We start from the raw sequence: 458595 nt of genomic DNA, 5'->3' as shown, positions 1-458595 counted from the left end.
AGATGCTGGTTGCCCTGCGTCATCTGCTCGGTGTCGACGGCGACCCCACCGGAGGTCATACGGGCTCGGCCGCCGCTGTAGAAGTTCACGCTCGGTCCACCGACTCCGACGTTGCCGACGAGGCGTGACGACAGCGCACGGCTGCTGAACACCAACACCGCATCGGCGTTCTGACCGGCCGGCACGTCGAGTTCGTGGCCACCGTCGGTCTGGCCCACGTACTCGAAGTCGATTCCGCTCGCCTGCTCGATCTTGGCGATCCCCTGGTTCATGTAGAAGATCTGCTCGGGCGTGGCCAGCGCACTGTTGACGAGATAGCGGATCGGACGGCACGGATCCCACCGGATCACCCCATAGCCCGGCTGCTCGATCAGGAGGCTGAACGCCCCGCTCGTCGGCGACGTCGCAGGCGGTTGCGTCGTCGACGGCGCCACGACGGTGTCGGGCGTGGCCCCGGGTGTCGACGTCGGCGGCGGCTCGGTGGGCGGTGCGGTCGCCGGGTCGTCGATCCAGCCCGACAGGTCGACGACGAGATCGGTCTCGGCCGACGTGTAGATGCACGCCGTGCCTCCTCCGCCCAGCTTGACGAGCACCGAGTTGGCACGCACCTCACCGGCGACGAAGTTGAGGCTCGCCGCGTTGGGACGCTCGGTGCCGCACGGGTAGATCGTGACGAAGCCACGCGTCGACGGGCCGATCGCCGTGACGTTGATGAACGCCGCGTCGATCCCGTCGGGGACGAACCACCGGCCGCCGATCTGGAGCTGCGTGGTCGTCCCGCCGAAGCGACGTCCGAGACGCCAGCTCTGCCCGTCGATGGTCGAGTTGCTCCTCGTGAACCGGCTCTCGAGCAGTCGGATCGGCTCGGCCGCCACCGGGTCACGATCGTCGGGCACGTACGCCGTCACGTCGACGACGAGCTCGATCGACGCCTTCGAGTAGACGCACACTCGCCCGGTGTCGTCGAGCGTCGCGAGCGCTCCGTTGCCGACCACCCCGCCAGCCGAGTAGTTGAGGTTGGCGGCGAGCGGCACGTCGTCGTCGCACGAGAACACGGTGACCCACCCGTTGGCTTGCGCGCCGACGGCGGTGACGTTGAGCATCACCGACGCCGCGTCGGCGGGCACGCCACCGCGTCCGGCCACGTCGATCGGCGTCACCGAGTCGACGTCGACCGGACCGCCACCGAGGAACAGGTCGTCGACGGTCGTGCCGGTGTCACGCGAGTCGAAGAGACGGGCGGGCGTGAGCGCCACCGGCGAGCCGTCGTCGGGCACGCTGCCCGTCACGTCGGCGACCAGGTGGGTCGTGGCCGACGAGAAGATGCACACGGAGCCGTCACCCGACAGCCGGGCGAGCGTGGCGTTCGCGGTGACGCTGCCGCCCTCGTAGTTGAGGCTCGCCGCCGTCGGCTGGTCGCCGTCGCACGGGAAGATCGTCAGGTAGCCGCGCCGCTCCGGGCTGATCGCCACGACGTTGAGGAAGGCGGCGCCGGCATCGGCCGGCACCTCGGCCCGTCCGGCCACGCGCACGCTCAGGGTCTCGCCCGCCTCGATGCGTCCTTCCCCCGCCGACTCGCCGTCGATCGTCGACTCGCCCGGCCGTGTGTCGAGCAGGCGCGTCGGTTCGGTCGCCACGATCTCGCCGGTCGCCGAACGGGCGCGAGGCGCATCGGGCGCGAGCGAGAGGACGAGCATCGCCGAAGCGAGGAAGCCCGCCACGGCCACCAGCGCGACGAATCGGCGTGCTCCTCCCTCGGCGATGGCATCGGACGGGTCGTGCGAGGTCACCGAACGAGTATTGCCCATCCACCGACCCCGCCAGACCGCGGCGCCGACGTTGCTCAGTTGAGGACGGGCACCGACTTCATCGCTTCGGCGATCGCATCGTCGGGCAGTTCGTAGTCGACCATGTCGCCGTGGAGGTACTTCTCGTAGCTCGCCAGGTCGAGGTGGCCGTGGCCGCACAGCGCGGTGAGGATGACCTTCTCCTCACCCGACTCCTTGCACGCCAACGCTTCACGAACGGCCGCGGCGATGGCGTGTGTCGGCTCGGGCGCCGGCACGATCCCCTCGGTCTTGGCGAAGTCGATCGCAGCGGCGAAGCACTCGCGCTGCGGGATGGCGATCGCCTCGACGAGACCTTCGTTGTAGACGTGCGAGACGAGCGGCGCCATGCCGTGATAGCGGAGCCCGCCGGCGTGGATCGGTTCGGGCACGAAGCTGTGACCGAGCGTGTGCATCTTCATCAGCGGGGTCATGCCGGCGCTGTCGCCGAAGTCGTAGCGGTACTCGCCCTTCGTGAGCGTCGGGCACGCTGCCGGCTCGACGCAACGGATGATCGGATCCATCTTGCCGGCCAGCTTCTCGCGCAGGAACGGGAACGCGAGCCCACCGAAGTTCGACCCGCCGCCGGTGCAACCCACCAGCACGTCGGGTGTCTCGTCGACCTTGGCGAGTTGCAGCAGTGCTTCTTCGCCGATGATCGTCTGGTGCATCAGCACGTGGTTGAGCACCGAGCCGAGCGCGTACCGAGCGTTGGGATCGGCCACACACATGGCGACCGCTTCGGAGATCGCGATGCCGAGCGAACCGGTGTGGTCGGGGTTCTCGGCGAGCAGCGCTCGACCGAACTCGGTGAGCTCGGACGGCGACGAGTGCAGCGTGGCGCCCCAGATCTCCATCATCGTCTTGCGGTACGGCTTCTGCTTGTACGACGCCGCCACCTGCCAGATCTCACACTCCATGCCGTACTGCGCCGTGGCGAACGCCAGCGCGCTGCCCCACTGCCCGGCACCGGTCTCGGTGGTGAGCTTCGTGATGCCCTCCTGGTGGTTGTAGTACGCCTGGGGCACCGAGGTGTTGGGCTTGTGCGACCCGGCCGGGCTCACACCCTCGTACTTGTAGTAGATGCGCGCCGGGGTGTCGAGCATCTCCTCGAGGCGCTTGGCGCGGAACAGCGGGCTCGGCCGCCACAGCTTGTACACGTCGAGCACGCCGCCCGGAATGTCGACGTACCGCTCGGTGGTGACCTCCTGCTCGATGAGCGCCATCGGGAACAGCGGCGCGAAGTCGTCGGGGCCGGCCGGCTCGTGGGTTCCGGGGTGCAGCGCCGGGGGCGGAGGCGTGGGGAGATCGGCGACGACGTTGTACCACTGCGTCGGCATCTCGGATTCGTCGAGGTGGATCTTCTTGGGAGTGTCGTGGCCAGCCATGTTGCGAAACAGTAGTCAGGTAGATTTCTGCCAGGAACTCATGGGACTCTTTCGAAAGAAGAACAACGACGCCGAACACCTGCGGATGATGCAGGAGCAGTTGGTGACCATGCGCGAGCGCCTCGACCAGGCCGACGCGGCCAAGTCGCAACTCGAAGAGCGAGTCGTGCATCTCGACGCCGAGAACCAGCGCCTCTCCACCCAGGTGGGTGACGTCGAGGTGCAGGTCGTCACCGTGCAGGGTCAGGTGGGTGCGGTCGAGGGCCGCGTCGGCGAGGTCGCCAGCGCCGTCGGGTCGATGGCGTCGAAGGTCGGAACGGTCGAGTCGAACGTCGGCGACGTGGTCAGCAAGGTCGGCAGCGTCGAGGCCCGAGTCGGCGAAGTCGACGGCAAAGTCAGCGCCGTCGAAACCAAAGTCGGCCAAGTCGAAGGACGAGTCGGCGACGTCGACGGCAAAGTCAGCGCCGTCGAAACCAAAGTCGGCCAAGTCGAAGGACGAGTCGGCGACGTCGACGGCAAGATCGGCGCCGTCGAAGGGATCGCCACCGCCGCGTCCGCGTCTGCGGCGAAGCCCGTCGGCGACCCGCGCGTCGACGACGTCGAGCGACGCCTCGCCGAACAGGTCGCCGCGCTCGCGGCAACGGTCGAAGAACAGCGGCTCCACCTCGCCGACCTCGCCCTCGTGGCGAAAGACACGGCTGAGAAGGCCGCAGCGATCGAGTCGGCCGACACCGATCACACACCCCCGCGCGCCGTCGACGACGAGCTCCGCCTCCAGATCGGCCAGATCGCCGAGAAGATGAGCGCCCTCGACGTTCGCGTCACGCAGATCTCCGTCGAGCTCGCCAATCAGCTCACCGAGCTGAGCAGCGACCTCGACGCCGTCAACGAGCGCGGCGGCGACACCGCCGCCATCGAGCAGCGCCTCGACGAGATCACCTCGGGCCAGACACGGCTCGCCAACGAGCAGGCCCGCTACGAGATCCAGTTCCGCAACGATCTCGCCGAGCTCGTCGAACGGCTTCGCCGCCCCGGCACCGCCTGACGCTTCGGCGGAGCGCGGCGCCCCTGTTCACCGGCACGATGCGGTGCCCGATCGGTTCGGGCGCAGCGCGTCAGCCGTCGGTGTCGTCGGACGACGATTCGTCGCCGTCGTCCGTAGCCGGCTCGTCGTCTCCGGCTTCGTCGCCCTCGGATGATTCGTCACCGTCGTCGGTCGACTCGGGTTCGGGTTCGGGAGCGATGCCGAGCAGTTCGATGGCCTGCGCCAGGGTGGCATTCGCCTCGTCGACCTTGTCTTGGTACGCCCCGAGGTCGCCCGACGCCAGTGCCGCGTCGGCCTCGATCAGCAGGTCGTTGACGGCGAGCAACAGCTCGTCGGACGTGCGGTCGACGGGAGTGGCATCGGGATCGTCGGGATCGGTCGGCTCGGCCGCCGGGTCGTCGGGATCGATCTCGGCGATCTCGTCGAGTTCACCGTCGAACCCGGGGAACAGCTCGGTGAGCGCCTCGGTGATCGTCTGGGCCAGCACGGCCTGACCGTCGTGCGACACGATGACCGCACGGAACTCGGTGGTCTGGCTGACCCGGCTCCCGGTCTGGCTCTGCGTGACGTAGTACGGGCGGATGTAGATGAGTCCATCGGCGACGGGCACGACCTGGAGGTCGCCGAACACGACGCCGGTGCCACCGTCGTTGTCTCGCGAGATGCGCAGCGAGATCAGCTCGGTCGACTCGGCGTCGGACGCGACGCGCAGCGGGCCGTCGGGCAACTGGTTCTCGTCGCCCGGCTGCACCACGTAGGTGGTGAGCTGACCGTAGGTGTCGGGGTCGCTCGACGCCGTCATGTACGCCTGGAGCTGGGTACGCGAGTTGTCGGTCGAGAACTCGACGAACGGCCGGAACAGCACGAACTCCTCGTCGAGCGGCTCATCGGGCAAGCTCGTGTCGAAGTACGTGTAGTACGGCGAGAAGCGAGGCGTGTTGGCCTCGACGGCGAACGTGTTGCGCGAGGCCGAACCAGCCGTGGTCGACTCGGTGGCCGTGCCGGTCGTGGTCGCCGCGGTCGGCGTGCCCGGAGGAGCCTGGGCGATCGACCACGCACCCGTGCGGTCGAAGAACAACTCGGGGTCGATCCGGTACTTCGAGTAGCGCTCGGTCTGCACACGGAAGAGATCTTCCGGGTAGCGGAGATGCTCGCGCAGCTCGTCGGGCATCTCGGCGAAGTCGGTGAACAGATCCGGGAAGGCACTGCGCCAGGCCCGCAGGATCGGATCTTCTTCGTCGACCGCGTAGAAGGTGGTGTCGCCGCTGTAGCCGTCGACGACGACCTTCACGCTGTTGCGGATGTAGTTGTCGCTCGAGCTGAGACCCGACGAGCTCGAACGGCTCACGTCGCCGACGCTCTCGGAGTACGGGTACCGGCTCGTGGTGGTGTACGCATCGACCACCCAGTTGACCCGGCCGTTCAACGCGACCGGGTAGGGGTCGGCGTCGTACGACAGGAACGGAGCGAGCTTCTCGAGGCGATCGTTGATGCCGCGCACCCACAGCATCGTGGAGTCGCTCTGGATCGCGCCCGACAGCAGCAGGTTGTAGTCGAGGAAGGCCAGCGAGAACGCCGCCTTGCGCACGAACGACGACATCGGCACGCCGAGCTCGCCTTCGTACTGGTGCGGTTCCTCGCACTCGCGTTCGTTCGACTCGGTGTTGGCGATGGCGTAGCCGGTGAGCGACGGGCTGAAGTAGAGCTCGGGACGTTCGAGTTCGACCGTCTGGTACACGGGCCGCTGGCCGCGTGCGGTGACCGCGTTGGCCGGCGCCATGACCATGCCGCAGCCACGCGTGTTGAGCAGGTGGAGACCCTGCCAGCTTCGGTTGGGGATGCCGGCGAGGTCGAGTTCGAGCGCACCGACGAAGACCTGTTCGTCTTTGCCGTCGAGCGACTGGCGGTCGACGTCGAGGTCGTTGATGGTGAGCTCCGACACGTCGCCACGGTCGAACACGAACCGGTCGAGCATGGCTGTCGGGTTGAGCAGGCGCACGTTGTCGATCGCTTCGAGGTCGGACTCGACCTCGGCAGCGGTCAGGTCGTCGTCGAACTCGATCGGGCGAACGTCGACCTCGGTGAGGTCGTACGCCTCGCGTGTGGCTCGGACGTTGCGTTCGATGTATTCCGACTCACGACTCTCCTGATCGGGGTTGACGATCAGGCCCTGCACGACGGCCGGGTAGATCACACCGCCGACGATCGACACGACCAGCCACAGCGCCGAGGCGATGACCGGGAGCCGGAACGAGCCGGTCTTGGCCACCGAGAAGTACAGCACCGCCGTGAGCCCGGCGATGAGGATGAGCAACATGATCGCGGGTATCTGCGCGTTGACGACCGAATAGGTCGCGCCCTGCACGATGCCGGTCTGCGCGTTGGTGAGCTCGTAGCGGTCGAGCCAGTAGTCGGCCGCTTTGAGCACGGCGAGCAGCGCGAGGAGCACCGCCACGTGGGTCTTGGTGGCCTGGCGGATGACCGGCACCGGCGACACGAACACGACGCCGCCGTTGAGCACGTGCGCTGCGATCGTGAGCAGGAGCACGACGATGACCGCGGCGAACATCCAGTCGAACACGAACGACAGGAACGGCAACTGGAAGACGTAGAAACCGACGTCGTTGCCGAACTGCGCGTCGGCCACTCCGAAGCTCTTCGAGTTGCGGAACAGCAGCCACTGCTGCCATCGGGCGATCGCCGGGATCGCCAACATGATCGCGAACAGCAGCGCGACGAGGTAGCGCAGCAGCCGCAGCCGGCGGCCGAACAGGTCGTGGAATCGCTCGACGTACGGGTGCACCTCGGCCGGGAACGTCTCGGGTGCGACGCGGTCGGCGACGAACAGGTTCAGCCCGGCGAGCACCGCGAAGATCGCGAAGAACCCCAGGAAGAGCGTGACTTTTGCTCCGATCACGCCCCAGAAGATGTCGCCGCGATCGAGCGCGTCGTGCCAGAGGTAATCGACGTAGAAACGCGCGATGGCGCGACCGAAGATCAGTACGAAGAGGAAGAGTCCACCGAGAACGATGAGAACACCACGGCCGCTGACACGGCGGCGTGGCGCATCGACCGGGAGGTCAGAAGAGCGCCGCATCGACGCTGAGCCTAGGGGGCGGCCGGGAGCAACATGCAGCGGCAGCCCGGATGAGCCGGTGCGAAGGTGTGTCCGGTCGGGAACGGATCACCGGCGGCGACCGCTCCTTCGAGCGCGTTGTCGTCGCAATCGGGGCACGCGGTGAAGCGCTGATCGGTCGTCCACCGGGTCGGGGTTCCGGGTTCGGTCGCTGCGAACACGCCACGTCCGTGCGCGGCGCGCATCACGTCGTCGAGGGTCTCGTCGATGTGTTGCGTCTTCCACTCGCGGTAGACGGCACGCACCTTCTGGGTGATCGCGGCGTTGTCGCCGTCGCCCTCGCTGATGCAGCGTTCGAGTCGGTCGCGCAGCGGACCGACCAGACGCTCGTCGAGCATGGTGCCGGCGTGGTCGATCGCCTCGTTGGCGTCGGCCTTCTTGAGCTTCTTGGTCGATTCGGGGGCGGCGATCTGCGCGCCGGCGTTGGCGGCACAGAGCAGATCGTCGACGAGTGCCGTGCGGTAGCGAGCGGCGTGCTCGCGGACGGGCGGGACGATGGCGTCGAGGTCGGCGACCGCATCGTTGCGCCGGAGCCCGTCGAGCACTTCGTTCTGTTCGTCGGCGAGGACGCGCTTGAGCTTCTTGGCACTGGCGACGATCAGCGGCGTGAGGTCGGCGTCGCGCTGTTCGAACGGTGACGCCTCGACCGCCAGGTCGTCGGCGTCTTCGTCGTCAGCATCCTGCTCGTCGGCGCTCGCGGAGTCGACGGCGGGTTCGGTGTCGGTGTCGGTGTCGGCGGGGGCGTCGTCGCTGATCGTTGCTTCGGTCGACTCGTCGGGCTCGGCGTCGACGTGATCGTCGCGGTTCGTCGTGCCGCCACGAAGCCGGGCGAACAGGTCGACGACCACGTGATCGTCGGCATCGTCGGCATCGTCGTCGGCCGACGCATCGCCCGATGCGTCGTCGGCCGCATCAGCGGCGGGATCGTCTGCGGCGGGCTGCACCTCGGCGTCGGTGTCGAGAGTGTCGTCGGCGGGGTCGAGGTCGAGGTCGGCGGCGGCCTCGTCGTCGTGCGCCTGGGTGTCGTCGGCGGCGGTGTCGACATCGACGGCTTCGTCGTCCGCGGTGACCACGTCGGCCGCTTCCTCGACCACCGTCTCCGGTTCGGCACTGGCGTCGGTGTGCTCGAGATCGTCGTCGTCGCTGTCGTCTGCTTCGGCGACGAGGGAGATCACCGTCTCGGTGTCCGGCTCGGTGTCGACCTCCGACTCGATGGCCGTGTCAGGCGCTGCCTCGGCGTCAGGCGCGGCCTCGATCTCGGTGTCGTCGGCGTCGTGCGTTGCGTCGTCGGCGACCGGCATGGCGGCGGCGGCGGTGGCGGCGCGGTCGGCGGCGGCGATCGCCTCGGCTTCGGCGTCGTCGCGGGGCGTGTCGTTGCGAGCGACCATCACGGGCACGGGTCCGGTGGTCGGCTGCAGGTTGACGTACTCGTCGGGCTCGCCGAGCGGTTGCATCTCGGCCACCACCTCGACCGCGACGAGGCGGGCTCGTTCGAACGATTCCATCAGGCGATCGCGCCCGTGGATGAGCTGCTCGATCTGCTCGCGGGCGAGTTCGCGTCGGCGGGCGAGTTCGCTCAGCACGCGCTCGCGATAGGCGCGAGCCTCGTTGACCATCTCGCGGCCCTGCTGCTTGGCCATCGACAGTTCGGCTTCGGCGTCGTTGGCCGCATCGGCACGCCGACGTGACGCCTCGATCTCGGCTTCTTCACGACGTCGGGCCGCTTCGTCGCTGGCTTCGGTCAGCAGGCGGGCGGCGGCCTGCTCGGCCTTCTCGCGGATCTCGACCGCACTCTGGCGGGCCGCGTTGAGCACGCGTGCGGTCTCTTCGCCGAGCAGCCGGGTCAGCGCTTCGTCGTCGAGTTGCGACGCGTCGACCACCGGCGCGGCCTGCGCGTTGCGCAGCTCGCGTTCGAGGAAGCGCTCGCGCTCGTGGAGTCGACCGAGTTCGGTCGACACCATCCGCAGGAAGTCGCGGACTTCATCTTGATCGAACCCACGCCGCCCGGTCGAGAACGTTGCATCGGCGACCTGGGCCGGCGACGCCGGGTCAGGACGGGAAAACGACATGGCCATTCACGCAACGCTACGCGTCCCAGACGCTGAGATGGTGGAGGCCCACCTGGTTATTTCCATCCCGGATGGAAATAGCCAGGTCGGGGTCGTCGGGTCAGGCGGCGTCGTCGGCGTTGACCGGCACGACCGGGTCGCCGCCCAGGAAACGCAAGGCGATCAGGGCTTCGTTGACGTTCGCGACCGGAATCAGCACGACGTCGTCGTCACCCGCAGCGTTCAGGCACTCCCAGCGGCAGATCTCGCCGGGTTCTTCGCCCTCGAAGGGCTCGCCGAGTTCGAACTGCGACGCCGGAATGAGGAACACGTCGACGCCGTGCTGCTTGACGGCGCTCACCTTCTGCTCGAGGCCACCGATCGCGCCGACGTTGCCCTCGAGATCGATGGTGCCCGTGACGGCGATGTCGCGTCCGCCGGTGAGGTCGCCTTCGGTGAGTTCGTCGATCAACGCCAGCGTGAACGCGAGTCCGGCCGACGGGCCACCGATGGCGCCAGAGTCGATCGACACGTCGAATGGCAGATCGACCGATGCGGTGTCGAACGGGACGAACCCGACGATCGTGCGATCGGGCTCCTCGATCGCCGTCGACAGTTCGACCGTGACGTCGAGTTCGCCCACATCGGGTCGACTGATCTTCAGGTCGACCATGTCGCCCGGCGAACGACCGTCGAGCTCCTCCGACAGATCGGCGAGTGTGCCGATCGGAACGCCGTCGACCTCGAGGATCGTGTCGGCCGGGTCGAGTTGTTCGTCGGACGGGAACGGCTCCTCGCAGTCGCCGTTCTCGGCCGTGACGCGACACAGGATGTCTTGGATGATGACCTCGCCCGGCTCGACCGTCGGTTCGTAGCCGGCCGTGAGCAGCGCCACGTACTGCGCTTCCTCGGTTGCGGTCCGCATCTGCTGCAAGCTCACCTGGCGACTCTGGGTCGGGGTGAGATTGCCGTACTTGCCTTCTTCGGTGAGCGGGTCGACGACGGGTTCGTTCGCGCCGATCAGCCAGCTCAGCAACGACTGTGTGGGAGCGCTCACCGTGACGAAGAAGAAGTCGCCGTTCGTGTCGTAGACCTCGACGTCGTCGGGCAGGTCGTTGTAGACCACCCGATCGTTGACCGACTCGGCCGAGGCCGGCACTCGGGCGTACGGGGCCGCCTGCTGCACTCCGAGTCGAGGGTTGTCGGCCTTGGCGAACAGCTCGGCGGGGATCAGCACGCTCACGGCGATCGCCGCCATCAGCAGCATCGCCAGCGCTGCGGAAATCACCGCCCACCACCGCTGACGGGGTGCGGTGAGTACGATGGGGGTTGTCGTGTCAGTCACGGATCTCACTACTCAAGCCGGTTGGATGGCGGCCCTGGCCATAGCGGCGCTCGTGTTCGCGGGCTGGCGCAAGAATGCCAGAGCGGTGCCCCGAACGCCACGCGCCGAGCCGAAAGTTCTTCGACCGCGCGTGCCCATCGGCATCGCCGAGGCGACCGTGCCGCTCTACAAACGGCCCAACATCTTCCGTCGTATCTGGGCGGCGGCGGCGAGTCTCGGCATCGCGGTCGTGATGGGAGCGGTGTTCGCGATCATCGTGGCGTTCAGCGCCGCGTACATCGTCATCACACTCACCGATCTCCTCAAGTCGTGATCACCCGACGCGAGGTGGCGATCGCCGGGCACAGCGGCGACGTCGACACCGCTCGGCTCGGCCTCGCCTCGACCGACCCGGCCGTGCGCGCCACGGCGCTCGGTGCGCTCGAACGACTCGGCCGGCTCGGCGACGACGAGGTGGCGACGGCCCTCGCCGACGACGAACCGTCGGTGCGCCGGCGCGCTGCCGAAGTCGCCGCCACGCATCCCGACGTCGACCTGGTCGGTGCCCTGCACGACGTCGACCCACGGGTGGTCGAGGTCGCGGCGTGGGCGTGTGGCGAACACGAATCGAAACGCGACGAGATCGTGGTGCGGTTGATCGACCTCGCGGTCAACGCCGACGATCCGCTCGTGAGAGAGTCGTCCGTCGCCGCGCTCGGAGCCATCGGCGACGAGCGCGCGGTGCCGACGATCATCGCCGCCACCACCGACAAGCCGGCCGTGCGCCGACGTGCCGTGCTCGCCCTCGCCCCGTTCGACGGTGACGAGGTCGAGGCAGCCATCGACCGGGCTCTCGAGGATCGCGACTGGCAGGTCCGCCAGGCAGCCGAGGACCTGCGTCGCGCCACGGCCGACGTCGACGACGATCACGACCATGACGATCAGGACGATGACGATCAGGACCAGGACGATCAGGACTGAAACGCGAGCGGTGACGACGGCGTCACCGAACGGCGATGCTGTGCTCGGCGTCAGAAGTCGAAGCGGTACAGGTTCGTCTCGCGGATCTTGAACCCGATTCGCTGATAGAGCCGGTTGGCGGCCTCGCGCGACGGGCGGCTCGTCAGGCTGACGTTCTTCGCGCCACGCTCGCGTGCCACGTCGAGCGCGGCCTCGTTGAGCCGGCGACCGATGCCGTGCCCGCGAGCCGCATCGTCGACCACGACGTCTTCGATCCACGCCTTGATCCCGGTCGGGATGCGGTAGAACGCCAGCGTCAGGCTGCCGACGATCGCCCCGTCGACACGAGCGATGAACACCACGGTGTCGGTTCCCTCGACCAGTTCGGCGAGCGCCTCGCGGCTGGGAGGCGGCGACGACGACGAGAGCTGCGGGATCAGGTGCTCGAACGCCGCGACCAACTCGTCGTCGGCGACCTCGGCGATCTCGATCGAACTCGACACGGACGGCGTTTCCTGATCACTCACCCGCTCAACGATACGTCGTGGCCACGCGATCATCGTCGACCGGTAGCGTGTCGTTCGTGGGAACCGAACACGTTCGCTGGCTTGCGGAGCCATCGCTCGACCGCCCGGTGGTGGTCGCAGCCTTCACCGGATGGAACGACGCCGGTGATGCCGCTTCGTCTGCGCTGACGACGATGGTCGAATCGTGGGGCGCCGAAGCGCTCGCCGAGATCGATCCCGAGGCGTTCACCGACTTCGCCACGGTCCGCCCGCAGATCAAGCTCGACGCCGAGAACAAGCGCTCGATCGTGTGGCCCACGGTCGGCGTGTGGTCGGCGTCGCTTCCCGGCACCGACGTGATCCTGGTGCTCGGCCCCGAGCCCGCGCTCCGCTGGCGCTTGTTCAGCGAGCAGATCGTCGGCATCGCCGAACGCTTCGGTGCCACCATGTCGATCTCGCTCGGCGCGCTCCTCGCCGACGTGCCGCACTCGCGTCCCGTGCAACTCATCGGCAACGCCACCGACAACGGGCTGGTCGAACGCTTCGAACTCGAGCGGTCGCAGTACGAAGGCCCCACCGGCATCGTCGGTGTGCTCCAAGACGCGCTCAGCACCGCCGGGCTTCCCACGGCCTCGCTGTGGGCAGCGGTGCCCGGCTACGCCTCGCAGGTGCCGTCGCCCAAGGCCGCCATGGCACTCGTGGATCGGGCCTGCTCGATGATCGGTACGCCCGCACCGCTCTCCCGGCTCGCCTCCGGCGCCGCCGAGTACGAGGCTCGCGTCGCCGCGCTCATCGGCGAAGACGACGACATGGCCGAGTACCTTCACCGACTCGAACAGATGGCCGACGAGCAGGCATCGCCCGCCGACGACCTCACCACTGCCGACCCCGTCGACCCCGAACAGTTGATGGACGAAGTCGAGCAGTTCCTCCGCGACCAGGACTGAGCGCGACCGCCGGCGACCGCCCGGCGGCGTCAGGTGTCGTCGGTGCGCCAGATGGCGTCGCGGACCGGATCGAACGTGGCGGGCGCCTGCTCGCCGTCGATCGCAGCGAACGCCATCGAACCCCACCAGGCCGCGCCGGCCGTCGCCTCGGGCAACTCGTCACGCGAGAACCAGCCGACGTCACCGGTCTCGAGCGGATGCGGGTTGAGTTCTCCACCCGTCGCTGTGCAGTGGAACAGCAGCATGTACATGCCGAAGCGGCTGAATCCCATGCGCTGGCCGTCGACCACGCCGAGCAAGCGACTGACGTCGCACTCGATGCCGGTCTCTTCGCTCACTTCCTTGACCGCTACCTCCGACGGCGAATAGCCGATGTCGGCCCACCCGGTCGGGTACAGCCAGATGCCGGAGTCCTTGCGCTGCACGAGGAGGATTTCGCTGTTCTCGTTGCCGACGATCGCCCCGATCGCCACCTTCGGCGTGACGTACCCGGGTACGCCCTCGCCGATCGACTCCATCCATTCCTGGACGAAGTGGTCGACCTCGCGCTCGACTTCGACCTCGTCGGCCGCGGCACGAGCCGCCGCCTTGATGTCGCCGGCGACGTGCAACACCTCTTCGTACCGTTCGCGCTCGTACAGGCTCTCGGTGAAGGCCATCCCCGTTCGGGCGATCCCCGCGAGGGTTTCGCTCCAGCGAGCCAGGTCTCGTGCGTCAGCGGTCACCCCATCAACTTACGCGACCTCGGCGCGACTGCGGCGCTCAGGGACGGAGGATCGCCGCCGCACGCTCGATGTCGTCGGCCGAGTTGTAGACGTGCGGTGAAATGCGCAGGCCCGTCGACCGCGCGTCGACGCGGACACCGCTGGCGCGCAGCGCGGCGAGCGCGTCCTCGATCGGTGTATCCGGGTCGACGACGACGGTGCCGCTACGGCGGTCGGCGTCGAGCGGGCTCACGACCATCGACCCGCAGCGTTCGATCAACCGATCGGTGAGCTCGAGGTTGTGCGACCGAATCGTGTCGACGCCGATGCCGGCGATCACGTCGATCGATCGGCGGGCGACCGCAAACGGCAGGACGCTCGGCGTGCCGCCCCAGAACCGCAGGGCGTCGTCGGCGTAGCGGAACCGATGGATGTCGAACTCGAACGGGTCGGCGTGTGAGAACCACCCGACGTCGGTGGGTGCGCACCGGTCGAGCACGTCGGGCGCCACCCACATCCACCCGGCACCCGGTCCGCCGCAGAGCCACTTCACGCACGAGCCGACGAGGAAGTCGGCGTTCCAGGCCACGACGTCGATCGGGATCACCCCGACCGATTGAGCGACGTCGACGACCGACAGCGCGCCGCTCTGGCGGGCCAGCGCGGCGACGTCGACCACCGGGACGAGCTGGCCCGTGTTGGAATGCACCTGGGTGATCAGCACGACGTCGACGTCGTCACCCACGTGACCGGCCCAGGCCGACACGTCAGTCACGTCGACGCTCGACGGGATGTAGCGCACCTCGTAGCCGGCGTGCTCGCACACGAAACCCAGCGACGGGAATGCCTCTTCGGTGAGCAACACGACCGGGGTCCGACCGGCCGGGCGCACCGCCTGCAGGATCTTCGTGAACCCGCTCGACACGTTCTGCTGCGGACAGTACGACGCGGCGTCACCACCGAGCAGACCGGCCAACGACCCTCTGAACTCGTCGATCAACTGCAACCACGTCGGCCACGCGGCTTCCGGGTCGGTCGCCCACGTGTCGAAGTAGTCGGTGCCGAGCTGCTCGTGAGCTCCGGCGAGCGGCAGGCCGACCGAGTGGCTGAGCAGGTACGTCCCCGGCGGCGAGGCGAACAGGTCGGCGGCGCTCACGGTGCGGCGATCAACGAGCGGAGCTCGACGAGATCGTCGTGCCGAGTCGGAATGTCGTCGCGCGGGGCGGCGAGCCGGCGATCGCGCAGCCCTTCGAGCGCTCGCAGGAGCACGTCGAGCGGCGGCCCGCTCGCGGTGATGCCCTCCAAGAACTCGGGCGGGATCCCCGTCGACGGCGCCGTGATGAAGCGCGCGACCAACTCGTCGTGGTGGTGCGCGGCGGCCGCGCCGTGGGCCGCACACACCTCGAGGTACGCCTGCGCGTTCTCGCGGAACCAGGCCTCACCGGCGTGTTCGCGCTGTTCGAGCAGACTGTCGAGCAGGTTCGGGTGGCGGAACGAGTCGTGCAGCCGTCGCTGCTCGTCGGGGGTCAGATACGGGATCTTCTCGATGACGATCTGGGTGTACTGCGCCTCGGTCGGCAAGCACAGGCCGAGCAACATGTCGACCTGGTTGAACGCGGCGAAGTCGCCGGCATTGGCCCCGCGGTACTCCTGCGAACCGACGCGGTACGGCTTGTAGTACGGGCGCACGCAGAAGAAGAACTCGTCGACGTCGAGCCGGTCGGCGAGTTCGGTGTTGAGCCGGAGCACGTCGTCGAGCGCGTTGCGGGCATCGACGAGGAGGTCGTTGGCCGCCGGATGCGACAGCCCCATGGGATGGATCCGGCCGAGCGCGTCGGCGGCACGCATGTAGGCGAGCGCCGACCGGGTGTTGTAGTCGAGGAAGATCTTCTCGGCGGGCCGCCAGGTGAACGTGCGGTAGCGCCCGTTGATCGACCGGTTGTAGGTCTCCATGTGGCTGCTGACGAACCGCGGCACGGTGCCGAGCGACGCACCGAGGTGCATCGCCAGCGCCGACGCTTCCGCCAGCGGCGAGGTGCGCTCACGCGACGGCTCGGTGATGTCGTGCCGGCGACATGCCGCCATGTAGTAGCCGACGTTGCCGAGCAGTTCGAACGCTCGATCGAACCCTTCGTCGGTGTTGCCTTCCTCGAGCAGGTCGACGATGAGCTCACGACCTTCGTCGACGAGCACCTGTTTGAGATCGTCGCCGACTCCCGCCACCTGCGACCGGTTCTCCTGCGCTTCGTACAGATCTTCGAGTTCGGAGTTGAGGTCGATGAACCGGTTGCGGATCCAGTCGTCGAACGCTGCGACCCGCGGCGTCGTGGCCGAGTGTGGTTGTCGATTCGCCATGTGTCGGTGGCCTCTCTCGTGTTGCGTCGGCCGTCGCTGTCCGACGACGTCGATTGTAGGTGAGAATAGATTCTCACGTCATGTCGACTGTATCGTGACCGCCGTGTCGAGCGATGCACCCACCGATCTCACCGGACTCGCCGGTCGGGCCACCTCGACGCGCGCCGACACGCGCGAGACCCATCAGCGGCTCATCGATGCCGTGCAGGCGTGGGTCGCCACGCACGGCGCGCCACCCGAGCGCCTCGCCGACATCGCCGCGATGGCCGACGTCTCGACCGCCACCGCGTACCGACACTTCGCCAGCCACGACGACGCGATCCAGGCGTTCGTGCTGCAGTTGCCGATCCGCGCCGTCGAACGCTTCACCGAATCGGGTGGCACCACCGACGACCCGGTCGAATCGTTCGCCCGCTGGAACCGCGCGTGGGTCGATGCCTGCGTCGAACACGGCGAACTCGCCGTCCATCTGCGCTCCCCGATCGGGTTCCTGCAACGACGCGACGAGCACGACCCGGTCATCGAGTACGCGTGTGCGCAGATCGAACCGCTGCTCGAACAACTCGACGGCGACACCACGATGATGCTGTTCATGTGGAACGTCACCAGCGATCCGCGCGAGGTACTCGACCTCCAACGCCTCGGATGGTCGCCCGACGCGATCGCCGACTTCGTCACCCGCGCCGTGTTGGCAACGCCACCGGCGACCGGCGCGCCGACCGCCTGACGCCGCTACGACACGGCGTGCAGGAGCGCCTTCTGGATCTCCTTGCGGTGCGACGTGCGCGTCACCAGACCACCGGCGCGTGTACGGACGTAGAACGTGTCGACCACTTCCATGCCGATCGTCTGGACCGTGGCGTGGCGGATGTCGAGCCCCACCTCGTTGAGCGCCTTGGTGATGCGATGCAGGATCCCGATCTTGCTGACCGCCTGCACCTCGATGACCGTCGCATTGCTCGAGCCGCCCTCGATGAACTTCACCCTCGGCGGCCCCGGCGCGTCGGCCTGTGTGCGACGGCGCCGACGGTAGGTCTTGGCCCGCTCGACGAGCCGCGCTTCGATCGCCAGCTCGTAGTTCATGCCCTTGCGCAGGTCGGCCTTGAGCGAGCGCCACTTGATCTCGGCCTTCGGCGCGACGACCCGGAACTGTGAGGCCGCCATGCCCTGCTCGTCGGAGTAGGCACGAGCGGTGACGACGTCGAGCCCGTGCAGCGACAGCACACCGGCGACCTGGCTGAACGTACCCGTCGAGTCGGGGCTGATGATCGTGATGAGATCGCCGTCGCGAGAGATGTCGACCTCGCCCTTGGCCATGACGGCGAGCGTCGCCTCGTCGGGAAACAACCGCCAGGTGACCTCCGACGCTCGACCGCCGCCGAGCACGTGCTTCGTCCTCGACACCAGTTCGTCGACGAGCTCTTCCTTCCACGACCCCCACGCCGACGGACCGGTCGCCTTGGAGTCGGCCTCGGTGAGCGCGTCGAGCAATTCGAGCTTCTCGACCGAACCGACGAGGCCGGCCACCAGGTCGATGGTCGCTTCGTCGGTGAGATCGCGACGCATCGCCACGTCGGGGAGCAGCAGGTGATGCTCGACCATGGTCACGAGCGCATCGGTGTCGTGGCCGTTGAAGCCGATCCGCGGTGCGATGTCACGCACCATGTCCATGCCGACCTCGGTGTGATCGCCCGGGTAGCCCTTGCCGATGTCGTGGAACAGCGCGCCGACGACGAGCAGATCGGGACGACCGACGCGGTCGACCAACTCGGCGGCGTTGGCGGCGGCTTCCCACAGGTGACGGTCGACCGTGAAGCGGTGGTAGGCGTTGCGCTGCGGTTTCGACCGAACGGGTTCCCACTCGGGCAGGAACCGCGACAGCAGCTCGAACTGGTCGAGTGACTCGAGTACTCGGATCGCACGGTGCCCTTCGAGGAGGAGTGCCACCAACTCGTTTCGTGCGCCGATCGGCCAGATCGACGGCCACGGCTCCACTTCGTCGCGGAGGCGTTCGAGCGTCGACCGCGCGATGCGACACTCGGTCCGAGCGGCCGCCACAGCGGCTTTGAGCGCCAGCGTGGGGTCGGCAACCGGGTCGGCGCCCTCGGTCAGATGGATCTCGCCGTTCTGCAGCGCGATGCCCGACGCGATCTGCCGATCGGGAACCTGATCACGTTCGACGGCCCGGTTCCAGTTCTCGTCGCACAGCCACGAGACCGTTCGACCGGCCGCTGCGACGTCGGCCATCATCGCGTCGGCGTCGAGCCACCCACCGCACTTGGCGATCTCGTCCTGGTCTTCGAGTCGCATCACCTCGCCGGGTCTGCCGGTGGCCTGATGCAGTGCCACGCGAGCCCGCTGCAACATGTCGTAACACTCGTCGAGCGCGACGAGGTCTTCCTCGATCACCTCGAGACCGCTCGCGCGAGCCCACCACACGGTCTGCACGTCGCGCAGCCCGCCGTGGCCGGCCTTCAGGTCGGGTTCGAGCCGGTACGCCACGTCGGCGGCGTTGGCCTGGCGTTCGCGCATGCGGCCGCGGAGTACGCCGAGATAGGTCGACCGATTCGACGCCCACGACTTCATGCCGCGTTCGATCACTTCGGTGGCGATGTCGACGTCACCTGCGAGCGGTCGTGCCGTGAGCAACGCCGTTGCCGAGTCGAGGTCGCCGTCGATCAGGTCGAGTTGCTCGTCGACGCGCCGGACGGCGTGACCGAGCTTGACCCCGGCGTCCCACAGCGGATACCAGATCGCGCTCGCGATCGGCTCGATCTCGTTCGACACCTTGCGGGCCTTGCAGTCGTGCACGAGCAGCAGGTCGAGATCGCTGTACGGCGCGAGCTCACCTCGCCCATAACCGCCCACCGCGAGCAGTGCGACGCGGTGCTTCGTCGGATGCGCGGCAATGGCTGCATCGAACAGTTCGACGACCCACTCGTCGGTGATCCTCGACAGTGCCCGGCAGTAGTCGAGCCCCTGGTTCGGCGCTTTGGGTCGGCCGGAGTCGGCCGCCGCGACCAGCTGGTCGGCGCGGCCGTCGGGCGTCACGACGCCAGATCGACGGAGAGCGCGAGGACGGCGATGCGCACGCCGTCCTTCTCGGAAGTCGCTCGAATGGGGAGGGTGCCGTCGGCGGTGTCGATCACCAGATCATAGGCGTCGATGTCGACACCGAGATTGTTGTCGTACGACGGATCTCGTTCACCGCTGATCGTGCTGTCGAACACAGCGTCTCCGCCGAGCGGTTCGCCGCCGACGGTGAAGGCTTCGGGTCGGAAACCACGCTCGCCTTCGAAAGCGACGATCGAGAGGTGCGCGTCGGCGCCAGCGACCACCGGGACCGGAAGGTCGACGTCGTACTCGAAGCGAGGCTGAGGGGCGACCCACTCGAACGGACGGGTCACCACACGGTGGCGGCGGGGCTCGGCGTCGTTGTCGTACACGACCACCAGCGACCAGGCGGCGTACGAGCCCTGCACTTCGACCGATTGCACGTTGCCGATGAGGTAGCTGCCCGTGCCGCCCGCAGCGACGATGTCGGTGACGTCGGCAGAACCGAGGTACTGCGTGGCATCGATGTCGCCGAGACTCAGACGGTCGGCGACGACCTGCGTCACCTCGCCGTTCGGGGCCAACACGGTCACCAACTCGTTGCTGCCGTCGTCGGGAATCGACTGCTGGCGCTCTTCGAGGTCGCCCGACCAGTACAGGTGCGCCGACACGATCGACGATGCGTCGGGCAGGTCGAGCACGGCGCTCGACGAGTTGACGATGCCGTACTGCGGTGCGGGGCCGATGAACTCCATCGGCACGTCCCAACGGTTGACGAACTCACCGGCTCCGGCGCGCACGTCGGCGCAGTCGATGCCGAGCTCGGCAGCCGCCGTGTCGTCGCACGTCATCAGCGAGTTGCCGATGGTGACGACGCCACCGGTGCCGACGGAGGAGTGGACGAGGTCGCTCGTCGCGACGATCGCCGCTTCGAGCGGTTCGGTGACGAGGTCACCTTCGACGACGAGGCGACCGACGGTGCTGCTCTCGAGACGGAGACGAAGCGCGAAGTCGAGCGTGGCGCCCGCCTCGACCGAGAAGGTGCAGAACGGCGAGTCACCTTCCGGATCGGTGCACGCCGCATCGCCCGCTGCCAACGCTTCGAGGGAGACCCCGTTGGGGAGGAGCAGTTCGACAGTGGCGTCGGCTGCCGCCGCGCCGGAGTTGGTGACCGCCACGTCGATCGTGCCCGTACCGCCGGCGTAGATCGGGGCAGGCGACGACACGGCGAGCGTGAGATCGGGAACAGCCTGTCGGAGTCCGATGGCGCGGATCCCGTCGGTGACGACGAGTTCGACCGCGCTCCTCGGGCCGGACGGCTGCGGCCGGAGGTCGAGACCTTCGGTCGTGGTGGGAGCGGGTTCGGTCGTGGCGACCGTCGGGTCGGGCTCGTCGGCAACGGTGGTGACCGGCACCTGCGACGCCGGGGTGTCGTCGCCGCCGGCGGTGATGAGGGTGCCGTCGTTGTCGAAGGGTTGGCGGACGAGGTAGGCGGCGCCGGCCAGTGCGATCACGATGCCGGCGATCGCGCCGAACGTGGCGAACCGACGGAAACGATCGGAACGCGCGGCGAGCAGCCCGGCGCTTCCGAACGAGCGACTCGTGGTTCCGAGCGCTTGACGTTGTGCTTCGACACTCAAACCGGTGACTCCTGGAGCGATGGCAGACGGGACGAACGATCCGAGCGACGCGATGACCTCGACGAGCCGACGGCTGTCGTCGGGGGTGTGTCGTCGCGCCGCGGGTGGGGCGAACGGTGACGCTTCGGCGTTCGCGGCGTTGTGCGCGGCAGGCGCAGCGTTCAGCGCGCTCGACTCGGCGACGGACGCCTCACCCTCGAGGTGCCGTTCGACGAGGCGCTGGTCGTGCGGTGGCAGCGTGCCGCGGACGTACCCGCCGAGCAGCGAGACGATGCGCTCACACTCCGGAGGGAGCGGTCCGACACCGATGTACTCGATCAGAAAGGCGTCGACCAGACCGCGCTCGGCGGTGTTGACGAGTTCGGTGACGTCGTTGGTCGTGCGGCCGACGAGCGGCGAGATCTCGGCCGCCGTGAGCTGTTCGACATGGCTGTGCCAGAGCACGGTCTGCCACGGTTCGGGCAGCAGCGCGAAGGCCGTGGCGATGAGTTCGTCGTCGGTCACGTCGAAGGGGTCGCTGCGTTCCTGCTCGTGCTCGCCGTCGGCACGGGGCGTCGGCCCGTACGTGCCTCCCGACAGCGCGGCCAGCGCTCGTGGGCGGAAGGCCCGGATCGCCGGATCGCCCTCGTGCGTGTCGTCTTCGTTCTCGATCGTGTCGCGCAGATTGGCGAGCCGCTTGGCCAGCGCCTTGCGTTCCTTGCGCGATCGCAGCATCGAGCGCACCGAGGTCTCGTGGCGCCCCATCAACTCGTTCCAAGCCGCGTCGCTCCCACTTCTGACGGCGCCGACCAGTTGCCGGTCGCTGGGGAGAATGGGTGCGGGGTTCATGGGTTCTCTGCGATTCGTTCGTGCGGCCGGACCACAGGACCGGTCACCATGACAGCGCGGTTTGACGCCTGCTCAGGGTTCATCGGACGAATCAGACACTTTCTTGAATGTGATGTTATGACCCCTGGATTCACTGGATTCCGCGGCCGCTGTACCGTACGGACCATGGCTGTTCGTACGCGATTCACCCGTTGTCGTGCGGTGACCATCTCGATGGCGGCCACCGTTGCGTTCGCGGCCTGTTCCGGCGACCCCGACACCGCTCCCGAGTCGACGGTCGCCACCACCACAACGCTCCCGCCGGAGCCTCGTGAATCCGACGGAAAGCTCGTCATCGGCGCACTGCTTCCCGTGGGCGACACGCTGATCGGCACGTCGTTGACCTCCGCGGTCACCGCCGCCCAGCAAGCGATCAACGACGCAGGAGGCGTGCTCGGGCACGACGTCGAGGTCATCATCGTCGACGAGGGCAACACCACGGCAACCGCGTCGGCGGCCACGGTGTCGCTGATCGACGACGGCGTCGACGCCATCATCGGCCCGTCGTCGTCGCTCGCCGCCATCGGCGCGCTCGACGATGCCGTCGCCGCCGAAGTCCTCACCTGCTCGCCCACGGCAACGGCCATCTCGCTCGACGACTTCCCCGACGACCGACTCTTCTTCCGGACGATCGCGAGCGACTCGCTCCAGGCGATCGCGATCGCCGAAGAGGCCGAGCAGACCGGTGCCCGCAACATCGCGATCGTGCACGTCGACGACGCGTACGGTCGGCCGTACGCCAACGCCGTCGCCGAGGCGCTCGAAGGGCGTCCGCTCACCCTGTCCGACACGATCTCCATCCCGGTCAATGCCGAGACGTTCGATTCGGCGGCCATCGACCTGGTCGAGAGCGACGCCACCGTGGCCATCGTGCTCGGTGCGGCTCGCGACAGCGCCCGCTTTCTCGACGCGCTCGGGCAGCAGTCGTTCGGCGGGCTGTCGCACGTCATCCTCAACGACCCGATCCGTGACCCGGCAGCCGAACCGGTGATCGAAGCGCTTCCCGCCTCGCTGCGGACCCGCGTGTCGGGCGTCGCTCCTCAGATCACCGTGTCGGGATCCGATCCCACGCTCGCCGCACCGTTCGGTCCGCAGGTGACCGACTGCATGAACCTGATCGCGCTCTCCGCCGTGCAGGCGGGCTCCGACTCCCCGACCGAAATCGCCAGCTACATGGCTCCCGTGTCGTCGGGCGGCTTGCGTTGCCGTTCGTTCGCGGCGTGTGCCGAAGAGGTCGCCGACGATCGGCAGATCGACTACAACGGACCGACGGGTGTCACCGAACTCAATCGCGAAGGCGAGATGACCGAAGCCGTCTTCGAGACGTTCCGGTTCGAACCCGACGGCACCGACGTGCTGGTTCGCAGCTTCACCGTGCGCCGCTGACACCCGCCGCTGGTCGCGATCGTGTTCGACCTCCCGTCGGCGCTCGGTCAGAGAATGTTGTCGACGTAGTCGAGGTAGCCGACGTAGAACGCGCCGAACTCGCCGTAGAGCGCGGAGCCCTCGTCGAATCGCATCGTGTAGACGACCTTCTTGATGACGTCGGGGCTCTTGGCGAACAGCGTCACACCCCACTCGAAGTCGTCGAGACCGGTCGAACCGGAGATGACCTGCGCGACCTGACCGGCGAACGTGCGCCCGCTCTTGCCGTGCTCCATCATCATCTCCTGACGACGGTCGTACGGCGTGGCGAACCAGTTGGCGTGCGCCTCGCGCTTCTTGCTCATCGGGTAGAAGCAGAACGCATTGAGGCCTTCGGGCGGGATGACCGGGTGGAGGCGGCCGCGCAGCATCTCCTCCGGCATGCCCTTGGCGTACTCGCTGACCTCGGTGACCGACACGTAGCTGTCGCCGACGTCGAGGCCCGCTCGCTGCAGCGCGGACTGGAAGCGCCGCAGGGTGCGCCAGTCGGCGCACAGCGCCATGAAGCAGATGTCGGCCTTGTGGCCGAGCATCGCGGCCGTGATGACCTGGCAGTCGTCGGCTTCGGCTGCTTCGATCGCTGCGGCGACCGCTCCCTTGTCGGTCGACGGAGTCCGTCGAGCAAGGAGGTGCAACACCGTCAGTCCGTCATCCATCAGCATGACCTCAAGGCTAACGATCACCCACCCACCTCCGACTCCCCGCCCCATCCCCGGCTTTGCCCCTCAGATCCGTCACCGATGACCGATTCCCGGAGCAAAACCCGACACCGCCGGCTTTGCCCCTCAGATCCGTCACCCATGACCGATTCCCGGGGCAAAACCCAACACCGCGGGCTCTCTCCCGGAGCAGAACCCAGCAGTCGGTCGGCTTTGCCCCTCGGATCCGTCACCCATGACCGATCCCCGGTGCAAAACCCAACACCGCTGGCTTTGCCCCTCAGATCCGTCACCGATGACGGATTCCCGGGGCAGAACCCGGGTGGGTGGGGTTGCCGGTGGGTGTGACCGGCCGGGGCGACGTCAGCTCGGTGCGGTGCGCGGGTGCTCGGGGGCGTAGACGTTGAACTCGTCGCCGCGGACGAAGCCGGCGAGGACGAGATTGGCGCGCCGAGCGGCGTCGACGGCGAGGGCGGTCGGTGCGCTCACCGCGACCAGCGTGTGGAATCCGGCAGCCCACGCCTTCTGCACCATCTCGATGCTCGCCCGACCGCTCACGAAGAGCCCGAGATCGTGCGCCGGTACCCGTGCCGGACGGTCGAGCAACAGCGCACCGATGACCTTGTCGACCGCGTTGTGCCGACCGACGTCTTCCCGGGTGACGACCACCGTCCCGTCGGCGTCGAACGCCGCCGCAGCGTGCACCGCTCCCGTCGTGGCGAACAGCCCCTGACCGCCGAGGACCACGTCGGGAATCGCAGCGATGAGGTCGAGGTCGAGCGGCTCGATGCGCTGCTCGAGCGGGTCGAGGCGCTCGCAGAGCTCGTCGAGCTGTTCGCTGCCGCACCATCCACAACTCGACGACACGTTGCCGAGCCGGGGCGTCGGCGCTGGGGCACGCCCGTCCGTCTCGACGGTCACCACGTTGAACTCGGTGTCGGTCGCCGAGCCGTCGGCGCAGTAGCGCACACCGACGATCGGCACGTCGCCGAGCAGCCCTTCGGTGAGGCAGAACCCGGCGGCCAACTCGTAGTCGTGACCGGGCGTGCGCATGGTGGTCGACACCAGCGTGCCGTCGAGCTGGATCGACATGGGCTCTTCGACGATCAGGTCGTCGGGGCGCCGCGAGGTGACCCGCTCACCGGCACCGCCGGCGACGCGGGTGACGATCAGTCGTTCCGAACGACGACGATCCATGTCAGCTCGCCACCCCGATGCGGTGTCGCCGCATCCAGGCGATCAGGCGGTTGGCGAACAGGTCGGCCGACCCCACGTTGAGCCCGAGGTAGAACGACGGCTCGATCAGCTCGAGTTCCATCACGACGAAGGGCTCGTCGGCCGTCGGGTCGGAAGCGGGAGCGACATCGACGCGGGCGAACGCGATGCGGTCGAACTGTTGGACGGCGCGGGTCTCGAGCACGGCATCGGCCAGCGCACGCTCGCGCTCGTCGGGTTCGCGCACCGTGATGTCTTCCTTGGCGAAGAGGTCTCCCTCCTGCTCGACATCGGTGGTGGTGAGGATCGCGCCCTTCCGGAAGACGTGGCTGAGTTCGAGACCGTCGCCGGCAGCCGCAGGAACGAAACAGAATGCCGACTCGCCGAGTTCGTCGAGCCGGTCGAGGTACGGCTGCACCATCGCCGTGCGGCCCTGCGCGTGCAGCTCGGCGACGTGCGCAGCCACTTCGTCGGGCTCGCACCGGCGAGCCCCACTTGAGCCGGCACCGACGGTCGGCTTGACGACGTGTAGTCGGTCGACGACCGGCGCCGGTTCACCTGGCGCGACGAACGTGGTGGGGACGATCGGGATGCCTTCGGTTGCGAGTTCGGCCAGGTATCGCTTGTCGGTGCTCCAACGCACGGCGGCGGCGCCGTTGATCAACTCGGTCACGTTGCTCACGCGGTCGACCCAGTCGAGGAACTCGTCGAGCCGTTCGGTGTAGTCCCACGTCGATCGAATGACGACCGCGTCGAAGGCCGACCACTCGACCTCCGGGTCGTCCCACGACACGATGCGCACCGCGTCGTCGCCGAGGCGGGCGCGGCACGCCGCGTCGAACGGTGACAGGTCAGGGTCGAGTGGCGCCGCCACGTCGGCGGTCACGAGTCCGAGCATCACGCCAGCCTAGGAACCGGCAGGCACCCGGGCCACCGCGCCGCGAGCGGTCGGTCGCCAACGTCTCGAGGTGACCACTCCGTTCGCGAGCAGGGTTCGCTGCACCATCGCTCCTCGGTCATCACCGTCGGGACGAAGCCGACGAGTACGGTTGCGACATGGCCGACGACGCTGCTTCGTTCCCCCCGCCGACCGGTGCCTCCGGTACGACCCCTGCGCCGGCCGGGCTGTCGCGCAACGTCGTCACCGAACTGGTCGGCACCTTGGTGCTGATGCTCGCCGGGCCGGGGCTCATCGTGCTCTCGAACGGCCAGGCGAGTGACCTCGCTGTCGCCCTGTCGTTCGGAGCGGGCCTCGCCGTGGCGATCGGCGTGATCGGCGCCGTCGCCAACCCGGCATTCACGCTGGCGCTCCTCGTCGTGCGCGAGATCTCGATCCGCGACGCGGTCGGCGACTGGATCGGTCAGATCGCCGGCGGCATCCTCGGCGCCGCGGTCGTGTGGGGGATCAACGACCAGACGCGGTCGAGCCTCGGCGCCAACGGCTGGGACCGCAGCGGTTTCCGCGAGCTCGGATCGGTCATGGCTGCCGAACTCGTCTTCACGATCATCGTGGTCGTCGTGTTGCTCTCGTCGATCAGCCAGGGCTTGTCGAAGGCGTCGATCGCAGCGTTCACCGGGCTCGCGTACGCGATCGGCCACCTGGTGCTCGGCGGGATCGACGGCGGCGGAATGAACCCGGCTCGCTCGCTCGGCTCGGCGATCTTCTCCGACAACGACCCCAATGCGCTCGGTCAGGTCTGGGTGTTCATCGTCGTCCCGCTGGTCGCTGCGGTCGCCGCGGTGTTCGTGTGGCTGATGATCGACGACGCCGAGATCGACGACACGATCTTCGACGACACGTTCGTCGACGACCTCCAGAACGCTGCGACCGGCGACACCGACTGAGCAACCTGGTCATTTCGATCCCGGAGGGAAATCGCCAAGTTGGTTACATCGCTCCCGGAGCGCCGTCATCAACTTCGCTTCGATGGCACGGCTGACCTGCTGGTTCGCGAATGGCTCGGTTCCTGCTGAAGCGGGCGTCGGCGCCCGAGTTGGTTACATCGCTCCGGGAGCGCCGTAATCAACTTGGCGGAGTTCTGGCCGACGGCGTCACCCAGGGCGGCGGGCGGTGACGTCACACGTGTGTGACCACCATGACTGAGACTCTCGAATCGGCGTACCGACAACACGCCGACGAGCTCATCAGGTTTGCGACCACCATGGTCGGCCCGAACGATGCTTCCGACGTCGTCACCGACGCCATGGTCGCCGCGTTCGCCCGCAACGACGACCTCTCCCACGTCGCCAACACCCGGGCCTACCTGTTTCGAGCCGTCCACAACCGCATCGTCGACGTGTCGAGGTCGCGGTCTCGACGTGAGCGCCGCGAAGCCCGCTACGAGCTGTCTCGGCGCCCAGCGACCGCCCCGCCCGACTCGTCGCTCGACGCCCGAGCCGCGCTGGTCGAACTCAGCGAGCAGCAACGCGCCGCGACGTTCATGGCCTACTGGTGCGACATGTCACCCGCCGAGATCGCCGCGGCGCTCGACGTGACCGAAGGAACCATCCGCAAACAACTCTCCAGAGCCCGCGCCCGACTGAGGGAGGTCCTCGATGTCTGATCCCCGCAACCCCATCGACCCCGGCAACCTCGGCAACTCGTCCGGCGACCCGATCGACGCACGTCTGCGCCAACTCGTCGCCGACGCTTCCGCCGACGCTCCGCCCGCTCCCGATCCCGCCACGTTCGTCCCCGGCACGCCCGGCGCCGTGCGCTCGCTCGACACCGCTCGACAGCGCCGACGCCGCTGGCTGACCGGCGGAGCGATCGGCCTCACCGCGGCCGCCGCAGCGGTCACGTTCCTCGTCTTCGACAACGAACCGACCGACACCCTGGTCCCCGCCACGGTGCCGATCACCGAACCGCTGCTCGTTCCCGAGACGACCGTTCCGGGGCCCACCGACAGCACGGTGCCCGAGCTCGCTCCCACAACGGCACCGGAGCAACAGCCGTCCGACACCGACGACACACAGCCGGAGCCGACAGCCGCACCCTCGACGACCGACGAGCCCGCCGACGCCGATGGGGAGCCGACCAGAGTCGCGATCACACCGACGGCCACCAGCCGCGAGGTGTACGACTTCGACTTCGCCACGACGACCGACGTCGGCGAAGTTCTGCACACGGCTCGGTACCGAACGAGCGACCGGCAACACGCGGTCTACATCCGTTCGACCGCTGGGGAGGGAGAACCGGAGGGCGATCCGGCCCTGGCGACGCTTCCGAGCGGCCGAGCGGTGTACGACGCCAACAGCAGCGAAGGTTGTTCCGACCTGACGTGTGCCGTCTGGGTGCCCTGGGACGAGTCCACCACCGTCTCGATCCAGTGGATGGCGCGACCAGGTTCGGACGAGTCGACTGCCGATCCGGACGAGCTCCTGGCTCGCCTCGTCGACGTCGCCGGACAGCTCGTCGACGGCGCCGAGCGCGTGCCGTTCTTCCGACCAGCGGTCACCACCGGCGGCCCGACCATCTCGAGCGACGGCATCATCGTGGCCGATGCGAGCGGCATCGTCGCCCGAGACAGCTGGGATGGCGAGCGCCAGCTCACGACTCAACCCGCCGGCTCGGCGGTCGGCCTGCCCGATGGCAGAGTCATCGCCACCACCGGCACCGGCCGCGGCCTTCCCGGCGAGCTTCGCATCCTTGATCCGCGCGCCGAGTCCGATGCCGAGCTCGACCAACTGTGGGTCGACGGTGTTCCCGACGACGGGTCGGCACGCATCGTGCTGATGGACGCTGCCACCGTCGACGGCGTCTCGACGATCCTGTACCAGGTGGTGACCGGCTCGTGCAGCGGTGGCCAGGATGGCACGTTCGAGTGCGACGGCGTCCTCGAAGTCGCCACGATCCCCGCCATCGACGCCGAGCTCGCCGTTGACCGCCGTGTCGTCCGCGACCTCGGCAGCGTGTGGGAGAAGAGCATCGCTGTCGACCTCAACGACGGGCAGTCACTGCCCGACATCAGCGGCGTCGTCTACGATTTGGTGATCGCGACGCCGTACTTCGACTCGCTGGAGGACGACTGGATCGATCTGTCATCCAGCTACGAGGCTGCCTACAGCGAGGCGACCGTGCACATCGGGATGCGCGACGGCTACCTGGTCGACTACATCGACGAGCCCGACTTCGACCAGCCCGACAACCCGATGGTCCGCATCAGCGACCGAGTCGGCGACGCCGAGACCGACTTCTCGATCGACGGTCTGCTGCCGATCACCGGCTTCACCGAGGAGCCAGGTCCCGTGCTCGACCTCGTGTCGAACATCTGGCGTGGCTCCACGTTCGGCGCCGAGGGGACGGTGTGGATCGAGACCTACGAGAACGCCGAACCGAGCGATGATCCCGAACTGCGGGTGACGACGCTGTTCATCGAGGTCGACCTCGACGGCAACGAGGTGAGCCGCATCGCCACCGGCCAGAACGCCGACTTCCCCGCGGCACTCACCACCACCAACTCCTGACCAACCTGGTTACATCCATCCCGGATGGAAATAACCAGGTTCAAAGTTGATTACATCGCTCCGGGAGCCGCGTCACCAACTTGGAGGGGCCGAATCGAACCGAATCAGCCGCCGGCGACGGCGGGGATGATGGAGACGGTGATGTTGTCACCGACCTGGGTGTCGAGGCCGTCGAGGTAACGAACGTCGTCGTCGTCGACGAAGATGTTGACGAACTTGCGCAGGCTGCCGTCGTCGTCGAGCAGGCGCTCACCGAGGCCGGGGTGCGCCGCTTCGAGGGCGGCGATCACGTCGTTGAGGGAGCCGGGCTCGACGGAGACCTGCTTCTCGCCGCCGGTGAGGGGACGCATGGTGGTGGGGATTCGAACGGTCGCAGCCATGATCGGCAATCTAGCGCCAATCCCTACCAATTCGGTCGGGATTCAAGCGTGACGTTCGCTTCGTCGGCCTCGTACAGTTCGGGCGGTGAAGCGCGCCGGGCAGATCAAGCGGGTTCTCGCCGCTCCCGACAAGTTCAAGGGCACGGCCACGGCGGCCGAGGTGGCCGCAGCGATCGGTCACGCCTGCTGGGAGGTCGGCATCGACGTTGTCGAGTTGCCGATGGCCGACGGGGGCGACGGCATCCTCGACGTGCTGGGAGGCGCCAACCGCACCACGAAGGTGACCGGCCCACTCGGCGACATCGTCGACGCCGAGTGGCGGATGCGCGGCGAGACCGCGGTCATCGAGATGGCGAGGGCCAGCGGCCTCGTGCTCGCCGGCGGCGCGGAAGGCAACGATCCGCTCGGAGCCACCACCACCGGCACCGGCGAGCTGATCGACCATGCGCTCGACTCGGGTGCCAAGCGGATCATCGTCGGACTCGGCGGATCGGCCACGACCGACGGCGGCTTCGGCGCCATCCGGGCGATCACCGCGATCGCCCGCATCAAGCAGGTGGAGTTGCTCGTCGCGTGCGACGTCACCACCAGGTTCACCGATGCTGCGGCGGTGTTCGGGCCCCAGAAAGGAGCGACACCGGCTCAGGTGAAGCTGCTCGAACGACGCCTCGACCGCCTCGTGCAGATGTTCGCCGACGACTTCGACATCGACGTCACCGAGATCGACGGCGGCGGGGCCGCAGGCGGACTCGGAGGCGCGCTCGCCGCGCTCGGTGGACGCCTCGTGCCAGGCGTCGAGCTGATCGGCGAGGAGGTCGGCCTGTTCGATCTGCTCGAAGACGGCGATCCGCCCGACCTCATCATCACCGGCGAAGGCCGACTCGACCGGACGAGTCTCGCCGGCAAGGTCGTCGGCGAGCTCTTGACGCTCGGTGAGGAACATGGGATCCCGGTCGCGGTCATCGCCGGGGAGATCGACGACGACGTCGCCGACGAGATCTCGGAGCGAGCTGACGTGGTGTCGCTCACGGAACTGGTCGGCCGCGAGGCCGCGTTCGCCGAGCCGAAACGACACATCGAGACTGCAGCGCGCCACCTGCTCGAGGCGCACCTCACCCGTAGCTGACCAACCTGGTTATTTCCATCCGAGATGGAAATAACCAGGTTCGACTATTCGTCGGTGGTTGCTTCGTCGGTTGCCGCATCGTCGGTGGTCGCGGCGTCGTCGGTGGCAGCGTCGTCGGAGCCGGCGACCGTGGGCGCTTCGGCCGTAGCGGTGGCTGCTTCGTCGGCGGTCACGGCGAGTTCGGCGACCGTCTTGCCGGCCTCGTTGTTGCCGAGCAGCACGAGCACCGACGCATCGCCGAGGTCACCCGACTCGGTGGGAGCGGGCGACACGACCGTGAGCACGGCGACGCCGCCGAGGTCACGGGCGACGGAGTTGGCGACGTCGATCGAGGCGGCGACGGCCGGGTCGTAGTAGACGATCGTGTCGTCGATGTTGGGGCCGGTCGCGTCGACCGGCGTGCCCATCGTGTAGCCCTCGAGCTCGAGCGACTTCGTCATGGCGCCGGCCGAACCGCCGACCGTGTTGGCGTTGGCGACGGCAACGGTGGCCCCGTCGGTGACCTTGGCGATCGTGGTGGGCGGCGGAACGGTCGGAACCGTGGTCGGCTCGGCGACGTCGTCACCCGGAACGGTCGTGTCGGCACCGTCGATCGGCGTGGTCGGCAGGCCGTCGTCGGCCGAGCCGGATCCACCGTCGTCGGTGATGTTGCGCAGAATCAGAAAGCCGGCGACGACGGCGATCACAGCGAGCACGATGCTCAACGTCGAGCCGACCGGCGAACCGCCCACACCCTGTCGAGGAACCCGGCGGGATGCGACCGCAGCGGCGGCCATCGACTCTTCGTTACTCATGCGTGCTGCCCTTCTCCTGTTCCGGACGAGACCGCAGCCTCGTCCAGACGCAACTTGCGAGCCCGCAGACGGAGCCGCTTCAGACGACGCACGACGAGGGGGTCGTGATCGAGCGCAGCGGGGTCTTCGAGCACCGTGGTCAATTCAGCATGATATTCGTCCGGCGAGCATTGGAAGCGCGCGCGGATCACATGGTCACGAGGATCGTCGTTCGTCCACCATGAGCGTTCGAAATCGAGCATGGCGGCATGGCGTTCGCTGAGCATTACCTGACAGGTTGGCCTGTCGGCGCGCCAAATTACAAGCATCGGAGTAAATCTCTCGGCAGAAAAATCCCGCGGACGCAGGCGTGGGATCGGCCGCCGCCCTCCACGCATAGGCTGCGGGGCGTGTCACGGCCCTTTTTCATCGGTGTTGCAGGCGGCAGTAGTTCCGGCAAGACGACGATTTCCGCCCGCCTCGTCGAGCTCACGGGCGAAGACCATCTGTCGCGGATCGAGCTCGATTCGTACTACCTCGACCGGACCGACGAGCCGCTCGAACAGCGGCGGCTTGCAAATTACGACCACCCCGACGCGTTCGACTGGGCGTTGCTCAACGACCATCTCGCGGCGCTGGCCAACGGCGCGAGCGTGCAGGTGCCGATCTACGACTACGCCGATCACAACCGGTCGGGCGAGACACGCACGGTCACACCGAACCGCATCGTGGTGGTCGACGGCATCCTCGTGCTCTACGACCGAGCGCTGCGCGACCGGTTCGATCTGAAGATCTTCGTCGACACCGCGGCCGACGTGCGGCTGATCCGACGTCTCGAACGTGACGTCGCCGAGCGCGGCCGGACCGTCGAGAGCGTCATCGAGCAGTACCTCACCACGGTCAAGCCGGCCCACGAACGGTTCATCGAGCCGAGCAAGCGATACGCCGACGTCATCATCCCCGAGGGCGGCCTCAACCGACCGGCGATCGACGTGCTGCTCGCCCGCGTCCGCGAAGTGGCAACGACACCGAACGACGGCTGAACGCCGGAACCGAGCTCCCGCCGGACTGGTCCGGAGGCGAACGCAACGAGACGGCGGAGTGGCGCCGAGTACGGCGACGTCAGGCCGGAGCGGCCTGGGCAGCGTGCAGGCGCAAGCGGATGAGGTGCTCGACCAGCGCGATGAGCGAATGCTTGACCGACTGGCGATCGCGAGCGTCGACCGTGACGATCGGGACCTTCGGGTCGAGCGCCAGCGCGTCGCGGATCTGCTCGCTGGTTCCCGTCGGGGAGTGTGCGAACTGGTTCGTCGCGACGATGAACGGAATGTTCTTGCTCTCGAAGTAGTCGATCGCGGCGTACCCGTCGGCGAGCCGAGCGGTGTCGATCAGCACCACGGCACCGAGGGCGCCCATGGCGACCTGGTCCCACATGAACGCGAAGCGGTCCTGGCCGGGCGTACCGAACAGATAGATCACGATGTCGTCGCTGACCGCGATGCGGCCGAAGTCCATCGCAACGGTCGTCGACGTCTTCTTGTCGACTCGGCTGGCGTCGTCGTGCTTCTCGGCGGCGGCGGTCATCGACGCTTCGGTGCGCAACGGTTGGATCTCCGACACGGCGCCGACGAAGGTGGTCTTGCCGACACCGAAGCCACCTGCGATGACGATCTTCGCCGACTGTGTCGCAGAGGTCGACGACACGTGAACGTCGGGGGTGTTTGTCTGAGTGGGGTTCATGGGTTCTTCCTGACCGGTCACAGCAGTTGGAGGGCCGAGCGGATCTTCTCGAGCAGGTCGGTGTCGGCGTCGTCGATCGAGCTTCCGGCACTGAGCGTGCCGGCGTCGACCATCTCGCTGACGAGAACGACCGCAGCGCGAAGGGGAATCGTGAGGTGCGCCGAGATCTCGGCGATCGAGAGGGGTCCGGACAGGATCTGCACGATCCGCCGATGGTCGACTTGGAGTCCGGCGACCGATGACTTCACCATCGCCGTCACGTTCACGACCGTCTCGATCGCGAGTTCAGGGACCGACGCACGGGTACGACCGCGGGTCAGCATGAACCCGCGCACGACGTCACCACCGATGATGGCGTCGTCTTCGTCGGGTGCGTCGAGGTGGCTCACAACCGGAGCGAGCCCTTCAGGCGGTCGACCACAGCCGGCGACAGCGACGGGCCGAGTTGCTTGGCGAGGCGGGTCATCTCGTAGCCGATCAGGCCGAGGTCGGCCTGTCGGCGAGCGACCACACCGAGGCTCGCGGTGTTCGAGATGCGGCTGAGCAGCACCCAGCCGTCGCTGGCCTCGATGATCTGTCGCGTCACTGCGCCGAGACCGAAGAGGTCGACGGAGCTGTCGCTCAGACTGGCGAGTCCCGAAGCGATCGCGGCGAACGTGTCGTGACGGGCCGAGTCGAAGCCGGCCGATGCGGCGAGGTGCATGCCGTCGGCCGAGACGGTCTGAGCGAACAGCACGCCATCGGTGTCGTCGACGAACCGGTTGAGCACGAAGTCGAGGTCGAGCGACTCGGTCGCGCCTGCCTGTGTGTTGGCTGGTTGAACGGTCATGAGTTCATGTCTCCAATTTCGCGGTCAGCTCGCGTGGTCCCTTGTTGGAATCCGGAGAGGTCGAAGCGGACCTGGTCTTCGTCTCCGAGGTCGGTGACCGGTGATGCCGGTCGAGGTGTTGGTGGAGCGGGTGTGTCGGAACCGCCGAGCGCCATCGTTCCGGAGATCGAGGCGAACAGGTCGGTGGCGGGGAGCTGCGCTCCGGGCGTGCGGCGCTGCGTGCCGAACACGCTGATCGCGTCGTTGACCGCCTCGTCGGCTGCTCGATTGAGCTCCGAGGTCGCATCGTTGGACGGCTGCAGCGGTGTGGTCGGTGCGGCGGGGATGGCGGTTTCGGGTGGTGTCGTTCCTCCGAGCGGCATCGTCGACGGCGTGGCAGCGACCGGGGTCGCCGACGCTCCGTTGGCCGATGATGCCGTCGCGTTGCTGGCGGCAGGACGACGTTCGTTCGACAGAGGATCCACCTCGAGTGGTGATGGCCACTCGAAGGAGGCAGGGTTCGGTTCGGCGGTCGTGGGCGCCGGCTGAGCGGCCGCGGGAGCGGCAGCCGGAGCCGGGCGAGGGTCGCTCGGAATCGGTGCAGCGGCCGGTGCCGCGGCCGGTGCAGCGACGTCGGGCGTGCGACGGCGAGGCGCCTGTTCTGCGAGGGTCATCGCCACAGGGCTCGGCTCCTGCGGAACGGCACGCTCGACGGGAGCCACTGGCGCTCGCACCTCGTCGTGTTCGGGGCGCGTGCCGACCGGGCCGGCGACGACGCTGTCGACGTCGAACGAGGCGGCCAGCGACTCGAGCGTGGCGGTGTCGTCGGGCGATTCTGCGACCGGGCTGGACGCAGCCGCCACGGCGTCGGGTTCGGCGACGCTGAGCGCTGCGAGTGGATCGGCGACGACGTCGGGCTGGGCGTCGGCGGTCGACTGCACCTGCTGCTGCGGCAGGAGCACACGAGCGGTGAGGCCGCCCGCCGCTCCTTCGACGAGCTCGACCTTGATGCCGTGACGTGCGGCGAGCCGGCCGACCACGTAGTGACCGAGGAACTCGGAGGGCGTTTCGTCCTCACCGGCGGCTTGCGTGATCTGGTGGTTGGCCTCGACGAGGCGCTCGGGCGACATGCCGACGCCGTGGTCGGTGACGGCGATGAGCAGTCCGCTCGAGATCTGTCGGGCGACGAGCTCGACCGGTGCGGTCGGGGGCGAGAACGACAGCGCGTTCTCGACGATCTCGGCGAGGAGGTGCGTGAGGTCGGCGACGATGGCACCGTCGATCTCGATGCCGTCGGCGACGTCGATCTGGACCCGCTCGTAGTTCTCGACTTCGGCGAGGGACGCACGAGCGATGTCGTACATGGCGACGGGGCGGTCCCAGCGACGGGACTGTCCGGCACCGGCGAGCACGAGCAGCGATTCGGCGTTGCGACGCATGCGGGTCGCCACGTGGTCGATCTCGTACAGCGAGGCGAGCTTGTCGGGGTCCTGTTCGTGCTGTTCGAGCACGGTGAGCCCCTTGAGGAGACGGTTGACCAGGCGCTGGTTGCGGCGGCCGAGGTTGACGAACATGTCGGCGACGACACGACGCGAGTTGGCCTGTTCGGCAGCGAGTTCGACGGCGGTGCGGTGCATCCCGTTGAACGCGTTGACCAGGTCGCCGATCTCGTCGTTCGACTCGGCTTTGATCTCCTCGATCTCGGGCAGGTCCTCGATCTCCCCTCGACGCATCTGGGCGACGACCTCGGGAAGCTCGATCAGCGAGATCTGCTGCGCCTGCTCGGTGAGGCGTTCGATCGGCGCCTTGATGGCTCGGTAGAGGACTCGCAGCAACATGCCGACGAGGACCAGGAGCCAGAAGCCGATGAGGGCCGACACGATGAGGTCGCGGTTGGCGCGGAACACCGAGTCGCTCGACCGGGAGTCGAGTTCGTTGATCGTCGAGCTGGCGACGCCCGACAGGGCGACGTCGAGACGGGAAGCGGCGACCTGCAGTTGTTCGCTGTCGACGTCGGGGGTCTGTCCGATCGGCGTGGCGTCGACGATGCTGCGGAATGATTCGTACTGGTTGATGCTCGCCCCGGTGAGCACCGGTTCGGCGGCTTCGGCGAGGTTGGCCGAACCGAGATCGCTCATCAGCTGACGGCTCTGGTCGGTGGCCCCGATCGACACGCCGACGAGTTCGGTGACCGATGCGTCGACGAGGTTGCCCGGCAGCGAGCTGACTCGGAGGAGCGTCGAGAGCTCACGGCTGAGGTCGGCTCGGTAGCGCTGGACGAGGAAGTAGTCGTCGAGGAGTTCGGCGGTGGCCGAGGCGGAGAGCGAGGCGTCGAAGTCGAAGTCGGCGAGGATCTCGGACGGGAGCGAGCTCATCGCGGTCAGGGCGGGGATCATCTCGCCGGTCGACGTGAGGTCGCCGGAGCGGAGTTCACTCTGTGCGGTCAGGCGGATCTCGAACGGACGATCGCCGATGAGCGCTCGCAGTTCGAGGAGTTCGGCATAGCGGGCTTCGACGGCTTCGAGCGTGGTGGGGCGCAGACCGAGTTCGTCGGAGCGGAGGAGGATCACGATCGCGTCGGTCTCGGCGCGGGCGGCGGCGAGGTCGGAGTCGGTGGCGTCGCGGTCGATGATGACGAGGTTCTCGACGCTGATGGCATCGGAGAACGACGCGACGGCGACGAAGTGGTCGACTTCATCCTGTTGCTGAGATGCAACCGACCGCTGTTCGGTGGCGGACCTGACGTTGACGGCGAGGTAGCCGGCGACCACGAGCATGGGAAGCACCAGCGCGGCGACCAGTTTCAATCTGAGCGGTATCGATCGGAGTGACAACGGACTGCCTCCTCGGCGTGAGATTCGCCACGACCGTCATGTCGCAGCGAAATGTCCACAAGGTCCGTCGGATGAATTTGCCGATTCCTTGATTGTGACGTTGGTCACATCCACCGATCGGATGGTCGTGCGCCCCACCCGCCGGAGGAGCGCTGACCGTCGACGACTGGCCGACGAACGTCTACGACAGGCGAGTGATCGTGACGAAGCCGAACCGGCCTTCGTCGTCGGCTCGGGCGAACTCGGTGTCGACGGGACCACTGATCGGCTGTGCCGGGTCGGTGTCGGTGTTCGAGTGAACGAAACCTGGAGCGCTGTCGGTTCCGGCGTCGTACGCCTCGAGGTCGGCAGACACGACCGACTCCCACACACCGTCGACGAACACCGGCAGCGAGTTGACGCCGACGAACCAGTCGGGGCTGGGGGCGAGCATGGTCACCAACGACACGCGGCTCACGTCTTGGCGCAACTCCACGTCGAACGACCTCGACCCGGCGCCGTAGATGCTCGAACCGACGTCGACGGTGGCAACGTTCGCGTTCGCCTGCATCTCGCCGACGAGTGCGCTGGTCGATCCGGTCTCGGCCATCGCCTCGACGCCGGGCGAGGCGAGCGCGCCGAGGCGGAACATGTCGTCGGCCGCGCGGTGTGTGGCGACGACGGGTGGCGACACGTGCGGGCTGCGGCCAACCGGCGGGATCGTGGCCGGGTGGGTCTGCGGCGACCACTCGATGCTGAGCGTGATGCGGTAGCGAGCGGTGAGCGGTTGCGGCTCGACCGGGTCGTCGCCGACCTGGAAGGCCTCGCCGCGAACTGCGGGCGACGACGCCACCGCGCCTCCGTCGATGGCGGTCGGCGCGGCGCTGACCGCGGTCGACACCAGGACGGCGAGCGCGAGCCCGGTCAGCATGCTCGTCCGCCCCATCACCCGACCGATACTACGAAGCGTCGGCGGTGCGGGCCGAGGAACGGCGATGAACAATCCGCGAACGGGCTCGCCGCTACATGTAACGCGGGTGCTCGACGAGCGACGAGTAGATCACCTTCACCTGCGTGTAGTGCTCGATGGCGTTGGCCCCGTTCTCGCGACCCACGCCCGACTGCTTGTAGCCACCGAACGGAAGCGACGCGGGCAGCGTGCCGTAGTCGTTGATCCACACCGAACCGGCTTGCAGCGCGTTGGCGACTCGGTTCGCTCGCGCGAAGTCGGAGGAGAACACCGCTCCCGAGAGCCCGTACGGCGTGTTGTTCGCGCGGGCGAGGACCTCGTCTTCGGTGTCGAAGGGCAGCACCGCCATCAGCGGGCCGAAGACCTCGTCGGTCACGAACTCCATGTCGTCGGTCGCGTCGGCGAACACCGCCGGGGTGACGTAGTTGCCGTCGGCGAGTGCCGGGTCGTCGGGCACGTCCCCGCCGACGACGTGGCGAGCACCCGACGCCTTCGCCGACGTCATGTAGTGCATCACCTTCCGGTGGTGTTCGGCGCTCACCAGCGGTCCGATCATCGTGTCGGGCTCGAACGGGTCGCCCACCTTCAGCGCGGCCACGCGCTCGGCGATCGGCTCGAGGAACGACTCGTACACGCCGCGCTGCACGAACACCCTGGTGCCGTTCGAGCAGACCTGCCCGGTCGAGTAGAAGTTGTTGGTGAGCGCAGCGTTGCGAGCGCTGTCGATGTCGGCGTCGTCGAACACGATGATCGGCGACTTGCCGCCGAGTTCGAGGGTGACCTTCTTCAAGGTCTGTGCCGCGTTGGCCATGACGACCTTCCCCGTGCCGACCTCTCCGGTGAGCGACACCTTGGCGATGCCCGGATGCTCGACCAACGCCTGCCCCACTCGCGCGTCGCCGTGTACGACGTTGAAGACACCGGCGGGCACGCCCGCTTCGAGGTAGATCTCGGCGAGTCTCGTGGCCGACAGCGGCGTCACCTCGGCCGGTTTGAAGATCATCGAGTTGCCGCACGCCAACGCCAGACCCGACTTCCACATCGCGATCTGGATGGGATAGTTCCAGGCGCCGATGCCGAGACACACGCCGAGCGGCTCACGCTTCATGCGTGCGAAGCCGTGTCCGGGAAAGTCGATCGTCTCGCCGTGCAGCGTCTGCGCGATGCCGGCGTAGAACTCGATGACGTCGGCGCCGGTCACGACGTCTTCGGTCGTCGTCTCGGCGACCGGCTTGCCGGTGTCGAGCGTGTCGAGGTAGGCGAGTTCGTCGTTGCGCTCGCGCAGGATCGCGACGGCGCGCAGCAGCACGCGTTGGCGTTCGAGCGCCGGCATCGCCGACCACTCGTGGAAGCCGGCGGTGGCGCTCTCGACCGCCAACTCGATCTCGCGCTCGCCGGCCTGCTCGACGTCGCAGATCTTTCGGTTGGTGCCGGGGTACACCGCGTCGAAGCACTCGCCCGACGTCGACTCGACGTACCGCCCGCCGATGAACGATCGCTGTGTCGGCAGGGTGGTGTTCGCATCGACGAGACTCATGCGCGGCACGCTACTTGCGAGAATCCGACCGGCGATCCGGCGCGGTGTCACGGGCGACGGCCGCCCTTTGGCTCGGTGGTTGACAACATGTCGTCAAGATGCGCGCCGTTCGCACCGATGCATCAGCAATGGCTTCCCTGTCGATCGATGCGCCGCTGAGTCGGGCTGAGCTCATCGCGCACCTTCGGCAGTTCTTGATCGTCATCGATCCGTTCGGTCAGATTCTCCAGATCGAGACCGGCTTCGACGACCTGCTGGGCTATTCGATCGACAGCTTCGTCGACAAGAACGCGATCGACTACGTCGCACCCAGCCAGGCCGACGAGATCGCCGCGCACTTCGTGGCGGGCGGCGAGCACCTGATCCGTGGCGAACACGACATGTTCGAGATCGAACTGGTCAGGCGCGGCGGCGCGACCGAGATGATGGACTGCCTCGCCACGCGAGTGCACCGCGACCACGACGGCAATCTCTGGATGCTCGCGCTCACGCCCCACTCGGTGCGCGCCCCTGAGCAGTCGCTGATCGACGACCATGTCAACGGCGCGTCGGCGCGAGAGATGGCCCAACGATTCGCCCAACTGCGATCGCTGGTAGCCGACGGCGGTGTCTGGATCGAGACGTTCGTGCTCGACGAGCGCGTCGACGGTCTGTTCACCTCGGTCGCATCCGGCCGCGCCGACTCCGCGCTGGTGAGCACGTTCGCCGACCTCGTCGACGCACCCACAGCGCGTTGGAATCAACCGATCGGTGACGAGCGAGTGAGCGGAGCGCTCGACCTACTCCCCGGCGAACTCGCCGATGCCGCAGAGCGTCACGGCGTGCAGTCGGTGTCGCTCGGCGTCGCGTCGTCGACCGGCGAACCCGAGTTGGGCATCGTCGGCTTCGGGAGCCATCCCAAAGCGTTCGACGGGTACGTCGGTCGCATGGAAGCGCGGTCGCTCGGCCTGCTCACATCGGCGCTGAGCCGTGAACGCGACGAACGACTCCTCCGCGATGCCGCCGAACGCGATGCACTGACCGGTCTCTCGAACCGGACCACGTTCGACAGTTCGCTGCAATCCGACGACCACGCCGCGGTGCTCTACGTCGACATCGACAACTTCAAGCTGGTCAACGACACGTTCGGTCATGCCGCCGGTGATGCCGTGCTGATCGAGTTGTCACGGCGCATGCTCGCGGTGTGTCGACCGAACGACGTCGTGGCGCGGATCGGCGGCGACGAGTTCGCGGTGTTGCTGCACGACGTCGACCTCGCAATGGCCGAGAAGATCGCCCGTCGATTGGTGGCCAGCGTCGCCGAGCCGATGCCGCCTGAGATCGGACCCGAGGTCGTCACGGTGAGCGCAGGGCTCGCGTACGCCACCGACGACCTGATGCACGACGCCGACATGGCGATGCTCCGATGCAAGCGGCGCGGCCGCAACGGTCTCATCGTGTCGACGCTCCGCTGAGCCCGGCCGATCGGTCGAGACGCGAGCGCGTCGAGGTCCGTGACTATTCGAACTCCGGGAGCAGATCGAGGAGATCGAGGTCGGCGATCGTGGTCGCCGAACGACGGATCATCTCGGTCATCCAGGCTCGACCGCGCTCGTTGCTCGCGTCGAGGGTTCCGGCGATCACGACGACGAGCGTCCAGAGCGCGAGCACCGATCGGCGATAGTCCTCCCACGCCAGCTCCGCCGAGTAGTTCTCGACGCCGCCTTCGACGAGGGTGCGATGCCAGATGCCGACGAGCTCGCGCTCGTGCTCGCGGCGCAGGTCGGTCGGCATGCTCTGGCTGAGCAGGTAGGCGACGTCGCGAGCCCCTTTGGAACGCAGGCAACCCTGCCAATCGATCACCACCATCTCGTCGTGGTCGGGCGACTGCCCGAAGAAGAGGTTGTCCATGCGGAAGTCGCCGTGGACGATCGTGCTCGGTGCGGTCACCAGCCATCGCTGCATCGCCGGCACCACCGCGAGGAATCGATCCCGCACGGCGAGCATGTGGTCGGGCACAGCGTCGCCGAACACCTCGACCATCGGGTCCCAGCCAGCGAGCGACCCGTCACGGAGCGCGTCGCCGTGCGTCGAGGGTGTCTCGTAGGGCACGAAGTCGAGTTCGGGTCGGTCGACGTCGTCCCAGAACGGGGCGTGCAACCTGCCCAGCGTGACGACCGCTGCCTCGGCGTCGGCGCGGTCGCAGCCGACGACCTGGTCGCCGAGGCGATAGTCGGAGAGGTCTTCGAGGACGAGCACGAAGTCTTCGGGCGTGTCGACCTGGGCGAGCAACACCCGCGGCGTTCCGGCCGACGTCTCGTTCGCGATGTGTTGGTAGAAGAGCACCTCGCGTCGGTAGATGTCGAACGCGAGCGCCACGGCCCGGTTGGCGTCGTTGACCGCCGGGAGTTTGATCACCACGGTGGCCGGGCCGTCGCCGTCACTGTAGGTGAGGTCGACGAGTTCGAGGGTGGCCATCATGCCGACGCCCTCACCCATCGGTCGCCGGTCGAACGACTCGACGGTCGCCTCGATCCCCGCATTGTGGATGATCTGGTTCAGCCAGTCAACCGTGAGGTCGTCGTGGTGTCGGGGCATGGGGATCGTGGTCATCGTGTCGCTCCTCGGACGTGCGGGTGGGTGGATCGGTTGTCGGATCGGGTGGTGGGTAGTCGGCGGCAGATGGCTGGTTGCGGCGTCTGTGGCGGTCAGCTCGAGAGCATCCCGCCGTCGACGGAGAGGGCGTGGCCGGTGGTGAACGACGACGAGTCGGAGCAGAGCCAGAGTGCCGCGTCGGCGATCTCCGACGGTTGGCCAAAGCGGCCGAGTCTGCTCAGTCGTCCGGCGACGTCGTCGGCGTTGCGGCCGCGACGTTCCATCGCGCTGCGCAGCATGGGGGTGTCGATCGCGCCGGGGCAGATGGCGTTGACGCGGATGCCGTGAGCGGCATAGTCCATCGCGGCGCTCCGGGTGAGGCCCAGCACGGCGTGCTTGCTCGCGGTGTACGCGGGCTGATCGTGCTGCGGCCGAAAGGAGTTCGTCGACGCGATGTTGACGATCGATCCGGTCCCGGCGTCGAGCATGGCGGCGATCTCCGCCTTCATCGACAAGAACGTGCCGCGCACGTTGACCGACATCATGCGGTCGAAGTCGTCGACGGTGCACTCGGCGAGCGGCACGGTCTCGAACTCGATCGCCGCGGCGTTGACGGCGCAGTCGAGCGACCCGTGCAGCGACACCGCGCGCTCGACCACGTCGGCCATGTGCTCGGCGTTCGCGACGTCGCCGCTGACGAAGACGACCGAGCCGCTGGAGTCGGCGACCGCAGCGAGGAGGTCGTCGGCTCCGTCGTCGCGCAGGTCGGTGGCCACCACGTGGGCACCGGCACCGGCGAGCGCTGCGACGATCGCTCGCCCCATTCCCCCGGTGGCGCCGGTGACGACAGCGGTGCGGCCGGTGAGGTCGTCGCTGCTCATGCCGGCACCTCGCTCGACACGCGTCGTGCCGCGTGCCGGCCTGCGGCGAACCCGAAGACCATTCCTGGCCCCAGCGTCCCGCCAGCGCCTCCGTAGGTCATCCCCATCGCGGAGGCCATCACGTTGCCGGCGGCGTAGAGACCCTCGATCACGTTGCCGTCGACGTCGAGCACCTGGGCGTCGCCCGTCGTGCGCGGTCCGCCCTTGGTGCCGAGTGCGCCGGGCCGAACCTGCACGGCATAGAACGGGCCGGTGTCGATCGGGCCGAGCGTGGCCGCCGGCGTGCGTGTTCCGTCACCCCAGTGGGTGTCGTTGATGCTGCGGCCTCGGCCGAAGTCTGGGTCGTCGAGGTCGGCGACCTGCGCGTTCCATCGCTCCACCGTCTCGACCAATTGGGCTCCGTCGATGCCGAGATCGTCGGCGAGTTCGGGGAGCGAGTCGGCGGCGTGCAGCCAGTCGGGCACCGGGCCCTCGCCTCGATATCGGGCGAGGCCCGACTTCACGAGGTACGGCTGGTCGAAGAGCAACCACGAGGGCATGTTCTCGTAGGTGAAGCTTCCGGCGTCGAGCCGATGGAACGCTGCGCCGAACGCGTTGTAGTTGGCCGCTTCGTTCGCGAAACGCTTGCCCGCCGCGTTGACCATGATGCTGCGCGGCTGCACTCGCTCTCGGTTGATCATCCACGGGATCTCGTCACCGTCATCGTTGGTCACGTCGATCACCGGCACCCACCAGGCCTCCTGCATGTTGCCGAGCGCCGCGCCGATCCGCATCGACATCGTGAGCCCATCGCCGGTGTTCGTCTCGATCGATGCGGGGCGCTCCATCGGCCCACGGATGAAGTCGCGCACCATGGCCGGGTTCCACTCGAACCCGCCGGTCGCCAGGATCACGCCGCCCGAGGCCTCGATGGTGACGTCGCCGTCGGCCGTGTCGAAGCGCACGCCGGCGACTCGACCATCGATCACATCGAACCCGGCCGCTCGGTGGCCGGTGTGCAGCTCCACACCGTGGTCGAGGCACGCTTTGAGCAGCCGACCGATGAGCGCTTGACCGCACCCTCGGAGATCGGCCGCCTTGCGCTCGTCGAGCACGCCCGGAGCGATCGACGTGTGGGCGCCTCGGCCGAGCGTCGTCTCGTTCATCAGCAGATGAGCGCTCATCTGGCGGCTCTGCGACACGCGGTGCTGCCACTCGCCGAGTTCGCCGAAGGCGAAGAGCGGGCACTCCAGCGATCGCCCACCCTCACGACATGCGCCGGGATGCTCGGGGTGATAGTCGGGAAAGCTCTCGACGATTTCGAACACGACCGGCGTGTGGTCTTCGAACCAACGCAGCATCTCGGGCCCGGTGTCGACGTAGGCCTCCGCCAACTCGGGAACGATGCGGTCGTGTGACAACGAATCGAGGTAGCGGAGGGCCTCGGCTCGGGCATCGGGCGCACCTGCGGCGTCCATGTGGTGGTTGCACGGGATCCAGATCATCCCGCCCGACATGGCCGACGTGCCGCCCACCACGTCGGCTTTCTCGAACACACCGACGCGCTCCGCCCCGTGCCCACGGGCCGCGACCGCGGCGGCGAGCGCTGCGGCACCCGAACCGAGCACGACCACGTCGTACCCCCCGACCTGCTCCTGCGACCTGCTGACATCGCTGCTCATTGCTCTCCCCTTCCATCCCATCGCACCATGTTGTGCAACCCCTGTTGCATAACGTACCGTCGCACACATCCACGAGTCGAAGCGGAGCGAGGTGAACCCGGTATGCCGAAAGTCGTCGACCACGATGCTCGTCGTCGCGAGGTCACGGCGGTCGCTGCCGAACTGATCGCGACCGAGGGTCGCTCGGCGCTCACGGTCCGCAATGTCGCCACTCGCGCCGGCTACTCGACCAAGGTCGTCTCCCACTACTTCGCCGACATCGGCGACCTGCTGCACGAGACCTACGACTACGCCGCTGGCCGCGCCCGAGCGCGGATCAAGACCGTGCTCGATCGTGACCCGGCCGACATCCGAGGACTCATCGAGGCGGTTCTGCCGCTCGACGCGGTGCGCCGCGACGACTGGCGCATCTGGTTCGCGTTCTGGAGCGAAGCCCTCGCCTCCCCAGCGCTTGCGAAGGACCAACGTCGGCGAGCTCGCGCCGAGACGAAGCGGATCGTCACCTGTCTCCAGCGGATGCGCGACGACGGAGCCCTCCCCACCGGCGTCGACATCGAACGTGCCGCCGACCGTCTCTCGGCACTCGTACCGGGCATCGCCGCGGAGGCGGTCTTCGACCCGTCGCGGTGGACCGCGACGCGTCAACGTCGCGTCCTGACCGACGCGCTCGTCTCCCTCGGCATCCGCCTCGACTGACTCACGCACCGAGCCTTCGGAGCATCTCCCGGATGCCCATGGCGGGCGGACAACTCGGCGGTGTCCCGGCCCGTCCGTCACCGAGCGAGCGGGGCCAGGAGGAGCGAACGACAGCGAAAACCCTGGTCAGAGGCCATGACACTGCCTTGAGAAACTCAAGAAGGTCGGCGTCGCGCCGATAGGTGTCCATGGAATCAGTCACCGACGTGCTTCGATCTCGCGTCACCATTGCGGTGATCGCAGCGCTCGCGGCGGTCGCGATCATCACGCTGGTCGTGACGAGCGTCGGCTCGGAGACGACCTCCTCGGCAGACGCGGGACGGCCAGCCAGCGGCGCCGAATCACCCGGTTCCAGCGACCCTGCCGGTGACGAGGGCGTGGCCGAGTGCGCCGATGTCGACGCCGCCGTCGACGTGTTCTCGGAGTTCGGAGACGGCGACACTCCGCTCGACGACGGCATCGCCGCCCTCGAGCGGATCCGCGAGGGGCGCGACGACCTCGACGCCGAACTGACGATCCTCATCGACTCGTACTCCGCCATCGCCGACGGCGACCTCACCGCACTCGGCGAATCGGATCGGGTCGAAGCCATCGCGGACGCCGCCGAGCGAGTGACCTCCGAGCTCAGCGACCACTGCCCCGACGCACTCGACACGCTGACGAGCAACTGATGCGAGATCCCGACCATCGGTCGCGCACGAGCGTGTTGCGCCTCGCGACGATCACGCTCGCTGCGGCCGTCGCCGTCGCTGGGCTCCCCTCGGGAATCGCAGTGGCACAAGACACCGTCGACGACCGGCATTCCCCGATTCCCGACGTCGCCACGGAGGGCCTGGCCGTGACCGCCGAGGCTCGCACCGGCCTGCACGCGGGCGGCGCCGCAGTCGTCGCCGGCGCGGTGTTCGACACCGACGGAGCCGCCGTGGCTGCGCCGATCGTCGTCGCCGTCGACTCCGACACGGAGGGTGTCGCCATCGACCGGCTCGACGCGACGGCCGGCGCTCCCGCCGACGCTGCGTGGGAATGTGATGTCGCTGCATCGACCTGCACGCTCGTCTCGACCGAGACGGCCGAACCGATGTCGCTCGCCGCCGACCAGTTCGCACCCTGGCGCCTCGTGCTCGACGTGGACGTCGACACCGACACCGACGTGACGGCGTCGTCACTCGAGATCTCGACGTCAGCCGGCACCGGATCGACCGCCGCGTCGACCAGCACCACGATCGAGTTCCTCGACACCGCCGCGCTGCCGATCTTCGCCACGCTGGAGACGCCGAGCACGATCACCGCGGATCGGTCGGTCACGGCGACAGCAGCACTCACGTACGTCGGCCGCGGCAGCGGCACGGCACCGGACCTCGTGGCCATCGACGGACTGCTTCCCCCGACGGTCACCGACTGGTCGTCGGCCGGCGACGACTGGCGCTGCCTCGATGACTCCAGCGGTCCGACGTGCACGTGGAACGGTGAGGCACCCGAGGTCGGTGCCGACCTACCACCGCTCACGCTCACGGGCGTGCTCGATCCTGCCGTCGCCGCCGACTCGACCGTCGAGTGGTCGAGCACCGTCACCCCGGCAGGGCACGACCCCATCGTCGACGATCACGTCGCCACCATCGCTCCGCCTTCTGCGCCGTCGGCGACGCTGTCGGCGCACGTCGTGCATTCGGTCGTCGTGGTCGCTCCCGCCAGCATCGACCTCGACGTCGACGTCACCGCGTTCGATCTCGATGCGGAGACACTCACGGTGTCTGCGTCGCTCCCCGTTGGCTTGACGCTCGATGCCAACCGCGCGACCACCCCGTGGTTGTGCGGAGCGGTCGCTGGCGAAGCCATCTGCACGATCGCTGCCGGCCAGTTCGACTCGGCAGACGGCGGAGCACGCGCAAGCACGCTGCGCCTTCCGCTCGCCATCGCCGACGACACCACGACGGGTCTCACCACGATCGACCTCTCCCTCGACGTCCCCGGTGAACTCGACTCCCACCTGCACGACAACGCGACAGCGGTCACGCTCGCCGTGGCCGAGAGCGAGCAGCCGATGCTCGAGGTGCTCCCGTCGGTCATCCTCCCCGACGGCACGGTCGAGGTCGTCGTCGACGGAAGCAGCCCGCTGATCCGGTCGGGCGAGTCGATCGCCCTGACCGCTCACAACCGCGGCAGCGTCGACATCGCCCCCGGCACCGACGTGCGACTCGATGTCACGACCCCGGCGTCGCTCGACATCACCTGGTCGGACGAGCACTGGACGTGCGAGTCGGCTCCGATCGGCACCCCACCGTTCGTGCTCGGCATCGAGACCACCTGCACGCAGACCACCGCCGCCGGTGTCGGCCCCGACGGACGATTGCCAGCGCTGGTCGGGCACGTCGATGACGTGCGACGAAACGAACGGCTCGGAGCATGGCCAGCCCGAGCAGGTCTGGTCGACGCATCGGGCGCCATGCGAGACGAATCGTCCCTCCCGTCGTCGGTGCGCGTGACGATCGAACGAACGACACCCCGGCTGTCGCTGTCGGCCGACCCGGCCCGGCTGCGCGCCGGCGGTGGTACGACGCTCGCCCTGCACGTCGAGAACCACGGCGACGCCAGCGCCAACGACGTCGGTGTCGTGGTGTCGCTCGGCCGAGGCCTGCATCTCGCGGGGACGTCGAGCACGTGTGCGCCGCTCCGTCTCGTGGAGTCCGGGCCGCTCGCCAGCGTCGTCGATGCGTCGGTCGTCGAGTGCACGTTCGCCGACTCGATCGAGGCAGGCTCGACGGCCACCGTCCACCTCGACGTCGAGGCCGACGACCACGCGACGAGCGATCATCGCGCCGACGCCATCGTGCGATCTCCCGACACCGACGGCGCCGAACCCGTTCCGGTCACCATCGACATCCGCCCGCCATTGACCGCCGTCGCCGAGGCGATTCCCGCCGTGGCCGGACCCGCGCACGCTTCCATCACGCTCGACGCCCGAGCCAGCGAGGGCGGCACCGCGTCGTATTCGTGGCGCCAGGTCGACCTCGACGGTTCGGCCATCGTCGAGGACTCGGTCGAATGGATCGGCTCGCCGGTCGGACGCGTCGTCCAGTTCCAACGACCGACTGTCGACAGTGACACCACGCTGCGGTTCGAACTCTCCGTGAACGACGGTGCCGAGACAGCGATCGACCTCATCGACGTGGTGATCGACGCTCGCGACGAAGCCGACTTCGTCGAGACCGGCGAGCCGACCGACGGGACGGAGACCCGCACCATCCCCGCCGAGTCGGCGGCCGAGACGACCACGTCCGAACTCTCCGAACCCTCCGACGGCGGGTCGGCGTCCGGAACCGCCAAGGCGTCGACCGATGACCATCGGGGCGAGCGCGACGACCTCACGCAGATGACGAACGTCGACTCGGCGCTGCCGAGCACGCTCGACGTCGTCAACGGCGTGTACGAGGCCCACGAGCGAATCGATCACGGGAGCGGGTCCTTCTCCCTCGGTGGCGTCATCGTTCTCTATGACCCGGCCGACGCCGACGCCGCCGCAGAGTTCGGCCGGGAACTGCCGTATGCGACGAGCCGGAGTCGTCTCGAACGAGCCGGCCAGGTGCGCTGGTCGGCCGGCGGGACCTGGCTCACCACCGATTTCGACGGCTTCTTCGCGTGCGACGCTCCGAGTGTCGGATGTGTCGAACAGACCGAGATCGCCGCGTCGCCGCCTGACGATCGGTACCCCTATCTCATCGTGCCCGACGACATCGCCCCGGGCAAGATTCTCGAGGCCCGCTTCTCGTCCCACGACGGGGCGACGCTGCACGGTGAGTACATCGTGCGCATCGCCGTGATGGATCGCGTGCCGTTCCCTTCCGCGTCGGAACCCCCGACGATCACCGGTGATGCGACCGAACTCGGAGAGAGCGTGTCGGTACACGAAGGCGGCTGGTTGCTCGAGACCGACCCCACGACGTTCTCCTACCAGTGGCAGGTGTGCACCGACGAGGTCGACCTCGCGACGTGCTCTGACATCTCCGGTGCTCGGAGCAAGCAGTTCACACCGACCGCCGATCACGCGGGCGCTTGGCTTCGAGCCAGGGTCTCGGCCACCAACTCGGTCGGCACCTCGATTCCGCTCCACGACCCCACGACGGCTGCCGTCCCCGCGTTCTCGACGCCGGTCCTCGAACTGGCGCCGTCGACGCTGACGGCCCCGATCGCCGGGGAGTCGACGTCGGTCGTGCTCGGCACGTACGCACCGAGCGATGCCACGATCACCGCGTACCAGTGGCGGGTGTGTTCACCGGAAGGCAGTTCGTGCTTCGACGTCGGCGGCGCAACGCGCCCGACGTTCGCACCACACGTGTCGTACACCGGCAACCAGATCGGTGCGGAGATCACCGTCGAGGTCCCAGCCGGGTCGATCAACGTGTTCACCGAGCTCGCCACCGTCGTCGGAGCCCCCGTCGCCAACACCGTCCCGCCGTCGGTCGTCGCACCGGCGACGACCTCAGAGGCACAGCGCTACACCGCCACCCTCGGCACCTGGACCGGCGCGAGCCCGTCGGTCACGGTCGAGTACGAGTTCCGCCGATGCGCCGGCGCGGCCACCCCGATCGAGTCGTGCACCATTGTCCAGGAGGCTGGTGCGTCGTCGAGCTACGACGTGGTCACCGCCGACATCGGCACGCATCTCGCCGTCGTGGTGACGATGTGGAACGAACTCGGCCCCGTCACGTCGGCGGCGGGCCGAACCGTCGATCCCGTCGCCGCACCCGACCCCGTGGCCATCGCAACGCCCGCCATCAGCGTCGCGTCGCCCACCGCCGGAGCCACGGCCACCGTCACCTCGACGGGCGCATGGAACTGGGCAGGCGCCACGTTCGCCACGCAGTGGCAACGCTGCTCGTCCCCCGCGAGCGGCTGTGTCGATCTGCCGGGCCAGACCGCCGACGACTACGACCTCGCGCTCGCCGACGACGGCTCGTACCTCCGCGCCGAGATCTCGACCACGAACCAGTGGGGCCGAGCGGCCGCATCGAGGTCGAGCACCGTCGGCCCGGTCAGCATCGACGTCCCGATCAACCTCTCGGAGCCCTCGCTGCAACTCCCCGTCGGTGCGACCGGCCCACACGAGGGCATGACCCTGTCGGCCGTCGCCGGCACGTGGACCTCACCGCCGACCGACCCCCTCGTGACCGAGCGCACCTACGACTGGCAGCGCTGCGACGGCGATGGGTGCACCACGGTGGCCACCGGGCCGACCTACACGATCACCGACGCGATCGTCGGCGACCGAATCAGAATCGTCGAGCACGTCGCGACCGGGCTCGGCGTCGCCGAGTCAGCCGCATCGGTCGAGAGCAGCGCGGTCGTCGACGGGGCCCCGAGCCTCGCGACGGCGCCGACACTGTCGTCGACGCCACTGGCGACTCGCCAGCTCTCGGTCGACCCCGGCACCTGGACGACCTGGACCGCCGACACCCCTGCGTTCTCGTACCAGTGGCGCTCGTGCACCGCCGACCTCGCCGACTGCGTCGACCGGTCGAGCGGCACGTCCTACACGCCACCCGTCGCCGAGCTGGGCCGCCGCCTCGTCGTCGCCGTGACCGCGAGCAACGCGTACGGAGCCACGACCGAACTCACCGCTGCCTCCGATCCCGTCGCACTCGGATCGGGTCCGACCGTGAGCACCGACGCTCCCGGCGGCGCCATCGGCGCGATCGGCGGCGAACGGGTGACGATCATCGGTTCGGCGAGCGGCACCGGGGCGCTCACCACCACGTGGACCCAGCTGAGCGGCACGTCGGTGATCGACGGACCGATCTCCGGCGACGAACTCGACTTCGTCGCCCCCGACGGCATCACCGAATCGCTGACGTTCGCCTACCGCGCCACGCAACCCGACGAACAGTTCTCCGAGGCCATCGTCCGCGTCGACGTCGTCGTCGCCGCAGCGGTCACCATCACCGCACCCGACGGCCCGCTCGTCGGCGGCGAACCGGCGACCGTCGTCGCCTCCGGAGTCGGCCCCGCCCCGCACACCTTCCTCTGGACCCAGACCGGTGGCACCGAGGTGCTCACGTCGACCGTGGCCGGACCCCGACTCGACATCACCCCACCCCCGACCGGTGCAGACACACTGCAGTTCCGCGTCGACTTGGTGACCGGCGACGGCCAGACCGCCTCGGCATCCGTCGACATCGACTACACCCCGCCAGCGGTGGCCGGTACCGACGTCGACGGCGGCTACCTCAGCGTCGGCGGCGGCGAGACGATCACGATCACCGGCACCGGCACGGGTCACGACGGCGTGACGCTGCAATGGACGCAGATCGACGGGTCCGATGTCGTGGCCGAACCGGTCGACGACCCCGTCCTCACGTTCACCACCCCGCCGCTCGGACGCGGCACGCTCACCTTCCGACTGGTCGTCACCGCCGGTGACGGCCGGACCGACAGCGCCGACGTCGTGGTCGACTACGCGCAACCCGCCGGCCTCGACGTGATCGCCCCGACCGACGTCGTCGTCGGTGGAACGTCGGTGACGCTCGATGCCCGAGCACGCGGCATCGCACCGTTCACCTACGACTGGCAGCAGACCGCCGGACCGGCCGTCGACATCGACGACGCGACGGTCGCCGACCTCGTCGTCGCCACTCCGATCACCGGCGCCGACACGCTCGAGTTCGCGCTCACGATCGAGACCGCCGACGGTCAGACCGCCAGCGCGACGACACGCATCGACTACACCGAACCGGCACGCGTCGTGAGTGTCGACGCCTCCGACAGCGACGTGCTGACCGGCACGACCATTCGGCTCTCCGGCACCGGCACCGCCCTCGCTCCGTCCACGTCCCACTGGTCACAGACCGCCGGCACCCCCGTGCTCGACGGCGTGGTCGACGGAGGCGCCGTCGACGTCACGGTGCCCGACTCCGGCAGCGGCACCCTCGTGTTCGAATTCGAGGTTCGCGGCGCGAACGAACTCACCGCCACCGACATCGTCGTGGTCACCTACGACGAACCGCCGCCCACGCCCGCACCGGCCGGTCTCTGCGACGTCGTCGCGGCCGCCCGCGCTCCGGGGAGCACCGCTCGCCTCGGTGACGACATCACGATCCGTTTCGCATCGGTCGCACTCAACGCTCGCGCCTGCACGGGCGACACGACGGCGACGTTCACCGGCGCCGAGATCGTCATCGGAGACGCGTTCATCGTCTCCGACGCCTCCGGGTCGTTCGACCGGTCGAGCTTCCGACTCACGTCGGGCACGCTGCGTGTCGACGACGAGGTCTTCGGCGATCATCGCTTCGACCTCGTCGGCGACGGGCTCTCGGTCGACTTCGGCGACGACACGTTCGCTGCCGACGCATCGTTCGTCTCTCCGGGATTGGCGCTGCTCGACGCACCCGCCGGCTGGTCGGCTGCGACGCGACTCGACTTCACGTCCGACGACGGGGTCGCCACGGTCGCCATCGACGCCGTGGCACTGCCCGGCTCGGGGGCGTCGACCGGCACCGAGAACGGCCTGCCCGTCGTCGCCGACGGAGCACCAGCGGTGACCCTCTCCGGGTCTTGGACGACCGGAGGACGGCTCGACCTCGATGCGCGCATCGACGGTCTCGTCGACCTCGGCACCGGCCCGATCGCGCTCACCGGGTCCGTCGGGCGCGCGGCCGGCGACCTCCCGCTCTCGGTCGAGATCGGCGCCGAACACCCCGGCCGGATCGCGATCGCCGACGGCGTCGAACTCAGTGGCATCGTGCTCGCCTGGAGCGACGGCACGGTCAGCGGATCGGGCCTGGTCCACCTCGCCGGATCCACGACCATGGCCGTCTCGATGTCGATCTCCAGCGCCGACAACTGGAGCGTCGCCATCGCCGGCGATCCGACCGCCGGACCGTGGCAGCTCGTCACCGGGCTGAGCATCGACCCGTCGCTCACGTCCGGGTCGATCGAGCGCAGCGGATCCACCACGGCCGTCACCGTCACGCTCGGCGCCGATCACTGGAACGCCGTCGACGGCGTCACCATCAGCGACCTCGACCTCACCGCATCGGCAGCATGCGTCGACGGCTCCTCCTGTGCGCTCGCGTTCGCCGTTCGAGCCGGACTCGGCATCGACCTCGACGGCGTCGCGATCGGCGGCGTGGTCGACGGCCGGATCGAGCTCGCGACCGGTGCCTACGACCTGACCGTGTCGTCGCTCACCCCCTTCTCGCCGTTCGACGGCGTGTCGGCCACCGACATCTCCGCCACGATCGAACGCGACGAGAGCGGCGCCACATCGGTTGCCCTCGACGGGAGCGCGTCGATCGCAGGGACGGCCGGCCGACTCGTGCTCGACATCGAACCGCGCGGCTGGGTCGCCCGGCTGACCTTCGACGAACTCACGCCGTTCACCGGCGCACCGACGTTCAGCGATGCCAGCGTCCTGTACGCCTCCGGCAACCGGACGCTCGTGATCGACGGCGAAGCCGTGAGCGTCTCGGCTCGCACGGTGACCGCCGCCGGTTCGACCACGCCACCGGCATGGCTCACCGACCTGTTCGGCATCCCCGCCACACAGGTCCATGCGAGTGGCAGCATCGACCTCTCCACCAGCGAGTTCGATCTCGCGCTGCGCGTCGCCTCGCTCGGCGGAGCAGAACTCGTCGACGTCGCCGGCGTCTCGATCGCCGTCGACGAACTCGACCTGCACCTCCGCGGTCGCGGCACGCGCGTCGCTTCCGACTTCACGGCGGCCGCCCGTCTGCGGCTTCCCGGCGTCGCCGGATCGTCGCCGACCGAGGTCGACGTGATCCTGTCGGCCGGGATGAACCCCACGACGGGCACGCTCGCACTGTCGGCGTCGCTCGCTCCCGGCCAGCGATGGGATGACGTGCTCGGCGTGTCGGGCCTCGACGTGACCGGCCTCGCCGTGTCGACCGACATCAACGTCCGGAGTGGCGGGAGTCCGGTGATCGGACTCGCCGGAACCGCGAGCCTTCCCGGGTTCATCGCCGATCCGCTCGGCATCGCTCCGGGTACGCCGGTGACGCTTGCCGCACGCCTCGGCGGCCCGAACGGCTGCTTCGCCTTCGAGATCGGTGACGGCGACTCGCTCGCCATCGACGTGCTGAACGCCGGTGTGATCGAAGCCGACTACGCAAGCCTCGTCATCGCTCCCGACGGTTGCACCATCGGTGTGTACGACTACCCGACTGGCATCACCGTCGGCTTCGACGGCGACGTGCTCTCGGTGCCCGCCGTCGTGAACGTGAGCGTCCAGCCACAGACCTCGGCGATGTCGGCCGACATCGAACTCGGCCGTATCGGGCTCGGTGGGCTCACCATCGACGGCGTCGACGTGCAGTTCGACATGTCGCCCACGTCGCAACAGATCGCGTTCGGCGGCGAGGTGACGGTCTTCGGTGCCACCGCCCGCGTCGAGGGCGAAGTGATTCGCTCCGCCACCACGACGAGCACCCGCTTCACCGGTTCGTTCCCCGGCCCCTCGCTCGGCGGCTTCGGACTCGATGATCTCGACGTCGAGTTCGAGTCGTCGCCGCAGACCGGCGAGCTGTCGGCCACCGGAACGACTGCCATCGACCTGCTCGGCAACACCGTCGACATCGATCTCGACTTCGGTGTCCGCAACGGGCGCGTCACCGAGGCGACCGGGACGGGCAGCGTCGACATCGACCTCGCAGCCGTGTCACTCGCAGGTGACGTCACGGTCGACATGGAGAGCGGCTACTTCCCGAAGATTCGCTTCGACGGGTCGCTGGAAGCGCTCGGCCTCGATCTCGGTTCGGCCACCGGCCAGGTCGAGCCCGACGGGTTGCACGTCGCCGCCCGCCTCGGCATCGACGGGCTGGTCGACGCTCGTGTCACCGGCATGATCGCCTACGGCTTCGACCCGAGCGCGACCCCGAGCGTGCAGGCGGGCAGTTCCGACGTCGCAGACACCGACGTCGAGCCCGGCGATTTCAGGTTCAGCGCCGTCGGTGCGGTGATCGGGCTCGCCGGATTCGACATGCAGAGCCGTATCGACATCTCGTCGATCCGCGGGAACACCAACGCCTCGATCGATGGTTCGATCCACCTCGGCCTCGGGAACACCGACGCCTTCGTCACCCTCGCTGGCGAGTTCGACACCGGCGGTCGGCTCGAACTGAACGGAACCGGCACGGTACGTCTCGCCGGGTTCTCGCTCGCCGACGCGCAGTTCAGCGCCACTCGCGACCCGCTCGGCACCGACGAACTCGCCATGACCGGGACCTTCGACGTGCCCGGCTTCAGCGACATCGCACTGTCGGGAGCGTTCCAACGTTCACCCGAGTACGGCACGTTGTTCCAGCTCGCAGGCGACGCCGACGTCGAGATCGGCGGGTTCGAACTCTCCGACGGGTCGTTCGTGCTCTATCGCGAAGCCGCCGAGCCCGGCACCGCCGCCTCGACGCCCGAGTCGATCCGTGCCCGGGTGGCCGGCGAGCGACCCCTCGTCGCCGACGGGTGCTCCGACGCCGCCTGCGCCGTCACCGCCGGCCTGGTCGGCACCGCTCGATTCTCGGCGCCCTCGATCGGTGGCATCGACGTGACCGTGGCGGTGGCCGCCGACGGCTCGATGTCGTTCGACGCTCGTACCCGCCTCGGTGGGCCGGCCGGCGAGCTCATCGGCTCACCCGATGTCACGCTGCACTTCCGGTCGAACTCCGACGGTGATGCGCAGGTCGAGTTCAACGCCGTCGTCGACGGCGCCTTCGGCATCCCGGCGAACTACTCGGTGTCGGGCACGCTGCACGACGACGGTCGCTACGCCTACCAGGGCGCCGGGTCGATCGAGATCAGCAGCCCCACGATCGACATCGGCCTGATTCGCTTCCGCGGCCATGCGGCCGGCGACTTCGACGTCACCGCGCACGGCAACGGGGCGGGGGCACCGACGGTCGACGGGAGCATCGCTGTGATCGCAGAGGTGCAGGAGAAGCACGTCAAGACCAACCTTCGTTGGTCGGGCTGGAGCAAGATCTTCGGAGTTCGCCTCGCCGGCAGCGTGTCGCCGCTCGACCTCAGCGTGCGGATCGACGTGAGCGGATTCGGCACCATCACCCTGCCGTTCAGATTCTGACGCGGTCGGCTCCCCCTCCGCGTGGGTGGCCATCGACGAGCGCCTGCGCGACGCGCACCGTGAGCTCCCTTCGACCCGAAGGGCTTCGCCACCGATCGTTATGGTCACGACGGAGGCAGTCGAAGGAGCGTCACATGGGACTTTCAGAGCAGTTCAGACTCGACGGACAGGTCGCGGTCGTCACCGGCGGTGGACGCGGGATCGGGCGTGGCATCGCGATCGGGCTCGCCGAGTGCGGTGCCGACGTGGTCGTCGTCGCCCGCCGCCAGGCCGACGTCGATGCTGTCGCCGAAGAGATCCGCGCACTCGGTCGGCGGTCGTTCGGCATCTCGGCCGACGTGATGGACTGGGAGTCGATCCCGGCCGCGCTCGACCGCGTCGTCGACGAACTCGGTCGGCTCGACATCATGGTCAACAACGCCGGCGGCACGCTCGACAACAAGATGTACGCGCTGCCCGACATCTCGCTCGAGAAGTTCGACGAGCAACTCCACCTCAACATGAAGACCAAGTGGTGGGGTGCGCAGCAGGCCGCCGCTCGGATGGACGACGGTGGTCGCATCATCAACATCATCTCGATCGCGGCGCACAAGCCGTCGCCCGGCTTCGGCGTTTACTCGGCCGCCAACATGGGGATGATCTCGATGACGCGGACCCTCGCCGTCGAGCTCGCCCCCAAGCGCATCACGGTCAACTGCATCGCCCCCGGCGTGATCGTCACCGACATGTTCCGCGACACGATGGGCATCAGCGACGAAGACGCACGAGCGCGATTCGAACAGCTCATTCCGCTCGGACGCACCGGCGAACCCGCCGACTGCGCTGCCGCCGCGGCGTTCTTCGCGTCACCCGCCGCCAACTGGATCACCGGCCAGTTCATCGACGTCGCCGGCGGCCAACCGACCTGACGTCGCTCGGCGCGACCACCGACCGGGCAGCACGGCGCCGCGTCGTGGTAAACCAGCCGTCGTGGTCGAGCGTGAGGAGTTGCCGTCGGCGGTTCGCCACGGCCCACTGGGGTCGGTCGGCACGATCTACGAGCTCCCGGACGGACGGCGGTGCATCGTGACGTTCGCGAACCGCGGCACCGATGCGCTCACCCCGGTCCGCAACGATCGCGGCGAACTGTGGATCGGTCATCTCCTGCCCGGCGACGTCGAGCCGGCCCACTTCGACGACTGGGAGCGAGCGTGGGTGCCCGCCGAACTCCTGCGACCCGTCGGCGAACTGACCTGACGACGTCTCTACCGCCGTTGTCGGCGTACGGGTGACCGCTCGCGAACTCGTGTGTGGCCCCGACACCCCGGTCTCTGTTTCACGAGAAGGGCTGACGAGCGAGCTGCGCCCATGACGGGGAATCGATCATCGAAGTTGCCGCCGCAACAACGGATCAGCCGAGCAGATCGAGCGTGGCCTCGTCGCGGATCCCATCGAAGTGCCGGTCGAGCACGGCCGGAAACGAGTGATCGTCTGGGTCAGCCGCCTCGAACAGGGTCATCGACGACCTGAGTTTGATGGTGTCGATCGTGCCGAATGCTGCGTTGATTCGTCCGACTTCGATGGCCGCCGCTGCACCTGCACACTCACGCAGGCGCGGCCCGAGAACAGGATGATCCAGGTACGAGCGGGCCTCCTCGATGCCGGAGATTCCGTAGAACTTGGCCGTCGCGCTGTGCCCCAGCGCCTCGAGCTGGGGAAACACGAACCACATCCAATGCGTGACCTTCTTGCCGTTCCGAACTTCGGCCAGCGCTTGGTCGTACATGTTGTCGAGGTTCTGAGCCTCGACGAAACGTGTGAGATTCACGAGCGCCCACCCCGAGTTCGCATACGGGAAACCTAGACCCCCGCATCCGGCCGGCAGATCACCGAGGCCTACCTCGGCAAAGCCGACCCCGATGGCACGACGGCCTGGTCGCGGAGACGGCTGCGATGCGATGCAAGATCGATCGTTGGAGCCGGGTGCGAGAGTCGAACTCGCGACCACATGATTACAAGTCAAGTGCTCTACCAACTGAGCTAACCCGGCGAGAGCGGCAAGGTTAGCGGCGTCTGGCGAAGCGACTCAGGTGCTCCGAACTCAGGTGGTTGGGATGACGTCTTCCCAGCGGACGTACCGAAGGCGCACGATGATGCGCCATTCGAGGCTGGTCGGCGCCCACTTGTCGGGATACGCCGACTTCGACGCGTCGAAACCGACGGTGCACGCCACGATCGCCAACGTCTCTTCGTTGTTGCGGAACTGGGTGGACGCGAGGATCTCGTCGGGATCCTTCGAGGTCACCACCCGGTCGAAGTACTCGTAGGTGTACTTGCGCTGGTCGCCGGTGAACAGTGCGACCTGGTCGCCCGGCACCATCGTGTGGATCTGACGCAGCGGCCCCTGTGCTTCGGTCCGGTGTGCGAACGTCGCAATGGCGTGCCCTTGACCGACGAGGCCGGTTCCGGTCCAGTGCCAGAAGTGCCCCGTGTCGACGACCGGCTCCGACTCGCCCGACAACACGTTGCGACCGAGGTTGAGGCGCGGCACGTTGATGTAATAGGGCGTCGGCGCGGCCGGCGGATCGGGGTCGGCAGGCGGGAAGTCGAGGTCGGGCTGGCTCGGACCGGCCGACGTGGCCTTGTACCAGCCCACCACGTCGCAGATCACGTCGCCGCCGGCCGACGAGTAGCACTCGACGCCCTTCGTGCTCACCGCGGTGATCGCATGGTTCGACAGCGTCTGATTCGGTCCGGTGACGTTGAGGTTCGAGACCTCCTCACGGCGCATCTGCGCACCGAGCAGCGTGAAGTAGCCGCGACCCATGGTGCGGGTGACCGCGAGGTTCATCGCGATCGCGCTGGCCTGCGACGCGTACTCAGCCGGAAGCGTGAACGCACGCGTCCACTTCGGCCACAGTCGCTTCTTGCCACCGTCGCCACGCCGAGTGTCGAGCAGGCGAGCCGGCTCGATCGGCACGAACTGGCCGGTCGTGGAACGTGACGCGCTCTCGCCCGTCATGAATCCGGCGACGTCGACGATGACGTGCGCGCCCGACTGCAGATACAGGTTGAAACCGAGTCGACCGTTCTCGACACCGAGCTTGACCATGGTGCCGATACCGCGGGTGGCGTCCTGCGCGACGTTGAGCGTCGAGGTGCCGGGATTCTCGGTACCGAACGGGTAGGCCGCGATGAACCCACGGTTCGCCTGCGTTGCCGTGATGTTGGCCGACACGGCTTGCGCATCGGCGTCGATGATGCCCTGGTCGCGCAGCGACGACAGGTCGACACGCACGACGGCGTCGGCCCCTGGCTTCGACGTGTTGCGCGTGTCGAGCGCACGCTTCGGCGTGGGCAGCAGCTTGTAGCGACCGGCACGAACCGGATCGCCGCCGGTCGGCACGTACACCCCGACGAGGTCGAGCACGATGTCGCTGTTCTGGTTCGACAGCACGTCGACGGCACCGCCGGTGCCGAGCTTGACCGTGACGAGGTTCGGCGACACGTCGCCGTTGCCGCTCATGTTGAGGTTGGCCGTGCCGGGCCACGCCGTGCCCGTCGGATATGCCGAGAGGTAGTTGCCCGCCGCCGACCGGTTGATGCCGACCAGCGTGAACACGGCCGCCGACGCGTCGGCGGGCACCGGATCATCAGACCCGGTGATGTCACGCCCCGTCACCTGCACGCGGATGACCTTGCTGTCGACGCGGGTGTAGCCGAAGTCGCCCATCTGCGGACGGGTGTCGACCAGACGTGTGGGGGTGACCACCTGGAACGAACTGAAGTCGGGGGTCGCAGCAGCGGAGGTACGCGGCAGCAGTGCAGCGCCAGCAACGGCACCCGTCGCTCCGGCGATGAACGTGCGGCGTCCGAGCGGGGTCGTCAACGCCCCACGGCCGTCGGCGGATTGGTCAGCCATAAGGCCCGTCATGTTACGACTCGCTACGCCGGACCCGGGTGATTTGGTAGGTCGAAAGTGCCGCAGCGGCCGAAACATTCAGGGAACTGACCCCGCCGAGCATCGGAATCGACACGATCGAGTCGCAGCGCTCGCGAACGAGACGCGACAGTCCGGCACCCTCGGCACCGAGCACGAGACAGATCGGCTCGCGAGCGAGATCGGTGAGTTCGAACAGGTCGTGATCGGCACCGTCGTCGAGCCCGACGATCCAGATGCCGTGCTCCTTCAGCTGCTTGAGCGTGGCCGGGAGACCGGGGATGAGCGCGATAGGCATGTGCTCGACCGCTCCAGCCGACGCCTTGGCCACCGTGGGCGTGACGTGCACGGCGCGGTGACGCGGGACGAGCAGCCCCGACACGCCGGCACCGTCGCAACTGCGGATGATGGCTCCGAGGTTGCCCGGGTCGGTCACGCCGTCGACGGCGACGAGGAACGGCGGAGCACCGTCACGACCGTGGCGCATCAGGTCGCCGAGTTTCGCTTCCGGGATGTCGGCGGCGAACGCGATGACGCCCTGCGGCGCATCGGTGCGCGCTTCGCGCTCGACCTTCGCCTTCGCGACGTACGCCACGGGGACGCGCTGCGCGCCGGCGATCATCACGATGTCTTCGACGCCGCTGTCGCCTTCGAGTTCGGCGCTGATCCAGATCTCGTGGACCTTGCGGCGCTCCCCCATCAGGAGTTCGCGGGTCGCCTGGCGGCCTTCGATCTGTCGGCCGCCCAACGACTTGGGTCCGCCCACCTTGTTGCCGCCGCCGCTCGACGGGCCGCGGGAATCACGAGGGCCACGGTTCGGGCCGCCCGACTTGGAACCGCCTCGCTTCGATCCGCCCGGCTTCGAGCCGGGGCGCGGCCGACCGCCACCTCGACCGCTCGCTCCACGTCCACCTGGCTTGTTCATTCGTCGTCATCCGTTTCGTTCGAGACCGCCGTGTCCGGCGCGCTGCGCACGAGCAGCGCGGTGGCGAAACACGCGATGCCCTCTGTGCGGCCGATGGCACCCAGTTGCTCGGCACGATTGCCTTTGATCGTCACGGGAGCACCGACCACGTCAGTCAATCGCTGTTGCATCTCGTTACGGCGCGGCGCCAACTTCGGACGCTCACACACCACGGCGCAGTCGATGTTGGCCACGTCCCACCCGTCGGCGGTGATCAGACCCACGACGTGCTCGAGCAGACGGATCGAATCGGCTCCTGACCACTCGGGGTCGGTGTCGGGGAAGTGCATGCCGATGTCGCCGAGACCGACAGCGCCGAGCAGCGCATCGGCGCAGGCGTGCGAGATCACGTCGGCGTCGCTGTGCCCCACGAGGCCCCGTTCACCGTCGAACACCGATCCAGCCAACACCAGCACGCGGCTCGGGTCGTCGCTGAATCGATGGATGTCGAAACCCTGCCCGACCCGGAGATCGTTCGCCGAGAAACTCACGACGACCTCCGACCGAGCTGATCACGAGTCCAGTCGAGATCGTCGGGCGTGGTGATCTTGCGGTTGGTCGCCTCTCCGTCGACGACCACGACACGCCCACCGACCGACTCGATCAGCGCGGCGTCGTCGGTCGCTTCGCCTCCCGAGGCGTGCGCCGCCTGGAGTCGATCGGCACGGAATGCTTGCGGCGTCTGCACGGCCACCAGTGTGCTCCGATCGGGCGTGTCGACGACGACACCACGTGCGCCCTCGATGTCACCGGGCGCCAGACCCGCGGCGTCGATCACCTTGATCGTGTCGGCCAGCGGCACACCCGGCACCGCCGCGTCGGCTCCGGCGAGCACGGCGTCGATCACGCGCTCGAACAGTTCGAGCGACGCGAGCGGACGGGCCGCGTCGTGCACACACACCACGTCGACATCGGCCGGAAGCGCTGCCAGCCCGGCCCTGACCGATTCGCTGCGCGTGGCGCCACCGGCCACGCCACCTTCACGCGCGACGTCGTCGGCCGGCACGACGAGCACCACGCCGTCGCTCGCGGCGTCGGCCGTTCGCCGTGCGTGATCGATCACGCGCAGATCGTCGAGTTTCTCGTACTGCTTCGGTCGTCCGAAGCGTTGACCACTGCCTCCACCGACGATGATCGTCCACACTTTGGTCTTGGCACGCGGCACGAGCCCGGAGGGTAGTACCGTGACGAGCGTCATGGCCCATGAAGAGATCCTCGCCCGAACCGACTTCTTCGCCGATGCCGATCCTGATGCACTCAGGGCCGTATCGGCTGCAGGTCATGAACGACACCTGATTCGAGGTGACGTCCTCTTCAACGAGGGCGACCCACCGGCGGCGCTGTACCTCGTGCTGCGGGGTCGTCTGGCCATCGCCATCGCCAACCCGATCGACCGGCGCGAGAGCGTCGTCGCCCTCATGGAACCCGACGACCTGTTCGGCGAGATGGGCATGCTCGACGACGGACCGCGCTCGGCGATGGCCCGTGCGCTCGAACCGACGACGGTGCTCGAGATCCCGTTCGAGCCGGTGCTCTCGATGTTCGACCAGTACCCGAAGCTGCTCTGGAACGTCACCCGGCTGCTCGCGCAGCGCATCCGCGTCACCGACGAAGCACTCGCCGACTCGGTGTTCCTCGACGTCACCGGCCGCACGGCGAAGCGTCTGCTCGAACTCGCCGACGGCGCCGATCAGTTCACGCTGCCGGTCACGCAGGAAGAACTCGCCGGCATGGTCGGCGCGTCACGCGAGCGCGTCAACAAGGCGATCGCCAGCTTCATCCGACTCGGATGGCTCGAGCAGCAGGACCGCACCTACAAGATCACCCAGCGCGACCGCCTCGAACTCCGCGCCCGCTGACCCGCTTGTTTCCCCTGGACCGGGACGAAAAGAAACAAGCGCTTGTTTCCCTCGGACCGGGACAAAAAGAAACAAGCTGTCCAGCGGTCGCACTGACGGAGCGGCGCCTCAGACGTCGCGGCGGTTGTTGATCACCACCGCCACGGCGACGAGCACCGCCACCACCACAGCGAAGAACAACCCTCCGCCCACGCGCCCGTTGACCAGGTCGTCGGGTTCGGCGACGGCGAGGGCGAACGCCGACTGGTACGGCAGGTAGCGAACCGGGTCGTCGACGCCGGCGATGCTCAGCACACCGCCGAGCACCGTCTCGATCAGCAGCGGCCACAGGATCGCGATCGACACGGCGGCCGGCGAGTTGCGCAGCAGCAGACCGAGCCCGTAGCCGAACATCGCCAGGATGCCGAACAGGAACGGGGTACCGACCAGCACGGCGAGGCTGCCGTCGTCACCCGAGATGCCGATGTCGCCGTCGCGCATGTTGAGGATGACCATGCCGACGAGGTACGAGGCCCAGACGACGATCACACCGATCAGGACGCCGGTGACGAGCAGCAGGATGGCCTTGGCGCCCCACACCTTCGTCCGGTCGGGCGTGGCCGCCAGCGTCGGTCGAATGGTGCCGTGCGCGAACTCCGACGTGATGGCGAGCGCCGACACGACGCTCACGAGCAGCCCGGCGACGATCGACGTGCCGCCCACGAGGTTGGCGAGGTCGGCGGCGCTGAAGAAGCGCGGCGACCCGGTCAAGACCCCGACCAGGACGGTGATGACGAAGACGAAGCCGCCCGCGATGCACCACAGGATGATGTGGAGCGGCACGGTGCGGAGCTTGATCCACTCGGAACGCAGCAGGTTGTTCACGACACGCCTCCGTCGAACGATCCGGTCTGCGGCGGACCGGGCGGCATCCCCGGTGGCGGTCCGCCGGGTGTCGGCATCCCCGACGGCGGGGCGGTCGGCGGCGCGGCGGGCGGCATCGACTGGACCTCGGGCACACCCGACCGGTACTCCTGAACGCCGGCCGTCGCTCGCAGGAACGCGTCTTCGAGCGAGTCGCGACGCACGACGAGTTCGTGCAGCACCACCCCGTTCGCCGCGGCGAGTGCGCCGACCTGCTCGATCGAGATGTTGGTGAGCGCGGCACCCGCAGCAGGGGCCGCCGGGTCGACGGGCCGGGCGCGAGCGCCATCGGCCTGGACGAGGTCGACGAGCTGCGCGAGTTGCGGACTCCGCACCTGCACCCAGGCGTCGGAGTGGCGCTCGACGAACTGGTCGACCGGACCCTGTTCGACGAGGCGACCCTGCCCGATGACGACGAGTTCATTGGCGATGAGCGCCATCTCGGAGAGGAGGTGGCTGCTCACGAGCACGGCGCGCCCTTCGGACGCGAGGTGCCGCAGCACATCACGGATCCAGCGGATGCCCTCCGGGTCGAGTCCGTTGGCGGGCTCGTCCAGGATGATCGTGTGCGGGTCGCCGAGGAGTACCCCCGCGAGGCCGAGGCGCTGGCGCATGCCGAGCGAGAACCCTTTGACCGGTCGACCGGCGGCGTCGGACAGACCGACCGTGTCGATCACCTCGTCGACGCGCTCGATGCCGATCCCGTTGGACGTCGCCATCCACCGCAGGTGATCACGGCCGCTGCGCGCCGGATGGACGTAGCCGGCGTCGAGCAGCACGCCGACCTCGTGCAGCGGGTTGGTGAGCTCGGTGTAGAGCTTGCCGGCGAAGCGGGCTTCACCCGACTGGGGCTGGTCGAGCCCGAGCATGCAGCGCATGGTGGTGCTCTTGCCGGAACCGTTCGGACCGAGGAAGCCGGTGACGCGACCGTCGTGGACGTCGAAGCTCAGGTCGCTCACCGCCGTGACGTCGCCGAACCGTTTGGTGATGTTTCTGACCTCGATCACGAGGCGACACTACGCCTCGGGCCGTGCGAAATGTTGCACATTCATATTGACGATCATCGATACGATTGGTAACGTATCGAACATCATCGATGGCTCACTCGAGCATCGAACCACGATCAGCCCGCCTGATCCGACACTGGAGACATCATGCGCCTACAACTCGCCCTCAACGTCAGCGACATCGACGAAGCGATCGACTTCTACTCGAAGATGTTCGACGCCTCGCCATACAAGACCAAGCCCGGCTACGCGAACTTCGCCATCGAGAACCCGCCGTTGAAGCTGGTGCTGTTCGAGACGGCCGACGGAGCCGACGTCGCCGACGGTGCGTTCATGCACCTCAACCACCTCGGCGTCGAGACCGAGACCGCCGACGAAGTCGTGGCCGCGGAAGCACGCATCTCGAGCGCCGGCATCGAGACCACCGGCGTCGAAGATGCCGTGTGCTGCTTCGCCGACAAGACCGAGACCTGGATGGAGTCGCCCGAGGGCGCTCGCTGGGAGTGGTACGTGAAGACGGGCGACAACGACCAACTCGAACACGAAGCCGTCGCCACCTCCTGCTGCTGACCGGCCTGCTCCCGGCGGCCACGAACGCCGCGCAGACCCTCACGACCCGTGCGGCTCGGAGTCGTCTCCGAGCCGCACCCAGATTTTCCTGAGTCGATGGTTGTCAACTTTCTGATGATGTGCTTATCATTGTTTTCACGTCGAGGCCATCAGGTTCCGACGACACAGACAGTACGACCCACGTGACAAAGGAGATGCAATGCTTGTCATGAACAGCCCATTCCGTGAGCTCGATTCGCTCTTCGACCAGTTGTCCGGGCGTGCAACCGCCAGCTCTGGCAACCCGATCCCGATGGACGCCTACCGGCGTGATTCCGACATCTGGGTCCACCTCGACCTCCCCGGCGTCGCCGCCGACAGCCTCGACGTCTCGGTCGAGCGCAACGTGTTGACCGTCACCGGCGAACGCAACTGGCAGCGCAACGACGACGACCAGCTGTACTTGGCCGAGCGTCGCCGCGGCACGTTCCGACGCCAGGTCACCCTCGGCGACGGACTCGACGCCGATGCGATCGAAGCCGACTACACCGACGGCGTCCTCACGCTTCGGATCCCGGTCGCCGAACAGGCCCAGCCGAAAAAGATCAGCATCAACAGCGCCTCCCCCAAGGCGTCTGCGATCGAAGCGAGCTCCACCTGACCCCTCGTTCGCTCATCCCCCTCTGAGCGAACACTCGACGACGCCCGGTCGTGCCGTGAGGCTCGACCGGGCGTTGCCGCGTCCGGGGAAACACTGGGCCCCGTCTCAGGGGCTTGCGTCGATCAGAACGTGAGTCGGACGAACGATCCGTCCGACATCGAGATCAACACGATGTCGTTGTTGACCACGACCTCGTTGGGATAGAGCACGTCGGACCATCCGGCGTCGTTGGGCTCCGGGGTGCCGAGATCGAGTCGTTGGTTGATCCACTCCTCACCGTTCGTCGCCAACACGTTGAGCTCCGGCTGCACGTACTCCATGTCGGCCGGCATCTCCTCGTAGGTGACCACGGTCGGCGGCGACACGTCGTCGGCCGACGTCTCCATCGTCTCCAACCGCTCGGCGGTGAACACGGTGAGCACATCGCCGGTCTCGGGCGACACGATCTCGACGGTGTCACCGACCTCGACGAGGTACTCGAACTCGGAGGGGCCGGCGTCGACGGTCTCCGACACGACGACGTCGCCGGTGAGGATGTCGGTCACCGTGTACGACTGCGTCAGGCTGTCGAACATCCCGTCGAGGACGTAGTCGTCGTTGCGCACCGACACCTCGAACGGCTCCATCTCGATGGGCTCAACGACGTCGTCGTACTGGTAGTTCTCGATCGAGTAGAGGACGCCACCGGCCGATCCGTCACTCCACGGCGAGAACCCGTCGGGAACCGACGGCTCGTCGACCGGCGACCACGTGAGCGTCGTCAGGTCGAGTCGGTGCACGTCGGTCGAGCCGTCCTCCTGCTGGAAGAAGCCGATCAGACCGTCGGGAACGGAGATGACCGTGCTGATCCAACCGAATGCGTCGGGCCGATCGATCTCGGTCCACGTCACCCCGTCGGTGGAGTGGCGGAGCACCTCGCCTTGCCGAATGAAGCCACCGTCGAAGCCGGTGATCGAGCCGTAGACGAGTCCGCTGATCGGGGTCGCCGTTGCATCGCCGCCCCACGGAGCCGACCAACTGGTTGCTCGCTGGTTGCCGCCATCGAAATGCGTGTCGATGCCGGGCGGCACCTCGGTGAACCCGAGCTCGCTCCACGAGAAGCGACGCTGCTCGCTCCCTCCGGTCTCGTCGTAGACGTCGATGACGAGACCGTCGGCGTCGTGGTAGATCCCCCAGCCGTACTGGCTGTCCATGAAGGAGCGATCGAAGTCGTCGGGAAGCAGCGCGTCGTAGTCGGCCTCCTGGTAACTCTCGATCGTCGCCACCCACCGGTCGTCGTTGACGCCGACGCTGCTGAGGTAGGTGTTCTCGTAGATGTAGTCGGGAAGCTCGGCGTCGTTCGTTGCGATTTCGGTGCGCTGCACCGACCAGGTCTCGAGATCGGTCGTGGTCTGCACGACGATGGCTGCAGCGCGCGGTGCGTGCTGCAACGGGGTGGATGTGGTGGTGGGGTCGAATGGCTCGTACTCCAGCGAGACCACGGCCAGCCGGTCGCCGGTGCTGAACACGCGCCGGTCGCCGTACTCGTCGAACGAGATGTCGAGGGCGATGTCGGTCCAGGTGATGCCGTCGTCCGACACCCGAGCGAAGGGCTCGGGCGGAGCCATCGGGACGGAGTAGATCGCTTCCGACACCTCCGGGTTGTTCAACACGACATCGGAGACCACGTCGTACAGTCCCGCTTCCTGCAGCATCGCAATGGCTTCGTTGATCGTCGGCGGCAGCCCGCCCGCGTCTTCGAAGAACTGGACGACCTCGGGCGGGAACGCCTCGTTGATCTCGTCGGGGAGTTCGGTCGGCAACGCCTGCTCGGCCTGGGTCTGACCGATGACGAGGAAGCCGTCTTTCCACGGGACCATCTGCTGATAGCTGCCCGCCACGAAGCTCTCGGCGGGAGCGATCGTCTCGGCGATGGCGGTGCCGGCCGAACCGACCTCGACGACCGGAGCGGTGACGGGTGCGGTGCTGTCGACCGGTGCGGTCACGGCAGGAGCGTCGTCGGCTTCACCGGTGGTGACGACCGGGTCGGTCGCGGGCGCCGACACGATCCGCTCATCGCCGTTCCCGTCGTCGCTCACGACGTTGGCCACCACGACGCCTCCGACCACGAGGGTGGCTGCCGCTGCGGTGCCGACGAGCGCGTTGCGACGCCGCCGGCGACGATGCACCGTGGCGCGAACCTCGCCGAGCGGGTCACTGAGCGACCCGATGTCGACGTTCTCGGCGGCGCCGAACACCGCGGCGCGAACATTGTCGGCGGCGTCGGGAGTGGTGTGTGCTTCGGGTTCGTTGCTCATCGTGATGTCCTTCTGAGATGACGGCGTTGTGGAGACGCTGGGGTCGGGTGTGAGATGGGTCTGGTCAGCGGTGCGAGTCGCTGCCGAGCGACGTGGCGAGTTCGTCGATCGCTCGGCTCAGCCGACTCTTGACCGTGCCGGGTTTGATGTCGAGGGCGGTGGCGATCTGTGCTTCCGACCAGTCGAGGTAGTAGCGGGCGACCACGACGGCGCGATGGTCGACCGAGAGTCGGGCGAGTGCCGGTGCGAGGCCGGGTTCGTGATCGCCGAACTCGGTGACCGCGCCGTCGAGCACCGATGCCGGACGGGCGACTTCGCGTCGTGACTTGCGGCGACGGGAACGAGCCCAGTTGAGGCCGACGCGGTAGATCCAGCCGGCGGGGTTGGCGTACTGCTGCACACGATTCCACCGCTGCAACGCTTTGGCGAAACCCTCCGACGCGGCATCGCGACCCAAGTGGTCGTCGCCGAGCGACACGGCGAGCGCACGGGCGATGCGTTCGTAGTGGTCGGCGAAGAACCCGTCGAACGTGAGCGCAACCGTGTCGAACGCTGAGGCGTCGGCGCTCGTTGCCGGCGCGGCCGACGACGATGACGATGCTGACGACGGTGCGGGAAGCTCGGACTCGGCCACGATCACACCCTCAAACGCACGAGACAGCTGGTTGGTTCCGACATTTCTCAACAATGTCAGTTCTGGGGAGTCAGCGCGCTGGCGAACCTGCTCCTTCGAGCGCGATCTGGATCTGTCGGAGCGGTCCGCCGTCGACGATCCAGCCGAGCCCGGGACGTGCAGCCACGAGCGGTCGCCGTGGGAGGTCGACGCCGAACACGTCACCATCGGCTCCCGTGCGGTTCGCCATGACGATGCCACAGCGGGCCTTGGCCACCTCTCGGGTCCAGTGGCCGTAGCCCGAGCGCACCGCGTCGGCCCGCGCTCCGACGATCAGGTCGACGCCGGGATGATCGCCGCGGGCAACGGCAGCGAGCGTCCCCCGAGCATCGTCGTCGACTCGGTGCGCGTCGTCGACCACCACGAGCAACCGTTCGTGTTCGGTCGCGGCATCCACCAACTCGGCGGCGGCGGCGACGGACGTCCGCCGATCGATTCGCAGCACGGCAAGCGGGTGCGCTGCCGTCCACGCCGCCACACATCGCTCGACCGTGGTGGTGACGCCGGTGCGCGCTGCTCCCACGACCAAGACGGGGTCGCCGTGCGGCACCGTCGGCCCGTCGGGAAACAGCGAGTCACCTCCGATCCCGATCGTCAACCTCACGCCCGACCCGTCGACGGCGCTCGTCCAACCACTCGACGCCGTGACGACGTCGGGCAACGTGCCGACCGCGGGTGGGCCCGACCCGTCTGCGTCGCGCGATGCGATCTCGGCGAGGCCGGCGGCGCCCACCGCCACCTGTGCTTCGAGGCCGCTCGACGCGATGCGCAAGCGGCCGGGTCGGCCGTCGCCCACCGGAAGCCGCACGCCGAGCGAGCGGGCGTCGGCAGGGTCGTCGAGATGGAAGACCCAGCGGTCGGCGACCGGCAGGGCCGCGGCGGCCGGCGTCGACCCGTCGGCCACGATCGCGACGACGCCGACGCCCAGGCCATCGTGTACGACGCGGCCGACGAGATCGTTGAGTTCGGTCCGCTCGACGTGCGACACCGCGGTCCGCAGCGCCGACCATCCGTCGATCATGACGACCACCGATGCCGGGTCGGCGTCGCGCGCTCCGCCCGACAAGCGTGCGTCGATCAGTTCGACCAGCCGAGCGAACAGCCGATGCAGCCGCTCGTGTTCGGTGATTCGCACCACCCCACCGCAGTGTGCGAGCGCGGCGAGCGCACCGAGACCGTCGTCGCCGCGCGCGTCGACGACGTACAGGTGCAGTTCGTCGGGACGATGCGTTCGACACACCGATGCCGCGAGCGAGATGAGCGTCGACGTCGTGCCCGAACCGAGGGCGCCGATCAACGCGAGGCTCCCGTCAACAGGCGTCCACCCGAGCACGCGCCGGGCCTGTTCGGCGGGGTCGTCCACCTGACCGATTCCACCGGCGAACGACCGGTCGGGAACCAAGGGGAACGGCAGCGGTTCGAGCCAAGGACGGTGCGGCTCGGCCAGGCCCGCCGATTCAGCGGCTGCCGCGATGCAGTTCGCCACCGTGTCGAGTTCGGTCGGCAACTCCTCGTCGGTGCCGTGTCCGACGGCGTGCTCGGCAACCACCGATGCGGTGTCGCATGCGCTGCGATCGGGCGCGCCGCTGCGACGCGTCGACGCAGCGATCGACAGCCCGCCGGAGGGTGCCGTCACGATCGGCCCGGTACATCGAGCCGACTGGAACACCACGAGTTCGTCGGGGCCGAGGCTAAGCGCCGACCGCCCGGGTACGCCCCGCGGGAAGCTCGCCGGCAGCGGATCGCCCACCACGTCGACGGCGTCCGCCCGATCGTGCAATCGGAGGGCGAGCCGAAGGTTCGTGTTGGCTCGGATGTCGTCGTTCACCACGCCTGCCGGGCGCTGCGTCGCCAGCAACAGGTGCACGCCGAGGCTGCGCCCGCGCTGCGCGATGTCGACCAGCGCCGCGAGGAAGTCGGGGAGCTCCTTGGCGAGTGCGGCGAACTCGTCGATCACCACCACGAGGCGAGCGATCGGTTCCACGTCGCCACGCGAGCGGTAGTCGGCCAGGTCGCTCGCCCCCACCCTGCGCAGCATCCGCTCGCGACGGTGCAGCTCGGCGCCGAGGCTCACCAGCGCTCGTTCCGCGAGCCCGTCGTCGAGGTCGGTCACCAATCCGACGGTGTGCGGCAGGTCGACACAGGCGTCGAAGGTCGAGCCGCCCTTGTAGTCGACGAGGACGACGTTGAGATGGACGGGGCTGACGTGCAACGCCAGGCCGAGCACGAGGCTGCGCAACAGTTCGCTCTTGCCCGATCCCGTGGTGCCCGCGACGAGACCGTGCGGCCCGTCGCGAACGAGATCGATCTCGACGAGGCCGTCGCTTGACCACCCGATCGGTGTTCGCGGTGCCGGGTCGTGGCCACCCGCAGCCCACCGGGCGAGCACGTCGTCGACGCTCGACGCGCCGGACGCGACGGACGCGACGGACGCGACGGACGCGACGGCCGAGGCTGCCACGTCGGCGAACGACACGGCACCGGGAACCCCCGAGACGTCGGCGTCGTCGTCTTCGGGATCGACGAGACACGCGAGTCGTCGCGCGACTCGATCGGCGAGGTCCGCGGTGATGCCGCAGACGCGCACGTCGACCGCGTCGTCGGATGCCGGCGTCTCGCCGACCAGGTGCGCCCGACCGGTGGCGCCGAGCCGGACGACGCGCCGGCAGATGGCCGGCACGGTCGCCTCGGTGTCGACGACCACGAGCGAAGCAGCGCCCGTCGCGGCGAGCATGCGACGCAGCGGCCCGGTTCGTGTGGTGAAGGCGGTCGGTTCATCGGTGACGACGAGCGTTCGGCGTCGCCCATCGATCGACGCCAGTTCGCCGGCGAGCTGTTCACGGTCGTCGGCACGGACGACCGCGCGACCGGCCGCCACCGCGTGCGGTAGCCAGTTGGTCCACGCCCACTCGTCGGGTGCCGAGGTCACGACGACGAGCCGCCAGTCGGCAGGCCCGACCAACGTCGCCAGCTGTGCGATCAGTGACCGCGCCGCGGCGCGACCCGAGTCAAGCGACCCGTGCAGCGCGATCACGTCACCGTCGCCGATCGACAGCGGGATCGACATGTGGGTGAGGTGACTCGCGGCATCGACAGCGGCACCGAGTTCGGGGTCGTTGCCGACGTCGTCGACCGGTGGCCGCCAGCGAGCCGTTCCGATGCCGATGGTCGCGGCCAGGCTCGGCGCTCCGTCGGCGGCGTCCGGCTCGCCCGAACCCGACCCGTCGCTGGTCTGCCGCACCGGAGGCAGCCGCGTCGACCAGACGTCGCCGCTCACGCCGAGCGCGAGGTCGAGCACCTCGTCCACACGTCGATGGCGGCGCTCGTGAACGACCCGGCGTGCCGCCACCAGCTCGTCGAGGGCAGTTCGAAACCGCTCGATGTCGCGCCGATGGTCGTTGCGCACGCCGCGTCGCTGTCGCGCCGCGACCGCGGCACCCACGCACCAGGTCGACAGTGCGGCGATCGCTCCGACGCCCGCGAAGACGAGAAACATCGGGTTGTTCATCACCGAGGCGATGACGATCGCTCCGAGCGCCGCAACGGCTGCGCCGACGAGCGAGGTCAGCGCCGGTCCCGGCCGCTCGTCACCGCGCTGCGGCGGGGTGATCGGCGCGCGGTTCCAGGTCGGAGCGTCGACGGGGGCACGCCACACCATCCGGCGCCACGGATCGGTCACGTGCGGAGCGATCGATCCACCGTGCTGACGAGATTCACCGAGCGATGGTCGTCGACCCAGCCGGAACTCGACGACCGACGCGCCGAGGATCACCCGGCAGCCGTTGCGCGAGATCACGGCACGAGCGGCCGGCTCGCCGTCGATCAAGGCGGGCACCGCCCCGGCCAGTTGTGTGAACGTCACGTTCGCATCGGCGTCGACGTCGATCAACGCGTGATGAGCTTCGAGCGCCGGGTCCGCGATCGCGAGGTCGGCATGCCGTGCGCGTCCGACGACGTGGCGTCCGACGGGGAGTTCGTGCCACGTCGAACACGCGGGCCCGGCGATGACCGCCACTTCCACCGAGCGGCGGGTCGACGCTTCCGGCTGTTCACCCTCGGTCGCGTTCGACGACGACACCTCGACCCCGTCGTCGACGCTCGCGGGTCTCTCCCGCGTTGATCCGGCTGCGGTGAGGTGCACGCCTCTCCGGATGGCGTCGGTGCGAGCGACGGGGCACGCCTGGTCGAGGTCGGTGCCGTCGACGCCCAGCGCGGGCACTCGAAGCGACGCGGCCAGCGACGCGACCGTGGTGTCACCGTCGAGGTGCGAGATCGTGACGAGGTCACCCGTCGGGCTGACCACGTCGAGCGGAGGGAGTTGTTTCTCGGCCACGACAGGTCAGTGGGTCACGAACCGGGCGAACCGGAAACGATTTTTCTGCGCAACGACGAAAAAGGGGCGCTGACCTGGTGCTGTGAAGCTCCGAGTCGCCCCTGTGAGGGGCTGAGAGCGGGCGGTGAGCCCACGGCTGAGCCGGTCGGTGAGCGGAGCGGTGATGGCGAATCGCGACGGTGCCTCCATGAGCAACTCCGCATCGTCCTGTACCCATCAGACCCGCCCGCCGAGGTCGCCACGGCACGCCTCGTCTGTCGTCAAGCGATCACGTCAACTCGACGCACTCGATGCCGACTGGCACCGAGCCAACCGGCGCCCCGCCAGTCTCCGCCGGGCACGTACCTGGCCCGATCTGGTCGACGACCAACGCGCCGCCAGCGCACTCGCCCAAGCGCTGCGAACCGCGAGCGATCTCGATGATCTGGTCGCCGCAACCGATCGACGCGGTCGCGCACGTGCTGGTCGGCGCCCCGAGCACGTCGCCGATCCCGACGAGGTGCTCGGTGCCCTCGTCACCGCGGCGCGCGCCGACGAACTGGCCGCACGGGTCGTGCTCCAACGCATTCTCCCCGGGGTCATCGCGTCGGCTCGGCGATTCCGGCGGACGACCTACAACGACGACTACACCGACATCGCGATCGGCGCGGCCTGGCTGGTGATCCGCTCGTTCGACATCGAGACACGGCGCCACAACGTCGCCGCCTCACTCGTGTCCGACGCCGTCTGGGCCGGGTTCCGCCGTGCGACCCGACGCAAGGCGTTCACCGAGATCCCGACGCCGAACGGCGTCTTCATGCGCAAGGCGGCGACCCCCGATCCGGTCCACCCGATCAGCGCGCTCGCCGAGACGGTACGCGCCGCAGCGCGGGCCGGCATCGCCGACGACGAACTCGAGGTGATCCGACAGCTCGCTCGCACCGGCTCGCCAGGACTGCTCGCACAGGAACAGCGAGTGACCCCGCGCACGATTCGCAACCGCCGCGACCGGGCCACCGCATCGATCCGCGCGGCGCTCGGACCCGACTGGTTCGAGTGGGACCATCAGCTGACCGTCGCGGCGTGAGTCAGTCGCGTTGCGTCCGACCGTTGAGGAAGTCGATCGACCGGACGACGTTGGCGGCCACGAATCGTTCGAGCTTCGGTGACGCGAGGAACCTGGCCGTCGCATCGAGCGGGAGCGTGGTGTCTCGTCGGCGGGCTTCGAGCGCCGCCGCACGTGACGTCTTGACGGCATGGGCGTGGACGATGAACGCCGTCGTCCCGTCGAGGTGTGCACGTCGTTGGAGTTCGTCGCCGTAGGCCACGACGTCGGCGGCGAGCGGCTCGACCTGTTCCGGCTCGCCCACGCTCGTGTGCCACTCGTGTCGTCCGGTCCAGTGCGCCTGGAACGCCGTGAACATCGCCAGTCGCAGCAGGTCGCCCGCCCGACGTCCGTCGTCGTGCGCCGCGAGCCACCGCACGGCATTCGGATAGGTGAGGCCGTGGGTGATGTCGAGCCAGCCGAAGTCGTCACCGAAGTCGAACTCGCCATCGAAGTCGTACCGGAGCATGCGCTCGCTGACGGCATCGACGACTGCATCGAGGAGACCGTCGATGCCTGCACCGTCACGCACGGCACGCACCGCCGCGGCAACCGGCGCGGTGCGGTCGGAGCCGAGGAGCGCCGACCGCAAGGTCCCGTCGTCGGTCCAGTCAGGCGTCGCGGCGTTGGCCGCCTCGGCGGCCAGCGCGTCGAGATCGAGTTCGGCGAGCGCCCGCATGAACGGCTTCATGTACGGCAACGTGTCTTCGCGCGTGCCGTAGACGATCGCAGGAGTGAGGTGCCCGAGCACCGCGTCGGCGTGCTCCCACCCGACCATCTCGAGGAGTTCGAAGGCCTTCTGCGAATAGATCGCGCCGTGGCCGTACGACAGGTGGTGATCCGACACGGCACCGCTGAACCAGTCGACGAGGTCGGCTGGTCCGTCGCCGCGAGCGACCGCCGCTCGAACGATCGCCTGCGCCGCGTCGAGGTCTTCTCGTTCGACGGCGGCACGGAACCCCTCGTGATGCACGACGCTCGCGTCGTTCGTCGGGTCGGGAAGCTCCCGAACTCGTCGATCCCGCGCGGTCTCGGCGATGCCGGCAACGCCCTGCACGAGGGGAAGCGCCCGCTCGTCACCGTCGTACAGATCGACCATGGCGAGGCAGTCGGTCGCCGAGGCGAGCGCGTGGTCCCACCCGTACTCGGCGCGCGGGAGGCCGTGTTCCGCCGCGTCCCACATGATCTCCGCAGGCTCGGCTCCCGCTTTGAGGAGGCGGACGGTGTCGCGAGCGATCTGACCGACGTAGTGCTTCTCGGTACCGCGCCGCAGACTCGCCATCAGCTGTGGCCGGAGCGATTGCGGGTCGGGCCGATTGAGCGTGACCCGGATCTCGCCGTTGGGGTCGACGTCGACGTCGTGCACGCGGACCGCTTCCTCGCCGAGCACGCAGGTCCCGTCGGTGACCTTGAACTTCCAGTTGTGCCACGCACACGTGAGCACGTCGCCGTCGAGGTTGCCCTGCGTGAGCCCGTAGCCCTCGTGCGGGCAGGCGTGGTCGAGCGCGTGGACTCCGGAGCTGGTGCGCACGAGGCACACGCGATGGCCGTCGACCTTGAGCATCTTCATCGACCCGTCGGCGAGGTCGGCGAGATCGGCCACGGGAGCCTGCCGAGCCTCGGCTTCCGGCTCGGCGTCGGTCGCGGTGATGTTCGGTGTTGCGGCATTGGGTGTTGCGGTCATGTCGGCACACCGTAAGACTTCAACAATGGTTGAAGTCAAGGGTCGATCCACACGGGCCGAAAGGTCGCGGCTGCTCGCCATCGGCGAGGTCGCCCAGCGAGCCGGCCTCGCCACGTCGGCGATCCGCTTCTACGAGGCGAATGGTCTCATCACGTCGGATCGCAACGAGTCGGGACACCGCCGCTATCGCGCCGACGTGCTCCGCCGCGTCAGCTTCATCAAGGTGGCCCAGCGGATCGGGCTGTCGCTGAGCGAGATCGAGCGGTCGCTGGCCACCCTCCCAGAAGGTCGCACGCCCACGAAACGCGACTGGGCGAAGTTCGCCACGAGTTGGCGCCCGCTGCTCGACGAACGGATCGCACTCCTCGAGTCGATGCGCGACAAGCTCGACGGGTGCATCGGCTGCGGCTGCCTCAGCCTCGATGCGTGTGCGCTCTACAACCCCGTCGACACCGCGGCCCAACACGGCAGCGGCCCGCGCTGGCTGCTCGGCGACACGCCGCCCTGATCGCGTTGTCGCACTCGTCCCGCAAGCGGTTCCCTCCGAACCGAACTGGCTTCGGCGGGTGTGTTCAGGAGGTCGGCGTGAACGTGACGTGGAGTTCTTCGAGCGCTCGGAGCACGTAGTTGGGCGCGATGCGGAAGTCGTTGGCGCCCTCCACGAAGGCGACGTCGTCGACGCGGTCGACCAGCGCGCGGAACGCGTGGATGATCTCCCGTCGGGCGAGCGGCGCTCCGAGACAGAAGTGGGTGCCGAACCCGAAGCCCACGTGCTGCTTGTAGTCGGGTCGGTCGAGGTCGAAACGATCGGCGTCGGTGAACACGTCGGCATCGCGGTTCGCCGATCCCCAGCGCATCGCGACCATCGAGCCGGCCGGAATCGTCGTGCCCGACACCTCGACATCGCGCGTCGTGTAGCGGAACAGCGTCTGGACCGGGCCTTCGAGCCGGATCGCCTCCTCGGCGAGTACGGGGAGGTAGCGCTCGGGGTCGGACTTGAGCTTCGCCCACTGCTCGGGATGCTCGACGAGCAGCTTCAGGCCCTGACTGATCGCGTTGGTCGTGGTCTCCGAACCGCCGACGAACGTGTCGGCCATCATCTCGGCGTGGAGTTCTTCGTCGGTGAGCGTGCGCCCCCACTCCGGGATGACGGTGTTGACCAGATCCGACAGCAGCGTCTCGTCGGGCTGCTCGCGCAGGCGCTCGAAGATCGGCTGGAAGTAGTGCTGCGCCTCGATCTCCATCTCGGTCGACCAGACCACTTCGTCGTGCGTTTGCATCATCCCCAGACGCTGCACCCACGCATCGGTCCACGCCTTGATGCGCCAGATGTCGTCGGGGTTCGCTCCCATCTGGATACCGATGACGAGAAGCGGGAGCGGCACCGCCATCCGCTTCACCCAGTCGCAGTCACCGGTCTCGACCGCAGCGGCGATGCAATCGCTCATCAGATCGTCGGCGATCTCGATGATCTGCGGTTCGAGCGCAGTGATCCGGGATTGGCGGAATGCGTGGCTGAACAGCGCGCGCATCTCCTTGTGCTCGGGGTCGTTGCGGCCGGCGAGCGTGCGCCCCGGAACCCAGCCCTTGTCTTCGTACATCTGGCGCGTCAGGGCGGCGTTGGGGTCGACGCGCCCGCGCGGCTTGACCGACGAGAACACCTCGACGTCGCGGGCCGCTCGCTTCACGTCCTCGTAGCGCGTGAGCGTCCACATCTTGGTGCGCGGGTCCTGCCAGACCGGCGCGTCCTCGCGCAGGGTCCGGTATGCATGGTACGGGCAGTCGTTGGTGGCGGGGTCGAAGAAGTCGACCTCGTCGACGGAGTCGAGCGGCTCGATCATCGCAACGCTCCGCGTCGGGTCAGCGCTCGGGTTCGGGTGATGTGATCGGAGCCCCTCATGGGCCGATGGTAGGACGATGAACCCGCCCGCGGGCGAGACGGAGCAACGTCGTTTCAGGCCCGGTTCGACGCGCGACGACGCCGCGTTCGGCGGCAGGTCAGCGGGGGTCGAGGTCGGCTTCGGGCGTGATCAGCGCGAGGCGGATCTGGCCGCGGAGGTACCGCTCGAGCTCTTCGCGGGTGTGTCCACGATCGTGCATCACGTATTCGAGCGACTGGAACTGGAGTGTCTGGTCGATCGAGGTGAGGCGCAGTTCGCGCTCGCGGGGCGAGAACGCGTCGAGCTCGTTGGCGAAGCGGACGTTGATCTGCTCGCGGAGCAGCTCACGCGCCTGGTACAGCTCGTTGGCCACGAAGGGCTCACTGTTCGAGCGCAGCAGTGCGGTGCGCAGCACTTCGGCGATCTGCATGTATACCTCCGACCGGGCGTCGACCACGGCATCGATGCGGTGGTCGAGCGGATCGTTGGCCTTGTACGGACCCGACGCCTCGACGAGCAGCGGACGAATCCACTGCATCGCCCGGTCGGCGGCCGCCGCCATCATGTCGGTGCGATCTTCGAAGTAGCGATACACCGAGCGATACGACACGCCCGCCTTGTCGGCGATGTCGTCGACCGACGGGTCGTTCTCACCGTTCATGATGAGGTCGATGAATGCGTCGATCACCGCTTCGCGGTTCCGTTCACGTCGCGCCGAGCGCCCGTCGGCAACTTGTGAGGTCTGCGAAGAGGCCATGTTCGTCAGTCTAGGTGACAAACTCTGGAGCGCATGACGGACGAGCTGCAGAATGACATGTAATCGCAACATCTCCGCGAGTCGGGCACATCGACTGCTGTGACCGGGCAGATCCGCGCATACGCTCTGGGCCGCACCACGCCTCTCTAGCTCAATGGTAGAGCAGTGGACTTTTAATCCATTGGTTCAGGGTTCGAGCCCCTGGGGAGGCACCACCCACGAGCACCGTGTCCCAGCGATCGCCGGCGCCTCGGCCCGTCCGTCGCTCCCGTCCGTCGCTGGCACATCTCGACGTTCGCCGAGTTCGCGCGATGTTCGTCGCCCGGCGAGGTCACTCACAGCGTTCGAGCGCATAGGGTCGCTCGAATGATTTCGACGAGACGTGCACGGCGTCCGGTTGTGGTCGTGGCGCTCGGCGTCTCGATGATCCTGGCGAGTCTCGGCGCGACCGGGGCGACGACAACGTCGATCGCCGGGGCCGACGACACCATCCCCACGCCCGTGTTGTCGGAGTCGTCTGCATCGTCCGACATCGGCTCCGACCACCTCACCGCCGGGGCCTCGGCATTCGTCCCGATCGAGCCGATCCGCGCACTCGACACCCGAAGCGATCCGGCCTACGGCAAGGTCTACCGCGGGTCGTCGATCTCGCTCGACCCGGTCACGACGACCGGAGTGGCAAGCGCCGCCGGCGTTTCACCCGACGACATCACCGCCGTCGTCGTCAACACGACCGTGATCAACGCGGGCAGCAACGGCTACGCCACGATGTGGCCGACCGGCTCGCCTCGCCTCACGACCGCCACCAACAACACCCAGTTCCCGGGCCACACGATCGGCAACCTCGTCATCGCCCCACTCGGACTCGAACGCAAGATCTCGTTCTACGCCTCGACCGACGCCGACGTGACCGTCGACGTGTTCGGCGTGTTCGTCCGATCGGGCGCAACCGAGTCCGGACGATTCGTCGCACTCGGCCCGGTGCGCCACACCGACACCCGCAACGGCGAGCCGATGGCCGCCGAGGAGACCCGCACGTTCGACCTCACCACCGCTGGTGTGCCGGCCGAGGCGTCCGGCGTGGTCATGAACGTCACCGCCGTCCAGGCGAACGGGCGCGGGTTCTACACGGTGTGGCAGTCGGGCACGAGCCGTCCCGACACGGCCAACGTCAACGTGCTGGGCGTCGGGTACAACGCCGGCAACCAGGTGATCTCCGGACTCACCGACGGCAAGGTCGACATCTACACCAACGTCGGCAGCGACCTCACCATCGACATCACCGGCTACTTCACCGGCGCCGACGACGACAGCACCACCGACGGTCTGTTCGTTCCGTTCACCCCCACGCGATTCCTCGACACGCGCGACGACAACGGACAGGGCGACGGCGAGCCACTCGAATCCGATGAGTTGTTCACGCTCACGTTGGCAGGATTCGCCGAGGTTCCCGACGAGGGAGCCAAGGCGATCGCGCTCAACATCACCGGTCACCAGTCGTCGAGCCGCGGCTTCATCAAGGCCTATCCCAGCGGTGCGGCCGAGCCGACGACCTCGTCGTTGAACTTCACCACGAGCGGCCAGACGGTGCCCAACCACGCGATCACCACGATCGACGAGGCGACCGGAGCGATCGATCTCCTGCCGAGCACCCGCACGCACGTCATCGTCGACGCCACCGGCTACTTCCTCGACGACGAGGCGACGCCGCCGGCCGGGTTCGGCATCGACAAGACGATCGAGCCGAGCACGTTCGTCCCCGAACCGCTCGGCGCGCAACCGCCGAACGAGCCGTACGACTTCCTCTTCGACCGCCAGACCTACAGCGCCACCGGCGTGCGGCCGAACCCGACGAAGGCCGTGGCGTACCGAGCGTGCGACCCGATCCGGTACGCGCTCAACATCGACATCGCCGACGACGACGCGATCGCCGACCTGTTCACGTCGATCGAAGAGGTCGAGCGCTACAGCGGCGTCGACTTCCAGTACGCCGGTGTCACGTCAGCCGGGATGAACCTGGCCGACGATCTGCTCCAACCCGAACAGCCCGACCCCACTCCCGACCTGCCGTACAAGTATCTGCCGCCGGGGGCCGACGTCGTCATCGGGTACAGCACCCCTGCCGACACGCCCCGGAGCAGCAACGGGGTGATCGGTGTCGCCGGTGGTCTCGGCACGCCCGACGGGCTCATGTTCCGTGGCTTCGCGGTGGTCTACCTGGGCAGCCTGCGGTCGTCGGCCGAGCGCATCGCCACGGCCACGCACGAGATCGGGCACCTCATGGGGCTCGGCCACGTCAGCGATTTCGACCAGTACGGCGCGCCGAGCAATGCGTTCCAAGGCCTCGACCCGAACGCCGGCAACTGGGATTCCGCCACGCTCAAGGAGCAGTTGATGTACCCCGAGCTCACGGCGAACACGACGTTCTCCGACGGCGACAAGCAGGGTCTGTGGCAGCTGTACGGAACGCAGGCGCCCTGTTCGGGAAGCTCGTTCACCGACGGGTCGGCCACCGACATCGACTGGTCACAGGTGTCGATCGCCAAAGCACACTGATCGCGGGCCGGCGCCGGTGGCGGCGGTGGTGACGGTCAGTGGGAGCCTGCCGACGCTCGGCTCGCGAGCGTGCGGGCGAGCGAGACGTCGAAGAAGTCGTGGTCGGCGCTGATCTTGCCACCGTCGAACGTGTGCAACGTCCATCCGGGGACGGCACCGTGCTCGAATCGATACCACCACTGCGACCAGCCGACCGTGGAGTCGCCGGCCGTGTCGACGAGTTCGAAGCGCGCGCCTGCCGATGGGATCTTCTGCTCCATGTGGGCGAGGAAGGCGGTGATCTCGTCGATGCCGTGCATCTCGCCATTGACCTGGTCGGTGAACACGGCGTCGTCGGTGAAGAGGGCAGCCAGCTCGGTGTAGCGCTGCGTCGTCTGGATCTGCCAGAACTGCCGCATCAGGTCTGCGCCGGAGCCGCCGCGGTTCGTGTCGGCTGCCGAGAGCCCGATCGACGACGCGTGGTCGGGAACCTTCGCGTCGGCGCCCCGAAGTGCGCGGTAGGCATCGGCGTCGAGGTAGTCGGCCACGAAGGTGACCTTGCCGTGGCGGAGTCGGTAGAGGCTCTGGCCCGGCACGGCGACCGGTTCACCGTCGGCGTTCGGAGCGACCATGTCCCATTTCGCCCAACCGCAGTTGGTGTCGGCTTCGGTGTGCCAACTCGCGAACGTGGCCCCCGATCCGGGCACCACCTCCTCCATGTGTTCCATGAAGGTGCGGATGGCGGCCTTGCCGCGCTGCGCGCCGAAGAACGGGTCGTAGTAGACGGCGCCGTCGGCGAACAGATCGACGAGGCGCGTGTACCGCTGGTCGTCTTCGACGTTCCCGAACTGTTGGACGATCTCGTACGCAGGACCTGGCATGCCCCCGACAGTACGTCCACCCCCGCGCCCCATCCCCACCGGACCCCCACGCGACCACAACGAGCCAGGCCAAAAATCACCCTCACGCGACCACATCGAGCCTGGGCAGAAATCACCCCACACGACCACATCGAGCCTGGGCAAAAATCACCCCCACGCGTACACATCGAGCCTGGCCAAAAATCACCCCCACGCGACCACTTTGAGCCTGGGCAGAAATCACCGTGGCGGCGCTCGGGGCCGGCGGGGGTGATGTGGGACGCTGGGGAGATGGCCGACATCGAGACGATCACCGATTCGAGCGCGGCGCTCGAGCGTTGCGGCGACCTGTTTCGCGCCGATCCGATCGGCTGCAATCGAGTCGCCACCAGCCTGTACCCGGGTCGCGGCGTCGAACTGCTGCGCGTGTCGGACGGGGCCGACACGATCGGCGCTGCGGTCTCGGGACCAGCCGGCTACACCCTCACTCCGCTTCGCGGCGACGCAGTCGAGCTGCTCGCCGCTGCCATCCCGACCGACACCGATCAGCGGTTGCGTCTCGTCGGCGTCCCCGGCGACGTGGCGGCGATCGCCGGACGCTGGTCGGAACGATGCGACGGGGCGATCGACACCGGCCGACTCTTCCGGTGGTATCGACTCGACGAGATCCAACCGCGCCGCAAACGCGGCGGAGCGATGCAGATCGCCGGGCGCGACCGAATCGATGCGGCGGCAAGGTGGCTCGTCGACCATGCGGACGAGATCGGCGTGCCACGGACGGTCGACGACGCGACCGCGCAGGTCACCGACGCGATCAACGAAGGACGCCTGATCGAGTGGGCCGTGAAGGGAGACGTGGTCAGCCAGTTGATCGTGTCACCGGCGCGGCTCGGCGTCGCACGAATCAACGCGGTGTACACCCCTCCTGCCCTGCGCAAGGAGGGCTACTCCGGGACGCTCGCGGTCGCTGTCGCTGCACAGCAGATCGCTCGGCAGAAGGTCGACGACGTGGTGGTCGACATCCCCGCGGCCGACGGTGTGCTCAACCGGATGTACCGCGGCCTCGGCTTCGTGTCGACGTTCGAGACGCTCGCCGTCTGGCTGGTGCCGAAGCGCCGCTGAGCCACGATCGGCCCGCTCGGAAGCGGGCGGCACTCGGCGCCGATGTAGTTTCGTGCGCAATGACCACCGTCGAATCTCCGTCCAATCCCGGCTCGATCCTCGGCACACGCGTCCAGCGCACCGAAGACCCCGGGCTCCTCGTCGGCGCGCGCCAGTACCTCGCTGACCTTCCGCTCCACGATCGGCTCTTCGCGTCGTTCGTCGGCTCCGACGTCGCCCACGGCGTGATCAACTCGATCGACGTCGACGATGCCAAGTCGATGCCTGGCGTCGTCGACGTCGTCACCGCGGCCGATTTGGGCGTCGCTCCGCACCACGGCTTCGCGCCGGTGCACCCCGATTTCATCCGGCCACCGTTGGCCGACGGACGGGTCCGTTTCGTCGGCGAGCCGATCGCCATCGTGCTCGCCGAGACGCAGGCCCAGGCGGCCGATGCGGGCCAGGCGGTGTGGGCCGACATCGAACCGCTCGACGCCGTCGTCGAGATGGAGCAGGCACTCGCCGACACCGACACGCTCCTGTTCCCGGAGCATGGTTCGAACGAGGCGATGCTCGTCACGAGTGACACCGCGGTCGACTTCACGGCTGATCGTGTCGTGCGCGGTCGATACGTCAACCAGCGGGTGGCCGTTGCGCCGATGGAGCCGAACTGCGCCGCGGCAGAGTGGGATGCCGAGAACGAGAAGCTCACGCTGTGGGTCGCCAATCAGATGCCGCACGTCGTGCGCGCCCAGTTGTGTGCCGCGCTCGGGCTCGACGAATCGAACGTCCGTGTCGTCACCCCGCAGGTCGGCGGCGGGTTCGGCGGCAAGGCCGGTCTCGCGTTCGAATACTCGGTCGTGGCGAAGTGCGCGATGCGCACCGGCCGCCCGGTCGTGTGGGTCCCGCCGCGCAGCGAAGACATGAAGTCGCTACTCCACGGACGCGGTCAGATCCAGTACGCCGAACTCGGCATCGACGACGACGGTCGATTCCGCCAACTCCGCGTGCGACTCGTCAACGACGCCGGGGCGTATCCCAACGTCGGTGCGCACCTTCCGGGTTTGACGAAGAACATGGCGCAGGGCACCTACGGCTTCGACGAGATCCAGTTCGACATCGCCGTCGGCGTCACCAACACGACGCCGATGGGCGCGTACCGCGGCGCCGGCCGACCCGAGGCCACGGCGATGTTGGAGCGACTCGTCGACCAGGCCGCGCTCGAGATGGGGATCGATCCGATCGAGATCCGTCGCCGCAACCTGCTGCCGCCCGACGTGTTCCCGTACGACACGCTGATGGGCCCGCAGTACGACTCGGGCCGCTATCAGAACGCTCTCGATCGCGCCGTCGAAGTGTCGGGATACGAGGAGTTGCGAGCGGATCAGGCGGCGCGCCGCGAGCGGGGCGACACCAAGCTGCTCGGCATCGGCGTCGCGTCGTACGTCGAGGTCACGTCGGGGTCTGGTGGCACCGAGTTCGGTGCGGTCGAAGTCCACGACGACGGCACGGCCACGATGTACGCCGGCACCCAATCACACGGCCAAGGCCATCAGACTGCGTATGCGATGTTGGTGTCCGACCAGACCGGTATCCCCGTCGACAAGATCACGTTGGTCGACGGCGACACCGACCGCATCCGTACGGGCGGTGGCACCGGCGGGTCACGATCGCTGCAGCTCGGTGGATCGGCCGTGCACAAGGCGACCGAGGTGATGGTCGATCAGGCGCGCGCACTGGCCGCGCGCATGCTCGAAGCCGACGAGGCCGACATCGTCGTCGACACGGCGGCCGGAACCATCGGCGTGGCCGGGGTGCCGGCACAGGCGCTCACGTGGCCCGATCTCGCGACGAAGGCGTCGGAGGAGGGCGAGCCGTTGGCCGGCGAATTCGACTTCAAGCAGGAGAACGGCACGTTCCCGTTCGGTACCCACATCGCCGTGGTGGAGGTCGATCGAGACACCGGCCGGGTCACGATGCTGCGTCACGTCGCGGTCGACGACGCCGGCAACGTGCTGAACCCGCTCATCGTCGAAGGGCAGCAGCACGGTGGCATCGCGGCCGGTATCGGCCAGGCGCTGCTCGAGGAGATCAGGTACGACGAGGACGGCAACCCGGTCACGTCGAACTTCGCCGAGTACGCGGTGCCGTCGGCGGCGGAACTGCCGTCGTTCGAGACGTACAGCACGGAGACGCCGACGTATCTGAACCCGCTCGGGGCGAAGGGCATCGGCGAGGCAGCCACGATCGGTTCGACGCCAGCGGTGCAGAACGCGGTGGTCGACGCGCTCTCCCACCTCGGCGTGCGCCACGTCGATCTGCCCTGCACGGCGGAACGCGTGTGGCAGACCATCCGTCAGGCCGAGGCCGGCACGCTCCCCGATCCGTGGCGCGACCCGCCGCCGATCTTCACCCGCATGCGCGCCGACAGCGCTGCGTCGAGCGAACCCGGCGACGAACCCGACGAAGTCGTCATCTGACGAGTCTCCCTACGTAGGGAACCCCCTCCCGCGACCACATCGAGCCTGGCCAAAAATCACCCCCACGCGACGACATCTGGCCTGGGCACAAATCACCCTCACGCGACCACATCTGGCCTGGGCAAATATCACCCTCACGCCAACACTTCGGGTTTTGCCCCGGCAAACCGTCACCCCTGACGCATCGAAGGGGCAAAACCGGTTCACGCGCGCCACGCGACGACATCTGGCCTGGGCAGAAATCACCCTCACGCGACGACATCTGGCCTGGGCGGAGATCATCCTCGGCGGTGGGTGGTCAGGGGCGGCTTGCGGGCGTTCGTACAGTGGCGGGTATGGCGACTGCTGCGACCGACCCGCTGACCGCGATTCGTGAGATCTGTCTCGCGCTCCCCGAGACCAGCGAGCGGTTGAGCCACGGTTCGCCGACGTTCTTCATCCAGGAGAAGAAGACGTTCTGCACGTTTCACAACGACCATCACGACGACGGTCGAGTGGCGGTCTGGTGTCCGGCACCTCCCGGCGCGCAGGAACAGATGGTCGAGGCCGAACCCGAACGATTCTTCCGGCCGCCCTACGTCGGTCATCGCGGGTGGATCGGGGTTCGGCTCGATGTCGACCCCGACTGGGACGAGATGGCCGGCATCATCGACGAGGCGTTTCGGTTGGTCGCGCCCAAGACCGTGCTGAAACTGCTCGACGACTGATCCACTGCACGATGCTCCCTTCGCCAACGACCGGCGAGAGGATGGGCGCGTGAACGACACGGCGGCCCGCGATCCTCATGCGACGGAGTTCCCTCCGGGGTTCTTCTCGCGTCAGGACGAATCCGACGACAGCGCCTTCTATTCGTTCGATCGCTTCGTCACCCACATCGACGACGGCGCGATCGAGGCGGTCGGCGAGCTGTACGACGAACTCGGCCTGACCGGCGACGTGCTCGACATCTGTTCGTCGTGGATCTCACACTTCTCGACCAGACCGGCTCGGCTCACGATCACCGGCATGAACGCCGCCGAGTTGGCCGCCAACGAGATGGCCGACGACTGGACGGTCGGTGATCTCAACGTCGACCCGGCGCTCCCGTACCCCAGCGGGAAGTTCGACGCGGTGACCTGTTGCGTCTCGGTCGACTACCTGACCCGCCCACTGGACGTGTTCACCGAGGTCGCCCGCGTGCTTCGACCCGGCGGCGTGTTCGCCTGCACCTTCTCGAACCGCTGCTTTCCGACCAAGGCGATCCGCGGTTGGCTCGCGAACGACGAGCGCGGCCGCTGCGCGATCGTTGCCCGCTACTTCGAACTGACGGCGGGGTTCGGTGATCCGACGATCGCCCATCGCAACCCCGGCGCACCCACCGACCCCCTCTACGCCGTCTGGGCCCGCACCGCGTCAGTCGGCGCCTGACGCTCGCACGGTCGATCTCCGGCGCGACGGGTCGGCGCAGGCAGCGTCAGGCCGTGTCGATCCAATCGGGGGTCGGCCGGTCGATCGTGTAGACGGAGTCGCGGCGCTTGGCGACGATGCCGGTCTCGGCATCGATCGCGCCGTACGCCTCGTCGACGCTGAGGCTCGGACTGGTGCGCCAGCCAGGGCCGTCCAGGCGGAGATCGTCGAGTTGGCGACGGCGCAGCTCCCACGGGAGGTCGGTGATCGGTCGTCCCTCGATCCAGAGGATGTCGAACGCCATGAACACGACGGGCGCGGTCTTGGCGGCATTGCGTGCACCGCTGTCGCTCGTGATGTTCAGCCGTCGTGTGAGGCCTGCACGATCGTGGAGCACGGTGCCGGTCGTCGGGTCGACGGGCACGATCATTCCGTCGAGGATCACCTCGCGGTGGCCGAGCGCTCGACCGATCCGGCGGATCTCGGGGAAGTGGATCGAGATGTCGGCGGCGTCGGCACCGGTGATCAACACACGGCCCGTGTCGTCGGTGACGATGGCCCGGATGCCGTTCCAACGAGTCTCGTACGACCAGTCGCTCGGCGAGTCGACGGGCATCTCGCCCGGGGTCGCGATCATCGGCCGAACACCGATCGGCACCGGCTTGCGGTGTTCGTCGTCGGGTGGGTCCATCCGGTGGATCAACCAGTCGCGTGAGCCGCGCATCGAGAACAGCGAATACTTGCCGGAGACGCGGCGGCCGTGGAGTGTGACGACCAGCTTCACCGGCGCGCCGGTGGGGTCGTCCTTCGACGGTTCGATCTTGTGGAGTTCGTAGGTGCCGGTGTCCCACTGCGTGCTGCGGCCGGCGCCGAACCGACCGTCGAAGTCGTCGCCCTCGCGGTCGAGGAAGTCGAGCGAGTGATCCTCGGTCTGCACCGCGAGCCGATTCTCCTTCGGGTTCCACGGCACACCTCGCGGGAGCGCCCACGACAGCAGGACTCCCTCGTGCTCGAGTCGCAGGTCCCAGTGAAGGCGCGTCGCATCGTGCTGTTGGATCACGAATCGCCGCGCCTCCTCCACTCCGCCAGTCTGGCCGACACTCAGCGCCGGGCCTCCGGCGACGGCTTTCCCGGCGCCCTGCGACGGCTTTCCCGGCGCCGGGCGGCGGCGCGTCAGGCGCCGAGTGAGCGGTGGCGTACGGTGGTCGACGTGGACGACCTCGATCTGCGCGCGGTGATCTACCGTCGGTTCGCCTCGACGGGGATGGCGCCGACGCGCGGTGAGTTGGTCGAGCGGATCGGTGATCCCGACGTTGCCGACCGACAACTGCGGCGGCTGCACGATGCGCACGTGATCGTGCTCGACGACCGACCGGAGCGGGCGGGCGAGATTCGCATGGCCCTCCCGTTCTCCGCCGTGCCCACCGAGCATCGGGTGCGCTCGGGCGATCGATCGTGGTGGGCGAACTGCGCGTGGGACTCGCTCGCGATCGCTGCGGCGATCGACGACGACGTGCACATCGAGTCGGTCTGGGCCGATAGCGGCGAGCCGCTGGAGTTCGACGTCGTCGACGACGTCCTCGGTCTCACGGAGGGTCACGTGCACTTCGAGATCGAGGCCCGACACTGGTGGCGCGACATCGTTCGAACTTGACGCACCATCACGTTCCTTCGGTCGAAGGACGTCGGGCCCGCCGTTGGAGACAGTGTTCCGATGAGCGCGATGTGGCCGCTCACGCAGGGGTGGTACGGCGATCGGTTGGCCGAACCGTTCGTCGCCAAGTCGCTCGACGAGTTGCAGGCGCTGCTCACGTCGGCGGGCCTCACCTCGCCGTTCTGGCAACTCCGAGGCGACGACGCCCCGAGCGTGTGATCGGCGGGTGGGCCGTCGTCAGTTGCGGCCGAGCATCCCCTCGCCGACCATGATCGTGGCGGCTTCACGGACGTAGCGCGGGCCGAGATGTGTTCGAATCACCTGCACGGCGTCGTCGGCCGCTCCGACCCCGGCGCGCTGGAGTTCGTCGAGGTCGAGGAACGACGCTTCGATCGCCCGTCCGAGTTCGGTGTGCGCGGCGACGACGTCGTCGCGGTCGGACGGTGCCGGAAGATCGCTCCACGAGCCGAACGTCTGCGCCCGTTCGCGCACCCGATCGGCCGCCGGGCCCGCAGCGTCGCCGAGCGCTGCGGCAGCATCGCGAAGCGTGCGGATCATGTCGTTGTGCTCGTCGACGAGCGAGGCGTCGAACACCGGAAGCGTCTGGCGGAGGCCTTGCAGCAGTGATTGGATCATCTGCGCGCTGGCGTGGGCCTTGGGGTTGTCGAGCGCCGGAATGATCTCGTCGTCGATGGTCATGATGACGCCTTCGAGAATCGAATCGATGGACGGTGACGTGTTCATGCGGGCACTCCCGGGTAGCCGAGCAGACGGCCGATCCCGGGCAACGCCGGGGCGCTCGACTGGATCATGTAGAGATGCACGAGTTCGCGGCTCTCGCCGTCGACCCGGCGCTTGATCGCTTCGTTGACCGGCACCGCGATGTTGGCGCTGCCGAACAGGATGAAGTAGCCGATCTCGGCTTCGGTGATCTCGTAGCCGGTGAGCTTGTTGTAGTAGGCGAGGAACCCGCCTTCATCGGCCGGGTGCGACATGATGTTCGTGTTCGACAGCGTGTCCATCATCGCCATCCATCCGAGATCTTCTCGCGGATCGCCGATTCGGGCGTTCTCCCAGTCGATGAGCGCCGTGACCTTGCCGTCGGCGTACAGGAAGTTGGCCGGGTTGAAGTCGCCGTGGACGACCGAGAGCGGTAGCGGCCTCGGTTTGGTTCGTCGCAGTGTGAGGAATGCGTCGAGGAGGATGCACAGCATCGGGTCGCGGTTGAGGCCGTGGTAGCTCGACAGGTAGTACTCGAAGGTGGAGTCCATGTAGGAGTCCCAGTCGGTGACGTCGATGCCGACGCCACGAGGATCGTCGAGGACGCCGGCAGGGTCGAGGGTCGCGATGTCGCTCTGGTGCAGTTCGACGAGTGATTCGCACAGATGGCGCACCACGTCGTCGACCTGGTCACTGTCGGGTCCGTCGTGGAAGAGATCGGACGTGTGTGAGTTGCCGTCGGCTCGGCGGATGATCATGGCCGGCTCACCGAACACGTCGGGGTCCATCTCGTGGCCGAGGCTCTGGGTGACGGGCACGTTGGTGTTGAGCCGGATCGTCTCGATCAGGTCGTGTTCGACGGCCCGACTCGTGTGGAGGATGGCGACGGAGGCGGGCGGATCCTTGCGGAGAATGAGTGGGTGCCGCTCCTCCGCGCCGGCGGTGTGGATGATCGCGTCGAAGCAATAGGTCTCACGCGAGAATCCGCCCGGAATCGGCCCGAAGTCGACGACGTCGACCTGTTCCGCGTCGGGATGCAACGCCGTCACCATCGCTGCCGCCTGCTCGTCGAGTCTCGCCCCCATGTGACAACCGTAACACCCCCGGACGCTTTGTCTCAGAGACAAACCGTCCGCCCTTCGTCGGAGGGGAACTCTCCCCATTCCGGATTCTCGGCGTCTCCCTCAGTGTGGTGTTCATCACCTCGAGCAACCGGTTCGGGGAACTTCGAAAGGGAATCCGATGAACGACTTCACCACCACCAGCAACCAGAACCACCTCGCCGACAACACCGGCCGCAACATTGCGATCGGCGCCACCACCGCCGCCTTCGTCGCTCTGATCGGCATCGGCTCGGCCGTCGCCCTCGGTGGCAGCAGCAGCGCAGCCTCGGCCGATGTCACCCCGGCCGTCGAAGCTCCGGCGGTGGCCGCACCGGTCGACGCCGCGTCGCCGGTGGTCGCCGAGGCTCCCGCCTCCGACTCCTCGGCCAGCGAGGTTGTGGTGATCGATCCGATCGTGACCCTCGAGGCCGCCCCCGTCGAGATCGATCCGGCGTTGGTCGACACGACCGCCCCTCCCGCCGCCGAGGCGCCGGCACCGGCCGCCGCTCCGACGCAGGTCGACAGCGGACCCTGCCCCACGTACAACGCCACGAACAACCTGCCGCTCCAACTGTGCGACAAGGGCGACTGGGTCTCCGATCTGCAACGCCTGCTGACCCCGTTCGCCGACGTCTCGACCGACGGCTACTTCGGTCCGCAGACCCTGGAGGCCGTGAAGTACATGCAGGGCGTGTGGGGCTTCGAGCAGAACGGCCTCGTCACGCAGGAACTGCTGGACGTCATCGCGAAGATCGATCCGAGCTGCAACGCCGATGGCTCGATGTGCGACGCCGCCGACTGGCACGGCGACGGTGCCGACAACGCCTACGACCCCGTGCTCGACGTCAACGGCGACGGCTGGGTCAGCGACTACGAGCGTGACTTCCCGTTCGACGCCTATTGCGACCACGTCCTGACCGTGGCGAACAGCTCGGCCGGCCAGATCGAGTTCAGCGTGCAGGACATCGACGACTGCATCTCCTGGTTCAGCCACTTCGACGACTGACCCCGCCCCGCCGCCACCAACCGGACGGTTTGTCTCTGAGACAAACCGTCCGGTTTTGCGCGTCCGGGGTCAGGAGCGGATGGTGCGGGCGAGTTCGGCGATGTCGCCGGGGCTGATCTGGCAGCAGCCGCCGATGAGGCGAGCTCCCGCGGCGATCCATTCGGGGACGAGGTCGAGCGAGTACGAGTCGGCTCCGGTCCAGCTGTTGGTGGCGGGATCCCATCGTTCGCCGCGGTTCGGGTACGCGACACCCGGCAGACCGGTCGCTACGACCACCGCGTGGATCGCCGCCAGCACGTCCTCTGGCGCCGAGCAGTTGACACCCGCTGCGACGATCGACGAACTTCCGGCGAGGGTTGCGAACGCCTCGTCGAGCGGCTGACCGGCGCGAGTGCGGCCGTCGGCCACCGTGTACGAGAACCACGCGGGCAGGCCGACCTCGTCGAGGAGCGGGACGAGGACCTCGGCTTCGCGGACGTCGGGGATCGTCTCGACGGCGAAGAGATCCGGTTCGGCCGAGGCAAGCAGCTCGAGGCGCGGCAGGTGGAAGTCACGCAACTCTCCGGCGGAGAGGCCGTAGTCCCCGCGGTACTCGGAGCCGTCGGCGAGCACCGCCCCGTACGGGCCGACCGACGCAGCGACGAGCAGCGGGCGCTCTCCCGGAGTGATCTGGTCTCGGGCCTCCTTGGCAAGCTCGACGCTCGACGCGATGAGCCGCTCGGCCTCCGCTCGTTCGATACCCGCCGCCACGAAGCCGGACACACTCGCCTGATAGCTGGCGGTGATGGCGACGTCGGCACCGGCTTCGAAGTAGGCGGCGTGGGCGGCGACGATCGCCGCGGGGTCGTGACGGAGCAGCCGGGCAGTCCACAGATCGTCGCTCAGGTCGGCGCCACCGACTTCGAGTGCGGTCGAGAGACCGCCATCGAGCACGACGACCGACCCGTCGAAGCTGATCACGTCGGATGTTGCCGATGCAGACTCACGCATCCCCACAGCCTCGCCGACCGACCCAACGATCCCACCGGACGGTTTGTCTCTGAGACAAAGCGTCCGGTTCGCCTGGGTCGCGCTGGCGCTCGACGAGGCCGGGTTCCTCGCGTTCGCGACCGATCATCGCGGCCACGGTCGCACAGGTCAGGACGGACCGACGCGCTCGGTGACTTCGGAGACGCTGGTTTCCGGCGGATTGGTCGCCGACGTGGCGTAGTCCGGCGAAGCGATCGCCGTCGCTCACGAGGGGTTGCCGCTGTTGCTGTTCGGCCAGTCGATGGGATCGTTCGCAGCGCAGGCGGTCATCACCCAGCACTCGCCTTTGTACACGGGCGTGGTGCTGTCGGGATCGACGGTGCTCGACGGTGACGGTGTACCCCGATGCCCGTCACGAGATCCTCAACGAGACCAACCGCGACGAGGTGACCGCCGATCTCGTCGCGTGGCTCATCGGCCACACCCCCGCCTGACGCGAACCGGACACCTTGTCTCAGAGACAAGGTGTCCGGGTAGCGGTCGACCGTCGGGCCGACGGAGGGTTCGGGGTGGTCAGTGGCTGTAGATGTACGAGATCACGGTCTCCATGGCCTGGTCCATGATGCCGGTGGGGTACATCCCCCAGGCGCTCTGCATGCCCTGCAGCGCCAGGTAGGTGTCTTCACCGAAGTAACCGTCGACCGTGTGCGGCGTGCCGTTCCACTGCAGGTCGTGCTGCAGTTGAACGACGAGTTCGCCCTTCGAGCAGGGGAACAACGGCAGCTCCGTGGCCTCGATGTATTCGACGCACGGGAAGTCGGGGCTCGATGCGGGGATCAACTGGTTGACCGCCTCGCCGTTCGTCGGGGCGTAGCTGTCGTCGAACTCGGCGTCGGCGACGTCGTTGGCCGGCGTGGGGTCGACGGGATCGACGGCCGGAGCTTCTTCCACGATCGGCATCGGCGCCGGCGTCTGCTCGACGGCTGGGGCTTCCTCGACGGCCGGGACTTCCTCGACGGCCGACGCTTCCTCGATGGTCGGGGCTTCCTCGACCGCCGGGGCCTGCTCGATGGCCGGCGTCTGCTCAGCGGCTGGGGCCTGCTCGGCGACGGCTGGAACGGCGGGGATCTGGGACTCGGTTGCGGTGGAGCTCTGGGCGCCGCCGCAGGCGGTGAGGGCGACGGCGACGGCAGCGATGCTTCCGGCGAGACGAGCCTTCTTGGTGATGATGTTCTTGGCGGTGGTGTTCTGGTTGATGGTGTTGAGCTTGTTCATTGGATTCCCTTTCGAGGTGCCCCGGACCGGATGTCCGAGGTGTTGAGAACCACAATGAACGACCCCGTCGAATCCCGGAATGGGGAGACTTCCCCTCCCCGCTCCCCTCCGCATTTCACGATCCGGACGGTGCTTCGAACCCGGACGGTTTGTCTCTGAGACAAAGCGTCCGGGTGGGTCAGAGGATGGCGTTGGGGCACTCGATGACGAACTCCGCGGTCGCTCGAGTGTCATCGCCGTTCCGGAAGAACGTGCCGCCGGTCGACGTGATGACGTTGCCGTCGATGGTGACGGTCGGCTTGTTCTGTTGCATCGGGTCGCCGTCGAACCATTGCACTCCCTCAGGCGTGAGGATTTGGATGCGAATGTTGTCGGGCTCGCCAGTGACGAAGATGCGGAAGTTGTCGGGGCCGACGGTGCCGATGTCGATCGTGCCGCCCTGGTTGAAGCAGACCGCCGAGTCGATCGGGTGCTCGCCACCGTCGAAGGTGAGGGTGCCGCCGCCCCCTGCGCCGGTTGCCTGGTTCATGGCATCGGCGAAGTCTTCGAGGTCGTCCTCGAAGCTCTCGTCGGTGTCGCCAGCATCGGCGAAGTCACCGATGCTCGGCCCGTCGTCGCCGCCGCACGCTGCGATTCCCAGGCCGCAGGCTGCGATCGCAGCCACGACTCGTGTCGTCCTCATGGTGGATCTCCTCTGCGCTCGTTGGTGTGTCGCCAACGCTAGATCCGTCGCCAGCCGCGATGAGGCGGATTTGGATGGTCGAGCGGTCGGCGAGGGAGTGATAACTGTCGTTCTGCACTCACGTTTCCCCAACTCTGAGGCACCCCTGTCGTACACTTGTTCGTATGACAGGTTCGTTGATCGCCGGGTGTGTGGAGGAGCTCGACCGGCTCGCCGACCCCACACCCGCGGTCACCGCCGCAACGCGTGGGATGCGCCGCCAGCGCGCCGAGCAGCTCGACGAAGTCCACGCCATCGTCCAGCGCGGCGAGTTCTACACACTCGGCTACCGCTCCGCCACCGACTGGCTCTACCAGACCACCGGCGAAGGAATCGGCCACTGCAAGGTGACGTTGCAGTTGGCTGAACGCATCCAACACATGCCACTCATCAAGACGGCGTTTGCCGCCGGCCGGATTCCCGAAACCAACCTGCGCTCCTTGGCCGACGCCTGGACCCTCGATGTCGCCGACGTGTTCGAACGCGACGAGGCGATGCTGCGGTCATGGGCAGTCGACCTGCCGCACAAAGACTTCCGCTTCGTGCTCGACACCTGGCGCATGCGCGCCGACCCCGACCGAGAAGACAAGACCGCACAAGAACAGTTCGACTCACGCGCTCTGCACCTGTCGAGCCTGCTCGACGGGATGGGACGCCTCGACGGCACCCTCGACCCCGAAGCACTCGCCTTGGTTCGCGAAGCGATTCGCGCGTTGTCGCAGCCGTCGGACGGTGAGACGCGCACGGCGAGCCAACGCCGCGCCGACGCACTCACCGAGATGGCGAGGATCGCACTCGCGAACCTCGAGATCGTTCCCGGCAAGAAGCGACGCAAGCCCAAAGTGATCGCCACCATCGACTACGACGACCTCGCCAACGGCATGGGTGGCGGGGTGATCGACACCGACCACGACACCACCGTCGTCCCCGCCGAAACGATCCGACGGATGGCATGCGACTGCAACGTCCACCGCTACATCACCAACCCATTGGGCACCGTCATCGACTACGGACGCTCCCAACGAGTCGTCACCGACCCACTGTTCGACACCCTGCTCATCCGTGACCACGGATGCCGCTGGCCCGGCTGCTCCATCCCCGCCGGATCGTGCGACGCCCACCACGCACAGCACTGGCTCGACGGCGGTGAAACGAAGCCCGACAACCTGGTATTGCTCTGCTGGTTCCACCACCACCTGCTCCACGAGCAGCACTGGAGTATCGAGCCCCTCGGGGCCGGACACTTCACCTTGAACTCACCACACGGCACGTCGCAGATGCTGCGTCCGCCCGTGGTCGGCCTCGCCCCGCCGACTCGAGCACCGCTGCCCACACAACCGCAGCTCCCCCTGCCCGGCGACGCGAGTTGAGCTCAGATGACCTCACTTCACCCTGCCCACACAGCGAGCCGGTCCTGATCGTCTTGCCCCACCTCCGACGCAACCAGCGTCGCCGGAAGCGCAGCCCCGGTGGCCCAACGCCGCGGGTCGAGTTCGACAGACGTCCCCGCGATCCACCCGTGCGACAGCTGCCCGGTTCAGCCCCGTTTTCCTGGCGCCCGCTCCACCCGCAAGCCCTCGATCGGCCAGCGGCGCGCTACACGGTGACGCGGACGGCAGGATGAGGCGATGACGGCTGCTGCCACCGAGACCTCCACGCTGCGCGACGTGTTGCGGTGGCTCCTGGGCGGCGTGCTGCTCGCCGCAGGCGTCAGCCATCTGACGACGCAGCGGGACGAGTTCCAGGCTCAGGTGCCGGACTGGTTTCCCGTCGGCGACGACCTGGTCGTGATCGTTTCCGGCGTGGTCGAGATCAGTCTCGGGCTCGCGCTGATCGCGCTCCCCCGACACCGGGCGATCGTCGGCACCATCGCCGCCGCCTTCTTCGTCGTCATCTTCCCGGGCAACATCGCGCAATGGGTCGAGGGCACCGATGCGTTCGGTCTCGACACCGACACCAAGCGATTCGCCCGGCTGTTCTTCCAGCCGGTGTTGGTGGCGTGGGCCCTGTTCTCGACCGGCGCGTGGACTTACCTCAGGCGAGTTGCTGCTCGATAGCTGCGCGCAAGACGTGTTCGGGCTGTGCTCCCACGACCCGATCGATCACGTCGCCGTCACGGACGAACAGGAGCATCGGAATGCTCGACGCCGAATAGCGCTGCGCCGTCATCGGTGATTGGTCGACGTCGACCTTCACGACCTTGAGGGCGCCGGCGAAGTCCTTCGACAGCTTCTCGAGGATCGGAGCGACCATCTTGCACGGCCCGCACCAGGGCGCCCAGAGGTCGACGAGCACCAGACGCGACGTGTCGATGGCAGCGGAGAAGTCACCGTCGGTGGCGTCGACGAGCCAGGGCAGATCGGCATGGCACTTGGCGCACGTCGGCTTCCCCGACGAACTCGACGGCACCCGGTTCTTCGCGTGGCACGAGGGACAGGACACGATGTTTCCGGCCATGCACTCAGTGTACGAACGCTCAGACTTCGTCGGCGCGCTCGACGAAGGCGCAGAGGGAGCCGATGAGTTTCATGTCGTCGACCGACTTCGCTCGCGTCGACAGCAGTGACTCGGTGCACACCAGGTAGGCCAAGCAGCGGGCTCGGCTGATGGCGACGTTGAGTCGGTTGCGCGAGAACAGGAAGTCGGCGGCGCGAGACATCTGATCGGACGACGACGTCGCCATCGAGAAGAACACGACGGCCGCCTCGCGGCCCTGGAACTTGTCGACGGTGCCGACGTCGACCTTCGCCAGGCGCTTGTGACTGGAGAACACCTCGTCGATCAGATGCACCTGATCGTTGTAGGGCGCGACGACCATGAAGTCCTTCGGCCGGAGCTTCTCGACGTTGCCGTACTGATCGGTCCACGGCGTGTTCATCAGCCACCGGATCTTCTCGGCGATCAACTGCGCCTCGACCTCCGAGGAGGTGGAGCAGCCATTGTGCGTCGCTCGCAACCAGCGCAGACCGGTGCCGCCGATCTCGGTCGACTGTGCGTCGCACGACGGGTCGACGCCGAGCCGCCCCTCGTAGGTGATGTCGGAGATGAAGCCGCTCACGTCGGAGTGCATCCGCCACGTCGTGTCGAGGAACACGCCGCGGTCGGGTCCGATCGTGGCCTCGCCGTCGAGCAGGTGTGAGAGCGCGCTGGCTCCCGATCCGTTGGGATGCGTCGCCTGCGACACCTGCGGGAGCTGCTGGGGGTCGCCGAGCAGGATCACGCTCGACGCCGAGATCGCCGCCGCCATCGTGTCGGCGAGACCGAGCTGGCCGGCCTCGTCGACCACGAGCACGTCGACCGGTGCATTGCGCATCGCCGTGCTCGCGAAGAGCCACGAGGTGCCGCCGATGATGTCGTACGGACCGTCGGCCACCGATGCGTTGTCGTTGACGTACGAGATCGACTCGACGTGCCCACCGTTGTTCTTGTGCACGGCGCGCAGCCCGTCGAGGTCACCTTCTTCGACGAAGTGTTCGACCACGGCACGCATCAGGTTCTCGATCGCGAGGTGGCTCATCGCCGTCACACCGACGCGCTTGCCACTCTTGACCAGCGCTCGAATCAGCCGGGCGCCCGTGTAGGTCTTGCCGGTTCCGGGCGGCCCCTGCACCGGCACCACCGACACGTCGAGATGCTGCGCCCACTGCGAGATGTCGGCGACATCGGGTGCGAACACGCCCGACGCCGGACCGTGCCCTGCGGTGAACCGCGGCGGTTCGCGGCGCAGCAACGCGTGCGCCGGGGAGTTCGCTGCGCCGGCCAGCATCTGGTCACCGAGGGTCTCCAACGCGTCGAGCTTGGCGCCCTCGTTGAACCACACCCAGTGCACGAGGCTCGTCGGCATCGCACCCGACTCCTGGTGGTCACGCGTCCAGGTCAGGCGCAACTCGCGTGCGTCGTGGTCGATCGCCTCGACCTTGTAGAAGACCCATTCCTGCTCGCTCAGCGCGACGATGAGGTCGGAGCCGCGTCCGATGTCGAGGTCGATCGGCTGCTCCGGGAAGGTGAACACCGCCGCAGGCCACTTACGCTTCTTGCCGCGCGCGTTGAACTGATCTTCGAGCTCTTGGAACTCGAGGTCGACGATCGCGCTGGGCGCCTCGCGACGGTCGGCCACATCGGCGACGGCGAGGCGGTAGACGTCGGCGGCGACGGCCCGCCGCTCACGACGCCAGTAGCCGAGCAGGTCGCCCATGAGATGTTCGGGGGTGCCGGGGCCGAACGCGTGAAGCGCCTCGATCCGCTGGTCGCGTTCCTCGTCGTGCTCGATCACGTCGAGCACGGCCGGGCGCCATGCCGCGTCGGCGGGGCGTTGCGCCACCAGCCAGTCGCGCACGTCGCGGGTGGCGCGCACGTCGTCTTCGTTGTAGTCGGCGATGCGGCGAAGCGTCTCGGGGTCGGCGTCGGTCATCCACCGCTCGTACTCGACGACGGCGCCAGCGCCCTGGTCGATGTCGTGCCCGCGCTCGTATTCGGTGAGCAGTTCGACGTGCTTGAGCCCGTACGACTCGGCGCCGAGCATGATCGATCCGGTCACGATCGGGAACAGGTCGACGAACGCGCCGGTCGCGATGAGTTGTTCGAGCACGAGTTCGCGGACGCCGTGGTCGGTCGTGAGGCGCTGCAGTGAGGTGCGCTCGGTGTGGTTGTAGTGGTACACGTGCATGCCCGGGTACTCGGCTCGGCGGGCGACGATGTGATCGATCAGGGCTGCGGTGGCGGCCGCCTCTTCGTCACGGTCGTGCGCCCAGAACTCGACGAACTCCCAGTCTTCGGGATCGGACGACACGCGCTGGATCAGCCCGAAGAGGAAGAACAGTCCCTCCTCCGGTGACCAGAACGGGTGGCCTTCGAAGTCGAGGAAGATGTCGCCCTCGTCGGGCTCGGGCAGTTCGGCCCAGCCCGATGCGTCGACGAGGGGTTCGAAGACGGGCCGCCCACCCTCGGCACCGCGCGACTCGATCTGGAGTCGGGCCTGGTCGGCGAGCTTGGCGAAGCGATCGGGGTCGACGTCGGCGGGGGCTCGGGTCGCGTTCGCGAGTGCGGCCATCGTGTCGATGTCGGACGCGGCCAGGGCGTCGCGGTCGGCGCGTCGAGCCCCTGCGACGAAGACCAACGAGTCGGCGGCGCGCCACTCGTCGTTGCACACCTGGTGGAATTCGCAGAAATCGCAGTGGCTGCACTTCTCGGCGACCGTCTTCGACGGCTTCTCCAGCGCCCGCCACAGCGCGCCGCGGATGCGGCGCCAGTACGGGTCGACTTCGGCCAGTCGAATCGTCTCGAGGACGCCCGACCCGAGTTCGAGATGGATGTGTTCGCCGCGTGCTCCGGTGAGCGCTTCGACCGCGTCGGCGTAGAAGCAGAGTTGCAGCACATGGCCGGGCTTGGCTTCGGCGCGGGCCAGTTTCGCGTCGACCGCTTCGTAGTGGTCATCGACGCGGATGAGGAAGTCGGCGACGCCACGCACACCGTCGTGGACGAGCGGCATCTGGTAGATGACGTCCCAGCCGTCGGCCATCGGGTTGCCGACGCGGGCCACCCACGCCTCGAAGCTCTCGCCGCGTTCCTGCTCGGGGACTCGGAAGATCGACTTGCCGGCGGCTTCGTAGCGGGCCAGCACGGCGTCTTCGTGCGCCTGGCCTTTGGCCATGAGCATGTTGGCCATCTCGCCGAGGCCGCCACGTTCGAACGTCAACTCGCCCGACTCGACGAGTCGGTGCAACGTGAACGTGTGCGTGCACTCCAGCCATGCAGAGATCTTGGATGGGGAGATGAGGGCGACCACGACACCCAGTGTGCTCAGCGAAATCGCGTTCCGTCGGATCGCGCCGACCGCGCCGAGGTCAGCGGTGGAACTCGACGGCCAGGGCGACCGGCCCGTCGACGACGAGGTGGTGCGGGCGAGCCGGCGGAATCACCTGTGACTCGCCGGCCGACACAGTGCGCACCGCGTCGGGATCATCGTCGAACACGAACCCGACCGACCCCGACGCCACGACGAGGCGACCCCACACGCCGTCGGCGACGAGGTGTGCTTTGCGCAGCGCCGCAGGCACCGTCGTCTCGTCGAACGTCGGCGTCGTTCGTTGCAGGGTCAATCCCTCGGGAAGTTCCATCAGCGCGATGCTCGCACGAATCGTGCGGCGGCAGCAGTGATCGCTGCTGCGGCAAGGCCGACAGCGGCGACCGCAGCGATGTGCTTGGCGACGTCGCCGGACTGCATGCGTTGCTGGTCGCGGTGGAGGATGCGACCGGCCGAGTTCTGGCTGAGGATCGAACCGGCCGACCCGATCGACAGGATCGAGCCAGCGGACCCGATCGACAGGATCGAACCGGTCGAGGCGATCGACAGGATGGAGCCGGTCGAGGCGATGGATGAGATCGACCCGACCGATGCGACCGACATGATCGAGAACGCTGACGCCGTCGAGCGCAGGCTGTTGAACGACATCGCATCATCTTCGCACCCTGGGTGGCAGTGCGTCACGGAGCGTCGACTTCTCGCCTCAAGAGCGGCGGCCGCCGTGCCGATACCGACATCATGGACTCCGAGCCCAGCGGGCATCAGCTTCTGCAGGAGCGGCTCGGTCGCCGCAACGTCGCCATGCAGGTGGTCCGCATGTTCGTCGGGTTGACCGCCGCGTTCGTCGTGGCCCGCAGCCTCGTCGAGCTGTTCTTCGACACCGGCGCGAACTCGAACGGGCGGCTCGCTGCCGAGCTGTCGATCCACCTCGTGCTCTCCCTCGGTGCGCTGACCGTGTCGTCGGTGATCCCGATCCGCAACCGCAACCTGGAGATCGCCGAGATCATCGCCAGCCACCAGCGGCACCTCCAAGCGCACGCCAAGTCGCAGGGTTTCCACCGCGACGTACAGCAGGCCTTCGACATGGCCGAGACGGAAGACGGGCTGTTCGAGATCGCCGGCGACGCGTTGGCGGTCGCTCATGCTGGACCGTCGGAGATCCTCGTGGCCGATTCGAGTCAGTCGCACATCGACCGCAGCACGGTCGGCAACGGGCACGACGCTCCTGGGTGTGGTGTGTCGACTCCCGGCTCGTGCCCGGCGGTGCAACGCGGGCAGACGCTCGACTTCGACGACCCGAACGGTCTGGCCGCGTGTCCGCGGCTGCGCGAGCGGAGCCTTCCCGACGGGGTACGTGCGACGTGCATTCCGATCGCCGTGCTCGGGGCTCCCGCCGCCGTGCTCCACGCGCTGCAGGAGACGCCGGTCGACGACCGTGACCTGAAGATCGCCAAGACCCAACTCGAGGATGCTGCGGTCACGTTCGGGGCCCGGCTCGGAATGATCCGAGCGATGCGGCAGTCGCAGTTGCAGGCCGACACCGATCCGCTCACCGGGCTGCTCAACCGGCGAGCGACCGAGAATCTGGTGCGGGGCCTGCGCCGCGACGACACACCCTTTGCCGTCGCCATGGCCGACCTCGACCACTTCAAGCAGCTGAACGACACCTACGGCCACGACACGGGCGACCGAGCCCTGCGACTGTTCGCGCGTGTGCTGCAGAACACGGTTCGCGAGAGCGACATCGTGTGCCGTCACGGCGGCGAGGAGTTCGTCATCATCCTTCCGGGTGCCACCGTGATCACCGCCGCTCCGGTGCTGCATCGACTTCGCGAGCGGTTGGCCGACGCGCTCGGCACGGCCACCGTCCCGTCGTTCACGACCAGCCTGGGGCTCGCCGATTCGACGACGAGTCACGACTTCCAAGAGATCCTCGATGCCGCCGATCAAGCGCTGATGCGGGCAAAGGCCGAAGGACGCGACCGCCTTGTGGTCGGCGACTCCGCCGCCTACGACACGGCGCCGCTCACCTGAAGCGTCGTCGGGCTTGACACCTGACACGCTCTCCACTTATATACAACCATATGGTTGTAGGTACTGAACTGTCCGACGAGGAGGTCGACCGCGTCTTCCGGGCGCTGGCCGATCGGACGCGGCGCGACATCGTTCGCCGCACCCTCCTCGGCGAGGCCTCGGTGAGCGAGCTCGCCGGCGACTACGACATGAGCTTCGCCGCCGTGCAGAAGCACGTCGGGGTACTCGCCGAGGCCGGCCTCGTCACCAAGCACCCGAACGGGCGCGAACGAATCGTGCGCGCCGCGCCCGACCAGATCGCCCGCGCCCGCCGTCTCCTCACCGAACTCGAACAGCTGTGGCACGCACGCTTCAGCCAACTCGACGCCGTGCTCGCCGAGCCCGACGCCTGACTCAGAAAGAACCCGACATGCCCATCACCTCTGTCACGTCCGACCCCGACGCGCTGACCATGACTCTCGTCGGCGACTACGCCTGCTCGGTCGAACGACTCTGGAACGCGTGGGTCGATCCGCGCCAGATCGAGAAGTTCTGGGGGCCGCCCGAGTGGCCCGCCACGTTCACGCGCCACGACATGGTCGTCGGCGGCCGCTCCGACTACTTCATGACCGGACCCGACGGCGAGACGTCGAGCGGGTACTGGGTGGTCGAGGCGATCGAGCCACAGCGTCGCCTCGTCACGCGCGACGGGTTCACCGGTGACGATGGCGAAGCCAACGATGACATGCCGTCGATGACCATGGAGATGACGTTCGAGAGCACGCCCGACGGCTCGCGCTTCACGTCGGTCACCACGTTCCCGAGCGTCGACGCGATGGAGCAGCTCGTGGCGATGGGCATGGTCGAGGGAGCGACGGCTGCGTTCGGTCAGATGGACGCCGTGCTCGCCGACCTCGCTTCGTTCGCCGCCGGCTCGCTCGATCTCACCGAACTCGACGACACCCGAGTGCGTGCGAGTCGGGTCATTCGCGGCACGGTCGAGCAGGTGTGGCAGGCGCACCACGACGCGGCGCTGATCCGTCAGTGGATGCTCGGCCCCGATGGTTGGACGATGCCGGTGTGCGAGCCGGCGGTCGAGGTCGGCGACTCCTATCGCTATGGCTGGGAGTCGGACGACGGCGAGAACGCCTTCGGATTCGAAGGGACACTGCTCGAGGCCGACCCGCCGCAGCGATCGGTCACCACCGAGCGCATGGCCGGCACCGACGGGCCCTCGACGCGCAATGAGATGACACTGCACCCTGTCGACGGCGGCACGTTGCTCACCGTGGTCATCACGTACCCGACGAAGGAGCTGCGCGATCAGATCCTCGCCACCGGGATGGCCGACGGGATCGAGACGTCGTACGCACGCCTCGAAGCGATCATCGCTCCCTGATACTCTTGGCGTCGGCGAGATGCTTCGCCAGACCTTCGCACCGGCGCTCGCACCACCGGCTCATGGAGGCAAAGGGCACCTCGAGTGCTCGGCATCGGGTCGACCATCTGATCGGTCGCGCCGAGTGGCTGGGACGTGCGAGGTCCGCTGCGGCGGCGCGCTGAAAGCAGACATCATGACCTCCAACGCCTCCTTCAAGAAGCGCATCCGCGCTCGTATGGCCAAGACCGGCGAGCGCTACGGCGCGGCCCGGCGCGTCCTCATCGAGCAGGCCGCATCGTCCGGCTCCCGCAAGCGGGTGTGGGTGACGCCACCCGAGCAGTCCGGCGAGTCGGTGCGGGAGCACACCGGCAAGGGCTGGGACGAGTGGTGCGATCTGATCGAATCGTGGCCCGAAGCCGACCAGGGTCACGCCGCTGTCGCCGCCCGCGTGCTGGCGGAGTTCGACGTGACCGGGTGGTGGGGGCAGGGCATCACCGTCGGCTGGGAACGCATCACGGGCCGGCGACTCGTCAACCAGATGGCGGACGGCACGTTCACCGCAGCGGTGTCACGGACCATCACCATCGACGCCGATGCGTTGCGAGCCATGCTCTACGACGATGCCGATCGCGCCGATCTGTTCGGCGGCATGGCGTCGGAGATGCGGTCACGACCCGGCGTGAAGATGCCTCGCATCCGGCTCGACGTCGGCACCGTCGGCATCGCCATCGAGGAGAAGGCCAACGGCCGAGCCACCGTCACCGTGTCACACGAGAAGCTCACCGAGCCAGCCGACGTCGATCAGTGGAAGCCCTTCTGGACCGAATGGCTCGAAGCCCTCGACGACGGCTGACCGAGCGTCCCCTCCCGCGAGTATTCGAGCGCACCGCTCGCGAGACCCATCTAGGGTTTGCGCGATGCGCCGTTCACATCGAGGTCCAGCCGTCGTGGTGTCGCTTACCCTCGCCCTCGTGGCGTGCGGTGGGAGTGATTCCGAAACGGAACCAGCAGATCCGGAAATGGAGGCGTCGGCCGAGCCGGTAGAAGCGGAACCAGAGGCCGAAGACAGCGGGGCCGGGGACGCCAATCTCGGAACCGCCACGATCACCGTCGAGCCGGAGGGCCGGACCTTCGACGTCACCGGTGAGTGCGAGCTGGCTCGGATGGGCTTCGAAGAAGGCGCTGTCGATGACGCTGCGTCTCCGGGTGTGTCGGTGTCGATCGCCTTCGACAACGCGACCACCGAACCCGAGGCCCAGTTTCCGTTCAACATGACCGCGGTGACCTCGGTGACCGACGACGGTACGTTCCCGGTGCGCAGTCGCGGTGGCCTCGACAACACGTCGGTGATGTTCACCGGCGTCGGGTCGGCCGAGGTGATCGAAGCGGACGGCGTGTACGGCATCGTGCGCTTCGTACTCACCCTCACGCAGGATGGGCCGATCACCGATCGCACCGGCCCTCCGGTGTTCGACGACCAGCCTGCCGAGCGCACCATCACCGGCGACATCCCCTGCACCATCGGCATCCGCTGAGCAGCGGTTCGGCTACAGCAGGGAGCCGACGACGTCGACGACGATGTGGCTGCTGATCGGACCGGTCCGGATTCTGATCTTGCCGTCTTGCATCGCGGTGATGACGTTGTTGCCGACGTCTTGGCCGGGTTCGGTCGAGTTGACCGACGCGTTGCCGGGCCACTCGATGCCGTCGCGGAACACCGCGAGGTAGCCGCGACCAGTGACCTGCACGGCGGTCACGTTGATCACGGCCGCGGTTGCTGCCGCCTCGACGTACGACGACAGGTCGACGACCACTTCCGCGTTCGGCCCGATCTTGCCGGTCGTGCGGGTGTCGAGCGCTCTGGGGTCGGCACCCGTGTAGGGCACGTACGCGGGCGTCGGCTCGGCGGCCATCGCGGCCGGAGGCGCGTATCCGACGGTCATGCCGTACACGGAGTCACCGACGCTGCAGAAGGCGCGGACCGTGTAGGTGCCATCGTGCTCGAGAAGCGCGTCGACATCGAGAGTCTGCGTCTTGGCGCCACCGCCTCCATCGAGGGTGGTGGGGGTGGTCACGTTCGCGATGGTCCCGGTGAGCGTTCGGCGCGCGATCGAGATGACCGGCGTGCCCTGGTAGCCGATGTTGAGCTGCCTGACCGACGATCCGATCGGAATCGTGAGCGGCGCATCGAGGTAGTTCGGTGCCGGCTGTGGCTGCATGCCGGTGAGCTCCTGATACAGCCGATAGGTGGTCGATGCGGTGTCAGCGACGTGGAACGCGAAGGCGTCGAGGGTGATGTACGACAATCCGTCGACCGGCGGCGAGACCGCGTGGTGCAGTGCGGCCGGGCCGGCGCTGACGGCCTCGCCGCGGGCCAGCGCAGCCAGGCTCGCGCCGCTCAACACCGCCGCCGCGCCGAGCACCGATCGCCTGGAGAGCCCCGCGTTCGATGCGGAGTCTGGCAGCGGCACCTCGTGGTTGTTCTTCGCATCGTTCGTCATGCAACGCTCCTTCTCACTCGGGATATCGGACGCGCGCGAACGTACACCTCTCACGATGACCCGATCTCCGATATTCGCGTGCCGCCATCTCTGGCATGGCACGACGCGCGGACGACTCCGGCACCTCGTTTGACGAGCTGCGCACCTCCCTCTGCGACCTCCCCACCACCCTCGACGACGCACAGATCTCCGACGGCCACGATCTGCACGTTCACTCGCGCCGTGCGGCCCGGGTCGCGGTCTCCACCCCGCCCCGAGATCAGAAGCGCCTGACATCATGGTTGACGATCGAACACCTGTTCGATACAATGTCATCATGACTCCGATCACCATCGGGAGGCGGGCGGCCGGTGTGGCTGCGGTGCTCGCTGATGCGAATGCCGAGCGCGAGCACGTCGCTTCGGCGTTGATCGATGTGCGTTCGATTCGGGCGTGGGCCGATGCACAGGAAGCCGGCTTGATCGCCCAGCTGTCACGGGTCGATTCGTTTCCCGAGGCGACCATTGCCGACACCAATCGCTGCTCGGTCGGTGCGGCCACCAAGACCAAAGAGCGATCCGACACCTTGGCCGCCACGCCCACGCTCGCCGATGCGCTCGCCGAGGGTGCGATCACCGCCGGTCACGTCGATGCGGTGACGCGTGGGTCGAAGCGGCTTGACGACGAGCAGCGCGCCGAGTTCTTGGACCGTGCTGATCAGCTCGCGGGTGTTGCCGAGCACGGCACGATCGAGCAGTTCGGCAAGCGGCTCGACCTGGAGATCAAGAAGCTGCAGTCCGACGACGGCGACGACCGGCTCACCCGCCAGAAGAAGAACACTCGACTGTCGACATGGATCGACCTCGACGGCATGTGGAACATCCGCGGCAAGTTCGACCCCGTCACCGGACTCCGCCTCGCCAACAAACTCGACGCTGCCACCCAATCCTTGTTCGCTGAGCGGGTGCCAGAGCACTGCCCGACCGACCCGGTCGAGAAGAACAAGTTCCTCGCCGCCCACGCACTCGCACACCTCGTCGACGGCAAGGCCGGCCACGCCGCGAGCGGCCGGCCCGAGTTCGTTGCGGTCATCGACGCCGATGCGCCTCCGTCCGCTGCCGGGCCTGCGGTCGAGTTCAACATCCCCGTCGAACTCCCAGCACGGGTGCTTGCCGACCTCGCCGCGAGCGCCGATGTGATCGGCATCGTCGTTCGCAACGGCGTTGTGCTCCACGCGCCAGGCAATCTGAATCTCGGTCGTTCGACTCGGCTCGCGAACCGGGCGCAGCGTCGAGCGCTACGAGCCCTGTACGGGTCGTGTGCCATTCCCGGCTGCACCACCAACTACGACCGCTGCAAACTCCACCACGTCGTGTGGTGGCGCAACGGGGGCCGCACCGATCTCGACAACTTGCTTCCCGTGTGCGCTGTGCACCACACCAAGATCCACAACGACGACTGGATCATCGAACTCGGACCGAACCGCGAGCTCACACTCACCCTCCCCGACGGTCGCATCCGCTGCACCGGCCCGCCAGGCCGACAAACCGCCGCCTGATCCGCAGCGGGTCGGGCACGCCAGCCACCCCCATTCAAGTGACGTCACACACGTGCCGAAACACTGCGAGTGGCACAGTTCCGTCCGTCTCTCGATGAGCTCAATCATCTCGTCACGCCGCTGAACGACGGCGAACGTGAGACCGCGCGGGCGCTCGAGACGCTCGATGACGGTTGGACCGTCTACATCCAACCGCGTGTCGGCCCCGACCTTCCCGACTTCATCGCCGTCCACGACCGCTTCGGTGTGTGCGCGATCGAGGTCAAGGACTGGCGTCCGACGTTGTACCGACAACGAGACGACGGCGTCATCGAACACCGATCCCACGCCGGTGGCTGGACCGCGTGCGCGGAGCAGCCGCGGTATCAGGCATACCGCTACCGCACCAGCATCTTCGACAACCACTTCGCCACCCCCGACCAAGGGCAACACCCGACCGAGGCCGTGCGGGCCGTCGTCGTCTTTCCGCAGATGTCGAACGAGCAAGCACGCAAGCTCGTCGAACAGCCGTCGGTGACCGACGACGAGCACGGTGTCGCCGTGTGGGGCGGCGACGGTCTTCGCCAATCGATCGACCGGATCGTCCGTGGTCGCGGATGCACCACTCCCGTGTCGTCGTCATTGGCCCGATTGCGGCGCAGCCTGGCAGAGTCGTCGATCCTGACCGAACTTCGCCAACCAGCGCGACTCTCGCCGGACGCGGCCAACATCGAGCGCAACCCGTCCAACGCGCGAATCCGCCGGGTGCGAGGAGCGGCTGGATCGGGCAAGTCGTTCGGGCTCGCGGCGCGAGCGGCACGGCTCGCAGCCGACGGCAAGCAGGTCCTCGTGCTCAGCTTCAACGTCACGCTCACCAACTACCTCCGGACACTGGTCAACGCTCGCTGCCGGGAGTACGGAGCGAACCCGACACGGGTCACCTGCGTGAGCTTCCATTCGCTTTGTCGACGCATCGTCGACGATGCGGAGCGCACCGGTGTGCTGACGATGCGCCACCCCGACGTGGAGTGGTTCGACGAGATCGTCCTCCGCGCTCGCGAGGCGTGCGAACTCGGACACGCTCCTCGCTTCGACGCGGTACTCATCGACGAAGGCCAGGATTTCACGCTCGACTGGTGGAACCTCCTTCGTGAGCACGTCGTCGTCGACGACGGCGAGATGCTGCTCGTCGCCGACCCCACACAAGACGTGTACGAGAAGCGGTCGTGGACCGACGAGGATCAGATGCTCGGTGCTGGGTTCTCGGGACGCTGGACCAAGCTGTCCGGGTCGTACCGCATGCCCAGCGACCTCACCCCGATCGCCAACGCCTTCGCTGAGCGGTTCCTCCCAGGCGAGAAGCTCTCGGGAACGTGTCCCGAGGAAGACGTGGCCGACGAAGGCACCTCGCACTCACGATCGATTCGCCGCTGGCGCAACATCGACCGCCCGAGTGATCTCGGGACGGAGGTCGGCCGTGAGGTCATTCGACTCCTCGAAACGAACAAAGGGCTCGTTCTCTCCGACATCGCGTTCCTGCTCGAGAGCCATGACGACGGAATCCGTGCGGTCCACGAGATCGAGGCTGCCGGCTACCGGGTGAATCACGCCTTCGGCCGGACCAAGGCTGAGCGCGGGCGTCGGAAGCATCGCTTCTGGCCTGATGCCGATGGCATCAAAGGCTGCACGATCCACAGCTTCAAGGGCTGGGAGACCCCGACCCTCGTCATGGGCATCGGTGTGTCCATCGGCGCTCGCCGACTCGCCTACGTGTCGATGACCAGAGCCAAAGGCAACTGGACCGGGGCCCACTCGTACGTCTCGGTGGTCAACGCCGACCTCGGCATCGCGCCGTTCCAGTCGACCTTCGAGAAATGGGCGGCCCCTGTCGTCACCAGGCTCGAAGCACCGGCGATCGCCTGACGGCGAGACCGGCCGGTCAGTTGGCGAGTTCGGTGACGGTCTGGGTGGCGTCGATGAGCCAACCCGGAACCAGGCCGACCACGATCGTGAAGATCGCGGCGGAGCCGATCGCCAACGCGGCGCTGAGCGGAACGCTGACCGTCGGCGCATCCTCGTCGGCGTCGTGCAGCCACATGCTGATCATGATCCGCAGGTAGAGGAAGGCGGCGATGACCGCACTGACCATCGCGATGATCGCGATGGCGTAGCTGCGCTCTTCGACCGCTGCCTGGATCACACCGAACTTCGCCACGAAGCCCGACGTGAACGGCACACCCGCCTGCGCGAGCAGGAACACGGTGAAGGCGATCGCCAGCGTCGGGCGCCGCTTGGCGAGGCCCTTGAACGAGGAGAGCGACGAATCGTTGCCGTTCTGCATCGTGATGACGGTGACCACGCCGAACGAACCGATGACGAGCACCGAGTAGAGCAGCAGGTACAGCGCCACCTCGGGCAGCCCTGCACCGGGGTTCGACTCGCCGGCGGTGTGCGCAGCGGCTTCGACACCGACGAGCAGGAAACCGGCATGCGACACCGACGAGTAGGCGAGCATGCGCTTGACGTTGTCTTGGACGACAGCGAGCACCGAACCGATGACCAGCGACAGGACGGCGAGCACCCAGATGATCGGGCGCCAGTCGTCTCGGTAGAACGGCAGCGCCACGATCAGCACACGGATGATCGCACCGAACGCTGCGGTCTTGCCGACCGACGCCATGAACGCCGTCACCTGGGTCGGAGCGCCCTGGTAGACGTCGGGCGTCCACACGTGGAACGGAGCGGCCGCGACCTTGAAGCCGAGGCCGACCATCATCAACGCGACGCCAGCGAGGGCCAGCGCGTCGTTGTTCTCGTCGAAGCCGAGCGACAGGGCCTGCACCATCTCGTTGATGTTGGTGGAGCCGACGGCGCCGTAGACGAGCGCGATGCCGTAGAGGAAGAACGCCGACGCGAAGCCACCGAGGATGAAGTACTTGAGACCCGACTCGGCGGACTCGTCGGAGCGACGGTTCGACGCAGCGAGCACGTACAGCGCCAGCGACAACGTCTCGAGTCCGAGGAACAGGACGATGAGATCGTTGGCCGACGCCATGACGATGCCACCGACGGCGGCGACGAGATAGAGCGCGTAGACCTCGGGCCCGTCGTTTGGCGTGTTGCGGATCGCGTTGTCGGTGAGCATCGACACCAACACGACGGCGACGGCGATCGTGATGGTCGAGATCATCGCGAACGTGTCGAAGGCGATGGCACCGGCGACGAGCGTCGAGGTGCCCTCGTCGCTGATGTCGTCCCAGTTGACCATCGCCAACACGGCAGCGGCGCCGGCGATCGTGGCCGATGCTGCGGCGTACAGACCCTTGGGCCACTGCGGGGTGAGCGCCCCGGCGACCATGAGCACCAGTGCTCCGGCGACCATGACGATCATCGGGGACAGCGCGAACCAACCGACTTCGGGATGCACGATCTGCTCAGCTTGTGCGAGCACGGAAGTCATGAAGTTCATTCGCCGTGCTCCTCTCCCTCGTCGTGGCTTTCGTCTTCGTCACCGTGGTCGTCTCCGTGGTCATCGCCGTGCTCGGCTTCGAACTCGCCGCGCTGGGTACCGATGTCGGGTTGCGTCAGGCTGCTGTTCTCCTCGACGTGCGTGACGAGCACCTCGACCGACGGCTCGATGCGATCGAGCAACGGCTTGGGATAGACGCCCGTGAACACGATGGCGGCGATGAACGGCAGCAACACCATCGCTTCCTTGGCCCGCAGTTCGGGGAACGTCTTGTTGTCGTCGTCGGCCTCGCCGTGGAACACACGCTGGTACGCCCACAGCAGGTAGAGCGCCGCCAGGATCACACCGGCGGTCGCCACGACCGTCCACCAACGGGCGGACTGGAACGAGCCGAGCAGGATGAGGTACTCGCCGATGAAGCCGTTGAGACCCGGCACACCGATCGAGCTGAGCATGACGATCATGAAGCCGGCTGCGAAGATCGGCGCGACCGACTGGATGCCGCCGAGCTCGGCGATCTGACGGGTCTTGCGACGCTCGTAGATCCACCCGACGAACAGGAACAGCGCGCCGGTCGACACGCCGTGGTTGATCATCTGCAGCACCGAGCCGCTGATGGCCTGCGACGTGAAGGCGAACGTGCCGAGCACGATGAACCCGAGGTGTGCCACCGACGAGTAGGCGACCAGCCGCTTGAGGTCCTTCTGCATCGTGGCGGCGATGGCGCCGTAGATGATGCCGATGACCGCAAGCGTCAGCCAGAGCGAACGACTCCACACCGCCGCTTCGGGGAACAGGTAGAGGCCGAAGCGCAGGAACCCGTACGTACCGAGCTTGAGCATCACGCCGGCCAGGACGACGGAACCGGCCGTGGGGGCCTGCGTGTGCGCGTCGGGCAGCCAGGTGTGCAACGGGAAGATCGGGACCTTCACCGCGAAGGCGATGGCGAAGCCGAAGAACAGCCAGCGCCCGGTCGACGCAGCGAAGTTCGCGCCTTCGGCGATCTCGACGAGGTCGAAGGTGACCTTGCCCAGATCGTCACGAGCGAGCATCGCCGTGGCGATGAGGCCGACCATCATGAAGGCCGAACCGAGGAACGTGTAGAGGTAGAACTTCGTCGCCGCGTACTCGCGGTTCTCGTAGCCCCAGCCACCGATGAGGAAGTACATCGGGACGAGCACGATCTCGAAGAACAGGAAGAACAAGAAGAGGTCGAGCGACAGGAACGAGCCCATCACGCCCGCCTCGAGCATGAGCAGCCACGCCAGGTACGGCTTCTCGTCGTGGTGCGGGTCGATGCCCACGATCACGAGCGGGAACAGCACACCGGTGAGCACCACCAGGAACAGCGAGATGCCGTCGACGCCGAGGTGCCAGCCGATACCCCACTGCTCGATCCACGTGTGTTGCGACACGAACTGGAAGCCGGACTCGTCGGTCGAGAACTCCTTGAGCATCCAGATGCTCAACGCACCCGTCATGACCGACGTGAGCAACGCGATCAACTTCGCGTAGTCGGGGCGCGACTTCTGCGTGAACAGAATGCCGACCGTGCCGAGCATCGGCAGGAAGATCAGCGCCGACAGGAGTGGGAACGCGCCAGCCGAGTGGCCGGCGGCTTCAGCTGCAATCACAGAATTCCTCGAATCACGACGAACCAACCGAGGAGCAGCACGACGCCGATCCCGATCACGCCGGCGTACTGCCGGACGTAGCCGGTCTGGGCCTTGCGAGCCTGACCAGCGGTTTCACGAACCAATGTGGCGACACCGTTGACGGCGCCGTCGACGAGCTTGCCGTCGCCGTCGGCGACCGCCTGGAAGCCGGCGCGTCCGGGCTTGCCCATGAACCACGCGATGGCGTCGTCGTAGCCCCAACCGCGAGCCAGCAGGTCGGGCTCGATCGCCTTGAGGCGGCGCTTCTGATAGACGAGCCAACCCAGGAAGATGCCGCCGAGCGCACACGCCACGGCGATCGCGATGAGCAGCACCTTGTTGTCGTACGCCCACGTGTCGGTGATGATCGCTTCACCGATGCCACGCTCTTCGGCGCCTTCGCCGAACTCGACCAGCGGGTGCAGCCAGTCGAGCAGCTTGTGCTGCGCGTTCTTCGGGATGATGCCGAGCGACGGGAGCTGGATGATGCCGCCCACGATGGCGAGTCCGGCCAGCACGACGAGCGGCAACAGCATGAACGGCGGCGACTCGTGCGGCTTGAACTCACCGTGAGCGCCGTGCGTCTCGACCGGTGCGGGCTCGGTGGCCTCGTCGGTCTCGTCACCGGTGTCGGCGGTGTCGAGTTCGGCAGCTTCGGCTTCGTTGGCGTGGCTGCCCCACTTCTGCTCACCGAAGAAGGTCATGATGACCTGACGGGTCATGTAGAACGCGGTGAGGATCGCCGTGATGATGCCGAGGACGTAGAGCACCGGGCTCTCGGCGAGGGCGAACAGCAGGATCTCGTCTTTCGACCAGAAGCCGGCGAACGGCGGCACTCCGGCGATCGCGAGCCAGCCGATGATGAACGTGCCCGCCGTGATCGGCATGAACTTGAGCAGCTTGCCCATCTTGCGCATGTCTTGCTCGTCGTGCATCCCGTGGATGACCGAACCCGAGCCGAGGAACAGCAGCGCCTTGAAGAAGGCGTGCGTGATCATGTGGAAGATGGCGGCGACGTACGCGCCCGTACCGACGGCGAGGAACATGTAGCCGAGTTGCGACACCGTCGAGTAGGCCAACACCTTCTTGATGTCGTTCTGCGCGAGCGCGATCGACGCGGCGAACAGTGCGGTCAGTGCACCGACCCACGCGATGAGCATCGGCACCCAGTCGGCGGCAGCGCCGAGCACCGGGTTGATGCGCACCATGAGGAACACACCGGCGGTGACCATGGTGGCCGCGTGGATGAGCGCCGAGACCGGGGTGGGTCCGGCCATGGCGTCGGGGAGCCACACGTAGAGCGGGAGCTGCGCCGACTTGCCGACGGCTCCGAGGAACAGCAGTGCGGCGATGCCGGTGGCGGTCGCCTGCGTGAGCGTGCCGGCGAGCGCCGAGTCGTTGATGACTGCGTAATCGATCGAGCCGACCGCACCGAACGCGAGGAACATCGCCAGCATCACGCCGAAGTCACCGATGCGGTTGGTGACGAACGCCTTCTTGCCGGCGGTGGCGTTGGCATCCTTCGTGTGCCAGAACGAGATGAGGAAGTACGAGCACGTGCCGACGCCTTCCCAACCGAGGAAGGTGACGAGCAGGTTCGACCCGAGCACCAGCAACGTCATCGACAGGATGAACAGGTTGAGGTACAGGAAGAACTTCGAGAACTTCGGGTCACCGTGCATGTACCCGATCGAGTACAGGTGGATCAGCGCACCGATGCCGGTGACGAACAGGCACATGGTGATCGACAGTGGGTCGACCAGGAACGCCATGTCGATCTGCAGGTCGCCGACGGGCACCCACGAGAACAACGTCTCGGTGTGCGACCGCTCCTCGGCCGACATGCCGAGCAGGTCGAAGAAGATCGCGACGGCGACCACGAAGCTGGCGGCCACCATGGTGGTGGCGAGCAGACCGGCCTTCGGTTCACCGAGCTTGCGTCCACCGACCAGGATGAGCAGGAAGCCCAACAGCGGGAACGCGGGAATGAGCCACACGAGTTCTGTCATGGTCAGCCCTTCAGTTCCGCGAGGTCGTCAGCGTTGGCGCCGGGTCGGCGTCGGAGGATCGAAACGAGGATGCCGAGCCCGACCACCACTTCGGCGGCGGCGACGACGAGCACGAAGAACACCGCCGTCTGGCCGTTGATGTCACGGACGACGTCGTTGCCGACGAACTTCGTCGCCACGGCGACGAACGTGAGGTTGGCGGCGTTGAGCATCAACTCGATGCACATGAACATCACGAGCGGGTTGCGACGGACGAGGAGCCCGAACGCGCCGATCGAGAACAGCAGTGCCGAGACGATCAGGTACCAGGACGGTTCGATGGCAGCGATCATTTGCTGTTCTCCATCTCCATGCCTCGTGGCCACTTGCGGGTGAGCAGCACCGTGCCGGCGACGGCGACGATGAGCAGCACCGACGTGAGTTCGAAGGCGAAGACGTGGTCGTTGTAGAGGTTCTGTCCGAGGCGCTGGATGTTGGAGTCGCCGTTGAACGCGTCGTCGGTGAGCAGTTCGCGTCCGGGCGGCGCCACGTTGTTCTCGGTCAGTGCGCCACCGGCCTTGGCGACGGCAGCGACGATCAGCCCGAACAGGCCGACGGCCATGACTCCGGCGAGCGGGCGCTGGATCTTGATCGGTTCGACCGACAGATCGGCCGATTTGTCGACGCCGAGCAGCATGATGACGAACAGGAACAGCACGACGATCGCGCCGGCGTAGACGATGACCTGCACGGCGGCGAGGAAGTGCGCTTCCTGGGCGACGAAGTGCACGGCGACACCGAAGAGTGTGAGCACCATGCCGAGTGCAGCGTGCACCGGGTTCTTGAAGAGGATCACGCCGAGCGCACCGCCGAGCATCATGAGCGATGCGGCGAAGAAGACGATGTACTCGATGATCGTGGCGTCGGTGGCGGCGATCATCGTTTCACGACTTTCACGCCGGTGACCGATGCGTCACGCTCGGCCTGCTTCGGTTCGGGCGCACGGGTGCCGTGTCCGAGTTCGTTGCTCCAGCCGACTTCGCCTTCGAACGTGGCGTCGCCCGACGGTGACGTGGCGCGCATCCAGCCCGACGTGAGCACGTCGTCGCCTTCACGCCAGTCTTCCCACGGCAGCTTCTGGGGCATGCCGGTGTCGTCGACGACGAGTTCGGACTTGGTGTAGATCGCGTCCTGCCGGTTGGTGAAGCTGAACTCGAACAGCTTCGATTCGGTGATCGCCTCGGTCGGGCACGCCTCGACACACAGGTCGCAGTGGATGCAACGGAGGTAGTTGATCTCGTAGACGTAGCCGAAGCGTTCGCCCGGCGACGTGGGGTTGACCGGGTCGTTGTCGGCACCGCGCACGTGGATGCAGTTGGCCGGGCAGACACCTGCACACAGCTCACACCCGATGCACTTCTCCATGCCGTCCTCGTACCGGTTGAGGACGTGACGCCCGTGCAGCCGCTCGGGCTTGGGGATCTTCGTGTCGCCCTGCACCTCTTTGGCGTCGGTGCCCTTCTTCTTCGCGCGGCGACCGCCCGAGTACTCGGTGGTCACCTGCTTGCCGCCGAACAGACGATGCTGACGCATCGTGATGGCGAATCCTTCGAAGTAGCCCATCAGACGGGAGCTCCTGTCGTGTCGGCGAGTCGATTCTTGCGGCTGACCTTGAGCGCCAGCATGAAGAGGCTGATCGCCACGGCTCCGACGGCGACGCAGATCGCGGTGACCCGCACGCTGTCGCTCGAGCTTCCTTCAGGCGAGAACTCGCGGAGTGCGGCGAGCAGCAGGAACCAACCGAGTGAGATCGGGATCATGACCTTCCAGCCCAGATCCATCAACTGGTCGTAGCGGAGGCGAGGAAGCGTCGCACGGAACCAGACGAACATGTAGAGGAAGAGGAACAGCTTGAGGACGAACCACAGCGTGCCGCCCACGGCGCCGGCGAACCCGAACAGGTTGAAGTCGCCGAGCATGACCGGCTGCGGTCCGCCGAGGAACAGCGTGACGACGATGCCCGACATCGTGATGACGTTCATGAACTCCGCGAGGAAGAACAGGGCGAAGCCGATGCCGCCGTACTCGGTGTTGAAGCCCGACACGAGTTCTTGCTCGGCTTCGACGAGGTCGAAGGGCGGGCGGTTGAGTTCGGCGGTGACCGCGATGACGAAGATGACGAACGGGACGATGCCGGTGGCGACGATGTTCCAGTCGGCGAGGCTGTTCTGCGAACCGACGATGCTCGCCGTGCTCAGGCTGCCACTCGAGAGCAGCACGGCGGCGAGGCTCAGGCCGAGCGCCGCTTCGTACGAGATCATCTGGGCCGAACCGCGAACGGCGCCGAGCAGTGGGTACTTCGAGCCCGACGCCCAACCGGCGAGGATGACGCCGTAGACCGCGATCGACGAGCACATCAGCACCAGCAGGATGCCGAGCTGCGGGTCGGCCAACTGCACTCGCGTCACTTCACCGAAGATCGTGATCGTGCCGTCTTTGCCGTCGGAGAAGTCGCCGCCGAGCGGCAGCACGGCCCACACCAGGAACGCGGGCACGAACATCAGGTACGGCGCGAGCTTGTAGAGGAACGGGTCGGACTTCGACGGGCGGAACGTCTCTTTGAAGAACGACTTGATGCCGTCGGCGAGGGTCTGGAGCAGACCGAACGGACCGGCCTTGTTCGGGCCGATGCGGTTCTGCATGCCCGACACGACCTTGCGCTCGAACCACACCATGAACATCGTGCCGAGCAGTCCGACGACGAAGATGACGAGCACCTTCACCAGGACGATCAGCAGCGGCGTCCAGAGCAGCTCGCCTTCGAGAATGGGGTCAATCGCGAACATGGCTCACACCACCTCGATCTGGACGTCGACGACGGCGGCACTGGAGTCGATGATGTCTTCGACGTTGCCGCCGCCCTGATTGAACGGAGCCCACACGACGCCTCGGGCGATCGCGGGGTTGGCCACGACGGGCAACACGGCGGTCGCCTTGGGGCCGATGAGCTTGACGTCGCCACCTTCGGCGACGCCGAGCTGGTCGAGGTCGAGCGGGTGCACGTGAGCGGCTGCGCCCGGAGCGAGCTTGGCGAGCGAGTGCGACATCGCCGTGCCGATCGCCCGGTCGTACAGCTTGCGGCTGACCACGAGGCGGTAGTCGAAGCTGTTGCGCTTGAGCGCCGTGGCGCTCACGGCGGGCAGCTCGGCCGACTGCACCTCGGTCAACACGCCTTCGGTACCGGCAGCGGCGGCGCCGGCGATGGCGCCGAAGCCCGGCACGGTCTCGGCGATGGCGGCGGTGATGTCGTCGACCGTGACGACGTCGGTGATGTCACCGTCGACGTCGAGCATGCTCGCCAACTCGGAGGCGATCATCCAGTCGGGGCGGGCGGTTCCGGTCGTGGTGACCTTGGCTGCGAGCGAGGTGACCCGACCTTCGATGTTGGTCGTCGTGCCCGCCTTCTCGCCGTAGGCCGCGGCGGCCAGGACGACGTCGGCCAGCTTGCTCGACTCGGTCGGGTGCGTGTCGATCGACACCACCCGACGTGCGCCGGCGAGGGCTCGACGAGCCAGATCGGCATCGGGGCAGTCGTTGAGCGGGTCGGCACCGAGCAGGATCAGCAGTTCGAGCTTGCCGTCGGCGGCAGCGCGGAGCGTGGCGAGGCCGTCGTGGTCGCCGTCGGCCGGTGCCATACCGACCGACAGGGCTCCGACGACGTTGCCGCGGCGCAGCGCCGGCAGCACCTTGGCGTCGGGCACACCGGCGAGCAGTGTCGACAGTGCGGCGACCGTGGCGTCGGCCGATTCGGCGAGGTTGGGGCGACCGGCCACGACGACGACGTCGCCGCTGGCGATCTGCGCCTGCACGTCGGCGTCGGCGAGCAGTTCGGAGATCGACTCCGACTGGAGGCCGGGCTGATGGCGAACGCTCTTCCAGGCGTAGCGCGTGAGGCCGGTGTCGACCGCGGCGATCTCGATCAGCTTCGAGCGCTTCTCCTGCACGGCGTCGCGGAGACGCAGGTACAGGACCGGCAGTTCTTCCTTGATGTCGGGTCCGAGCACGATGATCGTGGACGCGTTGGCGGCCTCGTCGATCGTGGCGCGATTCAGGCCGAGCACTTCGACCGGGAGTCCGTCGCCGAGCTGGGCGTCGCGGTGGGTCACACCGAGCGCATCGGCGAGCTGTGACCAGGCGAACGCATCTTCGTTGGTGCCACGGGCGCCACCGAGGATGCCGATGCTCGATGGTCCGCCGGCGCTGAGCGCGGTCTGGATGATCTCGACGGTCGTGGCCATCGCAGCGTTCCACGACGTTGCGACCTGTCCGGCCTCGGTGTTGACCATCGGCTCGGCGAGGCGGTGCTCGGAGTTGACGGCCTCGAAGTCGAAGCGACCCCGGTCGCACAACCAGCCGTGGTTGACCGAATCGGAATCGACACCCTGGTAGCGGAGCAGCTCGTCACGGCTCGACTGGACGACGGTGCGGCAGCCGACCGAGCACGTGGTGCAGGTCGACTCGTTCTGGTCGAGGTCCCACGGGCGGGCCTTGAAGCGGTACGGCTCGGCGGTGAGCGCACCGACCGGGCAGATCTGCACGGTGTTGCCCGAGAAGTACGAGGCGAACGGCTCGTCGGGGAAGGTCATCACCTGCGTCTCGTTGCCGCGCTGGGTGAAGTGGATCAGCTTGTCGCCGGCCACCTCGTCGGCGAAACGGGTGCAGCGGTCGCAGAGGATGCAGCGCTCACGGTCGAGCAGCACGAGATCGGAGATGGCGATCGGCTTCTCGTAGTGACGCTTTTCTTCGACGTAGCGCGACTCGCCCGGACCGTGGCTGAAGGCCTGGTCTTGCAGCGGGCATTCGCCACCCTTGTCGCAGACCGGGCAGTCGAGCGGGTGGTTGGCGAGCAGCAGTTCGAGCATGCCCTCCTGGGCGCGCTTCGTGGTGTCGGACTCGGTGTCGATCACCATGTCGGGCGACACCGAGATCATGCACGACGGCTGCAGCTGCATGCCGCGGCCGGTGTCGACCTCGACGAGGCACTGGCGGCACATGCCGACCGACTTCATCCGCGGGTGGTAGCAGAAGTGCGGGATGTAGGTGTCGTGACGCTCGGCGGCGGCGATGACGAGCTCGCCCTTGCGAGCGTCGATCTGGCGTCCGTTGAGGGTGACCTGCACGACGTTGGGGTCGGGCTCGGGTTCTTCCTCGACGGCCTCGACCTCGTCGTCGACGGCGACGTCGCTGGCCTGCTCGGCGTGAGCGGCCTCGTCGTTGGTCGCGTCGGTTGCGTCGTCGGCGGTGTCCGCGGTCGTTTCGTCGTTGCTCATGATGCGGCCGTCACTGGGATCGAGATGCGCTTGGGTGATTCGGTGACCTTGGCGTCGAACTCGTCACGGAACAGCGTGAGTGCCGAGTGCAACGGAGCATACGCAGAGGGGCCGACGAAACAGATGGTGGTCATCTTGTACGGGAACGGCGTGGCTTCCAAACCGAGACGCTCGCTCGCGGCGTGAGGCATGTCACCCGGACAGATCGACTCGCCGACCTGGAACATCTGGTCGAGGTCGGCGGTGGTGCCGTGGCCCGAACACACGCGTTCGAGCATGCGCAGGAGCCAGGTGCCGCCTTCACGGCACGGCACGCACTTGCCGCACGACTCGTGGGCGTAGAAGCGGGTGAGCGTGAGCGCCGCTTCGGGGATGTCGGTGGTCTCGTCCATCACCATCACGGCGCCGGATCCGAGCATCGAGCCGGCCTGACCGGCTTCGCGTCCTTCGAACGGGATGTCGAGCTGATCGGGCAGGAACCACGGGGCCGAACCGCCGCCGGGCACGAAGGCCTTGAGCTCGTTGTCGTCACGGATGCCCTGGCAGAACTCGTCGCCGTAGATGATGTCGCGGAACGTCGTGGAGCCGTTGATGATCTCGTAGACCCCCGGGCGCTTGACGTGCCCGGAAATGGCGATCATGCGGGTGCCGGGCGAGGTCTCGGTGCCGATCGCCGTGTAGGCGGCCGACCCGTTGGCGGCGATGAACGGCAGGTTGGCCAACGTCTCGACGTTGTTCACGATGGTCGGCTGTCCGTAGAGGCCGACCGCGGCCGGGAAGTACGGCGGCTTGAGTCGCGGCATGCCCCGCTCGCCTTCGAGCGATTCGATCAGCGCGGTCTCTTCACCGACCACGTAGGCGCCGGCACCCCAGTGGAGGATGATGTCGACGCTGAAGTCGGAACCGAGGATGTTCTTGCCGATGTAGCCGGCGTCGTAGGCGTCGTTGAGCGCCGCAGCGATGCGCTCGTGCGCCAGCGCCATCTCGCCGCGCACGTACAGGAAGCACTGCGAGAGCCCTGCCGCGTAGCAGGCGATGAGGCAGCCTTCGATCAACTGGTGCGGATCGCGCTCCATGAGCAGGCGGTCTTTGTAGGTGCCGGGCTCGGACTCGTCGCCGTTGACGACGAGGTAGCGCGGCCACACGCCCTGCGGGGTGAAGCCCCACTTGACGCCGGCCGGGAACCCCGCGCCACCGCGACCGAGCAGCGTCGAGGCCTTGACCTCACCGCTCATCTCGTCGGGGGTCTTGGCGAGGGCCGCCTTGAGTCCTTCGTAGCCGCCGGTCGCCAGGTAACGCTCGAGGGTGTAGCTGTCTTCGTACTCGAATCGCGAGGTGACGATCTTCGGACGATCACCTTCGTAGAAACCGGGCGTGTAGTCACGCGTGATGGCGGTGCTCATGAGTTGCTGCCGTCCTTCTCGTCGCCGACGCTGACGCTGATCCATGCGGGATGCTCGGTGACGTCTTCGGGCGCCACGGCGCCGACCATGTTCGGGTGCGTGCGCTGGCGGTTGCGACCGAGCGTGCCGTGCGGCGGGATCTCGTCGTCGAGCTTGCCGGAGCGCAGATCGTCGATCATCTGATCGAAGTCGGCGGTCGTGACGCGGTAGCGGTGGCGGTAGTTGACCTGCAGTGTCGGCGCCTCGGTGCAGGCGGCCTGACACTCGGCGTGCTCGAGCGTGAACATGCCGTCGTCGGTGGTGGAGCCGCCCTTGATGCCGAGCTTCTCTTCGGCGTGGTGCATCAGCGCACCGGCGCCGAGCAGCGCGCACGACATGGTCTGGCACACGTTGATGACGTACTTGCCGACCGGCTCGAACTTGAACATCTCGTAGAACGTCGCGGTGCCGAGCACTTCGGCCGGCGTGATGTCGAGGAGTTCGGCGATGTGGCGCATCGCGTCGTCGGTGACGTATCCGTTCTGCTCCTGAGAGAGGTGCAGCAGCGGAATCAACGCCGACTTGGTGCGGGGGTAGCGAGCGATGATCTCGCGAGCGAGCGCGACGTTGGAATCAGTGAGACGAGACATTGGTTAGCGATCTACTCCACCCAGAACGGGGTCGACACTGGAAATGACGGCGACGGCGTCGGCGACGAGGCCGCCGCGCATCATGTGCGGCAGACATTGGATGTTGGTGAACGACGCGTCGCGCATGTGCATGCGGTACGGAGTCGGCGAGCCGTCGCTGGCGATGTAGCAACCGAGTTCGCCACGCGGGCTCTCGATGCCGACGTACACCTCACCCTCGGGCACCTTGAAGCCCTCGGTGAAGATCTTGAAGTGGTGGATCAACGCCTCCATCGACTCGTCGATGCGAGCACGCGGCGGCGGGGTGACCTTCTTGTCCTGGATGCGGTAGTCGCCTTCGGGCATGAGGTCGATGATCTGCTGCACGAGCTTCATCGACTCGCGGATCTCGGCGAGGCGGATCGCGTAACGGTCGAACGCGTCGCCGTACGAGCCGACGATGACGTCGAAGTCGAGCTTGTCGTACTCGAGGTACGGCATGTCACGGCGCAGGTCCCATTCGACGCCCGTGGAGCGGACGATCGGCCCGGTGGCACCGAGGGCGAGCGCTTCGCTCGGCGTGATCACACCGACACCCTGCAGACGCTCGCGCCAGATCGGCTGGCCGGTCATCAAGATGTCGTACTCGTCGAGCCGCGGCGGGAGCATGTCGAGCAGGTTCTGCACGCCGTCTCGCCAGCCGGCCGGAAGGTCGGCAGCCACACCGCCGGGGCGGATGTAGTTGTGGTTCATGCGGAGGCCGGTGACCTCCTGGAAGAACCGAAGCACTTCTTCGCGCTCACGCCAGCCGTAGATCATCATCGACACGGCACCGAGGTCCATGCCGTTGGTGGCCATGAACAGCAGGTGGCTGGCGATGCGGTTCATCTCGACCATGAGCATGCGGATCCAGGTGGCACGCTCGGGGATGTCGCCGGTGATGCCGAGCAGTTGCTCGGTCGCCATCGAGAAGGCGAGCTCGTTGTTGAACGGGCTCAGGTAGTCCATGCGGGTGACGTTGGTGCCGCCCTGCATGTAGGTGAGCGACTCGGCGGTCTTCTCCATGCCGGTGTGGAGGTACCCGATGATCGGCTTGCAGCGCAGCACCTGCTCACCCTGCAACTCGAGCATGAGTCGGAGCACGCCGTGCGTCGACGGGTGCTGCGGGCCCATGTTGATGATCATCGTCTGATCGTCTTCGGGGTCGTCGGGGAGGTCGCCGAGCTGTGCCGCTTCGGCCTCCGACATGCGCAACACCGAGCCGACCTCGCGCATCAGCTCCTTGGCCTTCGTCTCCGAACGCGGCTTGAGGAGCTGGTTCCCCTCGTGCGTGTTGGGGATGAAGACGGCGTAGTTCTCGTCGGCCAGGTGTTCTTCGGTGGTGGCCATCAGTTGCTCGTCTCCTTGAACTGCACCGGGATGCGACCGATCGCGTAGTCCTTGCGCAGCGGGTGACCGATCCAGTCTTCGGGCATCAGGATGCGCGTGAGGTCGGGATGGTCGGTGAACTCGATGCCGAACATGTCGTAGGTCTCGCGTTCGGGCGCTTCGGTGCCGGGGTGGAGGTCGAACAGCGACGCCACGACGGGGTCGGACTCGGGCACCTGAACGCGGACACGCGTGCGACGGCGGTTGCCGATGTCGAGCAGATTGACCACGACTTCGAACCGCTCGGGGGCGACGCCGTCGGGCAGCGGTCGGTCGAGGTGATGGAGGTAGTCGACGCCGCACAGGTCGACGCAGATGGTGTACCCGTCGTCGGCGAGCGCTTTGACCAGGTCGAGGTACTGCTCACGAGTGGGGTGGATGACTTCTTGTCCGCACGAGTCGGAGACCGCGCAGCCGTGGAGTTCGGTGACCGTGTCGCTCATGACGACGCCTTCGCACCGAGCAGGACCGGCGTGGCACCGGCGGTGATCTCCTCGACGTGGATGTTGGCACCGCCGCCGTTGGCGGCACGACGCTTCATGATCTCCTGGGTCTCGATCAGGCCGTGGAGCTGCTCGATCGCGTGGATGAGCGTCTCGGGCGTGGGCGGGCAGCCCGGCGCGTACACGTCGACCGGCACGACCTGGTCGACGCCCTGGACGATCGCGTAGTTGTTGAACATGCCGCCGGAGCTGGCGCACACGCCCATCGAGATGACCCACTTGGGTTCCATCATCTGGTCGTAGACCTGGCGAAGGACGGGTGCCATCTTCTGGCTGACGCGGCCGGCGACGATCATGATGTCGGCCTGACGCGGGCTGGCGCGGAACACTTCCATGCCGAAGCGGGAGATGTCGTAGTGCGCACCACCGGTCGCCATCATCTCGATGGCGCAGCAGGCCAGGCCGAACGAAGCGGGCCACGAGGAACGCGATCGCGCCCAGTTCACGAGGTCTTCGAGCTTGCCGGTGATGACGTTGTGCGTCAGCCCGCCCATCCCGTCGTCGAGCACATCGTTGACGATGCCCATGTGGGGTTTCTCCTTATGCGGCGGGTGCAGTTGATTCGTGGTCGGGTGACTCGTCGAGTCGTCCCTCGGTGCCGACCCGACGCACGGTCGAGGTCAGCGTTCGTTCCGGGGTCACCATCTTCGCTTCGGCGGACAGGCTGCGGTACTTCTGCAGCGGGCCCCAGTCGAGGCCGCCACGGGCGACTTCGTAGACGAAGGTGAGGAAGAAGATCACCGAGAAGATCAGGACCGCCCAGAACCCGTAGTACCCGAGCTCACCGCGTGACACGGCGTACGGGTAGACGAAGATGATCTCGATGTCGAACATGATGAACAGCATCGCGACGATGTAGAAGCTGACCGGGAACCGCTCTGGCGGTTCGCGCGTCGGCACGATGCCGCACTCGTACGGCGCCTCTTTGGCTGCCGACGGACGACTCGGCCCGAGGAGCTTCGACGCCAGGAAGCTCAAGACACCGAAGACGATGCCCAGCGCCATCAAGACGACGATCGGAAGATACTGACCCATCACGAACCAACCTAGGCGGTTGCGACGGCCTTCGCGTTTGCCAGATTCTCGTTGAGGATGCGCTCACGGCGGTGCAGGAGGTAACAGAGCGAGAGGAAGATCGCTCCACCGCCGATGGTGAGCACCACGGCCGGCTGGCGACGGGCGCCGAGGTCACGGACCATGTACACGTACTGGCGCTGACGGGTGTCGTCGATGGTCGGCGAGACCGGTGCACGGCCGTCTTCGACGCGGACCTGCACGTACGGCGCAGCTTCGACGACGACGTAGTGCGGCTCGTGCCAGAAGGCGAAGAAGTCGAGTTCGTCACGGCCGGCGATGCGCGGGTAGCGCTCGCCGCCGATGTCGAAGATGTCGGTGATGGCGTACTCGCCGGTGGCGAAGGCACCCGACTCTTCGAGGTAGACCGACGCCGACGCCTGCGCCTGACCGAACGCCGGCGACGCCGGGTCGAGCAGGACGTAGCCCTCGTCGAGGAGCACGTCGCTGACGAGTGCGGCTTCCTCGACGAACGTGGCGTCGTCGGGGACGGCCAGCGGCTCTTCGAGGATGCCGGCCGAGCGCAACGCTTCGGTGTCTTGGAGCACGGTCTGCCCGGGCACGGGCTGCCATGACGGGTCGGGGCCACGCAGGCCGATGCCGTAGATCCACCAGGTGGCGCCCATGAGCATCATCCAGCCGGCGAGGCCGGTGATGGCGACGAGGAACGCCAGGCGTGAGCCCATGTTCGTCGCCATGATCATGTAGATGGAGCCCATCAGGATCACCACGGAGATGATGACGGTGAGCAGTCCGCGAAGTTCCGGCTCCCAGCCGATTGCCAACAAGTTCATTTCAGATCACAGACTCCGTACGTATTCGACCACGGCGCGAATTTGCTCGTCGGTGAGCACTGATCCGAACCCGGGCATGCGGCCACTGCCTTGGGCGCTGAGACCATACAGCTTGCCGAACTCCGAACCATTCTTGATGAAGGCGACCATGTCGTCTTCGGTGGCGAAGTGACTGTTCGTCGCACCGCCGGTCAGGTTCCAACCATAGGCACCCTGTCCGGGAATACCCGGATCGTCGTAGCTCCACCCGATGGTGTGGCAGCGTGCGCAGCTGTACGCACCGGAGCCGAGCTCGAGGTTGAAGATGGCTTCGCCTTCGGAGACGCCGTCTTCGGCCATGGCCTGCTCGATCGCCGTCTGGATCTTCTCGGCTTCGCTGTCGGGCAGCACGCCCGAGGCGCAGAGCTGCTCGTCGAAGTACTCGTCGCCGCCGAGCTCGTCGTCGAGGCAACCCTGACGCGGGATCTGGATGCTCTTGAGGTACTCGATGAGCGTCTCGATCTGCTGGGTGGTCATCGGGCCACCGCCGATGGTGCCCCACGGCGACATCGGTGAGAACGGACGGCCGTAGTTGAGGATGAACTCGACTTCGGATTCGTCGAACTTGTAGAAGACCGTGTTGAGTGCGGGGGCCTTCCAGTTGACGGCCTCGACCGCATTGGTCACCGGGTCGGTGACGGTGAAGGGCGCGGCGCCGCCTTCGGCCGACATGCCGCCGTGGCAGCCGGCGCAGTTGAAGCCACCGTCAGCGGTGGGTTCGAACAGCTCCGAACCCCAGCTGGCGAATCGCTTGTCCCAGCCCTCTTGCGCTCCGGCCTGACGGCTCGGCTCGAGGATCCAGTAGAAGGGCAGACCGATCGTGACCACGACGAGGAGCAGCACACCGAGGAGCTGCATCCGCTCGAGGCGCGGGCCTTCGAGTTCTTCGTCGTCGAAGTACTGCTTGCGGTTGGGTGCCAGCTCGATCTCGGAGCCGACCTCGGCGCGACCCCCGACGACGTTGAACGCCGCGTAGACGATGAAACCGATGAGGATGATGACGAACGCCAGGCCGGCGATCGACGTGGTGGTGAGGCCGACCATCAGTGATCCCCACCACCGGTGCAGTGCGGACCTTCGGCTTCTTGACCGGTCGTGTTGACACCGATCGCGGGACCGGGCACCACGGTGCTCGTGTCGATCACTACTTCACCACTTCCAGAGATGGTCGTCGGGTGGCGGTCCATACCGCGTGGTGCGGGGCCCGCCTTCTTCTCGCCGACGCGGTTGTACTGCGAACCGTGGCACTGGCACTCGAACCACTGGCTCGTCGCGCACTCGGGCACACGGCAGCCGAGGTGCGGGCACTTCTGGCTGAGCACGACGATGCCGTTCTCCATCGCTTCGAGGAGGTTGGTCGGGTAGACGGTGCGAGCGATCGGGAGCGCTTCGGACGGGTACTCGGTGACCCACGAACGAGCCTCGGGTGCGTAGAAGAACCCGCCGCCCTGCTTGATGCCGTCTTTGATGGTGTCGAGCTTGCCGATCGGGACCGAGCCGCCGAAGCCGCCGCTGCCCGACGGCCACAGGAAGCCGACGAACGCCGCCGCTGCGAAGGCGCCGAGGCTGGCGGTCATGAGGGTGACGGTCGCCCGGTTGAAGAACTGGCGACGCGACACACCGATGACCTCGGGGTCGGGCGCCGTCCACGGAACGAGGGCGGCATCGTCGTCGATGGTGGCGAGGGCCGTGCCGGCGCCGCGAGCGGCTTCACCTTCGGCTTCGGCCACGGCGGCGGTGCGTGCGCCGTCAGCGGTTGCTGCGGCTTCGAAGGCGCGTGCGTCCTTGCGGCTCGCTTTGTCGCGGCTCTTGGTCTCGCCGGACAACGCGCCGGCACCGCGCACGTCGCTCCGTCGGGCGAGCGTCAGGAAGCTGACGGCGCCCAACACCACGACGGCGGCGATGGCGATTGCTATGACTGCTGCGGTACTCATGGGGGTAGTTCCTTTGCTGTCTTTCCTAGAGCTCGAAGAACAAGCCGTCGACCCACGGCAGGACGAAGTTGAAGCCGGGGCCACGGAAGAACGAGCCGATGATGACCAGCACGGCCCAGAACATGATGTGGACGGTCATGATCGAGGTGGCGAACTTGCGGTCTTCGGGCTTGTTCGACGGGTTGCGGTCGAGGTACGGCGTGAGGATCAGTGCGATCATGCCGACACCCGGCAGGGTCACGCCGGCGATCATCGGGTGGAAGTAGACCAACAGCTCCTGGAGGCCGAGGAAGTACCACGGGGCCTTCGACGGGTTCGGGGTCTGGTTGGTGTTGGCGAGTTCGAGCAGCGGAGCGTGCACGAAGATCGAGAAGATGAACGTGAACGCCGTCATCGCCAGTGCGGCGACGAACTCGGCGGCGAGGAGGTGCGGCCAGGTGTGGACCTTGTCGACCGGCGTCGCCTTGACGTCTTGGATCGTGCCCGACTTGACGACGGTGAGCAGGCGCTGGGTGTGGCCTCCGGGGCCCGCACCGATCGGCACGCCACCACCGGCAGGGCCGGCGGCCACGACGGCGCCGACCTTCTCGGCCACGGCGACCGCGCCGCCACCCTCTGCGGGGGCGTCGTCGGACTTGGCCTTGGCGGCCTGGCTCCGCTTCAGGAGGTGCTCGGGAATGCGCGAGTCACCGGCGGGCGCGGCGGCCTCGGCTGCGGGTTCTTCGGCCGGTTCGGCCTTTGCCTTGTCACGAGCGGCAGCCGCTCGCTTCAGCAGGTGTTCTGGGATTTCAGTCATCGGACGTTGCCCTCACACTTCCTTGCACTCATGATTCGTCTCCAGTCAAGCATCCGGATCACAACGGACCCGAAATACCACCGTCTTTACGCACCCGCCAGAAGTGGATCGCCATGAAGATGACGATCACGAACGGCAGGAACAAGACGTGGAGTACGTACCATCTCAACAGCGTTTCGGAGCCGATTTCGGCACCGCCCAGCAAGACGAATCTGACCTCACTACCGAACACCGGTGTGTAGCCCATCATGTTGGTACCCACCGTGACGGCCCACAGTGCCAACTGGTCCCACGGGAGCAGGTAGCCGGTGAACGACAGCAGCAGGGTGAGCATCAGCAGGATCACGCCGATCACCCAGTTGAACTCACGCGGCGGCTTGTAGGCGCCGTGGTAGAAGACTCGAGCCATGTGCAAGAACACGGCGAGCACCATGAGGTGTGCGCCCCACCTGTGCATGTTTCTGACCAGGAGGCCGAAGGTGACCGAGGTCTGCAGGTTGTTGATGTCGTTCCAGGCCGCCGTGGTCTCGGGACGGTAGAAGAACATCAAGAAGATGCCGGTGACCGTGAGCAGGATGAACAGGAAGAAGCTCAGGCCGCCGAGGCACAGCGTGTAGCTGACCTTGACCGCGTGACGCTTCACCTTGACCGGGTGCAAGTGGTACAGCACCGAGTTCATGATGACGTAGCTGCGGTTACGCGGGCTGTCGGTGTAGCCCTTGCGGAAGATCGAGCCGGGGCGGAAGATCGAGCTCCACGCCTGGCTGCCCTGGGTCGCATCGACGACGTCGTTGATGCGGTCCTTCACTGTCGGGCGGGGTTTGTCGTCAATAATCTTTGCCATCTCAGAGCCTCATGCCGTAGCCGTAGCCGTGGTTGTTGGTACGCGTGTGGGAGTCGCCGACGGCGGTTGCCGTGCCGGCCTTCCCGAGAATGATGACGCCCGTCGGGCATCGGTCGACACAGAGCGCGCAGCGCGTGCAGATGTCGTCGTCGATCGTGAACATGAACGCATCGGACGGGTCGGTGCCCGGCTGTTCGGTGCCGATGGCGTCGTCGATCGCGTCGAGCGACACCATGTGGATGCACTTCCACGGGCAGATGTCGACACAGCCTTCGCAGCTGATGCACTCCGACTGGTCGATGTGGATGAACTGCTTGGGCTTGACCGCCTTGGTGAGGTAGTCCGCGTCGACCTCGACCAACGTGTAGTCGTCGGTGTACGGCATCAACGGAGGATTGGCGTCGGTCTTCGCCATGATCAGCGTTCTCCGGCGGCACGGAGCCGCATCGTCGGACAGGTCATCGAGCTCATGCCTTCTTCACCAGCGGGCGACCGTAGGTGGAGGTCGGCAGTTCCTTCGTGGCGTTCTGGCCACGCTTCTGCCACCAGATGGCGAGGAAGATGTGGAGGCCGAACATGAAGGCGTGCAGCAGCACGACGACCGTGTCACGAACGGCTTCGTACTGGAGGGTGAGCGGCAGCCAGCCACCTTCGGCTTCGGCCTTCAAGATGCCGCCAGGACCGTAGATCAGCTTGTCTTTCGACCAACCGAGGTTCTTGTCGGCGTGGTCGATGAACTGGTGCGGCATGATGCCGTACGAGAGGAAGAGGACACCGAAGATGTAGGTGGCGCCGAGCATCGCTTCACCCCAGGTGAACGGCGTACCGATCGGGCGGCGCTTACCGTACGGGATGAGTGCGAGTGACAGCAGAACGGATGCCAGAAACGAGGCGATGAACGCCTGGTTGAAACCAGGCCACTCGAGGACGTCGATGGCGATCATGTTCGTGCGGGGCTCTCTCAGTTCGTTCGGGTAGTGCTCGTGAATTCGTACACAAGCCTAGTTGAGGCGAGGCAGATGTTTGAAGTCTGGCAGAGAGCCTCGCAACGCGCGCCAGGTTGTGCACAAGTTCTCTCCGATATCGCCCGCGTCACACTGAAAGTCGCGGATGAAATTCATGATCGGCGCTCCGGCCACCTATCCTCGCGGACGTGACTGAGATCCCCGAGCATCTGCTGAAGCGGTCGCGCGAACGGCGCGCCGCGATCGGCCAAGGCGGAGACGGCGGCGCGGATGCCGCTGCTTCGTCCGACGGAGCGTCGTCTTCCGCTCCTGCCAAGGCTGCCTCGACGGCACCGGCAGCAGCGCCCGCCTCGACCGGCCCGGCGGCCCGCACCGCAGCCGCGGCACCCGAGGCACCGAAGCCGCCGAAGCCCGACCCGGCCTACGTGGTCGCCGCCAAGCAGCGCCGCAAGGTGCCGTGGTGGGCCATGGCCACGCTGTCGCTCATGCCCGTGTGGGGCTTCATGTACGTGCGCGCGCTCACCGAGTCGACCGCGGTCGAAGAGGGCCCGATCGGCATCGGCGCCGAGATGTACGGCAACTGCTCGAGCTGCCACGGCGGCGCGGGTGGCGGTGGCCTCGGCTACGCCTTCACCGGCGGCGAAGTGCTCGAGACCTTCCCGAACATCGAAGACCAGATCCGCTACGTCTACTACGGCACCGAGGGCTACAACCTCGAAGGCATCGAGATCTACGGCAACCCCGACCGCGAAGGCGGGCCTCACATCACGGGCGCCCGCAACGTCATGCCGGCCTTCGGTGGTCAGCTCACCGGTTATGAGATCCTCGGCGTGGTCTGCCACGAGCGCTACACGCTCGGCGGCGCCGACGCCGACAGCGACGAGTACGCCGCCGAGTTCGCCGAATGGTGCTCGGCCGAATCGCCGGTCTTCCACGCCCTCGAAGACGGCGAGTTCGACCTCACCGACGACGAAGTCGAGCCGTTCGTCAACGCCGAAGGCGAGACGTTCGAGATCACCCCGATCGGCTCCGCGCCCGTTCCCGGCACCCCCTGACCCGCATCGGGCGCACACCGCCACGACCAGCGGATAGTTTCTCGACGTGAGCAACGCCACGTCGACCGACGTCCTCGTCGTCGGTGGGGGCCCCGCAGGCGCCTCGACAGCGATCCGGCTCGCCCGAGCCGGCCACTCGGTCACCCTCGTCGAGCGACGCACCGGCCGATCCCCGTTCACGCGTGGCGATCTCCTCGACCCGGCGACGGTTCGCGAGCTCGCGCACCTCGACATCGCCACCGACGGGCTCGCGACCCACGAACTCTTCGGCACGCGCCTGTGGTCGTCCGACCGGTCGGTGCCGATCCGATGGCCCGACGGTGCGTCCGGTCTGTCGATCCGTCGCTCCGACCTGAATCGCGCGCTGCTCGACACGTGCAGCGACGCCGGGGTCGACGTCGTGATCGGCCAGGAGGCCGTCGCTCCGATCGTCGAGCGCGGCTTCGTGCGTGGCGCCACGGTCGCCGACACCGCGACCGACGCGTCGCTCTCGGTGCAACCGTCGCGCGAGATCGGTTGCCGGTTCCTCGTGGTCGCCGACGGGGCCAACAGCCGATTCGGTCGCGGCCTCGGCACCAACCGTGACCGCAACTGGCCGTACGCCATCTCGGCGAGCGTCTACTTCGAGAGCCGTCGGAGCGCCGATCGGTGGGTCGACATCGTGCTCGGCCCGCGCGACCGCAACGACAATCCGGTCACCGGTCACGGATGGGTCACCCCGGTCGCCGACGGCACGGTCAACGTCGGCGTCACGATGGTGTCGAGCTACCGCGACGTGCTCGGTGTCAACACGCTCAAACTGCTCGACACGGTCATCGACGACGTGGCTGCCCGCTGGCACATCGATCCGTCGGCGCGTCTGACCGATCCGGTGCGCCGGCGTACTCCGGTGGGCGGTTCGGTGCGCCCGATCATGGGTCCGACCTTCCTCGTCGCGGGTGACGCGGCAGGCATGGCCAACCCGTTCAACGGACACGGGATCGGCGCGGCGCTGATGACCGGTCGCATCGCGGCCGACGTGCTCGACGAGGCACTGTCGGTGGGCAACTCCACCACGCTGCAGCGCTACCCGGCGCTCCTCGACGACGAGATCGGCACGTACCACAAGGTCGGCCGGCTCAGCGCTCGATTCCTCGGCCGGCCGCGACTGCTGAAGTTCGCGCTGCGCAGCGGGATCCGCAGCGAGGAAGCGATGGGCGCAGCGATGCGCATCGCCACCAACGAGTTGCGGTCCGACGACGCCGGTGGGGCCGAGCGCGCCTACCGCTTGGCCCAGGTCGTCTCACGCTTCGCGCCGTCCTGGTAGCGGCGACGAACGCCCGACGGGCCGTCTGAGCGGCTATCTGGCGTCGAGCACCGCGACGAGCAGGATGAACACGACGATGCCGACCATCAGCAGCGTCGCCTGGAGATGCGGGTGTGTCGGACCGTCGGTCGCCGCCTGGTTCGAACGGCCCTGGCGGTCGTCGTCGGAATTCATTAGTCTCACACTATGCGACTTGAGATCACACAGCGAGCCGATCTCGCGGTCCGAGCGTTGGTCGTGCTGCACCGGGCACCGACACGATTGAAGAGCGTCGACCTCGCCGCCGCGTTGGGCACCACCGCCGGTTTCGTCCCCCAGGTGATGGGCCCGCTCGTGCGCGAAGGCTGGGTGCGATCGGTTCCGGGCCCCACCGGCGGCTACGAACCGGTGCGTGACATCGACGCGCTCAACGTCCTCGACGTGGTCGAGGCGGTCGACGGCCCCACCGACTCCGGGCGATGCGTCGTCGCCGATCGCCCTTGCGCCGCAACCGAACCCTGCGCCCTCCACGTCGCCTGGGGGCGTGCACGGCGCGAACTGGTGACCTCGCTGAAGACGATGTCGGTGGGCGCACTGGCGGTCACGACGTGATCGTGCGCCCGCTCACCGACGCCGAGCTGGCCGGGCGGACCGACCTGCAGCATCGCGACGACATCGAACGACTCGTCGTCGAGTTCTACCGCTATGCCGCGATGGACGAACTCCTCGGCCCCGTCTTCGCCGCGGCTCACGTCGACTGGCCCGAACACATCGCGACGCTCACCGACTTCTGGTCGTGGCAACTGCTCGGCGAGCGCGGGTACCAGGGCAATCCGCTACGAGCTCACGAGCCGTCGCACGAGCGCACGCCGTTCACCGACGCGCACTTCGAACGATGGCTCGATCTGTTCACGTCGACCATCGACGAACAGTTCGTCGGGCCGACTGCCGAGATGGCCAAGGTGCGAGCGAGGAAGATGGCGTTCGCGATGCGGCGACTGCTCACCGGGCGTCACGGTGACCACGACGAGCCGACCGAGCCGATCTGGCCGACCACTCGGGCGGGCAGCGGGTGATGCGAGGCGTGGGCGGTCAGTTGTTGTTGCGAACGGCGCGACCGAGTCGCGGTGCTCGCAACGTCACGACCGACAACGCGAGGATCACGGGGTAGATCTCGAGTCGCCCGAGCAACATCTGCACCATCGCGATCGCTCGACCCAGCGACGGGATGGCGGTGAAGTCACCGGTGTGATCGAGGTCGCCGAGGCCGGGGCCGACGTTGCCGAGTGCCGTCGCCGACGCCGAGAACGCGGTGATCAGGTCGGGCCCCGTCGCCGCGATGAAGAACGAGCCGCCGCCGAAGATCACGAGTGTGAGCAACAGGAAGCCGACGACCTTGCCGGCGACGTCGTCGGAGAGCATGCCGCTGCCGACACGGATGGGGCGCACCAACTTGGGGTGCAGGTGCTTGAGCGCTTCGCGGTGGGCGAAGCTCGCAACGGCCATGACGCGCACGATCTTGATGCCGCCGGCCGTCGACCCGGCCATGGCGCCGATGGGCAGTGCGATCAGCAACAGCGACTGCGCCGTCTCGCTCCACAGGCCGTACTCGGTCGTGACGTAACCGGTCGTGGTGACCGTCGACAGCGTCGTGAACAGCGAGTCGCGGAACCCGGCCGATTGGCCGCCTCCGTTCCCCGAGGTGACGAACGCCCACAGCGTGATCGCGAGCGCGAACAGGGCGTAGACCCGGAATTCGGTCGACATCAGCAGTGGCTTCGGGTTACGCCTGATCGCTCGCCAGTAGAGCGTGAAACTGCCGCCGGCGAAGAACATGCCGAAGATCGCCAACCACTGGATGACGTCGGACTCGAAGTGTCCCATCGACGCCTGGTACGGCGAGAATCCGCCAGTCGAGACCGTGGTGAAGCTGTGGCTCACACCGTCGTAGATGCTCATGCCCGCCAGGCAGTACAGCGCCGCGAGTACCGCCGTGAAGCCGAGGTAGACCGCCCACAGGCGTCGCGCCGTCTCGCGAACCCGAGGCGTCAACCGCTCGCCGGTGGGGCCGGGGGCTTCGGCTTCGAGGAGGTTCATCCCGCCCGAGCCGACGGTCGGGAGCACGGCGACGACGAGCACGATGACGCCCATGCCACCCATCCACTGTGTGGTCGAGCGCCAGAACAGCAGTCCCTTCGACGTGGCCTCGATGTCGGACGTGACCGTGGCGCCGGTCGTGGTGAACCCCGAGATCGACTCGAACAACGCGTCGTCGACGCGCCCGAAGTGACCGGTGAGGACGTACGGGATCGCTCCGAGCACGGCGATCACCACCCACGTGACCGTGACCGCGGTGAACACGTCGAGCACGCGGATCTGCTTCGGCGTGATCGTCGATCGCCACGCCACCGCGCCGACGATCGCCATGACCAGGCCGGTGACGAGCAACACGACGATGTCGGGGCCACCGTCGACGACGTCGACGAGTCCCGCGAGGAAGATGCCCAGACCGACCACCGCGGTGCTGAGGCCGACGATGTGACCGGTCAGCGTCGGTCGACGGTCTTCGCGGAGCAGACGTTCGCCGCGACGGCCGAGCAACGACGTGCGCGGGTTCGTCAACGCGTGCGGGTCGAACGAACTGAGATTGTGTCCTCCGCCGTGTGCCGGCCCGTCGGACGCGGCGCCTCTCACGCCGAGAACGCCTTGAGCAACGCCGGGATCGAATCAGGTCGGGCGAACACGACGACGTTGTCGCCGGCGTGGAGCGTGGTGGCACCGCGGACGATCGCGCCAGGAGAACCCGGACGGATCACCGCGCCGAGCACGATCGAGTGCGGGAGGTGCAGGTCGGCGACTCGTACCCCGTCGGCCGGAGCGCCTTCTTCGAGCAGGAACTCGTCGACCTCGATGTCGCTCTCGAGGAACGTCGCCACCGACGCCGTGCCGCCGCGCACGTGGCGCAGCACCGCGTTGGCCGACGCGGTACGCGGGCTCAACGCCGCGTCGATGCCGAACTGTCGCACGATCGGCAGGAGCGCGAGTCGGTGCAACACGGCGACCGTGAACGTGTGCTGCTCGGTGGCGGCGAACGCGCACGCGAGGACGTTGGCGGCGTCGTCACCGGTGGCGGCGATGACGAGGTCCATCCGGGTGATCGATTCCTCGTTGAGCAGGTCGACGTCTTCGATGTCGCCGTTGACGATCGTGACGTAGGGCAGCTTCTCGCTGAGGAACTTCGCGCGGCTCAGGTCCTGCTCGATCAGCACGACCTCGGCGCCTTCGTCGGTCAGTCGCTCGGCCACACGCGACCCGACCGCGCCGCCGCCGAGGATCATCACGCGCTTCGGTGTGCGGTGCGCCGCGCCGAGCAACTCGAGGATCTCCTGACGAGCCGACCGAGACGTGAGCACGCGCACGTGGTCACCGACTTCGAGGCGCTGGTCGCCGCGCGGGATCACGGTCTCGCCGTTGCGCGTCAGCGCGCCGAACAGAAAGCGCCAGTCGGGCTCGTAGATCGCACCGATCTCGGCGAGCGTCGACCCGGCGAGCGTCGACCCCTCGGCGATGACCGCGCCGATCACGAGCAGGTCGCCGTCGGACATGCGGTAGACCTCGTCGGCACCCGAGACGTGGACGAGTTCCATGATCTCGTCGGCGGTGTCGGCATCGGGGTCGATGATCAGGTCGGTCTGCATCGCGTCGCGAAGCGCCTTGCCGGCGGGGCCGCGCAACTCCTCGGTCTGGATGCGGGCGACCGTCTGGGCGACTCCGGCTTCCTTCGCGAGCAACGAGGCGATCAGGTTGACCTCGTCGTTCTGCGTCACACCGGCGAGCAGGTCGGCCTTGTCGACACGGGCGGCTTCGAGCGTCGAGGGCACCGTGGCGCTGCCGACGACCACCTGGACGTCGAGCTCACCGGCGATCTGGGCGGCGATGACTTCGTTCTGTTCGACGACGACGACGTCGTTGCCTTCGGCACCGAGACGTTGTGCGAGGTAGCGGCCGACTTCGCCGGCGCCCACGATGATGACGTGCATTGTGGCAAGTGTTGCCGATCGGACGCCCACTTACGCCCATCGTCGACAAATGGTGTCGGACGACGGAGACCGAAGTCAGCGCAAGCGACCCGCGAGCGGCCGAACGGACTCGCCGATCAGCGGGCGACGCTGGCCAACAGGGCCGCCGGGGCGTCGGCGAGCGCCGTCGTCGCCGGTGACTCCGGGAACGACGAACATGCTTCGACCGCCCGGGCCACGTACTCGCCGGCGGTGTCGATGGCCGAGGCGACGCCGGCGTTCGACCGCACGATCGACAGCGCCTTGTCCTGCTGGGCGGCGTCGAGCGGTGCGCCGAGCAGTTCGAGCAGTTCGGCCGACGCCGGTGTGTCGAGCGCCAGGGTGCGCAGCACCGGGAGCGTGTAGACGCCTTCGACCATGTCGTGGCCGGCCGGCTTGCCCAACTCCTCGTCGGTGGCCGTGGCGTCGAGGATGTCGTCGACGATCTGGAACACCATGCCGTAGGCGTTGCCGTACTCGGTGAGCGCGTCGATGGTCGCCTGGTCGTGTCCGGCGACGATGCCGCCGATGCGTGCCGCCGTGCCGTACAGCGACGCCGTCTTGCCGTGGATCGACGCGTAGTAGCTGTCTTCGGTGCGGCTGGTGTCGTAGGTGTGTCGAAGTTCTTCGATCTGCCCTTCGCAGAGCCACCCGATGGTGCGGGCGAGCAGCCCGGCCACTTCGGTACCGAGCGACGCCGCGATCTCGGAGGCCCGAGACAGCAGGAAGTCGCCGGCGAGGATGGCCTGCAGGTTGCCCCACTTGGCGTTGACGGTCTCGACGCCTCGACGGGTGTCGGCTTCGTCCATCACGTCGTCGTGATAGAGCGACCCGAGGTGGACGAGCTCGCACGAGACGCCGCCGCGCACGACGTCGTCGGACGCGTCGCCACCGGCGATCTGCGCGGCGACGGTCGACAGCACCGGCCGCAGACGTTTGCCACCGGCGACGATGAGATGCGACGCGATCTCGGTGAGATACGCATCGGGGGTCACCACCGCGGCGTGCATCGCTGCTTCGATCCGCTTCCGGTCGTCGTCGCTCGTCGACATTCCGAACAGCGGAGACGTCTGCGCGTTCGACGTCACGTTCTCCAGGGCCACACCGCAAGGCTAGGCCGCGATCGGGCGAGGGGCATCACACAGCTCGCCGCCGCCCGAAACGTCGCCCTTCGCAAGTGGCCGGATCGGCACTAGGTTCTCGAAGCGTGACAGTCGAGCAGAACCAGCCCGAGCCCGCCGAGGCCCGGGCAGAGCAGCAGGCCGAGCCGTCGACGGCCGAATCAGCCGAACATCACGAGCAGATCGAGGCCGCGCAGCAGGACGAGGTGCCCGTGGCGGCACCGGCCGACGACATCGACCTCGATGCGATGACCGCCGACCTCGACGGGGTCGACGCCGCACTCGTCCGCCTGGCCGACGGCACCTACTGGACCGACGAGGTGACCGGCGAGCCGATCCCGCCCGAGGTCCTCGCCGCCGACCCGATCGCCCGGCGCAGCTGATGCAGAAGAAGGCCGTCGCCTCGCTCGCGTCGATCGTGGCGCTGGCGGCCGGTCTCGCGACCGCCGCGCAGAAGGCGGGCAAGAAGGCCAGCGACGGCGTGGTCGGATCGCCGGTCGCGAGCCGTTTCTCCCGGTCGGCCAAGGTGTGGAAGCTGTCGGCGCGCAACTCGGCGCGTTTCGCCGTGTCTCGCGTTCGCGGCATCGGCAGCGCCGAGGCCCGCCGCGCCGAACTCGACGAACAGTTCGCCATCAAGACCGCCGCCGACGTCGCCAAAGAACTCGGCGAGATGAAGGGCGTGCTGATGAAGGCCGGCCAGCTCATCAGCTTCATCTTCGAAGCACTTCCCGACGAGGCACAAGATGCGCTGGCCACGTTGCAGGCCGATGCCGCACCGATGGCCCCCACGCTCGCCGCCGGCGTCGTCCGAGACGACCTCGGCAAGCCCCCGGAGAAGATCTTCCTCGACTGGACCGACATGCCGGTGGCCGCTGCGTCGATCGGGCAGGTCCACCGCGCGGTCACGCCCGACGGCCGCGACGTCGCGGTGAAGGTGCAGTACCCCGGCGTCCACGAGGCGATCGAGAGCGACCTCGACGCCGCCGAGGTGATGTACGCGATGTTCTCGTCGATGATGCTCAAGGGTCTCGACGCCAAGGGACTCGTCGACGAGTTGCGGTCACGCATGCGCGAAGAACTCGACTACCGGCTCGAAGCGAGCAACGTCGCGGAGTTCGAGCAACGCTTCGCCGGTCACCCGTGGGTGCGGATCCCGAAGCTGGTTCCCGACTACTCGACCGAACACCTCCTCACCACCGAGTGGATCGACGGCATGACCTTCGACCAACTGCGACGCCAGGAGTCGACCGAGACGAAGCAGCGGGCTGCCGAAGTGCTGTGGCGCTTCTCGCAGAACGCCATCCACCGCTACGGCATCTTCAACGGTGACCCGCATCCCGGCAACTACAAGTTCCACCACGACGGCAGCGTGTCGTTCCTCGACTACGGCCTCGTCAAGCGTTGGTCGCCGGGCGAATGGGAGACCCTCAAACCGGCGATGGACGCGATCATCGTCGACCGCGACCCCGAGTTGCTCGTGCGACGCATGGAGTCGTCGGGGTTCCTGCGTTCGGGGCACGGCCTCGACGCCGGTCTGGTCTACGACTACGTGTCGAGCCCGTACGTGCCGTACCTCACCGACGAGTTCACGTTCACACGCGAGTGGATGCGCGACACGCTCGCCACGATCCTCGACGTGCAGGGGCCGCACGCTCCCGTGATCGAGCAGCTCAACATGCCACCGAGCTTCGTGATCCTCGACCGTGTGATCTGGGGTGTCAGCGCGATTCTCGGCAAGCTCGAAGCTCACGGACCCTGGCGAGCGATGCTGCTCGAGTACACCAACGACGGCGAACCCGCGACCGAACTGGGTGCCACCGAGGCCGCCTGGACACGCAGCCGCAGCAGCCACTGACATCGACCATCGGTGCACGTCGATGATCACGGCATTGGGCCCGACGCTCCGAGGCGGTGTGTCGTAGTGTCGGCACACGTGCCAGAGCCTCCGAGCGGGTGCACGATGGGCGACGAGCGATGACACACGGGTTTCGATTCGAACCGACGGCGGTACGACACGGCGACGTGATCGATCGCGCGCGGATCGTCCGTCTGCTCAACCAGCGTTTCGACCATCGGGTCACGACCGTCATCGCCGAAGCCGGGTTCGGCAAGAGCACGGCGCTGGCCCTGGCCGCCGAGAACAATCGCCTCGACCCGGTCGGCCGCGACGTCTGGCTCGCCGCCGACCGTGACGACGGCCGACCCGATCACTTCGTCGGCGGCCTGGCGACGGCCCTCGGCATCGACCAGTCGACCGTCGACGACGGTCGGCTCGAACGGATCATCGACGCCATCTGGTCGCAGGCCCCGACCGACGTGGCGATCGTGATCGACGACGCGCATCGTCTCGACGGCACCGCGTCGATGCAGGTGCTCGCAGAACTGCTCTCGCGGCTGCCGGCCAACGGTCACCTGGTGCTCGCCGGGCGCAGCACTCCCGACATCCCGCTGGCCCGCCTCCGAGCCCATGGTGAGCTCCTCGAGATCGACGAACGCAACCTCGAGTTCGACGACGACGAACTCGCCCGGCTCCGACAACTGCGCCGACAGCACGACGCGATGTCGCTGCCACGGCACGCGGCGACCGCCGACCTGCGCCTCGCCGCCGGGCTCGACGCAGGAGCCGCGTTCCTCTGGGAAGAGATCCTGGCGTCGTACGACACCGATCGACTCACCGCGCTGCGCCGCGTCGCGGTGCTCGACGAACTCGACGACGAACTCGTCGACGCCATCACCGATGGCGCATTCGACTGCACGACCCTGCTCGCCGGAACCCCACTCGTCGAACGCAGCGACGACGGCACCCACCGACTCCACGACATCTTGCGCGAAGCCCTCATCGCTCGGCTCGAACCCGGCGAGCGACGCAAGACGCTGGCCATCGCCGCCGACACCGAGCGACGACGCGAACGATTCCCGCGGGCGGTCGAACTGTACGACGAGTCGGGCGACCCGATCGGCGCGCTCGAGACGGCTCGGGCGTTCGCGCTCGCACCGACGATGCTCCAGACGCTCGATGCGGTGCACACGACTCGGCGCATCGCCCGCGGCATCGACCCGGACGCAGCCGTGTGCAAGGTGCTCGACGCCATCAGCCGATTCGCCGGCCTCGAAGGGCAGCTCGCGGCGATGTTTCTCGAAGCCGGCGCGGCAGCCCGCGCCGATGGCGACGACGAACTCGAGGCACTGGCGATGTACCGGGCGGCGCAGACCCAGCTCCTGCACCACGCCGACGACTACTGGGCGACGTACGACCGCATCGTCGAGCTCGCCGAGCACAACGAGTTCGCGGCCGGTGTCGAGGCCTACCTGTCGTCGATCCACCATCAGCTCGACGGTGATGCCGACGCCGCACTCGCCGCACTCGACCGCATCCACGGTCTCGGCCGCTCGACCGAACTCGTCGCCAGGGCGGAGCGGCTCTACGACCTCGCCCGCCCCGAACTCGTCGCCGTGGGCCTCACCTCCGACGACGTCGCGCACCTCACACCGGGTGCCACGGCGTTCATCGGCATCTCGATCTGGATTCGCGGCGATTCGTCACCCGACGCGTCGGCGGCCGCCGTCAGTGACTCGATCGAGCGAACGCTGCGTCAGGGTTTCACGCACCCCGCCGTGAGCACCCTCGGCACCGGCGCGCTCATCGCGCTCGCCGCCGGGCACGACGACGTCGCCCGCCGCTACGCGGAACACGCGGCCGATCTCGCCCGCAGCGGCGTCGGCCAGTCCATCCTCGAGGTGGTGATCGTCGCTCGCGCTGCGGTCGCCGCCGTGCTCGACGGCGATGCTGCCGCGTCAGCGATCCTCGCCGAGCACCAGCCCCACCCGCAGTACGTCGACGAGCACAACAACTGGCCGAGTCGGGCACACCTCGCCGCGCTCACGATGGTCTACGTCTGCCAGCCGTCGCTGCGCCCGATGCTCGATCGAGTCGACCTGGGTTCGGCCGGCTCAGCAGCGGTGGCGGCGGGCCGAGCGGTGATCGCGATGCGCGAGCACGACGACGCCGCTCCGGCAGCCGATCTGCCGTGGCATCAGGTCGACCTGCTGCGTGCCAACGTGCTCCCCACGCATCTCGCCGAACTCGCGTGCGCGGCGATGAGCGTCGGCAGCGAGGCCGCGGCCGACGTGCTCCATGCCCTCCCACACGAGCGACGCCTCCTGCAGCGCGTCGTCGAGGTGTCGGGGCGATCGGCAGCGCGCGTCGCCGCCGATGTGCTCGGCGACATCCCACAGGCCGAACCGTTCCGACTCGACATCACGACGCTGGGTCCGGTCGAACTCCATCGAGACGGGCAACCGGTCACGGCGCCCGAGATCGTGAAACGGCCGAAGGTCCGCGAACTGCTCGGACTGCTCGCCGAGCGCCGACGCGTCGATCGGCGCGAGATCATCGACCTGCTGTGGCCCGAGCACGACGACGAACGTGCGCTGGCGAGTCTGCGAACCACGCTGTCGACGCTCAACAATGCACTCGAGCCCGACCGGGTCAAGGGCACGTCTGCATTCCACCTCGCGATCGATGGCGAGTCGGTCGCACTCGACGATCGCGTCGGGCACGACGTCGTCGAGTTCGAACGTCTCGTCGAGGCGGCCCGAGCCGATGACCGGTCGGGCCTGCCGGCGCGTGCCCTCGACACGTACGTCGCCGCGATCGAGATCTACCGGGGCGACTACCTCGCCGGCTTCGACGTGAGCTGGGTGGTGCTGACGCGCCTCCGACTCCGGTCGCTCGCCGTCACCACCCTGTGCCGCATCGCGGAACTCGTCGCCGCACGCGGCGAACCCGAACAGGCAGCTCGCTGGGCGGGGCAGGCGCGAGAGATCGACCCGCTCAACGAACGCGCCGGCCGGCAGTTCGTCGCGGCGCTCGAAGCGAGCGGCGACCGGTCGGCTGCACGCACCGCCATGCGCTCGCTCGTCGACACGCTGGACGATGCCGACATCGTTCCCGACGCGGCGACGGTCAGACTCGCCGCACGTCTGGGCTGACCATGGATCCGACGCAGCCGAGCCGACGCATGCATCTGATCGAGCGGCCGCGGATCGAGCGGCGACTCGCCCTGCGCTTCGAGCACCGGGTCACGACCATGATCGCGCCGGCGGGAGCGGGGAAGACCTCGGCGATCGCGCTCGCGATCGAGAACAACCGTCTCGATCCGCGCGGCCGCGACCTGTACGTGCCGCTCAGCACCGCGATCGAGGACCCCGTCGATCTCCACACCGCCGTACTCCGACAGGCGGGCAGCGAACCCGTCGGCGGCGAGACGCTCGATCGACTTCGCCGGAGTCTCGTCGACCTCGTGTGGGCGGCGGCTCCCGACGAACTGGCGGTCACGCTCGACGACGCCCACCTGCTCGGATCCGCCGCGGTCGGTGAGCTCGCCTGGCTCACCGCCGAACTCCCGTCCAACGGTCATCTGGTGTTGCTCTCTCGCCACGAGGTCGCCGTGCCGCTCGCCCGGCTGCGAGCGCACCGCAACGTCCTCGCCATCGACGACGCCGAACTCGATCTCGACGACGACGAACTCACCGAACTGCGCGCCGCCCGGCAGACGCTCGACGACGGCGCCGACGACATCGAACTGCCGCGTCACGCTGCCACCGCCGATCTGCGTCTGGCGGCGGGTTCGTCGGCCAGCGCCGACTTCCTGCACGAGGAGGTGCTGACCGGCATCGACGCCGACCGGCTCGGTGCGCTGCGTCGACTCGCCGTGCTCGACGACGACTTCGACGACGACTTCGTCGAGTTGTTCACCGACCATCGCTTCGGCGCCGACGAACTCCTGCGCGGGCTCCCCCTCGTCGAACGACGGACCGACGGCACCTACCGGCTGCACGCGCTGCTGCGCGACGCGCTCGCCCGCGACCATCCCGCCGCCGATCGACGCAAGGCCGCCTCGCTCGCGGCCGACCTGCGGTACGAGCGTGGCCTCCACGTCGCCGCCATTCGTCTGCACCTCGTCGCCAACGACGAGATCGGGGCGCGCGAAGTCGCCCGCGGATTCATCAACTCGCCGACGGTCAGCCAGACCTCACCCGCCATCGCCGAGGTCACCCGGCTCGTCGAACAGATCGACCGCGACGGTCCGCTGCTCGAGATCCTGCGCGTCGCCCGACGACACAACGGGCTCGAACCCGCGATGGTCGACGACATGCGCGCCGCCGCAGCGTCGGCACGACGGCACGGCGACGCCGAACTCGAAGCCCTGGCCCTGCACCGTGCGTTCCAGGCCCAGTTCGCCGACCTCGACGGCGATGCGGTCGAGGGCGAGCACCTCGACCGGCTGGTCGAACTCGCCGAGGTCGTGCCGTTCGCCCGAGGAGCGCTCGCCCACGTCCGTTCGCAGCTCGCCCAGCACGTCGGCGACGTCGACACCGCGATGCGCGAACTCGCCGACTACGAACTGCTCGGCCCGGCAGGGCACATCGTGTCGATGAGCCAGCGCCTCATCGACCTGGGCCACCCGGAGCGGGTGGGCGAAGGACTCACACCGAGCCAGCTCGCCGACCTGCCCGAGGGGTACGAGGTGTTCGTCGCCTACGCGATGTGGCTGCGCGGTGAGGAGAGCCCCGAGTTCGCCCACGAGTTCGTCGAGGCGATGCTCGTCGAGATGGAGGCGCGCGGCGTCCGAGAGGGTGTCATCGCGATGCTCTCGGTGGCCACGTCGATCGCCCTGGCCGCCGGTGACGACGCCGCCGCCCGTCGTCGGTCGGAACTGGCCAACAGTCTGATCGGACCGAGTGAAGACCGCGGGTCGGAGGTGTTCGGCGACATCGCCGCTGCCTCGGTCGCGGCGGTCGTCGAATCCGACGAGCGGGCGGCCGAGATGCTCGCTGCGTCGGTGGCGACGACGCGCTCGCCGGTGTGGCCATCGCGAGCGCAGCTGCTCGCCCTGCCCCTCGCCTACGCGCTCCAACCCGGCTTCCGCCCGACTCTCGACCGCATGCGGGTGGGCCGGTCGCTGACGATCGCGCTCGATGCCGGGCGCGCGCTGGTGGCGCTGCGCGACGGCGACGCGACCCTCGCCGCACGTCTGCCCTGGTCGAAGATGAACGTGTTGCGCGTCCACGTGCTCCCGCACCACCTCGTCGAGCTGGCCTGCGCCGCGATCCACGAAGGCACCGACGCAGCAACCGACGCGCTCGCGGCCATTCCGAACCTCGACCGCAACCTCGGTCGGGTCGTCGCCGAGGGCCGGTCGGTCGCCAGCGAGCAGGCGGCCGAGCTGCTCGGCCAGCGTCGCCCGGAGGCACCGCACACCGTCGAGCTCCGTCTGCTCGGTCCGGTCACGCTGATGCGCAACGGCGTCGAGGTCGTCGATGCCGACTGGGTCCGACGCGTGCGCGTCCGCGAACTCCTCGCGCTCCTCGCCGAGCGCCGCCGTCTCACCCGACACGAACTCCTCGGCGCGATGTGGGGCGACCACGACGACGACCACAAGGCCGACACCAATCTCCGCACGACGATGTCACGGCTCCAACGCGTGCTCGAGCCGGAGCGCGGTTCGAACGAGCCGTATTTCCTGCGCTCCGTCGGCGACCTCGTCACGTTGCACGGCGACGTCGCCACCGACGTCGACGAGTTCGAACGGCTGATCGGGGAGGCGCGGCGTGCCGACGACGCCGGCACGCCGGCTCGGGCCCTCGACCGCTACCGCGCCGCGCTCGACCTGTACCGCGGCGACTACGTGCACGGGTTCGACGTCGGCTGGGCCGTGTTGACCCGGACTCGGCTTCGCGCCCTCGCCGTCAACGCGATGTGCCGCGTCGGTGAACTCGTGGCGGCGCGCGGCGAGCCCGAAGAAGCCGCTCGATGGGCGCAACGAGCACTCGACGCCGACGAGCTGAGCGAGCGAGCGGCGATGCTCTTCGTCGCCGCGCTCGGCGCGAGCGGTGACCGTGCCGCAGCCGCCCGGTCGGTCGGGTTGATGACGCAACGCTTCGCCGACCACGGCATCGACATCGGTCGCGACGCACACCGCGTCTTCGATCGCTGGCGATGAGAACAACGTTCTGGTCCGCACCCCCCTGTCCAGAACGACCTACTGTTGCCACCGATGGCTGACGACACGACCTCATCGACCGCGACCGAATCGACGGCGCGACCTCCGTTCGCACCGTGGGATCGGCGCGACCTGCCCGGCTCGTTCGACGTCGCCGAGACCGCCCGACGAGTCGGCAACTACAAGTGGACCGAGATGAAGCTGTTCGAGGCGCTCGGTGGCTGGGTCGCCACCGTCCCCGAACTCGACGTCAAGATGCGGCTCGGCACCCACTGCTACCACCACGCCTGGCACGCCGAGTTGTGGCACAAGCGGCTCCCCGAACTGCGCGAGATGAAGCCCGAGCGGCTCACCGTTCCGGCCAACGAGGCCATGGAGCGCTTCATCGCGGCCATGACCGAACCCGAGGCGCCCGAGCTCACGATCGAGAAGCTCGTCGGTGTCTACCGCGTGCTCATCCCGCGGTTCATCGCCGCGTACACGTACCACCTGAACAACACGAGCCAGATCACCGATGCGCCGACGATCCGGTCGCTCAGGCACGCACTCGACGACGAGTACGCCGACTGGTGCGACGGCGAACTGATGCTGCAGTCGCTGATCACCACACCCGAGCACGTCGAACGCGCCACCCGGCACCAAGCCGCGCTCGAAGCGATCATGGTCGAAGCGGGCGGCATCACCGGGCCGGGCAGCATCGGCTGATCGACAGCGATCCCGACTTGGGTTAGCGTTTCGACACAACGAGTTGTGAGGGGAACAACATGCGTCAGTTCTTGCCAGTCGAAGACCTCGCTCGCGACGAGCGCTTCGTGCAGACCAACATGGCGGCGCGTCTCGCCGACAAGCGATCGGCGATCCCGGTCGCCGACAAGGGCGACGCGCCGGCCCGCAAGTCGTCGAAGAGCCGCGGTTCGAACAACCGCCTCACGCCCGATCGCCATGACGCGTCCGACGCAGCACGAGGCCTGATGCACGGCATCATGGTCGGCGAGATCCAAGCGCTCGAAGGGGCAGGGCGGACCGCTCACGACTTCGAAGCCGGCGATGGCTCGGGCGACACGATCCCCTTCGAGCTCAAGCTCGACATGGCCCGCCAGGCCTGGGACGAAGCCCGCCACGTCGAGATCAGCGCAAAGCTGAGCGACTGGATGGGCACCGAACTCGGCGAGTTCCAAGAGAACACCGTGCTCTTCGAAGCGGCCTGCTCCAACGATCCGGTGTTGCGACTCGCCGGAGTCAACCGGGCGCTCGAAGGTCTCGCCATCGACGTCTTCACGCAGATGAAGGAGTTCGGCCAACTCGCCGACGACCCGTTCCTCGAGTTCTGCGAAGACTGGATGCTCGCCGACGAGGTGACCCACGTGAAGATGGGCTCCGACTGGTTGCGCAAGGTCACCGAGAACGACCCCGACCGGCGCACCAAGGCGCTCGAGTTCCAGCAGGTGGTCGACAAGCTGTTCAGCTTCGGCGGCGCCCGCAGCGACAGCGACGAATCGTCGTTCCAACTCGCTCGCCGTTTCCGCGAACTCGCCGGATTCACCGACGACGAGGTGGCGACCATCGCCGAGATGGATCTCATGGCACTCGAAGAACGCAAGGCCGCGGTGCGCGCGATGCAGGAGACCGCGAGCCTCGACAGCACGCCGGCGTGAGCCCCACGCGATGACCACCGCCAACGCCGCCGCGAAGATCGCGGTCACCCCCGAGGTCTTCTCGTTCGTCGACTACGACCCCGCCGAGATCGCCGCCGTGCTGAGAGACGTCGCCGAGCGTCTCGGCGTCGCCAACCCGATCCGCCTCGCCGTCGACGAGTCGACCCCGCTCGCCAAGATGTCGGCGATGCTCCTCGACGAACACGGCGAACACGTCGTAGGCCCGGCGTCGTCCGATGCCGTGGTCAGCATCCGGGCGCAGAGCGGTGCACTCGAGAACACGAAGCGCCTCACCACGTTCAGTCCCGATCGGGCGGCGCAGTCACTCGGTCGGATGCTGCTGCGCGCCCGCGATCGCATGCGCGCCGACTTCGCCGACACCCCGGCCGACGCCGAGCTCAGCCTGTCGGAGAACGCGTCGTGGGACGCCTACTGCGCAGGGCGACTCGAACGGGTCGGGATCTCGGTCAACCAGCAACGGTTCCGGTACAACTTCCGCAACCGCTTCGGGTTCACCGACGAGGTCGACGCCATGTTCGACCAACTGTGGGCCGCCGACGATCTCGGCTGGTCCGACCTGCCCCGCCGCTGACCAGGGCAAACACCCGACGGCCACGTCGGGCCTCGAATATCCGTCGCGAGCCCCTTCACAAACGCGCGAACCTGGTGTCCCAGCTACAAGGAGGCACCTCATGTCCATCATCGAAGACTCGTCCAGCCCGACGAGCGATGCCGAGACCCGCATCGCCCAGTTGGAAGCAACGGTCGAGCGACTCGCCCGACAACTCGAATCGCACGACACTGCGGCTCGAGAAGCAGAGCCCGTCGACGTCGACGTTCCACACGGCTCACGTCGCAATCTGTTCAAGCTCGCCGCCGGCGCCGCTGCAGGCGGCACCGCGTTGGCGCTCGCCAAGTCCGGCGGCCCCGTGGCCGCCGCCGACACCGACGCCATCACCGCCGGCGAACAGACCAACTCGGGCGACAGCGGCACCAAGACCACCGTGCTCGCATATCAGAACACGAGTCCGCCGGCGTACAGCTTCCTGACGTTCGACTACAACGCGAACATCTTCACGGTCCGCGACAACTCCGAGGGTTTCGTGATCGTCGGAGCCGACAATTCGTCGGGCTATCCAGCGGCGGTCGGCGGATATGCGAACTCGACGGTCGCCAACGGCCTGTACGGGTACACCAAGAACTCCGGGTTCGGTGTGGTCGGATACGGCGGCGGGAGCGGCTCGGCCGGCATCCTCGCCCGGGGTGCCCGAGCGAACCTCGAGTTCTACAACGACGGCGATGCACCGAGCGCACGCACCGACATCCACACCCGCGGTGAACTCGTCTGCGACGACAACGGCGATCTCTGGTACTGCGTCGAGTCGGGCACACCGGGCAGTTGGCGCAAGATCGCCGGCGCTGGCACCGCTGGCGGATTCCACCCCGCCACACCGTTCCGTGTCTACGACAGCCGCGAAGAGGGCAGCGGCGGAATCGCCGGAAGTTCCGACGTGACGTTGTCGGTCAAAGACGGCCGCGACCCCGAGTCGTACGCGGTCACCATCCCCGACGCCGTGCCGGAGGGCGCCACGGCGATCTCCGCGAACATCGTCGCGATCAACGCCGTGGGCAACGGCTTCGCCACGGTCAACCCCGGTGGCGACACGTCGGTCGGCGCCGCCGCACTCAACTGGAAGGAAGGGCAGACGATCGGCAACGCCGGCATCTTCAAGATCAACGACACCCGCGATCTGACGGTGCTGGTTCGCGGCATCACCAACATCGACTTCACCGTCGACATCACCGGCTACTGGCTCTGAACCCCACACCGGACGGTTTGTCTCAGAGACAAACCGTCCGGTCGGTCAGCGCAACGCCCGAAGCGGATGATCGGGGCTCAGGCGCAGCAGCCGACGCCGATCCCAGATCAGCCGACCGTCACGCACCAGTCGATTGACGGCGATGGTCGCATGCGGAAGGCCGACGACCTCCTCGATCTCGGCGAGCGAAGCTGACCAGGCGCTGCCCACCGTCAACTCGACGATCACCGCCAAGCCGTCGTCGCTGTCGGCGTCAACCTCACCTGCGAGCAGATCCCACGCGGTGGCGAACCACGCCATTCGTTGCACTCCGACCTCCGCACCGTCGATCGACGTGCGAACCGCGAACTCGATGAATGGCGACGTGTCGACCCGTCGACCGTCATAGCCGGGTAGCGACGGAGCTTGACTCGCCTTCAAAGCGCGGACGTACGGTACGCGCCGCATGGCCCATTGCTCCACCGTGCCCCAGTCGAAGCCCAGTTCCTCGTCGGAACTGGCGAGGAGTTGGAAGACCAGACGCGCCGTGCGCCCGTTGCCATCGACGAAGGGATGGACCGCGAGCAGCGTCGCGCACGCCCATCCGGCTCGAACGATCGCCGGAACCTCGTCGACGTTGGCCACGTCGACCAAGGCGCTCACCAACGCTTCGCACTCGTGAGCCGGCGGTGGAAGGAACGCCGACTGCGTGGGGTCGAACCCCGCCTCGACGAGACGAGGCAACCCGGGATTCGTTTCGGAGCCCCCCGGATTGCGACTCTCCGCGAGCGCGTGGAGAACGTATGGAGTGTCGGTGCCGAGCACGCTGGTGACGTGACCGCGACGATGCATCTCGACCCGAGCGTCGACATGTCGCAAAGCGGTCAGACATCCATCGAGCCTCCCCGTGAACTTGTCGTGCAGATGGCGTCGATGCGGGGGGATGAGCAACGGTCGATCATCGAGGAACAGGTTGCCGATCGACTCGACCAGGCGCCGACGCGACCACCAGCGGTACACCGCGCTGGCCGCATCTGGAAGCGCTCCCAAGGCGTCTCTCGCTTCCACGCGCACGCCTCGATGCTGCTCGAGAAGACCGTCGTCCGTCGGGGGAACGAGCGGGACGACAGACATCACTCCACGACCGCCGGGCTGCTGGGGTCGTCAACGACCTCCTGGATCATCAGTGCGGTCTCGAAACCGAGGAGGCCTTCGACCGCTTCCGGCGGCACGAACCGCCGTCCGGGTTCGGCGCCGTGGGTGGGGATGCCCAGCTCGGTGAGCCGATCGACGATGCCGTTCGGATCCGCCCCACCAACGACCAGCTGGCTCAGCCGAGGCGTTCGGTCGGCGAGAATGTCGTCGCCGTCTTCGTCGGGTTGCAGCAGCGTGATCGCGACGTCGCCTGCGTCGAAAACGACCGCTCGGCCGCGAGCGTCACGAGCAGGCCCGTCATAGGCAACCTCCCAGCCGAACGACTCGGTGAACACGTCGATGACGGAATCAATTCGTCGCACGATGAGTTCGAGGCCAACTAGCTTCGGTTGTTGTTCCACGGCCTCTGGTCGTAGCACATCCAGCACACCCGAAATCGACTCGCCCAGAAGGGGACCACCATGACCGATCAACTCGACCACATCGAACACGGGGACGAAACAAGTGAGGTCGTCGAGCCGGCCGTCGCCTCCACGTCGCGGCGGAACTTCGTGTCGAAGGGTGCGATCGCTGCAGCGGTCGGCGCGGCGGCCGGCATCGCGATGAGCCAGCGGGCCAGCGCCGCCAATGGTAGTGACCTGAACCTCGGCGACCTCGACAGCCCCGACACGATCGCCAACAACGTCGCGTCCAACACGACCGGGATCAGCGGCGGGTCGACGTTCTATGTTCGCAGCGGCAACAGCGCCGGCGACGCCTCCATCTACGGCTACTCCGACGCCAGCACACGAGCAACGATGTACGGCGTTCGCGGCGAGTTCGTTCACGGCACCACGAGCTCTCCCGACAGCGCCGGCGTCTACGGCGTCACCGGTGCTGTCAACGCGGCGGGTGTGTACGGCCATCACGACAGCGCCACGCAGACGGGTCCCGGCGTGCGCGGATATTCGGAACTTGGCAACGGTGTCCAGGGCGTCAGCGCGGACGGCTCCGGTGTCTACGGCGAAGCAACCGCGACCAACGTCGGCGGTATCGGAGTGTACGGCGAGGCGCTCTCGAGTTCGTCCGGCGTCGGTGTCTACGGCAAGACCACCGGCACGCAGAGCCGCGGCGTGTACGGCGTGGCCGACGGAACGAATTCCTCCGGCACCGAGGGCGTCGCTTCGGCGCGTGGGTCGGTCGGCATCCGCGGTGCGTTCAACGCGAACCTCGGCAGCGACACCGGCGACGGCGTCTACGGCACCTCCGATGCGGGCGACGGCGTCGTCGGCGGCGGCTCCCGATACGACCTCTACGCAGCCGGCACCGGTATCGCCAACCTCACCGCAGCGTCACCCGCGATCGGAGCCACCTCGACCGGCGCGGCAGGATCCATCGCTCGCAACGCCGACGGCACGCTGTGGTACTGCTACGAGGCCAACAAGTGGCGCAAGATCGCCGGTGGCGAAACGGGTGGCGCCTTCCACCCGGTCACCCCGTTCCGCGTCTACGACAGCCGCAAGGAAGCCGACGGCAAGTTCACCGGCGGCTCCAACCGGACCATCTCGGTGGCCGATTCGAAGGACGTCGACACGTACGCCGTCGTCACCGCCGACGCCGTCCCGGCCGGCGCGACCGCCGTCGTCGGCAACGTCGTCGCGATCGGCACGAGCGACACCGGCTTCCTCTCGATCAACCCGGGTGGCACCACCGCGATCACCGCGGCCACCGTCAACTGGGCAGCCGGCATGAACATCGGCAACGCCGGTACGTTCACGCTCAACTCGAGTCGTGAACTCGAAGCGGTCTTCGGTCCGGGCAACGGCGCCCACATGACCATCGACATCACCGGCTACTACCTCTGATCCCGCGGCACCGGACGGTTTGTCTCTGAGACAAACCGTCCGGTGCGCGACGATGGGGTGATGAGCGCCCCTGCCTCCCGTCGACGTGTCCGTACTTCCAGCGAGTTCGGCGGGATCGACATCGAGTTGACCGACGCCGGACCGGCCGACGGCCCGGTCGTCGTATTGGCGCACGGCTTCCCCGAGTCGTCGTACTCATGGCGCCACCAGATCGAGCCCCTCGCCGCCGCGGGATACCGCGTGCTCGTCCCCGACCAGCGCGGCTACGGGTTCTCGTCGACACCACGCGACGTCGACGCCTATCGCTCCGATCGGCTCTGCGCCGACCTGGTGGCACTGATCGACGACGTCGGCGCCGACGACGCGCTCTACGTCGGCCACGACTGGGGAGCGCTCCTCGGCTGGGACATCGCCCGATTCCACCCCGACCGGATCCGCGGCCTCGTCAACGTGAGCGTGCCGTACACACCGTGGCCGATGCCGCCGACCGCACTGTTCGAGGCGACCTACGGCGACCGGTTCTTCTACATGCTCTACTTCCAACCCGTCGGGCCGGCCGAGGCCGAGTTCGACGCCGACCCGCGCGAGAGCATGCGCAAGTGGCTGTGGATCGGCAGCGCCGAGGGGTACCGCACGCCGCCCGACGTGGCCGACATCGTGCCCGCCGACGGCAACGGGTTCTTCGACGCTGCCACCGCCGACGGCCCCGCCCCCGACGGCATCCCGCCGTGGATGACCGAGGCCGATCTCGATCGCTACACCGAACAGTTCACGAACTCCGGCTTCTTCGGTCCGGTCAGCTGGTACCGCAACCTCGACGCCGACCACGAACTCACCAAGGATCTGCCCGCGCCGGCGATGCCGACCGCGTTCATCGGCGGTGACCGTGACATGGTGATCGCACACCGCATGGAGTACGTCGACTCGATGCAGACCACGCTCCCCGACTTCCGCGGCTCGACGATCATCGCCGACGCCGGACACTGGACGCAGCAGGAGAAGCCGAGCGAGTTCAACGAAGCGCTGCTCGCCGCGCTGCGCACCGTCGACGACTGACGCCCGACCGACGCGTCAGTTGCGCGGCTTCACCTCGGCGAGCGGCCGACAGCACGGCCGCTTCCACCCCATTCCCTCGACCTTGCCCTTCGGCGGCCAGTAGTCGTCGCGGCTGTACGCCCACCACTCGAACGGGTTGATGAAGTACGCCGACGACTCGACCACCTTCGTGAAGCGGTCGCGTCGCCGAGCGACCAACCAGATGACCATCCCGGCCCCACCCCCGGCGATCATCCAGCCGACATAGAGCACCGGGAAGAACGGCCCGAACCAGCGGGCCTGCCAGCAGTGCACGTCTTCGTGGTCGGTGATGAGGCGAGTGCGGCGCTCGCGCTCGATGTCACCGGCACCGCCGATGACGTTGCCGAGCGTGATCGCGAAGCCCTTGCGCGGCATGAAACCGCGCCGGTAGACGTGACGGTTCTGTCGCTCCGAGAGTTCGGCGGCGTACCCCGAGTTGGGCATCGCCATGCCGACCGCGTTGGCGAACAGCCCCGCGGTGGTCATGGTGAGGCCCCACGTCGAATCGAGGGTGAACGCAACGAGCCCGCGGCTGCAACTCCACTCGTAGACGCCGCGCCAACCCGAGATCGCGCCGTTGAGCGCGCCGACCGCGGCCAACGGAACGGTGAGCCCGACGAGCGAGCCGGCGCCAGCGGCCATCGCTCCCCCGAGCGCGGCGACGCCGACTGCTTCGAACAGTCGGCGTCGTTTCATTCGAGGGGATGTGAGTTCGGGTGTCGAGGGCGTCAGCGCTGCTGCAGCTTGGCGAGCAGACGCAGGATCTCGAGGTAGAGCCACACGATGGTGACCACGAGGCCGAGTGCGGCGACCCACTCGTAGGCCTTGGGGAAGCGCTGGGCGACACCCCGTTCGATCAGGTCGAAGTCGAGCGCCAGGTTGAACGCCGCGAGACCGCAGACGAAGACCGAGAACAAGATGCCGAGCGGGCTCGCGCTCCGGAGGAAGGCGACGTCACCACCGAAGAGGTTGATGATGAACGACACCAGGTAGAGGAGCATGATGCCCATCGTTGCGCCGATGACGATCTTGCGGAACCGCTCGGTGACCTTGATGATGCCCGTTGCGTAGAGCAGCAGCATCGAGGCGACGACGGCGACGGTGGCCCCAGCGGCCTGCAGCACGATCCCGTCGTAGAACGTCTCGTAACCGTGCGAGATGGCGCCGACGGCGAAGCCGTACGCGAGGGCGTAGACCGGACCGAGGAACTTGGCCCACATCGGCTTGAACGACGACGCGATGACGGCGACGAAACCGACGACGATGCCGATCGTGGCGATGGCCGGGAACTGGTAGGTCTCCTGACCGTTCTCGAGCGTGGGGCCCGACGAGGCCATCCAGCCGAATGCGGCGGAGATGAGGAGGAGGATGAACAGCGACGCCGTGGCGGTGATGGTGCCGTTGAGCGTCATCACCTCCTTGTTCCAGGAGCTGACGGGTCCGTCGTTGATCGGCGCACCTGCGGGGGCGCCGGGGTCGGTGATGATGGAGGAGCCCATCGCTGGGGCGGCCCAGCCGGCGCGGTCTTCGTTCATCCGCTTTTCGTTGAACAGTGGATTCGACATACTCCTCTGAACGCTACCGCACCCACGTTTGTTCCGGGGCTCTCCGGGCGGTGTTCGCCACGCGCTGCGGTCAGCGCAGGTCGTGGGCCGACGTGCCGTCCCACAGGTCGATGTCGGGTGCCGAGCTGAGCACGCCGACGCAGCTCTGTGCCATCTCGACCATGAGTGGCGAGTCGAAGTGCGCTCGCTGCGCGTCGGCGTCGTCCCACTTCTGGATCACGAGATGTCGACCGGGTGTGGTGACGCTCGAACACAGATCGACGTTGCGGCACCCGTCGACCATGCGGGTGAGCACGACGTACTTCGAGAGGATCGCGAGCAACGCAGCATCGTCGACAGCATCGAAGCGCATCGTGACCACCGCCAGTTCGATCTCGCCGTTCGCGTCGATCGCCGGATCGGTCATGCGTTCCCCCTGTTCAGCGCTCACTTCCGACCTATCTTCCCCGTCGATACTGCCATCTGTATTTGTGATACCAAACTCTCCGTCATCTCAACCAGCGATACAGGCCGCACCGTCTGCGTTCGCGAGTTGGTCGGTTGTGATGGCTCGGTATCGTGACGCTCGTCTCCCGGTGTGCGGCACCAGAGCCGATCACTGACGGGGCGCTCATAGCTTCGCTGACATCATCGCATCTTCGCAAACTGCGCAGGATGATGATCAGCCCGAATCGAAGGAGTTGCCGGTGGCCAAAGATCGAGTCGAGCGGGACGACGAGGACCTCGTCCGCCTGTACCTCACCGACATCGGGCAGTACACGCTGCTCACCAAAGACGACGAGGTTCGACTCGCCAAGGCCATCGAGGCCGGAAACGAAGCCATCGAAGCGCTCGACGCCGGTGGCAAAGAGGTCTCGGCGGCCAAGAAGCGTGAGCTTCGCCGCACGGCTCGCAAGGGCGAAGAGGCCGAGCGCCAGTTCGTCCAGTCGAACCTCCGCCTGGTGGTGTCGATCGCCAAGAAGTATCAGGCGTCCGGCCTCCCGCTGCTCGACCTGATCCAGGAGGGCAACCTCGGTCTCATGCACGCCGTCGAGAAGTTCGACTGGCGCAAGGGCTTCAAGTTCTCCACCTACGCCACCTGGTGGATCCGCCAGGCGATCACACGAGGCATCGCCAACACCGGTCGCACGATCCGCCTCCCGGTGCACGCCGGCGACACGCTCGCCCGTCTGCAGAAGGCGCGGTCACGCCTCGAGCTCAAGTACGGCCGCCCCGCCACGCTCTCCGAGCTGGCGAAGGAAGTCGAGATGCCCGAAGACAAGGTGACCGAAGCACTGCGCTTCGCCGCCGAGCCGCTCTCGCTGTCGGAGCCGCTGCGTGAAGACGGCGATGCCGAACTCGGCGACGTCGTCGAAGACCGCTCGGCCGAGTCACCGTTCGAGGTCGCCGCCACCGCGCTGCTCCCCGAAGAGATCTCCCGTCTGCTCGCACCGCTCGACGAGCGCGAGCGTGAGATCCTCAAGCTTCGCTTCGGCCTCGACCGCGGTGAGCCACGGACCCTCGAAGAAGTGGGCGACCACTTCAGCCTGACCCGTGAGCGCATTCGTCAGATCGAAGCTCGCGCCATGAGCAAACTGCGCCACCCGTCGAGCGACACCGGCGCACGCGACCTGCTCGCCGTCTGATCGGGAGCGGCGCACGCCGCACTCAAGTCTCGGCCCCGTCTGGCCGATCATTCACTGATGATCACGGTACGACGCGCCACGCTCGACGACTTCGACGTCATGGCCGCTGCGTACACGGCTGCCTGGCGTGAAGGCTTTCGCCACATGTTTGCAGCCGACGTGTTCGCCGACGACCGCTTCGACGCCGAACGGCGCGAAGAGTGTCGGGCCTCCACCCTGCAAGATCACATCGACACCTACGTCGCCGAGAACGAGTCCCGTGTTGCTGGGTTCGTCACGGCGTCGAAGCGTGGCCGCATCGTCGAAGTCGACGATGTCTGGGTGCATCCGCACTCGTGGGGCTGCGGCGCCGCCTCGGCGCTGATCTCGCGGGTCGAAGACGACCTGCGAGCCGTCGGCGGCCGAATGCTGACGACCTGGGTGCCCGAAGACAGCCCCGTGGGGCGCAGGTTCTTCGAGAAGATCGGTTGGCGTCCGACCGGCAACATCGAGTTGCTGGCCGTGTACCCGCAGAACCCGAACCGCATCTTCGAGTACAGCCGCACGCTCGCCTGAGCCGCGGCCACCTCCCGCTTCCCCAAGGCTCCTCGCAGCCACCTCCGCACTGCCCCGCCTCGGATCTGGCGCGCCTCGACCGAGGAGCCCCGCCTCGACCACCTCGCCCGGAACGCGAAACGTCCGCTCGCTCCCCGACGAATCGGGAAGACGAGCGGACGCTTCGGTCGACGAGGTGATCGTCAGTCGATGGCGATGAGTTCCACCACCAGCGACGAGTCGATGACTCCGAGGCCGACGCCGAGGACGCTCGACAACACGATCTCCAGCGTGTCGCCGGCTTCAGCGTGGACCAGTTCGGTCGTCGAGGACGTCCCGAGCGCCTCCAGGTCGACGAGACGACCCGGTGCCTCCACTCCGTCCACTTCGATGGCGACGGAGCCGGCGACAGCCAGCCCGGCGGTCACGTCGTACGACACCTTGTAGGTGCCGGCCGTGTTGAACACGAACGTGTCGTCGTCGACTCGGCTGATCGCCGACCCGACGCTGACGCCGTCGGTTTCGAAGTCGATGGCCGTGCTGCCCAACACGGCGACCGAGATGCTCACGCCGTTCGAGTAGGCGCTGAACGCCGAGTCGGTGAGTGCCGTCGGCATGCCGGTCAGCGGCTGGCCAGCGGGCCAGGTGCCGCCCGACTTCGGGCCGTACATGGTCAGCGTGTTGGTGTCGATGTACATGTCGCCATCGGAGCCGTCGCCGGCCGTGGGCGGCACGACACCGTTGAGCATGATCGAACCGTTCAGATCGGCGCCCGGTGTGGGCCATGCTCCGCCGGCCTTCGGGCCGTAGAGCATGAGTCCGACGGTGTCGATGTACATGTCGCCGTCGCTGCCGTCACCGGCGGTCGGCGGAACCACACCGCTCAACATGATCGAACCGTTGAGATCCGTTCCGGGCATGGGCCAGGCGCCGCCGGCCTTCGGGCCGTACATCTTCAGACCCACGGCGTCGATGTACATGTCGCCGTCGCTGCCGTCACCGGCCGTCGGCGGAACGACGCCGCTCAGGAGCACCGAGCCGTTGAGGTCGGTGCCCGCCGGCCACACGCCGCCGACCTTCGGGCCGTAGATCATGAGGTTGGTCGTGTCGATGTAGACGTCGCCGTCGTTGCCGTCGGCGTCGTCGGGCGGAACCGTGCCAGTCAGGAATCCGGCGCCCGGATCGAGGTCGGTTCCTGCGGGCCAGGCACCGCTGGCCTTCGGGCCGTAGAGCATGAGTCCGACGGTGTCGATGTAGTGATCGCCGTCGTTGCCGACGCCGGCCGTCGGGGGCACGACGCCGCTCAGGAACGCACCGTCGCTGCTGCCGCCGAGTCCCCCACCGAGGGAGATGCCGGCCGGCCAGACGCCGGAGTCCTTCGGGCCGTACATCTTCGAACCGAGCGTGTCGATGTACATGTCACCGTCGCTGCCGATCGCGGGCGTCGGGGGAAGTGCACCGGTGATGAACTCAGCACCGCCGTCGCCGAGCGGCGAACCTGTCGGCCAGACACCGGCGGCCTTCGGGCCGTAGATCATCGACGCAACCGTGTCGATGTAGTGATCGCCGTTTTCACCGACACCAGCCGTCGGTGGAACGAGACCGGTGATGAACTCCGAACCGACACCGAGATCGACGGCCGGCGACCAGGCGCCACCCGTCTTCGGGCCGTACAGCATGAGCGAGTTCTCGTCGAGGTACATGTCGCCGTCGCTGCCGTCACCGGCGCCGGGCGCACCTTCGCCGACCAGGAAGTCGGATCCGGTGATGAGCGACACCGGGCTGCCCCAACTGCCGGCCGTCTTGGGGCCGTAGAGGTCGAGGCCGACGGTGTCGATGTAGTGATCGCCGTCGTCGCCGAGCGTCGCCAGCGGTGCGGTCGCACCCGTGAGCAGCTCAGCGGTTCCGGGAAGTGCGAGGTCGACGGCCGGAGCCCACGCGCCGCCCGCCTTCGGGCCGTACAGCATGAGCGAGTTCTCGTCGAGGTACATGTCGCCGTCGCTGCCGTCACCGGCGGTCGGCGCACCGGCGCCGACGAGGAAGTCGGTGCCGGTTCCGTCGGGACCGACAGCGACAGGCGCGCCCCAGCCGGATGCCGTCTTGGGGCCGTACACGGCAGGTGCTGCGAGGTCGAGGTACATGTCTTCGATGTCACCTTCACCGATCGACGGGGCACCGTTGCCCGACAGGAGGGCAGGAGCCTTGGCGGCGCTCGGCGGCGTAGGGTCGTCACCGGCGATCGGGTCACCCCATTCGCCGCCGGTCTTGGGGCCGTACATGTCGCCGGTGTCTTCGTCGATGTAGAAGTCACCGTCGTCGCCGACGCCAGGTCCGGGCAGCCCCTGATCCGACCAGAGGGCGCCACCAGCGGCGTCGATGTCGTCGAGTTCGCTGAGCGGCACGTAGTAGCCGGCGACGTCGAGCACGATGTGAGCGTTGCCGCGTTCGTTGTAGACGTCGATCGATCCACTCTCGGCGAGCTTGGCGATCACGAAGTTGGGAGAGGCGACGCCAGGCGACGCGTTGTTCACGGCCGTGTACGGACGCGGGTCGCCCGTGGGCCAGATCGTCATGAAGCTCGGCATCGTCGTCTGTGCGGTGAACGTCGTGTTCAGCGCGACACTCGTCGCAGCAGCCGGGATCCCGCCGACGCCGACCACGTTGACGGTGACCGACTCACCAGGCCCGAGCGGACCAGCGGCCGAGACACCGACCCCTTCACGGGTGTCGAGCAGCCGAACCGGCGAGATGCCGATGAACACTTCGGCCTCGTCGGCCGACGGGCCGCCAGCTTCACCGAGCGAAGCCGCCGACGCCGAGGTGACGAACGCCGACGTGTCGATCGACGACGCGCTGATCGACGTCACGCCGGACAATGCCAGCGCCGACATCGACGCCACTGCGCCGATTGCGAACCTTCTGGCTCGTGATCCTCGGTGACCGGCCAGATCTTCATGAATCGCTGGTACTCGCATGTGAGGTACTCCCATGATTGCGGTGGTGGCTGAGTGTGGAGGTGACAAGCGCCTCACCTCTTGTATCGACCACCCTCTGTGACACTTGAGTCCGAGAGTCCGAGGGTTGACGAAATCATGCAAGTACCGGATCGACCGCCACCCACCGCGCAAACTGGTGCGCCGACCACGAACCACGGCAGGAGGTCACCCGGAGCGGCCGTGGCCTCCAATTTTCTTCCAGAATCTCACGCTCTGGGGAATTGCGGCCACTCCGAGCGAGAACAAGAGGTGCGAAGCGAGTGACACTTGTCGGATCGAAGACGATTTCAGCGCCCAGCTCACACTCACGCTACGTGGCAGCCGGAGCATCGGCGAGGCCACGAAATTCGTCGCGACGCACCGAAAAACACAGCCGCCGACGACATCACCAGGCGGTGAGGTCGTCGGCGGCTGCTCGACGGTTCGTCGGAAGGCGCTCAGCGCGCAGGATCAGGCCGGGCCGGAGAACGCCCCGTCCTTGACGGCGCTCGTGTTGGTCAGGAATGCCACCTTCGGGTCGTACTCCTTGGCCTTGTCTTCGCCGTCGCCGACCTCCTTGCGACCGACGACCATCCAGTGGACCTCGTCGGGGCCGTCGGCGAGACGGAGCGTGCGCTGACTCGCGTACATGTCGGCCAGCGGCGTCCACTGCGACACGCCGGTGGCCCCGTGCATCTGGATCGCCTGGTCGATGATCTCGCAGACGCGGATCGGGACCATGGCCTTGACGGCGCTGACCCAGACGCGTGCTTCGGCGTTGCCGAGCGTGTCCATCGCCTTGGCGGCGGTGAGCACCATGCGGCGCATCGACTCGATCTCGATACGAGCCTTGGCGATCATCTCGGTGTTGCCACCGAGCTTGGCGAGCGGCTTGCCGAAGGCGTCACGGCTCATACCGCGCGACACCATCAGCTCGAGCGCCTTCTCGGCCTGACCGATCGAGCGCATGCAGTGATGGATACGACCCGGGCCGAGGCGCACCTGGCTGATCTCGAAGCCACGGCCTTCGCCCAGCAGCACGTTCTCGTACGGCACACGGACATCGGTGAACTTGATGTGCATGTGGCCGTGGGGAGCGTCGTCCTTGCCGAACACGTGCATGGGGCCGAGGATCTCGACGCCGGGAGCATCGATCGGGACGAGGATCTGCGACTGACGCTGATGCGGCGGGCCGTCGGGGCTCGTCTGCACCATGGTGATCATGATCTTGCAGCGCGGGTCGCCGGCGCCCGAGATGTAGTACTTCTCGCCGTTGATGACCCATTCGTCACCGTCACGGACGGCCTGACAGGCGACGTTCTTGGCGTCGGACGAAGCGACATCGGGCTCGGTCATGGCGTACGCCGAGCGGATCTCGCCGCGGAGCAACGGGTCGAGCCATTCGCGCTTCTGTGCCTCGGTGCCGACACGCTCGAGCACTTCCATGTTGCCGGTGTCGGGGGCGGCGCAGTTCATCGACTCGGAGGCGAGCGGGTTCTTGCCGAGCTCGATGGCGATGTAGGCGTAGTCGAGGTTGGAGAGGCCCTCACCGGTCTCGGCGTCGGGCAGGAAGAAGTTCCACAGCCCGTTCTCCTTGGCCTTGTCCTTGACCGCTTCGAGGAGTTCGAGCTGACCCGGTGCGTACGACCAGCGGTCGGTGCGGTTCTCGCCGAGGCGGAAGAACTCCTCGGACATCGGCGCCACTTCGTCGGCGATGAACGCCTTGACCTTCTCGTAGAGAGGGCGCACGCCCTCCGACATACGCAAGTCGTACATGTCGACGGTGGATTCGAGTGCTGCCATGGGCTTCTCCAAGTTTCGAGATCGGTGGACTGTCGCGAACCTAGTGACCGGACCGGTTCGCGTTGGTATCGACGTCCGAGGAACCGGTCACACGATCAGCCGTTCACTCGGGTTCGGGCTCCGCCTCGGGCGCTACGAAACTCTGGCCCCATCGTTCGATCTCGTCGAGGTCGCTGCTCCTGGGCGCGATGATCAACATGACGTCGCCGGCCTCGATCGTGGTGTCGCCGTGAGCGACCACCGTCGCGTCGTTGCGGTGGATCACTGCGATGCGCGCCCCGGCGGGCGGCGGCGACACGCGAAGCGTGGTCGACGGAACGTTCGCATCGTCGGGAATCCTGATCTCGACGAGGTCGGCGTCGTGCGCGTCGACCGGGATGATCTCGCTGCGCAGCCGGACACGCTCGTCACCCACGACCCCGAGACGGCGGGCGAGCGCCCCCACCGTGGGTGCCTGGAGAGCGACCGAGAGGATGACGACCACGAACGCGACGTTGAAGATGACCGCACCGTCGGGGTGTCCGGCGGTGAACGGAATCGTGGCGAGCACGACCGGCACGGCACCGCGGAGCCCAGCCCACGACACCACCGCCATCCGACGCAGCGGCATGCGCCATGGCAGCAGCACGAGGGCGACCGCGATGGGCCGGGCGAGCAGGATCAACGTCGCGGCGGCCACGATCGCGACGCCGAGGTGGTCGGTGAGCTGGCTGGGGAACACCAGCGTGCCGAGCATCAGGAACAGCACGCCCTGCATCGTCGCCGCGAGACCTTCGTGGAAGTACAGCACGCCGCGACTCGCCCGCCTCGACCCGGTGAGCACGACGCCGGTCAGGTAGACGGCCAGGAATCCGGAGCCGCCGACGGCTGCCGCTGCCCCGTACGAGATGCCGGCGATCGCGAGGGTGACGACCCCGACCGACACGGCTGCGGTCCCGCTCACTCGATCGACCATCCAGCGTCCGAGCCGACCGACGAGCAGCCCCGCAATCACACCGGCGCCGAGTTGCACGCCGAGGAACCACACCCAGTCGGTCACGCCGGGGTCGGCTCGCCAGGTCTCGAGCACACCGATGGTGAGCAGCACGGCCACCGGGTCGTTCATCCCCGACTCGAGTTGGAGCAGTTGCTGGGTCCGCGTCGGAAGCGATTCGGATCGGAGCGCGGCGAACACCGCTGCAGCGTCGGTCGAGGCGACGACCGAACCGAGCAGGAAGGCGGTCGTGGGTTCGAGATCCATCACGAGCCACGCGACCAACGCCACGACCGTTGCCGTGATCGCGACGCCGACGCTGGCGAGCGCGGCAGCGGGCGCGCCGACGGAACGAAACGCTCCGGGGTCGGTGCCGAGTCCGCCTTCGAACAGGATGACGACGAGCGCCACCACGGCGATGTTCTGCGCGAGTGCTGCGTTGTCGAAGCGGACGAGTGCGAGGCCGTCGTCGGCGACGAGCATGCCGAGTCCGAGGAACAGCAAGAGGCTCGGGATGCGCAGGCGGGACGTGAAGCCGCTCGCCACGACGCCGACGAGCAGCAGTACACCGGCGAGCAACACGCCCGTGTCGACCGAGAACCCGGCGTTCATCCTGACCCCGCCCGCATGCGGAGCCCGGAACGCCGCCGGACCTCACGAGGAAACCAGCGAGCAGACGACCACATCGACACCTCTCTATCGTGACATTTCAGCGACAGCGCGACGATGCCCGGGCCGCTCGGGCCCGGGCATCGCTCACGTCTGATCAGGTCGGCTCAGTTGCCCATGTTCGGATGGGCACCCGGTGCGTAGTAGCCGGTCACGTCGATGATGACGTGGGCCGCTCCACCCTGGTCGCCGCCCCAGACCTTGATCTGCTGACTGCCGTCGACGGGCACCGTGGCGCTGTTCGACAGCGCCTGGCCCACACCGAAGTTCAGCACAGCGGTGTTGAACTCGGTGGCGTCACCAGCGGTGACCGACACGAAGTTCGGGCCGGTGGTGCCCGCGACCGCGATGTTGTAGGTGATGGCCGTCGCGTCGGCGGGGACCGCGTCGACGAGGCCGGGGATGGCCACGCCGTCGAGGTCGTAGCCGTCGCTGACGTCGATGACCTTCGAGTCGTTCGGGATGAGCAGGCTGAACTCGTCGTACGTGTCGATGCGGCTGTCGAACACACGCATCGGCTCGATCGGGAAGTACGCCTCACCGGCGTCCTCGGCGAGCGGCACCTGGTACTCGATCTCGACGCCACAGAGCAACTGATCGGCCAGCGCCGCGTTGTCCATCGCCACCTGCACGGTGTGGAAGTTGTGGTCGGTTCCGAGGACCATGCCGCCCGTGTTGTACGAGCCGGTGACCTCGTCGAGGTTGTCGTCGCTCATGAATGCGACCGCATCGCCAGCCGACACGCCCGACGTCGAGAACGACGTGACGGTCGCGGAGCTCAGTCCGGCGGTCGGAGCCAGGAACGGGCCGAGGGTGGCGGTGGTGCGGTGCAGACTGATGACGATGTCGTCAGCGCTGTTGTCGTCGCCGTAGAACTCGACGCGCTTGATGCGGGCACCGTCGGGAAGCTCGACCGGAGCGTAGAGACGGGTCAGTGTTCCGGTCGACGCCGCGCTCGGGCTCAGACATCCGTGGGGGCCCACGTCGACGCGGTCGTCGGTGTTGTCGAGCGGGTCACCCTGCATGGCGGTGAACCCACGGGCGTGGATGAACTTGGTGAGGATCGTCGGGTCGTAGTTGGCGGAGCTCGTGGTGACGAGCGAGTCACCGTCGCCCGACGTGAGCGCCGGCCCGTCGGCGGGCTCGGGCACGACCGGTTCACCGGGAGGCGGCGACGTGTCGGGCGCTTCGCCCGAGATGCCGGCGAAGGTCTGTGCGCCGAAACCGATCGTGGCGGCGAGACCGAGCCCGACGGCGACGCGGGCTCCGTTGCGGAGTGAGCGTCGGTGGCCGGCGGCGTTGCCACCGCAGTGCTGGTCGCTCGTGTTCTGTTCGTTGGTGTGGCGGATGGTGGTCATCTGGGTTCCTCTCGTTCGGCACCCACGGTGAGTGCTCGCCGTACAAGAGGACCGACCTCGCCGTTCCTTTCACTTTTTGCGCGACATTCTTTCCACGCCCGATCCGTGTGCCTCGCGAGGTCGAGCACCTGTGTCGATGCTCGACCTCGCAGCCACGAACACGGTGCTACCCGGCGGCGACCGAGTGAAGACCGATCATGTTGCCTTCGGTGTCGGTGACGATCGAGACGAACCCGTGCTCGCCGATCGAGAACTTCGGCCGCACGATGGTTCCGCCGGCGGCCGGCACCCGCTCGGCTTCCACGGCGCAGTCGTCGCAGGAGAAGTAGACCATCGACCCGCCCGGGCCGGGCTGGGCGTAGTCGAGCTTCACGAGGGCACCGCCGGCGCCGTGCGACGTGAAGTCGTCTTCGAAGGCCCGCATCTGAGCGCTCGGGTCGTTCGGGTCACCCATGGGTGAGAGCTTGGTGTCGAGCACCGTCTCGTAGAAGGCCTGTGCCCGCTCCATGTCCTCGACGTAGATGTCGAACCATCCAACTTTGCGCATGATCGTGTCCTTTCGTGGTTGCGAAGACCGTGTGTCTTCGAAGACCACTCAAGTCGACCGAGAGCGAGAAGGATTGTAGATATCAGACATCGAACGTCTTGTTGAACTGACCGGGGGTGTAGCCCGTCAGTTTCCGGAACGAATGGGTGAAGTGCGATTGATCGGCGAACAGCAACAGGTAGTCGTTGCGGAACGAGTGCTGCACCCGCAGCACCTTCCACAGGTCGTGCGGTGTGAAGCCGGTGGTCGACTTCAACGCGCGCTGGAGTTGGCGCGGCGACAGTGCCGCCACCTCGGCCATGTCGGCGACGCTGTAGATCTGGTCGAGGTTGTCGAGGATCGCGGCGGTCACCGGGTTGGGTTCGACGAGCCCTGCTTCCCGCAGCGTCACGACGAAGTCGGAGAACACGGCGACCTTGCCGTCGAGGTCGTGTTCGGCAGCCGCCACACACACGTCGACGAGCGGCAGGTCGCCCTCGTACGGTTCGCCGACGTAGTGGTCGACCGATGCGTCGGGGTCGCCACGCCACACGCCGGGGAAGAACTGGATCCCCGCGAAGTGGAACGACCTGCCGAGATCGAGCGAGGTGTGCGTGGTCTGCAACTGGGTCACCCCGGCGATGCGGGTGTCGTGCTGGTCGAACAGCAGGTTGACGCAGGCGTCGGGCACGGCGTGCAGCGTGAAGTCCTCGTCGAGATCGGTGAGGGTGCGCATCTCCCAGAAGCAGTGCACGAGCTCACCGAGCTCGGCGGGTGGACGCACCTCGGTGTAGACGACCGACTCGACGTTCTTCGCAACGCCGTCTTTGACCGGGTCGTACATGCGATCCGGAGCGTAGGCGAGCGCCCTCTCGGTTGCTGAGAAGCTCGGAGGAAGCTCACACCGATTTCACAAGTTCGACGACTTGGCTGGCCAACAGATCTTCCACTCTCCACCTCCCACTCCCCCGATCGGAACTCGACATGATCAAGCAGCGCATCAGCAACCACCCGGCCATCCGTCGGGGCCTCACCGCATCCGTCGTCGCCCTGAGCTTGACGCTCACCGCGTGCGCCGGGTCCGACGCCGCCGACGCGGACTCGACCGCCGTCGTCACCGACGCGACGCCATCGGCCGAGGAGACCGACGAGGTCGCCACCTCGGTCGACGAGACGACGTCCACCACCGACGCGACCGGAGATGACTTGGCGACCGTCGAGCCAGCAGCGGTCGGCGGCCTCCCCGTCTTGGACGACACGCACGCCGACGACAACGACGGCGAGTACGACTCGGCCGACGCCATCTCGATCACCCTCGCCGACGGTGCCACCGCAGTGTCGGGCGACGGTGCAACGGTGAGCGGCGACGTCGTCACCATCACCGACGCCGGCACCTACGTCGTGTCGGGCGAACTCTCCGACGGTCAGATCGTTGTCGACAGCGCAGACGACGGCAAGGTCCGCCTCGTGCTCGACGGCGCCGACATCGCATCGTCGACCACATCACCGATCGTGTTCGCCCAGGCCGACGAAGCGGTCGTGGTGCTCGCCGACGGTTCGGTCAACACCCTCGCCGACGCCGCAGCATCGGGTGACGACGACGACCTCGAGGACGCACCGAACGCCACGCTGTTCTCCGACGACGATCTGACGATCGTCGGGTCGGGCACGCTGAACGTGACGGGGGCGAGCAACGACGCCATCACCAGCATGGATGGCCTCGTCATCCTGTCCGGCACGATCAACGTCGACGCGGTCGACGACGGCATCCGCGGTAAGGACTACGTCTACGTCGCCGGTGGCACCATCGACATCGTCGCCGGCGGTGACGGGATCAAGTCCGACAACGACACCGCCGACGAGTTCGGCTGGGTGCAGGTCGAGGCGGGCACCATCACCGTGTCGGCCGGGGCTCAGGGGCTCGACGGCTACGGCGCCGTCACGGTCATCGGCGGCGACGTCGACGTGATCGAGTCGAACGAAGGCCTGCAAGCGATGGTGATCACCATGGCGGGCGGCAGTGTCGACGTCGTCGCCTCCGACGACGGCCTCAACGCCACCGCCCACACCGCCGACGGCGGCGCCGAGGCCGTGGAAGAAGGCGTCGCCTTCACGATGACCGGCGGCACCATGACCGTGGCTGCCGGGTCGGACGGCCTCGACTCCAACGGCGTGGCCACGATCACGGGCGGCACGCTCGCCATCGCCACGGGCGCCAGCTCCAACGGTGGCAACGGTGCGCTCGACGTGAACGGCACGTTCTCTGCGCCGGGCATCGTCACGGTCGATGCGAGCGCCATCGCCGCCGGCGACACGATCTCGATCGTCGGAGCCAACGGCACCACCGTCGCCGACTTCGTGGCCACGACCACGGCCACCTCGCTCACCGTCACCGCTTCCGAGGTGGTGCCGGGCGAGACCTACACCGTGCTCGCCGACTCGGACGAGATCGGCACCGCGACCGCCACGGAGGCAAGCGAGTCCGTCGCCGTCGGGCGCGGTGGTGGGGGCGGCGGCCGCGACCGCGGTGCCGCACCCGACCAGTGACCGGCTCACCCGCCGACGACGAACAGGAAGCTCGGGGAGTGAGCAGCGCCGTCGAGTTCCTCGATCTCGACGACGTCGTCGGGTTGGCCATCAGGCTGCTCGGCGATCCGCCTCCGATCCGCGAGATCGGACTGGTCGGCGCCGCTGTCGCCCGCCCCCCACGGCGTCGCGATCTCGAAGGCCAGCAACGACCACGTCTACGACCTCGTGATCGGCGTAGCCGCGGGCGCCACGGCCCTCAACGCGATCGCCAGCCGACTCCGCCAACTCGGCGAGTAGGTCGGCACGTACCCGGACCACATCATGACTGGATGACGGCGACCTCTCCTGTGGGCCCGGCGCACTGTTCGGCTCGGCCGATGACGGCATCGCTCGTGGTGAAGGCCGACAACTGGCTCGGGGCGTGGTACCCGCCGCCCCTGCCGTCGATGGTCGACCCGACCGGGATGGTCGACCCGTCGGGCAGCAGGACCGCGACCTCGTCGGCGAGCCATCGAGTTCCGTACTCCCAGAGCACGACCGAGCGAAACTCGTCGCTCCCGACGTAGAGACAGTCGCCTTCCTGCATCAGCAGGCCCTCGATCAGCGCCGCCTCACTCTCCCGCTCTCCGTCGGGCCGCTCGCTCCAGTACACGAGTGGACCCTCGACGCCACCGGCCGCGTCGAGCGACGAGGCCACGAACCCATCGGTCGGGTCGGGGCAAGACGATCGGGACTCGAAGGACGGGATCACGATCGTGCTGTCAGGACCGGGGAAATCGACGTTCACATCGCTCCACCCGTTCGCTTTTGCAAGTTCACCGATGCTGATGCAGAAGGTCTCGGCGATGAGCACCGCGTAGTCACCCTCCTCGATCGAGTACCGAAGACATACTTCCGGTGCCGCACAGGTGGCGTCGGGGCGATCGACCTCCGCCGGGTCTGTGTTCTCGCTCGGCGCGTGGGTGAAGACCGCCTCTCCGCGGGCGAGAAACTCGATCCATTTGCTGCTCGACGTGTTCGCGTCGAGCGGAGCGGTGACGACGATCGTTCGACCGACGGCCTCGACGTCGATCGACTGGTAGAAGGTGGCGGGCGCCAGCGCATCCCGTGCCGATGGCTGGTGCCAAGCACGTTCGACACTGTCGCTCATCGCTGTTGCCGCCTCTGGGTCATCGAACACGTACGTGATCACCGTGCTGAGATCACCTGCGCCGTCGACGGTCGTGCCCACAGCGATCACCGAGAACGGCTCGGAGATCGGTATCGGCTCGGGTACGGCGGATGCGTCGATCCTCGCCGCCACCGAGAAATCCACGACGTAGGCCTGGACTTCGATGAGCGAGAACTCGTCGAGCGCTTCGGCCGCGGCTCGCATGCGGGGATCGTCGATCAGGCGATCGCCGCCACGCTGCCATGCCTCGATGTCAGCCGTCGACGAACTGATCGCCACACGATCGGTCGTCACCGCTGCTCGAACAGGCTGGCCGAACGGACGGATCACGCTCATGTCGTCGACGCTTCGGGAATCATCCTCGCCCGATCCGTAGCTGAGCAGTCCACCGCCGACCGTTCGCAGCCAGGCCGCAGGCGATTCCGTGTCGCTGACATGCTCCCAGTTGGCGTGTGCTCGCGCGAGTGTCTCCTGAGCAAGATCGTTCGCGACCTCGCCGCTACTCGTCAGCGCGATACCGAGCGCGACCAGTCGCGGGTACTGCTCCTTGAACAGCACCTCGAAGTCGGTGTCGGTCGCCACGGTCACATCATCATTGACGCAGCCGGCCCCTCACGGGTTTACCTGGTGCGGAACTTCGTTGGGGCGACCGGGTCGTCGACGAACAAGCCCGTGACAACGATGTTGGCGGAGGTGGACGGGAATCGAACCCGCCGGATGGGGATCGCCCATCCCAACCGCTTTGAAGGCGGCGGAGCCCACCAGGTACCCAGACACCTCCCGGTAGTGCAGGCCTGACGCTACCGGCCGCGCGGCGGTCGAACGCGACTCAGCCGGTGATGAGGTCGACCACGGCAGTCAGGTCGTCGGCCTGGGTCTGCAGGTCGAGGAAACCGGCGAAGGCGCCGGGGTGATCGCCGTCGGCGGCGAGTCTGAGCGCCTCGGATGCACTCGCTGCGAAGTCGCGGAGCGTCACCAGCCCCGGGTCGGTCGCGTCGGCACCGACCGCTGCGACCAGTTCGTCGGAGACCTCGCGAACGCCTGGCGACGCCGGTGCGGCCGACAGATCATCGAGGTGATCGACCGCCTGCTCGCCGAACACTTCGAGCTGGGCCGACCAATCGGCGACCAAGGCACCGTGCTCGCTCGCGAAGGCAGTGAGTTCGTCGGTTGCCTCGATCACGACCGCAGCAACGGTGGTCGTCGTCTCGGGCACGGTCGTCGCCGGCGTGGTCGTGGGCGCCGCCGTCTCGACCGTGGAGGCCACGGGAGCGTCGGCCGAGGCCGAGTCGTCGTCGCCTCGTCCGCACGCGGTCACGCCGAGCAGGCACACGGCGGCGAGGGCACCGGCACCGAGGCGCGGCAGGGAAGTGAGAGCGTTGGGCATGAGTCGTTCCGTTCGAGGGTTCGCCTCTTCATCGGAGCAACGGGCACCGACCTGAAGCGTTCGGCACCACCGATTCGTCGAACACCGCCGCATCGCCCACCGCGACTGGCAGCATCGAGAGTCATGAGCGACCACGCAGCACCGATCAGCGACGAGGCGCGCCGGCTCATCGACGAGTTCGGACTGGAGCCGCATCCGGAAGGCGGCTGGTATCGACAGACGTTCGCCGACGAGGCGACCGACGGCACGCTGCGATCGACCGCGATCTACTACCTCCTGAACGCAGGCGAACGATCTCGGTGGCATCGAGTGCTCCACGCCTCGGAGGTGTGGCACCACTACGCCGGCGACGCGCTGCGACTCCGCATCTCACCCGATGGCGAGTCGGTGACCGAGCACCTGTTGGGCGTCGCCGTCGACCGCGGCGAGCGGCCCCAAGTGGTCGTTCCGACCGGCGAATGGCAGTCGGCAGAACCCACGGGATCGTGGACGCTCGTCGGCTGCACGGTCGCGCCCGGATTCCGATTCGACCAGTTCGAACTCGCTCCGCCCGGATGGGAACCCGGCACCGGCTGAACCGCTCCGGCACGTCGTTCGCGAACCTCGCTACACCACTCGTCGAGCGGGTGACGAGATGTGCCACAAATCCGGGAAAGAGACGCATGTCATCTGCCGGATGAGGCCTTCGGGTTCGTATGGTGAACGTGATCCAAAAACCCCGAACACGCAGGAGTTACAACATGTCCACTTCCCTGATCAACACCGAGGTCAAGCCCTTCTCGGCCACCGCGTTCCACAACGGTGAATTCGTCGACGTCTCCGACGCAGACCTGCGCGACAAGTGGTCGATCGTGTTCTTCTACCCCGCCGACTTCACGTTCGTCTGCCCGACCGAACTCGGCGACCTCGCCGACAACTACGAAGAGTTCCAGAAGCTCGGCGTCGAGGTGTACGCCGTGTCGACCGACAAGCACTTCACGCACAAGGCGTGGCACGACGCCAGCGAGACGATCAACAAGATCACCTACCCCATGATCGGCGACCCGACCGGCGTCATCACCCGCAACTTCGAAGTCATGATCGAAGAAGACGGCCTCGCCGAGCGCGGCACCTTCGTCATCGACCCCGACGGCAAGATCCAGGTCATCGAGATCAACGCCGGCAACATCGGCCGCTCGGCCACCGAACTGCTCCGCAAGGTCAAGGCCGCCCAGTACGTCCGCGCCAACCCGAACGAAGTGTGCCCGGCCAAGTGGGAAGAGGGCGAAGCAACCCTCGCTCCGTCGCTCGACCTCGTCGGCAAGATCTGATCCGACTCCACCGTCATTTCTTGTACACCCTCCATCATCACGGAGAACTGAACAGATGATTCTCGACGCTCAACTCACCGAGGCGCTCCGCGCCCATCTTCCCAAGATCGTCCAGCCGATCGAGCTGGTGGCTTCGCTCGACGACAGCGCGACCAGCACGAAGATCACCGAGCTCCTCGGTGAGTTGGACGTCTTGTCCTCCGACATCAACACCCGGACCGATGGCGACGACGAACGTCGCCCGTCGTTCCGCATCACCCGCGTCGACGACCCGGCCGTGTCGGTCACCTTCGGTGGTGTCCCGCTCGGCCACGAGTTCACCTCGCTCGTCCTCGCACTCCTCCAGGTGGGCGGCCACCCCTCCACCGCCGACCCCGAGCTGCTCGACCAGATCCGCAACATTGAGGGCACCCACCGCTTCGAGACGTTCTTCTCGCAGAGCTGCCAGAACTGCCCCGACGTGGTGCAGGCGCTCAACCTGATGAGCATCCTCAACCCCAACATCGAGCACGTCGCCATCGACGGTGCCGCGTTCCAAGACGAAGTCGAGGCGCGCGAAGTCATGGCCGTGCCCACCGTCTTCCGCAACGGTGAGAGCTTCGGACAGGGCCGCATGACCCTCGAAGAACTCGTCGCCATGCTCGACTCCGGCAGCGCCGACCGTGCGGTCGAGAAGATCAACGAACTCGACCCGTTCGACGTGCTCATCGTCGGCGGTGGCCCGGCCGGATCATCGGCGGCCGTGTATGCGGCTCGCAAGGGTCTGCGCACCGGCGTCGTCGCCGAGCGCTTCGGCGGTCAGCTCCTCGACACGATGGGCATCGAGAACCTCATCTCCAACCCGTACACCGAAGGTCCGAAGCTCGCCGCCGAACTCGAATCCAACGTCCGCGACCACGACGTCGAGGTCATCACCGCGCAGCGCGCCGAGCGCCTCGAAGCCGCCGACAGCGCTGGCGGCCTCCACACGATCGCCCTCGAGAGCGGCGCCGCGCTGCAGTCGCGTTCGATCATCCTCGCCACCGGTGCCCGGTGGCGCAAGATCGACGTGCCCGGCGAGGCCGAGTACGCGAACCGCGGCGTGGCCTACTGCCCGCACTGCGACGGCCCCCTCTACAAGGGCAAGCGCACGGCCGTGATCGGCGGCGGCAACTCGGGTGTCGAGGCCGCCATCGACCTGGCCGGCATCGTCGACCACGTCACGTTGATCGAGTTCGATCACCAGCTGCGCGCCGACGAAGTGCTGCAGGCCAAACTTCGCAGCCTCCCCAACGTCACGATCATCACCAGCGCGATGACGACCGAGGTCGTCGGCGACGGCAAGAAGGTCACCTCGCTGGTCTACCGCGACCGCAACGACGACTCCGAGCACACCGTCGAACTCGAAGGCATCTTCGTGCAGATCGGTCTGCTGCCCAACACCGAGTGGCTCGACGGCACGATCGCGTTGTCGAAGCACAACGAGATCGAGATCGACAGCCACGGCGCCACGTCGATTCCCGGTGTGTTCGCCGCCGGCGACTGCACCACGGTGCCGTTCAAGCAGATCGTGGTGTCGATGGGTGCCGGTTCCACAGCGATGCTGTCGGCGTTCGACCACCTGATCCGCACGTCCGACGCCTCGGTTCCGGCCTGATGCCGCGGCGTTCCGACGCCGCCTCGCTCCAGACATCTCACACCTGACCGTCGCCGCGCGCGTGTTGGCGTTCTGACGCACGTCGGTACCTTGCCCGTACCGACTCCCTCCCCGTGACCTTTCACATCAAGGGGAGACACCATGCTCACGATGTTCCACGCCGTCAAGGGCGGGAGCGGCACCACGGTCACCACGGCGCTCACCGCGCTGGCGCACCGGGGGCCGACACTGCTCGTCGACCTCGACGACGAACTCCCGGCCGCGCTCGGCGTCGGTGGCACCGATCGGCCCGGTGTCGTCGACTGGCTCGGGAGCGACGCGCCGCTCGATCATCTGTCCGACCTGATGGTCGAGGTCAACACATCCACCTCGATGCTGACGACGCGTCTCGACGCCGGCGCCGCTGGTTCGGCCGCGGCACGGCTCGAGGCATCGACGACGCGCTGGATGCAACTCTCGTCGTGGTGCCGATCGTGGGCGACTCGATCGGGTGGTCGGGTGTTCGTCGACGCCGGCACGCAACCGTTGCCGCAGGAGTTCGTGGCGGCGTGCGATCAACGACTGCTGGTGACGAGGTCGTGCTATCTCGCGCTGCGTGAGGCGTCACGCCGATCGCTGTCGTCGACGGGCGTCGTGGTCGTACGCGAGCCGGGGCGCACGCTCACCGATCACGACATCGCCACCTCGGTCGGTGCGCCCGTGTCGGCATCGCTCACCTGGGAACCCGCGATCGCCCGCTCGGTCGATGCCGGCCTCCTCACCTCTCGCCGCGTCGGCCGCTCCACGTCGCGCGAGTTGCGGCGACTCCTCCGCTCACACGTCCTCGCCGAGTCGATCGCCGCCTGATCGCATGGTCGACGCTCAGATCGTGCACGCCGTGTGCCGCGCCGTCGCCGACGAACACGGCGACATCGACGAGTTGATCGATGCCGAACTGCGGCGGCTCGCGCCGCTGGCCACCGCACTCGAACGACGACGCATCCACGCCGAGGCCACCGCCCGCCTGACCGGGCTGAGCGAACTCGAGGCGCTCGTCGCCGATCCGACCATCGACGAGATCCTGGTCAACGACCACGCCATCTGGGTCGACCGCAACGGCGAGCTCACGCGCGCCGGGTCGCTCACCACCACCAGCACCGAGCAGGTGATCGAACGGATCCTGGCACCGATCGGCCGACGCGTCGATCGCACGAGCCCGATCATCGACGCTCGCCTGCCGAGCGGTGCCCGGGTGTGCGCCGTCGTGCCCCCGATCTCGATGAACGGCCCGACGTTGTCGATCCGCCGATTCGCATCGACCGCTCGACGGCTCGACGAGTTCACCGACCCCGTCGGCCGAGCACTCTGCGTCGAACTGGTGCAGGCCGGCTGCAACGTCGTGGTGTCGGGAGCCACCTCGTCGGGCAAGACCTCACTGCTCGCCGCGATGATCGCCGAGGTCGACGACGCCGAACGAATCATCGTGCTGGAAGACACCAGCGAACTGCCGTGCGAGGCACCACACCTGGTGCGGATGGAAGCCCGGCCGTCGTCGGCCGAGGGCCTGCCGGCAGTGCCGCTCGAGCAGTTGGTACGGACCGCGCTGCGCCTGCGGCCCGACCGGCTGGTGGTCGGTGAAGTGCGCGGTGACGAGGTGCTGGCGCTCACGCAGGCCCTCAACACGGGGCACGACGGATCGTTCTCCACGTGCCACGCCAACGGTCCGCTCGATGCGCTGCTCCGGCTCGAATCGTTGGTGCTGGCGGCGGCGCCGCAGTGGCCACTGCCAGCGGTGCGCCAGCAGCTGGCCCGCTCGATCGACGTCATCGTCCATGTCGCCCGACGTGGTTCGCAGCGACGCATCGTCTCGATCGCCGAGGCGCAGGTGCCCGACGACGAGTCGAGGCGACCGTCGCTACGCGAGCTCGCCACCATCACCTCTGCCGACCGGCTCGAACTCGTCGGTCGGCTCCAGCGTCGGCGGCGGACGTGATCGCGCTGCTCGCTCCGGTCGCGTCGGCGGGCGTGATCGTCGTGATGGCCAGTTGGTGGCACTCGCGGCAGCCCGCGCGTGAGCTCTGCACTCCCGGCCAGGCACCACCGGCGGAGCATGCCGGTTGGAGGCAACGACTCGCTCGTCGGTCGATGACGGTCGGGGCGTGGTGGCAACGTCGTCGCGTCGAGCGTCAGCGGATCGGCCCGTCCGACGTGGCGGCGTGGGTCGACGACCTCACTCGCTCGGTGCGGCGCGGCATCACGCTCAGGCAGACCATCATCGACACTCGGCCCGATCACGACGGGCTCGCCGCGTCGACCGAGCCGCTCCGACATCGCGTGCAGCGCGGTGCCGACGTGGCCGCCGCCAGCAGCGAGTGGGGATCTGAACTCACGGCCGACCATCGCGTCGAACGACATCTGCGCTCGACGGCGTCGGTGCTGTCGATCTCGTCGTCGGTCGGCGGCGGTGCAGCGGCACCGCTCGATCGGCTCGCTGCAGCGCTACGCCAGACCGCAGCCGACGAGTCGGAGCGGGGTGCTCAGAGCGCGCAAGCACTGATCTCGGCACGTGTGCTCACCTGTGTTCCCGTCGCCATGCTCGCGCTGTTGCTCGCGCTCGACGACGACGTTCGCTCGGTGGTCCGGTCGCCCCCTGGCGCAGCGGTCGTCGCGTGCGGCCTGGCTCTCAACGTGCTCGGCGGCTGGTGGATGCGTCGGATCATCACGAGTGGTGGCCGATGATGTTCGTCCCTGAGCTCAGCGCGATGGCCGGCGTGCTCGTCGGTGGGTGGATGCTGCGCTGTCGAATCAGCGCGCGTCGAGTCGTCGCCACCTCGGTCGGTGACGCTCGGCCGGCGGTGCACGAGCGCCAGATGACGCGTCGACAGCGTCGGGTGCTCGCCGGCGTCGGTCTGCTCGCCGCTGCGCTGGTCGACCCGATCATCCCGGTCGCGATCGGCCTCGGCCTCGTCGTCGCACCACCGATCCGACGGGCGCTGCACGATCGGCGGCAACGCGTGCTGATCGCCGCCGCCGTGCCCGATGCGATCGAACTCCTGATCTTGATGATCCATGCGGGGCTCACCCCGCATCAGGCCGTGCGCGCATCGTCGGCGCAGTCGCCGCAACCGATTCGGCCGGGTTTCGCCGAAGTCGTGCGGCGACTCGATCGAGGCCAGCCGCTCGCCGACGCGTTGCGCGGATTGCCCGACGTGTTGGGCTCGGCGCTCGACCCCATCGCCGACACGCTCGCCATCGCCGAGCGCTACGGCACCCCGATCGGCGATGCGCTCGTCCAGCTGGCGGGCGAGGTCCGACAGCAGCGGCGCCGTCTGGCCGAGGCCGACGCCCGCAAGCTGCCCGTGCGGCTCTCGTTTCCGTTGGTGTTCTGCACCCTTCCGTCGTTCGTGCTCGTGGCGATCGCTCCTGCGGTGATCGCCGCCCTTTCGTCGCTCGGTGACACCACCTGGTGACCGCCCGTCCTCTCTCGATCCGTCTGGAGCACTCATGCCGTTCATCACCTTTCATCCGTTCAGCGCGCTGCTGACCGTGGCCGTCCTCGCCCACCGCTGGGCGTTCGACCTCGGCGACCGTCTCGCCAATCGAGTCGAGCGACTCGTCGCCCGGTGTCGAGACGATCGCGGCCAGGCGACGACCGAGTACGCCCTCGTACTCTTGGCCGCCGCGCTCGTCGCGTTGCTCGTCGTCGCCTGGGCGACGGCCGGCGGTGGCGCAGCCAGGGTCAGTCGCCTGTTCAACCGCGTGATCGACGCCGTCATCGACCGCGTCTGATGACCGCCGCCGATGCTCCCACCGCGGGCCGCTTCGACGCCCGCGTCGAGAACGGCCAGGCTGCGGTGGAGTTCGCGGTGGCGTTGCCGCTGATCGTGGTGGTGTTGCTGGCGATCACGCAGGTGGGGGTGTCGGTGCGCAACGAGGTTGCCGTCGAGTTGGCTGCCCGTGAGGGCGCTCGCGCCGCGGCTGTGTCCGGCGACCCCGCCGGCGCGGCCGCGGCTGCGGCGAGGCGAGCGGTGTCGTTGCCGATCGAGGTGTCGACGGCGTCAGGCGGCGGTCGCGTGTCGGTCACGGTCACCTACGTCGACCCGACCGACATCGCGATCATCGGTGCCGCCATCGGTCCGATCACGCATCGGGCCACCGCCACGATGGCCGTCGAGCCACCGTGAGCGGGAAGTGTGTTCGGCCGGAGTGGCCGAACAGTCAGTTGGCGCCGACGGGTGGACCCTGCACCTGGCAGGCGTAGTCGGCACCGTGGCGCATCAGCTTCTCGATGTCGGGCGCCGACGGTTCCGGGAGGCCGTCGTGGAGTGCAGGTTCGCCGGCAGCGATGTGGAAGCCTTCGAACCCCCCGGGTGTGTTGATCTCCAGCAGTTTGCTGTCGGCCTCGACGCGGAAGGCATGTGGCACCCCTCGGGGAAGGAAGACGCCCTCACCTGCGTCGACGACCTTTTCGACCCGATCCCCCATGGGGTCCAGCCACGCGGTGATCGTTCCCTCGAGCACGAAGAGGGTCTGGTCTTCGCGTTCGTGCACATGCACGGGCGTGCCGTAGCCCGCCCGATGCGTCTGCTTGCAGACCGACAGCGACCCGTCGGTGTCTGCGGCCGACACCAGCACTTCCATCAGGAAGCTGTCGAACCAGAACTTCTTGCCGGTGGGGTTCTCCGTGATTGTCATGAGCTCCTCTTTCATCTCGCGGTTCTTCGTCTGACCGTTCTTCGTGAGACAGATGTATCACGAGCGCCACCCCCATTGCAAGACATTTGTCTCACGATGAGATAGGGTTCGCACGATGGCGATTCGATCGAACCAGAAGGCGCGCACTCGGCAAGCGTTGCTCGATGGGGCGGCTCGGGTGCTCGCCGACGGCACTGCAGAACCGTCGATGGATCAGATCGCCGAGGCGGCGCAGGTCAGCAGGGCGACGGCCTACCGGTACTTCGACTCGTCCAGCGAGGTCGTGTGGGAGGTGATGTCCGACCGTGCGATCGCTGACGTCGACGCAGTGATGGCGGCAGCCGGCAACGACATCACCGACCGAGTGCTGGCCGCGGAGGAAGCCATCAACGGATACTTGTTCGACGACCCCGACGGCGCTCGCGCCTTCGAACGGGCGGCTCTCGATCGCAGCCTCAGAGGCATGGCCCAAGACACCGATCGTGCCGCGCGCCGCCTCGGCTACATCGATGCTGCGCTCGAACCGATCGCAGACCGACTCTCGCACAGCGAACGCCGAAGCGTTCGCCACGCCCTCGCACTCGCAATGGGTTCGCAAGCGGTGCCTGCGATGCTCGACACGTGCCGACTCGACGTGGACGAGGCCCGTTCCGCCACCCGATTCGCCTGTCGCACCATCGCCACCGAGGCCAGCCGATTGGCCCGAGCCGGCGCTTCGGTGACCTCGTAGGCCCCGGCGGTTTCAGCGAACCCTCGCCGATCTCAGATCTGCAGGCCGGTGGTCGCGCCACCGTCGACGAGATAGTTCGCTCCGGTGACGAAGCTGGCGCGATCGCTGACGAGAAACGCAACGACGTTGGCGACCTCCTCCGGTGTACCCAGCCGCCGGAACGGGTTCTGCTTGACGGTCGACTCCCAGAGCTTGCCGCCCTCTTCGCGCGCCTTGTCCCATGTTCCACCGGGGAAGATGATGTCGCCGGGCGAGACCACGTTCACTCGGATACCGCGCCGAGCCACTTCGAGTGCGAGTGACTTCACCATGCTGACGGTCGCGGCCTTCACCGCCGCGTAGGCAGGAATGCGTGGCGCTCCGGTGTTGGCGGCGCGAGACCCGATGCAGACGATGTTCGCGCCCTCGTGGTCGCCCATCCTCCCGAGCGCTGCTCGGAGCAGCTCGTCGGTGCGAACCAGATCGACGTTGACCGATGCGGTCCAATCGGTGCCTGCCATCGCGGACACGTTCGACACGACGATGTCGAGTCCGCCCAGCTGATCGGCTGCCCACTCCACGAGCGCAGATGGCTCACCCTCGACAGCCATGTCGGTGGGGCGGTGATGCACTTCCCCCGACGCTGACAACTCGCCGGCTGCTGCGGCGAGACCGTCGGCGTCGCGTGCACAGATGGCGACCTTTGCTCCCTCGGTCAACAGCGTCTGAGCCATCGAGCGACCGATGCCCTTGCTGCCGCCCGTGACGAGAACGCGCTTGTCGGTGAGATCGAGATCCATCGGCTCACTGTAGGAGGACACTCCCACCCGGCTTCCGATCGCTGGCGGCGACGAGGCCTGCCGGCCGACCGTCTCGTCGACCGGCCAGAGGGCGGTCACGCCGCTCCTGACGGATCCGGAGATCGAGTTGGCATGCCGGCGGCAGCCGCGAGACGATCATCGGGTGAAGACGGTGTGGGTGCTCGGCGATCAGCTCAACCGCCGGATCGGTGCGCTCGCCGACGCCGACCCCAGCACGCACCGGGTGCTGCTCGTCGAGTCGTTCGCCAAGCTCCGATCGAAGCGCTGGCACCGACAGCGTGCGCACTTCGTCATCGCCTCGATGCGACGATTCGCCGACGAACTCCGCAGCGCCGGTTTCGAGGTCGACCTCCGCCGGTCCGACTCGTTGCAGCAGGGCCTCGACGAGCACGTCGACCAGTTCGGCCCCGACGAGGTGATCGCCACCGAGCCGGCCAGTTGGGACGGACTCGGCCTGCTCCAACGCAACGACGTCACCATCGTGCGCTCCAACCAGTTCCTGTGCCACTACGACGAGTTCGCCGACTGGGCCGACGGCAAGCAGCGTTTCAAGATGGAGGACTTCTACCGTTGGCAGCGCCGCCGTCTCGGCTACCTGATGGACGGTGACGAACCGGTCGGCGGACGATGGAACTTCGACGACGAGAACCGCGAGCCACCACCCAGCGCACCGGACGATCCGTGGGCATCGCCGCAGACATCGGAGTTGGGAGACGCCGACCGCCAAGTGCTCGACGATCTCGACGAGCACGGCGTCGACACCTGGGGCCGCGACCCCGACGGCACCTGGGCCACCTCGCGGCGCGCGGCGCTCAGCCGCCTTCGCCACTTCGTCGACGAGGTGCTGCCCCAGTTCGGGCCGCATGAAGATGCCATGGTCGAACGGTCGTGGCACCTCGCCCACTCGGTGCTCTCGCCGTACATGAACATCGGTCTGCTGCTGCCCGGCGAGGTGTGCGACGCCGTCCAGGAGGCGTTCGATCGTGGCGACGTCCCGATCGCGTCCGCCGAGGGCTTCATCCGGCAGGTCATCGGCTGGCGCGAGTACGTGTGGGGGGTCTACTGGCTGTGGATGCCCGACTACCGGTCGCGCAACGCGCTCGGCGCCGACCGGCCGGTGCCACCGGCGTTCACCGGAGCGGCCACCACCGACATGAACTGCGTACGGCACTGCATCGACGGCGTCGAGCAGCGGGCGTACAACCACCACATCCAACGACTGATGGTCCTCGGCAATCTCTCGATGCTGCACGGCGTCGACCCCTGGGCGCTCACCGACTGGATGTGGTCGCACTTCATCGACGGCGCCGAGTGGGTGATGCTGCCCAATGTGATCGGCATGAGCCAGTGGGCCGACGGCGGGAGGATGGCGACCAAGCCGTACGCGGCGGGCGGCAACTACATCGACAAGATGAGCGACTACTGCGGCCCGTGTCGGTACGACCGCAAACAGCGAGTCGGCGACGATGCCTGTCCGTTCACGACGCTCTACTGGGACTTCCTGGCACGCCACCACGACCTCTTGGTGAAGAACCCGCGGATCGCCCGGCAGGTGCGAGCGTCGGAGCGCTTGTCCGACCTGCCGGCGGTTCGTGAACGAGCGGTCGAGGTGCGACGGTTGCTCGACGACGGCAAGCTCTGACGATGAACGCAGCCGACGACCAGCCACTGTTCCACGCAGCGATGCCCGACGACTGGGCTACCGCGTTCGAGACCGGCGAGTACACGATGTCGACTCGCGGCCAGACGCTGGCCGAGGTCGGCTTCATCCACCTGTCGACCCGCGAGCAGGTCGAAGGCACGGCGAACCGCTTCTACGCCGACGTCGACCAACTCGTGCTGCTCACGATCGACCCACTGAAAGTGCCGTCGGAGATCAAGTGGGAGGCTCCAGCGCCGGGCGTCGACACGCTCTTCCCGCACATCTACGGCCCGCTGCCGATCAGCGCCGTCATCACCACCAACTACTGGCTTCGTTCGATCGACGCCGACGGAGCCGGCTGGCGCCTCGACGACCTCGCCTGACCGTCGCCGACGCGTCGCACGCGCCTCGACGAGGCGTCACCAGAACATCGTGCCGGCGGCGCCCTTGAAGGGGCCGGTGACGTTGCCGGTGATCCAACCGCCGTAGAAGTTGCCGTCGTTCGGTTCGACCCGCTCGTCGTCGACCCAGCACTCGTCGAGCGCCTGTGCGTAGAACGCCCAGTGGCCACGGATGGCCGCGAACGCAGGCGTCGGGTCACGGTAGGTCCACGCCGATTCCTTCGCCGTGAAGCGTCCGGCGACCACGTCGGCGTAGGTCGCCACGCCCTTCCACTCGCACGCCGATTGCCGACCGACCGGCTCGAGGTGCGACATCGTCACGAACTCGGGGGCCACGTAGTAGGCCGGCGCCTGGCTCGTTTCGAGGACGCGCATCGCGTACGGCGCATCGACGATCATCGCGCCGCCGTGAGCGACGCGGATACGCCAGTCGACACGCTCGACCGATGGGGGCCGAGGAAAGTCCCAGACCGATTCGACCGGCTTGCCGTTGGGTGCCAGCGCGCCGCGGCCACCCGCTTGCTCCAACTCCTTCTCGCCCCGTCGCTCCACGTCAGAAACCGTAGATGTCACCGAGGCGGGTGTGGCTTCAGGCCCGGAAGTCAGTCACGCATTCCGTCGTACTCCGACGCCTCGGGCGGGCGGGTCTTGCCACCGACTCGTCGATCGGCTGCCTTCTCGCGAGCGCGCTGCTCCTCTTCGAGCGCCGCCTCCTCCTCGATCAGTTTCTCGAGCGCATCGAGGCGGACCGGGTCGAGGTCACCCGACGCGATGGCTGCCTGCACCGCGCAGCCGGGTTCTTGATCGTGCTTGCAGTCACGGAAGCGACAGCCATCCATCAGGTCGAACACATCGGCGAACGCTCGCTCGATGCCGTCGCCCGACAGCCACAGGCTGACCGCTCGGACGCCCGGCGTGTCGATCACCCACCCTTCACCGTCGAGCGCGACCAACTCGGCCGCGACCGTGGTGTGGCGACCGCGCTGGTCGCCGTCGCGCACCGCCGAGGTGGCGAGCAGTTCGCTGCCGACGAGCCCATTGACCAACGTCGACTTGCCGACACCGCTCGCGCCGAGAAACGCGAGGGTCCGGTTGCCGTCGGCGTAGCTCCGCACGGCGTCGATGCCCTCGCCCGAGATGCCGCTCGCCAGGAGCACCGGCACCCCCAACGCCACCTCGGCCAACGCCGCCCGAGCGGGTTCGGGATCGTCGACGAGGTCGGTCTTGGTGAGGATCACGACCGGCTCGGCACCGGAGTCGAACGCCAGCACCAACTCGCGTTCGAGCCGCCGTGGGCTCGGCGGCGAGCCGAGCGCGTGCACGAGGAAGACGACGTCGATGTTGGCGGCGAGCGTGTGCGACACGGCGCGCATGCCGTCGAACGAGGCCCGCCGCGTGAACGCCGAGGTGCGTTCGAGCACGTGCTCGACACGTTCGCCGTCGTCACTCGGGATGATCCAGTCGCCGACCGCGACATCGGCGCCGATGTTGCGGAGTCGCACCGGCTCGGCGGTTCCGAGCGCCTGTTCGAGCGAACGGGCCGCGGTGCTCCACCCGCGATCGAGACGGGTGACCCGTGCGGGCTCACCCGGCTCTCCGAGTTCGTGCCATGCCGAGGCGAACGCGTCCGACCAGCCCAGCCGATCGAGCGATGTCGGTGTTTCGGTCACGACGCGACCGTAGCGCTGCGGTCTGATCCGTACCCCACGACCACCGCCTCGTCGGTGGAGGTCTCGAGTCGGGCAACGACGCCATCGCCGAGCGCGACCGGTGCCGAACCCGGCAGCGACCAGATCTCATTGCCGTCGAGGTCGATTGCGGCCACCCGATTCCCGTCGCCGGAGGTGCGTCGTGTCAGTACGCCGTTGCCTGCGAATTCGAGGCTGTCGAGCACGCCGGGGGTCATGGTGAGCACCGTGACCGTCGCACCGGTTCGGCCGTCGACGAGCGCCTGCGTCGCCCCGCCGTTCTGCGACGCGAGGATCAGGGTTCCGCGTTCGGTCTGCACGGTCCGGGAAACGATGCCGTCGCGCTGCCACGCCGGGCGGATCTCGTCGCCGTCGAGTTCGGCGCCGGTCATCTGCCCCGACCCCGACACGATCATCGTCGGTCCGATCATCGGCGCGATGTTCGCGATCACCCCCGGCAGGCGAGCGACTCCTGGTTCGGCGCCGAATCGCTCGGCGAGGTCGAACGCACCGACGAACGATCCGTTGGGGTCGATCCCGACAAAGACCCCGCCTGGTCGCCCGTTCTGCCTGTTGGCGACGATCACGACCTTGCCGTCGACCACCGAGACGAGGTCGCCCGGGTCGGCCGCGGCCACGCTGGCGAGTCGCATCGGACCGAACTCCTCCGACAGGTCGTACACCGCGATCGCGTCGTCGACATCGACGTAGTAGGTGCCGAGGTGGTCGGTGCCGATGATCTCGCCGTCGAGTCGTCCGACCTCGACTCCGGTCTCGGGGTCGAACAGCAGCGTCGGGTTGGTCGCGACGGTCGGGCGACGCGCGAGGAACGGCGTGCCGCGCAGCAGTTCGAATCCCGACGACCCGCCGTGGGCCTCGAGTTGCTCGTTGCTTTCGATCATCGTCCAGCGCTCTACCCCGGTGTCGAGGTCGAAGCCGACGACCGGACGCGTGGCGAGCAACGATCCGACCAGCAGCGTCGAATCGGTCGCGCCGATGACATCGAACGATTCGTGGCCGAGGGACAGCTCGATCGTCCACTGCTCTTCCCCGTTCGAGGCATCGAGCAGCGAGAGCGTGCTGCGCTCGGTGCCGAGCGCAGCACCAGCGATGACCGCCACGTATCGAGAATCGATCACCTCGACCTGGGCAGCCGTTCCCGCCGGCCGATCGGCGTCGCCGTCGACCGTGTCGATCCGATATCGCCACAGTTCGTCGACCCGTTCGGGAAGACGGCGCGGCTCGGCACCGGCGAACGGTTCTCCTGTCGGCGCCACCACATCGAGCGGCGACGGCAGCGCAGCCGCGACCACAGGGTCGAGTTCGTCCGGTTCATCGACCGGTGGTGCCAACGGTGACGGATCGGTCGTCGGGCTCACCGCTGTCGGCGACGGCGCCGCGACCTCGGCATCGTCGCCGCTGCGAATCCACACGGCGACCGCTGCCACGGCGATCACCGTCAACAACGCGCCGCCCATCGCAACTCGCCGCCTCCTGCCGGTGCGCTGCTGCGCCGACGAGGCAGGTGACGCCGATCTCCCTGCTGACTCCGGCCGCCCTGCCGACTCCGACGGAGACGGTTCGATCTCGACCGGCCCCGGCGACGTGGGAGCGGGACCGTCGTAGCCACGCTTCCAGATCGCGTCGGGGTCGGAGGGCACGATTCGCGACCCTAGGCGGACGCTGTGTCGACCGTCTCGCGGGCCTATGACATGTGGAAACGTGCGCGATCCGGCACACTCTGCTCAGGACCAACACATCTCGAGGCCCGCCGGTGACACCCCGTCGGGCGCCCCAGAGCACCTGCACACGAACTTCAGACCACCCTCCCACCACCCGCACACCATCTTCGGACCACCCAGCGAAAGACACAGATGTCAAAGCCACTCGTCGTCGTCGAGTCGCCTGCCAAGGCGAAAACCCTCTCGAAGTTTCTCGGCAGTGACTACGACGTGCGCGCCTCGGTGGGGCACGTGGCCGACCTGCCGTCGAAGGGTCTGAACATCGACACCGAGAACGGCTTCAAGCCCACCTACGAGCTCACCGAACGCGGCAAGACCGTCGTCAAAGAACTCAAAGCGGCGCTCAAAGACGCTTCGGAGCTCTATCTCGCAACCGATGAAGACCGCGAGGGGGAGGCCATCTCGTGGCACCTGCTCGAGTACCTGAAGCCGAAGGTCCCGGTGAAGCGGATGGTGTTCCACGAGATCACCAAAGCCGCGATCGACCACGCCGTCGACAACCCGCGCGGCATCGACTACGGCATGGTCGACGCCGCCGAGACCCGCCGCATCCTCGACCGCCTGTACGGGTACGAGGTGTCGCCGGTGCTGTGGCGTCGCGTCAACCGCGGCCTCTCGGCCGGCCGCGTGCAGAGCCCGACCGTCCGACTCATCGTCGAACGCGAGCGCGAGCGCATCGCCTACATCACCGCCGACTACTGGGACATCGACGTCGTCACCGCGACCGACCCCGAGTTCGACGCGAAGCTCCACGCCGTCGCCGGAGCGCGAGTCGCGGGCGGCAAAGACTTCGACAATCGCGGCAACGTCAGCGACAAGGTCACCGCGCTCGACGAAGCTCGTGCGACCGGCCTGGCCGAGAGCCTCGCCGAGTCCGACTTCACCGTGAAGTCGGTCGAAGACAAGCCGTACAAGTCGTCGCCGAAGGCCCCGTTCATGACCTCGACGCTGCAACAGGAAGGCGGCCGCAAACTGCGTCTGTCGTCGTCGCAGGTGATGCGTGTCGCTCAGGGCCTGTACGAGCGTGGGTTCATCACCTACATGCGTACCGACGACGTCATCCTCTCCGACGAAGCCATGGCGGCGACGCGTGACGCGGTCACCAAGGAGTACGGATCGAAGTACCTCAACGCCGCGCCGAAGCAGTACAAGAAGAAGTCGAAGGGCCAAGACGCTCACGAAGCGATCCGCCCGACCACGCCGTACCGCTCGCCCGACGCCGTGTCGGCCGAGCTCAACAGCCAGGAACTCTCGCTCTACCGCCTCATCTGGCAGCGCACCCTCGCGTCGCAGATGGCCGACGCCACCGGCGTCACGGTCAGCGTCCGGCTCACCGCCCCCGCCACCGACCGCACCACCGGCGAGATCGTCGAGTGCGAGTTCTCGGCATCGGGCACCACGATCACGTTCCCCGGCTACCGCGCCGTGTACGTGGCGTCGAAGGAAGAGCGCGGCGACGACGCAGCCGACAAGGAAGCGCTGCTTCCCGAACTCAAGGTCGGCGACATCGTCCCCGTCGCCTCGGTCACACCCAACGGCCACACGACCACACCGCCCGCCCGGTTCACCGAAGCCTCGCTGGTGAAGCGGCTCGAAGAACTCGAGATCGGCCGCCCGTCCACCTGGGCCTCGATCATCCAGACGGTGCAAGACCGTGGCTACGTGTGGAAGAAGGGCCAAGCGCTCGTTCCGACCTGGACCGCGTTCGCCGTCATCCGCCTGCTCGAGGAGCACTTCGACGCGCTCGTCGACTACGACTTCACCGCGTCGACCGAGAACGACCTCGACGCCATCTCGCGAGGCGAGCGGCAGAAAGATCAGTGGCTCACGCGGTTCTACTTCGGCCAGACCGACGACCACGATGTTCCGGCGATCACGGCCGAAGCGGGTTCGGCCGACGACGCGCTGCTCGGCCTCAAGCGCCTGGTCGAAGAGAACCTCGACCACATCGACGCCGCCGAGATCAACACGTTCCCGCTCGGCAACGACGAGAACGGCGAACTCATCGTCGTCAAGCCGGGCCGCTACGGCCCCTATGTCAAGCGCGGCGAAGACACCGCCGGCCTGCCCGACAACCTCCCGCCCGACGAGCTCACGGTCGCCAAGGCCATCGAACTGTTGGCCGCACCCAAGGGCGACGAGCCGATCGGCGAACTCGACGGCCTGCCCGTCTACGCGAAGAACGGCCGCTACGGCCCGTACGTCCAGTGGGGCGACCACGACAACCCGCCTCCCGGGCTCGAGAAGCCGAAGATGTCGAGTCTCTTCAGCAACATGACGCTCGAAGAGATCACGCTCGAGCAGGCCGAGAAGCTCATCTCGCTGCCGCGCCACCTCGGCGACGACCCGGAGGACGGCACACCCATCTACGCGAACAACGGCCGCTACGGACCGTACGTGCAGAAGGAAAAGGACTACCGCAACATCGACTCCGAAGACCAGATCTTCGAGATCACGCTCGAACAGGCGCTCAAGATCTACAGCGAGCCCAAGGTGTACAAGCGGGGCAACCGCAACATGGCCGCGAAGGGCCCGCTGAAGGAGTTCGGCACCGACCCGGTCAGCGAGAAGAACGTCACCGCCAAGGACGGACGATTCGGCGTGTACGTCACCGACGGCGAGACCAACGCGTCGCTCGGCAAGGGCGACCGTCTCGAGGAGATCACTCCCGAGCGTGCCTTCGAACTGCTCGCGATCCGGCGTGAGGCGATCATCGCCAAGGGCGGCACCCCGGGCAAGAAGGCCAAGGCCACGAAGAAGAAGGCAGCTGCCAAGAAGAAGGCTGCGGCCAAGAAGTCCGCCGCCAAGAAGAAGGCTGCGAAGAAGAAGGCCCCGGCGAAGAAGAAGGCGGCAGCGAAGAAGTCCGCCGCCAAGAAATCGACTGCCGGAGGCGACGACGGGGTCGTTGTCGTCGACCTCAACGACTGATCGCTCCGGTGCGTCGCAGCGCGCACCCTTGGGCCGTAGCGACTTGTCTCTAGACTCGCCCACGATGACCGGACCTCGATACATCGCCTTCGAGGGCGCGGAAGGGTGTGGCAAGTCGACGCAGGCTGCGCGATATGCGTCGGCGATCGATGCCGTGCTCACGCGAGAGACCGGCGGGACCGACATCGGTGCACGGCTCCGCGAGATCCTGCACGACACGTCGATCCACGACATGGCGCCTCGCGCCGAGGCGCTGATCGCCGCTGCCGACCGGGCACAGCACCTCGACCAGGTCGTGCGGCCCGCGCTCGACGCCGGGCGCACCGTGGTCAGCGACCGTTCGGTCTACTCGACGCTGGCCTACCAGGGCTACGGGCGACGCCTCGACGTCGACCAACTCCGGCAGATCAACGACTGGGCGACCGGTGGGCTGTGGCCCGACCTGGTGGTGTTCATCGACACGCCCGACGACGTGATCGCCGAACGCATGTCGACTCGCAACCTCGACCGATTCGAAGCCGCCGGCGACGACTTCCACGATCGCGTCATCGACGGGTTCCGCACGATGGCGGCCGCCGACCCCGACCGCTGGATCAGCGTCCAAGCGGTCGGCTCGATCGCACAGGTCGCCCAATCGATCTACGACTCCATCGCCGAGTGGAGCGAACGATGAACGACGTCGACGCCGGCGACATGCTCGACCCCGACGCCGGGATCGACGTGTCGACGCCGAGCAGCCAGCCCGGCACGATCTGGAACGACGTCGTCGGCCAGAGCCACGCCATCGGGCAGCTCCGGGCCGCACTCGACCGCGGCGCCGCGCACGCCTACCTCTTCGTCGGCCCGGCCGGCTGCACCAAGTTCGAAGCCGCTCGGGCGTTCGCTGGGCGCATCATCTCGGGCAGCGAAGACCGCGACCAGCGCGATGCCCGCCTCGCGCTCGAAGGCGTGCACCCCGACATCACGGAAGTGCAGCGAAGCGGCGCGTCGATCTCGTTCGACCAGGCTCGCGAGATCGTCCGCGTCGCGGCGATGGCCCCGTCCGAGAGCAGCCGCAAGGTCTTGATCCTCGACGAGTTCCACCTGCTCAATCCGACGGGTGCCGGGCTCATGCTCAAGACGATCGAGGAGCCGCCCGACTCCACGACGTTCATCATCCTCTGCGAGTTCGTCCCGCACGACCTGATCACGATCTCGTCGCGCTGCACCCGGGTCGACTTCCGGGCGATCAGCGCCGACGTCATCGCCGCCCGCCTGCTCACCGAAGGCATCGGCCCCGTCGAGGCCCAGGCCGCATCGAAGGCCTCGCTCGGCGACCTCGACCGAGCACGGCTCCTGGCGACCGACCCCACCCTCGCCGAGCGCCGCAAACTGTTCCTGAGCATCGCCGGGCAACTCGACGGCAGCGGCACGGTGGCGATGCGACTCGCCGGCGAACTCCTCGCCGCGATCGACGCCTCGGCCGACGCGATCAAGGCGCGCCACGAGAACGAAATCGCCGAACTCGACGCTCGCATCAAGGAGTTCGGCGAGCGCGGCAGCGGCAAGAAGCAACTCGAAGACCGCCACAAGCGCGAAGTGCGGCGAGCGCGCACCGACGAACTCCGCGCCGGCCTCACCACCATGGCCCAGACCTACCGAGACAGCCTCACGCAGGGCACCGCCCGCAACATCGATGCCGCGGCGGGAGCCGTTCACGCGATCCACGACGCGCTCGAATCACTCGAACGCAACCCGAACGAGAAGCTGCTCCTCGAGAACCTGCTCTGGTCGCTCCCGTCCGCGGTCTGACCGACCGTGGGGGTGCCTGCTTCCCCACGAACACACCCACTCACACGATCGCCGGGCGAGCGCCGATCCTCTTCGATGGAGACCATGAGTCTCCGATCGCCCCGCACCACCTGCCCGCACCGCACCACGCTCCGTCGGCGAGCGACGTCGGTGTACCTCGCTCTCGCCACGGCACTCGCCGGCATCGTCGTGGCGGTGCAGCCCGCAGCCGACGTCGCCGAGGCGGCCGCCGACGACTTCACCGCCATCACGCCGGCTCGCATGCTCGACACCCGAGACGGCACCGGCGGACGGATGGGAGCGCTGCGCGACGACGAGACCATCACCCTCGACCTCGCCGGCGAGGGTGACATCCCGAACAACGCGACAGCGGTCGTGATCAACATCACGTCGACCAAGGCCACCCTTCCGGGCTACGTCACCGCATGGCCGACCGGCGAACCCCGGCCGCTCACCGCCAGCCTCAACCTCGACCCCGGCCAGGACACGCCGAACCTCGTCATCATCGGACTCGGCAACGGGTCGATCAACCTGTACAACAGCGCCGGGTCCACCCACCTCGTCGGCGACGTGACCGGCTACTTCACCGGCTCGAGCGAACTCACCCCGACTGCTCCCGCTCGCCTCCTCGACACCAGAGACGGCACGGGCGGCACCGACGGCCCGGTGAACGGCGACTCGACCATCACCCTGCAGGTGACCGGGACCGCCGGCGTCCCGACCACCGCCTCGGCCGTCGTCGTCAACGTGACGTCGATCCAGGCGACCGCACCGGCGTACGTGACCGTGTTCCCGACCGGGTCGGAACGTCCCCTCGCCGCCACGCTCAACACCGAACCCGGCCAGAACACCCCCAACCTGGCGATCGCCCGACTCGGCACCGACGGTCAGATCGACATGTACGTCAGCGCCGGACAGACGCACCTCACCGCCGACGTGATGGGCTACTTCGAGAACTCCAGCGAGTTCGTCCCTGCCAGCCCACACCGCGTGCTCGACACGAGGGAGGGGCTCGGCGCCGACCCCGAACCGCTCGGTGCCGACGCCAAGATCGACGTGCAGATCGCCGGCGTCGGACCGATCCCCGCCAACGCGTCGTCGGTCGTCGTCAACATCACCTCGATCGCCTCGACCGAACCGTCGTACCTCTCCGCCTGGCCGACCGGCACGACACGACCCCTCGCTGCGTCGCTCAACACCGAACCGGGCCAGAACACCCCGAACCTCGCCGTGCTCAAGCTCGGCGACGACGGCAAGCTCACCATCTACAACCGCCGGGGGACCACGCACCTGACCGCCGATGTCGCCGGCTGGTATCTCTCCGAGCCGCCTGCCCCTCGAATCATGGACCTGACCGACCGGAATCGGGTCACCCTCAGCGGAACCGGCCACGTCGAAGACAACGGCCTCACGAGCGGAGGCTCGTACACGTGGAACACCGACACGCGCCGACTCCAAGTCGACGCCGGCGCCTCGGCGTTCGCGACCGCCCAGGACTTCCGGGCCTGGGCGAAACTCCGCGCCGACTTCTACCCGTACACCGCCAACGGCGACTTCTCGATCGACCTCGACTGGTGGGGCACGATGACATCGTTCGTGGGCGCCTCCGCCTCGGCAGAGATGTACCTCGCCGTCCGCCTCATCCCGCTCAGCGGATCGTCGGCCAACACGACCATCTGGGAGCACGTGTTCGCCGACGACGGCATCGGCTCGGGCCTCAAGGCGTTGGAAGTCCTGAAGATCGCCGGCGACGACCAACGAACCTTCACCCTCCCCACCCTCGACACCGACACCTACTACCGGATGGAGGTCGAACTCCGATGCCGTGTCCGCGTCGTGTTCAGCGTCGGCGCCACGGCATGCGACGCACGAGGCGGCGACCGCGACGCACGCGTCGACAGCTGGTCGATCTCGTTCACCGAGTGACGCGCGCCGCCCGGTGACCGCAGCGGCAGGATCAGCGGCGACGTCGGAGGCACCCGGATCGCGGTCTAACCTTGACCGCATGACCGATCTCGTCGCTGCGGAACCTGCGGTACTCCCGAAGGCCAACGACGCGTGCTGGTGCGGGAGCGGCCGCAAGTACAAGCGCTGCCACCGCAAGCTCGAAGGCCGCGTGCTGCAGGGTGTCGTCTCACCCATGCGCTCCGTACCCGACCACATCGCACGGCCGCCGTACGCCGACACCGGCGAGTACGAGCCCTGGCAGGAAGACCGCGTCAAGAGCCCCGAGATCATCGAGGCGATGCGCCACTCCGGCAAGATCGCCTCCACGGTGCTCGCCGAAGCCGGCGCCATGGTCGCCCCCGGTGTCACCACCGAAGAGATCGACATCTTCGTCCACGAACGCTTCATCGAACTCGGCGCCTACCCGTCGACGATCAACTACCACGGCTACCCAAAGGCCTGCTGCACGTCGATCAACGAAGTCATCTGCCACGGCATCCCCGACTCGCGCCCACTGCAAGACGGCGACATCTGCAACATCGACGTGACCGGATGGATCGGCGGCGTCCACGGCGACACCAACGCCACGTTCTACGTCGGCGACGTCGACCCCGAGAGCAAGCAACTGGTCGAGGTGACCGAAGGCGCCATGTGGAAGGGCATCGAGGCTGCCCGCGCCGGACGCCCGCTCTCCGACATCGGTCGCGCGATCGAAGACCACGTGAAGCCCTACCGCTACGGCGTCGTCAAAGCCTTCGTCGGCCACGGCATCGGCGAACAGTTCCACACCGACATCCAGGTGCTGCACTACTACGACAGCCGATCCAGCGTCATCATGCGTCCCGGCATGACCTTCACGATCGAACCGATGATCACCCTCGGCACGATCAACTTCAAGATCTGGGACGACGACTGGACCGCCGTCACCTCCGACGGCCGCCGCACGGCACAGTTCGAGCACACTCTCCTCGTCACCGACGACGAACCCGAGGTGCTCACCGGTGGCGAAGGCGCCGTCAGCCCCGTCGCCCCCTGGAAACGCTGAGAACGGCTACTCGGCGACGAGTTCTTTGATGTAGGCGACGATGTCGAGCGCCTGCTCTTCACTCAGCCCGTTCTCGGGCATGTTGACCGCATAACCCGGCACCTCCTCGGCAGCCGGGTCGAGGATGGCCCGCAGCAGATACGCGTCGTCGGCGGTCACCGTGGTGCCGTCGTCGAGTTCGACCTCCGAACCGGCGAGACCGATCCACGTGGGGCCGACCCCGCCACGGCCATCGGACCCGTGGCACGACGCACAGCCGTTGCTCGCCGCGATCTCCTTGCCCTTGGCAGCCTGCTCCGACAGGCCACTGTCGCCGTCACCACCGCACGCTGCGGCTCCCACAGCGATTGCCACCGTGAGGAGCGTCGAGAGCGAATACCGGGCAACACGCTGACTCATCATCACCCTCAGTCTCGCAGCGACCGATCAGCTCACAACGGCAACGGACCGACGTCTCACCTCGACCGTTCGTCGATCCGCTGCACGATCGGCAGCCACCAGGCGTCGAGTTCGGCCGCCTCCTCGGCGCCGACGCCGTACGCCTCGCCGATCAGACGCCCGCACGCCACGACATCGCCGGCGCGAAGTGCTGCGACGGCGGCGTCGAGACCACCCGATGGCCACGGCAGCGCCGCGAGCATCACCGGCCCCACGCGAATCGTGTTGGCCGACAGACCCGAACCGCCACGCTCGTGCCACGCCCACGCCGACGCCGCCGGCGACGTCAACACCGCGGCGATCTGCCACGCCGTCTCGGCATCGGCGTGCTCCGGATACACCGACACGACCGGCACCCCCGGCAACCACGCACCCTCGGCATCGCACACCGCCTCGATGATCGGCGTCTGATTCGCCACCAACACCTTCGGCACCAACCGACGGCTCGCCCACCGCTGCATCCTCTCGTCGAGCGCGCTCACGTCGATCCGCGGCGCGTCGAAGCGCTGCTTCGCGAAACGAACCGGCCGCTCGCCCCACAGCGAGCGACCCGGGTCGATCAGGCCGCTCGTGACGAGCGGCGGTCCCGACTCGTGATCACCGACCGCCGGGATCATGCCGTAGTACTCGTCACGGAAGTTGGCGTTCAGCCAGGCGCGATCACCCAGCGTCTCGACCGACACCGACATCGCATCAGGCACCGGGGGCACACCGGCACGCGCCGTCACCACGTGCGACCACGACGAGCCGGCCCGCTCGTCCGGACGACCGAACTCGAACGCCAACGCGCACGTCAACACCTGCGCTTCGAAATCGCGCTCCCCCGTCCACGACGACCAGAACATCGACGCACGCGCATCGACCCGCTCACGCACCGGCTTCGCATCACGAGCCGACAGGATCGACTGCGGGAGCACATACGCCAACCGCCCACCATCCGGGCGAACGATCGCCGCACCGAGCGCGACGAACTCCACCGCAGCGTCGGCATACGGTCCACCGCCGTGACGACTCGCCTGACCGCGCGTCGTCGACGACGCCATCTGCGACAGGTAGGGCGGATTGCCGATCACCAAGTCGAACGGCCCGAGACCAGCCGGGCCACGATCACCCAACGCGTCGGCGTGCACCAAGCGCGCATCGCCCCCGAGCACACGCCGCGCCTCCTCGATCGCACCCTCGTCGCTGTCGACACCGACGAGCTCCGACCGGCCACCCAACGCCTCGACGCGAGCAGCCGCAGCCGCCAAGAACCGACCGTCGCCACACGCTGGATCGACCACACGAACCGAACGCTCCGCGCATCCGTCGACGAATGCTCGATCGACCACCGCATCGACCACGAGCTCGACGAGCGCATCCGGGGTGTACCACGCACCACGACGCTTCTGCTCGCTGATCGCCACGATCGGACCCTACGTGGCGGCTCCCCGCAGCGGAACCCGGACCGGACACATGTCTCACCGACGCCCGCGAATCGGGCCGAGCCAGCCCTGCCGTCTAGCGTCGCCACCGTGAACGGCGCTGCCAAGGGTGAGACCTCGCGCTACCTCATCTTCGATCGTGACGACTGGGCGGTCCTGCGCGCAGCGACACCGATGACGCTGCGCGAACCCGAACTCCAACGGCTCCGCGGCATCAACGTGCAGATCGACATGGACGAGGTCGCTGCCATCTATCTGCCACTCAGCCGACTGCTGAACCTGTACGTCAGCGCCACCCAAGACCTCCACAAGGTGACCGCCACCTTCCTCGGTGCCATGGCTCCCAAGGTGCCGTACGTGATCGGCATCGCCGGATCGGTCGCCGTCGGCAAGAGCACCTTCGCCCGCATCCTCCAAGCGCTGCTCGCCAACTGGCCCGACCACCCCAAGGTCGACCTCATCACGACCGACGGGTTCCTCCACCCCAACTCGGTGCTCGAAGAACGCGGCCTCATGCACCGCAAGGGCTTCCCCGAGTCGTACGACACTCGTGAGCTCATCCGCGTGCTCCGCGAGATCAAGAGCGGCAGCGCACGCGTCGAAGCACCCGTCTACAGCCACATCGTCTACGACATCGTCGAGGGCGAATCCGTCGTCATCGAACAACCCGACATCGTCATCCTCGAAGGCCTCAACGTCCTCCAGACCGGCCCCTCCACCGGCACCGACGGCGCCAACGAATTCGTCAGCGACTTCTTCGACTTCTCGATCTACATCGACGCCGACGAGACCGACATCGAAGACTGGTACATCCAGCGCTTCCTCTCGCTCCGCGAATCGGTGTTCCAAGACCCCAACAGCTTCTTCCGCTTCTACGCCGACCTCTCCGACGACGAAGCCGTCGAGACCGCACGCGGCATCTGGAACAGCATCAACGGCAAGAACCTCGTCGAGAACATCGCCCCCACCCGCGACCGCGCCTCACTCGTCGTCCGCAAGAACGCCGACCACCGCATCGACCGAGTCCAACTCCGCCGGCTGTGATGCTCGTCGGTGCCCGCCAGGGCATCCGACAACACGCCACTGCTGCGAGCACCGACACCAGCCTTGCTCGCTGGCGCTCACTGCGCCGGTCCGTGATGCTCGTCGGCGCCCGCCAGCGCATCCGACCGTGATGCTCGTCGGCGCCCGCCAGGGCATCCGACAACACGCCACTGCTGCGAGCACCGACACCAGCCTTGCTCGCTGGCGCTCACTGCGCCGGTCCGTGATGCTCGTCGGCGCCTGCCAGCGCATCCGACCGTGATGCTCGTCGGCGCCTGCCAGCGCATCCGACATCACGCCACTGCAGCGAGCACCGACACCAGCCTTGCTCGCTGGCGCTCACTGCGCCGGTCGCAACACTCGTCAGCCGCAACACCCCCGAGCGTCACCCCCGGCGAGCGGAACCGAGTCGATCATCTCGCCGGCTACGCCGTGGCCGTGAGGTGAGCGGACGCTTTGCGGCGGCTCTCCTCGACCTGAGCGAACGGGGTCGAATGGGTGTTCTCGGTCTCGATGGCCTTGAGTGTCGGGAGCACCTCTTCGGAGAAGAGGGTCATGCTGTCCTTCGCCCACTCGACGGGCATCATGCCGTAGCTCATCTGGCAGATCAGCTCACCGAATCCCGTGGCCTCCTGGGCGCTCTGCAGTGTCTCGAGCACCTCCTCGGGCGTCCCGAACGCACCGACGTTGAGCGAAGCGGAGCGGATGGCTTCGACGGTCGCTTCGAGCTCCGCGCCTTCCTTGCCTTCGAGCAGCGCTCGTATCGACGGCTGGTTGAACAGGCCGTAGTGCCAGATGCTGGTGTCGTAGGTCATCTTGACCCACTCGCGAGCCTGCTCGACCTTCTCCTTGTCACGCGAGACGAAGATCGGCCCGGCAACGGTGCCGACCACCTCGTCCCAACCGTGCGACCGGCGGACCGCGTTGAACTCGTCGGTGGACGTCTTCACGCCGTTCCAGTTGCTGAAGTTGTTGAAAAGTGGAGCACAACCGGATTGGGCGGCCAGGTCGCGCGTCTCGGGGCTGCTCCACGCCATCAGCATGTTGCGGGTGAGGTCGGCGGTGTAGGGCTGCGGACGGATCGATGTCTCGGGGATCTGGTAGTGCTGTCCGTCGTAGGAGAAGAACTCGCGACTGAGCGCCAGACGGAGGATTTCGAGGATCTCGAGCATGCGTTCGCGGGACTCCGCGTAGTCGGTACGGAACGCGGCGAACTCCTGTGGTGCCGCACCGCGGCCCACGCCGATCGACAACTCGCGTCCGGCGAGCATGTTGTCGAGCATCGAGATCTCACCGGCGAGGCGGATGGGGTCGTTCCAGGGCAGCACCATCACCATCGAGCCGAAGCCGATCCGACTGGTGCGCCCGGCCATGTAGGAGAAGATCTGGGCTGGCGTGACCGTCATCCCGTACGGACTGCAGTGGTGCTCGATCGTCCAGAGCTTGTCGAAGCCGAGCGGTTCGACGAGGTCGCACAGGGCGAACTCGTCCTGGAGGCAGTCGAAGTCGGAGCGTGGCATCGGCTGGTCTTTCACGCCGGCCATCGCTCGCTCCTGCATGTCGGCCATGTTCTGGAACCAGATCGTCACTCCGACCTTCATCGTGCTGTCTCCTCTGTCGTGTGATGCGTCGCGTGGTGCATCCAGTCGTGCGCCGACGGGTTCGTCGGCTCGTCACGATGACCACCTTGCATGAAGTTGGCAGTCATGTCAAGATGGCAGTCATGCCACACAGCAGCCCGTACCGTCGGAATCCGAGCGGGGCCCACGGAGACAGGGCGCGCCGATGAGCGACCTCGCCACACGGATCGCCGACCTGCGTGCCGCCGACGAGCCGGGGCCGGCGAAGCGTCGCAAGAACGCTCAGCGTCGCCGCATCTTCGCTGCGGCCGTCGAGTTGTACGAAGAGAACGGCGGCGAGGACGGCGGTCTCGACAAGACGACGGTGGAAGCCATCGCCGAGCGCTCCGACATCTCGGTGCGCACGTTCTTCCGCTACTTCGAGACCAAGGCCGACGCGATCTATGTCGACCTCCCGTCGTCGATGGACGACCACGTCGCCCTCACTCGACTGCTCCTCGACGATCTCGAACCGGCCGATGCGATCCTCGCTGCCTCGATCGTCCAGATGACCGACATGACGAACGACCCCGATGATGTCGCTCGCATGCGACGCTCACTGAAGTCGAAGCACTTCGTCGAGCGCAGCGGCGCATTCCACAACCGGTGGCGCAACGAGTTGACCCGCACCATCCTCCCGTTCGTGCCCGACCAACCCGATCGGTTCGTCGTCGCACGCGCCATCGTGACGTCGTGCCTCGACGTACGCGACTCGGCACTCTCAGCATGGGCGGCAGGCGGGGGTGACGCCGACCTCGTCGAGACGCTCGATCGAACGATCGCCATCTGGAAGCGGGTGTGGTCCGACGAGGTCCCGACGCAGGTCGCCGACGGCTACGACCGGCGAGAGTCATGACAGGAGCGACCATGGCGGCGCAGACAGCACTCGTCGTCGGCGGGGCCACCGGCATCGGGGCCGAGGCAGTTCGGCAGATGGCGGCATCGGGTCGTCGCGTGGTGATCGTCGACATCAACGACGATGCCGGCGGTCTGCTCGCCGACGAGGTGGGTGGAGCGTTCTTCCACGGCGACGTCTCCGACGACGCGAGCCTCGGCAACGCAATCAGCCAGAGCGTCGACGAGGTCGGTGTCGCCGACTACGCGCTCCTCAACTCGGGGGTGATGACCGCACCGGGCGACGCTCCGTTCATGGCGGTCCACGAGGCGCCGCTCGAGGCGTACCGTCGGGTCATGTCGGTCAACGTCGACGGCGTCTTCCACGGGCTCCGGCACCTACTCCCGCTCATGACGGAGCGCGGCGGAGCGATCACCGTCACCGCGTCTCGAGCGGGGCTGGTGCCGACTGCGGCCGATTCGATCTACGCCGCCAGCAAGGCCGCTGCGATCCACCTCGTCCGCAGCACTGCACAGGGCATGCGCGGGAAGCAGCTCCGGATCAACGCGCTCTGTCCGGCAACAGTCGACACGACACTGATCGCCGACGTCGTCCGACAGGCCGGCATCCCGCTGATCACCGCTGCCGACATGGCGAGCGAAGCGGTCGACTTGATGCTGACCGGCGCCAACGGTGAGATCAGAGTGAGACTCCACGACAAGCCGGCCTTCACCATCGGCGAGTTCGATGCGAACGTCGAGTACCGGGCAGCTCCCCAAGGGCGGTGACCACCATGGCCTTCGAGTTCGACCCCACACAGCGCTACGACATGCCCGTGGTCTTCGGCCCATCGCTCCTCCCCGACGTGACCGTCATGGAGGACCTGCGCAACATCTCCGTGCCGTTCCTCACCGAGCGGGCCGCGATCGAGCCGTTCCTCCCTCGGTTCTTCGAGGTCGAGGGCGATCCGGTCGTGACCGTCTCGAGTTCACACAACGGCGGAGTCGACTGGCTCGGCGGCCGCCAGTACAACGTGGTGCGCGTCCAGGTGAACGTTCGCCATCGATCGTCGAGCGGCGGCCACGATCCTGATCACGATGTGGTCGGCCCGTACAGCCTGGTGATCTGGGAATCCGACCCGAGGCCCGTGATCGCCGGCCGCGAACTCCAGGGCTACGCCAAGATCGTCGGCGAGATCCCCGACCACGAACGCTCCGATGGCCGCGCCGCCTTCGAATGCAGCGAGTACGGCACGCGACTGGTGCGCGGCGAGGTCGACGGCCTCTCACCGCTCGACGAGTCAGTACTCGCCTCGCTCAGCGGTGAGCGAGAACAGGTCGCGCTCGGCTGGAAGTACATCCCGAATCCCGAAGGTGGCGCCGACGCCGACTACCCGACCAAGCTGCTGTCGACCGTCGCGGTGTCCGAGGCGTGGACGGGCCAGGGAACGATCAGCTTCGACGCTCCCACCTGGCAGCAAGCACCGAGCTCCGCGCACATCATCGAGGCGCTCAGGGCGCTCCCGGTACTCGAATATCGCACCGCGACCGTCGTCCATTCACGCGTGACGCTGCCTCGGAATGCCGTGATCCGACTGGAGCCGCCGACATGAGTGGCGACACCCCGACCGTCGCCCCGATCGACTTTGCGGGACTCGGCCTGTCCGAGCCGTCACCGCTCGTCGGAGCGATCCTCGGCGCGATCCGGGCCGCGCCGACCATGAACCGGATCGGTGTCGACGGCTCCCGGGAAGCGGCCGCGAATCGAGCGACCGTCCCCGAGCGAGAAGAGATGTGGCGGGTGGCTCAGCACCGCATCGGCCCAGACGACGCCGAATTCGATGTTCGCGTCTACCGGGCCAGCAACGAGCCAGGCCAACCGATCGTCGTCTACTTCCACGCGGGCGGTTGGATCCTCGGCGACCTCGAACATTCCGATCACCTCTGCCGCCGCATGGCCGATCAGACGGGCGCCGTGGTCGTCAACGTCGACTACCGACTCGCTCCCGAGGCACCCTTTCCGGCCGCCTTCGACGACTGCGTCGCCGCGGTCCGGTGGGCACGAACCCACGCCGACGACATCGGAGGCGACCGCACGCGGATCGCTCTCGCCGGTGAGAGCTCGGGTGGCGGTCTCGCGGCGGCAGTGGCAGCGAGCGCCGGCGACGACGCGGGTCTGCAGTTCCTCCTCCTCCTCGAACCCGCGCTCGACATCAACATGTCGACACCGTCGTGGCAGTCGCTCGGCGGCCTGCTGCCGCCGGCTCGCGAACAGATGGAATGGATGTGGCACCAGTACGCGCCCGACGAGGCGACGCACACCGATCCCCGTCTCACCCCCGCATCGGCCGACTCGGTACCGACCGCTCACCCCGCCACCCTGATTCTTGCCGCCGAGTACGACCCGCTCCGCGACGAGGCGATGCGGTACGCGGAGATGCTCGCTCGGTCGGGAGTGACGGTCGACGCGCGGCTCGAACAGGGGCTGCCGCACGCGTTCTGCAACATGGGCGGCATCCTCCCCGAAGGTCTCCAGGCGTTCGACCGCGCCGTCGCCGAGATGAATCGCCACCTTCGTGCCGGGCCTGCGTCACGGTCGTGAGCGAGCCATCGTGAACGACTACCAGCACATCTCGAACCTCATCGGGCGCTACGGCCAGATCGTCGACGAGTGGCCCCGGCAACCCGATGCGTACGCCGACCTCTTCACCGACGATGCCGAGTTCACCGACAACGGCGTGACCATTCGCTCGCGGGCGAAACTGCACCGGTTGATGTCACTCGCCGAGGAACACACCCGCGACCAACCGATGCTGGCCGGCACACGCCACCTCATGCTCAACCCGGTGATCGAGGTCGACGGGGCGAAGGGCAACGGCTCGGTCGACCTGCTGGTGATCGAGTTGTCGGCCGATCACGGCTGGCGCATCCGAGGAAGCGGTCGCTATCACGACCAGTACGCACGCGACGTCGACGGCACCTGGCGTTTCCGGTCCCGCCGACTCCAATGGTTCAAGGACGGCGGCCCCGACCCGCGTTCGCCGGGGCTGGGCGATGCCTATGCCGCGGTCTTCCAGTCGGTCATGAACGAGAGCGAGTTGCAATGACAGCACCATCATCCGACCAGCCGGCAACCGACCAACCGGGCGACGCCGGCGAGACCAGCGCCGACGACCCGACCCGAGGCCGCGACCTGTCGTGGTTCTTCCGACACGTCGAGCTGTACATGACCGACCCGGTCGCCGCGCACGACTGGAATGCGTCCGAGAACTCCAGCGCCAGTGCGGAGGGTCTCCATTCGACGCTGCTGCTCGTCACGACAGGGCGAACCTCCGGTGAGCCGCGGGTGGCTCCGCTGCTGTACCAGCCCTGCGGCGACGGCTACCTCGTGGTGGCCAGCAAGGGCGGAACACCCGACCATCCGCAGTGGTACAAGAACCTCCTGGCCGACCCTCACTGCGAGGTGATCGCCGGAACCTTCAACTGTCGAGCCGTCGCCGTGACCGTGGAGGGCGACGAACGCGAGCTCCGGTGGGAACAGATGGTCCGGTTCTGGCCCGACTACGAGACCTACCAGGCTCGCACCGAGCGCCAGATCCCCATCGTGAAGCTTGTGGTCGAGTCGGTGTCGCTCCGGGAGCAGCCGCCCGCTCCGGGCGATGGCGTTTCGGACGACGGCGGGTCAGAGGCCGAGCCACTTGGGAACGTGTGAGATCGAATCGAGTTCGTCGACCTCCACGGTCAGATCGTCGACCCGTTCCAGATCCCAGGTGATGTGATACGGGACGTGCACCGCGTCGCCGCCGATGGCCATCACCGGAAGCACGTCGCTCTTCACCGAGTTGCCGATCATCAAGAACCGATCGGCCGACACACCGAGCCGAGCGAGCACCCGCTCGTACGTCGACGGGTCCTTCTCGAGCACGATCTCGACATCGGCGAAATGATGCTCGAGCCCCGAGGTGGTGACCTTGCGGGTCTGATGGACGAGGTCGCCCTTGGTGATCAACGCCAGGCGAACGTGCGCGCCGACCTGCTCCAACACCTCGGGGACGTCGTCGAGCAGGTGCACCCGGTCGACGAGCATGTCGGCCCCGAGATCGACGACCTGACGGATCACGTCGGTCGGCACGTCACCGTCGGTCATCGAGATCGCCGCTCGAACCATCGACAGCGTGAACGCCTTGACGCCGTACCCCTGCGACGCGATGTCGAGCCGCTCCACGGCGTGCAGTGCATCGAGCACGTCGACGCCGACCGGAGCGAACGGCGACACCAGTTCGGCGAAGCGAGCCTCGGCCGCCTGGAACTGGTCTTCGCTCTGCCACAGCGTGTCGTCGGCGTCGAAGGCGATGACGTCGTACCGATCGATGCGGCGACTCACTTGTGCACCGCGTTGAGGTAGTTGTAGACGGTGATGCGGCTCACGCCCATCGCATCGGCCACGTCTTCGACCGACCGACGCAGCACGAACGCACCCCGCTCCTCCAGCAGACGGATCGCCCGCTGCTTCTGTGCTCGCGGCAGCAGCGGCAGCGACTGACCGAGCTCGGCCTCGACCGAGGCGATCAACCGATCGAGCGCTCCGTGCAACGGCGCCAACCGAACGGCACCGATCACGTCGCCCTCCCACACCAGCGGCACGTCGGCCGACTCGGCCGCATCGGACGGCACGATCTGGCCGCCGACGGCATCGACGAGTGGCCGGACCGCATCCACGAGTGGATGTGAACGTCTCGGGGATGCAGGCGGCACGACACAATCCTATGAGACGGCCCGGGCCGCGCAGGCACTCCGTCGTGGGAGCCCTGCGCGACGCGGCAGCCGCAGCGGTCAACCGAGCGCGATGCGCGCGCCCTCTGCCCGTCGCTCGCAGTCGGTGCCGGCGACCTCGAACGCCTCGTTGAGTTTCACCAGCGCGCTCTTGAAGTTGCCCGACCACTCCTGTGTGAACTTCTCCTTCGCGGGACCGGTCCAGGCGATCGAACCCAACGGATTGTCGACCGACGTGATGATCGTGTTGACCGCCTCGATCTGCGCCTTGAGCGTGCCGCCCAGGCTGGCGAGTTCGTCGGGCGTGACTGCGTGTGTTCCAGACATGTGATGTCTCCTCGTGGTTCATCGTGTGATGTCGGCGGCCACCGGATGGTCGCCGCCAGCCACTCAGTGGGTGCCGAACCCGGCGAAAGGGAAACCGACGCCAACTACTGTGCGACCAACCCACCGCACCGCTACCCGCACGACACCTCGAGAAATTCTGTCCGGCCTGTCCGATTCGTCCGGTCTCGTTCGTCGAACCCACGAGATCGGCCATCAGGGCCGACCGACACAAGGAGACACATCATGAAGTACATGCTCATTCTGGTCAGCGACCCCGCCGACGAACCCGCACCCGACAGCTCCGAGTTCGGTCCGTACATGCAGGAGTGGTTCGAGTACAGCACCGCGCTCAACGAGATCGGCGCGATGGTGAGCGGCGAGGCACTGCAAGGCACCGAGACCGCCACCACCGTCTCGATGCGCGACGGCGAGCGGATCGTGACCGACGGTCCGTTCATCGAGACGAAGGAAGTCATCGGCGGCTACTACGTCATCGACGTCGCCAACCTCGACGAGGCGATCGACTGGGCCGCCAAGATCCCCAACGCCACCTTCGGGCGCGTCGAAGTCCGGCCGGTGATGGAGTTCGACGGCTGACGCGATGCCCGGTCGAACCGTCCTCGTGACGCGATGAACGACTCCGCCACCCACCCCGAGGTCACCGCGATCTTCGAACGAGAATGGACGCGGCTCGTCGCCGTCCTCGTTCGAGATCTACGTGATCTCGGGGCAGCGGAGGACGCGGCCCAGGAAGCGTTCATCGAAGCGTCACGGCGGTGGCCGACCGACGGTGTGCCCGACCGACCGGCCGCATGGCTGCTCACCACTGCCCGACGACGAGCGATCGACGGCATCCGCCGGACGAAGCGACTCGACGAACTCCTCCCGCTCGTCGGACGGCCCGACGCGACCGATGGCTCGACCGGTGAGCTCGATGCGGCACTCGACGACCAACTCGCACTGCTGGTCGGGTGCTGCCACCCCGCACTCGCGCACGAGGCACAGATCGCTCTCACGCTGCGGATCGTCGCCGGTCTGTCGACCGCCCAGATCGCGAACGCGTTCCTCACCAGCGAGGCGACCATGACCCGGCGCATCACCCGAGCGAAGGACAAAGTGCGTCTCGCCGGCATCCCGTTCGAACCGCCGACGCTCGACACGCTCGCGCAACGACTGCCGGCCGTGTGTGCGGTGATCCACTCGATCTTCACCGAAGGGCACACCAGTGCCACCTCGGCGGAGCTGGTGCGAGGCGACCTCTGCGACGAGGCCATCTGGCTGGGTGAGCTCCTCCACCGACTCGTTCCTTCCGACCCGGAGGTCGATGGACTGCTGTCGCTGATGCTGTTGATCGACGCTCGACGAGAAGCTCGAGTCGACGCAGACGGACGGCCGGTCCTCCTGCGTGACCAAGACCGGGCGCGCTGGGATCGAAACCGGATCGATCGGGGGCTCGCCGCACTGGCCCGCGCCCACGCCGCACAACGGGGCGGGCCGTTCCAGTTCCACGCCGCGATCGCCGGACACCATGCCACCGCGCCGACGTTCGACGACACCGATTGGCGAGGCATCGTCCGGCTGTACGACGTGTTGATGCGTCGTCAGCCCACGGCGCTGCTCGCGCTCAACCGATCGATCGCCGTTGCCGAAGCCGACGGGCCCGACGTCGGTCTCTTCGCACTCGACGCCATCCTGCTCGCCGACGACCTCGACGGCGACCTGAGTGACTACCACTACTTCCACGCCGCTCGCGGCGAACTGCTGACGCGGTTGGGGCGCGACGACGAGGCCGTCGAAGCGATCGAACGAGCCATCGCCTGCTGCGACAACGACGCGCAACGCCTCGACCTCGAACGACGCCGCCGACGACTCGCCCACCCAGACCGCCCCCGTCATCCGGTGTCAGACACCCGATGACGAGCCCGTCAATTGGTGTCAGACACCGATTGACGGGCTCGGAGTCAGCGGCCGTCGAAGTCGTCGGCGGCCAGCCGCAGCCGGAGCGTGACCAACTCGAACGGACGGATCGTGGTCGACACGATGCCGTCGAGACACTCTTCGCCGCGCTGCGGCGCCTCCATGAGGTCGCACCGCGACGCCGCCGCAATCCGCCGGCGGCAGCGAACGCTGATGGTCGCTCGATCCCCGACCGCCTCGTGGAATCGGACGACGAGATCACCCGACCCGTCGTCGGCGAGCTTGACCGCGTCGACCTCGATGCTCGACGTACCCGGCTGCGACGACACGATCGCCACGACAGGCTCGTCGGACGCCCCATTCGCCGTGTGCGGCGATCCACCCGCGAGCACTCGCAACGGTTGGTTCAGCTGCGCGGCCGCGGCACGTACCGCAGCGAGGTCTCCGTCGTGTGCGAGCACCGCCAGCGTCACGCGGTGGCGACCGTGGTCGGCATCGGGGTCGGGGTACCTGGCCGCACGAGCCAAGCTGACCCGGATCGCCTCGTCGAACACCGCGTGGCCGTATCGCCCGTCGTTGAGCACGGCGGCACCGAACGACGGCTCGCTCAGACTGACGAAGCGGTGAGCGCACACCTCGAACTTGGCGGCGTCCCACGGCGACGACGGGTGCGTCGGCCTCTCGACCACACCGAACTGCACGTCACACGACGCTGTGTCGGCACGAACGTCGAGCGGGAACGCCATCGACAGCAGGTGTTCGTCATGATGCCAGTCGAGGTCGACATGGACGAGCAGTTGTCGCGCTCCCGCCTGCAACTCGTAGGTGACGACCGCGGTCGACGAACCGAAACGGCGCGTCACCGACACCCGACCGACCAGCGGTCCCTCCGCCTCGACGGCGATGATCCCACCGCCGACCGGCCGGGCGTTCGCACGCGTCCACGATTCGAGGTCCCAGGCGTCGTACTCGACCGGTTGGTCACGCCCGAGTTCGAGCACGGCAGCCATCCGACCGTCGGGCACGAGTTCTCGCCGCGCCGCGAGGTCGATGATCGACGAGATGTCGCCGTTGCGGTTCCAACGGACGGCGAGGTGACCGTTGGTCATCGCCGTGTCCGACACCACGACCCGATCCTCCGCCGGGAGCGGTTCGAGCGCCGCCACCCCGAGCGCCGGCGCGCCGGCCCGCACCGCCACCGACCCATCACCCAGCTCCTGCCCCAACCTGGTTACATCGCTCCCGGAGCGATGTAACCAGGTTGGGACGGTGACGATGCCGTCGAATGCGACGTCGGCGGGGTTGGCCACCGACAGTTCGGCGGGAGCGAGTTCGGCGAGCATCGCGTCGATTCGTTCGTTCAGGTCGGCTTCGACTCGCTCGAACACCTCCTCCGCGTCTCGATGCACCCACGCGATCGAGGAGCCCGGGAGAATGTCGTGGAACTGCTGAGTGAGCACTTCTTTCCACAGCTCGTCGACGTCGGCCGAACGCCCGAGCGAGGCCGCCCACAGCTCGGCCTCGACCAGCAACCGCTCGCAACGTCGGTTGCCCAGCTTCGTGCGCAACTGGCTGGTCAACGTGCCCCGGTGCATCTCGAAGTAGAGCTCGCCGCGCCACACCGGCACCGGTGCGCCGTACGTCGCCTCGCGCTCGATCGCGTCGAAGACATCGCTGGGGGTGCCGAATTCGAGCGTCGCCTTCGGGTCGACCGTGCCGATCCGATGCCCACGTTCGAGCATCTCGCGCGTCGGGCCACCACCACCGTCGCCGTGGCCGAACGGCACCAGCGACACCGCACTCCACGCGTGATCCTGGAACCGCTCGATCGAGTGCGCGACCTCGCCGGGGGTGATCTCGGCGTTGTAGGTGTCGACCGGCGGAAAGTGAGTGAGTACCCGCGAACCGTCGAGTCCCTCCCACCAGAACGTGTGATGCGGGAAGCGGTTCTGCTTGTTCCACGACAGCTTCTGCGTGACGAACCGATGCATGCCACCTGCGGCGAACAACTGCGGAAGTCCTGCCGGGTACCCGAACACGTCGGGGATCCAGACCTCGGTCGACGGGGCGCCGAACTTCTCGGTGAAGTAGCGCTGACCGAACACGATCTGACGGGCGAGGCTCTCGCCCGACGGCAGGTTCATGTCGGCCTCGACCCACATGCCTCCGACCGGATTCCACTGGCCGCGCTCGACGCGCTCGCGGATCTGTTCGAACAGGTCGGGGTGGCGCTCTTCGATCCAGGCGTACTGCTGCGCCTGCGAACAGCTGAACACGAACGACGGATCGTCGTCCATCAACGCCACTGCAGAGGCGAACGTGCGGGTGCACTTGCGAATCGTCTCGCGGATCGGCCACAGCCACGCCGTGTCGATGTGCGCGTGCCCCGTCGCGACGATCCGGTGTCGTTGCGGTAGATCGAGCGGTTCGAGATGCGGTGCGACGGCGCGACGACCGGCCGCGATGTCGGGCAGCGCGTCGAGCGCCTGCACGATGGCCTGGCGCAGACGAGCGCGTCGCGGATCGCCGAGCGCGAGTGAGCGCATCGTGCCGTCGAGCACGTCGAGATCATGAGCGAGCGCTTCGGTCTCGACGTCGAGCAACACCAGGTCAGCGGTGCGGAATCGATAGAGCGGTTCGGTCCCGGCGGTCTCGGGGAGCCCCTGGGCCGAGGGAGCGAACTGCGGAAACGTCGGGTTCGACGCGGCCTCGACGAGCAGCGTCAGGTGCTCGCCGGGGTCGTCGATCCGGTAGTTGGTGCGACGAGGATGGATGCCCTGGAGCGGCCGCATCGAACCGTCGGCACGACGCTCGACGACGAGCCCTTCCGCCTGGAAGCCGGCGGGCGAACGCGTGAAACCGAGGTCGATCACCGCCTCGATTCGAGTGCCACGACGACCGAGCCATCCGCCCGGGATGTCGCCGGAGGCTTCGAACCACGTCGTGGTCCACGGCAGACCCCAGTCGGTTCCGACCGCGAACTCGGCGAGATCGTCGGGATCGCTTCCGGCTGCGACCGACAGCGCTCGGCGGTCGACGTGGACCAGCGGGAGCAACCGTTCCCAGAGCTCGCGTTCGATCCGCCGCTCGATCAACTCCCGGTCGTCATGCACGACCGAACCTTAAGCGAGCGCGCCGCTCACACGGGCCTCGCCGAGCGTCGGTCTGACGTCAGCGAACGGTGACCGCCTGGGCTTCGAGGCCCTTCTTGCCTTGGCCGACCACGTACGACACGCGAGCCTTCTCGTTGAGCGTCTTGAAGCCTTCGGTCTCGATGCTCGAGAAGTGAACGAAGAGTTCGTCGCCACCCGAGTCGCGGGTGATGAAGCCATAGCCACGGGACGCGTTGAAGAACTTCACCGTGCCGAGTTCGTGCCCGTCGGGGACCGGCCCGGTGTTCTCGGGAACACGGTCTCGCTTCGGGGCCCGCTCGGTGCGCGGCTCCTCGGTGCGAACGGCGTCGACCACGTCGACCGGCGCATCGTCGGAGGCGGAGCCTTCGAGCAGCAGTGCCACTTCCAACTCGTCGAGGTCGGGCGGGGTCACCTCGACCTGGATGCCCACGTCGCGCTGGAGCTTCTTGACGTCTTTCATCATCGACGGGTCGACGAGCGACACGACGATGCCGGTCGCCCCGGCGCGAGCCGTACGACCGGAACGGTGGTGGTACGTGGCGCCATCGGCCGGCGGGTCGTAGTGAACGACTGCCGACACGCCGTTGACGTGGATGCCGCGGGCGGCGACGTCGGTGGCGATGAGAGCGTCGGCACTGCCGTCTTTGAACGCGGCGAGCGCACGGTCACGCTGACCCTGGCTTCGGCCGCCGTGGATCGGCTGCGCGGTGACCCCGAGCTTGCCGAGCTGCTTGGCGAGGCGGTCGGCGCCGTGGCGGGTACGGGTGAACACGATGGTCGAGCCGCACCGCTCGATGACGCCGGCGGTGTTCTGGTTGCGCTCGGCGCGATCCATCTTCCAGAAGACGTGGTGGGCGGCGTGGATGTCGGGGCCCTTGGGCCCGACCTCGTGGCGCACCGGATCGTGCTGGAAGTCGCGGATGAGCTTGGCGACGGGGCCGTCGAGCGTGGCCGAGAACAGCAGCACCTGACGGTCGTTGGCGGTCTGCTCGACGATACGACGCACCGCCGGGAGGAAGCCCATGTCGGCCATCTGGTCGGCTTCGTCGATGACCAGCGTGGTCACGTCGCGCAGGTCGATCGCCCGCATCTGGATGAGGTCTTCGAGGCGGCCGGGGCACGCGACGACGAGTTCGGTGCCACGATCCAACGCCTTGCGCTGGTTGCCGTAGCCGACGCCACCGTAGATGGACGTGGCATGGTGGCCGACGGCCTTCGTGAACGGGTTGAGTTCGGCCATGATCTGTTCGGCCAGCTCACGGGTCGGAGCGAGCACGAGAGCGACCGGGCGCTTCGGCTTGGCGTCGACGAGCTTGGCGACGACGGGGAGCCCGAAGCCGAGGGTCTTGCCCGAGCCGGTCGGTGCACGGCCGGCGATGTCGCGGCCGTCGAGAGCGTCAGGGATGACCGCAGCCTGGATGGCGAACGGGGTGGACATGTTCTTGCGTTCGAGCACGTCGACGATCTTCCGGGGAAGACCGAGGTCGGCGAACGTGGTGTCGACAGACGCGTCGCGCGCGCCAGCATCAATGGTGGTCATGAGGGGGTACTTTCAGTTTCTGCTACAAACAGCGCTGAGGCCGGAGCAGATTCCCGAACAGCGCCCATCAGGCAAACACGCCTGACGAACCACTGACCGTAACGCGGTGGCCACGAAAACCGACGTAACGCGCGTCACCACGCGTTCAGAGCACTCGCTCGCCGGCCGGCGTCAGGCGGTGGGGGCGGTGCCGTCGGGGTGGAGCATGTCCATCACCGCATCGAGGTTCGGACCGCGCCGGAGGTGATGTCCGCCGTCGACCGACATGCACGTGCCGGTGACCCACGCGCTCTCGGGGCCGGCCAGGAAGCGCACCGCCGCGCCGATCTCTTCGGGCAGCCCGGCTCGGCCGAGCGGCATCTGCGCCAGGTAGTCGTCGACGATGGCCGGCACCTGCATCATCCCCTCGGTCGCGTCGGTCGGAACGAGGCCGGGACGCACGGCGTTGGCACGAATGCGCGACGGGCCGAGTTCGTCGGCGACCTGTTTGACCAGCATCTCGAGACCCGCCTTCGACACCGTGTACGGCGTCATGAACCGGTGCGTCTCGACACCGGCGATCGACGACACCGCCACGATCGACCCGCCGCCGGCAGCCACGAGATGCGGCACGGCCTCGCGCATGGTGATGAACGCGCCGGTCAGGTTCGTGTTGATGACGCCGTTCCACTCCTCGGTCGACGTGAGGTGAAACGGCGATGCCGACCCGTACCCGGCGTTGGCCACCACGATCGAGAACCTCCCCATCTCGGCGGCGTGCTCGCATGCAGCGGCGACGCTCGCCTCGTCGGTGACGTCGCAGGCGACCGTCGCCACCTCGGCGTCGGGCAACTCGGCCACCAGCCGTTCGGCCGCTGCCTCCAATCGCTCGGTGTTGCGGGCGGCCAACACCACCGCGGCACCGTCGGCCGCCAGCGCACGCGCGCATCCCAGTCCGATGCCGGTGCCGCCACCGGTGATGAGAGCGACCTGGCCAGCGAGCGTCGAGTTCGTCATGCCCCGAGTGTCGCGCTCCGCAACGGCCCCCGCCGACCCGATGCGTCATTCGGTGTCAGACACCGGATGACGAGGGTCGTTTCGACGGAGTGCTGCGCGATGCGACACGATGAGGTGATGACGGCTGCGACACCTCTCGATGGCATACGTGTTCTCGATCTGACCCGCGTGCTGTCGGGGCCGCACGCGACACGGATGCTCAGCGACATGGGGGCCGACGTCATCAAGCTCGAACCGCCCGACGGCGACCTCACCCGCTACTCGTTCCCGCGCCGGAACGGCGTCGCCACGTACTTCGCGCAGCAGAACGTCGGCAAGGCGAACCTCAGCATCGACCTGTCGACGGAGCGTGGCGCCGAACTCGTGCGCAGCCTCTGCGACGAGGTCGACGTGGTGGTCGAGAACTATCGACCGGGCGTGATGGAGCGACTCGGCCTCGGCCCCGCCGCGCTGCTCGAACGCAACCCGCGCCTGATCGTGGCGTCGATCTCGGGCTACGGCCAGGACGGGCCGTGGGTCGGTCGGCGCGCCTATGCCCCGGTCGTCGAAGCCGAGTCGGGCCTCATCGCATCGCAGGGCAACGCCCGCGGCGGGCAGCTCACCAAAGACCCGCACAGCCACGCCGACGTGTACACGGCCGTCGAAGCGGGGGCCGCGATCCTCGCGGCGCTGTTCCATCGCGAGCGCACCGGTCGCGGTCAGCTCATCGACGTGTCGATGGCCGAGACGATGCTCTACGTCAACGAGCATCTGCACAACGATCTCTGGGAGGGCGAGCCCGACCCGCAGTGGATCCGATCGTTCCGACCCGGCGACTACCTCGTCATGAAGGTGGCGAACGGCGAGTCGCTCATCGTCGCCGGTCACCCCGCCGAGCGCGGCACCTTCGAGTTGTTCCTGTCGGCGATGGAGCGACCCGACCTCGCCGACGACCCACGCTTCGCCGACGTCGCGGCGCGGCTCGAGCACTACGACGACCTGTGCGAGCTCATCCGAGCCTTTGCCCTCACCGTCCCCGACCCCGACGAGTTCGAGCGGATCTGCGCCGCCAACCGACTGGCCGTCGGCAGGGTCCGAGAGCCGGGCGACCTCGCCCGAACCGACTGGGCCGAGGCTCGCGGGGCAACGGTCGAGGTCGACGACCGCGCCGGTGGCACGATCACCGTGCCCAACTCGCCGTGGCGTTTCTCCGACGGCCCGGGGGTCGGCGTGGCGGGCGTGCCGAAGTTCCGCGGCGAAGACAACCGCACGGTGCTCGGTGATCTCCTCGGGTTGAGCACCGACGACCTCGACGCGCTCGAAGCCGACGGCGTGTTGTCGAGCCGAGTTCCGAACTGAGTCGTCGTGGCCCTGCGTTTCCCGGTCAGCCCCATGAAGGCCACCCTCGGGACGCTGCCGGCCTCCGACGACGGGTGGGCCTACGAGATCAAGTGGGACGGACACCGGACGCTCGCGCACATCGACGGCTCGTCGGTGCGGCTCCAGACCACGTCGGGCAAGATCAGCAGTGAGCGGTGGCCGGAGGTGCTCGACATCGCCGGCGCCGTCAACGCCGACACGGCGATCCTCGACGGCGAGATGTTGGTGATCGGCGACGACGGCCTCCCGAGCTTCGATCTCGTGCAGGCGCGCGACGCCTCACGCCACCCGGCGATGTTCCACGCGTTCGACGTGCTCTCGATCAACGGCACCGACACGGTCGACCTGCCGTACACGTCGCGCCGCGACCTGCTGATGCAACTCGTGGAGCCAGGCGACCACTGGGCCGTTCCCGCGCACCATCTGACCGGCGGCAAGGCGCTCCTCGATGCCACGGCAGAACAGGGCCTCGAAGGGCTCATCGCGAAACGGGTCGATTCGGTGTATCGGCCCGGCGCGCGGTCGAAGGACTGGCTGAAGCTGAAGAACCGGGTGCGGGTCGAGGTCGTGATCGGCGGCTTCACCGCCGGCACCGGCAACCGTTCGTCCACGTTCGGAGCGCTCCTCGTCGGCGTCGTCGAACCCGACGCCACTTCCGGCGCAGACGACCGTCTTCGGTTCGCTGGGGGCGTGGGCACCGGCTTCACCCACGACGTGCTCGAGTCGCTTCGCACCCGGCTCGCCGCCCTGGAGACCGAGCAGTGCCCGTTCGACCCCGCGCCTCCTCGACCCATCGCGCGCACCGCGACCTGGGTCGCTCCCGAGCTGCGGGCGATCGTCGACATCGCCGAGTTCACCAACGACGGACACGTGCGTCACGCGAGCTTCGTCGGCCTTGTCGACGACTGACGCGTCGGTCAGGATGAGTGCCGGATGATCTCTCGACACGACGCGGAACAACTCGATGCTCACGATCCGCTCGCCCGCTGGCGTGACGAGTTCGTCATCGCCGACCCCGACCTCGTGTACCTCGACGGCAACTCGCTCGGCATGACGCCGCGGCGCACGGTCGACGCCCTCCGCGACGTGGTCGAACAGCAGTGGGCCGGCGACCTGATCACGTCGTGGTGGGAGCACGGCTGGCTCGACCTGCCGCTCACGGTCGGCGACGAACTCGCTCCGCTGCTCGGTGCCCGGCCCGGCGAAGTGGCGGTGCACGACTCGACCACGGTGTGTCTGTTCCAGTTGGTCAACGTGGCCATCGAACTCAGCCGCCAGCGATCCGGTGGCTCCCACGACGCTGTGGTCGTGGCCGTCGAAGCGACGGAGTTCCCGACCGACCGATACGTCATCGACGGGATCGCTCGGCTGCGTTCCGACAGGCCAGCGGCCGTCGAGGTCCGTCACGGGCTCGACGATCTGAGTGGTGTCGACGTGGTGGTTCGATCGCACGTCGACTACCGGACAGCTGCGGTCGCTCCGCTCGCCATCGAGACGCGGCGAGCGGCCGACGCCGGAGCGATCACCGTGTGGGATCTCTCGCACGCGGCCGGCGTCGTCGACCTCGATCTCACCGGATCCGGTGTCGAGCTGGCGGCCGGCTGCACGTACAAGTTCCTCAACGGTGGGCCCGGATCACCCGCTTTCACCTACGTCCGTCGGGAGATCCAGCCTGACGTGACACAGCCGATCTGGGGTTGGTTCGGCCAGACCGACCAGTTCGCGATGGACAATCCGTTCGAACCGAAGCCCGGCATCGGCCGGATGCTCAACGGCACACCCGGCATCCTCGGCCTCGTCGCCGCTCGCTCGGGCATCTCGGTCAGCGCCGAGGCCGGCATCGAGGCGATCGCCCGCAAGGCCGCGGAGCTCGCGAACTTCGCGATCGACCTCACCGAGCAGCTCGGGTTGATCTGCACCACCGCCCGCCCACCGGTGTCGAGCGGTGGGCACGTCTCGATCACGCACCCGGACGCCGCTGCGTTGCAGTCAGCGATGGCCGAGCGGCGAGTGGTGGTCGACAAGCGCGACCCCGACGTGCTCCGATTCGGACTCTCGCCGCTCACGACCCGGTTCGTCGACGTCCACGACGGCCTCACGCTGCTCGCCGAACTCGCCTGACCAGGCAGCGCGGGCCGCCGCCGAGCTGTTGGTCAGCTGTTATCGGGGCAGGCGTACGTTGACCGCATGTCTTCGCCACGACGTTCATTCCGTCGACTCGCCGCCGCGTTCGCCATCACCGTCACCGGTGTCACCATCGGAGCGGTCACCCCGAGTTCGCCCGTTGCCGCCGACGGCACCTTCGAAGCGCTCGCATCGCCGCAGCGCATCGCCGACACCCGGCCCACCGGGGAGACCGCCGACGGCGACGACCAGAAGAGCGGGCCGGTCAGCGGAGGCGACACCCTGGAACTGCAGGTGGCCGGCCGAGCGGGCATCCCCGCCGATGCCGACACCGCCGTCTTGAACGTCACCGTCGCCAACACGACGAGCCGCGGCTACCTGACGATCTATCCGTGCGACCAGGATCAGCCGAACGCCGCCAACCTCAACTACGCGCAGGGCCAGGTGATCGCCAACGCCGTGTTCGCCAAGCTCGACCCGAGCGGCAAGACGTGCATCTTCACGTCGTCGACCACCAACATCATCGTCGACGCCACCGGATCGCTACCGAGCGGCTCGTTCGAAGCGCTCGACTCGCCACAGCGCATCGTCGACACCCGCAGCACCGGCGACACCGTCGACGGCCAACTCGAGAAGGGCGGCAAGAACACCGAGGGCACCGCCCTCGAAGTCCAGGTCGCGGGTCGCGCCGGCATCGACGCCGATGCCACCACCGCCGTGCTGAACGTGACCGTCATCGGGCCTGCCCGACGGGGGTACGTCACCGTGTACCCGTGCGATCAACCGCAGCCGCTGTCGGCCAACCTCAACTACAGCGCCGGCGACGTCGTGGCCAACAGCGTGATCGCCAAGCTCGACGGCGACGGCACGACCTGCGTGTTCACCTCGGCCACGACCGACGTGGTGGTCGACGTGTCGGGCAGCCTGCCGACCGACACGTACGCACCGCTCGACGCACCGCAGCGCATCACCGACACCCGCGGCAGCGGGGAGACCGCCGACGGCATCGTCGAGAAGATCGGCTACCGACGCGCCGGCACCACCCTGCAGTTGCCGGTCGGTGGGCGGGTCGACATCCCCGCCGACGCCAGCGCCGTGATCTTGAACGTCACCGCCGTGGGCACCGACGAGAACGGCTACGTCACCGCCCACCCCCGCAACTCCGACCGACCGAACGCGGCGAACCTCAACTACTCCGCCGGGCAGGTCATCGCCAACACCGTCGTCGCCAAACTCGGCGGCAACGGCATGGTGTGCATGTTCGCGTCGTCCGACGTCGAGATGATCGTCGACGTCGCCGGCTACCTGATCGGCGACGCACCGGCCGACACCGGCGAGCGGTGCCCGCTCGAGTTCGTCGCCCGGGATCACTACGACGACCACTACCCCGTCGGCCCGTACCAGATGCCGCCCGGCCGCTACATCAAGCAGGAGTTCGACGACGGCTTCTGCGACATCGATCGACGCGACGATGACGAGGAGTTCAAACTGAACGGCTACGTGTCGACCTTCCACGGCGCCCAACTGATCATCGAGGTCGCACCCACCGACGACACGGTCGAGATCGAATACTCGGCGTGCGGAACCGTGACGCCGTACGAGGCCCCCGATCCGCTGCCGTCGTCGTTCCCGTCGACGTTCGACGAGGGGTTCTACGTCGTCGGTGACCACATCGCCCCGGGCACGTACACGACGACGGTGCCGTTCGGCGAGATCTGTGTGGCGTCGCGACTCAACAGTTTCGCCGGATTCGTCGGCGGATTCGACTGGTCGCCGATGGAAACCATCCGAATCGACAGTCGCTACGACCCACTACCGCTCGCGATCACGATCCAATCAGGAGACGTCGGCGCCCGCTTCGGTGGCATCTGCGAGTGGACGCGGGGCTGACGGTCGGACTGGCCCGTCGAGCTGGCATGCTGATGGCATGAGCGTCGTCAAGATCAATGCCATCACGATTCCCGAGGGCATGGGCCCGCAGCTCGAAGGGCGATTCGCCGGTCGAGCCAAGATGGTCGAGCAGTTCGAGGGATTCGAAGACTTCCAGCTGCTGCGCCCGACCGAGGGCGAAGACCGCTACTTCGTCTACACGCGCTGGGCGTCGGAAGCCGACTTCCAGGCGTGGGTCGACAGCCAGGACTTCGCCAAGGGTCACGGCTCCGGCCAGGCCGACGGCAACACCGACGGCGACGGCGAGCAGGCTCGCAAGCCGGTCGCACAGGGCGCCGATCTCATGTCGTTCGACGTCGTCGAACACGTCGTCAAGGGCGCCTGATCGCACTCCGCTGAGTCGGCACCCCAGCGCAGGCGCGAAACCCGTGCCTGGGGTGCCGTCGGCCTGCCGATAACCTCTCGTACCCGTGACACTGATCGTTCAGAAGTACGGCGGCACCTCGGTGGCCGATCCCGATCGCATCCACGCGGTCGCCGACAACGTGGCGATCACCAAGAAGCGCGGCAACGACGTCATCGTCGTCGTGTCGGCGATGGGCAAGGCCACCGACAACCTGATCAGCCTCGCCGATCAGGTCGCCAAGAAGCAGTCGGGCCGCGAGATGGACATGCTGCTCACCACCGGCGAACGCCAGACCGCAGCGCTGCTCACCATGGCCCTCGCCGATCGCGGCATCGACGCGATCAGCTACACCGGCAGCCAGGTCGGCATCATCACCGACACCGCGCACCGCAAGGCCAAGATCATCGAGGTCAAGGGCGATCGTGTCCGCAACTCGCTCGCCGAGGGCAAGGTCTGCGTGATCGCCGGATTCCAAGGCGTCAGCACCGACAAGGAAGTCACCACGATGGGTCGTGGTGCCTCCGACCTCACCGCCTCGGCGCTCGCACAGGCGATGGGTGCCGATTCGTGCGAGATCTACACCGATGTCACGGGCGTGTTCACCGCCGACCCGCGCATCGTGCCGCAAGCTCGCAAGCTCGCCAAGGTCCACTTCGACGAGATGCTCGAGATGGCCGGCGCCGGTTCGAAGGTGCTGGCGATGCGTTCGGTCGAGTTTGCTCGCAATCATGATGTCCCCCTCCACGTGCGTTCGGCTTTCACCTGGGAGCCCGGCACGCTGGTCAGCAACGAGGAGCCCTCTGTGGAAGATCCGATCATCTCCGGCGTCGTCACCGACATGACCGAAGCCAAGGTCACCGTGCTCGGCGTGCCCGACAAGCCGGGCATCTCCGCGGCGCTGTTCGAGCCGCTCGCCGCGGCGAACGTCAACGTCGACATGATCGTGCAGAACACGTCGACCGAGGGCCGCACCGACATCAGCTTCACCATGCCGATGGCCGACCTCGACGAGGCGACGTCGATCGTCCAGCAGGTGGCTGCCGAGATCGGCGCCGAAACGGTCACCCACGACAACGACATCGCGAAGCTGTCGCTGGTGGGTGCCGGCATGAAGTCGTCGCCGGGCATCGCCGCCAAGATGTTCCGCGTCCTCGCCGACGAAGACGTCAACATCCAGATGATCTCCACGTCGACCATCCGCGTGTCGATCATCATCCCGGCCGGCGACATGGAGCGTGCCGCACGCGCGCTGCACACCGCGTTCGATCTCGACTCGGGCGCCGACTACAGCGCTCCGCTCCCCACCCGCAAGTAGCCGCGCCAACCCCGTCATCCGGTGTCTGACACCAGATGACGGGTGCTGAGGGGCGGCATCGCGGCTGGTCAGCCGTCGATCCCCGACCGCGATCTGCACGTCGGCAGCACGTCGGCCAAGCTCGAAGCATGGAACTGCTTCGGCCGACCATCGCCCTCATCACCACGCTTTCGCTCGCCGCGTGCGCGGGCAGCGACGGCGCTGGGCCCGACGGAACCTCGGACGCCGGCCCCTCGACGGACGCACCCGCAACGACCACCGAAACGACCGACGCCGCCTCGACGACGACTGCACCGACGACACCGGCGACGACGGATCCGGCCACGACGATTCCGCCGACGACCGTCGTCGAGACCACCACCTCTGTCGCCGCCACGACGACACCGGCACCGAGTTCGACGACTCCCGACGACGGCGGCGAACGCTTCGACCTCGACGCCCCGGTGCCGCCGGGTGAACTGGTCGTCGCGCCGAACGACGTCGTGGCGCTCCAGACCGACGGCGATCTGGTCCATCTCCCCGGCGCACTCGGCGTCGACGGCGCCGGCGGCCCCGTCCTCCTCGTCGACAACCCAGACCCACGGGAGCCGGTCGACGAGGGCACCGGCCCGAACTACATCTCCGACGTCGCCGGAGTCGTCGATGGTTCCCTCGTCTACGCCGACTGCTGCGAACCGGTGAGCGGCAACGTCTTCGCCCTCGCTGCACCGCTCGACTCGCGGCTGTTCGCCGTCGGCAGTGCACCGACGTTGAGCCCGAGCGGCGCCCGATGGGCCACTGCCAACTTCATGGCACTCACCGTCGTCGACACGACCAGCGGCGAGGGAACCGGGGTCCTGCTGAATCAGCAGCCCGGCGCCGAGATCCGCAGCATCATCGACCTCGACTGGGCAGACGACGACACCCTGGTCGCTGTCGTCGCCGCCGGCGACGACCCGACGTCGTTCAGGACCGAACTCGAACTGTTCGACGCGGCAACGCTGCGGTCGACGCTGACGGCGGAAGTCTCCGATCTGTCCGACCTCGACTCGACCCGGTTCGCGGGGACGACGTCCGATGGGATGATCGCCATCCACGTCACCGGTCCCGATCTCTCGGTCGTGCGGATGTTCGACCCGGTCACGCTCGAGGAAGACCCTGCTGCCGCCCTGGATTTTCCTCCGACGGTGACCGATGTCGAAGTCGACTCGAATGATCGCGGCATGCTGTGGATCGACGGCACGACGCTGTTCCATCTGCCGAGCGGGACCTTCGAGGCCCGCCCGCTCGCCGACGACATCCGCCATGCCTGGTTCGTCGACACCGTCTCCGCATCCGGTGTCTGACACCGTTTGACACGACGGTCCCGTCATCCGGTGTCTGACACCAGATGACGGCGCTGGGTCAGGTGTCGGTGCCGAGCGATCCGCCGTAGATCTGCCAGGCCAGCACCGACTTCGCGACGAGACTCAGCACGAGATACGCCTTCTCGCCGTAGATGTAGTCGCGCCACTTGCCGACGCCCTTGTACTGCAGCCACTGGTTGAGCGCGAAGCTGAAGAAGAAGACGAGTTCGGCGACGACGATGCCGTAGACGAAGCCGGGCACGGTGTCGGCCGTGACGACGTTGAACCAGATCGCGACCCACGGCGCGGTGCCGGCGACGCAACCGAACCAGAACGGCAGCATCGTGGTCTCAGTGCGTCCCGGAGGGTTGAAGCGCTCCTGCAGCCAGCCGAACAGGATCATCGACACGTTCGTGCCGGCGATGGCGAACAAGGCCGTGACCTCGGTGATCCCCGAGTACGCCGAGATCAGCAGGATCATGATCGTCGCGCTGACCGAGTACTCGATCCAACGGAACCGGTTGATCCCGTTTCGCAGGTCGGACTCGTAGGCCGAGCGAGCCACCGTGGCCGTGATCAGGTGATCGATCGCGGCGAGCGCGAGGAAGATCGCGATCGCTGCTCCGATGCGGACATCGACGAGTGTTTCTGCGTCGGGGACGCGACTTCCCGGAGGGCCGGTGGGTGGCGCGGTGGTCACCGCGATGACGAAGTCGCTCGCCATCACCAGAATCAAGACCGCCTGGACGCCGTGCAGGACGGTGAGGCCGAGATTCCAGAGTCGGAGGTTCTTTGCTCGTGCTTCGTCGAGTTCGATCACGTTCTACATGTACCCCGAATTCGCCGTGCCACTCTCACGATGCTCGACACTTCTCGCGGAAACAACGGTCACGCCCCCGTCATCCGGTGTCTGACACCAGATGACCGGTTGTGGGGTTCAGCGTTCGACGGCGGAGACGTCGAGGGTGAGTTGGTTGCCATCGACCGATCCGACCGCGACGGCGATCGTCGAGTTGAGATGCGCGAGTTCTTCGTTGGCGGTTTCGAAGACCAGCAGTTCCATCGGTCCGGCCTCGTTGCCGCGGCCGACGGCGCGGTAGCTCACGACCTCTTTGCCGGTGCCGATGCGGCCGCGGATGTCGAGCTGCTGGATGCCGTTGCCGTCGATGGTGACGTAGTCGACCCCTTCGACGGGCCGTTCGCCGTCCCAGTGCGACGACGTCGCCACGCCGCTGAACGGAACGTCGATGCGCAGGCCGGTTCCGACCTTGCCGATCGGGGTGAAGTCGAGGGTGACGACGATGGTGCAGAGGCTGGTGAGTGTGGGCATTGAGGTCTCCGGTTCGTGATGTTGGACAGATGTGAGCTGGGTGGTGGTGACGCTCAGCGCGTCACCAGACGGCGGCTTCGTCGAGGACGATCACCTTGCGAAGCCCGGTGAGGAAGTCGTCGAATCCCACGCTGCGTTCGGTGCGCGAGGCGACGTCGGGCACGGCAGGCCAGGCGACTTCGAGGTTCCAGTCGGCGAGGTCGGCGCGCACCGCGAGCTCCCAGCGTTCGGCGAGCTCCGCCGACGAGGCGGTGGCGACACCGTCGGCGAGTGCGGCCGGCTCCCCGTCGACGGGTTGCCACTGTCGGATCGCCAGGGGCAGGAGCCGATCGATCGAGTCGAGGATCTGGCGTGGCCGGTCCGGTGCGATTCGTGACATGAACTGCGCGGCGTGCGCGAGATGAAACGACTCTTCGCGAAGCGCTCGTGCCGCGAGCGACGCCACAGCCTGGTCGCTCGAGTCGAGCAGGGCCTCCCACCGAAGCGACTCGGCGCGGTCGTAGAGCCAGTGGCGTACGAGCGAGTCGCTCCACGCGCCGCACTCGACCTCGGCGAGTTGGCAACTGCGGAACTCCTTTGCGTCTCGCATGATCGCGAAGGCATCGAGTTCGTCGCGCGAACGGCCGGCATCGTCGAGCAGGATCTCGTAGAGCGCGATGGCGTGACCGAGCTCGTCCTGCGCGATCGAACAGAAGGCGAGGTCCTCTTCGAGAAACGGCCCGAGACCGATCCACGACGTGTGCCGAGCTCCGATCATGTGCTCGTCGTCGGCCAGGGCCAGCAGGAACTCGCGTGAACCGTCGGACAGGGTCATGAGCTCGCTCGGTTCTCTCGGCGACGGGCGGCCACAGCGGTGCCGTCGTTGTGGCGATGTGGTTTGTCGGCGGTGAGCGCCAGGTGGTCGGGGTCGCCGACCAGCACGTCGTTGCGATCGACGAGCCACATCTCGGCACCTTCACCCCGACGGCTGTGCGTCTCTCGGGCAAGCATCAACGCCATGTCGGGGTCGGGGGCATCGAGCGTCCCGGCGTGCCGGAACTCGTCTTTGCCCGGCTTCTTCAAGAACACCTCGTACGTGTTCACGCCCCACCTCCCCGAACCTGGTTATTTCCATCCGGGATGGAAATAACCAGGTTGGTGGTGCGCATGACTTCGACGGGGTTGCGGCAGGTGTTGCACCAGGCGATCGAGCGGCAGCGGGTGGGGCCGGCCATCGACTGATCGGTGACCGCGTCGCTGCCGCAGACCGGGCAGCGGAGGCCACCGTCTTTGCGGCGCAGCGTGACGGTGTACTCGTCGGACAGGCGCCGGGCTGCAGCGCTCGACATGCGATCGGTCGACCACACCGGGCCGGGAAGCCATGCGACCACGCACTCGGCGATGCCGGTGACGGCTTCGACCGATGCCGCCACGTCGGCGGCGATCATGTGCAGCGCCGGGCAACCCGAGAAGGTCGGGATCAGGCCGACGGTCGCTCGCGAGCCGACGACGTCGAGCGATTCGAGGAGACCCAGGTCGACGATGGAGACATCGGGATACTCCGGATCGTCGACCGCGGCGACCGCCTCACGAACAGCGTCGAGCATCGACACGGAGGCGACCGCGCTCGGGATGACAGTGCTCATCCGAGGGCCTCGCGCACCCAGGCGGTGTCGGCCCAGTTGTCGGCTGCCGTCTTGATGCGGCGAGCCGAGTCGGGGCCACCATTGCGCATGGTCGCCTTCAACGGCTCCCAGTCGATCGTGCTCGTGACCCACCGACCGGCGGCATCCTGATGGAGCTCGTCGTCGGGGATGCGGAACCCGTAGCTCTGCAGCAGCGGCACGTACTTCTGCACGTAGGCGTCGCGCAGCACTTCGTTGCGCTGCGACTTGATCTTCCAACGGATCAACGGGTCGGCGTCGCCCGGAGGAGAGTCGGGGCCGAACAACTGCACCGCCGGCCACCACCAGCGATCGAGCGCAGCCTGGAACATCTCGTGCTGCGTCGGCGTGCCCGTGGCCAGGCGCAGCAGCATCTCTTCGCCGTGCCGCATGTGAAAGCCCTCTTCGGCGACGATGCGCTTGAGCACTCGCTTGTACGGCCCGTAGGTGCACTCGGCGAAGACGGCTCGTTGACTCGCGAACGCTGCCGCGTCGACGAGGTAGGCGATCGCCACCTGATCGGCCCAGGTGACGGCTTGGTAGTGGAAGACGTTGTGGAAACGGGAGCGCCCGTCGAACAGCTGCTCGAGCATCTCGGTTCGCGTCTTCACGCCCATGTCGGCGGCGACCATGTAGAGCAGATGCGCGTGGCCGATCTCGTCCTGCGTCTTGGCGAGAAAGATCTGTTTGAGCCGCAGGCCCGGCGCGTGGGGGATCCAGTCGCGTTCGGTGAGCCCACCCATCAACTCGGAGTTGGCGTGGAACTCGATGAAGCGGAAGACCTCGTTGCGGTACTCGTCGGGCATCTCGTCGGAGGGTTCGACGATGCCGCCGTCGTCGATGAACGACTGGAAGTCATCGAGGTCGGACCAGGTTCGCCCGCCTGTCGGAGGAGCGGCCAGCGTTCTCATGGGTCCATCGTCGCGCGACGGCCCGAGATCGTCAAGGCCTTAACTATCTCGCTGACCGTTGCCGGTAGGCGTCGCCGGTCACGTGGCGAGGAGCTTGCGCAGCGTCGCCGTGAACTGCGCCAACTCGTCGGCCGACAACGTCGAGAACAGCTCGCGCTCGCGCAGGTTCTGCTGCTGATACGCCGAGGCGAGCACGGCGCGGCCCGCATCGGTCGGCTCGACGCTGATCAGTCGCCGGTCGTCGGTCCGGCGCGTTCGGGTGACGAAGCCGTCACGTTCGAGCGTGGCGACCACGCCCGACACCGCAGCGCGCGACACGCCGGACAGGTGAGCGATCTGCCGCGGCTCCAACGACTCGAAGACCCATACGGTGAACAGCACACGAAAGCCGGCGGTCGACAGCCCGGCGGGCCGATGGACCGTGTTCTCGAGGTCGCTGATGAGGCGCGCCGACGCCCGAAACAGATCGAACATCGCGGCGAACGTCGTGACGTCGATGTCGTCGCCGAGGTCGGACACACGAGCCGCGGCACGTGCCTCGAAGTCGTCGGCGCCGGGGGCGCCAGAGTCGGAGCCGGTCACGTCAGCTCGCCGGGTCGGACACGGCCACCGCGCCGCCGACGGTCAGGGTCTGCCCGCGGACCAAGGCGATGGTCTCGCCGAGATCGTTGACGACCATCACGTCGTGGATCGAACTCTTGCTGCGCTGGCTGATCCGTGTGCTCGTCGCCGTGAGGGTCTGGCCGACCAGGGCCGAGTTGATCCAGTCGATCTGCGCCGTGGTCGAGAACGCTCGCTGATCGCCGGCGTTCGACGCGTGCGCCATCGCCGTGTCGGCGAGCGTGAACAGCAGGCCGCCGTGACAGACCCCGAGACCGTTGCACATCTCGTCGGTCACCACCATCGACACCGTGGCCGAACCGTCGTCGACCGCGTCGATCGACATCGCCATGCCCTGCGCCACTCGGTCCTGCGCATGCATGCTCGCCGACACGTCGTGAGGTGATCGGGTACTCATCGTTCAGACGTTAACGAACCGACGGAGCTGCGCTTGCGGACGGTGCCCCGACCTAGCGTGTCGCGATGCCTGACTTCGCGAAGCAGAAACTCCGGAGCCGTTTCGAAGCCAAGCTGCTCGACGCCGGCGCCGCCGACGGTCATGCCGCGTTCGGGGAACGCAAGTCCGACGTCATCGGAACGATGAGCGGCACGATCGTCGAACTCGGCCCCGGAACCGGTGCGAACATGCGCTACTACCAGCCAGGTGTGAAGGTCATCGCGATCGAGCCGAACCCCCACATGCACGAGCGGTTGCGGGCGCAAGCCGAACGGCACGGCGTCGATCTCGAGATCCGCAGCTTGCGAGGCGAGTCGGTCGACGTGGCCGACGGTGCGGCCGACGGCGTGGTCGGCACGTTGCTGCTGTGCGGTGTCGACGATCCGGCCGCGGTCGTCGAGGAGGCGCACCGGATGCTCACGCCGGGCGGCGTGTACTTCTTCATCGAGCACGTCCGCTCGCCCGAGGGTTCGCGCACTCGACGGCTGCAGCAGGTGCTCCGACGTCCGCACCGTTGGATGTTCAACGGCTGCCGCATCGACCAGACGACCGCCGATCTGCTCCGCGCCGGGCCGTTCGCCTCGGTCGAGCTCGACGAGATCGATCGGGGACGCTCCGCCGCGTGGGTGCGTCACCAGATCATCGGCACGGCGACCAAAGCGTCGTAGAGGGCCGGCTCCCGTGAACGCGACGGCGCCCGCACTCGGATCCTGACCACCTCGCGGTGCGGATCCGGGCACGGGCGCCATCGGTTGTTCGTTGCAACCGACCGTCGTGCCGACTGGGCACGACGGTCGATGCGTCAGCTGGCCGGGCGGTGCGGCACGACCACGGGGATCTCCGCGGTCACGTCGACCACCATGTCGGTGGCGGCGGAGGTGAAGATGCACACCTTGCCCTCGTCACCGATCTTGGCGACGACGGCGTTGGAGTTGACGTCGCCACCTCGGTAGTTGACGTTCGCCGTGTTCGGCTGTTCCTCACCGCACGGGTACGCCGTTGCGTAGCCGGGGCCGGTCGGGTTGACCGTTGCGATGTTGAGCACCGCGGTCACCGCGTCGTCGGCGACGCCACCACGTCCGGCGACGATCAACTCGACCACCTCGCCGGCTGCGACGGGACCTTCGCCCTCGCGTTCACCGTCGACGGTCTTGTACTCGTCGGCGATACGGGTCTCGAGGATGCGAGCCGGTTCGACCGGATCGGGCGAACCATCGGCCGGGATGAAGCCGTTGATGTCGATGGTGACCTCGACGGTCTGGCGGGCGTAGATGCAGACGTCGCCGTCTTCACCGATACCCGCGGTGACCGAGTTCGACCGGACCTCGTCGGCACGGAAGTTGACGCTGGCCGCGAGCGGCCGATCGTCGTCACATGCGTAGATGGTCAGGTAGCCGTTGGTCGCCGGGTTGATCGCAGCGACGTTCATCACGACTGCCTTCGCATCGGCAGCGACGTCACCACGTCCGGCGACGTCGAGCTTCAGTGTCGTGTCACCGAGGATCGGGCCGTCGCCTTCGAACAGACCGTCGAAGGTCTTGGCGTCGTCGCCGACACGGGTCTCGAGGTACCGCACCGGGTCGATTGCCGTGGGCGATCCACCCGAGGGCACGTACGCGATGACGTCGGCGGTCAGCTCGGAGGTGCGGTTGGTGTAGATGCACACCGTGCCCTCGTCGCTGACCTTGGCGAGCACGGCGTTCGAGACGACCGAGCCGGCGGTGTAGTTGGCGTTGGCCGAGAGCGGACGCTCGGCGTCGCACGGGTACACCGTGAGGTAGCCCTTGGTGTCGGGGCGAATGGCCGCGACATTGAGCCACACGGCGTCGGCGCCCTCGGGCACCCCACCGCGCTCGAGCACGGTCAGTTCGACCACCTCGTCGGCCGGGTTCGGGCCGATGCCTTCGAACTCACCGTCGACCGTCTTCTTGTCGTCGCCCACGCGGGTTTCGAGGAGGCGGGCCGGGGTGAGCGCTTCGGTGGTGCCGGGCAGCACCGTCAACGTCTCGTTGACTCGATCGATCGACGGCGGTTCGACCGGCGAGTTCGCGTCGAGGTAGTCGTTGAGCGCATCGATGTCCTGCGGGCCCGGCTTACGGTCGAACGGGTCGACCTCGGCGAAGGTGTCGAAGTTGTCGCCACCGTCAGCGAGGAAGTTGTTGACCGCGACCTGATAGATCGCAGCGGGCTCGATGTCGACGCCGTTGAGCTTGACGTTCGAGACCTCCACGCCGGTACAGGTCGAGCCGACACTCGAGGTGACGAGGTCGTACGTGAAGCCCTCCGACACACCGAGGTGCAGGAACGGGCGGCTGCTGCCACCCGGCTGGCACTGCTCTTCGAGCACCGACTGGATCTGCGCTCCGGTCATCGGCAACACGAACATCGTGTTGTTGAACGGCTGGAACGTGAACGCTTCGCCGTACGTGACGACGCCGTCGCCTTCGCCCTTGTCGGACGTCGCGTAGGTGAGGTCGCTGCGCAGACCACCGGGGTTCATGAAGGCGATCTCCGCGTTGAGCGGAGCCTCGGCGGTCGCCGCGAGTTGCGCATCGGCGACGAGGTTGCCCGCTGCCGACTCGATGCCGCGGTTGCCACCGTTTTCGCCGCGCGTGATGTCGGCGGTGATGGTGCCCACCGGTGTGCTGCCGATCGATTCGGCGAGCGGCGACCACTTCTCGATGATCGACGTCTGCACGGGGTCGGGCGTGAGTTCGGCCTGCATCACCGGGTGGTTCACCATCGTGAACGTGTCACGATCGACTTCGCCGTCGTCGTCGAGTTCGAGGATCATCTCGGTGACGACTCGGCCGAACGACCAGGCGCTCACGACCGGACGCGGATCGTCGTCCGGGTCTGGGATGGAGCACGTGTACGGCTGGTGCGTGTGGCCGGTGACGATCGCGTCGATCTCGGCGTCGAGTCCTTCGGCGATCTCGACGACCGGTCCGGACACGCCGGCACAACCGTTGATCGCGAACGGACTCGGGATGCCACCTTCGTGGAGCAGCACGATGATCGTCTCGAGTGTCGGATGCGCCAGCTTGATGTCGGCCACGGCAGCGTTACCGGCGACGATCTCGTCGTGGAACGTGAAGCCGGTGATGCCGGATGCCGCAACGAGTTCGGGCGTGCCTTCGAGCGTCATGCCGATGAAGGCGATCTCGTGTCCGGCCTCGGTCGTCTCGACCGACCACGGAGCGATCGTGTCGGCGAAGTCGTCGGTGCCGTCGGGTGCGTCCTCGGTGACGTTCGCAGCGAGCCATGAGAACACCGCGCCCGAGAACTCTTGATCGCCAGGTGTGTCGTCGTCGTAGTCGGTGAAGTAGCAACCGTCGTCGGGATGGCAGCCGCCGTTCTGCATCCGCATCAACTCGGTCACCCCCTCGTCGAACTCGTGGTTGCCGACACCCGAGTAGTCGAGGCCCATTGCGTTGAGCGACTCGACCGAGGGTTCGTCGTGGAACAGGCCCGAGAAGTAGGGCGAACCGCCGATGAGGTCACCGGCCGCGACCGTGTAACTGTTGTCGGCGTCGGTCGCTTCGCGCAGCTCGGTCAGCTTCGCCGAGAGGTACTCGGCTCCACCGGCAGCTTGATCGTCGTCGAACGACCCGTCGATCGTGCCGGGTGTGTCGGCCTCGACATGGCCGTGATAGTCGTTGAACGACAAGATCTGAACGGTCTCGTCGCCGTCTGCCGCGCCGACGAGCGGTGAGACACCGCCGACGACCGCAGTCGTGAGGCCGAGCCCAGCGACCGTGACTGCAGAGACTGCAGCCCGTCGCCGCGAACGGCTGTGAAGTGTGGACATTTTTCCTCCGAAAGTTGGCGGGAAGTTCCTGAAGGTCGGGAACGAATCCAGGTTCTACCACCTCTCAGAGTGGCCGCGGGACCGCGCGGGTGAACATCCAGCGTCCGGGGGGTGACGGGAAGATTCGGCGCCGATCGGGGCCACCGTCGGCCACGTCACGACGCGCCGAGGATGCGGCTCGACAGCCTGATTCAGCGACGGTCGGAAGCGATGCCCTGATCGAAATCGGCGGGCGTGGGATAGTTCATCCGAAGCCACCACGGCGGCTCGAACGGCGTCCACGAACCCTCCGGAAGGGCGAGTCGATCAGCGATCACCACCGCCACCGACGGGTTGACCCCGAGGCCGCAGTGGCTCCCGATGATCTCGACGTTCTCGGCGCGAGGGCTCGCCTTGACGAGGCTCGCCGACCAGTGCACGATGCCGTCGCTGCGCGAGTACACCGAGGTGGTCGGCACCGGCAGCGGCCCGCGATCTCCGTCGGGTGGACCGAGACGAATCGGGCTGCCGAGGGTGATGACCTGCCGAATCGCGTCGGGCCGCTCGCGGGCGATCGCACGGGCGAACATCCCGCCCATGCTCCAACCCACCAGGCTCAACGTCGTGTTGCGTTCGACGAGCTCGTCGACGCGGCGCGAGAGCCCCTCGATGATCGCCTGCGTCGGGCCGAGGTTGATGCCCTGACGCCAGCCGTACGAGCGATATCCCAGCGACCGCAGCAGGTCGCGGAGCGGTTCGGTCGAACGGTCGTCGGTGAGCATTCCGGGCAGCACCAACACCGCGTGCCCGTCACCGCGCGGGAGACGTTCGAGCAGCGGGCGCGTGACGCGCATCGCGAGCCGTTCACCGACGGCACGTCCTTCGAGCGCCGTCATCCAAGCGGGAGGCCGTGGCGTCGATCGCATGAGAGCAGTATCGCATCGTGCGGCGGCCGGCCGAAGGCCATCAGGCAATGGCAACGGACGTGCTGTCGATCGGCGCCGAGTTGGGCGTGCGCAGCGGAACCGCGTCCATACTGAGCGCATGGACGAGCCGACGTACGACGCACTGTGCCTGTTGAGCTTCGGCGGACCCGAAGGACCCGACGACGTGATGCCGTTCCTGCGCAACGTGACCGCCGGACGCAATGTTCCCGACGCTCGCCTGGCCGTCGTCGCCGAGCAGTACGAACGCTTCGGTGGCCGCTCCCCGATCAACGACCAGAACCTGGCGTTGATCGACGCGCTGCGCGCCGAGTTCGCCGCGCACGACATCGATCTGCCGATCTACTTCGGCAACCGGAACTGGGAGCCGTACCTCGCCGACACGGTCGCGCAGATGGCCGACGACGGCGTGGCGAACGCGCTCGTGCTGGCGACCTCGGCGTTCTCGTCGTACAGCGGGTGCCGCCAGTACCGCGAAGACCTCGACCGTGCCGCAGCCGAGGTCGGCGAGCGCGCCCCCGGCCTGCACAAGCTCCGGCTGTACTACAACCACCCCGGCTTCGTCGATGCCGTCGTCGACCGCATCGCCGAGGTGCACCGACCTGGCGCGAGGCTCGTGTTCACGGCCCATTCGATCCCCGTCTCCATGGCGCAGTGGTGCGACTACGAATCACAGCTCGACGAGATGGCTCGCCTCGTGGCCGGTCGAGTCGGCGCCGACTGGGACCTCGCCTTCCAGAGTCGAAGCGGCCCGCCTCACGTCCCGTGGCTCGAACCCGACATCAACGACCATCTCGCGACGTTGGCCGAACAGTGCGTCACCGAGGTCACCCTGATGCCGCTCGGCTTCGTGAGCGACCACATGGAAGTGCAGTTCGACCTCGACTTCCAGGCAGCCGAGACCGCGACCTCCGTGGGCATCGACATGCGGCGCGCACCGACCGTGGGCACGCACCCGGCGTTCGTCACCGGTCTTCGCCAACTCGTGGAGGAGCGCACGGCGGGCGGCCCGGTGCTCTGGGTGGGTGAGGCCGGACCGTGGCCCGACCCGTGCCCGGCGGGCCACTGCCTGGCACCGGCCACTTCGACGCCCACCGGTGGCCGACCGACACCCTGACCACCGACCGTGCGAGCGGGCGGCCCTGACGTCGCCGCTCGATGCGAGATCTGAGTGCCGCACCCGCGACGCTGTTCGACACGGTCGAGTCGCCCACGCGGCGGCGACCGCAACGACTTCGACTCACGAACGACTCACGAGAGGCATCGACCATGGAGATCAACGGCATCAAGGCAATCCTGATCGGTGGAGCGTCCGGGTTCGCCCGTGCGACCGCCGAACGCATCGCGGCGGGCGGCGGCTCGGTGGCGATCCTCGACCGCGAACAGTCGGCCGGCGCCGAAGTGGCGGCCGAACTCGGCGGCACCTGGCACCCGACCGACGTCCTCGACTTCGAGGGGATCGAAGTGGTGATCGGCGAGGCGGTGGAGGCACTCGGCGGCCTCGACGTCGCCGTGAACACCGCCGGTGGCGGCAAGGGTGGCCGCACGCTCAGCCGGAGCGGGCCGTTCAGCCTCGACGACTTCCGCGCGACGATCGACCTCAACCTGGTCGGCACGTTCAACACCAACCGCCTCTGCGCCGCGCACATGGCAAACAACGAACCGAACGACGACGACGAGCGCGGCGTGCTCATCAACACCGCGTCGATCGCCGCGTTCGAAGGGCAGATCGGACAGGTTGCGTACACCGCCGCCAAGGCGGGTATCGCCGGGATGACCCTGACGATGGCACGCGACCTCGGCATGCTCGGCATCCGGGTCAACACGATCGCTCCGAGCCTGTTCGCGACCGGCCTCACCGCAGGGGTGAGCGACGAGCAGGCCGTCAACCTGACCAAGGACGCGGCGTTCCCGAAGCGACTCGGCCGGCCGGACGAGTACGCCCGACTGGCGATCGCGATGATCGAGAACCCGATGCTCAACGGCGACACGGTCCGTCTCGACGCCGGCACGCGGTTCATGCCCAAGTGAGTGTCGCCACCACACGGTCCGGACCCCGGCGCCTGAAGTCGAAACCTGCGGTGGTCGCCCGCGCCTACACTTCGGCGAGATGACCGAGAGCAGCACCAGTCGCATCGGTCGGCCTCCCAAGCTCGACGAGCACGGCACGCCGACGCGTGAACGACTGCTCGATGCCGCCGTCGAGGTGTGCGTCGAGTTCGGGTACGACGGTGCCACCCTCGCCGAGATCGCCCGACGTGCCGACGTGTCGACGCCTGCGGTGTACAGCCACTTCGACGGCAAGGCCGAATTGATGGTCGCTGCCAGCAGGCGACATCTCCAGCGGGTGCACGCCGACAACTCCTTCGTGCGCCCATCGGTGCAACGTGCCGTCGCGTTGTGGATGGATCCGCAGAACTCCACGATGCGCAACCTCAGCCTCGAGTTGCACGTCGCCGCGATCCGCCACCCCGAGGTCGCGACCCTGTTGGCCGAATGGCACTCCGCCAACGCTCAGATCCAACGCGCGGCCGGACTCAGCCAGACCCAGGTGAAGGTGCTGTACCTCATCCTGCTCGGGCTCGGGCACCGCGACCAGATCGGCCTCGACGTCGACGACGCCGACCTCTACGACGAGGTCGAGCGACTCGTCGCCGGCTGGGTCGACAGCTGATCCACCACGGCGCCGTCGACCGCCCGACGCTCCGCCGTCACGCTCCGCCCCCGACTTCGTTACTGTTCGTTCAGTAACGATGTCGAGCGCACGCGAGAGGGCTTCGTGGATCAACAACTCATCGAGCAGATCAAGGCCGACATGGCCTACGAGTTCGGGCGACTCGCCCCACCCGAAGGTTTCCCCGCCTTTCACGACATCTCCACGGAGCGGCACACGAGTCAGGAGTTCCACGACCTCGAGCAGGAGCATCTCTGGCCGAAGACCTGGGTGATGGCGGGCCGTGTCGAAGACATCCCGAACCCGGGCGACTACTACACGTTCGACGATCTCGGCGTGCCGCTCCTCGTGGTGCGCGGCACCGACGGCGACATCAACTGCTACTACAACACCTGTCAGCACCGTGGCGCGCCGGTCGTGCGCGACGAACGCGGGTCGGCGCGCCGACTCCGATGCCAGTACCACTCGTGGACCTACGAGGTCGACGAAGGGCAACTCGTGTCGGTGCCCGACGAACGCGACTTCGTCGGACTCGACTGGTCGGTCCGTTGCCTCCCCCGGGCGTCGTGTGACACCTACGGCGGCTTCATCTTCGTCAACCGCGACCTCGATGCCACGCCACTCCACGAGTGGATCGGCCCGCTCGCCCGCATGCTCGATCCGTTCCACGCCGAGGAACTGCGCGAGGTGTACCGCGAAACGCGCATCGTCCCGTGCAACTGGAAGGTCACCGCCGAGGCGTTCCTCGAGGTGTACCACTTCCGCCACATCCACTCCCACGACGGCGTCAGCGTGCTCGACAACCGCGGCGCCGCCATGGGTCTCTACCCCAACGGCCACAGTCGGATGATCACCCCGTACTCGAAGCAGAACGTCGAGCGGGCGGGGATGAGCTCATGGGACGACTGGAAGCAACTGCCGACCGGAGAAGCCGGAACGATCGACGGTCTCCCCGGCATGGTCGACTGCACCAGCACCGCAGTCAGCTTCTTCCCCAACGCGATCATCCCGCTCGGCCGCATCGGCTTCCCGATCAACCTGTTCTGGCCGATCGACAAGAACACGACCCGCCTCGACTGGATCTACTACGGCGTGCCGCCCGAAGGGTCCGATCGGTTCGACCCCGACGACCTGCCCGAGCACTGGCAGGCGCGTCGCAAGGTCTACAACCAGATCATGGCCGAGGACGAGATGAACATGGCCCCGATGCAACGCTCGATGGAGTCACCGGCGCTCACCGGCATTCCGATCAACTACCAGGAACGCCGCATCTGGCACCTCCACGAACAGATCGACCGCGTCATGGGCGATCACGTCCCCGAACATCTGCGCGTCGACCAACTCCTCGCCCCGTACCTCGAACACTGATCAGACCGCGCCCGGCTGCGCGCCACGGCGGCGGCAGGCCGGCTCCATCTAGGGTCGCCGTGTGATCATCCCGACGACCATGACCGCCGTCCTGCTCACCGGGCACGGCGGCACCGAGATGCTCGAGTACCGAACCGACGTGCCGACACCGACCGTCGGTCCAGGTGACGTACTCGTCCGCGTCGGCGCGGCGGGCGTGAACAACACCGACATCAACACCCGCATCGGTTGGTACTCGAAGTCGGTCACCGGCGCCACGAACGCCGGCGCTGGAGGGCTCGACGACGTCGACCGGACCGACGCCACCTGGTCGGGCACCCCACTCGAGTTCCCCCGCATCCAGGGAGCCGACGTGTGCGGCGAGATCGTGGCGGTCGGCGCCGAGGTCGACCCCGACCGCATCGGCGAACGCGTGCTCGGGCGAGCGATGATGCGCCACCCGCAGCCCGACCCGGCCAACCCGTTCGCCTGCTGGACGCTCGGCTCGGAGGCCGACGGTGGCTTCGCACAGTTCACCGCGATGCCGGCCTACGGAGCGGTTGCCGTTCGGAGCGACTGGACCGATGTCGAACTCGCGTCGATGCCATGTGCATCGTCGACCGCCGAGAACATGCTGCAACGCGCCAGCGTCGGAGCAGAACGGGTCCTCGTCACCGGAGCCTCCGGCGGCGTCGGCTCGGCTGCGATCCAACTCGCCACCCGACGTGGAGCCACCGTCACAGCGGTGTGTGGCGCGAGCAAGGCCGACCAGGTCGCAGCGCTCGGCGCACATCGTGTCGTCGACCGCGACGACGACCTCCTCGGCGCGCTGGAGCGCAACTCGTTCGACGTCGTCGTCGACCTCGTCGCCGGCGACGACTGGCCCGCCTTCATGGAGTTGCTCCGTCCGGGCGGCAGGTACGTGACGTCGGGGGCGATCGCCGGACCGATCTGCGAGATCGACATCCGCACGCTCTACCTCAAGGATCTCACGCTGTTCGGCGCCACCTTTCAGCCCGACGAGGTGTTCGCCGATCTCGTCGGCTACATCGAACGCAACGAGATCAGGCCGCTCGTCGCAGCGACCTATCCGCTGGCCGACATCGCCCGCGCCCAAGACGACTTCGTCGCCAAACGCCACGTCGGCAAACTCGTGCTCGTCCCGCCACGCTGACGCACAAGGTGCTGCCACCTCGAGAGGGTGGAGCGCCAGTTCGACGATCGACGGGCGCCAGCACCGGGCGCCGTCCGGTCACCAGTCGACTTCGGAGCGCAGCGGGGTGTCGGCACCGGCGCGCGAGCAGGTGATGGCCGCCGCTGCGACCGCTCGATCGGCGAACGTCTGCCACTCGGTGGCGCCGAGCTCGGCGAGCTCGATCGCCGCGCCGTCGAAGTGCTCGACGATCGACGTCAGCACGGTGCCGACGATCGTGTCACCGGCGCCCACCGTGTCGACGACGTCGACCTCGGGAGGCGTCGCCCGAGCCGACGTCGTCGGCGTCAGGATCTGCAATCCCTCCGACCCTCTGGTCACGATCACCGCACCGACACCGTTGGCGAGCAGCCACTCGGCCGACTCCTCGGGAGTGCGGTCGGGCCAGATCCACTCGAGGTCTTCGTCCGACCCCTTGTAGACGTCGACGTGCGGCAACCATCGCTGATGGAAGTGCCACCACGCGTCACGATCGTCGATGATCTGCGGCCGGATGTTGGGGTCGAGCGACACCATGCCGTCGTGCGACTCGGCGAGCCGCGCCAGCGTCTCGGCCGTCGGGCCGCGGAACATGCCCAGCGTCCCGCCGTGGACGATGTTGTGGGCGCCGACGATCGAGTCGGTGTCGAGATCAGCGAGCTGCGTGTCGGCCGTGTCGACCCCCTCGAACCGAAACCGCAACTGCGGGACGTGTTCGACGATCGCCTTCGCCGTCGGCGCATCGAACCGCTGGCACAACGACACGTCGACACCGTTCACCGTCAGATGGGCCAACAGCATCTCCCCGAACTCGTCGTTGGAGATGCCGCCGACGAAACTCGACGCTGCGCCCAACCGGGCCGCGGCGATCGCCACGTTCATCGGGCCGCCACCCGGCAGGGGAACGCGACCCGGCAGGGGAACGCGACCCTCGCCAGTGTCGCCGGCGGGCGTGTCGGGAACGAGGTCGACGAGCGCCTCGCCACAGCTGAAGATCACGTCGACACGATATTGGAGGTCGGGCCGGCGGCCGGCTCAATCGCCGATGCGTTCACCGTCGTCGCCGAACAGGTGCACGGGTCCGGTGATCGACACGTTGACGTGATCGCCTCGGCCGACCTCACTCTGCCCGTCTTCACGAACCACCAGCAGCAGCGCCTCGCCCTGATGCAACGTCTTCACGTGGAGGAACGACTCCGACCCGAGCGCCTCGACCACGACGACTTCACCTTCGAGACCGTCAGCACCCAACGACAGGTGCTCCGGGCGCACGCCGACACCGAAGCTCGACGACGGTTGCTCCGCGACGGCGGCACGCTGCGCGTCGCTGAGCGAGACCGTCAGCGAACCGACCATCAGTGCGCCGGCGTCACGCTCGACATCGACGATGTTCATCGCGGGCGAGCCGATGAACCCGGCGACGAACCGATTCTGCGGCGCGTTGTAGAGCGTGCGCGGCGCGTCGACCTGCTGCAGGATGCCGTCTTTGAGCACGGCGACACGGTGACCCATCGTCATCGCCTCGACCTGGTCGTGCGTGACGTACACCATGGTCACGCCGAGACGCGCCTGGAGATCGGCGAGCTCGGTGCGGGTCTGCACGCGCAGCTTGGCGTCGAGGTTCGACAACGGCTCGTCCATCAGGAACACCTGGGGCGACCGCACGATCGCGCGCCCCATCGCCACACGCTGCCGCTGCCCACCCGACAGGTTCTTCGGCTTGCGATCGAGATACGGCTCGAGGTCGAGGATGCGCGCGGCTTCGCGCACCTGGATCGCTCGCTGCTCTTTGGGAACACCCGCCTGCTTGAGCGCGAAGCCCATGTTCTCGGCCACGGTCATGCTCGGGTACAACGCGTAGTTCTGGAAGACCATCGCGATGTCTCGGTCCTGCGGCGGCTTCAACGTGACGTCGACGTCATTGATGAAGATGCTGCCCTTGTTGACCGTTTCGAGCCCGGCGAGCATCCGCAGTGCGGTCGACTTGCCCGACCCGGAGGGCCCGACGAGAACGAGGAGTTCACCGTCATGGATGTGGAGGTCGAGGCGGTCGACCGCTGGGATCTCGCTGCCGGGGTAGATCCGACTCGCTGCTTCGTAACGTACTTCAGCCATGACGCTGCTCCAGTCGGATGATGTGGACGGTGGTTGAGGTTTCGATCACTTGATGGCTCCCATCGCGAGGCCGCGGATCATTCGCTTCTGCGCGACCCAACCGGCGACGACGACCGGCAGCGTCGCGAGTACCGACGCCGCACTGAGTCCGGCGATGAACTGGCCCTGGAACTTCTGCTGCGAGTTGACCCAGACCGGGATCGTCGACGCGCCGGTGGGGTTCAACTGAATGGCGAGGAAGAACTCGTTCCACGCAAAGATGACGCAGAGCAGCGCGGTCGCGGCCACACCCGGTGCGACGATCGGCAAGATGACCTGCCGGATCTGGCCCAGCAGACTGCAGCCGTCGATCTGCGATGCTTCGATGAGCTCCTTGGGCACCTCGGCGAAGAACGAGCGCAACATCCAGACGGCCAGCGGCAGGTTCATCGCGGTGTACAAGATGACGAGCACGGTCCGTGTTCCCAGCAGCCCGTCGATCTCGATGAACCAGAAGCTGAACTTGATGTCGCGAGCGATGATCCAGATCGGCATGATCGCACCGACGATCGGGAGGAACTTCGTGGAGATGAAGAAGAACAGGATGTCGCGCCATTTCTTCATCGGACGGATGGCCAGGGCATACGCAGCCGGGATGGCCAGCGCCATGACCAGGATGGTCGAGATGAGCACGACCCAGAACGAGTTGCCGAACGCTTCGGTGAAGCTCAGCAATCCCTGAGAGTCTTCGGTGACCTCGGAGAATCGGTCGAGGGTGGGTTCGAAGAACAGTTTCGGGCTGGCACTGGCGTCGGCCTCTTCCTTGAAGCCGTTGAGCACCATCCAGAACAGTGGGAAGAAGAAGAGCAGGCCGATGAACCATGTGAGCAACGCCAGCAGGTTGGCGACGATGCGGTTCTGACCGAGAATCGGCTCCGCCTTGGGGGCTCGAGTGAAGATTGCCATCAGGAATCGTCCTCCAGGAGGCCGGACAGCACGCGCAGGCCGATGTTGGCGATGATGATCGAGGCGATGACCACGATGATCGAGTAGGACGACGCCAGTCCGAATCGGTTGCCACCGCCGATCGATCGTTGCGCGATGTAGAACGGCAGGTTCTTCGAGTCAGGTGAGCCACCGGTGATGATCTCGATGTGGTCGTAGACCTGGATGAGATAGATCGCTCCGAGCAGCGTTCCGAGTTCGAGGTAGGGGCGGAGCTGCGGGAAGGTGATCTGGCGGAACGTGCCCCAGCTCGTCGCACCGTCGACGCGAGCAGCTTCGAGCGTCGATGCGTCCTGGCCCTGGAGACCCGCGAGCACGATCAACATCATGAACGGACTCCACTGCCAGACGAGAACGACCACGACCGACGCCAGCGGGAATCTGGTCGCGAACTCGGTCGGCCCGAAGCCGAGCGTTTCGATGAACCAGTTGATGACACCGAACGTGGAGTTGAACATCTGCGTCTTCCACAGGAGACCGGCAACGACCGGCATCACGAGGAAGGGCGTGATCAGCAGCGTTCGAACGAACCCCTGTCCGAAGAACTTCCGGTCGAGCAGGAGAGCCAGGCCGGTCCCGACGATGAGCGAGAGCAGCACCGCGGACACGGTCATCTTCACGCTGACCCAGGCGGCGTCGCGGAAGAACTTGTCGTCGGGCAAGGCGGCGTAGTTCTCGAACCCGATGACCTCGCGGGGTTCCGGCGTGTCGAGACGCCACTCGGTCAGGCTGTAGAACAGCGTGAAGAGAAACGGAATCTGTGTGACGAGAATCGTGAAGAGCAACGCCGGCAGAATCGGGAGTCGGCGTTTCCAGCCCTCGCGACGTTCGAGTCGTTTGACCTCGTCGGCGTGATCGGTCGGCTCGTCGTACTCGATCGATTGTGGTTCGGTGTGTTCGGTCACCGCATCGGACATGGCTTTCCCCTCGCTGTCGCCCCGGTTCGGACAAGGTCTGACTGGGCAACCACGTCCGCAGCGCTGACCAGACCGGCCTTCGATGGAAGGCCTCCGTTGTTCACTTCGTACTGAGTGGTGATGGTGGTGGTGTTCAGTCTCGTCCCGCTCGTGCTCGCGCACAAGAGGGACGAGCGAGCCCTGACCCCTCAGCCGGGCCGGGCTCGCTCGTCATCCTCTCGGCGGGAGGATCAGCTGGAGACTTCGGAAGCGATGATGTGGCAGTCAGCCAGTGCATCATCGACGCTCATCGAGCCGGCGATCGCTGCGGAGAACAGCTCGGTGCAGCGGGTGCCGACGTCCTGGAACTCAGGAACACCGACGTACTGCACGCCAGGCAGACCGGGCCGCGGCGTGGTGCCGGGGTTGTCGATCGGTGCTGCAAGCATCGCGTCGAGGGTGCGCTGAGCGAATGCGCCGGCGGCTTCCTGGTACTCGGGGCGCTCGTAGAGCGACTGACGGGTGCCCGGAGGAACTGCACGCCAACCGTCTTCTGCCGCGATGATCTCGTGGTAGTCGGCGTTTGTTGCCCAGTCGATGAACTCCCATGCAGCCTCCTGGTCAGAGGTGCTGACCGGGATGGCGAGGGTCCATGCCCACAGCCAACCGGATGCCTCGGTCTCCTTGGTCGGAGCGAGTGCGAAGGCCGTGTTCTCGACGACGTCCTCGGGGAAGAGGCTGGCGGCCACGGTGGCGTCGTACCACATGGCGACCTTGCCCTCTTCGTAGAGCGTCTTGCACTCGTTGAAGCTGGAGTTGGCGGCATCGTCTTCGCCGGCGTCGTTGAGCAGGTCGACGTAGAAGTTCAGCGCCTCGGCGAACTCGGGTTGATCGACCTGCGATTCACCGATGGAGCCGTCTTCGTTCGCTGCCCACCAGGTGCCACCGAAGGTGTTGAGGACGGTGGTGAAGGCTGCGCCGAGGTCACCCCAGCCGGGCTTGCCGCGGAGGCAGATGCCGGCCATCTCGTCGGAGTCGATCTCGCGTGCGATTGCCGCGACCTCGTCCCACGTCGGAGCATCCGGCATGTTGTCGATGATGTCGGAGCGGTACATCACGAACGACGACTCGGCGTAGAACGGCGAGGAGTAGAGCTCACCGTCGACCGACAGACCGTTGCGGACCGCCGGGATGAGATCGTCGATGTCGTAGGTGTCGGACGCGGCGGCCAGATCGTTGAGGCCGACGAGCCACCCGTTGGCACCGAACTGCGGCGTCTCGTACATGCCGATCTGGACGACGTCGAACTGCTCGCCGCCGGCGCCGACGTCACGGGTGGTGACTTCACGCAGGGTCTGCTCGTCGAGCACGGTCAGGTTCACTTCGATGCCGGTCTCGGGCGTGAAGTACTCCGCCGCGAGCTCGCCCATCCGGGTGATGTTGTCGTTGCCGACGAGTGCGACGGTGATCGAGCGATCAGCCTCGGCTGCCGGTTCTTCGGCCGGCGATTCGGCAGGTTCTTCAGCCGTTTCCTCGGCCGTTTCTTCTGCCGGCGCCTCGGCTGGTTCGGCTGCGTCGTCGCTGCCGCATGCACCGGCAACGAGCGCAAATGTGGCAAGAACCGCCGGTGCGACGATCCTCGTCTTGATCTTCTTCGTTCGAGCCATTGCTCCCCCTTGAGTGGTGACGAACGGCACTCTGCCGGTTCGTGAGCCCCATTGTTAGTTGGCTTCATGTTGGAATGCAAGACGAATTCGCGATATTCCCACACAAATCTTTGCTGGACACTTGGCTTCATGTTGTTTTAGGGTGCCCGGTGTGCTCGACGACACAGTGACGCTCCCCATCTCCGCCGACTCACTGCGCGCGCTGAGCACGACGGTGGTCGTCCCCGACTACGACCGCACGGCGCTGCGACGCAGCATCGTGCACATCGGCGTCGGGGGCTTCCACCGAGCTCACCTGGCCACCTACGTCGACGATCTCGCCCGACGAGGCCACACCGACTGGTCGATCGTCGGCGCGGGAGTCCTGCCGTTCGACGCCCGGATCGCCGAGGTGCTGCGCCGCCAAGACCACCTGTACACGCTCGTGTCGAGAGGCGCCGCCGAGACCGACGTCCAGGTGATCGGCAGCATCGTCGACTTCGTGCACGTCACCGACAGCCCCGACGAACTGGTCGCTCGAATCGCCGACCCCGACACACAGATCGTGTCGATGACCATCACCGAAGGCGGGTACCCGGTCGACGACGTGAGCGGCGAGTTCGTCGCCGACGAATCAGCACCTGGCGGCGCGTTCGACGTGCTCGTTGCCGGCCTCGCCGCGCGCCGCGCGACGCACGGTCACCCGCTCACCGTGATGAGCTGCGACAACATCATGACCAACGGCCGAGTCGCCCGAACCGCGACCATCGGCGAAGCAGCCAAGCGATCCGACGACCTCGCCGAGTGGATCGACACGCACGTCAGCTTCCCGAACAGCATGGTCGATCGCATCACCCCGGCGACCACGCCCGCCGACATCGACTGGCTGCGCGACGAGATGCACATCTCCGACGAGTGGCCCGTCGTGGCCGAACCGTTTCGCCAATGGGTGGTCGAAGACGACTTCGCCGGCGACCGGCTTCCTCTCGAACACCTCGACGTCATCGTCACCGACGACATCGAGCCCTACGAGCTCACCAAACTGCGGCTGCTCAACGCCGGACACTCCTGCCTCGCCTACCTCGCCGCGCTCGACGGGTTCGAGCGAGTCGACGAGGCGATGGCCGATCCGGCGCTGCGAGCATTCGTCACCGACCTCCTCTACACCGAAGCGAAGACGACCCTTCCCGACGCCGCAGGCATCGATCTCGACGACTACATCTCGTCGCTGATCGAGCGCTTCTCCAACCCGGGTGTCGGCGACCAGATCGCCCGGCTCTGCCTCGACGGGTCGGCCAAGTTCCCGAAGTTTCTGCTCCCGACCGTGCGAGCGCAGCTCACCGGCGACGGATCGATCGAGCGGTCGGCGCTCGCGCTCGCCGGGTGGTGCCAGTACCTCGCCACCGTTGACGCACCATCGGCCGACCCGCTGCTCGACCGAGCGGTCGCACACGCCACCGCTTCCCGAGACGAACCGGCAGCCTTCCTCGGCTTCACCGAGGTCTTCGGTGCCGACCTGAGCGGCTCGGACGCCTTCACCCGGGCCTTCGTCGACGCACTCGCCGCCCTTCGCGGCGGCGGGGTACAGTCGGCGATCGCCGCGCTCATCACACCCGACTGAGTCCGCACCCGATCGATGACCGACAGCGCCACCTCCACTCAGTCCCCCGCCCTGTTCCAGGCGCAGCGGTTGCAGGAGATCGCGTCGCTCGCCATCGAGCACGGTCGAGTCGAGGTCGCCGACCTGGCGAAACGATTCGACGTCACGACCGAGACGATCCGTCGCGACCTCTCCGAGCTCCAGAAGCGCCGGCTGGTCCGTCGTGTCCACGGCGGCGCCACCCCCTGGGAGACCGGTGGATTCGAGCCGCTCCTCTCGGTGCGCGACGACCAACACGACGACGAGAAGCGCCGGGTGGCAGCGGCCGCGCTTCACGAACTCCCCGACACCGGCGCGGTCATCATCGACTCCGGGAGCACCGCCGGCCGCTTCGTCGAGTTCATCCCGGTCGAGACCAAGCTGCGCTTCGTCACCAACTCCCTGCTCATCGCTCGCTCACTGAGCGAGCGCACCGACGCCGACGTGATCGTCATCGGCGGCAAGGTCCGCAAGAACACGTTCGCCATGGTCGACTCCCAAGCGATCGAAGCCGTCGAACCGCTACGCGTCGACACGGTCTTCATGAGTGCCGACGCCGCCACCGCATCGTCCGGGCTGACCACGCCGTATCGTGAAGAGGCAGCCTGGAAGCGTGCGATCATCCGCTCCGCCCGGCGGGTCGTGATGCTGCTCGACCACTCGAAGTTCGAACACGAACACTTCGTGCGCTTCGCCGACTGGTCCGACGTCGACGTGCTCGTGACCAACACCGAGACCGACCCTGCGCAGATCGCATCGATCGAAGCAGGCGGGACCACGGTCGTGCTGGCCTGACATGCCGTCATCGGTCGTTCCGCCGTCGGCGACCGAGGGCGACCACCTCGTCGTCGTCGCCGTCGAGGTCGCCCGACTTGCGGCAACACTCGTGCGCGCATCCGTCGGGGCTGCTGCATCGACCCGAACCAAGTCGAGTCCGACCGACGTCGTCACCGCCACCGACGTCGAGTCCGAAGCGCTGATTCGCCGAGAACTGCTCGAGCGGTGCCCTGGCTCGACGATCGTCGGCGAAGAGCTCGACGACGACCGCGGGCGCAACGGCGTGGGCTGGATCGTCGACCCGATCGACGGCACGGTCAACTTCCTCTACGACCTCCCGGTGGTGTCGGTGAGCATCGCGGCAACGGTCGGCGGCGTCACCGTCGCCGGCGCGGTGGTCGACATCGTGCGAGACGAGACGTTCTCGGCAGCGCTCGGGCGCGGCGCGCGACGCGATGGTGTGCCCGTCCGAGCGCGTGACACCGTCGCACTCGACCAGGCCCTGATCGGCACCGGCTTCTCGTACTCGAGCGAGCGCCGAGCGCAGCAGTCGGAGATCCTCAACCGACTGCTCCCGGTGAGCCGCGACATTCGGTGCATGGGCTCGGCGGCGCTCAACCTCTGCTGGGTCGGTTGCGGCAGGCTCGACGGCTACTACGAGCACGACACCAAGCTCTACGACCACGCCGCTGGCGACCTCATCGCGAGCGAAGGCGGAGCCCGCGTCGACGACCCGGCCTCGAACGGCGAGGGCCTGTCAATCGCCGCGAGCGCCGCGATCTTCGACGAGCTCCGAGCGGTCGTCGACGGCTGAACCCTGCCGCCAGATCTCGACCAAGCCGCTGACGTCGGCGTCGGTGTGCTCGGCGAGCCGACCCGCCGCTCGGAGTCGCAGCCAGTCGTCGAGCTGGCGACGCAAGACCGCCGCCTCCGCCCCCGACCGACCGGCGAGCGTCCGCGCCATGTAGCCGTCGTGGACCTCGCTGACCACGGCGGTCGAGGCGCCCGGGAGGTGGCGAAGATCGGTTGCACCCGACGCTCGCAGGAGGAGTTGCGTGCGAGCGATGTCGGCCGCCGGGTGGCCGACGGCGGCATCGAACCAGTCGATCACGACGGGTCCGGACGCGCCGAGCAGCACGTTCCCGGGATGCAGATCACCGTGCAGCAGCGCCGCACCACGAGGCATCGCCTCGAGCACGTCGACCGCACGGCACCGTTCGAGATCGTCGAGGTCGGTCGCCAGGCCGAGCTTCAGGCGAAGACGGTCGACCAGACCTGGAAGGCCGTCGGGCACACCGGCCTCGTGGATCGCGCGCTGGACGTCGGCGAGCTCGCACGCGAGCGCCGCGACGTCGGCCGGTCGGTCGATCATGCGCTCCAGCATCGACGGCCCGTCGATCATCTCGAAGTGGATCGCTGCCCGCCCGTCGACGTGCAGCACGTCGCGCACCTCCGGTGCCGCGACTCCGAGGCGGCGTACCGACGTGGTGAACGACGCCTCGACCTGCGCCCAGTGCGGCGGCGTCGAGCGCTTCAGGATCTTGATCGCCCCGTCGGTGCCGTAGCGGTGCACCTCCGACGTCCGGCCGACCGAGATGAGCTCGCCGAGGCGTGTGTTGTCAGCCGCTCTCACTGCAACTGTCTACTCCCCCTGCGCGACGGCTTGGCTCTCGCCGTACGAGATGGGCGGGTACTTCGGCGGGTTGTCGTCGGAGCAGCAGGTCGGCAGGCACTCCATGGGGTGACTCGCCGTCGCGTTGTAGAAGAACGGGATCGAGTAGCGCGAGACGTGTGCATCGTTGTTCGCGAAATGGCGCACGCTGAGATACCTGTCGTTCGTCCAGTGCTTGAGCAGCTCACCCGAGTTGACCACGTACGCGCCCTCGACGACCGGCGCCGTGATCCACTCGTCGCGAGGGTGGCTGTAGATCGTCAACCCCGGGCCGTCCTGGAGCAGCAGCGTGAAGAAGGTCGTGTCGACGTGCGGTGCGATGCCGTACTCGGCGCCGGCACCCGGGTTGTCGTCGGCCCCGAACTGATCGGGCGGGTAGTGCGTCATCCGAAGCCGCCACGTCGGATCGCGGAACGCGTCGGAGAAGAACGAGGGGTCGAGGCCGAGCGCCGTCGCGTAGATCGGCAGCAGCCGCAGGGCCAGTTCGTTGACCGCCGACGCGTACGTCTCGACGGTCGTACGGAACCCGGGCAGCACGTCGTCGGCGAGCCACTGGTTGTCGTCGACACCGATGCCCTCCTGACCCTTGATCAAGAACGCTTCGTTCAGGTTGCCGCGGTCACGCGACGGCAGCTTGCGCGAGCGCAGACCCAGATAGCCGACGCCACCGAGCGGCCAATCGGCACCGTCCATCGCGATCTGCTGCTTCTCGTCGACGGGCAGATCGTGAAACGCACGGACGGCGTCGAACGTCGAGTCGATCAGATCCGTCTGCACCGTGTGCCCGATCAGTTGGAAGAAGCCGACCGTCTCGCACGCATCGTTCACCAGCGCAGCGACCGTCGCCAGGTCGGCCTCGGATCCGCTCTCGACGTACGCCGAGATGTCGACCACCGGAATGTCGCCCGGTTCGGCATCGACGACCACCGACGTCTCCCACGACGACGACTCGGCTCGCAACTCGCGTTCCTTGGCCCCAGGATCGAACTCGCTCCTCACCACCACAGTCTCGCGCCGCGCTGGACGATCATCATCTTCGAGCACCGCCGGTGACCGTTCATCTCGGTGGAGCGATCTCGAAATCGATGTCGTCGGGGACCATCGGATCGTGGTTCGATCGCGAGCCGGACGCTTTGTCTCAGAGACAAACCGTCCGGTCAGTCGTCGAACAGCGACGGTGGGAAGCCGCCTTTGCTCAGCGGGCTCCACCGGGTCGGCGTGATCACGATCATGCACTTCCCTTGATCGGCCATCGCCTGCCGATACTCGTCCCAGTCGGGATGCTCACCCGAGATCGACCGGTAGTACTCGACGAACGCGTCGTCGGCGTCCGGCAGATCGATGACCTCGCCGTCTCCGTCGATCTGGATCCAGGCATCGTTGAACTGCTCACCCATCACGGCGACCGACACCGCGGAGTTCCGCCGGACGTTCTTCGCCTTCACCCGCTCCGGGTAGGTCGAGATCGCGAGCCGACCATCGGCGATCATTCCGCCCGTCACCAGGCTCATCTGCGGCCGCCCGTCGCGCCGGGTCGTCGCCAGCACCCACTGGTGACGGCCCGCGAGATGCTGCGCGAGTTCGGCCCGGTCGACGTCGATCTCGCTGGCTCGATAGTTCGCCCGCCGGTCGTCGGCGGGGATCTTCTTGATGGATGAATCGTTCATGAAGTACCTCTCGTCATCGTCCACAGCCTGCCACGTCGGCGGGCCCGGACACCTCGGTCGGAGACCGACGAGCCCGGTTGGGCACACTGGATGACGATGAGCTCCGACGCACGCACCACACCTCAACTCTTCGACATGTCCAACCACGTTGCCGTCGTCACCGGTGGCGGTCGCGGCATCGGCGAAGGCATCGCCGTGTCGTTCGCGGAGGCTGGTGCCGCTGTCGTGGTCGCGGCGCGACGAACCGCCGAGATCGAACAGGTGGCCACTCGGATCCGCGACGCCGGCGGTCGGGCCATCGCCGTCACCACCGACGTCACCGACGACGACGCCGTCGATGCGCTCGCCCAGGCCGCGGTCGACGAGTTCGGCTCGCTCACCACCTGGGTGAACAACGCCGGCGGCTCACCGATGCGCATGCCGCTCGCCGACCTCCCGCGTGAAGAATGGGATCGCACGATCGCCCTCAACCTCACGTCGGTCTACGTCGGGTCGATGACCGCGGCGCGCTACATCGACCAGGGCTCGATCATCAACATCTCATCGGGTGCCGGAACCGGCCCGGTGCCCGGCAGCGCGCACTACGGCGCGGCGAAGGCGGCCACCAATTCGCTGACCTGGACCCTGTCGGCCGAACTGGCACCCAAGATCAGAGTCAACGGCGTCGCTCCCGGAGCGATCCCGACCGAAGTGATGCTCAAAGCGGTCGGCAAGACCGACGACCAACTCGACCAACTGCTCGACGAGTGGAACATCCCGCTCGGCCGACTCGGCACCCCGCAAGACATCGGGGCGGCGTGCGTCTATCTCGCGTCCGACGCGGCGAGTTGGGTCAGCGGCGAGATCCTGCGCGTCGGCGGCGGCGCGAAGCCGCGCTGATCCGTTCTCACCCAATCACGAGGAGGCCCCATGGGCGACCAAACGAACGACCATTCCGACTACACCGACAGCTACGAAGACGTCTCGAAGTTCGTCCTGTCGGGTGACCGCGAGGCCACGCTGCTCGAGAAGCAGACGGAGTGCACCTTCATGTGGACCACCTCGACCGGCGATCCGGTGGGGGTCATCATGAACTTCGTGTACCTCGACGGAGCGTTCTGGGTCACCTGCACCCGGCGTCGCAAGCGCGTCCCCGCCGTCGAGGCGCGTCCCCGGGTCTCCGTGGCGATCTCGAGTCGCGGAACCGACATCGGCGTCAGCCAGGCGGTCACGTACAAGGGTGATGCCGAGGTCCTCGACGACCGGGCGACACTCGACTGGTTCTACCCGGTGCTGGCTGCGAAGGTCCGGCCTGGCGATGCCACGAAGCAAGCTGCGTTCGTCGCCCACCTCGACAGCCCCGGGCGCATGGTCATCAAGATCACGCCCGACACCCGGATCGGTTTCGACTCCGAAGCAATGTTCGCGAACTCGCCCGCCGGCAGCACCACGACCACGGTCTGACTAGAGCGCGTCGCCGACCACCTCGCGATCGGCCCGCATGAGCAATGCCGAGCATCGACCGGCAACGAATGTCCGATATTTGTGGATCATTCTGTTTTTCTCGGATATTCTGCCTCGATGTCTCCCGACTACGAACTCGAACCATCGGTAGCGGCCGACACGCCGGCCCGAATGAAGGCGATCGCCAACCCGCTTCGCAGCCAGATCCTCGACCTCGTGCTCGAGCGAGCGGCAACGGTCACCGAGCTCGCCGAAGCGGTCGGACGACCCAAGTCGTCGATCGCCTATCACGTCGACCTCCTCGTCGACGTGGGTCTGCTCCGAGTGGTGCGAACCCGGCAGGTACGGGCGATCGAAGAACGCTTCTACGGTCGGGTGGGGCGCACGATCGTGCTCGGCGATGCCCTGCCGGCGGGCGCCGAACCGGTCAACATGCTCGCCGAGGCGCAGGCCGAAGCTCGCGTGCCGTCACCCGGCAAGATGCTCGCCACGCTGCGCCATGCCCGGATCCCCGCCGACCGAGCCGACGAGTTCTTCTCACGGGTCAACGAGATCGCCGAGGAGTTCACCACGCTCGAACGCGACGGCGACACCGTGTACGGCTTCGTGGCCGCCGTGTACCCCACCGATCACCCGACGCTGCCGGAGGCTGGCGAATGACCGATCAACTCGACAGCACCACACCGCCATCGACCCCCGAGCCGGTGGCGGCACCCCCGAAGGACCGACTCGGCGCCAACTACTTCAAGCTCTTCGGAGCGAGCACGATCTCCAACCTCGGTGACGGCATCGGGCTCATCGCGTATCCGTGGCTGGCCTCGGCCGTCACGCGCAACCCGTTCCTGATCTCGCTCGTGGCGGTCGTCCAACGTCTGCCGTGGCTGCTCTTCTCGCTGCCGGCCGGGGTCATCACCGACCGCAACGATCGTCGCACGCTGATGGTGCTGGCCAACTCGATCCGCGCCGTGCTCACGCTCGGCGTGGCGTTCATCGTGCTCGGCAAGCAAGGTGTCCTGCCCGGGCCCGACGAGATCAACGACGCGGCGACCGACTTCGCGACCGATCACCTCCTCTACGTGATCGTGCTCCTCGCGACGTTGCTCATGGGCTTCGCCGAGGTGCTGTACGACAACTCGGCACAGACCTTCATGCCGTCGATCGTGCACAAGCAGCATCTCGAGAAAGCGAACGGTCGCCTCTGGAGCATCGAGATGGTCGCCAACACCTTCGTCGGCCCGCCGCTCGGCGCCCTGTTGCTCGTCGCGGCCTTCTCGGTCCCGTTCTTCTTCGATGCCGCCACGTTCGCCGTGTCGGCTGCGCTGATCGCATTGATCCCCGCGACGAAGCGCCGCTCCAAGTCGCGAGCCGTGCCCGCGCCGGGAGCGCCAGCGACGGGAACGCCAGCGACCGAGCACGGCGCCGAAGGAGATCAGACTCCCGACCACGAACTCGCAGTGGGCCCTCGACAATCGTCACGGCCCGCGCCGGGAGCGCCAGCGACCAAGCATGGCGTCGAGGGCGATCAGACTCCCGACCACGAACCCGCCGTGAGCCCTCGACCATCGTCATGGAAGGACGAACTCCGAGAAGGGTTCGCCTGGCTGTGGTCGCACGATCTGTTGCGACCGATGGCGATCATCCTCGGTCTGCTCAACATGCTCGGCACGATGTCGGTCGCCACCATGGTCCTGTTCGCACAGGAAGTGCTCGAGACCACACCCACCGAGTTCGCGCTGCTCGAAACCGGCGGCGCGATCGGTGGCGTCATCGGCGGCTGGACGGCATCGCGCATCGCGAAGAAGATCGGTGCCGGACCGTCGCTGTCGCTCACGCTCACGGTCGGCGGGGCGACGACGTGTGTAATGGGCATCGCCAACTCGTGGTATCTCGTGTGGCTGATGTTCGCGATCGCGATGCTGGTCGCGGTGCTGTGGAACGTGATCACGGTGAGCCTGCGCCAGTCGATCATTCCCGATCATCTGCTCGGCCGGGTCAACAGCGTCTACCGCTTCTTCGCGTGGGGCATGATGCCGCTGGGCGCCGCGCTCGGCGGTCTGATCGTCGTCCTCACCGACGTCTGGGGCTCGCGAGAACTGGCGTTGCGCATGCCGTTCTTCATCGCCGGAGGGTTGCACTTCGTCGTGTGGGCCGTCGCTGCTCCGAAGCTCACCACGGCCAAGATCGAAGCTGCCCGAGCCGCTGCCGCGTCCGACGACGACTGACCGCTTGTTTCTTTTCGACCGGGTCCAAGGGAAACAAGCGCTTGTTTCTTTTCGACCGGGACCGAAGGAAACAAGCGGTGCTGCGACTCGTCGCGCGGCCTCCCACATCGTGAGACTGTGGCGATGGCATGGGACTTCGAGACCGAACCGGAATTCGAGCAGAAGCTCGCGTGGATGCGCGAGTTCGTGAAGGAGGAGATCTTCCCACTCGAGACGCTGGCGCCCGAGTTCCGCAGTGAAGAAGGGCGCGCTGCGTTCGCCGAGATCACCGAACCGCTCAAGCAGCAGGTCAAGGACCAGGGCCTGTGGGCCGCGCATCTGCCGCCCGAGCTCGGCGGTGGCGGCTTCGGCCAGGTCAAGCTCGGCCTGATGCACGAGATCCTCGGGCAGTCACCGCTCGCACCGCGCATCTTCGGCAACAACGCTCCCGACTCCGGCAACGCCGAACTGCTCTCGCTCGGCGGCACCGACGAGCAGAAGAAGAAGTGGATGGAACCGCTGCTCAACCAAGAGATCCGGTCGTGCTTCTCGATGACCGAGCCGGGTGCGGGCGCCGACCCGACGCTGCTCACCACCAGCGCCCGCCGCGACGGTGACGAATGGGTCATCAACGGCCACAAGTGGTTCTCGTCGAACGCGTCGGTGTCCGACATCTTGATCGTGATGGCGAAGACCAATCTCGACGACGACGCGTCGCCGTACACCGCGTTCTCGATGACCGTCGTGCCGACCAACACGCCGGGTGTCAACATCCTCCGCGACGTGCCGACGATGGGCGAACCCGACCACAAGACCGGCGAACCCGGCGGTCACGCCGAGATCATCTACGACGAGGTGCGCGTCCCGTTCGACAACGTCGTGGGCGGCGAGGCCGGAATCGGGCAAGGCTTCGCGCTCGCGCAGAAGCGCCTCGGCCCCGGTCGCATCCACCACGCCATGCGCTGGCTCGGTCAATCACAACGCGCCTTCGACCTCCTCTGCGAGCGAGCGCTCACACGCTTCACGAAAGGGTCGATCCTCGCCGACAAGCAGATGATCCAGGACTGGATCGCGCAGTCGTACGCCGACCGCGAAGCTGCCCGACTGCTCACGCTGCAAGCTGCGTGGAAGATGGACAAGCTCCACGAGGCGGGGGGCACCTACAGCGATGCCCGTCTCGAGATCGCCGTCATCAAGTTCTGGGGTGCGAAGGTGCTGCACGACGTGATCGATCGGGCGATCCAGATTCACGGGTCGCTCGGTTACACGACCGACCTGCCGCTCGAAGCGATGTACCGGGCGGCGCGTGCTGCACGCATCTACGACGGTCCCGACGAGGTGCACAAGGTCACCGTGGCGCGGCAGGTGTTGAAGCGCTACCGGCCGGCGGATCCGTCGATCGATCACGTTCCGACTCGCCGAGCAGCCGCGTTGGAGCGCTACGGCGACTACCTCGACGAGCTCGCCGTCAACTCCTGACCGAGCTCGCGATGACGATGCCCATCGTCGCGGTCGCCCTCGGGCCGCGGGTCACGATCCGGCCACCCGGTGTCGTCCGACCAGCCGAGCGGGCGGGCACCGAGCTCGTCACCCACCACCATCGGCGGAATCGACGTCCACGGACCTGCCCATCCCTGTTCGACGATGTTCCGTCCGAGATCCACGAGCAGTCGATCGATCCATGAAGGCATGACTCGATCCTGATCTCGACGGATGACGCTGACGTGAGCGCCATCTGAACTCGAGGTGAATCATCCCCGCGACGAGCGGAGTGGCTACTCGTCGATGCCGTCGTCGTGTTCGCTCAGTGCGATCAACGCTGCGTTGACGATGCTGCCGGCGTCGATGCCGGTGATCTCGTGCAGGTCGGCGATGGTGCCCGATTCGCCGAACCGGTCGACGCCGAGCGTGTACTGACGCGCGCCCAGCGCCGAACCGAGCCAGGCCAGGCTGTGGCTCGCCGCGTCGTGAACGCTCACGATCGGACGGCGCCGTTCGGACGCGGGAACGAGCCGATGCAGACGGCTCGGCCGCCGCACGATGCGGGCCGACGCGGTCGATTGGGCGAACCCGTCACGCCAACTCCGGTAGACGCGATCCGGGCTCGTGAGGTGGACCACGCTCGCCTGCACCCCTTCCCCGTCGAGTTCGGCCGCGGCGGCCAGCGCTTCGGGCGCCATCACGCCGGTGGTCACGATGGTGACGCCGGGGCGATCGTCGCTCGGAGCGTCACGAAGCCGATAGCCACCGGCCAGCACGTGTGCTCGAAGACGCTCGGCACCCATCGACTCGACGACGCTCGCGAACGGCTGCTGGTCGATCGGCCGAGTCGAGAGCCGGAGATACGAACTCGACCCGTCGGCGCGCCCGACCTGGTCGAGCGCGTCGCACAGGATCCAGTCGACCTCGGTGGCGAACGCCGGCTCGAAGTAGGTGAGGTTCGGGAGTTCGGCTCCGACCGATGCGGTGATCGTCGACTGGTGCGCACCACCTTCGGGCGCGAGCGTCACGCCCGCCGGCGTACCGGCCACGACGAACTTCGCGTCGTTGTACAGCCCGTAGATGAAGGCATCGAGACCGCGCAGCACGAATGGGTCGTAGACCGTGCCGACCGGCAGCAGATGCTCGCCGTGGTGGTCGTGGCTGAGCCCGAGCTGCCCCAACAGCATGAACAGGTTCATCTCGCTGATGCCGAGTTCGATGTGCTGACCACCCGGTCCCGGCGCCCACTTCAACAGCCGCTCGGCGCCTCCGTGGTCGGCGCGCTCGACGTGTGAGTACACGCCGCGTTTGTTGATGAAGCCACCGAGGTTGGTCGAGATCGACACGTCGGGCGCGGTGGTGACGAGCCGCTCGCCGACGCCGGCGACGTCGGCGAGGCTGGCGAGCACGCGACCGAACGCTTCCTGTGTCGACGTCGAGCCGTTGGTGGTGACCGAACGTGCCGCCGTCGGGATCGGCAGGGTCGGCCGCGGGGTGGGCAACGCGTTGTTGACCTCGCTGCCGACCGAGCGACAGAGCCGACCGGCTGGGCTGTCGGGATCGAAGCGGTCCCACTCGGTCGATTCGTCGAGCCCCACACTCGTCCGGAACTCGTCGATCTGCTCGGGGCTCAGCAGGGCGGCATGGTTCATCGGGTCGCCCGCCATGGCGAGACCGTGACCCTTGATCGTGTACGCGAACACCACCGACGGCCGGTCGACCTCGGCGTCGCACGACCGGAACGTGTCGATCAGCAACCCGAGGTCGTGACCACCGAGATCGGTGACGAGATGCTTCAGCGCATCGTCGTCGAGTCGGTCGGCGAACCGCCTCACCGCGTCGTCGGCATCGACCAGGAACTTGCGACGCAGGTCGGGACCCGACACGGCGAACAGCTCCTGATACGCCTCGTTCGGCATGGCATCGATGTGCGCCTCGAGGGTCTCACCGCCGGGTTCGGCGAATGCCGCCGACAGCCGACTGCCGTACTTCGCCTCGGCGACGTGCCAGCCCGCGTCGGTGAAGAACTGCTTCAGGCGCGTGGCGGCGATGTCGGGAATCACTCGGTCGAGCGACTGTCGGTTGAGGTCGATCACCATGGTGAAGTTGCCGAGCCCCTGCGTGGCGGGGTCGGCGATCGCCTCCCACACGTTGCCCTCGTCGAGTTCGGCGTCGCCGACCAGCGCGATGAACCGGGCGTCACCGTGCGTACCGAAGTGCGAGTCGACATAGCGCCGGGTGAGCGCCGAGAAGAGCGGGGCGACAGCACCCAGCCCGACCGACCCGGTCGAGAAGTCGGAGACGTCCGGGTCCTTCGTCCGGGAGGGGTAGGCCTGCAGACCGCCGCGCTGGCGGAGCTTCGTGAGGTACGACCGGTCGAGCTCACCGGTGAGGTACTTGATGGCGTGGTACACCGGCGACGCGTGCGGCTTGACGGCGACCTTGTCGGCGCTACCGATGTGCGCGAACCACAGCGCCGTCATGATCGACGCCATCGACGCGCTCGACGCCTGATGTCCGCCGACCTTCACGTCGGTGTCGCCGCGCCGGTTGGCGTGGTCGATGATCCGGGTGGCGAGCCACAGCACGCGTCGCTCGATCTCGCGAAGCGTGTCGAGATCGGGAGAGGCCCCGTCGGCAACGTTGGTCATACGCCCATACTTGCCGCCCGGCGACCGGATCACGACGCCTTGACGAGCAACTTTCCGACGTTGCGTCCGTCGAACATGAACTGCAGCGCTTCGGGGTAGCGGTCGATGCCGTCGAGGATGTCTTCGGGCATCACGATCGTGCCGTCGGAGATCCAGCGGGCGAGTTCGGCCTTCGCTGGTTCGATGCTCTCGGGGAAGTGGAAGTACGCGAAGCCCTCCATCGTCGATTGCCGCTCGGCGAGACGGAGGTACATCGACGGGCCGGTCACGTTGTCCATGTCGTCGTACTGCGAGACGGCGCCGCAGATCACAACGCGGGAGCGCATGGCGATGTTGTCGAGGACCGCGTCGAGGATCGGCCCACCGACGTTGTCGTAGAACACGTTCACGCCGTCGGGGCAGAGCTCGCGCAGCCGAGCGTTGACGTCGTCGTTCTTGTAGTCGATCGCTTCGTCGAAGCCGAGCGTGTCGACGAGGTGCGCGCACTTGTCGGGCCCACCGGCGATGCCGATGACTCGGGCGCCGTCGAGCTTCGCGATCTGGCCGGCGATCGAGCCGACCGCTCCGGCCGCCGCCGACACGACGAAGTCGTCGCCGGGCCCCGGCTTGGCCACGTCGCGGATACCGATCCAGGCGGTGACACCTGTCGAACCGCCGAGCGCTCCGAGGTGCAGGCTGAGCGGTCCGAGTGAGTCGTCGACGCGTTCGAGCATGTTGCCGGGCATGGTGGCGATCGTCTGGGCGCAGAGCCCACCCCGGACGGCGTCGCCGACCGAGAACCCGTCGGCCTTCGACTCGATGACCCGTCCGACGCCCGATGCCAGGATCGTCTCGCCGAGCCCGACCTGCATGTGGAACCCTTCACCGCGCAGCATCGTGCGGGTGCCGGCGTCGACCGAGATGAACTCGACCGCCACGCGCACGTCGCCGTCGCCGAGCGGCTCGAGTTCGACGTCTTCGACACGGAAGTGGTGAGGCAGCGCCTGCCCCACCGGACGTTCGACGAGGACGACGCGGCGATTGATCGTGGTCATGACGTCATGCTCGCAGGTCGGTCGGCGGCGCCCACGACCCAGGTCATCAGAGTCGCGAGCGCCGGATCTTGCCGGTCGCCGTGCGCGGCAACTCGTCGACGAAGTGGACGTCGCGCGGGACCTTGTGGCGTGCGAGGTTCGCTCCGACGAGTTCGCGAACCTGCTTCTTGGTGATCTTGCGGCCCGGTTCCTTCACGATGTGCGCTGCGAGGCGTTGACCGAAGTCGTCGTCGTCCACCCCGACCACGGCGACGTCGGCGACCGCAGGATGCGCCAACAGGAGGTCTTCGACCTCGCGCGGGAACACGTTCTCGCCACCGCTCACGATCATGTCGTCGGCCCGGCCGGTCACGAAGAGCAGTCCGCCATCGTCGACGTATCCGACATCGCCCGACGACATGAGCCCGTCGACGACTTCTTTGCCTCCGCCACCGGTGTAGCCGTCGAATTGCGCACCGTTGCCGACGAAGATCCGGCCGATCGATCCGGTGGCGACTTCGGCACCCGACTCGTCGAGGATCCGAATCGTCGAGCCGCGCATCACCCGCCCCGCGGTGGACGGGGCGTGGGCCAGGTCGTCGGGCGTGGCGAGGGTGGCCTGTCCGACCTCGGTCGATCCGTAGAGGTTGTAGAGGTTCGGTCCGACGCGATCGAGCCACGCTTCCACCACCGGGACCGGCAACGCCGAGCCACTCGACGCCACGATACGCAGCGACGACAGATCGGTGGAGTCGAGCATCGGCGACGCGAGCAGCCGTTGCAGGATGGCGGGCACCACCGCCAGCACGGTGACGCGCTCGCGCTCGATCTGCGCCAGGGTCGCGTCGGGGTCGAACGACTCGGCGAGCACGACGGTGGCTCCGAGTCCGGCGGCGAGGGTCATCTGGGCGAGACCCCACGCGTGGAAGAGCGGCGAGGTCACCGCCATCACGTCGTCGTGTCGATATGGGATCTGCTCGATGATGCCGGTGGCGACCGACGGGTCGGCCCGGTTGCCCCGGCGAGCCCCTTTCGGGGTGCCGGTGGTTCCGGAGGTGAGCAGCACGGGGGCGATCGGCATCGACGCGAGCAGCGGGGGACGCCGCTGGCCGAGGTCGCGGACCTCTGCCAGCGCCCGAGCGCGGCCGCCGAGCGTCTCGCCGTCGACGAGCCCGCCGCCGGTCACCACGATCGGGCCGTCGATGTCGCTGTCGTCGAGCAGGTGCAACAACGCCGAGTCGACGGCCACGCCTGCGACGTCTTCGCGACGGAGCACTTCGGTCATCTGCGGTGCCGCGAACCCGGTGTTGAGGTAGATGCACCGCAGACCGGCCTTTGCCGCGGCGACCGTGATCTCGACGAAGTCGGCGTGGTTGCGACACGCCACGCCGATGCTCGCGCCCGCTTCGATGCCGATGTGACGCAGCCCCTTCGCCGCTTGCGTCGACCGGCGGTCGAGGTCGGCGTAGGACAGCGTCCCGTGATCATCGACCACCGCCGCGCGCCGAGGGGACGAGAGCGCCGCCGATGCGTACAGGGCGGCGACGGTCGGCCCCCAGCGCGCCGTCGACGCAGCCACCGACGGCACGCGACGCGGATCGAGCAGACCGACGCGACGACCGATGTCGAACAGCGCCTCCGGCGACCAGCGTGATGCCATCGACCCGTCAGCGGCCACGGAGACCGTCGCGACTCGGCGTCACGATGTCGAGCGCTTCTTCTTCGCCGCGGCGCGCTTGGTGCCCGAGCGCTTCTTCGACGCAGCGGGCTCGGCAGGGGCGAGCAGACTGCCGTCTCGGTCGATGCCGGCAGCAGCGAACAGCGTGTCGATCTCGGCGAGGTGCAACTCGAGCAGATCGTCGAGATCGGGAATGAGCTCACGACAGGCGACCAGACCGAAGTCGAGTGTGTCGACGTAGCTCTGCACCGTGATGTTGAGCCCGACCCCGGGGGCGATGGTCGACACCGGGAAGAAGTTCTTCATCCGCGCACCGCTCATGTACAACGGTTCACGCGGACCCGGAACGTTGGAAATGACGACATTGACCGCCGGGTTGGTGCGATCGGCGAGACGCAACGACGCCGACACCCTCGATGCCTGCGCGGCGAGGGCGGGCGGCGCGAACTGTGCCGCCGCCACCATCGTCTCGGCCGGGGTCATGTCGAACTGCTCCTTCGCAGCCACCATCGACTCGTGCACCGAGGCGACGCGCTCGAGCGGGTCGGCAAGGTGCGTCGGCAGGTCGCACACCAGGCCCGACACGCGATTGGTCCAGATGTCGTCTTCGTCGCCGGTGCGAATCGACACCGGCACCATCGCACGCAGCGGCACGTCGGGCAGCGCGTCGTGCTGCAGGAGATAGTTGCGCAACGCCCCGGTGCTGATGGCCATGACGACGTCGTTGACGGTCGCACCGAGCGCCGACTTCAGCACCTTGAGATCAGCGAGCGGCGTCGCCCGGAGCGCGAGGCGGCGATGCGGTGTGATCGACTTGTTGAACGGAGTCGGCGGTGCGGTCAGGCCGGTTCGGGCGAGCAGGTTGCCTTCTCGGCGGTCACGTCCCGCGGCCGTCGGAAACTGCTCACGCACCGAACTGATCATGGCCGACACGCCCTTCGACCGAGTGATCTCAGCGAAGTCCTGCATCAGCCGAAGCTGCGTCCTCGCGAACTTTCCCGGGGTGCGCACGAAGCTCGCGGCGGTTCGGGCGAACATCTCGGTGTCGCTCGGAACCTCGTCGGCGGTCCAGCTTCCGTCGTCGGGCGGCACCTCGTCGCCACCCGGCTGGCTGTCGAGGATGATGCCGAGCATCTGCACGCCGGAGGCACCGTCGATCGTCGCGTGATGCACCTTGGTGAGCACCGCGAAGTCGTCGTTCTCCAATCCTTCGAAGACGTACGCCTCCCACAGCGGCCGGCTCCGATCGATCGGCCGGCCGATGATGCGCGCCACCTGCGTCGACAACTGCTCGAGGTTGCCGGGTCTGGGGAGCGCGATGTGCCGGACGTGGAAGTCGAGGTCGAAGTCGGGATCGTTGATCCAGTACGGATGGTCGAGCGACAGCGGGACCTCGACCAACCGGCGTCGAAACGGGTCGAGCAAATGGAGCCGCGATTCGAGCTGCGACCGGAACGCTTCGTAGGGGTCGAAACCGTCGATGTCGGGGCGCTCGTACACGACGAGGCTGTTGACGTGGCCGAACGACGACGGCGTCTCCATGTACAGGAAGTTGGCGTCGATGCCAGTCAGTTGCTTCATGCGTCGTGCCTCCGTCGGTTACGAGATCAGCCGGATGTGCGAGCGGCCGGACGTGCTCCGAGCGTCGACGACCCCGAGTCGGTCGGCAAGTGCCCGGTCGATGAACCGATTGACCTCGGGTTCGATCCGGAACGACAGGTGACTGCCCTGATACCAGCAGATCTCGGGCTCGTCCCAGTGCTCCCACAGCGCATGCACGTTGCCGGGCCGAACCCAGCGGTCGACGAGCCCTCCGAAGATGTAGCGAGCCTCCTTCGGGATCAGCGGGTCCATCGCGAGCGGCGACACCACCCGGTTGACGCGCTCCAGCGACCGCCAACTCAAACCCCACTGCTCGTAGAACGGCGGGAGCAGGGCTTCGACGTTGCGGCGCATTCCCCGCACCAGATCGGCTTCGGGGACCCCCGCGATCGCGCACGCGAGGTCATCTTCGAAACACGCGAGAAGTGAGGTGAAGTAGCCGCCGAGCGAGATACCCGAGGCGCCCACGGCGGTCGCGTCCTGCGTGTCCTGGATCCACGACTTGAGGCGTCGGATGTCCCAGATCGCCTGTGCCGCGGTGTGCACGGTGTTCATCGCCCCGCCGAACAGCACGCGGTCGCCCGACGCCCCGACCGAACGCGGGCCGTGCAACGGCGACACCGGGAACGCGAGGTTGAGCCCGAGATCGTGGTGCAGGTGCTTTGCGTTGAAGGTGGTGAAGTCGACGAGCGGCGTGCCCGTGCGGTACCCGTTGATGCAGATGAGCCACGGCCGAGGCCCGTCGTCGTGGCGCAGCACCCAGGCGTGAGCGTTGCGGTTCGGCTCGTAGCCGAGCCAACGATCACGGCCCGGCTCGTCGGCGTGCGGCTCGTACCCGCTCTTGACGATGAGGTGCTCGTACTCGAGGCCGGCGACCGACTTCTTCGTCATCCGCGGACGCTTCAGCGGCGGTGGGTCCTCGTGGTAACTCCGCGGATCGTCGACCCAGCCCTCCGTGTTGAACATCTCGACGCCGTCGCCGAGTTCGTCGCGGAGTCGGCGCCGGAAACTCATCGACGGAGCGCGCAGGCGGCTGTTGGCCGACTCGAGCTGGAGGGCCCATTCGTCGACGATCCACTTCGCGGCGAGTGCCGGTGTGAGCCGAGCCCGCGGCAGATCGTCTTCTCGGTGACCGACGATCCAATCCCTCGTCTGCCCGAACACCTCGTCGACAATCGTCATGCGGCTCCTCATGGCGCCGAGGTCACGGCGACCCACGGCTGGTCTCACGACAGTAACCGTCGCCGCCGTCCCACGCTCACCCGCAGTGAGCGCTCGCCGGAACACGGTCACGAGCACGTCTCGCTCAGATCCCGCTCAGGTCCCGCTCAACTCGCGTTCAGTTCCCAGCGGCCCGACACGCCATGATGGAGCGAACGACGGGCGCGAACGCCCGGCGGCCAACCTCCGATCGACGAGGAGTCCACGATGTCCGGTGATGCAACCATGCGCGAGTTCGGGGCGACCACGCCGGTTCCCGAGTTCGACGAGCGCGCGTTCAACCCGCTGACGAAGCCCCTCTCCGAGGCGCGAGTCGCCATCGTCACCTCGGCGGCGCTCCATCGGCCCGACGACGAGAAGTTCACGCAGGGCGACACCAGCTATCGATCGCTCGACCGCGCCGACCGCAATCTCGTGCTCGGACACTGGAGCCCCAACTTCGACCGCACCGGGTTCCAGATCGACGTGAACGTGGTGTACCCCATCGACCGCCTCGAAGAGCTGGCCGATGCCGGTGTGATCGGCGAGGTCGCGCCGCGCCACTACGCGTTCGCCGGCAATCAGCCCGACACGGTGAGCGAACTCCGGCTCGACACCGGCCCGGCGTGCGCCGCCGACATGCAGGCCGACGGCGTCGACGTGGTGATCCTCACCCCTGTTTGACCGCTCTGCACGCGTACCGTGAGTACGCTCGCCCACGTCTTCGAAGCAGCCGGCCTCACCACCATCGTCCTCGCGTCGATGAAGGAAGTCGCCGAGCAGATCGCGCCGCCACGAGCGCTCTACTGCGAGTTTCCCCTCGGCCGCCCGCTCGGCCGTCCCGGTGACGCCGACTTCCAGACCGACGTGCTGCACCGAGCGTTCGCGCTCCTCGACGCCACCGGCCCGGTGCTCGAAACCCATCCAGTGGTGATCGAAGCGGACGAGACGCCGATCTCGTGCGCGATCCCTCCCCGTTTCGACCCGAACCTTCCGGCCAGCGTCGACGAAGCGAAGGGGTTGCGCGCCGCCTACAACCGTGCGGTCGCGAAGCGTGGCGTGACCTCGGTCGGCCGCGTCATCGACGCCGACACCATCCCCGACGCACTCTCGATCCTCCACCAGTGGGGTGACGGCGCCTCGTGGAAGGACAATCCGCTGCCCGGCAAGAACACCATCGCAGTGGTGCACGACATCCGCTCGTACTACGAGGAAGCGGCGCTCGAACTGGTCGACGGCCCGCCTCCCGGCAGCCGTGCGGTCGAGGCCTGGTTCTACGAGACCACCGAAGCCGGCAAGACCATCAACGCTGCACGCCGAGCGATGAAGGAGCAGGAGGCGCCGTTCCCGATGTGGTTCTACATGGCCCCGGCACACCGCCCGCCCGACTGAGCCCGCGAGGTTCGTCAGGGTCGACGGCCATTCGAGCGGAGCGAAGTCGTCGTCGACGGTCGACGGGCGTCAGACTGCGTCGATGGGATTCAGACTCGCCAACGTCGACGGGCGCGCCGCGCTCGTCACCGGCAACGACTACGTCGACCTCGAGACGATCAGCGACGGTTCGCTGAGCTCCGACCCGATGGCGGCGTTGCAACGACCCGAACGACTCGCAGCGCTCGCCGCACGCCTCGGCGACGCCTCCCCCACCGGCTCGCTCGACGATGCGACGCTCCTCAGCCCGGTCCCGCGGCCTCGCAACGTGTTCGCCATCGGCCTCAACTACAGCGATCACGCGGCCGAGAGCAACATGGAGCCGCCGTCGACGCCGTTGGTGTTCACCAAGTTCCCGTCGTGCATCTGCGCACCCAACAGCACCATCGAACTCCGAAGCGATTTCGTCGACTACGAGGTCGAGATGGTCGTCGTCATCGGTCCGGGCGGCAAAGACATCGCCGAGGCCGACGCGTGGAACCACGTCGCCGGCCTCACCGTCGGTCAGGACGTCTCCGATCGGCGGATGCAGTTCGCCGCCAACCCACCGCACTTCGGTCTGGCCAAGTCATTCGACACCTACGGACCGATCGGGCCGGTCGTCGTGTCGGTCGACGAGGTCGGTGACCCCGACGACCTGGCGATCACCTGCAGCGTCAACGGCGACGTTCGCCAGAACGCATCGACGTCCGGACTGATCTTCGGTGTTCCGACACTCATCAACCACCTGTCGCACGTGACCACGCTGGCGGCCGGAGATCTGATCTTCACCGGCACCCCGGCCGGTGTCGGAGGGTCGACCGGCAACTTCCTGGCCGACGGCGATCTGGTCGAGTCCACCATCGCCGGCATCGGGACGATCACGAATCGTTGCATCCGAGTCGGAGATCACGCATGAGCTCGATGGTCGTCGCCGTCATGATCGGGTTCGAACCGTCGCCGTCGCTGCTCGACGTGATCGACGCCGCGCACCCAGGCGCCGAGGTCGTGTGGACGCCGTACACCGAGTCGGAGGAGCTCCGTTCCGCTCGCGGGCACCAGAACGGGCGCAACACGACCGGGCTCGAAACGCCAGAGATCACCGACGAGATGCGCGCCGCATGGCAACGCGCCGACGTCGCCATCGGGCTGGATCTTCCCGACGGTCTCGACGAACTGATGCCCCGGCTGCAGTGGATCCAGAGCATCACCGCTGGCTACGACAAGTACGACCTCGAAGCGCTGCACCGCCAAGGAGTGCGACTCACGAACGCGAGCGGTCTCGGCGCCGCCGGTATCGGCGAGTTCGTGATCGCTCGCGTCCTGCAGATCTGGAAGCACCTCCGCACGTTCGATCAGCAGCAACAGCGCCATGAGTGGGAGGGAGTCTTCGGCACGGAGGCGACGGGGCGGACGATCGGCATCGCCGGGCTCGGCTCGATCGGCCGCGAGGTCGCTCGGCGCGCCCGGGCGTTCGACATGACCGTGCTGGCGACACGAGCGAGCGCGCAGCCAGGTGACGTCGACGATGCGGTCGACGAGTTGTTCCCCGCCGCCGACCTCGACGAGATGTTGCGGCGCTGCGACGTGGTCGTGTCGACGCTGCCGTCGAATCCGACGACGATCGACCTGTTCGACGCAGATCGTTTCGCCGCCATGCCCGAGGGCACGATCTTCTGCAACGTCGGCCGCGGTGCGCACGTCGTCGAGGCCGACCTGATCGCCGCGCTCGAATCGGGTCATCTGCGCGCTGCGGCGCTCGACGTCACCCAGGTCGAGCCGCTGCCGGCCGACGACCCGCTGTGGGACGCCCCGAACCTGTATCTCTCACCGCACACGTCGGTGTCGCTCGATCGCTACATGATCAACCTCGAATCGTTGCTCGCGACGAACCTCGCACGCTTCGCCGACGGCTCACCGATGGTCAACGAAGTCGACCTCTCCGACCACTGACCCCCACGCGACCACATCGAGCCTGGGCAAAAATCACCCCCACGCGACGACAACGAGCCTGGGCAAAAATCACCCCCACGCGACCACATCGAGCCTGGGCAGAAATCACCCTCGGCGTGGGGGCACGGTGTCAGGCGCCGGTGGCGGTCACGACGATCGCCGGCCGTCCGCCGACATCTCGCTTCGCGGCGACGACGTCGCCGAAGCCCGCAGCCGACAGCAACGTCCCCATCGCGTCGGCATCGACCATGGTGAAGCCGTGGTGGTCATCGGCCGACCCCTCGCCCCCGAAGCGGTCGTGGTCGGGGTGCGCCGGGTCGTGGAAGTCCTCGTCGACCAAGAGCACCCGTCCACCCGGTCGGATGACGCGACCGATCTCGCCGACGCCTCGCTGGACATCGACCCAGTGGTGCATGGTGTTGACCGCCCACACCGCGTCGATGCTGTCGTCGGCGACCGGGATCTCCTCGGCCGAGCCGTCGACGACCTCGATGCGCGATCGATCACGCTGCAACAGACGGCGCCCGCTGAGCACTCGGCGCATGAACGGCGTCGGCTCCACCGCGACGACCGTGGCACCACCGCGTGCGGCGAGCACCGAACCGGCGCCCATCCCGGCGCCGACGTCGAGAACCCGCTCGCCTGGCTGCACGGCGAGCATCTCGAGCACCGCCGTGTTGATCTCCGACCTCCACATGCTCGGCGCCCAGCGGAGATACCGCAGCATCCCGCGCAGGCCTCGATCATTGGCGTGACCGTGACCATGACCGTCATCGTGGTGATGGTCATGGTGCGCGTCATCGTGGGCCTCAGGCATGCCCAGAACGTAACCGTCCCGGCAACGCCAACGGGGATGTGGCCGGCTAGGTCGGCAGCTTGTCGAGGGCGAAGCGGCGGAGACGACGTGGCATCGCGTTGATCGCCAGCGCCCCGATCTTGTTCTTCGCACCCGGAACGACGATCGCCGTGTTCTTCGCGATCCCCGCGAGCCCGGCCGCGGCGACCTCTTCGGCCGACTGCCAGACGACGTCGGGCAACTTCGACGTGTCGTAGTCGGCGCGCTCCTGGAATTCGGTGCGCGTGAACCCGGGACACAGCGCGGTGACGTGTACGCCGCGCCGCTTCAGGTCGGTGTGCATCGACTCGCTCAGCGTCGTGACGAACGACTTCGTCGCCGCGTACGTGCCTCCCTCCGGGCTCGCCATGAACCCGGCCATCGACGACACGTTCAAGATCCCGCCCCGCCCGGCCGCGACCATGACCCGCGCTGCGATCAACGACAAGCGATGAACAGCGACCACGTTGACGTCGACGACAGCGGCTTCACGCTCGATGTCGAGCTCGTCGATCGAACCGGTGTGTCCGAATCCGGCATTGTTGACGAGCAGGTCGATCGGTGCCGACGTGTCACGCAGACGTTCCTCGACGATCGACAACTCGCCCCGCTCACCGAGGTCGGCGACCAGCACCTGACACTCGACGTCGAGCGACTCGGCGAGTTCGACCAAGCGCGCTTCGTTACGAGCGACGACCACCAGCTCGGTGCCGTCAGCAGCGAGCTGCCGCGCGATCTCGCGACCGATCCCCGACGACGCTCCCGTGACCAACGCTCGTTTCCACATGCACCAAGTGTCGCGCACACCTGACCACGGCGAACGGTGACAGGCGCCATTCGGCGACACACCGACACGGCGCGCGTGTCGGTCGGTCAGCGAACGAGTTCCATGCGCATCCCCTCGGCGTCCCATGCGGGATCGAGTGGGAAGCGCGAGATGGCTCGGCCGCTGCCGCGGCGAGCCGTCCAGAGCAGCGCTGCGGCGCTGACCAGGTGTGTCGGGTGCACACCTTTCGGCGGCGTACGGGTGACGACTTCGTCGACGCCGGGCAACTGCTGCTTGATGAGTTCGAGTCGTTCGAGGCGACCTTCCTCGTGGAACGGCGAGGTCTTGAGCGGGACTTCGCCGTTCATCTGCGTGAAGCTCACATCGGGATGCGCCGAGAACATTCGACGCGAGTGATACGGCTGCAGTTCCTGTGCCGCTTCGCGCAGCCAGCGGAACCGTCGCTTGTCGTGTCCGTTCATCCACGGCTCGAGCTTCGACGCGGCCAAGCCGCTCGTTTCGGACAGGGCCGCGCGACTGGGCGTTCCATAGATCGCCGCAGCTCGCGGCCATCCGACGAACTCGCGAGCTTCGATCTCGCACTGCCGGAACTCGGCGCCCGGCTCGTCACGCAACCCCATGGGAGCATTGATCGCCGCAGCATCGAATGTGGGGCGGAAGTCGAGCACGTCGAAGAGTCGTTCGACCACGAACGCCTCCTCGGCGGCGACCGTGATGCCGGCCATGCGCGCCGGCAGGATCACCCAACCGGCCGGGCACGGCACGACACCGGCGAGGTTCTTGTACGGGAGTTTCTTGACGACCATCGATCAGGCCTCGGCGGGGACCTCGTTGGCGAACGTGCCGGAACCGGACGAACCGGACTGACCCGTCGACATCGTGGCCTGTGCCTGCAGTTGAGCACGAGCGGTGGCGAGCTGCGCCTGGATCTCCTTCGGGTAGGCGCTGGACTCCATCGCCGTCTCCATCGAGATCAGGCCGGCCGCCACGAGGCGGGCGAGGTCCATCTCGATGGTCTGCATGCCCTCGGCGCCGCCGGTGGCGATGATGTTTCGCATCTGCCGGGACTTGCCTTCACGCACGAGGTTACGAATCGCCTCGTTGGCGATCATGATCTCGTAGCCCGCCACACGACCGCCGCCGACGGCCGGGAGCAGACGCTGCGAGATGACGCCCTGGAGCGCACCGGCGAGCATGATCTGGATCTGGTCACGCCGTTCGGCCGGGAACACGTCGATGATTCGGTCGAGCGCCTGCGCCGCGTCGTTGGTGTGCAGCGTGGCGAACACGAGGTGGCCGGTCTCGGCCAGCGACAACGAGATCTCCATCGACTCGAGGTCTCGCATCTCGCCGAGGAGCACGACATCGGGGTCTTCACGAAGGGCGCTCTTCAGGCCCTTCTCGAACGAGCCCACGTCGGTGCCGACTTCGCGTTGGTTGACCATGGCCATCTTGTGATGGTGCAGGTACTCGACCGGGTCTTCGATGGTGAGGATGTGCAACGGCTTGGTCTCGTTGATGCGGTCGACCATTGCCGCGAGCGTGGTCGACTTGCCGGAACCGGTCGGTCCCACGACGAGGACGATGCCGTACGGACGGTTGAGGAGCGTCGTGCATGCCGATGGAGCACCGAGCTCTTCGAGGGTACGCACACGGAAAGGCACGACACGGAGGGCGAGAGCGAGCGAGTTGCGCTGGCTGAACGCGTTGGCACGGAATCGACCGACGCCGGGCAGGCCGAACGAGAAGTCGACCTGTTTGTTGTTCTCGAGCTCCTTGGCCTGCTCTTCGTCGATCAACGAGTAGATCATTCGATCGATCTCGGTCGACGAGAGCACCGGGACGTTCTCGAAGCCGACGAGCGTGCCATCACGGCGCACCGTGGCCGGACGGCCTACGGTCAGGTGGAGGTCGGAAGCACCGGCCTGGACAGTTGCGGTCGCCAAATTGACGAGCATCGGATCTGGTTCTTGCATGGTGGTCTAACCTCCCGCTAGGCCGGAACGAGTCCGGGAATTCGGTCCGGCGCGAGGCCGGGAGTTGGGTAGAGATGGAACTTGTTGTGCTGATCCCGCTGGTCGTCGTGATGGGCCTGTTGATCGGCTCGTTCTTGACGGTGGTGGTGGATCGTGTGCCACGCGGCGGTTCGGTGATGGCACCGCCGAGTGCGTGCGGAAACTGTGGGCTCCGGTTGGGGCCCATCGATCTCGTTCCCGTGTTGAGTTGGCTCGCGCTGGGCGGCAAGTGCCGCCAGTGCAAGACCAAGATCGGCATCGAGCCGATCGTGATCGAACTCGCGACGGCAGCGATCTTCACGATCTTCGCGTTGAAGTTCATCGACGACCTCGTGTCGGCGCTGCCGGCGTTCTGCATCTTCGGAGCGACGCTCGTCGCTCAGAGTTGGATCGATCTCCGCGAGCAGCGACTGCCGCGAGAGATCACGTTCTGGGGTGCCGGCCTCGGTGGCGTCGCGCTCACCATCTCGGCGCTCGTGATCGAGGAACCCGAGCGCATCTGGATGTCGGTGTTGGGCGCCGCGATCGCGTTGGCGATCATCGGCGGCATCTACCTCGGCGCCAACTGGCGCTACGGCAAGGACGTCGCGTTCGGTTTCGGCGACGTGATCCTGGCCCCGTTCCTCGGTCTGTTCCTCGGTTGGATCAATCCGGGCATCGTCGCCCCGGGCCTGTTCTTCGGCTTCATCCTCGGAACGCTCGCTGCGGTTCCGGCGATGATCGCCAAGAAGGCCGATGGTCAGACTGCGGTGCCGTTCGGTCCCTTCCTCGCGGCCGGTGCCGTCGTCGCTGTGTTCGTCGGACAACATTTCGTCGATCTCGTTCTCGCTCGCTGATTCGCCGTTAGGCGATCAGAAGGAACTGCCGTGTCCAGCGGCCTCGGCGACGGTCTGCACACCGGTCACGACCGGTGCGGCGTCTTCCTTGATGCCGCCGAGCACGCCGTACATGGCCGACACGAGGGCGATGGCGACGAAGCCGACGATCACACCGACGAACACGATCATGATCGGTTCGAACATGGTGGTGAACTTCTTGATGCGGCTCTCGAGTTCACGGTCGAAGTAGATGGCGGCGACCTCGAGCTGATCGTCCAACGTACCGGTCTCTTCACCGACCTTGAACATCTGCTTGGCGGCGCCGGGGAACAGCTCGGTTTCGATCAACGGGCCGGAGAAACCCCGACCTTCGAGCATCTGCGCACGGGCGACGTCGAGGCGTTCGCGGTAGACGATGTTCGAGGTGGCCTCGGTCGTGGTCTTGAGTCCTTCGGGCAGCGGCACGCCGGCCTTGACCATGGCGCCGAGAATGCGGCAGAACCGTTCGAGCATGGCGTAGTCGATGATGCCGCCGATGATCGGCAGCTTGAGGACCATGCGCTGGGTCCAGATCTTGCCGGTCGGGTGCTTCTTCAAGAAGAGCGCAGTGCCGATGAACGCCACGAAACAGCCGGCGGTGATGAACCACAGGTCGGTGAAGAAGCGGGAGAAGAAGAGCATCATCCGCGTCGGGAGGGGCAGCTCGGCGCCGAGTTCCTCGAAGAGGGGTTTGAACTGCGGGAGCACGTAGCCGGCCAGCAGGAGCACGGTGCCGAAGGCCATGACCATGACGACCATCGGGTACGAGAGCGCACCGACGACCTTGGAGCGGGTGTCGATCTCTCGTTCGAGGTACTCAGCGAGGCTCTCGAGTGCGGTGTCGAGCTGACCGGTGAGCTCGGCCGACTGGAGGATGCCGACGTAGTAGTCGGGGAAGACGTGTGGGTGGTTGGCAGCGGCAGCCGACAGGAGGCCACCGTTGCGCAGGTCGTCGATCAGGTTGCTGAGCGCGCGCCGCAGGGCGACGTCTTCGGTTTCGTCACCGATCGTCACGAGTGCGTCGGTGATCGGAATGCCGGCCTTGACGAACACGGCGAGCTGACGCGTGAAGTGCATCAGCTCCTTCTTCTTCACCTTCTCCGCGGTGAGTTCGAAGTCGAGGAGGCCTCGGGTCTCTTCGATCTTGGTCGGGAACAAGTTCTGTTCGACCAGGTTCGCACGCGCTGCGCCGATGGTGTCAGCCTTGGTCACGCCTTCGACGGGCGCTCCCTGCGGGTCAATGGCTGCATAAGCGAATTTTGGCATCGGTCATTTCCTGTCTTCGACGTTTCTTCAAGACTTCGTTCAGAGATACATCGGCAGGAACTCACCGCGCTTTAAGCCAGAGTTTGAAATTTCTTGAGACAAAACCACCTCGCGACGACATCGAGCCTGGGCAGAAATCACCCTCACGCGACGACATCGAGCCTGGGCAGAAATCGCCCTCACGCACCGTTACGTCACGGCGGGTCACGCTCGGTTGACGGTCCGGGCGGATGCTCGGGGCATGCAGCGGCTCGGCATCGCACTCAGGTTCGGAATCCTCGCCCTCGTGATGACGGGGGCCGGGGTCGGTTGCGCCGATACCGAACCCACGCACAATCTGAGCGATGACGAGGTGGCGGCGTTCTGTCCTCCGGCGTTGGAGTGGTTCGAGATCTACCAGACCGGTCGGCAGGGATCGTTGCGTCTGGGGAGCCGCGACCGGCTCGAAGCGGAAGCCGAAGCGCTGGATGCGCTCGATCCGGTGATCCAGCCGGGCTGGCACGACAAGTTCGACAACGATCTCCGCACCGAGCTGGCCGACGTGGCGGACGACGTCGACGACCGCCTCGCTTCGATCAGCGCTGGAGGAGTGGGGGTGACCACCGAGGAGATCATCGGCATCGACCGCAGCAGCAAGGCTGCCTCGCTCAACAACTTCGTCATCGAGGTCTGCGACACCCGCTGATCAGGTACACCAGTTCGTGCACGTCGACGACGTGGCGAAGACCAACCGTCGACCTGACCGACCGAAACGCCGAAGACCTTCCGGGTCGACGACGTGGCGAAGACCAACCGTCGACCTGACCGGCCGAAACGCCGAAGACCTTCCGGGTCGACGACGTGGCGAAGACCAACCGTCGATGTATCAGTGGGCGAAGAGGGTGCGGACGACTTCGGGGACGGTGGTGATGTCGTCTTCAACGAGCTGCATCGCTTCGCGGAGCATGGTGCGCATGCCCTGGGCGACGGCGAGGCGTCGGAGTTCTTCGGTGGTGGCCCAGCCGACGATGAGGCGGCGGATCTCGGGGGTGATGCGCAGCAGTTCGTAGACGCCGATGCGGTCGCGGTAGCCGGTGCCGGAGCAGTAGCTGCAGCCGGCGCCTTGGAAGAACTGGGTCTTCTCGCTGCCACCTGAGTGCTGGCGGAACACGGCGAGTTCTTCTGCTCCGGGCTCGTACGGCTCTTTGCAGTTGTCGCACATCTTGCGGATGAGTCGCTGTGACACGACGCCGACGATCGCGGAGGCGACGAGGAAGGCTTCGATGCCCATGTCGAGCAGACGGTGGAGCGCGGCGACGGCGTCGGTGCCGTGCAGTGACGACAGCACGAAGTGACCGGTGAGGGCCGACTGGATCGCGATGCGTGCGGTGTCGGCGTCTCGAATCTCACCGACGAGGATGACGTCGGGGTCCTGACGCAAGAGGGCCTTGAGGCCGGTGGCGAACGTGAGGCCGGCCTTCTCGTTGGTCTGCACCTGGTTGATGCCGGGGAACACGTACTCGACTGGGTCTTCGACCGTGGTGACGTTCTTGCCGGTCGAGTTGATCTCGAGCAGGGTGGCGTACAGGGTCGTCGTCTTACCGGCACCGGTCGGTCCGGCGCAGATGACCATGCCGAAGGGGGCGTGCACCAGCTTGGAGTACGTGTTGTACGTCTCCTTGGGCATGCCGAGTTCGGCGAGGCCGACCATCGACTTCGACTTGTCGAGGAGACGCATGACGATCTTCTCGCCGAACACGGTCGCCACGGAGGCGACACGAACGTCGAGCTCTTTGCCGTCGACCTTGGTCGAGAACTGCCCGTCCTGCGGTGCTCGTTTCTCGACGATGTTCATCTCCGACATGATCTTGAGTCGGGAGGTGAGTGCGTTGTGGGCCGACAGCGGGAGGCTGAAGGCTTCGACAAGGTGACCATCGACGCGGAACCGGATGCGGAGACGGTCGTCGAGTGGTTCGATGTGGATGTCGGACGTGCGGTCGCGCAGCGCCTGGCTCACGATCTTGGCGACGAGCTGGACGACGGGTGATTGGTCGTCGAGGTTGACCTCGCCGCCCTTCTTCTCCGCTTCCTTGCGCTGGATCTCTTCGCCGGCGAACGTCGACACGATCTCGTCGAGGTTCGACGAGGTGCGGAACATCTGCTCGATGAACGAGGTGACGGTCTTGTTGTCGGAGGCTCGCCAGGCGAACCGGAGTCCGCCGGCTGCTGCTTCGACTTGCTGCCGGCGCCAGGGCGACGGGTCGGCGGCGTAGAGGACGAGCCCTTCGGGGCTCTCGGCGATGGCGATGACCTTGTGGTCACGGCAGATCTGTTCGGGGACCTTCGTGGCGATCTCTTCGTCGAGTTCCCCGACGCTGGGGTCGCCGACCGGTACCTGACATGCTGCGCCGACGGCTTGAGCGAGTTCGTTTCGACCGACACCGTGTCGGGTGAGGGCGAAGTCGCTGAACTTCAGGAGGTCTCCGTTGGACTCCTGGAGCAGCGTCGCGAGCTTCTCGGCGTCGAGGAAGCCGGCCTGGACGAGTGCCTGACCGGTGGCCATGCACTGCTCGGACGACTCGCCCGTCTCGGGTTTCTCCGCGACAGCGACACCGCCGGCGGGAGCTTCTTCGACTTTCTTACGTCCGATTGCCATCGTGAGTTCCGTTCAATCTTTGGCGGGGGTGGGTCATCGTGGTGGCCGGTTGCGCGCTGGGCGAACTCAGTGACTCACCGGGGGTTGGAGAGACGAGGACGAGTCGGCGGACTCGAGTTCGCCGTTGGCGGAGCCGTCGTGGTCGGCGTTCGGCGGGGCGAGTGATGGACCACTGGCTGCTTCCATGCGGGCGAGCATGTCCATGGCGTCGGTGCCCGAGGTCTCTTCGACCGACACCGAGCCGGCGGGAGCTGCGGCGGCCTGGAACTCGCTGCCCATCTCGTCGCGTCGGACGAACTGGTCGGGGTCGAGCATGAGGACGGCTCGTTCGACCTCTTCGAGGCGTTCGAGCTGGACAGCGGTCTCGACGTCCATGTTCTGATCCTGGACGGTCGTTTCGAGTTCGGTGAGTCGAACGTTGCTCTTCTCGACCGCCTTCTCGATGTCGACCTTGAAGCGATCCATCTCGATGCGCACGAGTTCGGCTTGACCGAGGGCGCTCGAGATCTGGTCCTTCATCTCGTCGATGGCTTCTTCGTCGAGGTTGGCCAGCTCTTCGCGGATCTCGGCGAACTTGCCTTCGACGGCGAGGAACTGTGCGTCGGCCTTGGCGATGCGATCGCTGAGGGTGATGACGGCGTCGTCGAGGCCGGCGCTCACGCGTCCGACGTGTGCATCGATGTCGGCGACGCGTTGGCCGATCTCTTCGTTCATGCGGCTCTCGAGGCCGACGATGCGTTCGTTGATGCGATCTTCTGTCGCGTCGACGCGAGTGCCGACGAGGTTGTTCACCTCGGTCTGCTGGCGGGCTGCAACGGCCGACACTTCGTCGAGGCGCAGCACGAGGGCTGCGTGACGGTCGTCGAACGTCGTGAGCACGTCCTTGGTGACCTGGTCGAGGCGACCTTCGATGGCCGACGTGACGGTGTTGATGTGGGACACCATCTGGCCGGCTTGGTCGTCGAACTTGCGCAGGCTGCTGTCGAGGTTCTTGACCTCGATGTCCATCTGGTCTTGGCGGTGCTCGAACTGCTTGAGAATGGGCCGAGCGGCGGCTTCGACGGCGGAGGAGATCCCGACGTTGGCTTCGTCGACGACGCGGCCGAGTCGCGTGTTGAGTTCGTCGTGTCGACGCTTGGTCTTCTCGCTGAACTCGGCGAGCCGCTCTTCGAGCGCTCGCTGGATGTCGGCCTGGAATCTGGTGTTGGCGCCGTGGGAGGTCTCGAGTGCCGATGCGAGCGAGCGCACCTGGTTCTCGAGTTCGGTGCGAGCTGCCGTACCGGCGGCGAGTTCGCTGCGGAGCTGCTTGACGGCCGAATCGACTTCGCCACTGAATCGCGACAGCTCTTGTTGAACTGCTGCGACGATGTTCGCCTGCATTTGTTCGAGTTGGTCGCTCATCGAATTCCTCTTGCGGTCTCTTTGCTGGTCTTTGGCGGGTTCGGTACTCGGTGTTCTGGTCGTGGACTCGGTAGGTCCACATGGATGTATCGACGGGAGTCGTCGGCTTCTTGAGGAATTGCTGAGACTCTGCGCACTTCTCGCTCGCCGCGCTCACGGTTCACGGAGGGTGGTGTCAGGTGATCGGCTGAGTGACGTGATTTCTGAAGCAAAAGTCGCGCCGAGCAGGCGTTTGCGGGGTCGCGTCCCGTTCCGGTGGAGGGCGGCGGGGTTATGGTGCCGTCATGCGCGTTCATCTGGTCGATGGCACCTACGAGCTCTTCCGCCAACACTTCGGGTCGGCCGCTCGGCACAGCGACAGTCACCCGATGGCGGCCGCTGCTGGAGTCGTCACCTCGACGCTCGCGTTGATCGACGACGGCGCCACGCACGTCGCAGTGGCGTCCGATCACACGATCGAGAGCTTCCGCAACGACCTCTACCACGGCTACAAGGATGGGGAAGGCATGGATCCGGCCATCCTCGACCAGATCCCGGTGATGGAGGACGCCCTGGAAGCGGCCGGTTTCACGGTGTGGCGCATGGTCAGCCACGAAGCCGACGACGCGCTCGCCGCAGCGGCGGCGGTCGCAGCCGCCGACGAGCGAGTCGATCAGGTGCTCATCGTCACGCCCGACAAAGACCTGGGACAGTGTGTGGTGGGCGACCGTGTCGTCCAGTTCGACCGTCGCAAGCGCGAGATCATCGACGAAGCCGGCGTCGTTGCCAAGTTCGGCGTCGGCCCGGCGTCGATTCCCGACTATCTCGGTCTGGTGGGCGATTCGGCCGACGGATTCCCCGGCTTGCCGGGCTGGGGTGCGAAGAGCGCGTCACTGGTGCTCGCGAAGTACGGCCACATCGAGGACATTCCGGCATCGGCGGGTCAGTGGGACGTTCCCGGTCTCCGCGGTGCGGCGAAGTTGTCGGCCACGCTGCAAGCGCAGCTCGACGACGCGTTGCTGTTCCGCAAGATCGCGACGGTCGACGTCGACCTCGATGTGGGCAGCGTCGACGACTGGGAGTGGCACGGACCATCACCGGAACTCGCTGCGCTCGGTGAGCAGATCGGCGCTCCCGGGTTGATCGACCACGCGAACGACGTGGCGAGTCGCTGAATCAGCGGCGCTTGGCGCGGAAGAAGTCGCGCAGGATCTGGCCGCACTGATCGGCGAGGGCGCCGGATTCGACGGCGACCGCGTGGTTGAGAGGCGCTCCGCCGAGCACGCCGAAGTGGCTGACGACTCCGCCGGCTTTCGGATCGGTGGCGCCGAACACGACCCGGCCGAGGCGGGCGTTGACCATCGCTCCGGCGCACATCACGCACGGTTCGAGCGTGACATACATCGTGCAGTCGTCGAGGCGCCACTGTCCGAGCACCGCAGCGGCGTCACGCAGCGCCAGCACTTCGGCGTGCGCGACCGGATCACCGGTGAGTTCTCGCTCGTTGTGGCGCCGGGCGATGACGACGCCGTCGTGGACGATCACCGCGCCGACTGGCACGTCGTCGTGGTCGACGGCTGCTCGGGCTTCGTCGAGTGCCACGGTCATCAGCTCGATGGTCAGTGAGCTCGCGGCGTTCGGCGAACCGGTGTCGAGGTCGTCGGTGTCCGGCTCCATGTGATCAGAGTCTCGCAGGCCCGAGGCGCCGCCCGGCGATGCATCGAGGTTCGATGTCGCGAACACGAGTCCCAGCACGAGCGGCCCGGCACGAAAAAGCAGAAGACCCGGGCGCCGGGCCCGGGTCTTCGTCGGTCTGCGTTTGCACGTCGCAACGCATGGCGGAGGGAGAGGGATTCGAACCCTCGGAAGGTTGCCCTTCACACGCTTTCCAAGCGTGCCGATTCGGCCGCTCTCGCACCCCTCCGGGTGTGCGCCGAACAGCGTATCGTGGAGTACACTGACTGCATCCGGCGGGTTCTTCCCGCTGGCCAGTGGGTTCGCCTGCTGGGCGAGGTGGTGACCGGGTCCTGTGCAATGGACGCCCGTGAACCAGGTCAGGACCGGAAGGTAGCAGCCTTCATCGGCATCGTTCGTGTGCCGCAGACCGCCTGGTCGCCACCTCGCTCAGCAGGACGAACGACCACGGAGTCCTCCGAATGAACGGGTGTGGCGGCGCGCCACGGCCCGAACGGAGTGGGAGGCGTCGATCGACGATCAGTCGGCGCGCCGAAGGCTGCCGATGAGTCGGCGAAGTGCGCCTTTGCGAGCCCGACCGCTGTCGTCGTCGTCGTCGAGGAACACGACCGATGCCTGGCCCGGCTCGGGGGCGAGTTGCGGTTGCACCGCCGACTCGGCTGGCGCGGTGTGGACGGCGGGTGCCGTGGCCTCGGCTGCGGCACGGGCGTAGATCGCTTCGGCTCGCATGTCGCTGCTCGGCGGGGCGAAGCTCGACACCGGCTCGGGCGACGGCGCCTCGAACGTCGCGGGTTGCGGCGCGACTCCGGCGACGGACGCCGACTGCTCGAGCGTCGTGTTCTCGCGGGTCGTGTCGTGTTCGGCGGTCGGCGCTGGAGCGTCGACGGACGACACCGGTTGGACCGGGGCGACGTCGACGGGTGCGACTGACTGCTGCTCGTCGAGCGAGTCGAGGGTGATCTCCGGGAGCGTCAGCGGTTCGAGATCGATCTGACGCAGGGAGGCAGGCTCGACGGCGGCGTTCTCGATCGCGCGGAGCGCACGACGCACCGCGTCGGCGACGTCGACCGGGATGTCGGCATCGGGCTCGGGAGCCGAGTCGATGACGATCTGCGGCATCGCGAACCGCACGCCGTCGGCGTCGTCGGCAACCGGCGCAGGCGCCGATGCGCCGTTGACCACCGGAGGTGTGTCGAGCGAGAACGCGGGAGTTGCCTCGAGCGGCGCCGGTTGCGCCTCGATGGCAGCCGAAGGCACGTCGGGGCTGGGCAGCGGTGCCTCGGGCTCCGGCAGCGTGGCCGGCGGAACGTCGAGTGACACGCTGTCGACGGCGTCGGACGACGGCCGCTGCGACGGTGTCGGCGTGGCTGGTTCTTCGGTTCCGTCGGGCCAGACGATCTGGAAGTCGTTGAGCCAGGAGGTGTCGTCGGTCGCGGCGCTCTGCGGGGTCGGGGTCTGCGTCGACCAGTCGGCTTCGTCGGCGTTGAAACGGCCGAGTTCGGCTTCGATGTCGAGCCCGAGCGTGGCCGGGTCGGGACGATCGAGACCGATCGGAGCCGAAGCTGCGGCCGTGTCGTCGTGGGTCGGCGCCGGATGGTCCCATTCGATGGTGACATCGGTACGGGCCGTGGTGAGATCGGGAAGTTCGTCGATGACCGAGCGGTCGACCTGGGCGACGTCGCTGACCGGCCGGGCCAGGCTGGTGTCGGCCGGAGCGACGAACCAACGGTGCACGCCGGACGGATGATGGCGGTAGGCACCGACTTCGATCGGCGCGACGACCTCGGCTGCGAGTTCACTCACGAGGGCGTCGGTCGCTGCTTCGACGGCGACCATCACCGCGTCACGGTCGATGGTCTCGTCACGATCGAACAGGCGGCCGAGGTGCTCGGCTCCGCCGACGCGGACCACGCCGCGCTCGAGTTGCTGCTGCGTCACGACGCCGGCGGCGACGAGGCGCTCGCCGAGTGGTGCGTCGCCGACTCGCTCGGCGAAGTACACGGTTCCACCGTCGACGTACGTGACGATCTGTGGGCTGGTGCAGAACTTGATCTCACCCGTGAACGCTCGTTCGCGGGCAGCGTTGAGGGTGCGCCAGGCCGGCTGGGGTTCGATATGGGTCGTGGTCGCGTAGTCGGGCAACGAGATCGACGGATCGAGCGCGCACGTGTTCGGAGGTGTGAAGACTTCCGTTCGAGCGTCGTTGGTCATGTCAGGCCACCTCCGCCGTGACCGGGACTTCGTTGTTCTCCATTGCGTTCAGCAGGGTGAGCAGGATCTCGACGACGACCTCGCGGCCGGAGTCGGCATCCACCAACTGACAGGGTACGACCGCTTCGGTGCCTTTGGCACCGAGTGACCGCGCAATTCGGTCGGCGACCGCTTGATCGTCGCACCGGTTGACGGCGATGACAGCCGGAACGCGCAGATCGGCGAGCAACGAGCGCAGTTCGACGCCGGCCGCCGGGTGCGTGCCGCGAGCCTCGGCGTCGATCACGAAGGTGACGATGTCGACATCGCCTTTGAGGATGTTGGTCATGAAGCGGAACCGCGGCTGCCCGGGCGTCCCGAACAGCAACAGCCGAACTTCTTCGTCGTCGAGCGAGTAGGTCCCGAAGTCCATCGCGACGGTCGTGTGCGACTTCACCTCGGCCTCTTCGCCGCTCGTGACGACGTCGGTGGTGACCACCGGCGTCTGCGACACCGACTGGATCAGCGAGGTCTTACCGGCCGCGTACGGCCCGGTGACGAGGATCTTGAAGGTGTGGCCGCTCATCGCAGGTCCTCGGCGAGGAGGCGGGCGCGGGCCCGGACGAACCCGCGGAGCCGTGACTGATCGACCGACGACACGGTCAGCATCGCGAGGACTCGGTCGGTGCCCACCGGCCAGAGCAGGAGCAGACCTTCGTCGTGATCGACGACCAGCTGACGGAGTTCAGTGCCGTTGCCCATGCTCACCAACTGATGGGCGAGACCGACCGCGGCCGAGATCATCGCTGCGTGAGCGGCTTCGTTCGGCATGCTGTCGGACCGCGCGAGGGCGAATCCGTCGACGGATGCAAGCAGTGCACCGCGGGCGCCGGGGATGACTTCGGTCATCTCGTCGAGCACTTCTGCGGCGGTGGTGGGCAGGCGACGGGGGGTGTAGCTGGCCGTCGGCGGCGGAGGGGGCGCGAAACCGCTGGAGGCGGGTGGCGGCGCGAGGGAACCCTGCGGCTCGATCGAGGAGGCGGGGGCGCGGTCGTTCATGACGTGGGGTCGTGGGCTTTCGACCAGTTTCATACATCTGTACATCGGTTGCCAGCCGACACTTCTTGAATGACAACTCTGTCACGAACTCCGCCAGAGTTCCATCCATCGGATGCTTCGACGGGTGATGCCGAAGACGCGGACCAAAATCCCGCGATCGTGGATATCGTGGACAACGGAAGGCTGCCAGAGCGGACGAATGGGACAGTCTCGAAAACTGTTGAGGTCTTCTGGGCCTCCGTGGGTTCGAATCCCACGCCTTCCGCCATCCAACGACCGGTTGTTCGTCATCGAGCAGCCGGTCGTTGCCGTTTTTCGGCCGCTCACCGGCCTGCGTCGGTCAGGTGCAGCGGGTGTCTGGCGCGGGGACTTCGAGCCAGATGAGGTACTGGTGCACGATGTCGTTGATGCAGTCGCCGGTCCGGTAGGCGGTGTGGCGGTTGGCTTCGACGGTGACCAGGTGACCGTCTTCGAGCGCATCGGCCATGGCCTGGCTGCTCTCGAGCGGAGTGCTCGGGTCGCCGGTGGTGCCGATCACGACGACCGGTCCGGCGCGATCTCCGGTGATCTCGGCTCGGGGATCGGCCGACGCGGGGAAGAAGTCGCACGTGTACGACGCTGTCGTGTAGGGGAACAGGCGAGGGGCCACGCCGATGAGCGGCGCTGCTTCGGCGTCGGATTCGTCGGGCGTGAGCCGGTCGGGGTCGTCGGCGCACGTGATCGCCTGGAACGACTCCAGCAGGTTGGAGTAGGTGCCGGTCTGGCTGTCGCGCTGGAAGTAGCCGTCGTGCAGGGCGAGCAGACCACCTCCGATTCCGTTGGCGGCGTCGTCGAGTGCTCGTTCGAGTGCCGACCAACGACCTTCGGTGTACATCGCCTGGATCACCCCGTTGATGGCGATCTCGAGGTTGACGTCTGGGCGACCCTCCGCGCTGGGGATCGGTGACTCGTCGAGCGACTCGAGCAGCGCGTCGAACGCTCCTTCGGCGTCGCCGTCGTTGTGGAATGCGCAGGATTCGTTGGCGCTGCACTCGGCCAGAAACGTGTTCAGGACGGTCTCGAATCCGATGCGCTGCTGCCGGGTGGGCTCGAGCCCGTCGGCGTCGGGGTGGGCGGCGCCGTCGAGCACGGCGGCGCGCACCGTGTCGGGGAAGAGGGTGGCCCACACCGCTCCGAGCTCACTGCCGTAGCTGAAACCGAGGTACGACGCCTGGTCTTCTCCCAGCGCCTGGCGGATCGCGTCCATGTCACGGGCCGAGTTGTTGGTGCCGAGGTGCGCCAGCGAGTCGCCCACCGCGTCGATGCACGCCTCGGCGAAGTCTCGCGAGAGCTCGATGAGCTCGTCACGCTCGGCGTCGTCTTCGGGGGTGACGTCGCTCGATCCGAAGTACCGGTCGTACTCGGACCCGTCGATGCAGTCGACCGAGGCGCCGCTCTCCCCGGTCCCGCGCGGGTCCCAGGTGACGATGTCGAAACGCTCGATGAGCGGCTCTCCGAACCAGCCTCGAACCGTTGCCGCCATCGAACTCGCCGGGAGACCGGGGCCGCCGTTGTTCGCGAACAACACGCCGACGCGATCGTCGGCCGGCGCTCGGTGCCGCACCACGCGCAGGTCGAGCGTGTCGCCCTGTGGGTCGCTGTAGTCGAGCGGCACGGTGACGAACCCGGCTTCGACGCCGTTGCCTCGGTCTTCCCAGACGATCGAGTAGTCGAGCGGGGTCGCGGACTCGGCGTCGGTCGCGTCGGCGGAGCCGTCGGCCGGATCGGTGACCGGAGCGACGAGCTCGCTCGGATCGGGCAGCGACACTCGCGGCGGAATGGTCGAACGGGTGACCGGCGGCGGCGGGAGCGGGTCGGCATCGTCAGCGCCCGAGCAGGCCGCAGCGACGACCAGACCGGTCAACAGCAGGCAACGCACTCGTGGTCCGACTCGCATGGCGTCTCAGCGTACGGCGACGGCAGCGCCGTAGCGTGGCGTCATGCGCATGTCCCCTCACCACATGATGCCGGGTGATTCCGATTCGGTTCGAGGCGTCGAGCTCGCCGACGGAACGCTGCGACGCGTGTGGAAGTTCGCTCGCCCGTACCGGACGACGATCATCGTGTTCCTGCTCGCCATCCTCCTGGCCGCGCTCCTCGCGCTCGTTCCGCCGTTCGTGGTGCGCGAGATCCTCGACAACGCGATTCCGAACGAGGACCGTGATCGGATCATCTGGCTCGCAGCGATCGCCGTGGTCGCCGCGCTCTCCGACGCCGGTCTCGCCATCGTGCAGCGTTGGTGTTCGGCGCAGGTCGGCGAGGGGCTGATCTACGACCTCCGGAGCGCGTTGTTCGCCAAGGTGCAGCGCATGCCGATCGCCTTCTTCACCCGCACACCGACCGGCTCGATCACCTCGCGCCTCAACACCGACGTGGTCGGCGCGCAGACGGCGGTCACGAGCACGCTCGGCAGCGTGGTGAGCAACGTCATCGTGCTGGGCACGACGCTCACGGCGATGTTCGCGCTCGAGTGGCGCCTGACCTTGCTCACCCTCGTCGTGCTGCCGTTGTTCATCGTGCCGGCGCGGCGGGTCGGCAAGCGGCTGCAGGGCATCTCGCGCGAGCAGATGGGCTACAACGCCGCGATGAACACGCAGATGACCGAACGCTTCAACGTGTCGGGCGCGACCCTCGTCAAGCTGTTCGGCTCGGGAACGCGGGAGCGCACGTCGTTCGACTCGCGTGCGGCCGGCGTGCGCGACACTGGCATCAGGGCAGCGATGTACGGCCGGGTGTTCTTCGTGGCGCTCGGACTCGTCGGCGCCATCGGCACCGCGGCCATCTACGGCGTTGGTGCGCTCATGGTGGTCGACGGCGACATCTCGTCGGGCACGCTGGTGGCGCTCGCCGCCCTCGTGACTCGCGTGTACCAGCCGCTCACCGGCCTCACGAACGCCCGCGTCGACCTGATGACGTCGATGGTCAGCTTCGAACGGGTCTTCGAGGTGCTCGATGCGCCCGAAGCCATCCAGGAGAAGCCCGGGGCGATCGATCTCGTCGATCCCGTCGGCACGATCGAGTTCGACGACGTCGTCTTCCGCTATCCCCCGGCGAGCGCTTCGGCGATCGCGTCGATGGAGCAGAACGCCGGACTGGGCGGTGACACCGATCCCGACGTCGACGTGCTCCACGGTTTCGACCTGTCGGTCGCCGCTGGCGAGACGGTGGCGTTGGTCGGTGCATCGGGGGCCGGCAAGTCGACGACGATCTCACTCGTGCCACGTCTCTACGACGTGAGCAGCGGGGCGGTTCGCATCGACGGTCACGACGTTCGCGATCTCACGCTCGACACGTTGCGCACCTCGATCGGTGTGGTGTCGCAGGATCCCCATCTCTTCCACGAGACCATCGGCGACAACCTTCGCTATGCCGACCCCGACGCCAGCGACGAGCAACTCGTCGCAGCGGCCAGCGCGGCACGTATCCACGACACGATCGCGGCGCTACCCGACGGCTACGACACCGTCGTCGGCGAGCGCGGGTACCGCCTGTCGGGCGGCGAGAAGCAACGCTTGGCGATCGCCCGGCTGTTGTTGAAGGACCCGGCGATCATGATCCTCGACGAAGCGACGAGTCATCTCGACAACGACAACGAGGCGCACATCCAAGAGGCGCTCGAACACGCCCTCGAGGGTCGGACGGCGATCGTCATCGCCCATCGCCTCTCGACGATCCGTTCGGCCGACCGCATCGCGTTCATCGAAGGCGGACGCGTCGCCGAACTCGGCACTCACGACGAGTTGGTCGCGGCAAACGGGCGCTACGCCCACCAGCTCGCAGCCGGCGAGCTCGTCGCTCCGACCTGATCGACGCGCTGCTCACCGCATCGGTTGCTCCGTCCGCAACCTTGGAGCACGCTCTCGGCTCGGACCCGAGCTGAAAACGCCGTGATCGGCGGGGAGGCCCCCGCCGATCACGTGCAACGCTGATGCGTGTAGCGGTCCGTGACGAATCAGACGTCGCCGATCCGCTCCCACTCGTAGCTCACCTGAGCGCCACCGTTCTTCTCGTAGTAGCGCACTTCGATGAGCACCTGGCACCGGTCTTCGATCACCACGTCGGCGGTGCGAAGGCTGCCGTTGTAGCTCTGGACGTTCCAGTTGTTGATCTCGCGGGTGCCGTTGACGTAGAGCCGGATGCCGTCGTCACTGCCGACCGTGAACCGGTAGGTGCCAGCCTCGGGGAAGTTGTACAGACGAGTCCAGCGCACCGAGAAGGTGTCGTTGCCCAGGTTGTGCGAGTACGTCGGGTACGGCTCACCGGTGTACCAGTTCCAGTTCGGTCCTTCGGTCTCGTACGTGGCGAACTCGAACTTGTTGTTCTTGAGCGAGGTGCCGTTGTAGTACTCGGCGTACCAGCTCGGGTCGTCGGCCGGGCACGGGGGCGGGCCGGTGAATTCCCAGCTCATCTCCAGCTGGGCGTAGCCAGTCTGTTCGTAGTACTCGATGCGGATGTCGTGGCTGCCGGCGGTCAGGTTGACGTCGACCGTTTCGGTGCTGAACGACTTGTCGACCCAGCGGTTGTAGACGAGCGAGCCGTCGATGTACATCCGCACGCCGTCGTCGGCGCCGATGGTGAAGGTGTGCACGCCGGCGTCGGGGAAGTCGACCGTCTTGGTGTAGCGAGCCGAGAAGTAGTCGTCGTCGATACCGGGTGCGGGGCTGCCGGCTGCCCATGGCTCCGACACGTTGTCTTCGCACTTCGCTGCCTCGACCTTGCCGCTGAGCGTCGTGTTGTCGAAGAACGACACGGCCCACTTGGTCGGATCGGTGCACGGAGGTGCGTCGGTGGTACCACCGTCGGTCGTTCCACCGTCGGTCGTTCCACCATCAGTGGTCCCACCATCAGTCGTTCCACCATCAGTGGTCCCACCGTCGGTCGTTCCACCATCAGTCGTTCCACCATCAGTGGTCCCACCATCAGTCGTTCCACCATCAGTCGTTCCACCATCCGTGGTCCCACCATCAGTCGTTCCACCATCAGTGGTCCCACCATCCGTGGTCCCACCATCAGTCGTTCCACCATCAGTCGTTCCACCGTCGGTCGTTCCACCATCCGTGGTCCCACCATCCGTGGTCCCACCATCCGTGGTCCCACCATCAGTCGTTCCACCATCCGTGGTCCCACCGTCGGTCGTTCCACCAGTCGAGCTGCCGCCGCCCCAGCCGCCGGTCGAGCCGTTGGGGTCGACGATCCACGAGTTGATCGCGTAGTTGCCGACCGAGTTCACCTGGAAGATGGCGACCGAGCGGGCCGTGCGGCCGCCGATGACCGCTGTGGCTTCGAGCTGCACACGACGCAGGAGCGGCGACGCATCGACGCCGAGGTACCAGTTGCTCGGGTTGCTCGGCATGGTCGTCACGTCGAGTTCGGCGCGAGTCGCAACGACGCCGCCATCGATCTTCATGCGGTAGTCGCTGTTGTTCGCCCGGACAACGAACTTGCCCTGCGGCGTGAACACGCTTCCGTCGATGATGAGTGCGTTGGTGCCGTTGGCGGCACCGTTCGATCCGCCATCTCGGAAGTCGGCCGACACGATGGCGTCGTCGCCGTCGGGATCGACGTCGATGCCGGAGTAGGTGAGCGTGGCGGCGGTGAGCGGGTCACCGATCGAGTAGGAGTTCGCCGGAGCGAGGATGCGATCGCCGTTGCTGTCGACGCCGGTGACGACGTCGTCTTCCGGCACCGAGAGGTTCGGTTCGTCGATCTCCGACGTCTGCACGGTCCGCACGGCGATGCCCTCGCTGCCGCGGGTCGACGGAGTCGAGATGCGACGGTTGATCATGAGCTGACCCTCCTCGACCGTGATGCGAGCATCGTCGTCGAGGATGAAGGTCGCGCCGCGACCGGTGATGCTGGTCGCCTCGAGGTCGACGGTGCGGGAGTCGAGGAGCACGGTCGAGTCGACTTCGCAACCTGCCGAGCGGCCCTGGCCGGCGACGACGCGAGCGCCGTTGATGACGGTCATCGGCTCGGTCAGGTAGTACACGCCCGACGGGAGGTAGTAGGTGACCCCGTTGGGGTGCAGGCTGCCGTCGAAGACCAACGGGTCGTCGTAGCGGCCCGGGAAGATCACGCGACACTCGGGGCGAGCGCCCGGCGTCCCGTTGTCTTCGTCGAAGCCGAAGGAGCGGGGCAGGAAGGCGGGCCGCGAGTTGACCGGGATGCCCGGCAGGTTCGGGTACGACCACGTCGTCGCCGGTGCGACACGGGTGCCGGCTCGGTCGGTCCACTCCAGGTCGGTGCACTGGAATGTGTTCGACTGGTTGGAGCCGTCGGGAGCGGTGCCGGAGGACGGGAAGTAGAGGCTGACGACCGGGTCGTCACACGTGACGTCGGTCAGCAGCCCGCCATAGCGAGCACCGTCGAGGCGCGTCGTGAGGATCTGGCTCGGGGTGCCGCCGGTCTGGTCGCCCACGAGCACGTCGATACCGCTGCGGGTCGAGAGCAGCGGCGGCGTGACGTCGCCACCTGCGTAGAACGCGTTGCCCGAGATCAGCTTGTTCGGCGACGCGATGCCCAGCGCCGAACCCGTGACGGGTGCGAACGAGCCATCGGACAGCGTCGTGATGAGGGCGAAGGCATCGCCGCCTTCACGGAAGTAGTTGTTGTCGAGGTCTTCGACCGGGCCGATGGTGCAGTCGACCTGAGCGTCGACCTCCTCGGGCGTACCCGCGTTGAACGTGAACGTCTGGCTGTTCTGGAAGCAGTCGCCGACGCCGTGGTCACGCTGGAACTGGATCGCCATGCGCATCGCCGAGCGAACGGCTTCGACGCGAGCGTTGCGTTCGTTGATCGGCGGACGGTTCTGCATCAGCGTCTGTGCGAACGTGAGCGTCGCAACGACGGTCAGCCCGGCGAACACGAAGAAGATCAGGACGAACGCGAGCACCGCACCGCGGTCGCGATCAGCCTCCTGCTTCGTCGCTGTGGAGTTGTTTCTCATGTCGGATCCCATGGGTCGATTCGGCTTGTTCATGTGTCGGAGTTGTCGTGTCGAGAGCGTCATGACTCGGGGTGCGATTCGATGATGCAGGACAACGCCTGGTCGGGCAGGAGCTCGAAGGTGAAGCGGACGGGGTCGCCGTTGCCGGGGTCGACCCGGCTGATGCGGGAGGCTGTTTCGGCGGCCGACAGCGGCTGCCCGGCCTCTTCGCACGAAGCGTCACCGACGACCCAGCCGTCACGAGGCTGTTCCTCGATCCAGAAGTCCTTCGAGCTCTGACCGCTCTGGAACTGGTGCTGGAAGGTCACCGACGAGTCGCTGCCGTAGTCGAGGATCTTGCTGCCCTGCTCGCTCTGGAAGTCCCAGACGCCGGTGTCGGACGGGTTGGTGCCGTCGCTGAACCGCTTCTGCAGGGTGAGTGCGCCGCCGCATTCGCGAGCGGTGATCGACTGGACGATGCCACCGAGCTGGGCGAAGCTGCCGGCGAAGTAGTCGGCGACATCGGCGTTGCCCGGGAACTGCTTGTTCCAGGCGGTGCCGCCCACGACGCTGGCGAGACGCTGCACCGAGGCGTTGGAGCTGGAGTTGCTCACGTACACGCCGATCAGGTCGGTCACGCCGAACTGACGAGCGAGGTTCGCTGCGGTCGCAGTACGGGCGGCGTTGGTGTCGCCGCCGTTGTCGTCGCGGTAGTAGTTGCCCTTGCTGTCCTGTCGGAAGGTCGGGTCGCCGTCGGTGATGAACACGACGAGGTCGGGGATGTAGTCGAGGTACTCGAGGTCGCTGCGATCCTTGTTGAGGTCGTCGCCCTTGCCGTAACCGTCGATCTCTTCCCAGTCGGTCGGGGTGGCGTACGCCGCCTGGATGGCGACTTCCCAGTTGGTACCACCGGCGTGCGGACGGAAGGCGAACGGTGTCGAACCGCTCACGCCATCCATGCCCGGGAGCACGGTGTTGAGGAGGTAGGCCATCTTGCCGTCGGAGTCGTTCAGCGTGTCGTAGTACTCACCGATCGGGCCCGACAGCGGTTCGATCCACTCGTCGAAACCGATGACGCTGAGTTCACCGGGCGTTCCCTGGAAGCCGGTGACGAAGCTCCCGGTGGCGTCGATCACGTCGTCGCGCAGGTCGGGGTAGTCGCCGATCGAGCCCGACATGTCGACCACGAGCAGGATGCGGCGGCCGCAACGGCTCGGCGGGGCGACCGGGTCGGGAATGACCTGCGGGTTCGGGTCGATGCTCTGGCCGGCCGAGAGGCCCGAGCCACCGGCGAGGTAGACGCTGCCACTCACGAAGTGGACGGCGACGTCTTCGCCGACCGGGCGGCTGTCGGTACCGGATCCGTATCCGTTGCCACCACCGTTGCGGCGGGTGACCTCGATGGCGAACGTCGGTGACGTCGTGCCGTCCCACTCGGCGGGCGGCGGCACGAGTTCGTAGGCGACGCCGATGCGCTTCACCACTTCGTTGCCGTTGCTGCAGCTGCCGACGACCGGGTTCGACGTCGGGCAACCCGGGTTGTCGATGCGGTAGCGAACGAGCGCCCAGCCCTCGTTGCCGAGGTCTTCGTAGCGGTACATGATGAGGTACTCGCTGTCGTTGTCGAGATCGGGGCGTGCCATCGTGAGGACGTTGACGCCCGGGAGTTCCGCGTTGAAGGGGAAGCCGAGTTCGGGCTCGAGCCAGGTCTGGGTGGCCGAGCTCAGGTCGGCGGGAAGCCAGGTCTGGACGAACGTGATGTCCTTCGACTCGGCGATGCGCTGCTGCGATCCGCCCTGGCTGCGCACGACGACGGAGAACGCCATGGCGAGCGAGGTGACGAGCAGGCCCGACACCATCATCGCCACGAGCATCTCGGGGAGGGTGAATCCCTTGTCGCTGCGACGATCACGGTCGACGCTCGGAGCGTCGGCCATGGGGGACTTCTTGAAACGGGTGAAGATGCTCATCACACTTCCTGCTGGTCGAGGAATCGAATTTCGGCGACGACGACTTGGAGCTGTCGGGACTGGGTCCCGCCCGGGCTCGTCGCGGAGATGGTGACGCGCTGCATGCGGGACGCAGCAGCGGTCGTCGGAACGAAGCGACACTCGAGCGTCGTCTGGTCGATGAAGGGGTTGGTCGACGACCAACTGGCGGTGTTCAGGTCCCAGTACTCGATGCCGGAGACGGTCACCGCGCTCTCGTCCCACTGGACGCGTCCGGCGGCTTCGCGGACTCGCTGCTCGTAGTCGCCCGTCTCGAGGGGGCAGCTCTGCCAACCGAGGAGGGTGAGTTCGTCGGCGGCGGCGCCGAGCACCGCTTCAACGTCAGCCTGGTTGTCGCTGATCGTCGACGTCCGGATGAGCGTCCAGGCTGCGGTGAGGATCGACAGCACGAGGGTGCCGGTGAGGGCGATCGCGACGACGACCTCGGGCAGGGTGAAACCCCCGTCGGCCCGTGACGTCGTGTTGCCGGCGGTGTCCGCAGGCACGAGAGATGATGACATGCATCGTTCTTCGGCGGCTTCGATCACCCGCTTGAACCGCGACAGCCCCAATTGACGCGGTGTTGTACCGTGTCAGGCCCATGTGAGCCCGGAATCAAGGTTCTTGAGAGAAACGGAATTTTCTGAACATTCGTTTGATCGAACCCAGAATTGGGAAGATCTCGGCATGACACGACCGCGACATGCCGGACCGCTGAGCGACGTTCGGGTCCTCGACATGTCGACGGTGCTGGCCGGCCCGAACTGTGCTCGCTACCTCGCCGACTTCGGTGCCGACGTCATCAAGATCGAGCGGCCGGCGGGTGACAGCCTCCGCAACATGGCGTGGCGCGACCCGCGCGACGGCGAAGGGCTCTGGTGGAAGCTCGTCAATCGCAACAAGCGCACCGTCGTGCTCGACATCAAGGACGACGACGATCGCGCGACGCTGCTCTCGCTCGTGGCCGATGCCGACGTGCTCGTCGAGAACTCTCGCCCCGGCACGCTGGAACGTCTCGGACTGGGCCCCGACGAACTCCATCAGGTCAACAGCGACCTGGTGATCACGCGGGTCTCGGGTTTCGGGCAGACCGGGCCGTATGCGCAGCGACCGGGCTTCGCGACCATCGCCGAAGCGATGTCGGGCCTCGCCGCACTCAACGGCGAGGCCGACGGTCCGCCGTTGCTCCCTCCGATCGCCCTGACCGACGAGGTCACGGGCCTGGCTGCGGCGTTCGCCACGATGGTGGCACTGCACTCCGGCGTGGGGCAGGTGGTCGACGCAAACCTGCTCGAGACCATGTTCCACATCATGGGACCGTTGGCGTCGCTGTACGGCCTGACCGGTGAACAGCAGCCCCGGCTGGGCTCCGGGCTGCCCTACACGGTCCCGCGGGGTACCTACCGGTGCAGTGACGGCGGCTGGGTCGCGGTGTCGACCAGCAGCGACACCGTGGCGGCGCGGGTGATGGGTGTGCTCGGCGTCGACGACGACCCACGCTTCGCCTCGTTCGAAGGCAGATCGTCGAATCGCGACGAGCTCGAAGGGCGGATGTCGCACTGGTGCGCCGAGCGAACACAGGCCGAGGTGATCGATGTGCTGACCGATGCCGAGGCCGCGATCGGACCGGTCATGGACATGGCCGACATCGCAGCCGATCCCCACTACGCGCATCGGGGTGCCATCGAACGACTCGATGACACCCCGATGCAGAGTGTGATTGCTCGGTTGTCAGCCACGCCGGGCACGTTGCGCTGGGCGGGACGGCGCCTCGACGCCGACGGCGATCAGATCAGATCGACCGGCTGGGAGTGAGCATGGCGCCGGCTCGGCACCACCACGCTCGATGAATCAGTTGGCGGGCGTGTCGCCGGCAGCGTCTTCGCCGGGGATGACCTTCTCGGCCGCGTCGCTGACCTTGTCGTAGACCTTCTCGACCTTGTCGGGGATCTTGTCGGAGTTCTTCTCGACGAGGTCGTCGACCTTGTCCTTGGCCCCGCCAGCGGTCTTCTTCAGCTTGTCGAACAGTCCCATGAGGTTCTCACTTCCTTCGGGCAGTGCGCCCGACATCATTTTCCCGGCCATCTGGCCAGCTCGGGGACCATCTTAGTGCCTATAGTCGAAACCGGTGCCTGAATCCCAGTCGGCTCGCACCCGTGGCCGTCGGATACGTTGCGAAGCCGTGTGGACCACCCGAACCCGACCGATGCGCCCCGCCGACCTGCCCGTCGTGCTGCAGGTGAACCAGGCGAACGTGCCCGAAGTCGGTGACCTCGACCTCGACCGCCTCCGCTTCATCGTCGACGAGGCCGCCATCGCGCTCGTCGTCGAACGCATGAACGAACGCGACCCCGAGCGCTCCGAGGCGATCGTGGGCTTCTGCCTGGTGTTGGCTCCGGGCTCGACCTACGACTCCGTCAACTACCGCTGGTTCATGCAGCATCATCCCGATTCGATGTACCTCGACCGTGTCGCGTTCACCAGCGACGCTCGCGGCCAGGGGCTCGGATCGCAGCTGTACGACACCGTCGACGACATCATGCGCGAGGAGCATCCGGAGGCTCCGGCGTTGACGCTCGAGGTCAACGTCGATCCGCCGAACGAACCGTCGCTCGCGTTCCATGCGAAGCACGGCTTCGTCGAGGTCGGGCGACAGATCTCGCACGGCATCGAGGTCAGCCTCATGCGCCGAGCGGTGTCTCCTCAGGCCTGAACTACGCGAGCGCGGCGTCGGCGCGTCAGCGCCGGTCTTGCAGGAATCGGAAGTGTGATCGGGTCGATGCGACGTGTGCCGGGTCGATGTCGGCGAACAGCGTGGTCTCGCCCCCTGCGCCGCTGGCGAGGATCTCGCCCAGCGGGTCGATGATCGCGCTGTCGCCGGTGTAGTCGAGCGCTCCGCCGGTACCGACCCGATTCACGCCGACCACGTAGGCCTGGTTCTCGATCGCACGCGCGCGGAGCAGCGTCGACCAGTGCAGACGCCGTTTCGCCGGCCAGTTCGCAACCACCAGGTAGGCGTCGGTGCCCCGGGCGAGCGCCCAGAACTCGTCGGCGAAACGAAGGTCGTAACACACGAACAGACTGAGCCGCACGCCCTCGACCTCGACGCTGACGAAGTCGGTTCCCGCGCGGACGTATCGCTCTTCGTCGGCGTGCGAGAAGGGGTGGATCTTGCGATAGCGATGCGAGGTTCCGTCGGGCCCGGCCAGCACGAACGTGTTCGACGGTCGCTGGTCGTCGTCGGGAGCGTCCGGGCGGATCTCGGGGCACGACCCACCGACCCACACACCGTGTTCGGCCGCCTGGGACACGAGAAACTGTGACGACGGGCCGCCTTCGGGTTCTCCGATGCCGGGTGTGTCGAAGGAGAAGCCGGTCGAGAACGTCTCGGTGAGCAGCACCAGGCGGGCACCGCCCGCCGCGGCAGCGGCGATCTTCGGCGCGAGTCGACCGAAGTTCGCGTCGCGGTCGTGCCAGACGATGTCGTGCTGGATCGCGGCGACGCGCAGGGCGGTCATGATCGATCTCCGAATGCGGTGGCCAGCTGCTGCGCTGCGGCGTCGATGACGTCGAGTCGCTTGCAGCACGCGAAGCGCACGAGGTGACGACCGTGTTCGGCGTTGATGTAGAACGCCTCGCTCGGCACGGCGACGACGCCGGCGGTGTGCGGTAGTTCGCGACAGAAGTTCGCTCCGTCGCCGTCGGGACGGTTGGCGCGGATGTCGACCGTGACGAAGTAGGTCGCCTCGGGGCGATGGGTGACGAAGCCGGCGCGTTCGAGACCGTCGACGAGGTGATCACGGGCGGTCTGGAGTTCGAGCCGCAGGCGCTCGAAGTGATCGTCGGGCAGGCGCAGCCCGGTCGCCATAGCCGGCTGGAACGGCGCGCCGTTGACGTAGGTCAGGAACTGCTTGGCCGTCTTCGCCGCCGTGACGAGGTTCGGCGGGCCGGACATCCAGCCGATCTTCCAACCGGTGGTGTGGAAGGTCTTGCCGCCCGACGAGATCGTGAGCGTGCGTTCGAACATGCCGGGAAGCGTTGCGAGCGGCACGTGCGTCGAACCGTCGAACACCAAGTGCTCGTAGACCTCGTCGGTGACGACGATCAGGTCGCGCTCGATCGCGAGGTCGGCGATGATCTGCAGTTCGTCTCGGTCGAACACCTTGCCGGTCGGGTTGTGCGGCGTGTTCAACAGGATCATCTTGGTGCGATCGGTGACGGCGGCTCGGAGGGCGTCGGCGTCGAACTCGTAGCGGCCCGACTCGGCCGGGCTGAGCAGGACGGGCACGGGGGTGGCCCCGGCGAGCGCGATGCCGGCGCGGTAGCTGTCGTACATCGGCTCGAAGACCACGACCTCGTCGCCGGCGTCGAGCATGCCGAGCAGCGCGCCGGCGAGCGCTTCGGTGGCTCCCGCGGTGACGACGATCTCGGTCTCGGGATCGACGGTGAGGCCGTACCACCGCTGTTGATGCTCGGCGATCGCTCGTCGCAGGTCGGGGTCACCGAGGCCCGGCGAGTACTGGTTGACGCCGCCGCGGATCGCCGCGATGGCGGCGTCGAGCACCTCGCTCGGTCCGTCGGTGTCGGGGAAGCCCTGCCCGAGGTTGATCGCACCGGTCTCGAGCGCGAGTGCCGACATCTCGGCGAAGATCGTCGTCCCGAAGCCGGCCAACTTGTGTGTCATCACGTTCTCGGGCACCGGACCACTCTAGGAGTCGCGCGCTGATGCGACCGCGTGCTTCGACGCCCTGAGCCGGGCGGGTGTGACCAGTCGGGCTGCTGCGGCGCGGCTCAGGCGAGTCGGTCGAGACTCGACCGTTCCGACATCGACGACAACGCATCGTCCGAGCCGCCGGCGGTGTCGGGAGGAGGCGGCACCGGCGACCGTCGACGGTCGGGGCCTTCGTAGTCGTCGGTGGCCACGATCGGGGTCGGCTCGGGCAACGGGTCGGGCTCGGGATCGGGGAAACCGCTCGTCGACGACGGCAGGTCGTCGCCGATCAGGTCGTCCTGTGCGGCGATCGTGTCGGCGATCCGGTGTCCGACGCCGGTGGTCTTCGCGCCGTACATCGCGACGTCGGCGGCCCGCATGAGCCCGTCGAAGCTGTCGCCGTGCCGCGGGAAGATGGCCGCACCGATGCTGGCCGACATGATCGTGTCGCCGACGACGGGCGACTCCGACAGTGTTCGAGAGATGCGTTCGGCGCTGTTGCGAACGGCGGTGCGGTCTTGCAGGCCGGGCAGCAGGATGACGAACTCGTCGCCGCCCCAGCGTCCGACCACATCGGTGTCGCGCACCGCGGCGATGAGTCGCTCCGAACACGCCTTGAGAACCAAGTCGCCGAACTGGTGACCGAGGGTGTCGTTGACCTGCTTGAAGCCGTTGAGGTCGACCACCATGACACAGAGGCTGGTGCCGTGTCGGTCGGCCAGGTCGACCGCTTCGGCGGCGATCCGTTCGAACTCGCGACGGTTGGCGAGGCCGGTGAGCTCGTCGGTGGTGGCGCGGACTTCGAGCATCCGACGCTCGGCGAGGAAGGTCCAGCCGGCGAGCGCGAGGAGCACGGTCCCGAGGCCGAGCAGCGCTCCGTAGAGCGTCGGGTTGCCGCCCGCGAGACCGACGCGACCGTCGATCATCGTGCGGATCGAGATCGACCCATCGATGAACACGTCGCCGACCGTGGTGTCGACCGTGCGTTCGCCGTCGATCATGGCGGCCGGAAAGCGTTCGTCGGTGGTGTTGCGCGAGCCGGCGGTGAGTTCGATCGACACCCCGTCGGCCGTCGCCGTCGACTGCGTGCTCTCTCGGATGAGGTTGTCGACCGGCACGCGGAGCACGACCGTGACCGAGTCGCCGGCCGATGTCGGACGGTGCACGAACAACACGCTCTGCGTGGCCGCATCGACGGCGACCACGGCATCGGGGCTCGCCGCTGCCTTCGTCACCAGTTCACCCATGGCCGAGATCGAGAACAGATCGGCTCCCGTGCAGTCGGCGACCTCGGTCCCGACGCACGCCTCACTGCCCTCGAAGATGGCGCTGAGCTCGGTGGCGAGTTGTGGGCGCTGCTCGGGGAGCGACGCGGCGGCGATGCCGGCGAGATCGACGGCACCACGCGTCGATGCGATGTTGGCGCGCACCGCGACGGAGAGCACATCGGCCGCGGACTCGACCCGCGCGATCTGGTCGCTGCGGTTCTCGGCCCGCCGGTTGATGAGCGAGACCGTCGTCGCTGCGAGCAGCATCAGGCTGCCGAACAGGGCAGCAAGCCTGACGATCCTCATACGTCAGTATCGGCACAGCGCCCCTCGAACTTGAGGGATTTGTGAAAGAAATCTCGGCTCGTCCCGCCGGGGCGAACGTGACCGGAGCCGAAAACGGAAAGATCCCCCGCAGTGCGGGGGATCCGTCTGGCGCGCCCGGAGAGAGTCGAACTCCCAACCGCTTGATCCGTAGTCAAGTGCTCTATCCATTGAGCTACGGGCGCAGCTTTCGCCATTGGCGAGTTTGGAGTCTAGGCCCGTTTCTCCGGTTCCAACCAGGGAGTCGAATCGTTCGGGCGTCGACCGGTTTCGACGTCAGAGCGCCCAGGGGCCCCAACCGCCGGCGCGCTGGTACAGCGCGTACGCAGCACGGGCGTTGGTCTCCGGGTCGTACAGCTGCTGGTCGTCGGTGACGCCGATGTCGGCGAGCCAGCCCTGGTGCACCGACCAGTAGATCTGGAACAGTCCGTAGCAGCAGAAGTTCTTGGCGGTCGGGACGTAGCGGCTCTCGCGGTAGGCGATCTCGAGTGCACGCTCTTCGAGCTCGTCGGGCCAGACATCACGGATGATCTGCTTGATGTCTTCGGGGCCGGCGGGCGACGGCGCCACGGTCGTCGTGGTGGTCGTCGACGTGCTGGTCGAGGTGGTGGTGGTCGAGGTGGTGCTCGTCGTGGTCGTCGCCTCGGGAGCCGGCGCCACGGTGGTCGGCGGAGCGGGGGTGGTCGCACCGGCCGGCAGGCAGATCTCGGAGCCGGGGTACAGCGGCGTGTTCACGGTCGCGTCATTCGCTTCGAGCAGCTCGGCCAGTTCGACACCGGATGCCTCGGCGAGGCGGATCCAGAAGTCACCCTCGACCACGGTGTAGTCGACCGCGCAGATCGCGGCGATGCGATCGGCGGTGTCGGCCGCATCGACGGGGGCGGCGATGCCTCCGTCGGTCTCGTCGGATGCTTCGTCGACGCTCGCTGCCGGGGACGACATCTCGTCGGAGGCGAGTGTCGCGTTCGACTCGGCGGTTGCCGTGGCGGTCGCAGCGGCGTCGGCGTCGTCGGATGTCGATGCCGACGACGCGGCCGAGTCGGTGGCGGCTTCGGTGTTGACCGGAACGGCGGGCGGGAGCTGCGATGGGTCGAGGTAGACGTCGGCTTGCGCCTCGGCGGGCACGGCGGTCTCGACGGGGGTGAGCGAGATGACCGGGGCATCTGCCGCCGCCTCGTTCTCGGCGTTGGCGATCTCGGCGCTGGCGATGAAGTCGCTCGGGCCGTCTCCGGAATTCAGGCCGACGGCGAGCGGCACCAGCAGCGTCGTGACGACGACGGCCGCGCCGATGCGGGTGAGCAACGGGTCGATGCCACCGGCGCGACGCTCGGAGCGTTCTTCGGCTGCGGCGTGGACGGGAGCGAATTCGTCGATCTCGACGTCGTCGGCGAACCAGTCGTCGCCGCTCCACCCGGTGGGTCCGACAGCGAACGTCTCGCCGCTCGGCGCGTCGGCACCAGCGACAACGGTCGGGATCTGCGTGGTCGGTGCCGGGTCGTGATCGTCGTGGGCGTGGAGTCCGTCGAAACCGTCGTCGAGATCGTCGAACATGCCCGCCTGGTCGGGGCGAGGTTGCGTCGCATCGATCACGCGGTGCTCGCGGGTGGCATCGGCACCCGTGGCCATCGCCGAGCCCCAGAGGTTCTTGAGCTTGGACCCGAAGGTGCCGGGGCGTGCGCTCGATCGCTCGGTCGGTCGAGTCACGTCGGCGCGCCGTCGGCGGCTCGGACGTTCGGTCGATTCGGTCCAGTCGGGCGTGTCGCCCCAGAAGTCGTTCTGTTCGTTCATGTCGTCACCTGTGTTTCGTCACTGCGGATCCGTCGTGGCCCAACACGACCCGTGTGGGGTCGCTCCCGACGAGGTCCGATCCGGCTCGGACATCAATCGATGTCAGATGTCTACTCGGTTCGTAATGAAACCGCAACGCAGCTGTCACCCAAGCGACACGCACGTAATTTGGGGTGCTCGGTCGCCGATCGCGCTCGAACGTCGTCCACGAACGATGTCCGGCGCCCGTCGCAGCCGTCGCCGTCAGCGAGCACGTCGACGGCGAAAACCAAGATGACCGGCGCACCCGAACGGGCGCACCGGTCATCTGTTGGCGGAGAGGGTGGGATTTGAACCCACGGACCCCGGAGGGTCAATGCCTTAGCAGGGCATCCCATTCGGCCGCTCTGGCACCTCTCCAATCGAGCCTCGGCTCGGCCGGGGAGCATATCGGCAACACGCTCCCGCTGGACTCTCGACGCGTTTCGGCCCGATAGCGTGGCCGACGGAACGGTGGCAGAGTGGACGAATGCACCCGCCTTGAAAGCGGACGAGCCGAAAGGTTCCGCGGGTTCGAATCCCGCCCGTTCCGCCAGGTCGTCGTGATCGTCGGCATCGAAGGGGATCATGGGCGACACCGAACAGCAAGCGTCGAATGAGCCGGACCGGCTGACGCAACGCATCGACGAACTCGTCGATGCCAACCCCGTCGTCCATCGCATCGCTCGCCTCGGTTGGATCGCGAAGGCGGTCGTCTACGGGTTGATGGGCTTCACGGCGATGGGGATCGCCTTCCAGCGCCCGCCCTCGGGCGACGCGTCGCCGCAGGGTTCGCTCCGACGCATCGCCGAAGCCCCGCTCGGGCGCATCGTCCTCGTGGTGATGGCGGTTGGACTTGCCTGCTACATCGTGTGGCGCGTGCTCAGCGTCAGCCTGATCCGTGGCAACAAGCTGAGCGACTGGGGCGACCGCATCGGCTACTCGTTCTCGGCCATCTTCTATGTCGTCCTCGCGTGGAGCGCGGCGTCGGCGGCCTACACCGGCGACGATCCGGGTGGCACCAACTCGGTCGAAGAGCTGTCACGCTCGGTCCTCGAAGCGCCCCTCGGCCGCGTGCTGCTCGGTGTCGGCGGCGTGGTGACCATCGCGATCGGCCTCTACTTCTCGATCGAGAAGGGGCTCCGGCGATCGTTCGCCGACGAACTGCAAGGCGTCGACCCGACCGTGCGCGGCACCAACGGACGCAAACGACTGACCGTGCTGGCCGGTCTCGTCGGCTGGGTCGGACGAGGCATCGTGTTGGTGCTCGTCGGCTACTTCGTCGCCCGTTCGGCGATTCGATTCGATCCCGACGACGCCCGTGGCTTCGACCGTTCGCTTCGTGAGATCTCCGGCACGACGACCGGCTCGATCGTCGTGTTCGGGTGCGCGGCGTGCCTGTACGCGTACGCCGCGTTCTGCGCGCTGAGCCTGCGCTATCGCCGACTCGACGACTGAGACACAGCGCAGCGCAGCGTCAGACGCTCGGCCGGCGATCAGGTCGTGATGTCGATGCCGAAGATCTCGTCGAAGCGACGGATGTAGTCGTCGTCGCTCTCGATCGTGCCGAGCTCGAGCCAGTCGGCGTCGGAGATGCGGTCGTGCATCGCTGCCATCTGGGCGCCACCCCAGCTGACCGGGTAGCGCAGCTGCGGCGCGTCGGTCGTGATCGCGTGCTCGATGACCTTGCCGACCTCGATCGGGTCGGTCGCGCCGGCCATCCCGGCCGCGTAGAACTGGAACATGCGTCGGTAGTGGGTGTCGTACGCGCCGGTGGAGTTCGGAGCGTCGATGTTCTTCGCGAAGATCGACGACTTCGTCACGCCGGGTTCGATGATCGCGACGCGGATCCCAAACGGCGCGAGCTCCTGCGCCAGACCTTCGCTGAGACCTTCGAGGGCCCACTTCGACGCGACGTACGGCGACTGAGCCAGCGCCGCGATCCGGCCGGCGACCGACGTGATGTTGACGATCGTGCCGCTCCCCCGCTCGCGCATCCCGGGCAGCACGGCCTGCGTGCAGCGGGTGACGCCGCAGACGTTGATGTTGAACACGTCCTGGTACAACTCCGACGGGCACTCCTCGACCACGGCGTTGCCGCCGACACCCGCGTTGTTGACGAGGTGGTCGACCCGTCCGGTCAACGCGTGGATCTCGGCGAAGCCGTTGGCAACGGAGTCGTCGTCGGCGATGTCGAGTTCGACCAACTCGACCGTGACGCCGGCGGCTTCGGCCGCGGCCAGCAGCTTCTCGGCCTTGGCCAGCGCACGTACCGTGCCGACGACGCGATGCCCCACCGAGGCCAGGTGGATCGACGTCGCCCGGCCGATGCCGGAGTTCGCGCCGGTGACGACGGTGACGGGTGCGGTGTCGGTGGGGTCAGCCATGCGCCGACGGTAGCCGTCGCCGCTCGACCGTGTGCGCGTGTCGTGGCGACGCAGTCGCGGGTCAGTTGCCGATCTGGTCGCGGAGGTCGGCGAGCCACGTGTCGGCGTCTCGCCAACGCCCGTCGGCGTGCTCGCGCACGCTGTGCCCCTCACCGCCCGCCGCCGGGTACGACCCGAGGAACTTGACCTTGCCCTGCTTCGCGTGGAGCGACCGGAGCGTGTCGGCGACGAGTTCGTCGGCGATGTGGCCGTCGGCGTACATGATGAAGCAGTAGTCGCCGAGACCGCCGTTCTTCGTCGGACGACTGAACAGGTTCGACAGGTTGATGCGGCGAGCGGCGAACTCCTGCAGGATCGAGATGAGGCTGCCCGGCTCGTCGGAGCGCTGATACACGACCACCGCGGTGCGATCGTGGCCGGTCGGCGCCGGCACGCCCGACTTGGCGACGAGCACGAAACGGGTCTGGTTGCCGGCGTGGTCGGCGATGTCGCTGGCGATGATGTTCAGCCCGTACACGTCGGCTGCCACGCGCGGGGCGAGGGCTGCCACGCCGGGAGCACCGAGTTCGCTCACCGTGCGAGCCGCGTCGGCCGTCGAGTTGGCAGCGACGATCTCGGCGTCGGGGAGCTTCGTGCGGAGGTACTGACGGCACTGCGCCGTGGCGACGGCGATCGAACGCACTTCGACGACGTCGTCGAGCGTGGTGCCGTCGGCCGCGAGGAGACAGTGTTCGATGTCGATGACGACTTCGCGCTGGATCACGAGGTGGTAGTCGAACGCCAGCGCGTCCTGCGTGAAGTTGACCATGCCTTCGATCGAGTTCTCGATCGGCACGAAGCCGAGGTCGACCTCACCCGCCTCGACGGCGTCGAGGATGTCGGGCACCGTCCGGTAGGGCTGGTGCTCGGCGTCGCGCAGATCGTCGAGCGTCTGCAGGGCCTGTTGCGTGAACGTGCCGAACGGGCCGAGGAACCCGACCCGCGTCGACGTCGGCCTCGGCTCTGTCTCGCTCTGCGACATGGGTCGGACTGTACCGACCCGCTGACTCAGCCGAGCGCTGCGTTGATGAACTCGAGCGTGGCGTCGGCCGTGGCCGAGCCGCCGCGTCGGGCGAGCACGTTGCCGTCGGCGTCGAGGATGACGGTGAACGGGAACGAGCTGCCGCCCATCGCCGCGATTGCCGACAGTTCCTCGTCGTCGGCCATCGTTGCCCACGGCCACTCCTTCTCGACGATCCACTCCGACGGCGGGTAGTTGGATGCGCCCGGGTCGACGGCGGTGCTCACACCGATCACGTCGAGCCCCTCCGGGATGGAGCCGGCGTCGTCGAGCGAGACGAGCTCGGGGATCTCGTCGTTGCAGTGTGGGCACCAGTGCGCGAGGAACACGATCATCGTCGGGTTGTCGCTGGCCCCGCCGAGCGTGACGGGCGTGCCGTCGAAGCTCTGACCGGCGATGACCGGGGCGGCCGTGCCGATGGTGTCGTCGGGAATCGTGCTGTCGTACACGGCGAGCGCGTCACCCGTGACCTCGACCGGCCGGTTCTCGAGAATCTCCTCGACGGCTGGTTCGTCGGCGGCAGGTTCGTCGGACGACTCGTCGACAGGCGCTTCCTCGGTCGACTCCGCCTCGATCGGCTCGTCGGCGACCGCTTCGATCTCGTCGACGGCGTCGGACGCGGTGTCGTCGCTGCCGCAGGCACTCGCGACGAGCGTGAGCGACACGCCGGCGGTCAGGAGGCGGCGCAGCGTGGAACGATTCGAACGAGGGGATGTGACGGAGGATTTCACCATTCCAGTCTGCCCGCTTCTCCCTGCAAAGTGAGCGCGGTACCGTCATCTCCGTGAGTCGAACCGGCAACGACGATGCCGCGACCCTGAGCGACCTTCGGCGAGCACGCCGGGCGAGCCGACTCGGTGACATCGAGTGGTTCGACGTCTTGTACCAGGTGTACCTGTTCGCGCTCGGCGGGTTGATCGCGATCGTCGTCGCCTCCGATTCGATCAACGGGCTGGTGTCCGACGACCTGACCACCGACGAGCTCCTCGCTCGGGGGCCGAGCATCGCCGGGGTCGTCGTGGCGGTGGCATTCGCGGTCGGCATCCGCAACGGTGCCGACGGTGGTCCGGTGTCGGTCGAGTCGGCCGACGTTCGCCACGTACTCCTCTCCCCGGTCAGCCGCCGACTCGTGCTCGTCCGACCCCTGATCCAACGAATTCGATCGGTGGCGTTCATTCCCGCGCTGGTGGTCGGCGCGCTGGCGCAACTCGTCGCACGCGAGGTCGAAGGCTCACGAGCTGCGTGGGCGATGAGCGGTGCCGCATTCGGCGCGCTCGTCGGTGTCGTCTACGTGAGCGCGGCGACGATCGCCCACGCCATGGCGGTGCCCCGATGGCTCGCCAGCCTCATCGGCACGCTCACGGTCGCTTGGCAGCTCGCGGCCGCTGTCACCACCTGGAACCGATGGGACGATCCCGACGCGTTCGCCGTGGTCGGGCCGGCGAACCTCGACGGGTCGCTGCTGTTCTGGGGCGTGCGACAACGAGGCGTCGACCTGATCGCCGTCGGCGTCGTCGTGGCAGCGGTGGCGGTGGCGATCGCCGTGGCGGGCAGGCTGCGCCTCGAACCGCTCGAACGTCGAGGTCAACTCGTGTCGCAGCTCAAGTTCGCGGCAACGGTGCAAGACATCCGCACCGTCGTACTGCTCCGTCGTCAGCTCCGCGCCGAGTCGGTTCGCTCACGGCCGTGGGTGGGGGTCGGGGCACGACGACGAAGCACGAGTTCGGCTCGGCCGGCCTCGCGTCCGCACTCGTCGGGTCGCTCCGTCGAGCGCGCGATGATCTGGCGGCGCGGCCTCGTCGCGATGAGCCGACTCCCGTTCAGCCGACTCATCCGCATCGCCGTGCTCGCGGCGATCGCCGGCGCGAGCGCGTCGCTCGTCGTCACCTCGTCGTTCCTGTTCGCGGTCCCGTTCGTCGGCGGGCTGTTCCTGCTGGGTCTCGAGGCGATCGAGCCCTTGGCGCAAGAGATCGATCGTCCCGATCTCACCGACGGTCTGCCGGTCGATCGAGGGTGGCTCTTCCTCAACCACCTCGTGGCCCCTGCAGGTCTCCTGGCCGTCGCCGCCATGATCGGAGCGACGGCAGCCACCGTCGTCGAGAGCTCGCACGCCCTCGCCGCGTTCGCGCTCGCCGTTCCGGTGGTGTGGACGGGGGCGATCGGCCCGGTCGTGTCGACCGTGCGCGATGCACCGGCCCCCGCCGATGTCGAGGCGACGACCCTCACCGGCCGCGACCGTTCGTCCGACAGCCCGTTCGCGCTCCCCGAGTTCGCCGGCGCGAGCAACGTCATGACCGGGTTGACCCCGATCGTGTTCAGCGCCATCTCACTCGCACCGGTCGCGGCGATGCGCGCCGACGCCACCGTCGACACCGCCATCCGTTCGGTGATCGGTGTGGCACTGTGTCTGGCCGTGATGGGCTGGTGGATCATCCGGCGAGACGCATGGGCGATCAAAGTGCGTTCATTCTTCAACGAAGGGCGGTCCAGCGCGTGAGCGAGATCGACGACAGAGCAGCAGCCATCTCCACGAGCGAGCTGAGCAAGGCATACGGCGAGGTTCCGGCGCTGTGGCCGATCGACCTCGAGGTTCCCGCCGGTCAACGACTGTCGCTCATCGGGCACAACGGCAGCGGCAAGACCACGCTCATCCGGATGCTGGCCGGAGTACTCGAACCGACGGGCGGCACCGCCACCATCGCCGGCCATCCGATCGGCTCCCCCGACGCTCGCGCGGCGATGTCGTACCTCTCCGACCAGCCGGTGTTCTACGACGACCTGTCGGTGTGGCAGCACCTCGAGTACATCGCCCGCCTGCATCGCACCGACGACTGGGAAGACCACGCGTCGAGCCTCCTCGACTCGCTCGGCATCGCCCACCGCGCCGACGATCTCCCGATCACCTTCAGCCGCGGCCTCAAGCAGAAGGCGTCGATCGCGATCGCGTTCGTGCGGCCCTTCGACGTGATGCTCATCGACGAACCGTTCGTCGGACTCGACAGCGCGGGACGCTCGGCGCTCCTCGACCTCATCGCCTGGGCACATCGAGACGGCGCGTCGATGGTGGTGGCCACCCACGAACTGACGAGCGTGAGCGCGAGCGATCGTCTGATCGCACTGAGCGACGGCCAGGTCGTCTACGACGGTGCGCCCGTCGGAGCCGACCTCGATCTCCTCGTCACCGCAGCGCCGCCCGACGAGGTCGGCGACAGCATCGACCCGCATGCAACGACCGACACCGCGCCCGACACCGTGCCCGACGGCGAGGTCGACGACTCCGACGCGGAGTGAACGAACCCCGCTGCCACGCCCGGCCACGACCGTGTTCGAGCGCGAACGCCGAGGTCGCCGACGTATTTCATCTTCCGGCGAGAGATGCCGCTCATGCTGCGCCGCGTGGTCTAACCTGAGCCCATGCAGGAGTTTTCTTCGGTCACCGCGTCCTCATACGACGCTGAATCACTCGCGCCAATGCTCACCGAGAAGGCGAGCGAAGGGTGGAGCGTCGTCTCCATCGTCGCCGCGGGGACCAACGTCGTCGCATACCTGACCCGAGGCGGTGCCGCATCCGGTGACGCCGCCAGTGGCGCCACCGCCGCCGTTGCCGCCGCCCCTGAGGCCACGAGCGACGCCGCCGAGAGCTCCGAGACTCCCGAGACCGACGCCTCCGAGACCGACGCGGCCGAGAGCACCGAAGCCGACTCGTCCACCGACGCTCCGGCTGCCGACGCCGCTCCCGTCGTGCCCGAGGTCGAGGCCGCACCCGAACTCGCCGACGACAGCGGTGCTGTCGCCGACACCGCCACCGCGATCTCGCCGACCCTGCCGGGCGAGTCGGTCGCCGATGTGAGCAACGACGTGTCCGACGTCGTCACGCCCGATCCTGCGGTCGCCGAAGCCGCAGCCGCCGCCGTTGCCGCCGCCGACGAACCTGCCGGATGGGGCGCCGCTCCCGCCGAGTCGACCGACGACGACACCTCGATCGCCGATCTCGCCGCCCAGGTCGGCGCCGACGACGGCGACTCCTCCGGGTACGGCGCTGTCGCCGCCGGTGCAGCTGGCGTGGGAGCTGCGGGCGCAGGCCTGGCCGCATCGGGCTCCGATGCAGCAGGCGGCCTGGCCGACACCGCGTCCGACACCGCAAGCGGCCTGTCCGATACGGCGAGCGGCATGGCCGACTCGGCCGCCGACACCGCGAGTGGCATGGCCGACTCGGCAACCGACGCCGCCTCGAGCGTGGCCGACACCGCCACCGACGCCGCCGGCGCGGCCACCGGTGCCGCCGACGACGCTGCCCAGGCAGCGACCGGCGCCGCCGAATCCGCACCGGCCGCCGAGTCGACGGTTCCCGCCGGTTGGTACGCCGACCCGTCGGGCCGCTTCGAGCTCCGCTACTGGGACGGCAGCGCATGGACCGAGCACGTCTCGCGCGCCGGCCAGCAGTACACCGACCCACCGGTCGCCTGAGCCGAACGTTCGAGCACCGAGTCACACCCGACCTCCGTCGGCGTGTCACTCGACCAACTGATCCGGCACCGCCGACGCGCTCTCGACGAATAGCCTCACCGTCGTGAAGGTGACGTCGATCGGCCATGCAGGGATGCTCATCGAGACCACTGCAGGTTCCATTCTCTGCGACCCGTGGTTCGAACCCGCCTTCTTCGGATCGTGGTTCCCGTTCCCGCGCAACGACCAGCTCAGCGCCGAGCTCACCGAGAAGATCGAGCACGCCGACTTCCTCTACGTGTCGCATCTGCACGGCGACCACCACGACGAGGCGTGGCTGCGCAGCCATCTGCGCCGCGACATCCCGATCCTGCTCCCCGACTATCCGACCCGCGAACAGCGCCGGACGCTGAGCGAGCTCGGCTTCACGAACTTCGTGCGAACGACCGACACCGAAGAACTCGAGATCGCTCCCGGGCTGAAGGTCGCCATTCACATCGAGTCGTCGATCACCGACGGCCCCGGTGGCGACTCGGCACTCGTGGTCATCGCCGACGACGCGATCGTGGTCGATCAGAACGACTGCCGAACCACCGACCTCGGCCAGCTCCGAGCCCACGGTCCGGTCGACCTGCACTGGCTGCAGTACTCGGGGGCCATCTGGTATCCGATGGTGTACGAGATGGACGACGAGGCCAAGGCGGATGCGTGTCGCGCCAAGGTCAAGGCACAGTTCGCTCGTGCGATGCGCTACGTCGAGCACATCGACGCCGGCGCGGTGGCGCCGAGCGCCGGACCGCCGTGTTTCCTCGACCCCGAACTGTTCGGTCTCAACATGATCGACGGCGACGAGGCCAGCATCTTCCCCGACCAGTCGGCGTTCCTGACGATGCTCGCCGAGGCCGGCCGCACCGGTGCCTCGAACATCCCGGGCACGACGATCGAGATCCTGACCGACGGCGAAGCCAACCGCATCGAGATCACCCATCCGATCCCCGACGACGAGGTCGACGCGATCTTCACCGACAAGCGCGCCTACCTCGAGCGCTACCAGGCCGACTGGCTGCCCTGGCTCGACGACATGAAGGCCAACTGGACGGCTCCGACCACCGACCTCCTCGGTTCGCTCACCAGCTGGTGGGAACCGCTGCTCGAAATCGCTCCCACGTTGCGCCAGCAGGTCGGCGGCAACGTGCTGCTGCGGGCCATGGCCGACGACGACCACGAACAACTCGACGTCCTCATCGACTTCCCCGAGGGTGACGTGCGCGAACACGCCGGCGAGCCGTTCTCGTTCCGGTTCGACATCGATCGGCGCCTCGTCGAAACCGTCGCAGCACAGCGAGCCGTCGACTGGAGCAACTCGTTGCTCCTCTCGTGCCGGTTCGTCGCCTGGCGCGACGGCGACTTCAACGAGTACGTCTACAACTTCTTCAAGTCGCTGTCGCGCGAGCGGATGCGACGGGCCGAGGCCGAAGCGGTCCGCAAGGTCGCACCCCCCGACGCCGATGCGATGGCCGCCGAGGACGACATCCAGATCGGCGACTACGTCGTCCAACGGCGCTGCCCGCACCGCAATGCCGACCTGGCCGCGTTCGGCGAGATCGACGGCTGCGAGTTCGTGTGCACGCTGCACGGCTGGCGATTCGACATCGAGACCGGCGCGTGCCTCACCGCCGAGAACGAACCCGGCCTCCAGATTCGTCGCGCGTGACCCGGCCGGCGCCGCCGCTCGGCGCACCGTGCGAGCGGGCTGTCACCACGAGTGGCTAGGTTGGGAGCATGATCGCGATTCTCGATCTCGGTCTGGACCTGAACGTCTGGCCATGGGTGTGGCTCGGCGTCGCGGTCGTGTTCGCGATCGTGGAGTTGACCGTCCTCGCCGGCACCTTCGTGCTCCTTCCGTTCGCCCTGTCGGCGTTCGTCGCTGCGCTGGCCGGCTGGTACGACGCCCCGATCGAAGCGCAGTGGGCGATCTTCATCCTCGGCGGCGCTGCGCTGTGGGCGCTCTTCTGGAAATACGCCAAGCGTTTCATGGCCGAACACACCAACCCGGAAGGTGTGGGCGCCGACCGTCTCGTCGGCATGACCGCCATCGTCACCAAACCGATCGACCCCGACGACGTCGACCGCCGCGGCCGCGTCAAGGTCGCCGGTGAAGACTGGGGCGCGCTCACCGAAGGGCGCGGCCTCCTCGCCGAAGGCACCAAGGTCCAGGTCACCGCCATGTCGGGCACGCGAGTCATCGTCACACCGCTCGACATACCGCTCAGCCCACCGCCCGCCTCCGGGCCGCCGCTGAACCGGCCGGCTTCGCCCGCTGAACAACCCGCTCGAAAGGAGCAAACGTGATCGCCATCGTCATCGGTGTCATCGCGCTGATCGGAATCATCGTCCTGGTCTCTGCCGTCAAGATCGTCCGTCCGTACCAACGCGGACTCGTCGAACGACTCGGCAAGTACAAGACCACCGAAGAACCCGGCTTGCGCATCATCATCCCGTTCATCGAGACCATGCAGTTGATCGACATGCGTGAGCAGGTCGTCGACGTGCCGCCGCAGGAGGTCATCACGGCCGACAACGTCGTCGTGTCGGTCGACGCGGTCGTCTACTACGAGGCCACCGACCCGCAGCGCCTCGTGTACAACGTCGCCGACTTCTTCACCGCCATCACCAAGTTGGCGCAGACGAACCTGCGCAACCTGATCGGCGACATGGAGCTCGACAAGGCGCTCACGTCTCGTGACACGATCAACACGCAGCTCCGCGAAGTGCTCGACGACGCCACCGACAAATGGGGTGTACGCGTCGTGCGCGTCGAGATCCAACGCATCGATCCGCCGCCAGACATCGTGTCGGCCATGCACGCCCAGATGCGCGCCGAGCGCGATCGTCGTGCCACCGTCACCGAGGCCAAGGGCTACCAGGAGGCAGCGATCGCGCGCGCCGACGGTGAGCAACAAGCTGCGGTGCTCTCAGCGCAGGGTCGCAAGGAAGCCGCTGTGCTCGACGCGCAGGGTGAGTCGGAGGCGATCCAGCTCCGCGCCCAGGCGAACAAGCTGCGGCTCCAACTGCTCGGCGAAGGTGAAGGTCTGGCCGCCAAGGCTCGCCTGACCGGCATCAAGGAAGCCGGCGCGAACCAGGAAGTGCTCACCGTCGAGTACCTCCAGGCACTCGAACGCATCGGCGATGGTCGTGCCACCAAGCTCGTCATTCCGGCCGACTTCTCCGGCCTGCTGGGCACGGTCGCTGCGCTCGCCGAGACGATTCGGCCCGACGACGAGAGCGACGAGCTGCGACCCAAGGACGGGTTGCCGATTCCGGCCGACGACGATCGTGTGCAACTGCCCGAACCGAACCGGGACGACCACCGGGACCGCTGACCGATGCGCAAAGCCGATGCTCCTCCGGCGGGTTGGTATCCCGATCCGGAAAGCCGCGTTCGTCTCCGCTGGTGGGACGGGCTCGACTGGACCGACATCAAGCGCGCCCCACCGAGCACCGCCGAACTCGACGCGGCGGCGCAACGCCGGGCGTTCGAGCAGCAGCACGAGTACGTCGCGTCGGCGCAGCCGGTTCCGCAGCATGCGAGCGGGCTCGGTCGACAAGACGTGCAGCAGATCATCTCCGAGGTGCGCAGCGTCGCCCGCAGCGAGATCGACCGGGCGGCGCAGGAGTTCAGCAACCGCGCCACCGACGCCGTGAGGGGCATCACCCCGCTCATCACCGACTACACGAGCACGGCGTTGCGTTGGGTCAAGCGAGCGATCATCGTGGCGATCGTCCTGCTCGTGGCGTATTTCGTGTTCCAGGTGGTGGTGCAGGCGAGCTTCTTCGAGTGGCTCGGCGACCGCATCGACAATCTGACCGACGATTCGGCTCCCATGCCCGCTCTGGGCGGGATCGGCAGATCGACCTGATGCCGACGCGGCGCGCGAATCAGCGCGCGGTCCGGTGTCGCCAGTCGGCTTCGGAACCCTTCCGAAGCCGGTCGACGACACCGACACCCTCACCCGTCACGTCAGCCCTCCCAAGCCCGACACCAGGGTAGAGCCGGTCGCTGAGTGTTCGCTGAGTAGTCAGTGGCAGTGGCGTTGCCAACTCATTCGACCTATTCTGACAATCTTGGTGTCATCATCCTCCGAGCTTCCCAGGCCACGGCCACACGTCGTGACGACGGCGCCTGCACTTCGGTCGCTTCGTCCGACGGCTCGAGCTGAGGCAGAATCTCTTCGATGACCGTCTCGGAAACAGCACTCCCGAGCGGGCCCGACGTCGACGTCCCCCTCGACCAGGCGTGCGGCTGGCGGGTGCTCGGCGAGGTGGCGGTCGAGGTCGGCGGCACCGCCGGCACGCTCACCGGTCAGCGTCAGCGAGCGGTGCTGGCCTACCTGATCTTGCACGCCAACACGAGCATCACGGTCGACGAGTTGAGCGAAGCGTTGTGGGCCGGCGATCCACCGATGACGGCGCGCAACTCGATCCAGCGCTTCATCGCCGACATCCGACGGCGTCTCGGCCCCGCCGCCCACCGGCTGCAGACGACGAGCAGCGGCTACCGCCTCGCGGTCCACGAGGGCGAGAGCGACGTCGACAGAGCTCGCGTGTCGATGGAGTTGGGTCGGGACCGCCTCGTCACGGGTGATGCGACCGCCGCCTCGGCCTACTTCCAATCGGGTCTGTCGGAGTTTCGCGGGCAGCCCCTCGCCGGCGTCGGCGACGTGTGGTTTCGCGGCACGTCGGCGACTGAACTCGAGGAGTTGCGCCGCTCGCTACGCGAAGCCTCGTTCGAAGCCGGGCTGGCGCTCGGCCTGCACCATCGGCTCATGGAGGTGCTCCACCGGTTCGCCAACGACAATCCGCACCGCGAGTCGGCGTGGGCCCTGCTCATGGTCGCCCTCTACCGCTCCGGCCGACAGCACGACGCGCTCGAAGCGGCCAAGACGCTCCGTCGACGCCTGCTCGAAGACCTCGGCATCGACCCGTCGCCGACCATCACCGACCTGATCCATCAGATCCTCAACCACGCACGCGACCTCCAGCTCGCTCCTCGACCCGACGGTGACGATCCCCGCCCGGTCGTGTGGCGCGCTCCGCTCCCCAGCCAACTCGTGCGCGTGCTCACCAGCGAGGTCGTCGGACGAGACGACGAGCTGCGACTCGCCTCCGACGCCATCGACGAACTGGTGCGGGGCAACCCGCGGGTCACACTGATCTGCGGCGAGCCCGGCATCGGCAAGACACGCCTCGCTGCCGAGTTCGCGCAGCGCGCCGATCAGCGCGGCGCGATCACCTACTACGGCCGCAGCGACGAGGACACCGCCGTGCCACTGGGCGCATGGGCTGAAGTGCTGACCGACCTGATCGCCGCCAACCGATCGGTGATCGACGAACTCGGCGTAGCGACGATCGCGGACGATCTGCACGAACTCGTTCCCGAACTCGGAGGACCGAGTTCGGGTGCTCCGGCGACGCTCGGTGGTTCCGAGACCCGCCGAGCCTCGCTGTTCCGCTCGGTCGTCCAACTGCTCGACGGCGTGGCGGCGACGCAACCGATCGTGCTCGTGCTCGACGATCTTCAATGGGCCGAAGCGTCGACGACACAGCTGCTTCGCCACGTCGCGCGCAACCTCCGCGGACCGGTGTGGCTGATCGGACTCCTGCGCGACACCGACGTCGACGAGCGGCATCCGGTGTCCGATGTGGTGGCATCGCTCCGCGCCGAACCTCACGTCGACGTGCTCGGCCTCGGCGGACTCGACGACGACGGCACCGCAGCACTGGTGCGCAGCCTGCTGCCCGACATCGACACCGACGAACTCGTCGGTTTCGCTTCGCACCTGACGCGGGAGACGAGCGGCAACCCGTTCTTCGCCTCCGAGATCGTGCGCGACCTGATCGAAGCCGTCCCCGACGGCGACCCCGGCGCCGCCCTGCGGTTGCGGTTGCGGTCGGCGGTCGGCGAGGCGGCACTTCCCGACAGCGTTCGACAGGTGGTCCGCCAGCGAGTCGGCCGGCTCGGCGACTCGGTCACTCGAACGTTGCGCACGGCGAGCGTGTTCGGTCGGCACTTCGACCTGCGCGCCCTCGCCGCAGTGTGCCGGCACGACGAGAGCACCGTGCTGGCCGATCTCGAAGCGGCGCTCGACGCGGCGCTGGTGTCGGAAGCACCAGGTTCTCCCGACCGGTTCAGCTTCGTCCACGACCTCGTCCATCACTCGCTGTACCACGATCTCAGCGAGAGCCGCCGTCGCCGCCTCCACGCCCGCTGCGCGCTGGCCCTGCGCGACCGCGACCGATCGCCGGTCGACGACCGTACGAGCCGAGCCGGCGAGATCGCCGGTCACTTCATTGCTGCCGACGATCCAGCGCTGGCTGCCGAGACCATCGAGGCCATTCGGGTCGCCGCCTCCGAAGCGGCGCGCCGCCACGACCCCGACGAGGCAGCGACGCTGCTCACGCGCGCGGTCGCCCTACTCGAGTCCGATGAGTTCGTCGATGGCGCCGGAGAGACGCTCGACGTGCCACGGACCCGCGTGCGGCTGCTCGTCGAGCGCGGGACGTACCTCCGCAACGCCGGCCATCGGGACTTCCGAACGGCACTGCTCGCCGCCGGACGCGCCGCCGAGGAGATCGGCGACGTCGATGCGCAGGTCGACGCTGCGCTCGCCAACACTCGCGGCCTCCAGACCAACATCTGGGAGATCGACGACGATCGGATCGAGCAGCTCGAGTCGGCGATCGCCGCGCTCGGCAACGAGCAGTCGACCCGACGCGCCAACCTGCTCGCGAGCCTCGCCAGCGAGAAGTGGCATGACGATCACCGCGCCGAGAGCGCCGTCTACCGTGCCGACTCGATCGCCCTGGCCCGCCAACTCGGCGATCCGGAGACGCTCGCCAACGTGCTCACGCGCGCCTCACGTGCCCGCAACTCGGTGGCTCCGGCCGAAGAACACCGGCGCCTGTCGATCGAGATGCAGCGACTGGTCGAGCTCGGCCACGACTTCGACCCGTACCTCATGGTCAACCTGCTGCGGGCCATCCAGAACCAGTCATTGCGCGATGCCGACCCGGAGCTGCTCGCGTCGACCACTGCGGCCATCCACGCGTACGGTGAGGAGCGCCCGCTCGCCAAGTGCCAACGCGCCGCGATCCTCAGCGACGTCTTGCTGACCGGCTTGCGCGGTGACGGCGACGAGTACCTCCGACTCTCGCAGCGGGCCGCCGCACTGCTCGCCGGCATGGCCGATCCCGAGGCCACCATCACGCAGGAGGCGCACCTCTTCTACGGTCTCTTCCTCCTGGGTCGCACACACGAGGTCCTCGACCAGGCGATCCGGCTCGCCGACGAACGGCCGCACATCGACCTCTATCAGGCCGTCGCGGCGCACGGCGTCTTCCTGGCCGGCGACCACGACGACGTACGACGACGGATCGATGCCGGGATGGCACGCGGGTTCAGCCTGGGCGTCGACGACTACACCGTGCAGGCGCTCCAACACTGGGCCGACCCCGCGGCCGGCGTCCGCCACGTCGAGGCCTGCCGGGAGTTGTACGTGCTGCTGTCGCCGCACAGCGGCCGGCTGTCGGGGCACGTCATCCACGTCACGCAGCCGATCGACCTGTCGCTCGGCCGACTGTGCCATGCGCTCGGACGAACCAGCGCGGCGCTCGCCCATCTCGACGTGTCGGCCGACATCGCTCGGCGGTTCGATGCGAGGTGGATGGCCGAGCAGACCGATGTGAGCCGAGCTCGTGTGCTCATCGATCGAGCGGCCGACGGCGATCTCGACACCGCCAGATCGCTGCTCGGCGATGCGGTGGAACAGGCCCGAGCGAACCACCATCCGGCGGTCGAAGCCGACGCGCGGGCACTGCTCGAACAGATCGACTGACCTCCGGCGAGCGACGCCGGCTCAGCGTCGGCGTGGCGTGAGTCGGTAGCTGAAGCGATACGGACCGGGTCGCAGCCGGTACCGGTCGAGCACGTCAGGGCCACACGCTGCCGTGCCGATCCCTCGGTGCGCGACGTCGACGTGCACCACGAGGGTCGACCCTGGCTCGAGGTCGGTCTCGTGGGAGGCGGCATAGAGCTCGCTGTCGCGATGGCGGCCTGCCGACACGTGCAGCGAGGCCGGGTCGATCACGTCGAGCCGTACGACCGCTTTCGTGTCGGACCGGACGAATTCGAACCATCGGCAGTCGGTACGGAGCCCGAACTCCTGCGGAACGAGATACGGAAGTTGATCGACCTCGGCGTCCCAGATGCCGAGCATCGCTCCTCGGTTGCGGTCGGGATAGTTCTCACGCGGCCCTCGCCCGTACCAGCGCACCCGATCGAACGCTGCCGGAAGCTCGAAGGTCACGCCGACACGCGCGAGGTCGTCGAGGTGGTCGGGCACGACCACCTCGTGGTGATGGATCACGCTGTCTTCGGGGCCCGCCTCGACGTCGTGGCGATGCTCGACGAGATCGTCTGCCGGGGTGCGGTCGATGCCGGCCGCTTGCCACGAACGCAGGGCCGTGCCGCCGACGCCGTGACGCTCGGTGAGTTCGGGCATGAGTTTGAAGCCGTCGTTGTCGGTCGGTGCGCGGAAGACGGTCAGCTCGGGTCGGATGTCGTGGCCCAGACCGGTGTCGAAGGTGGCGGGTTCGTCACCGGGCGAGTCGAACCGCACGAACGTGGGCGCGCCGAACTGTGCCGGCGGCGCGAGTTCGACCTGGTCCCAGGCGACGAGGTGACCTTTGGGCGCCCACGGAGTCGCCCGCCGCTGCGTCCACCGGATCGCGAACTGGGCGTCGCGGTTGGCCGGCGCCGGTGTGGGCAGCGGGCCGCTCACCGACGCATGGGGCGGGACCGTGCCGACGTCGAGCGTTCCCGACTCGATGATCTCGCCACCGACGCGGAGCTCCCACTTGGCGACCAGGTCGTCGAGCGTCGTGAAGCTCCGTCGGTTGGTGATGCGGATCCGGTGGTCGTCGAGCAGCGTGACCGTGACCGGGCGATAGCACCACTCGACCTCCTGCATCGCCGGATGCGGTTGCAGGTCGGACGACATGAGTCCGTCGGCGACGAAGTTGCCGTCGTGCAGGGATTCGCCGAACATGCCGCCGTACGCGAAGCCGGTGCGACCGTTGGGCAGCGTCGTGGTGAGGCCGTGGTCCTTCCACTCCCAGATGAACCCGCCTTGGAGTCCGGGGGTGGTGGTGATGACATCCCAGTAGTCGGCGAGCGAACCGTTGGCGTTGCCCATCGCGTGCGAGTACTCGCACATGATCAGCGGCCGGTGTCCGAGGTCGTCGTCGCCGTACGCCCTGATGTCGTCGATCGTCGGGTACATCGGGCAGACCACATCGGAGGCGTTCAACCCGCCGTCGATCCAGCCGTCGTGGAACACGGCCGGTTCGTAGTGCAACGGCCGTGACGGCTCGTTGGCGCGCACCCACGCCGCCGCGGCGTCGTGGTTGTCGCCGTACCCGGCCTCGTTGCCGAGCGACCACATCACGATCGACGCATGGTTGCGGTCGCGTTGGACCATCCGGGCGATCCGTTCGAGCCAGGCCTGGCGATATGACGGGTCGTTGCAGAGGCTCGTGTTGTACGCGTGGCTCTCGATGTTGGACTCGTCGACGACGTACAGACCGATCTCGTCGCAGAGGTCGAGGAGTCGCGGGTCGTTGGGATAGTGCGACGTTCGCACCGCGGTGATGTTGTGGCGGCGCATCGCGAGCAGATCGCTGCGGATGTCGTCGGTGGTGACGGCCTTGCCTCGCTCGGGGTGCTGGTCGTGGCGGTTGACGCCGAAGAACCAGATCGGTCGGCCGTTGACGAGGAACTGGCGGTCGCGGACTTCGATCGTCCGGAACCCGACGAGTTGGCGGTGCACCTCCGCGACGTCGCCGTTCGGGTCGACGAGTTCGGCCACGACTCGATAGCGAGTCGGAGATTCGGCCGACCACGGATCGACCTTCTTGTAGGTGAAGGTCGACGTGGCCACGTGCGCGGTGAACGCGTTGATCTCCCAGAACCGGTGCGGGACCTCCGAGGTGCGCGGCGTGCCGAGCCGTCGCCCGCGCAGCGTCTCGACGTGCGTCCGCACCGTCCAGCCGGCGCGCAGCTTCGCTGGTCCTCCGACGGTGGCGCGGACGTCGACGCTGCCCGCGCCGGCCTCGACGTCGTACGCGGCATCGCACTCGAGCGAGACGATGCGGGTGGTGGCTCGAGCTTCGACGTAGACCTCCCGGTGGAGGCCCCCCATCCACCACTGATCCTGATCTTCGACGTAGCTCTGCGCGCTGAACTTCACCACGACGATCGCGATGCGGTTCACGCCGGCGACGAGGTGCTCGGTGACGTCGTACTCGCTCGCCAGTCGGCTGTCGGTTCCGTACCCGGCGAACGTGCCGTTGACGTACACGGCGTGCACGCTCTCCGCGCCGCCGACGTGGAGCACGACCTGGCGCTTCAGCCAGTTCTTCGGGACCTTGACGGTGCGGTGGTAGACGCCGGTCGGGTTGCGCTCGGGCAGCCGTGGTGGCGGACCCGGGAAGGGCATCGCCACGTTCGTGTACTGCGGGAGGTCAGGGGTGTTGCGCTGGTCGACGACGTGTTGCAGCGTCCAGTTGCCCGGCACGGCGACCTGCTGCCACTTCGCGCCGGACGGCGCTCTCGTCACGGCCGTGGCGGGCACGTTGTCGGGATGATCGAACAGCCGGAAGTTCCACCGGCCGTCGAGCTGCCTGCGCCACCGCGACGCCACGGCGTCGACCGGATCCGCGGCTCGGGCGTCGTCGATCGAAGCGAACGCCTGCGTCGGAGGTGCGAGCGGCAGGCGCCGGATCGACGTGACCGCCGGATCGGCCCACGGCCGCACAGCACCTATCCCCGGCAACATCGCCCAGACCGTACAACGCTGAGCATCTCACCGCGTGAGCCGTGTTCGGTTTGGTCGAGACCGAGCAACGACGAGCCCGAGTCGGCTTTGGTCGACGAGCGGTGATGTGGTGACGCGAGGATCGGGCGGTCTGGAGCGTCAGGCGCCGTCGTGGACCCAGACGGGGGTGTGGAGCGGCATGATCTCCGAGTCCCAGATCCAGTCCATCGCCGGGACGCTCACGCGCACACAGCCGTGCGACGCGGGGTAGTTCGGGATGCTGTTGGAGCCGTGCACGGCCACGCCGCCGACGAAGTACTTCGGGCGGTAGATCTCGCCGAGGTCGCCTTCCCACCAGCCGTCAGGGCGCTGGCGGTTGACTTCGTGGAGGCCGCTCGGGGTGAGCGACACGCCGGTGATGATCTCGCCAGGCGTGTTCTGGTCGGGTTCGGTGTACGACTCGCCGTTGCCGGTCGACGCGTTGAGGATCCACTCCGTCTTGCCGTCGATGACGAAGTAGAGGAGCTGCTTGCCCTTGTCGACCTCGACCAGCGTGCCGGAGTTGGCGCGAGCGTGCGGACGCACGGTCTCGGTGGTGAGCGCCTGAGCGGTCTGCTCGTCGACACGGCCGTCGGGATCGTCGAAGCCCATGTACTTCTGGAAGGCCATGACGCCCTGCCGGGTGGTGAGGCCGTAGTCGCCGTCGGCCGCCTGGACCCAGAAGCCGAGCTGCAGGAGACGGAGCTGCACGCGTGCCGCTTCCTGGCCGCTCGATGTGCCGATCGCCTGGATCGGCTCGTCCATGGCCCCGACCTCGATGATCGTGTCGGGGATGGTGGTCGGCGGGATCGTGGTGGTGGTTTCGGGTGCGACCGTGGTGGTCGGCGCCTGCGTCGTGGTGGGTGCGACCGTGGTGGTCGGCGCAATTGTCGTGGCGGGTGCCGCAAGTGGTTGCGGGGCCGCCGCGGCGCCTTCGCCGCCGCCGGTTCCGCCCGACATCGCCGACGAACAGCCGACGAGCGCGGCGATACCGAACACGATGCCGCAACCGATGGTCGCTTGACGTCGTTCAGAAATTGCCACGAAGCGTGATACTACCGGGTAGCGCCTTCCACGGCATGGATGTTGTCCACTTGCCGACCAGAGTTCACATCTTCGCAAGACTCTCGCGGCGCGCCGATGTCGACGGCGGCGTGTTCAGCCCGAGATCCACGTCGGCGCCACGATGGGTGGCGAGGCGACCGCGCCGATGTCGAACCCGTCGATCAGGTCGTCGAGCGTCGTGATGGAGCGATCACTCGGCGCGGCACCATCCGGCAAGGAGTCGACGATCCACGCGCACACGTCCGCCACGCCGATGCCGCGTTCGGCCAGGTCGGCGAGGCTCACCGAGCCGTGGCGTTTCGACAGGCGCTCTCCGTCGTCGCCGATGACGAGTGGTACGTGTGCGTACGTGGGCACCGGGAGTCCGAGCAGGCGGTGGAGGTGGATCTGGCGGGGGGTGGAATCGAGGAGGTCGTCGCCGCGAACGACCTGCGTGACGCCTTGCGCCGCGTCGTCGATGATGACGGCGACGTTGTACGAGGGCACGCCGTCGTTGCGTCGCAGCACCGTGTCGTCGACGCCGCCGGTGAAATGGCCGGTGACGAGGTCGTCGAACTCGATGAGGGTGCCGTCGTCGGGCGCACGCAGCCGAAGCGCAGGTCGCCGACCGGCGTCGACGAACGCCCGGCGTTCGACGTCGGTGAGATCGCGGCAGGTACCGGGGTAGGCGCCGGGCGGCAGATGCGGCGCCGACGGCGCTGCTTCGATCTCGGCACGCACTTCACGCCGTGAGCAGAAGCACTCGTAGACCAACCCGCGATCGGCGAGGTCGGCGATCGCTGCGTCGTAGCGATCGAAGCGTTCGCTCTGGCGGATGACGTCGACGTCCGACTCGATGCCCAGGGCGACGAGGTCGGCGAGTTGGGATCGTTCGTGGTCGAGCGACGCCTGAACCCGGTCGAGGTCTTCCATGCGGATGACGAAGTCGAGGCCGCGCGACCGCGCGGCGAGCCACGCGATGGCGGCCGTGCGGAGGTTGCCGAGGTGGAGGTCACCGGTCGGTGATGGCGCGAATCGGCCGCTCATGGGGCCATTCTCCCCGGTCGCGGTGCCGCGAAGCGAACGACGGTCGATCCGAATCGAACCACCGTGGGTCCATCCATCTCGTACAGTCAGTGCGATGCGGTGCCATGTCTGCAACGTCGAGGTCGGCGAAGGTCAACGTTTCTGTCACGAGTGTGGCGAATCGCTCACCGGCGTGACCGACGCGACCGAGGAGTTGAAGGTGCTCCCCGACGCGGACTCGCGGGTCGACGGAGACGACGACCTTCCGCCGACGCAGGCGATCGACGAGCTGCCAGGCGACGAGGTGCCGGAGTCGCCGATCGGTGATCTGCCCGACAGCCAACTCGACGACCCGGAGCTGCCCGACACCGAGGCGATCCCGGCGAACGAACTTCCCGACGCTCCGACGTCGAGCGACACCGAACCCGACGAGTCGGTGCCGGCGGGCCGGATCGGTGCCTCGCTCTTCGACCCGGCGACCGCGCCGCCCGACGCCGAGCCCGACTGGAGCGAACCGATCCCACCGCTGAGCGACGACATCTTCGCCACGTCGACGCACTCGACCGAATCGCCCGGCGGCGACGCCGTGCCGGCCTACGAATCGACGACGGCGATCCCGGTCAGCGAGCACGGCGCACCGTTCGACGAGACGACCGGGCAACAACCGGCACTGTTCGACGCCGAGGCGGTGGCGGGCGGCCCCCTGCTCGACGGTGAACTGCGCCCGTTCAAGGTCCGGCCCACGCTCGTGCTCGCCTTCCTCGGGATGCTCGCCGCGCTGATGGTGAGCGTCGCCGACGTCACCGACATCCGCACCGACCGCGTGGTCGCCGGGATCGACAATCAACTCAGCACGCTCGCCGATGTGGGCTCCAACCTGCCGCTCGCGGGCTTCATCGGGGCAGCGATCATGCTGGTCGGTGGGCTGCTGCACTGCTTCGGACTGCGGTGGGGCGCGGGCCTCGCCGGTGGTGCCGGACTCGCGCTCACCGGGTGGGCCGCGCTGGTGATCGGACACGCCGAGGTACCGATCAACGGAGCCGAACGCATCACGCGCGACCCGAGCACTCCCGGCCCGTTCACGCTCACGGTCACCCGCGATCTCGGGTACTGGTTGGTCGTCGCACTGGCCGGCATCGGCCTGGTGGTGTTCGCGTTGTCGCTCGTCTCGGCCGGTACCGGTGGGCGGCGCGGGCTCGACCCGTGGACCGCGGCGCTCGGCGCGTTGGCCGCGGTCGTCATCGCTGCCGGCCCCCTCATCACCGTCGAAGGCGCGAACTTCGACGTCAACTTCGGAACCGACGACCTCCCCTTCGCGTTCTTCGCCGGTCGCCTCGTACAACTCGCGCTGGTGGCGGGAGCCGGGGTCGTGGGATTCCTCCTCGTGCGCGCCTACGGGCTCGGACTCGCCGCCGGCGGCGTGAGCATCACGCTGTGGTTGTGGCTGTCGTCGCTGCTCGAGATCGGTGATCGTCCGCTCGGCGTCGCTGCCGGAAACCTCGGATCTGGTTCGACCAAGCCACACGCCGTCACGACGGTCGGAGTCACCGCCACGCTCGTGATGCTCGTCGTTGCCGCCACGATCGCGATCGTCCAGAACTCCCGCTCCACCACCTGACCCGTCATCCGGTGTCAGACACCGAATGACGCACTGGGTATGGCGCCAGACCTTGTCGTGATCTTGTGAGATTCGCGAGGTCGGTCCTTCGACTCCACCGAGATGGTGGCGTCCATGACCGACCACACCGAACGCTCCCACCCTTCCACCGGCAACGTCTCCGACGGCACCACCGGACCGACGTCTCGCCGCAGGTTCATCGGCATCATCGGTGCCGGCACAGCGGCGGCCGTGGCGGTACCCGGCATCGCTGCCGCCCAGACCGACGAAGACGACACCCCGCAGCCGACTCGCGACCGAGGTGGTCGCGGTGGCCGTCGTCGCGATGGCGGCGGAAACCGACGCCCGGGTGACGGGGACGGCGAGGGCAACGCCGACGGCGATCCGCAGCCAAACCGTGCCGACGGCCCCGACCGGTTCACCCGTTTGTTCGACCTCCCGTCGTTCGCTCGGCCGAGCCAGGAACTGCGCGAGGCACTCGTCGAACTCGGGCGACCCGGCGGGATCATGGACGCCAACGACCCGCTCGAGGTCGGCCCGATCCGCCTCCTCACCGAGCCCGAGCTCAGCCCCGACAACCGCGACAACCCGACCAACACCGCGGGCGCGACCTTCATGGGCCAGTTCCTCGATCACGACATCACCCGTGATGCCGGCTCCCGGCTCGGTCGGGTGACGCCGGCCCGGCGGAGCGTCAACCTGCGCAGCGCCCGGTTCGATCTCGACAGCGTGTACGGCGGCGGGCCCGACGAGTCGCCCGAGATGTACGACGGGTTCCGGTTGCGCATCGGTAGCGGCGGACAGTTCGAGGACCTGCTGCGTGACGACGAAGGCGTGGCGATGATCGCCGATCCGCGCAACGACGAGAACCTGATGATCGCCGGCCTGCAGTGCGGATTCATCATGTTCCACAACGCAGTGCTCGACGACATCTCGGGTCGGGTGCCGACCGCCGACGACTTCGCCGCCGCTCAGCGAATCGTCCGGCACCACTATCAGTGGATCATCGTCAACGAGATCCTGCCGCAGTTCGTCGGCCAGGCGATGGTCGACGACATCGTGCAGAACGGTCGCCAGGTGTACCGGCCCGCCGTCACCCGGATCCCGTTCGAGTTCCAGACGTCGGCGTACCGGTTCGGGCACTCACAGATCCGGCCGTCGTACCGAGCGAACCTGGCGGGCGACAACGGTGAGCCGTTCTTCGCGTTCGTGTTCGACCCCGACACCTTCGGCGACGACGACCCGAACGATCTCAGCGGTCATGCGACCGGCCCGCGGCGCTTCATCGGGTGGCAGACCTTTTTCGACTTCGGCGACGGCGAGGTGAGGAACAACAAGCGCATCGACACGAAGATGTCGACACCGCTGTTCCAGTTGCCGATGTTCTCGATCCCGACCGTGCGCGGTGAGGAGATCGGGCCGACGTCGCTGGCGACTCGCAACCTGCTGCGCCACATCACGTGGGAGGTTCCGTCGGGGCAGCGGGTGGCCGACGAGATGAACGTCGACCGGCTCTCGGCGGCCGACCTCTCCGACGTCGGACAACTCGGCGCGAACCTCGACTCGTCGACGCCGCTGTTCTTCTACATCCTGCGCGAAGCCGACGTGATCGCCGACGGTCTGCACCTCGGCCCGGTGGGTGGCCGCATCGTCGGCGAGGTGTTCATGGGCCTGCTGGAGAACGATCCCGACAGCTACCTCAACGTCGATGGGTGGCGCCCGACGCTGCCGCAACGCGACGGCTCGACCGGCACCGACTTCACCATGGCCGACCTCCTCACGATCGCCGGCGTCGATCCCGACTCCCGCGGCCAGTGACCGGACGCTTTGTCTCAGAGACAAACCGTCCGGTCGGTCAGTCGTCGTCGAGCAGCGGGAGTACCTGCTCGACGAGGAGGGGGAGGGTGGCGAGCATGGCGCGGCGCGCACGGTCGCGGTCGATGCGGCCGCGGCCGACCCACTCGACGGTGAGTTCCTGCACGAAACCGCCCCAGGCACGGAGCAAGGCGCGAACGACCGGTTCGTCGGCGCGAGTGCCGAGCCCGATCGCGAGCAGTGTCTGGTCGGCGATGATCTCGCGGGTCTCGTCGAGGATGGCGGCGACCTCGTCGTCGGTCTCGGCCCCGCCCACCTTCACCGAGTTCACCCAGCGGGTCGGGTTGCGCTCGATCGCGGAGAGAAAGCTGTCGACGGCGGTCGCCCAGGTCTCGGCGGTGCCGAGCGCCTCCGGCGGCGTGTCGACCAACGGCGTCTGCACCGACATCCGCACGATCTCGAGATAGAGCTCACGCTTCGACCCGAAGTAGTGGTGCAACAGTCCGCGAGCGATGTTGGCCTCGGTCGCGATGTCGCTGATCGACACCTCGCTGTACGGCCGCTCCTCGAAGAGCCGAGCAGCGACGCGCATGATCTGACCGCGTCGCGCTTCGGGGTCCATGCGGGTCCGGCGGGGCCCGTCGTCGTCGATCGTCACGGCGACGTCACCAGATCATCCTCTTGCGCACCGTTCCATTTTGGCGTGCTGTCGCGTCAACCGGTCGCGATCTACTATTGGACAGCGTTCAACAAGGTTGATTACGCTCGTCGTCGATGAGCACTCGACGTTTCGTGACGCCCGGCCAGGACGAGAGCTTGGCGGCGATCGCGGCTCGGGTCCTGCCCGACGTCGACGACGCCGCCCAACAGCTGCAGTCGTGGAATCTGCATCTCGCCGCCAGGCCGCCGCTCGGAAATGCGAGCGGGCTCCTCCCCAGCGACATCGTGTTCACCGAACCTCCGCCGGCGCAATGACCGCCGTCATCAGCCGTGCCGTCGTCGTCGGAGGACACGACGGCCGCGCTGAGATCGAGGTGGAGATCACCTACGACAACGGTGGCACCGCGACGATCTCGCTCGACGAGGAGGCCTGCACCGCGTCCCTCGATCGGGCCGGCATCTGCTCCATCGACGAACTCGTCGGGCAGCCCTGGAGCGTCGTGCTCCCGGCGCTCGGACACGACACGAACACACCATCAACGCCCGACCGGCATCAGGGAGTCTCATCATGATCGATCTCGTCATCCGCAATGGAATGCTCGTCGACGGCTCGGGCTTGCCCCGGCGCCGCGGCGACGTGGCGATCCACGACGGACGCATCGTCGCGGTCGGTGGAAACGTCGGTGAGGCCGAGCGGTCGATCGACGCCGCCGGCAAGATCGTCGCGCCCGGATTCATCGACCCGCACACGCACTACGACGCTCAACTCTGCTTCGATCCGTACGCGTTCCCGGCGATCGAGCACGGCATCACCACGGTCGTGCCGGGCAACTGCTCGCTGTCGCTCGCTCCGCTTCGCGCCGAGCAGCGTGATGTGTTCAGCAGCATGTTCCGACTCATCGAGGAGATGCCGAAGACTGCGTTCGACAACGGCGTCGACTGGGGCTGGGGCGAGGGCTTCGGCGCCTGGCTCGATTCGCTCACCGGAAACATCGCCCTGAACGTTGCATCACTCGTCGGTCACTCCGTGATCCGGATGTACGTGATGGGGCCCGAGAGCCAGGAGCGTCACGCAACGGCGACCGAAATTCGCGAGATGACCGATCTCCTGCGGGTGTGTCTCGAAACGGGCGCGGTCGGTCTGTCGACGAGCTTCGTCGACATCGACGAGAACTACCGACCCGTGCCCAGCCGTTGGGCTGCGCCGGGCGAACTCGATGCGCTCGCCGAGGTGCTCGGCCAACACGGCGGCGTCCTGCAGATCGTCCACGAGTTCTACGACACCGATCTCACGATCGCGCGCATCGAGCAGCTCGCCGATCTGTCGCTGCGTCATGGCATCACCACGACGCTGTCTCCGCTCTTCCACTCCGACGCCAATCCCACCGCGGTCACTCGGGTGATGGCCGCGGTGCACGACGCCCGAGCCCGCGGCGCGGCGGTGTGGCCGCAGGTGCAGACCCGACCGATCGACATCAGTTTCACGCTCGAACAGCGCAGCCTCATGCTGCTCACCATGCCGTCGTGGTGGCGCGTGGCGTCGATGTCGGAGCATGCCGACAAGATCACGGCGATCGCCGACCAGCGTCAGGCGCTCGTCGACGAGATGAATGCGCTCGCTCAGCGACCGGGTGGCGGTCTCGGCGCCGGCGATTTCGTGGTGCGCGAGGTCGTGCACGACCGCAATGCCGACCTCGTCGGACGCACGATCGACGACATCGCCAGCGAGAGCGGGCGAACGCACGGCGACACGCTCGTCGACCTCGCGCTCGACGAGGATCTCGGCACGTGGTTCATCCGGGCGTCGATCGGTCACGACAACTCCGAGGTGATCGGTGAGTTGCTCGCCGATCCGCTCGTGCACGTCGGTGCGTCCGACGGCGGCGCGCACGTCGGTTCGTTCTCGACGTTCGGCGACACCGGCTACCTCTTCTCCGAGTTCGTCCGCGGTACCGGATCGTTGAGTCTCGAGGCAGCGGTCAAGAAGATCACGCTCGACCCGGCGACGATCTGGGGGCTCGAAGGTCGCGGCCTGCTCGCCCCCGGGTACGCGGGCGACGTGGTGGTGTTCGACGCCGACGAGATCGGTCGTGGCCCGGAGATCGCGTCCGACGACTTCCCCGGCGACAGCCACCGGTGGATCCGCCGGCAGGAGGGTGTCGACACGGTCGTGGTCAACGGCGAGGTCACCTGGACCGCTGCCGATGGGTACGTGGCCGACGCCCGCGCCGGCCAGATCGCAACTCGATGAGCGAGGTGACCGGCTCGGCGCTTCCGGACGGCTGCCGATCGCACGTCGTCGACGTCGCCGGCACGCGCATCCACTGTGTCGAGGCTGGCGAGGGCCCGCTCGTCCTCCTCGTCCACGGGTTTCCCGAGTCGTGGTACTCGTGGCGACACCAACTGCCGGCGCTCGCCGCTGCCGGCTACCGCGCGGTGGCGATCGACGTTCGTGGCTACGGCCGGTCGTCGAAGCCACTCGCCATCGACGACTACCGCATGGTCCGCTTGGTGGCCGACAACGTCGGCTTGGTCGCCGCGCTGGGTGCGTCGACCGCCGTGATCGTCGGACACGACTGGGGTGCGCCGATCGCGTGGACCTCCGCGATGTTGCGACCCGACGTGTTCACCGCGGTGGCGGGGCTGTCGGTTCCCTTCTCGCCGCCGTCGGAACATCGACCGCTCGACGTGATGCGCGCCATGGCCGGCGACGAGGAGTTCTACGTCGAGTACTTCCAAGAGCCGGGACGTGCCGAGGCCGAGATCGAGGCCGACGTACGCGACTGGCTGCTCGGGTTCATGTTCACGGCGTCGGGCGATGCGCCGCCTCCCGATCCAGCGGTCGGGACGGTCGCGACCGTTGCTCGCGGTGGGCTGATGAAGGATCGGTTCCACCGTCCCGACGCGATGCCGTCGTGGCTGAGCGAGGATGATCTCGACGTGTACGCCTCGGAGTTCGAGCACTCGGGGTTTCGTGGACCGCTCAACCGGTATCGCAATGTCGATCGCGACTGGGAAGACCTCGCGGCGTTTCGTGGCGCGTCGATCTCGGTGCCCGCGCTGTTCATCGGCGGTGATCGGGACGGGCCGACGGTGTGGGGTGCCCCGGCCATCGAGGCGTTCGCGGAGACGCTGCCTCGACTCCACCGTTCGATCATCCTCGAAGGCTGTGGTCACTGGACGCAGCAGGAGCGGCCCGACGAGGTCAACGCCGCGCTGATCGACTTCGTCACGAGCGTGGCGTGAGCGCCGTGCAGGTCGACGATCCGCAGAACATCGCCGTGGTCGGGGGCGGGATGGCCGGCATGCTCGCCGCGCTCGTCCTCGCACGCGACGGTCACACCGTCACCGTCTACGAGCGTGACGACACCGATCTTCCAGCGTCGGCCGACGAGGCCTTCGAACAGTGGGAACGCCGAGGCGCTCCTCACGCTCGCCAGTCGCACGCCCTGCTCGCACGGCTTCGCCGTTTCCTGCGCGAGCGGGCTCCCGACGTGCTCGACGCGTTGCGGGAGCAGGGGGCCACCGAGTTGTCGGTCGAGCAGATCCTGCCGCCCGACATCGTCGACCGCGCGCCGCGGCCTGGCGACGACGAACTCGCGATTCTGTGCTGTCGTCGGCTGACCATCGAGTGGGTGCTCCGCAACGCGGTCACCGCCGAGGCCGGGTTGACGTGGCGCGGTGGTGTGGGCGTGTCGGGCTTGCTCGCCGATGGCACCGACGTTCGTGGGCTGCGCCTCGACGACGGCACGACCGTCGATGCCGACCTCGTCGTGGTGGCCGGTGGCCGCAACTCGCGGGTGCTCGACTGGATCGCCGATCTGGAAGGAGCGGTGCAGCCCGTCGAGGAGTTGAGCGAAGCGGGCATCATCTACCTGTCGCGTTTCTACCGCTTGCGCGAGGGTCGCGAGATGCCGTTGCTCACGAAGGACGGTGCGGGTGGCGACCTCGGTTATGTGGCGTTCGCCGGGTTCTACGGCGACAACGGCACGTTCTCGATCACGTTCGGTGTGCCGACCGGTGACCGGGAGCTGATGGCGTTGCGCGACGCCGGCGCGTGGGAGGCCGCGATCCGAACGCTCGTCCCGCTCGCTCCGTGGACCGAGGAGGGATTGGCCGACCCGATCTCCGACGTGGAGTCGATGGCTCGGCTCCGAAACAGGATCCGTCGCTTCGTCGTGGACGGTGCGCCGGTCGCTACCGGGTTGGTGGTGATCGGTGACGCCGCCGTCGCGACGAACCCGTGGTACGGCAAGGGGTGTTCGCTCGCCGGCATCGCCGCCGAGGCATTGTCGGGTGCGCTCGCCGAGCACGGCCGCAACCGACTGGCGATCGCGTTGGCGATGGACGAGGCGATGCGCGACGAGATGGAGCCGCACTACGAGCTGGCGTGTCGGCAGGATGCTGACCGGACGCGTTTGCACGCGTCGCTTCGTGACGGTTCCGACCCCGATGAGGCCGCTGCAGCGACGCGCGACTTCATCCTCAACGGCCTCGTCCCGGCGACCCGCGCCGACCCCGACGTGTTCCGTGCGTTCTTCCGCTCGTTCAACATGCTCGACGACCCGAACGCATTGTTCGCCGACCCCGCGGTGCTGTCCGCCGCCGGAGCCGCACACGCCGCGAAGGACGAACGTCCGCCGGCACCAACACTCGCCCCGGACCGCGACGAGTTCCTGGCCGTGGCGATGGCTGCGACCACGGGCTGAGGTTGCGGCGACCGGGCACATCGACCGACCCCAGACGCGAAGGAACCCCAGCCGAGACTGGGGTTCATCGTGCGCGAGGGGGGACTTGAACTCAGATTCGAGAGGTTATCCACAGTCCGATGAGTGTCAGAAAATACCATCTGAGCTGGTGTTTCGCGAAGCTTTGTGTCAGGCCGTCCCAGCCGCTTCTAGCCGATTTCTAACCGTCCGTTAGAAGTTTCGTTAGAAGAATCGGGTACACCGAGTCGAAACTACGGATCAGCCGCGAACGGCCACGAGCCCCGAACAGCATCAGGGTGTTTTGGCGGCGCTCGCTCACACCGACCGCGAGTCGGATTTCGACCTTGTCGCGATAGAGAGCTCCGTTCGTTCACGATCGAGCTCGCTAATGCGCCGCTCAATCCGGCGCTCAAGAACAGCAAGCTCCGTTTCACCACTACGTTCCATCCAGTCGTCCTCCCCTTCGTGGCCGCCAATGCGAAAGAGCCTCATGTAGGGGGCCGCAATCAACCGCACCCATCGAAGTACGAAACCACGCACCGGCCGCTGAGTGAACGCGAGACCAGCAGAAAATAGCCCAAGCAGCGAGAGCGCGCCACCAACCCACCGATAGTCCGGAGTAAGCGCGAGGCTCACGCCAAATACAACCAGAACGCTGCTCACCCAGAACGCCGCGAGACCCATGCGACCCGAACGCCGCTGCGCTTCGAGCTCGCTGCCAGCCCGAATTCTGTCGCGTTCCAGCTCGTCGAGCTCGTTGTCGATTTGGCGGAGACGGTCCTCGATCGGCTCACGCCGAGTTCGCTCAGCAGCCATACGCCACTCTGCAATGGCAGTGCCAACTTCTGTACCTAGCAACGACGCCACTCCTTCCACCACCACAAGGGTGAACGGGTTTGGCAATCGCATGTCTACTGGAATCTGGCCGTCCAAGTAACTTCGCACGACCTCGACCGTCCACGGCATTGCTGGAAGCTTGCGCTCAATCCGCAAGATGTCCGTCATTCGCTTCGCGATTTCGGGAAGGACCTTATTGTAGAGAATCCATGTTGATTCCTTGGCGAACGCTTCAGGGTAAAGTCGCTCTAGACGCTTCACCCCCTGAATCGAAACCGGATCAAACTCCGAAACAATAACAACATCGTCTGCATGCATGGCTGCCTGAACAGCAACCGGGTCTGCTCCCGCCTGAAGATCTAGAAGCACGTAGTCAAAACCGGAAGTCGCCCTTAGGACGTCACGCACAACTCCGATTGCATCCGTTCGGTCAGTGCTGAACTCGCCAAGTTCGATCTGCGCGGGGATCAGTATGACGCCGGACTCCAGCAACACCTCCGCATAGCGTTCTGATTCCTCGTGGTCAAACGCGCCCCCAACCGGGGTACCAAATCCCTGACTACGTTTGCTCGCCAGCACTTGATCTAAGTGCAGCAGGGTGGTTCCTGACGTTTCGATGTCGAGGTCCACGACCGCTACCGAAAATCCCAGGGCGTGAATGACCTGCGCGTAGGCGAGACAGGTAACTGACTTGCCGGACCCACCCTTTGGCGATGCAAAAGCCACCGTGCGCCGACTCACGCCTCAAGCTCCCAGTCATCCAACTTCTCTTCGATTTGGCCTTCGGTCAGTGCCGGCAGGGGATCACTCATCTCGAATAGCTTCTCTCGCAACACGGCTATTGCCTCGTCCGCAGGTACCCCTGCGTTGAGTAAGCGGACGCAACTCTCTGACGCATGGGTGAACATGCGGAGTTCCTGTTCGTAGAGAGTGATCGAACGTACCTGTTCAGCCAGATGAGTACCATTCGAACAAGGATCGCTCTGAAAAACGATATACGTGGCGCGTAGCGAATCACGCATGGACAAGTTCAGGGAATCAACGCGCTGTCCGAGCTCACGAACCTGCGTGACATGCTCAGCGCCGACTTTTCCCTCGATCTCATTCAGTACACCCATCGCAACCCCGACTGACAGGTGCGCGTCTCGTGCAAGGAGTGGGAACGCGTCCTCAGCATCGCGATAGACATTCACCACACGCCCATCCGGGCATCGATACTTCTTCATCTTCCGCCGCGCCATGTGTGCCCGATCCTCATCCGATCAATATCGCGAGGACCAACAGATCCCTCAACTGGACGTCCAACTTACACCAGCCGACTGCCACCACATACCAACTGCCTAAGCGCCGTCTGGAGCTGACCCGATAATCCTGACACGGGTGGTGTCCGAACTACCGGGTCAACTCCAGGATGGCGTGTACGACGAAACTAGGACGCCGTCCTCAATTGGTCGTCAACCGGAATCAGGTGATCGAGGTAGTCGAGCACGGCATGGTTGACGAGGAGGCTCATGCTGACCTGCCGCGCCGACGCTTCGAGGGCGACACGCTGCTCGACCTTGTCGTCAAGACGCACTGTTGCCTCATCGAGGTACGCCTTGATGGCCCTATTGATGAGAAGGTTGGCGCTCAGATCGCATTCGGCTGCGTGCAGCTTGAGTGCCTCGTCTAGTTCGGGATCGAGCCGCACGGCCTTGGTGACCCGCGGTCCGAACTCCGCAGGCCTGCCGGGCGATCGCTTCGTGGGTTGCTGGTTCATGACGCCATCCTAAATCACATCGATGTTGTTTGTGGTGGATACTGCGCGATTTCGCGCGTATTCGCGAAGATTTCTGACACCACAAACCGTCACCATCCACCACTCTCCGGCAGGAATGTGATGCAATTCCGTGCACCAACAGACAGACAACGGAAAAGGCCCTCACCGGCGGTAACCGGTGAGGGCCTGTGTTCGACAGCTGGCATCGCCAACGCCGAAACGCAACCCGCAACCTACACGGTTCGGGTCGGGCGCGATGCAAGCCGACGGACTCCCGTTCAAACGAACAAGGAGTACCGATGTCAACAGCATGCGGGCAAGCCAGGCGTCCATCGACCGAGCCCTGCCATATTGATTCCGAGGTCAAGAATCGCTCGGGCCATCCGAGGTGGTGGTGCTACACGCACGGCGCACCCGCCTGGGGTGCCGGCGGAACGCGGCTGCGGGAATGCCCCGGCGCCAACCGACCCGAGCCTCCACCAGACGAGATCCTCGAGCTTGATGTCGATAGCTATCTCGGCGGCGTCGGTCTCTGGGGCGCAGTACACCCGGTCATCAACACAGGACCTCGGGTGAAGGAGTGGGGCATCCACGTTCATGCACGCGACCGACCAGGAGGAGCGAAGGCCATCGACGACACTTTCGAACGCGTCGTGCTGAGGGGCAGCTCGGAGACGATCGAAGTGGACGCGCTCGCGGCCACGTCGTACCTCGTCGCCAATGTCTTTGATCTCGAACTCAAGCGACTGGGCTGCCCCCACTGCGGAGGGATCCACCTGGATGCTGAAGAATTCGCAGCGGAGGCGCACAGAAAGCACCAGTGCAACCATTGCGGGCGACATTTCTTCGATCCGGATGGCGAGCCCTCGATCTCCAATCCACTTGCCGGCCTGTCGGAGTCCTTCGGCAGGAGGGGCGGCGTGACAACGTCACAAGAAGCCCTCAGTATCAAGCAATCCGATTTCGGAGGCATCGCAGTATGGGGTTCCAACGAAGCGCTGCTGTGGACCGCAGAGCGACCGGAGGAGTCTGGCGTGCACGTCCACGCTTGGTCTGACGCAGGAGCCCTCGTGATCGACGACACGTTTGGGCGAGTGTCGATCGACGGTGAGCAATTGAATCCCGAACAAGTACGCGTTCTGATGGTGCAACAGTCCCTGAGCTTCTTGCGGGACCGCGTGGTCGACCTCGCATGCACCGGATGCGGTACGCCGCACTTTGACGTTGGCCTCGATGGCCTTCGGCCCCATGATCTGCATATCTGCCACCACTGCGGAGCCGAGTTCAAGGGCCGAAGCCGCTACCGCAAGGTCGTATCCAATCCGGCTGTTGCGTTGATTCGGCGGCTGTCCAGCCACACGCCGTAGCTGCAGCCAACGAGGCGATCCGCCCAGGGCGCCGGCGCGTCGGGCAGAATCCACAGATGCCGATACCTCTCACAGCCAGATGGGCCACGAGTCCGCGCTGCGAGGTATTCCGCACCGTCTACCAGGAGGCAGACGCGGGCCGGTATACGAGCTGGAACCAGATCGAAGAGGCGTTCCTGGCATCCATGTCGTCGTTCGACACGTCGATTGCTGCGTCCACGGGGTCTGCCCTGACCGACGACGAGAAGTCCGAGCTCGGCGCTGACCTGCAGAACGGCAAGGGCGACTTCTTCAACGATCTCTTGGTGCTGCTTCTTGAGCGTTGCTCGGGCGTCGACCTGCTGACCACCCGACGCGTCGTGCCCGGCCTCATCGTTCCTCGGCACAACCTCGACGGCGTGTACCCGGCGACGGGCCAGGTCCGCTTCATGCTTGAAGCGAAGATGATGGGGACGCCGAAGCACATCAACAGCCCAAAGCAGAAAGCGATCGGGCGCCCCGGTTCTGCCGACATCGACAAGCGCGTGAAGGAGCTCGCCTTCAAGTCCATCGACCTGAAGGGCGAGTTCAGCCGGCTGCAAACGATGCATGGAACGGCTCCACGGAGTGGCGGTGCTGGCGGTGGCGACTTGACGACGTGGCTCCGATCGGTTGACCCGAAGATCTACTTCTTCATTGCCGTCCGAGTGGTCAGCGATGCAGATTTCGAGCGCACGATGGAGTGGGCATCGACAGCTCAGCAGGTGCTCGACGCGGTCGGCGTTTACTGCTTCGAACCGACAGACGACAGCTTCACCACCTATCGGCGCCGCGATGGCGTCCCGGCAGACCTCCAGCTCGAGCGCGTCCTCTACAAGGCGTGCGTCGACCTGCAATCAGTGAAGGACCGAGCAGCCGACGACGCCTGAGTCGAATCAGCTTGAGACCGAAACGTTTGCGTCGATGCCGTACAGGCGACGAGCCACGGCGCTTGCGCTCACTCGATCGCGAGCCTCAAACGCCCGCCCCAGCTGAGCTTGATCCCGCTTGCTCATTGACTCGATAGCTGGAACGCGAATACGGCGGAGGTATTGCGCCTGGAAGCGGTAACAACCGCCGCGCATCTTGACGCAATAGGTAGCGACGAACAGCTCGGCGATGTCGGAGAGCAGGAGTCCGCCGAGGACCTCGAGGTCCCACTCGTCGGAAGTGATGAAGTAGAGGCCGTGGTGCGGGTAGTGCTCGCCACGGTCCAGCACCGGCTGGATGAACGCCTTCAGCTCCGGGATGACCAACTTCTCTCGATGTTGGAGGCCAGGCTCGACACGATCGATGGTGCGATACCAGCTGCCTGGGTTCTTCCGTGCAACGTGTCGGCCTCGAACATCGGACGACCGAGACTCAAGGTACGTCGCCAAACGTGGATAGTCGTCGAGGTTGACCAGTCGGCCGTCGTCCCAAGGATTGACGAGGTGAGTGCCAGACCAATTCGGTTCACCGGTTGTCGTGTCTCGAGTCATCAGAAGTGGCAGCAGCCGGTCGGACTCGACCAGGTCTGGATCGTCGGTCAGGTAGACCGAGTCGGCTCCGCTCGCAACGCCGATGCCGACGCGGGTGCCAGTCGCCGGATCCTGCAGCGGCGGGAATCGACGCTCGAGATCGGCGACAAGCGCAAGGTTCGCTGGATCGCCCGACGGCCACGACAGCTCGGAGTCGAACCACTCGGGGAGCTTGACCGCAGACATGGCCTTCGTGGAGACGGACTTGCGACGCGAACTCACCCACTTGGTCAGCGACGGCGCATTCGCTTCGCCGAACGCCTTCGTGGCATTGGCGACAACGGCGTTCGACTGCTCGGCCCGACGGATCACGGTGACGGCCGGATAAGCGGAAACCGATTCTTCGAAGGCGTCGACATCATGCATCGACACGATTGCCTCGACGGCATAGCTCGCCGAGACAAGCCGGCGGAGGTCAGCGCCGTACTGGTTGTGCATCCAGCGGTCGGCGACGATGAAGCCGAGCACTCCGTCCGGCTTCAAGATCCGGAGACCCATCTCGATGAAGCCGACGAAGATGTCGCTCCGCCCGCGCATCGTCGGACACGCTCGGCGGTAGGCGGCACTCCGAGCGGTGGGGACGTCCTCGAGTCGGATGTATGGCGGATTGCCGAGAACGAAGTCGGCAGCGTCTTCGCCATGCGAGGTGAGGAGGAAGTCGCCGCAGTGGACGCAATCCGTCGAGATCGACTTGGCCTCGGCATCGCCGAGGCCGGCCTCCACCAGAGCTCCGGCGACAGCCTTCTGAGCAAGTTCTGCGTTCGTTGGGAGAAGGTCAAAAGCTCGGAGTGCTGAACGGATGTCGGTCAGCGGACGCTCGTGGATTCGACAGGATTCGATGAGCCGCTCGGTCATGGGAGCGAGGAAGGCGCCCGAGCCGCACGACGGTTCGACGGCGACCATGCCTCCGAGATCGCGATCGATCGTGAAACCCGAGAGGTCGAGAATCAGATCGACGACCCAGCGGCGGGTGAAGACTTCACCGTGCTCGCCTTGCTCGTCGATCTGGAACACGTGTGGGTCTACTTCCTGCCCCAAGTCGAGGCTCAGTTGTCTTTCTGCGTACCGGCGGACCCCGGACATCGCGTACCTCCAAACTACTCGTCGTGGATTGGGGTCCGCTGGAACCGAGGGTGATCACTTGATGACCATCATGACGGATGGGTGTCGCAGAGTCGCTTGTAGGCGCTACCAGCTCCCCAGAACCGACCGACGAACTAGCATGGGATCGTGAAAGTCGACGTCTGCGTAGTTGGTGCTGGACCCGCAGGAACGTCGACCGCGCTTCACCTCATTCGTGAGGGACTAAGCGTTGCATTGCTCGACCGCGCGACGTTTCCACGCGACAAGTGCTGCGGGGACGGATTGACGAGTCTCGCTCTACGCGAGCTCCGGCGACTTGATGCACTTCCCGATCACCTCAGTTCGTGGCGGACGATCGAACGTGCTGAGGTCGTGTCACCATCCGGGCGAAGGCTCGGGTTAGACCTTCGGCGCCAGCCTCCTATCGCGGCTACCGCTCGCCGCATGGAATTCGATTCGTTCCTCCTTGAGCGTGCTGAGCAGGCCGGAGCAATGGTGCGGACCGGGAGCGGAATCAGCGACATCCGAGTTGACGATTCGTCGGTTCGAATCACCTCCGACGACGCCCGCGTGGTCGTTGCGCGGCACGTAGTCGGAGCTGATGGTGCTCGATCAACCTTACGGAGGCTGCTGACTCAGAACACCGAGCATCGAAATCAACGACATGATCTTCTCGCCATGCGGGCCTACGGCACCGAGCAAGCTGACGTGCGATCTGACGTCCTGCGCGTCTGGTTTCCGCCGGACCTCATTCCCGGATACGTATGGTCGTTCCCTTCCGGCAAGCGTGAGATCAACTTCGGGATCATGGTGAATCGCCGACACTTCGGAAAGACTGGCCAGTTGCGGGCCGTGTGGGACAAACTGTCTGCGGGCTCCTCGGCAATCCCCATCGACCAAGTCCAGAACCCAAAGTCGTGGCCGATTCCGTCAACACTGAGACTGAACCGCCTTTCAGACTCTGGAGCACTCTTTGTCGGCGATGCAGCCGGGCTTGCAGACCCAATGACCGGCGAAGGCATCGGGCAGGCTTTGGTCAGCGGACGGTACGCCGCAGAGTCCATCGCTCGCTCGAAACCGGGTCAACGAGAAGGGGCTGCGGCCGAGTATCGGCGGCGGATCAGTCGCGTTCTCGTCGCCGAACATGAACTATCGGCGAGCCTCGTTCGACCGCTTTCGCACGCCCGACTTCTCGACAAAGGACTCCAGGCCGTAGGCGTGGTGCCTGGAGCCAAATCGTTCTTTGCTCGATGGATGTTCGAAGACGTACGCCGAACGTCGGCCGCCTTGCCTTGCCGTTGGACGGCAGCGGCTTAGGCCAACTGCCATGGCGGAGCGGTTTGAACAGACGCCCAGTCGTCAGGGCGGAATCGGGCGGGCCTGGATTCTCGCTTCAGCAGCCGTGTTGGCGGCACTCGCTTGCGGCAAGCGCAAGAACGTCGAGTCGTCCTGCCACATCTGTTGCGACTGCCGAGCGGACACAGCTAAGTGCGAGTCGGACGCTCCTGATCTTAGCGTTGCCGCTCCGACCCCCGAAGGCGTCGACACCGTTGACGTGAATCAGCTTGGCGCTCTCGGCCCGAACACAACGCGAACTTCCGTCCACGGCCCGAGCAAACCACTCGAGATTCAACAGTTTATGGCGTCATCAGCTCCAAGGATTCTGTCCATTCGGATCCTCAGTTCGCTCGCAAGGCTGCTCACGAGGTCGACTCGGTATCCGCTGAAGCTCGTACACCTTGCTATTGCCGCAGCTGTCCTTTCTGCGATCCCGGCAATTCTGGAAGTCTCCCTTGGCGGAGGCGGCGGTTTCGAGACAATTGGCGATCGCCGATCGGGCATTGCGTTCGTCTACTTCTATGCCCTAACTCTTTTGTGCCTTTGGTCACCTCACTACACGTGGAACCGGCTCACCGAGCTGTCTGCTTCGCTTGACACCGCTATACCCAACCGGGCAGATCGCCTCGATGTCGCAAGCTGGCTAGAGCGTCACTCTCGTCCAATGAGATACTTCCCGCTGTGCCTCATTGTGGGCGTATCTAGCACCGTTGTCTCGGTCGCTTGGCTCGGCCCTGCCTTGGAGCCAGACGTACCGTTCTCCATCGGATCACACGCGGCGATATTTCTCGTCGCCGTATTTGCCTTCGAGAACCTCTTGTGGGTGATGAGGCTTCCTAGGCTGGTTTGGGTTATCTCACGAAAGCGTTTGGATCTCTACTGGCACAACCCAGCTTCGACGCCCGCTATTGATCGACTGACGCGTTTGCTCGGCTCGACGGCTCTACTCGGGCTGCTAGGTGGCGCTTCGATCGGGTTGCCCATCGTCTACGCGTGGTCATTCCTTCGCGCCACATCCGGCGCGGCAATCGTGTGGGTCGCGCCCGTGGCAATGCTTGCCACGTTCCTCCTTACTGGGCTCCTGCCGCAGTACGTCGCATACCAAGCCGTAGCCGAGTCGAGGCGTCGCGCACTCCAAGACCTGATTGGACAGTATCCGGACGTCTCCCTTGCACGGCCCCCACATGACCGGAGCGCTATCGAAGCAGCAAGAATTTGGGCGCTGGTCTACGACGCGCCTTCTTGGGTGTTCCGACGGGAAACCGTCGTTCAGTACGGAGCAGCTCTCTTGGCTACGGCGATCACACTCTTCGTAACGATCGCAATAGGGGCGACGACGTGATCCACCGAGACGACACTGCAGCCCGTTTCGATGGCCTTTTACCAATCGATTCCCAATCCCCGACGAACAGTTGGAGGCCCTACTTGCAGGTGCGGCCGCAGAGCTTGACGGGAGTGTTCCGGCCAGTCGGTGGCAGCCTCAGTGAGGTAGGCGAGGGGTTGTTGCCACTCGGGGTTCTCATTGGCCTTCATGATGTCGACGGACCTGCTTAGCTCGATGTCACCAGCCAGTTCGCCCGCCGCCCATTCGCGCCAGGTCAAGAGAGCACTGTCGAGCTCGGCGAGGCGGTCGAGGCGGATCTCGTTTCCGCTCCAACGGTAGATGGTTCGGAGAGTGCTGATCGACGATTCGCCCCTGTCGATCGCCGCGCGGGAGGCGTCGATCTTCTGTTGTGCCGGAGCGGCGAGGGTTTTCGCTTCGCCGAGTCGCTCGTTTACAAGTCTCAGCTCTTCGTCGGCCCGTTTGGCGTCTCGTCGTGCCGCACGCCGCTTCACACGGCCAGAGCGCTCCAGTCGGCGGTGAGCTGACCACATCTCCTGCTGCGCGTTCTTGACGTCCTGACGCGCCTGATCGAGCGATGGCTGAAACGGCGCCATCGCTCGCTGCGCTGCGAAGAGGTCGACCTTCGCCGCTGCGATGCTCACTCGGGCCCCGTCGACCTCTCGGAGTTCACGATCGACCTCGACGTTCGCCGCCGCGAGTTGATTGGCGACATCAGATTGGAGGTCGGCGAACCACGATGGAATGGGGCAGCGCATCGTTCGCTTCGGCCGGTGCGGCGCAGCAGCTCGTTCCATCTCGGCCAGGAGTCGGCGTTGCCTCGATTCGACAGACCGGTCGCTTACGACCCTCTGTTGGCTGCCCGACGATCCTCCGCATAGCGATAACCATCGAAGGCGCTTAGGACGATCAGTGGACGACCCTACGGAATGGCCAGTCCGAACCCGTTGACCTCGCTGGGGCGCAGTATGCCATCGGTCGGAGCGCCACTGAGTTTGGGATAGAGCATGTCGAAGTCCAGCGTGGTCACGGGCATGATCGTCGACGTGCTGCGTGACTGCTGGGTCAATCGAAAGAGCTGATCTAGGCGGCTCCCCGAGAACACTGCGTCCGCGGCGACGACGGTCAGATTACCGAACCGTTCAGCGAGTTCGCCGATCTGATCGACGAGCGCTCGTAGCTGCTTGGCGTCGAAGGTTGCTTGACCTGTGAGATAGGAGCACGTCACGAATAGGTAGCCGACACCGCTATCAAGCACTTCTGATTCAGACATTTGGTGCTGGTGTTTCACGACATGCATCGCGTCGCCGAGCGGCGCCAGCATCCGTCTGCAGAGCTTCCGGGTCTCGTGGTGATGATCGTTTCCGACGTATCGGATGTCGCCAAAGCCGCTTTCGGCGAATGCGAAGGCAACACTTCCCGCACCACAGCCCACATCGACGATCGTCACGGGTTCCTCACGCCCGACGCCGACGACCACCTCCTGGAGAACTCGGGCAAACGCGTTGATGTGCGACCGTTGATACACCATCGCCTGCCACAGCGCCGCCGCCGGCTCGTCGTCAGCCGACACATTCCCTCGATCGGCAAGTAGTCGTTGCGTCGCGGTGTTCACCGCCTGGTTCCACTGTTCGACCAACGGCGGTTCCGCGATCGGTGCTCTCACGTTCTCGTTGAACTGAGACGACCAGTCGAGCATGGGTCCGAGTTCTAGCCCAGGCAGCGGCCACGCTTCAACTGCCAGGTTGATGATGCTCAACAGCGGGATCATCCGCGGGTCATCTACGCTCCTCACCAGCGACGCGTACACTGACTGAAGGAGGGCGACATGGATAGCCAACTTCAACTTCTGCTCGAAGAGCCGCTCGAAGATTCGGACAACGTCACGCCTGACGGCATGACGTTCACTCCCGGCTACGTGTCGCCTGATGAGGAGCGCGACCTGTTGAACAGCATCGACAATGCGTCTTGGGATGAGAGCATGGCTCGACGGGTTCAGCACTACGGCTGGCGCTACGACTACAAGCAGCGCAAGGTTGAACCGTCGAGTTATCTCGGTCCTCTCCCCGCATTCCTCGGTCCGCTCGTCGACCGGATCAACCAACAATTCGGCTTGCGGGCAGACCAGGCGATCATCAACGAGTACGAACCAGGACAGGGCATCGCCCCACACGTCGACTGCGAGCCGTGCTTCGGTCCAGTCATTGCGATGCTAGGACTTGGCTCTGACGCGCAGATGGATTTCGGGCGCCACGGCGAAACGCTCCCGCTCCTGTTCCAGCGGCGCGGACTGCTCGTCGTCGAAGGCGACGCCCGCCACCACTGGACCCACGGCATCGCCCGCCGCCGAACCGACAAACTGTTCGGCACCCGTCGCGCGCGACGCGTCTCAGTCACCCTCCGACAGATCGTTACCGAGTAAATTCGGCTGAACCGCCTGGTCCGCCTGTACAGGCTGCGCGCTCGGCGTGGCGGCTCGAACGCCCTGATCCAGTCATGCGCAATGTCCGGATACTCCTTGAATTGCAATACCGGTGTTGTGGCGTCAAGGCATCCGCCCTCACGAGCGCTGCCAGTGCGTCGGCGTTACTTACGACCGCAAGGTTAGAAGTCCGCTAGAAGTCGACCCTCAGACGCGAAGAAATCCCTTGCACTGCAAGGGATTTCTCGTGCGCGAGGGGGGACTTGAACCCCCACGCCCTTTCGGACACCAGCACCTGAAGCTGGCGCGTCTGCCATTCCGCCACTCGCGCAAAGTGGACAGCCAAACGCTAGCGGCCGCGCGGCGCGTTCCACACCGCTACGTGGCGGGGTGACGGGACGGGCGGCCAGTACGATCGTGTTCCAGTTATGGGATTGCAGTCAATCGAACGCCGTTTGGAGCGTATGGTCGAGGGCGTGTTCAGACGTTCCCGCGGGTCCATCCGCCCCATCGAGCTCGGTCGACGCCTCGTGCGCGAGATGGACGACAACCGCACGGTCGACGTCAAGGGCCGTCGCATGGTCCCCAACGACTTCACCGTGCTCCTCGCCCCCGCCGACCACTCCAGCTTCAACGACATCGAAGACGCGCTCATCACCGAGCTCTCCGAAGCCGCACGCGAGTACGCCCGCGAAGAGGCGTACCACTTCATCGGCCCGGTCCAGGTGCGGCTCACCGTCGACAACGGACTCAAGAACGGCCGCTTCGGCATCGTCTCGCAGCTCAAGCAGGCCGCCAACGGCGTCGGCGCCGGATCGCTGGTCATGCCGTCGGGCCAGCGCGTCAGCCTCGGCGACCACGTCACCAGCATCGGCCGCCTGCCCGAGTGCACCATCACCCTCGACGACGGCAACGTCAGCCGCGAACACGCCCGCATCGCTCCCGGTGCCGGCGCCTACGTCGTCACCGACCTTGGCTCCACCAACGGCACGCTCGTCAACGGCGTGCGCGTCACCGGCGACCAAAAGTTGTCCGACGGCGACATCGTCAGCTTCGGCTCCACGCACGTCCGCTTCGAGGCGAGTTGACGGTTCGGGCCACCCCGCACCACAACGCATCCGCCATGCAGCTTCACCATTCGGATACCTCACGATGAGCGATCAGGTCCTCAACGTCTTGAAGCTGACGCTGCTCGGCCTCGTCTACCTCTTCTTCGCACGCGTGCTCTGGGCCGTGTGGAGCGAAGTGCGCACACCGCCCGCCCGCCCGGTCGCGCAACCCCAACCCAACGCGCCGGCCAACGGCCCGTCGGCGGCCACCCAACCGATGCAACGCGGCGCCGCACCCGCCCCGGTGCAGGCCACGAGCGCCAGCAAGCAACGCCGCCCCGCGAAGGGCCGTCGGGGCCGCGCCGCCCGCCTCGTCATCCTCGAACCCCGACACCGACGAGGTATGGCGATCGCCCTCACCGGCGAGATCACCCTCGGCCGTGACGAGCAATGCACCATCTCGATCCAAGACGACAGCTACGTTTCACAACTCCACCTCCGCGTGTACGACTACGACGGCCAACCGATGGTCGAGGATCTCGGATCGACCAATGGCACCTTCCACAACGGCAACCGACTGCGCGGCTCCAAACTGCTCCACCAAGGCGACCGCATCCAGGTCGGCACGACCGTGATCGAGGCGCAATGAGCCACTCCTTCTCGAACGGATGTCGCCGTGGCTGAACTGAAGTGGGGCGCCGGAACGCACCCGGGCCAGATCCGCGCCCAGAACGAAGACAACCTGCACGTCGCCGACGGCGTGTTCGTCGTCGCCGACGGCATGGGCGGCCACGAAGCCGGCGAAGTCGCCAGTCACATCGCCGTCGAGCGCATCCGTCAGGCCCTCGAGACCGACGGACACCTCACCGCCGAACAGGTGGTTGCGTCGATCACCGAGGCCAACGGCGACATCTTCCGCGCCGCGATCGCCAACCCCGGTCAGGCCGGCATGGGCACCACGGTCACCGCGATCGCGGTGATCGAAGACCCGATGGCGGGCCGCGGCGCACCCAACATCGACGACAACGACCCGATCGACACCGACCCCGACGGCAACCCGCGCGTCACCCCGGTCGTGCCGCTCGAGCAGCCCGAAGCGTTGGTGCTCGCCAACGTCGGCGACTCGCGCACCTACCTGTTCCGCCACGATCGCCTCCGCCGCGTCACGGTCGACCACAGCTACGTGCAGGAGTTGGTGGCCACCGGCCACATCACCGACGACGAAGCTCGCTATCACCCGCGCCGCAACATCATCACCCGCGCGCTCGGTATCGAACCCGACGTGAAGGTCGACTGGTGGACCCTGCCGCTCATCCGCGGCGACCGGTTCGTGCTGTGCAGCGACGGCCTCGTCGACGAGGTCACCGACGACGAGATCACCGAGACGTTGCGCTCGCATCCCGACCCGCAGGAAGCGGCCGACCGACTGATCCACCTCGCCAACGCGGCAGGCGGGCGCGACAACATCACCGTGGTCGTGGTCGACGTGCTCGACGGCGACGACCCGCCCGACCCGACGCAGGAGATCGACCTCGTCCCCCAGTGGGCCGACGACACGGTGCCGACACCGTTCCCGCCCCCCGTGGTCGGTGAACCGGCGACCCTCGCCGAGCTCGGCGGCGGCGAGGATGCCGACGACGCCACCCCCGGCAAGCGCAGACGACGCCGCGACCGGCGTGCCAACGCGGCCAAGCAGGCTGCGGAGGCAGCAGCCGCACTCGAAGCGCTGAGCCACCCCAGCGACGACGACGCCGACGGCAACACCACCGGCGACGAGTCCGGCGAGTCGAGCGACGCCAAACCCGGCAAGGCGAGGCGGCCTCGTCTCGGCCGCGCCATCGCGATCTTCGTCGTCGTGGCCGCACTGCTCGCCGCAACGGTCGTCCTCGGCGCGTGGGCACGTCGCGGCTACTACGTCGACTTCGACGACGACGGTGATGTGACCGTGTTCCAGGGTCGCCGCGGCGGAGTCCTCTGGATCGACCCGACCGTCGAGAGCGGTGGCCCCTCGCGTGACGACCTCGACGATGCCAGCATCGACCTGGTCGACGAGCACCCGACGTTCTCGTCGCGCACCGATGCCGAAGCGTTCGTCGCCGGCCTCGACCTCGCCGACGAAACCCACGAGACCGACGCCGACGCTCTGACCGACGACGACGTCGACCCGGACGTGACCGACGAGTCCGACACCGACGAGACACCGGCCACCACCGAGGGCTGACCCGACATGTCCGAGACGTTGACGGGTGACCTCGACGTCGAGGTGGTCGAAACCAAGCGCCAAGCGCGGCAGCGCCGCCGCGCCGAACTCGCACTCCCCCGGCGCCGCCGCAACGCCGAGCTCACGCTGATCATCATGGCGGGCCTCATCACCGGCGCCGCCTACACGCTCGCCGCACTCGGCACCAACGCCGAGATCCCGCCGGGCATCGTCGTCTTCGTCGCCTTCCTCCTCGCGCTGCTCGTGTGCGCGCACCTCGTGGTTCGCCTCGTCGCCCGCGGCGCCGACTCCACACTGCTGCCGCTCGTCGCGCTGCTCCACGGCATCGGCTTCGTGATGATCACGCGCCTCGACGACCAGCTCGCCGGCCTCCAGTCGATCTGGAGTCTCGTCGCCATCGCCGTGTTCGTCGCCACGCTGCTGGTCGTCCAACGCGTCAACGACCTCGCCCGATACCGCTGGCTCCTGTTCTTCGGCGGTGCCGGCGCGCTGCTGCTGCCGCTCGTGCCCGGCCTCGGCGCCAACATCAACGGCGCCCGCATCTGGGTGAGCCTCGGGCCGATCAACTTCCAACCAGGTGAGTTCGCCAAGATCGCGCTCGCCATCTTCTTCGCCGCCTACCTCGCCGACAACCGCGAGGTCATCGCGGCACGAACCTGGAAGATCGGCCCCATCCGACTCCCCGAACCGCGCTACATCCTCCCGATCGGCGTGGCGTGGGGCTTCGCCGTGGTGGTGATGGTCGCCGAACGCGACCTCGGCTCCTCACTGCTCTTCTTCACTCTGTTCGTGGTGATGATGTGGGTCGCCACCGAGAAGGTCGCCTACCTCTGGATCGGGCTCATCCTGTTCTCGGGTGCCGCGTACTTCTCGTGGAGCCAGTTCACGCACGTCAAGACTCGCGTCACGATCTGGCGTGACCCGTGGTCGGACTCGCTCGACAAGGGCTACCAGATCGTGCAGTCGCTGTTCGGTCTCGCGGACGGCGGACTCACCGGCACGGGACTCGGACGCGGCAACCCCAACCAGGTGCCCGAAGCGCAGAACGACTTCATCTTCGCGTCGATCGGCGAAGAGCTCGGCCTGATCGGCGCCACCGCGATCCTGATGTCGTACCTCCTCATCGTCGGCGCCGGGTTGCGCACCGCGCTGCGCACCGACCGCACGTTCGAGAAGCTGCTCGCCGTCGGCCTCACCACGATCGTCGGCGTCCAGGCGTTCATCATCATCGGCGGCGTCATCAAGGTCGTACCGCTCACCGGCATCACCCTCCCGTACGTCAGCTACGGCGGCTCGTCGCTCATCGCCAACTACATCCTGCTCGCACTGCTGATCCGCGTGTCGGACTCCTCCGCGCGCCGTCTCGGCGAGATGCCCGACGAGCCCACCACCGGCGAGCGATGGGCGGCGTGGCGGCTCCGTCGCCGCGTCCGCAAGGGCGAACTGCACCCCGGCGAAGTGGTCAACGCATGATCCGCCACGCGCACCCGGGCGCCCGCATCATTCGGTGTCTGACACCCGATGATTTTCGGGTCGGGGGGATCTGGTGAACCGGCAGATTCGACAGCTCGCAGTCGGGTTGATGGCGTGCTACCTCGTGTTGTTCGTGGCGCTCAACTACTGGCAGGTCGGCCAGGAGGAGGAGCTCAACGCCAACGTCGAGAACACGCGCGCCGTGCGACGCGAGTTCAACAAGCCGCGCGGGCCGATCGTCACCGCCGACGGCGTGGTCGCCGCGCACTCGATCGAGACCCCGCAGGCCGATGGCAGCGTCCAACGACGCCGCGAATACCCGACCGGCGACCTGCTCGCGCACGCCACCGGGTACTTCACGTTGAGCTTCGGGGCGACCCAGGTCGAACGCCTCTACGGCGACGTGCTCACCGGGTCGACCACCGAGCAGCAGGTGCGCAGCCTCGGCGACCTACTCTCCACAGAGGTCGACAACAGCGGGTCGGTGCAGTTGGCATTGCGCCACGACCTCCAACAGGTCGCGAAGTTCGCGCTGGGCGGACGGACCGGATCGGTGGCCGTGATCGAGGTCGAGACCGGCGCGGTACGCGCGCTCTGGTCGAACCCGAGCTACGACCCGTCGACCTTCGTCAACGAGCCGTTCAGCGAAGCGCAGGAGACGATCATCGCGCTGCAAGACGCCGACGACGACCCGCTGCTCTCGGCCGCCTACCAGCAGCGCTTCATGCCGGGCTCGACCTTCAAGGTCATCACCACCGGCATCGGCCTCGAAGCCGGCGTCATCGGCCTCGACTCCGAGTTCGCTCGCGAAACCGAGTGGGTGCCGCCGCAGACCGACGACCCGATCCAGAACTACCGCGGCTCGCAATGCGGCGGCGATCTCGCCGAAGTGTTCCGGCGCAGCTGCAACATCCCGTTCGCCCAGATCGCCGTCGAACTCGGCCCCGACGGGATGATCGCGGGCACCGACGCGTGGGGGCTCGACGCAGAACTCCCGATCGATCTGCCTCGCCCGGCGGCGAGCACGTTCGGCAACACCGACGACCTCGACCAGCAACTGCCGCTGCTCGCCATCCGTGGCTTCGGCCAGAACGAAGACCAGATGGTGCCGCTACACATGGCGATGGTGGCGGCCACGGTCGCCAACGGCGGCCAGATGATGGAGCCCTACGTCGTCGAGGCGACGTACGACCATCAGGGTCGTGTGCTCGATCAGACCGAGCCGTCGGTGTGGAAGACGCCCATCTCGGCACAGACGGCAGCGACCCTCACCCAACTGATGACCGGCGTGACCGAAGGCGACCGCGGCACCGCCCGCAGCGTCACGCTCGACGGCGGCGTGCGTTTCGCGGCCAAGACCGGCACGGCCGAACTCGGCATCGTCGACAACCCCGACCTCGTCCACGCCTGGATGATCGCGTTCGCTCCGCTCGAGGCACCGAAGTACGCCGTGGCCGTCGTGCTCAACGACCTCGAGTCGACGCAGGCCGACGCCGCAACCGGTGGCCGCGAAGCCGGCCCCGTCGTCAAAGGCGTGCTCGACTATCTGCTCACCGGTCCCGGCGCGAACGTGGTGCTCGACTGATGCGCCCCACCACCCGGGTGTTTGCGTCACCATCCCACCCCTTCGGGTGTTTCGCGACCCCCTGTGGGCACGGAAACACCCGAGACCGGCGGCGGGCCACGAAAACACCCGACTGGGGTCGAGGTTGGAGCGAACAGGGCTGCAGCGGTCGGGCCGATAACCTCGTTCGACGGCTCACACGGCCGCCGATCGCGACCAACGCGGCGGCTGTCGCGAGAAGAGCAACGACGGAACTGTGACGAACCAAGGCGAAGCAACGGTCATCAACGACCGCTACGAGGTACACAAGCGCATCGGGCGCGGCGGCATGGCCGACGTGTTCTCCGCGCGCGACCTCCTGCTCGATCGCCAGGTCGCCATCAAGGTCCTGTTCCCCGAGTTCGCCACCGACGAGAACTTCGTCGAACGGTTCCGCCGCGAAGCGCAGTCGGCGGCCAACCTGTCGCACCCCAACATCGTCAACGTCTACGACTGGGGCAAGTACGAAGGCACCTACTTCATCGCGATGGAGGAAGTGAAGGGCCGCACCCTCGCCGACGTGTTGAAGTCGAACCGCCAGCTCACGTCGAAGCAGGCCGCCGAGATCGCGAGTGAAGTCGCGGCGGCGCTCGGGTTCGCCCACGAGAAAGACGTGGCGCACCGAGACATCAAGCCGGCCAACATCCTCATCGGCTCCAACGGCCAGGTGAAGGTCGCCGACTTCGGCATCGCCCGAGCCATGAACGCACCGACCGAGGCCAACCTCACGCAGGCCGGGTCGGTCATGGGCACGGCAACCTACTTCTCGCCCGAGCAGGCGCAAGGCGCTCAACCCGACCCTCGCAGCGATCTCTATTCGCTCGGGATCGTCATGTACGAGATGGTCGCCGGGCGGGCACCGTTCACCGGCGACAACCCGGTCAGCATCGCCTACAAGCAGGTCCACGATCTGCCGCAGCCGCTGGTGCAGATCGTCGCCGATGTTCCGAAGCCGTACGAGGCGATCGTCGCCAAGCTGCTCGCGAAGGACCCCAAGCTGCGCTACCCGAGCGCCGGGGCGCTGCGTGACGACCTCCGACGGTTCCGCAACGACGAACCGGTGCAGGCGCTCGTCGCCGCGGTCACCGCCAAGGCTCGACCCAACGGTCAGGCAGGTCGCGGTGCGGCCGCGACCGGCGCGGTTCCGCAGTCGGCCCCGCCCACCGCGGTCAACCCGCTCGACCCGGCCGCAGCGGCCACCACGATGAACCCGGTGCATCCGCAGGCGTCGGCGGTTCCGTCGACCGGGATGTACGAGGCGGGCTACCCGACGGGCGCCTCGACCGAAGCCGCGTACTACGACGCGGGCGGCTCGCGCACCGGGTGGTACGCGCTCGCTGCGTTCGTCGCACTCGTCGCACTCGCCATCGGCGGTGTCCTGCTGTTCCAGGCACTGAGCTCGCCCGAGGAGACCGCCGAACCATCGCAGTTCGAACTCGCCGACTACGTCGGTCGGTCGCGCGAAGACGTCGTCGCCGAACTCACCGCGCTCAAACTCAACTTCGAGACCATCGCCGAGGAGAACGCGGCGGTGCAGGTCGGCTTCGTGCACCGCACCGAGCCGCCCGCCGGCGAGATCGTGCTCGAGGCACAGCAGATCCTCGTCTACTTCAACCCCGACCCGCAGTTGCGTCCGATCCCGCAGGTGGTCGGCATCTCGCTCGAAGACGCGATGGAGCGCATCGAAGCCGACGGGTTCGACGTCGGCACGATCACCAACGAACAGACCGACAGCCGCGAAGAGAACACGGTGCTCGCCTCCGATCCCGAAGCGGGCACGCCGGTCAAGGAGGGCACCGTCGTCGACCTCGTCGTCGCGGCACCGCCCGACAGCCTCCAGATTCCCGGGTTCATCGTCGGCCAGACCCAGTCCGATGCGATCACGGTGCTCGAGAACGAGCCGTACAACTTCGAGGTCACCGTCGCCGAGGTCACGAGCGAGTCGATTCCTGCGGGTCAGGTCATCTCGATCGCACCCGGCCCGGGCGCGCTGGCACCGAAGGGCGGCCCGGTCACGATCACCGTGTCGATCGGTCCGCCTCCCGTCACGGTCACGGCGGTCGAAGGGCTCACCGCCGGCCAGGCAACCAACAGCCTCCGCAATGCCGGGCTCGAGGTCGTGATCGTCAATCAGGAAGTTCGAGCGGGCAGTTCCGACGACGGTCGGGTCATCTCGCAAGACATCGATGCCGGCACGCAGGTACCGCGCGGCACCACCATCACCCTCACGGTCGGTCGCTCGCTCGAGATCGCCACCACGATCCCGCCGACGCTGCCGCCCACCACCACGGCACCGACCACCACGGTGGTCACCACCACCGCCGCGCCCACCACCGCGGCGCCCACCACGGCGGCACCCACGACCGCCGCTCCGACCACGGCGGCTCCGACCACCGCGGCACCCACGACCGCGGCGCCGTAGCGGGCCGTCCGCCGTAGCCGCGGGCCGTCGATGGTGGGGGAATCCCCACCTCCGATCGGCCAGCGCGCTCCATCGCATCGAGCAGACCGTTCCGCGCACGATCGGTGCATGGAACGAACACCTCTCATCTCGGCCCGCGATCTCACCCGTCGATGGGGGTCGGGCGACAGTGCACAACTCGGCGTCGACCAGGTCGACCTCTCGATCGGCCACGGCGAACTCGTCGCGATCACCGGACCCTCGGGTTCGGGCAAGTCGACGCTCGGCGCGCTGATCGCCGGCATCGATCAGCCGACCTCCGGGTCGCTCGTGGTCGATGGAGAACGCATCGACCAGATGCGCAACGACGCGCTCGCACGCTGGCGCGGACGCACGGTCGGCATCGTCTTCCAGGACTTCCACCTGCTGCCGACGCTGACCGCCGTCGAGAACGTCGAGTTGGCGCTGAAGCTGAGCGGCACGAAGATCGGTCGGCGCGAACGGCTGCATCGCAGCGCGCAGATGCTGTGCGCCGTCGGGTTGGGCCAGAAGACGAAACGCCTCCCGAGCCAGCTGAGCGGTGGCGAACAGCAACGGGTCGCCGTGGCGCGAGCGATCGTGACCCGCCCGAAGCTCATCGTCGCCGACGAACCCACCGGCAGCCTCGACCGAGCCGCGGGCGAACAGATCGCGGCGCTGCTCACTCGCGAGGCACACGACGGGACGACGGTCGTGATGATCACGCACGACGAGGCGATCGCCGATGGCGCCGACCGACGCATCGGCATGGTCGATGGTCGGGTCACGATGCACACCGCATCGGGCGTCGACCTCCTGCTGGCGCCGCTGGTCCAGCCGGGCGCGCACCCCACCGACGCGCCGGCTGCCCTCGCAGGATCGGGCGCACGATGATCCGGCGACTGTTCCGAACCGTGCGGCGCTCGCCGGGCCGCATCCTCACCAGCGTCTTCGCGCTGGCACTCGCGGTGGCGGCGATCGGCGTGTTCGCCATCCCGACGGTGGCGACGAGTTCGCTGCGCGACGCGGCCGAACGCGACGGCGTCGCCAACATCATCGCCGGCACCACCGACACCGGAGCGGTGCCCGTAGCCGACCTGCTCGCCACCGTCGACAACGTCGATCACGTCGAACCGCAGATCGTGATCGAAGCACCGCTCGTCGACGGCGGCGCCGTCACCGTGGTCGGGCTCGACCTCGGCCGCCAACAGATCGACATCGTCCGAGCCACGAGCGGAGAACTCCCCGACCGCCCGTCGGAGGCGATCGTCGCCGAAGGCAGCGCTGCCATCGGCGACGTGGTCGACGTCATCGGAGTCGACGGCGACGTCGCGTCGTTCGAGGTCGTCGGTCTGGGAGGAACCAGCTTCTTCGTCGACTCCGACGTGCTGTTCACCACGCTCGACGGCGCCCGCGACGTGAGCACGCTCACCGGCATCAACCGTGTGGCGATGTCGACCGTCGACACCGACTCGGCATCGCTGAGCGCCACGGTCGACGACGTGCGGACCGCACTCGCAGCGGAGGGCATCGCGCTCACCCACTTGCCCGAGACGATCCCCGACGGGATCCACCCGGTCGAAGCGGAGATCGAGCAGATCAGCATGCTGATCGGCCTCCTCGGCATCGTCGCCGGGCTGGTCGGCCTCGTCTTACTGGCCTCCACGACCAACACGCTCGTCATCGAACGCACCCGGGAAGTCGCGATCATGCGTGCGCTCGGGTCGCCCCCGCGAGCGCTGCGGCGCCGGCTCCGTCGCTTGGCGCTCGGTATCGCCGCCGCAGCCGTCGTGCTCGGCGTGCCGCTCGGCGTCGTGCTGTCGAACGTGATCGCCAGGTTGGTGCTCCAGGAGTTCGTCGGTCTCACCCCCGGCATCGCCGTGTCGGTTCCGGTGATGGTGGCGAGCGCCGCCTTCGCGCTCGTCGGTGCTCGGCTCGTCGCGGCGCGGGCCGCGCGTCGCGTCACCAAGCTGCCCCTCGCGACCGCACTCCGCGATCGCAATGGTTCACCGTTCGGCCGCCGGGCGAGCGAGCGCATCGCGGCTCGGGTCCCGCTCGGCGGACTGCTGAGTCGTTCGGCGCTCCGCAACGGGGTGCAACGGCGAGCCCGGTCGCTGGCGATCGCCACGCAGATCGGCGCGGCCGTCGCCGCGCTCATGATCGTCAGCTCGATGGCGACCACGATCACCGACTTCAACGACGCCGAACTGGAGCCGTGGCGCTGGTCGACGGTGACCTCGGTCGCCGGCCCCGGCCTCGACATCGACCCGCGTGTGGTCGACGGCGACCCCACCAGCGAACCGGGCATCGTCGTCGGGGCCAGCGCCTTCGACTGGGAGATCGACGTCTTCGGTTTCGTCGCCGACACCGAGATGGTCGATCGTGACGTGCGCAGCGGCCGCTGGTTCGAGGCCGCCGACGAAGCGGTCGTCTCGGCCGGGTTCGCCGAACACCTCGACCTCGAACTCGGCGACGAGATCGACGTGCTCCTCGCATCGGGAACCCATCGATACGAGATCAGCGGGCTCCACCCCAACCGCGGACGCGAGATCTACGTCGACATCGACGAACTCGCGAGCGACCTCGGTGGCCCCGGCCTCGTCAACCGCATCTACTCGTCGGCGCCCGGCGGGGCTTCGGAGCTGCCCGACCTGGGACTCGGCGGCGTCGTCGAGGTCACGTACTTCGACGAGCTGACCGCCGACGACACCGGCCGCAACGCGGTGCTGCTGATCTTCGGCGCCATCGGTCTCGTCGTCGTCTCGGTCGCCGGACTCGCGGTCGCCTCCGGTCTTGCGGTGAGCCTGTACGAACGCCGGCACGAGTTCGCCGCGCTGCAGGCGATCGGCGGCCGCCGCCGTCACGTGTTCCGGCTCGTCATCGCCGAACTCGGAGCACTCCTCGTCGGCGGGCTGGCCATCGGCCTCGTCGGCGGCTACTTCGGCGGGCGGGCGATCGCCCGATCGTTCGAGGTGTCGAACGCGGTCGAGATCGGCTTCACCTTCGCCCGCGGGGTGATCCCCGTCGTGGTGGCGGTGGTGGCGATCGGATCGATGCTGCTCGCCCTCACCATGGTGCGGACCGCCACCCGACGACCGGTGGCGCTCACGCTCCGGGGCAGCGCGTGATCACAGCTGGAGCGGGGAGCAGCTCGTCGTCGACGCCGTCCGAACACGTCGTGCGATCGAAGTGCGATGATGAGTCGGTGGACGCAATCGGTGACGAGACCTCGGCTCCACTCGCGTCGGCACCAGCCGGCCGTGCCGATCCCTCGCGTCGACAGCTCGACCCACCGCGAGCCGACGATCGCCCCGTCGACAACCGTGTTAGCCAGAACCGTGCTGCCGAGAACCGGCATGCCGAGAACCGTGCGAACCCGATCACCGGCAAGGGGATCGAGTGGCCGTTCGACACCCTGCCCGAAGCGATCGAGTGGTGGTACCGGCCGGTGCTCGAAGCACAGTCGTGGCTGGCGCTGGCGTACCTCTTCGTCGGACTCGTCCTCGGGCCGGTCTTCTTCGCGCTCACCGTGGCCACGGTCGCCACCACCTCGGCGCTCATGGCCGTTGGCATCGGTCTTCTGCTCGTCGTCCCCGCGTTTGCGTTCGTCGACGCGCTCACCGCAGTCCACCGTCATCTCGCCTCGTGGGTCAGCAACACCGTCCCTGCCCGACGTCTCGACCCGTCGAGCGGACTGGGATGGTCGGCGATCAGCACCCGGCTCCACGACGCCAACCGGTGGCGACAGGTGTCGTTCCTGCTCGTGTCGCTAGTGAGCGGCCCCGTCTTCTTCGTCATCGGCTTCCTGCCGTGGAGCCTGCTGCTCGGTGGCCCCTTCGGGTTCGGATCGTTCTCGATCGGTCGGCTCCTCGCCAGTGCCGCGTTGCTCGGAGTGGGGCCGCGCTTCACTCGGTTCGTCGCCGACGTCGCCGTGTCGTTCTCGGCGTGGTTTCTCGGCCCCGACCCGAGTGAACGCCTCGAAGAACGTGTGGAGGAGCTGTCGACGCAACGCGAGCAGATCCTCGACGCCGTGGCGGCCGAGCGACGCCGCATCGAACGCAACCTCCACGACGGCGTGCAACAACAACTCGTCGCGCTGGGCATCGACATCGGTCGGGCGCACGCACGACTCGACGCCGACCCCGAGGGAGCCAAGGAACTGCTGGGCGAGGCCCGCGACAAGGTGCGCGGGTCGATCGGTGAGCTGCGGCTGATCGGCCGTGGCCTGCACCCGGCGGTGCTGTCGGACCGGGGGCTCGACGCCGCCTTGTCGGCCGTCGTCGCCAACGCACCCATTCCGATCTCGGTCGACGTGGCCACCACCCACGAACTCCCCACCGACGTCGCCGAGACCAGCTACTACGTCGTCAACGAAGCGGTCGCCAACGTCCTCAAGCACGCGCGAGCACGCACCGCGTCGGTGCGCGTGCACGACGAACCCGGTCTGCTGCCGGCCATCCGGATCGTCGTGCACGACGACGGCCGAGGAGGTGCCGACGCCACACGTTCATCGGGGAGTGGCCTGGCCGGCATCGCCGCTCGGGTCACCGGGGTCGACGGAGTGTTCGAGGTGGACTCCCCGACCGGCGGACCCACCACACTGACCGCCGTGATTCCCATCCGGCGGCCACGACTCACCGACGCACCCGCCACCGACACGCTTTCACGGCGACCAGACGCACCAGAAGGACCCTCCGCATGACCGACCCCATCCGCGCTGTCGTCGCCGACGACTCGGTGCTCCTGCGCGACGGCGTCGTGCGATTGCTCGGCGACGGCGACATCGACGTGGTCGCCGCCGTGGGCAACGCGAGCGACCTCCTCGACGCGGTGACCGAGCACGCTCCCGACATCGCCCTCGTCGACGTGCGCATGCCGCCCACGCACACCGACGAAGGCATCCGGGCGGCGCTCGCGATCAGAGCCCAACACCCGAAGGTCGCCGTACTCGTGCTGTCGCAGTACGTCGAGGAGCGGTACGCGGCCGACCTCCTCACCGGCGACACCACGGGCGTCGGCTATCTGCTCAAGGATCGCGTCGTCGACGTCGAGGACTTCATCGTCGCCGTTCGCCGCGTCGCTGGAGGCGGGAGCGCGGTCGACGCCGATGTGGTTCGTCAACTGCTGGGGCGATCCGGACGCCACGAAGAACTCGACCGGTTGACACCGCGCGAACTCGAAGTGCTCGGGCTCATGGCCGAAGGGCTGTCGAACTCCGGCATCGCCGAGCGGTTGGTGGTGTCGCTGGGCGCCATCGAGAAGCACATCACCAACGTGTTCACCAAGCTCGACCTCGCTCACGAAGAGCACGCCCACAAGCGCGTCCTCGCCGTGCTGCACTACCTCGGCGACCGCTGAGCCCACGGCCCAGACGCCACCGACCGCAGCGTGACGACCAGAGCGTGCCGGTGGGCGTGACGGTCAGAGCGTGCCGGTCAGGCCGGTGCGTTGGAGCCGAGGCGCGTCAGCCAGGTGCGCAGCAGGTCGTGTCCGGCGGCGGTGAGAATGCTCTCCGGGTGGAACTGCACACCCTCGACGTCGAGGTCGCGATGTCGCACGCCCATGATGACGCCGTCGTGACTGCGTGCCGTCACTTCGAGGACGTCGGGGATCGAGTCGGGTGCGAGCGTGAGCGAGTGGTACCGCGTGGCCGTCAGCGGCGACGGAAGTCCAGCGAACACACCGACGTCGCCGTGCTCGATCTGCGAGGTCTTGCCGTGCATCAACTCGGGCGCACCGACGACGTCGGCTCCGTACACGTGACCGATCGCCTGATGTCCGAGGCACACGCCGAGCACCGGTGTGCCGTTCGCGGCGAACGCGCCGATGGCATCGCAGATGATGCCGCTCGTCTCGGGTCGCCCCGGCCCGGGTGACAGGAGCACACCATCGGGGGCCATCGCGAGGGCTTCGTCGACGGTGACCTCGTCGTTACGCACCACGATCGGCTCCGCTCCGAGTTCGCCGAGGTACTGGACGAGGTTGTAGACGAAGCTGTCGTAGGAGTCGATGACGAGCACGCGCATCGGGCAAGTCTGCCTGATGTCGGCCGCCGCGTCGCGAGCGATTCGCGGATTCGGCGCGACGCGCTGGCGGCATCGCGTCGTCCGGCTCGGGCCGCGATCGAGCGACAGTCTCTGGTTCGTGATGCTTTGGGCTACGATGCCTGACTGATGGCACCCCCGAAGCGAAAGACCGGTGGCGGACGAGTCACCCCGAAGGGGACGCAGCCCGGCAACAGCCGCGTGACCGCGCCCAAGTCCGACGACGCACCTGCGGTCGCGGCGTCATCGCGCTACACCCCGAAGACCTCCCGTCGGCAGCTGATCCCGCCGAACTGGATCCCGATCATCATGGTCGCGCTGCTCGTCGGCGGCGGCTTGATGATCATGGCTCGGTACCTCATCTGGACCGGGTCGAACATCCCCACGCTGATCGGGCTCGTGGCGATTCTCGGTGGCCTGTGGGCCGCCACGAAGTGGGAATGATTTCCCGCTCGCTCACTCGTTGAGCACACGATCTCCCACTCTGTGGGAAACCCCTGTTCACCGAGTTCTCACTCGCGCTTCCTTGTCCACACTCCTGTGGACAACTCAGTCGTAGAGCGGCGCGACTTCGGTCATTTCCTCGAGGCAGTGCTTCGGCGGCGGTGGGTCCTCGTCGGGGGCCATGGTCATTCTGAGCTCTACGCCACATACGTCACAGCGATAATTGCGCTTGACCTTGCGGAGCTCACCGGTCGGCGGAGGCTCGGGAGGAAGTTGTGTCATGCTCCGTAGCATCCCGATTCCACTTTTCCACAGAACGACGCCGAAAAGCAGCCCGCAGCCAACCCAGAGAACGGTCGAAGCAGCAGGCATGACCGCAGCGTACCGCCGCCCTTCCCCCCGATCGCCCCACGGCGATGCCGCCATGCAGACGCTGCGGCAACGAACCCGGATTCTGACGTCAGCTTGCTGAGCGGTGTTCAGATCTTCTTCCCGCAAGGCGCATCGCGAGGAGGAGTACTGGCCGTACACGACGAGCTCACGGAACGCAGCGAGAAGGAGATCTGGCGCCGCTCAGGCCAGGCGTTCGATGATGAGGGCGTTGGCCATGCCGCCGCCTTCGCACATGACTTGGAGGCCGTAGCGCCCACCGGTGCGTTCGAGTTCGTTGAGCAGTGTGGAGGTGAGTCGAGCGCCCGACGCTCCGAGCGGGTGTCCGAGCGCGATGGCCCCACCGTTGACGTTGACGCGGTCGATCAGGTCGGGGTCGTCGCCACCGAGTTCGCGCAGCCAGACGAGCACCGCGGAGGCAAACGCTTCGTTGACCTCGAACAGGTCGATGTCGTCGAGTGTGAGACCCGAGCGTTCGAGCACGCGTCGCGTCGCCGGGATGTTCGCGGTGAGCATGAGCCGCGGGTCGTCGCCGACCACCGCGAAGTCGACGATCCGGGCACGCGCCGTGAGCCCGAGTTCGTCGGCGCGATCGGCCGACATGACCAAGACCGAGGCGGCACCGTCGGTGATCTGCGACGAGTTGCCGGCGGTCATCCGACCGCCTTCGGCCTCCGACCGAAACGAGGGCTTGAGGCGTGACAGTTCGTCGAGCGACGTGTCGCGCAGACCGCCGTCACGGAGCACGGCGCCGCCGTCGGCGCCCGACACCGAGATGATCTCGTTCTCGAACCGGCCTTCTTCCGACGCCTGTCGTGCGAGCTGCTGACTGCGCAGGCCGTACTCGTCGAGGTCGCGGCGACTGAAGCCCCATTCGTCGGCGATCAACTCGGCCGCGATGCCCTGCGACACGAGACCACCTCGGTCGGCGTACCGCGCGCTGACCGACGGGCCGAAGGGGAAGCCGTACTTTCCGTCGGCCGTCGTCGCCCCCATCGGGATGCGCGTCATCGCCTCCACCCCACCGGCGACCACGACGTCGTAGGCGCCGGCCATCACGCCCTGGGCGGCGAAGTGGAGTGCCTGCTGACTCGAACCGCACTGACGATCGACCGTCGTGCCCGGGATGTGCTCGGGCCATTCGGCGGCGAGGATGGCGTTGCGGGCGATGTTGATCGACTGCTCGCCGACCTGCATCACACAGCCGAGGATGACGTCGTCGATGATCTCGGGGTCGATGCCCGTCCGGTCGACGAGCGCGACCATGGTCTCCGCGACGAGATCGACCGGATGCCAATGCGAGAGCGATCCGTCTCGCGCCCCGAAGGGTGTTCGTACGGCGTCGACAATGACGGCGTCGCGCATCGAGCGCTGGTGAGTCGGCATCTTCCTTCGATCCAATCGGTCCGGATCGGCGCCCCCACGTCGATCCATCCGTCAGTCTTGACGAGCGCACCCCGTCTGCCCAAACCGTGGGAGCAGAACCTCGCCCACGCCGACGGCTGTTGGGCGTCAGTCGTCGACGGGCTCGGACCGATCGGGGGTGTGCAACGGTGCCAGCAAGCCGAGCAGGTGGTGTACCGACGCGATCTCGTCGTCGTCGAGGTGCACGGCGAAGTTCGCCTGGACCGCGCGCCGGTACGTCACGCTCATCTCCCGCCAGAGGCGACGGCCCGTACGGGTCAGCTCGATCTCGATCGCTCGGCGGTCGTCACGATCGGCGCGGGTCCGAGCGATCCAGCCTTCTTCTTCCAGACGGTCCATCCGGCGGCTCAGGCTCGACGGGGGAAGGCGGAGGTCGTCGGCGACCGCTTGCGGACGGGCCGAACCACCCGCCCGTTGCAGCGACCCGAGGACGTCGTACCAGCCGAGCGGAATGTCCCAATCGGCGCGCAGGGCGTCGTCGATCGCTCGCTCGATCTGGCTCGTCAGCGTCTGCAGCTCGCGCCAGGCTTCGATGCGGTGTCCGTCGAGACGGGCCATGATCGATCAGCTCCAGGCGCCAGCGCTCGCCGCTCGTCCGGTCAGCCCGTGGCGCGGATGGCCGACGCGAACGCCGACACCGCTTCGTTGATGTCGTCGGACGTGGCGATGAGCGGCGGGATCCAACGGATCGTCCGATTGCGCGTGCCGGCGGTCATCAGGATCAGCTTGTTCTCGGTGAGGCAGTGCTCGACGATGGCCTGCGCTCGTTCGGCGGTGTCGAACTCCGTCGCCACCATCAGGCCGCGTCCTCGCACGTGGAGGAGTGCCTGGTCGAGTTGCTGCAGATCGCGGAGCGCATCGATGAGCTGGTCACCGCGTGACTTGACGTTGTCGAGGAATCCCGGCTCGGTGAGCACTTCGATCGTGGCGAGCGCAGCGGCACACCCGAGCGGGTTGCCGTTGGACGACCCGCTGTGGCTGCCGGTTCGCCACTGGTCGTCGAGTTCGCGCCGAGTGCCGAACGCCGCGAACGGGAAGCCCGACGCGATGCCCTTCGCCATGCAGAGGATGTCGGGGACGACACCGAGCGATTCGATCGCGAACATGCGACCGGTGCGTCCGAATCCGCTCTGCGTCTCGTCGGCGACGAACAGGATGCCGTTGGCGGCGCACCGTTCAGCCAGCCCTTCGATGAACACCTTCGGCGTGGGGATGTAGCCGCGCTCGCCGATGACGGGCTCGATGACCATCGCAGCGACCTCACTGGCCGGGGTCTGGGTGGCGAAGATGCGGTCGAGTGCACGGAGCGCCCGCGAGACCTCGGCCTCCTGGTCGGAAGCGTGCGGATCGGGGAACGGCGCGATCAACACGCCGGCCGGCAGCGGTCCGTATCCCTCACGATCGATCGCCCGGCTGCTCGACATCGCCATCGTGTAGTGGGTGCGGCCGTGGAAGGCCCCGTCGAACACCACCACGTTGCGACGGCCCGTCGCGTGCTTCGCGAGCTTGACGGCCGCCTCGAGCACCGCGTCGCTCGACGAGTCGAAATAGAAGGTGTCGAGGCCGTCGGGGGTGATCTCGGCGAGCTTCGTCGCCAACGGATCGAGCAGGTCGTGGCGGTACACGTTGATCTGGGCGTGCACGATCTTGGCAGCCTGCTCGGAGATCGCCTGCACGACCTTCGGATGGGCGTGGCCGGTCGACGCCGCTGCGATGCCGGACGTGAAGTCGAGGTACTCGTTGCCGTTCGTGTCGACGACGCGGCAACCGATGCCGCGTTCGATCTGCAGATCGGTGACCTTCGACCACACTCCGGACAGATGTGAACCGGGGGAGCTCATCCCAAGAGCCTATGAGGTGCCTCTGACCGAACCGAGGGACGGTCCCCGGCCAACCTGGTTACATCGCTCCCGGAGCGATGTAACCAGGTTGGGGGATTCGGGGTCAGAACGCGGCGGCCAAGACCTCGTCGTAGGTCGATGCGAGATGGAAGGTCATCTCGTTGCGCACCGACTCGGGCACATCGTCGATGTCGGGACCGTTGCGCTTGGGCAACACGACTTCGGTGAGGCCCATCCGGTGCGCGGCCAGCACCTTCTGCTTCACGCCGCCGATCGGCAGGACCTGGCCCTGCAACGTGATCTCGCCGGTCATCCCGACCGTCGACTTGACCGACCGATCGGTGAGCAGCGAGACGAGCGCCGTCGTCATCGTGATGCCCGCCGACGGGCCGTCCTTCGGCACCGCTCCCGCCGGGACGTGGATGTGGAACCGACGGCGCAACGCGTCGTCGTCGAGGCCCAGCTCGGTGGCGTGGCTACGGACGTAGTTGAGCGCGATCTGTGCCGACTCCTTCATGACGTCGCCGAGCTGACCGGTGAGGGTGAGGCCGGGTTCGGCGTCGGCTCCGGTCGGGAACGCGGTCGTCTCGATGAACAGCACGTCGCCGCCGACACCGGTGACCGCGAGACCGGTGGCGATGCCCGGCTCGGAGGTGCGCTCCGGGATCTCATCGTCGACCTTCGGCCGGCCGAGCCAGTCGCTCAGATGCTCGTTGTCGATCTCGACCGGCGTCTCGGTGCCCGTGGCGACCTTCGAGGTGACCTTGCGGACGAGTCGCCCGAGCTCTCGTTCGAGTGAACGAACGCCGGCCTCTCGCGTGTAGCCACGGATCACCGAGCCGATGAGCTCGTCGTCGACGACCAACTCGCCCTCGGTCAGACCCGCCCGCTCGATCTGACGAGGCAACAGGTACCGGTTGGCGATGTACAGCTTCTCGGCCTCGGTGTAGCCGTCGAGCTGCACGAGATCCATGCGGTCGAGCAGCGGCGCCGGAATGGTGTCGGCGACGTTGGCCGTCGCGATGAACACCACCTCCGACAGGTCGAGATCGACCTCGAGGTAGTGGTCACGGAAGGTGTGGTTCTGGGCCGGGTCGAGCACTTCGAGCAGAGCGGCAGTCGGATCTCCCGACCATCCACCCGCGGTGAGCTTGTCGACCTCGTCGAGCAGGATGACCGGATTCATGGTGCCGGCCTCCTGCAGCGCCCGGACGATACGACCCGGCTGCGACCCGACGTAGGTACGACGGTGCCCGCGGATCTCCGCTTCGTCACGAACACCACCGAGCGCGACACGCACGAACTCGCGACCCATCGCCCGAGCGATCGACTCACCGAGCGATGTCTTGCCCACACCGGGAGGCCCGACCAGCGTGATGACATTGCCCTCGCCGCGTTGATTGTCACGGCCTGACGGCTTGCTGCTGCCACCCGAATCTGGACGGCCGTGACCCGAGGCTTGGTCGCTGGCGCCGTCATGATCGTCACGGCCTGACGTCGGGCTACTGCCATCCGAATCTGGACGGCCGTGACCCGAGGCTTGGTCGCTGGCGCTCCCGGCGCCCGGCGCGACGTCATCGCTGGTTTGCTCACTCGCCTCTTCGTTTCCTCGCTTTGCTCCGTTCGTTCCGCGCCAGCGGTCGAGGCCACGGTCGTGGCGGAGTTTGCGGGCGGCGAGGAACTCGATGATGCGTTCCTTCACGTCATCGAGGCCGTAGTGATCGGCGTCGAGAATCTCCTGCGCCTTCGCCAGGTCGAGTTCGTCGTCGCTCCGCTCACCCCACGGCATCTCGAAGATCCGGTCGAGCCACGTCCGCACCCACGAGTGCTCCGGCGACTGCTCGTTCATCCGCTCGAACCGATCGAGTTCTTTCGCGACGAAGTTCTTCACCACGTCGGGCGCATCGAGCTCGTCGAGCTTGGCGCGGTATTCGCCGACGACATCGTCGTCGCCCTCGCCGAGCTCCTTGCGGATCGAGTTGAGCTGCTGACGAAGCAAGAACTCGCGCTGCTGCTTGTTCATGCCCTCGCTGACGTCGTTGCGGATCGTCTCGGCGACCTGCAACTCGTTGAGGTGGTTGCGCGCCCACGAGTGGATCGCGTCGACACGGTCCGACACGTCGACCGCTTGCAGCACGCGCAGCCGATCGTCGTCGCCGAACTCCGCCCACAGCGCGACCGCGTCGGCCAGCGCACCCGGATCGGTGATCGTGCGCAGGATCTCGGGAAGACGACGTGAGCGACGAAGCTCGGCGATCAGCTCGAGCGCCGCCCGCAACTCACGCGTCGCCGCTTCGACACGACCGCTCGTCGGCTGATCGATCAGGAACTCCGCGTCGGCGAACGTGGCCGTGGGCTCCAGATCGTTCGAGTCGGACTCGTGCACTGCGAGGATGCGCGCCCGCCGATCGACCTTGATGATCGCCGCCGGCTCACCCGTCGGCAGGTTGCCGACGTTGGGGACGGTGGCGATGACGCCGAGCGTGCGCTCGGCACCGCCGGTCAGCAGCAGCCGACCGTCGGCGGCTCGCGCCGCCTCGATCGCGACTCGAACGGCGTCGGACGCGATGGCGATGGTGACCGTGGCCCCGGGCAGGACGGGGCTCGGCAGGTGAACGAGGGGAAAGCGGGTGAGTGTCTCCGTGTTGGACATGGAGACACACTAGATTCACTTTTCTTGAGTGCCAACCACTCAACATCGGAATATTGACCGCAGTCGATGTGTTGCCGGACGGTTTGTCTCTGAGACAAACCGTCCGGTGTGGTCAGAGGGTGGCGGCGTGAGCCACGGCCTCGTCCCAGCTCGCGCCAGCGAGCAGCAGTTTGCGGATCGGCATCACCCAGCGCGGGGCGTTGACCCCGAGGGCACCGTGCAGCTTGCCCTCACGTCCGTAGAGAGTGAGGAACTTGCCGTCGGCGATCGACCCGGCGCCGACCAGCACCTCGTCGTCGTCGGCGGCCCGGCCGAGGAACTGGATGCGGATGTCGGCCTGATCGCTCCAGAAGAACGGAATCGGCGCGTACGGCTCGGGAGCTTCGCCCGCGGCGACTGCGAGCATGCTGCGCGCGGCTGCGGCCCCCTGCTCGGCTGCGTTCGTCCAGTGTTCGATGCGCATCTCCTCACCGAAGAGCGCGTTCGGCCAACGCAGCACGTCACCGGCCGCGTACACGCCGGGCACAGGCGAACCATCGGTCCGCCACGCCAGCAGGGTCTCGTCGCAGACCACACCGTCACGGATCTCGAGGCCACTGTCGTCGAGCCACTTCGTCGCCGGCACCACTCCGATGCCGACCACCACGACGTCGGACTCGACGAGCTCGCCGCCCTCGAGCAGCACGCCGGCAGGGTCGAGCCGATCGACGCGTACGTCGCAGCGGATGTCGATGCCATTGGCTTCGTGCATCGCACCGATCGCGGCGCCCATCTCGGCACCCAGGCCACGGATGAGCGGCGCCGACGCCCCCTCGAGCACGGTCACCTGGTTGCCCAACTGCTTGGCGGTGGCGGCGACCTCGAGACCGATGAACCCGGCACCGATCACCACGACGTGTCGACCACCGTCGGCGATCTCGGCACGCAAGCGCATCGAATCATCGACCGTGCGGACCTCGTGGACGTGCGCGTGTCGACCCTGGTCGGGCAGTCGCCGACACCCGGCGCCGGTCGCGATGATGCAACCATCGAAGTCGAGCGAGGTTCCATCGCTGAGGTCGACCCGGCGTGCGTCGAGGTCGAGATGTGACGCGGCGACACCGAGCTTCCACTCGACGTCGAGTTCGTCGAACGAATCGGGTTGGCGGAGATGGATGCGATCGGGCTCCCATTCACCGGCCAGCAACTTCTTCGACAGTGGCGGGCGATCGTATGGCCGGTGCGTCTCGGCGCCCACCACGGTCACCGTCCCCTCGAAGCCCTCGCTCCGCAGGGTCTCGGCGGCTCGCAACCCTGCGAGCGACGCTCCGATCACCACGACTTGTTCCAACTGATCAGCCATTCCGACACGATGCCATGCGCGCCTCTGTCGAGGCGTACCGTCGGGAGGGTGAGCACGAACCCCGTCACCGCCGAGGCGATCACTGCGATGATCGATCGGGAGTTCTCCGGCACCGGCAACACGTGCTTCGAGGTGGGCGACGACTACGCGATCGCTCGTCGTGACGTTCACACCGACGAGATCCGGCCCGGCGGCTTCGTGTCGGGTCCGACTCAGTTCGGTCTCGCCGACGCGGCGCTCTGGTACGTCACCTTCGTCGGCGTCGGTCGAATCGAACCGATGGCGATGACCTCGGAGCTGTCGATCCGCTACATCCGCCCGGCGGTCGGCGACGTGCTGTGGGCGAAGGCGACCCTCGACGTGGCCGGGCGGCGATCGGTCGTCGGAACGGTGAGCATCTGGACGACCGACGAATCGAAGCCGTCGGCGGTCGCGCAGGGCACCTACATGCTGCCGCACACCCCGTCGACGTAGCGGTCGCTTCGTTGCGTCGTTCGACGCAGCGTGTCGCCACGGAGGGCGTACAGTTCGGACGATGCCCGAGCTGCAACGGTTTCATCTCGCCATGCCCGTCCATGACCTCGCCGCGGCACGCGCCTTCTACGGCGAACTACTCGGCTGCCCGGAGGGGCGATCGGCCGATCACTGGGTCGACTTCGATCTGTTCGGCCACCAGTTCGTGGCACACCTCGACACCAACCATCCCGGTCCGGCCGGGCTCACCAACGAGGTCGACGGGGATGCGGTGCCGGTCCCTCACTTCGGCGTGCTGCTCACGCCCGATGCCTGGGCAGAACTCGCGGAACGCCTGACGGCGGCGGGCACCTCGTTCGTGATCGAGCCCCACACGCGCTTCGTCGGTGAAGTCGGAGAGCAGTCGACGATGTTCTTGCACGACCCGTCGGGCAACGCACTCGAGTTCAAGGCGTTCGCCGACGACGCGCAGGTCTTCGCGCACTGACATCAGCCGGCGAATTCGGCGGGTACGGGACGCGAAACGTTCGGAGAACAGCGATTCGTCACCGACGCTCGACGTGATCGGGGCGCAATGATGGCGCACATGCGGAGTACGCACCCATCTCGATCAGTCAGTCGAGCGCGACGCCGAGTCATGGCGGGCGCCCTGGCCGGCACGATGCTGTTCGCCGCGTGCGGTGGGGACGACGCGTCGACCGACGAGGCGTTGCCTGAAGCATCACCCGACACCCAGACCGATACTGGCACCGAGGTACCCGCCGACGTGGCGGCCACGGCCGTCGGGGCCGGGTTCGTCGACCTGGTCGGAGCCGAGGTGCTCCCGTCGGCGGAGATCGACACCAACCAGCTCCCGAGCGTGGTCGTCGACGACCTCACCAACGATCGCAAGGTCAACTTCCGCAACCTCGTCCCGCAGGACAAGCCCGTCTTGTTGTGGATGTGGGCGCCGCATTGATCGATCTGCCGCCGGGAAGCTCCCGGCGTCGAGCAGTTTGCTCGAGATCATGAAGACGAACTGATCGTTGTGGGCCTCGGCACACAGGACAACCTCGACGATGCCCATGCCTTCGTCGACGACTACGGCACCGATTCGTTCACCATGTTGTGGGACGAATCGTTCGAGACGTGGATCGAGATCGGCATCCAGTCGCAGCCGTCAGCAGTGCTGCTGGCAGCCGACGGCACGCCGATCACCGGCTGGATCGGCCCGTTCCCCGAGGACGACGTCCTGCAGCTCGCCGCCGAATCTCGAGCCGGCTGAGCCCATCACTCCGCCGACCGCTCACGCGTAGGTAGCGCGAGTGGTCGGCGGTCGAGGACGTTCCGGAGACGCTCAGTCGCAGATCGTTCCCGCCACGGGCGTGACCTCACCATCGGCATCGATGTGGTAGTTCGCCGACACCGAGCGCATGATCTGCGCGTCGACCAAGGTGATCTCGAACCGATCGTCGGTCACGCCGGTCGGCGCAATCGTGCGCTCACCGGTGCGCACGAAGTGCGCTTCGACCATCGTGTTGAGGCTCTTGAGTTCGGACTGGCACGCCTGGGACTCGGCGTTGCTGGTCGTACCGCGCACGGCGAACACCGCGACCGTGGCGAGGATGCCGAGCACGACGATCACGATCAGCATCTCGACCAAGGAGAAGCCTCGGTCGAATGGTGCCCGCTTCACGGCGGGTGTCACCTCGATAGCGTCGTACTCGTTCATGCGCAATTGATCGGCAGATCTCGCCGGTCTCTTGAGGAAATGTTGAAGAAGCATGTTGGTTCCTTTTGGACCCTGACCATTCGCATCAATGCCGAAAACGGAAGGAGCCCCGCCTTTCGGCGGGGCTCCTTCACCTGTTCGTCAGAGACGACTGATCAGTCGATCAGGCGCCTTCGCAAGCTCCGTCGTTGGCAGCGGTGACGGCGAGGAACACAGCGGTGTCGAGATCGTCGCCGTTGCCGGCGATGCCGTCGGGACCAGCCGTGCTCACGAAGGTCCAGTTCGCCGTGTTGACGTCGGTCTTCAGGAAGTCCGGGACCAGATCGCCGGGAGCGGCGTTGGTGCCGAGCGTGGCCGGGTCGCTCTGGTTCTGAGCGTAGTACGACTCGATGGCCGTATCGAGGGTGCGACGCTCGACTGCGCAAGCGTTCTCCTGGCCCTGGTCGGTGATGCCGCGAACTGCGAACACGGTGACCGTGGCGAGGATGCCGAGGATGACGATGACGATGAGGAGTTCGACGAGGGTGAATCCCTTGTCCTGGTTCTTGTTCATGATTCTGCGTTTCCTTCCGCTGATGAATCTCAATTGGAGTTGTTGTAGATGGCTCCGTGAGAACATCTCCCGTAGCGCACTGAATGTTTCGGTCCAGGCGCTGAGAACCTTGAACGGTTTTCCGAAAAAACTTTGCCGAAAATGTTTAGCCCCAGCTCAGAGGGCTCCCGATTCCCAAGAATCAATTTGGGCTCAAGTCGATCCGCCGCGCGCCCGATGCCTCTTACATGCCCACGCACGTGTGTGAGGGCAGAGGCAACACAATCGGATCGACACCCACGAGTAGGAACAACATGTTCGGTAAGACAAGAGACATCGACGAGATCGACAACGACCTCGGCGTCGAGCAGTTCTTCGGTGACGAAGCAGCTGCGGCAGAAGTGGTGCGGGTCGACGACCTCCACCATCGAGTCACGCAGGTCGAGCAACAGATCAGCAGCCAGTTCACGTCGATGGCCGCGTACGCACAGATCGCTCAGGAACAGATCGAGACCGCTCGGTCGGAGGCGAAGCACGCCACCGAGCGCACCGAACGTCGCATGACCGAGCTGATCGAGCGCGAGCGTGCCGATCGCATCGAAGCATCAGGCACCGCCGCCCCGGCCGCCGGCTCCGCATGGACCGCCCCCGACGTCGCCGCCCGACTCGACACGCTCGAGCGCAGCGTCGCCGAGATCAAGCACGGCCTCAACGAGTGCCTGGCCCGCCAGAAGGCCCTGGCCGACGCGATCACCGCACTCTTCGAACCTCAGACGAACGCCGGCCACGCTGCGGAATCCGGCACCCACGCCGACGCCACGCTCGACGGCGCAACCGACGACTCGGCCCCCGGCGACGCGATCCTTCCCCCGCCCGCTTCGAACGAGCCCATCGGCGGCCTCTCGATCATCTGAGTCCCATCGGGCAACGCGCCCGAAACACACGCATCGCAGGACCCGATCCGAACCTGCGAGTGCAATCACGAGGTGCCAGCACCGTCCGGTCGACACGACCGATGACGGCACGCCTGGCACCTCGTGCGTTTTCGCCTCGACACGTCCGACTCGGTGAGGTGTCAACTCAGTCTTCTGCGATGTGGATCTCGAACACCGGGAAACCGCTGGCGACGGCGAGGAGTTCGTCGTCGGACGAGTCCTTCGTGATGCCGTCGAAGAACTTGCCGACCTCGAACGCCCACTCGGCGAGATAGGCGCGGATGATCGGAGCCTTGTCGGCATCGGCGAGTTCGGTCGCGGTGAAGACGGTGCGGCGACGGCCTCGGCGGAGGCGGCCCGTGCCGGCCACGCGGAGGTTGCGGACCCATTGGGTGTGCCCGCGCGGCGCCACGAGGTACGTACGCCCGTCGAGAGCGAGTGGATTGACCGGCACCTCCCGCCACTCCCCGCTCACCCGCCCCTGCACTTCGAGCACCCGCGACCCTCGGACGCTGATGCCGAGTCGGGTGAGCCCGGCGACGATCGGGTTGGCGAGCCGCTTCGTCAGCTTGTCGGGCTCGAGGTAGCGCTCGACGGCCTGCGTCGATTCGGATGCCGCTGGCGCGGCGGTCATCACGGTCGTGGCGGCCCTGGCGCTGCTGTTGGTCTCGTTCATCTGGTTGCTCCTCATCGTTTAAAGAGCGGTGCTCTCGTTTCGTTGATTCACACTCAACACCCCCACCAGCGAAAAAGCAAGAGCACTGCTCTCTTTTCTGGCTCGGTGTATGTCACACTGCAGCGGTGGCAACGAAACCGACCTCACGAGCGCAAGCGCGCATCGACATGAACCGGGAGATCATGCGGGTCGGTCGAGAGCAACTCGCCGAGGTCGGTGCCGCCGCGCTGTCGCTGCGGGCGGTCGCCCGCGAACTCGGCATCGTGTCGTCGGCCATCTACCGCTACGTCGCGAGTCGAGACGAACTGCTCACGAGGCTGATCGACGACGCCTACAACTCGCTCGGCGACGCAGTCGAGGCCGACACCGCAGCCACCGCAGACGAGCGGGCGGAGGCCCGGTGGGTGAGTGCCGCGCTCACCATCCGCTCGTGGGCGCTCGACCACCCGCACGAGTACTCGCTGCTCTACGGCTCGCCGGTGCCCGGCTACGCGGCCCCCGAACAGACCGCCGTGTCGGGCACGCGGGCGACGCGCGCCCTCGTTGCGATCGTCGCCGATGCGCGCCGCAACCGGCAGTTGGCGACGAGGCGATCGGCTCCCATCGACGTCGGCGCCGATCTCGCCGCCGACTTCGCCACCCTCCGATCCGCTGTCGATCTCGACGTCGACGACACCGTCGTGCTCGACGTGCTCATCGCGTGGAGCCAACTGTTCGGCCTGGTCAGCTTCGAGCTCTTCAACCAGACACGCGGCGTCGTCACCCACCACGAGGCCCTCTTCGAGACGGCGGCGCGTCGACTCGCAGGAGTCATCGGGCTCAGCTGAACCGACGAGCACGCGCTCCGACGAGCGTCGGACGAGGGGCGAGCGTTACGGTCGGCGCGACGACCTGACTGGGAGTTGACGTATGACGAACCCGTTCAACGCCGTGCTCGACACGGTGCTCGACCTCACACCGACGAGCGACGACTCGGGAGCGCGCCGCCGCTTCCCGACGATGCCGATCGGCCAAGCGGTCGACATGGGCACGTCCCCCGACGGCACCCCGCTGATCGACCCGCGCATCTTCGACAGCCGAGAGTTCCAACGCAACCCGTACCCGTACTACCGGATCATGCGCGACCACCATCCGGTGTTCCACGACCGACTGCACAACTGCTACTACGTCACCCGCTACGCCGACATCACCGCCGGCTACTTCGACGAGATCGGATTCAACACCATCCCGAAGGGCTCGTCGTCGGGCGTGCTCGGCAACACCCAACTCGAGTTGAGCGGCCTGGAACACCGTCGCCGCCGCAACATCTACGGCCGCCACCTCGTCGGCGCCGCCCTCACCAAACGGCTCCACGCGCTGCGCGACATCGCCGACGAACTCATCGCCGAGTGGTGGGACCCCGACCATCCGAAGAACGCGCCGGGCGAGCACGGCAGCCGCATCGAGATCGACCACGAGTCGGGAACCGCGCTCATCGAACTCGGGCGTTGCTTCGCCAACGAGTTCCCGATCAGCGTCGTCGCACAGGTCCTCGGCATTCCCCAAGACATGCGAGAGCAGTTCACGTGGTGGTACGACGCGATGATGTCGGGGCTCGGCGGCAGCGACACCCACCACGACGGACTCGTCGCCCGCGACGATCTCGAGCAGTACCTCGAATCGCTCGTCGAAGAGCGGCGGACCACCCCGACCTTCCTCTACGACGAGGCGGGCAACGAGATCTGCATGGACATCATCTCCGAGCTGTGCCACTCGAAGATCGACGGCGACGTCATGTCGACCGAGGAGATCACCTCGTTCGCCGCACTCGTCGTCGGCGGCGGCGGCGAGACCACCCGCGGGGCCATCATGAACCTCTGGTACCTGCTCCTCCAACACCCCGACCAGTTCGAGCAGGTGCGCGCCGACCCGAGCATCTGGAACGCGGCGTTCCACGAGATGCTGCGCCACTCGACATCGATCGGCGGGCAACCACGCCACAACACGTTCGACATCGAACTGCACGGCGTCACCATCCCCGCCGGCTCGCTCATCAACATGGTCGACGTGTCGGCCAACCACGACGACCGGATCTTCGCCGACCCCGAGCGCTTCGACATCTTTCGCACCGATCTCTACAGCGAGAAGATCCTCCGCTCCGGCCACGACGGTGGCGGTCCCGACGGCGACGGGCGCTACAGCCACATGGCGTTCGGCGTCGGCCCACACCTCTGCCCCGGCGCCTGGATCTCCCACCAGGAAGCGGCGATCGGATCCGAACTCCTCGCTCCCGTACTGCGGAATGTCCGCATCGAGACCGACCGCATGCCGAAGAACCCGACGGCAGATGTCGACGGCATCGAACTCGCCCCGATCGGACTCGGAGCCATCCGAGAACTCTGGCTCCGCTTCGATACATCGGCCGTTGGTATGCAGAACGCCGGCGACACCACTGCCAGGCCCGCACATGAGTGACGCTCTGACACCCGACAATGCGACATCGGCTGTTGGTATGCACAACGCCGGCGAGACCACCGTCAGGCCCGCACATGCATGACGCCCGCGGACCCGACAACGCAACAGCGGCCGTTGGCATGCAGAACGCCGGCGACACCACTGCCAGGCCCGCACATGAGTGACGCTGCGTATACGAACCAGCACGACGACGAACCGTTGCCGGCGGCGGGGTATCGAACGTACGAAGTGTTCCAGCGCGAGCGTGTGGGAGAGACCACCAACCTCGTGTCACCCCGTGAGCTCGTCGACGACGAGATGCTCACCGACCCGTACCGAGCCCTCGGCGTCCTGCGCGAAAACTACCCGTGCTACCGCGACTGGAAGAACAACCGCTTCTGGCTCACCCGCTACGACGACGTCACGTCGGTGTTCGTCGACGACGCCAACTTCGAGACCCGGCCGAAACGATCACGCATCGTCGGCTCCTCAGCCGACCGCGGCCGCGACCTGTGGAGCCACGTTGCCGTGCTCGACGCACACGCCACCCGCATCGACGACGCACTCGACATTGCGATCGAACGATGCCTCGCCGACCTCACGCCCGCCTGCGATCTCGCCACCGAGTTCGCGGCGCGGCTGCCGCTCGAACTCTGGGGAGCCGTCCTCGACCTCGACGCCGAACAACTCACTCGGTTCGCCGCGCTCACCTGGAGGCTGCAACGTGGCCTCGGATGGGACCCGGTCGCGCAGGTCGACGCCACCGCCGCGTGGGAGGAGATGGTCGACCTCGTCACACCGCTCTTCGAACGTCGTCGGCACGAACCCGGTGACGACCTCATCAGCGCGATCGCCCGACTCGACCTCGGCGAACGACCTCCCACGCCGACCGATGTCGTCGCCACCGTCGTCGAAGCCGACCACGAGACGCTGCACGGCGGCCTCGCCAACCTCTGGTGCCTACTCCTCACGCATCGCGAACAACTCGACCGGGTCCGCGCCGACCCGCGGCTGATGAAGTTCGCCTGGCTCGAAGCGCTTCGGCACAGCCCCCCGGTCCAGTCGGCCGAGCGCTACGCCCGCCGCGAGGTCGAGCGATTCGGACGCCTGCTACCCGACGGCGCGCTCGTCCATCTGTCGGCAGCGGCGGCGAACCGCGACCCACGCGCCTTCAGCGATCCCGACGACTTCGTGGTCGGTCGGCGCGATCTGTGCCAGCGCGAACCGCGCGGTCAGTACCGCGCCGACGGACTCCCGTCGGGCATCGCGTTCGGGATGGGGAAGCCGTCGATCCATCCTGCGGTGCCCAAGGAACGACCGCGATCGATCTACGCGATCACGCGTGATGTCGCGGTCGCTGCGTCGACCCGGTTGCTCGAGCGCTGGCCCGTCCTCGATCTGGCCGACGGCGCCGAGCCCACCATGCGCTCGCTGCGCCTCGGCGAGATGTACACCTGCTGGCGACTTCCCGTCCGCCTCCGCTGATCCGGAGTCGCCGGGCGCGTCACTCGGGCGGGGGCATCACACAGTCGTAGCCGGCGTACAGACCGATGCTGTTGGCCGTGCGACCGTCGCGGCCTTCGGCGAGCAGCTCCGACACGATCTGCGCGATCTGCGCCGGTGTCATCCACTTCGCGACGTACTCCGGATCGGGATCGCCTCGGAAGTAGTTGCGGATCATCTCGGTGTCGGTGGCACCCATGCAGATGTTGTTCACGCGCACCCGGTGCTTCGCCAATGACTTCGCCCAGTCGAAGGTGAACCCGTTCAGCGCCCACTTCGCGGCGTTGTAGATGTCCATGGCGCCGTGCCCGTGATGACGGTCGCAGTCGGGGCACGGTTTGACGTGATCGGTCGAGATGTTGACGATGTTGCCGCCGAGCGAACCTCGGGTGGCGTCGGCCATGATCGGGGCGACGGCGCGGCCGAACAGGAATGCACCCTTCGTGTTGGAGTCGAACAACCGGTCGAAGTCGGCTTCGGCATCGGCCCAGTCGTCGGCCGGACCCGACTTCTTCACTTCGCCCGCGTTGTTGATCAGGACGTCGATCGAGCCGTGTGCAGCAACCGTCCCGTCGACGACTGAGCGGACGTGCGCTGCGTCGGCGACGTCGCCGACGAACCCGGTCGCGCCGATCTCCGCGGCGACGTCGAGCACCGATTCCTGTCGATCGGTGACCGCCACCACGCACCCGTCGTCGACGAGCCGCTCGGCGATCGCACGCCCGATGCCCTGGGCTGCGCCGGTCACGATGGCGACCTGTCCTGCGAGTGTGTCCACCAGTCTCCCCCTTCGGGGATCGAGACGGACGACCCCCGAGCGACCGTACCGATCCGGAGGTCGACAGCTCCGACCGAAGCATCGGCGCGCCACTCGGACACGATCGACGACTCCGGTCGACGACGAAGAGGGTCGGTCGCGTACGGTCGCGACCATGGAACTCGACGAGTGGTTGGCCGACACCGATGCGCTCGCCGCGCTCGATGCTGCCTATGCCGCAGCGTGGGAAGCCACCGATTCCGAACTGCTGGCGCTGTGCCGCGATCGCATGGCGATGCTCCTTCGTCACCAACCCACGCTCGACTCGCTGACCGACGACGACCGACGAGAACTCTCGGCCTGGCCGACGTCGACCACGCTCACCGACGTGCAGCGCGCCGCACTCGACTTCACCGAGCAGTACGTCGTCGACGTCTCCTCGCTCACCGATGCGCACGCCGACGCGCTACGAGCGCACCTCGACGACTCGGCGTTCGCCACGTTCGTCAACGCGCTCCTCGTCATCGAGCAGCGCATGAGCCTCGAACTCGTCCTGGGAGGCGTGCTGTGAGATCGGCACGCATCGGCGCCGACGCACGACCCGACCGAGCGCTCGTCGGTGCGCTCATGGAGTTCGCCGCCGCTGCCGTTCGCAACGACGCCATCGATCCGATCACCACCGAGCTGGTCCGACTCCGCTGCGCGACGTATCACGACTGCCACACTTGACTGTCGCTCCGCTCGGCAGTTGCCAAGCAGCACGGACTCGACGAAGACCTCGTCGCACAACTCACGTCGAACGACCCCGACCTCACCGAAGCGCAACTCGTCGCACTGGAGTTGGCCGACGCGCTGATCATCGACCCGGCGGGCGTCACCCCCGAACTCCGGCAGCGTCTGCACCAGCACTACTCGCGTGAGCAGATCATCGAGCTGTCGCTCGACGTGCTCAAGTGGAGCTATCAGAAGGTGCCGGTCGCGCTCGGCACCGACCGAGAGGTCGTTCCGGGCGAGCTGACCGATCTGTCCTTCGACGCCGACGGCAACTGGATCCGACCGGGCTCCTGAGCCGTCACCCCTGAACCTCGGCATACGCCGATGTCGACAGCTCGCGCCGCTCGTCTCGATTCGCGCCGAGGGGTGCGACCTACGCTCGGATCAAGCCATCGGAGGACACCATGACCAAGCAGACCAGCGAGACCGTCGAGCGATCGTTCTGTCGCATCTGCCACGCGGCGTGCCCCGTCAACGTGCACCTCGACGAAGGACGCGTCGTCAAGATCACCGGCGTCGACGACGACCCGCTCTTCAAGGGTTACACCTGCGTGAAGGGTCGCCAACTCCCCGACCAGATCCACGACCCGGCTCGCCTTCGCACCGCCCTCAAGCGCAACCCGAACGGCACGCTCGAGGAGATCGCGAGCAGCGACGCACTCGACGAGGTCGCCGCGAAACTCCAGGCGATCATCGACGAGCACGGGCCACGCGCCGTGGCGTCGTACACCGGAACCGGCGGCTACCAGAACGCGCCGTCGCACCCCACCGCTGCCGCGTTCCACCGGGCGATCGGATCGATCAGTTACTACACGTCGGTCACGATCGACCAGCCGATGAAGGCAACCGCGCCGATGCGCATGGGCATGTGGGAGGGCGGCCCGCAGAACTTCAGCACCGCCGACGTGATGCTGGCGATCGGCTACAACCCGATGGTGTCGAGCTATGCGCCCTACGGCGGGCTGCAGGGGACCGACCCGTTCCAGACGCTCCGGCTCCGCAAGGAAGAGGGTCTGAAGGTCATCGTCATCGACCCGCGCAAGACCGAACTCGCACGCCAAGCCGACATCCACCTGCAGGTCAAGCCCGGCGAGGATCCGGCGCTGCTCGCCTCGCTCATCCACGTCATCCTCGCCGAGGATCTCCACGACGCAGAGTTCTGCGACCGCTGGGTCGAGCCCGGCCATCTCGACGAGCTCCGCGCCGCGGTCGACGACTTCACACCTGCCTACGCCGCCGAGCGCTGCGGGGTCGACGCCGACGACATCGTGGCGGCCGCCCGCATGTTCGCCGCCGGCCCGACCGGCGCGAGCGGTTCGGGCACCGGCCCGAGCATGTCGCCCCACGCCAGCCTGATGGAACACCTCTCGCTGAGCCTCAACGTGCTGTGTGGCCGGTTCCTGCGCGAAGGCGAGCAGATGGATTCCGGCGGTCTGCTCCCGCCCGCCGCGCCGAAGCGAGCCCAGGTGATCGGCCCGTTCGGCAACCCGAAGGGCCCGCAGAGTCGCTTCCGCGAACTGCACGGCTACAACGGCGAGATGCCCTGCGCGACGCTCGCGCAGGAGATCATCACCCCCGGACCCGAACAGGTCCGAGCGCTGATCGTCAACGGTGGTAACCCGGTGGCCGCGTGGCCCGACCAGACCAAGTCGCTCGAGGCGATGGAAGCGCTCGAGCTGTTGATCGTCATCGACCATCGCATGACTCAGACGGCCGACTTCGCCGACTACGTCTTCGCTCCACGCCTGTCGCTCGAACGCGCCGATGTTCCGCCGTTCATGGACCGTTGGTTCCGCCAGCCGTACGCCTGCTACACGCCGGCCGTCGTCGAACCCGAGGGTGACCTGCTCAACGACTGGGAGGTCTACTGGGAGATCGCCGAACGCCTCGGCGTCGACATCACCCTCGCGGGCGGGCCCATCCCACACCGCAACGCCGACGGCTCACGACCGACTGACGACGAGGTGCTCGATCTCGTCTACGCGAAGTCGCGCGTTCCTCTCGACGAGGTGCGAGCGAAGAACGGCACTCTGGTTCCCGAGCACGCCATCACGATCGCACCGGCCGATCCCGATGCGAGCGGCCGGTTCCAGATCGCGCTGAGCGACCACATGGAGGAGCTCGCCGACGTCCGCAACGAGACCACGTCGGCCGAAGTGATGCGTGGGTTCGATCCCGACGTGCACACGTTCCGTCTCATCAGCCGTCGGCTCAAGTCGCACCTCAACTCGCTCGGTCGCGAGCTTCCCGGACTCCAACGGAAGAACTCGACCAACTACGCGTACATGAACCCTGCCGACATGGATGAGCTCGGCATCGTCGACGACGACCTCGTCAAGATCGCCTCGCCGCACGCCGAACTGGTCGGTGTGGTCAAGGCTGCGCCCGACGTGCGACGCTCCGTCATCTCGATGGCCCACAGCTGGGGGTCGTCGACCGGCACCGACGAGAAGGTCCGTGACATCGGGTCGCCGACCAACCGGTTGATCGATGTCGAGAACGGCTACTGCACCATCACCGGCCAGGCGATCCAGTCGGCGATCCCCGTCAGCGTCGAACCCATCTCCGAATCCGCCCTCGTCGGCTGACCGCGCCGCTTGTTTCCCTCGGACCCGGTCGAAAAGAAACATCCGCTTGTTTCCTTCGGACCGGGTCGAAAAGAAACAACCGGGAGAGCGTCGGCCGGTTGACGCTGCGCTGGCGGTCGTCGTGTAGCACGGAGCCCATGATCGACCTCATCAAGAAAGTCACGAAGAAGGCAGGCCACGACCTGGAGCCGGGCGAGCAGGTGCTCGACGCGCGCATCATCCAGCCGGCCGGTCAAGCGCTGCGCCAGGCGGTAGCAGCGGGGGCGTTCGCACAGCTGGGGTCGACGGCGAAGGTCGTGATGGATCGTCGCACCGCCAAGTTCACCAACGAGCAACGGGCCGAGCTCGAAGCTGCTGGCGGCATGGCTGCCGACTTCCCGTCGGCGAAGTGCTACTTCACGCTCACCGATCGACGGGTGCTCGTTCATTCGTTCGGCGTGCTGGCGGGAGCGCCGAAGGATCTCCTGGTCACCTATCCGCTGACCGACTTCGCCGGGATCGAAGCGCAGAAGGGAAAGCTCATCGGCAAGATGACGTTGTACATGGCCGACGGTTCGTCGGTGCCGCTCGACATCTTCAAGGGCGGTGGTGATCCCGCCGAACTCGTGCAGCGCTTCAACGACGCGATCGCTCGCGCCGCTGCCTCGCTCTGACCGTCGGCCCCTCGGTCGAGGTCCGAGGGAACACGGTCGGTCAGGTGGTGACGGCGGCTTCGACGATGTCGTAGAGCTGACTGGCGAGTTCGTTGCCGGTCGGCGAGTCGGCCTCGATGACGAGGTAGGCGCCGTAGCCGTCGTCGAGGTCGAGCCACGGCACCGACCCGTAGGCACCGCCGTCGCTGATGTAGCCGGACTCGCGGTCGACCCACCACCCCATGCCGTAGCCGGTGGCTTCGTCGTAGGCGTCGCCGTCGTACGCCTCGGCGATCCGGTCGGCGTGCATCATGTCGAGCGCGTTCTGCGACAGCACCTGCTCGTCGCCACACATGCCACCGCGTAGGTGCATCAACAGCAACTTGCCGTAGTCGCCGGTGGTGACGTAGGCGCCGCCTTCCATGTTCGGATTGTCGGTGGGTGCCAGCGTCGACGGGTCACCGTTGAACGCCGTCGGGTAGTCGAAGCCACCCGTTCCGATCTGCGTGAAGTGGTTGTTGAAGGCGAGCGTCTCGAGCTCACACGGTTGCACGTAGATCTCGTCGATGAGTTGGTCCCACGACTTGCCGGACGCGACCTCGGCGACGGCACCGGCCACCTGCCACTGCGCTCCGCCGTAGTGGAAGGCGGTGTCGGGCGGGAGGATCGCGGCGTCGTCGTCGGTGTTGGTGAAGATCTGCTCGGCGCACTCCTGCAGCGTTCCGTCGGCGACGTACTGGCAGATGTAGGGCGGGTAGCCGACGTCTTGCAGCAGGCCGATGAGTCCGGAGCTGTTCGACACGAGTTGTGCCGGCGTGATGTCGGGGTTGCCGGCACCCCAGTCGACGACGTCGGCGACGGGTGCGTCGATGTCGAGCAACCCGTCGTCGTGGAGGCGTGCGAGCACCCCGGCGGTGATCATCTTGCTCGATGACGCCACGAGGGAGATCCGGTCGGCGTCGAACTCCCCCCAGTGGTCTTCGTAGAGCACGCCGTCGTCGGCGCTCACCACGATGAGGCCGGCGCCGTTGAGACCGCGCTCGTCGACGAACGCCTGCACGATCGGATCGATCGCCGAGAAGTCCGCACCGTCGGGCGCATCGCCGTCACCACCGGTGGCCACGGCGGCGGCATCGTCCTCGTCGAACCCGTCATCGTCGGTCTCGGGTTCAGGCTCCGGCTCCGGCTCCGGCTCCGGTTCTGGTTCCGGCTCCGGTTCTGGTTCTGGTTCCGGCTCGGGTTCTGGCTCTGGCTCGGGCGCTTCGGTCGCCGGCGGCTCCGGTGCTTCGGTCGCCGGTGGCGCAGCCGAGTCGGTCGGCTGCGAGTCGGCATCGGATCCGGCGCATGCCGCCAGCATCAACGTCGCACACGATGCGAGGGCGGCGATTCGACGAAGCGATGTCATGCCTCGAACCTACTGTGGCCCGGTGGCGCCGCCGGACCGGAAACGTGCAGGCGATGGCGACGGCTCGGCCGACTACGGTCCGCGAGAGGGGCACACGATGAGCAGCGACTCCACCGTCGACGATCACGCCGGTCCGCTTCGGCGACGGCTCTACGGGTTGGGGTTCGTCGACGAGTTCGGCCCGCTCTACGCGCTCTACACCGTGCTGTTCCTCGACAACGGGATCACGACCGGCCAGATCTCGACCGTGTTCCTCCTGTGGGCCGCGATCGAGGTGGCGTTCGAGGTGCCGAGCGGTGCGATCGCCGACCTCGTCGACCGACGCACACTGCTGGCGTTCGCGTTCGTGCTCCGCGCCGTGGGCATCTCGGTGTGGCTGATCGAACCGTCGTTCGCCGGGGTGGTGGTCGGCGCTGCGCTGTGGTCGGTCCACCAGTCGCTCGCGAGCGGCGCCTGGGAGGCGATGATCCACGACCAACTCACCGCCGTCGACCAGGCCGGTTCCTACGCCCGCACGATGGCGAGGATGGAACAGTTCAGCGCGATCGGCATCACGCTCGGTGCGCTCGTGGCGACCGGGTTGGTCGCGATCGGCGCGACGATCGTCCAGCTCGGTTGGATCACGGTCGCCGTGCACGCGGTGTCGATCGGGTTGGTACTCACGCTGCCGGACGTTCGCTGGGTCGCCGACGATGACGACGCGGGCCACGACGACGAGCGCGGTGCATTCGAGGCGTGGCGAACGACGCTTCGTGATGGGGTGCGGTACGCGTGGTCGACGCCGGTGGCGCTTCGTTTGATCGCGCTGGGTGCGGTGCTCGAAGGGCTGTATCTGTTCGACGACTACGTTCCGATCCTCGCCGACGAGCGTGGCGCCGACGATGCCGTGATCCCGATCTTCTTCGCCGTCATCTTCGTCGGACTCGTCGTCGGCAACGAGTTCGTCGCGCGGCGGCCACGCGTGAGTGGGCGCGCCGTCGGCGTGAGCATGTGCGTCGGCGCTCTCGCATTGGGCGCGGCGGCGCTGAGTACGTCGATGTGGCCGTTGCTGCTCGTCGGTGTCGGCTACGCGGCGCAGGAGATGACCTGGGCCATCAGTGATGCCCGCTTCCAGGAGCGGCTCCCGCAGTCGACGCGCGCCACGGTCACCAGTGTTCGTTCGTTCTTCGGTGGGGTGGTCGGTATCGCCGCGTTCGGCACGGTGACGCTGTTGTCGACGAGCGAGATCTCGGTGTGGGCGCTCGCCGGCGTGGCCGGTGTCCTCTTCGTGGCCGGGCTCGTCGCCACCCGCTGGATCCCCGAATCGACCGCCACCAACTGACCCGAGCTCACGTCGCCGCCCGCGGAGTCAGCTCGCTGAGCGGGCATCACGGTTTTCGTCTCGCAAGGAAACCGGCGGCGACGTGTACGTGGGTACACGAGCCGCTCGGTTGACGCAGCGAGACGGAAAGCTGGCCCCGCTCAGACGCGTTCGATGATGATGGCGGGAGCCATGCCGCCGCCGGCGCACATGGTGATGAGGCCGACCTGCTTGTCGGTGCGCTCCAACTCGTCGAGCACGGTGCCGATGAGGATGGCGCCGGTTGCACCGATCGGGTGACCGAGCGCCATGGCGCCGCCGTTGACGTTGACCTTGGATCGGTCGAGGTCGAGGTCGCGCTGGAACTTCTCCGACACGACGGCGAACGCTTCGTTGATCTCGAAGAGGTCGATGTCGTCGAGGGTCATGCCGGCGCGTTCGAGGACCTTGCGGGCGGCGGGCACCGGAGCGTTGAGCATGAGCGTCGGGTCGTCGCCCATGTTGGCGGTGGCGACCACGCGGGCTCGCGGTGTGAGGCCGTGTGCCTTGGCGTAGTCGGCGCTGGCAAAGAGGATCGCGGCGGCGCCGTCGACGACGCCGGACGAGTTGCCGGCATGGTGGACGTGCTGGATGTCGACGTCGGGGTACTTCTGGTTGATGAGCTCGCGGAAGGTCTTGGCGTCCTCGGTGTGGCGGTAGTCGGCGATGGCCGGGAAGCTCGGTGCGAGCTGGGCCAGCGATTCGACGGTCGTGCTCGGACGGGGGAACTCTTCGTGGTCGAGGGCGATCGAGCCGTCGAGGTTCATCACCGGGATGAGCGACTTGTCGAAGCGCCCTTCCTTGATGGCGATGTCGGCGCGACGCTGCGATTCGGCGGCGTGCGCGTCGAGGGTTTCGCGCGAGATGCCTTCGATGGTGGCGATGGCGTCGGCGCACACGCCCTGGTGCGACTGCGGGTGGATCTCCTGCAGGTGCATGTTGTTCGCGCCCATCGGCAGCATGCCCTTCTTCGGCATCGACATCATCTCGGTACCGCCCGACACGACGAGGTCTTCCATGCCGGCCATGACGGCGTGCGCGGCGTAGTTGGCGGTCGTGATGCCCGAGCCACAGAAGCGGTCGAGCGTGGCGCCGCTGGCGGTGATGTCGTATCCGGCGTCGAGGGCGGCCATGCGGCCGAGGTCGCCGCCTTGCTCACCCACTTGCGAGCTGGTGCCCCACACGACGTCGTCGACGTCGGCGGTGTCGAACCCGTTGCGCTCGACGAGCGCCTTGAGCACGGTGGAAGCAACATGCTGCGGGTGGAGGTGCGCGAGCGAACCTTTGCCCTGCTTTCCGATTCCGCGGGGTGTGCGGCAGGCGTCGATGATGAGTGCGTCAGACATGTCCACGACGTTACGACGCGCGCGTCGCGCGAAGAGAATGGGAGTCGCCGCCGCCTCACACGTCGCCGGCGTAGCGGAAGGCCTCGGCCACGATCGGCGCCAGGTTCCGGCCGGAGCCGGGGAAGTCGCCGCTCACCGTGATCGCCCACGTGAGTCCGTCGGGTTGCCGCACGGTCATCGCGCTCGTGCTCTCGAGCGTGCCGGTGTGGCCGAACGAGCCGCTGCCGAAGATCATCAGCCCCATGCCGTAGCCCCGGGTGGGCGGTGGCGGGACGATCGTGGTGGTCGTCGTCGTGCCGGGGTCGGTGACCGGCTCGGGTGGAACGGGAGGGTCGACGGTGATGGTCATCATCTCGGCGTGGGCGGCCGGCCCAAGTGGCTTCCAACCCGGGGTGGTCAGGTCGAGCGAGTCGGTGATGCGAGCGATGTCGGTCGGCGAGGCGATCCAGGAACCGGCGGCATCGAGCACCTCCATGTAGTTGCGGCCGTCGTCGGAGTCGTGTTCGACGTCGCCGTCACCGACGTCGAACGTGCTGGCGAGTCGCATGCCGTCGATGCCGAGCGGGTCGAGCAACTCGCGATCGACGACCGCTTCGTAGTCGTCACCGGTGACGTCTTCGATGAGCAATCCGAGCAGGCAGAAGTTGAGGTTGCTGTAGCGGTAGGTGGTGCCGGGCGCTCGTTCGAGTCCGCGCGAGAGTCCGGTGGCTCCCGCCTCCGCGCACGATTCGACCTGTCGTCGGAACATCAGGTTCTCGTACTGGGCGATGCCCGACCGGTGGGTGAGCAGGTGTCGGACGGTGATCGACTCGACGCCTGCGCTCGGTGACGTGACACCGACGAGCGCGGCGAGACGTGGCCCGACGACGTCGTCGATGCCGATCGCCCCGGCTTCGACCAGCTGCAACACGGTGATCGACGTGATCAGCTTGCTGATGCTGGCGATTCGATATCGATCGCCGATCTCGACGGGGTCACCGGCGCTGGTGCGCTCGCCGATGGCGACTTCGTGGACGACCTCCCCGTTGCGGAGCACGGTGGCCGAGACGGCGGAGGAACCGTCGTCGAGGATGGTCATGAGGTGCTGGTCGAAGGCGGGCCAGCCCGACACGACCGGAACCACCGGCACCGGCGCCACGACCGGGATGGTGGTGGGCAGCGCGTCGATCACGGCATCGGAACCGGCCTCGACGATCTCCGACACCACGGTCGAAACGCTCGCCACCGTGTCGGCCGTCGGGCTGATCGTCGACGGCGTCGGATCACCGAGCTCGACCCGCCCGGGGGACGTGGCCGGTGCGTCGCTGTCGTCGGTGGTCCGGACCTCGACGAACACCGCTCGGTCGGATCCCGTGTCACCGATCGTCGACGTCGGAGCGGCGCCCGGAACGGGCACGTCGGCGGCCGAACCGCAGGCCCCGACCACGACAGCGACGACGACAGCGAGCGCGGACAGGCGCATCGAGCGACGTCGACGGGTGGCGGAACTCACGAGCATGGCGAAGGAGACATCGGCAGAACGCGCCGGTGGATTGAACGTACCCGTCGCGACCCGATCGGGTCGGTCAGCTGGTGCCACGCGCCACGCTCGTCGAAATCGAACTGGGAGGCCTGCCGAAAGTACGGTCGACGGAATGCCTGAGACAGCGTCCGACCGACTCGATTCGAAGGTCGCACTGGTGACCGGCTCGACGAGAGGCATCGGTCGAGCGATCGCCGAACGACTGGCGGCAGCAGGCGCCACCGTCGTCATCCACGGCCGCACCGAGGAGGGTTGCGCGGCGACCGCCGCCGAGATTCCGGGGTCGATTCCGATCGCCGCCAAGATGACCTCGGCAACGGTCGGCGACCGTCTCGTCGCCGACGTGGTCGAGGCTGCGGGGCGCATCGACATCGTGGTCAACAACGCCGGGGTCGCGCTCGACAACTTCATCACCGGCGTGACCGACGAGCGGTGGAACGACACGCTCGCCGCCAACCTGACGGCGCCGTTCGCCGTCATCCGTGCCGCGACGCGGGTGTTCAAGGAGCAGGGCACCGGCGGGGCGGTGGTCAACCTCACCTCGACGTCGGGCGAGCGCGGCAACGCCGGTCAGGCCGCCTACGCGGCGAGCAAGGGCGGACTCCACGCGATCACCCAGACCGCCGCTCGCGAGCTCGGCCGGTTCGGCGTGCGCGTCAACTCGCTCTCACCGCTCGCTGCGACCGAGATGAACGGTCTGGTCGACCCGGAACGGCGCGCGTTCGTGGCGAAGGGGCTGCCGCTCGGCGAGGTCGCCGAGCCGTCGCAGATCGCCGAGGCGGTCGCCTTCCTGGTGAGCGATCGAGCGGCGTTCATCACCGGCGAACTCCTGCACGTCGACGGCGGATTCCATCTCTCTTGACTCGCAACCCGCGGGCGGCGAAGCCACGCGAAACCCAGCCAGGAGAACCGGACGGGATCAGGCGTCGAACAACGGATCGGGCGTCTCGCCGCGACCGCTGGGCACGTACGACCCGCTCATCGGCTCGCTGATCGTGTCGACGCGACTCCAGTCGTTGCGCAGCGTCCGTGACGCGATCTTCCACACGCCGTCGGCATCCGGCTCGCAGCGGTCGATGTAGCGACCGGCGAACAGGTGCAGCCGCTGCGGTGTGTCGTCGGTGGCCGGCTCCACGTGGCTGGCCTCGACGTACGTCTCCACCAGCGCGGTCGCATCGCCGTCGCCGAACTCGATACGGGTGTTCGTGATGCGGTGCTGCGTCGCCGTGAAGCGTTTGCCGAGCGCGACGGTCGCGTACGAGGCGAAGTCTTCGATCGTCATCGGTCCGGCGCCGTAGCCGTCGAGGGTGGCGCCGTCGTGGAATCCGGCGCTCACGTCGTCGGGGCGGAGGCGGTCGATGCCTCTGCAGTACGAGAGCAGTGCGTCGTGGATCTGTTGGCGTGCGTCGGTCATGTCGACTCCTCGGTCGGGTTGGTGGATGGAGAACTGGGCGCCGCGGTGGTGGGTCGGATCACCGTGGGCGTGGTCGGGTGGGCGATCGACGGCGTGGGGACATCGGCCGGCGGAGCGCCGACGCCGTCGGGATCGGAGCGGGTGGCGACGGCGAGCGCGCCCATGGTGATCAGGCCGAGAAGTCCGGCGCCGGCGAACGCCCAGCCCGGGTCGTCGGCGAGCAGCGGGACCCAGATGACCGGGCCGAGGGCGTGCCCGAAGAAGCGGAACGACAACACCGACGAGAGCGCGCCACCTCGATTGTCGGGCACGGCGACAGCCGCCAGGTGTTGCAGGTTGACCGGGACGAAGGCGACCGGTCCGGCGACGATGATCCACGCCACGGCGAGACCCCACGCCGCACCGATCAGGCCGAGCGGAACGGTGAGCACCGTGACGCTCGCCGCCGACACCAACGCTGCTCGCCGCGGGCCCCATGAGTCGATGAGGTGGCCCGAGGTCGGGCTGAGCACGATCGCGGTGACGCCGGCAGCGAGCAGGATCACACCGGTGGTGGCCGAGCTCACTCCCAGACCGTCGCGGAGGTGCACGCCGACGAGCACCCCGATGCCGATCGGGCCGGCGGCGGCCGACAGCGCCGACAGCCAGAGCGATGCCATGCGCTTGGTGAGCAGCGGGCGGATCGGCGGCGCCGACGCCGCGGGGCGCGGCTCGCCGCTCGGCGGGCGCGTGGCGAGCCCGATGGCCACCGCACCGATGATCACGTAGGTCCACCGCCAGTTGACGGTCGCGGCGACGCCGCTGATGAACGGTGCCGCGGCGCCACCGGCGGCCTGGAATCCGGCGTAGATGCCGACCGCCCGACCGAGGCGCGACGGGTCGACCTGCTCGGTCAGCCCGGCGATGAGGAGCGGCGTGATGAACGCGTTGAACACGCCCTGCATCACCCTGGCCGTGATGAACACACCGAGATTCGGTGCGAGCACGCACAGCACCGAGGCGATCGCGTAGCCGATGAACGTGATCCGGGTGACGCGACGCCGCCCGTAGCGCTCACCGATCGTCCCCGACACGAGCATGAACAACGCCATCGGGAGCAAATAGCCACTCAGCGACCAGTTGACCGCGCTCGTCGAGGCGTCGAAGGTGTCGCGCAACTCGGGGTAGATCGAGATCACGCTCATCGTGCCGACCGGTCCGAGGAAGCCGCCGACCAGGAACGGCAACGTCGTCGCCGTCATCACGCGCCCGCCCGTCGCCTCGCGGTCCGCTGCGTCGTCGGGTTCGTCGGCGGGCGTGGTGGTCATGATCGGTGGTAGTACTGCTTGCCCCACACGGCGAGCGGGTTCTCACCCTGGTCGACCAATGGCATCCGCCAGGTCGACACGTCGGCATCGGCGAGCGTCAGTCGGAACAGCGCCCGCGGTTCGTCGATCGTGTCGGTGATGTAGGCGTCGGCGAACCGCTCGGGTGTGTAGCGGCAGGCGATGTCGCGGTACATGTCTCGCCAGATGTCGTCGGCACCGAGGTCGTGGACGAGTTCGGCGCGGCCGCGAGCGATGAGCTTGCGCATCGGGCTCGCCGTCTCGTCGATCGTCGCGCACACCGCCGGGTCGGCTCGGAGATCGCCGAGCCACGCCGACTTGGCACGCGGCGTGAACCAGATCGCTCCTTCGTGATGGATGAACCAGATCGGCACCACCCGTGGCAGCCCGTCGGTGCCGTTGGTGCCGAGGCGCAGGAGATGGCCCGGCTCGTCGAGGAACGTCGTGAGCTCGCTGTCGGTCATGCCGGGCATGTACGACAGTCTCGCCGCGACGGCCTTCCCGAGTGTGACCGGACGGTGCGGGTCAGGTGCGATGCGCCGAGCGGTAGGCAGCCGGTGACGATCCGACGACGCGCCGGAAGTGCCGGCCGAACGCGCTCTGGTCGTAGTAGCCGCACGCCGACGCCACGTCGGCGATCGGGAGGTCGGTGTCGGTGATCAACCGCAGCGCCTCCTCCAGCCGGAATCGCATGATGAGTTGCTTCGGTGAGAGTCCGAGCAGTCGACGAGACACCCGTTCCAACTGCGCGACCGACATGTCGGCGGCAGCCGCGAGGTCGGCGACCGGTACCTGTTCGACGTAGCGGCGGCGGGCGACGTCGACGGCCGCGGCGAGTTGCGCATGCGGCGCGGCGGCATCGACCGGCGTGCGGAGATCGACCGACACCGACACCAGGCCGACCGCCTCACCCGCGTCGTCGACCCACCGCGACTTCGAGGTGAGAAACCATCCGATCGTTCCGTCGGGCCGCGTGATCGACTCGAGTTCGTTGGTCAGCATGTGACCGGTCTCGAGCACCCGAGCGTCTTGCGCGGTGTACTGGTCGGCGAGCTCGGCTGGGAACAGGTCGTGAGCGGTCTTGCCGATCACGTCGCCCGGTCCGGTGACCCCGGCGCGATCGGCGAACGCCTGATTCGCCGACACGTACGAACCCGATGGTTCCTTGACGCTGAACATGACGCCGGGCGTGGTGGCGAGCACGTCGGTCACGGCTTCGAGCGAACGGTCGATCACCGTCGTATCTGAGCACACGGCGATCACGCCCTCGGGCACGTTCGGTCGGCTGGTACGAATTCGCCCGACGGCCGGTCGAATCCGTACAAGACCCCGGGGCCGGTCACAGCGTTTCATGGATGCATGAGCGACCTGGTTCTCGACGACGCCGACTTCTCCGCCGCCTCCGCCGCCACGGCCGCCCAGACCGACGACGAGCGACTCGCTGCACAGGCCATCGGGCTCGCCCGCGAGTTGCTCACCACCAGCCTGGCTGGTGCCACCCGATCGGAGCGGCGGCGCCAGGCTCGACTCGGTTCGCTGCTCGACGACCCGAACGGCCGCGAGATGATCTTCGCGCTGACCGATCAGGTCATGCGGATCGACTCCCCGGCACGGGCCGCTGCGAAGTTCGCCGACGTGATCGAGCAGCATCCGACGACGGCGATCGGCCCACTCGACCGGCTGATGATGCGCGCCGGCGCGATCGTCGCGCCGTTGCTGCCGAAGATCGTGATGCCGATCGTGGTGAAACGGATCAAGCACGAGACGCGTGGCATCGTGCTTCCCGCCGACGACCCGGCGTTCGCGAATCACGTGAAGCGGCGCAGCGGCGATGGCGTGCGTCTCAACGTCAACCCGCTGGGTGAGGCGATCCTTTCCGACGCCGAGGCCGACGAGCGGATGCGCGCGGTGATCGAACGCATCGAACGACCCGACGTGACGTACGTGTCGGTGAAGGTCTCGGCGATCGTCGCGAACCTCGACGCGCTGGCCTTCGACCACTCCGTGGAGCGGATCTGCGAGCGACTGCGCACGCTCTATCGACGCGCGTCCGCGGCGACACCGACCACGTTCGTCAACCTCGACATGGAGGAGTACCGCGACCTCGAACTGACGTTGCAGTCGTTCATGCGAGTGCTCGACGAGCCCGAGTTCCGGTCGCTCGATGCCGGCATCGTGCTGCAGGCGTACCTTCCTGATTCGCACGACGCACTTCAACGCCTCGGCGCCTGGGTGGCCTCGCGTCGCGAGCAGGGAGGCGGCCACATCAAGGTCCGTCTCGTCAAAGGCGCGAACCTGGCGATGGAGCACGCCGAAGCCGAGATCCACGGGTGGACGGCGGCTCCCTATCCGACCAAGGCCGACGTCGACGCCAGCTACAAAGCGATGCTCGATTCGGCATTGCGCGACGAGTGGAGCGACGCGTTGCGCATCGGGCTCGCCAGCCACAACCTCTTCGACATCGCCTGGGCGTTCGTGATCGGTCGCGAACGCGGTGCGCTCGACCGCATCGAGTTCGAGATGCTCGAAGGCATGGCACCGTCGCAGGCTCGCTCGGTCGAGGAGTTGGCCGGCGGGCTGCTGATGTACGCCCCGGTGGTCGCCGACGACGACTTCGACGCCAGCATCGCCTATCTCACACGTCGACTCGACGAGAACACGCAACCCGAGAACTTCCTGCGGTCACTGTTCACCCTCGTCCCCGACTCGCCCCTGTTCGACCAGGAGGTTGCTCGCTTCCGCGCCGCCGTCGAGGCCCGCCACACCGTCAGCAGATCCCGCCGCCGCTCCCCCAACCTGGTTATTTCCATCCGGGATGGAAATAACCAGGTTGGGTTCGCGAACGAGGCGGAGTCGGACTTCACCGATGGCGCCACGCGGGCCGCTGTCGCGGCGGCGGTGGCCGCGCCGCCCACGCCGACGTTCGACCGGATCGAGAGTGAGCAGCAGATCGACGAGATCGTCAGCGCGGCGGTAGCCGCCTTCGAACGCGGCGACGCCGACCCCGACACCCGCCGGAGTTGGCTCCTCGGTGTGACCGATCTGATGGCAACGGAGCGCTTCCAGACCGTCGGGCTCCTCGCCCACGCCGTGTCGAAGACGGCGCACGAAGCCGACCCGGAGATCGCCGAGGCGATCGACTTCTGCCGCTACTACGCCACCGACGGCCGGGCCGCGCTCGACGCCGCACGAACCGACGGTTTCGACGTGTCGGGTCGCGGCGTGATCACCGTGATCGGACCGTGGAACTTCCCGTACGCGATCCCGACCGGTGGTGTCGCGGCCGCGATCGCGGCGGGCAACAGCGTCATCCTCAAGCCGGCGCCCGAGGCCGTCGAGGTCGGTGCGTGGATCGCGGAGCAGTTCTGGCGCGCCGGCGTTCCTCGCGACGTGCTGCAACTCGTCGTGTGCGACGACGGGCCGGTGGGGACGCGACTCGTCACGCACGACGACGTCGACACCGTCGTACTCACCGGTGCCTACGACACAGCGGCGATGTTCCTCGGCTGGAAGCCGTCGATGCGCTTGTTCGCCGAGACGAGCGGCAAGGACGCGCTGGTCATCACGCCGTCGGCCGACCTCGACCAGGCCATCGCCGATCTCGTGCGCTCGGCGTTCGGACATGCCGGTCAGAAGTGTTCGGCGGCGAGCCTCGGCATCGTGGTCGGCGAGTTGTACGACGACCCGTCGTTCCGCCAGCGGCTGCGCGACGCCGTTGCGAGTCTGCGCGTCGGCCCGGCGACCGACCCGGCCTCGATGATGGGGCCGCTCGTCCAGCGACCGAACGAGCCGCTCGAACGAGCGCTCACCCGTCTCGACCGCGGCGAATCGTGGCTGGTCGAACCGACGTGCCTCGACCCCGACGAGGACGGTCGCCTCTGGACCCCCGGCGTACGACTCGGCGTGACCGAGGGATCGTGGTTCCACCGCACCGAGTGCTTCGGCCCCGTGCTCGGCATCATGCGCGCCGACGACCTCGACCATGCGCTCCGCCTTCAGAACGCGACCGCCTTCGGACTCACCGGTGGCATCCACTCGCTCGACGACGCCGAGATCGACCACTGGCTGGAGCACGTCGAGATCGGCAACGCCTACATCAACCGTCACATCACCGGTGCCATCGTCCAGCGCCAACCGTTCGGCGGGTGGAAGCGATCGGTCGTCGGCGGTGGCGCGAAGGCCGGTGGCCCCGGCTACGTCGCACAGTTCGCGCGGGTGTCGGGAGGTGACTCGACGCTCGCCACGGCTCGCGGTTCGTTCGAGGCGGCGTGGTCCGACACGTTCACCACGCCGATCGATGCGAGCGGTCTCTCCGTCGAATCGAACGTGCTGCGACACCGTCCACTCGATCGTGTCGCGGTCCGCCACGACGGATCCGACGACGCTTCGCTCGCACTCCTGCGGCTCGCCGCCCAGATCGCCGGCGTCGAACTCGTGGAGTCGAACGTCGCCGCCGAGTCCGACGGCGACTTCGCTCGGCGCGCTGCTCGCAGCGGTGTCGACCGGGTCCGTCTCGTCACGTCGCTCGACGATGCGGCTCGCCGAATCCTCCACGACGTCAACATCGCCGTCGACGAGACACCTCCCGTGAGCGACGGCCACCTCGAACTCCAACACTGGATGAGAGAACAGTCGATCAGCCGCACGATGCACCGCCACGGCCGCCTCCTCCGCTGACGTGCGTCATCGGGTGTCTGACACCGGATGACGGGTCAGCGCATGACGGAGTTGAGGAGCAGGCTGGTCTCGGAGTTGATGACGCCGTCGCAGGTGCGGATCTGCCGGAGCACGTCGTCGAACTCGCGCAGCGAACCGCAGCGGATCTCGGCGACGAGGTCCCAGCCTCCGTTGGTGGTGTGCAGCGACTGGAGTTCGGGCATCCCGCGCAACTGCTTGATGACGTCGGTGGTGTTGCGGCCGTTGACCTCGATGAGCGACACGGCGCGCACGTCGTCGTCGCCGTGGTCTTCGCGGACGCGCACGGTGAAACCGAGCACCAGGCCCGAATCGATCAGCCGCTCGAGGCGGCTGTTGACCGTGGCCCGCGTGACGCCGAGTTGCCGTGCCAACGTGGTGACCGGCGCACGCCCGTCGGCGCGCAGCAGTGCGATCAACCGACGATCGGTCTCGTCGAGCTCCGTCATGCACACATCGTATGATCCGACTGCACAGATTGCGCATCCAGCGACCACACTTCTCACTATCTGCCGCTTGAGGCGACACATCGCCCAGTCGTACGGTCGAGGCATGGTCCGATTCGTGAACGTGCACAACCTGGCCCGCTGGGCTGCCGACACCGGCATCGAGAACATCCTGCGCGACCTGGTCGCGGCGATGGAACACGACTTCCGCCGCTGGCCCGTGTTCGACAAGACCCCACGGGTCGCCAGCCATTCCGAACACGGCGTGATCGAACTGATGCCGACGAGCGACGGCGAGACCTACGGCTTCAAGTTCGTCAACGGCCACCCCATCAACTCGACCCGCGGCCTGCAGACGGTGACCGCGTTCGGCGCACTCGCCGACGTCGACACCGGCTACCCGCTCATGCTGTCGGAGATGACGCTGCTCACCGCGCTGCGCACCGCTGCCACCTCCGCGATGGCCGCCAAGGTGCTCGCCCCTGCACACGCGTCCGTGATGGGCATGATCGGTTCGGGGGCGCAGAGCGAGTTCCAGGCGCTCGCGTTCCGCGCCAACCTCGGCATCGAGACGCTGCGCGTGTTCGACACCGATCCTGCGGCCATGACCAAGTTCGAGCGCAATGCGACGGCGCTGGGCTTCGACGTCACGATCTGCCGCAGCGCCGAGGAGGCGATCACCGGCGCGCACATCGTCACCACCTGCACCGCCGACAAGCGAAACGCCACCGTCTTGACCGACGAGATGGTCCGCAGCACCGAGGCGTCGCGCGGTCCACGCCGCGGGCTCCACATCAACGCCATCGGCGGCGACTGCCCCGGCAAGACCGAGCTCGACATCGAGTTGGTGAAGCGCGCGTCGACGTTCGTCGAGTTCCCCGAGCAGTCGTTCATCGAAGGCGAGATCCAGTTCCTCCCGCACGACTGGCCGATCACCGAACTGTGGCAGGTGCTCACCGGCGAACGTCCCGGCCGACAGTCCGACGACGAGCTCACCGTGTTCGACTCCGTCGGCTTCGCGATCGAGGACTTCTGCGCGCTCCGGTTCCTCAACGAGTCGATCACGGGCACCGACTACTACGACGAGATCGACCTCGTCGCCGAGCCCGCCGACCCGAAGAACCTCTTCGGTGAACTGCTCGGCTCCACGCTGGCCACCGATACCTCCGATGTTGCTGGAGCCGCGATCGACCAGCTCCGCCAACTCGTCCCGCTCGCAGGGTCCTGATGTCGCTCCAGGCGCCGTCCGTGGTGGTGATGGTCCGGCCGCACCACTTCACCCCGAACGTCGAAACCGTCGTCGACAACGTGTTCCAGGCCGACGTGCCCGCCGATCTCCGCGCCGATCGGGTCGCCGCGCTCGCCTTCGACGAAGTGACCGCGGTGGTCGACGCGCTTCGCCACGAAGGCATCGACGTCCACCTCTTCGAAGACGCCGGTACCGCCACACCCGACAGCGTGTTTCCGAACAACTGGTTCTCGACCCATCACGGCGGACACGTCGCCGTGTACCCCATGTGCACTCCGAACCGTCGCCTCGAACGCCGGTACGACGTGATCGACATGCTCAAGTCGGAGTTTCGCGTCCAAGACGTGATCGACTACTCCGGCCTCGAGCACGACGACCTCTTTCTGGAGGGAACGGGCGCGATGGTACTCGATCACCTCGACCGAGTCGCGTACGTCGCCCGGTCGCATCGAGCCGACCCGATCATCCTCGAACGGTTCTGCACCAACTTCGGGTTCGAGCCGATGGCCTTCGACGCCATCGACGACTCGGGCGTTCCGATCTACCACACCAACGTCTTGATGACGGTGGGCACGTCGTTCGCGTTGATCGGACTCGACACGATCAGCGACCGCCGACGACGCGACGAGATCGTCGAACGACTCACCGAGTCCGGCCGCGACGTGATCGCCCTCAGCAACGCCCAACTCGGAGAGTTCGCCGGCAACGCGTTCGAGTTGACCGGACGTCACGGATCGATCACCGCGATGTCGGGCCGGGCCCGCCGATCGCTCACCGACGACCAGGTCGCGCGAATCGAAGCCTCGTCACGGATCGTCGCCGTCGATCTCCCCACCATCGAACTGGCCGGCGGATCGATGCGCTGCATGCTCGCGGGCATCCACCTTCCCCGTCGAGCCGCTGCCGTCGCCGTTCACGCCGCCTGACGATCGCGCTACGACTCGCAGGCGAGACGGAACGAGTCGTCGAGGTCGAGCGGCAGGATCAGCATCGACGTCGCCGGGCGCGCCTCGCGGCCGACGCCAGATCGGCGCGCAATGCTCGTCACGCCTGCGAAGATCTGGAGATGAGCGCCGATCAGCACGCCAGTCCCCCGCTCGACGCCGCGGCGGTCGACCACGCGCTCACCACCACCCGAGCGGTTCGGCGCCGCCTCGACCTCGAGCGCCCGGTCGACGACGACATCATCTTCGACTGCATCGACATCGCCGAGCAGGCCCCGACCGGCGGCGACCAGAGCAGCCGTCGCTGGGTGATCGTCCGCGACCCCGAACTCAAGGCCCGGCTCGCCGACCTCTACCTGGCGTCGGGCGGCGAGTGGATGATCGACACCCGCGACCGGCTCGCCGGCACCGGCCACCCGCGGGAGAGGGTCATGGCCTCAGCAGCGCATCTCGCCGAACATCTGGCCGAGGTTCCGGCGATCGTGATCCCGACGATCATCGGCCTCCACGACGGAAGCGGCCGACCCGGGCTCTTCGACTCGGTCATCCAGTCCGCGTGGAGCCTCTGCGTGGCGCTGCGCGCCCGCGGCCTCGGCACGACCTGGACGACCGCGATCCTCGAACGAGGCGACGAACTGAGCGATCTCCTCGGGATACCGGCCGACAACACGCCGATCGCGATGATCCCCGTGGCGTGGACGATCGGAACCGACTTCCGCCCCGCACCGCGACGGCCCGCCCGCGAGATCGCGTTCATCGACCGATACGGCCACACGTGGGCGAGCGGTCCGAGCAACCCACCGTCACTGCTCGACGGCCCTGGAACCGTCGTCGAGATCGACATCGATGCCCCGCCACACGAGATCTGGCAGTACGTGACCGACGTGAACTTCGCCGCCAAGTTCAGCCGCGAACTCCAACGAGCCGCGTGGGACGTCGACGGAGAACCCGAGGTGGGCGCGACGTTCACCGGATCGAACGAGAACTCCTACATGGGCGAGTGGGACGTGACCTGCCACGTCGTCGAGTACGAGGCCGACCGATGCTTCGCCTGGTCGACCGTCAGCCCCGACGATCCCGGCGCCACCTGGCGCTACGAACTCGAACCGCTCGCCGGCTCCACCCGGCTCCGTCACAGCGTGGTCATCGGGCCCGGCCCGTCGGGCTTGAAGCGCTTCGTCGAGAGCAATCCCGATCGTGCCGCCCAGGGGATCACCGGACGCATGTCGGGTCTCCGCGACAACATGAACGCCGTGGTCGCCGGCATCAAGTCCGCCGCCGAGAACTGATCGGAGCCCGACGCCGCGGCGGCCACTGCCGGTCGGGCCGAGCGCGCCTCGACGCGGTGCAGGTGGCACGGCCGGCGTGGTTCAGGTGATGTTCACGTTGCGCTCGACCGTCGTTCAACCGGTCGTCAGTTGACGTCCACATCCTCGTGGTCAGGTCTCGACTGTGAAAATTCGACATCTCGCCGCCACCGCCGTCACGGCGTCCACCGCAACGCTCGGAGTGCTCTCGCTGGGCGCGTCCGCACAGACCGACGAGGAAGGGCTGACCCCACTCGGCGTCTACGACACCGGTGAGGAGGGCGGCTCCGAGATCATCGCCTTCGACCCGGCGACCGATCGGTTGTTCACCACCAACGGCGCCGACCAGACGATCGACGTCATCGACATCTCCGACCCGTCGGCTCCGTCGCTGGTCACCCAGCTCGACGTGTCGTCGTACGGCGACGGCATCCAGAGCGTCGCGGTCGGTGACGGCGTCATCGCCGCAGCGGTCAAGCACGCCGACGGCGCCGGGGCGGGCACGGTCGTGCTGTTCAGCACGGCGGGTGTGTTCGACACCAGCTACACGGTCGGCGTGCTTCCCGACTCGATCGCGTTCACGCCCGACGGGCGCTACATCGTCGTGGCCAACGAGGCCGAGCCGGTGTGCACCGACGACGACGAATCGGTGCTCGACGTCGACCCCGAAGGCACGATCTCGGTCATCGACACGACCAACGATTCGGTCGCCACCGCCGACTTCAATGCGTTCGACGGCACCGAGGCGGCGCTCGCCGCCGAGGGCATTCGCATCTTCTTCCCCGGATCGTCGGTGTCGCAGGACCTCGAGCCCGAGTACGTCGCGATCACGCCCGACGGCACGACCGCCCACGTCACGCTGCAGGAGAACAACGCCATCGCGGTCGTCGACATCGCGACGGCAACGGTGACCGACCTGGTGCCGCTCGGCTTCAAGGACCACTCGATCGACGGCAACGGAATCGACCCGTCGAACCGAGACGACGCCGAAGCGATCGCCACCTGGAACGTGTTGGGCATGTATCAGCCCGACGCGATCGCCGCAGTCGAGATCGACGGCACGATCTACACCGTGTCGGCCAACGAAGGCGACGCACGCGACTACGACTGCTACTCGGAGGAAGCGCGAGTCGAGGACTTCGATCTCGCCTCGCCGCCGTACGCCGCCACCGATGGCGACGAGGAGAACCTCGGCCGCCTCAAGACGACCACGGCATTCCCGACGCAACTCAACGGTGACGACGAAGTCGAGCAGGTCTACGCCTACGGTGCTCGATCGTTCACGATCCGCACCACCGACGGAACGATCGTGTTCGACAGCGGCGACGATTTCGAACAGCAGCTCGTCGGCACCGACTTCTTCAACCTCGACGAGGACGAGACCGACGGACGCAGCGACGACAAGGGTCCCGAGCCCGAAGCGTTGGCGGTCGGAGTCGTCGAGGGCCGCACGTTCGCCTTCATCGGCCTCGAGCGTTCGGGGGGCGTGATGATGTACGACATCTCCGACCCCACCGCTCCCGAGTTCATCGACTACGTCAACACCGCCGAGACCGTGCCCGACGGAGCAGAGGCTCTGGTGACCGGTGGCGGCGACGTCGCTCCCGAAGGCATTGCATTCATCAGCGCCGCCGACAGCCCGACCGGCGAACCGATGCTCGCCGTGTCGTTCGAGGTCAGCGGTACGAGCCGGCTGATCGGCATCGACGTGCAGACGGCGCCGACCACCACGACCGTGCCGCCCACGACCGCGGCCCCGACCACCACCGTGGCACCGGCGACGACGGTCGAACCCACCACGACGGTGCCGGCCACGACGACGGTGCCGGCCACGACGACGGTGGTCCCGACTCGCGAGCTTCCCGCCACGGGCTCGCAGGATTCGACCGGCAACCTGGCGCTCGCCGCACTGGCGCTCGTCCTCGGCGGCACCGGCGTGCTCGCCGCCAGCCGCCGCCGCTCACTCTGACCCGTCGTCCGGCCGCCGAGGAATCGGCGGCCGGACGCGACGATTTCTGCCCAGGCCAAATGTCGTCGCGAGGGGATGATTTCTGCCCAGGCCAAATGTCGTCGCCAGAGGATGATTTCTGCCCAGGCCAGATGTCGTCGCGAGGGGGCGTGACCGGTGACACTCAGTCATTTGTTGTGGTCGCAACTAATGCACGTAGAATGATTGACATGACAACCAATCTTCCCCTCACCGCCGGCACCTGGACCATCGACCCCGCTCACACGACGGTCGGCTTCACCGTCCGCCACCTCGGTCTGTCGAAGGTCCGTGGACGCTTCGACGACGTCAGCGGCGCCCTCGTCGTCGGTGACGATCTGGCATCGAGCACCGTCAGCACCGAGATCGGTCTCGCCTCGGTCGCCACCGGCAACACCGACCGCGACGGGCACCTCCAGTCGAGCGATTTCTTCAACACCGAGACCAACCCGAAGATGACCTTCACCTCCACCGCGATCACCGGCGACGGCGAGAACTACACGATGACCGGCGACCTCACCCTCAACGGTCACACGCAGCCGGTCGAGCTCGACGTCGAGTTCTTCGGCACGTCGCCGAACCCCGCCGACCAGTCCACCCGGGCCGGTTTCTCGGCGACCGGGTCGCTGTCACGCAAGGACTTCGGCATCGAGTTCAACATGCCGCTCGGCGGCGACAAGGTGATGATCTCCGACAACGTCGCACTCGAACTCGACGTCCAGGTCGTCGCCCCCGCCTGACGACGACGTCGCTCGACGCAACTCGACACACCCTTTCCCCCGGCCGAGCAATCGGTCTGACACGGCCCCGGTGATTCGTCACCGGGGCCGTGTCACGTCGTGGGCGAGCCCTGGAGGAACTCGATGACGGTCGGGAACACTCGGCGATCCTGGAACATCAACAGGTGTCCACCGTCGAAGACCTCGAGACGAGCCGAGGGCATACGTTCGGCCGTGAACTCGGCGTTGGCGAGCGGGGCCGTTCCGTCGAAACGGCCAGCGCAGATCAACGTGTCGTGCCCGATCGTGCCGAGTTGATCGACCACGTCGTGGTGGCTGCGAGCCTCCAACTGTCGACGTGCGCCGTCGGCCTCAGCACCCGTCGCCGGGTTCCGCGCTTGCTCGGCGACGATGTCGTACACGACGCCGAGTCCGGGAATCGGATCGTCGGCGTCGGGATCCCACCGAGTGTCCATGTTCCGCATTCGGATCGGGAACGACTGGTCGACGTCCATCGCGGCGAGTTCGTGCAGCGGGTACGACGGGTGGTCGCCGCCCGGCGAGGTGCACAGCAGCACGAGCTTGTCGACGAGGTGCGGGTGCCGAACCGCGAGGTTCAACGCGACCATGCCACCGAAACTCGTCCCGACCACGTGGCACGGCGAACCGGCCACCTCCGCGATGAGCGCGGCGGCATCGTCGGCGTAGTCGGCCATCGTGTAGTCGGTCACCGGCGAGGTCGTCTGGCCGAGGCCGCGCTGGTCGTAGTGGACGACTCGGAAGTGTTTGTTGAGCGGAGACCGATCCGGGAAGGTGCGACGTAGATCGCCGCCGCTCCCACCGATGTTGAGCACCCACGGGTCGCCGACATCGCCGTACACCTCGTGGTGGATGTCGATGCCGTTCAGCGTCACGACCGCCATGCCCGATCAGTCCTCCGGGAAGCTCACGAGGATCACCGCGTTGGCGACGACCATCAGGTCGTGGGTCCCGTCGGCGCGTGTGGGGCCGGGCACGTCGACGCCGCCCGAGCGAGGCGACACGGTGACCGTTCCGTACGGAAGCTCTGCGGCGATCGCCTCGATGTCGAGCGCGTCGGGATCATTCACCGCGATGATCGCTTCGATCTGCATGTCGTGTGGCGTCTTGCCGGCGGCGTCGAAGAAGTTGAGGCTGCTGTGCCGGATCGCATCCGACACCGCTCGACGCGCCGCCTTCGTGTAGTCGCCGCCATGGACGTCGACGCCCATGCCCATCTCGGTCACCCAACGCACCAACGCCATGGCGCCGACACTAACCACGCACCTGCCGCCCCATCTCCTCGGTCGTCGCGGCCGGTCGCCGACCGTCGTGCCGGCCGGCGACGAACGATCTAGCGAGACTCAGCTGCGGACGAGGCGGCCGGGGCGGGCGCCGGTGAAGGCGTCGTTCTCGCGGGTCACCTGGCCGCCGACGATCGTGGCGGTGTAGCCCTCGGCGGCCTGGAGCAGCCGAGTACCGCCGGCCGGAAGGTCGGCGACGAGGTGTGGTTCGCGAAGCTGCAGGTTGTCGAAGTCGATCACGTTGAGGTCGGCGCGCTTGCCGACCTCGACCACGCCGCGATCGGTGAAGCCGAACAACGCAGCGGTGTCGGCGGTCATCTTCTTGATGACGTGTTCGAGCGGCAGACGCGGGCCCCGCTCGCGGTCACGCACCCAGTGGGTCAGCATCCAGGTCGGCGTCGACGCGTCGCAGATGAAGTTGGCGTGAGCGCCGCCATCGGCCAAGCCGAGCACGGCCGCCGGATGGGTGAGCATCTCATGGAGCGCGTCGCCGTTGCCGTGCGCGTAGCCGAGGAACGGCATCATCATCAGCGCTCGGCCTTCACGGTCACGGAGGCGTTCGTACAGTTCCTCGATCGGCTCGACGCCGTGCTGCTCGGCCAGCGCGGCGATGCTGCGATCGGGGGTGGGCTCGTAGTCGACCGGATCGCCGAGCAGGTACTGGCGCTCGTACGAACTGACCACCTGGTACGCCATCGGCTGGGAGTCCTTGATGCTCTCCATCACCTGGGTCGACTCGGCGATGAGACGCGCCTTCAACTCGGGGTCACCCATTGCTTCCGCCTGTTCGGCGAACGAGAGGTCGCGCAACGGTGCGAACGACGGCATGTCTTTGAAGCGGTGCTTGGTCGACAGGCCGATGAGGATGCCGAACGGACGGCCGGCCACCTGCGGGATCACCTGATGGCCGGCGTCCTGCGCTTCCTGCGAGCGCTCCATGAGCTCTTTCCACTCGTCGGGCTCGACCATGTTCTGCAGCATCAGCCACGTGACCGGTCGGCCGATGTCGTCGGCCAGACGGCAGATCCAGTCGATCTCCTTCTTGGGTGCGACGAGGTCTTCGCCGCCGAGCCCGGCGGGTGCCACTTCGAAGACGCCCTTGCCGGCGCGCGCCATCGCGCGCCCGATCGTGAACAACTCGTCTTCGGCCGCGAACGTGCCCGGCACGGGTTCGCCGTTCATCGCGCGGTGCCCGATCGTGCGACTCGTGGAGAAGCCCATCGCGCCGGCCTCGACGGCCTCGTTGACGAGTTGCGCCATCTCGGCGATGTCGTCGGACGTGGCCGGTTCGTTGTCGGCGCCACGCTTGCCCATGACGTACGCGCGCAGCGGACCGTGGGCGATCATCGCCGCGATGTCGGCGGCGTACTCACCGCGTTCGAGTTCGTCGAGGTACTCGGGGAAGCTCTCCCAGTTCCATGAGATGCCTTCGCTCAACGCGGCACCCGGGATGTCTTCGACACCTTCCATCAGCTCGATCAGGAAGTCGTGCTCGTCAGGCTTGGCCGGGGCGAAACCGACGCCACAGTTGCCCATCACGACGGTGGTGACGCCGTGCGGGGTCGATGGTTCGAGCTCGCTGTCCCAGGTGGCCTGGCCGTCGTAGTGCGTGTGGATGTCGACGAAGCCTGGCGTGATGATCTTGCCCTGCGCGTCGATCTCTCGTGTTCCGGGGCCGACTTCGGCATCGGGCGCGACGGCGGTGATGACGTTGCCGTCGACCGCGACGCTCATCCCATCGGCCGGCGCGGCACCGGTTCCGTCGACGAGTCGGCCGTTGCGGATCACGAGATCATGCATGCCGCCAGTCTCGCGTAGCGAGTTGATGACATCGCTCCCGGAGCGACGTAACCAACTCCGGTCAGGTGCGCGAGGGCGGGTCGAGGGCGTCGCCGCAGCGATGGTTGAGCGCCCGGATCACGCGGTCTTCGCGGTGGCTGCCGAGCAGGCTCACCGTTGCCGTGGCGAGCGCAAACCGGCGACCTTCGACCGCTGGCAGGCCACACCACCGAGCGATGAGGATCGCGAGGAAGTGACCGTGCGCGAAGACGACACCGTTGCCGTCGGGGACCTCGGCGTCGAAGCGCTCGATGAACGCATCGGCGCGAGCGCCGACCTCGTCGACCGACTCACCGTCGATGATCTCGTGGGTCCACACCGACCAGTCGGGAATGCGCTCGCGCGACTCTGGCGTGGTCTCGCCTTCGTACACGCCGTAATCCCATTCGACGAGGCGGTCGTCGATCTCGAGGCCGCACGCAGGCCGAACCAGCTCGGCGGTTTCGCGTGCTCGGATCAGCGGGCTGCTGTACGCCCGTTCGAGGTTCCACCCGGCCAACGTGCGTGACGCGGCTCGGGCTTCGTCGCGTCCGACGTCGGTCAGCGGGATGTCGGTGCGCCCGGTGTGTTTCCCCATCCGTGACCACTCGGTCTGGCCGTGTCGGATGACGAGGAGTTGCGCCGAGCTCATGGGCATCATCCTCGCACCGCAGGGCGGTTCGTCGCTCGGATCGGGGCCGGCGCGCGTTTGAACGGCGCCCACGCCGGGCAGTCCCAACATGTGGAACCGACAACTGATCCCACCCGCACCACCACCGAGCCGACGACCGAGCAACTCCTCGCACTGCTCGTCGAACAGCGCCGAGAGATCGAGTCGCTTCGACGTCGTGTCGACGGTTTCGACGAGCACCGAGACGTCCCCGACCGAGCGCCAACGGCCGCCGCCACCGAGATCTCGTCGAGCCGCCGCAAGATGCTGCAGCGACTCGGCGCGACCGCAGCGGGAGCCGCGATCGCTGCGCCGCTCATCGCTCGGCCCGTCGCTGCCGCCGACGGCGACGCCCTCGTCGCCGGGGCCCAGAACTCCGCGACGGAAGCGACGTTGCTCTTCGGCGGAACCACGCAACCCAACACGAGCGTCCTCTCCGTGGCCGACGAGCCGAAGGAGATCGACATCGAGGCCGCGATCGGCGGGTTCGCCACCGGCTCCGACGTCTACAACGGCGTGGTCGGTCACACCGAGACGTCGACCACCAGCGTCGAGAGCGGTCATGCGTTGGTCGCGTATCCCCAGACCGTGCCCGGCAAGCAGGCGCCCCGGTCCAACATCTGGGTGCGGCCGCTGCTCGACGACCCGCGCAGCGACACGAAAGAGCACACCCCCGGCGAACTCGTCGCCGACACCAACGGCGAACTCTGGTATTGCGTCGACCGGGGCACGCCCGGGGAGTGGCGACGCATCAGTGGGTTCCGGACGGCCGGTGCGTTCGTCCCGATCGCTCCGACGAGGGTGTACGACAGTCGGTTCACCGCCGAGGGGCCGATCCGCTCGGGCGATCAGCGACTGGTCTCGATCGCCGACGCACGCGACGTCCGCACGGGAACCGTCATCGATGTCGGCGCGATTCCGGTCGGCGTCACCGCGGTCGCCTACAACCTCGCCGTCACCAACACGACGGGGAGCGGGTTCTTGTTCATCGCACCGTCGGGCGTCGCCGAGGTCACCGCGGCGAGCCTCAACTGGGGAGTCGCCGACGAGTCGGTCAACAACGGCAGCACCGTGAAGGTCGACGGCGACCGATTGCAGCGCGTGTTCTGCGGTGGCAACGGCAGCGCCGACTTCATCCTCGACATCGTCGGCTACTACGAGTAGCCCTTCCGGGACGCCGACCCCGAGCGCGAGCCGCGCCGGCGTTCAGTCGCAGCGTTCGAGGCGGAACTGGATGGCGGTGGCGCCGGCGTCGAGGCTGGCACGCAACAGTGTCGATGCTGCTGCGACCACCGCGTCGACATCGCCTTCGGCCGTGGTGGCGAACGGACCCATGTCGGCGGTGAGGCCAGCGGCCTCGATCGCGGCGACAGCGGCGTCGACGTGCGGACCGGGCTCGTTCTCCTTGAACGGCTCGACCAGGACTTCGAGACGGGCGTTGCTCACCCGCCCAGACTACGCCCACCGGACGGTTTGTCTCTGAGACAAAGCGTCCGGGCGGGGCGGGGCGTGACGGGATTCACGGCCTGTTCGAGGTCCCGAGTTGCTTGACGTTTTGTTAAGGCCCAGTGGTAATGTCGGCACGTGCCAGGGACAACAGGCGCGGATCGCCGCGAGCTCTCCATCGACCCCACCCGGCTCACTGCGCGACTCGACGAACTGGGTCAGATCGGTGCCATCCCCGGCACGATCGGCTGCGCTCGGCTCGCGCTCACCGACGACGACAAGGCCGGGCGCGACCTCGTTCGTACCTGGATGGAGGAACTCGGTCTCGACATCTCGATCGACGGCATCGGCAACGTCATCGCCACCATGCCAGGGTTCGACCCGTCGCTCGCCCCGGTGATGACCGGGTCGCACATCGACACCGTCGCCACCGGAGGCCGCTACGACGGCAACCTCGGCGTGCTCGCCGGACTCGAAGTGATCGAGACGGTGCTCGCGGCAGGCATCGAACTCGAACGTCCGCTCGCCGTCGGCTGGTTCACCGACGAAGAAGGCGCTCGTTTCCCGCCCGACATGCTCGGCAGTCTGGTCTACGTCGGCGGGCTCCCGCTCGAAGACGCGCTCGAGATCGAAGACCGTGATGGCGCGGTCGTCGGCGACGAACTCGACCGAATCGGCTATCGCGGTGCGGCCCCCACACCGGGTCGCGTGCCGCACGCGTTCGTCGAACTCCACATCGAGCAGGGCCCGATCCTCGAAGACGAAGACATCACGATCGGTGTGGTCGAGGGCGTGCAGGGCATCTCGTGGACCGAGCTCACGATCACCGGTCAGTCGTGCCATGCCGGCACCACCCCGATGCGCCTGCGCCACGACCCCGGCTACGTCGCTGCGGCGATCACCACGTTCGTCCGCGATCTCACTCGCGAGCTCGGCGGGTCGCAGGTCGCCACCGTCGGCCGGCTCGACCTCACCCCCAATCTCGTCAACGTCGTGCCGTCGGTCGCCACCATGACCATCGACCTGCGCAACACCGACGAAGCGACCTTGCAAGAGGCCGAAGCCCGCTTCCGCGCCTTCGTCGAGCAGACCGCCGAGCGCGAAGGCGTGTCGGTCGACTCGCGCACGCTCGCCCGGTTCGAGCCGGTCGAGTTCGACCCCCGCGTCATCGACATCGTCGAGCAGGCGGCCGAACGGACCGGACAGTCGTCGCGTCGACTGCCGTCGGGAGCCGGTCACGATGCGCAGATGTTCGCTCGGGTCTGCCCGACCGCGATGATCTTCACGCCGAGCGTCAACGGCATCAGCCACAACGTCACCGAATACACCGAGCCAGCCGACCTCGAGGCCGGTGCCAACGTGCTGCTCGACGTGATGCTGACCCTCACCAGCATGGAGTTCTCCACATGACCCGTTTCATCGACGTCGGAGCCGCCCAGCTCGGGCCGATCGCCCGCGACGAGACCCGCGAGCAGGTCGTCGACCGACTCATCGCGCTCCTCCACCAGGGCGCGGCTCGCGGCTGCGAACTCGTCGTGTTCCCCGAACTCGCGCTCACCACCTTCTTCCCCCGCTGGCATCTCGACGACGGCGAAGGCGACGAGATCGAGGGCGACACGACCGAACTCGACTCGTACTACGAGATCGAGATGCCCAACACGGCGACGCAGCGGTTGTTCGACGAGGCGAAGCGACTCGCCGTGGGTTTCTGTCTCGGCTACGCCGAACTCACGCCCGACGGCCACCGCTACAACGTCTACATCCTCGTCGACCGCGAAGGCGAGGTCGTCGGCAAGTACCGCAAGGTCCACATTCCCGGCCACGAACGACACGAGCCGTGGCGCAAGTTTCAACACCTCGAGCGTCGGTACTTCGAGGAGTCACCCGACGGCTTCCGAGTGCACGAAGCGTTCGGCGGCACGATCGGCATGGCGATCTGCAACGACCGCCGCTGGCCCGAGACGTACCGGGTGATGGGATTGCAGGGCGCCGAGATGATCCTCATCGGCTACAACACGCCGCTCGACTACGCGCCCGATCCGTCGCAGAATCCGCTGCAGGCGTTCCACAACCACCTCGTCATGCAGGCGGGCGCCTACCAGAACGGCACCTGGGTCATCGGCGTCGCGAAGGGCGGTGTCGAGGAAGGCGTCGAGTCGCTGGCCCAGACGGTCATCATCGCGCCGTCGGGTCAGATCGTCGCTCAGGCCACCACGATCGACGACGAACTCGTCATGGCGCGCTGCGACCTCGACATGTGCGATCGGTACAAGAAGACTCTGTTCGACTTCGACCGCTACCGGCGACCCGACATGTACACCGCCATCACCGACGGGCCGCCATCGTTGGTCGTCGCCGCCATCGAGACCGAGTCGACCAAGCTGACACCCGAGGACGCCGTGATACCCGCATCGACGAAGGAGCAAGCGCAATGACCGAATTCACCGTCAACGGCGAGCAGGTCGAGGTCCGCGACGACCACCCGCACCTGCTCGCAGCACTGCGTGAGGAACTCGACATCACCTCGCCGAAGGACGGCTGCTCGCCGACCGGACAGTGCGGGTGTTGCACCGTGCTGATCGATGGCAAGGCCCGCGTGTCGTGCCAGACGTCGATGGAGAAGATCGCCGGTTCGGAGGTCGTGACGCTGGAAGGCTTCGACCAGGCCGAGGTCGACCGGATGGCCGACGCGTTCGCTGCGTGCGGCGCGCTGCAGTGTGGCTTCTGCACGCCGGGCATCGTCGTGCGCACCAAGGCGTTGATCGACAAGAACGGTGCCGACCTCACTCGCGAGCAGGCGTCGCGCCACCTCGGCGCACACCTCTGCCGATGCACGGGCTACATCAAGGTCCTCGATGCCGTCGAAGCACTCGCCCACGACAACGTCCCCGTCGTCGTGCAACCCGGCGGTGTCGGCTCGCGCGGCGTGAAGTACGAAGGCCGTGAACTCTCGGTCGGCGTGCGCGACTTCATCGACGACATGCGCCCCGACGGGATGCTCCACGGCGCGCTGCGCCTGACCGATCACGCACGAGCCGACATCGTCGGCATCGACGCGTCGAAGGCGCTGGAGATCGAGGGCGTGCACGCGGTCTACACCGCCGCCGACATTCCTGCCGCCCAGCGCGTCGGCATCATCCACAAGGACTGGCCGGTCATGATCCCGGTGGGTGGTCGCACCTCGTACCGCGGCGACGTGCTCGCCATCGTCGTGGCCGACACCCGCAAGATCGCACGCGACGCGGTCGAACTCGTCGAGGTCACCTACGACGTGCTCGAACCGATGGTCGACCCGGTGCGCGTCGTCGAGAGCGACGATCCTGCGGTGTGGGAACTCGACGGCAACACGCTGTCGACGTCGACGTATTCACGTGGCGATGTCGACGCCGCCCTCGCCGAGTCGGCCTTCACGGTCGACGAGGTGTTCCAGACGCAGCGCATCGAGCACGCGTTCCTCGAACCCGAATCGACCCTTGCGGTGCCGACCATGCCCGCCGACGGATCGGGCGATGAGCCCGAGTCGCTGTACGTCTACTCCGGCGGCCAGGGCATCTGGGACGACCGCAACGACATCGCGGCCATGCTCGGCATCGACACCGACCGGGTCACCACCGAACTCGTCTCGAACGGCGGCGCCTTCGGCGGCAAGGAAGACATGTCGAACCAAGCGCACACCGCGCTGGCCGCGTGGAAGACCGGACGACCGGTCAAGATCACGCTGTCACGCGAAGAGTCGTTGCTGATGCATCCGAAGCGGCACCCGATCCGCATGCACTACCAAGCGGGGTGCGATGCCGACGGCAAGCTCACCGCCATCAAGGTCCGCATGATCGGCGACTCGGGTCCCTACGCCTCGGTCGGGATGAAGGTGCTCGAACGAGCGGCAGGGCACGCCACCGGGCCGTACCTCGTGGGCAACGTCGACGTCGAGGCCGTCGCCGTGCGCACGAACAACTCGGTGTGTGGAGCGTTCCGCGGGTTCGGCGCCAACCAGGCGCAGTTCGCGATGGAAGGTGTGCTCGAACGTCTCGCCGAGCAGGTCGGCATCACCGGTTGGGAGATCCGCAGTCGCAACGTGGTGACGCCCGGAACCGTCTGGGGGCCGGGCCAGAAAATGGACGACGGCTGCAAGGGCGCGCGCATGTGCCTCGACGCGGTGAAGCCCGCGTACGACGAAGCGATGGCGGCGGGCAAGGCGGTCGGAATGGGCCTCGGGTTGAAGAACTCGGGCCTCGGCAACGGCTTCAAGGAGATCGCCAAGGCCGTCGTGCACTTCCTCGAACCCGTCGACGGCGAGCCGGGTCGCGTCGAGGTGCGGCACTGCTGGACCGAGATGGGCCAGGGCGTGCACACCGTGTGCCTCCAGGTTGCCGTCGAAGAACTCGGCATCCCGGCCGAGCGCATCGACGTGATCGTCGACTCGACTCGCGAACTCGGCGCCGGCCAGACCACCGGGTCGCGCGGCACGCTGATGGGTGCGGGCTCGGTGAAGGCGGCGTGCGAGGCTGCTCGCGCCGACGGGTGCAAGGTCGGTGTCGACTACGAAGGCGAGTACCGCGTCGACTGGACGAGTTCGCTCGGCCAGATCGAGGAGGCGAAGGCCGCCGGCAACGCGATCGACAACCCGATCATCCACTCCACGTTCGGCTACGCGGCGCAGGTCGTCGTGATGGACCCCGAGACGGGAGAGATCGAGAACGTCATCGCCGCGCACGACGTCGGCAAGGCGGTCAACCCGATGCTGTGCGAAGGCCAGATCGAAGGCGCCGTGCACATGGGGTTGGGCTACGCGCTGAGCGAGGGCTTCCCGTGCGACGAGACCGGGTTCCCCGTCAACACCACCTTGCGCAGCCTCGACATCATCCGCCCCAAGGACATGCCGCCGGTCGATGTGATCCTCGTCGAGTCGGCGCAGCCCGACTCGCCGTACGGCATCAAGGGCGTCGGCGAGATCGGACTCGTCCCCACGGCCGGCGCGGTGGCCGGTGCGATCCGCAAGCAGTCGGGCGAGTGGCACAACGAGTTGCCGATGCGCAACGAGGCCAACCGCGAACGAGCGAGCGCCTGGACCTGACATGAGCGCCGTGACCGCTGGGATGGTGTGCGCACACCATCACCTCTACTCGGCGCTCGCTCGCGGGATGCCGCCGCCGCCGAACGACCCCACCAGTTTCCTCGGCGTGCTCGAGAACGTGTGGTGGCGACTCGACCGGGCGCTCGACCTCGAGATGATCGAGTGGTCGGCCAAGCTCGGTGCGCTCGAAGCGCTCGAAGCCGGCACCACGGCGATCATCGACCACCACGAGTCGCCGAACGCGATCGAGGGGTCGATGTCGGTCATCGCCGATGCGTGTGAGGAGGTCGGGGTCCGCGTCAGCACCTGTTACGGCGTCACCGATCGTCACGGTGCCGACGGGGCGGCGCGCGGGTTGGCCGAGAACGACCGCTACCTGACGGACTGCGCCGACACCGGTCGCCGAGCGATGGTCGGCGTGCACGCGGCGTTCACCTGCTCCGACGACACGCTCGCGGCGGCCGCCGAACTCGCTGCGAAGCACGACGTCGGTGTGCACATCCACGTGGCCGAAGGGCCCGACGACGTCGACGCCGCCGACCGCATCCGCGACCTCACCCGCGACGACTGGATGCTCATCCACGGCGTGTTCCTCTCCGACGACCACGGGCTGCGCGGCACGATCGTGCACAACCCGCGCTCGAACATGAACAACTCGGTGGGCTACGCGGACCCATCCCGGTTCGCCAACCCGATCGGGCTCGGCACCGACGGCATCGGCGCCGACATGATCGCCGAGTTCCAACTGGCATTCGTCGCCAACCGCGCGCACGACCTCGAATGCGTCGCCGACACGGCGTGGTCGTGGCTCGACCACAACCGAGCGCTGTTCCCCGAGGTCGAGTCGGATCGCGTCACGTGGTCGTACGACCCGATCGACCCATGGCACCTCGCGTACACGCCGACGATCAGGGCGATCGACGTCGACATCGACGGCGAGCCGGCACTGCGCGACGGCGTCGCCACTCGCGTCGACGCCGACGAGATCCGCGCCAAAGCGCGCGAACAGGCCGCCCGACTGCACGCGGTGCTCGCCGACATGGCGTGACGCGATCGCGCGATCTCGCCACGATGTCGTCACACGGTGTTCATCGCCGTTTCTTTACAATTTGTTAGATTGCGGGCAGCCGCCACGTGCCGTCAGGGCACTGCTCGTTGGAGACCGACATGGACCAGACACCACCGCTCACCCCGATGTCGCTCCCGATGCTGCTGGAGCGAATCGCCCACGAATGGGAAACGCGCAAGCGGATCTTCGACCTGCCAACCGCTCGGTTCTGGAAGCCCGATCCCGACATCGACCTCTCGTTCGAATTCCTCGGTCGACCCGCGGCAACACCCATCGGCCCGGCCGCTGGTCCGCACAGCCAGATGGCGCAGAACATCATCCTGTCGTGGCTCGGTGGCTCTCGACTCTTCGAGCTGAAGACGGTGCAGGTCATCGACGACCTCGACATCGCTCGCCCGTGCATCGACATGGAGACGATCGGTTACAACATCGAGTGGAGCCAGGAACTGCTCATCGCCGACAGCCTCGAGGAGTACGTCAAAGCGTGGATGATCATCGAGATGCTGAAGCGGTGGGAACCGATTCGCGAGCTGGTCGGACCCGAGCCGGGTCCGCACGTGTTCGACATGTCGGTCGGCTACGACCTCGCGGGCATCCAGTCGGAGAAGGTCGCCGGGTTCATCCGCTCGATGGCCGATGCCGGTGACGAGATCGAGCGGCTCCGTGCGCAGATCCCCGACGACTCGCCGTTCGCCGAGTTCCGCGACCTCGAGTTCCCGACCGCGATCTCCGACACGATCACGCTGTCGACGTTCCACGGGTGCCCACCCGACGAGATCGAGGCCATCGTCAAGCACCTGATCGCCGACCACGACATCGACGTGATCGTCAAGCTCAACCCGACGCTGCTCGGCCCGGAGCGCGTGTCGCAGATCGTGCACGACACACTCGGCTACCAGGAGGTCGAGCTCGTCCCGACCGCGTTCGACGACGACCTCCCGTTCGACCGGGCGATCACGCTCATCGACGAGCTCAACGACTTCGCCAAGGAGCGAGGTCACCGCCTCGGCATCAAGCTGACCAACACGCTGGTCGTCAACAACCACAAGCAGTGGATGCCCGACCAGACGATGTACCTGTCGGGCGCACCCCTGCACGTGCTCGCCACCGCGGTGCTCGACGAACTCGCCACGGCGCTCCCCGGACGGTTCATGATTCCGGGTCATCAGAAGCAGGGCGGCGACATCATGGTGTCGTTCTCGGCCGGCATCACCAAAGACAACCTCGCCGACGCGATCGCGATGGGCGTGCAACCCGCAACGGTCTGCTCCGACCTCCTCAAGCCGGGTGGATACGGTCGGCTCGCTCCGATGCTCAAGGCGCTCGGCAAGGCCGTCGCCGACAGCGGTTCGACCGACCTGGCCGGCCTTCGAGCGGCAGCCGGTGACGCGGCGACCGCCGCCGGCAGCCGGAACACCGCAGCCGCGCACCTCGCGCACGTGACGGGTGCCGATCTGTCGAGCTATCACCTCGACGGCAACTCCAAGCTGCCCCGTTCGGTCGACCACGACCTCGAGATGTGGGGCTGCGTGGCCTGCAACTTCTGTGTCACCGTGTGCCCGAACGACGCCTTCTTCAAGGTGCCCACACCCGACGCGTTGAGCGACGGCGACGACGCCGTCTCGGGACGTCAGCAGTACCTCGTGTTCAGCGAACTCTGCAACGAATGCGGCAACTGCCTCACGTTCTGCCCCGAGAACGGTGACCCCGCGCAGATCAAACCGCGCCTCTATCTCGACGCCGATCGGTTCGCAGCGGCCGAAGGAACCCGCTTCCTGCTGGACCTGACAGGCGAACTCGACATCACAGCGGCCGACGGCGGCGACGACCAGGTTCCGACGCTCCGTTCGGTACTCACCGCCGCCGAGGGACTGCCGGTCCCCACCGCGGGGCGCGACACAATCGGCGACCGTTGACGCTTCGGTAACACCGCCGAAACCTCCCCCAGCTTGGCTGAGGGCTCTGATAGCTACGAACCCTGTTGTCGGAGCGCGCTCGCGTGCTGAACTCGGTGACGGCGCGCGATGACGCTCGTCGACAACGAGCAGCCACCGCCACCGGTCGACACGACCCCTGAGCTCGCTCCGAGCCTCGCGTTCCGGTTGATCAAGCCGATCGCCGGGCTGAGCGTGCCGATCGCCGCGGTGGTCGTCGCTCTGCTGGTCGGGGCGGTCATGCTGCGGGCACTCGGCGCGAACCCGATCGACGGGTACATCGCCCTGTTCGACGGTGCGTTCGGCGGCTGGGATCAGCTCGCCGACACCAGCATCAAGGCCATGCCGCTGCTGCTCGTCGGCATCGGCATCTGCATCGCCTTCCGTACCGGCGTGATCAACCTCGGCGGCGAAGGTCAGATCATCGCCGGCGCGATCCTCTCGACCACGGTCGCCCTCGCCATTCCCGGAACGCCGCGCCTCATCCTCGTTCCGCTCGTCCTGATCGCCGGCGGCATCGGCGGCGCGTGCTGGGGTGCGCTGGCCGGCGCGCTCAAGGCGTACGCCGGGGTCAGCGAGATCCTCTCGACGATCATGATGAACATCGTCGCCGGACAGTTCCTCAGCTTCCTGCTCCAAGACCTGCTGATCGAGGAAGGCGCCATCAAGATCCAGCAGACCGAGCGCCTGACCGACAACTCGCATCTGCCGCTGCTTCCCGGCGGCACCCGACTCCACCTCGGCGTCGTGATCGCCGTCCTCGTCGCCGTGCTCGGCTTCTTCCTCCTGTTCCGCAGCGCACTCGGTGTGCGCCTCCGGGCGGTCGGCCACAACCCCGACGCTTCGGAGTACGCCGGCATGGCCGTGAAGCGCAGCGTGGTGCAGGCCCTTGCGTTCAGCGGTGCGTGTGCCGGAGTCGCCGGCGCGATCCTCGTGTTCGGCAGCGAGTCGCATCGACTCATCGGCGAGGGAGGACCCACCGCGTTCACGCAGAACGCCGGTTTCAACGGCATCGTCGCCGCGCTGTTCGGCGCGCTCCACCCGATCGCCACGATCCCCGCGTCGTTCTTCTTCGGCGGGATGCTGACCGGTGGGATCCAGTTGCAGCGGGAACTCCAGGTGCCGGCCGCATTGATCGTCGCGCTGAACGGCGTGATCGTCATCGTGGTGGTCAGCTCGCTGAAGCTGCGATCGCGCATCCACCAGTGGTTCGAGCGTCGATCCGAGCCCACGTCAGCGCCGGCGGAGCAGAACGATGAGTGAGTTCTTCACGGTCTCCGTGCTCGTGGCGACGCTCGCGTCCGGCATTCGTCTGGCGACTCCGTTCCTGCTCGCGTCCCTCGGCGAGATGATCGGTCAACGCAGCGGGGTGCTGAATCTCGGCGTCGAGGGTGTGATGTTGATCGGTGCGTTCGCCTCGTACTTCACGGTGTTGCGGGCCGAGTCGGTCAAGAGCACGGTGCCGGGCATCGACTGGGTTCCCGACACGCTGCTCGGCGTCGTCGTGGCGCTGCTCGTGGGCCTGCTGATGGGCCTGGTGTACGCCTTCATGACCGTCGTCATGCATGCCGAACAGGGCATCAGCGGCATCGGCATCTTTCTGTTCGGCCTCGGGTTCACCGACCTGCTGTTCCAGAAGCAGGTCGGCACACCGCGTCCGATCACCGGGATCAGCAAGTTCGAGATCCCGCTGCTGTCCGACATCCCCAAGATCGGTGAGATCTTCTTCCAGCACAACGTGTTCGTCTACGTGGCGTTCCTCCTCGTGCCGATCGTGTGGTTCGTGATCAACAAGACGACGTTCGGCCTCGACATCCGAGCCGTCGGCGAGACGCCCGAAGCAGCCGACACACTCGGCGTGAGCGTCAACCGCGTGCGCCTGCAGACGATCCTGATCAGCAACATGCTCGCCGGTCTGGCTGGCGCGGCGCTGGCGCTCGAGATCGGCATCTTCCAGCAGAACCTCACCGCCGGTCAGGGCTTCATCGCCATCGCACTCGTCTACTTCGGCGGCTGGCGGCCGTGGGGGGTCATGGCCGGAGCGCTGCTGTTCGGCATCGTGTCGGCCACGGTCTTGCAGTTGAAGACGCTCGGCATCGTCGAAGGAGCGTCGTCGAGCCTGATGGCGATGGCTCCCGCCGTTCTGACGATCGTCGTGCTCGTCATCGTCAGCCGCCGCATCGCACCTCCGGCAGCGTTGACCAGACCGTTCGATCGAGCTGCCTCATGACATCGGCCGCACCCACCGACCAAGTTCTCGGCGTCGCTTTCGGCGTCGACACCGACCCGTCCGGGCCTCCCGGACGGGCACCAACCATGAACAACACCTCCAGGGGGAGACCAACACCATGAAGAAGACCGTCAAGAACACCGTGACCAGACGGGCTGCGCTCGCAGCCTTCACCACCCTCGCGCTCGTCGCGAGCGCCTGTGGATCCGACGATGCCGACGACGCAACGGAAGCAGCCGAGGAAGTCGTCGACGACGCGACCGAGGCAGCGGACGATGCAGCGGATGACGCCGCCGAGGCCGTCGACGAGGCGACCGAAGCGGTCGAGGAGACCGTGGATGACACGGCCGATGCCGAGCCGATCAAGATCGGCATCGTCGCTCCGAGCGCAAGCAACGACCTCGCCTTCACCCAGTCGATCATCGATTCGGTCGAGCGCGTCAGCGAGAACCGCGACATCGAGGTCGCCACCACCGATGGCACGTTCATCGTCGAAGACGCCGCGGCCGCGATTCGCGGCTACGCGGACGACGGCTTCGATCTCGTGATCGCTCACGGCTCGCAGTACGGCAGCTCGCTCGAGGAGATCGCACCCGACTTCCCCGAGACGTCGTTCGCGTGGGGCACCTCGGCCGACACGTTCGGTCTCGACAACGTCTACTCGTACACGGTGTCGGCCGACCAGGGTGGGTACGTCAACGGGATCATCGCTGCGCAGCTCACGACGTCGAACGTGATCGGCGTCGTCGGCCCGATCGAAGTCGGAGACGCCGCCCTGTACGTCGACGGATTCGTCGCCGGTGTCGCCGCCCAGAATCCCGACGTGACGGTCAACGTCAACTACATCGAGTCGTTCAGCGACGTGGCCCTCGCTTCCGAAGCGGCGAACGCACACGTCTCCAACGGCGCTGACGTGCTGACCGGCACCGCCCAGATGGTCGTCGGAGCAACAGGCGTCGCCACCGAGGCCGGTATTCCCTGGTTCGGCACCCAGTCGGATCAGACCGACCTGGCACCCGGTGAAGTCGTCGCCTCGCAGGTGTACCACTGGGAGATCGTGCTCGACGAGGTGCTCGACAAGATCGCCGGCGGCCAACTCGGCGGCGAATCCTTCGTCTTGACGTTCGAGAACGGCGGGCTCGAGATGGCGTTCAACGACGGCTTCGAACTCGACCCGGAGGTCAAGGCGTCGGCCGACGAGGCGATCGCCGCCCTGAGCAGCGGCGAGTTGTCGACCGGTCTCTGATCGGGTTCAGACCGAACAGAAAGCAGTAGTGGATGACACCTGACCCGGGAACACCGACCGATCGCACGGTTCCGATGTTGGAGATGCGCGGCATCACCAAACGGTTCCCCGGCGTCGTTGCCAACGACGCCGTCGATCTGTCGGTGCTTCCGGGTCAGGTCCACACCCTTCTCGGCGAGAACGGCGCCGGGAAGAGCACGCTGATGAAGATCCTCTACGGCCTGTACCAGCCGGACGAGGGGACCATCTCGATGAACGGCGAGGAGATCCGCATCTCGTCGCCGACCGATGCGATCGACCGAGGCATCGGGATGATCCACCAGCACTTCATGCTGGTGCCCACACTCACCGTTGCCGAGAACGTCGCGCTCGGCCTCGGTGGGCGTCGAGGACTCGCCGACATGCGACCCGTGAAGGCGAAACTGGCCGACGTGTCGGAGCGGTACGGCCTGCACGTCGATCCCGACGCGTACATCTGGCAACTCGCGGTGGGCGAACGCCAGCGGGCCGAGATCCTGAAGGCCCTCTACCGCGACGCACAGGTGCTGGTGCTCGACGAGCCCACCGCCGTGCTCACCCCACCCGAGGTCGACGACCTGTTCGCCACGCTGCGACAACTCACCGACGACGGACGCGGCCTCGTCTTCATCTCGCACAAGCTGCACGAGGTGATGGCGCTCTCCGATGAGATCACGGTGCTCCGCAACGGCAAGGTGTCGGGACACACCCGTCCGAGCGACGCCACCCGCGAGTCCCTCGCCGAGATGATGGTCGGACGCCCGGTCGAACTCACTCGCACGGTCAGCAGTCAGGAGCGAGGGCAGGCCAAGCTGGTCGTCGAACACCTCGACGTGATGGGCGACCGCGGGCAACTCGCGGTCGAAGACCTCTCGATCGAAGTTCACGAGGGTGAAGTCGTGGGCGTCGCAGGCGTGTCGGGGAACGGTCAGCGCGAGCTCGCCGAAGCCATCTTCGGTCTGCGGCCGATCGCGTCCGGGAGCGTGGAGATCGCCGGTACTCGAACGATCGCACCGGACCCTCGGCGAGTTCGTGAGATGGGACTCGCCTACGTCCCGGAAGAGCGCATGGTGCACGGAGCCATCGGCGACTTCACCGTGGCCGAGAACCTGATGCTGTGCGACTACCACCGACCTCCCTACACCCGGCGCGGCATGCTCGATCGGACGAAGATCAGCGAGCGCTGTCGGGAGTTGATCCGCAACTACCGGGTGAAGACGCCCGGCCAACACACGCCGACGCGCAACCTGTCGGGCGGCAACATCCAGAAAGTCGTCATCGCTCGCGAGTTCGGATCGGGGGCCGACGCGTTCGTGATCGCCCAGCCGACTCGCGGCGTCGACATCGGCGCTGCGGAGTACATCCACGAGCGACTGCTCGAACAGCGCAGCAACGGCGCCGCCATCCTGCTCATCTCCGAGGACCTCGATGAGGTGATGCAGCTCTCCGACCGCATCATCGTCCTGCTCGAGGGAAAGATCATGGGCGAAGTCGCCCGGGCGGACTTCGACATCAACACGCTCGGGTTGATGATGTCGGGCGTGACCGCCGCCTCGTAGCCGACCCGGCCGACGCGCGGTCGGGCGGGGCGACCGTCAGCCGACTCGGCGCTGCAGGGTGACGTCGTACGGCTCGGCGAAGTCCCACTCGCCTTCGCTGTTCTCCCCCGCGACCGGGAGGGTGAACACGGCGGTGCGCGGCACCGAGCGGATGCAGTCGACGTTCGGATGCTCCTCGTAGCCGACGACGAGTTCGCCGGGATGCGGCAGCGCCCAGACCGCCACCAGCGTGCAGGTCTCGATGACGACCGGGATCACGACGTGACCATCGGTCTCGAGCGCCGACACGGTTGCCTCGACCTCTCCGTCGGTGGGCTCGTCCAGGACCTCGCTGGCCGCGTACGCATCGACCGGCACCGCAGCCCGTGGGAAGTCACCGTCGGGGCTCGACGGGTCGAACACCGAGACGTCGTCGATCGTGGTGCGCCGACTCGGTGGTGCTGAGTCGCCCGCCTCGTCCTTCTCGTCCTTCTCGTCATCGGAGGAAGCGTCGGTGGTCGCCGCCGGTGCCGAGTCGGCGGCGGGCGTCGTGGTGTCAGCGGTCGCCACCGGGTCAGTGGTCGCCGCCGTGTCGCTCGGTACCGAGTCGCTCGAATCATCACTCGACCCGCAGGCCGCGAGCGAGAAGCTCGCGATGACGAGCAGGACAGCGATTCGTCGAGACGAGTTCATCCCTCGAGTGTCGCGTCTGTTGCGAGATTCCGCACCGCGCCTCCACGTGATGCGGCGGCGACGCTGCGGCGGTGTCAGCCGAAGCGAGGACGTCGAGCGAGCGCGACGAGGGCGGCGCCGCAGGCCAGGAGGAACGCTGCCGGTCGGAGGGCCCCCGACGATGAACCGGTCTGCGGGAGGGTGACCGTGGGGCTGCTGTGTCGCTCGACGCACGGCTCGATTGAAAACAATCTGAGACCGGCGGTAGTTCAGACGGATTGTTTGCCACAATGCAGAGATGCTCTCCCGACGACGTGTGCTCCCGGCCGCGATCCTCGCCGGAGCACTCGTGCTCGCCGCATGCGGTGAAGGTTCGAGCGGCTCCGACAGCGCGACATCCGGCCCCGCTGCGTCCGACGCACCGCCGGCGACCGCGGCCCCCGACGCCGAAACCGACGCCGACGTCGACGCTCAAGCCGACGCCCCGGACGAATCGGTTGCCACTGAACCACCGGCCGAACTCCCGGCAACGACCGTGATCGACGCGGTTGACGACGAAATCGAAACCGCAACCGACGCCGACGAACCGGCACCAGAACCGGAGCCTGCCGTTGCGCCCGCGGAGATCGGTGGACGAGCATTCGCCACCGACGTTCAGCCCGCCGCCGACTTCGACGGCAATCCCTTCCCCGATCTCGTCGTCGACGATGTCGGACGGGCCAGCGAGGCCAACATTCGCAACATCCTCCCGTCCGACCGACCGGTCCTGCTCTGGACCTGGGCGCCGCATTGACCCACCTGCCGTCGGGAGGCTCCCGACGTCGAGCAGTTCGCTCGAGATCATCTGCAAGAGGTCGAAGTGATCGGATTCGGCACCCAGGACAGCCTCGGTGAAGCCTTCGAGTTCGTCGCCGAACGTGGCACGGAGTCGTTCACGATGCTCTGGGACTCGTCGTTCGAGAGTTGGACGGCCTTCGAGATCACCGGGCAGCCCACGGTGATCATGTTCTCGCCCGACGGCGAGGAGATCGGTCGCTGGCGCGGTGCCATCCCCGAAGGCGAGGTCCTCGAACTCGCCGCACAGTTCGCCTGACTCGTCGGCCGCGCCTGGCACACTGACCACATGTTCAGGCACGTGGTGATGTTCAAGTGGAATGACGATGTCGACCAAGCGCACATCGACGAGTTCAGCGAGACGCTGACAGCCGTCGCAGCATCGGTGCCCGAGGTCGGCGACTTCCGCCACGGCCCCGACCTGCAGATCTCCGACGGCAACTACGACTACGTCATCGTCGGCGAGTACGCCTCGGTCGACGACTACGCGGTCTACCGCGATCACCCCGATCACAAAGCGCTGATCGAGAAGTACCTCGCCGGCAGCATCTCGGCGCGCGCCGCCGTGCAGTACGACGCCGGCTGACCCAACGCCCGACGTGACGCTGGTCGACGCCACGCCTGCGTGACGGCCCTCGTGGCGCCTCAGTGCGTGACCGTCGGGTTCGCGAGCAGGTGGTAGCCGTCGACGACGACGAGACGCGAACTCTCGGGCTTCGGAGCCGGACTCTCGGTCATCGTCGAGCGGACCTCTTCGATCCACGTGCTGTGCTGATACTCGTGGTTGATGATCGCTCGGAGCATGCCATCGGCGATCAACGCGAGTTGCCGAGGCGCGCCCACGTCCCCGTCGGCGATCCTCCGGACCGTGGCGACGGTGCTCTCGGCGATCTTGTCGCGGTAGTCGACGATCGCGTCGAGTGGCGGCAGGTCGCCCCGCGCCGGTTCGGGGGTCGCCGAGTCGAACACCGCATCGAACCGCTGGTCGAACGACACCTCGGCAGCCGTCAGATTGCGCACCATGTAGTGGTTGACCGCCGCCTGGTGCCCGAGATGCCAGGCGATCGAGCTGCTGTTCTCGTCGGGCCGCCACGCCACCTCGTCCACTCCCAGGTCGGCGATCAGCGCCAGGCTGTGGTCGCGGGCCAGCGCGTACTCGTCGAGCAACTCGTCGATCGACAGCATTTCCGGTGACTCTGGCTGCGACATCGGCTCAATGTAGTTGGGTCGGGCCGCCGTCAATCTGCGTGGTGTTCGGCGAGCGCCATGATCAGATCGCGTTGCGTACCGACTTCGGGGCCGGCACCGGGGCGATCGGACGACACCTGCCGGAGCGCATCGCGCATGTCGACGCCGAGCGTCATCAGCACGGCGACGGCCATGGTCCCGGCCCGACCGATTCCGGCCGAACAGTGCATGACGACGTTGTCGCCACGTCGCAGGATGTCGGCGATCTGCTCCAGCACCGGCAGCGCGTCGTCGAGCGCGGGTGCATGGAAGTCGGGCACCGGAAACCACAGCGCGTGCGGCGAGGTTCGCAGCCACGGTCCGTAGTCGGGGTAGCGAGCGATGTCGTTCGGACGGTTGAAGCTGACGATCGTGCAGTTGCCGCCGACACGCGAGCGGACCGCTTCGGGGTCGGGGCCGACGACGTGCTTGCCGCACAGCCACATCTCTCCGGTGCCGTCGGGGGTCGCGATCTGATCGAGCCCGCCGTCGAGCGAACGTCCTGTCGGCCAGCTCACCGCGACGCTGCCACGACGTTCGCCAGGCCGTCGCCCGCCACCCATCTGGCGAGGTTGTCGAGAAACAACTCGTCGGAGCGGCGGCCGGTCTTGTCGGTCGAGCCGGAGTTGTGCGGTGTGAGGATCAGGTTGGGTGCGTCCCACAGTGGATCGTCGGACGGCAACGGCTCGGGCGTCGTGACGTCGAGGCCGGCGCCGCCGAGTCGGCCGTCGACGAGCGCCGCCACGAGCGCGGGCTGATCGACCAACTCGCCGCGACCGACGTTGACGAACAACCCCTCGGGTCCGAGTTCGTCGATCACGTCGGCCGACACGATGCCCGCGGTCTCGTCGGTGAGCGGCAGCGCCACGACCATCGCATCGTGGTCGCGAGCGACGTCGACCAACTCGTCGAGTCGACGGACGGGGTACGGCTCGTCGCCGTGTGCTGCTCGACGGACGATCGTCGGCGACATGCCGAACGCTTCCGACAACCGCGCCACCTCCTGGCCGATCGGACCCCAGCCGACGACGGCGACGGATCGATCCTCGAGCTCGCGCCACTTGGCCCACGCCCACTCGTGGCGGTCTTGCGCTCGGATCAGTTCGGGGAGTCCTCGGGTGAGCCCGAGCAGGTACATCATCGCCGTCCGGGCGATCGGCGCCGCGCTGGTGCCCGACGAGTTGGTGAGCACCACGCCGCGCTCGAGGAACGAGGCGAACACGGGGCTGTCGACACCGGCCGACATCGTGTGCAGCCACTTCAGGTTCGGCGCTCGCGTCGCAGCGCCGAAGAAGTTCGCGGCGCGCTCCGGCCAGGCATCGTGCGAGAAGAACGCGATCGTGATTCGTTCGAGGTCGGTGGACGAGACCGGCTGGTCGCCGTCGAGGGGAACGAGATCGACCTCCGGAGCCATGTCGCGGAGTCGATCCCCGTGCTCGGCCACGAATCGATCGGTACAGAACAGTGCGTCAACCACACCGCGAGTCTGTCAGCCGACGCGCTGGTCCGGAGCGTTGGTTCGTCACGCAGGTCGTTGCGCGGCGAGACTGGCAGCATGAAGACTGCCGCCACCGAACTCCTCGACATCGAGTTTCCGATTCTCGCGTTCAGCCACTGCCGCGATGTCGTGGCCGCGGTCACGAAAGCCGGCGGCATGGGCGTGCTCGGCGCTGTCGCGCACTCCACCAAGCAGCTCGAGATCGACCTCGACTGGATCGAGAACGAGGTCGGCGACCGGCCCTATGGCGTCGACCTCATCGTCCCGGCCAAGTACGCGGGTGACGGCGACGGCGGCTACACGATGGACGACATCCGCAAGCTGATTCCCGACACGCACCGCGAGTTCGTCGACGACATCCTCGCCCGCTACGACGTGCCCGAGCTCAGCGATCCGAACGATGCGGGCGGCGGCATGTACGGCAGCAGCGGTGACGCTCCGTTCAGCGCGAAGAACGCGATGCCGCAGCTCGACATCGCGCTGGCGCACAAGACGGCGTTCGTCGCCAATGCACTCGGCCCGCCGCCGCAGTTCCTGATCGATCGCTGCAAGCAGGAAGGCAAGCTGATCGGTGCGCTGGCCGGGCGGCCGCAGCACGCCGAGCGGCACCAGGCTGCCGGCGTCGACCTCATCATCGCCCAGGGTTCCGAAGCGGGTGGCCACACCGGCGAGATCGGGTCGATGGTGCTGATCCCCGAGATCGTCGACGCGGTCGACATCCCGGTGTTGGGCGCCGGCGGTATCGGACGCGGCCGACAGATGGCCGCGGCGATGGCACTCGGCGCCGAGGGCGTGTGGTGCGGCTCGGTCTGGCTCACGACCGACGAGGCCGAGACCCACCCGGCGGTGAAGGAGAAGTTCCTGGCGGCCACGTCGGCCGACACGATCCGCTCACGGTCGCTGACCGGCAAGCACGCTCGCATGCTGAAGTCGAAGTGGACCGAGGAGTGGGAGCGTCCCGACACCCCCGATCCGCTCGGCATGCCGCTGCAGCCGATCCTCACCAGCGCCGCCCAGCAGCGGATCAACCGTGCGGCGAACACGCCGGGCTCGGGTGCGAACGAACTCGCCAACTACTTCGTCGGACAGATCGTCGGCACGATGAACCAGCCGAAGTCGGCCGGCCAGGTCGTGATGGAGATGGTCGAGGAGTTCATCGAGGCAACCGAAGCCCTCGCCGCCCAACTCACCAACTGACCTCGCGACCATTTCTGGCCTGGCCAAAAATCACCCCCACGCGACGATTTCTGGCCTGGGCAAAAAGCACCCTCACGCGACGATTTTCGGCCTGGCAGAAATCACCCTCACGCGAGGATTTTCGGCCTGGGCAAATATCACCCTCACGCGACGATTTTTGGCCTGGGCAGAAATCGTCCTCTGGGGTCTGGGACTCCCACTTCCGTGTGGGGGTCGACCGCTACGGTCGTGACGTGGAAACGACCGGCGACGAGCCACGCCTCGATCGGGAGCACGTCGACCGACACAGCGCGCTGGTGACGTCGCCGGCCGGTCGAGCGGTCGTGATCGTCGCGATGATCGTCGGGGCCGTGTGGCTCGTCGGTCCGAACATCCCTCGCGGCGAACTGCAATCCGACCTCGACGGGCTGTGGCGTCCGGCCACGAAGATGGGGCTGCTGCAGGACTGGGGAGTGTTCAGCCCGAACCCGCGGAGCGAGTCGCTCGACGTCCAGGCGCGCATCGTTCACGACGACGGAACCATCGAGGTGTGGGACGTCCCCGACTTCGACCCGGTCATCGGCGCCTACCGCCAGTACCGATGGCACAAGTGGCAAGAACGCGTGCGGCTCAACAACCGCGAGCAGTACTGGCGACCGACCGCGCTGTGGCTCGCCGATCAGTACGCGCGCGACGGCGTGCAACCCGTGAGCATCACCCTGGTGCGACGTTGGCTCGACCACGAACCCGTCGGTAGCCCGGCACCTCGCGACAGCGATTGGAACGAGTTCGAGTTCTACGTCTGGGAGCGCGACGCATGAGCCTCGACACACTCCGCTCGTCGGTGCGCGGCCACGTCCACCACCTGCTGTTCGCACCTCGATCGGCGTGGCCGATGGCGATCGCGCGCATCGTGATCGGCATCGGCATCCTCGGCTGGGCCGTGTCGATGATGTTCGAGGTCTCGACGTTCATGTCCGACGACGGGCTCGTCGGACCGGATTTCGCCAGCAGCGATTTCCGTTGGATCACGCTCGATTCGGCAGGAAGCGTCCAGATCACCTTGATCGTGCTGACGCTCGCATCGATCCCGATCATCATCGGATTCCGCCCGACCATCTTTCTCGTCGTGGCGTTCATCCTGCTCGTCGCCGTCCAGCGCCGCACCCCGATCATCCTCAACTCGGGCGACATCATCCTGCGCAACCTGACGTTGCTGCTCGCCTTCACACCGACGAGTGCTGCGCTGTCGTTCGACCGGTGGAGGCGACTCGGGCGTGACGGTCTGCGCACCGCACCCCTCGTCGCGCCGTGGGGTCTGCGCTTCGTCCAACTCCAGATGATGCTCGTCTACTTCTTCGCCTTCTGGGGCAAGACCGGTGATCAGTGGCGCGAGGGCACCGCCGTGTCGACCGCGTTCCGGCTGACCGACCTGCACCGATTCGGCCCGCCCGGGATCCTGACCGACAACCTTCTCGTGTCGGGCCTGCTCACGTGGGGGACCCTCGTGGTCGAACTCGCGCTCGCCGTGTTGCTCTGGTACAAACCCGCTCGCCCGGTGCTGATCGTCGCCGGACTCGTGCTGCACTTCACGATCGACACATTCGTGCTCGTCGGGTTCTTCGGGATCGCGATGGCGGCTGGGCTGATGACCTTCCTCGACGGCGATTCGGTCCAGCGCTTCGTCGACCGTCGCCGCGCGCGGGCTCGGCCAACGGCCGCCACGACGACCTGACCCGGCCCGAGCCCGACCCCCACCCGACGGCACGGCACGGCACGAGCGCAATCCCCGACATCGAAAGCTCCGGGCGCGCGAGGGTGGTGGCGATCGTCACGTCGACACCCGAAGAGGGGACCCGCAATGAAACGGATCATCGCAGCGCTCGCCATCCTTGCGACCGCTCTCGCCGGACTCGGCATCGCCCCCAACCCGGCCGGAGCCGAGCACGCCGATGCGCCTCCGGGGCCCGACCGCGCCGTCGCCAGCCGACTCTCGAGCGGTCACGGCAACACCTGCATCATTCTCGACAACGAGCAGGTCCGCTGCTTCGGCAGCCTCTACGGGACCGGGGTGCCAGGGTCGGGAAACATCGGTGACGACGAGACGCCCGACTCGGTCCGCACCGTCGACGTCGGGCCAGGACGGACGGTGAAGGAGGTCGACGGTGGCCAACTCTTCACGTGTGTGCTCCTCGACGATGGCGCTGTTCGATGCTGGGGCAGCGGTGACGCGGTCCTCGGGGTGCCGGATGCACCAGGTGGGCTCGGCCGATCGGTCGAACCGACCACGGTCGACCCCATCGAGTTGGGTGCCCCGGCGGTGGCGATCGCCTCAGGCAACTTCAGCTCGTGCGCGATCCTCGAAGGCGGCGACGTTCGCTGCTGGGGTGAAGGTGGCCAAGGTGCGCTGGGGTACGGCAACACCGACGACATCGGCGACGACGAGACACCGGCGAGCGTCGGACCCGTCGACATCGGCGCGGGCCAGACCGCCACCGCGATCACCGTCGGCCGCTTCCACGCGTGCGCCATCCTCGACACCGGAGAGGTGCGCTGCTGGGGGAACGACAACACCGGAACGAAGTACGGCGACGACGAACCAGCGTCGGATGCTCCCGTCAAAGACCTGGGCGGCAACAAGGCCGTCGCGATCTCCGCTGGCTGGGGTTCGACCTGCGCGATCGTCGAGTCCGGCGACGTCTGGTGCTGGGGCGGTGGCCTCGCCTCGCGTGCCTCGACCGGAACGAACACCTCGTTGACGAGCCCCGCGAAGATGGACCTCGGGGCGAAGACCGCGTCGTCGATCACCGTCGGGTTCGAGCACGCCTGCGTCGTCTTCACCGACGGCACCATGTCGTGCTGGGGTGAAGGGTCAGACGGTCGCCTCGGGTACGGCAACACCGACGACATCGGTCTGGGCACGGTCGCCACGCCGAACCCACCGCTGAGCGGAGGGGCCGTCGACGTGGGTGCCGGACGCACGGTGCTCACAGCGACGGGCGGACAGGCCAACACCTGTGCGCTCCTCGACAACCTCACCGTCCGCTGTTGGGGCAAGGGCGGCACGATCGGTACAGGAACCAACGCCAACGTCGGTGACGACGAACTGCCGAGCGATGTGCCGGTCATCAACTACACCGGCTCTGCGGCATACGTTCCGCTCTCGCCAGCGCGCCTCGCCGACACGCGACCCGGCCTCGACGCACCGGCCGGCAGCCCGAAGGGCACCGTCGAAGCCGGCGGCACCATCGACGTTCAGGTCACCGGCGAGGGCGGCATCCCCGACAACGACGTGTACGCCGTCGTCCTCAACGTCGCGATGGCCAGTCCGACCGGTTTCGGTTTCGTCACGGCCTACCCCGCCGGCAGCTCGCGTCCCACGGCCGCCAACCTCAACGTGCAGGACGGCAACGCCTCGAACTCGGTGATCGTGCCCGTCGGCGACGACGGCAAGGTCTCGCTGTACACGAGCGGTGGCGGCCACCTCGTGGTCGACACGTTCGGCTACTTCGTACAGACCGGTTCATCGACGTCCGGGCGTCAGATCGGTGTGACTCCGTCACGCATCTTCGACACGCGCCCCGGCACGCCGCAACCAGGCCCGAAGGGCAAGATCGGCGCCGGCGACACGATGGAGGTGCAGGTCACCGACACCAACGGCATCCCGGCCGACGGAGTGAGCGCCGTGATTCTCAACGTCACCGCGGTGCAGGCGAACGGACCCGGGTTCGTGACCGTCTTCCCCGGAGACGAACCGCAGCCGGGCACCGCCAACATCAACGTGTCGACGAGAACCCTCACGCGACCCAACACCGTGATCATGCCCGTCTCCGACGCCGGCACGATCAAGCTGTTCACCAGCTCCGGAGCCTTCCTCGTCGCCGATGTGTTCGGCTACTTCACCGACGACACGGCCGTCGACACCGACGACGGACTGTTCGTCCCGCTCTTCCCGACGCGACTGCTCGACAGTCGCGAAACGATCGGAGCGGTCCCCGCCGACGACACCATCGACTTCGCGGTGACCGGCGAGATCGGCATTCCCGACACCGCCAACGGTGCGGTGTTCAACCTCGCTGCGGCGAAGGGGGAACGTGGCTACGTGACCGGCTATCCGAGCGATCAGTCGCAGCCCGACACCGCGAGCCTCAACGTCCCCGATCCGACGACCAACATCTCCAACCTCGCGATCCTTCCGCTCACGCAGCCGTCGGGGCGGATGACCCTCTACACCGAATCGGGTGCACAACTCATCGCCGACACGTCCGGCTACTTCATCTAGAGACGTCTTCTTCATCCAGACCCGTCTTCACCTGGAGACGTCTGCGACGCGAGGCTGTCGACGGGAGGCGAACCGTTCAGCGCGCGGCCAGCGTGAAGCCGATCTCGGCGCCGCCGTCGGGGGCGTCGTCGACGAACACGGTGCCACCGTGGAGTTCGACGATCTGCGAGACGATCGCCAGGCCCAGACCCGAGCCGGGCATCGACCGTGTCAGTTCGGATCGGTAGAAGCGGTCGAAGATCCGTGCTCGGTCCGCGGCCGGGACACCTGGGCCGCTGTCACGGACGGCGAGTCGGCCGGCGGCCACGACGATCTCGATGGGTGAACCCTCGGGGCTGAACTTGTGCGCGTTGCTGAGCAGGTTGGTGATCGCCCGCTCGAGCATGGCGGCGTCGCCGTCGACCGGGCTGCTCGTCGTCGAGAGCACGATCTCGCGACTCGTTCGCCGTTCCCATCGCTCGGCGACACGCTCGGCCAGATCCGCCAGGTCGATCGCTTCGACGTGCATGTCGGTGCTGCGCTGGTCGGTGGCGAGTTCGATCAACTCGGTGAAGAGGTCGCTCAGTTCGACCAGCTCCGATTCGACAGCGGCGACGATCTCACGGCGATCGTCGGGAGCGAGCCGTTCGAATCGGTCGAGGAGCGCGACGTTGGCGCGCAGGCTCGTCAGCGGCGTACGCAGTTCGTGGCCGGCGTCGTGGACCAGTCGGAGCTGTTGCTCGCGGCTCTCCTCGAGCGCGGCGAGCATCGAGCGGAACGACGTGGCCAACTGTCCGATCTCGTCTCGGCTCGACACGTCGACGGCGGTGGTGAAGTCGCCGGTCTCGGCGACGTCGCTCGCCACACCGGCGAGTCGGCGCAGCGACGAGGTGGTCTGGCGGGCAATCAGCCACCCCGCGACCGCTCCGGCCACTGCGACCGCAGCGGCGATCAGACCGATCCGGAGGGTGAGCGCCGACAGGACGTCGTCGTCTTCTCCCGTCGCTCTGGCGACCTGTACCGCTCCCCCGTCGGGCAGTGCCATCGAGACCATCCGATACGAGGTGCCGTCGATCGAGATGTCGTCGAAGCGGACGTTCTCGGTCGAGACGCGGCCGGGTTCGAGTGCGGCCATCGCGTCGGTGTTGTCGGTGACCGGCAGTGCCATCGACGCGGGCAGGACGTCGCCGTCGGCCGTGATCGTCTGCGCGAGCGCGTCCTCCTCGAACGGCTGTTGCAACACGACCACGTTCTCGTCGCCGTTGCGACCGCCGGATGGACGGTTGCCGGGCGAACGGCGCGATCCACCGGCGATCTCTTCGGCGCGGGTGGTGAGGAACGCATCGGTGGTCTCGACGAGTTCACCTGCGGTCGCGCGAAACGCGAACACGCCGACGAGGGCGCTCGCCAGCAGTCCCATCGCTCCGAAGAGCAGCGCGAGCTTGGCGCGCAGGCTCATCGAACGGGGCGAATCACGTAGCCGACGCCACGCACGGTGTGTACGAGCCGGCTCTCGCCGCCTTCCTCCAGCTTGCGGCGCAGGTAGCCCACGTGCACGTCGAGCGACTTCGACGACGACTCGAAGTCGTAGCCCCAGATGTCTTCGTAGAGGTGGCTGCGCGACATGACGATGTCGACGTTGCGCATGAGGAGTTCGAGGATGTCGAACTCGGTCTTGGTGAGGTCGACGACGCGATCGCCACGGGTGACGGTGCGCTTGGCGGAGTCGAGGAGGAGGTCGTCGACCGTCATGGCCGAGGCCACGATGCTGGACTCGCCGCGACGGAGCAGTGCTCGCACGCGTGCGAGGAGTTCGTCGAGGTCGAACGGTTTGGGCAGGTAGTCGTCGGCGCCGGCGTCGAGCCCTTCGACGCGGTCGGCGGTCGTCTGCCGGGCGGTCAGCATCAGCACGGGGGTTCGGTCACCTTTGTCGCGGAGGCGACGCACCACGCTCATGCCGTCGACGAACGGCATCATCACGTCGAGGATCGCGGCGTCGGGTTGCTGCTCCGACACGGCCTCGAGCGCTGCCGCCCCGTCGTTGACGCAGATCGTGCGATAGCCCTCGAAGCGCAGGATGCGGTCGAGTGCTTCACGGATCTGTTTGTCGTCCTCCGCGACGAGGATGGTGGAGGAGTTGTCGGTGGCGTTCATGGTGACTGACCCAATCTAAGTGATTCGTGCGGCGGGTGGTCCGTGCGGTGTGAGCGGTGCGGGGTGCGGTGCCGGCCGTGCGGGGCGGCGCTGGATGACGTGGCGGTGGTGCCCGGCCCGAGTCGTGCACGGATCGACTCGGACCGGGCGACGAGCCGTCGTCGTGTCGAGCGTGGTGCTCGACCGACGACGACGCGAACGGGCGGCCGATGCATGACGGCCTGGCCGATGCTCGACGGCGTGGCCGGCCGCCGCCGATCGGGGGAGGTACCGATCGGCGGCGGAGTTCTGCCGGCGCCGTGAGCGATCAGCCCTCGGCGTCGTCGGTGGCGGCGTCGGTCGTGGCGACGTCGGCGGGGGCGTCGCCGCCACGGTTGCCGGGGCCACGTCGGCCCGGGCGTCCTTCGCCGTCGCCGCGCTCCGGGCGGCCTTCGTCGACGCGGGTGGTGACTCGGTCTTCGAGTTCGGCGGTGCGTTCGTCGGCCTGTTCCTGGGTGATCCGGCCGTCTTCGACGGCTTGGGCGATGCGCTCCTGCTTGGCGTCGACGATCACGGCGACGACCTCGGAGCTGTCGACACCGTTCGCTTCGGCGACGTCGCCGAGGGTGGCGCCATCACGAACCTGGGTGCGCAGGTCGTCGACGTCGATGCCGATCACCTCGGCGACGGCGTCGAGGGCTGCACCCATGCCACGGCGTCGTCCGGGACGCTCGGTGTCGGTGTCGGTCCCGTCGTCGGCGTCGGTGTCGACCTCGGTGTCGGTCGTCTCGTCGACAGGTGGGTCGTCGGTCGGTTCGGAGGTGACGGTCTCGTCGTCGGTCTGAGCGTTGGCGACGCCTCCGACCTGGGTGACGCCGAGGATGCTGCCACCGACGAGGGCGGCGGAGACGAGGGTGGTGCGGATGCGCTTGTTCATGGTGTTGCTCCTGGTGAGTGCTTGGGAGGTGGTGCTCGGGGTCGAGCACCTCGTTGGTTGATGGATGCCATGCAACGCCTCCGAGGTCAGAGCAACCCGTGCGAAACCACAAGATTGGTTAAGTACCGAAACGCGTCGTTGGCCGGTCGAGCCCGGAGACTTCGCGAGGCGCTGACCTGGGATGTTCGGCCAGCGCTTCCCTTTTCCCGTCGCCGCCACCCACTGGTCGGACTGTGGAACCGGACGACCAAGAACTGTCACTCGACGATGTGCCTCTCGACACAACACACCAATCGCCTCTACTGTGCCAACAGTTGGGGGTCGGAGACATGGCGGCGACATCGTTGTACACAGTCGACGAAGGCGGCGGTCACCACTCGCCCGCGCGCCGACAGCGTCGATCGAATCCGACCGCTCAGTCAGCTTGGCGTTCGAGCAGCCGCCCCGCGCAATGGGTCGTCGTGCTCACCCTCGTTGGCCTCGCGACCACTGCGATCTTGCACGACGACGTGGGCCTCGTATCGATCGTGGGTGTCGGCGCCCTCCTCCCCGCGGGGCTGGTCGACCTCGCCGAACGCCGACTCCCCAACCGTATGGTCGCTGCGGCCGGCGCTCTGACGTGTCTCGCGATCGCCGTGTCGGCCGTCGTGCTGCCGTCGTCCTTGCCCGACCGTTGGCTGAGCGATCTCGCGATCGGAGCGGGGCTCATGACGGCTCCGCTGCTCGTGCTCCACCTCGCAGCGCCGACCGCGATGGGCTTCGGCGACGTCAAGGCTGCCGTCGTGCTCGGCGCCTGCGCCGGAATCGTCGAACCGCAGCTCGCGCTCGTGGCGCTCTTCGTTGCCTCCGCCGGCACCGCCGCGATCGGACTGGCACGACGTCGACGCCACCTGCCGTTCGGGCCAGGGCTCATCATCGGAACCGCTGTCGCGCTGCTCCTGAGCCCCCTGGTGCTCACGCCGCAAGAGTCGGGAGAGCCGGCAGCATCGACCGCTGAGCAGATCGAGATCGGGCGATGACCGAAGAGATCGAACGTCGCCGCTTCCGCCCGAGCGCTCGTCGTCGCAATCGAATCGCGGCCGGCGTCGCACTCGGAGCGGTCGCGATCGGCGGCAACGTTCTCGTCTACTCGTCGCTCGACGATTCGACCGCGGTCGTGCAGGCCGTTCGAGACATTCCCGCCGGCACCCAGATCACGGCCGACATGTTGCGGACCGTCGACGCCGATGTCGACAGCACTGTCGAAGTCATCCCCGGCGGGCAACTCGATCTGATTCCGGGACGCTACGCCAAGGTCCGTGTGGTGTCGGGGTCGCTGTTGAGCAACCTCGTACTGCAATCCGAGCCGCTCGTCACGGCCGGTCGCTCCGTGGTCGCGGTCCGGGTGCCCGACGGTTCGCTGCCGACCGGGTTGCGCGAGCGATCACGTGTCCAACTGGTGATTCCACCGCCCACGTCGTCGGCCGAAGCGCCGCGAGTCGTGACCGGTCACACCGTGGGATTGCCGGTCGCGTCGAACTCGGCGCTGTCGACGACCACCCTGTCGGTCGAAGTCGACGCCGCCGACGCTCCGACGGTCGCTGCCGCCGACGACGTCCGAGTCGTCTTGCTCGATCCAACCGACGGTGCCGATCCGGTCGTGGTCCCAGACGACGACGCCGCCGACGACATTGCGGCCGCCGCGGGAGAGGACGGCTGAGGTGGCGATCATCGCGGTGACCGGCGACTGCGTGACCACCACGATCGTCGCGTTGGCCGCCGGGTGGCCGACACCGACCGAGTCAGCGCACGATCTCGAGGCGCTCCTCGTCGAAGCCGATCCGCGCGGTGGGTCGCTGAGCGCGTGGTTCGACACGCCGGCCACACCCTCGCTGTCGACCGTGGTGACCGCGTTGCACCAGGCCGGAGGCTCGGCCGACGACGCCCATCGGTCCAGTGGGCAGCGATGGGCGACGATCGACCCGCTCGTTCAGCGCTCGTCGGCGGGGCCGCGGTTCATCCCCGCCCCGACGCGATCTCGCGAAGCTCGCACCGCCGTGCACGAAGCTGCGCACTCGCTCTTCCCGGTGCTCGCCGAACACGATCGATCAGTCGCGCTGGTCGACACCGGCGCCCTCGACATCGCACGCCCCTCGCACGCGTTTCGGTTTGCCGACGTGGTGGTCCTGTGCCACCGACAGGAAGCTGCGTCGGCGGCTGCGTCGGCCGCCCGGATCGATCGACTTGTCGAACAAGCCGACGCGCTCACCAGCGCCGGCCATCGCGTGGCGATCGCGCTCGTCGGCGACGAGCCGTTCGCGCTCGACGAAGTCATCGCGTTCGCCGCACCGGAGTCGACCGGTTGGTTGCTCCCGGTCGACCCGCTCGCCGCGGCCGTCCTCGCTGGTCGCCGCGGCGTGTCGGCGAGGCGACTCGCCCGACTCCCGCTCATGCGAGGCGCTGCCGACGTGGCCGACGACCTCGCCCGGCTCGTCACCGACCGCCGTCGCACCCGTAACCAGACCTCCACGGGTCAGCCCGCCCCCGATCCGCAGGTGACTCGATGAGCATCGACACGGGCGCGGCCAGGCGAGGGCGGGCGCCGCACGTTCTCGACCCGGTCGTCGCGGTCGTCACCGATCGAGTCGCGGTGCGCCTCATCGACGCGATCGAACGCGACGAGGAGAGCGCCGCGCCCTCGCACCTCGCCACCGATGAACGTCGACAGCAGCTGATGGTCGGCGCGTGGATCAGCGACGAGGTCGCGGCGATCAACGAAGACCGTCTCCGCACCGGTATCGGTCCACTCGGGATCGACGACGAGCACGACGTGCGATCGCGGGTCGTCGCCGAACTCACCGGAGCGGGGCCGCTCGAGCCGTATCTCTCCGACGTCGGCGTCGAGGAGATCGACGTCAACAGCGCCTCGTCCACCTGGGTCACCTACGCCGACGGACGCAAGGTCGACGTCGGCGCCCTCTGGGCATCGACCGCCGACCTCACCGCGTTCCAGAAACGGCTTGCCCTGCGCATGCGTGGCACCGGCGAGGGTCGACTCGACACATCCTCACCGATGCTCACCATGCAGTCGAACGACGGTTCTCGCATCGTGATGGTGCTCGGCGGATCGACCGAGCACGGCATCTCGACGCACCCGCGCATCGCCATCCGGCGCTTCGTCGTCCGCCAGGTCGGCCTCGACGGACTCGCCGATCTCGGCCTCTTCCCGAGCAGCCTCGTGTCGCAATTGCGCGCGCTCGTGCGATGCGGCTTCACCATGCTCGTGTCGGGGCCGCCCGGAGCGGGCAAGACCACGCTCCTCACCGAACTGCTCGGCGAGGTCTCACCGCTCGAGCGCATCATCACCGTCGAGAAGAACCTGCTCGAGCTGCGACTCGAAGACGATCCCCGGCACCCGGATGCGCCGGCGTTGTTCACGCGCCACTCGAACGCGGAGGGAGAAGGCGAGATCACCACCCGCGAACTGGTCGAGCTCACGCGACGTCTCAACCCCGACCGCGTCGTCGTCGGCGAACTCGTCGAGGACGAAGCGCTCGACATGCTCGACGTCGCATCGATGTGCAAGCGCGGTTCGCTCGCCACGATCCACGCGCACACCGCCGACATCGTGTTGCAACGCCTCGCGTACTACGTGTCGAAGTCGAACACGGACCTGCCCGAGTTCGCTGTGTGGAGCCTCATCGCCCAGACCGTCGACTTCGTCGTTCACATCGATCTGGTGCGCAACGCGGCCGCCGATCAACCGCCCGTCCGCACGGTCACATCGATCATCGAGGTCGGTGGGCTCGGCGAGGCCGGCGGCGTGTCGAGCACCGAGGTGTGGGGTCTCGACGACGTCGGTCAACTCACCCAGCTCGCGCCGTTGTCGACTCGACACCTACGACGACTCCGTCAGTCGGGCTACGCGACCGAGGAGTTCAGCGTCAACGGAGCAACGGCATGAGCCTCGACATCATCGTGCTCATCGGGTCGACTGCACTGCTCCTCGCCGCTGTCGTGATCGCTGTCGCCCCCGAGTCCCCTGCCGGGACCGCTCCGCGTCCTCCGATCGAGCCGGGGCTTCCGACCCGACTCGGCGCATCGCTGGCCGTGACGCTCGCTGTGGTGGCCATGTCGGGATGGTTGGTGCCCGCGCTCGTGATCGGCACCGCGTCCTACGTCTCCGTCCGCAGCTGGCAGCAGCGCGAGCGAACGGGTGGCGACGACGTGGCGAGAACCGACGCATTGGCGTCGTGGATCGAGAACCTCCGCGATGTCCTCCTCGCGGGCGACCAGCCGATCGGAGCGATTGCGGCAACCGTTCCCAGCGCACCCGCGGTCATCCGCCCCGCCGTCCGCCGACTCTCGGCAGCACTCGGCCACCAGGACCCCGACACGGCGTTCCGGCGGTTTGCCGACGAACTCGACGACCCGCTCGGTGATCTCGTCGCCGCCGGACTCCTCATCGCGGTGCAACGCGGTGCTCGCACCGTGGCCGTGCTCACCTCGCTCGCCGAGCAGGCCCGAACGCAGGCCGACCGACGGCGGATCGTCGACGCCGAGCGAGCGCCGATCCAGCGCGAGGTGTTGCTGCTGACACTCATCATGGGTGCACTGGTCGTCGGGCTGCTCGTGTTCGGCCGAGCCGAGTACCTGGCTCCATACAGCTCACCCGGCGGACAACTCTTCCTGGCGATCGTGCTCGCGATCTACGCCGGGTTGTTGCTCCGGGTGCAACGCCTCGCCCGGTTCCCCCGACCGAGCCGGTTCCTCACGGGCGCTGGTGGGCGAACCGCTCGACCGGTGGGAGTTCCGCGATGAGGACAACCGGATTCGTGCTCGTGTTCAGCCTCCTCGCCGTCACCTCGTGCTGGATGATCGTGAGCGGCTGGCGTCAGCCACGACCGTCCCTCGCCGACGCAGTCGAACGTCTCCGCCGCCGACCTCCGACCACCGGTCACCGCGTCGGCGACGAGCCGCGCGGCGTCGACCGGATCGGGGCCTACGTCGCCGATACCCCGTTCGTGCAGCGGCGGCTGGCATCTCTCACCACGCTGAGGCTCGTCGGGCGGACGGTGCACACACACGTCGGCTATCTCGTCGTGGCCGCCCTGCTCGGGCTCGTCGCACCATCGTTCGCGGTGGCGCTGCTCGTCATCACGGCCGATGCTTCGCTCGGCTTGGTCGTTCCCGCCGGATTGTCGTTGCTCGGCGCCGTGCTCGCACCGCTGGCGGTGCACAGTGCCGCCGTGTCGCAGGCCGACGCGGTTCGTGTCGACCTGCGTCATCAGCTCTCGGCGTATCTCGACATGGTGACGATGCTTCTCGCCGGCAACAGCGGGCACGAAGGCGCGCTCGAACAGGCTGCGGCAGCCGGCGACGGGTTGCTGTTCCGCGAGCTGCGACGACGCATGCGCGAAGTCGCCACCACCGGCAACAGCCTCGTCGGTGCGCTCGCGCTCGTCGCCGACGATTTCGAGCTCGTCGAACTCGAACAGGTCGCGTCGGCAACGGCACTCTCGGCTGCCGAGGGAGCGCCGGTCGCGCGGACCCTCGCGGCGAAGTGCTCGACACTGCGATCGACCCTGTCGGCGGACCAGGAAGCAAAGGCCCGCGTCCGTAACGACAAGGTCACCCCTCCACTCGTCGGCATGGCCCTGCTGTTCATGGCCCTGATCATCTACCCCGCTCTCACCATCGGCTGACTCAGCGTCACCCCGCACACCATCCCCTCTGCACTCATCACCACGAAAGGCACGACAACATGCACGATCCACATCTCTGGCTCACCTCGATGATGCACGTCATCTCGGGCACGCTCCGAACGGTCACGCCCGAGACGGACGTCGACCGCGATCGCGGCGCCGTCTCGATCGAAACGGTGCTCTGGTACGCGGCGGCCGCCGTGAGCGTGGCAGTCGTCGCCGCGATCATCTGGAGTCAGATCAAGTCGACTGCCGGGACCGGGGTCGACGCTCCGTCCGCTCCGTAATCGACGCGTCGCGGTGATGAGCTCGGCCGTCGACCACGACGATGAGCTCACCCGCGCGCGCCTCGACGGCGACGACGGATCGACCTCGCTCACCGTTGCGCTGCTCACCCCCATCTTCGTCGTGCTGATGTTCGCGGCGGTGCAGGCCGCACTGTGGGGTCACGCCCGCACCGAGGCACGCGTCGCGGCGAAGTCGGCGGCCGTCCAAGTGGCGCGGCAAGGGTCGTCGGCCGACGACGCTCGTGCCACTGCCGCAGCGAACCTCGCCGACGCCGGCATCGACGACGTCGAGATCCTCATCACCCCTGGCGACGGTGTGGTCGTGGTGCAGGTCTCGGGCAACGCGCGCGGCATCCTGCTCGGTACGTCTCGCCGGGTGAGGGTGGTCGAGGCGGTGCCGGTCGAGGAGCTGACCGAGCGATGAGGGGCCGAGGACGTTGGCGCAACGACCGAGGGACGAGTGATGCGCTGGGCCTCGCATTGATCGCTCCCGCGGCCATCGGGCTCGCGCTCGTCATCCTCTTCCTCAGTCGGCAGGTCGATGGCCGGATCACGGCGCAGAGTGCAGCCGAAGCGGCCGCCCAGGCTGCAGCCCAGGAACGAACTCCGGCCGCTGCGGTTGCGGCGGCTCGTGCGGTCGGCTTCGCGATGCTCGTCGACGAGCTCACCTGTTCGTCGCCGACGATCGAGGTCGACACGTCCGCGTTCCTCGCCGACACCGCACCCTTCGTCAGCGTCGAGGTCTCGTGCTCACCGTCGACCGTCGGACTCGAAGCGATCGACCCACCCTCGGCCGAGACGCAAACGTACGTCGCGTTCGCCACGATCGATCCGTTTCGCGGGGTCACACCGTGACCGCAACAAACGAAACCTCCACTCAGGCGCTGGCGAGCAGCCCGCCGGGGCGATGCCGAGGTGAGGGCGGCAGTGGCCTCGTCGCCGGGATCACCATCATGTTCTCGTTCACGTTCCTGAGCTTGGTCTGGCTTGCTCACGACGTCGACCGCGGACTGTCGAACGAGTCCACCGCTCAGTCGATCGCCTTTCAAGCCGCGCGATCCGCGGCCCAGACGACCTCGGTGGCCGACGCGCGCGCCGGCTCGGTCGCGATCGACCCGGCGTTCGCCTGCGCGTCTGCGGCGTCGACCGCCACTCGACTGTTCGGCTCCTACAGCGTCAACGGCTCGGTGTCGAGTTGCGTCGTCGACCCGAGCGGCCTGCGCGTCACGGTCGAGGTCACCATCACCGACGGTGCGATCACCGTGAGCGGCATCGGCATCGTGAGCACGGAACGCACCCAATGAACAGGAACGTGAAATCCGTTTCCCTTCTCGTGATCTCACCACCCACTGGAGGGTCGGGCGGAACGAGGGATCGATCGTCGAACGCCGTGAGAGGGGTGACATGAACAAGCGAGTCCGCAACACCTCGACGATCGTGTCGTCGCTGCTCGCGCTCGCCGCCCTCGTCGTGCTCGTTCCCGCGTTGCTGCTGGCCGCGTCCCGAGCTCGTTTCGGCTCCTCGAACCCCCTGTCGGGCGTTTCTCGACCCTGGCGATGGACAGCCGACGACGTCCGCGACGCGGTGTCGGAACCGCTCCGCGACGATGCGGTCGTCGATCTCATCGTGCGAGGGGCGCTCACCGTGGTGTGGGTGGCGGTCGCAGTCGTGACCATCACGACGATCATCGAAGTGGTCCACATGGCTCGTCATCGTGGGATGCCGACGCCGCGGGTACGAGGTGTCGGTTGGGCACAGTCGATCGCCAGGTTCATCGCCATCGGACTCGTCGCCGTGCTCCCCACCTCCGGATTCGCCACGGCCACCGAGGCGCCAGGACACACCGCTGGGGCCACGCTGCTCGAGCGCACCCTCACCGCCCCAAGCGATCCGACAACCGTGGCGAGCGCTCCCGACGCTGCACCCCGAGCCGCGTTCGATCTTCGATCCCGCTCGGCATCGACCACACCGTTCATCGGAGCCGTCGACGAGACGGGCCGATCGTCCGACCGCGGCGACGACGACGATCGACCGCCGATCGGCAGCGGCGGAGCCACCCGCTCGACGCACGTCGTCGAGCGAGGGGAGTCGGTCTGGGAGATCGCCGAACAGTTCGGTGACGGAACGGAGGCCTTGACGATGGAGATCGCCGAGGCCATTCTCGACGCCAATCTGGGCACGCTGATGGCCGACGGACACCGGTTCACGAACCCGGCGCTGATTCGCACCGGTTGGGTGCTCCAGATCCCGACCGCCGTGGCCGCTGTGACGCCGGCGGTCGACCCTGTCGACGAGACGATCCACCCCGATGCCGTCGTCGAGCGCACCGACACCACCGATCCCGCCGAGTCGGCCGACGCAACACCCTTGCCGCCAGAGAACGCCCCGGATTCGTACGTGGTGGTCGAGGGCGACACGCTCTCGTCCGTTGCGGATGAGTTCCTGGGCGACGACGACGAGTGGCCGCTGCTCTTCGACGCCAACGACGGCACCACCATGTCTGATGGCCGCGTCTTCGATGATCCGAATCTGCTGCTTCCCGGCTGGGAGCTCGACGTGCCGATGGCCGACGGCGACCGGCCGGGCGACGAGATCGACGCGGACGCCGAATCGAACACCGACGCCGCGGTGAACGACGGGACCGAGCTCGTGCCGGACAGCCTTCCGGACGATGGCGATGCTGCGTCGGACGACGCGCTCGACGACGTCGACATCGTGACCGACTCCGAGCCTGAGTCGCCGCCCTCGACCGAGAACACGACGACCGTCGACGAGGCTGGCACGCCCGACGACACAGCACCGGCGACCGACACCGCGACTCCGGCCGACGACACCACTCCCCACGACGCCACGACGACTCCGGTCGGCGAGCACACGGCTCCCGACGCGACCAGCGGGACCGCGCCGGCGAGTTCCACGACGACAAGCACGACGACGACCACAACCACGACCCCGCCAGCGAGCACGGACTCGGCAGGCGGCGCCGCGGACCAGCGTCGCCCCGAACCGAGCCCGCAGGCGCCGTCGCCGATCCGACTCGAACACGGCGCACTTCTCGCCGCCGGCATCCTTGCCCTGGTCGGCGTCCGTCGTGCACGGGTCCTGCGTGCGGCGACGCCACGCGCCCGCGTGCCGGTGCCGTCGCCCGACGTGACCGCAACCGAGCGCAAGCTGCGCACCATCGAGCCGGGTGAAGGGGCGGCACGGCTCGACATCGCACTCCGCGCCGCAGCACACGAGCTTGCTGAGACCGGCGCACAGATCGGCGTCGTCCGGTTGTCGCCCGACGGTCACATCGCCCTCCGCCTCACTCGCCCCGGTCGACTCGACGCACCGTGGGTCGGGATGGGGCAGGACTGGGAACTGCCCGCAGCGATCCCGATCGAGCTGCTCGCCGAAGCGGCTCGCCGAGCCGGCACGCCGTGTGTTGCGCTCGCCCAGATCGGCGTCGACGCGCTCGGGCGCAGCGTGCTGCTCGACCTCGAAGCGGCAGGCATCACCGCCATCGAGGCCCGTCGAGACCAGGCCGACGAAGTGATCCGAGCCGTCGCGATGGCGGTCGCCTCGTCGCTGCATTCCGAAGTGGCCCACCTCGTCACGGTTTCGATGAACACCGAGTGTCTGCTCGACCACCAGAACGCGCATCGGCGCCAGAGTGTTCGCGCCGCCATCGACCTGGCGCTGGCGCTCACCGGTTCGACGGCGACCAACGAACGATCGACCTTCGACCTCCGCGCCCTGCGAACGAGCGGCGAAGCGTGGGAGCCCGCTGTCGTCTTCCTCGATACCGACGACGACGCGTTCGCTCGACTCGACAGCGAAGCGTTGCCGCAGCCCGGACACGGCCTCGCGATCACCTGCGCCGCCCCGCACGGTGCCGACGGTCGAGCAGGTGCCCGCATCGTCGCCCATGCGGACCGGTGGGAACTTCATGCCTTCGACGAACTGTCCGAGATCGCGCCGATCGGTCTCACCACCGAGGGACTCGACGACGTGACCGCCCTTCTCGCCGACGCAGCGGCACCCACCGAGCTGCCAGAACCCGCCTTCACCGAGGCAGCCGATCCGGTCGACGAACCCTTCGAGGCCGTTCCTCACGACATCGTCGTCGGCCTCATGCGAGGCGTCGAGATTCGGAGTGCCAACGGCGAGCTCGGCGTGTTCGAACGCTCCAAGACCGTGGAGCTGATCGCGTGGCTGGCGACGCACCGCGATCGCGCCACCCGCTCGGCTGCGCGAACCGCGCTGTGGGAGCTCGACGTGCGCGACGCCACCTTCGCCAATGTCGTTTCCGAAGCCCGTCGAGCGCTCGGTCGCCTCGTGCCGACCCCCGACGGCGAGGAGTGGCTGGCCCGGACGCTCAACGAATCGCTCCCGCTCCACCCGCGGGTCGTGACCGACGCTGACCTGGTCGAGCAGCGACTCGAGCATGCCCGCCTCTCGGCCCCCGCACACGCGATCGATGTCTTGCGTCCCGCTGTGGAAATGATCCGCGACATGCCCTTCGCCGGAACGAGCTACCTCTGGCCCGACGCCGACGGCATCACGTCGAATCTCGTCCTGCTCGCGACCACGGTCACCGCCGAACTCGCCGCCCACGCGCTGTCGATCGGCGACACCGAGACCGTCTTCTGGGCGACCGGCCACGGTCTGCGCGTCCTTCCCGGCCACGAGGAACTGATCGCACTACGCATGCGGGCGCGTGCACGCACCGGCGACCTCGCCGGCGTACGTCAGGAATGGGAGAGCTACGAGCGGGTCATCGTCGCCGACGCCTGGTCGGACGGCGAACCCGCACCGAAGCTGCTCGAACTGCGCCGCGAACTCCTCGCACCCAAGCCCTGACGTGCGTGCTCGCTCAGCGGCGAGCGTCGTGGCGAAACGTGATCGACAGGCGCGGCCCGGCATGACGCCGACGCTTCGGCACGGCGTGCTGCCACTCGTGCTGACACCCGCCTCCCATCACGAACAGGTCGCCTTGGCCGAGCCCCCATGTGAGCGATGCGCCACCTTCGTTGCGACGCATCTGAAACGGGCGGCTCTCGCCGACACTGAGGATCGCGATGACCGGATCGGTCACGTGATGGCGATGCCGATCGGCATGCCAGGCCACCGAGTCGTTCTGATCGCGGTACAGGTTGAAGCCGATCGAGTCGAAGTGCCGCTGATGCTCGGCCTCCAACGCCACCCGCATGTCGTCGAGGATCGGATGCGCGATCGGGCCGCCGTCTTCCTCGTGCCACCACGCCGTGAGGCGCGGCTCGTCGACCAGGCGGTCGTACATCGGGATGCCGGTGCGCTGACCGAAATCGAGCTGCTCCATGAGATCGTCGAACAGCGAATCGGAACCGGTCAGCCAGCCGGGCACGTACTCGATCCACGACGTCCCGCCGAGCGCGCTGCGCGACGCCTCGGCGAAGGTCGGATCGAAGTCGGGCTCGGCGGCGCCGAAGAGGGATGCTTGACGGAACACGTGTTCGATCCTCGCGAACGAACAGGCGTTCGTCAAGCGCGAGATCGCGCTCCGCCGATTCGTCGAGTGACGTCGATTCATCGAGGGACGGCTGGCGCCCCCCCGTTGACGCTTCTGTCGAAGTGGCTACAATGGTGGTATGAACGTAGCCACATCGCGATCGGAGGTCGGCATCCGCGACCTCAAGAATGGCCTCAGCAAGTACATCGACCGCGTGGAAGCTGGCGAAGAGGTCATCGTGACAGATCGGGGTCGTCCGGTCGCCCGACTCTCTCCGCTCGACTCATCGGACGATCGCCTCGCCGACCTGGTCGCGGCTGGCGTGGTTCGACCACCAGCGAGCACCACTCGTCATCGCTCCCACTCCCGAATCAAGCCGAAGGGAAGCGTGAGCGATCTCGTTGCTGAGCAGCGTCGGTGATCACGTACGTCGACACCTCGACTCTGATCAAACTCATCGTCGATGAGCAGGGATCGGATCGCGCCGAACTGATCTGGCAGTCCGCTGATTCGGTGGCCTCGGTCAGCTTGATCGTGGTCGAAGCGCGCGCTGCGCTCACTGCTGCCACGCGAGGTCAGCAGCTTTCGACGGATCAACTGCACGACGCCAAGATCGAGTTGGCCGCATTCGTCGACGATCTCCATCTCGTCGAAGTGACCGACGAACTCATCGAGCGAGCCGCGCAACTCGCAGAGACCGAGTCGCTGAGGGGTTACGACGCCGTCCATCTCGCAGCAGCAGTGTTCGTCGGTGCATCGGTACTCACCAGCGCGGACCGAGCGCTGTGCGAGGCAGCCGAACGACAGGGTCTCCACATCGCCGACCCCCTCGCGACGTGATCAAACCGATCCACAGGCCGGGTCGGAGCGCCGGTGGAACGTTTCGAACTCGAGGTCGTGGTGCCGTGGCTCAGGCGAGCCGGGAAGTACTCTCGCGGTGGGCGACGACGCCTTCGATCATGAACACACCGCTCCGCTCCACCGCCATCGCCATCGCGCTGCTCAGCGTTGCTGCGTGCACGTCCGACGGCACCTCCGATCAACTGGGCCTGCCCGGCGAACCGACCGCCACCGCCCCTCCCGCCACGGCCACCCCGACCACCGCGCCCGCCGAACCGGCAACCACGCCTGCACCCACGACGCCGCCGACCACACCGCCGCCAACGACCGCGGCACCCACCACGCTCGCGCCCACCACCACGGCCGCGCCCACCACGACCGAGGCACCGGTCGCCACCGAACCCGCCGGACCGTTCTACCGAAGCGGCGACGAAGGCGGCGAGATCGCGGTGATCCAGTTGAAGCTCGAGACCGTCGGCTTCCTCGACCCCGGTTACACCGCCGGCGTGTTCGACACAGCCACCAACCAGGCCGTGCTCGACTTCCAAGGCCAGTACGGCCTCATCGTCGACGGCGTGGTCGGCCCCGAGACCGAGCGTGCCCTCACCGCCGCCGCGCTGTCGGTCAGCACGCACGCCGACTGACGCGCCGACTCGCCACGCCGACTCACACGCCGGACCGAGGTCGGCGTACTGTGACCGCATGGCACGCCGAACCGTTCATGACCTCGTCGCCGAAGCGAAAGCCGAGATCGAAGAACTCAGTTCGGCCGAAGCGAAAGCCGAGCTCGATGCCGGCGACGCGATGCTCATCGACATCCGCGACATCCGCGAGCGCGTCGAGCAGGGCGTGATCCCCGGTTCGGTGTCGGCACCACGCGGCATGCTCGAGTTCTGGTTCGACCCCGAGAGCCCGTACCACCAGGAGCGATTCAGGCTCGACGGTCGCTACATCTTCCACTGCGCCAGCGGCTGGCGGTCGGCGCTCGCAGCGAAGGTGATCGGCGAGCTCGGCTTCGACAACGTCGCGCACCTCGAGACCGGGTTCTCCGGGTGGTTGGCCGACGGCTACGAGACCGAGAACATCGAGGCGACGTCGAAGTGGATCAAGCGCCCGACCTGATCAGCTCCACGAACTGACGCGCCGCCTCGTCGGCCCGCGCACCGATCTGCTCGGCGGTGGGAGCCGGCTCCCCCAACAGCACACGGATCTGCGTGTCACGGATCAGCAGCCCGTAGAACGTGGTGAACGCCGCCGCCGGATCGGGCACCCGCATGCCGCCGCTCCCGTCGAGACCGGCGAGGTACTCCTCCACGATCGGGCCCACCCGGTGCCGGCCGTGCTCCAGGAGATCGGCCGCGAGCGCGAGATTGACCATCGATGCCCGGTTGAGCGCGACCGACCGCTCGTCGGTCAGCAGGCCGAGCAGTCCGCGACCGAACGCGGCCAGCGTGTGTTGCGGATCACTGTCGCCGCCCAACGCTCGGCGCACCCCCTCCGATGTGGCGTCGGCGTTCTCGATGATCATCGCCCGGAACAGGCCTTCGCGATTGCCGAACCACGAGTACAGCGTCTCCTTCGAAGCTCCGGCTCGGCGGGCGATGGCGAGCATCGTGACCTTGTCGGCGCCGCGTTCGATCAGCTCGGCGAACGCCGCGTCGAGCACCCGCTGACGGCGCTCCTCCTGCTCGCCGTCGGCGGGTCGGCCGCGGCGTGACGGTGCCGACTCGACCGGCGACTTCTCGGAAACCACTTGACAAGCGTACCACTGCGTACGATTATTCATAATCGTACCCATTAGTTCGATTACAGGAGATCTCCATGACCACCACCCTCGATTCATCGCTCACCGCGACCAACAACGCCGACCCCGGCAGCCGTGCCGACGTCCTCGGCGTGGTCGCCGCCGAGAGGGCCGACCACGGTGCCGCCACCACCGCCACCAACAGCAGCACCGTCACCACTGGCGCCGCTCGCCTGCCGGGGCTCGCCGTGCTCCTGATCAGCACGGTGCTCACCGGGATGTTCGCCGGCTTCTTCTTCACCTACTCGGCGTCGGTCGTGCTCGGCTTCGACCGAGTCGACGACCTCACCTACGTCCGCTCGTTCCAGGCGATCAACGACACCATCCGCAACCCCGCGTTCGCGGTCGTGTTCTTCGGATCGATCCCGGCCGCGGCGATCGCAGTGGCACTCCATCGGCGCGACCGAGTCGTACGACGGTTGGCAACGACCGGCCTGGTGCTGATCGTGGCCGTCGTCGCGATCACGTTCGCCGGAAGCGTCCCGCTCAACAACGAACTGGCGACTCACACCGACCTCGACGCTGCGTCCGCTGCCATCGCCCGCGCCGATTTCGAGTCGACGTGGAACCTGCTCAACCTCGCCCGCACGCTGCTCTCCACGCTGGCCGCCGTTGCGCTCGCCGGCGCGAGCCTCGCCGCCCGCGGCTCGCGCGACTGACGATCATGCGGCACCACGCCGACCGCGTCGGCCGTTAATCGTCCGGGGCCTTCGGCAGATCCGATTAGTTTCGGCGCATGCCTCGGATCAGCCGAGCCCTCGCAGCGATCGCACTCGCCTTCGCCATGAGCGGTTGCATCGGCGCGACCGACCGGGCCGATTTCGACGCCGAGGTGCGCGCTCGCGGCGGCGGACTGACGAGCGCGTGGATCGCCGAAGCACTCGACCTCGTCGCCGCCGAGGTCAGCGTGTCGCCGACCTCCGAGATGCAGCTGCTGACGCTCTCGATCAATCCGCCGAACCGCAGCATGTCGGCGACGGCCCGACGCGGCGACGAGCCGTCGTTCGCCGACTCCGTCGTCGTCAGCCAGGGCAACGTCGTCGCCGTCTCCCCGATTCAGAACGCCGACCGGGCCCCGCTCGACGAGGTGACCTTCACCGTCGGCGAGGTCGCCCTCTCCGACATCGAAAGCGTCGGCGACGAGGCGCTGCGCGAGTTCGGTGAAACCGACGGATTCATCGACGCCATCACCATCACGCTCAACAACGGCGAGCCGGTGATGGCCATGTCGCTCAGCTCGGCTCGGCGCACCGCCACCGCGAGATTCGAGGCCGACGGCACGTTCATCGAGGTGCTCCGATGAGTTTCGCCAAGCCGACCACGGTCGTGAGTTGGTTCGTGTCGATCCTCGTCATGTTCGCGTTCGCCGGACTGATCACGTCGTGCGTGATCACCATCGGCATCTGGCCGGGTGAGGTCAAGTTGCTCGCCCCGTTCTTCTGCACCGACGCGCAACCCGACGCGTTCGTGGTCGCAGACACCTACAACCCCCATCCCGGCGAGACGGTCACGAACTTCAGCCTGTACTGCATGGGGCCGCGCGGCGACGCCACCGACCACGGGTTCATGAAGCCGTTCCTCCTGATCTCCGCGATCCACGGCCTGATCATCGTGGGGCCGATGGTGCTCTTCACGTCGGTCGGTCGACTCAGTGCGACGGCGACCGGGATGACCAACCCTCGAACGTCGACGTCGGCGACCAACGACGAGCCATTCGGTGGTTTCGGTGACTTCAGCGAGTTCAGCGATGCCGACGACACGAGCGATGACGACGACGAGCGCGACGACATCCGGCGCGAACCGCCCCGACGCGAGCCCCCTCGACGATCTCCCGCCCCACCCGGCTCCACCCCTGGACCGTTCGTCGACTGAACCTCATCGGAAGCGCGCAGCCTGTCACCATGTCGGTGACGACGAGCCGAGACGGGTCGGCGGCCCCGGCCAGGCGCCGACGAACGGACGGACCGAACGGATGCGACCGAAGTCGGAGTCGATCTCGTCGAGGAACCGATCGTCGACCGCAACGGGCGACGGCCGGAACGCGGTCGGCCCACCCATCGACAGCAGCCAGTCGCGCGTGCGGAGCAGCGACAGTCGCGCCAGCCACGAGCCACCGGAGGCAGCGCGGCGCGCCACGAGTTGGCTCGCCACGCCTGCAGCGAGGAATCCGGTCGCGTAGTCGAGCGCCTGGACCGGCAGACCGATCGGCCCAACCCCTGCCGGTTCACCGTCGTCACCGACCGCCCATTCACCGCCGGCCGCGCGCACGCCGGTCGTCGACTGGATGATCGAATCGAAGCCACGTCGCCCCGCCCATGGCCCGACCCAGTCGAACGCGCAGACCTGCACGATGACGATGCCGGGGCGAGCCGCCGCGACTCGCTCCGGCGTGAAACCGTGCGACGCCAACGCGCCGGGTCGATATGCGTCGATCCACACGTCGGACTCACTCAGCAGCTCCCACAACGCGGTCCGTCCAGCGTCGGTTTCGATGTCGGCGTAGGCGTTTCGCTTGCCGAATCCGGTCGCCATCACACCGATCGGCACCGACGGCAGATGCTCGGCCCCGATACGAATCACGTCGGCACCTGCCCCGGCCAGCATCTGCCCGGCGACCGGCCCGGCGAGCACTCGCGAACAGTCGACGACGCGAACGCCGCGCAGCGGCGCGTCGGCATCGGAACCGGTGGCGAGCGCGCGGGGCGGCGCGTCGGCGATCTGCTCGACCGACACGAGCGGCAGGTCTGCGGTGGCCCGAGCATGCGGATGGTCCGCCCACTCGTCGAGCGTTCGCACCACCGCCGCGATCATGCCGTCGGCGATCAACGCCGCCTCCAACTCGAACGCGTTGCGCTCGCCGATTGCAGCTGCCACCGACTCGCGCGTCGACGCACAGCCGAGTCGCTGCACCACGCCCGTCGCGTGATGATCGAAGTTGCAGTGGATCTGGAGGTGGCGGCCATCGGTCGTTTCGTACACGCCCGACAGGTCGGCCCACGCCGGAACCGCTTCGCCGTCGACCTCGACATGCGTGGTGCAGAACGCCAGGAGATGCTCGAGGTCGATCGACCGCGTCGGCACCGGTCCTCCGCGGAGACCGCCGACGCGATCGGCCGCAGCCACCGCGTACGCGGCCGACGCGGCGAGTGCTCGGTCGACGTCGAACGCACTCGCGGCCATGCTCGGCGGGCCTGTGACCTCGACACGCGGCAGTGGCTGGTCGTCGCCGTCGACGAGGTGGGAGATCACGGCGAGGTCGGCATCCACGTTCATGCTCGGAACGTATCCAGCACCCACCACCACGTCAGGAGGATCGCCGTCAACATTGATCGATCAACCGTGCCGTATCGTCACGCTCGTGATCATCGAGATCGACGACCCGGCCGACCCACGGCTCGACGACTACTGCCTGCTCAACGATCAGGCCGCGCGCCGCAACCGTGAAGGCGACGAGTTCTTCATCGCCGAGGGATACGTCTCGATCGACCGCGTCGTCGACTCCGGCCACGAGCTCCGCTCGGTGCTCGTCACCCCATCGCGCGTCGAGCGGATCACCGAACGCGTGCCCGGACTCGCCGACGGCGACACACCGCTGTACGTGATGACCCGCGACCTCATGGCCTCCGCGGTCGGTTTCGACCTGCACCGCGGTGTGGTCGCGTCGGCGCAACGTCGACCGGTCGCGAGCATCGACGACGTCGCCGCCTCGAACTGGAACACCGTCGCCGTGCTCGAAGGTCTCAACGACGCCGAGAACGTCGGTGTGATCGCGCGTGCCGCGCGAGCGCTCGGCATCGACGCACTCGTCCTCGACCCGACCTGCACCGACCCCTACTCCCGCCGCACGGTTCGGGTGTCGATGGGTGAGGTCTTGCACATGCCGGTGGCCCGCGCCACGACGTGGCCCGACGACCTCGAGCGCCTCCACGCGGCCGGCTTCACGACCTGGGCGATGACTCCCGCCGCCGACTCGGTCGACCTCTGGGAAGCCGCCGCGTCGCGCCCACCCGACGGGCGACTGGCGATCGTCGTCGGCGCCGAAGGGCCGGGTCTCACCGACGCCACGATGCGCGCCACGACGCATCGCGTGCGCATCCCGATCCATCCCGAGGTCGACTCGCTCAACGTCGGCCACGCCGCGGCGATCACCTTCGCCGCGATCGCCCGCCCTCGCTGACCAGGAGCGACCGGCGCAGCCGTCATGACGCTGCACACCAATCCGACAGACGGCCACAACCGGGCAAGCGCGAGCCATAAGATCCGGGCGTGACCGGCGGCGACCCTCTGCTCCCCGACTCCTCGCGGAGCGGCACGATCGACGACGCCGACGACCCGACACGCGAGATCGACCGCAGCGCCAAGATCGAAGAGGCCAAGCGAGTCGCCGAGGAGCGCGTCACCGACACCACCGACGACCCGAGCCTCGGTGTACTCCGGCAGCGCACGCGAGCGTGGTGGCACCGCCACCTCGACTCCGAGGAACGTCAGCGCATCATGGGCGAACTGGCGATCAAGAAGCAGGAGCACTGGGGTTTCCGTTTCTCCACCATGCTGACCCTGTCGGTGATCGTCGCCGTGATGGGGCTCTCGGCCGACTCCGCCGCCGTTGTGATCGGCGCCATGCTGCTCGCGCCGCTGATGCAGCCGGTGCTCGCCGCTGCCGCGTGCCTCGCGATGGCGCTGTTCAAGAAGTCGCTCCGAGCCCTCGCGATCGTCGGCCTGGCCACCGCCGGTTCGATCGCATTGTCGTACGTGCTGGCTGCGATGTTCGTGCGCGGCGAACTCCCGAACGAGGTGACGAGTCGCGTCGCGCCCGACATCCGCGACCTCGTGGTCGCGCTCGGCGCGGGCGCCGCAGGTGCGTACGCCACGGTTCGCAAGGACGCGTCGTCGTCGCTGCCGGGCGTCGCCGTGGCCGTGGCCCTCGTGCCGCCGCTGGGCACCGTCGGCATCGCCCTGCAAGACGGCAACGCCACGTTCGCACGGGGAGCGATGCTGCTCTACACGACCAACCTCGCGGCGATCATCCTCGCCGGGGCGATCGTCTTCGTCATCACCGGCTTCGTGCCACCACGACGGCTGGCCAACACGATCCGACGCAGTTCGCTCGCCGCTGCCGCAGTCGGAGCGGTGGTGATCGCCATTGCGATTCCGCTGTACCAGGCCTCGACCACGGCCGTCGAAGCATCCGAGCGCGAGATCCAGGCTCGTGACATCGTCAACGAGTGGCTCGACGCGGTCGACGTTCGATCCGACCCGACGATCAGCTTCGACGAGGAGAACAAACGCATCACCGTCGGAGTGCGCAGCTTCGAGACCGCCATCGATTCACAGAGCCTCGCCGACGACCTGCAAGCAGAGTTCGGCGCCGACCAGGTCGTGTCGGTCGAATGGGACCGCGTGGAGCGTGCGGTCACCACCACCACGCTGCCCCCGACCACCACGATCGTGTCCGACGAAGAACGCCTGCTGAGCGAGGTGGAGGCAATCGTCGACGACTGGTTGTCCGAGGCCGACGCCGTGTCGGGCCGCCGCGACGCGCTCTCGATCCAAGACGGTGTCGTGTTCCTCGATGCGAGTGGCGTGGGCAGTGCGCCGCCGCTCGAGTCGCTGACGCTGCTGCTCGACGAACGCCTCGACGAGACCCTCAGCGTCACGCTCACCTGGGTCGCCCGCGAGACCGTCGACGTCGAGTCACCGCCGACCCCCGACGAGCAGGTGGCGAACAGCATCGACGTGCTCGCCCGAGCGTGGGCCGACGTCGCCGACGTCACGATCCTGTCGACCTCCTTCGACGGCGAACAGGCCGTCATCGAAGTCGCCGGCCCGACGCTGCCCGACGCGACCGATCTGGTCGACGGCATCGAGGAGATCATCGACCCGAGCGATCAGGTGACCGTGTTGTTCATCGAGCGCCTCGACATCACCACCACGACGACGACAACCACCACCACGACCACGACGACCACGGTCCCGACGACGACCACCACGACCCCGTGAGCCCCGACCGGACGGTTTGTCTCTGAGACAAACCGTCCGGTGGGTCAGACGGTGGCGAGGAGCTGCATCGACCGGTCCCACAGCGCAGCGGCGCGTTCCGGGTCGAGCGCGTAGCCGAGCACTCCCTCGCTGCCGCCTCCGTCATCGATCGCGGCGACGTGGCAGTCCTCGCAGTACACGCCGCCCCGCTCGGCGAACTCCGGCGTGGTGGCCGCCCACACCGTGGTGGCCGCCCCCTGTGGGATGGTCTTCCAGTCGAAACCACCCGGGTTGCTCTGCTCGATCTTCGCACCGATCTCAGCGAGCAGGTCTGGCGTCATGTGCCGACCGAGGTCGGTGTGGATGCCACCCGGATGGACCGCAACGGCGTGCACGCCCATCGGGCCGAAGCGACGCTCGAGCTCGACGCTGAACAAGACGTTGGCGGTCTTCGACTGTCCGTACGCCGCCCACTCGTCGTACTCCCGCGACTCCCAGTTCAGGTCGTCGAGGTCGACATCACCGAAGCGATGACCCGCCGACGAGAGGTTGATGATCCGGGCCGGAGACGACCGCGTGAGCAGGTCGATCAGCGGGATCGTCCACGCCATGTGACCCAGATGATTCGTACCGGTCTGCATCTCGAAACCGTCGGCCGTGTGTCCGAACGGCGTGCACATCACACCGGCGTTGTTGACGAGCAGATCGAGTCGGTCGACACGGGTGAGCAGCTCGACGGCCGCCCGGCGACAGCTCCCGATGTCGGCCAGGTCGAGCACGATCGTGTCGAGCGACGCACCGGGATGCTGAGCCGTGATGGTGTCCACGGCGTCGGCGAGCTTGTCGGGGTTGCGGGCGGCGAGCACCACGTGCGCTCCCCGAGCGGCCAAGGCGCGAGCCGTCTCGAGCCCGAGGCCACCGGATGCCCCGGTCACCGCGGCGACCTCGCCGGAGAGATCGACGTCGGCAAGGACCTCGTCGGTGGTCGAAGTGGCGCCGAACTCGGGAGCAGACATGTGGGCAACGTAGAGGCTCGGCGCGGTGCCGTGTCGAGTCAGCGCGCGCGGGCGCAGGGCCGAAAACGACGAAGGCCCCCGGTCGCAACCGGAGGCCTTCGTTTCGATGTCGAGCGCGGGCGCTGACTTCGTAGTGGCTAGGCCTCTACGTCGGCAGTTTCCTCGCTGTCAGATTCGCGGGGCTCCGGCGCTTCGCCGAGACCCATCTGGTGGAAGATCTCCGCCTTGCGGTATTCGAAGTCTTCTTCGACGACTTCACCTGCGGCGAACTTCTCGTTGAGAATGCGAAATTCCTCGAGCAGCGCATCTTCGTCGGGGCCATCATCGCCCTCTTCCTTCTTGGCCGCGCTGCGACCATGTCGGATTGCCTGCTTCTCTGCCTTGCGCTCCTTCTTGCGAAGTTCACGCTGGCGTTTCTGGTAACTCTGCGGGCTTGATGCCATGCAGAACCGCCTCCTCTCAGATCAGATTTCTTTGACGTCGACGGCTTCTGGACCCTTGCGGCCGGGGGCTACTTCGAACTCGACCTTCGCGTCGTTGTTCAACGACCGACGGCCTGATCCAACGATGTTGGAGTAGTGAACGAAGACGTCGTTGCCGCCCTCGTCGGGAGTGATGAAACCAAAGCCCTTCTCGTCATTGAAGAACTTCACGATGCCTGTAGCCATTCCGGCTCCTTGTGTTCTGGAGCCCTCTATTGACTCACGTTGACCCAAATCAGCCTAGTCAGGGATTGCGCGAACCGCGCGTCGCGTCGATGTGTCAGCAGCTGTTGCGATTTGCTCGAACCCTTACGGGGTCAGGCCGAGACGAGGCTCGCCCGGCGCAAATCCAGCGGACGGTGGCCGGTCATCGTGAGGCGAGCGAGCATCAGCGACGCCATCAGCACGCCCGCCACGCCGCCGATCAGCAGGGCCCCGTCGACGACGAACAGACCGTACGCGCCCCAGATCGCTCCTTCGATCCAGGCCATGATCCACGTGCCGGCGGCGACGCCGGACAGATCGGTCGTGCGGAACGCCGCGACCACCGCCGGGAAGAGCTGCATGCCGTAGCACAGGCCGATGGTGACGCCTGCGGCGCTCCACCCGGCGACGAGCAGCACGGGCAGCGGCACCAGGCCGAAGACGAGGGCACCGAAGGCCAAGCCGCCGAAGGCACTCCGGCCGACCGAACGGACGAAGGCCACGACGATCACCGCGTACAGCGCGGTGGCGATCGCAGATGTCGGGACGAGACCCCACAGCGAGTTGGCGATGCCGTACACGAGCCACCAGAGGTTCATCGACACGCTCACGCCCGCCCAGATGGCGGACACGCCTTCGGGGTTGCCAGTACGCAGCAGTTTCGCCGCCTGCGGGTACGCCATGGCAGACCCGAGAATGTTGGCGATCACGACGAGGGTGATGATCAGGATCGTCATGTTGGGAACTCCTTGTGATGAGCGTTACCGCGTTAGGTCATTACAACTCGTAAGGGTCTAACGCGTTTTAGCTCCGCACGCAACATCATTCGGGCATAGAATGCAGGCATGTACGTCGCATCGGTCACAGAGTCGGAAGCGCGCATCACCCTGGAGACGCTGCTCGAACTCTCCAACGGACTCACCGACGAGTCGTCCGACACCCGGTCGACGCTCGACGACGCCGGCTTCAGCCGTGCCGCCGAGGCCTCGGAAGCATCGGTGCAGCGCGTCACGCAGCGCATCGCGGCGATGACCCCGTTCCTCACCGAGCTGCCCGATCTCGACATCGACACCGCGGCTGCGAAGGTCACCGAGGAACTGATCGAGATCCCGATCACCCCGTCGATCGTCGACCACGGAGGCGTCGGACATCACATCCACTGGACGCCGGCCACCGCCAAGTTCGACGACCAGGTGATGGCCGACCTGCTCATGGCGCTCGCGCAGGAGATCTGCGACAATGGCACCATCCGTTTCGGTCGATGCGGCGCCGACGACTGCGAACGACTCTTCTACGACGCCACGCGCAACCGATCGAAGCGCTTCTGCTCCGATCCGCGCTGCGCGAGCCGCACACACACGGCCGACCACCGGGCCCGCAAACGTCGGTGACGAGCGAGCCCGACCGCCGGGCTCGGGCTGAGGGCGGAAGGCCGTTCGAGGAAGTTTCGAAGCTCGACCGTTTGCACCGCCGACTCACGCTGCGAGGCTCGACGCATGAGTGACACGACGACCGAGATCGAGTTCTGGATCGACCCCGCCTGCCCGTTCTGCTGGGCGACGGCCCGTTGGGTCGTCGACGAGGTGGTGCCACACCGTGACATCTCCGTCACGTGGCGCTCGATCAGCCTGCTGTTCAAGAACGACCCGCCCGAGGGTTCGGAGTACCGCACGGCGGCGGAGCAGACCCACGGCCACCTGCGAGTGATGGAAGCCATGCGAGCGGCCGCCGAGTCGCCCGAGCAGGGCAACCACGACGTGTTCAAGCTCTACTGGGAACTCGGCGCACGCCTCCACCACGACGGCAACCGCGACTTCGAGGTCGCCGAGGCACTCGAGGCCGTCGGGCTCGACACGTCGTTCGCATCGGCCGCCACCGACGAGCAGTGGGACCCGGCGATCCAAGCGGCGATGGACGACGGCCTCGGCCTCGTCGGCAACGACGTCGGCACGCCGATCATCGCGATGAAGAACTCGCGCGGCGAGCGCGTCGGCTACTTCGGCCCGGTCATCACGAAGGTGCCGACCGGCGACGACTCGCTGAAGATGTGGGATGCGCTGGTGGCGATGATGGACGTCGACGGCTTCTTCGAATTGAAGAAGACGCGCACCGAGGGCCCCAACCCCGGCGCGCGTCCCGACCCCGTCTGACCCCGGACGGTTTGTCTCAGAGACAAACCGTCCGGTCGTTCACTCGGCGTCGCCCGGCTCGGCCGGCTCGTCGGGCTCGGCGGCGAGGATGGCGTAGAGCTTGCGCTTGGTGTCGGCCAGTACCGACTTCGCCTGCTCGACCTGCTCGGGCGTGCCGAAGCGGCCGATCTGACGTGCTTGGCCGACGAGTTCGGCCATGGCGCCGCGGAGATCGCCGCGCTCGCCGTGTCCGTTGTCGTCCCAGGGCGCCGGCTCATCGTCGCTCTTGGCGTCGCGGTATTCGGCGACCCGCGTTCGGCCGGCCTCGGTGAGGCTGAACTGTCGCTTGCCGTCGATCTCTTCGACGTCGACGAGGCCTCGCTCTTCCATCCGGTTGAGTGCGGGGTACATCGTGCCGGGGCTGGGCCGCCAGCGACCGTCGCTGCGTGCCTCGAGTTCGGTGATGAGTTCGTAGCCGTGCATCGGCCGCTCGTCGAGCAGCAGCAGCGCAGCGGTCACGATCGCGCCCCGACGGGCCCGATGGCGTCCGCCTCGGCTGTGTGGTGAGTGTTCGTGGTGGCGCATGTGGCCCCCCTTTCGTTCGTGGTCCGAGTCGTTCCAGCGACGCATCTTTCGGCGTCCGCGGCCTCGACCGGTTCCTCGTTCTGAGAACGCTCCTCGTTCGGGAGCGGTGTGGTGCTGTCCCATTCAGGTCTCCATTTCGGTACAGACTATCGATTTCATTATCGATATGTCGTTACTATAGCGACATATCGCTACGTCGCAACGACATGTGACCGAGACCACTCCTCACCGCCCCCCAAAGAAACCCGTCTGAACTGCTTTGCCCCTCAGATCCGTCATCGGTGACGGAATCGAGGGGCAAAGCGGGTGAAGTGGTGTGCGAACGTGGTGGATGGCGAACGAGGGGTACATCGAGGCGAACCGGCTGAACTGGGACGACCGGGCTCGATTGCACGCGCGAGGGTCGACCGGGTATCGCCTCGATCGCTTTCGTGACGATCGGGCGTTGCTCAGCGACGTGGTCGACTTCGATCGGCAGTACCTCGGCGACATCGCCGGACTGCGCGCGGTGCACCTGCAGTGCCACATCGGAACCGACACGTTGTCGTTGGCCCGGCTCGGCGCCGACGTCGTGGGGCTCGATCAGTCGGAAGCGTCGCTCGACGCGGCCCGGGAGTTGTTCGCGTCGGTCGACACCCCCGGAACGTTCGTCGAGTCGAACGTGTACGACGCGGTCGACGCGCTCGGCGGCGAGCAGTTCGACCTCGTCTACACCGGCGTCGGCGCGCTCAACTGGCTGCCCGACATCGCCCGATGGGGTGAGGTGTGCGCGGCGCTGGTGAAGCCGGGCGGCCGGTTCCATCTCCGGGAGTGCCATCCGATCGCGTATGCGCTCGACGACACCATGTCGGCCGACGAGACCGACGCCGGGCTGCGGTTGAAGTACCCCTACTTCGAAACGGTCGAACCGCTCACGTTCGACGAGGCCGACACGTACGTCGACACCGCCGGCGAGCAGCTGACGAACACCCGCTCACACGAGTGGAACCACGGAATCGGCGAGGTGTTCACGGCGTTGACCTCGGCTGGTCTGACGGTGACGACGCTCGAGGAGCACCGACGCCTCGATTGGCGAATGCTCCCGAATCAGATCGAACGCGACGAGCTGTTCTTCCTCCCCGACCATCAGATCGACCGGTGTCCGATGATGTACACGATGGCCGCCACCAAACCGTCCTGACCCGCTTGTTTCTTTTCGACCCGGTCCAAAGGAAACATCCGCTTGTTTCCCTCGGTCCCGGTCCAAAGGAAACATCCGGAACGCGCAACGGCCGGACCCGTCGAACGAGTCCGGCCGCTGCATTTCAATGCTTCAGCAGTGCTGAGCGGTGATCAGAAGGAATCTGGCGCCGCTCAGCCGCTCAGTCGAGGCGTTCGATGATGGTGGCGTTGGCCATGCCGCCGCCTTCGCACATCACCTGGAGGCCGTACTTGCCGCCGGTGCGCTCGAGCTCGTTGAGGAGCGTGGCCATGAGCTTGGTGCCGGATGCACCGAGCGGGTGGCCGAGTGCGATGGCGCCGCCGTTGACGTTGACCTTGCTCATGTCGGCGCCGGTCTCCTTCTGCCAGGCGAGGACGACCGAGGCGAACGCTTCGTTGACTTCGAACAGGTCGATGTCGTCGATGCTGAGGCCGGTCTTCTCGAGGATCTTCTTCGTGGCCGGGATCGGGCCCTTCAGCATGGTGACCGGGTCGGTGCCGGCGAGGGCGAAGCTGTGGAACTTGGCGCGGGGCTTCATGCCGAGCTCTTCGGCCTTCTCCTTGCTCATGATGAGCACGGCGGACGCACCGTCGGAGATCTGCGAGGAGTTGCCGGCGGTGATCTTGCCGTCTTCCTTGAAGGCCGGCTTGAGCTTGGCGAGCGACTCGGCGGTGGTGCCGTCGCGGATGCCTTCGTCGTCCTTGACGATGACGGTCTCGCCGTCGATCTCGACTTCGACGGGAACGATCTCGTTCTCGAAGCGGCCTTCGTCGCGGGCGGTGGCCGCACGCTGCTGGCTCTCGGCACCGAAGGCGTCGAGGTCTTCTCGGGTGATGCCGTACTCGTCGGCGATCATGTCGGCGCCGATGCCCTGCGGCGGGAGGCCGGTCTCGGCGTAGCGGTCTTGCTGGTCCTGGCTGAACGGGAAGCCCATGCCCTGGACGATCGACGCGCCCATCGGCGTGCGGGTCATGACTTCGACACCGGCGGCGACGACGACGTCGTACGCACCGGCGATGACGCCCTGTGCGGCGAAGTGCATCGACTGCTGCGACGAGCCGCACTGGCGGTCGACGGTGGTGGAGGGAACCTCTTCGGGCCAACCGGCCGAGAGCACGGCGTTGCGGCCGATGTTGAGCGACTGCTCACCGACCTGCATGACGCAGCCCATGATGACGTCGTCGACCAGTGCCGGGTCGAGGTTGTTGCGCTCTTGGAGCGCCTTGAGCACGTGGGCCGCCAGGTCGACGGGGTGCTGGTCTTTGAACTGTCCGTTGCGCTTGCCGCCCGGGGTGCGGATTGCATCGACGATCACTGCTTCGGTCATTGCTGTTCTCCTGTTGGTTTGAGATGTGTGGTGGGTTTGTGGCGTCGTCCGGTCAGGTACCGGGTGACGTGGATCTGTTGATGGCGGAGGTGAGGTTCTGCTGGAGTCGGGTGAGGACCCAGCTGAGGGCTTGTCGTTCTTCGCGGCCGATGCCGTGGCGGAGTTCGGCGCGGAGCACTTCGTCGATCTCGACGGCCTGCGCGGCGAGGGCGCGTCCGGCGTCGGTGAGTTCGACACGCCACACGCGGCGATCGTCGGGGTCGGCGCCGCGTTCGACGAGGCCGCGCTGCTCGAGACGGTCGATCGAGGCGCCGATCGCGGCGCGCCCGATACCGAGATGATCGGCGAGGTGGGACTGCGTGGTGGCGCCGAACTCGGCGATGTAGGCGATGAGGCTGGCCTGTGTGAGGTTGAGGTCGATCGCCTGGAGTCGCTGATCGAACGCTTCGCGAACGAGCCGCGCGGTGGCCATGAGCGTCGATTCGACTCGCAACCAGGGTGGTGCGTCGAGTTCGTTGTTGGTGAGGTTGCTCATGTGGCCCGATGTGGCGGTTGTGGCGTGATGGGAGGGTGACGAACGGTGGCACCCGGTCGCATCGCTCGGTGGATGGATGTGACCGGGTTGGTCGTCTGGGTTCGTATTGTACGAAGCCATACAGTATGTTCCAAGTTGAAGATCGTGATGACGGCCACGACGGTCGCATCGGCGAGCCCCGCTCAGACAAGAAGGCACAGGAGACAAGGCATGAGTGACACCCTCACCGAACAGGAAGCCAACGAATTTCGACAGAAGTGCGTCGACTTCATGGAGGAGCACGCCACGAAGCAAGGCGACGCACTTCCGAACGTCAACGACCAGAAGGCGTTCCTCGCAGCGGCCGCCGAAGTCGGCCTGGCCGGCGTCGCGTACCCGAAGGAGTACGGCGGCGGCGGGCTCACGCTCGCACACGACAAGATCTGGCGCGAAGTGCAGGGCAACTACCGGATGATGGCCGGCGAGTTCATCATCTCCCACGGCATGTGCCTCCCGATGCTCAACGAGTACGGCACGCACGAACAGAAGGCCGCGTACCTGGCCGACAACATCTCGGGCAAGCACATGTGGTGCCAGATGTTCTCCGAGCCCGGCGCCGGCTCCGACGTCGCGAGTCTCCAGTCGAAGGCCGTCCTCGACGGCGACGAGTGGATCCTCAACGGCCAGAAGGTGTGGACCACCCTCGCACACAAGTCCGACTACGGCATCGTGGTCGCACGCACCGATCCCGAGCAGGTCAAGCACGCCGGTCTGTCGATGTTCATCCTCGACATGCACGCTCCCGGCGTCGAGATCCGCCCGATCCACCAGATCGACGGCGGCTCGCACTTCAACGAGATCTTCTTCACCGACGTTCGCATCCCGAAGGACAACCTGCTCGGCGAGTTCAACGCCGGCTGGAAGCTGGCGACCGCGATGCTCATGTACGAGCGCGTCGCCATCGGTTCGGCAGGCGCCGGCAAGATCAACCAGCCGACGTACAAGCTGCTCAAGAGCGCAGCCGAAGAGACCGGAAAGATCAACGACCCGGTCGTGCGCGACCAGTTGATGAACATCTACTCGATGGAGACCACGAAGGCGATGGTCGCCATGCGCAACCGCGCCGAGCAGAAGGCCGGCAAGACCCCGGGTCCGGGCGGCTCGCTCGGCAAGCTCTTCGGTTCGAACATCGCGTGGAAGATGCGCGAGATCGCGCTCGAGTTGGCGGGTCCGTCGTCGATCGCCTGGGACCCGGCCGACGAGGACGGCGCCGAACGTCAGCGCATCGTGCTCAACAGCTTCCAGTCGTCGATCGCCGGTGGTACCGACGAGATCCAGCGCAACATCATCGGCGACCGTGTGCTCGGCCTGCCGCGCGAACCGAGCGTCGACAAGGGTGTGCCGTTCAAGGACCTCAAGGTCGGCACGCAGACCGACTGATCCCCCCGAATCGCAGGCCCGTTCGACCTCGTGTCGAGCGGGCCTGTGTGCGTTTTCGAGCGCTCTCGCTTGTTTCCTTTGGACCTGGTCCGAAAGAAACAAGCGCTTGTTTCCTTTGGACCGGGACCGAGGGAAACAAGCGGGGCGGGCGTCAGCGGGTGGCGAGCGCTCGTTCGAGACCTTCGACGTCGTTCGTGCCGATGCGGAAGCGCTTGCCGTTGTGTTGCACCACCTCGACCGCGTCGAGTCCGCCGACGTTGTACATCCATCCGCCGGGCACCTTGCGGATCCCGAACCCCCACCAGGTCTTGTTCCGCACGGCCTCGGCCGACGAGATGTCGGCGAGGGCGATGCGATGCTTCGGCCACCCGGGGAAGAACGTCGCGGTCACGTGCGTGGCGTCGACGGTGACGGTGAGCACCGAGAGCAACGCGACGACGAGCGCGGTGAGCAGCAGCACGATCCCGGTGATGCGCGCGCCATCGCCGAGTGCGATCAGCACGACGCCGATGATGAACAGCACGTCGGACACGATCATGATCGGCCAGCCGACCTGGCGATGTCGATACGTCATGAGCCCACCGTAGATCGCGTGATCGACGACAAGTCCGACGCTCGACGTGCGAACCGCACCGCAGACGGGTACACCTTGTGCATGACCGACGATTCGACGACGTCACCCGCACCGTTCGACCCGCCTGATCCGTCGCTGCGCGCCGGGCTCGCCGACGATCACCGAGCCGTGTCCGATCCCGACGCTCCGGTCATCATCGGCGTGTCGTTCGACAGCGCACTCAAGGCCCAGGAGTACCTGCTCGCGATGGGTCGGCTCCGCCAGGACGGCGCGCTCGATCTGAAGGACGCGGTCACGGTCACGAAGAACGACGACGGCAAGGTCATGGTGACCGAGACCATCGATCCGACGCCCGGCCGTGCGGCAGCGTCGGGCGCCATGTGGACCGGCCTGCTCGGCCTCGTCGTCGGCGGACCGATCGGTTGGATCGCCGGGCTCGGTCTCGGCGCAGGCGCGGGAGCGGTCGCCGCGAAGGTCGTCGACCTCGGGATTCCCGACGAATGGGTCGACTGGTTCAAGGCCGCCGTCGAACCCGGAACGTCGACGATCGTCATCCTCGCCGAGCACGTCCATGTTCGTGCGCTGGCCGAAGAGGCCCGCCGATTCCGTGGCGCAGAGTTGCTCTACACGTCGATGTCCGACTCCGCGATGGAGCAACTCGACGAGGCATTCTCGGGCGACTGAGCCAGACTTCGCCGATGACGCATCGCATCGGGATCATCGGACTCGGCACGGTCGGCGCACGCTTCGTCGAGCAGTTCAACGCCCACGACCACTTCGATCTCGTCGCCGCCTGGGACCCCGACGCTGCAGCCTGCGCGGCGCATGCCGATGCGGTCGCGATCGTCGACGGCGCCGATGCGGTCATCGCGGCAGCCGACGCGGTCTACATCGCGGTGCCGCCGCTGTTCCATCGCGAGTACGTCGAGGCGTGCGTCGCTGCGCAGACGGCCGTGTTCTGCGAGAAGCCGCTCGGCGTCGACGTCGACGAGAGCCGCGAACTCGTGGCGCTCGTCGAGGAGAGCGGGCTGCCCGCTGGTGTGAACTTCGTGTTCAGCGCCGCGCCCGCCGCGGTGCGCTTCGTCGACATGGTGAACTCGGGCGAACTCGGCGCGACCATGCGCGCCGACCTGCGATTGCACTTCGCCGAGTGGCCGCGTGCGTGGCACGCGAAGGCGCAATGGCTGCGCCTCCGCGACCAGGGCGGGTGGATGCGCGAGGTGGTGTCGCACTTCGTGTTCCTCGCGACCCGCGCCCTCGGCCCGCTGACGATCGCGGCGGCGCATGCGGAGTACGACGACGGCCCCGACGGCACGCTGTGCGAGACGAGCGCCAGCGCGCACCTTCGCAGCGCCGACGGTGTTGAGCTGACCATCATCGGGACGAGCGGTGGTGCCGGCGCCGATGTCAACGACCTCACGATTCGCGGCGCGGCTCGGTCGGTACGGCTGTGGGACTGGTATCGCCTGCAGACCACGAGCGGCGACGAGTGGGTCGACGCGCAGCCGGCCGACCGGGCTCGGCTCGGCGCCGAGGCCTACGCCGCGCAACTCGGTGAGCTGTCGAAGCTGCTCGCAGGCGAGACCAGCGCGATCGCGACGTTCTCCGAGGCACTCGCGGTGCAGGAGCTGATCGAGGCCATGCTCACCGGTTCGTGAGCGCCCGGGGCTGACCTGATGGCGGCCGGCTGGCATCGGCACCAGCACCGTCGTGATTGACTGAGCGACATGACAGATTTCAACGCTCAAGTCATCGAAGAGTTCCGCGCCAACAACGGCAAGGTCGAGATGTTCGGCGACAACCCGGTCATCATCCTCCACACGATCGGCGCCAAATCAGGACTCGTTCGCGAGATCCCGCTCGTCACGCTGAAAGACGGCGACGACCGCTACATCTTCGCTTCGAAGGGTGGAGCGACCACCAACCCCGACTGGTACCACAACCTCAAGGCCAACCCGGAGATCGACATCGAGGAGCCCGGCGAGAAGTACCGCGCTCGGCTCGTCGAACTCCCGGCCGACGAAGCCGCAGCGCGAATTCAGGAGCAGGCGACGTTCATGCCGCAGTTCGCGGAGTACGTCGAGACCGCAGCTCCTCGAGTGATCCCTGCGTTCAAGGTCGAGCGCATCTGAGCGTCGCTCGCGATCAACGCCGATGAGTGAGCGGCGGCCCACGCCGCCGCTCGCTCATCGCTGCGTGATCTGACTACGTCGTCGGTGTGCTCGCCTGCCGCCGACGGCTGAGCCCGACGAGTGCGGCGCCGAGCGCCAACATCGCCGCGCCGAGCAGCGCGGACGTCGACGCTCCGAGCCCGGTGGCCGGCAGCGTGATCGTCGGGTCGATGGGTGGCAGCGTGTCGGCAGACACCACGTCACTCGGCGGAGCAGTCGTCGGCGTGGTCTCCGGCGTGGTTTCGGGCGGCGAGGACGCGCCCAGCAACGTGGTGCTGGTGGTCGTACCGGTCGCCGTCGGCGTCGTGGTCGTGGTCGTGGTGGTGTCGACCGGGGTCGTGGTGGATGGCGACGTGGTCGGCGGAACCGTCGTCGGCGGAGCAGTCGTCGGCGGAACGGTCGTCGGCGGAGCAGTCGTCGGCGGGACAGTCGTCGGCGGGACAGTCGTCGGCGGAGCAGTCGTCGGCGGAGCAGTCGTCGGCGGAGCAGTCGTCGGCGGGACAGTCGTCGGCGGAGCAGTCGTCGGCGGAGCAGTCGTCGGCGGAGCAGTCGTCGGCGGGACAGTCGTCGGCGGAACGGTCGTCGGCGGAGCAGTCGTCGGCGGAACGGTCGTCGGCGGAGCAGTCGTCGGCGGGACAGTCGTCGGCGGGACAGTCGTCGGCGGAACGGTCGTCGGCGGAGCAGTCGTCGGCGGGACAGTCGTCGGCGGAGCAGTCGTCGGCGGAGCAGTCGTCGGCGGGACAGTCGTCGGCGGAGCAGTCGTCACGACGGACACGGGTTCGTAGGTGAACGAGTAGTGCGAGATGTCCTTACCGGACGAGTGGCTGATCGTCACCGACGAAGCCGGCGGCACCACCGAGAGGTACTCCGGGCCATTGCCCTGGTTCAGCGAGCCAGCCTTCACGCAGTATCCCGTGATGACGTTGCCTGCAGGCGCCGAGATGGCCAGCGTCGTGTGGTTTCCCGACACGTCGATCTTCCCCGACGTCAGCCCTTGGCACACTCCGTTGTTCACTGCCAAGGCTGGCGCAGCCGTGGCGAGCGTGAGTGTCCCCAGAGCCATCGCGAACACCGCCGCCGTGAGCCTCAGGCCGCGCGCCCGAATCGACTGGTGTCCCGTCATCCCATCCCGCATGCGTCGCAGTCTTGCAGGGACGTTGACAAGACACAAGGCGGAGAGTGGCCGCCAGAGAGATAATGTCACCCTACGTGGCGGAGGGCCTACTTACACCCATGGTTTTCCGTAGGCCACAAGGGTTTGCCAACATCGAGCGTCCGGGAGAAATCTGCACTCGACCCGCAGCGCGCCGATGAGCGAACGGCGGCGGGTGCTGCCGTTCGCTCATCGCGAGGTGATCGTGTGGCTCAGAGGGTGACGATGTCGGTGGTGCCGAGGGTCGCCAGATCGTTGGCCTGGAGTTGGCTGTTGGAGAAGCTCCACAGCTGCCCGTCGATGACGAGGGTGCGCTGGATCTGCTTCTGCCAGTCGATGCCATCACTCCAGCACCATTCGATGCGGTCGATGCCGGCGAGATCGACGCCGGTCGCCTCCGAGAAGGTCCGGCCGCTGTCGCCGAGGTAGAACCAGTTCTCGATCTCGTTCACCGGGATCGTCTCGCAGTACGAGAATCCGGTCGCTCCACCGATGTCGCCTGGCTCGCAGAACTGCAACTGGCTGCCGCCGGCACCGAGCTCCTGGGTGATCCAGAAGAGATCGCCGTCGGCTTCGGTGATCCCCTCGCCGGTGAAGACCTGGCAGTCGGTCAGGCCGTTCTCGTCGTCCGACTCGATGACGTGGCTGACCCGACCCTGTTCGGTGAGGCCGTCTTCGCCCACGTTCAACACGACCGCTCCCGAGTACTGATCGGCCCAGTTGGTCAGCGGGAGCACCGCCTGTCCGGTCGGTGCCCAGTAGAGGAACGCACGGTGGTCGAACTCGGCATCGCTCCCGGCGTTGTCCATGGTCCAGACGTCGACCTCACGAGGGTCGCCCGGATCGCTCACGTCGAACAGCGAGACCTTCGTGCCGGTCGTGCGGCCTTCGTCGGTGGCGTCTTGGCCGACACCGAGCACGAGCGTGTCGGTGATCGGGTGCAGGTAGCTGGAGTAGCCCGGGATCTTGAGCTCGCCCAGCACCGACATGGCGGTCGGGTCGGCGAGGTCGACGATGTAGAAGGGGTCGGTCTGGCGGAACGTCACGACGTAGGCGACGTCGTCGACGTAGCGGACCGAGAAGATGCGTTCGCCTTCGCCGAGGCCGCCGACCTGGCCGACCTGCTCGAGGCGATCACCGTTGACCTGCATGGCCACGATCTGGCTCACGCTGCCTTCGCTCGACCACGGCGTGCCGGTCGTGGTCGCTGCGTAGAACGTGCCGTCACGGTCGTTCATCGAGAACTGGTTGAGCAGATGGCCCTCGACCGAGCCCGATGCTTCGTATTGGGCCGGGCCGTCACCGGCGATCGAGAAGCGGTGGATCGCGGTCTCGTATTCCTCTTCCCAGAGCCCACGCTGCTGTTCGTCGATGGTCGGCGGCAACCACACGTTGGAGGTCACGTACATCCGGTCGGCCGAGGCGTACACCGTGTCGCCGGTGGCCATGATCGCGGCACCGCCGGTCGGCTCGGTCAGCGATTCGCCGAGGTCGAGCGTGACGATCGACAGCATGTCGAAGCCGGCGAACTCCGACGGTGCGTGGATGTTCTCGCACGAGACGAGGTTGCCCGTCGTGCTGGTCCCGTCGGCCGCGTTCAGCGTGTAGGTGGGCATCCAGTCTTCGAGCGTCGAGTTGGTGATGAGCTCGCGGTTGGCGTCGGTGGCCTGCTCGGTCGCGTTGGGGTTCGACGGGTACAGGAAACCGAGGTCCTTCGGCGGCGACGTGACGGCGATGCGGCCCGTTTCGCCGATGGAGCGGGCACTGATGTAGCGACCGTCGAGGTTCATCGTGTTGACGATCCGGAGGTCGTCGGGGTTGCTCAGGTCGATCTCGAGGACGATCGTCGTCGGCCCGAAGAACTGCGGGCCGGGCAACGGCTCGGGGAACGGCACCGGCTCGATGTCGGGCTCGACGAACTCGATCTCGGCATCGGTGACCACGGTGGTGACAGGCGGCGGTTCCTCGTCGGGCGACGGCTCGATCGCGTCCGGGGCTTGCCGGGTCATGACGCCGAGCGGCTCGGCATCGACGGTCTCGAACGGCACGGGTCCGCCGTAGTACTGGCCTTCGCCCTGGGCGATGACGAACGCACGGTCGCCGTTGACGAAGATCTCGTGGCCGTAGGCGAAGTAGTAGTTGCCGTCGGAGCCGTCGCCGTTGTTCGACAGCGTGACCGAACCGCGCTTCGTGCCGGCGGTGCCATCGTCGGCGATGTCGACGTAGTGGAGCACGTCGCCGGCGACAGCGAGGATTCGGGTTCCGTCGGTCTTGATGATGTCGGGTTCGTCGACACCGTCGACCTGCACGTTGGTGGTGGAGTACGTGCCGTCGCCGTCGTCACCGACGAACACTTCGCCCGATGCAGCGGCGTCGTTGGTCGTCGAGGCGCTGGCGCCGGCGTCTTCTGATGCCGGCTCGGCGGCGGCCTCCTCGGCGGGGGCTTCTTCCTCCATGGTCTCCATCACCATCACGTCGTCGAGGAACGGCGTGGGCCCGAACCAGCCGTTGTCGCCGAAGCCGTACGGACCGACGCGCTCGGCGCCCTCGGTGTGGACGTAGTCGAGGAACGCCTGGCATTCGTCGAACTGGCGAAGTGACGCCTGGGCGAACCCGATCGGGCCGCCTCGATCGTCTGGATCCACCTCGGGATCGTCCGAATCAGTATCGGGGTCGTCGGGATCGGTGACCGGCACGGAGTCGTCCGGGGACGGCTCCGCGGTGTCGGGAACCGAAGGATCGGGGTCGGTCACGTCGGCCCCGTCGGAACCGGCGGTGCATGCCGCGGCGACGAGGCCGACGGCGACGAGTGTGGGGACGAGGGTGCGTTTCATGGCTGATCTCCAGCATTCCAGTCGAACGGTGTTGGAAGTAGGACGCTCCGACCAGCGAGCCGGTTCCCGACATCGCCCTTATTTGTTTCGTCAAGCCGGGGCGGCTTGGTTCGTCA

418 protein-coding genes, 9 tRNA genes, 1 other RNA gene and 1 pseudogene (2 of these 429 only partly in view) are annotated in these 458595 nt (G+C 67.3%); 217 read left to right on the top strand and 212 right to left on the bottom strand.

The genetic code is table 11. The annotated features are described in order from the left end of the window. Both YM304_RS02610 and YM304_RS02605 read right to left on the bottom strand, forming a co-directional pair. Positions 1-1790, bottom strand: partial view of a M10 family metallopeptidase domain-containing protein gene (locus YM304_RS02610; protein WP_041297933.1) — the 5' portion only. 244 nt of this gene lie to the left of the window's left edge; the window shows 1790 of its 2034 coding nt (coding positions 1-1790); the start codon lies at positions 1788-1790; its stop codon lies off the left edge, out of view. A 53-nt stretch (positions 1791-1843) separates the two neighbouring features. Beyond that, the gene (locus YM304_RS02605; RefSeq protein WP_015440074.1) at positions 1844-3214 is read right to left on the bottom strand and encodes a TrpB-like pyridoxal phosphate-dependent enzyme; all 1371 of its coding nucleotides are present in this window, start codon (positions 3212-3214) and stop codon (positions 1844-1846) included. Between the two features lie 40 nt (positions 3215-3254). Here YM304_RS02605 and YM304_RS02600 point away from each other — a divergent pair, with 40 nt between their 5' ends. Next, positions 3255-4259, top strand: coding sequence for a hypothetical protein (locus YM304_RS02600; protein WP_041297932.1), 1005 nt, complete (start codon positions 3255-3257; stop codon positions 4257-4259). A 70-nt stretch (positions 4260-4329) separates the two neighbouring features. On the opposite strand, the gene YM304_RS02595 is transcribed toward YM304_RS02600, so the two are convergent. The 3 genes from YM304_RS02595 to YM304_RS21810 all read right to left on the bottom strand — a co-directional run bounded on the left by YM304_RS02595 (position 4330) and on the right by YM304_RS21810 (position 10788). Beyond that, entirely contained in the window at positions 4330-7356 is a 3027-nt protein-coding gene (locus YM304_RS02595) for a UPF0182 family protein (protein WP_015440072.1), read from the bottom strand. Between the two features lie 11 nt (positions 7357-7367). Next, complete coding sequence (locus YM304_RS02590) at positions 7368-9470, bottom strand: DivIVA domain-containing protein (RefSeq protein WP_015440071.1); 2103 nt, start codon at positions 9468-9470, stop codon at positions 7368-7370. A gap of 94 nt (positions 9471-9564) precedes the next feature. Beyond that, positions 9565-10788 (bottom strand): YlbL family protein, encoded by a 1224-nt coding sequence (locus tag YM304_RS21810; RefSeq protein ID WP_154723279.1) that lies wholly within the window; start codon positions 10786-10788, stop codon positions 9565-9567. Here YM304_RS21810 and YM304_RS25015 point away from each other — a divergent pair. Then, entirely contained in the window at positions 10778-11101 is a 324-nt protein-coding gene (locus tag YM304_RS25015) for a hypothetical protein (protein ID WP_162142022.1), read from the top strand. The genes YM304_RS21810 and YM304_RS25015 overlap by 11 nt on opposite strands. After that, positions 11098-11748 (top strand): HEAT repeat domain-containing protein, encoded by a 651-nt coding sequence (locus tag YM304_RS25010; protein WP_015440068.1) that lies wholly within the window; start codon positions 11098-11100, stop codon positions 11746-11748. The genes YM304_RS25015 and YM304_RS25010 overlap by 4 nt, the downstream gene beginning before the upstream one ends. A gap of 50 nt (positions 11749-11798) precedes the next feature. Here the strand turns inward: YM304_RS25010 and YM304_RS02565 are convergent, their stop codons facing one another. Next, a complete protein-coding gene (locus YM304_RS02565; protein WP_231897619.1) occupies positions 11799-12254 on the bottom strand; it encodes a GNAT family N-acetyltransferase in 456 nt (151 codons plus the stop codon). A 56-nt stretch (positions 12255-12310) separates the two neighbouring features. Here YM304_RS02565 and YM304_RS02560 point away from each other — a divergent pair, with 56 nt between their 5' ends. After that, positions 12311-13180, top strand: coding sequence for a PAC2 family protein (locus YM304_RS02560; RefSeq protein WP_041298733.1), 870 nt, complete (start codon positions 12311-12313; stop codon positions 13178-13180). A gap of 29 nt (positions 13181-13209) precedes the next feature. Here YM304_RS02560 and YM304_RS02555 read toward each other — a convergent pair whose 3' ends face one another. Genes YM304_RS02555 through YM304_RS02545 form a run of 3 tightly spaced genes read right to left on the bottom strand, consistent with a single transcriptional unit; the run spans position 13210 to position 16239 of the window. Next, entirely contained in the window at positions 13210-13905 is a 696-nt protein-coding gene (locus YM304_RS02555; RefSeq protein WP_015440065.1) for an NUDIX hydrolase N-terminal domain-containing protein, read from the bottom strand. Between the two features lie 37 nt (positions 13906-13942). Continuing rightward, a complete protein-coding gene (locus tag YM304_RS02550) occupies positions 13943-15040 on the bottom strand; it encodes an aminotransferase class V-fold PLP-dependent enzyme (protein ID WP_015440064.1) in 1098 nt (365 codons plus the stop codon). Then, complete coding sequence (locus YM304_RS02545) at positions 15037-16239, bottom strand: PrnB family protein (protein WP_015440063.1); 1203 nt, start codon at positions 16237-16239, stop codon at positions 15037-15039. Before YM304_RS02545 ends, YM304_RS02550 begins: the two co-directional genes overlap by 4 nt. A gap of 103 nt (positions 16240-16342) precedes the next feature. On the opposite strand from YM304_RS02545, the gene YM304_RS02540 reads away from it, so the two are divergent. Then, complete coding sequence (locus tag YM304_RS02540) at positions 16343-16966, top strand: TetR/AcrR family transcriptional regulator (protein WP_154723277.1); 624 nt, start codon at positions 16343-16345, stop codon at positions 16964-16966. 5 nt (positions 16967-16971) lie between these two features. Here YM304_RS02540 and YM304_RS02535 read toward each other — a convergent pair whose 3' ends face one another. Continuing rightward, positions 16972-19290 (bottom strand): [protein-PII] uridylyltransferase, encoded by a 2319-nt coding sequence (locus YM304_RS02535; RefSeq protein ID WP_015440061.1) that lies wholly within the window; start codon positions 19288-19290, stop codon positions 16972-16974. Continuing rightward, entirely contained in the window at positions 19287-21761 is a 2475-nt protein-coding gene (locus YM304_RS02530) for a zf-HC2 domain-containing protein (RefSeq protein ID WP_015440060.1), read from the bottom strand. The genes YM304_RS02535 and YM304_RS02530 overlap by 4 nt, the downstream gene beginning before the upstream one ends. Positions 21762-21926: 165 nt before the next feature. Between YM304_RS02530 and YM304_RS23605 the strand changes: the two genes are divergently transcribed. Then, a complete protein-coding gene (locus YM304_RS23605; RefSeq protein ID WP_015440059.1) occupies positions 21927-23186 on the top strand; it encodes an ABC transporter substrate-binding protein in 1260 nt (419 codons plus the stop codon). Positions 23187-23233: 47 nt separating this feature from the next. On the opposite strand, the gene YM304_RS02520 is transcribed toward YM304_RS23605, so the two are convergent. From YM304_RS02520 to YM304_RS02510, 3 genes are all read right to left on the bottom strand, one after another. Then, positions 23234-23887 (bottom strand): chlorite dismutase family protein, encoded by a 654-nt coding sequence (locus YM304_RS02520; RefSeq protein WP_231897618.1) that lies wholly within the window; start codon positions 23885-23887, stop codon positions 23234-23236. 360 nt (positions 23888-24247) lie between these two features. Further along, positions 24248-25081 (bottom strand): formate dehydrogenase accessory sulfurtransferase FdhD, encoded by an 834-nt coding sequence (gene fdhD / locus YM304_RS02515; RefSeq protein WP_015440056.1) that lies wholly within the window; start codon positions 25079-25081, stop codon positions 24248-24250. Position 25082: 1 nt separating this feature from the next. Further along, complete coding sequence (locus YM304_RS02510) at positions 25083-25997, bottom strand: ATP-grasp domain-containing protein (protein ID WP_051071278.1); 915 nt, start codon at positions 25995-25997, stop codon at positions 25083-25085. Between the two features lie 158 nt (positions 25998-26155). Between YM304_RS02510 and YM304_RS02505 the strand changes: the two genes are divergently transcribed. From YM304_RS02505 to YM304_RS02495, 3 genes are all read left to right on the top strand, one after another. Beyond that, on the top strand, positions 26156-26944 hold the full coding sequence (locus tag YM304_RS02505) for an MIP/aquaporin family protein (RefSeq protein ID WP_015440054.1): 789 nt from the start codon (positions 26156-26158) through the stop codon (positions 26942-26944). A gap of 251 nt (positions 26945-27195) precedes the next feature. Next, a complete protein-coding gene (locus YM304_RS02500; RefSeq protein WP_041297925.1) occupies positions 27196-27663 on the top strand; it encodes an RNA polymerase sigma factor in 468 nt (155 codons plus the stop codon). Next, positions 27656-29566 carry a hypothetical protein gene (locus YM304_RS02495; RefSeq protein ID WP_015440052.1) on the top strand — a complete coding sequence of 637 codons (1911 nt, stop codon included), beginning with the start codon at positions 27656-27658 and terminating at the stop codon, positions 29564-29566. The genes YM304_RS02500 and YM304_RS02495 overlap by 8 nt, the downstream gene beginning before the upstream one ends. 104 nt (positions 29567-29670) lie before the next feature. Here the strand turns inward: YM304_RS02495 and YM304_RS02490 are convergent, their stop codons facing one another. After that, positions 29671-29946, bottom strand: a complete 276-nt coding sequence (locus tag YM304_RS02490; protein ID WP_015440051.1) for a ubiquitin-like small modifier protein 1 — start codon at positions 29944-29946, stop codon at positions 29671-29673. A gap of 85 nt (positions 29947-30031) precedes the next feature. Here YM304_RS02490 and YM304_RS02485 point away from each other — a divergent pair, with 85 nt between their 5' ends. Then, positions 30032-31072 carry a glycerate kinase family protein gene (locus YM304_RS02485; protein ID WP_015440050.1) on the top strand — a complete coding sequence of 347 codons (1041 nt, stop codon included), beginning with the start codon at positions 30032-30034 and terminating at the stop codon, positions 31070-31072. 44 nt (positions 31073-31116) lie between these two features. Here the strand turns inward: YM304_RS02485 and YM304_RS02480 are convergent, their stop codons facing one another. Together YM304_RS02480 and YM304_RS02475 are read right to left on the bottom strand one after the other, a co-directional pair. Beyond that, the gene (locus tag YM304_RS02480; RefSeq protein ID WP_083908176.1) at positions 31117-31866 is read right to left on the bottom strand and encodes a LytR C-terminal domain-containing protein; all 750 of its coding nucleotides are present in this window, start codon (positions 31864-31866) and stop codon (positions 31117-31119) included. Next, positions 31863-32132: a DUF3263 domain-containing protein gene (locus YM304_RS02475; RefSeq protein ID WP_041297923.1), complete on the bottom strand. Its 270-nt coding sequence runs from the start codon at positions 32130-32132 to the stop codon at positions 31863-31865. The genes YM304_RS02480 and YM304_RS02475 overlap by 4 nt, the downstream gene beginning before the upstream one ends. 123 nt (positions 32133-32255) lie before the next feature. Between YM304_RS02475 and udk the strand changes: the two genes are divergently transcribed. Further along, positions 32256-32888: a uridine kinase gene (udk, locus tag YM304_RS02470; RefSeq protein ID WP_015440047.1), complete on the top strand. Its 633-nt coding sequence runs from the start codon at positions 32256-32258 to the stop codon at positions 32886-32888. Positions 32889-32967: 79 nt separating this feature from the next. Here the strand turns inward: udk and YM304_RS02465 are convergent, their stop codons facing one another. From YM304_RS02465 to betB, 6 genes are all read right to left on the bottom strand, one after another. After that, a complete protein-coding gene (locus YM304_RS02465) occupies positions 32968-33585 on the bottom strand; it encodes a GTP-binding protein (protein WP_015440046.1) in 618 nt (205 codons plus the stop codon). Between the two features lie 17 nt (positions 33586-33602). Beyond that, positions 33603-33974 carry a DUF742 domain-containing protein gene (locus YM304_RS02460; protein WP_015440045.1) on the bottom strand — a complete coding sequence of 124 codons (372 nt, stop codon included), beginning with the start codon at positions 33972-33974 and terminating at the stop codon, positions 33603-33605. Beyond that, a complete protein-coding gene (locus YM304_RS02455) occupies positions 33971-34414 on the bottom strand; it encodes a roadblock/LC7 domain-containing protein (RefSeq protein ID WP_015440044.1) in 444 nt (147 codons plus the stop codon). Before YM304_RS02455 ends, YM304_RS02460 begins: the two co-directional genes overlap by 4 nt. After that, the gene (locus YM304_RS02450) at positions 34411-37200 is read right to left on the bottom strand and encodes a HAMP domain-containing sensor histidine kinase (protein WP_041297922.1); all 2790 of its coding nucleotides are present in this window, start codon (positions 37198-37200) and stop codon (positions 34411-34413) included. The genes YM304_RS02455 and YM304_RS02450 overlap by 4 nt, the downstream gene beginning before the upstream one ends. A 208-nt stretch (positions 37201-37408) precedes the next feature. After that, a complete protein-coding gene (locus tag YM304_RS21800; RefSeq protein WP_051071277.1) occupies positions 37409-38152 on the bottom strand; it encodes a spondin domain-containing protein in 744 nt (247 codons plus the stop codon). A gap of 76 nt (positions 38153-38228) precedes the next feature. Beyond that, entirely contained in the window at positions 38229-39713 is a 1485-nt protein-coding gene (betB, locus tag YM304_RS02440; RefSeq protein ID WP_015440041.1) for a betaine-aldehyde dehydrogenase, read from the bottom strand. A 128-nt stretch (positions 39714-39841) separates the two neighbouring features. On the opposite strand from betB, the gene YM304_RS21795 reads away from it, so the two are divergent. Continuing rightward, positions 39842-41167, top strand: a complete 1326-nt coding sequence (locus YM304_RS21795; RefSeq protein ID WP_051071276.1) for a sensor domain-containing diguanylate cyclase — start codon at positions 39842-39844, stop codon at positions 41165-41167. A 43-nt stretch (positions 41168-41210) separates the two neighbouring features. Here the strand turns inward: YM304_RS21795 and YM304_RS02430 are convergent, their stop codons facing one another. The 3 genes from YM304_RS02430 to YM304_RS02420 all read right to left on the bottom strand — a co-directional run bounded on the left by YM304_RS02430 (position 41211) and on the right by YM304_RS02420 (position 44829). Next, on the bottom strand, positions 41211-42305 hold the full coding sequence (locus YM304_RS02430) for a phosphotransferase (protein WP_015440039.1): 1095 nt from the start codon (positions 42303-42305) through the stop codon (positions 41211-41213). Between the two features lie 95 nt (positions 42306-42400). Further along, the gene (locus YM304_RS02425) at positions 42401-43168 is read right to left on the bottom strand and encodes an SDR family NAD(P)-dependent oxidoreductase (RefSeq protein WP_015440038.1); all 768 of its coding nucleotides are present in this window, start codon (positions 43166-43168) and stop codon (positions 42401-42403) included. Further along, on the bottom strand, positions 43165-44829 hold the full coding sequence (locus tag YM304_RS02420; protein ID WP_015440037.1) for an FAD-dependent oxidoreductase: 1665 nt from the start codon (positions 44827-44829) through the stop codon (positions 43165-43167). The genes YM304_RS02425 and YM304_RS02420 overlap by 4 nt, the downstream gene beginning before the upstream one ends. A 102-nt stretch (positions 44830-44931) precedes the next feature. On the opposite strand from YM304_RS02420, the gene YM304_RS21790 reads away from it, so the two are divergent. The 5 genes from YM304_RS21790 (at position 44932) to YM304_RS02390 (ending at position 57844) form a co-directional block, all read left to right on the top strand. Continuing rightward, positions 44932-45525, top strand: a complete 594-nt coding sequence (locus YM304_RS21790) for a TetR/AcrR family transcriptional regulator (RefSeq protein WP_015440036.1) — start codon at positions 44932-44934, stop codon at positions 45523-45525. A gap of 188 nt (positions 45526-45713) precedes the next feature. Beyond that, entirely contained in the window at positions 45714-46196 is a 483-nt protein-coding gene (locus YM304_RS02405; protein WP_041297920.1) for a hypothetical protein, read from the top strand. Next, positions 46196-56608 carry a PKD domain-containing protein gene (locus tag YM304_RS02400; protein ID WP_041297919.1) on the top strand — a complete coding sequence of 3471 codons (10413 nt, stop codon included), beginning with the start codon at positions 46196-46198 and terminating at the stop codon, positions 56606-56608. Before YM304_RS02405 ends, YM304_RS02400 begins: the two co-directional genes overlap by 1 nt. A 134-nt stretch (positions 56609-56742) precedes the next feature. After that, positions 56743-57516, top strand: a complete 774-nt coding sequence (locus YM304_RS02395; RefSeq protein ID WP_015440033.1) for an SDR family NAD(P)-dependent oxidoreductase — start codon at positions 56743-56745, stop codon at positions 57514-57516. Positions 57517-57577: 61 nt separating this feature from the next. Next, entirely contained in the window at positions 57578-57844 is a 267-nt protein-coding gene (locus YM304_RS02390) for a hypothetical protein (RefSeq protein WP_015440032.1), read from the top strand. Positions 57845-57998: 154 nt separating this feature from the next. Here the strand turns inward: YM304_RS02390 and YM304_RS02385 are convergent, their stop codons facing one another. From YM304_RS02385 to YM304_RS02360, 6 genes are all read right to left on the bottom strand, one after another. Next, positions 57999-58415 (bottom strand): DUF1810 domain-containing protein, encoded by a 417-nt coding sequence (locus tag YM304_RS02385; RefSeq protein ID WP_015440031.1) that lies wholly within the window; start codon positions 58413-58415, stop codon positions 57999-58001. A gap of 146 nt (positions 58416-58561) precedes the next feature. Then, positions 58562-58637: transfer RNA gene (locus YM304_RS02380), tRNA-Thr, on the bottom strand. Between the two features lie 51 nt (positions 58638-58688). Beyond that, entirely contained in the window at positions 58689-60509 is a 1821-nt protein-coding gene (locus YM304_RS02375) for a sortase domain-containing protein (RefSeq protein ID WP_015440030.1), read from the bottom strand. Positions 60510-60522: 13 nt separating this feature from the next. Next, the gene (rlmB, locus tag YM304_RS02370; RefSeq protein WP_051071275.1) at positions 60523-61452 is read right to left on the bottom strand and encodes a 23S rRNA (guanosine(2251)-2'-O)-methyltransferase RlmB; all 930 of its coding nucleotides are present in this window, start codon (positions 61450-61452) and stop codon (positions 60523-60525) included. Beyond that, positions 61449-61982 (bottom strand): 2-C-methyl-D-erythritol 2,4-cyclodiphosphate synthase, encoded by a 534-nt coding sequence (ispF, locus tag YM304_RS02365; protein WP_015440028.1) that lies wholly within the window; start codon positions 61980-61982, stop codon positions 61449-61451. Before ispF ends, rlmB begins: the two co-directional genes overlap by 4 nt. Further along, a complete protein-coding gene (locus YM304_RS02360) occupies positions 61979-62656 on the bottom strand; it encodes an IspD/TarI family cytidylyltransferase (RefSeq protein WP_015440027.1) in 678 nt (225 codons plus the stop codon). The genes ispF and YM304_RS02360 overlap by 4 nt, the downstream gene beginning before the upstream one ends. Positions 62657-62675: 19 nt before the next feature. On the opposite strand from YM304_RS02360, the gene YM304_RS02355 reads away from it, so the two are divergent. After that, the gene (locus YM304_RS02355; protein WP_231897617.1) at positions 62676-63350 is read left to right on the top strand and encodes a Crp/Fnr family transcriptional regulator; all 675 of its coding nucleotides are present in this window, start codon (positions 62676-62678) and stop codon (positions 63348-63350) included. A gap of 108 nt (positions 63351-63458) precedes the next feature. On the opposite strand, the gene YM304_RS02350 is transcribed toward YM304_RS02355, so the two are convergent. Both YM304_RS02350 and YM304_RS02345 read right to left on the bottom strand, forming a co-directional pair. Then, positions 63459-64214, bottom strand: coding sequence for an ABC transporter permease subunit (locus YM304_RS02350; protein ID WP_015440025.1), 756 nt, complete (start codon positions 64212-64214; stop codon positions 63459-63461). Then, complete coding sequence (locus tag YM304_RS02345; RefSeq protein ID WP_015440024.1) at positions 64211-65260, bottom strand: ABC transporter ATP-binding protein; 1050 nt, start codon at positions 65258-65260, stop codon at positions 64211-64213. Before YM304_RS02345 ends, YM304_RS02350 begins: the two co-directional genes overlap by 4 nt. Positions 65261-65407: 147 nt before the next feature. On the opposite strand from YM304_RS02345, the gene YM304_RS02340 reads away from it, so the two are divergent. Both YM304_RS02340 and YM304_RS02335 read left to right on the top strand, forming a co-directional pair. Then, a complete protein-coding gene (locus tag YM304_RS02340; protein ID WP_015440023.1) occupies positions 65408-65830 on the top strand; it encodes an ArsI/CadI family heavy metal resistance metalloenzyme in 423 nt (140 codons plus the stop codon). 199 nt (positions 65831-66029) lie between these two features. Continuing rightward, positions 66030-66470, top strand: coding sequence for an Hsp20/alpha crystallin family protein (locus YM304_RS02335; protein ID WP_015440022.1), 441 nt, complete (start codon positions 66030-66032; stop codon positions 66468-66470). 122 nt (positions 66471-66592) lie between these two features. Here YM304_RS02335 and YM304_RS02330 read toward each other — a convergent pair whose 3' ends face one another. The 3 genes from YM304_RS02330 to YM304_RS02320 form a co-directional block, all read right to left on the bottom strand. Beyond that, complete coding sequence (locus YM304_RS02330) at positions 66593-68767, bottom strand: hypothetical protein (RefSeq protein ID WP_015440021.1); 2175 nt, start codon at positions 68765-68767, stop codon at positions 66593-66595. Positions 68768-68831: 64 nt separating this feature from the next. Further along, positions 68832-69401, bottom strand: coding sequence for a sigma-70 family RNA polymerase sigma factor (locus YM304_RS23600; protein ID WP_162142021.1), 570 nt, complete (start codon positions 69399-69401; stop codon positions 68832-68834). 70 nt (positions 69402-69471) lie between these two features. Then, on the bottom strand, positions 69472-73773 hold the full coding sequence (locus YM304_RS02320) for an FtsK/SpoIIIE domain-containing protein (RefSeq protein WP_015440019.1): 4302 nt from the start codon (positions 73771-73773) through the stop codon (positions 69472-69474). 187 nt (positions 73774-73960) lie between these two features. On the opposite strand from YM304_RS02320, the gene YM304_RS02315 reads away from it, so the two are divergent. Further along, the gene (locus YM304_RS02315) at positions 73961-74839 is read left to right on the top strand and encodes a hypothetical protein (RefSeq protein WP_154723273.1); all 879 of its coding nucleotides are present in this window, start codon (positions 73961-73963) and stop codon (positions 74837-74839) included. Position 74840: 1 nt separating this feature from the next. Here the strand turns inward: YM304_RS02315 and YM304_RS02310 are convergent, their stop codons facing one another. Next, a complete protein-coding gene (locus tag YM304_RS02310; RefSeq protein ID WP_015440017.1) occupies positions 74841-76541 on the bottom strand; it encodes a Rieske (2Fe-2S) protein in 1701 nt (566 codons plus the stop codon). A gap of 25 nt (positions 76542-76566) precedes the next feature. On the opposite strand from YM304_RS02310, the gene soxR reads away from it, so the two are divergent. Next, complete coding sequence (soxR, locus tag YM304_RS02305) at positions 76567-77049, top strand: redox-sensitive transcriptional activator SoxR (protein ID WP_015440016.1); 483 nt, start codon at positions 76567-76569, stop codon at positions 77047-77049. Between the two features lie 64 nt (positions 77050-77113). Here the strand turns inward: soxR and YM304_RS02300 are convergent, their stop codons facing one another. Further along, the gene (locus YM304_RS02300; RefSeq protein ID WP_015440015.1) at positions 77114-78382 is read right to left on the bottom strand and encodes a cytochrome P450; all 1269 of its coding nucleotides are present in this window, start codon (positions 78380-78382) and stop codon (positions 77114-77116) included. A gap of 157 nt (positions 78383-78539) precedes the next feature. Next, positions 78540-79178, bottom strand: coding sequence for a TetR/AcrR family transcriptional regulator (locus tag YM304_RS21785; protein WP_015440014.1), 639 nt, complete (start codon positions 79176-79178; stop codon positions 78540-78542). Positions 79179-79318: 140 nt separating this feature from the next. Between YM304_RS21785 and YM304_RS02290 the strand changes: the two genes are divergently transcribed. Together YM304_RS02290 and YM304_RS02285 are read left to right on the top strand one after the other, a co-directional pair. Continuing rightward, a tRNA-Lys gene (locus YM304_RS02290) sits at positions 79319-79393 on the top strand. Between the two features lie 151 nt (positions 79394-79544). After that, the gene (locus YM304_RS02285) at positions 79545-81734 is read left to right on the top strand and encodes a zinc metalloprotease (protein ID WP_154723272.1); all 2190 of its coding nucleotides are present in this window, start codon (positions 79545-79547) and stop codon (positions 81732-81734) included. A gap of 35 nt (positions 81735-81769) precedes the next feature. Here YM304_RS02285 and YM304_RS02280 read toward each other — a convergent pair whose 3' ends face one another. Then, a complete protein-coding gene (locus YM304_RS02280) occupies positions 81770-82594 on the bottom strand; it encodes a nuclear transport factor 2 family protein (RefSeq protein ID WP_015440012.1) in 825 nt (274 codons plus the stop codon). A gap of 270 nt (positions 82595-82864) precedes the next feature. On the opposite strand from YM304_RS02280, the gene YM304_RS02275 reads away from it, so the two are divergent. The 4 genes from YM304_RS02275 (at position 82865) to YM304_RS02260 (ending at position 87561) form a co-directional block, all read left to right on the top strand. Beyond that, positions 82865-83695: a GNAT family N-acetyltransferase gene (locus YM304_RS02275; RefSeq protein WP_015440011.1), complete on the top strand. Its 831-nt coding sequence runs from the start codon at positions 82865-82867 to the stop codon at positions 83693-83695. A 59-nt stretch (positions 83696-83754) separates the two neighbouring features. Next, complete coding sequence (locus YM304_RS02270; RefSeq protein ID WP_015440010.1) at positions 83755-86154, top strand: xanthine dehydrogenase family protein molybdopterin-binding subunit; 2400 nt, start codon at positions 83755-83757, stop codon at positions 86152-86154. Between the two features lie 335 nt (positions 86155-86489). Further along, a complete protein-coding gene (locus tag YM304_RS02265) occupies positions 86490-86861 on the top strand; it encodes an MmcQ/YjbR family DNA-binding protein (protein ID WP_015440009.1) in 372 nt (123 codons plus the stop codon). Positions 86862-86910: 49 nt separating this feature from the next. Beyond that, entirely contained in the window at positions 86911-87561 is a 651-nt protein-coding gene (locus YM304_RS02260; RefSeq protein WP_015440008.1) for a class I SAM-dependent methyltransferase, read from the top strand. Between the two features lie 46 nt (positions 87562-87607). On the opposite strand, the gene YM304_RS02255 is transcribed toward YM304_RS02260, so the two are convergent. Next, entirely contained in the window at positions 87608-88600 is a 993-nt protein-coding gene (locus YM304_RS02255) for a DNA polymerase ligase N-terminal domain-containing protein (RefSeq protein ID WP_162142020.1), read from the bottom strand. Positions 88601-88750: 150 nt separating this feature from the next. On the opposite strand from YM304_RS02255, the gene merB reads away from it, so the two are divergent. Next, a complete protein-coding gene (gene merB, locus YM304_RS25495) occupies positions 88751-89194 on the top strand; it encodes an organomercurial lyase (RefSeq protein ID WP_051071272.1) in 444 nt (147 codons plus the stop codon). Positions 89195-89254: 60 nt separating this feature from the next. Next, the gene (locus YM304_RS24500; protein ID WP_015440005.1) at positions 89255-89413 is read left to right on the top strand and encodes a hypothetical protein; all 159 of its coding nucleotides are present in this window, start codon (positions 89255-89257) and stop codon (positions 89411-89413) included. 18 nt (positions 89414-89431) lie between these two features. Here YM304_RS24500 and YM304_RS02245 read toward each other — a convergent pair whose 3' ends face one another. Both YM304_RS02245 and YM304_RS02240 read right to left on the bottom strand, forming a co-directional pair. Then, positions 89432-89938: a hypothetical protein gene (locus tag YM304_RS02245; RefSeq protein ID WP_015440004.1), complete on the bottom strand. Its 507-nt coding sequence runs from the start codon at positions 89936-89938 to the stop codon at positions 89432-89434. Continuing rightward, entirely contained in the window at positions 89935-90999 is a 1065-nt protein-coding gene (locus YM304_RS02240) for a phosphotransferase family protein (RefSeq protein WP_015440003.1), read from the bottom strand. Before YM304_RS02240 ends, YM304_RS02245 begins: the two co-directional genes overlap by 4 nt. Positions 91000-91156: 157 nt before the next feature. On the opposite strand from YM304_RS02240, the gene YM304_RS02235 reads away from it, so the two are divergent. After that, positions 91157-92023 (top strand): peptidoglycan-binding domain-containing protein, encoded by an 867-nt coding sequence (locus tag YM304_RS02235; RefSeq protein ID WP_015440002.1) that lies wholly within the window; start codon positions 91157-91159, stop codon positions 92021-92023. 69 nt (positions 92024-92092) lie between these two features. Here the strand turns inward: YM304_RS02235 and mmuM are convergent, their stop codons facing one another. After that, positions 92093-93013, bottom strand: coding sequence for a homocysteine S-methyltransferase (mmuM, locus tag YM304_RS02230; protein ID WP_051071271.1), 921 nt, complete (start codon positions 93011-93013; stop codon positions 92093-92095). Between the two features lie 280 nt (positions 93014-93293). Between mmuM and YM304_RS25725 the strand changes: the two are divergent. After that, positions 93294-93365 (top strand): annotated as a pseudogene (locus YM304_RS25725) (hypothetical protein); the annotation flags it as partial. A 200-nt stretch (positions 93366-93565) separates the two neighbouring features. On the opposite strand, the gene YM304_RS02225 reads toward YM304_RS25725, so the two are convergent. After that, positions 93566-94267, bottom strand: a complete 702-nt coding sequence (locus tag YM304_RS02225) for a peptidoglycan-binding domain-containing protein (RefSeq protein ID WP_015439998.1) — start codon at positions 94265-94267, stop codon at positions 93566-93568. A 178-nt stretch (positions 94268-94445) separates the two neighbouring features. After that, on the bottom strand, positions 94446-94949 hold the full coding sequence (locus YM304_RS02220) for a lipoprotein LpqH (RefSeq protein ID WP_015439997.1): 504 nt from the start codon (positions 94947-94949) through the stop codon (positions 94446-94448). A gap of 164 nt (positions 94950-95113) precedes the next feature. On the opposite strand from YM304_RS02220, the gene YM304_RS21780 reads away from it, so the two are divergent. After that, entirely contained in the window at positions 95114-96358 is a 1245-nt protein-coding gene (locus YM304_RS21780; protein ID WP_015439996.1) for an HNH endonuclease signature motif containing protein, read from the top strand. A 258-nt stretch (positions 96359-96616) separates the two neighbouring features. Next, entirely contained in the window at positions 96617-97045 is a 429-nt protein-coding gene (locus tag YM304_RS02210; RefSeq protein ID WP_015439995.1) for a DoxX family protein, read from the top strand. Here the strand turns inward: YM304_RS02210 and trxA are convergent. The 4 genes from trxA to YM304_RS25340 are packed head-to-tail and all read right to left on the bottom strand — an operon-like array spanning position 97023 to position 101439. Next, positions 97023-97445, bottom strand: coding sequence for a thioredoxin (trxA, locus tag YM304_RS02205; protein WP_015439994.1), 423 nt, complete (start codon positions 97443-97445; stop codon positions 97023-97025). The genes YM304_RS02210 and trxA overlap by 23 nt on opposite strands. Positions 97446-97464: 19 nt before the next feature. Beyond that, entirely contained in the window at positions 97465-100773 is a 3309-nt protein-coding gene (locus tag YM304_RS02200) for a TM0106 family RecB-like putative nuclease (RefSeq protein ID WP_015439993.1), read from the bottom strand. Between the two features lie 58 nt (positions 100774-100831). Further along, positions 100832-101104, bottom strand: coding sequence for a DUF1971 domain-containing protein (locus tag YM304_RS02195; protein ID WP_015439992.1), 273 nt, complete (start codon positions 101102-101104; stop codon positions 100832-100834). Further along, the gene (locus YM304_RS25340) at positions 101104-101439 is read right to left on the bottom strand and encodes a hypothetical protein (protein ID WP_070105276.1); all 336 of its coding nucleotides are present in this window, start codon (positions 101437-101439) and stop codon (positions 101104-101106) included. The genes YM304_RS02195 and YM304_RS25340 overlap by 1 nt, the downstream gene beginning before the upstream one ends. Before the next feature lie 90 nt (positions 101440-101529). On the opposite strand from YM304_RS25340, the gene YM304_RS21775 reads away from it, so the two are divergent. The 5 genes from YM304_RS21775 to YM304_RS02165 all read left to right on the top strand — a co-directional run bounded on the left by YM304_RS21775 (position 101530) and on the right by YM304_RS02165 (position 105720). Next, positions 101530-102825, top strand: a complete 1296-nt coding sequence (locus YM304_RS21775) for a GGDEF domain-containing protein (protein WP_051071269.1) — start codon at positions 101530-101532, stop codon at positions 102823-102825. 50 nt (positions 102826-102875) lie between these two features. Further along, the gene (locus YM304_RS02180; RefSeq protein WP_015439989.1) at positions 102876-103217 is read left to right on the top strand and encodes an ArsR/SmtB family transcription factor; all 342 of its coding nucleotides are present in this window, start codon (positions 102876-102878) and stop codon (positions 103215-103217) included. Between the two features lie 17 nt (positions 103218-103234). Next, entirely contained in the window at positions 103235-104203 is a 969-nt protein-coding gene (locus YM304_RS02175; RefSeq protein WP_015439988.1) for an SRPBCC family protein, read from the top strand. Between the two features lie 175 nt (positions 104204-104378). Further along, a complete protein-coding gene (locus YM304_RS02170) occupies positions 104379-105038 on the top strand; it encodes a hypothetical protein (protein WP_154723271.1) in 660 nt (219 codons plus the stop codon). Between the two features lie 166 nt (positions 105039-105204). After that, positions 105205-105720, top strand: coding sequence for a hypothetical protein (locus YM304_RS02165; protein ID WP_041297914.1), 516 nt, complete (start codon positions 105205-105207; stop codon positions 105718-105720). A 12-nt stretch (positions 105721-105732) separates the two neighbouring features. On the opposite strand, the gene YM304_RS02160 is transcribed toward YM304_RS02165, so the two are convergent. Continuing rightward, positions 105733-106686 (bottom strand): hypothetical protein, encoded by a 954-nt coding sequence (locus YM304_RS02160; RefSeq protein ID WP_015439985.1) that lies wholly within the window; start codon positions 106684-106686, stop codon positions 105733-105735. 95 nt (positions 106687-106781) lie between these two features. Between YM304_RS02160 and YM304_RS02155 the strand changes: the two genes are divergently transcribed. The 3 genes from YM304_RS02155 (at position 106782) to YM304_RS02145 (ending at position 110125) form a co-directional block, all read left to right on the top strand. Next, the gene (locus YM304_RS02155) at positions 106782-107006 is read left to right on the top strand and encodes a hypothetical protein (RefSeq protein ID WP_015439984.1); all 225 of its coding nucleotides are present in this window, start codon (positions 106782-106784) and stop codon (positions 107004-107006) included. After that, complete coding sequence (locus tag YM304_RS02150; protein ID WP_015439983.1) at positions 107003-108223, top strand: HNH endonuclease signature motif containing protein; 1221 nt, start codon at positions 107003-107005, stop codon at positions 108221-108223. Before YM304_RS02155 ends, YM304_RS02150 begins: the two co-directional genes overlap by 4 nt. 69 nt (positions 108224-108292) lie before the next feature. Then, positions 108293-110125: a nuclease-related domain-containing DEAD/DEAH box helicase gene (locus YM304_RS02145; RefSeq protein ID WP_015439982.1), complete on the top strand. Its 1833-nt coding sequence runs from the start codon at positions 108293-108295 to the stop codon at positions 110123-110125. Between the two features lie 16 nt (positions 110126-110141). On the opposite strand, the gene YM304_RS02140 is transcribed toward YM304_RS02145, so the two are convergent. Genes YM304_RS02140 through YM304_RS02040 form a run of 21 tightly spaced genes read right to left on the bottom strand, consistent with a single transcriptional unit; the run spans position 110142 to position 131011 of the window. Further along, positions 110142-111671: an NADH-quinone oxidoreductase subunit N gene (locus YM304_RS02140; protein ID WP_015439981.1), complete on the bottom strand. Its 1530-nt coding sequence runs from the start codon at positions 111669-111671 to the stop codon at positions 110142-110144. Beyond that, the gene (locus tag YM304_RS02135) at positions 111668-113305 is read right to left on the bottom strand and encodes an NADH-quinone oxidoreductase subunit M (RefSeq protein WP_015439980.1); all 1638 of its coding nucleotides are present in this window, start codon (positions 113303-113305) and stop codon (positions 111668-111670) included. Before YM304_RS02135 ends, YM304_RS02140 begins: the two co-directional genes overlap by 4 nt. After that, positions 113302-115335 (bottom strand): NADH-quinone oxidoreductase subunit L, encoded by a 2034-nt coding sequence (gene nuoL / locus YM304_RS02130; protein ID WP_015439979.1) that lies wholly within the window; start codon positions 115333-115335, stop codon positions 113302-113304. Before nuoL ends, YM304_RS02135 begins: the two co-directional genes overlap by 4 nt. A gap of 2 nt (positions 115336-115337) precedes the next feature. Then, the gene (nuoK, locus tag YM304_RS02125) at positions 115338-115667 is read right to left on the bottom strand and encodes an NADH-quinone oxidoreductase subunit NuoK (RefSeq protein ID WP_015439978.1); all 330 of its coding nucleotides are present in this window, start codon (positions 115665-115667) and stop codon (positions 115338-115340) included. After that, positions 115664-116254 (bottom strand): NADH-quinone oxidoreductase subunit J family protein, encoded by a 591-nt coding sequence (locus YM304_RS02120; protein WP_015439977.1) that lies wholly within the window; start codon positions 116252-116254, stop codon positions 115664-115666. The genes nuoK and YM304_RS02120 overlap by 4 nt, the downstream gene beginning before the upstream one ends. Further along, the gene (locus tag YM304_RS21770; RefSeq protein ID WP_015439976.1) at positions 116251-116937 is read right to left on the bottom strand and encodes a NuoI/complex I 23 kDa subunit family protein; all 687 of its coding nucleotides are present in this window, start codon (positions 116935-116937) and stop codon (positions 116251-116253) included. Before YM304_RS21770 ends, YM304_RS02120 begins: the two co-directional genes overlap by 4 nt. Beyond that, entirely contained in the window at positions 116937-118160 is a 1224-nt protein-coding gene (gene nuoH, locus YM304_RS02110) for an NADH-quinone oxidoreductase subunit NuoH (RefSeq protein WP_015439975.1), read from the bottom strand. The genes YM304_RS21770 and nuoH overlap by 1 nt, the downstream gene beginning before the upstream one ends. Positions 118161-118163: 3 nt before the next feature. After that, the gene (gene nuoG / locus YM304_RS02105) at positions 118164-120644 is read right to left on the bottom strand and encodes an NADH-quinone oxidoreductase subunit NuoG (protein WP_015439974.1); all 2481 of its coding nucleotides are present in this window, start codon (positions 120642-120644) and stop codon (positions 118164-118166) included. Next, positions 120641-122047, bottom strand: coding sequence for an NADH-quinone oxidoreductase subunit NuoF (gene nuoF, locus YM304_RS02100; RefSeq protein WP_015439973.1), 1407 nt, complete (start codon positions 122045-122047; stop codon positions 120641-120643). The genes nuoG and nuoF overlap by 4 nt, the downstream gene beginning before the upstream one ends. Continuing rightward, on the bottom strand, positions 122044-122676 hold the full coding sequence (locus YM304_RS02095) for an NADH-quinone oxidoreductase subunit NuoE family protein (RefSeq protein WP_015439972.1): 633 nt from the start codon (positions 122674-122676) through the stop codon (positions 122044-122046). The genes nuoF and YM304_RS02095 overlap by 4 nt, the downstream gene beginning before the upstream one ends. Before the next feature lie 3 nt (positions 122677-122679). After that, positions 122680-124044, bottom strand: coding sequence for an NADH-quinone oxidoreductase subunit D (locus YM304_RS02090; RefSeq protein WP_015439971.1), 1365 nt, complete (start codon positions 124042-124044; stop codon positions 122680-122682). Further along, positions 124044-124526: an NADH-quinone oxidoreductase subunit C gene (locus tag YM304_RS02085; RefSeq protein ID WP_015439970.1), complete on the bottom strand. Its 483-nt coding sequence runs from the start codon at positions 124524-124526 to the stop codon at positions 124044-124046. Before YM304_RS02085 ends, YM304_RS02090 begins: the two co-directional genes overlap by 1 nt. Then, positions 124523-125080, bottom strand: coding sequence for an NADH-quinone oxidoreductase subunit B (locus tag YM304_RS02080; RefSeq protein WP_083908550.1), 558 nt, complete (start codon positions 125078-125080; stop codon positions 124523-124525). The genes YM304_RS02085 and YM304_RS02080 overlap by 4 nt, the downstream gene beginning before the upstream one ends. A gap of 46 nt (positions 125081-125126) precedes the next feature. Beyond that, complete coding sequence (locus tag YM304_RS02075; protein ID WP_015439968.1) at positions 125127-125621, bottom strand: NADH-quinone oxidoreductase subunit A; 495 nt, start codon at positions 125619-125621, stop codon at positions 125127-125129. A gap of 11 nt (positions 125622-125632) precedes the next feature. Continuing rightward, a complete protein-coding gene (locus YM304_RS02070) occupies positions 125633-126454 on the bottom strand; it encodes a hypothetical protein (RefSeq protein WP_015439967.1) in 822 nt (273 codons plus the stop codon). Between the two features lie 6 nt (positions 126455-126460). Beyond that, positions 126461-127537 carry a c-type cytochrome gene (locus tag YM304_RS02065; protein WP_015439966.1) on the bottom strand — a complete coding sequence of 359 codons (1077 nt, stop codon included), beginning with the start codon at positions 127535-127537 and terminating at the stop codon, positions 126461-126463. After that, positions 127537-128427 (bottom strand): QcrA and Rieske domain-containing protein, encoded by an 891-nt coding sequence (locus YM304_RS21765; protein ID WP_015439965.1) that lies wholly within the window; start codon positions 128425-128427, stop codon positions 127537-127539. Before YM304_RS21765 ends, YM304_RS02065 begins: the two co-directional genes overlap by 1 nt. 25 nt (positions 128428-128452) lie before the next feature. Then, positions 128453-129223 carry a cytochrome b family protein gene (locus YM304_RS02055; protein WP_015439964.1) on the bottom strand — a complete coding sequence of 257 codons (771 nt, stop codon included), beginning with the start codon at positions 129221-129223 and terminating at the stop codon, positions 128453-128455. Between the two features lie 58 nt (positions 129224-129281). Further along, on the bottom strand, positions 129282-130067 hold the full coding sequence (gene extP / locus YM304_RS02050) for a selenite/tellurite reduction operon b-type cytochrome ExtP (protein ID WP_041297913.1): 786 nt from the start codon (positions 130065-130067) through the stop codon (positions 129282-129284). A 1-nt stretch (position 130068) separates the two neighbouring features. Beyond that, positions 130069-130482: a 4Fe-4S dicluster domain-containing protein gene (locus YM304_RS02045; protein WP_015439962.1), complete on the bottom strand. Its 414-nt coding sequence runs from the start codon at positions 130480-130482 to the stop codon at positions 130069-130071. Positions 130483-130534: 52 nt separating this feature from the next. After that, positions 130535-131011: a hypothetical protein gene (locus YM304_RS02040; protein WP_015439961.1), complete on the bottom strand. Its 477-nt coding sequence runs from the start codon at positions 131009-131011 to the stop codon at positions 130535-130537. A gap of 209 nt (positions 131012-131220) precedes the next feature. Here YM304_RS02040 and YM304_RS02035 point away from each other — a divergent pair, with 209 nt between their 5' ends. Then, positions 131221-132087, top strand: coding sequence for a cytochrome c family protein (locus YM304_RS02035; RefSeq protein WP_015439960.1), 867 nt, complete (start codon positions 131221-131223; stop codon positions 132085-132087). A gap of 46 nt (positions 132088-132133) precedes the next feature. Continuing rightward, positions 132134-133393: an NAD(P)/FAD-dependent oxidoreductase gene (locus tag YM304_RS02030; protein WP_015439959.1), complete on the top strand. Its 1260-nt coding sequence runs from the start codon at positions 132134-132136 to the stop codon at positions 133391-133393. A gap of 33 nt (positions 133394-133426) precedes the next feature. Here YM304_RS02030 and YM304_RS24495 read toward each other — a convergent pair whose 3' ends face one another. Continuing rightward, entirely contained in the window at positions 133427-133567 is a 141-nt protein-coding gene (locus tag YM304_RS24495; protein ID WP_154723269.1) for a hypothetical protein, read from the bottom strand. Between the two features lie 12 nt (positions 133568-133579). Here YM304_RS24495 and YM304_RS02025 point away from each other — a divergent pair, with 12 nt between their 5' ends. Both YM304_RS02025 and YM304_RS02020 read left to right on the top strand, forming a co-directional pair. Continuing rightward, on the top strand, positions 133580-133984 hold the full coding sequence (locus tag YM304_RS02025; RefSeq protein ID WP_015439958.1) for an RrF2 family transcriptional regulator: 405 nt from the start codon (positions 133580-133582) through the stop codon (positions 133982-133984). Further along, complete coding sequence (locus tag YM304_RS02020) at positions 133981-134448, top strand: group III truncated hemoglobin (protein WP_051071268.1); 468 nt, start codon at positions 133981-133983, stop codon at positions 134446-134448. Before YM304_RS02025 ends, YM304_RS02020 begins: the two co-directional genes overlap by 4 nt. 16 nt (positions 134449-134464) lie before the next feature. On the opposite strand, the gene YM304_RS02015 is transcribed toward YM304_RS02020, so the two are convergent. The 3 genes from YM304_RS02015 to YM304_RS02005 all read right to left on the bottom strand — a co-directional run bounded on the left by YM304_RS02015 (position 134465) and on the right by YM304_RS02005 (position 138533). Continuing rightward, entirely contained in the window at positions 134465-136066 is a 1602-nt protein-coding gene (locus YM304_RS02015; RefSeq protein WP_051071267.1) for a TrkH family potassium uptake protein, read from the bottom strand. Continuing rightward, positions 136063-137412 (bottom strand): Trk system potassium transporter TrkA, encoded by a 1350-nt coding sequence (trkA, locus tag YM304_RS02010; protein WP_015439955.1) that lies wholly within the window; start codon positions 137410-137412, stop codon positions 136063-136065. Before trkA ends, YM304_RS02015 begins: the two co-directional genes overlap by 4 nt. A gap of 116 nt (positions 137413-137528) precedes the next feature. Continuing rightward, complete coding sequence (locus YM304_RS02005) at positions 137529-138533, bottom strand: polyprenyl synthetase family protein (RefSeq protein WP_015439954.1); 1005 nt, start codon at positions 138531-138533, stop codon at positions 137529-137531. 104 nt (positions 138534-138637) lie between these two features. Between YM304_RS02005 and YM304_RS02000 the strand changes: the two genes are divergently transcribed. The 8 genes from YM304_RS02000 to YM304_RS01965 all read left to right on the top strand — a co-directional run bounded on the left by YM304_RS02000 (position 138638) and on the right by YM304_RS01965 (position 150032). Beyond that, positions 138638-138934 carry a TraR/DksA C4-type zinc finger protein gene (locus YM304_RS02000; RefSeq protein WP_041297911.1) on the top strand — a complete coding sequence of 99 codons (297 nt, stop codon included), beginning with the start codon at positions 138638-138640 and terminating at the stop codon, positions 138932-138934. Next, positions 138934-140406 carry an ABC1 kinase family protein gene (locus YM304_RS01995; RefSeq protein WP_015439952.1) on the top strand — a complete coding sequence of 491 codons (1473 nt, stop codon included), beginning with the start codon at positions 138934-138936 and terminating at the stop codon, positions 140404-140406. The genes YM304_RS02000 and YM304_RS01995 overlap by 1 nt, the downstream gene beginning before the upstream one ends. A 167-nt stretch (positions 140407-140573) precedes the next feature. Continuing rightward, positions 140574-143543 carry a BTAD domain-containing putative transcriptional regulator gene (locus YM304_RS01990; RefSeq protein WP_162142019.1) on the top strand — a complete coding sequence of 990 codons (2970 nt, stop codon included), beginning with the start codon at positions 140574-140576 and terminating at the stop codon, positions 143541-143543. A 2-nt stretch (positions 143544-143545) separates the two neighbouring features. Further along, on the top strand, positions 143546-146557 hold the full coding sequence (locus tag YM304_RS01985) for a BTAD domain-containing putative transcriptional regulator (RefSeq protein ID WP_015439950.1): 3012 nt from the start codon (positions 143546-143548) through the stop codon (positions 146555-146557). 54 nt (positions 146558-146611) lie between these two features. Then, positions 146612-147262, top strand: coding sequence for a hypothetical protein (locus YM304_RS01980; RefSeq protein ID WP_015439949.1), 651 nt, complete (start codon positions 146612-146614; stop codon positions 147260-147262). Positions 147263-147321: 59 nt separating this feature from the next. Then, the gene (locus YM304_RS01975; RefSeq protein ID WP_015439948.1) at positions 147322-148212 is read left to right on the top strand and encodes a DUF455 family protein; all 891 of its coding nucleotides are present in this window, start codon (positions 147322-147324) and stop codon (positions 148210-148212) included. 10 nt (positions 148213-148222) lie between these two features. Next, complete coding sequence (locus YM304_RS01970; RefSeq protein ID WP_015439947.1) at positions 148223-148804, top strand: hypothetical protein; 582 nt, start codon at positions 148223-148225, stop codon at positions 148802-148804. 100 nt (positions 148805-148904) lie between these two features. Further along, on the top strand, positions 148905-150032 hold the full coding sequence (locus tag YM304_RS01965; protein ID WP_015439946.1) for a hypothetical protein: 1128 nt from the start codon (positions 148905-148907) through the stop codon (positions 150030-150032). Positions 150033-150077: 45 nt separating this feature from the next. Here the strand turns inward: YM304_RS01965 and YM304_RS01960 are convergent, their stop codons facing one another. After that, positions 150078-150863, bottom strand: coding sequence for a Fic family protein (locus tag YM304_RS01960; protein WP_162142018.1), 786 nt, complete (start codon positions 150861-150863; stop codon positions 150078-150080). A gap of 281 nt (positions 150864-151144) precedes the next feature. After that, positions 151145-151567, bottom strand: coding sequence for a VOC family protein (locus YM304_RS01955; protein WP_015439944.1), 423 nt, complete (start codon positions 151565-151567; stop codon positions 151145-151147). 60 nt (positions 151568-151627) lie between these two features. Here YM304_RS01955 and YM304_RS01950 point away from each other — a divergent pair, with 60 nt between their 5' ends. Further along, on the top strand, positions 151628-153010 hold the full coding sequence (locus tag YM304_RS01950; protein WP_015439943.1) for a hypothetical protein: 1383 nt from the start codon (positions 151628-151630) through the stop codon (positions 153008-153010). A 60-nt stretch (positions 153011-153070) separates the two neighbouring features. Next, positions 153071-154066, top strand: coding sequence for an alpha/beta fold hydrolase (locus YM304_RS01945; protein WP_015439942.1), 996 nt, complete (start codon positions 153071-153073; stop codon positions 154064-154066). A gap of 15 nt (positions 154067-154081) precedes the next feature. On the opposite strand, the gene YM304_RS01940 is transcribed toward YM304_RS01945, so the two are convergent. The 3 genes from YM304_RS01940 to YM304_RS01930 all read right to left on the bottom strand — a co-directional run bounded on the left by YM304_RS01940 (position 154082) and on the right by YM304_RS01930 (position 156058). After that, positions 154082-154783 (bottom strand): hypothetical protein, encoded by a 702-nt coding sequence (locus tag YM304_RS01940; RefSeq protein WP_015439941.1) that lies wholly within the window; start codon positions 154781-154783, stop codon positions 154082-154084. Positions 154784-154815: 32 nt separating this feature from the next. Continuing rightward, entirely contained in the window at positions 154816-155652 is an 837-nt protein-coding gene (locus YM304_RS01935; protein ID WP_015439940.1) for a Bax inhibitor-1/YccA family protein, read from the bottom strand. 70 nt (positions 155653-155722) lie between these two features. After that, a complete protein-coding gene (locus tag YM304_RS01930; RefSeq protein WP_015439939.1) occupies positions 155723-156058 on the bottom strand; it encodes a putative quinol monooxygenase in 336 nt (111 codons plus the stop codon). 280 nt (positions 156059-156338) lie between these two features. Between YM304_RS01930 and YM304_RS01925 the strand changes: the two genes are divergently transcribed. Both YM304_RS01925 and YM304_RS21760 read left to right on the top strand, forming a co-directional pair. Continuing rightward, positions 156339-157277: a sigma-70 family RNA polymerase sigma factor gene (locus tag YM304_RS01925; RefSeq protein ID WP_015439938.1), complete on the top strand. Its 939-nt coding sequence runs from the start codon at positions 156339-156341 to the stop codon at positions 157275-157277. A 57-nt stretch (positions 157278-157334) separates the two neighbouring features. After that, entirely contained in the window at positions 157335-157832 is a 498-nt protein-coding gene (locus YM304_RS21760) for a GNAT family N-acetyltransferase (protein ID WP_015439937.1), read from the top strand. 182 nt (positions 157833-158014) lie between these two features. On the opposite strand, the gene YM304_RS21755 is transcribed toward YM304_RS21760, so the two are convergent. The 6 genes from YM304_RS21755 to YM304_RS01890 form a co-directional block, all read right to left on the bottom strand. After that, positions 158015-160678, bottom strand: coding sequence for a BclA C-terminal domain-containing protein (locus tag YM304_RS21755; RefSeq protein ID WP_051071264.1), 2664 nt, complete (start codon positions 160676-160678; stop codon positions 158015-158017). Between the two features lie 579 nt (positions 160679-161257). Then, a complete protein-coding gene (locus YM304_RS01910) occupies positions 161258-162589 on the bottom strand; it encodes an acyl-CoA dehydrogenase family protein (protein ID WP_015439935.1) in 1332 nt (443 codons plus the stop codon). A gap of 103 nt (positions 162590-162692) precedes the next feature. After that, the gene (locus YM304_RS01905) at positions 162693-164174 is read right to left on the bottom strand and encodes a potassium/proton antiporter (RefSeq protein WP_015439934.1); all 1482 of its coding nucleotides are present in this window, start codon (positions 164172-164174) and stop codon (positions 162693-162695) included. Between the two features lie 164 nt (positions 164175-164338). Next, positions 164339-165589 carry a hypothetical protein gene (locus tag YM304_RS01900; RefSeq protein WP_015439933.1) on the bottom strand — a complete coding sequence of 417 codons (1251 nt, stop codon included), beginning with the start codon at positions 165587-165589 and terminating at the stop codon, positions 164339-164341. Positions 165590-165755: 166 nt separating this feature from the next. Beyond that, positions 165756-166136 (bottom strand): VOC family protein, encoded by a 381-nt coding sequence (locus YM304_RS01895; RefSeq protein ID WP_015439932.1) that lies wholly within the window; start codon positions 166134-166136, stop codon positions 165756-165758. A gap of 82 nt (positions 166137-166218) precedes the next feature. Next, entirely contained in the window at positions 166219-166959 is a 741-nt protein-coding gene (locus YM304_RS01890) for a helix-turn-helix domain-containing protein (protein WP_015439931.1), read from the bottom strand. Between the two features lie 140 nt (positions 166960-167099). Here YM304_RS01890 and YM304_RS01885 point away from each other — a divergent pair, with 140 nt between their 5' ends. After that, a complete protein-coding gene (locus YM304_RS01885) occupies positions 167100-168662 on the top strand; it encodes a carbohydrate-binding domain-containing protein (protein WP_015439930.1) in 1563 nt (520 codons plus the stop codon). Between the two features lie 5 nt (positions 168663-168667). Here YM304_RS01885 and YM304_RS01880 read toward each other — a convergent pair whose 3' ends face one another. From YM304_RS01880 to YM304_RS01855, 4 genes are all read right to left on the bottom strand, one after another. Beyond that, positions 168668-168850: a hypothetical protein gene (locus tag YM304_RS01880; protein ID WP_041297907.1), complete on the bottom strand. Its 183-nt coding sequence runs from the start codon at positions 168848-168850 to the stop codon at positions 168668-168670. A gap of 113 nt (positions 168851-168963) precedes the next feature. Continuing rightward, positions 168964-170397, bottom strand: a complete 1434-nt coding sequence (locus tag YM304_RS21750; RefSeq protein WP_162142017.1) for an RNA polymerase sigma factor — start codon at positions 170395-170397, stop codon at positions 168964-168966. 103 nt (positions 170398-170500) lie between these two features. Then, positions 170501-170596: transfer RNA gene (locus YM304_RS01860), tRNA-Sec, on the bottom strand. A gap of 48 nt (positions 170597-170644) precedes the next feature. Beyond that, positions 170645-171202 (bottom strand): hypothetical protein, encoded by a 558-nt coding sequence (locus YM304_RS01855; RefSeq protein WP_041297900.1) that lies wholly within the window; start codon positions 171200-171202, stop codon positions 170645-170647. 123 nt (positions 171203-171325) lie between these two features. Here YM304_RS01855 and YM304_RS01850 point away from each other — a divergent pair, with 123 nt between their 5' ends. From YM304_RS01850 to YM304_RS21740, 9 genes are all read left to right on the top strand, one after another. After that, the gene (locus tag YM304_RS01850; RefSeq protein WP_015439927.1) at positions 171326-171778 is read left to right on the top strand and encodes a cupin domain-containing protein; all 453 of its coding nucleotides are present in this window, start codon (positions 171326-171328) and stop codon (positions 171776-171778) included. Positions 171779-171942: 164 nt separating this feature from the next. Then, positions 171943-172512, top strand: a complete 570-nt coding sequence (gene ahpC / locus YM304_RS01845; protein WP_015439926.1) for an alkyl hydroperoxide reductase subunit C — start codon at positions 171943-171945, stop codon at positions 172510-172512. Between the two features lie 58 nt (positions 172513-172570). After that, positions 172571-174148, top strand: coding sequence for an alkyl hydroperoxide reductase subunit F (gene ahpF, locus YM304_RS01840; RefSeq protein WP_041298666.1), 1578 nt, complete (start codon positions 172571-172573; stop codon positions 174146-174148). A gap of 141 nt (positions 174149-174289) precedes the next feature. After that, the gene (locus YM304_RS01835) at positions 174290-174994 is read left to right on the top strand and encodes a hypothetical protein (protein ID WP_015439924.1); all 705 of its coding nucleotides are present in this window, start codon (positions 174290-174292) and stop codon (positions 174992-174994) included. A gap of 4 nt (positions 174995-174998) precedes the next feature. Then, positions 174999-176120 carry a CpaF family protein gene (locus YM304_RS01830; RefSeq protein ID WP_015439923.1) on the top strand — a complete coding sequence of 374 codons (1122 nt, stop codon included), beginning with the start codon at positions 174999-175001 and terminating at the stop codon, positions 176118-176120. After that, the gene (locus YM304_RS21745) at positions 176117-176866 is read left to right on the top strand and encodes a type II secretion system F family protein (protein ID WP_015439922.1); all 750 of its coding nucleotides are present in this window, start codon (positions 176117-176119) and stop codon (positions 176864-176866) included. The genes YM304_RS01830 and YM304_RS21745 overlap by 4 nt, the downstream gene beginning before the upstream one ends. Further along, a complete protein-coding gene (locus tag YM304_RS01820; protein ID WP_015439921.1) occupies positions 176863-177597 on the top strand; it encodes a type II secretion system F family protein in 735 nt (244 codons plus the stop codon). Before YM304_RS21745 ends, YM304_RS01820 begins: the two co-directional genes overlap by 4 nt. Positions 177598-177631: 34 nt before the next feature. Further along, on the top strand, positions 177632-177916 hold the full coding sequence (locus YM304_RS01815) for a DUF4244 domain-containing protein (protein WP_015439920.1): 285 nt from the start codon (positions 177632-177634) through the stop codon (positions 177914-177916). Continuing rightward, positions 177916-178311 (top strand): TadE/TadG family type IV pilus assembly protein, encoded by a 396-nt coding sequence (locus YM304_RS21740; RefSeq protein WP_015439919.1) that lies wholly within the window; start codon positions 177916-177918, stop codon positions 178309-178311. The genes YM304_RS01815 and YM304_RS21740 overlap by 1 nt, the downstream gene beginning before the upstream one ends. A 34-nt stretch (positions 178312-178345) precedes the next feature. Here the strand turns inward: YM304_RS21740 and YM304_RS21735 are convergent, their stop codons facing one another. Then, positions 178346-178822 (bottom strand): cupin domain-containing protein, encoded by a 477-nt coding sequence (locus tag YM304_RS21735; RefSeq protein WP_162142016.1) that lies wholly within the window; start codon positions 178820-178822, stop codon positions 178346-178348. Positions 178823-178937: 115 nt separating this feature from the next. Here YM304_RS21735 and YM304_RS01800 point away from each other — a divergent pair, with 115 nt between their 5' ends. Further along, positions 178938-179552 carry a TetR/AcrR family transcriptional regulator gene (locus YM304_RS01800; RefSeq protein ID WP_015439917.1) on the top strand — a complete coding sequence of 205 codons (615 nt, stop codon included), beginning with the start codon at positions 178938-178940 and terminating at the stop codon, positions 179550-179552. Positions 179553-179584: 32 nt separating this feature from the next. Here the strand turns inward: YM304_RS01800 and YM304_RS01795 are convergent, their stop codons facing one another. Beyond that, positions 179585-180331 (bottom strand): SDR family NAD(P)-dependent oxidoreductase, encoded by a 747-nt coding sequence (locus tag YM304_RS01795; RefSeq protein WP_015439916.1) that lies wholly within the window; start codon positions 180329-180331, stop codon positions 179585-179587. A gap of 163 nt (positions 180332-180494) precedes the next feature. Here YM304_RS01795 and YM304_RS01790 point away from each other — a divergent pair, with 163 nt between their 5' ends. Further along, positions 180495-181994 carry a cryptochrome/photolyase family protein gene (locus YM304_RS01790; RefSeq protein ID WP_015439915.1) on the top strand — a complete coding sequence of 500 codons (1500 nt, stop codon included), beginning with the start codon at positions 180495-180497 and terminating at the stop codon, positions 181992-181994. Between the two features lie 2 nt (positions 181995-181996). Further along, positions 181997-182377, top strand: coding sequence for a DUF952 domain-containing protein (locus tag YM304_RS01785; RefSeq protein WP_015439914.1), 381 nt, complete (start codon positions 181997-181999; stop codon positions 182375-182377). A 36-nt stretch (positions 182378-182413) separates the two neighbouring features. Here YM304_RS01785 and YM304_RS01780 read toward each other — a convergent pair whose 3' ends face one another. From YM304_RS01780 to YM304_RS25005, 3 genes are read right to left on the bottom strand one after another with little or no spacing between them, the layout of a single operon-like run. Further along, positions 182414-182947 (bottom strand): DUF427 domain-containing protein, encoded by a 534-nt coding sequence (locus YM304_RS01780; RefSeq protein WP_197536916.1) that lies wholly within the window; start codon positions 182945-182947, stop codon positions 182414-182416. A 50-nt stretch (positions 182948-182997) separates the two neighbouring features. Further along, on the bottom strand, positions 182998-184065 hold the full coding sequence (gene rsgA, locus YM304_RS01775; protein WP_015439912.1) for a ribosome small subunit-dependent GTPase A: 1068 nt from the start codon (positions 184063-184065) through the stop codon (positions 182998-183000). After that, complete coding sequence (locus YM304_RS25005; protein WP_015439911.1) at positions 184062-185744, bottom strand: PQQ-binding-like beta-propeller repeat protein; 1683 nt, start codon at positions 185742-185744, stop codon at positions 184062-184064. Before YM304_RS25005 ends, rsgA begins: the two co-directional genes overlap by 4 nt. Before the next feature lie 213 nt (positions 185745-185957). Between YM304_RS25005 and topA the strand changes: the two genes are divergently transcribed. The 5 genes from topA to map all read left to right on the top strand — a co-directional run bounded on the left by topA (position 185958) and on the right by map (position 193536). Beyond that, positions 185958-188753 carry a type I DNA topoisomerase gene (gene topA / locus YM304_RS01765; protein WP_015439910.1) on the top strand — a complete coding sequence of 932 codons (2796 nt, stop codon included), beginning with the start codon at positions 185958-185960 and terminating at the stop codon, positions 188751-188753. A 64-nt stretch (positions 188754-188817) separates the two neighbouring features. Then, positions 188818-189426, top strand: coding sequence for a dTMP kinase (gene tmk / locus YM304_RS01760; protein WP_015439909.1), 609 nt, complete (start codon positions 188818-188820; stop codon positions 189424-189426). Then, positions 189423-190544 carry a DNA polymerase III, delta' subunit gene (locus YM304_RS01755; RefSeq protein WP_015439908.1) on the top strand — a complete coding sequence of 374 codons (1122 nt, stop codon included), beginning with the start codon at positions 189423-189425 and terminating at the stop codon, positions 190542-190544. Before tmk ends, YM304_RS01755 begins: the two co-directional genes overlap by 4 nt. Before the next feature lie 84 nt (positions 190545-190628). Continuing rightward, positions 190629-192470, top strand: coding sequence for a hypothetical protein (locus YM304_RS01750; protein ID WP_154723267.1), 1842 nt, complete (start codon positions 190629-190631; stop codon positions 192468-192470). Positions 192471-192549: 79 nt separating this feature from the next. After that, positions 192550-193536: a type I methionyl aminopeptidase gene (gene map / locus YM304_RS01745; protein ID WP_015439906.1), complete on the top strand. Its 987-nt coding sequence runs from the start codon at positions 192550-192552 to the stop codon at positions 193534-193536. 6 nt (positions 193537-193542) lie between these two features. Here map and YM304_RS01740 read toward each other — a convergent pair whose 3' ends face one another. Then, positions 193543-193890 (bottom strand): c-type cytochrome, encoded by a 348-nt coding sequence (locus tag YM304_RS01740; protein ID WP_162142015.1) that lies wholly within the window; start codon positions 193888-193890, stop codon positions 193543-193545. 101 nt (positions 193891-193991) lie between these two features. Beyond that, a complete protein-coding gene (locus tag YM304_RS01735) occupies positions 193992-195380 on the bottom strand; it encodes an N-6 DNA methylase (protein WP_015439904.1) in 1389 nt (462 codons plus the stop codon). Between the two features lie 108 nt (positions 195381-195488). Here YM304_RS01735 and coaA point away from each other — a divergent pair, with 108 nt between their 5' ends. Next, complete coding sequence (gene coaA, locus YM304_RS01730) at positions 195489-196442, top strand: type I pantothenate kinase (RefSeq protein ID WP_015439903.1); 954 nt, start codon at positions 195489-195491, stop codon at positions 196440-196442. A 425-nt stretch (positions 196443-196867) separates the two neighbouring features. On the opposite strand, the gene YM304_RS01725 is transcribed toward coaA, so the two are convergent. Continuing rightward, the gene (locus YM304_RS01725) at positions 196868-198043 is read right to left on the bottom strand and encodes an LLM class flavin-dependent oxidoreductase (RefSeq protein WP_015439902.1); all 1176 of its coding nucleotides are present in this window, start codon (positions 198041-198043) and stop codon (positions 196868-196870) included. Positions 198044-198227: 184 nt separating this feature from the next. On the opposite strand from YM304_RS01725, the gene YM304_RS21730 reads away from it, so the two are divergent. Genes YM304_RS21730 through YM304_RS21725 form a run of 6 tightly spaced genes read left to right on the top strand, consistent with a single transcriptional unit; the run spans position 198228 to position 202607 of the window. After that, positions 198228-198917 (top strand): TetR family transcriptional regulator, encoded by a 690-nt coding sequence (locus tag YM304_RS21730; RefSeq protein WP_015439901.1) that lies wholly within the window; start codon positions 198228-198230, stop codon positions 198915-198917. Continuing rightward, the gene (locus tag YM304_RS01715; RefSeq protein WP_015439900.1) at positions 198914-199684 is read left to right on the top strand and encodes an SDR family NAD(P)-dependent oxidoreductase; all 771 of its coding nucleotides are present in this window, start codon (positions 198914-198916) and stop codon (positions 199682-199684) included. Before YM304_RS21730 ends, YM304_RS01715 begins: the two co-directional genes overlap by 4 nt. Before the next feature lie 5 nt (positions 199685-199689). Next, a complete protein-coding gene (locus tag YM304_RS01710) occupies positions 199690-200508 on the top strand; it encodes an acetoacetate decarboxylase family protein (protein WP_162142014.1) in 819 nt (272 codons plus the stop codon). Continuing rightward, positions 200505-201497, top strand: a complete 993-nt coding sequence (locus tag YM304_RS01705; protein ID WP_015439898.1) for an alpha/beta hydrolase — start codon at positions 200505-200507, stop codon at positions 201495-201497. Before YM304_RS01710 ends, YM304_RS01705 begins: the two co-directional genes overlap by 4 nt. 10 nt (positions 201498-201507) lie before the next feature. Then, positions 201508-202002, top strand: a complete 495-nt coding sequence (locus YM304_RS01700) for a nuclear transport factor 2 family protein (protein ID WP_162142013.1) — start codon at positions 201508-201510, stop codon at positions 202000-202002. Next, the gene (locus tag YM304_RS21725) at positions 201999-202607 is read left to right on the top strand and encodes a nitroreductase family deazaflavin-dependent oxidoreductase (protein WP_015439896.1); all 609 of its coding nucleotides are present in this window, start codon (positions 201999-202001) and stop codon (positions 202605-202607) included. The genes YM304_RS01700 and YM304_RS21725 overlap by 4 nt, the downstream gene beginning before the upstream one ends. Here YM304_RS21725 and YM304_RS01690 read toward each other — a convergent pair. The 3 genes from YM304_RS01690 to YM304_RS01680 all read right to left on the bottom strand — a co-directional run bounded on the left by YM304_RS01690 (position 202578) and on the right by YM304_RS01680 (position 203995). Beyond that, complete coding sequence (locus YM304_RS01690) at positions 202578-203279, bottom strand: HAD family hydrolase (RefSeq protein WP_015439895.1); 702 nt, start codon at positions 203277-203279, stop codon at positions 202578-202580. The genes YM304_RS21725 and YM304_RS01690 overlap by 30 nt on opposite strands. Then, positions 203276-203650 (bottom strand): helix-turn-helix domain-containing protein, encoded by a 375-nt coding sequence (locus YM304_RS01685; protein ID WP_015439894.1) that lies wholly within the window; start codon positions 203648-203650, stop codon positions 203276-203278. Before YM304_RS01685 ends, YM304_RS01690 begins: the two co-directional genes overlap by 4 nt. 78 nt (positions 203651-203728) lie before the next feature. After that, positions 203729-203995, bottom strand: a complete 267-nt coding sequence (locus tag YM304_RS01680; protein WP_015439893.1) for a WXG100 family type VII secretion target — start codon at positions 203993-203995, stop codon at positions 203729-203731. Positions 203996-204238: 243 nt separating this feature from the next. Here YM304_RS01680 and YM304_RS01675 point away from each other — a divergent pair, with 243 nt between their 5' ends. Continuing rightward, on the top strand, positions 204239-204592 hold the full coding sequence (locus YM304_RS01675; protein WP_015439892.1) for a YciI family protein: 354 nt from the start codon (positions 204239-204241) through the stop codon (positions 204590-204592). A 33-nt stretch (positions 204593-204625) separates the two neighbouring features. Further along, entirely contained in the window at positions 204626-205912 is a 1287-nt protein-coding gene (locus tag YM304_RS01670) for an RNA polymerase sigma factor (RefSeq protein WP_015439891.1), read from the top strand. 44 nt (positions 205913-205956) lie between these two features. On the opposite strand, the gene YM304_RS01665 is transcribed toward YM304_RS01670, so the two are convergent. The 3 genes from YM304_RS01665 to YM304_RS01655 all read right to left on the bottom strand — a co-directional run bounded on the left by YM304_RS01665 (position 205957) and on the right by YM304_RS01655 (position 211582). Beyond that, positions 205957-209025, bottom strand: coding sequence for an alpha-mannosidase (locus YM304_RS01665; RefSeq protein ID WP_015439890.1), 3069 nt, complete (start codon positions 209023-209025; stop codon positions 205957-205959). Positions 209026-209083: 58 nt separating this feature from the next. Beyond that, the gene (locus YM304_RS25720; protein WP_015439889.1) at positions 209084-210586 is read right to left on the bottom strand and encodes a DEAD/DEAH box helicase; all 1503 of its coding nucleotides are present in this window, start codon (positions 210584-210586) and stop codon (positions 209084-209086) included. 171 nt (positions 210587-210757) lie between these two features. Then, positions 210758-211582, bottom strand: a complete 825-nt coding sequence (locus YM304_RS01655) for an SDR family NAD(P)-dependent oxidoreductase (protein WP_015439888.1) — start codon at positions 211580-211582, stop codon at positions 210758-210760. A gap of 117 nt (positions 211583-211699) precedes the next feature. Here YM304_RS01655 and YM304_RS01650 point away from each other — a divergent pair, with 117 nt between their 5' ends. From YM304_RS01650 to YM304_RS01620, 7 genes are all read left to right on the top strand, one after another. Continuing rightward, positions 211700-212920 (top strand): CaiB/BaiF CoA transferase family protein, encoded by a 1221-nt coding sequence (locus tag YM304_RS01650; protein WP_041298646.1) that lies wholly within the window; start codon positions 211700-211702, stop codon positions 212918-212920. Between the two features lie 33 nt (positions 212921-212953). Then, complete coding sequence (gene ligD / locus YM304_RS01645; protein ID WP_041297894.1) at positions 212954-213850, top strand: non-homologous end-joining DNA ligase; 897 nt, start codon at positions 212954-212956, stop codon at positions 213848-213850. A 24-nt stretch (positions 213851-213874) separates the two neighbouring features. Further along, positions 213875-215062 carry an aminotransferase class V-fold PLP-dependent enzyme gene (locus YM304_RS01640; RefSeq protein WP_015439885.1) on the top strand — a complete coding sequence of 396 codons (1188 nt, stop codon included), beginning with the start codon at positions 213875-213877 and terminating at the stop codon, positions 215060-215062. Positions 215063-215128: 66 nt separating this feature from the next. Next, a complete protein-coding gene (locus tag YM304_RS01635) occupies positions 215129-216955 on the top strand; it encodes a hypothetical protein (RefSeq protein WP_015439884.1) in 1827 nt (608 codons plus the stop codon). Between the two features lie 37 nt (positions 216956-216992). After that, complete coding sequence (locus YM304_RS01630; protein WP_015439883.1) at positions 216993-217340, top strand: antibiotic biosynthesis monooxygenase family protein; 348 nt, start codon at positions 216993-216995, stop codon at positions 217338-217340. An 85-nt stretch (positions 217341-217425) separates the two neighbouring features. Then, positions 217426-218676: an aspartate kinase gene (locus YM304_RS01625; protein ID WP_015439882.1), complete on the top strand. Its 1251-nt coding sequence runs from the start codon at positions 217426-217428 to the stop codon at positions 218674-218676. A gap of 128 nt (positions 218677-218804) precedes the next feature. Continuing rightward, entirely contained in the window at positions 218805-220001 is a 1197-nt protein-coding gene (locus YM304_RS01620; RefSeq protein ID WP_015439881.1) for a hypothetical protein, read from the top strand. Positions 220002-220059: 58 nt separating this feature from the next. On the opposite strand, the gene heR is transcribed toward YM304_RS01620, so the two are convergent. From heR to YM304_RS01580, 8 genes are all read right to left on the bottom strand, one after another. Further along, positions 220060-220821, bottom strand: coding sequence for a heliorhodopsin HeR (gene heR / locus YM304_RS01615; protein WP_015439880.1), 762 nt, complete (start codon positions 220819-220821; stop codon positions 220060-220062). A gap of 117 nt (positions 220822-220938) precedes the next feature. Beyond that, positions 220939-221331, bottom strand: coding sequence for a DUF3237 family protein (locus YM304_RS01610; protein ID WP_015439879.1), 393 nt, complete (start codon positions 221329-221331; stop codon positions 220939-220941). A 61-nt stretch (positions 221332-221392) separates the two neighbouring features. Continuing rightward, positions 221393-222145, bottom strand: a complete 753-nt coding sequence (gene paaC / locus YM304_RS01605; RefSeq protein ID WP_015439878.1) for a 1,2-phenylacetyl-CoA epoxidase subunit PaaC — start codon at positions 222143-222145, stop codon at positions 221393-221395. Then, the gene (gene paaB / locus YM304_RS01600; protein WP_015439877.1) at positions 222142-222414 is read right to left on the bottom strand and encodes a putative ring-hydroxylation complex protein PaaH; all 273 of its coding nucleotides are present in this window, start codon (positions 222412-222414) and stop codon (positions 222142-222144) included. Before paaB ends, paaC begins: the two co-directional genes overlap by 4 nt. Beyond that, the gene (locus YM304_RS01595) at positions 222411-222956 is read right to left on the bottom strand and encodes a PaaD-like zinc ribbon domain-containing protein (RefSeq protein ID WP_015439876.1); all 546 of its coding nucleotides are present in this window, start codon (positions 222954-222956) and stop codon (positions 222411-222413) included. Before YM304_RS01595 ends, paaB begins: the two co-directional genes overlap by 4 nt. Next, positions 222953-223885 carry a 1,2-phenylacetyl-CoA epoxidase subunit PaaA gene (gene paaA / locus YM304_RS01590; RefSeq protein WP_015439875.1) on the bottom strand — a complete coding sequence of 311 codons (933 nt, stop codon included), beginning with the start codon at positions 223883-223885 and terminating at the stop codon, positions 222953-222955. Before paaA ends, YM304_RS01595 begins: the two co-directional genes overlap by 4 nt. 78 nt (positions 223886-223963) lie before the next feature. Next, a complete protein-coding gene (locus tag YM304_RS01585) occupies positions 223964-224467 on the bottom strand; it encodes a MarR family winged helix-turn-helix transcriptional regulator (RefSeq protein WP_015439874.1) in 504 nt (167 codons plus the stop codon). A gap of 1 nt (position 224468) precedes the next feature. After that, entirely contained in the window at positions 224469-224903 is a 435-nt protein-coding gene (locus YM304_RS01580; RefSeq protein WP_015439873.1) for a hotdog fold thioesterase, read from the bottom strand. A gap of 65 nt (positions 224904-224968) precedes the next feature. On the opposite strand from YM304_RS01580, the gene YM304_RS01575 reads away from it, so the two are divergent. Continuing rightward, positions 224969-225610: a class I SAM-dependent methyltransferase gene (locus YM304_RS01575; RefSeq protein ID WP_015439872.1), complete on the top strand. Its 642-nt coding sequence runs from the start codon at positions 224969-224971 to the stop codon at positions 225608-225610. Positions 225611-225744: 134 nt separating this feature from the next. Here the strand turns inward: YM304_RS01575 and YM304_RS21720 are convergent, their stop codons facing one another. Next, positions 225745-228612 (bottom strand): bifunctional metallophosphatase/5'-nucleotidase, encoded by a 2868-nt coding sequence (locus tag YM304_RS21720; protein WP_162142012.1) that lies wholly within the window; start codon positions 228610-228612, stop codon positions 225745-225747. A 332-nt stretch (positions 228613-228944) separates the two neighbouring features. Then, the gene (locus tag YM304_RS01565) at positions 228945-229658 is read right to left on the bottom strand and encodes a lipase family alpha/beta hydrolase (protein WP_015439870.1); all 714 of its coding nucleotides are present in this window, start codon (positions 229656-229658) and stop codon (positions 228945-228947) included. Between the two features lie 118 nt (positions 229659-229776). Here YM304_RS01565 and YM304_RS01560 point away from each other — a divergent pair, with 118 nt between their 5' ends. The 5 genes from YM304_RS01560 to YM304_RS01540 all read left to right on the top strand — a co-directional run bounded on the left by YM304_RS01560 (position 229777) and on the right by YM304_RS01540 (position 234871). After that, positions 229777-230793, top strand: a complete 1017-nt coding sequence (locus YM304_RS01560; protein ID WP_015439869.1) for a ferrochelatase — start codon at positions 229777-229779, stop codon at positions 230791-230793. A 152-nt stretch (positions 230794-230945) separates the two neighbouring features. Then, entirely contained in the window at positions 230946-231707 is a 762-nt protein-coding gene (locus YM304_RS01555) for an SDR family NAD(P)-dependent oxidoreductase (protein ID WP_015439868.1), read from the top strand. 79 nt (positions 231708-231786) lie between these two features. Continuing rightward, positions 231787-232350, top strand: a complete 564-nt coding sequence (locus YM304_RS21715) for a TetR/AcrR family transcriptional regulator (protein WP_015439867.1) — start codon at positions 231787-231789, stop codon at positions 232348-232350. Between the two features lie 105 nt (positions 232351-232455). Further along, positions 232456-233718 (top strand): aromatic ring-hydroxylating oxygenase subunit alpha, encoded by a 1263-nt coding sequence (locus YM304_RS01545; protein ID WP_015439866.1) that lies wholly within the window; start codon positions 232456-232458, stop codon positions 233716-233718. A gap of 61 nt (positions 233719-233779) precedes the next feature. After that, complete coding sequence (locus YM304_RS01540; protein WP_015439865.1) at positions 233780-234871, top strand: alcohol dehydrogenase family protein; 1092 nt, start codon at positions 233780-233782, stop codon at positions 234869-234871. A 78-nt stretch (positions 234872-234949) separates the two neighbouring features. Here YM304_RS01540 and YM304_RS01535 read toward each other — a convergent pair whose 3' ends face one another. From YM304_RS01535 to YM304_RS01515, 5 genes are all read right to left on the bottom strand, one after another. Further along, on the bottom strand, positions 234950-235888 hold the full coding sequence (locus YM304_RS01535; protein ID WP_015439864.1) for a PfkB family carbohydrate kinase: 939 nt from the start codon (positions 235886-235888) through the stop codon (positions 234950-234952). Positions 235889-235924: 36 nt separating this feature from the next. Next, a complete protein-coding gene (locus YM304_RS01530) occupies positions 235925-237004 on the bottom strand; it encodes an ABC transporter ATP-binding protein (protein WP_015439863.1) in 1080 nt (359 codons plus the stop codon). Between the two features lie 45 nt (positions 237005-237049). Next, the gene (locus YM304_RS01525; RefSeq protein ID WP_015439862.1) at positions 237050-237949 is read right to left on the bottom strand and encodes a carbohydrate ABC transporter permease; all 900 of its coding nucleotides are present in this window, start codon (positions 237947-237949) and stop codon (positions 237050-237052) included. Then, positions 237949-238905 (bottom strand): carbohydrate ABC transporter permease, encoded by a 957-nt coding sequence (locus tag YM304_RS01520; protein WP_015439861.1) that lies wholly within the window; start codon positions 238903-238905, stop codon positions 237949-237951. Before YM304_RS01520 ends, YM304_RS01525 begins: the two co-directional genes overlap by 1 nt. Before the next feature lie 230 nt (positions 238906-239135). Next, positions 239136-240551 (bottom strand): extracellular solute-binding protein, encoded by a 1416-nt coding sequence (locus YM304_RS01515; RefSeq protein ID WP_015439860.1) that lies wholly within the window; start codon positions 240549-240551, stop codon positions 239136-239138. A 151-nt stretch (positions 240552-240702) separates the two neighbouring features. Here YM304_RS01515 and YM304_RS01510 point away from each other — a divergent pair, with 151 nt between their 5' ends. Genes YM304_RS01510 through YM304_RS01500 form a run of 3 tightly spaced genes read left to right on the top strand, consistent with a single transcriptional unit; the run spans position 240703 to position 243760 of the window. After that, positions 240703-242151 (top strand): mannitol dehydrogenase family protein, encoded by a 1449-nt coding sequence (locus YM304_RS01510; RefSeq protein WP_162142011.1) that lies wholly within the window; start codon positions 240703-240705, stop codon positions 242149-242151. Positions 242152-242166: 15 nt separating this feature from the next. After that, positions 242167-242964: a DeoR/GlpR family DNA-binding transcription regulator gene (locus tag YM304_RS01505; RefSeq protein WP_015439858.1), complete on the top strand. Its 798-nt coding sequence runs from the start codon at positions 242167-242169 to the stop codon at positions 242962-242964. Between the two features lies 1 nt (position 242965). Then, positions 242966-243760, top strand: coding sequence for an inositol monophosphatase family protein (locus YM304_RS01500; RefSeq protein ID WP_015439857.1), 795 nt, complete (start codon positions 242966-242968; stop codon positions 243758-243760). Here the strand turns inward: YM304_RS01500 and YM304_RS01495 are convergent. The 3 genes from YM304_RS01495 to YM304_RS01485 form a co-directional block, all read right to left on the bottom strand. Next, positions 243704-244579, bottom strand: a complete 876-nt coding sequence (locus tag YM304_RS01495) for a phosphotransferase family protein (protein ID WP_015439856.1) — start codon at positions 244577-244579, stop codon at positions 243704-243706. The genes YM304_RS01500 and YM304_RS01495 overlap by 57 nt on opposite strands. 9 nt (positions 244580-244588) lie before the next feature. Beyond that, complete coding sequence (locus YM304_RS01490; protein WP_154723264.1) at positions 244589-245617, bottom strand: isopenicillin N synthase family dioxygenase; 1029 nt, start codon at positions 245615-245617, stop codon at positions 244589-244591. A 158-nt stretch (positions 245618-245775) separates the two neighbouring features. Then, complete coding sequence (locus YM304_RS01485; RefSeq protein ID WP_051071545.1) at positions 245776-246285, bottom strand: PPOX class F420-dependent oxidoreductase; 510 nt, start codon at positions 246283-246285, stop codon at positions 245776-245778. Positions 246286-246381: 96 nt separating this feature from the next. On the opposite strand from YM304_RS01485, the gene YM304_RS01480 reads away from it, so the two are divergent. The 5 genes from YM304_RS01480 (at position 246382) to YM304_RS01455 (ending at position 251408) form a co-directional block, all read left to right on the top strand. Further along, positions 246382-247164, top strand: a complete 783-nt coding sequence (locus tag YM304_RS01480; RefSeq protein ID WP_041298627.1) for an SDR family NAD(P)-dependent oxidoreductase — start codon at positions 246382-246384, stop codon at positions 247162-247164. 30 nt (positions 247165-247194) lie between these two features. Then, positions 247195-247728 carry a pyridoxamine 5'-phosphate oxidase family protein gene (locus YM304_RS01475; RefSeq protein WP_015439852.1) on the top strand — a complete coding sequence of 178 codons (534 nt, stop codon included), beginning with the start codon at positions 247195-247197 and terminating at the stop codon, positions 247726-247728. A gap of 117 nt (positions 247729-247845) precedes the next feature. Continuing rightward, positions 247846-248388, top strand: coding sequence for an ArsR/SmtB family transcription factor (locus tag YM304_RS01470; RefSeq protein ID WP_041297890.1), 543 nt, complete (start codon positions 247846-247848; stop codon positions 248386-248388). Then, positions 248385-249950 carry an MFS transporter gene (locus tag YM304_RS21710; RefSeq protein WP_015439850.1) on the top strand — a complete coding sequence of 522 codons (1566 nt, stop codon included), beginning with the start codon at positions 248385-248387 and terminating at the stop codon, positions 249948-249950. The genes YM304_RS01470 and YM304_RS21710 overlap by 4 nt, the downstream gene beginning before the upstream one ends. Positions 249951-250073: 123 nt before the next feature. Continuing rightward, complete coding sequence (locus YM304_RS01455) at positions 250074-251408, top strand: acyl-CoA dehydrogenase family protein (RefSeq protein WP_041297889.1); 1335 nt, start codon at positions 250074-250076, stop codon at positions 251406-251408. Here the strand turns inward: YM304_RS01455 and YM304_RS01450 are convergent. From YM304_RS01450 to YM304_RS01425, 6 genes are all read right to left on the bottom strand, one after another. Then, positions 251378-251620 (bottom strand): hypothetical protein, encoded by a 243-nt coding sequence (locus tag YM304_RS01450; RefSeq protein ID WP_015439848.1) that lies wholly within the window; start codon positions 251618-251620, stop codon positions 251378-251380. The genes YM304_RS01455 and YM304_RS01450 overlap by 31 nt on opposite strands. Before the next feature lie 84 nt (positions 251621-251704). Next, entirely contained in the window at positions 251705-254062 is a 2358-nt protein-coding gene (locus tag YM304_RS01445) for a transketolase-like TK C-terminal-containing protein (RefSeq protein WP_015439847.1), read from the bottom strand. Positions 254063-254091: 29 nt separating this feature from the next. Next, positions 254092-255096: an NADP-dependent oxidoreductase gene (locus tag YM304_RS01440; protein ID WP_015439846.1), complete on the bottom strand. Its 1005-nt coding sequence runs from the start codon at positions 255094-255096 to the stop codon at positions 254092-254094. Positions 255097-255142: 46 nt separating this feature from the next. After that, positions 255143-256753, bottom strand: coding sequence for an AMP-binding protein (locus YM304_RS01435; protein WP_015439845.1), 1611 nt, complete (start codon positions 256751-256753; stop codon positions 255143-255145). 21 nt (positions 256754-256774) lie between these two features. Then, on the bottom strand, positions 256775-258334 hold the full coding sequence (locus YM304_RS01430) for a WS/DGAT/MGAT family O-acyltransferase (RefSeq protein ID WP_015439844.1): 1560 nt from the start codon (positions 258332-258334) through the stop codon (positions 256775-256777). 18 nt (positions 258335-258352) lie between these two features. Further along, the gene (locus YM304_RS01425) at positions 258353-259537 is read right to left on the bottom strand and encodes an alpha/beta hydrolase family protein (protein ID WP_051071259.1); all 1185 of its coding nucleotides are present in this window, start codon (positions 259535-259537) and stop codon (positions 258353-258355) included. 246 nt (positions 259538-259783) lie between these two features. Between YM304_RS01425 and YM304_RS01420 the strand changes: the two genes are divergently transcribed. The 4 genes from YM304_RS01420 to YM304_RS01405 all read left to right on the top strand — a co-directional run bounded on the left by YM304_RS01420 (position 259784) and on the right by YM304_RS01405 (position 262918). Next, a complete protein-coding gene (locus tag YM304_RS01420) occupies positions 259784-260239 on the top strand; it encodes a glycine/sarcosine/betaine reductase selenoprotein B family protein (RefSeq protein ID WP_083908159.1) in 456 nt (151 codons plus the stop codon). Between the two features lie 18 nt (positions 260240-260257). After that, positions 260258-260947 carry a hypothetical protein gene (locus YM304_RS21705; RefSeq protein WP_051071257.1) on the top strand — a complete coding sequence of 230 codons (690 nt, stop codon included), beginning with the start codon at positions 260258-260260 and terminating at the stop codon, positions 260945-260947. 82 nt (positions 260948-261029) lie between these two features. Further along, complete coding sequence (locus YM304_RS01410; RefSeq protein ID WP_015439841.1) at positions 261030-261884, top strand: fumarylacetoacetate hydrolase family protein; 855 nt, start codon at positions 261030-261032, stop codon at positions 261882-261884. Next, positions 261881-262918, top strand: a complete 1038-nt coding sequence (locus YM304_RS01405) for a D-2-hydroxyacid dehydrogenase (protein WP_015439840.1) — start codon at positions 261881-261883, stop codon at positions 262916-262918. The genes YM304_RS01410 and YM304_RS01405 overlap by 4 nt, the downstream gene beginning before the upstream one ends. 130 nt (positions 262919-263048) lie before the next feature. Here the strand turns inward: YM304_RS01405 and YM304_RS21700 are convergent, their stop codons facing one another. The 4 genes from YM304_RS21700 to YM304_RS01385 all read right to left on the bottom strand — a co-directional run bounded on the left by YM304_RS21700 (position 263049) and on the right by YM304_RS01385 (position 266516). Continuing rightward, entirely contained in the window at positions 263049-263735 is a 687-nt protein-coding gene (locus tag YM304_RS21700; RefSeq protein WP_083908158.1) for a class I SAM-dependent methyltransferase, read from the bottom strand. 46 nt (positions 263736-263781) lie between these two features. Beyond that, positions 263782-264540: an SDR family NAD(P)-dependent oxidoreductase gene (locus YM304_RS01395; RefSeq protein WP_015439838.1), complete on the bottom strand. Its 759-nt coding sequence runs from the start codon at positions 264538-264540 to the stop codon at positions 263782-263784. A gap of 86 nt (positions 264541-264626) precedes the next feature. Then, complete coding sequence (locus YM304_RS01390) at positions 264627-265346, bottom strand: DUF429 domain-containing protein (protein ID WP_015439837.1); 720 nt, start codon at positions 265344-265346, stop codon at positions 264627-264629. 3 nt (positions 265347-265349) lie between these two features. Continuing rightward, on the bottom strand, positions 265350-266516 hold the full coding sequence (locus YM304_RS01385) for a type IV pilus twitching motility protein PilT (protein WP_154723263.1): 1167 nt from the start codon (positions 266514-266516) through the stop codon (positions 265350-265352). A gap of 74 nt (positions 266517-266590) precedes the next feature. Here YM304_RS01385 and YM304_RS01380 point away from each other — a divergent pair, with 74 nt between their 5' ends. Continuing rightward, on the top strand, positions 266591-267391 hold the full coding sequence (locus YM304_RS01380) for a prepilin peptidase (protein ID WP_041297888.1): 801 nt from the start codon (positions 266591-266593) through the stop codon (positions 267389-267391). Positions 267392-267406: 15 nt separating this feature from the next. Here the strand turns inward: YM304_RS01380 and YM304_RS01375 are convergent, their stop codons facing one another. Continuing rightward, positions 267407-268678, bottom strand: coding sequence for a type II secretion system F family protein (locus YM304_RS01375; RefSeq protein WP_015439834.1), 1272 nt, complete (start codon positions 268676-268678; stop codon positions 267407-267409). 241 nt (positions 268679-268919) lie between these two features. Between YM304_RS01375 and YM304_RS01370 the strand changes: the two genes are divergently transcribed. Continuing rightward, the gene (locus YM304_RS01370) at positions 268920-269363 is read left to right on the top strand and encodes a hypothetical protein (protein WP_015439833.1); all 444 of its coding nucleotides are present in this window, start codon (positions 268920-268922) and stop codon (positions 269361-269363) included. Positions 269364-269543: 180 nt separating this feature from the next. Here YM304_RS01370 and YM304_RS01365 read toward each other — a convergent pair whose 3' ends face one another. Then, entirely contained in the window at positions 269544-271313 is a 1770-nt protein-coding gene (locus tag YM304_RS01365; protein ID WP_051071255.1) for a GspE/PulE family protein, read from the bottom strand. A 66-nt stretch (positions 271314-271379) separates the two neighbouring features. Further along, positions 271380-272714 (bottom strand): coiled-coil domain-containing protein, encoded by a 1335-nt coding sequence (locus YM304_RS01360; RefSeq protein WP_154723262.1) that lies wholly within the window; start codon positions 272712-272714, stop codon positions 271380-271382. Between the two features lie 284 nt (positions 272715-272998). Here YM304_RS01360 and YM304_RS01355 point away from each other — a divergent pair, with 284 nt between their 5' ends. Then, positions 272999-273868, top strand: coding sequence for a 5'-3' exonuclease (locus YM304_RS01355; RefSeq protein WP_015439830.1), 870 nt, complete (start codon positions 272999-273001; stop codon positions 273866-273868). 1 nt (position 273869) lies between these two features. Here YM304_RS01355 and tadA read toward each other — a convergent pair whose 3' ends face one another. Both tadA and YM304_RS01345 read right to left on the bottom strand, forming a co-directional pair. Beyond that, positions 273870-274370 carry a tRNA adenosine(34) deaminase TadA gene (tadA, locus tag YM304_RS01350; RefSeq protein WP_015439829.1) on the bottom strand — a complete coding sequence of 167 codons (501 nt, stop codon included), beginning with the start codon at positions 274368-274370 and terminating at the stop codon, positions 273870-273872. Between the two features lie 159 nt (positions 274371-274529). Further along, positions 274530-274617 (bottom strand) — tRNA-Ser (locus tag YM304_RS01345). Positions 274618-274711: 94 nt separating this feature from the next. Between YM304_RS01345 and ffs the strand changes: the two genes are divergently transcribed. Continuing rightward, positions 274712-274810, top strand: an RNA gene (gene ffs / locus YM304_RS23375) — signal recognition particle sRNA small type. A gap of 97 nt (positions 274811-274907) precedes the next feature. On the opposite strand, the gene YM304_RS01340 is transcribed toward ffs, so the two are convergent. The 3 genes from YM304_RS01340 to YM304_RS01330 are packed head-to-tail and all read right to left on the bottom strand — an operon-like array spanning position 274908 to position 277637. Then, positions 274908-276599: a hypothetical protein gene (locus YM304_RS01340; protein WP_015439828.1), complete on the bottom strand. Its 1692-nt coding sequence runs from the start codon at positions 276597-276599 to the stop codon at positions 274908-274910. Between the two features lies 1 nt (position 276600). Then, complete coding sequence (locus tag YM304_RS01335; RefSeq protein WP_015439827.1) at positions 276601-277164, bottom strand: GTP-binding protein; 564 nt, start codon at positions 277162-277164, stop codon at positions 276601-276603. Beyond that, positions 277161-277637, bottom strand: a complete 477-nt coding sequence (locus tag YM304_RS01330) for a roadblock/LC7 domain-containing protein (RefSeq protein ID WP_015439826.1) — start codon at positions 277635-277637, stop codon at positions 277161-277163. Before YM304_RS01330 ends, YM304_RS01335 begins: the two co-directional genes overlap by 4 nt. A gap of 177 nt (positions 277638-277814) precedes the next feature. On the opposite strand from YM304_RS01330, the gene YM304_RS24490 reads away from it, so the two are divergent. Next, positions 277815-277905 (top strand) — tRNA-Ser (locus YM304_RS24490). A gap of 72 nt (positions 277906-277977) precedes the next feature. On the opposite strand, the gene YM304_RS01325 is transcribed toward YM304_RS24490, so the two are convergent. Next, a complete protein-coding gene (locus tag YM304_RS01325; RefSeq protein WP_154723261.1) occupies positions 277978-279573 on the bottom strand; it encodes an alpha/beta fold hydrolase in 1596 nt (531 codons plus the stop codon). 43 nt (positions 279574-279616) lie between these two features. On the opposite strand from YM304_RS01325, the gene YM304_RS01320 reads away from it, so the two are divergent. Then, a complete protein-coding gene (locus tag YM304_RS01320; RefSeq protein WP_197536915.1) occupies positions 279617-281482 on the top strand; it encodes an ABC transporter ATP-binding protein in 1866 nt (621 codons plus the stop codon). 146 nt (positions 281483-281628) lie between these two features. Here YM304_RS01320 and YM304_RS23575 read toward each other — a convergent pair whose 3' ends face one another. From YM304_RS23575 to YM304_RS01305, 3 genes are read right to left on the bottom strand one after another with little or no spacing between them, the layout of a single operon-like run. Further along, positions 281629-284622, bottom strand: coding sequence for a PA14 domain-containing protein (locus tag YM304_RS23575; RefSeq protein WP_154723260.1), 2994 nt, complete (start codon positions 284620-284622; stop codon positions 281629-281631). A gap of 59 nt (positions 284623-284681) precedes the next feature. Further along, complete coding sequence (locus tag YM304_RS01310; protein WP_041297886.1) at positions 284682-286571, bottom strand: prepilin-type N-terminal cleavage/methylation domain-containing protein; 1890 nt, start codon at positions 286569-286571, stop codon at positions 284682-284684. Continuing rightward, complete coding sequence (locus tag YM304_RS01305) at positions 286571-287110, bottom strand: PulJ/GspJ family protein (protein WP_154723259.1); 540 nt, start codon at positions 287108-287110, stop codon at positions 286571-286573. The genes YM304_RS01310 and YM304_RS01305 overlap by 1 nt, the downstream gene beginning before the upstream one ends. Before the next feature lie 82 nt (positions 287111-287192). Between YM304_RS01305 and YM304_RS01300 the strand changes: the two genes are divergently transcribed. Further along, complete coding sequence (locus YM304_RS01300; RefSeq protein WP_154723258.1) at positions 287193-288404, top strand: CaiB/BaiF CoA transferase family protein; 1212 nt, start codon at positions 287193-287195, stop codon at positions 288402-288404. A gap of 36 nt (positions 288405-288440) precedes the next feature. Here the strand turns inward: YM304_RS01300 and YM304_RS01295 are convergent, their stop codons facing one another. Further along, complete coding sequence (locus YM304_RS01295) at positions 288441-288623, bottom strand: antitoxin (RefSeq protein WP_154723257.1); 183 nt, start codon at positions 288621-288623, stop codon at positions 288441-288443. Positions 288624-288717: 94 nt separating this feature from the next. Here YM304_RS01295 and YM304_RS01290 point away from each other — a divergent pair, with 94 nt between their 5' ends. Next, entirely contained in the window at positions 288718-289302 is a 585-nt protein-coding gene (locus YM304_RS01290) for a GNAT family N-acetyltransferase (protein ID WP_154723256.1), read from the top strand. 25 nt (positions 289303-289327) lie between these two features. Here the strand turns inward: YM304_RS01290 and YM304_RS01285 are convergent, their stop codons facing one another. The 6 genes from YM304_RS01285 to YM304_RS01260 all read right to left on the bottom strand — a co-directional run bounded on the left by YM304_RS01285 (position 289328) and on the right by YM304_RS01260 (position 295079). Then, complete coding sequence (locus YM304_RS01285; RefSeq protein WP_015439817.1) at positions 289328-290107, bottom strand: nitrilase-related carbon-nitrogen hydrolase; 780 nt, start codon at positions 290105-290107, stop codon at positions 289328-289330. Next, positions 290104-291288, bottom strand: coding sequence for a pyridoxal phosphate-dependent aminotransferase (locus YM304_RS01280; RefSeq protein WP_015439816.1), 1185 nt, complete (start codon positions 291286-291288; stop codon positions 290104-290106). The genes YM304_RS01285 and YM304_RS01280 overlap by 4 nt, the downstream gene beginning before the upstream one ends. Before the next feature lie 92 nt (positions 291289-291380). Continuing rightward, positions 291381-292874, bottom strand: coding sequence for a GGDEF domain-containing protein (locus YM304_RS21695; RefSeq protein WP_083908155.1), 1494 nt, complete (start codon positions 292872-292874; stop codon positions 291381-291383). A 127-nt stretch (positions 292875-293001) separates the two neighbouring features. Beyond that, positions 293002-293077: transfer RNA gene (locus YM304_RS01270), tRNA-Arg, on the bottom strand. Between the two features lie 91 nt (positions 293078-293168). Further along, complete coding sequence (locus YM304_RS21690) at positions 293169-294680, bottom strand: LysM peptidoglycan-binding domain-containing protein (protein WP_015439814.1); 1512 nt, start codon at positions 294678-294680, stop codon at positions 293169-293171. Positions 294681-294991: 311 nt separating this feature from the next. Beyond that, positions 294992-295079, bottom strand: a tRNA-Ser gene (locus YM304_RS01260). 87 nt (positions 295080-295166) lie between these two features. Here YM304_RS01260 and YM304_RS01255 point away from each other — a divergent pair. Next, positions 295167-295254, top strand: a tRNA-Ser gene (locus YM304_RS01255). Between the two features lie 32 nt (positions 295255-295286). After that, complete coding sequence (locus tag YM304_RS01250; RefSeq protein WP_015439813.1) at positions 295287-296156, top strand: DUF1206 domain-containing protein; 870 nt, start codon at positions 295287-295289, stop codon at positions 296154-296156. A 38-nt stretch (positions 296157-296194) separates the two neighbouring features. On the opposite strand, the gene YM304_RS01245 is transcribed toward YM304_RS01250, so the two are convergent. The 3 genes from YM304_RS01245 to YM304_RS01235 form a co-directional block, all read right to left on the bottom strand. After that, complete coding sequence (locus YM304_RS01245) at positions 296195-297085, bottom strand: SDR family oxidoreductase (RefSeq protein ID WP_015439812.1); 891 nt, start codon at positions 297083-297085, stop codon at positions 296195-296197. A 61-nt stretch (positions 297086-297146) separates the two neighbouring features. After that, positions 297147-298106: a prephenate dehydratase gene (gene pheA, locus YM304_RS01240; protein ID WP_015439811.1), complete on the bottom strand. Its 960-nt coding sequence runs from the start codon at positions 298104-298106 to the stop codon at positions 297147-297149. Positions 298107-298132: 26 nt separating this feature from the next. Next, a complete protein-coding gene (locus YM304_RS01235; RefSeq protein WP_154723255.1) occupies positions 298133-298876 on the bottom strand; it encodes a TlpA family protein disulfide reductase in 744 nt (247 codons plus the stop codon). A gap of 53 nt (positions 298877-298929) precedes the next feature. Here YM304_RS01235 and YM304_RS25000 point away from each other — a divergent pair, with 53 nt between their 5' ends. The 8 genes from YM304_RS25000 to YM304_RS01195 all read left to right on the top strand — a co-directional run bounded on the left by YM304_RS25000 (position 298930) and on the right by YM304_RS01195 (position 310486). Next, positions 298930-300642 (top strand): hypothetical protein, encoded by a 1713-nt coding sequence (locus tag YM304_RS25000; RefSeq protein ID WP_015439809.1) that lies wholly within the window; start codon positions 298930-298932, stop codon positions 300640-300642. After that, a complete protein-coding gene (locus YM304_RS24995; protein ID WP_015439808.1) occupies positions 300639-301436 on the top strand; it encodes an ABC transporter ATP-binding protein in 798 nt (265 codons plus the stop codon). Before YM304_RS25000 ends, YM304_RS24995 begins: the two co-directional genes overlap by 4 nt. 180 nt (positions 301437-301616) lie before the next feature. Continuing rightward, entirely contained in the window at positions 301617-302612 is a 996-nt protein-coding gene (locus YM304_RS25480; RefSeq protein ID WP_015439807.1) for a DUF2510 domain-containing protein, read from the top strand. Between the two features lie 103 nt (positions 302613-302715). After that, positions 302716-304305, top strand: a complete 1590-nt coding sequence (locus YM304_RS01215; protein ID WP_015439806.1) for a Rieske 2Fe-2S domain-containing protein — start codon at positions 302716-302718, stop codon at positions 304303-304305. Between the two features lie 68 nt (positions 304306-304373). Beyond that, a complete protein-coding gene (locus tag YM304_RS21680) occupies positions 304374-304943 on the top strand; it encodes an NfeD family protein (RefSeq protein WP_015439805.1) in 570 nt (189 codons plus the stop codon). Next, positions 304940-305974: an SPFH domain-containing protein gene (locus tag YM304_RS01205; RefSeq protein WP_015439804.1), complete on the top strand. Its 1035-nt coding sequence runs from the start codon at positions 304940-304942 to the stop codon at positions 305972-305974. Before YM304_RS21680 ends, YM304_RS01205 begins: the two co-directional genes overlap by 4 nt. A 3-nt stretch (positions 305975-305977) precedes the next feature. Then, on the top strand, positions 305978-306511 hold the full coding sequence (locus tag YM304_RS01200; RefSeq protein ID WP_015439803.1) for a DUF2510 domain-containing protein: 534 nt from the start codon (positions 305978-305980) through the stop codon (positions 306509-306511). Between the two features lie 315 nt (positions 306512-306826). Further along, positions 306827-310486 carry an ATP-binding protein gene (locus YM304_RS01195; RefSeq protein WP_015439802.1) on the top strand — a complete coding sequence of 1220 codons (3660 nt, stop codon included), beginning with the start codon at positions 306827-306829 and terminating at the stop codon, positions 310484-310486. A gap of 21 nt (positions 310487-310507) precedes the next feature. Here the strand turns inward: YM304_RS01195 and YM304_RS01190 are convergent, their stop codons facing one another. The 3 genes from YM304_RS01190 to gluQRS form a co-directional block, all read right to left on the bottom strand. Beyond that, positions 310508-313486: a glycoside hydrolase family 2 TIM barrel-domain containing protein gene (locus YM304_RS01190; protein ID WP_015439801.1), complete on the bottom strand. Its 2979-nt coding sequence runs from the start codon at positions 313484-313486 to the stop codon at positions 310508-310510. Between the two features lie 138 nt (positions 313487-313624). Next, on the bottom strand, positions 313625-314548 hold the full coding sequence (locus tag YM304_RS01185; RefSeq protein ID WP_154723254.1) for a L,D-transpeptidase family protein: 924 nt from the start codon (positions 314546-314548) through the stop codon (positions 313625-313627). A gap of 114 nt (positions 314549-314662) precedes the next feature. Further along, on the bottom strand, positions 314663-315595 hold the full coding sequence (gene gluQRS, locus YM304_RS01180) for a tRNA glutamyl-Q(34) synthetase GluQRS (protein WP_015439799.1): 933 nt from the start codon (positions 315593-315595) through the stop codon (positions 314663-314665). A gap of 94 nt (positions 315596-315689) precedes the next feature. On the opposite strand from gluQRS, the gene YM304_RS01175 reads away from it, so the two are divergent. Continuing rightward, positions 315690-317192 (top strand): hypothetical protein, encoded by a 1503-nt coding sequence (locus YM304_RS01175; protein ID WP_015439798.1) that lies wholly within the window; start codon positions 315690-315692, stop codon positions 317190-317192. 114 nt (positions 317193-317306) lie between these two features. Beyond that, positions 317307-319010, top strand: a complete 1704-nt coding sequence (locus tag YM304_RS01170) for a peroxidase family protein (RefSeq protein ID WP_083908546.1) — start codon at positions 317307-317309, stop codon at positions 319008-319010. Positions 319011-319047: 37 nt separating this feature from the next. Here the strand turns inward: YM304_RS01170 and YM304_RS01165 are convergent, their stop codons facing one another. Then, a complete protein-coding gene (locus YM304_RS01165; protein WP_015439796.1) occupies positions 319048-319665 on the bottom strand; it encodes a TetR/AcrR family transcriptional regulator in 618 nt (205 codons plus the stop codon). Between the two features lie 116 nt (positions 319666-319781). Here YM304_RS01165 and YM304_RS01160 point away from each other — a divergent pair, with 116 nt between their 5' ends. The 5 genes from YM304_RS01160 to YM304_RS01140 are packed head-to-tail and all read left to right on the top strand — an operon-like array spanning position 319782 to position 324376. Further along, entirely contained in the window at positions 319782-319982 is a 201-nt protein-coding gene (locus tag YM304_RS01160) for a hypothetical protein (RefSeq protein ID WP_015439795.1), read from the top strand. After that, a complete protein-coding gene (locus tag YM304_RS01155; protein ID WP_015439794.1) occupies positions 319979-320239 on the top strand; it encodes a hypothetical protein in 261 nt (86 codons plus the stop codon). The genes YM304_RS01160 and YM304_RS01155 overlap by 4 nt, the downstream gene beginning before the upstream one ends. Continuing rightward, entirely contained in the window at positions 320236-321918 is a 1683-nt protein-coding gene (locus YM304_RS01150) for an N-acyl-D-amino-acid deacylase family protein (RefSeq protein WP_015439793.1), read from the top strand. Before YM304_RS01155 ends, YM304_RS01150 begins: the two co-directional genes overlap by 4 nt. Beyond that, positions 321915-322913, top strand: coding sequence for an alpha/beta fold hydrolase (locus tag YM304_RS01145; RefSeq protein ID WP_154723253.1), 999 nt, complete (start codon positions 321915-321917; stop codon positions 322911-322913). The genes YM304_RS01150 and YM304_RS01145 overlap by 4 nt, the downstream gene beginning before the upstream one ends. After that, positions 322910-324376, top strand: coding sequence for an FAD-dependent oxidoreductase (locus YM304_RS01140; protein WP_015439791.1), 1467 nt, complete (start codon positions 322910-322912; stop codon positions 324374-324376). Before YM304_RS01145 ends, YM304_RS01140 begins: the two co-directional genes overlap by 4 nt. Positions 324377-324691: 315 nt before the next feature. Here the strand turns inward: YM304_RS01140 and YM304_RS01135 are convergent, their stop codons facing one another. The 3 genes from YM304_RS01135 to YM304_RS01125 form a co-directional block, all read right to left on the bottom strand. After that, a complete protein-coding gene (locus tag YM304_RS01135; RefSeq protein ID WP_231897664.1) occupies positions 324692-325939 on the bottom strand; it encodes a ParA family protein in 1248 nt (415 codons plus the stop codon). Positions 325940-325950: 11 nt separating this feature from the next. Further along, positions 325951-326454: a hypothetical protein gene (locus tag YM304_RS01130; protein ID WP_015439789.1), complete on the bottom strand. Its 504-nt coding sequence runs from the start codon at positions 326452-326454 to the stop codon at positions 325951-325953. A 188-nt stretch (positions 326455-326642) separates the two neighbouring features. Further along, positions 326643-326972: a ribbon-helix-helix domain-containing protein gene (locus tag YM304_RS01125; RefSeq protein ID WP_015439788.1), complete on the bottom strand. Its 330-nt coding sequence runs from the start codon at positions 326970-326972 to the stop codon at positions 326643-326645. 299 nt (positions 326973-327271) lie between these two features. Here YM304_RS01125 and YM304_RS01120 point away from each other — a divergent pair, with 299 nt between their 5' ends. Together YM304_RS01120 and YM304_RS01115 are read left to right on the top strand one after the other, a co-directional pair. Next, on the top strand, positions 327272-328339 hold the full coding sequence (locus tag YM304_RS01120; protein WP_015439787.1) for a hypothetical protein: 1068 nt from the start codon (positions 327272-327274) through the stop codon (positions 328337-328339). 56 nt (positions 328340-328395) lie between these two features. Continuing rightward, a complete protein-coding gene (locus YM304_RS01115) occupies positions 328396-329247 on the top strand; it encodes a hypothetical protein (protein WP_015439786.1) in 852 nt (283 codons plus the stop codon). A 6-nt stretch (positions 329248-329253) separates the two neighbouring features. Here the strand turns inward: YM304_RS01115 and YM304_RS01110 are convergent, their stop codons facing one another. After that, positions 329254-330891: an Eco57I restriction-modification methylase domain-containing protein gene (locus tag YM304_RS01110; RefSeq protein WP_015439785.1), complete on the bottom strand. Its 1638-nt coding sequence runs from the start codon at positions 330889-330891 to the stop codon at positions 329254-329256. A 216-nt stretch (positions 330892-331107) separates the two neighbouring features. Between YM304_RS01110 and YM304_RS23565 the strand changes: the two genes are divergently transcribed. Together YM304_RS23565 and YM304_RS01105 are read left to right on the top strand one after the other, a co-directional pair. After that, positions 331108-332277 carry an NAD(P)/FAD-dependent oxidoreductase gene (locus YM304_RS23565; protein WP_015439784.1) on the top strand — a complete coding sequence of 390 codons (1170 nt, stop codon included), beginning with the start codon at positions 331108-331110 and terminating at the stop codon, positions 332275-332277. Between the two features lie 685 nt (positions 332278-332962). After that, complete coding sequence (locus tag YM304_RS01105; RefSeq protein ID WP_041297880.1) at positions 332963-333640, top strand: hypothetical protein; 678 nt, start codon at positions 332963-332965, stop codon at positions 333638-333640. Positions 333641-333678: 38 nt separating this feature from the next. Here YM304_RS01105 and YM304_RS01100 read toward each other — a convergent pair whose 3' ends face one another. Continuing rightward, complete coding sequence (locus YM304_RS01100; protein WP_015439782.1) at positions 333679-334437, bottom strand: hypothetical protein; 759 nt, start codon at positions 334435-334437, stop codon at positions 333679-333681. 125 nt (positions 334438-334562) lie between these two features. Next, positions 334563-335411 carry a class I SAM-dependent methyltransferase gene (locus YM304_RS01095; protein ID WP_015439781.1) on the bottom strand — a complete coding sequence of 283 codons (849 nt, stop codon included), beginning with the start codon at positions 335409-335411 and terminating at the stop codon, positions 334563-334565. A gap of 57 nt (positions 335412-335468) precedes the next feature. Here YM304_RS01095 and YM304_RS01090 point away from each other — a divergent pair, with 57 nt between their 5' ends. Continuing rightward, positions 335469-336062, top strand: coding sequence for an alpha-ketoglutarate-dependent dioxygenase AlkB (locus tag YM304_RS01090; RefSeq protein ID WP_015439780.1), 594 nt, complete (start codon positions 335469-335471; stop codon positions 336060-336062). A gap of 248 nt (positions 336063-336310) precedes the next feature. Here YM304_RS01090 and YM304_RS01085 read toward each other — a convergent pair. Continuing rightward, positions 336311-336393, bottom strand: a tRNA-Leu gene (locus YM304_RS01085). A 97-nt stretch (positions 336394-336490) separates the two neighbouring features. Here YM304_RS01085 and YM304_RS01080 point away from each other — a divergent pair. From YM304_RS01080 to YM304_RS01035, 10 genes are all read left to right on the top strand, one after another. Continuing rightward, the gene (locus YM304_RS01080) at positions 336491-337150 is read left to right on the top strand and encodes an FhaA domain-containing protein (RefSeq protein WP_015439779.1); all 660 of its coding nucleotides are present in this window, start codon (positions 336491-336493) and stop codon (positions 337148-337150) included. A 64-nt stretch (positions 337151-337214) separates the two neighbouring features. After that, positions 337215-337760: an FHA domain-containing protein gene (locus tag YM304_RS21675; RefSeq protein WP_015439778.1), complete on the top strand. Its 546-nt coding sequence runs from the start codon at positions 337215-337217 to the stop codon at positions 337758-337760. Positions 337761-337787: 27 nt separating this feature from the next. Next, entirely contained in the window at positions 337788-339332 is a 1545-nt protein-coding gene (locus YM304_RS21670) for a SpoIIE family protein phosphatase (RefSeq protein WP_015439777.1), read from the top strand. Positions 339333-339338: 6 nt separating this feature from the next. Further along, the gene (locus YM304_RS01065; protein WP_015439776.1) at positions 339339-340805 is read left to right on the top strand and encodes an FtsW/RodA/SpoVE family cell cycle protein; all 1467 of its coding nucleotides are present in this window, start codon (positions 339339-339341) and stop codon (positions 340803-340805) included. Between the two features lie 73 nt (positions 340806-340878). Next, on the top strand, positions 340879-342390 hold the full coding sequence (locus tag YM304_RS01060) for a peptidoglycan D,D-transpeptidase FtsI family protein (protein WP_015439775.1): 1512 nt from the start codon (positions 340879-340881) through the stop codon (positions 342388-342390). Positions 342391-342625: 235 nt separating this feature from the next. Next, on the top strand, positions 342626-344830 hold the full coding sequence (gene pknB / locus YM304_RS01055; RefSeq protein ID WP_015439774.1) for a Stk1 family PASTA domain-containing Ser/Thr kinase: 2205 nt from the start codon (positions 342626-342628) through the stop codon (positions 344828-344830). Positions 344831-344938: 108 nt separating this feature from the next. After that, entirely contained in the window at positions 344939-345721 is a 783-nt protein-coding gene (locus YM304_RS01050) for an ABC transporter ATP-binding protein (protein ID WP_015439773.1), read from the top strand. Next, a complete protein-coding gene (locus YM304_RS01045) occupies positions 345718-347955 on the top strand; it encodes an ABC transporter permease (RefSeq protein ID WP_015439772.1) in 2238 nt (745 codons plus the stop codon). Before YM304_RS01050 ends, YM304_RS01045 begins: the two co-directional genes overlap by 4 nt. A 77-nt stretch (positions 347956-348032) precedes the next feature. Further along, the gene (locus tag YM304_RS21665) at positions 348033-349529 is read left to right on the top strand and encodes a sensor histidine kinase (protein ID WP_154723251.1); all 1497 of its coding nucleotides are present in this window, start codon (positions 348033-348035) and stop codon (positions 349527-349529) included. A gap of 8 nt (positions 349530-349537) precedes the next feature. Continuing rightward, positions 349538-350185 (top strand): response regulator transcription factor, encoded by a 648-nt coding sequence (locus tag YM304_RS01035; RefSeq protein WP_041298579.1) that lies wholly within the window; start codon positions 349538-349540, stop codon positions 350183-350185. Between the two features lie 77 nt (positions 350186-350262). Here YM304_RS01035 and YM304_RS01030 read toward each other — a convergent pair whose 3' ends face one another. Beyond that, positions 350263-350853: an anthranilate synthase component II gene (locus YM304_RS01030; RefSeq protein ID WP_015439769.1), complete on the bottom strand. Its 591-nt coding sequence runs from the start codon at positions 350851-350853 to the stop codon at positions 350263-350265. Between the two features lie 147 nt (positions 350854-351000). Here YM304_RS01030 and YM304_RS01025 point away from each other — a divergent pair, with 147 nt between their 5' ends. Then, positions 351001-351315 (top strand): hypothetical protein, encoded by a 315-nt coding sequence (locus YM304_RS01025; RefSeq protein ID WP_015439768.1) that lies wholly within the window; start codon positions 351001-351003, stop codon positions 351313-351315. A 105-nt stretch (positions 351316-351420) separates the two neighbouring features. On the opposite strand, the gene YM304_RS24485 is transcribed toward YM304_RS01025, so the two are convergent. The 6 genes from YM304_RS24485 to YM304_RS01000 form a co-directional block, all read right to left on the bottom strand. After that, entirely contained in the window at positions 351421-351597 is a 177-nt protein-coding gene (locus YM304_RS24485; protein ID WP_154723250.1) for a hypothetical protein, read from the bottom strand. 291 nt (positions 351598-351888) lie between these two features. After that, on the bottom strand, positions 351889-353070 hold the full coding sequence (locus YM304_RS01020; protein ID WP_041298576.1) for a thiolase family protein: 1182 nt from the start codon (positions 353068-353070) through the stop codon (positions 351889-351891). 147 nt (positions 353071-353217) lie between these two features. Continuing rightward, positions 353218-353688 carry a MarR family winged helix-turn-helix transcriptional regulator gene (locus YM304_RS01015; RefSeq protein WP_015439765.1) on the bottom strand — a complete coding sequence of 157 codons (471 nt, stop codon included), beginning with the start codon at positions 353686-353688 and terminating at the stop codon, positions 353218-353220. A gap of 41 nt (positions 353689-353729) precedes the next feature. Further along, positions 353730-354971 carry an aspartate aminotransferase family protein gene (locus YM304_RS01010; RefSeq protein ID WP_015439764.1) on the bottom strand — a complete coding sequence of 414 codons (1242 nt, stop codon included), beginning with the start codon at positions 354969-354971 and terminating at the stop codon, positions 353730-353732. Between the two features lie 103 nt (positions 354972-355074). Further along, positions 355075-357624, bottom strand: coding sequence for an endopeptidase La (lon, locus tag YM304_RS21660; RefSeq protein WP_015439763.1), 2550 nt, complete (start codon positions 357622-357624; stop codon positions 355075-355077). A gap of 112 nt (positions 357625-357736) precedes the next feature. Continuing rightward, positions 357737-358966, bottom strand: a complete 1230-nt coding sequence (locus tag YM304_RS01000; protein WP_015439762.1) for an NAD(P)/FAD-dependent oxidoreductase — start codon at positions 358964-358966, stop codon at positions 357737-357739. Positions 358967-359014: 48 nt separating this feature from the next. On the opposite strand from YM304_RS01000, the gene YM304_RS00995 reads away from it, so the two are divergent. The 4 genes from YM304_RS00995 to YM304_RS00980 all read left to right on the top strand — a co-directional run bounded on the left by YM304_RS00995 (position 359015) and on the right by YM304_RS00980 (position 360704). Next, positions 359015-359440: a PaaI family thioesterase gene (locus tag YM304_RS00995; protein ID WP_015439761.1), complete on the top strand. Its 426-nt coding sequence runs from the start codon at positions 359015-359017 to the stop codon at positions 359438-359440. Between the two features lie 61 nt (positions 359441-359501). Beyond that, positions 359502-359927: a VOC family protein gene (locus YM304_RS00990; protein ID WP_015439760.1), complete on the top strand. Its 426-nt coding sequence runs from the start codon at positions 359502-359504 to the stop codon at positions 359925-359927. A gap of 150 nt (positions 359928-360077) precedes the next feature. Further along, positions 360078-360398 carry a hypothetical protein gene (locus tag YM304_RS21655; protein ID WP_051071252.1) on the top strand — a complete coding sequence of 107 codons (321 nt, stop codon included), beginning with the start codon at positions 360078-360080 and terminating at the stop codon, positions 360396-360398. 69 nt (positions 360399-360467) lie between these two features. Next, positions 360468-360704, top strand: coding sequence for a TlpA family protein disulfide reductase (locus YM304_RS00980; RefSeq protein WP_015439758.1), 237 nt, complete (start codon positions 360468-360470; stop codon positions 360702-360704). Between the two features lie 72 nt (positions 360705-360776). On the opposite strand, the gene YM304_RS21650 is transcribed toward YM304_RS00980, so the two are convergent. Beyond that, positions 360777-361205 (bottom strand): competence type IV pilus major pilin ComGC, encoded by a 429-nt coding sequence (locus YM304_RS21650; protein WP_154723249.1) that lies wholly within the window; start codon positions 361203-361205, stop codon positions 360777-360779. 109 nt (positions 361206-361314) lie between these two features. Next, positions 361315-361704: a type II secretion system protein gene (locus YM304_RS25640; protein ID WP_051071251.1), complete on the bottom strand. Its 390-nt coding sequence runs from the start codon at positions 361702-361704 to the stop codon at positions 361315-361317. A 293-nt stretch (positions 361705-361997) separates the two neighbouring features. On the opposite strand from YM304_RS25640, the gene YM304_RS00965 reads away from it, so the two are divergent. After that, positions 361998-362597 (top strand): hypothetical protein, encoded by a 600-nt coding sequence (locus YM304_RS00965; protein ID WP_015439755.1) that lies wholly within the window; start codon positions 361998-362000, stop codon positions 362595-362597. A 166-nt stretch (positions 362598-362763) separates the two neighbouring features. On the opposite strand, the gene YM304_RS00960 is transcribed toward YM304_RS00965, so the two are convergent. Continuing rightward, positions 362764-363294, bottom strand: coding sequence for a nitroreductase/quinone reductase family protein (locus YM304_RS00960; protein WP_015439754.1), 531 nt, complete (start codon positions 363292-363294; stop codon positions 362764-362766). 125 nt (positions 363295-363419) lie between these two features. Here YM304_RS00960 and YM304_RS00955 point away from each other — a divergent pair, with 125 nt between their 5' ends. The 3 genes from YM304_RS00955 (at position 363420) to YM304_RS00945 (ending at position 367212) form a co-directional block, all read left to right on the top strand. Next, positions 363420-364121 carry a TetR/AcrR family transcriptional regulator gene (locus tag YM304_RS00955; RefSeq protein ID WP_015439753.1) on the top strand — a complete coding sequence of 234 codons (702 nt, stop codon included), beginning with the start codon at positions 363420-363422 and terminating at the stop codon, positions 364119-364121. A gap of 82 nt (positions 364122-364203) precedes the next feature. Next, positions 364204-365748, top strand: a complete 1545-nt coding sequence (locus YM304_RS00950) for a cytochrome P450 (RefSeq protein ID WP_041297874.1) — start codon at positions 364204-364206, stop codon at positions 365746-365748. A 156-nt stretch (positions 365749-365904) separates the two neighbouring features. Then, entirely contained in the window at positions 365905-367212 is a 1308-nt protein-coding gene (locus tag YM304_RS00945) for a cytochrome P450 (protein WP_041297873.1), read from the top strand. Positions 367213-367231: 19 nt separating this feature from the next. On the opposite strand, the gene YM304_RS21645 is transcribed toward YM304_RS00945, so the two are convergent. Continuing rightward, on the bottom strand, positions 367232-368008 hold the full coding sequence (locus YM304_RS21645) for an SDR family NAD(P)-dependent oxidoreductase (protein WP_015439750.1): 777 nt from the start codon (positions 368006-368008) through the stop codon (positions 367232-367234). A gap of 154 nt (positions 368009-368162) precedes the next feature. Here YM304_RS21645 and YM304_RS00935 point away from each other — a divergent pair, with 154 nt between their 5' ends. From YM304_RS00935 to YM304_RS00920, 5 genes are all read left to right on the top strand, one after another. Next, positions 368163-368558, top strand: a complete 396-nt coding sequence (locus tag YM304_RS00935; protein ID WP_015439749.1) for a carboxymuconolactone decarboxylase family protein — start codon at positions 368163-368165, stop codon at positions 368556-368558. Continuing rightward, entirely contained in the window at positions 368555-368716 is a 162-nt protein-coding gene (locus tag YM304_RS24480) for a hypothetical protein (RefSeq protein WP_015439748.1), read from the top strand. The genes YM304_RS00935 and YM304_RS24480 overlap by 4 nt, the downstream gene beginning before the upstream one ends. Positions 368717-368827: 111 nt before the next feature. After that, complete coding sequence (locus YM304_RS00930; RefSeq protein WP_015439747.1) at positions 368828-369055, top strand: carboxymuconolactone decarboxylase family protein; 228 nt, start codon at positions 368828-368830, stop codon at positions 369053-369055. A gap of 110 nt (positions 369056-369165) precedes the next feature. Next, positions 369166-371349, top strand: a complete 2184-nt coding sequence (locus tag YM304_RS00925) for a molybdopterin-containing oxidoreductase family protein (protein WP_015439746.1) — start codon at positions 369166-369168, stop codon at positions 371347-371349. 137 nt (positions 371350-371486) lie between these two features. Next, positions 371487-372002 carry a hypothetical protein gene (locus tag YM304_RS00920; protein WP_015439745.1) on the top strand — a complete coding sequence of 172 codons (516 nt, stop codon included), beginning with the start codon at positions 371487-371489 and terminating at the stop codon, positions 372000-372002. 40 nt (positions 372003-372042) lie between these two features. Here the strand turns inward: YM304_RS00920 and YM304_RS00915 are convergent, their stop codons facing one another. Continuing rightward, positions 372043-373386, bottom strand: coding sequence for a serine hydrolase domain-containing protein (locus YM304_RS00915; protein ID WP_015439744.1), 1344 nt, complete (start codon positions 373384-373386; stop codon positions 372043-372045). 97 nt (positions 373387-373483) lie between these two features. Between YM304_RS00915 and YM304_RS00910 the strand changes: the two genes are divergently transcribed. After that, the gene (locus YM304_RS00910) at positions 373484-374707 is read left to right on the top strand and encodes an MFS transporter (RefSeq protein WP_015439743.1); all 1224 of its coding nucleotides are present in this window, start codon (positions 373484-373486) and stop codon (positions 374705-374707) included. Between the two features lie 140 nt (positions 374708-374847). On the opposite strand, the gene YM304_RS00905 is transcribed toward YM304_RS00910, so the two are convergent. Both YM304_RS00905 and YM304_RS00900 read right to left on the bottom strand, forming a co-directional pair. Beyond that, positions 374848-376071, bottom strand: a complete 1224-nt coding sequence (locus tag YM304_RS00905; RefSeq protein WP_015439742.1) for an acetyl-CoA C-acetyltransferase — start codon at positions 376069-376071, stop codon at positions 374848-374850. A 55-nt stretch (positions 376072-376126) separates the two neighbouring features. Next, the gene (locus YM304_RS00900) at positions 376127-377533 is read right to left on the bottom strand and encodes a serine hydrolase domain-containing protein (RefSeq protein WP_015439741.1); all 1407 of its coding nucleotides are present in this window, start codon (positions 377531-377533) and stop codon (positions 376127-376129) included. 172 nt (positions 377534-377705) lie between these two features. On the opposite strand from YM304_RS00900, the gene YM304_RS24990 reads away from it, so the two are divergent. After that, on the top strand, positions 377706-378455 hold the full coding sequence (locus YM304_RS24990; protein WP_015439740.1) for an SDR family NAD(P)-dependent oxidoreductase: 750 nt from the start codon (positions 377706-377708) through the stop codon (positions 378453-378455). Between the two features lie 57 nt (positions 378456-378512). On the opposite strand, the gene YM304_RS24470 is transcribed toward YM304_RS24990, so the two are convergent. The 4 genes from YM304_RS24470 to YM304_RS24985 all read right to left on the bottom strand — a co-directional run bounded on the left by YM304_RS24470 (position 378513) and on the right by YM304_RS24985 (position 381568). Continuing rightward, positions 378513-379007 (bottom strand): nuclear transport factor 2 family protein, encoded by a 495-nt coding sequence (locus YM304_RS24470; protein WP_015439739.1) that lies wholly within the window; start codon positions 379005-379007, stop codon positions 378513-378515. Beyond that, positions 379004-380314 (bottom strand): MFS transporter, encoded by a 1311-nt coding sequence (locus tag YM304_RS00885; RefSeq protein ID WP_015439738.1) that lies wholly within the window; start codon positions 380312-380314, stop codon positions 379004-379006. The genes YM304_RS24470 and YM304_RS00885 overlap by 4 nt, the downstream gene beginning before the upstream one ends. After that, positions 380311-380796, bottom strand: a complete 486-nt coding sequence (locus YM304_RS00880) for a pyridoxamine 5'-phosphate oxidase family protein (protein ID WP_162142010.1) — start codon at positions 380794-380796, stop codon at positions 380311-380313. The genes YM304_RS00885 and YM304_RS00880 overlap by 4 nt, the downstream gene beginning before the upstream one ends. Positions 380797-380857: 61 nt before the next feature. Further along, a complete protein-coding gene (locus tag YM304_RS24985) occupies positions 380858-381568 on the bottom strand; it encodes an AraC family transcriptional regulator (protein WP_162142009.1) in 711 nt (236 codons plus the stop codon). A gap of 123 nt (positions 381569-381691) precedes the next feature. Here YM304_RS24985 and YM304_RS00870 point away from each other — a divergent pair, with 123 nt between their 5' ends. Further along, complete coding sequence (locus YM304_RS00870) at positions 381692-385009, top strand: bifunctional proline dehydrogenase/L-glutamate gamma-semialdehyde dehydrogenase (protein ID WP_015439735.1); 3318 nt, start codon at positions 381692-381694, stop codon at positions 385007-385009. Positions 385010-385044: 35 nt separating this feature from the next. Here the strand turns inward: YM304_RS00870 and YM304_RS00865 are convergent, their stop codons facing one another. Then, positions 385045-385476: an Lrp/AsnC family transcriptional regulator gene (locus YM304_RS00865; protein WP_015439734.1), complete on the bottom strand. Its 432-nt coding sequence runs from the start codon at positions 385474-385476 to the stop codon at positions 385045-385047. 103 nt (positions 385477-385579) lie between these two features. On the opposite strand from YM304_RS00865, the gene YM304_RS00860 reads away from it, so the two are divergent. The 5 genes from YM304_RS00860 (at position 385580) to YM304_RS00840 (ending at position 391700) form a co-directional block, all read left to right on the top strand. Next, positions 385580-386701: an ornithine cyclodeaminase gene (locus YM304_RS00860; protein ID WP_015439733.1), complete on the top strand. Its 1122-nt coding sequence runs from the start codon at positions 385580-385582 to the stop codon at positions 386699-386701. After that, positions 386701-387648 carry a citrulline utilization hydrolase CtlX gene (gene ctlX, locus YM304_RS00855; RefSeq protein WP_015439732.1) on the top strand — a complete coding sequence of 316 codons (948 nt, stop codon included), beginning with the start codon at positions 386701-386703 and terminating at the stop codon, positions 387646-387648. The genes YM304_RS00860 and ctlX overlap by 1 nt, the downstream gene beginning before the upstream one ends. A 140-nt stretch (positions 387649-387788) precedes the next feature. Further along, positions 387789-388955, top strand: coding sequence for an SRPBCC family protein (locus YM304_RS21640; protein ID WP_015439731.1), 1167 nt, complete (start codon positions 387789-387791; stop codon positions 388953-388955). Positions 388956-389118: 163 nt separating this feature from the next. After that, the gene (locus tag YM304_RS00845) at positions 389119-390942 is read left to right on the top strand and encodes a choice-of-anchor I family protein (RefSeq protein ID WP_015439730.1); all 1824 of its coding nucleotides are present in this window, start codon (positions 389119-389121) and stop codon (positions 390940-390942) included. Positions 390943-391151: 209 nt separating this feature from the next. Then, positions 391152-391700, top strand: a complete 549-nt coding sequence (locus YM304_RS00840) for a YceI family protein (protein ID WP_015439729.1) — start codon at positions 391152-391154, stop codon at positions 391698-391700. A gap of 92 nt (positions 391701-391792) precedes the next feature. Here the strand turns inward: YM304_RS00840 and YM304_RS00835 are convergent, their stop codons facing one another. The 4 genes from YM304_RS00835 to YM304_RS00820 all read right to left on the bottom strand — a co-directional run bounded on the left by YM304_RS00835 (position 391793) and on the right by YM304_RS00820 (position 395471). Beyond that, positions 391793-392602, bottom strand: coding sequence for an alpha/beta hydrolase (locus YM304_RS00835; protein ID WP_015439728.1), 810 nt, complete (start codon positions 392600-392602; stop codon positions 391793-391795). Between the two features lie 6 nt (positions 392603-392608). Further along, positions 392609-392962: a Lin0512 family protein gene (locus tag YM304_RS00830; protein ID WP_015439727.1), complete on the bottom strand. Its 354-nt coding sequence runs from the start codon at positions 392960-392962 to the stop codon at positions 392609-392611. Between the two features lie 99 nt (positions 392963-393061). Beyond that, a complete protein-coding gene (locus tag YM304_RS00825) occupies positions 393062-394801 on the bottom strand; it encodes an N-acyl-D-amino-acid deacylase family protein (protein WP_015439726.1) in 1740 nt (579 codons plus the stop codon). A gap of 61 nt (positions 394802-394862) precedes the next feature. Further along, the gene (locus YM304_RS00820) at positions 394863-395471 is read right to left on the bottom strand and encodes a histidine phosphatase family protein (RefSeq protein WP_041298564.1); all 609 of its coding nucleotides are present in this window, start codon (positions 395469-395471) and stop codon (positions 394863-394865) included. A 90-nt stretch (positions 395472-395561) separates the two neighbouring features. Here YM304_RS00820 and YM304_RS00815 point away from each other — a divergent pair, with 90 nt between their 5' ends. Further along, on the top strand, positions 395562-396653 hold the full coding sequence (locus YM304_RS00815) for a hypothetical protein (protein ID WP_015439724.1): 1092 nt from the start codon (positions 395562-395564) through the stop codon (positions 396651-396653). Between the two features lie 42 nt (positions 396654-396695). On the opposite strand, the gene YM304_RS00810 is transcribed toward YM304_RS00815, so the two are convergent. Continuing rightward, positions 396696-396935 carry a thiamine-binding protein gene (locus YM304_RS00810; RefSeq protein ID WP_015439723.1) on the bottom strand — a complete coding sequence of 80 codons (240 nt, stop codon included), beginning with the start codon at positions 396933-396935 and terminating at the stop codon, positions 396696-396698. 138 nt (positions 396936-397073) lie between these two features. Between YM304_RS00810 and YM304_RS00805 the strand changes: the two genes are divergently transcribed. The 9 genes from YM304_RS00805 (at position 397074) to YM304_RS00765 (ending at position 410065) form a co-directional block, all read left to right on the top strand. Continuing rightward, entirely contained in the window at positions 397074-398345 is a 1272-nt protein-coding gene (locus YM304_RS00805; protein ID WP_015439722.1) for a Zn-dependent hydrolase, read from the top strand. Beyond that, positions 398342-399370 (top strand): N-carbamoyl-D-amino-acid hydrolase, encoded by a 1029-nt coding sequence (locus YM304_RS00800; RefSeq protein ID WP_015439721.1) that lies wholly within the window; start codon positions 398342-398344, stop codon positions 399368-399370. Before YM304_RS00805 ends, YM304_RS00800 begins: the two co-directional genes overlap by 4 nt. Beyond that, positions 399367-402009 (top strand): molybdopterin-dependent oxidoreductase, encoded by a 2643-nt coding sequence (locus YM304_RS00795; RefSeq protein ID WP_015439720.1) that lies wholly within the window; start codon positions 399367-399369, stop codon positions 402007-402009. The genes YM304_RS00800 and YM304_RS00795 overlap by 4 nt, the downstream gene beginning before the upstream one ends. Position 402010: 1 nt before the next feature. Continuing rightward, complete coding sequence (locus YM304_RS00790; protein WP_051071249.1) at positions 402011-403057, top strand: amidohydrolase family protein; 1047 nt, start codon at positions 402011-402013, stop codon at positions 403055-403057. A 119-nt stretch (positions 403058-403176) separates the two neighbouring features. Next, the gene (locus YM304_RS00785) at positions 403177-404994 is read left to right on the top strand and encodes a 4Fe-4S dicluster domain-containing protein (RefSeq protein WP_015439718.1); all 1818 of its coding nucleotides are present in this window, start codon (positions 403177-403179) and stop codon (positions 404992-404994) included. Between the two features lie 108 nt (positions 404995-405102). Further along, positions 405103-406275 (top strand): ABC transporter permease, encoded by a 1173-nt coding sequence (locus tag YM304_RS00780; protein ID WP_015439717.1) that lies wholly within the window; start codon positions 405103-405105, stop codon positions 406273-406275. After that, positions 406268-407242, top strand: coding sequence for an ABC transporter permease (locus YM304_RS00775; RefSeq protein ID WP_015439716.1), 975 nt, complete (start codon positions 406268-406270; stop codon positions 407240-407242). The genes YM304_RS00780 and YM304_RS00775 overlap by 8 nt, the downstream gene beginning before the upstream one ends. A gap of 118 nt (positions 407243-407360) precedes the next feature. Beyond that, entirely contained in the window at positions 407361-408488 is a 1128-nt protein-coding gene (locus YM304_RS00770) for a BMP family protein (protein ID WP_015439715.1), read from the top strand. A gap of 32 nt (positions 408489-408520) precedes the next feature. Continuing rightward, a complete protein-coding gene (locus tag YM304_RS00765; protein ID WP_015439714.1) occupies positions 408521-410065 on the top strand; it encodes an ABC transporter ATP-binding protein in 1545 nt (514 codons plus the stop codon). A gap of 36 nt (positions 410066-410101) precedes the next feature. Here the strand turns inward: YM304_RS00765 and YM304_RS00760 are convergent, their stop codons facing one another. Beyond that, on the bottom strand, positions 410102-410737 hold the full coding sequence (locus tag YM304_RS00760) for a hypothetical protein (RefSeq protein WP_015439713.1): 636 nt from the start codon (positions 410735-410737) through the stop codon (positions 410102-410104). A 277-nt stretch (positions 410738-411014) separates the two neighbouring features. Here YM304_RS00760 and YM304_RS00755 point away from each other — a divergent pair, with 277 nt between their 5' ends. From YM304_RS00755 to YM304_RS00745, 3 genes are all read left to right on the top strand, one after another. Beyond that, positions 411015-411509, top strand: a complete 495-nt coding sequence (locus tag YM304_RS00755) for a hypothetical protein (RefSeq protein ID WP_015439712.1) — start codon at positions 411015-411017, stop codon at positions 411507-411509. 66 nt (positions 411510-411575) lie between these two features. Further along, a complete protein-coding gene (locus YM304_RS00750; protein ID WP_015439711.1) occupies positions 411576-411809 on the top strand; it encodes a TlpA family protein disulfide reductase in 234 nt (77 codons plus the stop codon). A 30-nt stretch (positions 411810-411839) separates the two neighbouring features. Then, positions 411840-412136 carry a Dabb family protein gene (locus tag YM304_RS00745; RefSeq protein ID WP_015439710.1) on the top strand — a complete coding sequence of 99 codons (297 nt, stop codon included), beginning with the start codon at positions 411840-411842 and terminating at the stop codon, positions 412134-412136. Between the two features lie 59 nt (positions 412137-412195). Here the strand turns inward: YM304_RS00745 and YM304_RS00740 are convergent, their stop codons facing one another. Genes YM304_RS00740 through YM304_RS00730 form a run of 3 tightly spaced genes read right to left on the bottom strand, consistent with a single transcriptional unit; the run spans position 412196 to position 414254 of the window. Further along, positions 412196-412759, bottom strand: a complete 564-nt coding sequence (locus YM304_RS00740; RefSeq protein WP_015439709.1) for a DinB family protein — start codon at positions 412757-412759, stop codon at positions 412196-412198. Positions 412760-412788: 29 nt separating this feature from the next. Beyond that, complete coding sequence (locus YM304_RS21635) at positions 412789-413295, bottom strand: protein-tyrosine phosphatase family protein (RefSeq protein ID WP_162142008.1); 507 nt, start codon at positions 413293-413295, stop codon at positions 412789-412791. After that, positions 413292-414254, bottom strand: a complete 963-nt coding sequence (locus YM304_RS00730; RefSeq protein WP_015439707.1) for a D-2-hydroxyacid dehydrogenase — start codon at positions 414252-414254, stop codon at positions 413292-413294. Before YM304_RS00730 ends, YM304_RS21635 begins: the two co-directional genes overlap by 4 nt. A 78-nt stretch (positions 414255-414332) precedes the next feature. Between YM304_RS00730 and YM304_RS00725 the strand changes: the two genes are divergently transcribed. From YM304_RS00725 to YM304_RS00710, 4 genes are all read left to right on the top strand, one after another. Then, positions 414333-415472 carry an NAD(P)H-dependent flavin oxidoreductase gene (locus YM304_RS00725; protein ID WP_015439706.1) on the top strand — a complete coding sequence of 380 codons (1140 nt, stop codon included), beginning with the start codon at positions 414333-414335 and terminating at the stop codon, positions 415470-415472. Positions 415473-415705: 233 nt separating this feature from the next. Then, the gene (locus tag YM304_RS00720; protein ID WP_154723243.1) at positions 415706-416272 is read left to right on the top strand and encodes a hypothetical protein; all 567 of its coding nucleotides are present in this window, start codon (positions 415706-415708) and stop codon (positions 416270-416272) included. Beyond that, positions 416269-417186, top strand: a complete 918-nt coding sequence (locus YM304_RS00715; RefSeq protein WP_015439704.1) for an HTTM domain-containing protein — start codon at positions 416269-416271, stop codon at positions 417184-417186. Before YM304_RS00720 ends, YM304_RS00715 begins: the two co-directional genes overlap by 4 nt. A gap of 126 nt (positions 417187-417312) precedes the next feature. Next, positions 417313-419733 (top strand): RCC1 domain-containing protein, encoded by a 2421-nt coding sequence (locus YM304_RS00710; protein ID WP_015439703.1) that lies wholly within the window; start codon positions 417313-417315, stop codon positions 419731-419733. A gap of 76 nt (positions 419734-419809) precedes the next feature. Here the strand turns inward: YM304_RS00710 and YM304_RS00705 are convergent, their stop codons facing one another. The 3 genes from YM304_RS00705 to YM304_RS00690 all read right to left on the bottom strand — a co-directional run bounded on the left by YM304_RS00705 (position 419810) and on the right by YM304_RS00690 (position 422782). Further along, the gene (locus YM304_RS00705) at positions 419810-421171 is read right to left on the bottom strand and encodes a sensor histidine kinase (protein ID WP_015439702.1); all 1362 of its coding nucleotides are present in this window, start codon (positions 421169-421171) and stop codon (positions 419810-419812) included. Continuing rightward, a complete protein-coding gene (locus tag YM304_RS00700; protein ID WP_015439701.1) occupies positions 421168-421866 on the bottom strand; it encodes a response regulator transcription factor in 699 nt (232 codons plus the stop codon). Before YM304_RS00700 ends, YM304_RS00705 begins: the two co-directional genes overlap by 4 nt. Positions 421867-422173: 307 nt before the next feature. After that, the gene (locus tag YM304_RS00690) at positions 422174-422782 is read right to left on the bottom strand and encodes a hypothetical protein (protein ID WP_015439700.1); all 609 of its coding nucleotides are present in this window, start codon (positions 422780-422782) and stop codon (positions 422174-422176) included. 461 nt (positions 422783-423243) lie between these two features. On the opposite strand from YM304_RS00690, the gene YM304_RS00685 reads away from it, so the two are divergent. The 11 genes from YM304_RS00685 to YM304_RS00635 all read left to right on the top strand — a co-directional run bounded on the left by YM304_RS00685 (position 423244) and on the right by YM304_RS00635 (position 433598). Continuing rightward, the gene (locus YM304_RS00685) at positions 423244-423801 is read left to right on the top strand and encodes a prepilin peptidase (RefSeq protein ID WP_162142007.1); all 558 of its coding nucleotides are present in this window, start codon (positions 423244-423246) and stop codon (positions 423799-423801) included. Then, on the top strand, positions 423798-424481 hold the full coding sequence (locus YM304_RS00680) for an SAF domain-containing protein (RefSeq protein ID WP_015439698.1): 684 nt from the start codon (positions 423798-423800) through the stop codon (positions 424479-424481). The genes YM304_RS00685 and YM304_RS00680 overlap by 4 nt, the downstream gene beginning before the upstream one ends. Position 424482: 1 nt before the next feature. Beyond that, complete coding sequence (locus YM304_RS00675; protein WP_015439697.1) at positions 424483-425328, top strand: hypothetical protein; 846 nt, start codon at positions 424483-424485, stop codon at positions 425326-425328. Next, positions 425325-426725 carry a CpaF family protein gene (locus YM304_RS00670; protein WP_015439696.1) on the top strand — a complete coding sequence of 467 codons (1401 nt, stop codon included), beginning with the start codon at positions 425325-425327 and terminating at the stop codon, positions 426723-426725. Before YM304_RS00675 ends, YM304_RS00670 begins: the two co-directional genes overlap by 4 nt. Further along, positions 426722-427582, top strand: coding sequence for a type II secretion system F family protein (locus YM304_RS00665; RefSeq protein WP_015439695.1), 861 nt, complete (start codon positions 426722-426724; stop codon positions 427580-427582). The genes YM304_RS00670 and YM304_RS00665 overlap by 4 nt, the downstream gene beginning before the upstream one ends. Continuing rightward, entirely contained in the window at positions 427579-428466 is an 888-nt protein-coding gene (locus YM304_RS00660) for a type II secretion system F family protein (RefSeq protein ID WP_015439694.1), read from the top strand. Before YM304_RS00665 ends, YM304_RS00660 begins: the two co-directional genes overlap by 4 nt. Positions 428467-428525: 59 nt before the next feature. Further along, positions 428526-428753: a hypothetical protein gene (locus YM304_RS00655; RefSeq protein WP_015439693.1), complete on the top strand. Its 228-nt coding sequence runs from the start codon at positions 428526-428528 to the stop codon at positions 428751-428753. 16 nt (positions 428754-428769) lie between these two features. Then, a complete protein-coding gene (locus YM304_RS21630; RefSeq protein ID WP_051071247.1) occupies positions 428770-429177 on the top strand; it encodes a TadE family protein in 408 nt (135 codons plus the stop codon). Then, the gene (locus YM304_RS21625; protein WP_015439691.1) at positions 429174-429608 is read left to right on the top strand and encodes a hypothetical protein; all 435 of its coding nucleotides are present in this window, start codon (positions 429174-429176) and stop codon (positions 429606-429608) included. Before YM304_RS21630 ends, YM304_RS21625 begins: the two co-directional genes overlap by 4 nt. Then, entirely contained in the window at positions 429605-430057 is a 453-nt protein-coding gene (locus YM304_RS00640; RefSeq protein WP_015439690.1) for a hypothetical protein, read from the top strand. The genes YM304_RS21625 and YM304_RS00640 overlap by 4 nt, the downstream gene beginning before the upstream one ends. 100 nt (positions 430058-430157) lie before the next feature. Beyond that, a complete protein-coding gene (locus YM304_RS00635) occupies positions 430158-433598 on the top strand; it encodes a LysM peptidoglycan-binding domain-containing protein (protein WP_015439689.1) in 3441 nt (1146 codons plus the stop codon). A gap of 13 nt (positions 433599-433611) precedes the next feature. Here YM304_RS00635 and YM304_RS00630 read toward each other — a convergent pair whose 3' ends face one another. Then, positions 433612-434226, bottom strand: a complete 615-nt coding sequence (locus YM304_RS00630; protein WP_015439688.1) for an alpha-ketoglutarate-dependent dioxygenase AlkB — start codon at positions 434224-434226, stop codon at positions 433612-433614. A gap of 139 nt (positions 434227-434365) precedes the next feature. Here YM304_RS00630 and YM304_RS00625 point away from each other — a divergent pair, with 139 nt between their 5' ends. From YM304_RS00625 to YM304_RS00610, 4 genes are all read left to right on the top strand, one after another. Continuing rightward, positions 434366-434647 (top strand): type II toxin-antitoxin system Phd/YefM family antitoxin, encoded by a 282-nt coding sequence (locus YM304_RS00625; RefSeq protein WP_015439687.1) that lies wholly within the window; start codon positions 434366-434368, stop codon positions 434645-434647. After that, positions 434644-435066 carry a type II toxin-antitoxin system VapC family toxin gene (locus tag YM304_RS00620; RefSeq protein WP_015439686.1) on the top strand — a complete coding sequence of 141 codons (423 nt, stop codon included), beginning with the start codon at positions 434644-434646 and terminating at the stop codon, positions 435064-435066. Before YM304_RS00625 ends, YM304_RS00620 begins: the two co-directional genes overlap by 4 nt. A 119-nt stretch (positions 435067-435185) precedes the next feature. Then, the gene (locus YM304_RS21620) at positions 435186-435710 is read left to right on the top strand and encodes a peptidoglycan-binding domain-containing protein (protein WP_051071244.1); all 525 of its coding nucleotides are present in this window, start codon (positions 435186-435188) and stop codon (positions 435708-435710) included. A gap of 58 nt (positions 435711-435768) precedes the next feature. Then, on the top strand, positions 435769-436188 hold the full coding sequence (locus YM304_RS00610; protein WP_015439684.1) for a rhodanese-like domain-containing protein: 420 nt from the start codon (positions 435769-435771) through the stop codon (positions 436186-436188). Here the strand turns inward: YM304_RS00610 and YM304_RS00605 are convergent. Next, positions 436172-436819, bottom strand: a complete 648-nt coding sequence (locus YM304_RS00605) for a TetR/AcrR family transcriptional regulator (RefSeq protein ID WP_015439683.1) — start codon at positions 436817-436819, stop codon at positions 436172-436174. The genes YM304_RS00610 and YM304_RS00605 overlap by 17 nt on opposite strands. A 68-nt stretch (positions 436820-436887) precedes the next feature. On the opposite strand from YM304_RS00605, the gene YM304_RS00600 reads away from it, so the two are divergent. The 3 genes from YM304_RS00600 to YM304_RS21615 all read left to right on the top strand — a co-directional run bounded on the left by YM304_RS00600 (position 436888) and on the right by YM304_RS21615 (position 438742). Next, the gene (locus YM304_RS00600; protein WP_015439682.1) at positions 436888-437529 is read left to right on the top strand and encodes an anthrone oxygenase family protein; all 642 of its coding nucleotides are present in this window, start codon (positions 436888-436890) and stop codon (positions 437527-437529) included. Between the two features lie 77 nt (positions 437530-437606). After that, positions 437607-438173: a hypothetical protein gene (locus tag YM304_RS00595; protein WP_015439681.1), complete on the top strand. Its 567-nt coding sequence runs from the start codon at positions 437607-437609 to the stop codon at positions 438171-438173. Further along, complete coding sequence (locus tag YM304_RS21615) at positions 438170-438742, top strand: hypothetical protein (RefSeq protein ID WP_015439680.1); 573 nt, start codon at positions 438170-438172, stop codon at positions 438740-438742. The genes YM304_RS00595 and YM304_RS21615 overlap by 4 nt, the downstream gene beginning before the upstream one ends. A gap of 24 nt (positions 438743-438766) precedes the next feature. Here the strand turns inward: YM304_RS21615 and YM304_RS00585 are convergent, their stop codons facing one another. After that, positions 438767-440143: a CoA transferase gene (locus YM304_RS00585; RefSeq protein ID WP_015439679.1), complete on the bottom strand. Its 1377-nt coding sequence runs from the start codon at positions 440141-440143 to the stop codon at positions 438767-438769. 85 nt (positions 440144-440228) lie between these two features. On the opposite strand from YM304_RS00585, the gene YM304_RS00580 reads away from it, so the two are divergent. Then, positions 440229-441047: a TrmH family RNA methyltransferase gene (locus YM304_RS00580; RefSeq protein WP_015439678.1), complete on the top strand. Its 819-nt coding sequence runs from the start codon at positions 440229-440231 to the stop codon at positions 441045-441047. 89 nt (positions 441048-441136) lie between these two features. Then, entirely contained in the window at positions 441137-442870 is a 1734-nt protein-coding gene (locus YM304_RS21610; protein ID WP_015439677.1) for a DUF389 domain-containing protein, read from the top strand. A gap of 44 nt (positions 442871-442914) precedes the next feature. Here the strand turns inward: YM304_RS21610 and YM304_RS00570 are convergent, their stop codons facing one another. The 4 genes from YM304_RS00570 to YM304_RS00555 form a co-directional block, all read right to left on the bottom strand. Beyond that, entirely contained in the window at positions 442915-443865 is a 951-nt protein-coding gene (locus tag YM304_RS00570) for an SDR family NAD(P)-dependent oxidoreductase (RefSeq protein WP_015439676.1), read from the bottom strand. A gap of 137 nt (positions 443866-444002) precedes the next feature. Beyond that, positions 444003-444308: a hypothetical protein gene (locus YM304_RS24460; protein ID WP_154723242.1), complete on the bottom strand. Its 306-nt coding sequence runs from the start codon at positions 444306-444308 to the stop codon at positions 444003-444005. Between the two features lie 21 nt (positions 444309-444329). Continuing rightward, the gene (locus YM304_RS00560) at positions 444330-444533 is read right to left on the bottom strand and encodes a cold-shock protein (protein ID WP_015439674.1); all 204 of its coding nucleotides are present in this window, start codon (positions 444531-444533) and stop codon (positions 444330-444332) included. A 131-nt stretch (positions 444534-444664) separates the two neighbouring features. Then, complete coding sequence (locus tag YM304_RS00555) at positions 444665-445288, bottom strand: hypothetical protein (protein ID WP_015439673.1); 624 nt, start codon at positions 445286-445288, stop codon at positions 444665-444667. A 108-nt stretch (positions 445289-445396) separates the two neighbouring features. Here YM304_RS00555 and YM304_RS00550 point away from each other — a divergent pair, with 108 nt between their 5' ends. Next, positions 445397-445942 carry a CGNR zinc finger domain-containing protein gene (locus YM304_RS00550; RefSeq protein ID WP_015439672.1) on the top strand — a complete coding sequence of 182 codons (546 nt, stop codon included), beginning with the start codon at positions 445397-445399 and terminating at the stop codon, positions 445940-445942. A gap of 105 nt (positions 445943-446047) precedes the next feature. Then, on the top strand, positions 446048-446701 hold the full coding sequence (locus YM304_RS00545; protein WP_015439671.1) for a mycothiol-dependent nitroreductase Rv2466c family protein: 654 nt from the start codon (positions 446048-446050) through the stop codon (positions 446699-446701). A 39-nt stretch (positions 446702-446740) separates the two neighbouring features. On the opposite strand, the gene YM304_RS00540 is transcribed toward YM304_RS00545, so the two are convergent. After that, positions 446741-447199, bottom strand: coding sequence for a PadR family transcriptional regulator (locus tag YM304_RS00540; RefSeq protein ID WP_162142006.1), 459 nt, complete (start codon positions 447197-447199; stop codon positions 446741-446743). 397 nt (positions 447200-447596) lie between these two features. Here YM304_RS00540 and YM304_RS00535 point away from each other — a divergent pair, with 397 nt between their 5' ends. Then, positions 447597-448445 (top strand): class I SAM-dependent methyltransferase, encoded by an 849-nt coding sequence (locus YM304_RS00535; protein WP_015439669.1) that lies wholly within the window; start codon positions 447597-447599, stop codon positions 448443-448445. A gap of 181 nt (positions 448446-448626) precedes the next feature. Here YM304_RS00535 and YM304_RS00530 read toward each other — a convergent pair whose 3' ends face one another. Further along, a complete protein-coding gene (locus YM304_RS00530) occupies positions 448627-449793 on the bottom strand; it encodes a thiolase family protein (RefSeq protein ID WP_015439668.1) in 1167 nt (388 codons plus the stop codon). A 52-nt stretch (positions 449794-449845) separates the two neighbouring features. Then, a complete protein-coding gene (locus YM304_RS21605; RefSeq protein WP_015439667.1) occupies positions 449846-450328 on the bottom strand; it encodes a MarR family winged helix-turn-helix transcriptional regulator in 483 nt (160 codons plus the stop codon). Positions 450329-450538: 210 nt separating this feature from the next. Between YM304_RS21605 and YM304_RS00515 the strand changes: the two genes are divergently transcribed. After that, positions 450539-451747 (top strand): acyl-CoA dehydrogenase family protein, encoded by a 1209-nt coding sequence (locus tag YM304_RS00515; RefSeq protein WP_015439666.1) that lies wholly within the window; start codon positions 450539-450541, stop codon positions 451745-451747. A 151-nt stretch (positions 451748-451898) separates the two neighbouring features. On the opposite strand, the gene YM304_RS24980 is transcribed toward YM304_RS00515, so the two are convergent. After that, a complete protein-coding gene (locus tag YM304_RS24980) occupies positions 451899-452321 on the bottom strand; it encodes a hypothetical protein (RefSeq protein ID WP_015439665.1) in 423 nt (140 codons plus the stop codon). A gap of 18 nt (positions 452322-452339) precedes the next feature. Between YM304_RS24980 and YM304_RS00505 the strand changes: the two genes are divergently transcribed. From YM304_RS00505 to YM304_RS00495, 3 genes are all read left to right on the top strand, one after another. Beyond that, positions 452340-453005, top strand: a complete 666-nt coding sequence (locus YM304_RS00505) for a DUF1269 domain-containing protein (protein ID WP_041297864.1) — start codon at positions 452340-452342, stop codon at positions 453003-453005. A 14-nt stretch (positions 453006-453019) separates the two neighbouring features. Then, complete coding sequence (locus tag YM304_RS00500) at positions 453020-453979, top strand: Gfo/Idh/MocA family protein (RefSeq protein WP_015439663.1); 960 nt, start codon at positions 453020-453022, stop codon at positions 453977-453979. Between the two features lie 69 nt (positions 453980-454048). Beyond that, positions 454049-454453 (top strand): nitroreductase/quinone reductase family protein, encoded by a 405-nt coding sequence (locus tag YM304_RS00495; protein WP_015439662.1) that lies wholly within the window; start codon positions 454049-454051, stop codon positions 454451-454453. A gap of 73 nt (positions 454454-454526) precedes the next feature. Here YM304_RS00495 and YM304_RS24975 read toward each other — a convergent pair whose 3' ends face one another. Continuing rightward, positions 454527-454688, bottom strand: a complete 162-nt coding sequence (locus YM304_RS24975) for an LPXTG cell wall anchor domain-containing protein (RefSeq protein WP_162142005.1) — start codon at positions 454686-454688, stop codon at positions 454527-454529. Between the two features lie 28 nt (positions 454689-454716). On the opposite strand from YM304_RS24975, the gene YM304_RS24970 reads away from it, so the two are divergent. After that, positions 454717-455277 carry a hypothetical protein gene (locus tag YM304_RS24970; RefSeq protein WP_162142004.1) on the top strand — a complete coding sequence of 187 codons (561 nt, stop codon included), beginning with the start codon at positions 454717-454719 and terminating at the stop codon, positions 455275-455277. A gap of 580 nt (positions 455278-455857) precedes the next feature. On the opposite strand, the gene YM304_RS00480 is transcribed toward YM304_RS24970, so the two are convergent. After that, entirely contained in the window at positions 455858-458479 is a 2622-nt protein-coding gene (locus YM304_RS00480) for a beta-propeller domain-containing protein (protein WP_015439660.1), read from the bottom strand. 113 nt (positions 458480-458592) lie between these two features. Further along, positions 458593-458595, bottom strand: the end of a protein-coding gene (locus YM304_RS00475; protein WP_015439659.1) for an aromatic ring-hydroxylating oxygenase subunit alpha. Its footprint extends 948 nt past the window's final position; the window shows 3 of its 951 coding nt (coding positions 949-951); its start codon lies beyond the right edge, outside the window; it ends in the stop codon at positions 458593-458595.

It is taken from the genome of Ilumatobacter coccineus YM16-304 (genome assembly GCF_000348785.1).
GTDB lineage: Bacteria > Actinomycetota > Acidimicrobiia > Acidimicrobiales > Ilumatobacteraceae > Ilumatobacter_A > Ilumatobacter_A coccineus.
The sequence above is the reverse complement of the archived record's forward strand: the minus strand, read 5'-3'. Positions and strand labels throughout refer to the sequence as shown.

What these genes read in the sequence shown, in the direction of transcription:
- YM304_RS02605 (WP_015440074.1), bottom strand. Translation starts at nt 3,214, where the DNA reads ATGGCTGGCCACGACACTCCCAAGAAGATCCACCTCGACGAATCCGAG.
- YM304_RS02600 (WP_041297932.1), top strand. Translation starts at nt 3,255, where the DNA reads ATGGGACTCTTTCGAAAGAAGAACAACGACGCCGAACACCTGCGGATG.
- YM304_RS02595 (WP_015440072.1), bottom strand. Translation starts at nt 7,356, where the DNA reads ATGCGGCGCTCTTCTGACCTCCCGGTCGATGCGCCACGCCGCCGTGTC.
- YM304_RS02590 (WP_015440071.1), bottom strand. Translation starts at nt 9,470, where the DNA reads ATGGCCATGTCGTTTTCCCGTCCTGACCCGGCGTCGCCGGCCCAGGTC.
- YM304_RS02545 (WP_015440063.1), bottom strand. Translation starts at nt 16,239, where the DNA reads ATGGCGAATCGACAACCACACTCGGCCACGACGCCGCGGGTCGCAGCG.
- YM304_RS02530 (WP_015440060.1), bottom strand. Translation starts at nt 21,761, where the DNA reads ATGAACCCCGCACCCATTCTCCCCAGCGACCGGCAACTGGTCGGCGCC.
- YM304_RS23605 (WP_015440059.1), top strand. Translation starts at nt 21,927, where the DNA reads ATGGCTGTTCGTACGCGATTCACCCGTTGTCGTGCGGTGACCATCTCG.
- YM304_RS02520 (WP_231897618.1), bottom strand. Translation starts at nt 23,887, where the DNA reads ATGCTGATGGATGACGGACTGACGGTGTTGCACCTCCTTGCTCGACGG.
- fdhD (WP_015440056.1), bottom strand. Translation starts at nt 25,081, where the DNA reads ATGGATCGTCGTCGTTCGGAACGACTGATCGTCACCCGCGTCGCCGGC.
- YM304_RS02510 (WP_051071278.1), bottom strand. Translation starts at nt 25,997, where the DNA reads ATGCTCGGACTCGTGACCGCCGACGTGGCGGCGCCACTCGACCCTGAC.
- YM304_RS02505 (WP_015440054.1), top strand. Translation starts at nt 26,156, where the DNA reads ATGGCCGACGACGCTGCTTCGTTCCCCCCGCCGACCGGTGCCTCCGGT.
- YM304_RS02500 (WP_041297925.1), top strand. Translation starts at nt 27,196, where the DNA reads ATGACTGAGACTCTCGAATCGGCGTACCGACAACACGCCGACGAGCTC.
- YM304_RS02495 (WP_015440052.1), top strand. Translation starts at nt 27,656, where the DNA reads ATGTCTGATCCCCGCAACCCCATCGACCCCGGCAACCTCGGCAACTCG.
- YM304_RS02490 (WP_015440051.1), bottom strand. Translation starts at nt 29,946, where the DNA reads ATGGCTGCGACCGTTCGAATCCCCACCACCATGCGTCCCCTCACCGGC.
- YM304_RS02480 (WP_083908176.1), bottom strand. Translation starts at nt 31,866, where the DNA reads ATGAGTAACGAAGAGTCGATGGCCGCCGCTGCGGTCGCATCCCGCCGG.
- YM304_RS02475 (WP_041297923.1), bottom strand. Translation starts at nt 32,132, where the DNA reads ATGCTCAGCGAACGCCATGCCGCCATGCTCGATTTCGAACGCTCATGG.
- YM304_RS02465 (WP_015440046.1), bottom strand. Translation starts at nt 33,585, where the DNA reads ATGAACCCCACTCAGACAAACACCCCCGACGTTCACGTGTCGTCGACC.
- YM304_RS02455 (WP_015440044.1), bottom strand. Translation starts at nt 34,414, where the DNA reads ATGACCGTTCAACCAGCCAACACACAGGCAGGCGCGACCGAGTCGCTC.
- YM304_RS21800 (WP_051071277.1), bottom strand. Translation starts at nt 38,152, where the DNA reads ATGGGGCGGACGAGCATGCTGACCGGGCTCGCGCTCGCCGTCCTGGTG.
- betB (WP_015440041.1), bottom strand. Translation starts at nt 39,713, where the DNA reads ATGAGTCTCGTCGATGCGAACACCACCCTGCCGACACAGCGATCGTTC.
- YM304_RS21795 (WP_051071276.1), top strand. Translation starts at nt 39,842, where the DNA reads ATGGCTTCCCTGTCGATCGATGCGCCGCTGAGTCGGGCTGAGCTCATC.
- YM304_RS02430 (WP_015440039.1), bottom strand. Translation starts at nt 42,305, where the DNA reads ATGACCACGATCCCCATGCCCCGACACCACGACGACCTCACGGTTGAC.
- YM304_RS02425 (WP_015440038.1), bottom strand. Translation starts at nt 43,168, where the DNA reads ATGAGCAGCGACGACCTCACCGGCCGCACCGCTGTCGTCACCGGCGCC.
- YM304_RS02420 (WP_015440037.1), bottom strand. Translation starts at nt 44,829, where the DNA reads ATGAGCAGCGATGTCAGCAGGTCGCAGGAGCAGGTCGGGGGGTACGAC.
- YM304_RS21790 (WP_015440036.1), top strand. Translation starts at nt 44,932, where the DNA reads ATGCCGAAAGTCGTCGACCACGATGCTCGTCGTCGCGAGGTCACGGCG.
- YM304_RS02405 (WP_041297920.1), top strand. Translation starts at nt 45,714, where the DNA reads ATGGAATCAGTCACCGACGTGCTTCGATCTCGCGTCACCATTGCGGTG.
- YM304_RS02400 (WP_041297919.1), top strand. Translation starts at nt 46,196, where the DNA reads ATGCGAGATCCCGACCATCGGTCGCGCACGAGCGTGTTGCGCCTCGCG.
- YM304_RS02395 (WP_015440033.1), top strand. Translation starts at nt 56,743, where the DNA reads ATGGGACTTTCAGAGCAGTTCAGACTCGACGGACAGGTCGCGGTCGTC.
- YM304_RS02375 (WP_015440030.1), bottom strand. Translation starts at nt 60,509, where the DNA reads ATGGCTGACCAATCCGCCGACGGCCGTGGGGCGTTGACGACCCCGCTC.
- rlmB (WP_051071275.1), bottom strand. Translation starts at nt 61,452, where the DNA reads ATGAACAAGCCAGGTGGACGTGGAGCGAGCGGTCGAGGTGGCGGTCGG.
- YM304_RS02340 (WP_015440023.1), top strand. Translation starts at nt 65,408, where the DNA reads ATGCGCCTACAACTCGCCCTCAACGTCAGCGACATCGACGAAGCGATC.
- YM304_RS02335 (WP_015440022.1), top strand. Translation starts at nt 66,030, where the DNA reads ATGCTTGTCATGAACAGCCCATTCCGTGAGCTCGATTCGCTCTTCGAC.
- YM304_RS02330 (WP_015440021.1), bottom strand. Translation starts at nt 68,767, where the DNA reads ATGAGCAACGAACCCGAAGCACACACCACTCCCGACGCCGCCGACAAT.
- YM304_RS02315 (WP_154723273.1), top strand. Translation starts at nt 73,961, where the DNA reads ATGAGCAACTCCGCATCGTCCTGTACCCATCAGACCCGCCCGCCGAGG.
- YM304_RS02310 (WP_015440017.1), bottom strand. Translation starts at nt 76,541, where the DNA reads ATGACCGCAACACCCAATGCCGCAACACCGAACATCACCGCGACCGAC.
- soxR (WP_015440016.1), top strand. Translation starts at nt 76,567, where the DNA reads ATGGTTGAAGTCAAGGGTCGATCCACACGGGCCGAAAGGTCGCGGCTG.
- YM304_RS02300 (WP_015440015.1), bottom strand. Translation starts at nt 78,382, where the DNA reads ATGATCGAGCCGCTCGACTCCGTCGACGAGGTCGACTTCTTCGACCCC.
- YM304_RS21785 (WP_015440014.1), bottom strand. Translation starts at nt 79,178, where the DNA reads ATGGCCTCTTCGCAGACCTCACAAGTTGCCGACGGGCGCTCGGCGCGA.
- YM304_RS02285 (WP_154723272.1), top strand. Translation starts at nt 79,545, where the DNA reads ATGATTTCGACGAGACGTGCACGGCGTCCGGTTGTGGTCGTGGCGCTC.
- YM304_RS02280 (WP_015440012.1), bottom strand. Translation starts at nt 82,594, where the DNA reads ATGCCAGGTCCTGCGTACGAGATCGTCCAACAGTTCGGGAACGTCGAA.
- YM304_RS02275 (WP_015440011.1), top strand. Translation starts at nt 82,865, where the DNA reads ATGGCCGACATCGAGACGATCACCGATTCGAGCGCGGCGCTCGAGCGT.
- YM304_RS02270 (WP_015440010.1), top strand. Translation starts at nt 83,755, where the DNA reads ATGACCACCGTCGAATCTCCGTCCAATCCCGGCTCGATCCTCGGCACA.
- YM304_RS02265 (WP_015440009.1), top strand. Translation starts at nt 86,490, where the DNA reads ATGGCGACTGCTGCGACCGACCCGCTGACCGCGATTCGTGAGATCTGT.
- YM304_RS24500 (WP_015440005.1), top strand. Translation starts at nt 89,255, where the DNA reads ATGAGCGCGATGTGGCCGCTCACGCAGGGGTGGTACGGCGATCGGTTG.
- YM304_RS02245 (WP_015440004.1), bottom strand. Translation starts at nt 89,938, where the DNA reads ATGAACACGTCACCGTCCATCGATTCGATTCTCGAAGGCGTCATCATG.
- YM304_RS02240 (WP_015440003.1), bottom strand. Translation starts at nt 90,999, where the DNA reads ATGGGGGCGAGACTCGACGAGCAGGCGGCAGCGATGGTGACGGCGTTG.
- YM304_RS02235 (WP_015440002.1), top strand. Translation starts at nt 91,157, where the DNA reads ATGAACGACTTCACCACCACCAGCAACCAGAACCACCTCGCCGACAAC.
- mmuM (WP_051071271.1), bottom strand. Translation starts at nt 93,013, where the DNA reads ATGCGTGAGTCTGCATCGGCAACATCCGACGTGATCAGCTTCGACGGG.
- YM304_RS02225 (WP_015439998.1), bottom strand. Translation starts at nt 94,267, where the DNA reads ATGAACAAGCTCAACACCATCAACCAGAACACCACCGCCAAGAACATC.
- YM304_RS02220 (WP_015439997.1), bottom strand. Translation starts at nt 94,949, where the DNA reads ATGAGGACGACACGAGTCGTGGCTGCGATCGCAGCCTGCGGCCTGGGA.
- YM304_RS21780 (WP_015439996.1), top strand. Translation starts at nt 95,114, where the DNA reads ATGACAGGTTCGTTGATCGCCGGGTGTGTGGAGGAGCTCGACCGGCTC.
- YM304_RS02210 (WP_015439995.1), top strand. Translation starts at nt 96,617, where the DNA reads ATGACGGCTGCTGCCACCGAGACCTCCACGCTGCGCGACGTGTTGCGG.
- trxA (WP_015439994.1), bottom strand. Translation starts at nt 97,445, where the DNA reads ATGGCCGGAAACATCGTGTCCTGTCCCTCGTGCCACGCGAAGAACCGG.
- YM304_RS02195 (WP_015439992.1), bottom strand. Translation starts at nt 101,104, where the DNA reads ATGGAACTTCCCGAGGGATTGACCCTGCAACGAACGACGCCGACGTTC.
- YM304_RS25340 (WP_070105276.1), bottom strand. Translation starts at nt 101,439, where the DNA reads ATGTCGTTCAACAGCCTGCGCTCGACGGCGTCAGCGTTCTCGATCATG.
- YM304_RS21775 (WP_051071269.1), top strand. Translation starts at nt 101,530, where the DNA reads ATGGACTCCGAGCCCAGCGGGCATCAGCTTCTGCAGGAGCGGCTCGGT.
- YM304_RS02180 (WP_015439989.1), top strand. Translation starts at nt 102,876, where the DNA reads ATGGTTGTAGGTACTGAACTGTCCGACGAGGAGGTCGACCGCGTCTTC.
- YM304_RS02175 (WP_015439988.1), top strand. Translation starts at nt 103,235, where the DNA reads ATGCCCATCACCTCTGTCACGTCCGACCCCGACGCGCTGACCATGACT.
- YM304_RS02170 (WP_154723271.1), top strand. Translation starts at nt 104,379, where the DNA reads ATGACCTCCAACGCCTCCTTCAAGAAGCGCATCCGCGCTCGTATGGCC.
- YM304_RS02165 (WP_041297914.1), top strand. Translation starts at nt 105,205, where the DNA reads ATGGAGGCGTCGGCCGAGCCGGTAGAAGCGGAACCAGAGGCCGAAGAC.
- YM304_RS02160 (WP_015439985.1), bottom strand. Translation starts at nt 106,686, where the DNA reads ATGACGAACGATGCGAAGAACAACCACGAGGTGCCGCTGCCAGACTCC.
- YM304_RS02155 (WP_015439984.1), top strand. Translation starts at nt 106,782, where the DNA reads ATGGCACGACGCGCGGACGACTCCGGCACCTCGTTTGACGAGCTGCGC.
- YM304_RS02150 (WP_015439983.1), top strand. Translation starts at nt 107,003, where the DNA reads ATGACTCCGATCACCATCGGGAGGCGGGCGGCCGGTGTGGCTGCGGTG.
- YM304_RS02140 (WP_015439981.1), bottom strand. Translation starts at nt 111,671, where the DNA reads ATGAACTTCATGACTTCCGTGCTCGCACAAGCTGAGCAGATCGTGCAT.
- nuoL (WP_015439979.1), bottom strand. Translation starts at nt 115,335, where the DNA reads ATGACAGAACTCGTGTGGCTCATTCCCGCGTTCCCGCTGTTGGGCTTC.
- nuoK (WP_015439978.1), bottom strand. Translation starts at nt 115,667, where the DNA reads ATGATCGCTGCCATCGAACCGTCCTGGTACCTGATCGTCTCGGCACTG.
- YM304_RS02120 (WP_015439977.1), bottom strand. Translation starts at nt 116,254, where the DNA reads ATGATCGCCGCCACCGACGCCACGATCATCGAGTACATCGTCTTCTTC.
- YM304_RS21770 (WP_015439976.1), bottom strand. Translation starts at nt 116,937, where the DNA reads ATGGGCTACTTCGAAGGATTCGCCATCACGATGCGTCAGCATCGTCTG.
- nuoH (WP_015439975.1), bottom strand. Translation starts at nt 118,160, where the DNA reads ATGTTCGCGATTGACCCCATTCTCGAAGGCGAGCTGCTCTGGACGCCG.
- nuoG (WP_015439974.1), bottom strand. Translation starts at nt 120,644, where the DNA reads ATGAGCAACGACGAAACGACCGCGGACACCGCCGACGACGCAACCGAC.
- nuoF (WP_015439973.1), bottom strand. Translation starts at nt 122,047, where the DNA reads ATGAGCACCGCCATCACGCGTGACTACACGCCCGGTTTCTACGAAGGT.
- YM304_RS02095 (WP_015439972.1), bottom strand. Translation starts at nt 122,676, where the DNA reads ATGTCTCGTCTCACTGATTCCAACGTCGCGCTCGCTCGCGAGATCATC.
- YM304_RS02090 (WP_015439971.1), bottom strand. Translation starts at nt 124,044, where the DNA reads ATGGCCACCACCGAAGAACACCTGGCCGACGAGAACTACGCCGTCTTC.
- YM304_RS02085 (WP_015439970.1), bottom strand. Translation starts at nt 124,526, where the DNA reads ATGAGCGACACGGTCACCGAACTCCACGGCTGCGCGGTCTCCGACTCG.
- YM304_RS02080 (WP_083908550.1), bottom strand. Translation starts at nt 125,080, where the DNA reads ATGGGCGGGCTGACGCACAACGTCATCACCGGCAAGCTCGAAGACCTC.
- YM304_RS02075 (WP_015439968.1), bottom strand. Translation starts at nt 125,621, where the DNA reads ATGGGTCAGTATCTTCCGATCGTCGTCTTGATGGCGCTGGGCATCGTC.
- YM304_RS02070 (WP_015439967.1), bottom strand. Translation starts at nt 126,454, where the DNA reads ATGAACTTGTTGGCAATCGGCTGGGAGCCGGAACTTCGCGGACTGCTC.
- YM304_RS02065 (WP_015439966.1), bottom strand. Translation starts at nt 127,537, where the DNA reads ATGGTCGGCCTCACCACCACGTCGATCGCCGGCCTGGCGTTCGTCATC.
- YM304_RS21765 (WP_015439965.1), bottom strand. Translation starts at nt 128,427, where the DNA reads ATGAGTACCGCAGCAGTCATAGCAATCGCCATCGCCGCCGTCGTGGTG.
- YM304_RS02055 (WP_015439964.1), bottom strand. Translation starts at nt 129,223, where the DNA reads ATGACTGAAATCCCAGAACACCTGCTGAAGCGAGCGGCTGCCGCTCGT.
- extP (WP_041297913.1), bottom strand. Translation starts at nt 130,067, where the DNA reads ATGGCAAAGATTATTGACGACAAACCCCGCCCGACAGTGAAGGACCGC.
- YM304_RS02045 (WP_015439962.1), bottom strand. Translation starts at nt 130,482, where the DNA reads ATGGCGAAGACCGACGCCAATCCTCCGTTGATGCCGTACACCGACGAC.
- YM304_RS02040 (WP_015439961.1), bottom strand. Translation starts at nt 131,011, where the DNA reads ATGATCGCCATCGACGTCCTCGAGTGGCCTGGTTTCAACCAGGCGTTC.
- YM304_RS24495 (WP_154723269.1), bottom strand. Translation starts at nt 133,567, where the DNA reads ATGAATTCCGACGACGACCGCCAGGGCCGTTCGAACCAGGCGGCGACC.
- YM304_RS02025 (WP_015439958.1), top strand. Translation starts at nt 133,580, where the DNA reads ATGCGACTTGAGATCACACAGCGAGCCGATCTCGCGGTCCGAGCGTTG.
- trkA (WP_015439955.1), bottom strand. Translation starts at nt 137,412, where the DNA reads ATGCACGTCATCATCGTGGGCGCCGGCGAAGTCGGCCGCTACCTCGCA.
- YM304_RS01995 (WP_015439952.1), top strand. Translation starts at nt 138,934, where the DNA reads ATGCAGAAGAAGGCCGTCGCCTCGCTCGCGTCGATCGTGGCGCTGGCG.
- YM304_RS01985 (WP_015439950.1), top strand. Translation starts at nt 143,546, where the DNA reads ATGGATCCGACGCAGCCGAGCCGACGCATGCATCTGATCGAGCGGCCG.
- YM304_RS01980 (WP_015439949.1), top strand. Translation starts at nt 146,612, where the DNA reads ATGGCTGACGACACGACCTCATCGACCGCGACCGAATCGACGGCGCGA.
- YM304_RS01975 (WP_015439948.1), top strand. Translation starts at nt 147,322, where the DNA reads ATGCGTCAGTTCTTGCCAGTCGAAGACCTCGCTCGCGACGAGCGCTTC.
- YM304_RS01970 (WP_015439947.1), top strand. Translation starts at nt 148,223, where the DNA reads ATGACCACCGCCAACGCCGCCGCGAAGATCGCGGTCACCCCCGAGGTC.
- YM304_RS01965 (WP_015439946.1), top strand. Translation starts at nt 148,905, where the DNA reads ATGTCCATCATCGAAGACTCGTCCAGCCCGACGAGCGATGCCGAGACC.
- YM304_RS01960 (WP_162142018.1), bottom strand. Translation starts at nt 150,863, where the DNA reads ATGCATCGTCGCGGTCACGTCACCAGCGTGCTCGGCACCGACACTCCA.
- YM304_RS01950 (WP_015439943.1), top strand. Translation starts at nt 151,628, where the DNA reads ATGACCGATCAACTCGACCACATCGAACACGGGGACGAAACAAGTGAG.
- YM304_RS01945 (WP_015439942.1), top strand. Translation starts at nt 153,071, where the DNA reads ATGAGCGCCCCTGCCTCCCGTCGACGTGTCCGTACTTCCAGCGAGTTC.
- YM304_RS01940 (WP_015439941.1), bottom strand. Translation starts at nt 154,783, where the DNA reads ATGAAACGACGCCGACTGTTCGAAGCAGTCGGCGTCGCCGCGCTCGGG.
- YM304_RS01935 (WP_015439940.1), bottom strand. Translation starts at nt 155,652, where the DNA reads ATGTCGAATCCACTGTTCAACGAAAAGCGGATGAACGAAGACCGCGCC.
- YM304_RS01930 (WP_015439939.1), bottom strand. Translation starts at nt 156,058, where the DNA reads ATGACCGATCCGGCGATCGACGCGAACGGCGAGATCGAACTGGCGGTG.
- YM304_RS21760 (WP_015439937.1), top strand. Translation starts at nt 157,335, where the DNA reads ATGATCACGGTACGACGCGCCACGCTCGACGACTTCGACGTCATGGCC.
- YM304_RS01910 (WP_015439935.1), bottom strand. Translation starts at nt 162,589, where the DNA reads ATGGCAGCACTCGAATCCACCGTCGACATGTACGACTTGCGTATGTCG.
- YM304_RS01905 (WP_015439934.1), bottom strand. Translation starts at nt 164,174, where the DNA reads ATGAACGCCGGGTTCTCGGTCGACACGGGCGTGTTGCTCGCCGGTGTA.
- YM304_RS01900 (WP_015439933.1), bottom strand. Translation starts at nt 165,589, where the DNA reads ATGACCACCATCCGCCACACCAACGAACAGAACACGAGCGACCAGCAC.
- YM304_RS01895 (WP_015439932.1), bottom strand. Translation starts at nt 166,136, where the DNA reads ATGCGCAAAGTTGGATGGTTCGACATCTACGTCGAGGACATGGAGCGG.
- YM304_RS01890 (WP_015439931.1), bottom strand. Translation starts at nt 166,959, where the DNA reads ATGTACGACCCGGTCAAAGACGGCGTTGCGAAGAACGTCGAGTCGGTC.
- YM304_RS01885 (WP_015439930.1), top strand. Translation starts at nt 167,100, where the DNA reads ATGATCAAGCAGCGCATCAGCAACCACCCGGCCATCCGTCGGGGCCTC.
- YM304_RS01855 (WP_041297900.1), bottom strand. Translation starts at nt 171,202, where the DNA reads ATGCCCAACGCTCTCACTTCCCTGCCGCGCCTCGGTGCCGGTGCCCTC.
- YM304_RS01850 (WP_015439927.1), top strand. Translation starts at nt 171,326, where the DNA reads ATGAGCGACCACGCAGCACCGATCAGCGACGAGGCGCGCCGGCTCATC.
- ahpC (WP_015439926.1), top strand. Translation starts at nt 171,943, where the DNA reads ATGTCCACTTCCCTGATCAACACCGAGGTCAAGCCCTTCTCGGCCACC.
- YM304_RS01835 (WP_015439924.1), top strand. Translation starts at nt 174,290, where the DNA reads ATGCTCACGATGTTCCACGCCGTCAAGGGCGGGAGCGGCACCACGGTC.
- YM304_RS01830 (WP_015439923.1), top strand. Translation starts at nt 174,999, where the DNA reads ATGGTCGACGCTCAGATCGTGCACGCCGTGTGCCGCGCCGTCGCCGAC.
- YM304_RS01820 (WP_015439921.1), top strand. Translation starts at nt 176,863, where the DNA reads ATGATGTTCGTCCCTGAGCTCAGCGCGATGGCCGGCGTGCTCGTCGGT.
- YM304_RS01815 (WP_015439920.1), top strand. Translation starts at nt 177,632, where the DNA reads ATGCCGTTCATCACCTTTCATCCGTTCAGCGCGCTGCTGACCGTGGCC.
- YM304_RS21740 (WP_015439919.1), top strand. Translation starts at nt 177,916, where the DNA reads ATGACCGCCGCCGATGCTCCCACCGCGGGCCGCTTCGACGCCCGCGTC.
- YM304_RS21735 (WP_162142016.1), bottom strand. Translation starts at nt 178,822, where the DNA reads ATGACAATCACGGAGAACCCCACCGGCAAGAAGTTCTGGTTCGACAGC.
- YM304_RS01800 (WP_015439917.1), top strand. Translation starts at nt 178,938, where the DNA reads ATGGCGATTCGATCGAACCAGAAGGCGCGCACTCGGCAAGCGTTGCTC.
- YM304_RS01795 (WP_015439916.1), bottom strand. Translation starts at nt 180,331, where the DNA reads ATGGATCTCGATCTCACCGACAAGCGCGTTCTCGTCACGGGCGGCAGC.
- YM304_RS01785 (WP_015439914.1), top strand. Translation starts at nt 181,997, where the DNA reads ATGAACGCAGCCGACGACCAGCCACTGTTCCACGCAGCGATGCCCGAC.
- topA (WP_015439910.1), top strand. Translation starts at nt 185,958, where the DNA reads ATGTCAAAGCCACTCGTCGTCGTCGAGTCGCCTGCCAAGGCGAAAACC.
- tmk (WP_015439909.1), top strand. Translation starts at nt 188,818, where the DNA reads ATGACCGGACCTCGATACATCGCCTTCGAGGGCGCGGAAGGGTGTGGC.
- YM304_RS01755 (WP_015439908.1), top strand. Translation starts at nt 189,423, where the DNA reads ATGAACGACGTCGACGCCGGCGACATGCTCGACCCCGACGCCGGGATC.
- YM304_RS01750 (WP_154723267.1), top strand. Translation starts at nt 190,629, where the DNA reads ATGAGTCTCCGATCGCCCCGCACCACCTGCCCGCACCGCACCACGCTC.
- map (WP_015439906.1), top strand. Translation starts at nt 192,550, where the DNA reads ATGACCGATCTCGTCGCTGCGGAACCTGCGGTACTCCCGAAGGCCAAC.
- YM304_RS01725 (WP_015439902.1), bottom strand. Translation starts at nt 198,043, where the DNA reads ATGAAGGTCGGAGTGACGATCTGGTTCCAGAACATGGCCGACATGCAG.
- YM304_RS21730 (WP_015439901.1), top strand. Translation starts at nt 198,228, where the DNA reads ATGAGCGACCTCGCCACACGGATCGCCGACCTGCGTGCCGCCGACGAG.
- YM304_RS01715 (WP_015439900.1), top strand. Translation starts at nt 198,914, where the DNA reads ATGACAGGAGCGACCATGGCGGCGCAGACAGCACTCGTCGTCGGCGGG.
- YM304_RS01710 (WP_162142014.1), top strand. Translation starts at nt 199,690, where the DNA reads ATGGCCTTCGAGTTCGACCCCACACAGCGCTACGACATGCCCGTGGTC.
- YM304_RS01705 (WP_015439898.1), top strand. Translation starts at nt 200,505, where the DNA reads ATGAGTGGCGACACCCCGACCGTCGCCCCGATCGACTTTGCGGGACTC.
- YM304_RS21725 (WP_015439896.1), top strand. Translation starts at nt 201,999, where the DNA reads ATGACAGCACCATCATCCGACCAGCCGGCAACCGACCAACCGGGCGAC.
- YM304_RS01680 (WP_015439893.1), bottom strand. Translation starts at nt 203,995, where the DNA reads ATGTCTGGAACACACGCAGTCACGCCCGACGAACTCGCCAGCCTGGGC.
- YM304_RS01675 (WP_015439892.1), top strand. Translation starts at nt 204,239, where the DNA reads ATGAAGTACATGCTCATTCTGGTCAGCGACCCCGCCGACGAACCCGCA.
- YM304_RS01670 (WP_015439891.1), top strand. Translation starts at nt 204,626, where the DNA reads ATGAACGACTCCGCCACCCACCCCGAGGTCACCGCGATCTTCGAACGA.
- YM304_RS25720 (WP_015439889.1), bottom strand. Translation starts at nt 210,586, where the DNA reads ATGACCACCATTGATGCTGGCGCGCGCGACGCGTCTGTCGACACCACG.
- YM304_RS01655 (WP_015439888.1), bottom strand. Translation starts at nt 211,582, where the DNA reads ATGACGAACTCGACGCTCGCTGGCCAGGTCGCTCTCATCACCGGTGGC.
- YM304_RS01650 (WP_041298646.1), top strand. Translation starts at nt 211,700, where the DNA reads ATGACGGCTGCGACACCTCTCGATGGCATACGTGTTCTCGATCTGACC.
- ligD (WP_041297894.1), top strand. Translation starts at nt 212,954, where the DNA reads ATGAAGGCCACCCTCGGGACGCTGCCGGCCTCCGACGACGGGTGGGCC.
- YM304_RS01640 (WP_015439885.1), top strand. Translation starts at nt 213,875, where the DNA reads ATGATCTCTCGACACGACGCGGAACAACTCGATGCTCACGATCCGCTC.
- YM304_RS01635 (WP_015439884.1), top strand. Translation starts at nt 215,129, where the DNA reads ATGTCTTCGCCACGACGTTCATTCCGTCGACTCGCCGCCGCGTTCGCC.
- YM304_RS01630 (WP_015439883.1), top strand. Translation starts at nt 216,993, where the DNA reads ATGAGCGTCGTCAAGATCAATGCCATCACGATTCCCGAGGGCATGGGC.
- YM304_RS01620 (WP_015439881.1), top strand. Translation starts at nt 218,805, where the DNA reads ATGGAACTGCTTCGGCCGACCATCGCCCTCATCACCACGCTTTCGCTC.
- YM304_RS01610 (WP_015439879.1), bottom strand. Translation starts at nt 221,331, where the DNA reads ATGCCCACACTCACCAGCCTCTGCACCATCGTCGTCACCCTCGACTTC.
- paaC (WP_015439878.1), bottom strand. Translation starts at nt 222,145, where the DNA reads ATGACCCTGTCCGACGGTTCACGCGAGTTCCTGCTGGCCCTGGCCGAC.
- YM304_RS01595 (WP_015439876.1), bottom strand. Translation starts at nt 222,956, where the DNA reads ATGAGCACTGTCATCCCGAGCGCGGTCGCCTCCGTGTCGATGCTCGAC.
- paaA (WP_015439875.1), bottom strand. Translation starts at nt 223,885, where the DNA reads ATGAGAACGCTGGCCGCTCCTCCGACAGGCGGGCGAACCTGGTCCGAC.
- YM304_RS01580 (WP_015439873.1), bottom strand. Translation starts at nt 224,903, where the DNA reads ATGAGTACCCGATCACCTCACGACGTGTCGGCGAGCATGCATGCGCAG.
- YM304_RS01575 (WP_015439872.1), top strand. Translation starts at nt 224,969, where the DNA reads ATGCCTGACTTCGCGAAGCAGAAACTCCGGAGCCGTTTCGAAGCCAAG.
- YM304_RS01565 (WP_015439870.1), bottom strand. Translation starts at nt 229,658, where the DNA reads ATGCGATCGACGCCACGGCCTCCCGCTTGGATGACGGCGCTCGAAGGA.
- YM304_RS01560 (WP_015439869.1), top strand. Translation starts at nt 229,777, where the DNA reads ATGGACGAGCCGACGTACGACGCACTGTGCCTGTTGAGCTTCGGCGGA.
- YM304_RS01555 (WP_015439868.1), top strand. Translation starts at nt 230,946, where the DNA reads ATGGAGATCAACGGCATCAAGGCAATCCTGATCGGTGGAGCGTCCGGG.
- YM304_RS21715 (WP_015439867.1), top strand. Translation starts at nt 231,787, where the DNA reads ATGACCGAGAGCAGCACCAGTCGCATCGGTCGGCCTCCCAAGCTCGAC.
- YM304_RS01530 (WP_015439863.1), bottom strand. Translation starts at nt 237,004, where the DNA reads ATGGCTGAAGTACGTTACGAAGCAGCGAGTCGGATCTACCCCGGCAGC.
- YM304_RS01525 (WP_015439862.1), bottom strand. Translation starts at nt 237,949, where the DNA reads ATGGCAATCTTCACTCGAGCCCCCAAGGCGGAGCCGATTCTCGGTCAG.
- YM304_RS01520 (WP_015439861.1), bottom strand. Translation starts at nt 238,905, where the DNA reads ATGTCCGATGCGGTGACCGAACACACCGAACCACAATCGATCGAGTAC.
- YM304_RS01515 (WP_015439860.1), bottom strand. Translation starts at nt 240,551, where the DNA reads ATGGCTCGAACGAAGAAGATCAAGACGAGGATCGTCGCACCGGCGGTT.
- YM304_RS01505 (WP_015439858.1), top strand. Translation starts at nt 242,167, where the DNA reads ATGACCGACAGCGCCACCTCCACTCAGTCCCCCGCCCTGTTCCAGGCG.
- YM304_RS01500 (WP_015439857.1), top strand. Translation starts at nt 242,966, where the DNA reads ATGCCGTCATCGGTCGTTCCGCCGTCGGCGACCGAGGGCGACCACCTC.
- YM304_RS01485 (WP_051071545.1), bottom strand. Translation starts at nt 246,285, where the DNA reads ATGAACGATTCATCCATCAAGAAGATCCCCGCCGACGACCGGCGGGCG.
- YM304_RS01480 (WP_041298627.1), top strand. Translation starts at nt 246,382, where the DNA reads ATGAGCTCCGACGCACGCACCACACCTCAACTCTTCGACATGTCCAAC.
- YM304_RS01475 (WP_015439852.1), top strand. Translation starts at nt 247,195, where the DNA reads ATGGGCGACCAAACGAACGACCATTCCGACTACACCGACAGCTACGAA.
- YM304_RS01470 (WP_041297890.1), top strand. Translation starts at nt 247,846, where the DNA reads ATGTCTCCCGACTACGAACTCGAACCATCGGTAGCGGCCGACACGCCG.
- YM304_RS21710 (WP_015439850.1), top strand. Translation starts at nt 248,385, where the DNA reads ATGACCGATCAACTCGACAGCACCACACCGCCATCGACCCCCGAGCCG.
- YM304_RS01455 (WP_041297889.1), top strand. Translation starts at nt 250,074, where the DNA reads ATGGCATGGGACTTCGAGACCGAACCGGAATTCGAGCAGAAGCTCGCG.
- YM304_RS01450 (WP_015439848.1), bottom strand. Translation starts at nt 251,620, where the DNA reads ATGCCTTCATGGATCGATCGACTGCTCGTGGATCTCGGACGGAACATC.
- YM304_RS01445 (WP_015439847.1), bottom strand. Translation starts at nt 254,062, where the DNA reads ATGACCAACGTTGCCGACGGGGCCTCTCCCGATCTCGACACGCTTCGC.
- YM304_RS01440 (WP_015439846.1), bottom strand. Translation starts at nt 255,096, where the DNA reads ATGACCACGATCAATCGCCGCGTCGTCCTCGTCGAACGTCCGGTGGGG.
- YM304_RS01430 (WP_015439844.1), bottom strand. Translation starts at nt 258,334, where the DNA reads ATGAAGCAACTGACTGGCATCGACGCCAACTTCCTGTACATGGAGACG.
- YM304_RS01425 (WP_051071259.1), bottom strand. Translation starts at nt 259,537, where the DNA reads ATGACGATTGTCGACGAGGTGTTCGGGCAGACGAGGGATTGGATCGTC.
- YM304_RS01420 (WP_083908159.1), top strand. Translation starts at nt 259,784, where the DNA reads ATGTCCGGTGATGCAACCATGCGCGAGTTCGGGGCGACCACGCCGGTT.
- YM304_RS01410 (WP_015439841.1), top strand. Translation starts at nt 261,030, where the DNA reads ATGGGATTCAGACTCGCCAACGTCGACGGGCGCGCCGCGCTCGTCACC.
- YM304_RS01405 (WP_015439840.1), top strand. Translation starts at nt 261,881, where the DNA reads ATGAGCTCGATGGTCGTCGCCGTCATGATCGGGTTCGAACCGTCGCCG.
- YM304_RS21700 (WP_083908158.1), bottom strand. Translation starts at nt 263,735, where the DNA reads ATGCCTGAGGCCCACGATGACGCGCACCATGACCATCACCACGATGAC.
- YM304_RS01395 (WP_015439838.1), bottom strand. Translation starts at nt 264,540, where the DNA reads ATGTGGAAACGAGCGTTGGTCACGGGAGCGTCGTCGGGGATCGGTCGC.
- YM304_RS01390 (WP_015439837.1), bottom strand. Translation starts at nt 265,346, where the DNA reads ATGGTCGTCAAGAAACTCCCGTACAAGAACCTCGCCGGTGTCGTGCCG.
- YM304_RS01385 (WP_154723263.1), bottom strand. Translation starts at nt 266,516, where the DNA reads ATGCAAGAACCAGATCCGATGCTCGTCAATTTGGCGACCGCAACTGTC.
- YM304_RS01380 (WP_041297888.1), top strand. Translation starts at nt 266,591, where the DNA reads ATGGAACTTGTTGTGCTGATCCCGCTGGTCGTCGTGATGGGCCTGTTG.
- YM304_RS01375 (WP_015439834.1), bottom strand. Translation starts at nt 268,678, where the DNA reads ATGCCAAAATTCGCTTATGCAGCCATTGACCCGCAGGGAGCGCCCGTC.
- YM304_RS01370 (WP_015439833.1), top strand. Translation starts at nt 268,920, where the DNA reads ATGCAGCGGCTCGGCATCGCACTCAGGTTCGGAATCCTCGCCCTCGTG.
- YM304_RS01365 (WP_051071255.1), bottom strand. Translation starts at nt 271,313, where the DNA reads ATGGCAATCGGACGTAAGAAAGTCGAAGAAGCTCCCGCCGGCGGTGTC.
- YM304_RS01360 (WP_154723262.1), bottom strand. Translation starts at nt 272,714, where the DNA reads ATGAGCGACCAACTCGAACAAATGCAGGCGAACATCGTCGCAGCAGTT.
- YM304_RS01355 (WP_015439830.1), top strand. Translation starts at nt 272,999, where the DNA reads ATGCGCGTTCATCTGGTCGATGGCACCTACGAGCTCTTCCGCCAACAC.
- tadA (WP_015439829.1), bottom strand. Translation starts at nt 274,370, where the DNA reads ATGGAGCCGGACACCGACGACCTCGACACCGGTTCGCCGAACGCCGCG.
- YM304_RS01340 (WP_015439828.1), bottom strand. Translation starts at nt 276,599, where the DNA reads ATGACCAACGACGCTCGAACGGAAGTCTTCACACCTCCGAACACGTGC.
- YM304_RS01335 (WP_015439827.1), bottom strand. Translation starts at nt 277,164, where the DNA reads ATGAGCGGCCACACCTTCAAGATCCTCGTCACCGGGCCGTACGCGGCC.
- YM304_RS01330 (WP_015439826.1), bottom strand. Translation starts at nt 277,637, where the DNA reads ATGAACGACCGCGCCCCCGCCTCCTCGATCGAGCCGCAGGGTTCCCTC.
- YM304_RS01325 (WP_154723261.1), bottom strand. Translation starts at nt 279,573, where the DNA reads ATGCGAGTCGGACCACGAGTGCGTTGCCTGCTGTTGACCGGTCTGGTC.
- YM304_RS01320 (WP_197536915.1), top strand. Translation starts at nt 279,617, where the DNA reads ATGCGCATGTCCCCTCACCACATGATGCCGGGTGATTCCGATTCGGTT.
- YM304_RS23575 (WP_154723260.1), bottom strand. Translation starts at nt 284,622, where the DNA reads ATGAGAAACAACTCCACAGCGACGAAGCAGGAGGCTGATCGCGACCGC.
- YM304_RS01310 (WP_041297886.1), bottom strand. Translation starts at nt 286,571, where the DNA reads ATGAGCATCTTCACCCGTTTCAAGAAGTCCCCCATGGCCGACGCTCCG.
- YM304_RS01305 (WP_154723259.1), bottom strand. Translation starts at nt 287,110, where the DNA reads ATGTCATCATCTCTCGTGCCTGCGGACACCGCCGGCAACACGACGTCA.
- YM304_RS01295 (WP_154723257.1), bottom strand. Translation starts at nt 288,623, where the DNA reads ATGGGACTGTTCGACAAGCTGAAGAAGACCGCTGGCGGGGCCAAGGAC.
- YM304_RS01285 (WP_015439817.1), bottom strand. Translation starts at nt 290,107, where the DNA reads ATGACCGCCCTGCGCGTCGCCGCGATCCAGCACGACATCGTCTGGCAC.
- YM304_RS21695 (WP_083908155.1), bottom strand. Translation starts at nt 292,874, where the DNA reads ATGAGGATCGTCAGGCTTGCTGCCCTGTTCGGCAGCCTGATGCTGCTC.
- YM304_RS21690 (WP_015439814.1), bottom strand. Translation starts at nt 294,680, where the DNA reads ATGAACGAACAGAACGACTTCTGGGGCGACACGCCCGACTGGACCGAA.
- YM304_RS01250 (WP_015439813.1), top strand. Translation starts at nt 295,287, where the DNA reads ATGGGCGACACCGAACAGCAAGCGTCGAATGAGCCGGACCGGCTGACG.
- YM304_RS01245 (WP_015439812.1), bottom strand. Translation starts at nt 297,085, where the DNA reads ATGGCTGACCCCACCGACACCGCACCCGTCACCGTCGTCACCGGCGCG.
- pheA (WP_015439811.1), bottom strand. Translation starts at nt 298,106, where the DNA reads ATGTCGCAGAGCGAGACAGAGCCGAGGCCGACGTCGACGCGGGTCGGG.
- YM304_RS25480 (WP_015439807.1), top strand. Translation starts at nt 301,617, where the DNA reads ATGCTCACCGAGAAGGCGAGCGAAGGGTGGAGCGTCGTCTCCATCGTC.
- YM304_RS21680 (WP_015439805.1), top strand. Translation starts at nt 304,374, where the DNA reads ATGATCGCGATTCTCGATCTCGGTCTGGACCTGAACGTCTGGCCATGG.
- YM304_RS01200 (WP_015439803.1), top strand. Translation starts at nt 305,978, where the DNA reads ATGCGCAAAGCCGATGCTCCTCCGGCGGGTTGGTATCCCGATCCGGAA.
- YM304_RS01195 (WP_015439802.1), top strand. Translation starts at nt 306,827, where the DNA reads ATGACCGTCTCGGAAACAGCACTCCCGAGCGGGCCCGACGTCGACGTC.
- YM304_RS01190 (WP_015439801.1), bottom strand. Translation starts at nt 313,486, where the DNA reads ATGTTGCCGGGGATAGGTGCTGTGCGGCCGTGGGCCGATCCGGCGGTC.
- gluQRS (WP_015439799.1), bottom strand. Translation starts at nt 315,595, where the DNA reads ATGAGCGGCCGATTCGCGCCATCACCGACCGGTGACCTCCACCTCGGC.
- YM304_RS01175 (WP_015439798.1), top strand. Translation starts at nt 315,690, where the DNA reads ATGCGGTGCCATGTCTGCAACGTCGAGGTCGGCGAAGGTCAACGTTTC.
- YM304_RS01170 (WP_083908546.1), top strand. Translation starts at nt 317,307, where the DNA reads ATGACCGACCACACCGAACGCTCCCACCCTTCCACCGGCAACGTCTCC.
- YM304_RS01160 (WP_015439795.1), top strand. Translation starts at nt 319,782, where the DNA reads ATGAGCACTCGACGTTTCGTGACGCCCGGCCAGGACGAGAGCTTGGCG.
- YM304_RS01155 (WP_015439794.1), top strand. Translation starts at nt 319,979, where the DNA reads ATGACCGCCGTCATCAGCCGTGCCGTCGTCGTCGGAGGACACGACGGC.
- YM304_RS01150 (WP_015439793.1), top strand. Translation starts at nt 320,236, where the DNA reads ATGATCGATCTCGTCATCCGCAATGGAATGCTCGTCGACGGCTCGGGC.
- YM304_RS01145 (WP_154723253.1), top strand. Translation starts at nt 321,915, where the DNA reads ATGAGCGAGGTGACCGGCTCGGCGCTTCCGGACGGCTGCCGATCGCAC.
- YM304_RS01130 (WP_015439789.1), bottom strand. Translation starts at nt 326,454, where the DNA reads ATGGCGCGGCGGAAGATGAAGAAGTATCGATGCCCGGATGGGCGTGTG.
- YM304_RS01125 (WP_015439788.1), bottom strand. Translation starts at nt 326,972, where the DNA reads ATGAACCAGCAACCCACGAAGCGATCGCCCGGCAGGCCTGCGGAGTTC.
- YM304_RS01120 (WP_015439787.1), top strand. Translation starts at nt 327,272, where the DNA reads ATGTCAACAGCATGCGGGCAAGCCAGGCGTCCATCGACCGAGCCCTGC.
- YM304_RS01115 (WP_015439786.1), top strand. Translation starts at nt 328,396, where the DNA reads ATGCCGATACCTCTCACAGCCAGATGGGCCACGAGTCCGCGCTGCGAG.
- YM304_RS01105 (WP_041297880.1), top strand. Translation starts at nt 332,963, where the DNA reads ATGAGATACTTCCCGCTGTGCCTCATTGTGGGCGTATCTAGCACCGTT.
- YM304_RS01100 (WP_015439782.1), bottom strand. Translation starts at nt 334,437, where the DNA reads ATGGAACGAGCTGCTGCGCCGCACCGGCCGAAGCGAACGATGCGCTGC.
- YM304_RS01095 (WP_015439781.1), bottom strand. Translation starts at nt 335,411, where the DNA reads ATGATCCCGCTGTTGAGCATCATCAACCTGGCAGTTGAAGCGTGGCCG.
- YM304_RS01090 (WP_015439780.1), top strand. Translation starts at nt 335,469, where the DNA reads ATGGATAGCCAACTTCAACTTCTGCTCGAAGAGCCGCTCGAAGATTCG.
- YM304_RS01080 (WP_015439779.1), top strand. Translation starts at nt 336,491, where the DNA reads ATGGGATTGCAGTCAATCGAACGCCGTTTGGAGCGTATGGTCGAGGGC.
- YM304_RS21675 (WP_015439778.1), top strand. Translation starts at nt 337,215, where the DNA reads ATGAGCGATCAGGTCCTCAACGTCTTGAAGCTGACGCTGCTCGGCCTC.
- YM304_RS01065 (WP_015439776.1), top strand. Translation starts at nt 339,339, where the DNA reads ATGTCCGAGACGTTGACGGGTGACCTCGACGTCGAGGTGGTCGAAACC.
- YM304_RS01050 (WP_015439773.1), top strand. Translation starts at nt 344,939, where the DNA reads ATGGAACGAACACCTCTCATCTCGGCCCGCGATCTCACCCGTCGATGG.
- YM304_RS01045 (WP_015439772.1), top strand. Translation starts at nt 345,718, where the DNA reads ATGATCCGGCGACTGTTCCGAACCGTGCGGCGCTCGCCGGGCCGCATC.
- YM304_RS01030 (WP_015439769.1), bottom strand. Translation starts at nt 350,853, where the DNA reads ATGCGCGTGCTCGTCATCGACTCCTACGACAGCTTCGTCTACAACCTC.
- YM304_RS01025 (WP_015439768.1), top strand. Translation starts at nt 351,001, where the DNA reads ATGGCACCCCCGAAGCGAAAGACCGGTGGCGGACGAGTCACCCCGAAG.
- YM304_RS24485 (WP_154723250.1), bottom strand. Translation starts at nt 351,597, where the DNA reads ATGACACAACTTCCTCCCGAGCCTCCGCCGACCGGTGAGCTCCGCAAG.
- YM304_RS01020 (WP_041298576.1), bottom strand. Translation starts at nt 353,070, where the DNA reads ATGCGCGACGCCGTCATTGTCGACGCCGTACGAACACCCTTCGGGGCG.
- YM304_RS01015 (WP_015439765.1), bottom strand. Translation starts at nt 353,688, where the DNA reads ATGGCCCGTCTCGACGGACACCGCATCGAAGCCTGGCGCGAGCTGCAG.
- YM304_RS01010 (WP_015439764.1), bottom strand. Translation starts at nt 354,971, where the DNA reads ATGAGCTCCCCCGGTTCACATCTGTCCGGAGTGTGGTCGAAGGTCACC.
- lon (WP_015439763.1), bottom strand. Translation starts at nt 357,624, where the DNA reads ATGTCCAACACGGAGACACTCACCCGCTTTCCCCTCGTTCACCTGCCG.
- YM304_RS01000 (WP_015439762.1), bottom strand. Translation starts at nt 358,966, where the DNA reads ATGGCTGATCAGTTGGAACAAGTCGTGGTGATCGGAGCGTCGCTCGCA.
- YM304_RS00990 (WP_015439760.1), top strand. Translation starts at nt 359,502, where the DNA reads ATGCCCGAGCTGCAACGGTTTCATCTCGCCATGCCCGTCCATGACCTC.
- YM304_RS21655 (WP_051071252.1), top strand. Translation starts at nt 360,078, where the DNA reads ATGGCGGGCGCCCTGGCCGGCACGATGCTGTTCGCCGCGTGCGGTGGG.
- YM304_RS21650 (WP_154723249.1), bottom strand. Translation starts at nt 361,205, where the DNA reads ATGCTTCTTCAACATTTCCTCAAGAGACCGGCGAGATCTGCCGATCAA.
- YM304_RS25640 (WP_051071251.1), bottom strand. Translation starts at nt 361,704, where the DNA reads ATGAACAAGAACCAGGACAAGGGATTCACCCTCGTCGAACTCCTCATC.
- YM304_RS00965 (WP_015439755.1), top strand. Translation starts at nt 361,998, where the DNA reads ATGTTCGGTAAGACAAGAGACATCGACGAGATCGACAACGACCTCGGC.
- YM304_RS00960 (WP_015439754.1), bottom strand. Translation starts at nt 363,294, where the DNA reads ATGAACGAGACCAACAGCAGCGCCAGGGCCGCCACGACCGTGATGACC.
- YM304_RS00950 (WP_041297874.1), top strand. Translation starts at nt 364,204, where the DNA reads ATGACGAACCCGTTCAACGCCGTGCTCGACACGGTGCTCGACCTCACA.
- YM304_RS00945 (WP_041297873.1), top strand. Translation starts at nt 365,905, where the DNA reads ATGAGTGACGCTGCGTATACGAACCAGCACGACGACGAACCGTTGCCG.
- YM304_RS00935 (WP_015439749.1), top strand. Translation starts at nt 368,163, where the DNA reads ATGGAACTCGACGAGTGGTTGGCCGACACCGATGCGCTCGCCGCGCTC.
- YM304_RS00925 (WP_015439746.1), top strand. Translation starts at nt 369,166, where the DNA reads ATGACCAAGCAGACCAGCGAGACCGTCGAGCGATCGTTCTGTCGCATC.
- YM304_RS00920 (WP_015439745.1), top strand. Translation starts at nt 371,487, where the DNA reads ATGATCGACCTCATCAAGAAAGTCACGAAGAAGGCAGGCCACGACCTG.
- YM304_RS00915 (WP_015439744.1), bottom strand. Translation starts at nt 373,386, where the DNA reads ATGACATCGCTTCGTCGAATCGCCGCCCTCGCATCGTGTGCGACGTTG.
- YM304_RS00910 (WP_015439743.1), top strand. Translation starts at nt 373,484, where the DNA reads ATGAGCAGCGACTCCACCGTCGACGATCACGCCGGTCCGCTTCGGCGA.
- YM304_RS00905 (WP_015439742.1), bottom strand. Translation starts at nt 376,071, where the DNA reads ATGTCTGACGCACTCATCATCGACGCCTGCCGCACACCCCGCGGAATC.
- YM304_RS00900 (WP_015439741.1), bottom strand. Translation starts at nt 377,533, where the DNA reads ATGCGCCTGTCCGCGCTCGCTGTCGTCGTCGCTGTCGTGGTCGGGGCC.
- YM304_RS24990 (WP_015439740.1), top strand. Translation starts at nt 377,706, where the DNA reads ATGCCTGAGACAGCGTCCGACCGACTCGATTCGAAGGTCGCACTGGTG.
- YM304_RS24470 (WP_015439739.1), bottom strand. Translation starts at nt 379,007, where the DNA reads ATGACCGACGCACGCCAACAGATCCACGACGCACTGCTCTCGTACTGC.
- YM304_RS00885 (WP_015439738.1), bottom strand. Translation starts at nt 380,314, where the DNA reads ATGACCACCACGCCCGCCGACGAACCCGACGACGCAGCGGACCGCGAG.
- YM304_RS00880 (WP_162142010.1), bottom strand. Translation starts at nt 380,796, where the DNA reads ATGACCGACAGCGAGCTCACGACGTTCCTCGACGAGCCGGGCCATCTC.
- YM304_RS00870 (WP_015439735.1), top strand. Translation starts at nt 381,692, where the DNA reads ATGAGCGACCTGGTTCTCGACGACGCCGACTTCTCCGCCGCCTCCGCC.
- YM304_RS00865 (WP_015439734.1), bottom strand. Translation starts at nt 385,476, where the DNA reads ATGACGGAGCTCGACGAGACCGATCGTCGGTTGATCGCACTGCTGCGC.
- YM304_RS00860 (WP_015439733.1), top strand. Translation starts at nt 385,580, where the DNA reads ATGGTCCGATTCGTGAACGTGCACAACCTGGCCCGCTGGGCTGCCGAC.
- ctlX (WP_015439732.1), top strand. Translation starts at nt 386,701, where the DNA reads ATGTCGCTCCAGGCGCCGTCCGTGGTGGTGATGGTCCGGCCGCACCAC.
- YM304_RS21640 (WP_015439731.1), top strand. Translation starts at nt 387,789, where the DNA reads ATGAGCGCCGATCAGCACGCCAGTCCCCCGCTCGACGCCGCGGCGGTC.
- YM304_RS00840 (WP_015439729.1), top strand. Translation starts at nt 391,152, where the DNA reads ATGACAACCAATCTTCCCCTCACCGCCGGCACCTGGACCATCGACCCC.
- YM304_RS00835 (WP_015439728.1), bottom strand. Translation starts at nt 392,602, where the DNA reads ATGGCGGTCGTGACGCTGAACGGCATCGACATCCACCACGAGGTGTAC.
- YM304_RS00830 (WP_015439727.1), bottom strand. Translation starts at nt 392,962, where the DNA reads ATGGCGTTGGTGCGTTGGGTGACCGAGATGGGCATGGGCGTCGACGTC.
- YM304_RS00825 (WP_015439726.1), bottom strand. Translation starts at nt 394,801, where the DNA reads ATGCATGATCTCGTGATCCGCAACGGCCGACTCGTCGACGGAACCGGT.
- YM304_RS00820 (WP_041298564.1), bottom strand. Translation starts at nt 395,471, where the DNA reads ATGAGCTCGGCGCAACTCCTCGTCATCCGACACGGCCAGACCGAGTGG.
- YM304_RS00800 (WP_015439721.1), top strand. Translation starts at nt 398,342, where the DNA reads ATGACCCGTTTCATCGACGTCGGAGCCGCCCAGCTCGGGCCGATCGCC.
- YM304_RS00795 (WP_015439720.1), top strand. Translation starts at nt 399,367, where the DNA reads ATGACCGAATTCACCGTCAACGGCGAGCAGGTCGAGGTCCGCGACGAC.
- YM304_RS00790 (WP_051071249.1), top strand. Translation starts at nt 402,011, where the DNA reads ATGAGCGCCGTGACCGCTGGGATGGTGTGCGCACACCATCACCTCTAC.
- YM304_RS00785 (WP_015439718.1), top strand. Translation starts at nt 403,177, where the DNA reads ATGGACCAGACACCACCGCTCACCCCGATGTCGCTCCCGATGCTGCTG.
- YM304_RS00780 (WP_015439717.1), top strand. Translation starts at nt 405,103, where the DNA reads ATGACGCTCGTCGACAACGAGCAGCCACCGCCACCGGTCGACACGACC.
- YM304_RS00775 (WP_015439716.1), top strand. Translation starts at nt 406,268, where the DNA reads ATGAGTGAGTTCTTCACGGTCTCCGTGCTCGTGGCGACGCTCGCGTCC.
- YM304_RS00770 (WP_015439715.1), top strand. Translation starts at nt 407,361, where the DNA reads ATGAAGAAGACCGTCAAGAACACCGTGACCAGACGGGCTGCGCTCGCA.
- YM304_RS00765 (WP_015439714.1), top strand. Translation starts at nt 408,521, where the DNA reads ATGACACCTGACCCGGGAACACCGACCGATCGCACGGTTCCGATGTTG.
- YM304_RS00760 (WP_015439713.1), bottom strand. Translation starts at nt 410,737, where the DNA reads ATGAACTCGTCTCGACGAATCGCTGTCCTGCTCGTCATCGCGAGCTTC.
- YM304_RS00755 (WP_015439712.1), top strand. Translation starts at nt 411,015, where the DNA reads ATGCTCTCCCGACGACGTGTGCTCCCGGCCGCGATCCTCGCCGGAGCA.
- YM304_RS00745 (WP_015439710.1), top strand. Translation starts at nt 411,840, where the DNA reads ATGTTCAGGCACGTGGTGATGTTCAAGTGGAATGACGATGTCGACCAA.
- YM304_RS00740 (WP_015439709.1), bottom strand. Translation starts at nt 412,759, where the DNA reads ATGTCGCAGCCAGAGTCACCGGAAATGCTGTCGATCGACGAGTTGCTC.
- YM304_RS00725 (WP_015439706.1), top strand. Translation starts at nt 414,333, where the DNA reads ATGAAGACTGCCGCCACCGAACTCCTCGACATCGAGTTTCCGATTCTC.
- YM304_RS00715 (WP_015439704.1), top strand. Translation starts at nt 416,269, where the DNA reads ATGAGCCTCGACACACTCCGCTCGTCGGTGCGCGGCCACGTCCACCAC.
- YM304_RS00710 (WP_015439703.1), top strand. Translation starts at nt 417,313, where the DNA reads ATGAAACGGATCATCGCAGCGCTCGCCATCCTTGCGACCGCTCTCGCC.
- YM304_RS00705 (WP_015439702.1), bottom strand. Translation starts at nt 421,171, where the DNA reads ATGAGCCTGCGCGCCAAGCTCGCGCTGCTCTTCGGAGCGATGGGACTG.
- YM304_RS00700 (WP_015439701.1), bottom strand. Translation starts at nt 421,866, where the DNA reads ATGAACGCCACCGACAACTCCTCCACCATCCTCGTCGCGGAGGACGAC.
- YM304_RS00690 (WP_015439700.1), bottom strand. Translation starts at nt 422,782, where the DNA reads ATGAACAAGCGCATCCGCACCACCCTCGTCTCCGCCGCCCTCGTCGGT.
- YM304_RS00680 (WP_015439698.1), top strand. Translation starts at nt 423,798, where the DNA reads ATGACCGAAGAGATCGAACGTCGCCGCTTCCGCCCGAGCGCTCGTCGT.
- YM304_RS00670 (WP_015439696.1), top strand. Translation starts at nt 425,325, where the DNA reads ATGAGCATCGACACGGGCGCGGCCAGGCGAGGGCGGGCGCCGCACGTT.
- YM304_RS00665 (WP_015439695.1), top strand. Translation starts at nt 426,722, where the DNA reads ATGAGCCTCGACATCATCGTGCTCATCGGGTCGACTGCACTGCTCCTC.
- YM304_RS00660 (WP_015439694.1), top strand. Translation starts at nt 427,579, where the DNA reads ATGAGGACAACCGGATTCGTGCTCGTGTTCAGCCTCCTCGCCGTCACC.
- YM304_RS00655 (WP_015439693.1), top strand. Translation starts at nt 428,526, where the DNA reads ATGCACGATCCACATCTCTGGCTCACCTCGATGATGCACGTCATCTCG.
- YM304_RS21630 (WP_051071247.1), top strand. Translation starts at nt 428,770, where the DNA reads ATGAGCTCGGCCGTCGACCACGACGATGAGCTCACCCGCGCGCGCCTC.
- YM304_RS21625 (WP_015439691.1), top strand. Translation starts at nt 429,174, where the DNA reads ATGAGGGGCCGAGGACGTTGGCGCAACGACCGAGGGACGAGTGATGCG.
- YM304_RS00635 (WP_015439689.1), top strand. Translation starts at nt 430,158, where the DNA reads ATGAACAAGCGAGTCCGCAACACCTCGACGATCGTGTCGTCGCTGCTC.
- YM304_RS00625 (WP_015439687.1), top strand. Translation starts at nt 434,366, where the DNA reads ATGAACGTAGCCACATCGCGATCGGAGGTCGGCATCCGCGACCTCAAG.
- YM304_RS21620 (WP_051071244.1), top strand. Translation starts at nt 435,186, where the DNA reads ATGAACACACCGCTCCGCTCCACCGCCATCGCCATCGCGCTGCTCAGC.
- YM304_RS00610 (WP_015439684.1), top strand. Translation starts at nt 435,769, where the DNA reads ATGGCACGCCGAACCGTTCATGACCTCGTCGCCGAAGCGAAAGCCGAG.
- YM304_RS00600 (WP_015439682.1), top strand. Translation starts at nt 436,888, where the DNA reads ATGACCACCACCCTCGATTCATCGCTCACCGCGACCAACAACGCCGAC.
- YM304_RS00595 (WP_015439681.1), top strand. Translation starts at nt 437,607, where the DNA reads ATGCCTCGGATCAGCCGAGCCCTCGCAGCGATCGCACTCGCCTTCGCC.
- YM304_RS21615 (WP_015439680.1), top strand. Translation starts at nt 438,170, where the DNA reads ATGAGTTTCGCCAAGCCGACCACGGTCGTGAGTTGGTTCGTGTCGATC.
- YM304_RS00585 (WP_015439679.1), bottom strand. Translation starts at nt 440,143, where the DNA reads ATGAACGTGGATGCCGACCTCGCCGTGATCTCCCACCTCGTCGACGGC.
- YM304_RS00570 (WP_015439676.1), bottom strand. Translation starts at nt 443,865, where the DNA reads ATGTCTGCTCCCGAGTTCGGCGCCACTTCGACCACCGACGAGGTCCTT.
- YM304_RS24460 (WP_154723242.1), bottom strand. Translation starts at nt 444,308, where the DNA reads ATGGCATCAAGCCCGCAGAGTTACCAGAAACGCCAGCGTGAACTTCGC.
- YM304_RS00560 (WP_015439674.1), bottom strand. Translation starts at nt 444,533, where the DNA reads ATGGCTACAGGCATCGTGAAGTTCTTCAATGACGAGAAGGGCTTTGGT.
- YM304_RS00555 (WP_015439673.1), bottom strand. Translation starts at nt 445,288, where the DNA reads ATGACGATCCTGATCATCACCCTCGTCGTGATCGCCAACATTCTCGGG.
- YM304_RS00550 (WP_015439672.1), top strand. Translation starts at nt 445,397, where the DNA reads ATGTACGTCGCATCGGTCACAGAGTCGGAAGCGCGCATCACCCTGGAG.
- YM304_RS00545 (WP_015439671.1), top strand. Translation starts at nt 446,048, where the DNA reads ATGAGTGACACGACGACCGAGATCGAGTTCTGGATCGACCCCGCCTGC.
- YM304_RS00535 (WP_015439669.1), top strand. Translation starts at nt 447,597, where the DNA reads ATGGCGAACGAGGGGTACATCGAGGCGAACCGGCTGAACTGGGACGAC.
- YM304_RS00530 (WP_015439668.1), bottom strand. Translation starts at nt 449,793, where the DNA reads ATGACCGAAGCAGTGATCGTCGATGCAATCCGCACCCCGGGCGGCAAG.
- YM304_RS21605 (WP_015439667.1), bottom strand. Translation starts at nt 450,328, where the DNA reads ATGAGCAACCTCACCAACAACGAACTCGACGCACCACCCTGGTTGCGA.
- YM304_RS00515 (WP_015439666.1), top strand. Translation starts at nt 450,539, where the DNA reads ATGAGTGACACCCTCACCGAACAGGAAGCCAACGAATTTCGACAGAAG.
- YM304_RS24980 (WP_015439665.1), bottom strand. Translation starts at nt 452,321, where the DNA reads ATGACGTATCGACATCGCCAGGTCGGCTGGCCGATCATGATCGTGTCC.
- YM304_RS00500 (WP_015439663.1), top strand. Translation starts at nt 453,020, where the DNA reads ATGACGCATCGCATCGGGATCATCGGACTCGGCACGGTCGGCGCACGC.
- YM304_RS00495 (WP_015439662.1), top strand. Translation starts at nt 454,049, where the DNA reads ATGACAGATTTCAACGCTCAAGTCATCGAAGAGTTCCGCGCCAACAAC.
- YM304_RS00480 (WP_015439660.1), bottom strand. Translation starts at nt 458,479, where the DNA reads ATGAAACGCACCCTCGTCCCCACACTCGTCGCCGTCGGCCTCGTCGCC.